Source organism: Streptomyces sp. NPDC043896 (assembly GCF_056435605.1).
The window spans coordinates 197,568-585,594 of the sequence record NZ_JBWKEE010000001.1 but is presented as its reverse complement, the minus strand read 5'-3'; the positions used below and the strand labels follow the sequence as shown (position 1 = coordinate 585,594).

Below are 388,027 nucleotides of genomic sequence, written 5' to 3'. Positions count from 1 at the left end.
GTCTGTCTCCTTCCTCCCCCCCCCTCTCCCCCCCCCCCCTCCCCCCCCCCCCCCCCCCCCCCCCCCCCCCCCCCCCCCCCCCCCCCCCCCCCCCCCCCCCCCACCCCCCGGTGCGTTCACACTGCTGGGCTGTGCGGGTACTGCTGGGTGGGGCCGTTACTTGTTGATGCGGTTCGCGATTTCCTTGTCCGCTTCCGCGCCCGCCTTGGCGGCGTCCTCACCCTTCAGGACCTTGGTCATGAACTCCTTGATGGGGTTCGGCTCGGTCTCGACGTTCGCCCAGCCCGCGGTCACCGGGGTGATCTTGCCGTTGGCGCCGGCCTTGGCCATGGCCTCGGCGAAGGAGCCGGCGGCCGGGGTGAAGTTCGCGCCGACCTGGTTGGGCAGCAGCGCGCCCTTGACCTCGGCGGCGTACTTGGTCATCTGGTCCTTGCCGGTGGCGAGGGCCAGCCACTCCTTGGCGAGCTCCTTGTTCTTGGAGCGCTCGGCCACGGCGAGGTTCGAGCCGCCGAGGAAGACGGTGCCGGACTTGTCGGCCGTCTTGCCCGGGATCGGGAAGTAGCCGAAGTCGGCTTCCTTGCCCGCGTCCTTCAGGGCCTTCTCGGCACCGCCGGCCTCCCAGCCGAGACCGATCCAGGAGGCGACGCCGCCCTTGGGGATGATGTCGGTGGACTGCTGCGGGGTGGCCTCGTCCTTGTCCTTCGGGGCGGTGGAGAAGGACTGGAGCTTCTTGTAGAAGTCCATGGCGGAGGCGGCCTGCGGGGTGGCCAGCTGGCCCTTCCACTTGCCGCCGTCCTTGACGGCGAGGTCGCCGCCCTCGTCCCAGATGAGGCCGGCGAGGATGTACCAGCTCTGGCCGGGCAGGTAGATCGGCTGCGTCGACGGGTCGGACGCCTTCAGCTTCTCCAGGCCGGCCACCCACTCGTCGCGGGTCTTCGGCGGGGTCACACCGGCCTTCTCGAAGGCCTTCTTGTCGTAGATGACGACGCGGTTGGCGGCGTACCACGGGGCGGAGTAGAGCTTGCCGTCGACCTCGGCCGAGGCGAGCATGCTCTTCTGCCAGGCGTCGGCGCCGAGCTTGGACTTGTCCTTGGTCAGGTCGGCGAGGCCGCCGGTGACCGCGTAGCCCGCGGTCTGGGTGTTGCCGAGCTCAATGACGTCCGGCGGGGTGTTCTCGGAGAGGGCCGTGGTGACCTTCTCCTGGATGCCCGTCCACTTCTGCTCCTCGACCTTGACCGTGACACCGGGGTGCTTGGCCGAGAACTCCTTGTTGACCTCGGCGATCCACGCCTTCGGTGCGGAACCGTCCATGACCCAGACGGTGATCTCCTTGGCGCCACCCGACGCGTCGGACTTGGGGTTGTCGTCGCCGCCGTTGCCGCACGCCGCGACTCCGGCCATCATGCCCACGACACCGACCGCCGCAATGAGCTTGCGCTTCACGCCACCCTCCTCAGGGATGCTGCTGCTTTGCACCTTCCCTCGCCCGCCGCGGTGACGTACGTACCGAGTACTGCCCGTGGGGCCGGGATCTGATCCACATTGGTTTAGACCAGTACCGGGAGCTTGGCCTAGACCTTTAGGGGTGTCAAGGGTCTAATGAGCGGGTGCTCGGTCCGTTATCGGACCGACACCTGGGGGAGGGGAGGAGGCCTGCCCTCCCGCCCGTGTCACCATGTGACCGCACATATCGGAGGAGCCGGTGACGGCAGCGAAACTGGAGTCGGGAAGGCGGGCGGCGATGGCCACCGAAGGGGCGACCACGGAGCCGGAAGGCGGGGCAGCCACTCGCACGGCGCGTGTGCCCAAGTACTACCGACTCAAGCGGCACTTGCTCGACATGACCGAAACGCTCCCTCCGGGCACCCCGGTGCCCCCGGAGCGCACGCTCGCGGCCGAATTCGACACCTCCCGGACCACCGTCCGGCAGGCCCTCCAGGAGCTGGTCGTCGAGGGCCGGCTGGAACGCATCCAGGGCAAGGGCACCTTCGTCGCCAAGCCCAAGGTCTCCCAGCCCCTGCAACTCTCCTCCTACACCGAGGACATGCGGGCCCAGGGCCTGGAACCCACCTCCCAGCTCCTCGACATCGGCTACGTCACCGCCGACGACACCCTCGCGGGCCTGCTGAAGATCGCCACCGGCGGGCGCGTCCTGCGCATCGAGCGGCTGCGCCTGGCCAGCGGCGAACCGATGGCCATCGAGACCACCCACCTGTCGGCCAAGCGCTTCCCCGCGCTGCGCCGTTCCCTCGTCAAGTACACCTCGCTCTACACCGCCCTCGCCGAGGTGTACGACGTCCGGCTCGCGGAGGCCGAGGAGACCATCGAGACCTCCCTCGCCACCCCGCGCGAGGCCGGACTGCTCGGCACCGACGTGGGCCTGCCGATGCTGATGCTCTCCCGGCACTCCCTGGACGCCGACGGGGAACCGGTCGAATGGGTGCGATCGGTATATCGCGGCGACCGTTACAAATTCGTGGCCCGTCTCCAGCGACCTGCCACGTGATCACCTGTTGACTGCCCTCGACCCTCGGTGGACGCTCGTACCGCTATGCGGACGGGGGCTTACTTTCACCGGTCAAGCCCCCGTAGATTCCGTGCGCTTACGCAGATGATCAACGAGGGGACGAGGATCATGCCGGAACCGGGAGCAACAGGGACAGAAGCGGCGGGTCAGGGCCTCGGGCCGGGCTCGCCCCCTTCACCGGGGAAGCCCTCCCCACAGTCGATCGCCATCTGGGTGGGCGTGGCCCTCGTCGGGGCCCTCGGATGGGGCGTGCTGGCACTGTCCCGGGGCGAGGAGATCTCGGCCGCCTGGCTGCTCGCCGCCGCGCTGGGCTCGTACGCCATCGGCTACCGCTTCTACTCGAAGTTCATCGCCCACCGCGTGCTGAGGCTCGACAAGACGCGGGCGACCCCCGCCGAACGCCTCGACAACGGTGTCGACTTCCATCCCACCGACCGGCGCGTGCTCTTCGGCCACCACTTCGCCGCCGTCGCCGGCGCCGGCCCGCTGGTCGGCCCGGTGCTCGCCGCGCAGATGGGCTACCTGCCGGGCACCATCTGGATCGTCGCCGGCGTCATCTTCGCCGGCGCCGTCCAGGACATGGTGACGCTGTTCTTCTCCACCCGGCGCGACGGCCGTTCGCTCGGCCAGATGGCCCGGGACGAGATCGGCCCCGTCGGCGGGGCCGCCGCCCTCGTCGCCGTGTTCGTCATCATGGTCATCCTGCTGGCGGTGCTGGCCCTGGTCATCGTCAACGCGCTGGCGCACTCCCCCTGGGGTGTCTTCTCCATCGGCATGACCATCCCGATCGCCCTCTTCATGGGCGTCTACCTGCGCGTCCTGCGCCCGGGCCGGGTCACCGAGGTCTCCGTCATCGGCGTCGCGCTGCTGCTGCTCGCGATCGTCGCCGGCGGCTGGGTCGCCGACTCCTCCTGGGCGAGCACCTTCACCCTGGAGAAGGAGACGCTGGTCATCTGGATGGTCGTGTACGGGTTCGTCGCCTCGGTGCTGCCGGTGTGGCTGCTGCTCGCGCCCCGCGACTACCTGTCCACCTTCATGAAGGTCGGCACCATCGCACTGATGGCGATCGGCGTGGTCGTCGCGATGCCCACGCTGAAGATGCCCTCGATCACCGACTTCGCCGCGCGCGGCGACGGCCCGGTCTTCGCCGGGTCGATGTTCCCCTTCGTCTTCATCACCATCGCCTGCGGGGCCCTGTCCGGCTTCCACTCGCTGGTCGCCTCGGGCACCACCCCGAAGATGATCCAGAAGGAGACCCAGGTCCGGGTCATCGGCTACGGCGCCATGCTCACCGAGTCCTTCGTCGCCGTCATGGCGGTGATAGCGGCCTGCATCATCGAGCCCGGCCTGTTCTTCGCGGTGAACTCCCCCGGCGGCGTCATCGGCACCACCGTGCAGAGCGCCTCGGAGGCCGTGACGAACTTCGGCTTCGCCATCGGCCCGGACGCCCTCGCGCAGGCCGCGAAGGACGTGGAGGAGGCCAGCCTGCTGTCCCGTACGGGCGGCGCGCCGACCTTCGCACTCGGGATGGCGGAGATCTTCTCGGCGGTGATCGGCGGCGCCGGGATGAAGGCCTTCTGGTACCACTTCGCCATCATGTTCGAGGCCCTTTTCATCCTCACCACCGTCGACGCGGGCACCCGCGTGGGCCGGTTCATGCTCCAGGACACCCTCGGCAACGTGCACAAGTCCTTCAAGGACGTCAGCTGGAAGCCCGGCGTGTGGCTGGCCAGCGCCGTCGTCGTCGGCGGCTGGGGCTACTTCCTGTGGGTCGGTGTCAAGGACCCGCTGGGCGGCATCAACCAGCTCTTCCCGCTGTTCGGCATCGCGAACCAGCTGCTCGCGGCGGTCGCGCTGGCCGTCTGCACCACGCTGCTGGTCAAGTCCGGGCGGCTCAAGTGGGCCTGGGTCACGGCCCTCCCGCTGGCCTGGGACGTGGCCGTCACCCTCACCGCGAGCTACCAGAAGGTCTTCTCCGACGACGTGAAGGTCGGCTTCTTCGCGCAGCGCGAGAAGTACCAGACCGGCATCGACGCCGGGAAGGTGCTGCCGCCCGCCAAGAACATGGACGAGATGCACACCGTGGTCACCAACGCCACGGTCGACGGGGTCCTGTCCGTGCTCTTCGCGGTCCTGATCATCGTGGTGCTGCTGGACGCGGCCCGGGTCTGCTTCAAGGCCGTCGCCCACCCCGAGTCGATCCGCCTGGCCGAGGTGCCGTGGACCGAGTCGAAGATCATCGCCCCGGCCGGGCTCATCGCCACGGCCGAGGAGAAGGCCGAGCTCGCGGCCGCCGGCCTCGACGGGGGCGGCGGCCGGGCCAAGGAGCCGGTCGCGTGAGCCGGGTGCGCGGGGCGCTGGCGAAGGCCCGGTACTACATACGGGAGTTCTCCGGCGAGGCCGCGTACGACCGCTACGTCGCGCACGCCCGCGCGCACGACCCGGACGCGGAGGTCATGACCCGCCGCGCCTTCGAGCGGGCCCGCACCGACGCCCGCGAAGCGGACCCCCGGGAGGGCTTCCGCTGCTGCTGAGCGGTACGTGAAGGGGCCCCGCCGGTCCTCCGGCGGGGCCCCTTCGGCGTGGCCGGGGTCAGCGCACCCAGTCCTTGAGGACCTCGGTCTGGAGGGTGATGCCGACCGGGTCGGGGAGCTCGATGTCCTTCCCGTACGGCACCGTGTGGACCATCTCGTACCACTGGCCGTTGGGCTGGCTGTGGACGGAGACTTCGCACTTGGCGCGGTCGATCAGCAGGTACACGGGGATACCCGTCTCCGCATAGGCGCGCGGCTTCTCGACATGGTCCCGGCGCACCGTCTCGGAGTCCCAGGAAGTCACCTCGACGGCCATGAGAATCGGCTCCGGCTCAACCCAGTCCCCCTGCCCGACGAACGCCTTGGACGGGGCGAGCACGCCGTCCGGAATGGCCCGGCCCGTCCGGTACTCCTGAGCCTTGATTCCCTGTCCCCCATGCAGCCAGAGCTCCGGCCGATGCTGCATGCAGATCCGGGTGAGCCACTGGATGATCATCTGATGGTCGCCGTCCGGCATGGCCTTGCTCCTGATGACTCCGTCGACGAACTCCAGCCGCGTCCCCACCCGCTCGCGGGCCGCTATGCGCGCCACGGCTTCGAAGTCCTCAGTCGGCATGTGGGGCCTGTCGGTCATCACGGTCATGCCTCGCTCGCCTTCCTCGACGGTGCTGTCTCCGACGATAGCGGAGAGGTACGTCAGAGGGACGGGGAGTCGCGGGCGACACAACATCTAGGGGGTCACCCAGACCCCGCCCCCCACATGTATGCTCATCCTCGCTGTCGCCGCAGGGGAATCCGGTGTGAATCCGGAACTGTCCCGCAACGGTATGAAAAGTCCGAGGACCTGCCGACAGTGCGCCCGGGTCGACCGAACCGGGTGCCGACACGTCCGGGCCTCGCGGTTGGGCCGGTGGACGCCATGCGGTGCGTACGTGATCCCGTCGTGCCCGCATGCGCCTCCCCGCGCCCCGATCCGCCGACGACCGGGCCGAGCGAGGGAGAGCTCCCGCCGTGACCACCGCGCCTTCCGCACCGCGCGCCGAGTCCGTTTCTGGCGACACCACCGAAGGCCCGGGGGCCGCGCTGCTGCGTACTCTCACCGAGCTGACCGCCGACCTCCCCGACACGGACCCCGGCCGGGTCGCCGCCGCCGCCCTGCGCGGCCGCAGCGCCTCCGCCGACGAGGCCGAGCTGCGCGGGCTGGCCACCGAGGCCGCCGCCGGTCTGATCTCCGAGGACCCGGCGTACTCCCGCCTCGCCGCCCGCCTGCTGACGCTGGCCGTGGCCGACGAGGCCGCCGGCCAGGGCGCCACCTCCTTCGCCGCGTCCGTCGCCGTGGGCCACCGCGAGGGCCTGATCGCCGACCGCACCGCCGACTTCGTCGCCGCCCACGCCGCCCGCCTGGACGCGCTGGTCGAGCACGCGCTCGCCGACGGCGCCGACGACCGCTTCGGCTTCTTCGGCCTGCGCACCCTGCACAGCCGCTACCTGCTGCGCCACCCCCTCACCCGCCAGGTGATCGAGACCCCGCAGTACTTCATGCTGCGCGTGGCCTGCGGCCTCGCCGAGGACGACTCCGTGCAGTCCGTCGAGGAAGTGGCCTCGCTGTACCGGCTGATGAGCCGCCTCGACTACCTGCCGTCCTCCCCCACGCTCTTCAACTCCGGCACCCGCCACCCGCAGATGTCCTCCTGCTACCTGCTGGACTCCCCGCTGGACGAGCTGGACTCGATCTACGACCGCTACCACCAGGTGGCCCGGCTCTCCAAGCACGCCGGCGGCATCGGCCTCTCGTACTCCCGCATCCGCGCCCGCGGTTCGCTGATCCGCGGCACCAACGGCCACTCGAACGGCATCGTGCCGTTCCTGAAGACCCTCGACGCCTCCGTCGCCGCCGTGAACCAGGGCGGCCGCCGCAAGGGCGCCGCCGCCGTCTACCTGGAGACCTGGCACGCGGACATCGAGGAGTTCCTGGAGCTCCGCGACAACACCGGCGAGGACCAGCGCCGTACGCACAACCTCAACCTCGCGCACTGGATCCCGGACGAGTTCATGCGCCGCGTGAACGCCGACGCCGACTGGTCGCTGTTCTCCCCGGCCGACGTCCCCGAGCTGGTGGACCTGTACGGCGAGGAGTTCGACGCCGCCTACGTCAAGGCGGAGGCGTCGGGCCTGGCCAAGAAGACCATGCCGGCCCGCGACCTGTACGGCCGCATGATGCGCACCCTCGCGCAGACCGGCCAGGGCTGGATGACCTTCAAGGACGCCTCCAACCAGACCGCGAACCAGACCGCGCTGCCCGGCACCGTCGTCCACTCCTCCAACCTGTGCACCGAGATCATCGAGGTCACCAACGACGGCGAGACCGCCGTCTGCAACCTCGGCTCGGTCAACCTGGGCGCCTTCGTCGCCGACGGCGGGATGGACTGGGAGCGCCTGGACGAGACCGTCCGCACGGCCGTGACCTTCCTCGACCGCGTCGTGGACATCAACTTCTACCCGACCGAGCAGGCCGGCCGCTCCAACGCCAAGTGGCGTCCGGTGGGCCTGGGCGCGATGGGCCTCCAGGACGTCTTCTTCAAGCTGCGGCTGCCCTTCGACTCGGCCGAGGCGAAGGCCCTGTCCACGAAGATCTCCGAGCGGATCATGCTGGCCGCGTACGAGGCCTCCTGCGACCTCGCCGAGCGCGGCGGCCCGCTCCCGGCCTGGGCCGAGACCCGCACCGCGCAGGGCGTCCTGCATCCCGACCACTACGACGTCGAGCCGACCTGGCCCGAGCGCTGGGACGCGCTGCGCGCCCGGATCGCGAAGACCGGCATGCGCAACTCCCTGCTCCTCGCGATCGCCCCGACGGCGACGATCGCCTCGATCGCCGGCGTGTACGAGTGCATCGAGCCGCAGGTCTCCAACCTCTTCAAGCGCGAGACCCTCAGCGGTGAGTTCCTCCAGGTCAACGGCTACCTGGTGGAGGACCTCAAGGAGCTCGGCGTGTGGGACGCGCAGACCCGCGAGGCGCTGCGCGACTCCTCCGGCTCCGTCCAGGGCTTCGGCTGGATCCCGGCGGAGGTCCGCGAGCTGTACCGCACGGCGTGGGAGATCCCGCAGCGCGGCCTGATCGACATGGCGGCGGCCCGTACCCCGTTCCTGGACCAGAGCCAGTCGCTCAACCTGTTCATGGAGACGCCCACCATCGGCAAGCTCAGCTCGATGTACGCGTACGCCTGGAAGCAGGGCCTGAAGACCACGTACTACCTGCGCTCGCGCCCGGCGACGAAGATCGCCCGCGCCGCGTCCGGCACGGCCGCCGCTCCGGCCGCCGCCGTCCCCGCCCAGCTGCCGCAGGCCCTCGACGCCGAGGCGCTGGCCTGCTCCCTTGAGAACCCCGAGTCCTGCGAGGCCTGCCAGTAATGAGCTCCACCGACAAGAACCTGCTCGACCCGGGCTTCGAGCTGACCCTGCGTCCGATGCGCTACCCGGACTTCTACGAGCGCTACCGGGACGCGATCAAGAACACCTGGACGGTGGAGGAGGTCGACCTCCACTCCGACGTCGCCGACCTCGCGAAGCTGACGCCGGGCGAGCAGCACATGATCGGCCGGCTGGTCGCGTTCTTCGCGACGGGCGACTCGATCGTGGCGAACAACCTGGTCCTGACGCTGTACAAGCACATCAACTCCCCGGAGGCGCGCCTGTACCTGTCGCGCCAGCTGTTCGAGGAGGCCGTGCACGTCCAGTTCTACCTGACGCTGCTCGACACCTACCTGCCCGACCCGGACGACCGCGCGGCGGCCTTCGACGCGGTGGAGAACATCCCGTCGATCCGCGAGAAGGCGCAGTTCTGCTTCAAGTGGATGGACTCGGTCGAGAAGATCGAGCGGCTGGAGACGGCCGCCGACCGGCGCCGCTTCCTGCTGAACCTGATCTGCTTCGCCGCGTGCATCGAGGGCCTGTTCTTCTACGGCGCCTTCGCGTACGTGTACTGGTTCCGCTCGCGCGGTCTGCTGCACGGCCTGGCGACGGGCACCAACTGGGTGTTCCGTGACGAGAGCTGCCACATGGACTTCGCCTTCGCGGTCATCGACACGGTCCGCAAGGAGGAGCCGGAGCTCTTCGACGACGCCCTCCAGCAGCAGGTCACCGACATGCTGAAGGAGGCCGTGGAGGCGGAGCTGCAGTTCGGCCGCGACCTGTGCGGTGACGGCCTGCCGGGCATGAACACCGACTCGATGCGCGAGTACCTGGAGTGCGTGGCCGACCAGCGCCTGGTCCGGCTCGGCTTCCCGCCGGTGTACGGCTCGCAGAACCCGTTCTCCTTCATGGAGCTCCAGGGCGTCCAGGAGCTGACGAACTTCTTCGAGCGCCGCCCGTCGGCCTACCAGGTGGCCGTCGAGGGCACCGTCGACCTGGACGAGGACTTCTAGTCCCCGCTCCGTGACGGCCCGTTCCCGACGGCCCGTTCCCGACGGGCCCGTCACGGCGGGCCCTCCCCTGCGCGAGGATGCCGGGATGCGACACACCACCGCGTCCCGGCTCCTCGCGTTCGGCGCGTCCGGCGGCGACACCCGCCCCTGGCTCGCGCATCCGGTCCCGGCGGTACGGGGCGCCGCCGCGCTGGCTCCCGCGCTGGCGGACGATCCGGCGGCCGTGCGGTCCCTGGGGCTGCTGGTGCGCTCCCCGCACGCCTTCGGCGACCGGCGGCTGTACGAGGCCCTGGTGGCGGCCGCCTGCGCCCGCGCGGCCGAGCCGGACCGGCTGTACGAGGGTGCCCTGGCGGCCCTGCCGCACGCGCTGCGCGGCACCGCCGCCGGGCCCTGCCCGCTGCTGGGGCCTTACCTGCGCCGCTTCTTCCCCGGCGGCACGGCCGGGGACGCGTACGCCCGGGGCTTCGCGGGGGCGCTGGCCGGGGAGGACCGGCTGTGGTCCGCGTCCCGCCGCGCCGTCCGGGAGGCCGCCTTCGCCGCCGCCGGGCTGCCGGCCGGGCGGGCGCACTGGCGGGCGGTGTCCGAGGTGACCGTCCCGCCGGCCGCCTCCGGCCTCGTCGTCCTGGAGGGGCACCAGGCCACCCGGCTCCGGCCGGACCGCTGGTTCGGCGCGGACCGCGCCGACCCGCGACTGCCGGACGCCGTGGTGGAGTTCCTCGCCGCACGGCTCGGCCGGGCCGCCCGGATCACCGTGCACGGGCCGCTCTCCTTCACCGTGGAGGCCCCGGGCCCTCCGCTGCCGGACGGGGACACCTTCGAGACCCCGTACCGGCCCGCCTTCCCGTGGTTCCGGCTCTCGCTGGTCTCGGCGCTGTGCGCGCACGTCACGGCCCGCTGCTGGGACGGCCGCCGGGTCTGGGAGGAGCGGTACGCGGACGGGCTCGCGCTCAGTGCGCGACGCTGCCTCGGCGCCACGCGGCGGAGCGGGTACCGGGTCGGGTTCCGGCTCGACGGGGACTGGCTGCCGCCCGGGTCCGTGCTGACCCGGCGCGGGCCGCTGCGCTGAGCTGCCGGTCGGTGCGGCGCTCGCGCAGGGCGCCGAACAGGGCGGGGCCGCCGAGGAGGGCGGCGACGGCGAGGACGGTCAGGCAGTCGAGGAAAGTGCTCATGGCTCCACGATCTTCCGGTCCACGGGAACCGGAAAGTGGCAGGACTGTCACACAAGAGCGAATTACTGCCACACTGGGCCCATGCTGAAGAACGTGGCGGTGGCCCTCGTCGACGGAGTGGCGCCCTTCGAGTTCGGGATCTTCTGCGAGGTCTTCGGGATCGACCGGAGCGACCAGGGCCTGCCCGTGTACGACTTCGCGGTGTGCGCGGCCGAGGAAGGGCCGCTGACCATGGCGGACGTCGGCTTCACCATCGCGCCCGCGCACGGTCTGGAGCGGCTGGAGGAGGCCGATCTGATCTGCCTGCCCGCCGACCGGAGGGCCCCGGTGCGGGAGTACCCCGAGCCCTTCCTCGACGCCCTGCGCCGGGCCGTGGACCGGGGGGCGCGGGTGCTCAGCGTGTGCAGCGGCGCCTTCGTGCTGGGCGCGGCCGGGCTGCTGGACGGGCGGCGCTGCACCACCCACTGGATGCACGCCCCGGCGCTGATCCGCCGATACCCGGCGGCCCGCGTCGACCCGGACGTCCTCTACGTCGACGAGGGGTCGGTGGTCACCGCCGCCGGGACGGCCTCGGGGATCGACGCCTGCCTGCACGTGGTCCGCCGGGAACACGGCGCGGAGGTGGCCAACACCATCGCCCGGCGGATGGTCGTACCGCCCCACCGCGACGGCGGCCAGGCCCAGTTCATCCAGCGGCCGCTCCCCCGCACCGCCTGCGACACCGTGGGCGAGGTGATCGGCTGGATGGCCCGGCACCTGGACGAGGAGATCACCGTCGAGCAGCTGGCCGAGCGGGCCCACATGTCGCCGCGGACCTTCGCCCGCCGCTTCCTCCAGGAGACGGGGACCACCCCGTACCAGTGGGTGCTGCGCCAGCGGGTGCTGCTGGCCCAGGAGTTGCTGGAGTCCACGGACGACACGGTGGACGCCATCGCGGGCCGCAGCGGGTTCGGGACCTCGGCGGCCCTGCGCCACCACTTCCTGCGCACCCTGGGCACCACCCCGAACGCCTTCCGCCGCGCCTTCCGCGGCCCCCGCGCGGTGGCCTGAGCCCGGGCCGGCGCCCCGGCGCGGGAAGCCCGCACCACGCACGAAGGCCCCGCTCCGGCCGGGGAGCGGGGCCTTCGTACGCGTGCGGCGCGCGGCCGGGGATCAGTCGTTCGGGACGATCTCGTAGCGCGGGCTGTTCTCCGCCATCTGGCGGAGCGCGTCCTTGCGGTCGCGCTTCGAGAGGCGGTCGATGTAGAGGTAGCCGTACAGGTGGTCCGTCTCGTGCTGGAGGCAGCGCGCGAAGTAGCCCGTACCGCGGACCTTGATCGGGTTGCCCTGGGCGTCCTGGCCGGTGACCTCGGCGTAGTCCGGGCGGGCCAGGGAGGCGTACGCGGTCGGGACGGACAGGCAGCCCTCGTTCGAGTCGTCCAGCACGCGGTTCGCGGCGGGCAGCTCGACGAGACGGGGGTTGACGACCACGCCGGTGTGGCGCACGCCGTCGTCGTCCGGGCAGTCGTAGACGAAGACCTTGGCGTCGACGCCGATCTGGTTGGCGGCCAGGCCCACGCCCTCGGCGGTCTTCTGGCTGGCGAACATGTCGTCGATCAGCTGCGCCAGCTCGTCGCCGAACTCGGTGACGTCCTTGCACTCGCGGTGCAGCACCGGGTTGCCGACCACCGTGATCGGGCGGGACGTGCCGCGCTCGCGGTAGGCCAGCTCGCGCGCCTCACAGTCCTCGGTGTCCACGACGTAGCCCTCGTCGTCGATCGGGGTCACCTGGTTCTCCTGCTGCGCCATGTCCGCCGTACGCCTTCCCTCAAGTCCGTGGTGTGCCCGTACAGCCTACGGCCCAGGGTCAGCAGACTTCTTCGAGATCCCGCCACTCACGGCTGTCGGGGCTGTCGGCGACCCAGCCGTCGAGCAGGCCGCGCACCAGCCCGGCCGGCGCCGCGATGCCGCACTCCCGCTCGGGGACCCACAGGGAGCCCGATCCGGCCGTGCGGTGGCCCAGCGGGCCGGGGTGGCCCGGTTCGCTGTGGTCGTGCGGGTCCAGGTGGTCGCCGTTGCCCTCGCCGCTCGGCATCGCGCTCTCGGAACAGGTCCGGCACAGCAGCCGCACCGAGGAGGACCAGTCCTCGGCGGCGAAGCCCGCGTCCGAGGCCAGCTGCTCCAGGGCGTCCCGGTCGGCCTCGGTGGCCGCCTCCAGCAGCACCACCCAGGTCGGCACCGGCGAGGGGGCCCACAGCTCGATCTCGTCGAAGACCGGGTACGAGGGTCCGGCCGCGGTGATCCGCTCGCCGTGCGGCACCCCGTCGTGCAGGACGACCTCGCCCCAGCGCCGCCCAGAGGAGGGCAACGGGATGGACAGGACCTCCATGCGGGCTGGATCGAGCCTGCGGCCCCACACGACCTCGGCCTCGCCCTCGGGGGACAGCCGTACGGCCGCGCTGCCCAGCTCCATGCCCACCGGCTCGCCCGTCCCCGCCGTGCTGTGCGGGTCCCCGGGCACCTTCAGCCCGTACGCCTGCCAGGCCCGGCGGGCCAGCGGCCAGTCCTGGAGCGCGGTCGCGGCGATCCCGACGTTCCACCAGTCGGGGGCCCCGGTCTCCCGGTCGAGCAGGGCTACGGCGCGCAGCCCCGCGGCCCTGGCCTGCTCCCAGTCGTGCCGGAACTTGTGCAGAAGTGCCAGGTTGAACCAGGACTCGGACAGCCAGGGCTCCAGATCCGCCGCCCTGGTGAGCAGCGCGCCCGCGTCCTCGTACCGACCGTCGCCGATCAGCGTGAACGCGCGGTCGGTGGCCTGCCGCCACGAGGCGGAGGGCCGATGCCGTACCTTCCCGAAGATCCTCACGATTCCCGCCTGCCGGTCCCACGGTGCAGCCTTGCGGACACCCTCACGGACACTCCTACTGCATCCAACCATGCCCGCTCGGACAGCCGCTCATTACCCATGGGTTACCCCGGCGGAACGGGTACGACTCGGCCGCGTCCGCCCCTGGCCAGAACCCTCGCCAAGCACTCCACGACCTCCGGCTGGTAGTCGCGCCCCGTACCCAGGCGCAGCTGTTCCAGCGCGGCCAGTGGGCCGCCCGGGTGACGGCCGCCCGCCGCCAGGTCGTCGTACGCGTTGACGGCGCGCACGATCCGGGCGGCGACGGGCTGCTCGCGGTACGGGTCCGCCTGACGTTCCACGATCACCGCGACCTCCGCCGGCACCCCGGTCTGGCGGGCCACCTCGCCGCCCAGCTCGGCGATCCGGCGGGCCTCGGCGGCGGGCAGCCCGGCGGTGGCCCCGGCCGGGACGGGGTCGACGAGCGAGAGCTGCCCGATGTCGTGCATCAGCGCGGCGTACTCCAGCACCGTGAGCTCCCGCTCCGACAGGCCCAGCTCGCGGCCGACCGCGCAGCTCAGGGCGGCGACGCGGCGGGCGTGCCCGGGCGCGGTGTACCCGGCGATCTCGGTGGCCCGGGCGAGGGAGGTGATGGTCTGGCGGTAGGTGGTGCGCACGGCGGTGATCCGGTGGACGGACAGCTGGGTCAGCAGCAGCGGCACGCAGAAGACCGGCAGGGCCCACAGGCCCGCCACGGCCACGCCGAGGGCCATGACGACCCCGGTGGCGCAGACGGCCGAGCCGGTGCCGGGCAGGGCCCGCAGCTCGTCGCGGAGCAGGGGCCCGTACGGCCAGCCGGTGCGGGCCCAGGCGGAGGCGGCGGCGAGCACGGCGTCGCACAGGGCGGTGAGGCCGAGCAGGAGCAGCAGGAACAGGACCAGGTAAGGGCCCTGCCCGAGCCGGTCGCCGAGCCGCCCGGAGTGGTGGAGCGGCTGGAAGCAGGCTGCGGCGAAGGCCACGGTGAGGACGCGGCGGGCCACGTGGTCCAGGGCCGGGCCGTGGCCCCGGGCGACGTGCGGGACGATCCCGGCGAGGGCGGCTGCGACGACGACGGCGACGGTCTGGAGCACCCCGTGGTGGGTGGGGTGTCCGGCGTGCTGCCCGAGGAGGGCGTACGCGAGGGCTCCGGCGGAGCCGAGCGGTGCGGGCTGGCGGTGCCCGGCGGGGTGCTGTCCGGGCGCGTCGCGGGCGTCGCAGCGGTCGCGGCGGTTCCGGGGCCCACCGGGGTCGCGGCGGGCGAGCTCGCCGAGGGTGATCAGGGTGCCGAAGGCGAGGGCGGTGCCGGGTTCGACGACGCCGGTCCACAGGGTGTGGCCCAGTCCGGCGGCGGTGAGGGCGCCGGCGGCGGCGCGTACGGTCCACACGGCGAGGGCCCTCACCGGCCGCTCCCGGACCGGGCCGCCGGGCCGGCGGCCCGGTCCGTCCCGGACCCGCCCGGGCCCGGCGGGCCGGGCGCGGCGCCGCTCTGGGAGGGCATCGCGGCGGGGGCCGGCGGGGCGGCGATGACCTGGAGGTCCTCGTCCGAGGTGACCACGGGGTGCCAGCCGTGCCGGCCGATGGCGGTGACCAGGGCGCGGACCATCGCCGGGTCGAACTGGGCCCCGGCACAGCGCTCCAGCTCCGCCAGGGCGGTCGCCACCGGCCGGGCGCGGCTGTAGGAGCGGGTGGAGGTCATCGCGTCGAAGGAGTCGGCCACCGCGACCACGCGGGCCAGGACCGGGATCTGCTCGCCGCTGAGCCCGTACGGGTACCCGGAGCCGTCGACGCGCTCGTGGTGGTGCAGGATCGCGGACCGGGCCTCCCCGAGGAAGCCGATGCCGCGCACCATCTCGTGTCCGTACTCGGGGTGCAGCTCGATGATCCGGCGCTCCTCGGGGGTGAGCGGCCCGTCCTTGCGCAGCAGCCGGGTCGGCACGCCGAGCTTGCCTACGTCGTGCAGGATCCCGGCGATCCGAACCGTTTCGAGGCGGTCGTCCCCCATGCCCAGCTCGCGGGCGATCATCGCGGAGGCCTGGCCGACGCGTTCGCTGTGCCCGCGCGTGTAGCGGTCCTTGATGTCGACGGCCTGGACGAGGGCGCGGATGGTGGCCCGGTGCGCGGCGCGCTCGCGGTGGTACTGGGCGAAGACCCAGCAGGAGACGTACATCGGCAGCAGGACGAGCAGCGCGGCCGGGACCCCGTACGGGCTGCGCCACATGACGGCCATCATCAGCCCGGCGAGCCCGTGCACGAGGTGCGGCACGAGGGGGAGGCCGCCCGGGCCCCGCCAGGCGGTGGCGGCGGAGCGGCCTTCGGCGGCTGCCAGGACGGCGCCGTCGAGGGCGGTGAGCACGAGGCAGAAGACGACGGCCGCGGCGGCCGCGGGGAGCATCACGTACGGGAAGTCGGCGGCCCAGGCGGCGGGGCCCGCTTCCGTCCCGCTCCCGGTTCGCGGTCCCGCGCCGGGCGGCCCGGTGAGGGCCTGCCGGCCGCCGAGGAGCCCGTACGCCTGCCCGGCCGCCCACGCGGCGGTCGCCTGCTGGGCGGCGTGCCAGACGCGGCGCACGCGGGCGGGGGGCCGTACGACGCCCTGGGCGAGGCCGCCGGGCAGGGCCACGAGCGCGGCGGCGGAGGGCGGCAGCAGGAAGACGGCGGCGAGCACCACCGGGAAGAAGGAGCCGATGCCCTCGGGAACCCGGCCGCCGGGGAGCGGGAGGGTGCGGACCAGCTCGCACCCGAGGTAGAGGAGGGCCAGCAGGGCCACGTCGGGCCAGGGCGTGCCGGCTCCCGCGCGGAGTGCGGGCGCGGCACAGACCGCGGCGGCGAGTACGGCGGCCAGGACGCAGGCGCGCGCCGTCGGCGGAAGCACCCGCATGGCGCCCTCCTCCCCCGTGGGCCGGGAAATCCGGGTACCGGATCGGAGCGGTACCGCGAGGGGAGAATAGGGCGGCCCCCGAACGGAGCGGGGCACATCTTCGCATTGCGCCGTACGGGCGCCCCCGGATTAGCACCTTCGAGTGAACGAAGTGGGCTTCCGGGGGCGTCGGTTCGGTGATTCGGCCCGGCCCGGCGTTCAGCCGGTGGCGGGCCCCGCGGTGATGTCGGTGATGTCGCCCTCGGGCACGGCCTGGCCCGAACGGATCAGTTCGATCCGGCCCATCACCTTGGAGCGGAGGTCGGTCGGCACGTCGTCCGATCCGCAGCAGCGCTTGACCAGCTTCTTGACGGCCTGTTCCAGGCCGTACTTCTCCAGACAGGGATTGCACTCGCCGAAGTGCGTCTCGAACTTCGTGCAGTCACTGTCGGGCATCTCGTGGTCCAGGAACTCGTAAAGATGGTCCAGGACCTCGGCGCACTCCGTCTCGTGCGGCTCTCCGCAGCTCATGAGCCCGAGCCTTTCAGGTCGTTCGACTCTCCCGCGCCGGCGGGGACCAGCCCGCGCTCACGGGCGTAGTCCTCCAGCATTCCGCGGAGTTGACGGCGGCCACGGTGCAGTCGCGACATGACCGTACCGATGGGTGTACCCATGATGTCCGCGATCTCCTTGTACGCAAAGCCCTCTACGTCGGCAAGATAGACCGCGATGCGGAACTCCTCGGGAATGGCCTGGAGGGCTTCCTTCACGTCCGAATCCGGCAGGTGGTCGAGCGCCTGCGATTCGGCGGAACGCAGACCGGTCGACATGTGCGACTCGGCACGCGCGAGCTGCCAGTCCTCGATCTCCTCCGCGGCGCTGCGCTGCGGCTCACGCTGCTTCTTGCGGTAGGAGTTGATGAACGTGTTGGTCAGAATGCGGTAGAGCCACGCCTTGAGGTTGGTGCCCTCGCGGAACTGGTGGAAGGACGCGTACGCCTTCGCGTACGTCTCCTGGACCAGGTCCTCGGCGTCGGCCGGATTGCGCGTCATGCGCAGCGCGGCGGAGTACATCTGGTCGAGGTAGCCGAGGGCGTCCCGCTCGAAACGCGCGTTGCGCTCAGCGGTCGTCTCCTGCGCCTGGCCTTCGTCGGTCCCAGCGACAGGACCCACCTCCTCCGACAGCGTGGCGGCTCCGAAAGCGGATCCGCTCGAATCGGAGAATAGTCGACCATCCCGGCCCTCCGCCGCCCGAAGCGAGCCGCGCTTGGGGGCGGGCAGCACCGTCCAGTCCAGGTCAGCGGCCTGCGGACGGTTCTGGCTGATGACCTGGGTCATGCGCTCCCTCTCCTCCGACGTCTTTTCCCTGCGTTCCGACACTCGGGACAACAGGCGGCCCGGGCAGCGCATTCCCGGGCGCGCCAAGGGTTTCCGGCATTTCCCGGGGCCGGGCGGGGGCGGGTGAGCGGGGTCACTCCGGAATCTGTCAGGTCCGGACCACGGCCGGAGCGCGGCGGAGGCGGTTCCGGGCTCAGCCGGTGAGCCGGGCGAGCCACGGCGCCACCGCGCCGGTGATCACCGCCAGGGCCTCGTCCTGGGTCAGGGCGGCCTTCTTCGGGACGGCGAAGCCGTGGTCCCCGGAGTCCACCTCCACCAGCTCGTACGGGTCCTCCGCGCCCGGATCCGGGAACTCCCCGGGCCGCCCGAAGGGGTCCCGGCCGCCCTGGACCACCAGGACCGGCCGCCCGGCACCGAGCAGCTCATCGGCCCGCGACTTCTCGGGCCTGCCCGGCGGGTGCAGCGGGAAGGCCAGCGCCAGCACCCCGGCCGCGCCCAGACCGGCGGCGGTCCGGCAGGCCACCCGGGCCCCGGCGCTGCGCCCGCCGGCCACCACCGGCAGCCCGGGGCGCTCCAGCGCGGGCCACAGCGCCCGCCAGCCCTCGTCCAGCACCTTGGGGGCGGCCGCGACCTTCTTCCCGGCGACCCGCCAGGGCTGCTCGACGAGGGCCACGGTGACGCCCCGGGCGGGCAGGTCCGCGGCCAGGGCCTGGAGGTCGCGGGCCTCGATGCCGCCGCCGGCGCCGTGGCCGAGGGCCAGCACCAGCTTCGCGGCGCGGGCGGTGTGCCAGGTGATCCGGGCCTCGCCGGCCGGGGTGGCGACGCTCTCGGTACGGGTGCTCATGGGCCCATCCTGCCGGGCGGCGGGCCCCGGAGCGGAACACCGGGCCCGCGTCGTGACCCGCGCGCTGGAAGCTGGAAGCGCGCTGGAAGCTAGAAGAGGGTGGCCTCCTCGGGCGCCTCCAGCTCCGCGAGGAGCTCGGGCCCGTTGTTCCGTACGCTGCTCACGGCCGTGGACACCGGGTAGGCCCGCATCAGCCCGCCGGGCGGGGGCGCCAGCAGGTCCCGCAGGCCGTCCTCGTCGGTGCGGGCGGGGTCCAGCCAGGCGTCCCAGCGGTCCGGGGTCAGCATCAGCGGCATGCGGGGGTGGATCTCGGAGAGCGAGCGCGGCCCCTCGGCGGGCGCCACCCCCAGCGGGGTCGTCTCGGCCTCGGCGGTGATCACCGAGCAGGTGGCCCACCAGGCCCGCGGGTGGTCGGCGGGCAGGGTGCCGTCGCGCCAGAACTCGTAGATCCCGGCCATCGCGAAGACCGAGCCGTCGGCGGGGAGCACGAAGTAGGGCTGCTTGCGGGCCCGCTTCTTCTTCCCCTCGACCTCCAGCTGCCGCTCCTCGTGGGCGGTGACCCATTCGTAGTACCCGTCGGCGGGGACGATGCAGCGGCGCTGCGCGAAGGGGCGGCGGAAGGACGGCTTCTCGTGCAGGGTCTCGGACCGGGCGTTGATCATCCGGGCGGCGCCGTCGGGGTTCTGCGCCCAGGAGGGGACCAGTCCCCACTTCAGCACCCGCAGCTGGCGAACCGGACGCGGGTCCCGCGCGTCTTTCAGGGGACGGTCGAGGACGACGTGGACCTCCTTCGTCGGCGCCACGTTCCAGTCGGGGGCCAGGGTCTCGCTCGGCTCCCACCGCTCGATCCCGAATATCCCCGCCAGCTCCCCGGGCGTACGACTCGCCGCAAACCTTCCGCACATGGCTGACACACTGCCATGGACCCGACCCCCGACCGCAAGGAGTCCGCCACTCCATGGACAGCAGCACGACGGCCGGCCTCTGGGACCGGCTCTCCGGAATACAGACCTCGCCCCCCTGGTGGCTGGTGGTGGTGACGGGGCTGGCCGCGCTCGCGGTGGTGGCTCCGCGGCCGGTGTGGCTCGTCGCCCGGAACGCGATCACCATCGCGCACGAGGGCGGCCACGGGCTGGTGGCGCTGCTGACCGGGCGCCGGCTCACCGGGATCCGCCTGCACTCCGACACCAGCGGGCTCACCCTCAGCTGGGGCAAGCCGACCGGGATCGGGATGGTCCTGATGCTCGCCGCCGGCTACACGGCGCCCGCGCTGCTGGGCCTGGGCGGGGCGGCGCTGCTGGCGGCGCACCGGATCACGCTGCTGCTGTGGGCGGCGACCGCGCTGCTGCTGGTGATGCTGGTGATGATCCGGAACGCGTACGGGCTGCTGACGGTGGTACTGACCGGCGGAACCTTCCTGCTGGTGTCCTGGAAGGCTCCGGAGGCGGTCCAGGCGGCGTTCGCGTACGCGGTGGTGTGGTTCCTGCTGCTGGGCGCGGTGCGGCCGGTGTTCGAGCTCCAGGCCCAGCGCCGGGGCGGCGCGGCGCCGGAGTCGGACGCCGACCAGCTGGGCCGGCTCACCCACGTCCATCCCGTCGCCTGGCTGCTCCTGTTCCACACGGTCACCCTGTGCTGCCTCATCGGCGGCGGGCGGTGGCTGCTCGCCCTCTGAGACGGGGCCGCGATCCAGATCCGGGGCCGTGGCGAGCCACTAAAGTAAGGGCCATGACCGAGACCCCCGCGCTCCAAGACCTCTGGCCCGCTCCGCTCGCGGACGGGGCCGTCCACGCCACCGTCACCGTGCCGGGGTCCAAATCGGTCACCAACCGCGCCCTCGTGCTCGCCGCCCTCGCGGCCGAGCCGGGCTGGGTGCGCCGCCCGCTGCGCTCGCGCGACTCCCAGCTGATGTCGGACGCGCTGCGCGCGCTGGGCGTCGGCATCGAGGAGACCGTCTCCTCCAGCTCCGCCGACGGCGACAGCGGCGAGGCCTGGCGGATCATCCCGGCCGCCCTGCACGGCCCGGCCACCGTCGACGTGGGCAACGCGGGCACGGTCATGCGCTTCCTGCCGCCCGTGGCCACCCTCGCCGACGGCGACATCCGTTTCGACGGCGACCCGCGCTCCTACGAGCGTCCGCTCGGCCAGGTCATCACCGCCCTGCGCGCCCTCGGCGCCCGGATCGACGACGACGGCCGCGGCGCGCTGCCGATGACCGTCCAGGGCGGCGGGGCCCTGGAGGGCGGCACGGTCGAGATCGACGCCTCCAACTCCTCGCAGTTCGTCTCGGCGCTGCTGCTGTCCGCGCCGCGCTTCAACCAGGGCGTCGAGGTGCGGCACGTGGGCGGCAAGCTGCCGTCCATGCCGCACATCCGGATGACCGTGGAGATGCTCCGGGCGGCCGGCGCCCAGGTGGACACCCCCGAGGCGGGCGGCGAGAAGGACGTGTGGCGGGTGTCGCCGGGTGCGCTCCTCGGCCGCGACATGGTCGTCGAGCCCGACCTGTCCAACGCCCAGCCGTTCCTGGCGGCGGCGCTGATCACCGGCGGCACGGTGACGATCCCGGACTGGCCGCGCCGCACCACGCAGCCCGGTGACGCGCTGCGCGAGATCTTCACCGCGATGGGCGGCTCCTGCGAGCTGACCGACGCGGGCCTGGTCTTCAGCGGCACGGGCAGGATCCACGGCATCGACGTGGACCTGAGCGAGGTCGGCGAGCTGACCCCGGGCATCGCGGCGGTCGCGGCGCTGGCCGACGGCCCGTCCACCCTGCGCGGGGTGGCGCACCTGCGGCTGCACGAGACGGACCGCCTGGCGGCGCTCACCAAGGAGATCAACGAGCTCGGCGGCGACGTCACCGAGACCGAGGACGGCCTGCACATCCGCCCGCGCAGGCTGCACGGCGGTGTCTTCCACACCTACGACGACCACCGCATGGCCACCGCCGGCGCGGTGATCGGCCTGGCCGTGGCGGGCGTGGAGATCGAGAACGTGGCGACGACCGCGAAGACCCTGCCGGACTTCCCGACGATGTGGACGGACATGCTCGCGGGAGCGGAAGCAGGAGCGGGAGCGTAGGGGCCCCGTCATGCGCAGGTACGGCAAGCACACCGACGAGGACGACATCCGCCAGCGCCCGAACCCCAAGGGCAACCGGGCCAGGACGAACATCCGGCCCAAGCACGAGGACGCCGCCGACGGCTTCGTCCTCACCGTGGACCGCGGCCGGCTGACCTGCCTGGTCGAGGACCGCAAGGTCACCGCCATGAAGGCCCGCGAGCTGGGCCGCAAGGCGGCGGTGGTCGGCGACCGGGTGTCGCTCGTCGGTGACCTGTCCGGCAAGAAGGACACCCTGGCGCGGATCGTGCGGATCCAGGAGCGCGCGTCCGTGCTGCGGCGCACCGCGGACGACGACGACCCGTACGAGCGGGTGGTCGTCGCCAACGCCGACCAGCTGGCCATCGTCACGGCGCTGGCCGACCCGGAGCCCCGGCCCCGGATGATCGACCGCTGCCTGGTGGCCGCGTACGACGCCGGGCTGGAGCCGCTGCTGGTGCTCACCAAGTCCGACCTGACCTCCGCGGACAAGATCCTGGAGGTCTACTCGACCTTCGGCCTGAACTACGTGGTCACCAACCGCGAGGAGCTGGAGACGGGCGACGCCGCCGCGCGGGTGCGCGAGCGGCTGGAGGGCCGGATCACCGCCTTCGTCGGCCACTCCGGCGTCGGCAAGACCACCCTGGTCAACTCGCTGGTCGGCGAGGGCCGCCAGCGGGCCACCGGGCACGTCAACGCGGTCACCGGCCGCGGCCGGCACACCACCACCTCGGCGCTCGCCCTGCCGCTGCCCTCCGGGGACGGCTGGGTCATCGACACCCCGGGGGTCCGCTCCTTCGGCCTGCACCACGTGGACCCGTCGCGGGTGGTCCTGGCCTTCCCGGACCTGGTGCCGGGCACGGAGGAGTGCCCGCGCGCGTGCAGCCACGACGAGCCGGACTGCGCGCTGGACCAGTGGGTGGAGGACGGTCACGCGGACCCGGCGCGGCTGTACTCGCTGCGGCGGCTGCTCCAGACCCGTGAGCGCCGCGAGGGCGACTGACCGCCGGCCCGCGGCAGCCTGATCGTCCGGTGGGGTTTGCCACCACCTCCGTCTGGTAAATGCATAATCGCACCAAGTGACGCCGAGTCACCTGACGCGGGGAGGCATACGCCATGGCGTGGCTGCTGGTCGTGGTCGCCGGAATCCTGGAGACGGGCTTCGCGGTCTGCCTCAAGCTGTCGCACGGGTTCACCCGGCTGTGGCCGACGATCGCCTTCGCCTGCTTCGCGCTCGGCAGCTTCGGGCTGCTGACCCTGGCGCTGAAGAAGCTGGACGTGGGCCCGGCGTACGCGGTGTGGACGGGCATCGGGGCGGCCGGGACGGCGATCTACGGCATGGTGTTCCTGGGCGACCTGGTCTCCACCCTGAAGCTCGTCTCGATCACCCTGGTGATCATCGGGGTCATCGGCCTCCAGCTCTCCGGTTCGGCGCACTGAGCAGCCGCAGCAGCTCCGCCGCCGCGGCCGGTTCCTGGCCCGGCTCCCCCGGCGCGACCACGTAGGACAGCGCGAGCCGTACGGCGAGCTCGCAGCGGCGCGCCGGCTCCTGCGGCAGCGCGGCGGCGGCCCGGTCGCGCGCGGCCCGGGTCAGCTCCCCCGGCCCGAGCGCCTGCCGGCCCCCGGCCGGGGGCGGCGACGGCAGCCCCGGCCCCCAGGAGCCGGTGAGCAGGGCCCGTACGAGCACCCGCGCGCGGGCCGCCCGTACCGTCCAGTCGGCGACGGCCGCGAGCCGCTCGGCGGAGCCGCGCGAGGCGGGGGCGGCCAGGGCCCGTTCCACCCCGTCGAGGTACCAGTCGGCGGCCCGGCGCACCAGGGCGCGGCCCAGGCCCGCCTTGCCGCCGAACTCGTTGTAGAGGGTCTGCCGCGACACTCCGGCGGCGGCCGCGACCTCGACCATCTTCACCGCCGGCCAGGGCCGGGCGGCCAGCGCGGCCTCGGCCGCTTGCAGCAGGGACTCACGGGCCGTCGGCATCGCCACCTCCCCGCTGGTTCGCCGGACCGGGCTCCTCCCACCAGAGTTGACGGGCCGCCAGATCCCGTCAAGGGCGCGTCCCGGCCGCACTGTGGACCTCGTTCGCGGGGCCCGCGCGGTCTCGGTACTGTTCGGCCATGTCCACGTATGCCGATGACCTGCGCCTCGCCCTCGAACTCGCCGACGCGGCGGACGCCGCGACGATGCAGCGCTTCCGCGCCCTCGACCTCCAGGTCGAGACGAAGCCGGACATGACCCCGGTGAGCGAGGCCGACAAGGCCGCCGAGGAGGTCGTCCGGGCGGGGATCCTGGCCGCGCGGCCCGACGACGCGATCCTGGGCGAGGAGTACGGGCTCAAGGGCAGCGGGCCGCGCCGGTGGGTCGTGGACCCGATCGACGGGACGAAGAACTACGTGCGCGGCGTCCCCGTGTGGGCGACGCTGATCTCCCTGATGGCCGAGGCGGGGGACGGGGTGTTCCGCCCGGTCGTCGGCGTGGTCTCCGCGCCGGCGCTGGGCCGCCGCTGGTGGGCCTCGCAGGGCGGGGGCGCCTTCGCGGGCGGCGCGCTCGGCGAGCCGGCCGGTCCGATCTCGGTGTCGAAGGTGACCTCCCTGGACGACGCCTCGTTCGCCTACTCCTCGCTGAGCGGCTGGGAGGAGCAGGGCCGGCTCCCGGGCTTCCTCGACCTGACGCGCGCGTGCTGGCGCACGCGGGCGTACGGCGACTTCTGGCCGTACATGATGGTCGCGGAGGGCTCGCTGGACCTGTGCGCCGAACCGGAGCTGAACCTGTGGGACATGGCCGCGATCGCGGTCGTGGTGCAGGAGGCGGGCGGCCGGTTCACCAGCCTGGCCGGGGTGGAGGGCGTGGACGGCGGCAACGCGGCGGCGTCGAACGGCCTGCTGCACGACGAGATGCTGGGGTACCTGGACCGGACGGCCTGACGGCCCGTGCGCCCGGCGCCCTCGCGCGCCGAGCGTACCCCCTTGATGACTTTGCGTACCCGTGGGAGTCTGAAAATCCCCCCGCTTGTGCGCTTGTGAACGACTTCTCTAAGTGGAAGTCCTCGCGCTCCGCACCCACCCAGGCGGGGGCTCACCCCAGGAGGTGGCTGTCTCCATGCTCGTCCGCGACGCCATGAGCACCGTGATCCTGACCCTCGGACCCGCCCACACACTCCGTCAGGCGGCCTGCCTGATGTCCGGCCGGCGCGTCGGCGCGGCCGTCGTCCTCGACCCCGAGCACAGCGGGGTCGGCATCCTGACCGAGCGCGACATCCTGAACTCGATCGGCGCCGGCCACGACCCCGACCGGGAGTCGGTGGGCGCCCACACCACGAACAACGTCGTCTTCTGCACCCCCGAGGCGACCGTGCAGGAGGCCGCCGAGGCCATGGTCCACGGCGGGTTCCGGCACCTGATCGTGCTGGAGGACGGCGGCCCGGTCGGCATCGTCTCCGTCCGCGACGTCATCCGCTGCTGGGTGCCGGCCCGCCGGGCCGTGCCCGCGTAGAAGGCCGTCGGGCCGGACCCCTGACGGGATCCGGCCCTTCGGCTCTCGGCGAGCAACCACCGATCGTGGTTCCCCTGCGGCGGGCGGCCGCCTCCGCGAGAGCGGCGGCGCAGCCGCAGAGGGGCCCGTGTCAGCCGCGGAGGGCCTGGACCGCGGCTTCGAGCCGCTTGCCGAAGTCGGCGTCCGCCTGGCGGAAGTTGCCGATCGCACGCTCGACGATGTCGTCGCGGGAGACCTTGGCGATGAAGCCCGACAGGTTCTCGATCAGACGGGACTTCTCGTCCTCGGAGAAGAGGCGGTAGAGGTTGCCCGCCTGCACGAAGTCGTCGTCCTCGGCGTGCGAGGGGGTGGCGTGGTTGCCCGTGCCGCCGGTGACGGGGGTCGGCTCCCACAGCGGGCGGCCCGTCTGGAAGGGCCCGCCGAAGCTGTTGGGCTCGTAGTTCTTCGACCCCTTGTGGCGGCCGTCGTACAGGTGGCCGTCGCGGGAGTTGGTGCGCGCCTCGGTGGCGTGCGGACGGTTCACCGGCAGGTGGTCGGCGTTGATGCCGACGCGGTAGCGGTGGGCGTCGCCGTAGGCGAAGAGGCGGCCCTGGAGCATCTTGTCCGGGGAGGGGCCGATGCCGGGGACGAAGTGCGCCGGGGAGAAGATGCTCTGCTCGACCTCGGCGAAGACGTTCTCCGGGTTGCGGTTGAGCTCCAGCTTGCCGATCTCGACCGGCGGGTAGTCCTCGTGCGGCCACACCTTGGTGAGGTCGAACGGGTTGAAGCGGTAGGCCGCCGCGTCGGCGGCGGGCATGATCTGGACCTGCACCGTCCAGGTCGGGAAGTCGCCGCGCTCGATGGACTCGCGCAGGTCGCGCTGGTGGGAGTCCGGGTCCTCGCCGGCGATCCGGTTGGCCTCGGCCTGGGTGAGGTTCTTGATGCCCTGGTCGGTCTTGAAGTGGTACTTGACCCAGAAGACCTCGCCGGCCTCGTTGTTCCACTGGAACGTGTGCGAGCCGTAGCCGTTCATGTGGCGGTAGGACGCCGGTATGCCGCGGTCGCCGAACAGCCAGGTCACCTGGTGGGTGGACTCGGGCGACAGGCCCCAGAAGTCCCAGACGTTGTCCGCCTCCTGGGAGCCCGTGTACGGGTCGCGCTTCTGGGTGTGGATGAAGTCGGGGAACTTGATGGCGTCCCGGATGAAGAAGACCGGGGTGTTGTTGCCGACGAGGTCGTAGTTGCCCTCTTCGGTGTAGAACTTCAGCGCCCAGCCGCGGGGGTCGCGGCGGGCGTCGGCGCCACCGAGGCTGTCCGCGACGGTGGAGAAGCGCAGAAACGTTTCCGTCTGCTTGCCGACCTCGGAGAGGAACTTCGCGCGGGTGTACCGGGTGACGTCCGCCGTCACCGTGAAGGTGCCGTAGGCGCCGGCGCCGCGGGCGTGGACCACGCGCTCCGGGATGCGCTCGCGGTTGAAGTGCGCGAGCTTCTCCAGCAGCAGCTGGTCCTGGACCAGGACCGGTCCGCCGACGCCGGCCGTCTCGCTGTTCTGGTTGTCGGCGACCGGAGCCCCGGCCTCCGTGGTGAGCGGTCCCTGCGTCACGTGCGCCTCCTGCGGCATTGCGGTGCGTCCTGTCCTGGCTACTTCCAGAACTGATCCTACGCTGGACTTTGTCTAAGTCAACCAAGGGTCCAAGTCCATATCTGTTCGGGAACTGCACCGATTCCCCGCTGTTAGGCTGGCGGGTATGAGTGACCTGCTGGAACGACTTCGCGGACGCGGCTGGCGCATGACGGCCCAGCGCCGCGTCGTGGCCGAGGTGCTCGACGGTGACCACGTTCACCTGACGGCAGACGAGGTGCACGCACGGGCCGTGGCCAAACTGCCCGAAATCTCTCGGGCCACGGTCTACAACACCCTCGGCGAGCTCGTATCGCTCGGCGAGGTCCTGGAAGTCTCGACGGACCGGCGGGCCAAGCGGTACGACCCGAACGCCCACCGCCCCCACCACCACCTGGTCTGCGCCCAGTGCGGTGCGATCCGTGACGTCCACCCGGCGGGCGACCCGCTGGCCGACCTGCCCGACGGCGAGCGCTTCGGCTTCGTGGTCTCGGCGGTCGAGGTGACGTACCGCGGGGTCTGCCCGAACTGCGCGGGCGCCTGACGCGTTCACACGCTCATACGGAGGAAGGCCGGGAGCCCTGGGCTCCCGGCCTCCTTCCGCTGCCGTCGTACGCCACCGGCCCCGCGTCCGGATTCGCGTTCAGAAACGACTCGAGGCCCGGATCCATGGGATCCGGGCCTCGGGCCTTCAGTAGCGGGGACAGGATTTGAACCTGCGACCTCTGGGTTATGAGCCCAGCGAGCTACCGAGCTGCTCCACCCCGCGTCGGTAAACACGACTCTACGGGAGGCCGCCCGGCAGATGCAAATCAATTGGCCGGCACCCGGCCCGGGCTCAGGCGGACAGTTCCTCCGCGAGCGCGTCGCGCAGCCGGGCGGCGCGCTCGGCCACCTCGGCCGGACCCAGCTCCATGGCCCGTGCGCACCACTTCTGCCCCTCGGCCAGGTCGCCGTGCCGGGCCGCGAGCAGCCCGAGGCGCAGCGCGGCCCGGCCGTGCCCGGCCACCGCCGCGCGGGTCCACCACAGGGCCGCCTCGGGCTCGCTGCCCTCGCGGGCCAGCAGCAGCCCGAGGTTGAAGGCGCCGTTGCGCGAGCCGGCCTCCGCCGCCTCCCGGTACCACCGGGCGGCCGTCGCGAGGTCGCCCCGGGCGGCGGCGAGCATGCCGACCCGCACCTGGGCCCGGCGGTGGCCCTGCTCGGCGGCGCGGGCGTACCACTCCTCGCTCTCGGTGCGGGCGGCGCCGCCGACGGGCTCGCCGAGGGCGACCGGCTCCGGTGGCGGGGCCAGCGACTCCAGCAGGGCGGCCAGCCGGAAGGCCGCCTCGGCGCTGCCGCCGCCCGCGGCGCAGCGCAGGTGCCGCTCGGCGGCCCGCTCCTCGCCGTCGCGCACCAGGGCGATGCCGACCTGGAGCGCCGCGTCGGTGTGCCCGGCGGCGGCGGCCCGCTCGTACCACTTCAGGGCGGAGCGGTCCTCGTCCCGGCTGGCGAAGAGGATCCCGAGGTTGAAGGCGGCGTCGACGCTGCCCGCCTCCGCCGCCTTGGAGAACCACGGCTCGGCGCCGGCCGCGTCCCCGGCCTGGAGCAGCATGATCGCCAGGGCGTTGGCGGCCTCGCGGTGGCCGGCGTAGGCCGCCCGGCGGTACCACTGCTCGGCCTGCGCGGTCCGCTCCTGGGCGGCGCAGAGCAGGGCCAGGTTGTAGGCGCCGTTGTGGTCGCCGGCGTCCATCGCGACCCGGTACCACTTCTCGGCCGTCTGGGTCTCGCCCCGGGCCGCGTGGAGGGCGCCCAGGGCGTTCGCCGCGTTGCCGTCGCCGTCCTGGGCCGCGCGGTGCCACCAGGCGGCCGCGCTGTCCTCGTCCCCGGCGTCGCGCAGCAGGAAGCCGAGGGCGCAGGCCGCACGGGCCTCGCCCTGCTTGGCGGAGCTCAGGTACCAGCGGCCGGCCTCCTTCAGCTCGCCGCGCGCCTCCAGCAGGGCGCCGAGGTGCAGCCCGGCGCGGCGGTGGCCGCGTGCCGCGGCCTGGCGGTACCACTGCTCGGCCTCGGCGGGGTCGCCCTTGCGCAGGTGGCGGGCGAGGCGGTAGGCGGCCTCGCGGTGGCCCTGCTCGGCGGCGGCGCGGAACCAGCGCTCGATGCCCTTGTCCCCGCGGTGCTCCAGCAGGTCGGCCAGGCCGTACGCGCCCAGGGCGTGTCCGGACTCCGCGGCCTGGCGCAGCCAGTACTCGGCGGCCGGCTCGTCCCCGCGCTCGCGGTAGTGGCGGCCGAGGGCGTGCGCGGCGGGGGCGGATCCGGCGACGGCGGCGACCCGCCACCAGCCGGCGGCCTCGTCGGGGTAGCCGCGCTGGAGGAGCAGGACCCCGAGATTGTTGGCGGCGGCGCGGTCGCCGGCGCCGGTGGCGCCGCGCAGGTAGGGCTCGGCCCCGGCCAGGTCACCGCGGCGCAGCAGCAGGGCGCCGAGCACGCTCATGGCGCCCGGGTCGCCCTTGTCGGCGGCCACCCGGTGGCGGGCCTCCAGCTCGGCGTCGGTGGCGCCCTCGGCGTCCCCGAAGGCTTCTGCCGCGAAATCCGCATCGGTCAGTGCGGTCTGCGCGTTAACAGTCGGAGCGGCCACGCCCGTTCCCGTGCCCGACTCTGCCTCCGCCCTCACAAACCGCCCTGTCTCCAGCAGAGTTGACCTGTCCCCCATAAATCCCATCGTCGCATCACCTGCTACATGCGTACACCTGGTATGTCGCAGCCAGTGAGGTCACTACAGCGTTTTGTCGACATGCCCACAGAGAGACAAGTCAAACACGCTCACGCTCCAACTCACCCGCCCCAGTGACCCCGTGTCTCCCAGCGGCACCTTTTCGGTGCTCCGGGCACGACGAAGGCCCGGATCCCATTGGATCCGGGCCTTCGTCTTCAGTAGCGGGGACAGGATTTGAACCTGCGACCTCTGGGTTATGAGCCCAGCGAGCTACCGAGCTGCTCCACCCCGCGTCGGTGAAACAACAGTATCACGACGCGGGACCGAGCCATTACCGGGTTGTGCGCACCGCCTAGCCGGCCGGCTTGGGCGCCGTCAGCTTCGCCTCCGCGTCGATCGCCCGCTTCAGCGCCGCCTGGAGGTCGCTCTGCGCCTTGCCGTACGCGGCCCAGTCGCCCGCCTTCATGGCCTTGTCGGCTTCCTCGACCGCCTTCTGGGCGTCGGCGAGGGCCGCCTTGACCGTGGGGTCCTGCGCGGTCGGCGGGGTGTTCGGGTTCGTCGGCGTGGTCGGCGGCGTCGGCGTGGTCGGGGTCGTCGGGGCCTCGGCTCCGAAGACCACGTTCAGCGCCTTCTCCAGGGTGTCCTCGAAGGCCGTCTGGCCGCCGTAGGTCACCAGCACCTTGCGCAGCAGCGGGTACTTCAGCCCGGAGCTGCGCACGTACACCGGCTCCACGTAGAGCATCCCGCCGTCCATCGGGACCGCGAGCAGGTTGCCGTACTCGATCTCCGAGTCACCGCCGCGCAGCAGCCGGATCGACTCGGCGATCTTCGGCTCCGACTGGAACTTGCTCTGGACCTGGCCGGGGCCGTCCGGCGGCTTGCTGGTCGGCATCTTCAGGATTCGGATCTTGCCGTACTCCGGGGTACCGGGATCGGCGTTCACCGCCATGAAGGCGCTCAGGTTGGGCCGCTCGTTCGGCGTGAAGGTCGTCGTGAGCGAGAAGACCTGGTCCTTCTCCGGCTGGCCCGGCATCTTCATCGACAGGTAGTAGGGCGGGACCGCCGTGCCGGCCTTGGTCGTCGGGTCGTCCGGGACGGCCCAGGCCTCACTGCCGCTGAGGAAGGTCTGCGGGTCGGTGACGTGGTACCGGGTCAGCAGCTCGCGCTGGACCTTGAAGAGGTCCTGCGGGTACCGCAGGTGGTCCATGAGCGGCTTGGCGATCTCGCTCTTCGGCTTGACCGTGCCGGGGAAGGCCTTCATCCAGGTCTTCAGGACCGGGTCCTTGGTGTCCCACTGGTACAGCTCGACCGTGCCGTCGTACGCGTCGACGGTGGCCTTCACCGAGTTGCGGATGTAGTTGACCTGGTTCTCCTGGGCGACCACCGCGCGCTGGCTATTGGTCAGCGAGTCCGCGGTGCTCCGGCCCAGCGTGGTGCGCGAGGCGTACGGGTAGCCGTTCGTCGTCGTGTACGCGTCGACGATCCACTTGATCCGGCCGTCGACGACCGCCGGGTAGGGGGCGCCGTCGATGGTCAGCCAGGGGGCGACGGCCTCGACACGGTCCTTGGGCGTGCGGTTGTACAGGATCCGCGAGCCCTCGCCGATGGCGCCGGAGTAGAGGATCTGCGGCTCGCTGAAGGCGAGCGCGTACGCGGCCCGGTTGACCGGGTTGTCCAGGTTGACCCCGGAGTTGCCCTTGTAGCTGGTCTCCTTCTCGCCCTTGTCGTCCGAGTAGTCGAGCTCCTTCTGCGGACCGCCGACGATCGAGTACTGCTTCGTCTGCTCGCCGTAGTAGATGCGCTGCTCGAAGTCCGTCCCGAACATGCCCTTGGAGGGCAGGTCGGACTGGGTGAAGTCGGGGGCGCCGTCCTTGACGGTGGTGCCCTTGGCCGCGACCACGCCGTAACCGTGCGTGTACTTGAAGTGGTCGTTGATCCAGTTGTTCTTCGGGATGCCGCCGATGTTCAGCTCGCGCAGCCCGATGACCGTGTCCTGGCCGTCGTACCGGTCGACCGCCAGCGTGGACGGGAAGCCGTAGTAGCCCTTGACCTGCTGGAGCTGCTGGAAGGCCGGCGAGACGATGTTCGGGTCGAGGAGGCGCAGGCTGGCGGTGGTGTCGGCCACCGAGCGCAGCTTGGTGCGGTCCTCGGTCTGCGGCACGCCCGGGTAGTCCTTGACGTCGGCCCCGGCGATCCCGTAGGCGTCGCGCGTGGCCTTGATGTTCTTCTCGACGTACGGGGATTCCTTGGCCTGCTCGTTCGGCTGGACCTGGAACTTCTGGACGATCGCCGGGTACAGCCCGCCGATCAGGATCGCCGAGAGGACCATCAGGCCGAAGCCGATGACCGGCAGCTGCCAGGTGCGCCGCCACAGGGTGGCGAAGAACAGCACCGCGCAGATCGCCGCGATGGCGACGAGGATCGTCTTCGCCGGCAGGTAGGCGTTGGCGTCGACGTAGCGCAGGCCGGTCCAGTTGTCGGCGGCCTTGAAGTCACTGGACTTCACGGCGAGGCCGTACCGGTCGAGCCAGTACGCGACGGCCTTGAAGGTGACGAAGAGGCCGAGCAGCACTGACAGGTGCCCGGTCGCCGCGGCGGTGGCGCGGGCGCCCGGGCTGGTCACGCGCAGGCCGCCGTACAGGTAGTGCACGACGACGGCGGCGATCACCGAGAGCACGACCGCGGCGAAGCCGAACCCGAGCAGGAACCGGTACCACGGCAGGTCGAAGGTGTAGAACGACACGTCCAGGCGGAACTGGGGGTCCTTCTGCCCGAAGGGCACCCCGTTCACGTACATGAGCCAGGTCTTCCACTGGCCGGCCGCCGAGGCGCCCGCGATCAGGCCGACGACCGCCGAGATGGCCAGGAGCAGCCACTTCTTGTACGGGGCGACGCTCATCCGGTAGCGGTCGAGGCTCTGCTGCTCCATCGACATCGCGCTGAGCGGCGGCCGCAGCCGGTACGCCAGCCAGATGTTCAGCCCGACGGCACCGGCCATCAGCAGCCCGAAGACGGCGAAGAGGCCGACCTTGGTCCACAGGGTGGTGGTGAAGACCGAGGAATACTTGACGGATCGGAACCAGAGCCAGTCCGTCCAGAACCCGGCGAACATGATGAACGCCATGGCCAGGACGGCAAGGACGCCCAAAGTCGTCAGTAGAGTCCGGGCGCGCCGGGACGGGCGGCCGACTCTCATCCGTGGCCCGGAGGGGCCTCCGCCGCGGTCCGGCATCTGGAAAGCCAAGGTGCGCACCTCGAAAGTCGCTGTGTCTGGTGGTGGGCCCCGATCGTAGGCCCCACCCATGCAACTTACTGAGGCTTTAGTCAGTTCCCGGTATCGGGGGTGAAGGAGGCAGGATGTTGTCCATGTCCAACCTTTCGCCCTCCCCCGGCACCCCCATGGCGGCCAGTCCGCTGACCCGCGCCGTCCTCGAGATCGACGAGTACGCGTCCACCCTCGGCTGGGACAAGCCGGCCCGGCTCTTCGCCCTGGTCGACACGGCCCGGCTGCGGAGGCAGGAGCCCCGCATCGCCGGGCAGCTCGGCCTGGACCAGGACGACGCCGGCAAGAGCCAGCTGACCCCGATCGAGCAGGAGGAGGTGCCGGCCGGGACCCCGCTGGACAAGTTCCTCGGCACCATCGCCTGGCCCGACGCGGTCGCCGGGTGCGCCCTGACGGTGGAGCGGCTGATGCTGCCGCCGTCCGCGGAGGCCTCCGTACCGGAGGGGCTCAGCGACAAGCAGCTGGCCAAGTGGGTCGCCGGCCACCCCGAGCGGCAGGAGGTCCGCCTGACGGTGGGCGTGCTGCGCGACGGCTCGCGCGAGTCGGCCGTACGGCTGCGCGACAAGGACTCCTCCAGCGAGGTGCTGACCGGCGCGGGCCTGGTGCCCGGGCTGGCCGAAGCGCTGGCCGCGACCTTCGCCTAGGGCGCGCCCCCGCCTGTGGCGGGGGTGGGAGGGGGCACGGTCAGGACGCGGTGCACTTCGGCAGTCCGGCCGTGTCCCCCTTGCCGATCTTCTCCAGCGCCTTGGTGGCGTCCGCGATGGTGGCGACCTTCACCAGGGTCAGGCCGTCGGGGGTGTGCGAGGCGGCGGAGGCGCAGTTCTCGGCCGGGGTCAGGAAGTATTCGGCCCCGGCCTTGCGGGCTCCGATGGTCTTCATCTGGATGCCGCCGATGGGGCCGACCCTGCCCTCGTCGTCGATGGTGCCGGTGCCCGCGATGAACTTGCCGCCCGTGAGGTCCTCGGGGGTGAGCTTGTCGACGATGCCGAGGGCGAACATCAGGCCGGCGCTCGGGCCGCCGACGTCGGCGAGCTTGATGTCGATCGGGAACGGGAAGGTGTGGTCGGTCCCGGCCCGGATGCCGACGATGGCGTGGCCGTCGTCCTCCGCCTTGCCCGCGGTGATGGTGATCTTCGAGGTGCCGGTGGGCTCGCGGTTGCCCTTCTCGGCCTCGGCGGCCTCGGCCGCGGGCACGACGGTGAACACGACGGGTTCGCCGGGCTTGTGCTTGGTCACGAGCTTCGCGACGTCCCCGGGGACGGTGACGGCGGTGCCGTCGACCTCCTTGATCACGTCACCGGCGTGCAGCCTGCCCTCGGAAGGGCTGGCCTTGACGACGGTGGAGACGACGACGCGGGCGGTCACCGGGATGCCGAGCTGCTTGAGGGCGGCCACCTTGGCGCTCTCCTGCGACTGGCTGAACTCCTCGGCGTTCTCCTGCGTGGACTGCTTGTCCGTCTTGCCGTTCGGGTAGAGGTTCTCGTGCGGTACGACGATGTTGTCGCCGGCCAGCCAGCCGTACACCGCTTCCACCAGGTTCATGTCGTAGTCGGCGCCGGTGACGCGGACCGTGGTCATGTTGAGGTGGCCGCTGGTGGGGTACGTCTTGCGCCCCGAGATGTTCAGCACCGGCTCACCGCGCGAGTCACCCAGCGTGTTCACGGTGGGGCCCGGGCTCATCTCGGAGTACGGGACCTTGATGAAGACCCCGGCGCAGAGCAGCGCGAACAGCACGAGGAAGGAAGCGAGCATCGTCGCGGTGCGGCGTGGCATGGATCGACAGTACGGGACGGCCCGGCCGGGCGGCCCGTGGGGCCGGTCCGTACGGGGCCCGCGGACGGAACTCTCACCGGATTCTCAGCGGGGACGGGGAAGGGGCTCACGGGACGCGTCAGACGGCGTCGGAACCGGAGTGCGCCTTCTCGTTCGACCCGGCCCGGTCGGCCCTGTCCATGGCCTCGCGGAACCTGGCGTAGCCGGCCAGTTCGGATATGTCTCCCTGGGTGCGGTCGCGGGCCGCCCAGCTGCCCCATATCGCCGCTCCGATGGCGGCGAACAGCGGAATCAGCAACCACGCCAGTGATGCCATGAACGTGCCTCCCTGCCCCGAAAGTACGTGTCGTTGGTGGCTTCAACGCTCGTGCCCGGAGGGGGGTTACGCAAATCGAGGGCGTGTTGCGCGGCCGAACGGGGGTGACGCTACCCCCCGCCCGTCCGGACCCCGCGCCCGGCCCCCGGCTCAGCAGGCGCCGACCCACTCCTCGGTGCCGTCGGAGAACGTCTGGTGCTTCCAGATCGGGACCTCGTGCTTGAGGTCGTCGATCAGCATGCGGCAGGCCTCGAAGGCCTCGCCGCGGTGCGGGCAGGAGACGGCGACGATCACGGCCAGGTCGCCCACGGCCAGGTCGCCGACGCGGTGCACGGCCGCCAGCGCGCGGACCGGGTACTTCGCGATGACGCGGTCCGCGACGCGGCGCATCTCGGCCTCCGCCGTCGGGTGGCAGGAGTAGCCGAGCGAGTCGACGTCGGCGCCGCCGTCGTGGTTGCGCACGGTCCCGACGAAGAGGGTGGTGCCTCCCGTGGCGTCGTCGCCGACGGCCTGGAAGACCTCGTCGATGGAGAGCGGGGTCTCACGGATTTCGAGCAGGCGGACGGGGTCCTGGGCGGCCTGCTCGCCGGGGTGGTCGAAGTGCGGTGCCATGTTCCCCATCGTGCCCTAGCCGCCGATCCGGTGGAATAGCCGTTTCGCCCGGTGCCCGGCGCCGCGGTTGGGAGCCTCCTACAGGAGGCCGCGCCCCTCCGGCCCGGGCCGGGCCCGGGCCGGGCCCGCAGGTCAGAGGCCGCGGCGGCGCCGGGCGCGGCGTACGGCGGCCGCGGCGCCGAGCAGGGCCACCGTCGCACCGGCGGCGCCGGCGGCCGTGGCGGCGTCCTTGCGGCCCAGGCGGCGGCCCGCGACGGTGTGCCGGCCCGCGACCTCCTGGAGGAGCTCGGCGAGCACCTCCTCGTTGGTCCAGCGGGGCCGCCAGCCGGCCGCGTGCAGCCCGCTGACGCTGACCACCCACGGGTGCATCGTGTACGCGAGGTCCCCGGCCGGGGACGGGGTCAGGCCGATGCGGTGCAGCCGGGCCGCGGCGCCCAGGGCGACCGCCGAGGGCAGTTCCATGCGCCGGATCCCGCTGAGCTCCTCGACCTCCTCCTGTTCCAGCCAGCCCTCGCAGCCGACGGCGAGCTCTCCCTCGGCCTTCTCCAGGGCGGCGTACTCCAGGGCGCTGACCAGGTCCTCCACGTGGCAGAACTGCCAGGTGGGCCGGGAGCCGGCGCAGACGAGCAGGCGCGGGGACTCGAAGTACCGGGTCAGGGCGGTGTCCGTGCCGCCGACCAGGACCGCCGGGCGTACGACCGTCACGTTCAGCCCGGGGTGCGCGCGGGGGGCGCGGCGGCCCAGGCGCTCGATCTCCAGCAGGTCGCCGACGCCGGTGGCCTCGGCGGTGGCCCGCAGCTCGGAGTCCTCCGAGAGCGGGATGTCGTTGTCGGGCAGGGCTCCGTAGACCATCGCCGAGGTGCACAGCACGACCCGGTGCACGCCGGCCGCGGCGGCGGCGGTCAGCACGGTCTGGGTCCCGCGTACGTTGTACGCCGTACGGGCCGCGGGGTCCGACTCCAGGTCCAGGTCGAGCGCGAGGTGGACGACCACGTCCGCGCCGCGCAGCTTCTCCGCGATCGCGGGGTCCCGTACGTCCAGGACGTGCCACTGCGCGGCGGCGCAGTCCCCGCGCCGCTCGTCGATCGCGACGACCTGCTTGACCTCGTCGGATTCGACGAGCCGGCTCACCAGGGCCGCGCCGACCCCGGAGGCGGCGCCGGTCACCGCGATCACGGGGCTGGGACGGCGCGGGCCGGCCTGGTTTCGCGGCTGGCGAACGCCGGGGGCGCTGTCGTCGTGGTCAGGGCGGTTTTCGGCGTCGTGCGGCGCGCGAGCCTGCGGATCTGGGGAACTCACCGGGCGTCTCCAGCGGTTGTCTTCAGTGGGGACGCGCTGTGACGCGTACCCACCAGGTGATGTCCATCCTGCCGCAGCCCAGGACCCGGCGGAGCACCGAGACCGGAAGCGGGAGTGGTGTCTACGCTGGGTGGTGTTGTCCTACCATCGCCCGTCGGCGTCCGCCGGCGGCCCTACGAGCCGAGGAAACCCGTGAGCGACACCCCATTCGGATTCGGCCTTCCGCCGGAGGAGCCGGAGGACGGCGACAAGGGCAAGAAGGGCGGCCAGGGCGGCCCGGCCAATCCGTTCGGGTTCGGCCCGGGCGGTCCCGGCGGCTTCCCCGGCGGCGCGGAGAATCCGTTCGCCGCGATGTTCGGCTCCATGAACCCGAACGACCTGGGTGCCGCCTTCCAGCAGCTCGGCCAGATGCTGAGCTACGAGGGCGGTCCCGTCAACTGGGACATGGCCAAGGACATCGCCCGCCAGACCGTCGCGCAGGGCACCGCGGACGGGGTCAAGGACGCGAGCGTCGGCATCGCGGAGAAGTCCGCGGTCGAGGAGGCCGTGCGCCTGGCCGACCTGTGGCTGGACGGCGTGACCTCGCTGCCGTCGGGCGCCAACGCGGCCGTCGCGTGGAGCCGCGCCGAGTGGGTCGAGGCGACCCTCCCGGTGTGGAAGGAGCTGGTGGACCCGGTCGCCGAGCGCGTCGGCGCGGCCATGGGCGGCGTGCTGCCCGAGGAGATGCAGGCCATGGCGGGCCCGCTGCTCGGGATGATGCGGTCCATGGGCGGGGCCATGTTCGGCCAGCAGATCGGCCAGGCCGTGGGCACGCTCGCGGGCGAGGTCGTCGGCTCCACGGACATCGGGCTGCCGCTGGGCCCGGCCGGGCGGGCGGCGCTGCTGCCGCTGAACATCGAGGCCTTCGGCAAGGACCTGGGCGTCCCCTCGGACGAGGTACGGCTGTACCTGGCGCTGCGCGAGGCGGCCCACGCCCGCCTGTTCGCGCACGTGCCGTGGCTGCGCTCGCACCTGTTCGGCGCGGTCGAGGGCTACGCGCGGGGCATCAAGGTCGACACCTCGAAGCTGGAGGACGTGGTCGGCCAGCTCGACCCGACGAACCCGGAGCAGCTCCAGGAGGCCCTGCAGGGCGGCATGTTCCAGCCGCAGGACACCCCGGAGCAGAAGGCCGCCCTGGCCCGCCTGGAGACGGCGCTCGCGCTGGTCGAGGGCTGGGTGGACGCGGTCGTGCACGAGGCGGCGAAGCCCCGTCTGACCTCGGCCGACGCGATGCGCGAGACCATGCGCCGGCGGCGTGCCTCGGGCGGTCCGGCGGAGCAGACCTTCGCGACGCTGATCGGGCTGGAGCTGCGGCCGCGGCGCCTGCGGGACGCCGCGCGGCTGTGGGCCTCTCTCACCGACGCGCGCGGGGTGGACGGCCGCGACGGGCTGTGGGAGCACCCGGACATGCTGCCGACGGCTTCCGACCTGGACGACCCGGACGGGTTCGTGCACCGCGAGCAGCTGGACTTCTCGGAGATCGACAAGATGCTCGGCGAGGCCGCCCAGCAGCGTGACGAAGAAGGCGACGACAAGAAGTGAGCCTGTACGAGGACGCCGTCCTGGTCCTGAAGGAGTACGAGGGCCCGGACGCCGAGCAGCAGGACCTGCGCGGGGTCTACCTGGAGCACCTGGCCGCCCATCCGGACGGGGTCTACAAGCCCTGTACGGCCGGTCACGTCACGGGCAGCGCGCTGGTGATCGACCCGGCCGGCGGCCGCGTGCTGCTGACCCTGCACAAGAAGCTCGGCCTGTGGCTCCAGATGGGCGGGCACTGCGAGCCCGGGGACACCAGCCTCGCCGGGGCCGCGATGCGCGAGGCCGTCGAGGAGTCGGGCATCGGCTCGGGGCTGACGCTGGTGGCGGGCGGGCCGGTGCGCCTGGACCGGCACCCGATCCCCGCGCCGTGCAACTGGCACCTGGACGTGCAGTACGCGGTGCTGGCCCCGGCCGGCGCGGAGCCGGAGATCAGCGACGAGTCGCTGGACCTGCGCTGGTTCGCGTACGACGAGGTCGCGGAGGTCGCCGACACCTCGGTGGTGCGGCTGCTGGAGGCGACGCGGGCGCGGCTGGGCGCGTGAGCTGATGCGGGGCGCGTGAGCCGGCGTCCTGCGGCGAGGGGCGGACCCGTGCGGGTCCGCCCCTCCCGTGTGCGCCGGTCCGGTCCGGTCAGTTCCAGGCGTTGTTCTGGTTCTGGGCGTGCGCGCCGTGCTGGCCCACGCCGTACTGGGCGGCGAGGCCCTGGCCGAGCTGGGCGTTCTGCGGGGGCAGCACCTCGCTGGGCTGGACCAGGGCGAAGCCCGTGCCGAGGAAGCTGAGCTCCCAGCCCTCGCCGGTGTTGCCGCGGCGCCGCCACACGCCGGCGGAGTGGGTCTGGGCCTGCATCTGCACGCGCAGCGAGGTGGACCAGGCGACGATCGCGTCGGCGTCGGCGTTGACGTACTTGTCCGGGGTGACCTGGAGCATCAGCGGCTGTCCGGAGGTCATGAGGGCGACCTTGCCGCGGCCGGAGATGTTGAGCTGGTACTTGCCGGAGCCGGAGATCCCGTACTGGCTGTCGACGGCGATGACCTCGGAGTGCAGCGTGGAGTCCATGGCGAGGACGTAGCTGCTGTCGACGGTGAGGCCGTCGTGGTCGACGTCGACGACGTGGACGTACTGGGCGAGGTTGGCGAAGTAGACGGTGCCCTGGCCGGAGCAGCGCATCAGGTCCAGCCCCTCGCCGGTGCGGCGGCGGGCGTTGCGCTGGTTGCCGCTCTGGTACTCCCCGTCGAAGTCGACGATGCCCTGGTACGCGACCATCGAGCCCTTGCGGGCGAGCACGTCGTCGGAGCCGGTCAGGGTCACCCTCAGGAGCTGGGGGTTCTGGACGGTGTAGCGGTCCTGGGACTGCTGCTCGGCGTGGCCGAAAAGTGAGCTCTGCATGGTGTGTCCGCTCCCCCTCAGCCCCGGGTCCGGAGCCGGTCGGTGCTGTCCTCGCTGGGCTGTACGACGACGATGCCCTGGCCGGAGAAGGCCATCTGGTAGGCCTCCCCGCTGCCCCGGCCGATCATCGACGAGGCCTTGAAGCTGCGCTTCCCCTTGACCTTGAGGTTCGGGGACCAGGCGACGAGCGCGTCCGGGTCGACGTACGTCTCGTCGTCGCCGCGGCCGCAGTCGACCACGATCGGGGTGCCCCGGGAGGTGATGGCGACCCAGCCGGTGCCGGAGACCTGGACGTTGAAGAGGCCCTGGCCGGCGAATTTGGCCATGCCCTTGACCCGCTCGACGCCCCACTGGAGGTGGGCGTCGAAGGCGAGGAGGTTGGTGCCGTTGACGGAGAGGGCGTCGTTGGCGAGGTTGATGCAGACGACGTCCGCGCCGTAGTCGGCGAGGTAGAGCAGGCCGTCGCCGGTGCACTTCATCAGGGGTGCGCCCTCGCCGGTCAGCCACTGCGAGGCCATCTGGCGGACGGCGGGCGGGTTGGGCTCGTACTGGACGAAGCCCTCGTAGGCGACCATCGAGCCGGTGCGGGCGAAGAGGTCCTGGCCGCTCTGCATCGCGACCTTGAGCATGGCCCGGCCGTGGTTCTCCATGCGGGCCGTGACGGGGGTCGGGGCGTAGCCCGCGAGCTGCTGGTTCATTGCGTTCATGGCGTTCATGTCGGGCTCCCTCAGACCTCGTACGGCTGGACGACGATGAAGTTGCCGGGGGCGCCGCGGAACTGGAGGTTCACGGTCTCCCCGCTGTGGCCCGGGTAGGCGTTGCGGCGCAGCCGGACCTGGCTGGAAATGATCACCTGGGAGGCGGCCGACCAGGCGACGATGGCGTTGCTGTCCGCGAAGGTGGTGGGGGTCACGGGCAGGACGACGGGCACGCCGTGCGTCTTCACGATGACCGTGCCGGTGCCCTGGAAGAGCATCGTGAACAGGGCTCCGCCGGGAATGCCGTGGCCTTCGATGCGGCGGACCTCGTGCTGGAGGGTCTCGTCGAAGGCGAGGACGCTTTCGGCGGAGACGCAGATGCCGTCGCCCTGGAGCTCGATGGCGTGCAGGTGGGCGCCGTTCTCCGCGAGGAAGACCTGACCGCGGCCGGTGCAGCGCATCAGCTGCATCTCCTGGCCGGTGGCGTTGCCGACGATGCGGCCGGCGAAGCCCGCGCCCTTGTAGCTGAAGTCGACCTTGCCCTGGTACAGGACCATGCTGCCCTGGCGGGCGAGGACGGCCTGGCCGCCCATCGCGAGGTCGACCCGCATGAGCTGCTGGTTCTGCGGGGTCCAGCGGGCGCCGGTCGGGGCTTCCTTGTACGGCTGGAGGGCGGCGGCGAGGCCGGCGCCGGGCGCGGCGGCCTGCGGGGCCTGGCCGTACGGGGGCTGCTGCCCGTACGGGGGCTGCTGCTGGCCGTAGGGGGGCTGCGGGGCGCCGCCCGGCTGCTGGCCCGGGATCTGGCCGTACGAGGGCTGCGGCTGCTGGCCGTAGGGCGCGGGGGCCGGGGGCGGGACCTGGCCGCCGTACGAGGGCTGCTGGCCATACGGGGGCGGGCCGGGCTGCTGCGGCGGCTGGGGCGGCTGACCGTACGGGGCGGCGGGCGCGGGCGCGCCGAGCGGGGCGACCATGGTCGGCGCCGAGTGCACGGGCGCGGCGGCCGGGGGCTGCTGCGCCGGGGGCTGCTGCTGCGGCGGGGCGTACGGCGCGGGGGCGGGCGCCGGGGCGGCCGGCTGCTGGACCGGGGCGCCGAAGGAGGGCGCCGGGGCGGCGGCCTGCGGGGCGGCGGCCTGGGCCGGCGGGGCGAACCCGGGCGCGGCGGCCTGCGGCTGGGCGGGGGCCTGCTGCTGGGGCTCCTCTTCCTCGGCGACCTCGCCGCCGAAGTTCTGGAGCAGCGCGGCGAGTCCGCCGTCGAAGCCCTGGCCGACGGCGGCGAAGCGCCAGACGTCCTTGCGGTAGAAGTCGCCGATCATCAGGGCGCGCTCGGTGCTGAACTCCGAGCCGGTGAAGGAGTACCGGACGACTTCCTCGCCGCCGGCGACGATCCGGATGTAGCCGGGGCCGATCTGCGACATCTGTCCGGCGCCGTCGAGGGTGGCGCTGAAGGACAGCTTGTGGATGGAAGCGGGCACGCGGTCGAGGGTCACCCGGAAGGACTCGGTGTCCCCGGCCTGCGGGCCGAGCTGCTGGATCGACTCCTCGGGCGACTTCGGCTGGTTGTAGAAGACGAAGTAGCGGTCGTCCGAGAGCCGCTCGTCCGCGTCGAGACCGAAGCAGCTGATGTCGAAGGCGAGTCCGGGCCCGGCGATCTGGACGCCCACGTACAGATCGGTACCCGCCGTGAGATCACTGATCTTGGCCTTGTGGCCGCGTTGGAATTCCCTGGCCATGTGTCCGACCGTCCCCCATCCCGACTTCGACTGCTCGATGTTTGCCGCTCAGGCTAACGGCTCCCGGCGACATCCGGCCAAGCCGGTGGCGACCCTGTGCACACCGCCTTCCGCGCCGGAAGATCATTCCTCCCGGGCGGCCGGAATACGGGGCATGCGCTCCGCCGCGGCCACTCCTTCGAGGAATCCGCGGGCCCTTTCGGTCTTCGGGTAGGCCTCCAGAAGCTCCCAGAAGCGGGGGCCGTGACCGGGCACCAGGAGGTGCGCCAGCTCGTGCAGCAGCACGTAGTCGACGACGTACTCCGGCATCCCCTGGATCCGGTGGGACAGCCGGATGCTGCCCTCGGCGGGGGTGCAGGAGCCCCAGCGGGTGTTCTGGTTGGTGACCCAGCGGACCGAACGGGGCCGCGCGCGACCGCTGTAGTACTGCTCGGACAGACGCTCGGCGCGCGCGATCAGTTCCGCGTCGCCGAGGGTGCGCTTGCTCTCCTGGGCGGCGAGCTTGTCGAGCATGACGCCCACCCAGCGCCGCTCCTCCGCCTCCGACATCCGGGCAGGGATCAGGACGACCGTCCGCTCGCCCTCGCGGTAGGCGGACACGGTCCTGCGGCGGCGCGCGCTCCGGCGGACTTCGACGGCGCGCTGTGGCGGGTCGGCTGGCACGCCTCGACGGTACCCGGTCACCGTCGGGGAAATCCCGTACGTCCGAGGTTCGGGCACGATCCGTTCGCGGGCGGCGCCCCGGGCGCCCCCTTTCCTCATCTCATATGCCTTACACCCCTTGCCTGTGGATGAATTCCCGCACGCGGTCCCGCGGCGGGGCATCGTGGCGGAGAAGCAGGGACGACAGGGGAAATCGGCGAACGGGGAGGCCGTGATGTATCCGAAGGTGAAGCCGGCGCTGGCGCGGGCGTGGCGGGATCTGCAGACGGTCCAGTTCGGGGTGACGCCCGCCCACGCGGTGGTACTCGGACCTCTGGACACGGCGACCGGCTCGCTCGTCGACCGGATCGACGGGACGCGGAGCATGGTGCGGCTGCGGGCCGAGGGGGCCGGGATGGGGCTGCCGGAGGGGCAGGTGGACGGGCTGGTCCGGCACCTCGCGGGGGCCGGGCTGCTCGACGACCACACCGCCGGGGGTCCGCGGGCGCAGGCCGTGCGGCGCAGTCCCGAGGCGCTGGAGCGGCTGGGGCCCGATCTGGGCTCGCTGTCGCTGGTGCACCGGGAGCCGGGCGGGGACCTGAGGGGGGTCGCGGCGCGCAGGGGGTTACGGGTCCGGGTGCGCGGGAGCGGCCGGGTGGGGGCGGTGATCGCCGCCGTACTGGCGGGGGCCGGGGTGGGCCGGGTCGAGGTGCTCGACGGGGGCCGGGTGGAGCCGGGCGACGTGGCGCCGGGCGGGCTGGATCCGGGGAGCGTGGGCCGGCCGCGGGCGGAGGCGGCGGGGGCTCTGGTGCGGGGTGCGGCCCCGGCGCGGGCTCCGGGCGCGGGCGACCCCGGGGGGCCGGGGCCGGAGCTCGCGCTGGTGGTGGTCGCGCCCCGGGACGGCCTCCAGGCGTGGGCGCCCGATCCGGCGACGGCCGCGGACTGGGTGGCGACGGGCACCCCGCACCTGTACGCGGGGGTGCTGGAGGGGACGGGGCTGGTCGGGCCGCTGGTGCTGCCGGGGTCCACGGCCTGCGCGGGGTGCATGGAGCGCGACCGCGTCGACCGGGACCCGGCCTGGCCCCGGATGCTGGTCCAGTGGCGCTCGGCGCACCGCCGTCGCGGGACGGCGGCCTGTGACCTGGGGCTGTCGACGGCGGTGGCCGGCCTGGCGGCGGCGCACGCCCTGGCCTTCCTCGACGGGCAGTTGCCCGCGTCCACGGGGACCCGGTGGGAGGTGGCCCTGCCCGGGCTGCACTGGGAGCACTCCGCGGTACGGCCGCACCCGGACTGCCCCTGCGCGGCGGCGGTCCCGCCGGCCGCACCGGTCCCGGGGGCCGTGGCGGCGGGGTCGGGGGTGGCGGCGGCGTCCGGGGCGGCGGCGTCCGGGGCGGTGCGGTCGTGAGCCGCCGGACTCCGGGCGGATCCCGGGCGGGTGCCCCGGTCCGGGGGCCTGGGGGGTCATGGCAGGATGCGACGGGGGCCGAGTCGCGCCTCGAACCGCCGCTTGCGGCACAGCAGTCCGGAAACTGGAGGGGCTCATGTCTGATCTTCCCCGGAAGGCGGTCACGCGCACCGTCAAGCTGGCCGCGCTCCCACTGGGCATCGCGGGCCGGGCCACATGGGGGCTGGGCAAGCGGATCGGCGGCAAGTCGGCCGAGATCGTGGCCCGCGAGCTCCAGCAGCGCACCGCCGAGCAGCTGTTCCGCACCCTCGGGGAGCTGAAGGGGGGCGCGATGAAGTTCGGGCAGGCCCTGTCGGTCTTCGAGTCGGCGCTCCCCGAGGAGGTCGCCGGACCCTACCGGGCCGCGCTGACCAAGCTCCAGGAGGCGGCCCCGCCGCTGCCCGCGGCGCGGGTGCACGAGGTGCTGGCGGAGCGGCTCGGCGAGGACTGGCGGGAGCTGTTCGAGGAGTTCGAGGACAAGCCGGCCGCGGCGGCCTCGATCGGGCAGGTGCACCGGGCGGTGTGGCACGACGGGCGGCAGGTGGCGGTCAAGGTCCAGTACCCGGGGGCCGGGGAGGCGCTGCTGTCGGACCTCAAGCAGCTGGGCCGGTTCGCCGGGCTGCTGGGTCCGCTGGTGCCGGGCATGGACCTCAAGCCGCTCATCACCGAGTTGCGGGACCGCGTCGCCGAGGAGCTGGACTACGAGCTGGAGGCCGAGGCGCAGCGCACCCACGCCGACGCCTTCGACACCGACGGGGACGTACTGGTCCCGGACGTGGTGCACCAGGGCGACCAGGTGCTGGTGACCGAGTGGCTGGAGGGAACCCCGCTCTCGGAGGTGATCACCGACGGCACGCAGGAGGAGCGCGACCGCGCCGGGCAGTTGCTGGCCCGGTTCCTCTTCTCCGGGCCCGCGCGCACCGGGCTGCTGCACGCCGATCCGCACCCAGGGAACTTCCGGCTCGTGACGGGGGCGGACGGCCGGATGCGGCTGGGCGTGCTCGACTTCGGCACGGTGGACCGGCTGCCGGGCGGCTGGCCCAAGCCCATAGGCCGGTCGCTGCGGATGACCCTCGACGGGGACGCCGAAGGGGTCTATGGGCACCTGTGCGAGGAGGGGTTCGTGAGGGAGAGCGTCGAACTCGACCCGGACGCGGTGCTCGACTACCTCAAGCCGATCATCGAGCCCGCCGAGGCCGACGAGTTCACCTTCACCCGGCCGTGGCTGCGCGGACAGGCGGCGCGGATCGCCGATCCCCGCTCCCCCGCGCACCAGTTGGGGCGGCAGATCAACCTGCCGCCGTCCTACCTGCTGATCCACCGGGTGACGCTGAGCACCATCGGCGTCCTGTGCCAGCTGGGCGCGACGGTGCGGCTGCGCGACGAACTGGAGTCCTGGCTGCCGGGGTTCCTCCCCGAGGACTGACCGGACCGGGGCTCGGCGGCGGCCCTGGGCGGGTCACCACCAGGCGGAGTCGAGCCTGCCCTCGATCGCCCGGAGGTTGGCGCGCGCGCAGTCGACGCAGAAGTACTGTCTGGTCCCGTTCTCCACCGAGCAGGTCCAGGTGGGCGGCGGCGGGGCGCCTTCCGGGGAGCGGGCACCGCAGCGCGCGCAGACGACGGGCTGGTCCTCGGGCCCCGGCGGGGTGGGGTGGGGGGTCGGCTGGTCCACCACCAGACGATATCCCCGCCGGGCCGTGCCGGGCCGTGCAACGCACCGGGGGGACCGGTCCGTTCGGACCGGTCCCCCCGGTGCTGCCGTCGCCGGCCGGGTTCGGCCGGATCCGGCGGCGTTCAAGCCGTTCTCACGTCGCCTTCGAGGCGTCTTCGAGCCGTGTCCGGGCCCTGTCGGGCCCGTCTCGTGGCCCTCAGTGCATGACGGCCATGGCGAGCGCGCGCCGGGCGCGCATGGAGACGCGCTCGGCCCTTCGCTGCATGCGCCGCGCGGCGACCAGGCGCAGGGCGTGACGCTCGGCGTCCACCTCGCGCATGCGGTCGTCCATATGGGCACGGGCCAGGGCTTCTGGAATGAGTTGCATTTCGCGGGTCCTGTTCTGACGCGAGGTGATCGCGCCTGCGGTGATGAAGTCTGCGGTGGCGGAGCCGTGCGGCTGCTCGCTCGTGGTGGCGTGGGGGGACATGGGGGCCTGCTTCAAGGGGTCGTGCGTCAGGGGGCGGTCGATGGTTCCGATGGCGGTCATGCCGCTGCAACCGGGTTCTTGCGCGGACGGCCACGGGGCCGCTTGCGGGCCACGACCACGCCCTGGACGAAGAGCTCTCCGCCCCAGACGCCCCAGGGCTCGCGGCGCTCCTTGGCGCCGGCGAGGCAGGCCTCGACCAGCGGGCAGGTGCCGCAGAGGGACTTCGCGTACTCGACGTCCGCCGGGGACTCGGCGAAGAAGACCTCGGGGTCGAAGGTGCGGCACGGTACGGGGACGCCGAGGTTCTCGATGGCGTCGTCGAGCGCGGTGAGCGCGGTGAGGGGGGTCAAGGCGGGGTCCTCCGGGACTGCGGGCGGGGAGATCGTTTGGGTCTGCGGTACGGACGGGGCGTGCGCTTCGAGTTGCACGGTGTTTTCTTCCTCGTCTTGTTCGGCTAGTCGTTCCGGCCGGTCGGCCGGGTGGCGGCTGTGGTACCTGGTCTTGCCAGTCCCGAGGCCCCTTCGCTCCGTCATCCCCGTTCGGGGACAAACAGAAGGGCCGCGGATCCCGGGTGGGGTTCCGCGGCCCTGAAGGCGCCGGCCTGATCATGCGATCAGGCTGGATCACTCCAGGGTTCGAGCCCGCGGAAGGCCCACATCAGGTGGTGCTGCGTCGTCTGCTGCGTCTTGGATCCGGCACCGGCGGCGGCCGCGAAGCCATAGGCGCCATGCGCCTGCCGGGCTTCCGCTACTGCCACCAGTGCCTTGGTCGGTCGCTCATTGCGCTCGCTGACCGGAAGGGTCGCCAGCAGGGCGGGCTTGTCGGCGGAAATCGCGGACAGACCGGTGCCCAGGAGGGAGACGGAACCGAGCAGGCAGGAAGCGTCGACCGAGCGATCGGTCATTTTGGTGAAGGTCATGAAGCTGGTCACTGGTCTCGCCTCCTCTCGGCGTCTCGGGGACTCGGCCCGGGGGCCTGTCCCATGTATTCGGATAAGTACAGCACGGATCCGGAGCTTCGGAGAAGCCACCGTTTCCGTTGCTAAGAACCTATGGGGCTTCGCCGGGCATGTGCAAACTATTTTTCCGACGAGTTTCTACGCGTCGTCAGGATCCTCACCGTCAGTCTCCTGACCAGTACAGATGGCCAGGACGTCGGCTCCGTACCGGTCGAGCTTGCGGCCGCCCACTCCGGAGATCATCGAGAGCTCCCCGGGCTCGGAGGGCGCGGCCTCCGCGATCGCCATGAGCGTTTTGTCCGTGAAAACACAGTATGCGGGGAGTCCCTGGAGCTTCGCCTGACCGGCCCGCCAGTCACGCAGCCGCTCGTAGAGCCCCTCGTCCATGTCCGACGGGCAGTCCCCGCAGCGCATCAGCTTGATGTCGCCGGCCTCGGTCAGGGTCCGGCCGCAGACCCGGCACAGCACCGGCCCGCGGCGGCCGCGCTTGCGGGGCCCGCCCTCGGCCGGGGCGCCCGGCCTGGCGCCGGGGGTCGCCGAGCCCGGCCGCAGGCCGTTCAGGAAGCGGCTGGGGCGACGGGAGGCCCGGCCGCCCGGAGCCCGGGAGAGGGCCCAGGAGAGGGTCAGGTGCAGCCGTGCGCGGGTGACGCCGACGTACAGCAGCCGGCGCTCCTCCTCGACCTGGTCGTCGGTCTTGGCGTAGGTGATCGGCATCATGCCGTCGGTGAGGCCCACGAGGAACACCGCGTCCCACTCCAGGCCCTTCGCGGCGTGCAGGGAGGCGAGGGTGACGCCCTGGACGGTCGGCGCGTGCTGGGCGGCCTTGCGCTCGTCCAGTTCGACGGTGAGCTCGGCCAGCCCCGCGCCCGGCCGGGCGCGGGCGAAGTCCTCGGCGAGGCGGACCAGGGCGGCCAGGGATTCCCACTGGTCGCGCACGGCGCCGGAGCCGGCGGGCGGCTCGGCCGTCCAGCCGGTGGAGCTGAGCACGGCCCGGACCTGGGCGCCCAGCTCGACGACGTCGTCGAGCAGCGGGTCGTTGCCCGCGGAGCGGGCGGCTCCGCGCAGCGCGAGGACCGCCTTCTGCACCTCCGCGCGCTCGAAGAAGCGCTCCGCCCCGCGCAGCTGGTAGGGCACCCCGGCGTCGGCGAGGGCCTGCTCGTAGACCTCCGACTGGGCGTTGATGCGGTAGAGGACGGCGATCTCGCCGGCCGGGACTCCGGCCGCGATCAGGTCGCGGACGCGGCGGGCCACGCCCTCGGCCTCGGCGGGTTCGTCGGGGTACTCGGCGTAGACCGGGTCGGGGCCGGGCTCGCGCTGGGAGACCAGCTCCAGGCGGTGTTCGGCGGCCCGGCCGCGGGCCTGGTTCAGCAGGCCGTTGGCGAGGTGGACCACCTGGGGGGTGGAGCGGTAGTCGCGGACCAGCTTGACCACGGTGGCCTGCGGGTAGCGGGTGCGGAAGTTCAGCAGGTGGTCGGGGGTGGCACCGGTGAAGGAGTAGATCGTCTGGCTGGCGTCGCCGACGACGCAGAGGCTGTCGCGGTCGCCGAGCCACAGCTCCAGCAGGCGCTGCTGGAGCGGGCTGACGTCCTGGTACTCGTCCACCACGAAGTGCTGGTACTGGGCGCGGATCTGCTCGGCGATGTCGTGCCGGTCCTGGAGGATGCCGACGGTGAGGAGCAGCACGTCCTCGAAGTCGATCATGCCCCGGTCGCGCTTGAGCTGCTCGTACGTGCCGTAGATCTGGGCGATCTCCGCCATGTCGCGGGGGGCTTCGCGGCCCGCCTTGACGGCGGCCGCCGGGTAGTCGGCGGGCACGGTCTGGGTGACCTTGGCCCATTCGATCTCGCCCGTGACGTCGCGCAGCTCGTTGCGGTCGAGGCGGACGCGGCACCGCGACCCGGCCTCGGCCACGAACTGGACCTTTCGCTCCAGGAGCCGGGGCACCTCGCCGCCGACCGCCCGGGGCCAGAAGTACTGGAGCTGGCGCAGGGCGGCGGAGTGGAAGGTACGGGCCTGGACCCCGCCCGCGCCCAGGGCGCGCAGCCGGCCGCGCATCTCCCCGGCGGCGCGGTTGGTGAAGGTGACGGCCAGCACACTGGCCGGCATCAGCTGGCCGGAGCGGACGCCGTAGGCGATGCGGTGGGTGATCGCGCGGGTCTTGCCGGTACCGGCGCCCGCCAGCACGCACACCGGGCCGCGCAGGGTCGTGGCGACCTCGCGCTGCTCAGGGTCGAGGCCCTGGAGCACGGCGTCGGCGTCGACGTCGGGCGCGCCGCCGCCGGCCGGTACGGATGAGGAGTGCGTTGCTGCTGTCACCCCGCCATGCTGCCAGGTCCGGTGGGCCGGACGGGAAACCCGTCCACAGGCCCGCGGTGTCCGTCGTACCGGGCGGACGGGCGGATCAGCCGGTGCCGCAAGGGCCGGCCGGGCGTGCCCGGGGAGCGGGCCGGCCGGCAGTCGGATCGGTCACACCGGACGCCCCGGCGGGAATGGTGCGGCGGGACGGGACGTTCGACTCCTCGGATCAACCGGTACCGCGATCCACCGAGACCTCACAGAGGAGCGAGCATGCAGGACACCGGCACCGTCACGATGTACAGCACCACCTGGTGCGGCTACTGCCGGCGGCTGAAGACCCAGCTGGACCGGGAAGGCATCGCGTACAACGAGATCAACATCGAGCTCGACCCGGAGTCCGCGGCGTTCGTGGAGAAGGCCAACAACGGCAACCAGACGGTTCCGACCGTGCTCGTGAAGTCCGCCGCCGGCAGCGAGTCGGTGATGACGAACCCGAGCCTGGCCCAGGTCAAGCAGGCCCTCGCCGTCTGACCTTCCGGACGCGCGCTTCCGGAACGGCCCCCGCCGCGGCGGGGGCCGTTCCGCGTCCGGGGGCGGTCCGCGGGGAGGCGGCCCGCGGGGACACCGGGGCTCAGACGGCCGACGGCCCCTTCGGCAGCGGCTGCCCGTACCAGAGCTCGACCAGACGGGCCGCGATGGAGATGCCCGACGGGGGCAGGACCTCACCGGCCTCGATCGCGGCGCGGTAGTCCTCGCGGGAGAACCAGCGGGCCTCCTGGATCTCCTCCCCGTCGACCGTGATCTCCGAGCTGACCGCGCGCGCGTTGAAGCCGAGCATCAGGCTGTACGGGAACGGCCAGGGCTGGCTGGCGACGTACTCGACCTCGCCGATGCGCACCCCCGCCTCCTCCCACACCTCGCGGACCACGGACTGCTCTATCGACTCGCCCGGCTCCACGAACCCCGCCAGCGTGGAGAAGCGGCCCTCGGGCCAGTGCACCTGGCGGCCCAGCAGCGCCCGGTCGTACTCGTCGGTGACCAGCATGATCACCGCCGGGTCGGTGCGCGGGTAGTGCTCGGCGCCGCAGCCCGGGCAGCGGCGGATGTGGCCGGCCGCGGCGACGACGGTGCGCTCGCCGCAGCGGGAGCAGAAGCGGTGCATGCGCTGCCAGTTCTCCAGCGCCACCGCGTGCACCATCAGCCCGGCGTCGCGCGGGTTCAGCAGCAGCCCGGCCTCGCGGAGCCCGGCCGGACGGGCCGACTGGTCCATGCGGCCCGGCAGGGAGTCCTTCTGCAGCGCGAAGTACCGTACGCCGTCCTCGTCCGTGCCCAGGAAGTACCGGTGGGTCTCGGTGACCGGGGCCTCGAAGGCCGGGGTCATCACGATGCCCGTCCCGCCGTCGGGGGTGTCGTCGATCAGCACCTGGCCGCCGGAGACGACGAAGACACGGGTCGTCGGGTGGCTCCAGGCGGCGGCGAGCCACGCCTCGTCGAGGCGGTGGTGCGCGGCGCGGTCGATCCCGCTGGGCGCGGTGAGCGACAGAGGACGCTCGGTGTGGGTGCTCACTGGTACTTCCAACTCCCCCGGTGGTGGGACAAGGCAGGCGTACGGGACGTGCTTCAGGCGGTGGCGGCGGGCGACCAGTTCTCGGCGAGGTCGCCCCACAGGTAGGCGGCGGTCTCCACGCCCTTGAGGAGGAGGTCGAGCTCGACCTTCTCGTTCGGCGAGTGCCAGCCGTCGGAGGGGACGGAGATCCCCAGGAACAGGACCGGTGCGCCCAGCACGTCCTGGAGGTCGGCCGCCGGGCCCGAGCCGCCCTCGCGGGTGAAGCGGACCCGCTGCCCGAAGGCGCGGCCCATGGCGCGGACCACGGACTGCAGCGCCGGGTGGTCCAGCGGGGTCAGGCAGGGCCGGGTGGGGGCACCGAAGACGATGCGGTGCCGGATCCCGGCGGGGACGCGGGCCGCGACCCACTCCCGGACGGCGGCCTCGACCTCGTACGGGTCCTGCCCCGAGACCAGGCGGAACGACAGCTTCAGGTGGGCGGAGGCGGGCACGATGGTCTTGCCGCCGGGGCCCTGGTAGCCGCCGCCGATGCCGTTGACCTCGGCGGTGGGGCGGGCCCAGACGCGCTCCAGGGTGGAGTAGCCCGCCTCGCCGGCGGCCGCGTGGGACTTGGCCGTACGGAGCCACTCGGCCTCGTCGAAGGGCAGCTCGGCGATCAGCCGGCGCTCGGCCTCGGTCAGCTCGGCGAGGCCGTCGTAGAAGCCGGGGATGGTGACGCGGCCGTCCTCGTCGTGCAGGGCCGCGACGACGCGGGCGGCGACGGTCGCCGGGTTGGGCACGGCCCCGCCGAAGGCGCCCGAGTGGATGTCCTGGTCGGGGCCCTGGAAGTCGATCTCGCAGTCGGCGACGCCGCGCATGCCGGTGCAGACGGTGGGGGTGGTCTCGGACCACATGCCGGTGTCGGAGACGATCACGACGTCGGCGGCGAGCTCGGCGGCGCGCTCCTCGACGAGGCAGCGGAAGTTCGGGGAGCCGGACTCCTCCTCGCCCTCGACGAGCAGCTTGAGGTGCACGGCGGGGGCCTCGGCGCCGGTCGCGGCGAGGTGGGCGCGGACGCCGAGGGTGTGGAAGAAGACCTGGCCCTTGTCGTCGGCGGCGCCGCGCGCGTACATGCGGCCGTCCTTGACGACCGGCTCGAAGGGCTCGGTGTGCCAGCCGTCGGCGAGGGCGGCGGGCTGGACGTCGTGGTGCCCGTACACGAGGACGGTGGGGGCGGCCGGGTCCGCGGCCGGCCAGTGCGCGAACACGGCGGGCGCGCCGCTGCCGTCGGCGGTCTCCCAGACCTCGGTCACCGGGAAGCCGGTCTCCTTGAGCTTCGCGGCGAGCCAGTCGGCGCTGCGGCGTACGTCGTCCGCGTGCTCGGGCTGGGCCGAGACGGAGGGGATGCGCAGCCACTCGGCGAGGTCGTCGAGGAAGGCCTCGCGGTGGGTGCCGATGTACGTGCGGACGACGTTGTCCGGGGTTTCGCTCATGGCCACGAGCCTAGCCGTCCGCCCGGGGGGTGCCGTCCGTGCCCGTTTTGCCTTGGAGGATCTGCTCAAGACGCTCGCGTCCGGGCAGGTCACGGGGCCGGATCACGCGGCCGCTGCGCACGTGCAGGAAGGCGGCGGAGACCCGGTCGAGGGGGGTGCCGGTGGCTTCGGCCCAGGCCAGTCGGTACACGGCGAGCTGGAGGGGATCGGCCTGGGTGGTACGGCCGGTCTTCCAGTCGACGACCTCGTACGAGCCGTCCGGGCCGCGGTACACGGCGTCGATCCGGCCGCGGATCACCCGGCCGGCGAGGGTGAGCTGGACCGGGGCCTCCATCCGGTACGGGACGCGCTCGGCGTACTCGCTGCGCTCGAAGGCGGCCTTGAGGGCGGCGAGGTCCGCCTCGTCGGCGACCTCCTGGTCGGAGCCGGGGAGGTCGGCGGCGGGGTCGAGGAGGTCGTCGAGCAGCGGCAGGGGCAGCTCGTCGAAGCGGGACTCGACCCAGGCGTGGAAACGGGTGCCCTGGCGCGCGGCGGGCTGCGGGGGCTTGGGCATGGGGCGGGCGAGCTCGCGTACGAAGCCCTGCTCGTCGGCGGCGAGGCGCAGGAGCTGGCTCGCGGACAGGGCGGAGGGCAACTCGACGTCCCGCACGGCTGCGCGCGAGCGGCGGAGCTCGCCCTCGAGGGCGTCGAGGTCCCGGTCCCACGAGGCCACCGCGCGGGCCTCCTCGGGGGTGAGGTCGCCGGCGCCGCTCCGCGCCGGGCCCTCCGGGACGGCGTGCGGGCCCCGGGCCCCGGGTACGGCGGCTTCGCCGGCCCAGAGGCCGTCCGGCTCCGGCCCGCCGGCCCGCATGCCTCCGGCCGTGGCGCCCCCGGCTGCGGACAGCCCGGCTTCCCCCGCCCAGAGGTCATCCACATCGGCGGCCGTGGCGCCGCCGGGGGCGGGACGTGCGGCCTCTCCCGCCCAGAGGTCGTCCTCGGCGGAGCGGGCGGACCCGGGCCGGAGGGTGCTCTCCCCCGCGGTGCCGGACAGCGGCTCCGCGGGGGACGGGGCTCCGCCCCACGGGTCGGCGGGCACGGCTTCGCCCGCCCACGGGCCGTCCCCGTCGGGGGACACCGCGGGCACGGCGGCCGGGGCCCCCGCCCGGGGACCCGCGCCGGGCCGCGCGGGCAGGGCTTCGCCCGCCCACGCGTCGTCCGCGGGAGGCAGGGGTTCGTCCTCGTACGACGGGTCCTCGCAGTCGGGGGGCCAGAGGTAGGGGTCCTCGGACGGGGACGGCGGCGGCGCGGGCGTGGCCAGGTGGGCTTCCACCAGGGCCGCCGCCCGGCGGCGCAGGGTCAGGGAGGCCGGGTCCAGGGGCAGGGGCCAGGAGTGGTCCGGGGCGGCATCGCCGGCCAGGGCCGGGTTCTCGGCGTCGGGTTCCGGTTCGTCCGCCCAGGCCTCGATCTCGCCGAACCCGGCCTCGCAGTGGGCGTAGAGGGCCTGGAGGAACGCCGAGGGTCCGCGGCGGCGCTTCTGGGTGGGGCCCCACCAGTGGCCGGAGGCCAGCAGGAGGGAGCGGGGCCGGGTGAACGTCACGTAGCCGAGTCGGAGCTCTTCGGTCTGCTTGTGGGTCTTCAGGGACGCCTTGAAGGACTTCAGGCCCGCCGAGGTCCACTCCGGGTCCCCCGGCAGCGTCGGGGCGTCGCCGCGCAGGGCGTACGGGAGCACCTTCGGGTACGCGGTCCAGGCCTCGGGGGCCTTCTCCTTCGGGAAGGAGCCCGCGCAGAGGTCGGGGACGACCACCACGTCCCACTCCAGGCCCTTGGACTTGTGGGCCGTGAGGACCTTCACCGTGTTCTCCCCGCCGGGGAGGGCGTGGTCGAGGCCCTTCTCGTACTGGGCGGCGGTGCGCAGGAAGCCCAGGAACGCCGGCAGGGTCGCTTCCCCGTCCAGGGCGGCGAAGCCCGCGGCGACGTCCATGAAGCTGGACAGGGTCTCGCGCCGGCGGGCCGCCAGGGCGTGCGGGGAGGCGGAGAGCTCCACGTCCAGGCCGGTGGTGGCGAGGACCCGGTGCAGGACGTCCATGAGGGGGTCCGCCAGCGAGCGGCGCAGGTCGCGGAGCTCCTGGGCGAGGTGCGCGAAGCGGACCCGGGCGGCCGCCGAGAACGGCAGGCCGTCGTCGGCCGCGCCGTCCAGGAAGGTCTCCAGGGCGTCGGCCAGGGACACGACCTCGGCCGGGTCGACGCCCTCGACCGCCGCCGCGAGCCGGCCGTCGGGCCCGGGGGCGGCGCCGGGGCGGGCCACCAGCTGCCGGGCCCGGCGCCCGAGGAGCGCCAGGTCGCGGGCGCCGATCCGCCAGCGGGGGCCGATGAGGAGGCGGACCAGGGCGGCGTTGGCGCCGGGGTCCTGGAGCACCTCGCAGACGGAGACGAGGTCGGCGACCTCGGGGAGGTGGAGGAGGCCGGACAGGCCCACGACCTCGACGGGGACGTCCCGGGCGACGAGGACGGCCTGGATGCGGGCGAAGTCGGCGGCCGAGCGGCACAGGACCGCGATCTCCCCGGGCTCCGTGCCGGTGCGCACCAGGTGGGCGACGGAGTCGCCGAGCCACTCCAGCTCCTCGGCGTGGGTGTTCAGCAGGGCGCAGCGGACCACGCCGTCGCGCTCGGCGCCGGGCGCGGGGCGCAGCGCCTCGACGCCCTCGTGCATGGCGCGCAGCGGGGCGGCGAGGCCGTTGGCGAGGTCGAGGAGGCGGCCGCCGCTGCGGCGGTTCTCGCTGAGCGAGAGGCGGGTGGCGGGGCGGCCGTCGGCGTGCGGGAAGTGCTCGGGGAAGTCGTCGAGGTTGGCGACGGAAGCGCCGCGCCAGCCGTAGATGGCCTGGCAGGGGTCGCCGACGGCGGTCACGGCGTGCCCGGTGCCGCCGCCGAAGAGCCCGGACAGCAGCAGCCGCTGGGCGACGGAGGTGTCCTGGTACTCGTCGAGGAGGACCACCCGGAACTCCTCGCGGAGCAGGGCACCGACTTCCGGGCGGGTGGTGGCGAGCCGGGCGGAGAGGGCGATCTGGTCGCCGAAGTCGAAGAGGTCGCGGGAGCGCTTGGCGACGCGGTAGCGGGAGACCAGTTCCAGCAGCTCCAGGCGGCCGCGTACCGCCTCGGGGACCTTGCGCAGGTCGTCGTTGGTGAGTCTGGCGCCGGCGAGCTCGTCGAGCAGGGCGGTGTCGTGGGCGCGCAGCGCGTCGGGCTCGACGAGGTGCTCGGAGAGTTCCCCGTCGAGCGCGAGGAGGTCGCTGACCAGGTCGGGGACGGACTTGGTGAGGGAGGGGTACGGGCCGGGGGCCTCGCGGAGCACCTTCGCGGCGAGCTGGAAGCGGGTGGCGTCGGCGAGGAGGCGGGCGCTGGGCTCCAGGCCGATGCGCAGGCCGTGGTCCTTGAGGAGCTGCCCGGCGAAGGCGTGGTAGGTGGAGATGCGGGGTTCGCCGCCCGCGGTGCCGGCCTCGACGTCGGCGGGGGAAGGGTCCGGGTCGGTGATCCCGGCGCGGGCGAGGGCCTTGCGGACGCGCTCGGCGAGCTCCCCGGCGGCCTTGTTGGTGAAGGTCAGGCCGAGGACCTGTTCGGGGGCGACCGTGCCCGTGCCGACCAGCCAGACGACGCGGGCGGCCATGACGGTGGTCTTGCCGGAGCCGGCGCCCGCGACGATGACCTGGGGGGCGGCGGGGGCGGTGACGCAGGCGAGCTGTTCGGGCGTGAACGGGATCCCGAGGAGCTCCTTGAGCTGCTCGGGATCGTCGAGGACGGGGGCGCGCCCGGACGCGTACGCGGTCACCTCAAAAGGCTAGCCGCCGCCACGGACACTCCCGGCCCGCGTCTCATTCCACGGTCTGGCGGCCCTCGGGCAGGGCGCTGCACGCGCTGCGGAAGGTGCAGCGGGTGCAGTGTTCGCCGGTGGCGGGGGCGAAGCGTTCGTCCAGCACCCGGCCCGCGGCGGTGGCCAGCAGGTCGCCGACCCATGCGCCGGAGCCGCCGCCGGAGAGGGGTTCCTGCGCCTGGATCTTCGGGACCTCGTCGCCGCCGTCGCGCTTCGCGGCGCCCTGGCGGAGCTGGACGAGTTCGGCGCCGCCCGGCTCGGGGCGGCGGCCGTCGAAGACCTCGTCGACGGCGCCCTCGCGGACGGCGAGCTGGTAGACGGCGAGCTGGGGGTGACGGGCGACCTCGTCCTTGGTGGGCGCGCCCTTGCCGGTCTTGAAGTCGACGACGTACGCGCGGCCCTGCGGGTCGGCCTCGACCCGGTCCATGGAGCCGCGGATGCGTACGGCGTACTCGCCCGCGTCGAGGGTGACGTCGAAGTCGTGCTCGGTGGCGACGGCGGACCGGCCGCCGCGGTCGGTGGTGTGCCAGCGCAGGAAGCGTTCGAGGGCGGCGCGGGCATTGTCCTTCTCCTGGCGGGACTTCCAGGGGGCGTCGAAGGCGAGGGCGTCCCAGACGGAGTCGAGGCGTTCCATGAGGACGGCGAGGTCGGCGGGGGTGCGGCCGGAGGCGACCTCGTCGGCGAGGACGTGGACGACGTTGCCGAAGCCCTGGGCGGCGCTGGAGGGGGTGTCGGCCTTGACCTCGCGGCCCAGGAACCACTGGAGGGAGCAGGTGTTGGCGAGCTGGTCCAGTGCGCTGCCGGAGAGGGTGACGGGGCGGTCCCGGTCGCGCAGGGGCACGGTGGAGGCGGTGGGCTCGTACAGGCCCCACCAGCGCTGCGGGTGGGCGGCGGGGACCAGCGGCCGGTCCTCGTCGTCGGTGAGCGCGGCGAGCCGGGCGAGGCGGCGGGCGGCGGCGTCGCGCAGGGCGGGCGAGGCGTCGGGGTCGACGGTGGTGGCGCGGAGTTCGGCGACGAGGGCGGGGACGGCGAGGGGGCGGCGGGGGCGGCCGGTGACGTCCTTGGGGGTGACGCCGAGTTCGGTGAGGAAGCGCGAGGGCTGGTCGCCGTCCTCGGCGGGGGCCTTGACGGCGGTGACGACGAGGCGGTGGCGGGCGCGGGTCGCGGCGACGTAGAACAGCCGCCGCTCCTCGGCGAGGAGGGCGCCGGGGGTGAGGGGTTCGGCGAGGCCGTCCCGGCCGATGCGGTCGGCTTCGAGGAGGGAGCCGCGGCGGCGCAGGTCGGGCCAGAGCCCTTCCTGGACCCCGGCGACGACGACGAGGCCCCACTCCAGGCCCTTGGAGCGGTGCGCGGTCATGAGCCGTACGGCGTCGGGGCGTACGGCGCGGCCGGTGAGGGTGTCGGCCGCGATGTCCTCGGCCTCCAGCTGTTCGAGGAAGTTGAGCGCGCCGCGGCCGCCGGTGCGTTCCTCCGCGCGGGCGGCGTTGTCGAAGAGGGCGCAGACGGCGTCGAGGTCCCGGTCGGCGTTGCGGCCGGAGGTGCCGCCGCGGCGGGCCTGCCGTTCGAGGCGCTGCGGCCAGGGGGTGCCGTCCCAGAGGGTCCAGAGGGCCTCTTCGGCGGTGCCGCCGCCCTGGAGGAGCTCGCGGGTCTTGCGCAGGAGCAGGCCGAGGCGCTGGGCGCCGCGGGCGTGCGCGGGGTCGTGCGCGGTGAGCCGTTCGGGCTCGGCGAGGGCGCGGGCCAGCAGGACGTCGGAGGGGGCGGGTACGGCGACCCCGGCGGCCCGCTCCTCGTCGCGCAGCGCCCGCCCGAGCCGGCGCAGGTCGGCGGCGTCCATTCCGCCGAGCGGCGAGGTGAGCAGCACGACGGCGTCCTCGACCCCGACCCACCCGTCGGCGTCGGCGGCCGCGGCGTCCTCGGGGGCGGTGCCGCCCCGCGCGCCGGCGTCGGCGTCCGCGTCCGCGTCCGGACGAGGCTCCGGCCCGTCCGGCCCGTCCGGCCCGTCCGGCCCGTCCGCCCCGAGGTCGCGAGCGGGCTCGCGCTCCTCGGCGGCGGCGCCGGGACCGGGCAGGCCCGCGCCGGCGGAACCGGCCGCGTCCGCGTCCGGGTCCGTGCCCGGCCGGGCGGCGGCGGACGCCGTGAGGCGGAGGGCCGTCAGGAGGGGGGCGACCGCCGGCTCGTGGCGGAGGGGGGCGGACCCCGCGTCCGTTTCCGCCGGGACGCCCGCCGCGATCAGGGCGCGGCGCATCGCCGGGAGGGTGCGCCCGCCCGCGCGGACCAGGACGGCCATGTCCCGCCACGGCACGCCGTCCTCCAGGTGGGCCCGGCGCAGGATGTCGGCGATGTTGTCGAGCTCGGCGCCGGCGGTGGGGTACGTGTACACCTCCACGCTGCCGCCCTCCCGCGCCGGTTCCAGCGACCGGTGCGCGCGGACGGCGGCGGCGGGAAGGCGCGGGACCGGCATGCGGGTGGTGAGGAGGCGGGTGGCGGCCAGCAGGGCCGAGCCCGAGCGGCGGCCGACCGTCAGTGCCCGGACCCGCGCGCCGGGGAAGGCCGACTCGAAGTCGAGGACGTTGTTGATGTCGGCGCCGCGGAACGCGTAGATCGACTGGTCGGGGTCGCCGAAGGCGACCAGCGTCCCGGCCGGCCCGTTCAGCGCGCGCAGCAGCCGCAGCTGGGAGGCGTCGGTGTCCTGGTACTCGTCCACGTAGATCACGTCGTACGCGGAGGCGAGGGACGGCGTGGTCTCCGCCAGCAGGACGGCCCGGTGCAGGAGTTCGGCGTAGTCCAGGGAGCCCTGGAGGTCGAGGACGTCGAGGTACTCGGAGAGGAAGGCGGCGGCCGCCTTCCAGTCGGGGCGGCCGATGCGGTCGGCGAAGTCCGCGAGGGCCCGCGGTCCCAGGCCCAGCTCGCGGGCGCGGGCCAGGACGGCGCGGACCTCGTCCGCGAAGCCGCGCGTGGTCAGCGCGGCCCGCAGGTCGTCCGGCCAGCGGATCGACCGCAGCCGCCGCTGGCCCTCCAGCAGGGTGCGGACCATCACGTCCTGCTCGGGGCCGGACAGCAGCCGCAGCGGGTCGGCGAAGAGCTCGTGGTCCTGGTGGGCGCGGACCAGGCCGTAGCAGAAGGAGTGGAAGGTGGTGGCCTGCGGGGCGCGGGCGCCGCCGAGCCGCAGCGCGGCGCGGTCGCGCAGTTCCACGGCCGCCTTCCGGCCGAAGGTCAGGATCAGGATCCGCGCGGGGTCGGTGCCGGCCTCGACCCGGGCGGCGGCCGCCTCGACGAGGGTCGTGGTCTTGCCGGTGCCCGGTCCGGCGAGGACCAGCAGCGGTCCCCGGGTGTGATCAACCACCGCGCGCTGCGCTGCGTCCAGCACAGGGACGGCCACCTGCCGAGACCCGGTCCGCACCAGGCGGTACGCGTCAGGGGTCCGCGTACGCCGCTCCGAGCGGCCGGGAGAAGAGGTGATCACGTGGGGTGCCGGTCCTGGTGGGTCTGCGGGCGGTGCTGCGGTCTGGCCGACGGCCGCGGCGGTCGGGGGGACCTCGGCCGCGTACGCCGAAGAGGCAACGCTACGCCAACCGCGCCGGCCCCCGCAGTCCGTCCCGCCGGGGCGGGGCGTCGTCCGGGAGGCCGTCGGCGTCGTCCTCCGTACGGGCCTTCGACCCGCCACCGGCGTCTCGTATGCCGGAAGCTGTCAGGTGTGAGCCTCGTCGCCCCCGTCCCCGCCGTCGCGCCCGTCCCAGCGCGCCCGCCGCATGGCCAGGCGGGGCTCGCCGGAGGGGGTCTCGCGCAGCGGGGTGCCCTCGGTGCGGTAGTGCTCCAGGGCGCGCCGCTCGCTGCCGGGCAGGGGTACGCCGTCCGCCCGCACCACGCGCCACCAGGGGACGGCTCCGCCGTACAGGGCCATGACACGCCCGACTTGGCGCGGGCCGCCCTCGCCGAGCCACTCGGCGACGTCGCCGTAGGTCATCACCCGGCCGGGCGGAATCCGCTCGGCCACCTCCAGTACCCGCTCCGCGTAGGCGGGCAGCTCTTCGCTCATTCGGCACATGGTGCCGGACGCCCCGGCCGCTCCGGTGGAAGCTTTCCTTCCGTACCGGCTCGCACCCTGCTGCCCCGCGCGGCCGCCCGTCCGTGCCACCATCTTCCGGGCGGTGACTGGTGATACGTGATCAAGAAGAGACGGATGTGACGGCGAAGGAGCGGGTCGTGAGCCCTCCGGACGGCGCGGCGAGGGGCGATGACGCGCGCCCGGACGAGGCGCATCCCGACGACCCGCCCGGCCACACGCCGACGGCGGCCGACCGCGTCGAGGTGGACGAGCCGCTGCTCGCCGCCCGCGTGCACCGGCCCTCCGATCTGGTGCGTCTCCTCGCGGGCATCCTCGGCATCGCCGTCGTGCTCGGCATCGCCGCCTTCGCCCACGGCACCACCGCCGGCCTGGAGCAGGACATCACCCAGGGCACCGGCCAGGCGCCCGACGTCCTCATCAAGGTCGCGGGGCTGGTGTCGAGCATCGCCGTGCTCCTCGTGCCGGTGGCCTTCGCCATCGAGCGGCTGATCAAACGCGACGGGCTGCGCATCGCCGACGGCGTCCTCGCCGCCGTCCTCGCGCACGGTGTGACGCTCGCCACCGACCTGTGGGTGTCCCAGGGCGCCCCCGAGACCATCCAGGACGCCCTGACCCGCGCCACGGGCACGGCCGGCGCGTCCACGGACCCGGTGCACGGGTACCTCGCGCCGGTGATCGCGTACATGACGGCCGTCGGGATGACCCGGCGGCCGCGCTGGCGGGTCGCGCTGTGGGTGGTGCTGCTGCTGGACGCCTTCGCGATGCTGGTCAGCGGCTACACCACGCCGTTCTCGATCATCCTGACGGTGCTGATCGGCTGGAGCGTGGCGTACGGGACCCTGTACGCGGTCGGCTCGCCGAACGTCCGGCCCACCGGGCAGAACCTCCTCGCCGGGCTGCGCCGCGTCGGCTTCCAGCCGGTCAGCGCCATGCGCGCGGAGGCCCAGGACGGGGACGGCACCGAGGCAGGCGACCGGGGCCGGCGGTACCACGTCACGCTGGAGGACGGGCCCCCGCTGGACGTCACCGTCGTGGACCGCGAGCAGCAGGCGCAGGGCTTCTTCTACCGGGTCTGGCGGCGGATGACCCTGCGCGGGATCACCACCCGGCGCAGTATCCAGTCCCTGCGCCAGGCGCTGGAGCAGGAGGCCCTGCTCGCCTACGCCGCGATCGCGGCGGGGGCGAACGCGCCGAAGCTGATCGCCACCTCCGAGCTGGGTCCGGACGCCGTGATGCTCGTCTACGAGCACCTGGGCGGCCGCAACCTGGACGCGCTCGCCGACGAGGAGATCACCGACGAGCTGAGCCGCAACGCGTGGGAGCAGGTACGGGCCCTCCAGTCGCGCCGGATCGCGCACCGCCGGCTCACGGGGGACGCGCTGGTGGTGGATCGTTCCGGCAGGGTGATCCTCACGGACCTGCGGGGCGGTGAGATCGCGGCCGGCGACCTGGTGCTGCGGATGGACATCGCGCAGCTGCTGACCACGCTCGGCCTGCGGGTAGGCGCGGAGCGGTCGGTCGCCTCGGCGGTGTCGGTGCTCGGGCCGGACGCGGTGGCGGACTGCCTGCCGCTGCTCCAGCCGATCGCCCTGAGCCGCTCCACCCGGGCGACGCTGCGGCGGCTCGCCCGGGAGCGCGCCGACCGGCAGCGGGAAGCGGTACTGGAGTCCTCGCGGGCGGCGAAGGCGGCCCGCGAGGCCGCCGGAGCGGGCGGCGGGGAGACGGCGAGCGCCGCCGCCGACCGCAAGGCGGAGAAGCGGGCGCTGGACGACGCGCTGGAGGGGGCGCGGGAGGAGGACCTGCTGAGTCAGATCCGCCGGCAGGTGCTGCTGATCCGCCCGCAGGCGCCGGTGGAACCGGCCCGGCTGGAACGGATCAGGCCACGCACCCTGGTGTCGTTCATCGCGGGTGCATTCGGCGCGTACTTCCTGCTGACGCAGCTGACGCACGTGGACTTCGCGACGATCGTCGGGGAGGCGCAGTGGGGCTGGGTCGGGGCGGCGCTCGCGTTCTCGGCGGTGACGTACGTGGCGGCGGCGATGAGCCTGCTGGGCTTCGTCCCGGAGCGGGTTCCCTTCCTGCGGACGGTCGTCGCGCAGGTCGCGGGGTCGTTCGTGAAGCTGGTGGCCCCGGCGGCGGTGGGCGGCGTCGCGCTGAACACCCGGTTCCTCCAGCGGGCGGGGGTCCGGCCGGGGCTGGCCGTGGCGAGCGTCGGCGCGTCGCAGCTGTTCGGGCTGGCCAGCCACATCCTGCTGCTGCTGGCCTTCGGCTACCTGACGGGCACCGAGAAGACCCCGGAGATGACGCCGTCCAGGACGGTCATCGCGGGTCTGCTGACGGTGGCGGTGCTGGTGCTGGTCGTCACGGCGGTGCCGTTCCTGCGGAAGTTCGTGGTGACGCGGGTGCGGGCGCTGTTCGCGGGCGTGGTGCCGCGCATGCTGGACGTGCTCCAGCGGCCGCAGAAGCTGGTGACGGGCATCGGCGGGATGCTGCTGCTGACCGGCTGCTTCGTGATGTGCCTGGACGCCTCGATCCGCGCCTTCGGGGGCGGCGAGGCCATCAGCTACGCGAGCATCGCGGTGGTGTTCCTCGCGGGCAACGCGCTCGGCTCGGCGGCGCCGACGCCGGGCGGTATGGGCGCGGTGGAGACGACCTTGACGCTGGGTCTGATCGCGGCGGGGCTGGAGAAGGAGGTCGCGATCTCGGCGGTGCTGCTGTTCCGTCTGATGACGTTCTGGCTCCCGGTGCTGCCGGGGTGGCTGTCGTTCAACTACTTGACCCGCAAGGAGGCCATCTAGGCCCGGCGGGCGGAGACCGCGTCACGGAGGGGCGGCCAGGGTCAGGGTCGTCAGGAGGGCCGTCGCGCAGGCGAGTTCCGTCGCGCCGATCGCCGCCGGGCGCAGGGCGCGGGACGGGAGCGCGGCCGCTCGGGCCAGGTAGGCGGCGAAGGGCAGGGCCAGCCACGGGGAGAGGAGCGCGGCGGCCGGGAGCGCCGCCGCGTGGTAGGCCACCGAGCCCCGCCGGTACGCCCGGGAGCCCCGTTCCCTGATCATCGTCTTCACGTACGGCACCGTCCCCGCGAAGTACAGCAGGCACGCCACCGCCGCGGGCCACGCCCCGCCCGGGGCGAGTCCGCCGAGCCGGGCCGCGACCAGGGTCATGCCGCAGGCCGGGACCACCGCCGCCAGGCCGTTGGCCAGCGCCCGTTCCCGGCCCCGCCACGCGTACCGGGTGTTCACCGCCATGAACGGCAGGGCCGCCGCGCCCGCGAGCAGCAGCCAGGGGTGCGCGAGCACCAGCGGGGCCGCCACGACCGCGCAGGCACCGCCGAGGACGAGCGCCGGAAGGGTGTGCCGCCGCGCCGACCGCAGTCCTCGCGCGTGCAGCCGCAGCCACTGCTGGGCGTGGAAGACCGCCGCGTACCCGAGGAGCCAGGCGGCGAGCAGCAGCGCGTGCTCCCGGCCGGGGTGGGGGGCGAGGAGGGTGCCGGCGAGGAAGGGCACGACCAGCATCGCCCACGCCCCGTGCTGGTCGGGAATCCAGTTCCGCGCCCGTTTCCGCGTCTGTTTCCGCGTGCGTGTCCGTGGCATGCAATCCATCCTTCCATCAAAGCAAATCGGAGTTTTTCCGCGTGATTTGATTTCGCCTTTCCCCGGCCACTCGGCCCGGCGAAGAGCGGAAGTTGGTCACCCTCCGCCGGGACCTTTGCCGCCCGTCGCCCCGTTCCGACGGGCGTAGCGTCGACGCGTGGTCCCCCTTTCCCCGGACCGCCCAACCATCCCGTTTTCCGGTCGCCTGGAGGGTCACCTTGGACGCGCGTGATTCCGTCGATTCAGCCGTCGATTCGCTCGTCAGGGCGGGCGGCTTCTTCACCCGGGCCGAGGTCTCCGACGACCTGCGCACGGTGCACCGGACCGGCGGCCGGGCCGCCGAGGCCTTCTACCGCGACCGGTGGAGCCACGACAAGGTGGTGCACTCCACGCACGGCGTGAACTGCACCGGTTCCTGCCGCTGGAAGGTGTTCGTCAAGGACGGGATCATCACCTGGGAGACCCAGGCCACCGACTACCCCTCCGTCGGCCCCGACCGGCCCGAGTACGAGCCCCGCGGCTGTCCGCGCGGCGCCTCGTTCTCCTGGTACTCGTACTCCCCCACCCGGGTGCGCTACCCGTACGTGCGCGGGGCGCTGCTGGAGATGTACCGCGAGGCCAAGGCGCGGCTCGGCGACCCGGTCCTCGCCTGGGCCGACGTCCAGGCCGACCCCGGGCGCCGCCGCCGCTACCAGCGGGCGCGCGGCAAGGGCGGGCTGGTCAGGGCCGGCTGGGACGAGGCCGTCGAGATCATCGCCGCCGCCCATGTGCACACCGTCAAGGAGCACGGCCCGGACCGGGTCGCCGGCTTCTCCCCGATCCCCGCGATGTCGATGGCCTCGCACGCCGCCGGCGCCCGCTTCCACTCCCTCATCGGCGCGCCGATGCTGAGCTTCTACGACTGGTACGCGGACCTGCCGGTCGCCTCCCCGCAGGTGTTCGGCGACCAGACCGACGTCCCGGAGTCGGGCGACTGGTGGGACGCCGCGTACCTGATGATGTGGGGCTCGAACGTCCCCGTCACCCGCACTCCCGACGCGCACTGGATGGCCGAGGCCCGTTACCGCGGGCAGAAGGTGGTGACGGTTTCCCCGGATTTCGCGGACAACACGAAATTCGCCGACGAGTGGATGCACCCGCATCCCGGCACGGACGGTGCGCTGGCCCTGGCGATGGGCCACGTCATCCTGAAGGAATTCTTCGTGGAGAAGGAGACCCCTTTCTTCACGGATTACGTCCGCCAGTACACGGACCTGCCTTTCCTGGTCTCCCTCCGGGAAACGGAGCACGGTCTCGTGCCGGGCAAGTTCGTCACCGCCGCCGATCTCGGGCAGGACACCGAGAACGCCGCGTGGAAGACCGTCCTGGTCGACGACGCCACCGGCGAGCCGGTCGTCCCGAACGGCACCCTCGGCCACCGCTGGGGCGGGAACGAGACCCCGGAGTGGAACCTGGACCTCGGCGGCACCGTCCCCCGGCTGACCCTGCTGGGGGAGGGCGAGAGCGCCGAGATCGTGCTCCCCCGCTTCGAGGACGACCAGCGGGGCGGCACCGTACGCCGCGGGGTGCCCGTCCGCCGCCTCGGCGGCGGGCTCGTGACCACCGTCTTCGACCTGATGCTCGCCCAGTACGGGGTGGCCCGCGCGGGCCTGCCCGGCGAGTGGCCCGCCGGCTACGAGGACGCCTCCCAGCCCGGCACCCCCGGCTGGCAGGAGTCGCTGACCTCGGTGCCCGCCGCGCAGGCGGCCCGGGTGGCGCGGGAGTTCGCGGAGACCGCCGAGCGCTCCGGGGGCCGCTGCATGATCCTGATGGGGGCCGGCACGAACCACTGGTTCCACTCGGAGACCATCTACCGTTCCTTCCTCGCCCTGCTCACCCTCACCGGCTGCCAGGGCCGCAACGGCGGCGGCTGGGGCCACTACGTCGGCCAGGAGAAGTGCCGCCCGGTCACCGGCTGGGCCACCCTCGCCGCCGCCTCCGACTGGTCGCGCCCGCCGCGCCAGATGATCGGCGCGGCCTGGTTCTACCTGCACACCGGGCAGTGGCGCTACGACACCCTCCCCGCGGAGGCGCTGGCCTCCCCGCTCGCCGAGGGCGCCTTCGACGGCATGAGCGGCGCGGACTGCCTGGCCGCGAGCGCCCGCATGGGCTGGATGCCCTCGTACCCGACCTTCGACCGCAACCCCCTGGAGCTGGGCGAGGGCGCCGACCCGGTGGGCGACGCGGTGCGCGCGCTGGAGGAGGGCACGCTCGGCTTCGCCGGCGAGGACCCCGACGACCCGCGCAACTGGCCGCGCGTGCTGAACGTGTGGCGGGCCAACCTCCTGGGTTCCAGCTCCAAGGGCAACGAGTACTTCCTGAAGCACCTGCTCGGCACGCACTCCAACCTCCCTGACGACGGGCCGCGCTGCACGCCCAGGGACGTCGTCTACCGGGAGGAGGACGTGGAGGGGAAGCTCGACCTGCTGATGTCGATGGACTTCCGGATGACGTCCACGACCCTGCTGTCGGACGTGGTCCTGCCCGCCGCCACCTGGTACGAGAAGCACGACCTGTCCTCCACGGACATGCACCCCTTCCTGCACGCCTTCACCCCGGCCGTGGATCCGCCCTGGCAGGCCCGCTCCGACTACGACGCCTTCCGACTCATCGCCGAGCGCTTCGGGGAGCTGGCCGCCATCCACCTCGGCGTACGCCGGGACCTGGTGGCGACCGCCCTCCAGCACGACACCCCGGGCGGCGAGATGGCCCAGCCGGGCGGGGTGGCGCTGGACTGGTCGAAGGGCGAGTGCGAGCCCGTGCCCGGCCGGACGATGTACAGCCTGGCGGTGGTCGAGCGGGACTACGGGGCGGTCGGCGAGAAGTTCGCCGCGCTGGGCCCGCTCGTCGACCGGCTCGGCGTGACGACGAAGGCGATCACCTTCGACGTGGCCGAGGAGATCGCGTACCTCGGCGAGAAGAACGGCCTGGTCAGAGCCGGCGCCGGTGAAGGCCGCCCCCGCCTGGACACCGCGGAGCGGGCCTGTGAGGCCATCCTCGCCCTGTCCGGGACGAGCAACGGCCGCCTCGCCACCCAGGGGTTCGAGACCCTGGAGAAGAAGGTCGGCACGCGCATGGCGCACCTGGCCGCCGAGGCGGAGGGCAAGCGGATCGGCTTCGCCGACACCCAGGCCCGCCCGGTACCGGTGATCACCTCGCCGGAGTGGTCGGGGTCGGAGTCCGGCGGGCGCCGCTACACCGCCTTCACCGTCAACACCGAGCACCTCAAGCCGTGGCACACCCTCACCGGCCGCCAGCACTTCTTCATCGACCACGACTGGCTGCACGAGGTCGGGGAGTCGCTGCCCGTCTACAAGCCGCCGCTGAACATGCACACCCTGTACGGGGAGCCCGAACTCGGCGTCGTCGACCAGAAGTCGGTCGCCGTCCGGTACCTGACCCCGCACAACAAGTGGGCCATCCACAGCCAGTACCAGGACAACCTGTACATGATGACCCTGGGCCGCGGCGGCCAGACGGTGTGGATGTCCCCGCAGGACGCCGAGGCGATCGGGGTCGCCGACAACGACTGGATCGAGGCGGTCAACCGCAACGGCGTGGTCACCGCCCGCGCGATCGTCTCCCACAAGATGCCGCCCGGCACGGTCTACATGAACCACGCGCAGGAGCGCACGGTCGGCGTGCCGAAGACCGAGAAGACGGGCCGCCGCGGCGGCATCCACAACTCGCTGACCCGGGTGATGCTCAAGCCCACCCACCTCATCGGCGGCTACGCCCAGCTGACCTGGGCCTTCAACTACCTGGGCCCGACCGGCAACCAGCGCGACGAGGTGACGGTCATCCGCCGCCGCGACCAGAAGGTGGAGTTCTGACATGCGGGTGATGGCACAGGTCGCGATGGTCATGAACCTCGACAAGTGCATCGGCTGCCACACCTGTTCGGTCACCTGCAAGCAGGCGTGGACCAACCGGCAGGGCACCGAGTACGTCTGGTTCAACAACGTCGAGACCCTCCCCGGCCAGGGCTACCCCCGCCGCTGGGAGGACCAGGAGAAGTGGAAGGGCGGCTGGGAGCGGACCCGCTCCGGCCGGCTGCGCCTCAAAGCCGGCGGCCGCCTCGCGAAGCTCGGCAAGATCTTCGCGAACCCGGAGATGCCGGAGATCGACGACTACTACCAGCCCTGGAGCTACGAGTACAAGAACCTCACCGACGCCCCGGCGGGCGACGACCTCCCCACCGCCCGGCCCGTCTCCCAGCTCACCGGCGAGCCCCTGGACACCATCCGGTGGGGCCCCAACTGGGACGACAACCTCGGCGGCGCCCCCGCGCACGCGCCGAAGGACCCGGTCGTGGAGAAGATCCGCGAGGAGGTCGGGGAGAGGATCCGCTTCGAGTTCGAGCAGAGCTTCATGTTCTACCTCCCCCGGATCTGCGAGCACTGCCTGAACCCGGCGTGCGTCTCCTCCTGCCCCTCGGGCGCGATGTACAAGCGGGAGGAGGACGGCATCGTCCTCGTGGACCAGGACCGCTGCCGCGGCTGGCGCATGTGCGTGACCGGGTGCCCCTACAAGAAGGTGTACTTCAACCACCGCACCGGCAAGGCCGAGAAGTGCACCTTCTGCTTCCCCCGCGTCGAGGTCGGCATGCCCACCGTCTGCTCGGAGACCTGCGTGGGACGGATGCGCTACCTCGGGGTCATGCTCTACGACGCCGACAAGGTCGCCGAGGCCGCCGCCGTCGAGGACGAGCACGACCTCTACCCCGCCCAGCTGGAGTGCTTCCTCGACCCGCACGACCCGGACGTGGTCGCCGCCGCCCGCGCGGCCGGCCTGACCCGGGAGTGGATCGAGGCCGCGCGGCGCTCCCCCGTCTACGACCTGATCGCCACCTACCAGGTCGCCCTCCCCCTCCACCCGGAGTACCGGACGGTGCCGATGGTCTGGTACGTGCCCCCGCTCTCCCCCGTCGTCGAGGCGGTCGCCGCCACCGGCAGCGACGGCGAGGACGCCGGGAACCTCTTCGGCGCCATCGACGCCCTGCGCATCCCCGTGGAGTACCTCGCGGAGGTCCTCACGGCCGGGGACACCCACGTCGTGGAGGCCGTACTGCACCGGATGGCGGCCATGCGCGCCTACATGCGGAAGATCAACCTCGGTGAGGAGCGGGACGAGTCGATCGCCGGCGCCGTCGGCCTGACCGGCGCCGAGATGGAATACATGTTCCGCCTCCTCGCCATCGCCAAGCTCGAAGACCGCTTCGTGATCCCGACGGCGGCCCGCGCCGACGCCGACGCCCTCGCCGCCTCCCACCCCCTGGACGGCGGGTGCCCCGTCGGGGAGCGGCCCGGGAAGCCCCGCGTGATGCTCAACCTCGGCCCCACCAGGAGGAGCTCGTGACCCCCGAAGCCCTCGTCCGCCTCGTCGCGGGCTGCGTCCTGCAGTACCCCGGCGACCGCTTCCACGACGAACTGCCCCGGCTGCGCGCCGCCCTCGGCGGGGCGCCCGCCGGACCGGCCGCGCTGCTCGGCTCGTTCCTCGACGAGGCCGAGGGGCTGTCCCCGATCGCGCTGTGCGAGCGGTACACCTCCACCTTCGACACCCGCAACCGGCGCTGCCTGTACCTGACCTGGTGGACGGACGGCGACACGCGCCGGCGCGGACTGTCCCTCGTACGGCTGAAGCGGATCTACCGGGACTTCGGGCTGGAGTACGCGGACGAGGAGCTGCCCGACTTCCTGCCCGCGGCCCTGGAGTTCGCCGCGCTGCGCGAGGAGGCCGGCACCGAGCTGCTCCAGGAGCACCGGGCCGGGCTGGAGCTGCTGCGGCTCGCGCTCGCCGAGTCCGCCAGCCCGTACACCCGGGTGCTGGAGGCCGTCTGCGCGACGCTGCCCGGCCCGTCCCCCGAGACGAAGGCCGAGGCGAAGGCCCTCGCCCGGAGCGGGCCGCCGCAGGAGCTGGTGGGCGCGGGCTCCCCGCTCGAACCCTTCGGGCCCGGTACCGACCGGCCGGCCGACCTCCCGTGGCCCACCCTCCCGGAAAGGAAGACGGCCTGATGGACCTCCTCCTGTGGGGCGTGCTGCCGTACGTCTCGATCGCCCTGCTCGTCGCCGGCACGGTCTGGCGGGCCCGCTACGACGCCTTCGGCTGGACCACCCGCTCCTCCCAGCTGTACGAGTCGCGGCTGCTGCGGATCGGCTCCCCCCTCTTCCACTTCGGCATGCTCTTCGTGGTCCTCGGCCACGTGGTGGGCCTGCTGGTCCCGAAGGAGTGGACCGACGCAGCCGGGCTGAGCGACCACGCCTACCACCTGCTCGCCGTCTCCACCGGAGCGGTGGCGGGCGTCGCGGCCGCCGCCGGCATCGGGATCCTGGTGTACCGCCGGTTCACGGTGCCCGCCGTACGCCGCGCCACCCTGCGCGGCGACCACCTCATGTACGCGGTCCTGCTCGGCGCGATGCTGCTGGGCCTGACCGCGACCGTCCTGAACTCCACCGGGCGGACCGGCGGCTACGACTACCGCGAGGGCGTCTCGGTCTGGTTCCGCAGCCTGTTCGCCCTCTCCCCCGACTACCACCTGATGGCGGGCGCCCCGCTCGCCTTCAGGCTGCACGTCCTCTTCGGCTTCACCCTCTTCGCGCTGATCCCGTACTCGCGGCTGGTGCACATGTTCTCCGCACCGCTGAAGTACCTCTTCCGCCCGTTCGTCGTCTACCGCAAGCGGGACCCGCGGCTGACGTCCAACCGCCCCGACCGGCGCGGATGGGAGCGGGTGTCATGAGCACCCGCACCCCGCGCGGCGTCGTGCGCACGCCCCGCCACGACGCCGCCGAGCGGCCCTTCCTGGTGATCTGGGAGGCCACCCGCGCCTGCCGGCTGGCCTGTCTGCACTGCCGGGCCGAGGCGCGGACCGCCCGCGACCCCGGCGAGCTCGACGGGGCGGACGCCCGCCGGGTCATGGACCAGACCGCCGCCTTCGGCCGGCCCGCCCCGCTGTTCGTGATCACCGGCGGCGACCCCTTCGAGCGCCCCGACCTCACCGACCTCATCGCGTACGGAACCTCGCTGGGCCTGCGCGTCGCCGTCTCCCCCTCCGGTACGCCCACCCTGACCCGGGAGAACCTCCGGGCGGTGCGCGACGCCGGCGCGGTGGCGCTCTCGCTCTCCGTGGACGGTTCCACCCCCGAGCGGCACGACGCCTTCCGCGGCGTGCCCGGGGTCTGGGACCGGACCCTGGAGGGCTGGCGGGCCGCCCGCGAACTCGGACTCAAGGTGCAGGTCAACACCACGGTCAGCCGGCGCGGCCTGGAGGACCTCGCGGACATCGCCGCCCTGGTGCGGCGCGAGGGCGCGATGCTCTGGTCGGGCTTCGTCCTGGTACCGGCCGGGCGCGCCCGGCGGCTGGACGCGCTCACCCCGGCGGAGACCGAGGACGTCCTGCACTTCCTCTACGACTGCGGGGCGGTCCTCGCCACCAAGACCACCGAGGGCCACCACTTCCGCCGGGTCGTGCTCCAGCGCACGGTCCTCGAAGAGCACGGCGAACGGCCCGTGCTGGGGCCCCTGTACGAGCGGCTGCGCGTCCGCGCCGGCCGGCTGGGCCTCTTCGACGGGGAACGCCGGGCGGTGCGCAGGCCGCCGCTGGACGTGTCCTCGGGGCGCGGCTTCGTCTTCGTGTCGCACACCGGCGAGGTGCACCCCAGCGGTTTCCTGCCGCTGTCGGCGGGCAACGTGAAGGACCGCCCGCTGCCGGAGCTCTACCGGGACTCCCCGCTGTTCACCTCGCTCCGCGATCCGGCGCTGCTGCGCGGAAGGTGCGGGGCGTGCGAGTTCAAGTCCGTGTGCGGGGGTTCACGTTCCCGCGCGTACGGCTCCGCCCGGGACGTGCTCGCCGAGGACCCGTACTGCGCGTACGAGCCCGGCAGCTTCCCGTACCAGGAGGAACTGCGGCGCCTGACCGGCGGCGCCGCCGGAAGGAGCACACCGTGCGTTCGGTGATCGTCGTGGGCGGCGGCATCAGCGGTCTGGCCGCCGCCTGGGAACTGCGGGGCACGGCGGACGTCACCGTGCTGGAGGCCCACGCCCGGGTCGGCGGGAAGCTGCGTACCGGCACCATCGCCGGGGTCGCCGTCGACGAGGGCGCCGAGTCCCTGATGGCGCTGCGGCCGGAGGCCGTGGAACTGGCCGCGGCCGTCGGCCTCGGCGACGCGCTGTGCGACCCCGCCCGCTCGGCCACCACCGTCTGGACGGGCGCGGCGCTGCGCCCGCTGCCGCCCGGGCACGTGATGGGCGTACCGGCCGATCCGGCGGCGCTGGCCGGCACCGGGCTGCTCTCGGCGGAGGGCCTCGACCGGATGGAGCGGGAGGAGACCCTCCCCGCGGTCCCCCTCACCGGGGACTGCTCGGTGACGGAGTACCTGGCCGCCCGCTTCGGCCGGGAGCCGGTGGACCGGCTGGTCGAGCCGCTGCTCGGCGGGGTGTACGCGGGCCGCGCCGACCGGCTGTCGCTGCGGGCGGCGATGCCCCGGATCGCGGCCGTCGCGGAGCGGGGCGAGCCGCTGCTGCCGGCGCTGCGCCGGATGCGGGCGGCAGCGGCGGCCCGCGCGGCGGGCCCGGCCCCCTCGGCCGTCCGGGGCGTGGCCGGCGGCACGGGCCTCTTCCCGCACGCGGTGGCCCGGGCCTCGGGGGCGCGGATCCTCACCGGGACAGCGGCCCGCTCGCTGGAGCGGCTGCCGGACGGCCGGTGGCGGGTCGGGGCGATGACGGCCGACGGCCCGCTGACGCTGGAGGCGGACGGCGTGGTCCTGGCCGTGCCGGCCTTCGCGGCGGCACCGCTGCTGCGGCCGCACGCACCGCTCGCCGAGGCGGAACTCGCGGCGGTCCCGCACGCCTCGACGGCGGTCGTCACCCTGCTGTTCTCACGGAGCCGGGCCCACTCCCTCCCGGACGGCAACGGCTTCCTGGTGCCGCCGGCCGACGGGCACACCCTGAAGGCGGCTTCCTTCCTGTCCAACAAGTGGGCCTGGCTGCGGGACGCGGCCCCCGCGGAGTTCGTGGTGCGCGCGTCCGTCGGCCGGATCGGCGAGGAACGCCTGCTGGAGCGCCCCGACCGCCACCTCGTCCGCACGGTGATGGCCGAACTCCACCGCGCGGTCGGCCCGATGGGCGAGCCCCACGCCGCCCGGGTGACCCGCTGGGACCGGGGCCTGCCCCAGTACGGCGTCGGCCACCTGGACCGGGTGGCCCGCATCCGCGAGGCCGCCGGGAAGCTCCCGGGGCTGGCCCTGTGCGGTGCCGCGTACGAGGGCGTCGGCGTCGCGGCCTGCGTCGCCACCGGCCGCGCGGCGGCCCGGCAGGTCGCCGCCGGCGGCTGAACCGGCCCCCGCCCCCGTACCCCCCGAACGGGTCAGCGCGGGGGCGGCGGCGGGGGCGGGCGCCCAGGATGGGGGCATGCCGAGAAACGTCCTGCGGGCCACCACCACCGCCGCGCTCGCCGCCGCTCTGCTCACCACCGGTGCCTGTTCCGACGGCGACGGCGGCGCGAGCAGAACCGGGACCGGCACCGCCAAGCCGGTCAAGCCGCTCGCCTGGGGGGAGTGCGACGCCCCCACGGCCGCCGAGGGCGGCGGGGCGGCACCCGGGCAGGACTGGCAGTGCACCACGCTCGACGTGCCGCTCGACTACGCGGAACCCGAGGGCGAGACCATCCCCCTCGCCCTGATCCGCGCCAAGGCCCGCGACAAGTCGAAGCGGCTGGGTTCGCTGGTGTTCAACTTCGGCGGGCCCGGCGGGTCCGGGATCGCCACCCTGCCCGGCGCGGCCAAGGAGTACGAGGCCCTGCGCACCCGGTACGACCTGGTGAGCTTCGACCCTCGCGGGGTCGGCCGCAGCGCCCCCGTCCGCTGCGAGAGCGACAGGGAGCTGGACGCCTACTACGCCCAGGACTCCTCCCCCGACACCCCGGAGGAGGAGAAGGCCTTCGTCGACGGGATCCGGACGTACCAGAAGGCCTGCCAGGCCAACTCCGGCAAGGTGCTCCCGTACGTGGGCACCGAGAACGCCGCCCGTGACCTGGACCGGATCCGCCAGGCCCTCGGCGACGAGAAGCTGAACTACTTCGGGATCTCCTACGGCACCGAACTCGGCGGGGTCTACGCCCACCTCTTCCCGAAGAACGTGGGCCGGGCCGTCTTCGACGCCGTCGTGGACCCCACCAAGGACGCCGAGCAGGGCGCGCTCGGCCAGGCGAAGGGCTTCCAGCTGGCCCTCGGCAACTTCGCCCAGGACTGCGTGGACCGCGGCGACCAGTGCCGGATCCAGGGCAGTACGGCGAAGGAGATCGAGGACAACGTCATCAAGCTGCAGAAGGAGCTGGCCGCCAAGCCGATCCCCGGCATCGGCGACCGGCAGCTGACCGAGTCCCAGGCGACGAACGGCATCGCCCAGGCCCTCTACTCCAAGGAGCTGTGGCCGCTGCTGGAGCAGGGGCTGGACGAGGCCGAGGGCGGGCAGGGGCAGCTGCTGATGGCGTTGTCCGACGCCCTCAACGGCCGTGACCAGAACGGCCGCTACAGCAACATCGGCGCGGCCAACACCGCCATCAACTGCGCCGACTCGAAGGAGCGCTACACCCTGGAGGAGACCAGGGCCCGGCTGCCCGAGTTCCGCAAGGCCTCGCCCGTCTTCGGGGACTTCCTCGGCTGGGCGATGCTCGGCTGCACCGACTGGCCGGTGCCGGGCGCCTGGCAGACCCCGGACGTCTCGGCTCCCGGTGCCGCGCCGATCCTGGTGATCGGCAACACCGGCGACCCGGCGACCCCGTACGAGGGGGCCCGCAAGATGGCCGAGCGGCTCGGCAAGGGCGTGGGCGTGGAGCTCACGTACAAGGGCGAGGGGCACGGCGCGTACAACAGCGGCGACCCGTGCGTGCAGGGCGCGGTGAACGCGTACCTGCTGGACGGGAAGGTGCCGCGCGCGGGCACCGTCTGCACGGCGGCCTGAGCCCGGCGGCCCGGGCACGGCATGCCGAAGGGGCCGTACCGGCGGGCGGGTACGGCCCCTTCGGGGCACTGCTCAGGGCACTTCTAGTAGACCGGCTTCTCGGGCTCGATCTGGTGGACCCAGCCGATGACGCCGCCGCCGACGTGCACCGCGTCGGCGAAGCCCGCGGACTTCAGCACCGCGAGGACTTCCGCACTGCGGACACCCGTCTTGCAGTGCAGGACGATCTTCTTGTCCTGCGGCATGTCCTGGAGGGCGGTGCCCATCAGGAACTCGCCCTTGGGGATCAGCTTCGCGCCGGGGATCGAGACGATCTCGTACTCGTTCTTCTCGCGGACGTCGATGATCTCGATGTTCTCGCCGTCGTCGATCCACTCCTTGAGCTGCTTGGGAGTGATCGTGGAGCCGGCGGCGGCCTCCTGCGCCTCCTCCGACACGACGCCGCAGAAGGCCTCGTAGTCGATGAGCTCGGTGACGGTCGCGTTCGGACCGCAGACCGCGCAGTCGGGGTCCTTGCGGACCTTGACCTGGCGGTACTGCATCTCCAGGGCGTCGTAGATCATCAGGCGGCCGACGAGCGGCTCGCCGACGCCGGTGAGGACCTTGATGGCCTCGGTGACCTGGATCGAGCCGATGGACGCGCAGAGCACGCCCAGCACGCCGCCCTCGGCGCAGCTCGGGACCATGCCCGGCGGCGGGGGCTCCGGGTACAGGCAGCGGTAGCAGGGACCGTGCTCGGACCAGAAGACGGACGCCTGGCCGTCGAAGCGGTAGATCGAGCCCCACACGTACGGCTTGTTCAGCAGTACGCAGGCGTCGTTGACCAGGTAGCGCGTGGCGAAGTTGTCCGTGCCGTCGACGATGAGGTCGTACTGGCTGAAGATCTCCATCACGTTGTCGGCTTCGAGCCGCTCTTCGTGCAGCACCACGTTGACGTACGGGTTGATGCCCAGCACGCTGTCGCGGGCGGACTCGGCCTTGGAGCGGCCGATGTCCGACTGGCTGTGGATGATCTGGCGCTGCAGGTTCGACTCGTCGACCTCGTCGAACTCCACGATGCCCAGGGTGCCGACGCCGGCCGCGGCCAGGTACATGAGGGCGGGCGAGCCGAGGCCGCCCGCGCCCACGGCCAGCACCTTGGCGTTCTTCAGGCGCTTCTGGCCGTCCATCCCGACATCCGGGATGATCAGGTGGCGGGAGTACCGACGGACCTCGTCAACGGTGAGCTCAGCAGCTGGCTCGACCAGGGGTGGCAGCGACACGGGGACTCCGTAGATGGGTAAGTCTGAACGGTGGTTCTTCCCGTAACACTGCCACGCCCTTCTTCATTCCGAGACACCCGGTCCGATACGTGAGACGATTTCGTCCCAGTACGCGGGCATTGACGCCCAGGGGTCCCGGTCCGGGGCGCCCCTGCGGTCGGTGAACCAGATGGTCCCGGCGCCCTGCCAGCGGGCGATGCGCACCGCCTCCTCCAGGTGGGTGCGGGGCACGCCGTGGACGAGGTGGCAGAACCGCTCGGGCGGGTGCTCGGCCGTCCACTCCGCCACCTGCGACCAGCGGTAGTCCGCCCAGGCCCCGGAGAAGGTGACCAGCTGGTCGGCGGCCTCCACGTAGCCCTCGTAGGGGTGCGTGCCGTGTCCCAGCACGATCCGCAGCCCCTCCCCGAGCCCCCGCAGGGCGTCGGTGACCCGGCGCACGGCGGGCAGGTCCGCCCGGCCGGCGGGGGCGCCGGCCAGGTAGAAGCCGCCGACGCCGTACCAGTCGCGGAAGCGGTGGGCGTCGGAGACCAGCTCCCCGAAGGACCGGGAGCCGTCCCGCATCGCGAGATGCCCGAGGACCGTCCCGCCGGCCTCCCGCAGCTTCGCGGCCGCCTCGGTGCAGTGCGGATCGGGACGGCCGCCGGGGCCGTCCGTCACGTTGAGCACGGCCCAGTGCAGCGGGGTGCCGGGGCGGGTCAGCTCGGCCCACTCCACCGGGGCGACCAGCGGGTGCGCGTAGCCGGGAATGCCCAGGCCGAGCCGGCCGGCCTCGGTCGCGGCGGCCGCCGTGGCCCCGGGCGGGGTGGTCAGATACGGCACGCCGCCTCCATCCAGATGTCCGCGAGGGACTCCTCCAGGTTGATCCGGGGCCGCCAGCCGAGCCGGTCCCGGGCGGTGCGCACGTCGGCCTGCTGCCAGGCACCGCAGCCGTCGGGGTACGGGTACGACTGGGGGGCGGCCGCCGCGAGCTGCTCGGGCGTGGCCTCGGAGCGGGGGGAGCCGATGGCGGCGAGGCCCTGCGGCCGGCCGCCGTGCCCGTGTCCGAGCCGGTCGGCGCCGTGCGGGACGTCCAGCTCGTACAGGGCGCCGCCGTAGCCGGCGACCCGGGCGAGGACGGCCGCCGCGTCGCGCAGCCGGACCGCGCGGCCGGTGCCGATGTTCACGACCCCCTGGGCGGCGGACAGGGACGCGGCGTGCACGGCCCGCGCGACGTCCCGTACGTCGACGAAGTCGCGCTGCACCCCGAGGCCGCTCAGCTTGAGCTCGCCGTCCCCGGACTGCATGGCCCGCCGCATCGCCTCGGCGAGCCGGCCCAGCGGGGAGCCCGCCGGGGTGCCCGGTCCGACGGGTGAGAAGACCCGCAGGACGACGGCGTCCAGGCCCGAGCCGAGGACCAGCTCGGTGGCGGCGAGTTTGCTGACGCCGTACGGTCCGCCGGGTCTCGGCACGGCGTCCTCGGCCGTGGAGGATCCTGGCTGGCTTGGCCCGTACTCGGCGGCGCAGCCGAGCTGTACGAGCCGCGCCCCGCAGCCGCTGCGGCGCAGGGACTCGCAGATGGTGGCGACGGCGACGGTGTTGTGCCGGGTCAGCTCCCGGGCACCGCCGCGGGTGGCGCCCGCGCAGTTGATGACGACGCCCGGGTGGACCGCGTCCAGGAACCGGGTGAGCGCGCCGGGACTCCCCGTGGCGAGGTCGAAGCGGACGTCGGCGTCGTCGCCCCGGCCGAGCGCGGTGAGCTGCACGGCGGGGTCGGCGAGCAGCCGGTCCGCGACGTAGCGCCCGAGGTATCCGTTGGCTCCGATCAGCAGCACCCTCATCGCGCAACCCCTTGGTCGATTGGCTGGCCGGTCATGCTGTTTCTCCTTGGTGTCGGTGGGGTCGGTGGCGCGCGTGTGCGGACGCACGGGACAGCGCGAGGAAGCCGTGTACGAGGAGTCCCGCCGCGGCGGCGACGACCGCCGCCGGGGCCGGGACCAGGGCGAGCGCCAGGGCCGCGGCCACCGGCGGGCGGTGGGCGCCGTGGCGCAGCAGCAGCCGGGCCAGGAACAGCAGCACCGCGAGCGGCACGGCCGTCCCCGGGGCGGCTCCGGTGACCGCGGCCGCCCCCGTGGCGGCCGCGGTGAACAGCAGCAGGATCCCGGCGAGCAGGGGCCGCGCCCCGGCGGTGAAGTCCTCCAGGGCCCGGCTCGCGGCGAGCCTGCGGCGGGCCCGGGCGGCGTAGAGGACTCCGGCCAGGTGCGCGGGGGCGACGGCCAGCGCGAGGGCGGCTCCGAGGGCGGGGCCGTGCCGGTGGACGGCCCAGCCGACGGCGGCCGCCGCCAGCAGGTGGGCGGCGTAGGGGAAGCGCCCCCCGGCGCTCCGCCCGGGCCACACCAGCGCGGCGGCGGTGACGAGCGCCGCGAGGGGTCCCGCCCCCGGTGTCCCGGTGGCGGCCGCCCCCAGGGCGAGGGCGCCGGGCAGCAGGGCGTACCCGAAGCCGCGTACGGCCCGGGCCCCGGCGGGGGGCCGCGGGGGCGCGGCGTCGGGGGCGTCGCCGCGCGGGGTCCGGGCGTACAGCTCCTCGGCGAGGCCGAAGACGTCCCGGTGCCGGAAGCGCGCGGCGGTGCGGTCGGTGATGCCGTGCGCCTCCAGCCCGGCGGCGATCTCCAGCGGGTCGACGGCCCGCTCGCAGAGCTCCCGGTGCCGGTGCAGCAACGCCTTGACGGGGTCCCCGCCGCCCTTCCGCCGGCCGGATCCGGTGGCGGCGCCGCCGGTTCCGGCCTCGCCCGGGGGCACCTCCCGGCGGTGGCCGGGGGCACCCCCGGCGGTGGCCGGGGGCGGCGCCTTCGGCAGCGGCACCGCACCCGTGATGTCCGGGGCCGTCATACCGCCGCCTCCGAACCCGACGCCGCGCGGGCGACCCACGGTCCGGGGACCCTGGCTTCGGCGGGCCGCTCGAACGGGACCTCCCCCGCTCCCCGTGAGGAACCGACGGCGAGCAGCCGCAGGTAGCTCTCGCGGAAGGCCTCCACGTTCTGCTCGACGGTGAACAGTTCGAGCGCCCGGGCCCGCGCCGCGGCGCCGAGCCGCTGGGCCCGCTCGGGGTCCTCCAGCAGGGCCAGGCACGACTCGGCGAGCGCGCGCGGGTTGCGCGGGGGGACGACGAGCCCGGTGCCGCCGATGACCTCGCGGACGGCCCCGACGTCGGTGGAGACGGTGGCCCGGCCGCAGAACATGGCCTCGGCGAGGGTGATGGGGAAGCCCTCGATCACCGAGGACAGCAGCACGATCCGCCCGGCCCCGTACGCGTCGGCTTGCGTGGGCGCCTCCGGGCCGCCGATCTCCTCGAAGCTCACGGGGCTCTCCCCCGCGGTCCGCGCGTCGGCGGCCTCGTCGGGGAAGAGCTGCGCCGCCAGCGAGCGGCAGTCGGCCAGGTATCCGGGGGCGGCCGCCGAGGCGAAGATCCGCAGCCGGGTGTGCGGCGCGGCCCGGCGGACCTCGGCGAAGGCGTGCAGCAGGCCGATCAGGTCCTTCGCCGGTTCGATCCGCCCGACCCACACCAGCGTGCCCGGGTCCCCCCGGTCGGGGTCCTCGCCGACGGCGGCGAATCGGTCCGCCTCCATACCGGGGTAGACGGTGCGCAGCCGGTCCCGGGTCGCCCCGCACCGCTCCTGCCAGCGCCGGGCGTGCGCGTTGCCGGGGGTGAGCAGGTCGGCGCGGGCGTAGATCTCGCCGGCGAGGCGGATGTGGAAGGCGGCCAGCAGGGCGCGTACGGCGGGCCGGGTGTCCTCGCGCCGTTCCAGGTAGTGGGTGCGGAGCTGGACGCCGTACTCGGTGACCAGCAGCGGAACCCCGCAGAAGCGTTTGGCCAGGAGTCCGGGAACGGCCGCGATCCCGCCGGCGGCGGCATGGCAGACGTCGGCCCGGCCGAGGCCCTCGTCCTCGTACCAGTCGAGGGACAACGGCCGCAGCGCGCGCTCCAGTTCGTCCACGAACTCCAGCAGGTCGGGGACGCGCGCCGGCTGGACGGAGCGGTTCGCGCCGGGGGCGCGGCAGCCGGCCTCGACCGCCCGCACGGCCGTCTCGGAGCGCAGGGCCGCGTACATCCCGCCCTGTTCGCGGGCGAGTTCGGCGAGTCCGTACAGTCCGGCGGTGAAGGCGTCGGGCTCGCCCGCGCAGATCCCGCGGACCAGCTCGGCGAAGCACTCGGCGAAGCGCTTGCGCTCCCGGCGGGAGTACGTCCTCCCGTCGTCGGCGGGGGCCCACAGCGGCGCGGTGCGCACGCGGGTGACCTGTGGAGGGAGCGTGACCCGGCCGCGCTCCTCCTGTCCGGCGGTGCGGCTCAGCGCGTAGAGCTCGAACTCGTGCCGCGGCAGTCCGCGCACGAGCCGGTCGCACCAGAGCCTCGCCTCTCCCGCCGCATACGGATAACCACCTTCCGTGACCAGTCCGATCCGCACGAGTGGCACCCCCGATCTCCGGTTCCAGGCGGCCGCCGTCGGTCCGGCGACCCGCCGCGGGAGAACTCAAGCGGATGCGCCCGTGGCGCGACGGACGGTTGTCCGTCGCGCCACCGGAAGGGGTGAAGAGTCGTAACTTTCCCGTACGGTTCGCGTTCGAGCACGCTAAGAAGGGCGTTACGCGAAGGCCTCCTGGCGTTCGGCCCGGCGCGCGGAGCGGCCGCGCCGCCGGACCCGCGGCGCCGCGCCGCCGAGGCCGCGCCGCTGCGCCCGGGCCGGCTTCAACTCCCGGGATGCACCCAGGGGTTGGCCTTGCAGGGGATGTTGTCGATGTCGAGGGACTTCGTCTGCTGCTGCATGATCGGAGCGAGGGCGCCCGGGGTCTGGCAGTTGACGTGCCCGTGACCGAGCCGGTGTCCGACCTCGTGGTTGATGAGCATCTGCCGGTAGGCGAGCATCTGGTCGGCGCCGTAGGTCTGCGAACCCTGGCCCCACCGGAAGGCGTTGATCATCACGCGTTCGGTCGCGGCCGAGTCGCAGGAGACGTTGTCGACGGTGGTGTCCAGCCCGGACTTGGCGCACCAGACGCCGGTGGTCCCGGGACTCGCCAGGGTGATCACGAACTCGGCCTCGCCGCCCGGCACCCGCTCGAAGGCCATCGCGTCGTTGTGGGCCCAGCTGCGCGGGTCGTTGAGGGTGCGCTGCACTGCGTCGGCGAACAGCTGCGGGTCCATGCCGAGGCCCTGCTCCACGTCCACCCGGTAGCGCACCCGCTTCCCCTTGCCGGGGGCCTTGGCCACGCCGGGCACGGTGTCGAAGGTGCCCGGGCCGGTGAGCTTCGCGTCGATCGGCAGCTGCTGCGCCATCTGCTGCTCGTACGTCGGCGGCGCCGCGGCCGGCACCGGGGCGGTGTCCGGGGTCGCACGGCCGTCGGAGCGTGAGGCCGGGGAGCTGTCGGTCTGGGTGCGCTTCGGGGCGTCGTCCCCGGCGGCGGCGCGGGCGGCGGCGGTGTCGGAGTCCCCGTCGGCGGCCACCTGCCCGGCCACCACGACGGCGAGCACGGTGGTGACGGCCGCCGCGGCCATGCCGGTGTACGTACGGATCTTCGTGCCGCGGCTGCTCGCGGGCGCGGCGGGGGACGCCTCGGGCTTGCGGGGCCCGGGCACCCTGCGGTGCGAGCCGGTCGAGGTGAGGGGGTCGCGCGGGGCGGGCTCCGGCTGCTCGGCCCGGGGGAAGCCGGCGGTGTCACGGACCGGAGCCGGGGCGGGTGCCGGAGCGGGTGCGGCGGCGGCCCGGGGTGCGCCGCGCCAGTCGCCGTAGACGGAGGCGGGCGGGGGCGGGGTGGCGGGCCCGTCGCCCCAGGCGCCGCCCGCTTCGCGCTGCTCGGGGTGACCGCCGGGGCGGGCCGGGGGCGCGTACCCCTGGTGGACGACGGTGGGATCGGCGGCCCGCCGGCCGTACGGCGCGGGCTCGTGCGGCGCGGGCTCGTGCGGCGCGGCTTCGTACGGGTCGTGCGGGTACGCGTCGTGCGTCGCGTACGGGTCGGCCGCGTACGGGTCGGCCGCGTACGGGTCGGCCGCGTACGGGTCGGGGGCGTGGTGCCCGGCGGCGTACGGGCCGGGCGCGTACTGCTCGGAGGGGTGGGGCGCGGGCTCGTACGGTTCGGGCGTGTACAGCCCGTCCCCGTAGGGGCCGGCCGCGTACGCCTGCGGTGCGTACGGCGCCTGTTGCCCGGGCTCCGGCTCCGGCTGCGGACGGGCCGGGGCGGAGGCCTTGCGACTATGTCGTCCCACGTCCTCAGCCCTTGCCGTCTTCGGTACTTCGGTCGGTCTCCCGCTCCGCGGCATCGCGCAGCAGCTCCAGGAACGCCGCCGCCACCACCTCGGGGTACTCCATCATCGCCACGTGCCCGGCCTCGGGCAGGGTCAGCAGCCGCGAGCCGCGGAAATGCGCGGCCGCCTTGCGCGCCATACGGTACGAGACCAGTTGGTCGCGCCCACCGTAGACCAGCAGGGTCGGTGCGAGCACGCGCTGCGCCTGGCGCCACAGTCCGTGTTGCCCGCCGAGGGTGTACGCGTCGACGATCCCCCGCGAGGAACGGGTCATCGCGTCCCAGAAATAGGGCAGCGCCATGCGCCGCTCCATCTCCTCCACGGCCGCCCGGAAGCCCTCCGGCGTCACCCGTGAGGGGTCGCCGTAGCAGAGGTCCGTCACTCCCCGGGTGCGCTGTTCGGCCGTCAGCCGGACCGTGAGCCGCCCGAACAGCGCGGCGACGCCCGGGAGCGCCAGCAGGGCCGTGGGCACGGCCGACCGCTGCACGCGCAGCTCCGGCAGCGCGGGCGAGACCAGCGTCAGGCTGCGCACCAGGTCGGGCCGGACGGCCGCGACACGGGTGGAGACGGCGCCGCCGAGGGAGTTGCCGAAGAGGTGCACCGGGCCGCGCCCGGCGGCGTCGAGGTGGCGGATGACGGCGCGGGCGAGCGCGGTCACCGAGTAGTCCCGGTCGGCGGGCGGCGGGGACCAGCCGAATCCGGGCAGGTCCACGGCCTCGCCGTCGACGGTGCCCGCGAGCCGCTCCATGAGCGCGGACCAGTTCTGGGAGGAACCGCCGAGTCCGTGCACGAAGAGCGCCGGCGCCAGCCCCTCGCGCAGCGGTGGCCGGAAACGTACGTTCATTTCCAGGCCCGGCAGTGCGACGGTGCGCAGCTGCTCTCCCTCGGCCACCCGGACGGCACCCACCTGGGAGGCCGCTTCGGCGGTGGACCGTACGCCCGGCGGCTCGGTCGAAGACATGGGCCAATGTTACGAGACGATCACGCCGGTCCCCTTGCGTTCCCTTGTGTTCGCGGTCACAGGACCGTCTGGCGGCGCACTCCCGATCCTCCTAGGCTCGTAGTAGTACGAGCGAAGGCGAGGGGAGCGGAATGACTGTCGACCCTGCGGAACCGGACACCTTCCGGGAACAGCTCCGGGAAACCCTCGACGCCGAGGCCCCGGAGGCGGACGCTGCCGAGCAGCACACCGAGATCCAGCCGCAGGAGGATGAACCGCTCTTCGGCCTGGACCGGGGTGAGGCCCCGGAGGCGGACGCCGCCGAGCAGGCCCGGGTGGTCCCCCTGGACGAGGAGGACTACCGCTGACCCGCCCCGACGGGCGCTGACCAGCGTGTCAGGCGTGTGTCCGAGCGGTCCGTACCGCGAGAAAACTCGGCTTGAACCCACCAGATTCGGTTACCGAAAAGTACGATGGCGGCGCGGCGCAGAGCGCACTGTGTTCTTAGAGAAAGTGGGAGGCGGCGTGACAGCCATCGAGCAGACCGAGGCAGCGCGTCCGCGGGGCACGCGACTGCCGCGCCGTGCCCGGCGCAACCAGCTGCTTGGCGCGGCCCAGGAGGTCTTCGTCGCGCAGGGCTACCACGCCGCTGCGATGGACGACATCGCCGAGCGGGCCGGCGTCAGCAAGCCGGTGCTGTACCAGCACTTCCCCGGCAAGCTCGACCTGTACCTGGCCCTGCTGGACCAGCACTGCGAGAACCTGCTGCAGGCGGTGCGCGGGGCGCTGGAGTCGACGAGCGACAACAAGCAGCGCGTGGCGGCGACCATGGACGCCTACTTCGCGTACGTCGAGGACGAGGGCGGGGCGTTCCGGCTGGTCTTCGAGTCCGACCTGACGAACGAGCCGGCGGTGCGCGAGCGCGTCGACCGGGTCTCACTCCAGTGCGCCGAGGCCATCTCGGACGTGATCGCCGAGGACACGGGCCTGTCGAAGGACGAGTCGATGCTGCTGGCCGTGGGCCTGGGCGGGGTCTCGCAGGTCGTGGCGCGGTACTGGCTCTCCAGCGAGAGCCCGGTCCCCCGTGACACGGCGGTGGGCCTCCTCACCTCCCTGGCCTGGCGGGGCATCGCCGGCTTCCCGCTGCACGGCACGGAGGCCTGACCGGCCCTGGCGTCGGTCCCTGTTCGCTGCGAGCGTGTCCGCCGCGAGCCGATCGTGTCCCCTCTCCGGGCTAATGTGGACCGGGTACGGCGCGGCTGATCGCGCGAACCGGACCGTCGGAGGGACAAAGCCGTGGAGGTCAAGATCGGCGTGCAGCACGCACCCCGGGAGATCGTGCTGGAGAGCGACCTGAGCGCCGAGGAGCTGGAGGCCATCGTGGCCGCCGCGCTGTCCGGCACGTCGACGCTGCTGAGCCTGACCGACGTCAAGGGCCGCAAGGTGCTCGTGCCGTCCGACCGCCTGTCGTACGTCGACCTGGGCGAGCCGAGCGTGCGCAAGGTCGGTTTCGGGGCGCTCTGACGCTTCTCGAAGCACCGAGGAACGAGGCGAACGGCCCGGCGGATGGTTCCGCCGGGCCGTTTCCCTTTCTTCCGCTTCGGGTAGGACGGCAGTGACCCGGTTTGCCCTCACACATGGGAGTGACCAGATGCTGCTGTTGGAGGCGCTCGGCTCCGGTCTGCTGGGCCTCGCACTGGCCGGAGTTGCCGTGCGGCTGCTCGCGGCGCGCCTGCCCTCCACCAGAACGGTGCTGGTCAGCGGGGTGGTCGGGGCCCTGTTCGGGGCGTACCTGACGCACATGTCGCTGGGCCCGGGGCACAACACCCTGTTCGCGACGCTGCTGGGCGGCGTCGGTGTCTCGGCCGTCGTGCTGTCCCTGCTGCTGCGCCCGGCCGCCGGTTCCGGGAGGTCCCCCCGGCGCGCTCCGTTTTCGCTGTCGTCGGGGGGCTGAGCAGACCTCGGGTCCCGCTGGAGCCGCGCGCGTCGGCCGTGGCCGGGAGCGGCCGGGGCCGGGCCCGATGACCCGGCCGCCGCAGCCCGGCTGAACCGCCCGGGGGCTAGGCCGCGAGGCCCAGGGCCGCCATGCGCTTGGTGTGCGCCTTGGTGATCCGGGTGAACATCTCGCCGACGGCCGCCAGGTCGAAGCCGGCCGCCATCCCGTCGACGCCGCCGACCAGCATGGTGGACAGCGCGTCGCGCTCGGCGACCACGCGCTGCGCCTGCGAGAGGGCCTCGCCCATCAGCCGTCGGGCCCACAGCGCGAGCCGGCCGCCGCAGCGCGGGTCGGCCTCGATGGCGGCGCGGACCTTCTCGACGGCGAAGCCGCCGTGGCCGGTGTCGTCGAGGACGCCGACGACCAGGGCGCGGGTGTCCGTGTCGAGGTGGGAGGCGACCTCGCGGTAGAAGTCGCTGGCGATCGAGTCGCCGACGTAGGCCTTGACCAGGCCCTCCAGCCAGTCGGAGGGTGCGGTCTGGCGGTGGAAGTCGTCGACGCCCTTGGCGAAGGGCTCCATCGCGGCGGTCGGCTCGGCGTCGATGGCCGCGAGGCGGTCCCGCAGGCGCTCGAAGTGGTGGAACTCGGCGGAGGCCATCTTCGCCAGCTCGGCCTTGTCGCCCAGGGTGGGCGCGAGCTTCGCGTCCTCCGCGAGGCGCTCGAAGGCCGCGAGCTCCCCGTACGCCAGCGCGCCGAGCAGGTCCACCACGGCCGCCCGGTACTGCGGGGAGGCGGAGGCCGTCGCCCAGTCCTGGGCGGCGATGCCCTGCGCCGGGGCGTCGTCGTCGGCGGGAGATGCGTTTTCTACGGTCGACATGCTCCGCACAATAGCCCGCCGAAAGGCCGCACAAGTCACCACACCTGCGCACCGTGGGCCCCGGTAAACACGCCTACCCGGTGAATTCACCCGACACACCTGCGCGATTCCGGGGTACAGTGGTAATGCGCCTGCCGAATACTCGGCGGGCCATCCGAATGAGGATGCCCGGTCGGTGGCCCGATCGGCTCCACCCGACCGCCCTCTGTGGTGGTGCGTCCATGCGCACCGACCCGCACGAGGGGCCCCCTCAGCGGCAGAAGCGCTTGAGCGAAGGCCAGTGGTCCCGCGCAGCTTTGTATGTACACAGCAGTACTGCAAGCCCGGCACGGTAGGACCCCCCTCGCCGCCTCGCGCCGCGTCTCACAGAAGAGGCAGCACCCTGACTACGTTCCGAGAACTCGGGATCTTTCCCGAGACGGCCGAGGCCCTGGAAGCCGTCGGCATCGTGTCCCCCTTCCCGATCCAGGAGATGACCCTCCCCGTCGCCCTCTCCGGCACGGACGTCATCGGCCAGGCGAAGACCGGAACCGGCAAGACGCTCGGTTTCGGCCTTCCGCTGCTGGAGCGGGTCGTCGTCCCCGCGGACGTCGAGGCCGGCCGGGCCCGCCCCGACCAGCTGACCGACTCCCCGCAGGCCCTCGTGGTGGTTCCGACCCGCGAGCTGTGCACCCAGGTCACCAACGACCTGCTGACGGCCGGCAAGGTCCGCAACGTCCGCGTCCTCGCCATATACGGCGGCCGCGCGTACGAGCCCCAGGTCGAGGCGCTCAAGAAGGGCGTCGACGTGATCGTCGGCACCCCGGGCCGCCTGCTCGACCTGGCCGGGCAGAAGAAGCTCGACCTGTCCCGCGTCAAGGCCCTCGTCCTGGACGAGGCCGACGAGATGCTCGACCTGGGCTTCCTGCCCGACGTCGAGAAGATCATGAACCTGCTTCCCGCGAAGCGCCAGACCATGCTGTTCTCGGCGACCATGCCGGGCGCGGTCATCGGCCTGGCCCGCCGCTACATGTCGCAGCCGACGCACATCCGCGCCGTCTCCGAGGACGGCGAGGGCGCCACCGTCGCCAATATCGCGCAGCACGTCTTCCGCGCGCACAACATGGACAAGCCGGAGCTGGTCTCCCGCATCCTGCAGGCCGAGGGCCGCGGGCTCGCCATGATCTTCTGCCGTACCAAGCGCACGGCCGCCGACATCGCCGAGCAGCTGGAGCGGCGCGGCTTCGCCTCCGGCGCCGTCCACGGCGACCTCGGCCAGGGCGCCCGCGAGCAGGCGCTGCGCGCGTTCCGCAACGGCAAGGTCGACGTGCTGGTGTGCACCGACGTCGCCGCGCGCGGCATCGACGTCGAGGGCGTGACCCACGTCATCAACTACCAGACGCCGGAGGACGAGAAGACCTTCCTGCACCGCGTGGGCCGCACCGGCCGCGCCGGCGCGAAGGGCACCGCCGTCACCCTGGTCGACTGGGACGACATCCCGCGCTGGCAGCTGATCAACAAGGCGCTGGAGCTCGACTTCCACGAGCCCGAGGAGACGTACTCCACGTCCCCGCACCTGTACGAGCAGCTGAACATCCCGGCCGGCACCAAGGGCATCCTGCCGCGCGCCGAGCGCACGCGGGCCGGCCTGAAGGCCGAGGAGCTGGAGGACCTGGGCGAGACCGGCGGACGCGGTGGCCGTGGCGGCCGCGGCGGTGCCGCCGTGGCGACGGAGGAGCGCCCCGCGCGCACCCGTACGCCGCGCCAGCGCCGCCGCACCCGCGGCGGAGCCGAGACGGCCGCCGAGGCGGGCGCCGTGACCCCGGTCGCCGAAGCTCCCGTCGAGGCCGTCCCCGTCGAGGCCGCTCCCGTCGAGGCCGCTCCCGCCGCCGCCGACGAGCCGCGCCGCCCGCGCCGCCGCCGGACCCGGGTGACCGCTTCGGCCGTCGCCGCGGTGACGGAAGCCGCCGAGGCTCCGGTTGTCGCCGCCGCGCCGGTCGCGGAGGTCGTCGTCGAGGTCCCGGCCGCGGTCGAGGAGGCCCCGGCCAAGCCGAAGCGCACCCGGACCCGCAAGACGGCCGCCGCCGTCGTCGAGGCCCCCGTCGAGGCGCCGCCCGCCGACGCCCCGGTGGCCGACGAGGCCCCGGCCAAGCCGAAGCGCACCCGGACCCGCAAGACGGCCGAGGCCGTCGAGGCCCCGGTGGCGGAGGCCCCGGCCGCCGCGGCCGCCCCGGTCAAGCCGCGCCGCGTCCCGACCCGCAAGGCCGTGGCGACCCCGATCCCCGACGTGGTCGACGGTGTCGTCGCCGAGGCGCCCGCGCCCCGCCGGACCCGGGCCCGGAAGGTCGTCGCCCCCGCGGCGCCCGAGCCGGACTTCCAGATGGCCCCGCCGGTCGAGCCGGTCCGGACGACCCGCCGGTTCCGCTGACCCTGCCGGGCACACGCCCCCCGACGGCCCCGGTCCCCTCACGAGGGGGCCGGGGCCGTTCCCGTACCCGGGCCGGTTCCCGTACCCGGGCCGGGGCTACGGGCCGGTAACCTCGGGCCATGAGCAAGCCGCCGCGCCTCACCCTGCCGCCCGTCGCCCGCGCCCGCCGCCTGACCACCGCCCGCGGCGAGTTCGCCGTGCACGAGGCGGGTGAGCCCGTACGCGGAACGGCCCTGCTGGTCCCCGGGTTCACGGGCAGCAAGGAGGACTTCATCGGCCTGCTGGAGCCGCTCGCGACGGCCGGCTACCGGGTCGTCGCCGTCGACGGACGCGGCCAGTACGAGACCCCCGGCCCGCGCCAGGAGTCCGCGTACGAGCTCTCGGAACTGGCACTCGACGTGCTGGCCCAGGCCCGGGCGCTGGAGGCCGGGGGGCCGCTGCACCTGGTCGGCCACTCCCTCGGCGGGCTGATCTCGCGCGCCGCCGTGCTGCGCGACCCCGCGCCCTTCGCCTCCCTCACCCTGATGAGCAGCGGGCCCGCCGCCATCACGGAGGAGCAGCAGGCCCGTACGAAGCTGCTGGTCATGGCCCTGGAGGAGCTGCGGGACGACATGCCGGCGGTGTGGGCGGCGATGCGGGCCCAGGACCCGCAGGACGCCGAGCCCGACGCGCCGGAACTGGCGGCGTTCCTGCGCGAGCGCTGGCTGGGCACCGTACCCGAGCAGCTGATCGCCACCGGGCGGGTGCTGATCTCGGAGCCCGACCGGGTGGCGGAGCTGGCGGCGGTGCCGCTGCCGAAGCTGGTCCTGTCCGGGGTCGTCGACTACGCCTGGCCGGTGCCGCTGATGGACGAGATGGCCGTACGTCTGGGGGCTTCCCGGGTGGTCGTCGAAGGGGCCGAGCACTCTCCAAACGCGGAGAACCCGCAGGTCACAGCGGGTGCTCTAGGGGACTTCTGGCGATCTTCGAGCGGCCGGTAGTTAGGTAGGGAAAAAATTTCCTTAGCGTAGGGAATGTTTCTCACGCGGTCCCTGTTGACCCCTGTGCAAGGAGAACACCGACGAAGGGAGAAGCCGTGCGCTTCGAGATTCTGCGCCTGGACGACGTCGACGGAACCGCCGTGGACAGCACCGTCGTGGACGCGGCCTCCGTCAACCGGATCGTGCAGCAGGCGGCCGCCATCGGCCAGCGCATCCTTATCCGACCGGCCGAGAGTGCGTCCTCCTGATGCTTCCCGAAACGCCCCCGCACCGATCCGGTGCGGGGGCGTTCGTACGCGCGGGCGAGCGGGCGAGTGCGGGGCTCAGGCGCCGCGGACGACCTGGAGCACGCCGTTGATGATCTGCTGGACGGCGATGGCGGAGAGCATCATGCCGGCGAGCCGCGTGACCAGGACGACGCCGCCGTCCTTGATGACGCGGATGATCACCAGCGAGTAGCGCATCGTCAGCCACAGCACGACGTGCATGGCGACGATCGCCGCCCAGACGGAGAGCTGGCCGGAGAACCCGTCGGCCTTCTGCACGGCCAGGATGACGGAGACGATCGCACCGGGGCCGGCCAGCAGCGGCATGCCCAGCGGGACGAGCGCGACGTTGACGTCCTTCGTCTGCTTCGGCTCGTCGGTCTTGCCGGTGAGCAGGTCGAGCGCGATCAGCAGGAGCAGCAGACCACCGGCGATCATCAGCGCGGGGACGGAGACGTGCAGGTAGTCCAGGATCTGCTGGCCGCAGAGACCAAAGACGGCGATGACGCCGAAGGCGACGCAGACGGCCTGCCAGGCCATGCGGCGCTGCACCTTCGCGGGACGGCCGGAGGTCAGGGCCAGGAAGATCGGCGTGATCCCCGGGGGGTCCATAATCACAAAAAGCGTGAGAAAAAGGGATCCGAAGACGGCGAAATCAAACACAGTGATGCCTTGCAGTGAGGGGTGTAACCAAAAAGCGGGAGGGGGACGTGTGGGCGCGGCGCTTACGCGCGGGCGTCTCCACCGGCGCCGGGCACGGGGAAGGCCCCCGCCGCGCGGCGCGTGATCTCGCCGTAGATCTCGGGGTCGGTCGTGTACTCCCCGAGACGACAGGTCTTGCGGCTGCCGTGGTAGTCGCTGGAGCCGGTCGTCAGCAGACCGAGGTCCCCGGCCAGCCCGCGCAGCCGGGCGCGGGTGGCGGTGTCGTGGTCCATGTGGTCCACCTCGATGCCGTCGAGGCCGGCGGCCGCGAGCGCGGCTATCGCGGACTCGGGCACGCACTCGCCGCGCTTGACGGCCGCCGGGTGCGCGAACACGGTGACCCCGCCGGCCGCCTTGACCAGGCGGATGGCGTCGAAGGGGTCGAGCTCGTGCTTCTCGGCGTACGCGCGGCCGCCGTCGGCGAGCCAGTCCGCGGTGAAGGCGTCGGAGACCGTGGGGACGACCCCCAGCTCGACCATGGCGGTGGCGATGTGCGGGCGGCCGACGGAGCCGTTCCCCGCGATCCGGGCCACCTGCTCCCAGGTGACGTCCACCCCGAGCGCCTGGAGCTTGGCCACCATGGACTGGGCGCGGGGGGTCCGGTCGTCCCGTACGAGCTCCCGCTCACGGGCGAGCTCGGGCTCCTCGGGGTCGAAGAGGTACGCCAGCATGTGCATGCCGACCCCGTCGAGGCGGCAGGACAGCTCGGCACCGGTGACCAGCGTCAGCCCGGCGGGCAGGGCCGCGATGGCCTCGGCGTATCCCCCGACGGTGTCGTGGTCGGTCAGCGCGACCACGTCCAGCCCGGCCGCGGCGGCATTGCGCACCAGCTCGGCGGGGGTGTCGGTGCCGTCGGAAGCCGTGGAGTGGGCGTGCAGGTCGATGCGCACAGCCGGACTCCAGGGTTCACGCGGACGGGGGACACTCCAGGGTACCGCCCACAGGAAGCGGAACGCCCCCGCCGGGCGGGGGCACGCGACTCGCGGCGCGGGCGGGGCATCCACCCTGCGGGGGGGTGGGGGCGGTGGGGCGGGAGCGGGGGGGGCGGTAGCCCCTTGGCCCGTGTCAGGGATGGGCTGGGGGTTTCCCGTCAGTCCCATCGTCGTTCCGTGTCGTGCCGGCCTGTCAAGGGCGCTCCCTGCGGTCGCGTCACTTCGTGATCGCCTTCGGCGACCCTTGACAGGCCGCCCCGCCCCGGAAAGCCGAAAGACTGCCGGGAAACCCCCAAAAGAACGGTCACGGGGCAAAAGCAGGAGGAGCGGGTCCGTCAGCGATGGGCGAGGGGCCGGGCCTTGGCCGGCCAGGCATCCGGGCCCCCATGACGGCGATTCCGGACCGGGGGCGCGGCTACCTGCACGAGAGGTTGACCAGAGTGACCTGCGGACCACCCAGACGCACCAGATCGCTACGCGCTCCTCATGTCTCAGCGTCCGGCGACCGCCTGGGGCTGATACCCGCGCCAAAGGTCGATCAGAGCGCTGGGGGAAGCGGACAGGCGCATCGGATCGCTACGCGCTTCTCACATCTCGGCGACTGACGGCCGTCCGGGGCTGATAAGACCGTCAGGGCTGTTCGCCCATGGCTGCGCGAAGCCAGCCCAGGGTGCCATGGGCGAGGAGTTCGTCGGCGAGGCGCTGGGCGGTTTCCGTGGTCAGTCGGCCGCGGCTGTTGTCGATCCAGCGTTGTGCGTTCGCGTAGCCCTGGGCCTTGTATTCGATGCCCTGGAGCCGCTGCCTGGTCGTAGCCCGCGAGGTACAGGGCTTGTCGGCGCAGTAGGAACTGATCAGCCGCACAGGCCTCTTCGGCCGCCGTGCGCAAGTACTGGAAGAAGTGGGCGCGTTCTGCCCTGCCCAACTCGGGCCCGCTTGGTACCGGGCCGCGCCGGGAGCGGCTCGGCAGCGGCAGCGCACGCATGGACTCCGGGGCTTCACCGTTGAGCGGCCAAGCCAGCACTTCCACCAGATCGCGCTGCATGACCCATGCCCCAAGAGGGCTGACATTGGTCGACTCGTCCCCTCCGAGGGCACTCAGCAACAGGACATCCGCCTCCATCGCTCCTTCCAGGGCGGCGAGTAAGGATGCCGGAGTCCCCATGCGCATGAGCCGATGACGGTGTCCGAGCATTTGCCCGACGGAGAGTGCCGTGAGCGGCCGTCTGCCGGATTCCCATCCCGCGATGGCGTCCGTCGAGAGGTGAAAGGCCTCCGCGAGGCTGTCCTGCGTGTGGCCGAGCTGCTCCCGGATGGTCCGGAAGACGTACCCGGAAACTGTTCCAAGACGGCTGGGCCGTCGGCTTCCCGGACTCGAGCGCTGGATGGAGCTGGCCTACATCCGGGGCGCCTCCGGCCGCGCACCACCGCCGTCACCAACATCGAGCTCGCCGTCCGCACCCCTTGAGGAGAGACAAGCACCCCGGACCCGATCACCCAGGCCATCAGGTCCGTCGAGAGAGCCGGATTCCCCGTGGACCCACAGCTCTGGCACGAACCCGCCTGACCGGCGCCCGATGATCTCCCGGCCAAGCCACCCGCACCCCCGGCCGCCCATCGAGCGCTATGACGCGCCCGGGGCGGGGGTATCAGCCCCAGACGGCCGCCAGCCGCCGGGATCAGAGAAGCGCGTAGCGATCTCACGCGCCCGCCCGCTTCCCGGCTGTCCTGGTCGTCCTCAACTGCGGGTATCAGCCCCGGACGGGCGCCGGACGCCAAGCAATGAGGAGCGTGTAGCGATCTGTCGCGTCTGGGTGGTCCGCAGGTCGCTCTGATCAACCTTTTCTGCAGGTAGCCGGGCCCCCGGCCCTGACCCAGGGATCAAGGGGGCCCGGATGCCCGGCCGACCGGCCCTCGGCCCCTCGCCCATCTCTGAGGGACCCGCTCCTCCTGCTTTTGCCCCGTGACCGTTCTTTTGGGGGTTTCCCGGCAGTCTTTCGGCTTTCCGGGGCGGGACGGGCTGTCAAGGGTCGCCGAAGGCGATCACGAAGTGACGCGACCGCAGGGAGCGCCCTTGACAGGCCGGCACGACACGGAACGACGATGGGACTGACGGGAAACCCCCAGCCCCTCCCCGACCCGGCCCCAGGGGGTACGGCCCCCATCCCGCCCACCCGCACCCGGGGGCGGGTGGGCAACCACCGCCCGGCCGTCGTCCCTCGAGGGGGAGATAGCCGGCCCGCGCCGCAATCGCCGTACCCCCCGCCGCCCCTACCGCCCCTACCGCCCCTACCCCAGGATCCTCGGGCTCAGGGCTCCGCACGGGAGCAGCTCGACCTCCGCGCCCGCGTCGCGGAGGTCCGTCAGGACCAGTTCGTCGTACATGAGCAGGCCCGACTGCTCGGGCCAGACGATGGCCCACAGCCACAGGCCGCGTGCCTCGCCCGCGAAGACGGCGCGGTCCTCCGGGGTGCCCTTGACGTGCCACAGCGGTGTGGGGCGGCCCGCCGCGACGACCTTGGCGTGCGGCGGGGCCGAGACGTTGATGTGAGGGCCCGGGTCGGGGGCGTCGATGCCGGCGAAGCGGGAGCCGAGTCCGACGCCGAGCTCCTCCGCGATCAGCAGCAGCTCCCCCAGGCCGCCGAGCGGGCCGGGGCCCGTGCAGGCCACGGCGGTGGCCCGGCCGCCGCTGCGGTCGTCACCGGCGCTCGCGACCCCGGTGAACAGCCAGCCGACCGGCAGCGGCCACGGCATCCAGACGGGCACGTTCGCCCGGTTGACGACGACCTCCAGCCCTTCGACGCTGGGCGGGATCACAGGCTGTAGCGGGTGGACGGCGCCGTGCACCGCGCACTGCCAGGAGTCGGAGAAGAGGCCGGGCGCGCGGACCCGGCCACCGCACTTCGGGCAACTCGGTTCGCCCCTCATAAGAAGCACGCTCCTCCCCGCCCGGGGCGTCGTCAAGACGCGATCACCCGTCCGGGCTCAGTCCAGTGCGACGGCCGTACGCAGAGGGTCCCGCAGATCCGTGCCGCGCGCGAGCCAGCGCTCCTGGAGCGCGGCGGCTCCGTGCACCCGCTTCCAGGCGGCCTCGTTCGCCGTCATGGGGAGCAGCGGGAGGAAGCGGACGGGGTCCATGGGCTCGTCGAGCTCCAGGTCCTCGACGAGTCCGCCGGGCTCGGCGACGAGGACGGAGGTGAACGGGGCTCCGTCCCAGAGCGGTTCGCCCACGTCCAACGAGGCTCCGGGGGCGACGATCAGGCCCTCGACCATCGGGGAGGCCGCGAGGACGGCGAGCGGCCGGAGCAGCTTGTCGGTGGGTGCGAGGCCCGTGCGTACGGTCAGCACCAGTTCGGCGCGCGGGCCGCGCACCGGGTCGGCGACGACGGCGGTGGGGTCAGTCATCGGGTGGGCGGACATGCCGAGGGTCGCGTACCGGACGAGGTCGCCCTCGGAGAAGCGGAGGACCTCGATGCGGTCGGTGCCGAGGAAGGTGACGGAGGCGCGGGCGTCGGGTTCGCCGAGCGTGCTGCGCAGCCGGGCTTCGACGAGGGCCAGAATTTCTGCCATGGACCGAGCATAGAACTCGTATCCACCGGGTAAAGGGCGGGTCTTGACCATCCGTCGGCTGATAGTGTTGACAGCTGGTCGGGGCCGCGCGCAGAAGCGTTGCTTCCAGTGCTCCGGCGACAGGACGTCCCCCACGGGGGACCGGCCGGAGGAGGTGGGGCTGCGATGGATCGAAGTCGATCGTGCAGTACCAATCGCTCTTCGGCGTCCTTCCAGGGCGGCTCCAGCCCCCTTTGATCTTCTGATCAGCAGAAGAGCGACGGCAGAACTTCGTCCTCCCGTCCTGTTCCCCTCTACCGGCCCCGGGTTCCGTGCCCCGGTCGCGGAGGGCCTCCCACCCGTACGGTCCGCAGCCGTGCGCGAGAAGGAGCCTGCCATGTCGATGCTGCCCTACCTCCGTGCCGCCGTCCGTCCGGCACTGCGCAAGTCCACCCCCGTCCAGCCCGGCTACGACACCACCCGCGACCCCTCGGCCAGCAGTGCGGTGGTCGACTGCGCCGTGTACCGCGACGGCCGGCGCGCCCAGGGGGACTGTCTGACGCCCGGTGAGGCGCTGCGCCGGGTCCGCGCGGACGGCGGTTTCGCCTGGATCGGCCTGCACGAGCCCACCCAGGCGGAGTTCGCGGGGATCGCCGCCACCTTCGGTCTGCACCCGCTCGCCGTGGAGGACGCGGTGCACGCGCACCAGCGGCCGAAGCTGGAGCGCTACGACGAGACCCTCTTCACCGTCTTCAAGACGATCCACTACGTCGAGCACGCCGAACTCACCGCCACCAGCGAGGTCGTGGAGACCGGCGAGGTGATGTGCTTCACGGGCCCGGACTTCGTCATCACCGTCCGGCACGGCGGGCAGGGCTCCCTGCGGAGCCTGCGCCACCGCCTCCAGGACGACCCGGAGCTGCTCTCGCGCGGCCCGTCGGCCGTTCTGCACTCCATCGCCGACCACGTCGTCGACGGGTACATCGCGGTCGCGGCGGCCGTGCAGGACGACATCGACGAGGTGGAGAGCGCGGTCTTCGCGACGCCCGCCAAGGGTGTCGCGAGGGGCGGCGACGCGGGCCGCATCTACCAGCTCAAGCGCGAGGTGCTGGAGTTCAAGCGGGCGGTGTCGCCGCTGCTGCGGCCGATGGAGCTGCTCAGCGAGCGGCCGATGCGGCTGGTGGATCCCGACATCCAGAAGTACTTCCGGGACGTGGCGGACCACCTCGCCCGGGTGCACGAGCAGGTCATCGGCTTCGACGAGCTGCTGAACTCGATCCTCCAGGCGAACCTCGCCCAGGCCTCGGTCGCGCAGAACGAGGACATGCGCAAGATCACCTCCTGGGCGGCGATCATCGCCGTCCCTACGATGATCTGCGGCGTGTACGGGATGAACTTCGACCACATGCCGGAGCTGCACTGGAAGTACGGCTATCCCCTGGTGATGGCCGCGATCGTCGGCAGCTGCTTCGCCATCCACCGGACGCTGCGGCGCAACGGCTGGCTGTAGGCCCCGGGGGCCGCCGGTCGTGGCACGCGGGAGCGCACCGCCTACGCTGTGCGCATGACTCTCAGCGCGCTCGACCTGGCCCTCGTCGAGGAGGCCTCCAAGAAGTCCGGCCTGATCTGGGTCCGGGGCACCGGTGCCGACCGGGCCCTGTGGCACGCCTGGGTGGACGGCGCCGCGCACGTGCTCGGCGACGGGCCCGGCGAGCAGCCCTTCCCCGGGCTCACCGACGGCACCTCGGCCGAGGTGACCGTGCGCAGCAAGGACAAGGGCGGCCGGCTCGTGGCCTGGACCGCGGCCGTACGGGAGCTCGTGCCCGGCAGCGACTCCTGGGAGGCCGCCGTCGCCGAGCTCAAGGGCAAGCGGCTGAACGCGCCCGACTCGGAGGCGATGACGGAGCGCTGGGCGCGCGAGTGCCGGCTGCTGCGGCTGGAGCCGGTGGCGGTGGGGCAGCTGCCGACGGGTTCGCTGGCCGCCCGGCCGGTGGGGTCCCCCGCGGTCACCCGCAGGCCGATCCCGGCGGGGCTGCCGAAGCTGCTGCTGAAGCGGAAGAAGGCCAAGCGCTAGAGGGTGTCCGCCGGTCAGCCCGTGGGGTCGGAGCCCTGGCCGGAGGGCTTCGAGGGCGTCGGCGTGGCCCCGGCGCCTGCGCCCGTGCCAGTGCCCGTGCCTGCGCCCGTGCCCTTGCCGTCCTTGGTGGTCGGCAGCTGGCTGCCGTAGTCCACGGTCTGGTCCTGCGCGGGCGCCTCCAGCGGGAAGGGCTTGCCCCACTCGGACAGCTCCACGCGGCCGGCGCCGCCCGCGCGCTCCATGAGCAGCGGGTACGGGGTGCCCTCCAGGGAGACCGACAGCTTGCCGCCCTTGCCCGCGTCCGCCGAGACGGGGACCGCCTTGGTGTGCCCGACCGTGGTGTAGGGGCCCTTGGTGAGCTTGCCCTGGAGGCCCAGCAGCCCGTCCAGCAGGACGTGCATGTCGGTGAACCCGCGGAACTGCTTGTACGAGGGGTCGGCCTCGGGCACCTTCACGTACTTGTCGCCGAGCTTGCCCGCCGAGTCCGACTGGCCCCAGAAGGCAGCGCTGGCCTTCAGGTAGAGCTGTTCGCCGACCCGCAGCAGCTGGAAGGTGTCCTCGGCCGACTTCACCTCGCCGGAGCCGCCGTCCGCTTTCAGCCGCATGTCGAGGGTGAAGGTCTTGCCGCCGGTGACGAGCGTGCCCGACAGGTGGACGGAGTTCGCCGCGCCGGCGGCGGCCTTCGCCTGTCCCTCGATCTTGTCGGGGCCGAGCTTGCCGACGCCGTTCGTGCCCTTGTCCGGGTCCGCCTTCTCCGCGCAGCCCGTCCCGGCGACGGCGAGGCCCGCGCACAGGGCACCGATGAAGGCGGCCCGGCGCAGCCGTACGGCGGGGGTGTAGGCGGTCACGGGCGCGTGCCTCTCGTCGGGGGTCGGGGCAGCAGGCAGCGTACCCCTCCGCGGCCCGGGCCCCGTCGGGCCCCCGTACACACCCCGGCCGGACGGCCCCACCAGGACGCCTTCCCCCGGCACGGGCTAGCCTGAGGCACGGCACGACTGTTGATGGACGCTCTAGGAGGCGCACGGATGGCTGCAGGCGCCCCGCGGATCTTCGTCTCGCATCTGTCGGGTGTGCCCGTCTTCGACCCCAACGGCGATCAGGTCGGCCGGGTCCGCGACCTCGTCGCGATGCTGCGGGTCGGCGGCCGCCCGCCCCGGCTGCTGGGCCTGGTGGTCGAGGTCGTCAGCCGGCGCCGGATCTTCCTGCCCATGACCCGGGTGACGGGCGTGGAGTCCGGCCAGGTCATCACCACCGGCGTCGTCAACATGCGGCGCTTCGAACAGCGCCCCACCGAGCGGCTGGTCCTCGGCGAGCTGCTTGACCGGCGGGTGCGCCTGGTGGACGGCGGCGAGGAGGTCACCGTGCTGGACGTGGCGATCCAGCAGCTGCCGGCCCGCCGCGACTGGGAGATCGACCGGATCTTCGTCCGCAAGGGCAAGGGCGGCGCGCTGCGCCGGCGCGGGGAGACCCTGACGGTGGAGTGGTCGGCGGTGTCCGGCTTCTCCCTGGAGGAGGAGGGCCAGGGCGCCGAGAGCCTGGTCGCGACCTTCGAGCAGATGCGCCCGGCGGACCTGGCCAACGTCCTGCACCACCTGACGCCGAAGCGCCGCGCCGAGGTGGCCAACGCCCTCGACGACGACCGGCTCGCGGACGTGCTGGAGGAGCTTCCGGAGGACGACCAGGTGGAGATCCTCGGGAAGCTGAAGGAGGAGCGCGCGGCCGACGTCCTGGAGGCGATGGACCCCGATGACGCGGCCGACCTGCTCTCCGAGCTGCCGGAGGAGGAGAAGGAGCGGTTGCTGACCCTGATGCAGCCGGACGACGCGGCCGACGTGCGGCGCCTGCTGTCGTACGAGGAGAACACCGCGGGCGGTCTGATGACCACGGAGCCGATCGTGCTGCGCCCGGACGCGACCGTCGCGGACGCGCTGGCCCGCGTACGCAAGTCGGACCTGTCGCCGGCGCTGGCGGCGCAGGTGTACGTCTGCCGGCCGCCGGACGAGACGCCGACGGGCAAGTACCTCGGGACGGTGCATTTCCAGCGGCTGCTGCGGGACCCTCCGTTCACGCTGGTCAGCTCCCTGGTGGACGCGGACCTGCCGCCGCTGCGCCCGGACGCCTCGCTGCCGGTGGTGACCAGCTACCTGGCCGCGTACAACATGGTGGCGGCACCCGTCGTCGACGAGAGCGGCTCGCTGCTGGGCGCGGTGACCGTCGACGACGTCCTGGATCACCTGCTGCCCGACGACTGGCGGGAGACGGACTTCCACTCCGAGGAGGCCGTGCGTGGGCACTGAGCGCGGACGGGGCGACGGGGCGCGCGAGCGGCGCCGGGAGCGGCGCGAGCAGGCCCGTGAGGGGCTCTCGGAGCGGCTGGAGGAGGCGGCCGAGCGGCTGCGCAACGAGCGGACGGAACGTTCCGCCGAACGGGCGAGGAGTGCCGCCCCCGCGGGGGCGAGCGCGCTGACGCGTTCGCGCGTACGGCTGGACCAGCCGCGCCCGGACCGCCGCAAGCTGCTGCCCGAGTACGACCCGGAGGCCTTCGGGCGGCTGTCGGAGCGGGTGGCGCGGTTCCTCGGCACGGGCCGGTTCATCGTCTGGATGACCCTGGTCATCGTGGTGTGGGTGCTGTGGAACGTCTTCGCGCCCGATCACCTGCGTTTCGACCAGTACCCGTTCATCTTCCTGACGCTGATGCTGTCCCTCCAGGCCTCGTACGCGGCCCCGCTGATCCTGCTCGCGCAGAACCGGCAGGACGACCGGGACCGGGTCACCCACGAGCAGGACCGCAAGCAGAACGAGCGGTCGATCGCGGACACCGAGTACCTGACCCGGGAGATCGCGGCGCTGCGGATGGGCCTGGGCGAGGTCGCCACCCGCGACTGGATCCGCTCGGAGTTCCAGGACCTGATCAAGGAGATGGACGAGCGGCGGCTGTTCCCGGGGGAAAGTGACGAAGGCGACCGCTGATCGGCTTACCTGAGCGCTGCTACCGAGCCGTACCATCGGGTGCATGGCTACCGAGACACCCTCCGCCGCCGTGCCGGAGCAGGACGCGATCCTGGACGCGCTGGCGACGGTCAACGACCCCGAGATCCACCGGCCGATCACCGAACTCGGCATGGTCAAATCGGTGGAGATCGGCGAGGGCGGCGCCGTCGCCGTCACGGTCTACCTCACGGTGTCGGGCTGCCCCATGCGCGAGACCATCACCAAGAACGTCACCGAGGCCGTCGAGAAGGTCGCGGGCGTCACCTCCGTCGCCGTGTCCCTGGACGTGATGAGCGACGAGCAGCGCAAGGAGCTGGCGGCCACGCTGCGCGGCGGTACCGCCGAGCGCGAGGTGCCCTTCGCCAAGCCGGGCTCGCTGACCCGTGTGTACGCGGTCGCGTCCGGCAAGGGCGGCGTCGGCAAGTCCTCCGTCACGGTCAACCTGGCGGCGGCGATGGCGGCCGACGGCCTGAAGGTCGGCGTGGTCGACGCGGACATCTACGGGCACAGCGTGCCGCGGATGCTCGGTGTGGACGGCAAGCCCACCCAGGTCGAAAACATGATCATGCCGCCGTCGGCGAACGGCGTGAAGGTGATCTCCATCGGCATGTTCACGCCGGGCAACGCCCCGGTGGTGTGGCGCGGCCCGATGCTGCACCGGGCGCTCCAGCAGTTCCTGGCGGACGTGTTCTGGGGCGACCTGGACGTGCTGCTGCTGGACCTGCCGCCGGGCACGGGCGACATCGCGATCTCGGTGGCGCAGCTGGTGCCGAACGCCGAGATCCTCGTCGTGACCACCCCGCAGCAGGCGGCCGCCGAGGTCGCGGAGCGGGCCGGGTCGATCGCGGTGCAGACGCACCAGAAGATCGTGGGCGTCGTCGAGAACATGTCGGGCCTGCCGTGCCCGCACTGCGACGAGATGGTGGACGTGTTCGGCTCGGGCGGTGGCCAGAAGGTCGCCGACGGCCTGACGAAGACGGTCGGCGCGACGGTGCCGGTGCTCGGCACGATCCCGATCGACGTCCGGCTGCGCGAGGGCGGCGACGACGGCAAGCCGGTCGTCCTGTCCGACCCGGACTCCCCGGCGGGTGCGGCGCTGCGCGCCATCGCCGGCAAGCTCGGCGGCCGCGCCCGCGGCCTCTCGGGCATGAGCCTGGGCATCACGCCGCGCAACAAGTTCTGACGGCCGGGGCGCGGGCGCTCGTGCCGCGGGGCGGCACGGGCGGGCACACCGGCACGACGGCCCGCAGGGACCGCAGGGACCGCGCAGCGTAGAGGGCACCGCCGCCAGGCGGTGCCCTTCCCCGTACCCCTACTCGTACGCGGCGAGGTCGGCGATCGCGGAGAAGCCCAGCCCGTACGCGCTCATCCCCCGCCCGTACGCCCCCAGGTGCACCCCGCTCCCGGTCGAGCCGGCCAGCACCCATCCGAACTCCGACTCGCGGTAGTGGAACGGCGTCGGCTCGCCGTCCACCGGCAGCGACAGCGTCGACCAGTCCGGCCCGGCGAGGTCGTCGGCGAGCTCCCAGGCGGCCTCCGTCTGCTGGTCCAGCCAGTCGTCGCGCCGGGCGTGGTCCATCTGCGGCGGCCAGCTGTAAGCCAGCAGCCCGGAACCGGCCAGCCAGGCCGCCGAGGAGACCGAGGTGGCCTCCAGGACGCCGGTGCCGTCGCCGCTGCGGCGCAGGGGGTTGCTGGCGACGGTGATCACGACCGCGAAGCGGTCCTTCTCGCCGGTGGCGATCTCGCCGCGGGCGGACGGCTCGTCGCCGTGGCCGGTGGAACCGTGCTCCACGGTGCCGTCGGCCCCGGTGCCGACCTGCATGAGCCAGCGGGGGCCGGTGAAGGCTCCGTCCAGCCCGTACCAGGGGAACTCGGCGTTCAGGTAGCCCGCCGCCGCCCGGCGGGCCGCCGGGACGGGGGCGGCCTCCTGGGCCTGGCCAGGGGCGGCCTGGCCGGTATGTTCCGGCGGCTCGGTCTGCGCGGGTGGTGCGTCTTCGGGGGCTTCGGCAGGCTGCGCGCCTACACGGCTGCTGCTCGTCGTCTCCATGGGCGGCCTCTCGTTCCGTGGGGTCCGGAACGGCCCTCCCCCTCGCTGCGCTGGGGGGACCCCCCTCCGCGGGCGGCCTGGGTCCGGACAGATGGAGGATAGCCATCCGGCCCCGGATCGACGGGCAGGCTGCGGCTCAGGTGGCGTCGGCGTCGAAGGGGGTGCGCGTCTCCCGGGCCGGTGCGGCGGGCTTCTTCAGCAGGTCGGGACCGGCGCCCGCGGCGGGCGCGGCGGACGGCGCGTCGGCGGCCTCGGACGGGGCGGTCTCCCGGCCGTTGACCGCGTCGGTGACCTCGTTCAGCTCCTTGCGCAGGTCGAAGCTGGTGCGCAGCTCCTGGAGGTCCTCGTTCTCGCTCAGCTGCTTGCGGATGAAGGTCTTCGGGTTCAGGTCCTCGAACTCGAAGTCCTTGAAGTCGGGGCCCAGTTCGGAGCGGATGTCCTGCTTGGCGCTGTCCGAGAACGCACGGATCTTCCGGATGAAGCCCGAGACGTCCTGGATCACCTTCGGCAGCTTGTCCGGGCCGAAGACGAGGATGGCGAGCACCACGATGGTGACCAGCTCGAGTGCGCCTATGTCGTTGAACACCTTGCCGCTCCTCGGCTCTCTCCACATCCGGCCCGGTCAACGGTACCCGCCGTTCCTTGCGCTCCCCTACGCCGGTGCGTGACCGTTCGCGGATTCACCCTGGCGTCATCCGGTGTTCGTGTCGCGGACCGCCCGCTTCCGGGGGTGGATCAGCTGCCGCCGGCCGAGCCGAGGACGACTTCCAGGGTGCGTTCCCTGCCGTCCCGCAGCAGGGTCAGGCCGAGGCGGTCGCCGGGCCGGTGGGCCCTGATCTTGACGATCAGCTCGTCGCCGCCGTGCACGCGTACGCCGTCCACCTTGGTGATCACGTCGCCGGCCTTGATGCCGGCGCGGGCGGCGGGCCCGTCGGCGACCACGGAGGGTGTGCCGTCCTCGCCCTTGGTGTCGACCCGGGCTCCGTCTCCCGTGTACTCCATGTCCAGGGTGACGCCGATGACGGGGTGGGTGGCGTGGCCGGACCGGATGAGCTCCTCGGCGACCCGCTTGCCCTGGTTGACGGGGATGGCGAAGCCGAGGCCGATGCTGCCGCTCTGGCGGGTAGGGTCGTCGCCGTCCTCTCCCTTGTCGGCGCCGCGGATGGCGCTGTTGATGCCGATCACGTGGGCGCGGGAGTCGAGGAGCGGGCCGCCGGAGTTGCCGGGGTTGATGGGGGCGTCGGTCTGGAGGGCGTCGACGTAGCTGACGTCGCTGCCGTCGCGCTTGCCGCCGCCGGCGGTGATGGGGCGGCCGGTGGCGCTGATGATGCCCGAGGTGACCGTGTTGGAGAGGTCGAAGGGGGCCCCGATGGCCACGACCGGGTCGCCGACGCGGACGTTCTCGGAGTTCCCGAGCGCCAGCGGGCGCAGGCCCCGGACGCCGCTGACCTTCACCACGGCCAGGTCGTAGCCGCCGTCGCGGCCGACCAGCTCGGCGGTGACGCTCTCGCCGGTGCTGAAGGTGACCGTCACGTCGCGGGCGTCGGCGACGACGTGGCTGTTGGTCAGGATGTGGCCCTGCTCGTCGAGCACGAAGCCGGTCCCGGTGCCGCTGCCGCCGCCCCCGCTGACGTGCAGCGTGACCACGCCGGGCAGGGCGGTGGCCGCGATGCCGGCCACGCTGTCGGGGGCCCGGCCCTTGTTGTCGGCGGCGGCCTGCGGGAGCTCCAGGCGGGTGCCGGCGCGCCGCTCGGCGAGGATGCCGAGGTAGCCGCCGACGCAGCCCGCGAGGACGGCGACGAGGGCGCCCACGAGGGCCAGCTGCCACAGGGCCGGAGCGCGGCGCGCCCTGCCGTGGTCGACGACCTGGAGCGGACCGGCGGCCCAGGGGTCGTAGCGGGGTCCCGTCCGGGGGGCGGCGGCTTCCGGGGCGGGAGCGGGCTCCTCCGGGGTGCCGGCGGTCTCCGGCTCCGGGCCCGGCTCCGGGCCCGGCTCCGGGAGGCCGGCGGGCCGGCTCCACCACGTCGGAGCCGGACCGTCGTGCTGGCTGTCGGACATGGGCGCTCCCCCCGCGGGCCTGGCGCACCGCGGGCGGCGCGTGTGCCGCAGATTCAACCAGGTGCCCGGGCCCCTCGGGGGCCCGGGTCAGCGGGAGAGCGAAACCGGCTGCGCCGTCGCCGGGGCCGAGGAGGCCGCCGTGGGGAGCTGCCCCACGGGGACGGCCGCCGTCGGAGGGACGGGGGTGGGCACCCGGTCGCGGACGAAGGCGTCGGTCAGCGGCACCGAGGGTCCGGGCCTGGTCGCGGGCGCCTCCCCCCGGGCGTTCGGCTCGACCCCGTCCAGCGGCAGCGCGCCGCCGAGCGCGATCGCGGCCAGCGACACGGCTCCCGCCGCCACGAAGGCGAAGCGGCGTCTGGGACGGCCCACCTCGTGGATACGGAAACCCTCGCGCGGGGCGGCCGGAGCGGAGTACCCGAACGAGGAGAACGGGTCGACACCCGGAGCCGGGGGCGCGAGCGGAGCCCCCGGTCCTCCGGCCGGCCCGGCCGGCCCCGCGGGCCCGTCGGGGCCCGCTCCCGGCAGCCCCTGGAGCCGGGCCAGCAGCCCGGCGGACAGCGGCGGCGGGGCGCTCTCCACGAACAGGGTCTTCAGCCTGCGCTGCGCGTCGGCCTCGGCCTTGCACTTGGCGCAGGTCGCCAGGTGTGCCAGCACCCGCTCGCGCGCGTCGTGCTTCAACTCCCCGTCCACCAGGGCGGCGAGCCGGTCGCCCAGGTGCTGTTCGGCGGGGGAGGGACTGGCTCCGCTCACTCGGCTCCGCCCTCTCCCCCGGCGCCCGGGGCGCCCACGGCCACGCCCGCCAGCGCGCGCTGCTCCGCGCGGGCCTCGGGAGAGCGGTGCTTGAGCGCCTTGCGCAGGTGCGAGCGGCCACGGTGGATACGGCTGCGGACGGTGCCGAGCTTCACGCCGAGGGTGGCGGCAATCTCCTCGTAGGAGAGGCCCTCGATGTCACAGAGCACCACGGCGGCGCGGAACTCGGGCGCGAGGGTGTCCAGCGCCTGCTGCACGTCGGCGTCGAAGTGGGTGTCGTGGAGGACCTGCTGGGGGGACGGCTCACGGCTCGGCAGCCGCTCCGCGGCGTCGTCGCCGAGCGCGTCGAAGCGGATCCGCTGCTTGCGGCGCACCATGTCCAGGAAGAGGTTGGTGGTGATGCGGTGCAGCCAGCCCTCGAAGGTGCCGGGCGTGTAGGTGGACAGCGAGCGGAAGACGCGGACGAAGACTTCCTGCGTCAGGTCCTCGGCGTCGTGCTGGTTGCCCGTCAGGCGGTAGGCGAGGCGGTAGACCCGCGCGCTGTGCGTGCTGACGATCTCCTCCCATGTGGGAGGGGTCCACGCCTGGGAGCCCGCATCGGCGGCAAAGGTCGCGGTGGTCGCGGTGTGGGCGGTGTGGAAGCGGTCAGCAGTGTAGGTCACGGATTTCGGCTCACCCGCCGACCAGAAGAGACGTCTCAGGACGCCTCCACGATCCACAGGCGCAGCCGCACCTCCCCTGTCGGCTCTGGTGGTGTCCAGTGGAGCCCCTACCATAGCCACCCCTCCCGTCAGCTCTGGATAAGCATTTTTGCAGTAACTTTGCACGAGCCTCGGGGTCCGGACCGCCGATCTGCCCGCAGCCGTCCCCTCTATCCCGCCTCTCACCCTCCCAACGCCCGGTCCCATCTGCGGGTTCCCGACGTCAGCGGATACAGTCACCGTTGCGCCAACTATGGGGACAGGAGAGGGTCATTAGCGGCAACCGGCAGACGAGCTGGGCGTTCGCCGACGCGTTTGTCGCCGAGGACGACGCCCTGCGATGGGCCCGAGACCGGTCCAGGGAAGCGGGCCTGCGGTCCGTGTCCCCCGGCACCGGGGCCGCGCTGCGCCTGCTCGCCGCCACCGCGGACGCCAAGGCGGTCGCCGAGATCGGCACCGGCACCGGCGTCTCGGGGATCCACCTGCTGCACGGGATGCGTCCGGACGGGGTCCTGACCACGGTGGACCCCGAAGCGGACCGCCAGGCCTTCGCCCGCCAGGCGTTCCGCGCGGCCGGCTTCGCGGGGAACCGCGCGCGGTTCATCCCCGGGCGGGCGCTGGACGTGCTGCCGCGGCTCGCCGACGGCGGGTACGACCTGGTCTTCTGCGACGGCGATCCCGCCGAGTCCCTCGACTACCTCGCGGAATCGTTGCGGCTCCTGCGCCCCGGGGGGCTGGTGTGCTTCGAGGGGGTCTTCGCCGACGGGCGGACGGTGGACTCCGCGGCGCAGCCGGTGGAGGTGATCCGGGTGCGGGAGTTGCTGCGCAGCGTGCGGGAGAGTCCGGCGCTGGAGGCCGCGCTGCTCCCGGTGGGTGACGGGCTCCTCTGCGCCGTACGGCGCTGACCCGGCCGGTCGAGGTCCGGGCGGCGGCCCCTGGCCGGCCCGGGCGGCGGTACCGCCGCCCGGGGGCGGTACCCCTGCCCCCCTTCGCCCGTTCCCCGGTGGCGCGCGTAGCCCCGCCGGCGATCGAGGCGCGGTGACGCCGTGTCCGCAGCCGCGCCCGGCGCTTGAGCCCGGGAGGCCCGCCAGGGCCGAGGGGCGCGAGGGGCGCGAGCGGCGCGAGGGGCGCGACAAAAGAGAACCCCGCCCCCGCCGCGCGGGCGGCAGGGGCGGGGCAAGATCAAGTGGCCGAGGCTCAGCCGACGACCTTCTTCAGGGCGTCACCCAGGGCGTCCGCCTCGTCCGGCGTCAGCTCGACGACAAGCCGACCGCCGCCTTCGAGCGGTACGCGCATGACGATGCCTCGCCCCTCCTTGGTGACCTCGAGCGGGCCGTCGCCCGTCCGCGGCTTCATGGCCGCCATGCTCGTTCCCCTTCCTGAAACCAGCTCATCGTCAGCCGACGGCCCCGTTCAGGCGCCTAGTACCCGGCATCGAACACATTGCTTCCCAGCCATTATCCCGCATGTCAGGACCCGATGACCAACATCGGAAGGGAACGCTTGGGCAACGCGCTCGGCCAAAACCACTCATTTCGGGGATCCGCCTGCGATACTGCGCCGCTGCCCCCAGGGGTAGGGCTCCGCTTTGTTTGACGCACATCACATGCCCGCCCCCGGTCGCGTCCGCCATGCTGGCCCTTGCACCGGCCGGTACCGGCCTGTAGCCAAGCCCGCGACGAAGGGGGACCCCCGCCATGGCCGACAGCGTGCTCTACGAAGTGACCGACGGACTCGCGACCGTCACGATCAACCGGCCCGACGCGATGAACGCCATGAACACGGAGGCGAAGGTCGCCCTGCGCGACGCCGTCCAGGCGGCGGCCGCCGACACCGCCGTCCGGGCGGTCCTGCTCACCGCCGCCGGCAACCGCGCCTTCTGCGTGGGCCAGGACCTCAAGGAGCACATCGGGAACCTGGCGGCGGACCGCGAGAGCGGCTCGAAGCTCACGATGAGCACCGTCTCCGAGCACTACAACCCGATCGTGCGGGCCCTGACGGAGATGCCCAAGCCCGTCGTGGCCGGGGTGAACGGCGTCGCGGCCGGGGCCGGCTTCGGCTTCGCGCTCGCGGCGGACTTCCGCGTGGTCGCGGACACGGCGTCCTTCAACACCTCCTTCGCCGGCGTCGCGCTGACCGCCGACTCCGGGGTGTCGTGGACCCTGCCCCGCCTGATCGGTGCCTCCCGGGCCTCCGACCTGCTGCTGTTCCCGCGCTCGATCAAGGCGCAGGAGGCGTACGACCTGGGCATCGTCAACCGTCTGGTCCCGTCGGACTCCCTGCACGCGGAGGCCGAGGCCGTGGCCCGCGCCCTCGCCTCCGGCCCGACCGTGGCCTACGCGGCCCTGAAGGAGTCCTTGGCGTACGGGGCCTCGCACTCGCTGTCCGAGGCCCTGGAGCGGGAGGACGTCCTCCAGACCCGCGCGGGCGCCTCCGAGGACCACTCCATCGCGGTGCAGGCCTTCCTCGCGAAGCAGCCGCCGGAGTACCTGGGGCGCTGACGGCTCACGCCTCGCGGGACACGCAGCCCGCGAGGTGGTCGTTGACCAGGCCGCACGCCTGCATCAGGGCGTAGGCCGTGGTCGGCCCGACGAAGCGGATGCCCGCCTTCTTCAGGGCCTTGGCCAGGGCCGTGGACTCCGGGGTCACCGCCGGCACGTCGGCGGTGCTCCTCGGGGCGCGGCCCGGCCTCTCGGGGGCGTGGGACCAGATCAGCTCGTCCAGCTGCCCCGCTTCCCAGCCGGCCAGCACCTTCGCGTTGGCGAGGGTGGCCTCGATCTTGGCCCGGTTGCGGATGATCCCCTCGTCGGCCATCAGCCGTTCGGCGTCGGCCGGGCCGAATTCCGCGACCGCCGCGATCCGGAAGTCCGAGAAGGCCTTACGGAAGCCCTCGCGCCGGCGCAGGATCGTCAGCCAGGACAGCCCGGACTGGAAGGCCTCCAGGCACAGCCGCTCGTACAGCGCGTCGTCCCCGTGGACGGGCTTGCCCCATTCGGTGTCGTGGTAGACGACGTAGTCCTCCGTGGAGAGCCCCCACGGGCAGCGCAGGCCGCCGTCCGGGCCGGCGGTCAGGCCCGCGCCGCTCACCGCTCGTCCTTGCCGAGGTCGACGCGGCCCTCGGGGGCGGCCGGGGTGCGCGCGGCGGTCAGCTCCGCGATCCGCGCGTCCCGCTCGGCCAGCTCGGCCGCGAGCCGGTCCAGTACGTCGTCCACCTCGGCCATCCGGTAGCCGCGCGGCGCGACCGGCAGGCGCAGGGCGTCGATGTCCGCCCGTACCACCGGCCGGCTCTCCGGGAGCGCGTCGGCCACCCGGTCCGGCTCGGCCTCGGGCAGCACGGCCTCCGTCCCGCCGCCGACCACCGCGAGGGTGACCGCGGCCACGACCACGACCAGCGCGATCAGCAAGAACCAGAACACGATCAACTCCCCTGAGAGACTCCGGCCACCAGGTTAAGGTCGCAGACGAGGCGCGAGGGTCGCCGAAGGAGGAAAGAGCAGGATGCTGCGACTGGGCAGGCGCGAGTTCGACACCCACGAGCCGGTGATCATGGCCATCGTGAACCGCACCCCGGACTCCTTCTACGACCAGGGCGCGACCTTCCGCGACGAGCCCGCCCTCGACCGGGTGGAGCAGGCGGTGGCCGAGGGCGCCGCGATCATCGACATCGGCGGGGTCAAGGCCGGTCCGGGCGAGCACGTGGACGCGGCGGAGGAGGCCCGGCGCACGGTCGGCTTCGTGGCGGAGGTCCGCCGCCGCCACCCGGACGTGGTGATCAGCGTGGACACCTGGCGGCACGAGGTCGGCGAGGCGGTCTGCGAGGCCGGGGCGGACGTACTGAACGACGCGTGGGGCGGGGTGGACCCGCGGCTGGCGGAGGTCGCCGCGCGCCACGGCGCGGGGATCGTGTGCACCCACGCGGGCGGGGTGGAGCCGCGTACGCGTCCGCACCGGACCTCGTACGAGGACGTGATGGAGGACATCCTGCGCGTCACGGTCGGGCTCGCGGAGCGGGCCGCGGCCCTCGGGGTGCCCCGGGAGTCGATCATGATCGATCCGGGCCACGACTTCGGGAAGAACACCAGGCACTCGCTCGAAGCCACCCGCCGCCTCGCGGAGATGACCGAAACCGGTTGGCCGGTACTGGTGTCGCTGTCCAACAAGGACTTCGTCGGCGAGACCCTCGACAAGCCGGTCAAGGAACGCCTGCTGGGCACCCTGGCGACCACGGCCGTCTCGGCCTGGCTCGGCGCCCAGGTCTACCGCGTGCACGAGGTCGCGGAGACGAAGCAGATCCTCGACATGGTCCGCTCCATCCAGGGCCACCGCCCGCCGGCCGTGGCCCGCCGCGGGCTGGCCTGAGGGCCGCAGGACACGGAACGGCCCGGGGGCCGAACCGCCGCGGACCGGCCCGAGGGCCGCCGGCCGCGCCGCCCGGGCGGCGCGGCCGCCGCCGCTACTTGCCGACTTCCTTCGTCACCAGCGCGATGGCCTCGTCCACGTCGTCGGTGACGTGGAAGAGGTAGAGGTCCTTCTCCGAGGCCTTGCCCTGCGCGATGACCGTGTTGCGCAGCCAGTCGATCAGACCGCCCCAGTACTCCGTGCCGAACAGCACGATGGGGAACCTGGTGATCTTCTGGGTCTGCACGAGGGTCAGCGCCTCGAACATCTCGTCCAGGGTGCCGAGTCCGCCCGGCAGCACCACGAACCCCTGGCTGTACTTCACGAACATCGTCTTGCGGACGAAGAAGTACCGGAAGTTCAGCCCGAGGTCGACGTGCTGGTTGAGCCCCTGCTCGAAGGGCAGCTCGATGCCCAGGCCGACGGAGATGCCGTTCGCCTCGCGGGCGCCCTTGTTGGCCGCCTCCATCGCGCCCGGACCGCCGCCCGTGATCACCGCGAAGCCGGCGTCGACGAGCGCGCTGCCGATCCGTACGCCCGCCTCGTACTCCGGCGAGTCCACCGGGGTGCGGGCGGAGCCGAACACGCTGATCGCGGGCGGCAGCTCCGCCAGGGTTCCGAAGCCCTCGATGAACTCCGACTGGATGCGCAGGACCCGCCAGGGATCGGTGTGCACCCACTCGGAGGGCCCTGCGGAGTCCAGCAGCCGCTGGTCCGTCGTGCTGCCCGCCTGCACCTGGCCCCGCCTGCGCAGCACCGGCCCGAGCTGCTGCTCCTCGGGCCGACGGCGGGCCGAACCTTCGGGGTTGCCCATGATGTGCTCCCTCCTGCTGATCGTTGGATCAGGTTAGGCGCACAAAAGTGACGGGAGGGGGAATTTACGAGGTCAGCCAGGCGCGGAGTCGTTCCTCGCAGTGCAGGATGGCCTTCGTCTCGACGCGCTCGTCGACCTTGTGGGCCAGCAGCGCGTCGCCCGGGCCGTAGTTGACCGCCGGGACGCCGAGCGCGCTGAAGCGGGAGACGTCCGTCCAGCCGAACTTCGGCATGGGCCGGCCGCCGACCGCGTCCATGAAGGCCGCGGCCGCCGGGTGGGACAGGCCGGGCAGGGCGCCGCCGGAGGAGTCGTCGATCACGAACTCGGCGACGGCGCAGTCCGCGAAGACCTCCTGTACGTGGGCCAGCGCGTCGGCCTCGCTGCGGTCGGGGGCGTAGCGGAAGTTCACGGTGACCGTGCAGGCGTCGGGGATGACGTTGTTGGCGACGCCGCCCTCGATGCGGACGGCGTTGAGGCCCTCGTGGTACTCCAGGCCGTCGATGACGGGCTTGCGCGGCTCGTACGCGGCCAGCTTCGCCAGGATGGGGCCGGCGGCGTGGATGGCGTTGGAGCCCATCCAGCTGCGCGCGGAGTGGGCGCGCTCGCCCTCGGTGCGCAGGAGCACGCGCAGGGTGCCCTGGCAGCCGCCCTCGACCTCGGCGTTGGAGGGCTCCAGCAGCACGGCGAAGTCGCCCGCCAGCCAGTCGGGGTGGGCGTCGGCGACCTTGCCGAGGCCGTTGAGGTCGGCGGCGACCTCTTCCTGGTCGTAGAAGACGAAGGTGAGGTCCCGGTTCGGCTCCGGGACGGTCGCGGCGATCCTCAGCTGCACGGCGACCCCGGACTTCATGTCCGTCGTGCCGCAGCCCCACAGGACGCCGTTGTCGTCCAGGCGGGACGGGACGTTGTCGGCGATCGGCACGGTGTCGAGGTGGCCGGCGAGTACGACGCGCTCGGCGCGGCCGAGGTGCGTACGGGCGACGACGTTGTTGCCGAGGCGGTCGACGGTGAGGTGCGGGAGGGCGCGCAGCGCGTCTTCCACGAGGTCGGCGAGCACCTTCTCGTCGCCGCTCACGGAGGGGATGTCGACGAGCCGGGCGGTCAGCTCGGCAGCGTCCAGGGTGAGGTCCAGCTCGGATTCGGACATGGAACTGACCCTAACGCCCCGGGATGGGCGGGAACCTGGAGCGTCCGGCCGGTGGACGGTTTATCGGCCTCAAGTACGGTGGGCCGCGTGTCCGAGACCGATCGCTTCCGTCCCCGCCGCCGCCGGCCGTTCCGCAGGGCCGTGGGCCTGCTCGTGCTGCTCGCCGTGGTCGGTTACTTCGCCGTCCAGCGCGCCTCGAACAACGGCGCCTCCTACTGCACGGCCTCCGCGACGGGGGCGGGTTCCGCGGGGGCGGGGACCGTCCAGACGTACGAGATGACCCATGAGCAGGCGGCGAACGCGGCGACGATAGCCGCCGTCGGGATCTCCAAGGGGCTGCCGGACCGGGCGGTGACCATCGCCCTGGCGACGGCGATGCAGGAGTCGGCGCTGCGCAACCTCGACCACGGGGACCGGGATTCGCTGGGCCTGTTCCAGCAGCGGCCCTCGCAGGGCTGGGGCACCCCGGAGCAGATCATGGACCCGGTGTACTCGGCGGGGATCTTCTACGACCGGCTCGCGGAGATCAAGGGCTACACCCGGCTGCCGCTGACGGTGGCCGCGCAGCGGGTGCAGCTCAGCGGTTTCCCGCAGGCGTACGCGAAGCACGAGCCGGACGCGACGGTCCTGACGGCCGCCTTCGGCGAGAACGGCGTCCCGGCGTCGCTGGCCTGCTCCGGTCCCGCGCCCGCGCCCGGCGACCCGGAGAAGGTGCGGACGGAGCTGACGCGGGCCTTCGGCGCCCCGGCGCGGGAGGCGCTGGGCGCGGGCCGGGCGGGCGCGTCCGCGGGGCGGTCGAAGCCGGGCGGGCCGGTCCCGGAGGCGGAGGTCGCGCTGCGCCTGAAGGAGGACGGCGGCCAGGCCGAGGCGCGGCGGGGGCGGGCGATGGCGCACTGGGCGGTGGCCCGGTCGAAGGAGCTGGGCATCGCCCGGGTGTCGTACGACGGCTCGTCCTGGGTTGCGGGCCGGGACGGCGGTGCCTGGGAGGGCCGGGCCGGGGGGAGCGGCACCGCGAGGGCGCACGACGCGGCGCCGGGCGAGGTGCGGATCTTCATGGCGGGGGCGGCCGGCCGCTGACCCGTCCCGCCTCCCGCCGGCCGCCCGGGGTCCCGGCGCACGCCCCCGGCGTGCGGGCGGCCCGGCGGTGACACCCCGGCGGCCCGGTCACACGTACGGCCCGTCCCCCGGGAGGGGTGTCCACGCGTTCGGGCCGTACACCCGGAGGACGGACAGAAGCGCAGGTGGGCGCGGGTCCGATGCGCTTGTCACGGAAGCCGATTAAACGATGCGTTACTGATCCTTTACCCGGCTGGTCCGCAACTCCTCCCACCCCGCGAGCGGTTGTACACGGCGTACTCAGCCGCTACCGCTTAGGAGCATCATGACCCTCCCCCTGACCCGTCGGATCGCCCGCGCCGCGCTTCTCCTCGCAGCCGGTACCGCTCCCGTGGTCGGTGCGGCAGGCGCCGCCAGCGCGGCCGACGCCGTGGGCCTGGAGTCCCTGCCGAAGCTGAACACGCTCACCGCCCCGGACGCCGGAGCGGCCACCGACGCCGCGCACACCGCCACCGAGGCCGTCCCCGCCGCCGCCCCCGTGGCCGGTCCCGCCACCGAGGTCGTCGGCGGCGCCGGCGCCGCCGGGCAGTCCCTGGGCGGCCTGCCCGTCGCCGGCCAGCTTCCCGTGAGCCAGCTGCCCCTGGCCGGCGGCGGCCTGCCGCTGGGCGGCTGACCCCACCCGTCCGCCGTGCCGGAACGCCCGAGGGGGCCGGGAGCCACTGCTCCCGGCCCCCTCGGCCCGTTCTGCCCGTTCCGCCCCGGCGGGCGGCTCAGCCGAGGCGCTTGACCGCGGCCGCGACCCGCTCGTCGGTGGCGGTGAAGGCGACGCGGACGAAGTTCGCGCCGGCCGCACCGTAGAAGTCGCCCGGCGCGACCAGGATGCCGAGCTCGGCCAGGTGGGCGACGGTGTCCCAGCAGGGCTCGTCACGGGTCGCCCACAGGTAGAGGCTGGCCTCGCTGTGCTCGATGCGGAAGCCGTGCGCCTCCAGGGCCGTGCGCAGCGCCTCGCGGCGGGCGGCGTAGCGGCCGCGCTGCTCCTCGACGTGCGCGTCGTCGCCGAGGGCCGCCACGGTGGCCGCCTGGACGGGCGCGGCGGTCATCATGCCGCCGTGCTTGCGGATCTGCAGCAGCTCGCCGAGGACGGCCTCGTCGCCGGCGATGAACGCGGCCCGGTAGCCGGCCAGGTTGGAGCGCTTGGAGAGCGAGTGCACGGCCACGATGCCCTCGTACGAGCCGCCGCAGACGTCGTCGTGCAGGACGGAGACGGGCTCGGCCTCCCAGCCCAGCTCCAGGTAGCACTCGTCGCTGAAGAGCAGGATGCCGTGCTCGCGCGCCCAGGCGACGATCCGGACCAGCTCCTCCTTCGGAATGACCTTCCCGGTGGGGTTGGACGGGGAGTTGAGCCACAGCAGCTTCAGGCCCGCCGGGTCGAGCTCCATCGGGTCGTCGTAGACGACGGCCTCCGCGCCGCACAGCCGCGCGCCGACCTCGTACGTCGGGTACGCGAGGCGCGGGTAGGCCACCTTGTCGCCGGCGCCGAGGCCCAGCTGGGTCGGCAGCCAGGCCACGAGTTCCTTGGAGCCGACGACCGGCAGCACGTTGCGGTGTCCGGCGGCGCTCGCGCCGAGCCGGCCGCGCAGCCAGCCGGTGATCGCGTCGCGCAGTTCGGGCGTCCCCCACACCGTCGGGTAGCCCGGGGAGTCGGCGGCGGCGACGAGGGCGCGCCGGATCAGGTCGGGCACCGGGTCCACGGGGGTGCCGACGGACAGGTCGACGATGCCGTCGGCGTGGGCCGCCGCCGTGGCCTTGTACGGCTCCAGTTTGTCCCAGGGAAAGACGGGAAGGCGGTCGGAAACTGCGGCCACGGTGCTCTCTGCTCTCTGTGAGGTGCGGGGCTGTGTCGTACGACGAAACGGCTCGGTCCCGCGCGGCAGCAGTGCCGTACGGGACCGAGAGGCGCGTCTGCCGTGAACGGTCAGTGCTCGCCGGCGTTGATGTCGGCGGGCAGGCCGGCGACGAAGGGGTGGTCACGCTCGATCAGGCCGAGCTTGGAGGCGCCACCGGGCGAACCGAGCTCGTCGAAGAACTCGACGTTCGCCTTGTAGTAGTCCTTCCACTCCTCCGGGGTGTCGTCCTCGTAGAAGATGGCCTCGACCGGGCAGACCGGCTCACACGCGCCGCAGTCGACGCACTCGTCCGGGTGGATGTACAAGGACCGCTGGCCCTCGTAGATGCAGTCGACGGGGCACTCTTCGATGCATGCCTTGTCCTTGACGTCGACACAAGGCTCCGCGATGACGTAGGTCACGCTCTCGTTCCTCCTCGGTAGGGCTGTCCATTCGCGCGGGAGCGCGGCGTCGTCGATGCCCGCACCTAGTATCTCCGTTCCCGGGCACGATCCGAACAGGAGGGGCGGACAGAGCTGTGGAAATCACTGCCGGTGGGCTGCTGGAGATCCGTATTACCCCGGCTGACGTGGGTAAACGAGTCTCTGTACGACGGGTGGAGGACGGCGGGAGCGGCACCCCGGCCTTCGCGGACGCGGTCGGGGTTCTCACATCCTGGACCGGGGGTGTGCTGACGATCACACGCAAGGACGGCGTGTCCGTCCACATCCCGGAATCGTCGCTGGTCGCGGGCAAGATCGTGCCCCCCGCGCCGGCCCGTCGCAGGGGTCCCGCGGCCTCCTTCGAGGAGCTCGCGAGGGTCACCGCGCGGGCCTGGCGGCCGCTGGAGAGCGAGCCGCTCGGCGAGTGGACGCTGCGGGCGGCCGGCGGGTTCACCCGGCGGGCGAATTCGGTGCTGCCGCTCGGCGACCCCGGGATACCCCTGGACGAAGCACTCGCGCGGGTGACGGCCTGGTACGCGGAACGCGGACTCCCCGCCTACGTGCAGGCCGCGACCGGCGCCGCCGGCACCCAGGAGCTGCTCTGCGCCGAGCTGGAGCGGCGCGGCTGGGTCAACGAGGTCTCGGCGGAGGTCCGCGTCGGGGCGCTGGCCCCGGTGGCCGACCGGGACGCGGACGTCGCGGACGTGACGCTGACCCGCGAGCCGGACGCACGGTGGCTCGACCGCTACGGCAAGGTCCGGGACCCGGAGCTGGCCCGGCGGATGCTGGTGGAGGGCCCCTCGGTGTGGTTCGCCTCCCTGGGCGGCGGCCGGGCGATCGGGCGGCTCGTGACGGACGGCCGCTGGGCGGGCTTCGCGGCGGTCACCGTCGCCCCGCAGGAGCGGCGGCGGGGGCTCGCGACGGCGGTGATGACGGCACTGGCCCGGCGGGCGCTGGAGGAGGGCGCCTCGGCGGCCTGGCTCCAGGTGGAGACGGACAATCCGGCGGCACGGGCCCTGTACGACGGGATGGGCTTCGCCACGCACCACGCCTACCACCACTTCCGGGCGGCGGCGTGAACACCCGGGAGCTGTTCGCGGCGGAGGCCCGCTCGGAGCGGCCCGACCTGGCCCGGCTGTGCCTGCTGCTGGCCGCGGAGGCCGACCCGGAGCTGGACGAACGGACCATGGACTGGGCCGAGATCGAACTGGACCGGCTCGCGGGGATGCTGCCCTACGGGCTGCGGGACGCGCGGGCGTGGGCCTCGGCGGTGACGGAGCTGCTCGGCGGCCGGCTCGGCTTCCACGGCACCCCCGCCGACTACGACCGGCTGCCCTCCTCGCTCCTGCACGAGGTGCTGCGGCGCCGGCGGGGCCTGCCGATCCTCCTCTCGGTGGTGTGGCTGGAGGTCGCCCGGCGGGCGGGCGCGCCCGTGTACGGGCTGGGGCTGCCGGGGCACTTCGTGGTGGGCTTCGGGGACCCGGAGGACTCGGTGGTGGTGGACCCCTTCGCCGGCGGGGCCTCGCTGGGCGCGGGTCCGGCGGAGCTGGCGGCGTCCCCCAAGACCCCGGCCCGGACGCTGGACATCGTCCTGCGGATCCTGAACAACATCCGCGCCTGGGCCTCGTCGCGCCCGGAGCACTCCGGGGTCGCCCTGTGGGCCCTGGACCTCTCGCTGCTGCTGCCGTCGCACCCGGCGGCGCTGCGCTACGAGCGGGCGCGGCTGCTGGTGGAACGCGGGGCGTTCCGCGAGGGGGCGTCGGAGCTGGAGGCCTACGCGGAGGTCATGGACGCCGTGGACACGGACTCGGCGGCCCGCATCCGCGGCGAAGCCGTGGCGGCCCGCGCGCTGCTGAACTGAGGCTCCGGCGGGGGCCGGTCGGGGTGCCGGGAAGGCCGCGAAGCCCCTTCCCGGGGCCGGGAAGGGGCTTCGGACGCGTGGCGCGGGCCGGTCAGTTCGCGTTGGTGTCGATCGTGGCGGTCCGCTCGGCGGGGGTCTTGCCGACGAGCGCCTTGCCGAGGGCGCCCGCGACGTCCTGCGGGGTGACGGGCGTCTTGGCGCCGGTGCCCCGGGTGACGAGGACGCCGTCGAAGGCCGTGCCGTAGGTGGCCTTCAGGGCCTCCAGGTCGTACTTCTCGACGAGGCGTCCGTCCACGGCGGTCATGCTGAGGATCTTCGGCAGGGACTTGGGGCCGAAGGGGATGGACTTGGCGCCCGCCTTGACCGTCGCGACGCCGGACATGGCGGGCTCCGCGAACTCCTTCATCGCCCGGTCCAGTTCGGCCTGGGTGATCGTGGGCTCCCGCTTGGCGACGGGGAGTTCGACGGTGGCGGCCTTGCCGTTGGCGACGAGCTCGCGGAAGGCCTTGGTGACCTTGTCGACGGAGCCGTCGACGTCCAGGCCCTCGCCGGCCTTGCCGGGGACCGCGACGGCCTTGCCGGTGTCGAACTTGATGGTGCCCTCGGACGCCGAGCCGGCGGCGCCGGCCAGCTCCTGGAGGGAGACCCGCAGCTTCTCCTCGTCGACCGGCATGACGGCGGTGGCCGTGCGCTCGACCCCGAAGAGGGAGCCGATGACGGTGACGGGGTTGTAGTCGCTGCCCGTGGCGTTGCGGACGGTGGTCTGGCTGTCGAGGGTCAGGCCCGCCTTCTCGGGCTTCAGCTCGACCTGCTTGCCGCCGACGCTGAGCTGGAGCGGGGCGGCGGCGCGCTTGCCGAAGGCCGTCTGGAGCTTGGTGACGGCGTCGTCGCGGCTGCCGCTGATGTCGACGCCGAGGACGGTGGTGCCCTTGGGGACGTCGGAGTGGTTCATCAGCAGCCCGGCGCCGTAGGCCACGCCGGCGAGGACGACGACGCCCCCGCCGAGCAGGACCAGCTTGGAGCGGCCCTTCTTCTTGGCGGGCTTGCCGGCCGGGGCGGCCTTGCCGGACTTGCCGGCCGGGGCGGGCGCCGGCCGGGTCTGGCGCGGCGGCTGCGGGCCGGGCGGCGGGGCGGCCGGGCCGGGGGTGGGGACGGGGGTGCGGGCCGGGGCGCCGGCCGGGCCGGGGGCGGGCGCGGCGGCCGGGGCGTCGAAGGCCTCGGGGCCGGGCCAGCTGGGGGCCTCGTCGGCGCCCACCGGTACGGTGCCCAGCGCGGGTCCGCCGGTCGGCCCGGCGGGCTCCGCGAAGGCGGGGAAGGGCTCCGTGACGGGGCCGTTGTCGTACCCGGCGTATCCCTGGGGCGCGCCGACCCCGGGTCCGCCGACGGCGGGGGCCGGTGCGAAGCCGGCCCCGCTGCCGTGCGCGGCCGGGGGCTGCGGGCGCCCGGGTTCGGCGGGGGGCGCGAAGCCGGCACCGGTGCCGGGGACGCCGGAGCCGTAGCCGGCGCCGGGCATGCCGGAGCCGCCGGGGCCGGGAACGCCGGGGCCGGGGCCGGGGCCGCCGGGCATACCGGGTCCGGGGCCGCCGGGCGCGGCGGGGGCCACGGGCACGCCGGCCGGGGGCGTCGCCGTGGGCGCGGGCGCGGCCGGCTTGCGCGGGGCGAACCAGTTGCTGGCCGGCTCCTCGGCGGGCGCGGGCGTGGGGGCGGGCGCAGGTGCGGCCGGCGCGGGGGCCGGCGCCGGGGCCGCGGGGAGCGCGGGGGCCGACGCGGCGGGCCGGGCCGGCGCGGGGCGCCGCTCGGGCGTGCGCGGCGTCCCGTCCGTGGCGGGCCCGGCGGCGGCCGGGGACGCGTCCTGGCCGCTGTCCTTCACGGGCTTGCGTACGACCACGGGCGGGATCGGCCGGGATCCGGGGATGTTGATCCGGATCCGGGTCGTCAGGTGGGTCTCGGTCTTCGGCCCGTCGGTGTCGGGCGTGGACGGGTTCGAGGTCACAGGGTTCTCCTCCGGGGCGGTCGCGGCGCCGGGACCGGGTGGCACGGACGGGTACTGGCCGGTTCCATACGGCGGCGTACCCGAGGGGTAGGCGGCTCCACCGTGCCCTGGGGGCCCGGGGGGCGAACTGTCGGTTTCACGACTCAAGGCAGGTTCTCCCGGTTGGCTCCGCCGCCCGTCGTACCGTGCGCGGGCAGCTCGGCGGCCCGTCCACCATACTGGCCGCCGCCGGGGCGTAACTGTCGCCCAGGAATCCGAGGTTCCTCTTACGCTTCCGCGCGCCCCCGTACGAGGGCCCGTCAAACCCCCGCAACCCGTCCCCGATCGGAGGGCGCGGGAGTTCAGGGGCCCGTCAGCCGCGGGACTTGGAGGCCGGAACCGGCCCCTGCGCGGGGCCGCGCATCGTGGCGCAGATCACAGCGGCCGCACTTCCCCCCAAAAGGTATGCGTACATGCCGATTCCGGAGGAACCGAGCAGGAAGTCCCCTTCGGGGCGGGGGACGCTGAGGAGGACGTAGGAGAGGAACCATCCGGCCGCGGCGGAGCCCACTCCGAGGCCCGTGCCGATGGCGATCCGGCCCCCGAGGAACAGTCCGAGGAGGGCAAGCAGCGCGAGCAGCAGCCCGCCCGGGAACCACAGGTCGACCACGGTCCAGCCGGCCGCGCCGGTCAGCACGCCGGCGACGAGCAGGCCCAGCAGGGCGGCGATCCGGCCCGGGGTCAGCGCCGCGGTCACTCCCCCACCCCCGCGAAGAGGTCCCGCTCGCGCTCGCCGGCCGGGGCTCCGGAGCGGCCCGCCGCCAACTCGTAGTACTCCCGGGCGAACAGGGGCTGGCCCAGGTCGTTGGAGAGGGCGAAGAAGGGGCCGTCGACGGCGATCTGGGTGACGTGCGCCCGCATTGCGGCGGCCTTCGCCGCCACCAGGACGGTCGCGTCGCCCTCGTCGCCGATCTCGGCGGTGATCCGCTCGTCGGGGACCACGCCCGGCACGTCCTCCGGGGTCGCGATGCCGGGGAAGGCGGCGCCCGCGGCGCGCAGCCGTTCGAAGCCCTCCTCGACCACCGAGACCGGTACGCGGTTCCAGTAGACCTTCGCGACGGCGTGCGGGGCGCCGAGCTCGGGGCGGTACCCGGCCTCGGCGGCCAGTTCCGCGCCGCGCATGGCGACGCGGTGGGCCTGGATGTGGTCGGGGTGGCCGTAGCCGCCGTCGGGGTCGTAGGTGACGAGGACCTGCGGGCGCAGCTCCCGGATCACCTCGACGAGGTACCCGGCGGCCTCGTCCAGGTCGGCGGACCAGAAGGAGCCGGGGCGGGCGTTCTGCGGGGCGCCCATCATCCCGGAGTCCCGGAAGCGGCCGGCGCCGCCGAGGAAGCGGTGGTCGGCGACCCCGAGTTCCTTCATCGCGGCGGCGAGCTCGCCGACCCGGAACGGGCCGAGGGTGTCGTCGCGGTCCGGCGCCAGGTGGGCCAGCTCCGGGGGGATGACCTCGCCCTCCTCGCCGAGGGTGCAGGTCACCAGGGCGACGTGGGCGCCCTCGGCGGCGTACTTGGCCATGGTGACGCCGTTGTTGATCGACTCGTCGTCCGGGTGCGCGTGCACGAGGAGCAGACGACGGGCGGGAAGACCGTTCATGGGCCCCAGCCTACGAGCAGACCCTAGAGCTTGAGGCCACTGATCATGCTCGCCACGTTGGACGTGAGCTGGCTGAGGGTGGGCGCGACCGTGGAACTCGCCAGGTAGAACCCGAGCAGTACGCAGACGAACGCGTGCCCCGCCTTCAGACCCGACCTCCGGACCAGAAGGAAGACGACGATCGCCAGCAGCACCACGGCCGAGATCGAGAGTGCCACGGCGTTTCACCTCCACGTCGAGCGGACATCGGTATGCGTACTCGTGCTCGGCGAATTCATACCCACCGTGCGCTACGGATCATAACTATCCGTACCAGCGCATCGATCGAATTCCGGCAGCACGAGGGGCGCATGCCGCGCACACCCGGGGGCACACGGACACCGACCGGGAGGGCTTCACGCCCTCCCGGCCGGCCGTCGGCACCCGCACGGCCGCACGTGGCCCAGACTGCACGCTCCAGATCTCGGGGCAGAAACGGTCAAGTTGCCCCAGTGTTACGCGTGTTGGGTCGCTACGGGCCCGACCGGGCACCCTCGCGCGGGGTGGCTGGAAATGATCGCTCATCCGGGCGTCCGAAACCGTTCGAACACTCAGGAGCACCTGCCCTGCCGCCCTCCATGAATGTTCCAGGAATGGAGGAGTGCGCGCTCGTCCGCACCGGCGGCTACCGCTTCGTCAGCGGGGCCGGCGGGGGCGGGAGTTCGCCCGGCGGCGGAACCACCCGCTTCTCGGCGGCGAAGTGGCAGGCCGAGGGGTGGGCCGCCGGGCCGGAGGGGAAGACCGCCGGGACGGCCAGCGGCGGAACCTCCGTCGCACAGCGGGATTCGGCCTTCCAGCAGCGGGTCCGGAAGGGGCATCCGGAGGGCGGGTTGGCCGGGGAGGGCACGTCGCCGGTGAGGATGATCCGCTCCCGGTGGGCGCGGGCCCCGGGGTCGGGCACGGGCACGGCGGAGAGCAGGGCCTGGGTGTACGGGTGGGTGGGGTGGTCGTAGATCTGGGTGTCGCTGCCGATCTCGACGACGCGCCCGAGGTACATGACCCCGACCCGGTCGGAGATGTGCCGCACGATCGAGAGGTCGTGCGCGATGAACACGTACGAGAGCCCGAACTCGTCCTGGAGGCGCTCCAGCAGGTTGACGACCTGCGCCTGGACGGAGACGTCGAGCGCGGAGACGGGCTCGTCCGCGACGATGACCTCGGGCCGGAGGGCGAGGCCGCGGGCGATGCCGATGCGCTGGCGCTGGCCGCCGGAGAACTGGTGCGGGTAGCGGTTGATGTACTCCGGGTTCAGGCCCACGACGTCCAGGAGTTCCTGGACCTTGCGCCGGCGGTCGCCCTTCGGGGCCACCTCGGGGTGGATCTCGTACGGCTCGCCGATGATGTCGCCGACCGTCATGCGCGGGTTGAGCGAGGTGTACGGGTCCTGGAACACCATCTGGATGTTGCGGCGCACCGCCTTCAGGGCGCGGCCGGAGAGCTTGGTGATGTCCTCGCCCTTGTACGAGATGGCACCGGCGGTGGGTCGTTCCAGGTTGACCAGCATCCGGGCGACGGTGGACTTCCCGCAGCCGGACTCGCCGACGATGCCGAGGGTCTCCCCCGGGGCCAGGGTGAAGGAGACCCCGTCGACGGCCTTGACGGCGCCGATCTGCTTCTTGAAGAGGATGCCCTGGGTGAGGGGGTAGTGCTTGACGAGGCCGCGGACCTCCAGGATGGGCTCAGGCACCGAGGCACTCCTTCCAGAAGAAGCAGGCGCTGGCCCGTTCCGGGGCGACGTCCGCGAGTGGCGGGACGTCCGTGCGGCAGACGGCCTGTGCCATGGGGCAGCGCGGGTTGAAGGCGCAGCCGGGCGGGATGGCCAGCAGGTTCGGCGGCAGGCCCTTGATGGCGTAGAGCTCCTGGCCCTTCTGGTCCAGGCGGGGGATGGAGTCGAGCAGGCCGCGGGTGTAGGGGTGGGCGGGCGCCTGGTAGATCTGGTGGACGGGGGCCGCCTCGACGATCCGCCCCGCGTACATGACGGCGATCTTGTCGGCGACGTCGGCGACGACGCCGAGGTCGTGCGTGATGAGGATGAGGCCCATGTTGAGTTCGCGCTGGAGCTCGGCGAGCAGGTCCATGACCTGCGCCTGGACGGTGACGTCGAGGGCGGTGGTCGGTTCGTCGGCGATGATGAGGGAGGGTTCCAGGGCCAGCGCCATCGCGATCATGATGCGCTGGCGCATGCCGCCGGAGAACTGGTGCGGGTAGTCCCCCACGCGCTGACGGGCCGCCGGGATCTTCACCCTGTCCATCAGGTCCACGGCCTTCGCCCGGGCGTCCTTGCGGGACATCCCGCGGTGGACCTCGAACATCTCGCCGAGCTGGGCGCCGACGCTGAGGACGGGATTGAGGGCGGACAGGGCGTCCTGGAAGATCATCGCCATCTCGGCGCCGCGGATCTTCCGCCGCTCCTCCTCCTTGGTCTTCAGGAGGTCCTTGCCCTTGAAGAGGATCTCGCCGCCCGCGATCCGGCCGGGCGGGGTGTCGAGGATCCCCATCACGGCCTGGGCCGTCACCGACTTGCCGGATCCGGACTCGCCCAGCACGGCGAGGGTCTCGCCCTCGTCCACCGAGTAGTTCACCCCGTTGACGGCCTTGGCGACACCGTCGCGGGTGGTGAACTCCACGTGCAGGTCGCGGACTTCGAGCAGCATCTGGCGGCTCACTCCTCAGCGCAGCTTGGGGTCGAGGGCGTCGCGCACCGCGTCGCCGAGCATGATGAAGGCGAGGACGGTCAGGCTCAGGGCGCCCGCCGGCCAGAGCAGCATGTGCGGGGCGTTGCGGATCTGGGAGGCGGCGTTGGAGATGTCGATGCCCCAGGAGACGGTGGGCGGGCGCAGGCCGACGCCGAGGAAGGACAGGGTGGCCTCCAGGGCGATGTAGGTGCCCAGCGCGATGGTGGCGACGACGATGACGGGGGCGACGGCGTTGGGGGCCACGTGCCGCAGCAGCATGCGGCCGTTGCCGGCGCCGAGGGCCCGGGCGGCCTGGACGTAGTCGTTCTGTTTGGCGGTGATCACCGAGCCGCGGGCGATGCGGGCGAGCTGGGGCCAGCCGAGCAGCACGATGAAGCCGACGACGGGCCACACGGTGGTGCTGGTGACCACGGACAGGAAGACCAGGCCGCCGAGGACGACGGGGATGCCGAAGAAGATGTCGGCGACCCGGGAGAGCAGGGCGTCGCCCCAGCCGCCGAAGAAGCCGGCGAGCCCGCCGAGTACGGAGCCCAGCAGGGCGGCGCCGACGGTCGCGCAGACGCCGACGGTGATGGAGGCGCGGGCGCCGTAGACGGTCCGGGTGTAGACGTCGCAGCCCTGGGTGTCGTACCCGAAGGGGTGTCCCGGGGAGGAGCCCTGCTGCGATTTGGACAGGTCGCACTTGAGGGGGTCGCCGCTCGCGATGAGCTGCGGCCAGATGGCGATGACGACGAGGAACAGGATCAGCAGGGCGGAGACGATGAAGACGGGGTTGCGGCGCAGCTGGTGCCAGGCGTCGGACCACAGGGACCGGGCCTTCTCCCGGGGTCCGGTGTCCGGTCCGGGGGCCTTCTCCAGGCTCTCGGCCTCTTCCAGGGCCAGGTCCATGGCTCCTCCCTGGCCGGTGGGTGCGACGGCTTCGTGCGGGCGGGGTCCCACCGGGTCGTACCCTCCGGGTCCCTGGGCTCGCTCGGGTCGTTCGGGGTGCTCGGGCTCAGGCATAACGGATCCTCGGGTCCAGGACCGCGTAGAGCAGGTCGACGAGGAGGTTCGCCACCAGGAAGACGATGACGAGGATGGTGACGAAGCCGACCACGGTGGGCGAGTTGTTGCGCAGGATGCCCTGGTAGAGCTGGTAGCCGACGCCGTGGATGTTGAAGATCCGCTCGGTGACGATGGCGCCGCCCATGAGGGCGCCGATGTCGGTGCCGATGAAGGTGACCACCGGGATCAGGGAGTTGCGCAGCAGGTGGCGGGTGATGACCCGGCGGCGCGGCAGACCCTTGGCGGTGGCGGTGCGGACGTAGTCGGCCTTGACGTTCTCGGCGATGGAGGTGCGCGAGAGCCGGGTGACGTAGGCGAGGGAGACCAGGGCGAGGACGATGCCGGGCAGGATCAGCTCGCCGAAGGGGGCGTCCGGGGAGACGGTGGGGCGTACCCAGCCCCATGTGACGCCGAAGACGAACTGGAGCAGGTAGCCGGTGACGAAGGTGGGCACGGAGATGACGACGAGGGTGAGGACGAGGAGGGTGGTGTCGATCGCCTTGCCCCGGCGCAGTCCGCTGACCACGCCGAGGGTGATGCCGACGAGGATCTCGATGGCGATGGCGACGCAGGTCAGGCGCAGGGTGACGGGGAAGGCGGTGGCCATCAGCTCGGTGACCGGCTGGCCGTTGAAGGCCGTGCCGAAGTCACCCTTGAAGATCTGCCCCATGTAGTGGACGTACTGCTCCCACAGGGGGCGGTCGAGGTAGAGGTCCTTGCGGATCCGCGCGGCCGTGGCGGGGTCGGGGGCCTTGTCGCCGAAGAGGGCGGCGACGGGGTCGCCGAGCGCGTAGACCATGATGAAGATCAGGAAGGTGCTGCCGATGAACACGGGGATCATCTGGAGCAGCCGCCGGATCACGTAACGTCCCATGAACTGCTCCAGGATCGGTCCGGCGAGGGGTCAGCTGACCTTGATCTCGTCGTAGACGGGGACGCTGAACTGGTTCAGGGTGACGTCGGAGATCCGCTCGGAGTGGCCGGCGCTGCCGTTCTGGTACCAGAGGGGGATGGCCGGCATCTGCTCGGCGAGGATCTTCTCGGCGTCCTGGAAGGAGGCGGTGGCCTTGGCGGCGTCGGTCTCCTGGTTGGCCTGGTCGACGAGCTTGTCGAAGTCCGGGCTGCTGAACTTGCCGTAGTTGGAGGAGGCTCCGGTGTAGTACAGCGGCTGGAGGAAGTTCTGGATGAGCGGGTAGTCGGCCTGCCAGCCGGAGCGGAAGGGGCCGGTGAGCTTGTAGGCGCTCTGCTGGTTGCGGAAGTCCGCGAAGGTGCCGATGGGGTTGACGGTGCAGACCGGGCCCTCGCCGAGGGCGTTGTTGACGCTGTTGCAGACGGCGTCCATCCAGTCGCGGTGCGAGCCGGTGTCCACGTTGGAGGTGAGGGTCATCTTGCCGCCGGGCAGGCCGCCGCCCTCCTGGATGAGCTTCTTGGCCTCGGCCGGGTCGTACGTGCAGGCGTCGCCGCAGAGGGTGGAGTTGAAGCCGCCCTTGTCGCCGAGGGCCGGGGAGGTCCAGTCCTTGGCGGGGGTGCGGGTCTCGCGGAAGATCTGCTGGGTGATCTCGTCGCGGTTGATGGCCATCGAGATGCCCCGGCGGACCTTCTCCATGCCCTCCTTGCCCCACTGGGGGTCGTAGAGGGGGAAGGTGAGGGTCTGGATGATGAGGGCGGGCTGGTTGATGTACCGGTCGCCGAGGTCGTTCTTGACGTTCTTCAGCTGCTGCGCCGGGACGTCGTCGACGAGGTCGAGGTTGCCGGAGATCAGGTCCGTGTAGGCGGTGTTGTTGTCGGTGTAGACCTTGAGGTCCACTCCGCCGTTCTGCGCCTTGTCCTCGCCGGAGTAGCCCTCCCACTTGCGCAGCTTCATGCCGGTGCCCTTGGTGTACGAGTCCACCGTGTAGGGGCCGTTGCCGACGGGCTTGTCCAGCCAGGCGGAGTGGTCGGTGAAGAAGGCCTTGGGCAGGGGGGCGAAGGCCTGGTAGCCGAGGGTCTCGGGCCAGGTGGAGAACTTGTTCTTGAGGGCGACGGTGAAGGTCTTGGGGTCCTTGACGACCAGCCCGGACATGGTCTTGGCCTTGGGTTCGCCGGAGGCGGGGTGCAGGTCGGCGTAGCCGACGATGTCGGCGAAGAAGGGGGCGTTGTTCTGCTTGTTGCGCACGTCGGCCGCGTAGTTCCAGGCGTCCACGAAGGACTGGGCGGTGACCGGTTCGTCGTTGCTGAACTTCCAGCCGTCCTTCAGGGTGATCGTGAAGTTCTGGCCGTCGCTGGTCTCGATCTTCTCGGCGACCATGTTCTTGGCCTCGCCGGTCTTCGCGTCGTAGCGCTTGAGGCCCCGGAAGAGCATGTCGAGGACCTTGCCGCCCTGCACCTCGTTGGTGTTGGCGGGCTCCAGCGGGTTCTGCGGGTCACCCCAGGAAGAGCTGACGATCCCGGCCGCGCCGCCGCCCCCGCCGCTGTCGCTCCCGCCGCCGCAGGCCGTCGCCGCGAGGGCGACGGCCACCGCACATGCGGCCCACTTGGCGTGGGTGGCTCCGCGCATGGACTGCCTCCTAGGGGTCCCAAGACTCACTTAGGGGCAATGTCACCCCATGTGCGCCCTTGTGCACTCCCTGTTGGCCCGATTGCACCCTCGCGTCCCCCGCCTGTCACCCCTGGGAGTGCAAGGGGAGCTCCCAGGTGTCGACGGCGTAGTGCAGGCCCATGCCGTGCGCCTCGTACAGGGCGAGGGCACCGGTCTCGTTGAGGGTGTCCACGCCCAGGCCCAGGGTGTCGCGGCCGCGGGCGGCGTAGGCGGCGAAGGAGTGGCGCAGCAGGTGGGAGCCGATGCCGTGGCCGCGCAGGTCCTCGCGTACGCCGAGGTGGCTGACCCAGCCCATGCTGGTGCGGTCGTCGCGGGTGACGAGGACGGCCGCGTCGCCCTTGCCGGGCAGGCTGGCGATCCAGACGAGGGACCAGTCGAGGGCGCGGCCGTCGATGTGGTCGAGCCAGGCCTCGTACGGGCGGTGCGCGTGCCCGAAGTGCGCGGCGAAGGTCTCCTCGACCAGGGCGTGGGCGCGGCGGCGGTCGGCGCCGTCGGCGGCGCAGTCGCGCAGGACCAGGCCCTCGGGCGGGGCGGGGGGCAGGTCGGCGGCGGGCGAGAGGTGGCGGGTCATCACCTGGTAGCGGCGCACGCTGCGGTAGCCGCGGCCGGTGAGCAGGCTGAGCTCCAGGGTGGGCCGGACGTTGAGCTGGATCCGCAGCCGGGCGTCGGGCCCGGTGCCCGAGGCCATCCGGCGGGCGCGCTCCTCCATCCGGTGCAGCAGGGCCATGGCGGCCCGGCCGTGGCCGGGCAGGACGTAGTGGTCGCCGTCGATGCGGCCGGGTCCGGAGTCGGCCCACACGAGGGCGTAGGCGACGAGCCGGCCGCCGCTGAAGGCGAGCCATGAGTCGGTGGCGAGGTCCACGTCGGGGTGGTTGAGGTCGGCCTCGACGGTGCCCAGGTCGGTCTCGGGTCTGCCGATCTCGACGACGTCGACGGCGTTGAGCAGTGCGCAGATGTCCCGGGCGTCTCCGGGACCGGCCGGGCGGACGGTCAGCGTCTCCGTGGTCATCCGTCCACTGTCGGCGGCGGCGGGGCCCGGCCGCAACGGACTTTGGACCCCGGCGGCGGCTGGGCGGGAAACGCCGAGGGCGCCCGGGACGGAGCTGGTGCTCCGGCCCGGGCGCCCTGGGACGCGTACGCCGTGCGGGGAGGTCAGCCGGCCAGGACGGCCTTCTCCTCCGCGAAGTGGCAGGCCGACTCGTGTGCGGCCGGGGTGTTCACGCCCTCGAAGCGCGTCGGGATCGCCAGCAGCGGCTCCTCCGTGGCGCACTTCTCCTCGGCCTTCCAGCAGCGGGTGCGGAAGCGGCAGCCCGACGGCGGGTTGGCCGGGGAGGGGACGTCACCGGTGAGGATGATCCGCTCGCGGCCCTCGCGGGCCTCCGGGTCCGGCACCGGCACGGCCGAGAGCAGGGCCTGGGTGTACGGGTGGGTGGGGTGGTCGTAGATCTCGGCGTCCGTGCCGATCTCGGCCATCTTGCCCAGGTACATGACGCCCACGCGGTCCGAGATGTGCCGGACGATGGACAGGTCGTGCGCGATGAACACGTAGGACAGGTTGAACTCGTCCTGGAGCTTGCCCATCAGGTTGACGACCTGCGCCTGCACCGACACGTCGAGCGCGGAGACCGGCTCGTCGCAGATGATGATCTCCGGCTGGAGCGCGAGGCCGCGGGCGATGCCGATGCGCTGGCGCTGTCCGCCGGAGAACTGGTGCGGGTAGCGGTTGATGTACTCCGGGTTCAGGCCCACGACGTCCAGGAGTTCCTGGACCTTGCGCCGGCGGTCGCCCTTCGGGGCCACCTCGGGGTGGATCTCGAAGGGCTCGCCGATGATGTCGCCGACCGTCATGCGCGGGTTGAGCGAGGTGTACGGGTCCTGGAACACCATCTGGATGTTGCGGCGGACGGCCTTGAGGGCCGCGCCGGACAGCTTGGTGATGTCCTGGCCCTTGTAGAAGACCTCGCCGGCGGTGGCCTTCTCCAGGCTCATCAGGAGCTTGGCGACGGTGGACTTGCCACAGCCGGACTCGCCGACGATGCCGAGGGTCTCGCCCTGGTAGAGGTCGAAGGAGACCCCGTCCACGGCCTTGACCGCGCCGATCTGCTTCTTGAACAGGATGCCCTGGGTCAGCGGGAAGTGCTTGACCAGGTTGCGCACCTGAAGGATCGGCTCACCCTGGGGCTTGGTGAGGTCAGCCATGGATCTGCTCCTTCCAGAAGTGGCACGCGCTGCCGCGGCCGGGCAGCTCGGTGCCGTCCTGCTCGGTCACCTGGTGCAGGACCGGCACGTCGGTGCGGCAGATGTCCTGAGCCTTGGGGCAGCGCGGGTTGAAGGCGCAGCCCGAGGGGAGGTTGAGCAGGTTGGGCGGCAGGCCCTTGATCGCGTAGAGGTCCTGGCCCTTCTGGTCCAGGCGCGGGATCGAGTCGAGCAGGCCGCGGGTGTACGGGTGCGCGGGGCGGCTGTAGATCTCGTGGACCGGGGCGGTCTCGACGATCCGGCCGCCGTACATGACGGCGATCTTGTCCGCGACGTCGGCGACGACGCCGAGGTCGTGGGTGATCAGGATCAGGCCCATGTTCATCTCGCGCTGGAGTTCCGCGAGCAGGTCCATGACCTGGGCCTGGACCGTCACGTCGAGGGCCGTGGTCGGCTCGTCGGCGATGATCAGGTCGGGCTCCAGGGCCATCGCCATGGCGATCATGATGCGCTGGCGCATGCCGCCGGAGAACTGGTGCGGGTAGTCGCCCACGCGCGCCTTGGCGGCGGGGATCTTCACCCGGTCCATGAGCTCGACGGCCTTGGCCAGGGAGTCCTTCTTGGACATGCCGCGGTGGACGCGGAACATCTCGCCGAGCTGGGCGCCGACGGTGTGCACCGGGTTCAGCGAGGACAGGGCGTCCTGGAAGATCATGGCGATCTTCGAGCCGCGGATCTTGCGGTACTCCTCGGCCGGGAGCTTCAGCAGGTCCTGGCCCTGGAAGAGGATCTCACCGGAGGGGATCTTGCCGGGCGGCATGTCGAGGATGCCCATGATGGCCTGCGCCGTCACGGACTTGCCCGAGCCGGACTCGCCGAGCACGGCCAGGGTCTCGCCGGAGTTCACCGAGTACGAGACGCCGTTCACGGCCTTGGCGACACCGTCGCGGGTGTGGAACTCGACGTGCAGGTCGCGCACTTCGAGCAGCGGGGCGTCCTCCGGCGCCGACCGGGGCGCGGGGACGTTCGAGGTCTTGTCGATGGTGGTCAACGTACGCCCTTCCTCAGCGCAGCTTCGGGTCGAGGGCGTCGCGTACCGCGTCGCCGACCATGATGAACGCGAGCACGGTGATGCTCAGCGCGATCGACGGGAACAGCAGCACGTGCGGTGCCTGGAGCCAGCGGACGGAAGCGTCGCTGACCATCAGGCCCCAGGAGATCTCCGGGGGCTGGACACCGATGCCGAGGTAGGACAGCGCCGCCTCGGCGGAGATGTACACACCCAGGCTGATCGCGCCGACCACGATGACGGGGGCGACGGCGTTCGGCAGGATGTGACGGATCGTGATGCGCATGGTGCCGGCGCCGAGGGCGCGGGCGGCCACCACGTAGTCGTTGTTCTTGTTCTGCAGGACCGAGGACCGCATGATGCGGAAGATCTGCGGCCAGCCGAGGATGGCGAGCACCAGGGAGACGGTCCAGGCGTTGCCCGGCAGCGCGGACATGATCAGCATGCCGCCGAGCAGCAGCGGGATGGCGAAGAAGATCTCGGTGAAGCGGGACAGGAAGCTGTCCACGATGCCGCCGACCCAGCCGGCGATCAGGCCGAGGGTGCCGCCGACGAGCAGCACGAGCGTGGTGGTGACGACGCCGACGATCACGGAGTTGCGGGCGGCCCACACGGTACGCGTGTAGACGTCGCAGCCCTGGATGTCGTAGCCGAACCAGTGGGCGGCGCTCGGGGTCTTGAGCGAGTCCTCCAGCTTGCAGGCGCCGGCGTCGAACGGGGTGCCGTCGGTAAAGAGCTGCGGCACGGCGGCCACGATCAGCAGGAACAGCACGAGCACGGCGCCGATGATGAAGATCGGGTTGCGGCGCAGGTCGTCGATCGCGTCGGACCAGAGGCTGGCCTCGCGGTCCTTCTTCTTGTCCTGGACCTTGCCGGCCTGCTTGCCCCCGGAGGGGGCCGTGGCCGTCTGGGTGTCGGTCATCGAGTCCTCCACCGTATTCGTGTCACGCATAGCGGATCCTCGGGTCGAGCACGGCGTAGAGCAGGTCCACAAGGAGGTTGGCGACGAGGTAGATGAGGACCAGGAGGGTCACACCACCGACGACGACGGCACCCTGCTTGAGGTAGACGGACTGGGCGAGCAGGCCGCCGAGGCCGTGGATGTTGAAGATGCGCTCGGTGATGACCGCACCGCCCATGAGGGCACCGAGGTCGGCGCCGAGGAAGGTGACGATCGGGATCAGCGCGTTGCGCAGCGCGTGGTTGACCACGACGCGGCGGCGGGGCAGACCCTTGGCCGTGGCGGTGCGCACGTAGTCCGCGCGCATGGTCTCCATCAGGCTGGTGCGGGTCAGTCGGGCCACGTACGCGAGCGAGGTCGAGGCGAGCACCCAGGCCGGGAGGAGGTAGGCCTGGAGTCCGTCGTTCTCGTTGAAGGAGACGGAGAAGAGCTCGATGCCCCAGCTGTTCTTCAGCTGGACGCCGAGGGTCAGCTGGAGGACGAAACCGGTCACGAAGACGGGGATCGAGATGACCATCAGGGTGGAGATGAGGACCAGCTGGTCGAGGAACTTGCCCCGGCGCAGGGCGGCCATGATGCCGGCCGCGACGCCGACGATCGCCTCGATGACGAACGCGAACAGCGCGAGGTTCACCGTGTACGGGAACGCCTCGCCGATCAGGTCGGCGACCTTGCGCCCGGTGAGGGTCTCGCCGAGGTCACCCTGGAACACGCCGGTGATGTAGTTCCAGTACTGCAGCAGGAACGGGTCGTCCAGGTGGTACTTCTCGCGCAGCATGGCGGCGACGAGCGGGTCTGCCTTCTTCTCGCCGGCGAGGAGCTGAATCGGGTCAGCGCCGGGCATCGCGAAGGTGAGCAGGTAGATCAGGAACGTGGCGCCGAGCAGCACAGGGATCGCCTGTATGAGTCGGCGGATGAGGTAGCGGCCCATCAGACCTCCAGCAAAGAACAGGGGGAAAGGGCGGGCAGACGGAAACCTGATTCCGTCTGCCCGCCCCCCGGAACTCCCCTAAGTGACGAGGGGTGTTAGTTGCGCTCGACGTTGGCCAGGTCCATCTGACCCTGGGCGTCGACCTCGACGTTCTTCACGGACTTGGAGTAGGCCGCGGAGGACATGTACGTGAAGACCGGGATGTACGGAAGGTCGCGGATGATGATGTCATCGGCCTTCTGGTACAGCTTCAGACCCTCGGCGGCGTCGGTGGCCTTGTCGGCCTCCGCCATGATCTTCTCGAACTCGTCGTTGCGGTAGTGACCGTAGTTGGAGCCCTGCTCGATCGCGACCTTCGAGAAGACCGGACGCAGGTAGTTCTCCGCCGCCGGGTAGTCCATCGACCACGCCATGCGGAAGGCACCCTTGTACTTCGCCGCACCGAGGTCGTCCAGCATGTCGCCGAACTTGGCGTACGGCTTGGCGGTGACCTCGATGCCGAGGTTGGCCTTCAGCTGGTTGGCGACGGCCTCGATCCACTCCTTGTGGCCGCCGTCGGCGTTGTAGCCGAGCTCGATCTTGTTGCCGGGGACACCGCCGGCCTTCTCGAAGAGCTCCTTGGCCTTGGTCGGGTTGTACTGGCCGACCTCGCCCAGCGCGCCCTTGCGGTAGCCCGGGATGATGGGGCTGATGAAGTCGTCGGCCGGCTTGCGGGTGCCGTTGAAGATGGTCTTCGTCAGCGTGTCCCGGTCGATGGCCATGGAGATGGCCTGTCGGATCTCCAGCTTGCCGAACGCCTCGGGGTTCGTCTCCAGCGGGAGGCCGATGTAGCCGACGGCCGACTCGGGCTTGTAGATGTAGCGGTCGCCGAACTCCTGGGAGACGGTGGCCATCGCCGAGATCGGGAGCTTGTCGACGATCTGGATGTTGTCGGCGCGCAGGTCGTTGTACGCCGTGTCCATGTTGTCGTAGATCTTGAAGGTGACGCCCGCGAGCTTCGCACGGCCCTCGGCCGGGTACTTGTCGTAGCGCTTGACCTTGATCTGCTTGTTGTGCTCCCAGGCGCCGTCCATCTGGAAGGGGCCGTTGCCGATCGGCTGCTCGCCGAACTTCTTCGAGTCCATGGTCTCGAAGGCCTTCGGCAGCGGGAAGAAGGCGTTGTAGCCCAGCATGGTCTTGAACTGGGAGAAGGGCTCCTTCAGCGTGACGGTGAAGGTCTTCTCGTCAACGACCTTGAGGCCCTTGAGCTCCTTGGCGGTGGGCTTCTTGTCCTTGCCCGGCGCGAGCTCGTCGGAGCCCTCGATCTTGGCGAAGAACGGCATGGCCTCGGCCACGTTCTCCTGGTTGGCGCCCCAGTTCCAGGCGCGGACGAACGACTGCGCGTCGACCTTCTCACCGTTGTGGAAGGTGAAGCCGTCCTTGACCTTGATGGTCCAGGTCTTCGAGTCCGTGCTCTCGATGGACTCGGCGACGTCGAGCTTCGGCTCGTTGGTCTTCGAGTCGTACTTGACCAGACCGCTGAAGACCGCGTTCATGACCTCGGAGCCCTCGGACTCCGCGGTGTCCTGACCGATCAGGCGGTGCTGCGGCTCGCCGAGCACAACTGTGATGTTGCCGCCCTTGCCACCGGCGTCGTTGCTACCGGTGCTGCAGGCCGTCGCGGCCATGGCCACGATCACGGCACCCGCGACCCACTTGGCGCTCGTTGCTCCGCGCATGGGTATTTGCCTCCTCAGGAGTCACTGTCGATTCGTGAAGGACCCGGTTCCCGCTGACACCCCTGACAGCGAAATCCGGTCCCATCGTGTGTGCTCGTGAGTCGACGCTCCCCACAGCGTGTGACCCATTGACCCGAGCTCAATGGAGCCAATCCTCAGGGACCGACAGGCCGTAAACCACACTTAAGTGGTCTCGTTTTCACAACATCACCGCATGGCGAAAACCCGAAATCCGGACAAACGGATAGGAGACAGACACGTGCGAAACGGACGGTTAGCTCATCATCCGGAGTGTCACGGTCGCTATGCGGACACCAGAACGCAACAATCCGTTTGACAAACGCGAACGGCCCCTCCTCACACCGGTCCGGTGCGGGGAGGGGCCGTTGTCAGCCGTACGGGTTTCGGCCAGAAGCCGACTCGCGTACTACTTGGCGGACTTGGCGCGCGACGCGGTGCGCGAGCGCTCCTTCTGGTCCAGGACGACCTTGCGGATGCGGACGGCCTCCGGGGTCACCTCGACGCACTCGTCGTCGCGGCAGAACTCCAGGGACTGCTCCAGGGAGAGCTTGCGGGGCGGAATCACGTTCTCCGTGTTGTCCGCGGAAGCCGCACGCATGTTGGTGAGCTTCTTCTCCTTGGTGATGTTCACGTCCATGTCGTCGGAGCGCGAGTTCTCGCCGACGATCATGCCCTCGTACACCTCGGTGCCGGGCTCGGTGAACAGGACGCCGCGCTCCTGCAGGTTGATCATCGCGAACGGCGTGACCGCGCCGGCGCGGTCGGCGACCAGGGAACCGTTGTTGCGGGTGACCAGCTGGCCGAACCACGGCTCGTGGCCCTCGTGGATCGAGTGGGCGATGCCCGTACCGCGGGTGTTGGTCAGGAACTCCGTGCGGAAGCCGATCAGGCCACGGGACGGAACGACGAACTCCATGCGGACCCAGCCGGAGCCGTGGTTCGACATGTTGTCCATGCGGCCCTTGCGGACGCCCATGAGCTGCGTGACCGCGCCCATGTGCTCCTCGGGCACGTCGATGGTCATGCGCTCGACCGGCTCGTGCGTCTTGCCGTCGATCTCCTGCGTGACGACCTGCGGCTTGCCGATGGTCAGCTCGAAGCCCTCGCGGCGCATCTGCTCGACCAGGATGGCGAGCGCGAGCTCACCGCGGCCCTGCACCTCCCAGGCGTCCGGGCGGTCAGTGTCCAGGACGCGCAGCGAGACGTTACCGATCAGCTCGCGGTCCAGGCGGTCCTTGACCTGGCGGGCGGTGACCTTGCGGTCCTTGACCGCGGCCTTGGCGTCCGCGCCCTTGCCCGTGCCGCCGCGGCCGACCATCGGGGAGGTGTTCGTACCGATGGTCATGGAGATCGCCGGCTCGTCGACCGAGATCAGCGGCAGCGCGATCGGGTTCTCCGGGTCGGCCAGGGTCTCGCCGATCATGATGTCGGGGATACCGGCGACGGCGCAGATGTCACCGGGGCCGGCGACCTCGGCGGGCTTGCGGGTGAGCGCCTCGGTCATCATCAGCTCGGTGATGCGGACGTTGGAGATCGTGCCGTCACGCTTGATCCACGCGACGGTCTGGCCCTTGCGCAGCTCGCCCTGCTCGACGCGCAGCAGCGCGATGCGGCCGAGGAAGTTGTCGGCGTCCAGGTTGGTGACGTGGGCCTGGAGGGGGGCCTCCTCGTCGTACACCGGGGCCGGGACGTGCTCCAGGATGGCCGAGAAGAACGGCTCCAGGTTGTCGCTGTCCGCGGGGACGGTGCCGTCCTCCGGCTTGGTCAGCGAGGCGACGCCGTCACGGCCGCAGGCGTAGACGATCGGGAACTCGATCTGGTCCTCGTCGGCGTCCAGGTCGAGGAAGAGGTCGTACGTCTCGTTGACGACCTCGTCGATCCGGGAGTCCGGCCGGTCCGTCTTGTTGATGCAGAGGATGACGGGCTTGCGCTGCTGGAGGGCCTTGCGCAGCACGAAGCGGGTCTGGGGCAGCGGACCCTCGGAGGCGTCCACCAGGAGGACGACGGCGTCCACCATCGACAGACCGCGCTCGACCTCGCCACCGAAGTCGGCGTGGCCGGGGGTGTCGATGATGTTGATCGTGATCGGGGCCCCGCCGTCCTTGGGGTGGTACTTCACCGCCGTGTTCTTGGCGAGGATCGTGATGCCCTTCTCACGCTCCAGGTCGTTCGAGTCCATCATGCGGTCGTCGAGCTGCTGGTGGGCGGCGAAGGCACCGGCCTGCTTGAGCATGGCATCGACGATGGTCGTCTTGCCATGGTCGACGTGGGCGACGATGGCGACGTTACGGATGTCGTGGCGCGTGGGCACTTCGGCGCTTCTCCCGGGATCGTGGATGGCGTCGCGTACGGCCTGGCACGCGAGCCTCTGCCGGGCGGAAAACCTGCCACGGCCTTACCCCATCGTACGTCGAGTGGCGGGAACCGCCTGCCGGGGGGTCTGTCAAGAGGCCGGACGGCTGAGGAGCGCCGGGATGCGGGTGGGGGGTCCCGGCGGTGGGTGCGGCCTGTGTTCATGCGGGTCAATGGGTACCCACGACCTTGCCCGCCGGGGGTCCGGCGGGCAAGGAAATTGAGTCACTTCTGAGCTTGCTACCCGGGGGTCAACCTGACAGGCCCCGTTTTTTCACCTGATGTCCGCGGCTACTTCTTCTCCTTCTTCGCGTCCTTGGCCGCCGGGGGCTTCTGCCAGCCGATGTCCTGGTAGCGGGGCGTCCCGAGGCCGAAGGCGCCGGCATTGGCCAGGCCCGGCTTGACGGCGACCAGCTCGGGGCGCTGGTAGAGCGGGATGGATCCGGCCGCGGCCCAGATCCTGGCGTCGGCCTTGCGCATCAGCTCGCGGGCCTGCGCCTCGTCCAGCTCGCCGGCCGCCTGGTCGAAGAGCTGGTCGATGTGGTCGGTGCCGACGCGGGTGTAGTTCTGCTCCACGAGGAGCGAGCCGTCGGCGGCCGGCTCCGGCTTGGCGAAGATCGGGCGGGCGTCGGTGGCCGGGAAGGCCGTCGCGGGCCAGGAGTAGAGGGCGAGGTCGTACTGGCCCGAGGCGATGTGGTCCTTGAAGAAGCTCTCGTCGGCGACCTTCTTGATCTCGGTGCTGATGCCGATCTTGTGGAGCATCTGGGAGATCCGCTCGCCGACCGAGCGGAGGGCCTCCGAGCCGGGGCCGGCCGGGAGGACGAAGCGCAGGCTGAGCGGCTTGCCGTCCTTGGCGAGCATCGCGCCGGAGGTACGGGCCTGCTTGGCGGGGACGGGGGCCGGGCTGGCGGCCGCGGGCTCCTTGCCGTCCTCGCCCTCCTTGGCGTCGTCCTCCCCTTCCGCGGGGGCCTTCGCGTCGTCGCCGGGCGCCGGCGCGGGGGCGGCCTTCGCGAGGGCCTCCGCCTGGGAGAGCAGTACGTGCTCCTGCTGCGCGGCGAGGGAGGCCGGGGCCAGCGCCGGCGCGGGCCGGTCGGTGCGGCCGAAGGTGGCGAGCCCGTCGGCCGGGTCCGCCCCGAAGCCGCGCGCGGGCCCCTCCTGCAGGACGCGCAGCCCGGCGGCCGGGGCTGCGGGCAGGCCCGGGCGGGTCTTGCGCAGGCCCAGGTCGGCGGTGGCGGAGCGCAGGTCGCCGTTGCGGCCGTCGTCGTCGCCGACGATGTAGAGGCCGTCGTCGCCGGTGCCGTCGCCCGGGCCGGGCTTGGCGCCCGCCGGGGTCTTGGAGTCGTCCTGGGAGCTCTCCGCGCTCTCGGCGCCCGCCTTCGCCCCGGCCGGCTCGTTGAGCTTGCCGCCCTTGCGCCAGCCGGCGTCCGCGAGCAGGGCCTGGGCGGCCTGGGTGTCCTGGCCGCCCAGGGCGTCGCTGTTGTCGGCGTACGCCTGCTGCCCGGCCAGCGCCAGGTGGCTGCCGACCGGCTTCGCGGGCAGGCCGAGCGGCTTGAGGACGATCTCGGCCAGTGTCTTGCGGTCCAGGGCGCGGGCCACCGCCCGGCGCACCCGTTCGTCCGCCAGCGGGCCGGAGGCCCCGTTCATGGCCAGCTGGGTGTAGGCGGGCTCCAGCGACTTGCGGACCGTGAAGCCGCGCAGGGCCGCCTGCTCCTGGGCGTACTTCTTGACGGCGTCGGCGTTCTTCTGGCGGGTCTCCTGCTCCTCCCGGGCCTTGTCCTCGTCGGCGCCGTGGGCCAGCGCCCAGGAGAGGGTGGCCTGCGCGACGGTGAGGTCGGCGCCCGGGCCGTGCCTGCCGTCCACGCGGCCGGCGTCCCGGTGGGCGAGGGCGATGCGGTCGACGCCCGAGCGGTCGATCTCCGCCAGGTCGACCTTCCCGGCGGCCAGCGCGGCCGGGCGGCCCGCCCGGGGCACCGCGGTCAGCACGAGCGTGTCCAGCTTGGCGGGCCGGCCCCACCAGCGCGCGTTGCGGGTCAGGGCCGCGGTGCCGGTCTTCTTGTCGACGGCCCCGAGGCCGAAGGGCCCGGCGGTGACCTTGAGGGCGCCGCGCGCGCCCTCGTTGAAGGCCTCGGGGGTGCCCATGACCTGCTTGGGGTAGAGCGGGCTGAACAGGGAGCGCCAGTCGGCGTACGGGCGGACGAAGGTGACCTTGACCTCCAGGTCGGTCTTGCCGCGCTCGATCTTCTCGATCCGGTCGTAGCCGGCGTTGCGGGCGGTCCAGTACGCGGAGTCCTTGCCGTTCAGGGCCCGCCACTGGGCGACGAAGTCGGCGGCTCCGATCTCGCGCCCGTCGCTCCACACCGCCTGCTGGTTCAGCTTGTACAGGACGACCTGCTTGGGCTCGCGCTCGACGACCTCGGCCTTCTCCAGGTAGTCGGGATTGGCCACCGGCCGGCCCTTGGCGTCCAGGGTGAACAGCTGGGGCAGGACCGCGCCGGCGATCCGGTTCGTGGTGGCGTCCGCGTCGGCCTGGAAGGTGTTCAGGGTCTCCGGCAGCGAGTCCACGGCCCACCGCAGCACCCCGCCGTCGGCGACCTGTTCCCGGACGGTCGTCGCGATGTCCGGTCCGGCGGCGGCCGGGCCGCCCTCGTCCTCACCCGCCCCGCAGCCCGCGAGGAGCGGCAGTGCAAGGACTCCCGAGGTGAGGAGCGCCAAGGACCTGCGCCTTCTCTGGGTCATGGGTGGTACCTCCGGGGCGGGGCGTGAGGGCCGTGAAACAGGGGGTCTTGATCACGTTCGGCGGTATATGGAGCTGATCACACCGGTGTGGAAACCCACTGAAATCGACCACCGCCCGCGCGCTCCGGAGCGGCCCCGCGCCACGCCGCGAACCCCACCCGTGCGGACCAATCCCGCTTGCGGCGGCGCCCCGCGCCCCCGCCCCCGGCCGCCCCCGGGATCCGCTCCCAGGCGCGCGTTCCCTCGTTCGAGGGATGAAAATGGGGGCAGGGAGGGGCGCACGGTTTGCGCCTGCGCGCCCGGAATCGCTGCACGTCCCTTCACAACCGGGGACGGGAGGCGCGACACTCGCAGGCGCCCGTGAGCGTTGCCACCGCACCCTGCGGAAGTGAGGGCAAGTCATGTCCCTGCAAGACGATCTGACCGCCGTACGGCGCAGTCTCGACGAGCTGGTCCGCTCGGTGGAACAGCTGGAGAAGGACGTCGCCCGGCAGGCACCGGCCGCCGGCTCCCGGCCGCCGGAGAAATCCGGGATGGTCACCATCCCGGACACCCCGTACGACAACGCGCTGTGGACGGACACCGACGACGAGGGCCTCGGCGCCCGCGACCGCCGCGCCCCCTAGACGCCCGAAGGCCGTCCGCACGCAGCAACCCCCATCTGGCCCGGCCGCCCCGGCGGCCGGGCCTCCTGGGCCACCCCTCGACCACTCCACCCGGAGTTCCCTTTGGCCACAGGCACGGAACCACCCCAGCAGCGGCCCGGCGGGGTCCACGGCCCCGCGCGGGCCGCGATCGCTGCCCGGCACCTGCGGACCGACCGGTGGTGGCTGTCGCCCGCCGGCACCGCGGCCGGGCTGCTCGCCTTCATCGCGTACTCGACCTGGCGGGCCTTCGCCAACGACGACTACTACGCGGCCCCGTACGTCTCCCCGTTCTACTCCCCCTGCCTGGCGGAGAACTGCCAGGAGATGCGCGGCGGGCCCAACCTCGACCTCTTCGGGAGCTGGTGGGGCCTGTCCCCCGCCCTGCTGATCCTGGTCTTCCCGCTCGGCTTCCGGCTGACCTGCTACTACTACCGCAAGGCCTACTACCGGGGCTTCTGGGCCTCGCCGCCCGCCTGCGCCGTCGCCGAGCCGCACGCCTCGTACACGGGTGAGACCCGCTTCCCGCTGGTCCTGCAGAACCTGCACCGGTACTTCTTCTACGCGGCGGTGCCGGTCGCCGGGATCCTCACGTACGACACCGTGCTGACCTTCCGCGACGAGCACTACGCGTGGGGCCACATGGGCCTGGGCACCCTGGTCTTCCTGGCCAACATCGTGCTGATCTGGGCGTACACGCTGTCCTGCCACTCCTGCCGGCACATCATGGGCGGCCGCCTCAAGCACTTCTCCCGGCACCCGGTGCGCTACCGCCTGTGGGGCTGGGTCAGCCGGCTCAACGCCCGCCACATGCAGCTCGCGTGGGCCTCCCTGATCAGCGTGGCCCTGTGCGACTTCTACGTGTACCTGCTGGCCAGCGGCACCATCACCGACCCGAGGATCTTCTGAGATGGCCCAAGTGGAACGGCAGCAGTGGGACGTGGTCGTCGTCGGCGCGGGCGGTGCCGGGCTGCGGGCCGCGATCGAGGCCCGCGAACGGGGCGCCCGTACGGCCGTGATCTGCAAGTCCCTCTTCGGCAAGGCCCACACGGTGATGGCGGAGGGCGGAATCGCCGCCTCCATGGGCAACGTCAACGAGGGCGACAACTGGCAGGTCCACTTCCGCGACACCATGCGCGGCGGCAAGTTCCTCAACCAGTGGCGGATGGCCGAACTGCACGCCAAGGAGGCCCCGGACCGGGTCTGGGAGCTGGAGACCTGGGGCGCCCTCTTCGACCGGACGCCCGACGGGCGGATCTCCCAGCGCAACTTCGGCGGGCACGAGTACCCGCGCCTCGCGCACGTCGGCGACCGGACCGGGCTGGAGCTGATCCGCACCCTCCAGCAGAAGATCGTCCAGCTCCAGCAGGAGGACCTCAAGGAGTACGGGGACCACGAGGCCCGCCTCAAGGTCTTCCAGGAGTGCACGGTCACGCGGGTCCTCAAGGACGGCGGGGCCGTCTCCGGGACCTTCTGCTACGAGCGCGAGACCGGCCGCTTCTTCGTCCTGGAGGCCCCGGCGGTGGTGCTGGCCACCGGCGGGATCGGCAAGTCCTTCAAGACCACCTCCAACTCCTGGGAGTACACGGGCGACGGGCACGCGCTGGCCCTGCTCGCCGGCGCCCCGCTGCTGAACATGGAGTTCGTGCAGTTCCACCCCACCGGCATGGTCTGGCCGCCGTCCGTGAAGGGGATCCTGGTCACGGAGTCCGTGCGCGGCGACGGCGGGGTGCTGCGCAACTCCGAGGGCAAGCGGTTCATGTTCGACTACGTCCCCGACGTCTTCAAGGAGAAGTACGCCGAGTCGGAGGAGGAGGGCGACCGCTGGTACGAGGACCCGGACCACAACCGGCGTCCGCCCGAGCTGCTGCCCCGCGACGAGGTGGCCCGGGCCATCAACTCCGAGGTCAAGGCCGGCCGCGGCTCCCCGCACGGCGGGGTCTTCCTCGACGTGTCCACCCGGATGCCGGCCGAGAGGATCAGGCGTCGGCTGCCTTCCATGTACCACCAGTTCAAGGAGCTGGCGGACGTGGACATCACCGCCGAGCCCATGGAGGTCGGCCCGACCTGCCACTACGTGATGGGCGGCATCGCCGTCGACTCCGACACCGCCGCCACCGTCGGCGTACCCGGGCTGTTCGCCGCCGGCGAGGTCGCGGGCGGCATGCACGGCTCGAACAGGCTCGGCGGCAACTCCCTCTCCGACCTGCTGGTCTTCGGCCGGCGGGCCGGGCTGCACGCGGCGGAGCACGCGGCGGTCCCGGGGCAGCGCCCCGCCGTCTCGCAGGCGCAGATCGACGCGGCGGCGGCCGAGGCGCTGGCCCCGTTCCACGCCGACGAGGGCGCGGAGAACCCGTACACCCTCCACCAGGAGCTCCAGACGGCGATGAACGACCTGGTCGGGATCATCCGCCGGGAGGGCGAGATGGCCGAGGCCCTGGAGCGGCTGGCGGCGCTGCGCGTACGGGCGGCCCGCGCCGGGGTCGAGGGGCACCGGCAGTTCAACCCGGGCTGGCACCTGGCGCTGGACCTGCGCAACATGCTGCTGGTCAGCGAGTGCGTGGCCCGGGCCGCGCTGGAGCGCACCGAGAGCCGGGGCGGGCACACCCGTGAGGACTGCCCGGCGATGGAACGGGAGTGGCGGCCGGTCAACCTGTTGTGCCGGCCGGTCGATCCGGCCCCCGCCGATCCCGCCGCGGCCCGGATCGCGCTGGAGCGGGTCCGCACCGAGCCGATCCGCCCGGACCTGCTCGCGCTCTTCGAGAAGGAAGAGCTGGCCAAGTACCTCGCCGAAGAGGAGCTGTACGGGTGACCACATACGACGCACGCTTCCGGGTGTGGCGGGGCGACGCGGAGGGCGGGGAACTGCGGGACTTCACCGTCGAGGTGCACGACGGCGAGGTGGTCCTGGACATCGTGCACCGGCTCCAGGCGACCCAGGCCTCCGACCTCGCGGTCCGCTGGAACTGCAAGGCGGGCAAGTGCGGTTCGTGCAGTGCGGAGATCAACGGCCGGCCGCGGCTGCTGTGCATGACGCGGATGTCGGTCTTCTCGCGCGAGGAGACGGTCACCATCACCCCGCTGCGGGCCTTCCCCGTCATCCGGGACCTGGTCACGGACGTGTCCTTCAACTACGCCAAGGCGCGCGAGGTCCCGGCCTTCGTGCCCCCGCCGGGGGTGGCGGCCGGCGAGTACCGGATGCAGCAGGTGGACGTGGAACGCTCGCAGGAGTTCCGCAAGTGCATCGAGTGCTTCCTGTGCCAGGACACCTGCCACGTGGTGCGCGACCACGAGGAGAACAAGCCGGCCTTCGCCGGCCCCCGCTTCCTGATGCGGGTCGCGGAGCTGGACATGCACCCGCTGGACGCGGCCGCGGACGCCGGCCTCGACCGCAAGCGCACCGCCCAGGAGGAACACGGGCTGGGCTACTGCAACATCACCAAGTGCTGCACGGAGGTCTGCCCGGAGGGCATCAAGATCACCGACAACGCCCTGATCCCGCTGAAGGAGCGGGCCGTGGACCGCAAGTACGACCCCCTGGTGTGGCTGGGGAACAAGATCCGGCGGCGTTCTCCCTCCGACCCCCGTTAGTTCACTTCGCGGTGGACAATGCCCCCTGGATGACCGTCGGACGACGTGATCTCAGGGGGCTTCGCGGTGCGGGTGGGGGAAGTACTGGCGGACCGGTACCGGCTGGACCGGCGGCTCGGCGCCGGCGGCATGGGCGAGGTGTGGCGCGGCCACGACCAGGCCCTGGACCGGGCGGTGGCCGTCAAGGTGCTGCTGGACGCGGCGACCAACGAGGAACTGATCGCCCGGTTCCGGCGGGAGGCCACCATCGGGGCGCGCCTCCAGCACCCGGGCATCACCGTCGTGCACGACGTGGGGCAGCACGAGGGGCGCCTGTTCATCGTGATGGAGCTGCTCTCCGGGGAGGACCTGGGGGCGCGGCTGGCCCGGTCCCCGGGCGGGCTGCCGGTGGCCGAGGCGGTGGAACTGGCCGCCCAGACGGCGGAGGCGCTGGCCGCCGCGCACGAACAGGCGGTGGTCCACCGGGACCTGAAGCCGCAGAACCTCTTCCTGCTGCCCGGCGGACGCCTGAAGATCTGCGACTTCGGCATCGCGCACTCCGCCGACGCGACGGCCGGCTGGACGGTGACCGGGCGGATGTTCGGCACGCCGCCGTACATGGCGCCCGAGCAGTGGCGGGGCGAGCACGTGGACGCCCGCTGCGACCTGTACGCGCTGGGGTGCGTGCTGTACGCGCTGCTGAGCGGGGAGCCGCCGTTCGGCTCGGCGGAGCCGATGTACGTCCTGATGCGCCGCCACGTCGAGGACGCCCCGGAGCCGCTGGAGGTGCCGGGGACGTCCGGGGAGCTGCGCCGGCTGGTGCTGGCGCTGCTGGAGAAGGACCCGCGGGACCGGCCGGAGTCGGCGGCGGGGGTGGCGAAGGCCCTGCGGGGGCTGGGCGCGGCGGGGGCGGACGGGGGACCGGAGCCGGGCGGGGAGCCGGGCGGGGAGCCGGGCGGGGCGGAGGAGCCGGCCGGAGTGGAGGAGCCCGGCGAGGTGGAGGAGCCCGGCGAGGCTCCTGCTTCCGCACCGGCACCGGCACCGGCACCGGCACCGGCACCGGCACCGGCACCCGACGATGCCGTGATTCCGGCGCCGGTACGGGAGTTCGTACGCGAACTGCTGCTGGAGGCCGAGCAGACCCTGACCTCCCTGCCGCCCGGGGCCGGCGAGGCCCGCACCGAGGGCCTCGCCCTCGCGGCCGAGGCCGCGGCGCGCTTCGACGCGGGCCTCGCGGCCCGGCTGCTGGCGGACGCCGAGCTCTGGGCGTGGACCGACGGCGACGGCGACGGCGCCCGGGTCGCCGCGCTGCTCACCGGGCTGGCCCGGCGGCTCTCGCGGGACGCCCCGGCCCGCACCGAACGGGTGCTGACCGACGCGCAGCAGGCCCTCTTCACGGTGCTCACCGGCCCGAAGCGGACGGCCCGGCTGCGCAAGGTCGCGGAGGAACTCGCGGCGGTCGACCCCGAACGCGGGGTCCGGCTGGCCCGGCGGTACTTCGCCGGCGGCCCGGCGGAGGAGGGCGTACTGGCGCGGGCGGCCCTGGCGAGCGCCCCGGCGGACCTCCCCCGGGCCGAGGGGTACCTGGCCCGGATCCAGAACCCGGCGGTCCGGGCGGCCACGGAGTCCAAGGCCGTCACCGCCGTCGCCCGGCAGGACCTGGCCACCGCGCTCCGGCTGGCCGCGCGGCTCCCCGGCGGCGGGGCCCGGGTGCGGGCGCTGTGCCGAGTGGCGGGCGAACGCTCCGCCGTCGGGGACCGGACGGGCGCGGCCGAGGCGCTGGCGCTGGCGGAACGGGCACTGGCCGAGACCGGGGGCGAGGAGCTGGAGGCCGCCCGCGCCGCCCTGGAGGCCGCCCGGGACCTGAGCGCCCAGGGGCACCGCTCGGTCCTGGACCCGGCCGTCGCGCGGGAACGGGCCGCCACCGCCCGGAGCCTGGGCGACCCCGCCGAGCGGGGCCGGGAGCTGGCCTGGATCGCCCGGGACTGCACGACGGGCGCGCCCTGGCTGGCGGCCGCCGCGGCGGACCCGGGCACGGCGCCCCCGTGGCGGCCGACCCCGCCCCCCGACGCGGCCGGGCGGCCGGCGCGCTGGCAGGCCGCGGACCGGCCGGACGCGCTGTACGCCGCCGGGGAGCGGGTGGTGTGGACGGCCGGGGCCGAGGTGGGCTCCGCGGGGGCCGCGGCGGGGACCGGGCGGTGGACGGCGTACGCCGACGAGGGCGTACGGGCCCGGCCGCTGCCGGAGCCCGAACGGGTGTGGTGCGCGGCCGACGCGGACACCGTGTGCGTGGTCGTGGAGTCGGGCGGCGGGGCGCGCGGGCGGCTGGTGGTCCGGGACCCGGTGCACGGGCGGGTGCGGTGGTGGCGGGACCTGCCGGAGCCCGCGGAGCTGACGCCGGTGCCCGGTCTGGTGCTGCTCGCGGCGGAGGGGGAGCTGACCGCCCTGGACAAGGCCTCCGGCGAGCGGGTGTGGCGCCAGCCGGTACCGGCCGGCGCGGCGGTGACCGTCTCGGGCGGGTGCCTGGTGCTGCGGGACGGCCGCCAGCTGCGGGCGCTGCACCTGCCGAGCGGGGCGCCGCTGTGGTCGTGGCCCCGCGGCTACGACGCGGGGACGCGGCCGGCCCCCGACCTGCCGGGCGGCCCGGTGCACGTACTGGACGGCGGTGTCCTGCGGGCCCTGGACCGGCGCAAGGGGTACGAGCTGTGGCGCTTCGAGCCGGGGACGCCGGCGGCGGGGCTGGTCGTCGAGGACGGGGTGGTGTACGCGGCGGCGTACCGCCGGGAGCAGGGCTGGGACGTGGTGTTCGCGCTGGACGCGGAGAGCGGGGCGGTGCGGTGGCAGCGGCCGGTGACGCGGCGCGAGGGCACCGCGTGCGTGCTGGAGCCGCTGGGGGTGCGGCGGGGGGTGCTGTACGTGAGGTCGTCCCACGGCGGGCGGCGGGGGCTGCTGGGGCGGGCCGCGCTGCCGTTCCTCACGGGCCTGGACGTCACGACGGGCAAACCCCGGGGCCACTGGGACCACCCGGCGGAATCCCCCGCCCCCGTGGTCACGTCCGGCACCCTGCTCCTGGCCCACCCCACCCTGACGGGTGTGCCGCTCTGAGCTCCTTCTTGACGCGCCGCTCGCGCGGCTCGGCACCAGGGCGCCTCACCGGCTCCGCGCCGCTGCGCCGGACTCCGTCCGGCGGGTGCGGGGTGGGGCCGTTCGATCGCCTGGCCGGTGGCCTGGCCGCCCCGTCGTGCCACTGCTGCCCCCGCCCTCCGGTGTTGCTGGAGGTGGGGGCAGCTGTGTGAGGTCAGACGACGGCCGCGTGGGCGTGGAGGGCGGTGAGGCGGGCGGTCTCATCGTCGCGGAAAGCCTGGACTTCGCGGGCGCGCTGGCTCATCACGAATTCACCGACGGGGATGCAGATGTCCATACGGCGGATACAGACGCCGATCATGTAGGGGCCGCCCTTGGCCCGGTACATGCGGACCCCGTAGAAGCCCTCCTGGCAGTCACGGGGGTTGTTGAAGCGGCAGCCTGTGCAAGTGTCGGGGAGCCGAACGGGGCGGATGTTCTTGGCGTAGACCGTGCGTCCGTCGGGGAGCCGGTAGCGGGTGCGCTCGTCGGAGGTCCCCGCGGTGATGATGTGGCGGACGGGTACGGCGTCGAGGGTGGCCAGCGTTTCCCGGATCGCGTCGCGCGACCGCTGCTCGGTCTCCAGGTTGAGCAGGAAGCGTACGGTGACGTCGCGGCCGTACTGCTCGACGATGCGCAGGGCGCGGGGGACCTGGGTACTGTCGCTGACGACCAGGTTCGCGAAGACCTTGATGCCGCTACGCAGGCCGGTCTCGATGGTCTGGGCGAGCGCGGCGATCTTCTTCTCGGCGAGGGCGACCGAGCTGAACCGCGGGGCCTGGACGGAGGCGAGTTCGGCGGCGTTGGTGCCGAAGACGGAGAGGTTGACGCGGCCCAGGCCGGCGGCGGCGCATTCTTCCAAAACGGCTGCGCCGTTCTCACCGTTGGATGTGAGGCCCACCGTGAACCCCATGTCGCGGACTTGGCGGACGAGGGCCGGGAGGCGGGGGTGAAGGGTGGGCTCACCGCCGGTGAAGTGGATCTCGCGGGCTCTGATGCTTCCGCGTAGTCCGGCCAGGGCGAGGGCGAACTCCGGGCCAGGCTCGACGCGGGCGGACAGGAACCGGGCCCCGTTGGTGGCGAGGTAGATGGAAACGCGTCCGGTCTTGCCGGGGGTTCCGCTGTACTGGCCCGGCTCGGCGTCGCGGTTGTCGGCAGTGACGGGCGTGCCTTCGTTGTGGCAGAAGATGCACGCCAGGCCGCATTCGTCGTCGATCTTGAGGCGGACGGTGTCGTCGGGGTGTACATCTACGGGAACCTTGTGCACGGGCATGTCGCGGCTCCTTTCGTGCGGCCGGTGCCCCCGTTCGTCCGGCCGCACTCTTCAAGGGGCGGTGCTGGGGTCAGGCGGTGAACCTGAGGTCGGCGACCGTGGTGAGGTCGATGCCGTAGCGGGCGTAGACGGTGGTGGTGTTCTCGCCGGTCAGCTCGGCGCGGTCCAAGCCGAGCCGGTCGGCCGTGGCCCAGACCGCGTCTTCGGTGTCGGCCTCGATTTCCAGGTACGGCGGGATGAGCGGCCACTGGTCGAGTTCGAGGCGTACACCGTCGAGTTCCCAGGAGGAGCGGCGGTTCTCCTGGTAGGCGCGGGCGGTCAGCCCGCTGGCGGTGAGCAGGGCGTGGGCGGTGTCGAAGTCGGTGACGCCGATCTCGGTCTCGCAGGTGCCATCGACCTGGTCGGAGGTGATCTCCTTGACGCAGAGGGTGACGTCGCTGCCGGTGTCGCGCAGGCGCACCCACTTGCCCGGCACGGCGGGGATGGTGTCGTAGACGTAGCGGCGCATGCGGCGGTCGGTGATGTGCACGCCGCCGGCCTTCGCGATGCGGTCGGCGATGTCAGCGGGGTCGATTGCCAGGGCCTTGACTTCGAACTCGGTCACGGCGGTGGTCACAGGGCGGTCCTTCCGGATGACGTGGGCAGGTGGGTGCGGTCAACGGGGGTCGGCCCGGCGCAGGGCGTGGTGGTCGGCCACGATCCACTCGACCCCGCCGCCCTCGGGCCGCAAGAAGACGGCCTCGGGGATGACGCGGCGCGTCTCCGGGTCCTCCCACTCGCCCACGAACTGGATCACGGCCTCGCGGTCCTGGGCGGGGTCGAAGACGCGGCTTCCCTCGTAGAGCCAGTCCGGGCGGCGGCTCACTGGGTGCCGTCCTGTCGGAGGTGGGCATGGAGGGAGCCGAGCTTCTGCCAGCCGCGCCTGGCCCGCTCGATCAGGGCCGGCGAGGGCTGGCCGTACGTCGCGGAGACGTCGGAGCCGACGGCGAACGCCTCCCAGGGAATGCGCGAGGAGGAATCGGAGCCGGGCGGGCGGTCGCTGGAGCCGGGCGTCCGGCGGGGACGTTCTGAGGTGTTCACGGTGGTGTTCCTCTCCAATGGGGAACGCAGCGGACCGCGGGGCGACATGGGGATGAGGACCGCGGCCCGCTGCGAGAGGACGCCCGGGATGTCGGAGAGCCAGTGCAGGACTCACCCCGGCCAAGTGACGAGGTGCTCACGGTGCGTGCACCCCGCCGTGCGCACCAGACTGGACCGGTCCACCGGTCCAGTCAACCCTCTTGGCCCATCGTGTAGTTGTCGGTGCGCTCCCACAACCCGGATGGCGTAACGCCTTCCTCGCAGACCAGCGGCTTCCCTTCCTGGTCATAGGCGGTGTGCAGCGTGACGGCCACGGCGCAGGGCCGTTTCACCTGGAGGTACTCCGCCTCGCTGGTGGTGGCCAGCCGGACCGTGGTGACGTCCACTCCCTCCACGGGGCTGCGTCCGGTGGTGCGACGGACGTAGTGGGTGGTCCCCTCCGCGATCGGTCCGCCCTGATGCAGACGCGGGCACGCCTCTGCGATGTCCGGCGGGAACCAGGCGACCGTGTAGGAGTGGGGGTGGTTGTCGTCGATCAGTGTCATCCGGGCGCGGTGCAGGGCTCTTGTGCCGGACTCCAGACCGAGGGCGTCGGCGATGCGCGAGGGCGGGACCAGAAGCTCCGGAGTGCCGATCCTCTTGAATGGCATGCCTCCCTGGACCCGAGTGGTTCCCGCACCCCGGTTCCCCGCCGGCCGCGCCACAGGGGTCTCCACCACCGAGAATCCACGCCCCTGATGCGGCACCACGAGACCGTCGGCCCGCAGGACGTCCATGGCCTTCATCGCAGTGGCTCGCGACACGGCCCACTGCTCGCACAGGTCCCGGCTGGATGGCAGTAGGGCGCCGGGCCCGAACTCGCCGTCGGCGATGCGGCGGCGCAGACTGTCCGCGATCTGCTCGTACTTCAGAGTCGGCATATACGTTCCTTGACAACAGAGTTGACCGGTTAACCGGTCAGGCTAGGGGGGTGTCGCCCGCTGCCGCCAGGGTTCAAAATCATCGGCATGACTGCACCCTCCGTAGGTCCCGAGATCATCGCCTTCTACAGCGAGACCATCAGCGAGTCGGAACGGCTGAGCAGCAGCGCCGACGGCGTCCTGGAGATGGTCCGCACCCAGGAACTCCTGAGGCGTCATCTCCCGGCAGCGCCCGCCCGGATCATCGACATCGGCGCGGGCCCTGGTGCTCACGCCAGGTGGCTCCAGGAGGACGGCTACGACGTCGACCTGCTCGACCCCGTCCCGCGCCACGTCGAAGAAGCGACGGCCGCGGGGTTCACCGCCATGCTCGGCGACGCCCGCGCGCTGCACGCCGAGGACGACTCCTACGACGTCGCGTTGGTGTTGGGGCCGCTGTACCACCTTCTCGACCACGGCGACCGTATCCAGGCCCTGCGCGAGGCGGCCCGGGTCGTACGGCCCGGCGGTCTCATCGCGGCGGCGGCGATCGGCCGGTACGCGTCACTGTTCGAGCACGTCGCCACGACCATGCTCACCATTGACCGCGTACGTGATGCGGTCGCCGACATCATGGTCACCGGTGTCCACGCGCCCGGCCGGAAGGGCTTCACGAGCTCCTACTTCCACACGGGCGAGAGCCTGGCGGGGGAGTTGCGGGAGGCAGGTCTGGCGGATCCGGTCGTGTACGGGATCGAAGGCCCTGTGTGGGCTGCTCTGAAGGCGACGGAGCAGCACAGCAAGGACAGCCTCATCGACACCCCCATGTTCGAGGCGGCGCTGACAGCGGCCCGGCTCGCCGAGCCTCACCCGGACCTTCTCTCGGCGAGTTCGCACATGCTTGCCGTCGCCAGGGTCCAGGCCGTCTGACACGGAAGCCCCACCGGCTGGCTGCCTGATGCCGGGGTGGGGCTTTCGTCGTGCTGAAGGGCGGGGAGGGTCGGCATCGCGCAGAGGCACACCGTCCGCAGCCGACCCGCCGGCCACTGCCGGCAGCCTCCGGGTGCGGAGGGGGCGGGCGGGCCATAGCCTCCCAACTGTGTATCCGCTGAGAGGGATCGCCGCCCGCAGCGCCCTGCTGCTCGCCGCCGCGCTGCTCGTGCTCGGCGCCCCGGCGGCGGCGCCCGCCCGCGCCGAGGATCCCGTCGCGCTGGAGCGGCAGGGGCAGGTCACCGACCGCGTCGGCGCGCTCGGCGACCGCCGGGCGGCCGTGGCCGCCGCCCTCGACCGGCTCTACTCCGCCCGGCGGATCCAGCTCTTCGTGGCGTACGTCCGCGACTTCTCCGACCGCTCCCCGCAGAGCTGGGCCGATGCCACCGCCCAGAAGAACGGCCTCGGCCGGGACGACGTGCTCCTCGCGGTGGCGACCGGCGCCCGCCAGTACGCCTATTCGGCCGATGTGGACTCCGGTTTCACCGAGGCGCAGCTCGCGGACGTGGCCCGTACCGCCATCGAGCCCGCCCTGCGCCAGAACGACTGGGCCGGCGCCGCCATCGGCGCGGCGAACGGCTACGAGGCCGTGCTGGGCGGCCGGCCCGTGCCGGTGCCCGCCGTCACCCCGGGCCCGGCCGATCCGGGCGGTGGCGGGCGGGCCGACGGCCAGACCGGGGCCGGGGACTTCGTGCTGCCGGTGGTGGCCGTCGGCGCGGCCGGGGCGCTCGGGGTGTACGCGTACCGCCGCAGGAAGCGCGGCGGGGCCGACCGGGGCACGACCACGGCCCACGCCGGCTGGGACGGCGGGCGCGCGGAGCCGACGCCGCTGCCCGAGCTCGACGCCCGGGCGAAGGCCCTGCTGGTGGAGACCGACGACGCGGTGCGGACCAGCACGGAGGAACTGGGTTTCGCGACGGCCCAGTTCGGCGAGGGGGCGGTCGGCACCTTCACGGAGGCCGTGGCGTACGCCCGGGACGAGCTGACGCACGCCTTCCGGCTGCGCCAGCAGCTGGACGACGCCTATCCGGAGGACGACGCCACCCGGCGCCGGATGCTGGACGAGATCGTGGCCCGCTGCACGGAGGGCAACCGCAGGCTCGACGCGGAGTCGGCGGCCTTCGACCGGCTGCGGGACCTGGAGAAGAACGCCCCGCAGGCCCTGGCCACCGTGGAGGCGCACTTCCGGGCGCTGGCCGGCCGTACGACGACCGCCGAGGCGACCCTGACGGCGCTGCGCGCCCGGTACGCGGACTCGGCGTCGTCGCCGGTGGCCTCCCATGCCGAGCAGGCCGAGGACCGGCTGCTGTTCGCGACGACGAACCTCGGCGAGGCGCGGGCCGCGGTCGACGCCGGGGACAACGGCCGGGCCGCCGTGCACGTACGGGCCGCCGAGGGGGCGGTGGACCAGGCGGCGACCCTGGTGGACGCGGTCGAGCGGCGGGCGCAGGAGCTGGCGGAGGCGGCGGGCAAGCTGCCGGGCGCCCTCACCGAGACGGAGACGGACCTCGCCGACGCGCGCGGCCTGCTCACCGGTACCGCCGCGGGCTCCGCCACCGGGGACCTGCGGGGGCGGATCGGCCGGGCGGAGGCCGTCCTGGCCGACGTGCGGCGGGAGCAGGAGGCCGGCCGGTACGACCCGATCGACGCCCTGCGCCGGGTCGAGGAGGCGGACGCGGTCCTCGAAGAGGCGCTGGCGGGGGCGCGGGAACAGGAGTCGGGCCGCAGGCGGGCGGCGGCGCTGCTGGACCAGGCGCAGTTGTCGGCCCGCAGCGCGATCGGCGCGGCGACGGACTACGTGACCACCAGCCGGGGCGCGGTCGGCAGCCAGGCCCGGACCCGCCTGGCGGAGGCGCAGCGGCACCTGGGGCGGTCGGTGTCGCTGGCCGGCCAGGATCCGGCGGGCGCCCTGGCGGAGGCGCAGCAGGCGGACTCCCTCGCCCGGCAGGCGCAGCAGCTGGCGGAGCAGGACGTGCGGGAGTACCGGAACCCGTACGCGGGGCAGCGCGCCGGCGGGGGCCGGGGCGGGGCGGTACTGGGCGGGATCATCCTCGGCGAGATCCTGCGCGGCGGCGGCCGGGGCGGCTTCGGCGGGGGCGGCGGCGGCTTCGGGGGCGGCTTCGGCGGGGGCGGCAGCGGCCCCGGCTCGTACGGGGGCGGCGGAACCCGTGGCCGCATGGGCGGCGGCGGCCGCTTCTGAACCGGTACCAGGCGGACCCGAACCCACCAGGAGAACCCCTCATGAGCAAGCAGACCGTCCTCGGCCGCGTCACCCAGCTGGCGAAGGCGAACATCAACGCCCTGCTGGACCAGGCGGAGGACCCGCAGAAGATGCTCGACCAGCTGATCCGCGACTACTCGAACAACATCTCGGAAGCCGAGCAGGCGGTGGCCACGACGATCGGGAACCTGCGGATGCTGGAGGCCGACCACAAGGAGGACGTGGACGCGGCGGCCGAGTGGGGCGGCAAGGCCCTGGCGGCCAGCCGGAAGGCGGACGAGCTGCGCGGGGCGGGCGCGGCGGGGGACGCGGACCGCTTCGACAACCTCGCGAAGGTGGCGCTGGGCCGGCAGCTGCAGTCGGAGAAGGAGGCGGCGACGGCGGAGCCGGTGATCGCCGCCCAGTCGGAGGTGGTGGACCGGCTGAAGGCGGGTCTGGCCTCGATGAAGGACAAGCTGACCGAGCTTGAGGCCAAGCGGGACGAGCTGGTGTCCCGGACGAAGACGGCGCGGGCGCAGAACACGATGCTGGACGCGGTGAAGAGCATCGACGTGCTGGACCCGACGAGCGAGCTGCACCGCTTCGAGGAGAAGGTCCGGCGGGAGGAGGCGATGGCCATGGGCAGGTCGGAGCTGGCGGCCTCCTCCCTGGACGCGCAGTTCGAGTCGCTGGAGGACCTGGGCAGGGCCTCGGAGATCGAGGCCCGCCTGGCCGCCCTCAAGGACCGGGCGGCCTGACGCGCCCGGCGGCCCCGCTCAGCCGTACATGCTCAGCAGCTGTTCCGCCGACAGTTCGGTGACCGCCTCCCCGGGCTGGCCGCCCGGCATCGGGAGCGGCAGTTCGAACCAGACGGTCTTGCCCCGGTGGGTGCGGCGGGTGCCCCAGCCGGCCGAGAGGAGGCCGACGAGCTGGAGGCCGCGGCCGCCCTCGTCGGTGTCCCGGGCGCGGCGGCGCCTGGGCTGGGCGAGGTTGCCGTCCCAGACCTCGCACACCAGGGTCCGGTCCAGCAGCAGCCGCAGCCGGATCTCGCCCTCCCCGTACCGCAGGGCATTGGTGACGAGTTCGCTGACCAGCAGTTCCGTGGTGTCGAGGAGCCCCTCCAGGCCCCATGCGGGCAGCTTGGCCCGGGCCAGTTCCCGGGCCCGGCCGACGGAGCGGGCCTCGCGGGGCAGCTGCCAGTCGCCGACGGCGTCGACGGGCAGGCCCTGGACGCGCGCCATCAGCAGGGCGATGTCGTCCTCGCCGTGCCGGGTGTGGAGGGTGTTCAGGACGTGGTCGCAGACCTCCTCCAGGGGGCGGGACGGATCGGCGACCGCCCCGCGCAGCCCGCGCAGGCCCTCCTCCAGGGGGTGGTCCCGGGATTCGACCAGGCCGTCGGTGTAGAGGGCGAGCAGCGCGCCCTCGGGGAGGTCGACCTCGACCTCCTCGAAGGGTTCGCCGCCCACCCCGAGCGGCATCCCGGTCGGGATCTCCAGCAGCAGCCCGGGGCGCGGGTCGGTGCCGTCCTCGGCGGGTTCGACGAGGACGGGCGGCATGTGGCCGGCGTTGGCGATGGTGCAGCGCCGGGTCACGGGGTCGTAGACGGCGTAGACGCAGGTGGCGAGGTAGACCTCGGAGCGGTCGGCGTCGCGGGAGTGCAGGGCGGCGCGCGAGGCCTGCTGGGCGCCGCCGGGGGCACCGAGGCCGCGGGCGACCTCGTCGAGGGCGGTGAGCACCTCGGCCGGTTCCAGGTCGAGCAGGGCGAGGGTGCGTACGGCGGTCCGCAGCTCGCCCATGGCGACGGCGGCGCGCAGGCCGCGGCCCATGACGTCGCCGACGACGAGGGCGGTGCGGTGCCCGGGCAGTTCGATGACGTCGAACCAGTCGCCGCCGACCTCGGTGGCGGCGTTGCCGGGGAGGTAGCGGCAGGCGATGTCGAGGCCGGCTGCCTCGGGGTCGCCGGGTGGCAGCAGGCTGCGCTGGAGGATCAGGGCCCGTTCGTGTTCGCGCCGGTAGAGGCGGGCGTTGTCGATGCAGACGGCGGCGCGGGCGGCGAGTTCCACGGCGACGGCCCGGTCGCGTTCGCCGAAGGGCTCGCTGCCCTTCGTCCGGGAGAACTGGGCGAGGCCGACCACGGTGTCGTGGGCGACCATCGGGACGATCAGCGTCGACTGGACGAGGTCGTCGGGCCCGCCGCCCTCGACCAGCCGGGGCCGTGCCGTGCGCAGGGCGATGGCTCCGGGTGAGGCGGCCGGGTAGCGGTGGGTCTCCCCGACGGCCACCAGTGCGCCGGGCCCCGAGAGCGGGGCGTCGGACACGGCGGAGGCGAAGGCCACCCGGCGCAGCTTCGCGGAGGGTGCGCGGCGGGCGCCCTGGCCGGGGAGGGAGGGCACGCCGGGGCCCTGAGGCCGGGCGGGGCGGTCGTCGTCGCCGATGAGGAGCCCCTGGTAGAGGTCGACGGCGGCGAGGTCGCAGAAGCCGGGGACGGTGACGTCGAGGAGTTCGCGGGCGGTGGTCTCCAGGTCGAGGGAGTTGCCGATGCGGTGCCCGGCCTCGTTGAGGAGGGCGAGGTTGCGGCGGACCCCGGCGGCCTCGCGGGCGGCGAGGTGGCGGCGGGTGACGTCGGTGCCGAGGCCGGCGACGCCGATGGGGCGGCCGGTGCCGTCGTGCACCCGGTAGAGGTTGATGGACCAGTGGCGGTCGTCGCGGCTGCGCGGGGTGGCGCCGGTGATCCGCAGGTCGGTGACGGATTCGCCGGTCTCCAGGACCCGGCGCAGGGCTTCGGCCATCCGGTCGGCCTCGTGGGGCGGCAGGTAGTCGTGGACGGTCCGGCCGCGGTGTTCCGCGACCGTGCCGCCGAAGACGGTCGCGAAGCGGCGGTTGGCGCGCTGCACGGTGAGGTCGGTGCCGAAGAGCAGGAACCCGAAGGGAGATTGGCCGAATATGGCTTGGGATGCGGCGAGGTCGGATTCGATGCGCCGGAGCGCGCGCACGTCCACGACGACGCACAGCGCGGCCCGCTCGGCGCTCTCGGTCTGGGTCGGCATCACATAGATCTCGGCCACGCCGTGGGCGCCGTCGCCCCCGGGGATCCGGAAGGGGATCAGGCCGGTCCACTCCTTGCCGTCGAGGATCTCGGCGACCTTGCGGTGGCCGCCCTCGCGCAGCTCGGGCGGCATGAAGGCCTCGACGGGGTCACGGCCGACCGCCTGCGCGGCGCGGAGCCCGAAGAGCTCCTCGGCGCGCAGGCTCCACTGGTCGATGAGCCCGTCAGGGCCGATCGAGAAGGACGCCACCTTGATGTGGTCGTATATCGAGCCAGGCGGACTGCTGTGCCACAGGGAGTCGTGCAAAGACTCCCCGGGCACGCGGGCCTGATGTGTCTGCGCAGGTATCTCGCTCACGCGACCGTCCCCTCCAGCTCACCGCAACCGGACCGGCCATGACCGAAGTATTCAGCACCACGGCCCCGTACGGCACGGCGTTCACGATCACAAAAGGGTCCCGTTGTTTTCCGGCCACGTCGGGTGGTCATCCCCGACGCCGCCCGGGGGACCCGCTGCCGCCCTTGCTTGTGCCCTTCTTCTTGTTACTCACCAGGAAGAGCCAACTCGAACCACACGGTCTTCCCCGATTTCCCGTGCCGGGTTCCCCAGCGGCGCGCGGAGACGGCGACGAGGTGCAGCCCGCGCCCGCCCTCGTCGTCGGGCGTCGCGATGCGCTCGCGGGGTGGATCCGGAAGCGGATCGGAGACCTCCACGAGCAGGGCCGGGCCGCCTGCGAGATCCGGCGCGGCCGGATTGCGCCGCACCAGACGGACCCCGATGGGGCCGGAGGCGTAGCGCAGGGAGTTGGTGACCAGCTCGCTGACCAGCAGAACGGTCACGTCGCCGACGGAGTCGAGGCCCCAGGAGCGGAGGGTGCCGCGCACGGCGTGGCGTGCGGTGCGGACGGCACCGGGCTCGGCGGGGAAGGCCCACTCGGCGCATTCACCGTCTGTGTCGATCACGCCGATCACTTCCCGGGCCACCAGCGACCCCAGTCCGGTTCGTCGGGGACGAAAAGGGCGAGGAGATAGGGACTAATAGCGACATACCCGATATTCGGGGCGCCGTACCACCCGATCCCCCGCGCACCGGCGCACTGTGGCGCAGACGGCCTAGAGCGGGAGCCTCACGCGCCCCGGTGCGCCCCGCCGTGCGACTCGGTGCCGACCCCGGTGCCCACCCCGGCGCGCAGCCGGCGGCCCGCCTCCTCCACGAAGGGCCGGTCCTGGTCGAGCCAGTCCACCGAGTCCAGCTCGTGCGGGGCGAGCCAGCGCAGCTCGTCGTGGTCCTCCAGCGGGGCGGGTTCCCCGGACAGCAGCCGGGCGGTCCACACGTGCAGGACCAGGCCGGGCTTCAGCGGCCACTCCCCCGGGATGCGCTCCAGCGCCTCGGTCTCGACGCCGAGCTCCTCGCGCAGCTCGCGCACCAGCGCCTCGGGCACGGTCTCGCCCGGTTCGGCCTTTCCGCCCGGGAGCTCCCACCGGCCGGCCAGCTCGGGCGGCGCACTGCGCCGGGCGGCCAGCAGGCGCCCGTCATGACAAAGGGCTCCGCCCACGACCACTCGTACAGTCATGGGCGGAGCCTATGCCAGCGCCCTCATCCGGTTCAGTTGGTGGTGGCGGTCTGGCTTTCCTGTCCGATCCGCTCGACCCAGTAGAGCTGCTTGTGTCCGCGGTCGTCGAGACTGTCGACGACCTTCTGGGCCTCGGCCCGGGTGGCGTAGCGGCCCACCCGGTAGCGGTTGCCGTTGTCGTCCTGACGTATGACCAGCCATGGGAGCAGGGCACCGCTGTCGGTCATCGCGCTTCACCCTCCGCCGCTGTACCTGCCCAGGAAACCGCATTGCGCATATGCCCGAGCTTACGCCCGACCTTTACGGAACGGATACGGTTTTTCACGAAGAGGTACCTGGGGGGCGTACGCATCCGGCCAGGCGTACGAGCGGGCGGTGCGCGCCGGTCCGGGCCCGGCGCACGCGGCGCACCTGCGGGCGGGCGACGTGGGGGCCGGGGTCCGCCGCAGGACCCCCACTCGAACAGGGGTCCGGGACACGCCCCGGACCCCTGGGATACGACCGAAAATCCGGCCCGCGACCGGTTACCGGACGGGCAGGTGGTACGAGAGGCGGTAGCGGTCCGCCGGGACCACCACGTCCGCGGTCTCCACCGCGCGGCCGGACGCGAAGTACGTACGGCTCACCACCAGCACCACGTGCCCCGGGACCCCGCCCAGCGACATGATCTCCTCGGCCAGGCCCGGCCGGGCCCCGACCTCCTCGACCACGTTGTCCACGACCACGTCGATGGCGGCCATCCGGTCCACCACCCCCGAGCCCCCCAGCGGGCCCTCCTCGGGCAGCATCACCGGGGTGCGGCCGGTCACGGCGAGGGGCTCCCAGGAGGTGGAGAGCATCATCGCCTCCCCCGCGTCGCGGAAGACGTACCGGGTGCGCATCACCCGGTCCCCGGGCTCGATGCCGAGCCGCTCGGCGATCCCGGCCGGCGCGCCCGTCTGCTCGCTGCTGGACTCCCAGGTGCCGCGCGCCCCCGCCTCGGCCTGCTCCTGGCGGAACGGCGTCGAGGCCCCGGCCGCCCGGTACCCGGAGCGGGCGACCCGGCGCGGCACGGGCTGTTCCCGCACGTACGTACCGGACCCGGAGCGGCCCTCGACGAGCCCCTCCGCCATGAGGACCTTGCGCGCCTCCAGGGCCACGGTGTCGGAGACCCCGTACTCCTCGCGGATCCGGGCCTGGGAAGGGAGCCGGGCGTGCGGGGGCAGGGACCCATCGACGATCTTCCGACGCAGATCCCCGGCGACGCGCAGATAGGCCGGCTGCTCACCGAAAGTCACGAGCCACTCCCATCAGGTTGACAGACAGCTACACCCTGGCAACCGATGGTTGAGCAGCGCAAGCACGGGCCAGAGTTTCACCCGATGTGATGAACCCAGGTCACTCAAACCCCTTACCGCGCGTTACCCACTGGGCCTCAGACGGACTCGTGCGAAGGTCCGCGCCCGGAGCCCGCCCCCGCCCCGTCCGGGTCCGGCCTCACCCACTCCGGAACCCGCGTCGAGAGCCCGTACGCCCCGCGCAGCGCCTTCTCCGCGTCCACCGACAGCGCCTCCAGCGCCGCGTCCCACGACCGCTGGAAGTCGGCCGGCCGCGACGCCCTGGCCGCCCGCTGCCACTCCTTGCGCGCGGCCCCGACCGCCTTGAGCTGGGCGCCCGCAGCCGGCCCCGTGCCCTCGCGCGCGGTCACGCCCTGGAGCATCCGCTCCTGCGCCGCGAGCGCCTCGTCGACCTGCCGCGCCCACGCCCGGTACTCGGACAGCGCCTCGTCCAGGTCCCGCTCCGGCGCGCGGCCCAGCGCCTGGTCCGTCGCGTTCAGCGCGGCCAGCAGGGTCACCTGGTCGCCCGTCAGCATGCCCGGATCCTTGCGCAGACTGCCCCGGTGTTCCTCCGTCGACGTGCCGATCAGGCACAGCAGCCTGCGGTCACCGCCCTGCCAGCTCTCCGCCGAGGGGGTGAAGTAGAACATCTCCGCGTACTCGGGCAGCGCCCACGTGTCCATCGCGTACTGGTCCTGCGCCTTCCAGCAGGTGTCCGCGGCGCTCTCCTTCAGCTTCCCCCGCCCCGGGAAGCCGCCGGGGCCGAGCGTCACCGCGGAGGTCACCTCGGCGTCGTGCACCTGCTCGCAGTCGACCACGTAGGTGAAGCGGGAGTCGTCCAGCAGGTCCCCGCCGGGGACGTTGAAGCAGTCGCCCGCCCGCAGCTCGTCCATCCCCGTCAGCCGGCCTTCGACCTGCTCCGGCTCCCGCGCCTCGCCCAGCCGGGCCGTGAAGTGCTCCGCGTAGCGGGAGACGCCGGTCACCAGGAGCGCGGTCGTCAGCACCGAGACCACCAGGCCCGTGACCGCGAGGGCCCGGCCCCGCTCCCCCTTGCGCGCGATCTGCACCAGCGCCACCACGCCGAAGACGATGCCGAGCGGCGGGAAGCAGAGCAGTCCGACGAGCAGCGAGGCCAGCGCGAGGCCGTTGAGCGCGGGCGGGTGCCCGTACGCGGGCGGCTGCCCCCACACGGGCGGCGGCGACGGCGGCGGCCAGGAGTGGCCCGGTCCGGCGGGGGGATGCGGCGGGGGCGGGGTGCTCACCGGGTGAGGTACTCCATCACTGGGGGCGCGAACGAATGCGCGAAATAGTACGCAGCGGGGGCGACCGACCAGTCGGTCACCCCCGCGTTCATCGCGCGATCCAGCCTGTTATCGCGCCCCTCGCCACCCGGTCACCCGGGCGGAGGACCTGGGCTCCGGGCCCGCCGTCAGAACTGCAGCGACCAGGAGTCGATCTTGCCGGTGTCGATGTTGGCGTTGTCGTTCACCCGCAGCTTCCACACCCCGTTGGCCACCTCGGACGAGGCGTTCACCGTGTAGCTCCGGATGATGTTGTCGGCGCTGCCGCCGCTGCGGTTGTGCAGGTTGTAGAGCGTGCCGTCGGGGGCGACGAGGTCGACCTTCAGGTCACCGATGTAGGTGTGCTTGATGTCGACCGAGACGTTCAGCGCCGCCGGGGCGTTGCCGGAGATCCCGCTGACGGTGACGGGCGAGTCCACCGTGGCGTTGTCGTTGATCGCGTAGTCGGCGGTGTTCTCGAACTTGGTGCCCGGGTTCGGCGGCGTGGTGCTCCCGCCCACGTTCAGCAGGCGGTTCGGGGAACCGGTGCCGGGGCTCGTGACCACGTTCGGGGTGGCCGCCGCGACCAGGGCGTCACGGACCTGCGCCGGCGTGCTCGCCGGGTTCTGCGAGAGGTGGAGGGCCGCGGCGCCGACGACGTGCGGGGTGGCCATCGAGGTGCCCGAGATGGTGTTCGTCGCGGTGTCCCCGGTGGCCCACGCGGAGGTGATGGAGGAGCCCGGCGCGAAGATGTCCAGGATGGAGCCGTAGTTGGAGAAGCTGGACTTCGCGTCGGTGTTGGTGGTCGAGCCCACGGTGATGGCCTCGGCGACGCGCGCCGGGGACTTGGTGGAGGCGTCCGTGGACTCGTTGCCGGCCGCGACGCCGTAGGTGATGCCCGCGGCGATCGAGTTGCGCACGGCGGTGTCGAGCGCGGAGTCGGCGCCGCCGCCGAGCGACATGTTGGCCACGGCCGGCTTGACGGCGTTGCGGGTCACCCAGTCGATGCCGGCGACCACCTGGGCCGTCGTACCGGAGCCCTGGTTGTTGAGGACGCGGACGCCGACGATCTTCGCCTTCTTGGCCACGCCGTACGCGCCGCCGGCGACGGTTCCGGCGACGTGCGTGCCGTGGCCGTGGCCGTCCTGGGCGGTGTTGTCGTTGTCGACGGCGTCGAAGCCGTCGGAGGCGCGGCCGCCGAAGTCCTGGTGCGTGACGCGGACGCCGGTGTCGATGATGTAGGCGGTGACGCCCTCGCCGGCCTTGTCCGGGTAGGTGTAGCTCTGGTCGAGCGGGAGGGCGCGCTGGTCGATGCGGTCCAGGCCCCAGGACGGCGGGTTGGGCTGGGTGGCGTCGACGGTGAAGGTCCGGTTCTGCACGACGGACTGCACGGCCGGGTCGGCGGCGAGCTTTCTGGCCTGTGCCTCGGAGACCTCGACGGAGTAGCCGTTGAGGGCGGCGCTGTAGGTCCGGTCGATCTTCGCTCCGTACCGCTTCGCGACGGCCTTGCCGCTCTCGGCGGTGGAGCGGGCGACGGAGTCCTTCAGGGTCACGATGTAGCTGCCGGGGACGGCTCCGGCGACGCCGGCGTTCTCGATGACGCCCTGGGGGCCGTCGGCCGCGGCGGCCGGGAGGGCCGCGGCCGCGCCGAGCGCGAGGGCCGCGACCGCGGTCGCGCTGATGCCGGCGATCCTCCGGCGGGTGTGACGCTTCACGGACATGTGGGGGGTCCTCCTCGTGCGGGGATGGTCGGGGGTGCCGTGCGGCGGTGCGCGGTGCGGCGTACGAGGTGCGGGTGCGGCGGTGCGGCGCTGTCGGGACACGCGGAAGAACCACGCACAGGCATGTGCATGACAACGAATTCCGTCCCAACGGGCCGTCGCCTCCGAAAGGTTGACCCACTGTGCGTCCTCCCACAAGAGCACAACGGATGCACAACGGACACGTAACATCTGCGCCATACAACGGCCATGAACGAGCAAAGGTGCTCCGCACATGACGCACGCACTTCCCGGTTACGTCTGCCCCGAGGACGGCACGCACGCGGACGTGGGCACCGCCCCGTGGTGCTGCCCCCTCTGCGGCGGACCCTGGGACCTCGACTTCACGCCCGATCCGGCCATCGCCCTCGAACCGGCGGCGGGACCCCCCTCGTTGTGGCGGTACGCGCCCGCGCTGCCGCTGCCGGGGGCGTTCTCGGTCTCGCTCGCGGAAGGGCACACCCCGCTGGTGCCGCTCGGGGAGCGGATTCACGCCAAGCTCGACTTCCTGATGCCGACGCTGTCCTTCAAGGACCGGGGTGCCGTCATGCTCGCCGAACTGGCGCGGCGGCTGGCTCCGGAGCGGGTGATCGCGGACAGCAGCGGCAACGCGGGGACGTCCGTCGCGGCGTACTGCGCGCGGGCCGGGCTGAGTTGTGAAGTTTTCGTGCCGGAGGGCACCTCGGAGAAGAAGACGGAACAGATGCGGGCGCACGGAGCGTCCGTACGCGTCGTCGCGGGCGGCCGCGAGGCCACCGCGCGGGCCGCCCGGGCGGAGGCGGACGAGCCCGGCGTCTTCTACGCGAGCCACGTCTTCAACCCGTACTTCCTGCACGGCACGAAGACGTACGCGTACGAGATCTGGGAGGCCCTCGGCGGGCGGCTCCCGGAGGCGCTGGTCGTCCCCGTCGGCAACGGCACCCTGCTGCTGGGCGCCGCGCTGGCGGTGGAGGAGCTGGCCCGCCGCGGAGTACGGCCGCCCGCGCTGATCGGGGTGCAGGCCGAGGCGGTGTCCCCGCTGGCGGCGGCCTTCACCGCGGGCGCGGAGGACGCCGGGGCGGTGCCGCAGCTGCCGACCCTGGCGGAGGGCATCGCGATCCCGGCCCCGCCGCGCGCCCGGCAGATCCTGGCGGCGGTCCGCAAGTCCGGCGGCACGTTCCTGACGGTCCCGGACGACCGGCTGCGCGCGGCCCAGCGCGACCTGGCGCGGCGCGGGCTGTTCGTGGAGCCGACGGCGGCGGCCTGCTGGGCGGCGGTGGGCCCCGCCGCGCCGGGCGATCCCCTCCAGGGCCGCACGGCGGTCCTCCCGCTCTGCGGGGCGGGCGCGAAGACGGGGCCGGCCCCGTGAAAGAAGGGCTTCGAGGTCGGAAATCCGCCAGCCCGCGGGGCGGGGGTTCTGATCAACTGGGTACATGACCACCAACCTTGACCGCGCCGCCCAGGCCGCCGCCTTCACCGCGCTGCACACCCCCGCCGCCCCGCTCGCCCTCGCCAACGCCTGGGACGTCGCCAGTGCGCGGATCGTCGAGGCCGCCGGGGCGGCGGCCGTCGCGACCACCAGTGCCGGGGTCGCCTGGTCGCTCGGGGCGCCCGACGGGGACGCGCTCGCGCGGGAGCGGGCCCTCGACCTGATCGCCCGGGTCGCCGCGGCCGTGTCCGTGCCCGTCACCGCCGACATCGAGGGCGGCTTCGCCGCGGACGCCGCCGGGGTCGGCGAGACCGTCGCCGGGGTGCTGGCCGCCGGCGCGGTCGGCATCAACATCGAGGACGGCCACCGCGCCCCCGCGGAGCAGGCGGAGCGGATCGCCGCGGCCCGGGCCGCCGCCGACGCGGCGGGGGTCCCGCTGTACGTCAACGCCCGCGTGGACACGTACCTCTTCGGCCTCGGCGAGAGCGCCACCCGCCTCGACGAGACCCTGGACCGTGCCGCCGCCTACCTCGCCGCCGGCGCCACCGGCGTCTTCGTGCCCGGTGTCACCGACCCCGCCGTCATCGCGGAGCTCGCCAAGGGCGTCGACGCCCCGCTCAACATCCTCGTCGGGCCCGCCGCCCCGTCCGTCGCCGAACTCGGCGCCCTCGGCGTGGCCCGCGTCAGCCTCGGCTCCTGGGTGGCCGAGGCCGCGTACGCCGTGGCCCGCCGCGCCACCGAGGAACTGCTGGCCGGAGGCACGTACGGGGCGCTGGCCGGGGCCCTGCCGTACGGCGAGCTGAACGCCCTGCTCAGGGGCTGAGGGCGCCGCCCTGGAGCCGACGGACGGAGTCCGGCGCAGCGGGCCCGAAGCCCGCGAAGCGCCCCGGCGCCGAGCGGCGCGAGGACCGCGTCGGAAGAAGTGGGCTGAACGCCCTGCTCAAGGGCCGGGAAAACGAGAAGCGTGCATGAGGCAACGACCGTAGGATCCGGCCATGGGCACCTCGACTCCGACAGACGGCAAGGGCACCGGCACGGGTGCGGCCCCCGGCGCGCCGCGGCGCGGGACGACCGGGGCCGTGTGGACGGCCCTCACGCTCGTGTACGTCGTGTGGGGCTCGACCTACCTCGGCATCCGGATCGTCGTGCAGACCATGCCGCCCTTCCTGTCCGCCGGGGCCCGCTTCATCACCGCCGGCCTGGTGCTGGCCGGCATCGTCGCCTGGCGCTACGGGCCGGCCGCGCTCCGGGTCACCGGCGCGCAGGTCCGCTCGGTGGTCGTGGTCGGCCTGCTGCTGATCCTGGGCGGCAACGGCCTGGTGGTACTGGCCGAGACGTCGATCCCGTCCGGGCTGGCCGCGCTGCTGGTGGCGTCGGTGCCGATGTGGGTGGTGGTGCTGCGGGCGGTCACCGGGGACCGGCCGCCGCTGCGCACCCTGGCCGGGGTGCTGCTGGGACTCGCCGGGCTGGCGGTGCTGACCAGCCCGGGGCTCAGCGGGGAGATCCACCTGGGCGGGGTGCTGCTGGTGCTGGCCGCGGCGCTGCTGTGGTCGCTGGGCTCGTTCTCCGCCGGGCGGCTGCCGCTGCCGGAGAACCCGTTCACGGGCTCCGCGTACCAGATGCTCGCGGGCGGGGTCGCCGGGGTGGCCGTGGGGCTGATGCGCGGCGAGCACCACGGCCTGGACCTCGGGTCCTTCTCGACCGCCTCGTGGGTGGCCCTGGCCTACCTGGTGCTGATCGGGTCGGTGGTCGGTTTCACCGCGTACGCGTGGCTGCTCCAGGCGGCGCCGCTGTCGCTGGTGGCCACGTACGCGTACGTCAATCCGGTGGTGGCCGTGGCGCTCGGCGCGCTGGTCCTGTCGGAGCCGCTGACCCCGCCGATCCTGCTGGGCGGTGCGGTCGTGGTGGCGGCGGTGGGCGTGATCGTGAGTACGGAACGCCGGAAGTAGGTGCCGGTCAGCCCTGGGCCGCCCGGTCGTACAGGGCCTTCGCCTTCTCGTCGTACAGCGCGGCCGTGGAGTCCACGTCCGTTTCCCCGCCGCTGAGCACCCCGATCAGCCGTCCCGGCTGCCCCGTGCCGCCGCGGTCGGCGATCCAGGGGCTGCCGCTGGTGCCCGTCCAGAAGCCCGCGCAGCTGATGTAGAGCATGTCGGGGTCGTCGAGGTCGTGGCGGGTCTGGGTGGTGCAGGAGACGGGCTTGTTCTGCGGGTTGTGCTCGGACTCCGGGTAGCCGACGACGGTGACCTCGCGCTCGTACCCGGAGGTCCAGTCGGGGGCGGGGGCCTCCCCCTTCCCGCCGACCGCCTCCTGGACGCTGCGTCCGTCCTCGTCGGGCTCGATGGTGAGGAAGGCGAAGTCGGCGGTGTCCTCGCCCCACTTCGTCCAGCGGTCGTCGACGTGGATCGAGCGGACCTTCCACACGCCGAGGGGCTGGGTGCCCGGGCCCTCCCCGGAGAAGGCCGGCGCGAAGGCGAGCTCGCCGATGGCGAGGCCGTCGTGGGCGACCTCGCCGGGCACTCCGTCCTCGCCCGCCGGGGCGACGCAGTGCGCGGCGGTCGCGACGACGTTGCCCCGGGGGCTGTCGACCACGCTCGCCGTGCACCAGTGCTCCCCGTTGGCCATGAGCACGCCGACGGTGGGGAAGGGGTGCACCGGGCGGTCGCCGGGCGCCTTGAGGAACGCGACGGCGCACACCATCGCGATCCCCGCCGCGGCGGCCGCCGTGGCCCCCTTCACCACCGGGGTCATCGCACGGCGGGGTCGGGTGTCGGTCCCTGCATCACCTTGCTGATCCACTCCAGGGAGCCCTCCCTCATACCGCGTACGTACGACTTCCCGTTGTGCTCACCATCCTGGATCACCTGGAGCCGGGTGTGCACGGGGCCCCTGCCGTACTCGCGCATGAACCGCTCGGCGAGCTCGCGGCCGCTCTCCTTCGTCCCGATCTGGAAGTTGATGTACACGTCCGGCCCGCCCTTCTTGATCAGCTTCTCGGCGAGCTTCTCGGGGTTGTTCTCGTCCATGGCCTGCCGGTTCCCCTTCCACAGCGGGGAGTCGGGGACGATGTCGACGCCGCTGGCGATGACCGCCTTGAAGCGCTCGGGGTACTTCAGGACGTGTTTGAAGGCGCCGAAACCGCCCGAGGAGGAGCCCATGTAGGCCCAGCCGTCGCGGGAGGTGAAGGTGCGGAAGTTGGCCTTCGTGAAATCCGGGACGTCATCGGCCATCCAGGTGCCCATCTTCGGCTGGCCGGGGATGTCCGATCCGTCGAAGTGGTTCTTGGTGTCCGCGTTGATCACGGGCATGACGAGGATGAACGGCAGGCTGGTGCCGGCCTTGGCGCCGTCGATCACGGCCTGCTGGAGGCCGAGGCCGGGGCCGGTGCCCCAGTAGTTCTTGGGGTAGCCGCGGCCGCCGGGCAGGGAGATCAGCACCGGGAAGGCGCTCTTGGCGTACCGGGGCTCGTCGTACTCCTTGGGCACCCACACCCACACGTCGCCGGTGAAGCCGGACTTCGGGCCGGTCAGGGTGGTCATCCCGATCTGCGTGCCGTCGGGCAGCCGGCTGGTGCGCGTGAACTCCGCCTTCGGGCCGGTGGGCATCTGCACCCCCGGGCGGATGTCCTCGGCCGCGGCGGACTCCTGGATCTTCCCGAAGGAGACGGGATCCCCTATGTCCGAGAAGAGGCCCGCCTTGTACGCCGCGCCGCCCCCGGCGGCGAGGGCGAGCGCGAGTCCGCCGGCGATCAGGATCTGGCGCCGTCGCGGGCGCCGGGGGCGACGGCGGCCCTCGGTCGTGGAGCCGCCGTCGCCTTGGTGGTCATACTGCACGGATTCGTTCCCGTTCCTTCTCCGGCGCCCTGGTCGGGCGCGGGTCGGACCGACTGGTCCCCCTTGACACCTGTACAGAGGTGTGAACGACCGTATGGGTTGCCTGGGACCGGGGCGACGTGGCGAGGGCCACGTGGCGGATCCCGGCGCCGGTCAGCCGGTCTCGGGCCTGGGACCCTTCAGCACCTTGCTGACCCACTCCAGCGAGCCTTCCTTCATGCCGCGCACGTAGTGCCAGCCGTTGTGCTCGCCGTCCTGGATGTCGCGGATGGTCGTCTTGACCGGGCCCTTGCCGTACTGCTGCACGAATTTCGTCATCCGGTCCTTGCCGGACTCCTTCGTGCCGATCTGGAAGTTGATGTGGACGTCCGGGCCGCCCGCCGCGATCAGCTTCTCGGCGAGCCTCTCGGGGTTGTTGGCGTCCATCTCCGCCTGGTGGCCCTTCCAGAGCGGGGAGTCGGGGGTGATCTCGCCGCCGCTGGCGATCACGGCCTTGAACTTGTCGGGGTGCTGGAGGAGCGTCTTCATGCCGACGAAGGCGCCGGAGGAGGAGCCCATGAAGGCCCAGCCGTCGCGCGACTTGTACGTGCGGAAGTTGGCGCGGGCGAAGGCCGGGACGTCCTCGGCGAGCCAGGTGCCCATCTTCGGCTGCCCGGGTATGTCGGCGCCGTCGTAGTAGTACTTGTTGTCCGGGTTGAGCACCGGCATGATCACGATGAAGGGCAGGCTGGTACCGGCCTGGACGCCCTCGGCGATGGCCTTCTGGAGGCCGAGGCTGCGGTCGGCCCAGTAGTTGGCCGGGAAGCCGTTGCCGCCGGGGAGTGCGATGAGGACCGGGAAGGCGCTCTTGGCGTACTTCGGGTCGTCGTACTCCTTGGGGGCCCAGACCCAGACGTCGCCCTCGAAGCCCGACTTGGCGCCGGCCAGGCGGGTCTTGGCGATGACCGTTCCGTCGTCGAGCCTGGCGGTCTGCTTGAACTCCGACTTCGGGCCGGACGGCAGCTGCACGTCCGGGTCGCCGGCGGGCGAGGGCGCGGCGGAGGGCTCGGCCCCCTTGCCGCCGCCGGTGGCGTTGCCGGCGTCCGCGGCGGCGGGCTTGCCGGGGTTTCCGGGCCTGCCGAAGCTGACGGCGTCGCCGTTGCCGGAGAACCACTCGTTCGCGTAGGCGGCGTACCCGCCCCCGCCGAGGAGCAGGAGGCAGGCGGCGCCGGCGCCGGCCCACATCACGCGCCGGGACTTCCGCCGGGCCGTGCCCCGCTCGGGCTCGTGGCCGGACGTCTGCTGGTACTGGTGCACGGACTTCGCTCCGAACGGTCGGCACGGCCCCGGACGGGACGGTGCGGCGGACTTCCCCCTGGTTGGGATGTGCGGATCCCGCGGGGAGTTCCACATCCTTGCCGGAACCCGGCCGGAACTTCAGGTTGCGGGGGCCTCACCGCAAGGTGTCGAGCACCTCCGCGCACCGCCCGAGCAGCGCGATGAGCTGCTCGCGCTCCTCCGCCGTGAGGGCGGCGGCGAGGGCGCTCTCGACCCGGACGGCACCGGTGTCGGCCAGCTCCATCGCGGCGCGGCCCTCCGGGGTGAGCCGGGTCTCCAGGACGTTGCGGTGCCACTCGTGCGGGGTGCGTTCGATGAGCCCGCGCTCGTGGAGGTTCTTCAGGACGGTGTTCATGGTGGGCGGTGTGACCCCGCAGAGCCGGGCGAGGGCGGCCGCCGAGATGCCGGGCTTCTCGGCGAGCCAGAGCAGGGCGGCGTACTGCGGAACCGTTACTGCGGCCGGCTTGCAGGCGGCGTTCTTGGCCGCGAGCAGCGCCTGCTCGGCGCGCTTGATGTGTGCGCCGATGCGCTCCTCGGGAGGCATGGAGGTCATTGCCGCATCTTATGACCCTTGCCAAGCATTAGAGCTCTAACTACTCTGCGAACACACTGATCAAGAAGGGTTCACCCATGCAGAAGCTCTCTCATGCCCTCGTCACCGCCGCGGCCGTCGCCCTGACCGCGGCCCTCACCACGGCGGCGGCCCCGGCGCCCGCCCCGGCCCCGGCCGCCTCCACCGCGTCCCCCGTGGGCACGGCGTTCACCCTCCCCGGCTCGAAGGTCTACCCGGAGGGCATAGCCGCCGACCCCCGCACCGGCACCGTCTACGTCGGCTCGTACGCCGACGGCACGGTGTACCGCGCCCGCCCGGGGGCCCGTACGGCCGAGGTCTTCCTCCCCGCCGGCACCGACGGCCGGCACACGGCGAACGGCCTGCGCGTCGACGCCCGGGGCCGGCTGTGGGTCACGGACTCCACGGCGGGGGTGGCGGTGTACGACACGGCGACGGGCGCCCGGCTGGCCCGCTTCGAGGTCCCGGCCGGCGCCCCGCACTTCGTCAACGACCTCACCATCACCCCGGACGGCACCGCCTACCTGACGGACAGCCTCCGCGCGGTGATCTACCGCGTCACCCCCGGGCAGCTGCGGACCGGCTCCGGCACCCTGACCGTGGCCCACGACCTGAGCGGGCACGTCACCCCGCCGCCGCCCGGAGGGATCACCCTCAACGGCATCACCTCGGACCGCGCGGGCCGCTACCTGCTGACGGTCGACATGACCGCGGGCGAACTCCACCGCGTCGACCTGCGCACGGGCGCCCTGAGCCGGGTCGCCCTCAGCGGCGGCGACCTGAAGGCCGCCGACGGCCTCCAGCTCTCCGCCACCGGCACCCTCCGCGCCGTCCACAACGTCACCAACACCCTGACCCGCTGGGAGCTCACCCCGGACGGCACCCGGGCCCGCCTGACCCGCACCCTCACGGACCCGTCCCTCCAGATCCCCACCACCCTGGCCCACACCCCGGGCCGCACCCTGGTGGTCCGCTCCCAGTTCGACAAGGGCGGCCCGATGACGCCCTCCACGGGCACCCCCACCACCTTCTCGGTGGCGGCGGTCCGGGGGTGGTGACCCCTCAGAGCCCCGTCAGGTGCTCCGGGCGGATCGGCGTCCTGTCCAGCTCCAGGCCCGTCGCGGCACGGATCGCCGCGAGGACGGCCGGGGTGGACGACAGGGTCGGGGCCTCTCCGATGCCGCGCACCCCGTACGGAGCCTCGGGGTCGGCCAGTTCGAGGTAGTCGACGGGGATGGCCGGGGTGTCGAGGATCGTCGGGAGCAGGTAGTCCGTGAACGAGGGGTTGCGCACCTTCGCGGTCTTCGGGTCCACGATGATCTCCTCCATCACGGCGACCCCCAGCCCCTGGACGGTGCCGCCCTGGATCTGGCCGACGACGGACAGCGGGTTGAGGGCCTTGCCCACGTCCTGGGCGACGGCCAGCTCGACGACCTTGACCAGGCCGAGTTCCGTGTCCACCTCCACCACCGCCCGGTGCGCGGCGAAGGCGTACTGGACGTGGCCCTTGCCCTGGCCGGTCACCCGGTCGAAGGGCTCGGTGGGGAAGTGCCGGAACTCCGCCTCGACCTCCACGGTCTCGTCGCCCAGGACGTCGACGAGGGTGGCGAGGACCTCCCCGCCGCCGGTGACCACCTTGCCGCCCTCCAGCAGCAGTCCGGCGCCGGCCCACGCCGGGTGCCGCGCGCCGAACCGGCGCCGGCCGATCTCCAGGACCTCCTCGCGGACGAGCTCGCAGCTGTTCTTCACCGAACCGCCGGTCATGTACGTCTGCCGGCCCGCGGAGGTCGAACCGGCCGAGCCCACCCGGGTGTCGGCGGGATGGATGGTGACCTGCTGGACGCCCAGTTCGGTACGGGCGATCTGCGCGTGGATGGTGACACCGCCCTGGCCGACCTCCGCCATGGCGGTGTGCACCATCGCGACGGCCTCGCCGTTGACGACCTCCAGCCGCACCTTGGCGGTCGAGTAGTCGTCGAAGCCCTCGGAGAAGGCGACGTTCTTGATGCCGACCGCGTAGCCGACGCCGCGGACGACGCCCTCGCCGTGCGTGGTGTTCGACAGGCCGCCCGGCAGCGCGCGCAGGTCGGCCGGGCCGCCCGCGGTCTCCCACTGGCGCCGCGGCGGCAGCGGGCGCTCCTTCACCATGCCCAGCAGTTCGGCGACCGGCGCCGGGTGGTGCACGACCTGCCCGGTGGGCATGACCGTGCCCTGCTCCATCGCGTTCAGCTGCCGGAACTCCACCGGGTCCATGCCCAGCTCCGCCGCGAGCTTGTCCATCTGGGCCTCGTACGCGAAACAGGCCTGGACGGCGCCGAAGCCGCGCATCGCGCCGCAGGGCGGGTTGTTGGTGTAGAGGCCGACCGCCTCGATGTCCACGTGGTCGATGACGTACGGCCCGGCCGAGAGGGACGCGGCGTTGCCGACGACCGAGGCCGTGGAGGAGGCGTACGCCCCGCCGTCGAGGACGATCCTGCACTTCATGTGGGTGAGCTTGCCGTCGCGGGTGGCGCCGTGCTCGTACCAGAGCTTCGCCGGGTGCCGGTGCACGTGCCCGAAGAAGGACTCGAAGCGGTTGTAGACCATCTTCACCGGCTTCCCCGTGCGCAGCGCCAGCACGGAGGCGAGGATCTGCATCGAGATGTCCTCGCGGCCGCCGAAGGCGCCGCCGACGCCGGCCATCGTCATGCGGACCTTCTCCTCGGGCAGGCCGAGGACGGGCGCGATCTGCCGCAGGTCCGAGTGCAGCCACTGGGTGGCGACGTAGAGGTCGACGCCGCCGTCCTCCGCGGGCACGGCGAGCCCGGACTCGGGGCCGAGGAAGGCCTGGTCCTGCATGCCGAAGGTGTACTCGCCGGTGACGACGACGTCGGCCCGGCGCGCGGCGGCGGCCGCGTCGCCGCGGACGATCGGCTGGTGGTGGACGATGTTGGGGTGCGGGACGTGGGCGGCGTGATGGTCGTCCCGGTTCTCGTGGACGAGCACGGCGTCCGGGGCGAGCGCCGAGGCCTCGTCGGTGACGAGGGGCAGCTCCCGGTACTCCACCTTGATCTTCGCCGCGGCGCGGCGGGCGGTCTCGGGGTGGTCGGCGGCCACCAGGGCGACCGGCTCGCCGTGGTGGCGGACCTTCCCGTGGGCGAGGACCGGGGTGTCCTGGAACTCCATGCCGTAGTACTTCACCGGCGCCGGCAGGTCGTCGTACGTCATGACCGCGTGGACGCCGTCGACGGTCAGGGCCTCGGAGACGTCGATGGACACGATCTCGGCGTGCGCGACGGTGCTGCGCAGGGTCTGGCCCCACAGCATGTCCTCGTGCCACATGTCCGAGGAGTACGCGAACTCGCCCGTGACCTTCAGGGTGCCGTCCGGGCGGAGCGTCGACTCACCGATGCCGCCCCTGGTGCGCGAGCCCTGGGTGACGTCGGTGGGGATACCGCTGGTGGTGCCGGCCATGATCGGACCGCCTCTCTCTGCGTGACGTGCCGGTGCCGCGACCCCCGTGCGCGGCATCCGGCTCCCGCGTGGCCGAAACCGCTGTCGGCCGCACGCAGAGCAGTAGACACAGGGCCCGGGGGCGCGAGGCAGTCACCGATCCCTCAGAACCGACTCCTCCGCCGCCTGTGGACGACCGTGCGTTCCGCCCGGGGCACCGCTGTGAACTGCGGTGATCCGGCCCCGGGAAGGGACGCGGCGTGAGAGGGTGACGATCATGCGGCTGTGCGAACTCCTCGACACCACCGAGCTGGGGCTGCGTCTGCTCGTCGGCCGGGACATCGGTGAGGGGGTGCTGGATCGGGCCATCCGCTCCGTCCCGACCATCGACCTGGCCGACCCCGGCCGCTTCCTCGGCGGCGGGGAGCTCGTCCTCACCGGGCTGGCCTGGTGGCGGGCCGCCGGGGACGCCGAGGCGTTCGTACGCGTCCTCGCGCGGGCGGGCGTCACGGCCCTGGCGGCCGGGGAGGTCGAGCACCGGCTCGTCCCCCACGACCTCGTACGGGCCTGCCGGCGGCACGGGCTGCCGCTCGTGGCGGTACCGCCGGAGACCTCGTTCGCCGCGATCACCGAGCACGTCCTGCGCCGTCTCCGGCGCCGGGACGTCGGCAGCCTCGCCGCCATGGTCGAACGCCACCGGCGGCTGCTCGCCGACCGGGCGGCCCCGGATTCCGTACTGGAGCTGCTGCGGCACAGCCTCGGGCTCGACGTGCGCGTGCTGTCGGCGACCGGGCGCCAGATCGCCGGCGCCCGTCCCGCACCGCATCCCCGGACGGCGGCGGCGCTGGCCGCCCGCTACCTCGCGGCCCGCCGCGCCGGCGAGGCGGCGCCGTACCGGGCGCCGGTCGGGGAGCGGTTCCACTCCCTCGTGCCGGTCCCGGGCGGCGCCGGGGACGCCGCCGAGCTGGGCGACTGGATGGTCGTGGTGGAGGCCGACGTGTCGGGCTGGACCGCGGCGGGCGGTGAGCTCCTCGGCCGGGTCGCCGAACTGCTCACCGACGCGCGGTCCGCGCACGAGGAGGCGAAGGCGGCCCGCCGCGACCTGGCCCGCCGCTCCGTCGACCTGGTGCGCAGCGGCGTCCCCGCGGAGGAGATCCCGGTGCGGCTGCGCAGCACCGCGCAGGCCGTCATCAGCGGGGTCGGCCACTGGCCGCGCTGCCAGTTCGTGGTCGCCCGGGGCGTGCCCGCGCCGGCGCTGCGCGTCCTGCTGGAGGAGGCGCTGATCCAGGAGGGCGGCCCGGTGGCGGTGTCCGCGGAGGACATCGCCGCCACCGTCGACGGCGACGAGGCCGTGCTCCTCGTACTCGTCCCGGAGGCGGCCCTGGACTGCGGGGCCCTCCAGCGGCGGCTGTCGGCGGCGCTCGGGCGCTGGCTCGGCCCGGCCGAGGGGATCGGCGTCGGCGTCAGCGCCCCGGTGGACGACCCCGGCAACGCCCGCCGGGCCCTGGACGGGGCCCACCAGGCGATGCGGGTCGCCCTGGAGGGACCGGACCGGGTGACCGTACGCGGGCCCGGCGACCTGACCGCGCACATCCTGTCGCTGCTGCCGCTGATCCCGGCCGGGGCCCGCCGGGCGTTCGCGGACCGCCACCTGGGGCCACTGCGGGAGCACGACCGGCGCCACCGGACCGAGCTGGTGGCCACGCTGGAGGCGTTCCTGGACTGCGACGGGTCCTGGACCCGGACCGCGGAGCGGCTCCGGCTGCACGTGAACTCGCTGCGGCACCGGATCACCCGCGTCGAGCAGCTGACGGGCACCGACCTGGCCCGGCTGGAGACCAGGCTGGACTTCCTCGCGGCGCTGCGGGCCGGCTGAGCGGCGGCCCCCGGCGGCCACGGCGCCGCGACGCCGCGGTGCCCCCGGCGGCCGTCAGACGGCGGCCACGCGCAGGACCACCGACAGGGAGCTGACGACCAGCAGGCCGAGCACGACGCGGCGGAACCGCTCGGCGTTCAGGCGGTGGAAGACCTTCTCGCCGGCGAATATCCCGATGAGCAGCGCGGGCACGCCGACGAGGAGCATCTGTCCGACGGTCGCGGTGAGCTGGCCGCTGATGCCGAACCCGGCCAGCGCGGCCAGGCTGGTGCCGGAGAACACGACGCCCAGCGTGGCCCGCTGGACCCTGGGTTCCAGCTTCATGCTCTGGAACGCGGCGACCATGGGCGGCCCGTCGACGCCGGTGGCGGCGAAGGAGGCCCCGGAGAACATCCCCACCGCCATCACCATGGCGAGGCCGCCGCGCAGCGCGATCTTCCGCCACACGATGAACGTGCCCAGCAGGACCACCGCCGTGATGGTGAACAGCAGCACCCGCTCGGAGAGCGTCGCCAGCAGCCACACCCCGAAGGGCACGCCGACCAGCCCGGACAGCAGGGTGGCCGTCATCACCCGGCGGTCGACGTACCGCCAGTCGCGCACGGCGATCCACAGGCTCAGCGGAGCGGCCATGATCCCGGCCACCACCACCGCGCTCGCCGGGTCGATGAGCAGCGCCAGGGGCGGGACGGCCACCAGGGAGAAGCCGAATCCCGCCGTGGTGCGTATGACGGAGGCGGCGGCCAGCACCAGGAAGGCGCCGAGGAGGATCATCATGGGGAACGGGTCTCCAGGTAGTGCGGCGCGGTTCAGACGACGGGGTTGGTGAGCTCGCCGATCCCCTCGACGGAGACGGTGACCCGGTCGCCGGGCCGCAGCGGTCCGACGCCCGCCGGGGTGCCGGTGAGGATCACGTCACCGGGGTGCAGCGTCATGGCGGAACTGATGTGGCTGATCAGCCGGTCGACGGGGTGCACCATACGGGAGCTGTTGCCGTCCTGGCGGATTTCTCCGTTGACGGTGGCCCGTACCGCGAGCGCTCCTGGGTCGAGGTCGGTCTCCACCCAGGGGCCGAGGGGGCAGAACGTGTCCGATCCCTTGGCGCGCCACCACTGCCGGTCGGGTCCCTGGAGGTCGCGGGCGGTGACGTCGTTGGCACAGGTGTAGCCGAGGACGTGGCCGGCGACCTCTTCCGGCTTCAGGTCGCGGCAGGTCTTGCCGATGACGGCGGCGAGCTCGGCCTCGTGGTGGAGCTCGTCGGTGTAGGCGGGCTTGACGATGGCCTCGCCGGGGCCGATGACGGCGCTGCCCGGCATGAGGAAGACGAGCGGCTCCTCGGGGACCTCGTTGCCGAGTTCGGCGGCGTGCTCGGCGTAGTTCCGGCCGATGGCGAGGATCTTCCCGGGGGTGACGGGGGCGAGCAGCCGGACCTCCCGCAGGGGGAAGCGGGGCGCGTCGGCGGGGATGTCCAGGGGGCCGAAGGGGCCGTTGACGAGCGGGACCACCTTGTCGTCGGCGAGGATCCCGTGGCGGATCGTGCCCGCCTTCTCGAACCTTACGATGCGCATGTGCCGCTTCCGTTCTCGTTCTCGTTCGCGTGCTGGGCGGGGGTGTTTCCCGGCAGGGCGCGCAGCAGCAGCTCCGCCAGGTGTTCGGGACGGCGGGAGCCCTCCTGGGAGATCTGCGTCCGGCAGGAGAAGCCGTCGGCGACGACGGCGGTGTCGGGTCCCGCGGCCCGCAGCTTCGGGTAGAGCTCCCGTTCGGCGGCGCCCTGGGAGACGTCCCAGTGGCCGGGCTCGTAGCCGAAGTTGCCGGCCATGCCGCAGCAGCCGGCGGAGACCACGTCGGTGGTGACGCCGAGCCGGTTCAGCACCTCGGTCTCGGGGCCGTGGCCGTGGCCGGCCTCCTGGTGGCAGTGCGGCTGCATCAGGGCGTCCTGGTCGAGCTTCCCGAACGGCCAGGGGCCCTTGTGGTCGGCGACCACCTCGGCGAGGGTGCGGACCTGCTGCGACAGCCTGCGGACCACCGGCGAGTCCGGCAGCAGTTCGGCGGCCTCCTCGCGCAGGGTCTGGGTGCAGGAGGGCTCCAGGCCGATGATGGTCCGGCCGGCTTCCAGGTGCGCGCGCAGGGCCCCCACGGAGCGGCCGAGGACGGCCTTGGCGGCGCCCAGCTGGCCGGTGGAGTGCCAGGTCAGGCCGCAGCAGACCGGGCCGTCGGGCAGGACCACCTCGTACCCGAGGGCTTCGAGGACCCGGGTGGCGGCCTGGGCTCCCCGGGGGTCGAGGAGGTTGCTGAAGGTGTCCGGCCACAGGACGACGGTGCCGGAGCCGCCCGCGGGGACGCGTTCCCCGGCGACGGGGGCGGGGGCGGGGGCGGGCTTGCGGTAGTGGAACCACTGCCTGAAGGTCTGCGAGGGCAGTTCCACCAGCGGCCTGCGCGTCTCCAGTCCGGCCAGGGCGCTCAGCTTGCCGGCGATCGGCGCGCGCCGCGTCAGCCGGTTGAGGGTGCGGGGGGCCACCGACGCCAGCCGGGCCAGCACGGGCAGCCAGCCGAGGGTGTAGTGGGCGCGCGGTCTCAGCCGTCCCGCGTAGTGCTTGTGCAGGAACTCCGACTTGTAGGCGGCCATGTCGACGTTGACCGAGCAGTCGCTCTTGCAGGCCTTGCAGGAGAAGCACAGGTCGAGGGCGTCCCGTACCTCCGTGGAGCGGTAGCCGTCGGTGATGGTCTCGCCGCGCAGCATCTCGCTGAGCACGCGGGCGCGGCCGCGGGTGGAGTGCACCTCGTCGCGGGTGACCTGGTACGAGGGGCACATGTGGCCGGTCTCGTTGCGGCAGGTGCCGACGCCGGTGCAGCGGTGGACGGCGTTGGTGAGCGACCCGCCGTCGGCGCCGAAGCGCTGGACCAGCGGCAGTTCGTTGCGGTTGCGGCCGGGGGCGGGGCGGATGTCGGCGTCGAAGGGGGCGGGGTCGACGATGATGCCGGGGTTGAGCAGGTTGCCCGGGTCCCAGATGTCCTTGAACGCGGCGAAGGCGCCGATGAGTTCGGGCGAGTACGTACGGGCCAGGAGCTCGGAGCGGGCGCGGCCGTCGCCGTGCTCGCCGGAGGCGCAGCCGCCGTGCCGGACGACGAGGTCGCCGGCGGCGGTGATGAACTCCCGGTAGCCGGCGATGCCCTGCTCGGTGCCCAGTTCCCAGTCGATGCGGACGTGGAGGCAGCCCTCGCCGAAGTGGCCGGTGATGGTGCCGGTCCGGCGGTGCTCGGCCATGAGGGCGTGCAGGTCCCGCAGGTAGCCGGAGAGCCGCTCGGGCGGTACGGCGGAGTCCTCCCATCCGGGCCAGGCCTGGCGGCCGTCGGCCATGCGGGTGGCGATGCCGGCGCCGTTGCGGCGGATGGACCAGATGGCGGCCGTCTGTTCGGCGTCGGCCGTGATGAAGCTGGTGGCTTCGGTCTCGCGGGCCAGGCGCCGGGCGTTGGCGATGGCGTCGGCCTCGCTGGTGCCCTCGATCTCGCAGTACAGCCAGGCCTCGCCGCGGGGCAGCAGGCCGATGCCCGGGGCGCGGCCGCCGCGCGAGCGCAGCGCCTCGACCAGGGGGGCGTCCAGGCCCTCGACGGTCAGTGCGCCGGCCTTGGCCAGCAGGGCTCCGCAGTCGGCGGCGGCGTAGACGTCGGGGAAGCCGAGGACGAGCAGGACGCGGGCGGCGGGGAGCGGGGTGAGCCTGATCTTCGCGCCGAGCAGGACGCCGCAGGTGCCCTCGGTGCCCACCAGGGAGCGGGCGACGTGGAAGCCCTTCTCGGGCAGCAGGGCGCCCAGCCCGTACCCGGAGACCTGCCGGCCGAAGCGGCCGAGCTCGGTGCGCAGGGGTGCGAGGTGGTGGTCGCGCAGCTGCTTCAGGCGGCGGTCGATGTCCGCGTCGCCGCTGGTGCCGCGGCCGGCGCGGATCCGGCGGCCGTCGGCGAGCAGCAGGTCGACCTGTTCGGTGATGTCGGCGGTGGTGCCCCAGGCGACGGAGTGGGCGCCGCAGGCGTGGTTGCCGATCATTCCGCCGATGGTGCAGCGGGAGTACGTCGAGGGGTCGGGGCCGACGGTGAGGCCGTGTGCGGCGGCCCGGTCCCGCAGGGTGCCGAGGACGACGCCGGGCTGGACGGTGGCGGTGCCGGCCTCGGGGTCGAGTTCCTCGACGCGGTTCATGTGGCGGGAGAAGTCGAGGATGAGGCCGGTGCCTATGGAGTTGCCGGCGATGGAGGTGCCGCCGCCCCGGCAGGTGATGCCGACGCCGTGTTCGGTGGCGATCCCCACGGCGACGGCAGCCTCTTCCGCGTCCCGGGGCTCCAGTACCGCGGTCGGCATGACCCGGTAGATCGAGGCGTCGGACGTGTAGGCGGTACGGGTCCGCACGTCCGTGCGGGCTGCGGGCAGTCGGGACTGCAGGTGCCTGGTGAAGTCGTTCATGGCGTCTTTCCCGGGTGGGCGGGGCGGGGCGGCGGCGGTCGGGGCGCGGTCGGTCAGCCGCGCGCGGGGGCGTGGAGCGGGAAGTAGTCGATCAGCAGCATGTCGCGGACACCTTGACGGACCCCGGGCGCGGGCTCGATCGCGGAGACTCCGTGGAAGACCCGGCGGTCGTCGATCACGATCGACTCGAACGGGCGGAGCAGGGTGGTGCTGTACGTCGGCCGGCGGTCGCGGTCGTAGAGCTGCGACTCGCCCCCCTCGACATCGACACGGCGCATCAGGACCTGCGCCACGTAGTGGTGGCCGTCCTCGTGCACGCCTTCGGGGGCGGGGAGGCCCTGCGCGTCGCGGGTCGCGGTGATGCGGATCTGGTGCACGCCGATGCCGCTGGTGGCCGGGTCGAACTCGCCGGGCACGCGCTCGGCGAAGAAGCGGATGAGGGTGTGGAGCACGCCGCCCGCGGCCACCTCGGCGGCCAGCGGCGGGAAGTGCCGGTCGACGCCGCCGTGGAGGGAGTTCACCTCGGCTGACTGGTGGAAGGCGCGCGGGGGGTCCTGCACGAGGTCCGGGCCGGAGAAGTGGAACAGGCCGTGACGGCGGCGGCGGTAGTCCGCGCCGTCCTTCATGTAGGCGTCGACCGGAAGGTCCTCCCAGGACTCCAGGAACAGCTTGATCTCGCTCGGTGAATGAATGTCCAGCGCCTGCTTCAGATCCTGATCCGAGAAATACCGGTACGGACTCCCGTCACCGGCGGCCGCGCTCTGTGACCGTATCGCCTCGGTCGTCACCACACACTCCCTTAATTGGATTCTTCGGTGTTGCCCCAGCGAATGGGACGTCACCGATCCTGGCCGGGAGGAACGGGCCGGACAAGGAAGAGACAGGTGCGGGAACCTGCGCCGCAGGAACACGCGGAACAACCGGAATCACACCCTCCGGCCGAATTCACAGAACCGCCATGAAGACGTGACCAAGATCTCCAGTCGTGCTCATGTTGGCCGAGATGTCATCAACTAGCCTGATTGGGAGCCCAAGTTGCCAGCATAGGGGGACGCGCGTGACGCCTACGTTTGGGACACCTCTCGCATCACTTCAATCCCAGGACATTCAGCTCTACAGAGAACTACTCGCGCGGGATTCGTCGCCACCCCAGCCGGCCCAGCCGGAATCCACCGAAGCCGGGGAGCCCTTCGAGGCACGGGAGGATTCCCTGGAAAGGCTGCTCTCGTCAGGCCTCGCCGTCCCGGACGAGGAGAGCACGACCGGCTTCACGCCCGTTAATCCCGAAACGATCGGGAGTTACGTCGTGGCCGAGATCCTGGAAAGCTCCGCCCGGTCGGCGATCAATTTGCTCCGGGTCCGGGAGGAATTAGGCCCGGTGGTCGCCGAATACCGGAACAAACATCTTCGGAACACCTACGGCTACGTGACGCACACCGACTTCCCGAACATCAACGCCGCCATCCGCCTGGCGGCCCGGGAATGCAGTTTCGAGGTGCTCACCTCCCAGCCGGGCGGCGCCAGGTCCGAAGCCGTCCTCTGCGACGCGCTGCCGTCCACGCTGGAGATGCTGGACCGCGGGGTGCGGATGAAGACCATCTACCAGCACAACGCGCGGTCCAGCGCGGCCACGCGCACTTTCGTCCACACCGTCCAGCAGCGCGGCGCCGAAGTGGCCACGCTCAACGAGAACTTCGACCGGCTGATCATCTTCGACCGGACGGTGGCGTTCATCCCCGCCGACGGCGACCGCCGGGTGGCGGCGGAGATCCGCGCCCCGGCCGTGGTCTCGTTCCTCGTGGCCCTCTTCGAACGCTCGTGGATCAGGGCGGTCCCCTTCACCCCGCCCGGCCGCAACCGGGCCACGGCCCGCATCACCGACGACCTGGAACTGGCCATCATGCGGCACATCGTCGCCGGCGACACCGACGCCGTGACGGCCTCACGGCTCGGCATCAGCGTGCGCCGCTGCCAGGAGTACGTGGCGCGGATGTCCGCCAGACTGGGCAGCCGCAGCCGCGCCCAACTCGGCTACCTGATCGCCAAGTCGGCCCTCCTCGACGACACCCCGGACGAACCGGAGACCTCCTGCCCCTAATCCCACCCGATGTCGCCGACGGCTCCGGGCAGGGCGGCCGGGACCGCGGCGGCAAGGGGTACCAGGGGCGAGCGGCGCATGGTGCCTCTCCTCAGGGACGTCGACGGGGCGGACCACCACACCGGACAACCGGCGCTCCTTCCATGCTCCCGCTCCGGCGGTCCCCGTTTCAACGACCCCAGGGGGTGGTGAACCCGCACTGCGGAAAGCCGCACCCGTCATCCACGTCTACGAGCTCGACGAACCCACCGCCTCCTACGCGCCCGCCGGCATCTTCCGTGGCACCCTCCAGCGCCCGGTGCCCTTCCCGGTCAGCCTGCCCCCCGAAGCGGCTGAGCGGTCGGCACCAGGTCAGCACGGGATTCACTGCAAAGCACAAGAAGATCCGGAAGCGCCAAGACTACGCATCGACGCCCGCCTCGGATGCAGACCGCGCAGAACTCCGACGCTGTAATAGTTTCTGTACTAGACTTGCGACCATGAAGTCACCTCGCCCCGGCGGCACGGAGAACATCTCCGTCTCGATGCCCTCGGAACTCCTCGGCGCTCTGCGCACGCGTACCGGCAAGCGTGGCGTGTCCGCATATGTGACGGCAGCGGTCCGGCACCAGCTCGCGATGGACGGCCTCGCCGAGATCGTGGCCGCCTACGAAGCCGAGCACGAGCCGCTGAGCGAGGCCGAAGTCCAGGCCGCGCAGAGCGAGCTGTTCGGTGACGCGCCGGCGCCGTACGCGTCGAACGACAGCGCCGCATGAGGGAGCCCGCGGCCAGGTCCCTGGTGCTCGACTCCCAGGCGCTGTCCCTGCTGCTGCGCAACGATCGCCAGATGATCACCCGGATCGAGGCCGCTCGGCGCGTGGGCGTACCCGTCCTCGTGTCAGCCCTGACGGTGGTGGAAGTCGTCTACGGGAAGACGGATACCGCCCGGCTGCGCTGGCTGCTCTCCCGCCTTCAGGTCCAGGACGTCACCCAGGCCGACAGCCTCGCGGCGGTGCAGCTGCTGAGCGACGCCGGCGGCCTGCACGGCCACAAGTACGCCATTGACGCCCTCGTCGCCGCGATGGCGCTCCGCTCCCCGGCACCCGTCCTCGTGCTGACCTCGGATCACGACGACTGGTCGAAACTGTGCGGCGATCGCGTACAGATCAAGGACGTCTGACCTCGGCGTCCACTCAGATGGAATCCACCTGCTGACCGACTGCTGCTTCGTAGAAGGCATCCGCAAGGGCAACGATGATCGCGTTGATGGCCGGCCCGTCGGTGAAGAAGTAGTCAGCCATCGTGTTGTGGGCGTCCTGGTTGTCTGCGACTGCCTCCGTAACGGCGGCTTGGAAGTCCTGTGACTCCAGGAACTGCTTCTTGGAGTTCACCCTGGTTTGCCGGACCAGGTTCGGGTCGGCCAGCAGCCGCTGCACGAGGCCCTGTACGAACTCCCCGATCTGGGAGGCTGCGAACGTTTCGGCGCCGAAGAGGTCGTTCATCTGGTCTATGACGACCTGAAGCGCAACGTACTTCGGATCCTTCTTCGCCCCCGTGCCGGCTGCGCTGATGCCCTTCAGCTGCCCGTCGCCCATGAGCGAGATGTCGACCGGGATCGCCTTGTTGTGCTTGACCCCGACCAGCACCACGTCGGAAAGGTCCACGTCGGCTGCCCATGCAGACTCGGCGATGACCTTCTCCAACAGGCGCAGGAAGATCGAGAGCATCTCCATGTAGGGGTCGCCGTAGTCGACGATCTGGGACATGAAGTCGTAGAGCCGTACGTAGGTGGAGACGTCCTTGCGGAACAGGTCGAGCTCCTGGAGCCTGACCTTGTCTTCCTCCTCGATCGCTCGCGCGTAGCGGCGCCGGAAGTCGTGCTGCGCCGGGCTGATCGCCGCCGAGAGAGCGTTGTTGCCCTTCCGTGTCACCCACAGTTCGGCGACCTTGCGGACGTCGTCCTCGGTGTAGATCCCGGCCTGGGCGAGCTTGTTGGCAAGGTGGACGACAACATACGGGTCAGTCTCGGTCTCCAGAGTCGCGTTCTTGAAGTACGGCTCGAAGGCCGCCTTGATGTCCTCGGGCTTGTTGGCGAAGTCGATGACGAACGTTTTGCGCTTCTGCTCCCCACCGGCGGTGCGGTGGGTGCGGTTGAGGCGCGAGAGCGTCTGCACCGCGGTGACCCCCGACAGTTTCTTGTCGATGTACATCGCCGACAGCAGGGGCTGGTCGAAGCCTGTCTGGAACTTGTTGGCCACCAGCATGATCTTGTATGTGTCGCCCTTGAACGCGGCCGCCAGGTCAGCCCCGGCGCCGGGATTCATGTTGGCCTCGGTAAATTCGTCGTCCTTCGACGGCTGCGGGCCCCAGTCGCTGTGCCAGGTCTCGTCCTCGGGCATCGTCACCCCGCCCGAGAAGGCGACCAGGGTGCGGTAGTTGTACGAGGCGTCCTCGGCGCGGCGCTTGGCGATGTAGGTGTCTATCGCCAGCTTGTACTTCACCGCGGACTTGCGTGAATCAGTCACCACCATGGCCTTCGCCTTGCCTTCGAGGAGGTAGGCGACGTTGGCGTGGAAGTGCTCGACGATGATCTGCACTTTCTGGCTGACGTTCGTCGGGTGGAGCTGAACCCACCTCATCAGCCCCTTGCGGGCGGCGGCCTCCTCGACCTCTCTTCCATCACTGGTCCCGGCCTTGCCGGCGATCTTCAGCGCAGTGTCGTAGGACTGATAGCCCTTGAGGACGTCGAGGATGTAGCCCTCCTCGATCGCCTGCTTCATCGAGTACAGGTGGAACTCGCGCGGCTTACCGTCGGGGCCCTTGCGGCCGAACAGCTCGAGGGTCTTGTTCTTCGGCGTCGCGGTGAACGCGAAGTACGAGATGTTCTCCGATTCGGCCCGCTCGGTCATCTCCGAGGCCAGCACCGACTCCACATCGACATCCCCGCCCTCCTCGATCTCCTTGAGCTCCTCGGCTGTCAGTACCTGCTTCAGCTTCGAGGAGATCTGCCCCGACTGAGATGAGTGCGCCTCATCAGCGATCACGGCGAATCGCTTGCCCTTCAGGCTGGCCTCGGTCCGGATCTCTTCCAGCGCGTGCGGGAAGGTCTGCACTGTCACCGCGATGATGAGCTCGCCACTCTTCAACGCCTGCGCCAGCAGACCCGACTTCGACTTCGCGCCGGCCTTGCGGACGTCCTCGGGGCTGATCGTCGCGACGATCTTCTTGTTCCCGTCGATCTGCCGGATCGCGTCCTGCAGCTGGGAGTCGAGCACGGTACGGTCCACGACCACGATGACGGAGTCGAAGACCTTCTTGTCTTCGGCATCATGCAGTCGAGCCAGCCCGTGGGCGGTCCAGGCGATGGTGTTCGTCTTTCCTGACCCGGCCGAGTGCTCGATCAAGTACCGGTGCCCGACACCCTCCTCCCTCACTGCAGCGACGATGCTCGTGACGGCTTCCCACTGATGGAAGCGCGGGAAGAGCATGCTCGTACGCCGCACCGAGGTGCCGGTGGTGACGTCCCACTCCTCCTTGGTCTGCACGATCATCAGCCGCCCGATGACGTTCAGCCAAGCGTGCTTCTCCCAGACGCGCTCCCACAGGTACGCCGTCGCCGACCTGTCGCCCGCGCCAGGCGGGTTGCCGGCACCACTGTCGAAACCGACGTTGAACGGAAGGAAGTGGGTCTTGTCCCCCTCCAGCTTCGTGGTCATGGCCGCCAGACCGTTGGAGACCGCGAAGTGCACCAGCGCCCGGTGACCGAACGACAGCAGCGGCTCCGGGCGCCCGTTCGTCAACGGATTGCGGTGCTGCTTGTACTGGTTGATCGCCTCGTCCAGCGACTGGGTGAAGTCGGTCTTCAGCTCCACCGTGGCCACCGGGAGCCCGTTGACGAAGAACACCAGGTCGATGGTGCGCTGATCAGCGGTCGAGAAGTGCACCTGCCGCACCACCCGCACCCGCATCGCCTCGTAATGCGACACGGTGGTCGCGTTGAGCGAGGTATCGGGGCGGAACTGCGCCATTTTCAAGCGGCCGCCACCGATGTACTGAACCCCGTTGCGCAGGATGTTCAGCGTCCCGCCGCCGTGCTCAAGCGGCTTGTCCAACGCTGCGGCCAGCACGTCAAGGAACTTCGCCTGCGCCCCCGCCGCCTTCAGCGCCTTCTCGTACGCCGTCTTCTGCGTCGCCTCCAGCCAGGCGAACAGATCCGCCGGGAACAGCGCCCGCTCGCGGTCGTACTCACCACCATCGCGGTCGTTCACCGAGTACAGCCAGCCGCGCGCCTCGAGGTACGCGCAAATCTCCTTCTCGAAGACCGCCTCGTTGTGGTCGGCCATTACGCCGCCTCTCGTACGTCGATCTGTCCTGTCACGGCCGCCGTGATCAGTGCCGATCGGCGTTCCTTTGAGAGTTCGATGAACCGTGCGGCCTCCTCGATGAGCATGTCGATTTTCGAGGTCTCCTCGTCCAGGCATTCGACGATGCGGCGCTGCTCGTCGAGCGGTGGAAGTGGGATGCGGAAGGCTTTCAGATCTCCCATGCCGATGGTTCGGATGGTTGATCCGTTCTGGAACGAGTCGAAGAAGGGTTGCATCGCATCTTCAAACAAGACCCAGAGGTACTCGGGGTCCAGATCTGGTCCGCACACCCATGCCGCGAAGTGTTGCGACGTCGCCATCGGAACGCCCATGATCGCCGCACGACCCACAGTCGCGTCTCGCGAGAGGACGACAGTCCGTGACGGGAGAAGGCGGGCGGAGCTGTTGGCAATCCCGGCATCACTGATGCGCTGAGCCGTTTCGTGCAGGTACTTGACGCCCCGCATCATCCCAACATCGTGGAGGCTTACCCACGGGATATAACAGTCCTGCCACCAGTCGTCGCGCGAGCGGCTCGGTGTATGTCCGCTTTCAAGTTCAGCGACTGAGGTGAGCGGGACAACGCGCCAGTGTGCTGGCAGTTTCTTTGCCCAGGGAAGAGGGCTCTCGACTTCTTCGGTCTGAGCCGTGCCATGCAAGGCGACGCTGACACGGAGCGCAAACCGCCGCTCGCGGAGCATCTCGATTAGTCGCTGCTGCTCCTCGATGAGCGTGTCGATGCAGGCCGTCTCGCGGTCAAGGTAGTCGGCGATGGCGCGCTGCTCCTCGGCCGGTGGCAGGATGACCGGCAAACGAGCAATATCCGAGAACTTCAACGACTGGCGGACACCCCCGCCCAGACCGTAGAAGACCTTGGTGAGGTCGTACGACCTCATTAGGTGCTCGGCGTAACGCGCGTCGATTCCGGATGGCCTCGCCGAGACGTATGCGGACGTGATGATCCCGCGCTCAGTAACGCGGGCCGATCGCAAGCTGCGCTGGTCGTTCTGAAGGTCAGTGAAGCGAAAGACCAGATGGTTCGGCTCGACGATCTGGTAAGTCTCGAAGGACTCAGGCAGTAGGCCACCGACGGCGTCGATGTTTTTTCGGATGATGCGTCCGAAACTGAGGGAAAGAAGATTACTTTCGGTCAGACCGACGTTCTTGACCTTCGACTCGTGGAGTACAGACATCAGCGGCACTGTGTCCCATCCCTCTGGGACGAGGCCAACCCAGGGGACACCACTGTCCCGATACTCGGCGTACGACATGATCACCCCTCGACCTCGCGCAGCAACTCGAGAATCTTGGCGACCTGCTTCTCCAGGTCGGCGTCGATCTCGGCGAGCGGGCGGGGAGGAACATACTTGTAGAAGTGGCGAGTAAAGGGGATCTCGTAGCCGGTCTTGGTCTTGGCCCAGTCGAGCCAGGCGTCAGGAACGTACGGCTTCACCTCCGCTTCGAAGTACGTCTGGATGACTTCCCGCTCTCCTGCCGCACCAGCGGTTGAGCCACCATAGGTAAACGGAACGTTCTCGGTATCACGCTTTTTCGAGTCGGGCTTCGGGTTGCCCTTGCGGTCAACGACAGAGTTCCCGTCCTCGTCCAGCAGGGGGCGCTCGACGGTGACCGTCCAGTAGCCGAACTCGTCGTTGCGCAGCACCTTGGAGAGCTCAGGATCGGCGTCCTCGAAGTCGGCGTACAGCCGCACGACCTTGGCGCGGTCGGCGTCCCTGATCTCGCGTCCCTTGGCACCGAGGTTCTTGCGCATCTTGGTCCAGAACGACGTGCCGTCGATCAGCTGCACCTTGCCCCGGCGGTCCGGGTGCTTGGTGTTGTCCAGGATCCAGATGTACGTGGCAATGCCGGTGTTGAAGAACATGTTGGTCGGCAGGGCGACGATCGCCTCGACGAGGTCGTTCTCCAGTAGCCACCGGCGGATGTTGGAAGGGCCGGATTCGGCTCCGCCATTGAAGAGCGGCGAGCCGTTCATGACGATGCCGACGCGACCGCCGCCATCCTCGGGAGCGCGCATCTTGTGGGCCAAGTGGAGGAGGAAGAGCATCTGCCCGTCAGAGGTCGCGGGGAGGCCCGGTGCGAAGCGGCCGTAGGGGCCGGCGGAGTCGCGCTCCTCCTTGACCGCCTTGGCGTACTGCTTCCAGTCCACGCCGTAGGGCGGGTTGGACATGCAGTAGTCGAACTGGCGGCCCTTGAAGGCGTCGTCGGTCAGCGTATTGCCGAAGGCGATGTTGGTCGCGTCGTGGCCCTTGGCGAGCAGGTCGGACTTGCAGATGGCATATGACTGCGGATTGTACTCCTGGCCGTACAGGCCCAACTTCGCGCCCGGGTTCTCGGCGAGCAGGTGCTCCTCTGCCAGGGAGAGCATGCCGCCGGTGCCGGCGGTGGGGTCGTACAGCGATCGGATGATGCCGCCCTCGGTGAGGTCGACGTCCTTCTCCGCAAAGAGCAGGTCGACCAGCAGCCGGATCGCGTCTCGCGGCGTGTAGTGGTCGCCGGAGGTCTCGTTCGCCGCCTCGTTGAACTTGCGGATGATGTATTCGAAGGCGTCGCCCATGTCGGAGTTCGACACCAGATCTGGGTGGAGGTCGACCTTGCCGAATGACTTGACGATCTCGCGCAGGAGCCCGGCCTTCTCCAGGGCCAGGATCTCCTTCTTGAAGTCGAAGTACTCGAACACGTCCACGTCGGCGGAGAACCGGTCGATGTAGTCGGCCAGGTTGTCCGCCAGCCCGTCCGCGTCGGGCAGCAAGGTCGCGAACGAGTAATTGGAGGTGTTGTAGAAGGTCCGTCCTGTGGCCTTCTTGACCTCGACCTTGAGCCGGTTCGGGTTCTCGTGCTTCGCAGCCAGCTCCCGTACCACCGCGCGGTCCGGCGCAAGTACGCAGTCGAGCCGTCGCAGGATCGTGAACGGGAGGACCACTGTCCCGTACTGGTTGGGGCGATAAGGGCCGCGAAGTTGGTCAGCGATAGACCAGATGAAGCTACCGAGCGCGCTCACAAGTTCCTCACGAGAATCGTCTAGCAGTGCCGATCACTTTGCCAGAGCCAGCAGTCGCCGTCCCACGGTTCAGCCACTCACCAGAGCAGAACCCAGCACCAGCACCACATCCCCGTCCCAGCACAATCCCAGCACGGTACGGATGACCAGGGATGACGACAGGTGACGAGGGGTCAGCCATCCCAGCACCATCCCGGCACGGGAAAGACCAAGGGCCCGACCCCGAAGGGTCGGGCCCCCTCTGACCTGCGTGTTTGCCAGATCAGCGACGTGGTGATGTGTCAGCCGCTACACGTTGAAGCGGAACTCCACCACGTCGCCGTCCTGCATGACGTAGTCCTTGCCCTCCATGCGGGCCTTGCCCTTCGCGCGGGCCTCGGTGACCGAGCCGCACTCGACCAGGTCCGCGAAGGAGATGACCTCGGCCTTGATGAAGCCGCGCTGGAAGTCGGTGTGGATGACGCCCGCCGCCTCGGGGGCGGTGGCGCCCTGCTTGATCGTCCAGGCGCGGGTTTCCTTCGGGCCTGCCGTCAGGTAGGTCTGGAGGCCCAGCGTGGCGAAGCCGACGCGGCCCAGGGTGGCGAGGCCGGGCTCCTCCTGGCCGACCGACTGGAGGAGTTCGAGGGCCTCGTCGTCGTCCAGCTCCGCGAGGTCCGCCTCCAGCTTCGCGTTCAGGAAGATCGCCTCGGCCGGGGCGACCAGGGCGGACTGCTCCGCCTTGAAGGCCTCGTCCGCCAGCTCGTCCTCGTCGACGTTGAAGACGTACAGGAACGGCTTCGTGGTCAGCAGGTGCAGCTCGTGGAGGAGGTCGCCCTGCTCCGTGCCCTTGGTGATGCCCTTGGAGAAGAGGGTGTCGCCGGCCTCGAGGATCTTCTTGGCCTCGACGACCGCCGCGAGGACCGCGACCTTGTCCTTCTGGAGGCGGGATTCCTTCGTCAGGCGCGGCTCCGCCTTCTCGATGGACTGGAGGTCGGCGAGGATCAGCTCGGTGTTGATCGTCTCGATGTCGTCCTTGGGCGAGACCTTGCCGTCGACGTGGACGACGTTCTCGTCCTTGAAGGCGCGGATGACCTGGCAGATCGCGTCCGACTCGCGGATGTTCGCGAGGAACTTGTTGCCCAGGCCCTCGCCCTCGGAGGCGCCGCGCACGATGCCCGCGATGTCGACGAAGTCCACCGTCGCCGGGAGGATCTTCTGCGAGCCGAAGATGCCCGCCAGGACGTCCAGACGCGGGTCGGGCACGCCGACGACGCCGACGTTCGGCTCGATGGTGGCGAACGGGTAGTTGGCCGCCAGTACGTCGTTCTTGGTCAGGGCGTTGAACAGGGTCGACTTGCCGACATTCGGCAGGCCGACGATTCCGATCGTGAGCGACACGTTGGCGACTTCCCGTAGCTGGAGGGGGCGGCGGCCCGGAGGTGGGCCACCGGACAGTTTACTTTCCGATGAGCGGCACTGGTTGTACGCGTGTCCGGGGCGGGATCCGGGGGCCCTCCCGCCTAAGTTTGGTGGGGTGGAGCAATACAGGATGCGTTCGGTACGTCACCCGCAGGCGCCCGCCCCGCGGCGGCGGCCCGCCGTGCCCCGGCGGATGCCCCGGCCCCTGCTGACGGGGCTCGGCGGCGGGCTGTTCGCCTGCCTGGCGATGCTGCTGGTGGCGGGGATCTGCCGGCTGCTGTTCGGATCCTCGCTCTTCGCGTACGGGCTGCTCTTCCTCCCCGTCGCCGCCGCGATCGGCGTGTGGGTGCGCCCCGCGGACCTGATCACCGCCCCGATCTCGGCCCCGATCGCCTTCGCCGCCGGAGTGTGGCCCGTGTCGGGCGGCTCCGGCGGCTTCGGCGGGGAGCTGATGGGGGTGGTGTCCGCGCTGTCCCTGCACGCCGGGTGGCTGTACGCGGGCACGCTGGCCGCCGGCCTGATCGCGCTGGTACGCCGGGCCGCGCTGAGCGGGCGCAAGCGCGCCGCCCGCCGCCAGCGCCGGGCCGCCTACTGAGCGGCCCCGTCCCCGTCTACTGAGCGGCCCCGTCGCGGGCGGCCATCGCCGCGCCGACGATCCCCGCGTTGTTCTGGAGCTTCGCCGGGACGATCTCCGCCCGGATCCCCTTGATCAGCGGCAGGAACTTCTCGGGCTTGCGGCTGACGCCGCCGCCGAGGATGAACAGGTCCGGGGAGAAGAGCATCTCCACGTGGGCCAGGTACTTCTGCACCCGGTGCGCCCAGCGCTCCCAGGTGAGGTCGCCGTCCTCCTTGGCCTTGACCGAGGCCCGGGTCTCCGCGTCGTGGCCCTTGAGCTCCAGGTGGCCCAGCTCGGTGTTCGGGACGAGCCTGCCGTCCAGGAACAGCGCGCTGCCGATGCCCGTACCCAGGGTGAGGAGGAGCACCGTGCCCCGCACCCCGCGCCCCGCCCCGTAGGTCATCTCGGCGATGCCCGCCGCGTCCGCGTCGTTGAGGACGGTGACCTGCCTGCCGCCCAGCCGGGCCGAGAGCAGGGACGCCGCGTCGGCCCCGACCCAGCCCTTGTCCATGTTGGCGGCCGTCCGGGTGACGCCCCCCGTGACCACGCCCGGGAAGGTGACCCCGACCGGGCCGTCCCAGGAGAAGGCCCCGACCACCTCCGCGACACAGCCGGCCACCCCGTCGGGGGTGGCCGGCTGTGGGGTGAGTACCTTGTGGCGCTCCTGCGCCAGCTCACCGCGTGCCAGGTCCACGGGAGCGCCCTTGATGCCGGAACCGCCGATGTCCACACCGAAGATCTGCATGGACATACGGTACGAAAGGACTTACTTCTCGGCGACCAGTTCCGCGGCCTCGGCGCGCAGGTCGCGGCGCAGCTCCTTGGGCAGGGAGAAGGTGATGTGCTCCTCCGCTGTCTTGACGATCTCCACGTCCGCGTAGCCGCGCTGGGCGAGCCACTCCAGGACCTCTTCGACCAGCACCTCCGGCACCGAGGCGCCCGAGGTCAGGCCGACGGTGGTGACCCCGTCCAGCCACGCCTCGTCGATCTCGTCGGCGAAGTCGACCAGGTGGGCGGCCTTGGCGCCGGCGTCCAGGGCGACCTCGACGAGGCGGATCGAGTTCGAGGAGTTCTTGGAGCCGACGACGATGACCAGGTCGGAGTCGGCGCCCATCACCTTGACGGCGGCCTGCCGGTTCGAGGTGGCGTAGCAGATGTCGTCGCTGGGCGGGGAGACGAGCAGCGGGAACTTCGTCTTCAGCGCGTCGACGGTCTCCATGGTCTCGTCGACCGAGAGGGTCGTCTGGGAGAGCCAGACGACCTTGGACTCGTCGCGGACCTCGACCTTGGCCACGTCGTCCGGGCCGTCGACGATGGTGATGTGGTCCGGGGCCTCGCCGGAGGTGCCGATGACCTCCTCGTGGCCTTCGTGGCCGATGAGGAGGATGTCGAAGTCCTCGTTGGCGTAGCGGATGGCCTCCTTGTGGACCTTGGTGACCAGCGGGCAGGTCGCGTCGATCGTCGCGAGCTTCCCGCGCGCCGCCTCGTCGTGGACCACCGGCGCCACGCCGTGGGCGGAGAACATGACGATGTTGCCCGGCGGGACCTCCTCCGTCTTCTCGACGAAGACGGCGCCCTTCTTCTGCAGCGTCTGGACGACGTACTTGTTGTGCACGATCTCGTGACGGACGTAGACCGGAGCACCGTACTGCTCGAGGGCCTTCTCGACAGCGATCACGGCACGGTCCACGCCCGCGCAGTAACCGCGCGGGGCGGCGAGCAGGACGCGGCGGGAGGCGGGAGCAGGGGCGGGAGCAGTCATACGCTCCATCGTACGGGGGTCTCCAGCAGGCCGGACGTCGCCCGTTCGGCACAGACTTGGCCGAACGTCCGTACCCACCGTCACCCGGAGGACCGATGGCATCCGCTACGGATTCCAGCACGGCCGCGCCGGCGGCGCTGAGGCGGAGTCTGGGCTTCCGGGACCTGGTGGTCTACGGCCTGCTCTTCATCGCGCCCATGGCCCCGGTGGGGGTCTTCGGCACCCTGGACGCGAAGTCGCACGGGGCGGTCGCCCTCGTGTACGTGGCCGCGACCGTGGCGATGGCCTTCACGGCCTTCTCGTACGCCCAGATGGTGCGGGTGGCCCCGCAGGCCGGCTCGGTGTTCACGTACGCCCGCAAGGGGCTCGGCGAGGGGGCGGGGCTGATCGCCGGGTGGATGGCGATGCTCGACTACCTGCTGATCCCGGCGGTGGCGTACCTGTTCTCGGGGATCGCGATGAACGCGCTGGTCCCGGAGGTGTCCCGGTGGGTGTGGACGGCCCTGGCGGTGGTGGTCACCACCGCGCTGAACCTGTGGGGCGTACGGGCGGCCGCGCGGGTGGGCTTCGCGGTGCTGGCGATGGAGCTCGTGGTGCTGCTGGTGTTCCTGGTGGCGGCGGTGACGGTGCTGGTCCAGGACGGGCCCCGGCGCGGCTGGCTGTCCCCGCTGACCGGGGACGGGCCGGGGGGCCTCCCGGCGGCGGCCGTGCTGGGGGCGGTGTCCGTGGCCGTCCTGTCGTACCTGGGCTTCGACGCCATCGCCTCCTTCGCCGAGGAGGTCACCGGGGGCAGTGCCCGGGTGGCCCGGGCGGTGCTGTTCTGCCTGGCGCTGACCGGGGTGCTGTTCGTGGCGCAGACGTACCTGGCGGCGCTGCTCACCCCGGTGTCCTCGGCGGAGCTGGCGGCGGATCCCGCACGACAGGGGCCGGCCTTCTACGACGCGGTCGAGGCCTCGGTCGGGGCCTGGCTGCACGACCTGGTGGCGCTGAGCAAGGCGGTCGGGGCGGCCTTCGCCGCGCTGGCCGGGCAGGCGGCGGCGGGGCGGCTGCTGTTCGCGATGGCCCGGGAGCGGCGGCTGCCGGGCGCGCTGGCGCGCACCTCGGACGGCACCCCGAGGGCGGCGCTGCTGGTGGCGGCCTCGGTGACGCTGGTGGCGGCGGTGTGGGCGGCCCGGCGCGACGACGGCCTGGACCACCTGGTCTCCGTGGTGGACGTCGGGGCCCTGGTGGCGTTCACCCTGCTGCACGCCTCGGTGGTGGGGTGGTTCGTGGTCCGGCGGCGGGAGGGGGCCCCGGTGTGGTGGAAGCACCTGGTGGTGCCGGTGCTGGGGGCGGCGGTCACGGTGGCGGTGATCGTGGAGGCCTCCTGGACGGCGCAGCTGGTGGGGGCGGTGTGGCTGCTGGCGGGCCTGGCGGTGCTCCTCGTACAGCGCGGGCGGGGGCGTCGCCCCCTTCGGGACGGGGCCGCCGGCGAGTGAGCCGGAGGGGCGCGCGGCTGCCGGAGGGGAGGGCGCGGAGGCCCGTGTGGGCGAGCGGGCCGGGCACGGCCGGCCGCCGGCGGTGGCTCCGGCGCCCCGGATACGGACCGAGCCGACGAAAGAAGGTGTCAGCGGCGCCGGTTAGCCTGCCTCCATGGGTCTGAATACGTCGGCCGAAGCGCCGCTCCCGGTCGCGCAGGTGTCCCGGCTCATCGGGGGCTGGATCGACCGGCTGGGCCAGGTGTGGGTGGAGGGGCAGATCACGCAGCTGTCCCGGCGTCCGGGGGCCGGGGTGGTGTTCCTGACCCTGCGCGACCCGTCGCACGACGTCTCCGTCAGCGTGACCTGCTTCCGCCAGGTGTGGGAGGAGGTCGCGGACGTGGTCTCCGAAGGCGCGCGGGTCGTCGTACTGGCCAAGCCGGAGTGGTACGCCCCGCGCGGGCAGCTGTCCCTGCGGGTGACCGAGATCCGCCCGGTCGGCATCGGGGAGCTGCTGGCGCGCCTGGAGCGGCTGAAGCGGTCGCTGGCCGCCGAGGGGCTCTTCGCGCTGGACCGCAAGAAGCCGCTGCCGTTCCTGCCGCAGCTGATCGGCCTGGTGGTGGGGCGGGCCTCGGCGGCCGAGCGGGACGTGCTGGAGAACGCCCGGCGCCGCTGGCCGGCGGTGCGCTTCGAGGTGCGCAACGTGGCCGTGCAGGGGGTGCACGCGGTGCCGCAGGTGGTGCGGGCGGTCCAGGAGCTGGACGCGCGGCCGGACGTGGACGTGATCATCGTGGCGCGGGGCGGCGGCAGCGTGGAGGACCTGCTGCCGTTCTCGGACGAGGAGGTCGTACGGGCGGTCGCGGCGGCCCGTACCCCGGTGGTCTCGGCGATCGGGCACGAGCCGGACTCCCCGCTGCTGGACCTGGTCGCGGACCTGCGGGCCTCCACGCCCACGGACGCGGCCAAGAAGGTGGTCCCGGACGTCGGGGAGGAGCTGGACCGGGTGCGCCAGCTCCAGGGCCGGGGGCTGCGCGCGCTGCGCGGGCTGCTCGACCGGGAGGAGCGGGGCCTGGCGCACGCGCTGGCGCGGCCGGTGTTCGTGCACCCGCAGCGGATGGTGGAGACCCGGGAGGCGGAGCTGGAGGCGCTGCTGGCACGCAGCCGGCGCACGCTCGGGCACCTGCTGGACCGGGCCGACTCGGAGCTGGAGCACACCCTGGCCCGGGTGGTCGCGCTGTCTCCGGCGGCCACCCTGGAGCGCGGGTACGCGGTGCTCCAGCGGGCGGACGGGCACGTGGTGCGGGCGGCCGGGGAGGTCGTGCCGGGCGAGGTGCTGCGCGCCCGGGTGGCGGTGGGCGGGTTCACGGTGTCGGTCGCGGAGGTCCCGGCGGAGGTCCCGGCGGAAACCGGGGCGGAAACCACGGCGGAGGTCCCGGCGGAAACCCCGGCGGGCACCACGCCGGAGGCCCCGGCAGGGACGGCCGCGGAGACCGGCTCGACCACCGCTCGTGCCCCCCTCGAGAACTGACACGAACCACCCGAAACTACATGCATCACACACCTACGATGGGACACAGGGAATGACCGACACCGATACGGCGCTGGGGTACGAGCAGGCACGCGACGAGCTCGTCGAGGTCGTCCGCAAGCTGGAGGCCGGCGGCACCTCCCTGGAGGAGTCCCTGGCGCTCTGGGAGCGCGGCGAGGAGCTGGCGAAGGTCTGCCGGCACTGGCTGGAGGGCGCCCGCGCCCGGCTGGACTCGGCACTGGCGGCCCGGGAGGCGGCCGACGGGGAGGGCGGGGGCGGCCGCGAGGAGTGACGCGCGCCACCCCTGAACCGATTTAGTTGAAGTTTCATCTACTTCCGTCGTAGAGTCGGTGACACCGCTTCACCTCCGAAGAAGAAGGCTTACCGATGTCTCTCGTGCTCGACGCCGCCGCTCAGGACCTGCTGTTCCGCGAGGCCCGCACCGCCAACTCGTTCTCCGACGAGCCCGTGACCGAGGAGCAGGTCCAGGCCATCTACGACCTGGTGAAGTTCGGCCCCACCGCCTTCAACCAGAGCCCGCTGCGCATCACGCTGGTCCGCTCCCCCGAGGCCCGCGAGCGCCTGGTGAAGCACATGGCCGAGGGCAACCAGGCCAAGACCGCCGCCGCCCCGCTGGTCGCGATCCTCTCCGCGGACAACGAGTTCCACGCGGAGCTCCCCGAGCTGCTGCCGCACTTCCCGCAGGCCGCGGACGCCTTCTTCTCCGAGCGCCCGGTCCGCGAGCAGTCCGCCCTGCTGAACGCCGCCCTCCAGGCCGCGTACTTCATCATCGGCGTCCGCTCCGCCGGCCTGGCCGCCGGCCCGATGACCGGCCTGGACTTCGCCGGCGTGCAGAAGGAGTTCCTGGACGCCGACCACACCCCGCTGATGGTCGTCAACATCGGCAAGCCGGGCGAGAACGCCTGGTTCCCGCGCTCCCCGCGCCTGACCTTCGACCAGGTCGTCACCACCGTCTGAGCCGCCCGAGCGCCGGTACGGACACGAGAGAGGCGCCCGCCCCCGGATTCCCGGGGCGGGCGCCTCTCGTCGTCGCGGCACCAGAAGGCGCTACGGGGCCTGCGGCCGCTACGGGGCCCTCAGCGCTACGGGGCCTGCGGCCGCTACGGGGCCCTCAGCCGCTACGGGGTCTGCGGCCCCTGCTTGAACTCCAGCGCGGCCGCCATCACGCCCAGCTGCTCGAAGGAGGCCGTGCCGGTCACCACCGTCACGTGGCCCTGCTCCTGCCGGACGAGGGCGTCGTACTTCTCGCCGTCCCAGCGCTCCCACGCCCGGTCGCCGATCTGCTGGGTCTGCCCGGTGGCCTTCGCCTGCTGGGTGACCTTGGCCACGTTCTTGGCGGAGGTGTCGGTGGACTGCTCCACCGCCACGTACTGCTTGTCCGGGTCCTGGAAGCCCAGGTGCCAGGCGCTCGCGTTCTTGCGCTCGAAGGTCACCGAGGTCGCCCGCCACTGCTCCGGGAGGCCCACCGGGGCCGCCACCGGGTACGGCGCCGCGCGCCGCGCCGTGAGGGTCTCCACCCGGTAGTCCACCGTGCGCGTCGGGTCGGCGTCCTCGTCATGGGGGATGAAGATGTAGATGCCCGCCACGACCACGCCGATCACCGCCAGCGACCGGACCATGTCCCAGACCGTCTGCTTGCCTTTCATACCTGCCACCGCACCATCGTCCCGCATCGCCCGCCGCGATCGTCGCCGGGGGTGGGGGTGGCGGGCGGGGCAGGTGTCCCGAGAGAGGCACACGGCGTCCGCTCAGCCGTACGCCATGACCGATATTCCGCTCATACGTGACCCGGTCTGCTCAATATGTCGATGAACCGATAGAGTTCCAGCACCCTCACATCCCGGCCGTCGTCGTACAGAAAGGTGCGCTCCGATGACCGAGCACAACCTGCCGCCCCAGCTCGAAGTCGCTCCCGATTCGCCTGACCGCAACCTCGCCCTGGAACTCGTACGGGTCACCGAGGCCGCGGCGCTCGCCGCGGGCCGGTGGGTCGGCCGTGGCGACAAGATCGGCGCCGACGGCGCCGCGGTCAACGCGATGCGCACCCTGATCTCCACCGTCTCGATGAACGGCGTCGTCGTCATCGGCGAGGGCGAGAAGGACGAAGCCCCGATGCTCTTCAACGGCGAGCACGTCGGCGACGGCACCGGTGCCGAGGTCGACATCGCCGTGGACCCGATCGACGGGACCACCCTCAACGCCAAGGGCATGCCCAACGCGATCGCCGTCCTGGCCGCCGCCGACCGCGGCACCATGTTCGATCCGTCCGCGGTCTTCTACATGGACAAGCTGGTCACCGGCCCCGAGGCCGCCGACTTCGTCGACATCAACGCCCCCGTCTCGGTGAACATCCGCCGCGTCGCCAAGGCCAAGAGCATCGCCCCCGAGGACGTCACCGTCGTCATCCTGGACCGCCCCCGCCACGAGGGCATCGTCCGGGAGATCCGCGAGACGGGCGCCCGGATCAAGTTCATCTCCGACGGCGACGTCGCCGGCTCCGTCATGGCGGTCCGCGAGGGCACCGGCGTCGACCTGCTGATGGGCATCGGCGGCACCCCCGAGGGCATCATCTCCGCCTGCGCCATAAAGTGCCTCGGCGGCGTCATCCAGGGCAAGCTGTGGCCCAAGGACGAGGCCGAGCGCCAGAAGGCCATCGACGCGGGCCACGACCTGGACCGTGTCCTGACCACCAACGACCTGGTGTCCGGCGAGAACGTCTTCTTCGTCGCCACCGGCATCACGGACGGCGAGCTGCTGCGCGGCGTCCACTACCGCTCGGAGACCGCGACCACGTCCTCGCTGGTCATGCGCTCGAAGTCCGGCACCATCCGGCAGATCGACTCCACGCACCGCCTGTCGAAGCTGCGCGCCTACAGCGGCATCGCCTTCGACCGCGCCCAGTAGGAGCGGTCCGCCGGCGAACGGCACGGCGAAGGGGCGGTCCCGGTGCGGGGGACCGCCCCTTCGGCGTTGCCGGTGCGGGAACCACCCCGCCGGCGTTCCGGTGCCGCCCTCGCGGCCGCGCGTTCCGGCGTTCCGTCCTCGCCGGTGCCGCGTCGTGCCGTACGTACGGCCCTGCCCCGGCCCGCCCGGTCAGCCCGCCGCGGCGACCGGCCCGGGCGTGCCCGCGCCGGGGAGCAGCTCGGCGGCCCGGCGGCGCCTGCGCCCCAGGACGACGCGGCGCTCGGCGGCGGTGAGGCCGCCCCAGACCCCGTACGGCTCGGGCTGGAGGAGTGCGTGCTCACGGCAGGCGACCATCACGGGACAGCGGGCGCAGACCCGTTTGGCGGCCTCTTCGCGGGCGAGCCGGGCCGCGGTCGGCTCCTTGGACGGCGCGAAGAAGAGCCCCGCCTCGTCCCTGCGGCAGACGGCCTCGGCGTGCCATGGGCCGTCCTCTTCCCTGGCCGGAACCCGCGGCTTCGGCACGGCGGCCGGGCGCGTCTGAAGACTCTGGACGGCGACTGCCTGCAGGGACTGATGCGGCGGATGCGGCACGGTCTACTCCTGACGACGTATACGCGAGCGAGACGCGAGCGAGAGACGATGCAGCAGTCCCTACCCGCTGCGCGTGCCGCTATGCACCGTGTGCCACCGGGGCGACCGGGTTCGTCCGAAAACCGGCCGCCCGGCCGACGCGCTTCAGTCGAGGTGCTTGCGGAGCTTCGCGGCCAGGTCCACGAGGCGGGAGCCGCGCTTGGGGCGGGCCTCGATGTTGCCGAGCAGGGAGAAGCCCCGGACGATCACGACGGGGGCCTGCGCGTCGGCCGCGACGCCCTCGCCGCGCACGTCGAAGTTGCCGAGGACGCCGCTGCCGTAGCCGCGCAGGGTGACGTTCTCCGGGACGAGGACCTCGACGTTGCCCAGGACGCTGGTCACGGTGATCTCGGTGACCTGCTGTTCGAAGACGGCCTCGGTGAGGTCGATGGTGATGTCGCCCATGACCGACACCGCGCGGGTGCGCGCGCCGGGGCGCCAGCGGCCCTTGCGGGCGGAGCTGCTGCACACCGCGACGACGGTCTCGACGGGCCCGGCGGCCGTCGTGGCGGTCACGGCGGCGGGCGCGGCCGCCGGGTGGCCGGCGCCGCCCGCCGGGAGGTCGCGTACGAGCAGGTCCAGCTCGCCGACCGTCTTGACGGCGTAGAGGGTGTCCAGCCGCTCGGAGTGCTCCTCGGAAGTCAGCCGGCCCTCCGCGAGGGCGTCGGAGAGGATCTGCGCGATCCGGTCCCGGTCGGCGTCGGAGGCGCGCAGCCCGGAGGGGCCGGCGGCCGGAGCGGGCGCGGGGGCGGGGGCGGCGGAGTGCTTTTCCAGGTCCACGTCAACCAGCATAGCGAAACACGATAGATCGCGATACTGCTGGGTGAGCCTTACCTCACAGACACGGCCGCCGCGAGAGGTCCTACGCTGGATAGCCGCGCTGCCAAATCGGTCGCCAGCGCCGTCTGCCGAGTGAGGAATGACTGCCGTCATGCCAGAGTTTGCGTACACCGACCTTCTCCCCCTGGGCGAGGACACCACCCCCTACCGGCTGGTGACCTCGGAGGGCGTCTCGACCTTCGAGGCCGACGGCCGTACGTTCCTCAAGGTCGAGCCCGAGGCGCTGCGCAAGCTCGCCGCCGAGGCCATCCACGACATCCAGCACTTCCTGCGCCCCGCGCACCTCGCGCAGCTCCGCCGGATCATCGACGACCCGGAGGCCAGCTCGAACGACAAGTTCGTCGCGCTCGACCTCCTGAAGAACGCGAACATCGCGGCGGCCGGCGTCCTGCCGATGTGCCAGGACACGGGCACGGCGATCGTGATGGGCAAGCGCGGCCAGAACGTCCTCACCGAGGGCGGCGACGAGGCGGCGCTCTCGCGCGGCATCTACGACGCGTACACGAAGCTGAACCTGCGCTACTCGCAGATGGCCCCCCTCACCATGTGGGAGGAGAAGAACACCGGCTCGAACCTGCCCGCGCAGATCGAGCTGTACGCGACCGACGGCGGCGCGTACAAGTTCCTCTTCATGGCCAAGGGCGGCGGCTCCGCCAACAAGTCCTTCCTCTACCAGGAGACGAAGGCGGTCCTCAACGAGGCCTCCATGATGAAATTCCTGGAGGAGAAGATCCGCTCGCTCGGCACGGCGGCCTGCCCGCCGTACCACCTGGCGATCGTGGTCGGCGGCACCTCCGCCGAGCACGCCCTCAAGACGGCCAAGTACGCCTCCGCGCACTACCTGGACGAGCTGCCGACCGAGGGCTCGGCCCTGGGCCACGGCTTCCGCGACCTCGACCTGGAGCAGCAGGTCTTCGAGCTGACGCAGAAGATCGGCATCGGCGCGCAGTTCGGCGGCAAGTACTTCTGCCACGACGTCCGCGTCGTCCGCCTCCCCCGCCACGGCGCCTCCCTCCCGGTCGCGATCGCCGTCTCCTGCTCGGCGGACCGCCAGGCGGTCGCGAAGATCACCGCCGAGGGCGTCTTCCTGGAGCAGCTGGAGACCGACCCGGCGCGCTTCCTGCCGGACACCACGGACTCCCACCTGGACGAGTCCTCGGACGTGGTGCAGATCGACCTCAACCAGCCGATGGACGAGATCCTGGCGACGCTGACCAAGCACCCGGTCAAGACCCGCCTGTCCCTCACCGGACCCCTGGTCGTGGCCCGCGACATCGCGCACGCCAAGATCAAGGAGCGGCTGGACGCGGGCGAGGGCATGCCGCAGTACCTCAAGGACCACCCGGTGTACTACGCCGGCCCGGCGAAGACCCCGGAGGGCTACGCCTCCGGCTCCTTCGGCCCGACCACGGCCGGCCGCATGGACAGCTACGTCGAGCAGTTCCAGGCGGCGGGCGGCTCCAAGGTCATGCTGGCCAAGGGCAACCGCTCGCAGCAGGTGACGGACGCGTGCGGCGCGCACGGCGGCTTCTACCTCGGCTCGATCGGGGGACCCGCGGCGCGCCTGGCGCAGGACTGCATCAAGAAGGTCGAGGTCCTGGAGTACGAGGAGCTCGGCATGGAGGCGGTCTGGAAGATCGAGGTCGAGGACTTCCCCGCCTTCATCGTCGTGGACGACAAGGGGAACGACTTCTTCCAGAACCCGGCCCCGGAGCCGACGTTCACCCACATCCCGGTGCGCGGCCCGGGTCTGGCCTAGAGCGCCGCCGGGGCGGGGCGGCCACGCCCTGCCCCGGTTCAGGCGCCGAGGGGCCGTCGACCGGCAGAGGAGCCGCCGGACCGCGGCAGCCAGGAGCGGAGCGCCTCCGGTGACGAACTCCTCGCTGGGGTCAGTACTCCCACCTCCAGGTCACCGGATGCGCGGCCCCCCTGCCGCCGCTGCCGCGCTGAGCCCGGTTAACGTCGGGTACGCAGCCCCGCAGCAGTGGGTTCACTCCGGTTCGCAAGGATCCCCGTATGACAGCCCCGACGTCCTCCCTCCGCCGCACCGCCCGCGCCACGCGCGTCGTCGCGCACCGCGGGGCCTCGTACGAGCACCCCGAGCACACCATCGAGGCGTACCGGCGGGCCATCGCCGACGGGGCCGACGCCCTGGAGTGCGACGTGCGGCTGAGTGCCGACGGGCGGCTGGTGTGCGTGCACGACCGGACGGTGGAGCGGACCTCGGACGGGCGCGGGGTCGTCTCCGAGCTGACGTACGGGCAGCTGTCGGCGTTCGACTTCGGCGGCTGGAAGGGCGAGGAGCACCGGGGCGCCCGGGTGCTGCTCTTCGAGGACCTGCTCAAGGAGGCGCTGGCGGCGGACCGGCCGGTGGGGCTGGCCGTGGAGACCAAGCACCCCACCCGTGCGGGCGGCCGGCTGGAGGCCGAGCTGGTGCGGGTCCTGAAGGAGCACGGGCTCGCCGACGGCTCCGACGGCCGGGTCGAGGTGATGAGCTTCTCCCGCAACGCGCTGACCCGGCTGCACCGGCTGGCGCCGGGGCTGCCCGCGGTGTACCTGATCGAGCGGAGCCTGCGGCCGCCGCGCCCGCCGTTCGCGGGGCACGCCGGTCCGGGTATCGACCTGGTGCGCAGGGACCCGGGGCTGGTGGGGCGGCTGAGGGCCAAGGGGCTGCGGGTGCGGGTGTGGACCGTGGACGAGCCCGAGGACGTGGAGCTGTGCGTACGGCTCGGGGTGGAGACGATCATCACCAACCGGCCGCGGCAGGTGCGGGAGCAGCTGGAGGCGCTGTGACGCCGTTACGTGCGTCCCCCGACGTGGGAACACCCGGCCGGATGCGCTCCGGCCGGGTGTGGGGGGTTCGGTGGCGGTGAGGTGGGGGTCCCGGGGGTCGCGGCGGGGGTTACGCGAAGCGCTGGTTCGGCGAGCCGTTGCAGGGCTGGAGGCGCAGCTGCTCGTGGGCGGCGGCGACGGTGAGGCACATGCCGGTGGCCGCGGCGGGGCGCAGGGTGGCGCCGTCGCGGACGAACCGCTGGTTGGCTCCGCCGTGGCAGTTGTAGATGATCAGGCCGGTGCCGGCGCCGTAGTCGGCTCCGGGGGCGTCCAGGCAGCGGTCGTGGGTGAGCTCGATGTGGAGGGACTTCCTGGCGGAGTCGTACCACCAGCCCTGGTTGCGGCCGCCGTGGCAGTCCCAGCCGACCACCTTGGTGTCGTTGGCGCTGGAGCCGCCGAAGGAGTCGAGGCAGTTGCCGGTGGCCTCGTTCTTCAGGGGCTTGTAGAGGGAGTCCCAGGCTCCGGCCTGGAGTACGGGCGTGCCGGTGCCGGCGGGGTCCGCGCAGGAGGCCTCGCGCAGGCCCGAGGCGTAGAGCTGCGTGAGGCAGGACGCGAAGGCGCCGTGACCGCGGTAGTTGGGGTGGAAGGACTGCCGGGCGGTGTTCTCGTCCCACGGGAAGTGGTCGCCGAGGTCCAGGTAGAGCCCGCGGGCCCAGGTGTCCTCCATGCAGACCTCGTGGCCGTGGAAGAGCCGGGAGTTGTCGAGGTAGACCGCGCCGGAGTTGCGGGCGGCCTCCCGCATCCCCTTCTCGAAGGTGGGCACTGCGTAGTTGCGGCCCCAGGTGGCGTCGGAGTCGTAGCCGGCGCAGCCCCCGGGGAGCTTGCCGGGGAAGTTCGGGTTGTCGTGGAAGTCGGGGCCGATGGGGCTGGGGTAGCCCATGACGACCAGCTTGTAGTCGGAGTCGGCGTAGCCGGCGTCGCGCATGACCGTCTTGAGGTCGGCGACGGTGGCTTCGACCTTGGGCCTGAGGCCGTCGACGCGTGCCTGCCAGCCCGGGGCGTACTTGGGTTCGCAGGTGCCCTGGCTGAGGACCCAGCGGGTGACGCAGTCGGTCATGACCGGGCCGAACTGGAGGTCGTCGTTGGCGCCGGCGACCAGCAGCACCATCTTGATCCTCGTGTTGCGGGCCTTGATGGCGAGGCTGTCGCTCTGCACGAGTTCGTCGGCGTACTGCTTGCTGCCGCCGATGCGGATGTTGCCCGTGTAGCCGCCGGAGCAGGCGACGTTGAAGGTCAGGTCGGCGGGGATGCCGGTGCGGTGGATGGCCGCGTCGGGCGAGCGGTGGCACTGGTTGGTGGGGGTGTTGGTGGCGGGGTCGTAATTGCCGACGCCCTCGCCGGAGATCTCGCTGTCGCCGAGCGAGATGAGGCCGGTCTTGCGGTCCGCGAGGGGACGGACGGCCGGGTCCCCGTAGATCTGGACCGCCTCGGCGGCGCGGAGGGCTTCCAGCTCCGGCGGGAGGGGCGTGATCGCGCCGGACGCGGCGGGGGCGGCCTGGGCCATGGGGGTGACGGCGGTGACGCCCCCGAGGGCGGCCGCGAACGCCGCGATGGCGGCGAAGGTACATCTGAGCCTGGGTTTCGTGCGGGCACGTGCCATGAACGCCTCCCCGATATCGGTGTTACCCCCGGTATTTACTGGCCGGTAGGGGAGATGGGAACAGTTCGAACAAGACAATTGCTCAAGTTTCTGAGGAGGCTACAAAGATGACTGACGATCAGCAGCCGCAGGCGTTCCGGACCGAGCACGACTCCATGGGCGAGGTACGGGTGCCCGCGCACGCCAAGTGGCGCGCGCAGACCCAGCGCGCGGTCGAGAACTTCCCGCTCTCCGGGCAGCGCATCGAGCGCGCCCACATCGAGGCCCTCGCCCGGATCAAGGCCGCCGCCGCCCTGGTCAACGCGAAGCTGGGCGTGGTGGACGAGGACGTCGCGCGGGCGATCCGGTCCGCCGCCGCCGAGGTCGCCGAGGGGCGCTGGGACGAGCACTTCCCCGTCGACGTCTTCCAGACCGGGTCCGGGACCTCGTCCAACATGAACACGAACGAGGTGATCGCCACCCTGGCCACCGAGCGGCTCGGGCGCGAGGTCCACCCCAACGACCACGTCAACGCCTCGCAGAGCTCCAACGACGTGTTCCCCTCGTCCATCCACATCGCCGCCACCGCCGCCGTCTCCCGCGAGCTGATCCCGGCCCTGGAGCACCTCGCCGCCGCCCTGGAGCGCAAGGCCGCGGAGTTCGCCGAGGTGGTCAAGGCCGGGCGCACCCACCTGATGGACGCCACGCCGGTGACCCTGGGCCAGGAGTTCGGCGGGTACGCCGCCCAGGTCCGTTACGGCGTCGAGCGGCTGCGCGCGGCCCTGCCGAGGCTGGCCGAACTCCCGCTGGGCGGAACGGCGGTGGGCACCGGCATCAACACCCCGCCCGGGTTCTCCGCCGCCGTGATCGCCGAGGTGGCCGGGGCGACGGGGCTGCCGCTGACGGAGGCGCGCGACCACTTCGAGGCCCAGGGGGCGCGGGACTCGCTGGTGGAGACGTCGGGGGTGCTCCGTACGATCGCCGTCTCGCTCACCAAGATCTGCAACGATCTGCGCTGGATGTCCTCCGGTCCGCGCACCGGATTGGCCGAAATCAATCTGCCGGATCTCCAGCCGGGGTCCTCGATCATGCCCGGGAAGGTCAATCCGGTCGTGCCCGAGGCGGTGCTGATGATCGCCGCGCAGGTGATGGGGAACGACGCGACAGTCGCCGTGGCCGGCGCCGCCGGCAACTTCGAGCTCAATGTGATGCTCCCGGTGATGGCCCGGAACCTGCTCGAATCGATCCGCCTGCTCGGCAACGGCAGCCGGCTGCTGGCCGACCGCACGGTGGACGGGATCACCGCCAACTCCGAGCGTGCCAGGGAGTACGCCGAGTCCTCGCCCTCGGTGGTGACCCCGCTCAACCGGTACATCGGGTACGAGGAGGCCGCCAAGGTGGCCAAGCGCGCCCTCGCCGAGCGGAAGACGATCAGGGAGGTCGTCCTGGAGTCCGGCTACGTCGACCGGGGCGCGCTGACGCTCGCGCAGCTGGACGAGGCGCTCGACGTCCTGCGGATGACGCGCCCCTGAAACCGGTTCCGGCCAGGGGCCGAATCCGGTCGTTTGCGGCCCCCGGGCACCTCCGTGACCTGCACCGCAGCATCCCAACGGGGCTCCGCCCTAAGATCTGCGCATGACAGGTACCTACAGGCCCGGGGGCGGCGCGGCACGGCCCGCCGCGGGGGGTGGAACGCGGGGGGCGCGCTGGGCGCCCGGGGAGCAGATCCTCTGGCGCTACCGCGACCACGCCCCGGGAGCGGAGGGCCCGTTCCACATCGCCCGCCCGGTGACGGTGGTCCGGGACACCGACGAACTGCTCGCGGTGTGGATGGCGCCCGGCACCGAGTGCGTCAAGCCCGTGCTGGCGGACGGCAGTCCGGTGCACCGCGAGCCGCTCGCCACCCGCTACACCGCGCCGCGCACCACCGCGCGCTCGCACTGGTTCGGCGGGGGCGTGCTCAAGCTGGCCCGGCCCGGGGAGCCCTGGTCGGTCTGGCTGTTCTGGGACGGCGACTGGCACCTGAAGAACTGGTACGTCAACCTGGAGGAGCCCCGCACCCGGTGGGCCGGCGGGGTCGACTCCGTGGACCACTTCCTGGACATCGCCGTCTACCCGGACCGCAGCTGGAAGTGGCTGGACGAGGACGAGTTCGCGCAGGCGCAGCGCACCGGCCTGATGGACCAGCGCCGGGCCCGCGAGGTGGTGGACGCGGGGCGCGCGGCGGTGGAGGTCATCAAGGCCTGGGGGGCTCCGTTCTGCGACGGATGGCAGGACTGGAGGCCCGATCCGGCCTGGGGAGTTCCGCTTCTGCCCGAGGACTGGGACCGCACCCCGGCGCATATGACCTCATGAGACCCTTGATGCGCCCCCGGGGTTCAAACGTAGGATCGTCCTCCGCCGGTCGTACGCGGGGGGCCCTACCGGTCCCGCATCCGTAAGTGACCTGCGGCGACCGGGACTTGACCGGAGGTCGACGCGAGCGAAAGGTAACGAGCGGGACGCGGTACCCGGGGGTGATGGTGCCCCCGCCGCTGAGCGGGTATACCGCGACTGACCGAGTTGAGTGCAGCGCACATCGAGCGCAAACGGACGGAATTCCACGCGTGACGGAGTACCCCACCTCCCAGGAGGGCCCGCAGCCCACCGTCGCCTCCGGCGGAGGTACGGATGAGCTCGGCCACGGCAAGGCCCCCATCGCGGCCGCCGAGGCCGTACGCACGCATGCCGACTTCCCGCGCCCGCGCGGCACCACCGGCGAGGGCTCCGGGCACGGCCCGGCGGACACCGCCGCGGACACCGCGCGCGGCCGCGACGGCGAGGCCGCGCGCAACGCGGGCCGGCGCACCCCGGCCGGCGGCCCCGGGCAGGCCGACGGCGCCCCGGACGGACTCGGCGGGGCCGAGGCGGCCGCGGCGGCCGTACGGACGGCCCCGGACCTCGGCCCGGGCTCCGGCGGCGCGGGCTCCGGTTCCGGCGCGGGCTCCGGCCCGGGCTCCGGCAGCGCGGGCTCCGGTTCCGGCGCGGGCTCCGGCCCGGTCGAGGTCGGCGTGGCCCGCCGCGAGGGCGACCGGCTGCGCTTCGTCGGCGCCGCCACGCGCCGGATCGCGCGCGGCATCGACCTCGACGAGATCGTGCTCGGCCTGTGCCGGGCGACCGTGCCGACCTTCTCCGACGCCATCCTCGTCTACCTGCGCGACCCGCTGCCCGTCGGCGACGAGCGGCCCGTCGGCCCGGTCGTTTTAAGGCTGCGCCGCACCGACCGGCTCCGGCCGATCGACGACCTGACCGACGCCGCCGAGGGCGCCGGTGCCGCGGGGGGCGCCGGCGAGCTCGACTTCAGCCAGCTGCCGCTGGTCGGCCCGCAGGGTGACCTGCCCGCGGCCGAGCTGTGCGAGATCCGCCCCGGCGGGGCCCTCGCCGAGGTGCTGCGCGGCGTACGGCCGGTCTTCGGTTCGGCCGCCGGGGCCAAGGACGCGCTGCCGGAGCTGCTGGGCGCCGACCATCCCGTACCGCGCGGCCAGCGGGCCATCCTGGCCCCGCTGCGGGGCCGCCGGCGCGTGATCGGCGCGGCGGTGTTCCTGCGCACCCCGGACCGGGACGCCTTCGAGCAGAACGACCTGCTGGTGGCCGCGCAACTGGCCACGCACACCGCGCTCGGCATCGACAAGGCGGTGCTCTACGGCCGCGAGGCGTACATCGCCGACGAGCTCCAACGCACCATGCTGCCCGACGGCCTCCCCCAGCCCACCGGAGTGCGGCTGGCCTCCCGCTACCTGCCCGCCGCCGAGACGGCCCGGGTGGGCGGTGACTGGTACGACGCCATACCGCTGCCCGGCAGCCGGGTCGCGCTGGTCGTCGGCGACGTCATGGGCCACTCCATGACCTCGGCGGCCATCATGGGCCAGCTGCGCACCACCGCGCAGACCCTGGCCCAGCTGGACCTGCCGCCGGCCGAGGTGCTGCACCACCTGGACGAGCAGGCCCAGCGGCTGGGCTCCGACCGCATGGCCACCTGCCTGTACGCGGTCTACGACCCGGTCTCGCACCGCATCACCATCGCCAACGCGGGCCACCCGCCGCCGGTGCTGCTGCACCTGGGCGGCCGCGCCGAGGTGCTGCGCGTCCCGCCGGGCGCCCCCATCGGGGTCGGCGGCGTGGACTTCGAGGCCGTGGAGCTGGACGCCCCGGCGGGGGCGACCCTGCTGCTGTACACGGACGGGCTGGTGGAGTCCCGGCTGCGGGACGTGTGGACGGGCATCGAGCAGCTGCGCGAGCGTCTCGCCACCACGGCGCAGCTGACCGGGCTGGACCACTCGCCGCCGCTGGAGGCCCTCTGCGACGACGTGCTGGACATGCTGGGCCCGGGCGACCGGGACGACGACATCGCGCTGCTCGCGGCCCGCTTCGAGGGGATCGCGCCCAGCGACGTGGCGTACTGGTTCCTGGACCCGGAAGAGACCGCTCCGGGCCGGGCCCGCCGGTTCGCTCGGCGCGCCCTGGCCCGCTGGGGTCTGGAGGAGCTGAGCGACTCGCTGGAGCTGCTGGTCAGCGAGGTGGTCACCAATGCGGTCCGGTACGCGGAGCGGCCGGTGACGCTGCGTCTGCTGCGTACGGACGTGCTGCGCTGCGAGGTCGGTGACGACTCCCCACAGCTGCCGCGCCAGCGGCGGGCCCGGGAGACCGACGAGGGCGGGCGGGGCCTGTTCCTGGTCAACCGGCTGGCCCGCCGGTGGGGTGCGACGCGGCTGAGCAGCGGCAAGGTGGTCTGGTTCGAGCTGCCGCTGCCGGGGCCGCACGAGCGGCGCTGACCGGCGGAGCACGCGGAAACGGAACGGCCCCGCAGCGGGATCGCTGCGGGGCCGTCGTCGTCGTGCGCGGCTACCTGTCGAGCAGGTTCGGCTGCGGCGGGCCGGGAGGCGTCGGGTCCTTCGTCGGCGGGGTCGGCTTCCCGGTCGGCGGGGTCGGCTTGCCGGTGGGCGGCGTCGGGCCGCCGGTCGGCGGGGTCGGCCGGCCGGAGCTGCCCGAGGGGTCGGGGGTGCCGGACGGGCGGGTGGTGCCGGAGCCGGACGGCGACGGGGAGACGGAGCCGCTGGGGCTGGCCGACGGGGTGGCGGCGCGGGAGGGCGCCGGGGTGCCCATCCGGGCGTCGTCCAGGTCGAACTGGCCCGTGGTCTGGCCCTTGAGCGCGGCCGTCGTGTACGCCTGCCAGATCTGCGCGGGGAAGCTGGAGCCACCCGCGCGGCCCTTGCCGGCGGTACCGGTCAGGGTGACCTGGCCGTGGGTGTTGGGGTCCTCGCCGAACATCGCGACGACGGTGACCAGCTCCGGGGTGTAGCCGGTGAACCACGCGGCCACGTTGGACTCGGTGGTACCGGTCTTGCCGGCGGCCTCGTAGGCGGAGCTGCGGACGGCCTTGCCGGAGCCGTCCTGGACGACGCCGGTGAGGACCTTGGTCACGGTGTCGGCGGTGGTGCTGGTGAGCACCTGGGAGCCGATCGGGCTGACCTGCTTGAACTCGCCGTCCTTGTGCTCGGCCTTCTTGATGATGGTCGGGGTGACCTTCTTGCCGTGGTTGTCGAGGGTGGCGTAGACGGCGGCCATCTCGACGGTGTTGGCGCTCATCGTGCCGAGCGACATGGCGGGGCTGTCCTGCGGCCAGCCCCGGCGGTCGGTCATGCCCATGGAGAGGGCGGTCTTCTTCACGTTCGTGGGCTTGGCGTCCACGATCATCTGGGCGTAGACCGAGTTCACGGAGGAGTTGGTGGCCTCCTGGACGGAGACCATCGGGTCGCCGTAGTTCTCGTTGTCCTGGTTCTGCGGGGCGAACGGGGTGTCGCTGCCGACCACGGGGCGCTTGCTGGTGCCGTCGTAGAGGGTGCTCGGGTTGATCGGGCGGCCGTCCTGGGTCTTCGACCCGTTCTCCAGGGCGGAGGCCAGCACGATCGGCTTGAAGGTCGATCCCGGCTGGAAGTCGGTGCGCAGGGCGTTGCTCGCCGCCTTCTCCGTCAGGCCCAGGCCGCCGTACATCGCGACGATGTAGCCGGTCTTGGCGTCCACGGAGGTGGCCCCGGCCTGGACGCTCTGGTCCTGGGGCCGGTCCTTGGTGTTCTTGCGCTCCAGCTTGGACTCCAGCTCGTCCTGGACGGCCTTCTCCAGGGCGGCCTGCTTCTTCTTGTCGATGGCGAGGGTGATCGTCCAGCCGCCGGCGGCTATCTCGGAGTCCTTGATCTCCTGGCGGTTCATCTCGGCCTCGGCGGCCTGGATGAGGTAGCCCTTCTGCCCGTCCATGCCCGGACGCGGCTTGGGCTTGATCGGCTCCTGGAACTTCAGGGTCTTGCGCTTCTCCGCGTCCAGCTTGCCCATCTCGACCATGTTGTCGAGGACGGCGTTGAAGCGGATCATGACGAGCCGCTTGCCGTTGGGGCCGGCGGTCGCCCAGTCGTACTGGCTGGGGGCCTGGATGACGGCGGCGAGGTACGCGCCCTGCTCCAGGGTCAGCTTGTCGGAGTCGACCCCGTAGTAGGCCTGGGCGGCGGCCTGGATGCCGTACGCGTTGCGTCCGTAGAAGTTGGTGTTCAGGTAACCGGCGAGGATGTCGGGCTTCTCCATCCGCTGGTCGACCTTGAGGGAGATGATCAGCTCGCGCAGCTTGCGCGTCGGCGACTGGTCCTGGGTCAGGTAGTAGTTCTTGACGTACTGCTGGGTGATCGTCGAACCACCGGCCGTGCCCTTGCCGCGGACCGTGTTGGCGAGGCCGCGGAGCACGCCCATGACGTCGACGCCGCGGTCCGTGTAGAAGGTCTTGTTCTCGATCGCGATGAACGCGGTGCGGACGTCCTCGGGGACCTTGTCGATCGGGACGATCTCGCGGTTCATGTCGCCGGTGCGGGCCATGATCGAGCCGTCGGCGTACTTGTACGTGTTGCTCTGCAGCGTCGCGGTCTTGTTCGGGTCGGTCGGCTCGTCCACGGAGAAGTACAGGGCTATGCCCGCGACCACCAGGAGGACGAGGCCGCCGAGGAAAGTCCCCAGCAGCGTCTTCCAGTTGAGGAAGCGGCGTATGCCACTGCGCTTCTTCGTCGCCTTGCCCGCGCGCCCGCCGGCGCGCCCGCTCGGCGCATTCCGCGCACCGCGTTGCTGCTGCGCCCGTCGCGCATCTGCTCGGCCCATCGCTCCCGCTCCGCTCGATTACCCCCCCGACGTCAGCTCAGAAAACTAACACCGCAGGCTGTGACAAAGGTTGATCAACCCAGATCAATACCGGTCAATTCGGACGTGAGAATCAGCACCCACTCCGATGGAACCGACGCTCACGATGCCGGAAGGGTTGCGGTGTCCGCAAAAAGTGATATCACTTTGATAGAGCGACACGGCCGACAGTGACCGGACGCAACAGATCAAACGGGGGCATTCCATGACAAGTGCAGCGGACGCGCGACCGGGCGAGGTACGGGAGTTCACGGCGCGCAGCATCGGCGGCGGACCGGCCCTGCTGCTCGGCCTGCTGGGCACCGCCGCCGGCGCCGGCCTGCTCGCCGTGGCCGCGGTGGCGGACGCGACGGCCGTCAAGGCGGTCCTGATCCCGCTGGGCGCGCTGCTGTTCCTGGGCTCGATCATCGCCATGACCGGCCTGAACACCGTGGCCCCGGGCGAGGCGCGGGTGGTCCAGCTGTTCGGCCGCTACCGGGGCACGATCCGCACGGACGGGCTGCGCTGGGTCAACCCGTTCACCTCCCGCGAGAAGATCTCCACCCGGGTCCGCAACCACGAGACGGCCGTCCTGAAGGTCAACGACGCCTACGGCAATCCGATCGAGCTGGCGGCGGTCGTGGTGTGGAAGGTCTCCGACACCGCGCGGGCCGTCTTCGAGGTCGACGACTTCACCGAGTTCGTCGAGACGCAGACCGAGGCGGCGGTCCGGCACATCGCCATCGAGTACCCCTACGACTCCCACGACGAGGGCGGCCTCTCCCTGCGCGGCAACGCCGAGGAGATCACCGAGAAGCTCGCGGTCGAGCTGGCGACCCGCGTCGAGGCGGCGGGCGTGCAGATCATCGAGTCCCGCTTCACGCACCTCGCGTACGCTCCCGAGATCGCCTCCGCGATGCTCCAGCGCCAGCAGGCGGGCGCGGTCGTGGCGGCCCGCAAGCAGATCGTCGAGGGTGCGGTGGGCATGGTGGAGCTCGCCCTGACCCGGCTGGCCGAGGAGGACATCGTGGACCTGGACCCGGAGCGCAAGGCCGCCATGGTGTCGAACCTGATGGTGGTGCTCTGCGGCGACCGCGCGGCCTCGCCGGTCATCAACACGGGCACCCTCTACCAGTGACCCCCGCCGCCGCTCCCCGCCCCGGCGGCGCCCAGGGCCAGGGCCCCGGCCCGGCCCCGGGCGCGGGCCGGCCCGCCGAGGGGGCCAAGCCCGCCCGGGCCGGGCGGCAGGCCCGCAAGCAGGTGCTGCTGCGGCTCGACCCGCAGGTGTACGACGCCCTCTCGCGCTGGGCCGGCGAGGAACTGCGCAGCGCGAACGCGCAGATCGAGTTCCTGCTCCGCAGGGCCCTGTCCGAGTCGGGCCGCCTGCCTGGCGGCGCCGCGCCGATCCCCCCGCGCGGACGACCGCGCAACTCCCCCGATTCCTGAAGCCGTTGCCGGCCGGGGCCCGGCGCGCACCCCGCGCGCCCGGCCCCGTACGCCATCGGCCGCATCCCAGGGCCCGCCGGACGCCTCCGGCGGGCCCTTCGCGTTCCGCTTCCGCGAAGCCGCACGTCACCGACCTATACATCGAGCGTATACACCGCGTGTATAGTCGCCGTCATGTCCATCGGTCACACCCTGCTCGGCCTCCTGGAGGCCGGCCCGCGCCACGGCTACGACCTCAAGCGCGCCTTCGACGAGACCTTCGGCCACGACCGCCCGCTCGCCTACGGCCAGGTCTACTCGACCATGTCCCGGCTCCTGAAGAACGGCCTCGTCGAGGTCGAGGGGATCGAGAGCGGCGGCGGCCCCGACCGCAAGCGGTACGCCATCACCGACGCCGGCATCACCGACGTCGCGCACTGGCTCTCCCAGCCCGAGAAGCCCGAGCCGTACCTCCAGTCCACCCTGTACACCAAGGTGGTCCTCGCACTGCTCACCCACCGCAGCGCCGACGAGCTCCTCGACACCCAGCGCGCCGAGCACCTGCGGCTCATGCGCATCCTGACCCAGCGCAAGCGCAAGGGCGACATCGCCGACCAGCTGGTCTGCGACCACGCCCTGTTCCACCTGGAAGCCGACCTGCGCTGGCTCGAACTGACCGCCGCCCGCCTCGACCAGCTCGCCCGGGAGGTACGCCGATGACCCCGGCCGGATCCCTGCTCACCGCCACGGACCTGCGCAAGGCGTACGGACCCACCAAGGCCCTCGACGGGGCCGAGTTCTCCATCCACCCCGGCGAGGTCGTCGCCGTCATGGGCCCCTCCGGCTCCGGCAAGTCGACGCTGCTGCACTGCCTCGCCGGGATCGTCACGCCCGACTCCGGCACCGTCACCTACGCAGGACGCGAGCTGTCCTCGATGAACGACGCCGAGCGCAGCGCCCTGCGCCGCGGCGACTTCGGCTTCGTCTTCCAGTTCGGCCAGCTCGTCCCCGAGCTGACCTGCGTGGAGAACGTCGCCCTGCCGCTGCGCCTGGCCGGGACGAAGCGCAAGGAGGCCGAGCGGACCGCCCTGCACTGGATGGAGCGGCTCCAGGTCGAGGACCTCGGCGCCAAGCGCCCCGGCGAGATCAGCGGCGGCCAGGGCCAGCGGGTGGCCGTGGCGCGGGCCCTGGTCACCGGGCCCCGGGTGATCTTCGCGGACGAGCCCACCGGCGCGCTGGACTCCCTCAACGGCGAGCTGGTGATGCAGCTGCTGACCGAGGCGGCCCGCTCCGCGAACGCCGCCGTCGTCCTCGTCACGCACGAGACCCGCGTCGCCGCGTACTCCGACCGGGAGATCGTCGTCCGCGACGGCCGGTCCCGGGACATGGAGCACGCCATATGAGCGCGCTCCGGGTATGGGCGCGGGACCTGGCCATGGGCGCCCGGTTCGCCCTCGCCGGCGGCCGCGAGGGCTGGACGCGCACCCTGCTCACCGGCGTGGGCGTCGGCCTCGGCGTCGCGCTGCTGCTGATCAGCACGGCCGTCCCGGGCGCGCTGGCCGCCCGCGAGGAACGCGCCGACGCCCGCTCCACCCGGGCCTCCCCGGAGGCCACGGCACCGGGCCGCGACACCCTGCTCGTCGGCAGGGCCGACATGACCTACCGCGGCCAGGACATCGAGGGCCGCCTCCTCAAACCGGAGGGCCCCGACGCACCCCTCCCGCCCGGCCTCAAGGCCTTCCCCGCCCCCGGCGAGCTGGCCGTCTCCCCCGCCCTGGCGAAGCTGCTGCGCTCCGCCGACGGCGCGCTCCTGCGCGAGCGGCTCGACGGCAGGGTCGCCTCCGTCATCGGCGACGCCGGCCTCACGGGGCCTGCCGAACTCGCCTTCTACCAGGGCGCCGAGAGCCTCCCGCCGACCGGACCGGGCGAGCTCCGGATCCAGCGCGTCACCGGCTTCGCCGACGACGTGGAACGCCCCCGGCTCAGCCCGGTGCTGATGCTCACGGTCCTGCTGGCCTTCGTCGCGCTGCTGATGCCCGTCGCCGTCTTCATCGCCGCGGCCGTCCGCTCCGGCGGGGAGCGCCGCGACCAGCGGCTCGCCGCCCTTCGCCTGGTCGGCGCCGACGGCCGTACGGTCCGCCGGATCGCGGCCGGCGAGGCACTGGCCGGGGCCGTGGCCGGGCTGTTGCTGGGCTCCTTCTTCTTCCTGGCCGGCCGCCGGCTGGTCGGCTCCTTCTCGCTTGAGCAGCGCAGCGTCTTCCCGGCCGACCTCACCCCTTCGCCCGGGCTGGTCGCCCTGATGGCGCTCGCCGTGCCGCTCGCGGCCGTGGCGGTGACCCTGTTCACCCTGCGCGGGGTCGTCATCGAGCCGCTCGGCGTGCTGCGGACCACCGCGCCGGCCCGGCGCCGCGTCTGGTGGCGGCTGCTCCTGCCGCTCGGCGGGGCCGGTCTGCTCCTGCCGATGGCCGGGCGCGGCGACGGCCACGGCCGGTTCAACGAGTGGCAGGTCGGCGGCGGCGTGGTGCTGCTGCTGGTCGGGGTCACCGCCCTGCTCCCCTGGCTGGTGGAACGTTTCGTCGGGCGGCTGCGCGGCGGGGCCGTCTCCTGGCAGCTGGCCGTCCGCCGGCTCCAGGTCTCCAGCGGACCCTCCGCCCGGCTGGTCAACGGGATCGCGGTGGCGGTCGCCGGGGCCATCGCCCTCCAGATGCTCTTCTCGGGGGTCGAGCACCAGGTGACGGAGGAGACCGGGCAGGACCCGTCCCGCGCCTCGGTCGCGATCATGCTGCACAGCGGCACCGAGTCCGGTCTGGACGCCCTCGCCGAGCGGATCGCCGCGACGCCGGGCGTCGAGCGGACCGTCCCGCTGAACCGGGTCAGCGCGGCGCGGCAGGTGCCGAGCCCCGATGCGGTCCCGGTGACCATCGGCGGCTGCCGGGCCCTCGCCGAGGTCGCGGAGCTCGGCTCCTGCCGCGACGGCGACGTGTTCGTCCTGGCCGGCGGCCCGCTCGACGCGACCGTGGCGCCCGGCGACCGGGTCTTCGTCGGTGACGTCCAGGTCTCCTCCGAAGCCTCGTCAGCGCTCGGCGGGAAGACCGTCGAGTGGACCGTCCCGGCCGGGGCCCGTACCGTTCCCGCCCGCGAGGACCCGACGGGGGACCTCCGCTCCGGCCTGCTGGCCACCCCGTCCGCCGCCCCGAAGGGCATGGGCCGGGCCCAGTTCGCGCAGGTCTTCGTCCAGCTCGACCCGTCCGTCCCGGACGCCCTGGAGCGGGTGCGCACGGCCTCCTTCAAGGCGGACCCGTTCGCGATCGCGGCGACCCTGCGGGCCACGCAGGTCGACCGGAACTACTCCGGCATCCGCGCCGGGCTGTTCTTCGGCGCGACCGCCGTCCTGATCCTGATCGGGACCAGCCTGCTGGTCACCCAGCTGGAGCAGCTGCGCGAGCGCAGGAGGCTGCTCGCGGCCCTGGTCGCCTTCGGGACCAGGCGCTCGACGCTGACCCTGTCGGTGCTCTGGCAGGCGGCCCTGCCGGTGGCCCTCGGGCTGCTCCTGGCGGCGGGGGCCGGCATCGGGCTGGGCGCGATGCTGATGGCGATGGCCCTCGTCCCGGTCCGGATCGACTGGGCCGCGGTGCTCTCCCTGACCGGCGCCGGCGCGGGGCTGGTCGGGCTGGTCACCCTGCTGAGCCTGCCCCCGCTGCTGCGCATGATGCGCCCGGAGGGGCTGCGCACGGAGTAGCCCGCACGGCGTACCGAGTGTCCGCCGCGGCGTACGGAGCGCCCCGCGCGCCCCGCTGCCGGTGCGGCCCGCCGCGCTCAGTCGGTGGGCCACACCGGCAGCGGGCGGACCGCCTCGCGCAGCGCCGCCGCCATGGCCCGGAACTCCTCCTGCCGGGCCGTGCCGGTCCGCATGGCCAGCGCGATCCGCCGCGAGGGGGCCGGCTCGGCGAAGTACCCGGTCGCCAGGTGCTCGTTGCGGGCGGTCTCCAGCCGCAGCGCGGTGCGCGGCAGCAGGGTCACCCCGAGCCCGCCCGCGACGAGCTGGACGAGCGTGGACAGGCCCGCCGCGGTGGTGGTGACGTCCGCCCCCGCTCCGCGCCCCGCCTCCCGGCAGATGTCCAGGGCCTGGTCGCGCAGGCAGTGCCCCTCGTCGAGCAGCAGCAGCTGGAGCCCGCGCAGCTCCTCGCGCGGGATGTCGCGCCGCCCGGCCAGGGGGTGCTCGCGCGGGGCCAGCAGGACGAAGTCCTCGTCGAAAACGGGCAGTTCGGTGACCCCGGGCATGCCCAGCGGGACCGCGAGCAGCAGCAGGTCGAGCCGCCCGCCCGCCAGCCCCTCCAGCAGCGAGGCCGTCTGCTCCTCGTGCACCTGGAGGTCCATGCCGGGGTAGCTGCGGTGGAAGAGGCCGAGCACGGTGGGCAGCAGGTACGGGGCGACGGTCGGGATCACCCCGAGCCGCAGCACCCCCGTGAAGGGGGCCCGTACCGACTCGGCCTCCTCCAGCAGCCCGCCCAGCGCGTCCAGCACGCCCCGCGCCCGCACCGCGATGCGCTCCCCCGCCGGGGAGAGCAGCACCTTGCGGGTGGTGCGCTCCAGCAGCCGCACCCCGAGGGCCTCCTCCAGCGCGGAGACGGAGCCGGAGAGCGCGGGCTGGCTCATCCCGATGGCCGCGGCGGCGTCGCGGAAGTGCAGGTGCTCGGCGACCGCCGCGAAGGCGCGCAGCTGCGCCAGCGTCGGCTGCTTCGGTCCTCTACTACTGACAGCCACTGATAGGTACCTCCGATCACCCGCCACAAGAATAGCTATTTCCGCAATCAATGCTGCTGTGCCAGCATGTGAGATCCGTCCAACCCCTTTGGAAAGCCCCCAAAAGGGTCGCTTTCCATTCCGCAAGGAGAGTTCGTGCTCACTGTCGGTGACAAGTTCCCCACCTACGATCTGACCGCCTGCGTCTCCCTCGACGCCGACAAGCAGTTCGCGCAGATCGACCACAAGTCCTACGAGGGCAAGTGGCGCGTGGTGTTTTTCTGGCCCGCCGACTTCACCTTCGTCTGCCCGACCGAGATCGCCGCGTTCGGCAAGCTGAACGACGAGTTCGCGGACCGCGACGCGCAGATCCTCGGCGTCTCCGGCGACTCCGAGTACGTCCACCACGCCTGGCGCAAGGACCACGCCGACCTGCGTGACCTGCCCTTCCCGATGCTGGCCGACGTCAAGCACGACCTGATGCAGGCCTGCGGCGTCGAGGGCGAGGACGGCTTCGCCAAGCGCGCCGTCTTCATCGTCGACCCGAACAACGAGATCCAGTTCGCCATGGTGACCGCCGGTTCCGTGGGCCGTAACCCCAAGGAGGTCCTGCGGGTCCTCGACGCCCTGCAGACCGACGAGCTGTGCCCCTGCAACTGGAACAAGGGCGACAGCACCCTCGACGCCGGCGCCCTGCTGGCCGGTGAGTGACGGATGTCCCTCGACACCCTGAAGTCGGCCATACCGGACTTCGCCAAGGACCTGAAGCTGAACCTCGGTTCGGTCATCGGGAACCAGGACACCCTGACCCAGCAGCAGCTGTGGGGCACCGTCCTGTCCTGCGCGATCGCCGCCCGCTCCCCGCGCGTCCTGCGTGAGCTGGAGCCGGAGGCCAAGGCCGCGCTGTCCCCGGAGGCGTACACCGCCGCCAAGTCCGCCGCCGCGGTCATGGCGATGAACAACGTCTTCTACCGGACGCGCCACCTGCTCTCCGACCCGGAGTACGGCACGCTGCGCGCGGGCCTGCGGATGAACGTCATCGGCAACCCGGGCGTGGAGAAGGTCGACTTCGAACTGTGGTCGCTCGCGGTCTCCGCGATCAACGGCTGCGGCCAGTGCCTGGACTCGCACGAGCAGGTCCTGCGCAAGGCGGGCGTCGGCCGCGAGACGGTCCAGGAGGCCTTCAAGATCGCCTCGGTGATCCAGGCCGTCGCCGTCACCCTCGACGCCGAAGCGGCCCTGGCCGCCGAGTAGTCACCCGTAGGGGTGCTCTTACGCGCCTCCGTGCCCCCGCAGCCCTTCCGGGCGGCGGGGGCACCGCGCGTTCGGGGGTCACTTCTCGCGCAGCTTGTCCATGAGCCCGCGCATGTCCTCGACCATCGCGGCCTTGACCGCGTTCTCGTCGAGGTCGCCGCCCTCGCCGTCCTCACCCGCCCACCACTGGACCCGCATGGTGAAGACCGCCCCGCCGTCGAGCACCTGGAGCCGGGGCGCGGACTCCTCGCCGGAGAACACCGCCCGCTCGCCCAGACCGGGCACCTGCTCCGGCGTGACGGACGCGGCGCGCAGGTTCAGGTTGAGGACGGGTCCGGCGCCGAACTCCGCCTCGGGGTCGGTCTTGCGGTGCAGCTCGACCAGCACCAGGGCGTCGTGCGTGGGGAGACGGTCACCCCGTCCCCCGAGGGAGAAGCAGTGCGACCAGTCCAGCGCGGCACCTTCGGCATGGCTCGGCATGCCCACGCCCAAGTCCCCGACCACGGCCCCGACGGCCTTCAGCGGGGTCTCCGCGCAGAGCTGTTCGCTGTGCCGGTACGCGATCGGCGGCCCGGCGGCGGCGTGACGTTCCTGCACGACCAGCACCCCCGCCCACACGGCGGAGGCCAGCACCGCCCCGCCCAGCCCCCAGAGCCAGGGAGCGCGCCCGCGCCCCTCCCGGCCCGCCCGGAGCTCCTGGCCGGCGAGTTCGGGCGGAGCGGCGTCCGGCCACTCCCCGCCGAGCTCAGGCTCGCTGATCATCCCCGGCCTCCAGCGCGGCGGCCCGTACCGCGGTGGCCCCGTGCGGGCCCGGACCCGTGGCGGAGATCGCCCCGAGGTGCCGCTCGCGCGAGTAGGCCCTCAGGTAGACCACCACCGTGTTGGTGACGGCCACCAGCGGCACGGCGACGACGGCGCCGCCGATGCCCGCGGTCATCCCGCCGGCCGCCACCGCCAGCACCACCGCGAGCGGGTGGACGCGTACCGCCCGGCCGAGGATGAAGGGCTGGAGCACGTGCCCCTCGATCTGCTGGACCGCCAGCACCACGCCCAGCACCGCGAGGGCGATGACCGGCCCCTGGGTCACCAGCGCCACCACCACCGCGAGGGCGCCGGAGATCACGGCGCCGACGAGCGGGATGAACGCGAACAGGAAGATGAAGACGGCCAGCGGCACGGCCATCGTCACGTCGAGGAAGTACAGCCCGAGGCCGATGAAGACGGCGTCGATCAGCGCGACGAGCACCGTGCCGCGCACGTACGCGGTCAGCGTGCGCCAGGCGCGCGGACCGGCGCCCGCGACGCCGGGGCGGGCGGCGGCCGGGACCAGGCCCAGCACCCAGCTCCAGATCTTCTTGCCGTCGTAGAGCAGGAAGAGCGTCGAGAACATCGCGAGCAGCATGCCCGTCATGACCTCGACGAGCACCGTCACGCCCTGGAGGCCCGCCGAGGTGATCTCCTCGGTGTTGGTGCCGATGGTCTCGCTGAGGTTCTTCGCGATGTCGTTGATCTGCTTCTCGGTCACGTGGAACGGACTGTCCAGTGCCCAGGTCTTGAGCTCGTTGATGCCCTCGCGGAGCCGGTTGGAGAGGTCGTCGAGGTTCTCCATGACCTGCCAGACGACGAACCAGCCGACCAGCCCGATGACGACGAACCCGAGGATCGCGGTGACGGCCGTGGCGAGCCCGCGCGGCAGGCCGAGCCGGCGCAGCCGCACCACGAACGGCTGGAGCAGCGCGGTGACGAGCAGGGCCGCGGCGAAGGCGAGGACGACCAGCCGCACTTCGCTGATCACCAGCATCAGCACCCAGACCATCCCGGCGAGCAGCAGCAGCCGCCAGCTGGCCTCCGCGGCGACCCTCACCCCCCACGGGATGACGGTCACCGGGTCGGGCCGCGCGGGGGCGCGCGGGGGCGCGGCAGCGCTCGTACCCGCGTCGTCCGGTGCCGCGGCGGCCACGACGGGGGTGGGCAGCGGCGGTTCCCCGGCGGCCTCGGCCTCGACCTCGGCCCGCCGTTCGTCCAGCGCGGCCTCCATCCGGCTCAGTCTGCTGCCGAGCCGGCCGAGCCAGCCTGCCCTCTTCGCCATGTCGTTCCTTTCCCCCCGCCCAGCGGTGACACCTCGCACGACCGTACACGCGAGGAACCCCACACCGGTGGACGGTGTGGGGTTCCCCGAGGTTGTACGCGGGCCCTATGTCAGGGCTTTAGTACCAGTTGTTGGCCTGGTGGAAGCTCCAGGCGCCGCAGGGGCTGCCGTAGCGCTCGTTCATGTAGCCCAGGCCCCACTTGATCTGGGTGGCCGGGTTGGTGCGCCAGTCGGCGCCGGCCGAGGCCATCTTCGAACCGGGGAGCGCCTGGACCAGACCGTAGGCTCCCGAGGAGGAGTTGACGGCCTTGTAGTTCCAGGTGGATTCCTGGTTGATGATGTTCGAGAAGCACTGGAACTGGCCCGCCGGGACCAGCTGCCGGGCGATCTCCTTGACCTGGGCGACCGTGTAGGAGCCCTGGACCGGGAAGTCGCCGGCGTCGCGGGCGGCGGACCGGCTGGCGACCTCGCCCTCTTCCTCGCGCTGCTCCTTGAGCTTGGCGTCGGCTTCCGCCTTCTTCGCCTGCTCGGCCTTCTCGGCCTCCGCCTTCTTGGACTTGGCGTCCTCGGCGGCCTGGAGGCGGGCGGCCTCCTCCACCGAGCGCTTGGCGTCGGCGTCGGCGGCGTGGGCGATGCTGTCGGCCTGCTGCGCCAGGGTGGCGCTCTGGACCTGGGCCTGCTCGCCGAGCGGGATTTCAGTGAGGAGAGTCGCGCCGGAAGCGGTCGTCTCGAGGTCGTTCGAGGCGGCATCGCCAGTGGCGACGCCCACGACTGCGCCGACGGTGGTGACCGCGGTGGCCGAAGCCACTGCGAACCCCCGAACCGAGATCCGGCTCACACGGTGTCCTTCCAGCAGCGTCCGCAGTGACCGCGCGGCCGCAAGAGTGCCCCTTCGACACTGGTCTCCGTGGTGATGAGGTCACAGGAGACGCTGGCCCGTGGGCAACTCCCTTGCGGGGGCTGCCGGCTGTACCGGGCGGCATACGGACATCGGCTGTGAAGTTGTTCGTACTGCGCGTATCTCAACCGGAGATACAACTGTGCCGTATGCGGGGCCTGACGGAAACCAGACTCTGCCGGACCTCGACGCCGCAAGGCAATTCCGCGTTGCGTGTGAAAGGTCACACCTGCCGTGATGCCCGTGATTCGGGAAAACACCTGTGCAGCAGGACGCCGCCCGGCTAGGCTCCTGGGCCTTTGCCGGACGGCGCCAACCAACCATCCCGCTATGGGGGTTTTACCCCGTTCCCTCCTAGAGGGTTTCGAGCATCTCCGTCACCAGTGCGGCGATCGGGGAGCGCTCGGAGCGGGTCAGCGTCACGTGGGCGAAGAGCGGATGCCCCTTCAGCTTCTCAACGACGGCGACCACTCCGTCGTACCGGCCTACCCGCAGATTGTCCCGCTGGGCCACGTCGTGGGTCAGGACGACCCGGGAATTGGCCCCGATCCTGGACAGAACGGTCAGCAGGACGTTGCGCTCCAGGGACTGGGCCTCGTCCACGATGACGAACGCGTCGTGCAGCGACCGGCCGCGGATGTGCGTGAGCGGCAGGACCTCCAGCATCCCGCGCCCCAGCACCTCCTCGATGACCTCGCGCCCGGCGACCGCCGAGAGGGTGTCGAAGACCGCCTGCGCCCAGGGGCTCATCTTCTCGGTCTGGTCGCCCGGCAGGTAGCCGAGCTCCTGACCGCCCACCGCGTACAGCGGGCGGAAGACCATGACCTTCTGATGCTGCCTCCGCTCCAGCACCGCCTCCAGGCCCGCGCACAGCGCGAGCGCGGACTTCCCGGTCCCGGCCCGGCCGCCCATCGAGATGATCCCGATCTCGGGGTCGAGCAGCAGGTCCAGGGCGATGCGCTGCTCGGCGCTGCGGCCGTGCAGCCCGAAGGCCTCGCGGTCGCCGCGTACGAGCTTGACGTTGCCGTCGGCCGTGACCCGGCCCAGGGCCTTGCCCCGCTCGGACTGGAGGACCAGCCCGGTGTGCACGGGCAGTTCCGTGGCCTCCGGTACATGGAGCCGCTCCTCGGAGTAGAGGAGGTCCACCTGCTCCCCGGAGAGGGCGAGCTCGCTCATGCCGGTCCAGCCGGCGTCGGTGATGGCGAGCTCCGCGCGGTACTCCTCGGCGAGCAGCCCCACGGAGGAGGCCTTGATGCGCAGCGGGAGATCCTTCGAGACGACCGTGACGTCGTAGCCCTCGGCCTGGAGGTTGCGGGCGACCGCGAGGATCCGCGAGTCGTTGTCCCCGAGCCGGAAGCCCGCCGGCAGGACGCCGGGGTCGGAGTGGTTGAGCTCGACGCGCAGGCTGCCGCCCAGATCGCCCAGCGGGATGGGGGCGTCGAGGCGACCGTAGCGGACCCGGAAGTCGTCGAGCAGGCGCAGGGCCTGACGGGCGAAGTAGCCGAGTTCGGGATGGTGCCTCTTGGCCTCCAACTCGGTGATCACCACGATCGGGAGCACGACCTCGTGCTCGTCGAAGCGGGAGAACGCGTTGGGGTCGGCCAGCAGGACGCTGGTGTCGAGGACGTAGGTCCGCCTGTCGGGCAGGCGGCGCTTTGTGCTGGTCACCACGGAAGGACGTACCCCCTCGGAAGAGGTCGGGCCATGAAGACCGGACCGGTCATCGGCGCCATTGCCAGGGCCGAAGTCCGGCCCGCCAATCCGTCCGTGCGAACCGCACGCGCGTCCTGGTGCAAAGGGCCTCCCGGGCGGACGGCCCGGTGCCGTCCGCTGAGACTCGACACCCGTGGATCGGGCGTCGACCTGCCTGGGTTATGCCCTCGAACGTGCGCGGCCATGCCATGGCATATGACGGACGCTCGGTGAATCCCTGGTGAAGGGTTCGCGCGGGGGACGGAGGAGACCGAGGGGGTTTCCGCGACTGCGGGTCAGGTGCCGTACCGCCGGTGGCGGGCGGCGTAGTCGCGCAGGGCGCGCAGGAAGTCGACCTTGCGGAAGGCCGGCCAGAAGACCTCGCAGAAGTAGTACTCGGAGTGCGCGCTCTGCCACAGCATGAATCCGGACAGCCGCTGCTCGCCGCTGGTGCGGATCACCAGGTCGGGGTCGGGCTGGCCGCGGGTGTAGAGGTGCTCCGCGATGTGGTCGATGTCCAGGACCTCGGCGAGCTCCTCGAAGGAGGTGCCCTTCTCGGCGTGCTCCAGCAGGAGCGAGCGGACCGCGTCGGCGATCTCCTGGCGGCCGCCGTAGCCCACGGCGACGTTGACCAGTATCCCGTCGATGTCGTGGGTGGCCTGCTCGGCCTCCTTCAGCACCGTCTGGGTCCGGGCGGGCAGGATGTCCAGGTTGCCGACGTGGTGGACGCGCCAGCGACCGTCCTCGGCGAGGCCCCGGACGGTGTTCTCGATGATGTTGAGCAGTGGCCGGAGCTCGGCCTCCGGCCGGTCCAGGTTGTCCGTGGAGAGCATCCACAGGGTGACGACCTCGACGTCCGTCTCGGTGCACCAGCCGAGCATCTCGGAGATCTTGTCGGCGCCGGCCTGGTGGCCCTGTTCCGTCGTGCCTCCGGACGCCTTGGCCCAGCGCCTGTTCCCGTCCAGGATGACGCCGATGTGCTTGGGCGACGCGTCATGGTCGAGGCGGCCTTCCACCCGGCGTGCATAGAGCCTGTACACCAGGTCGCGCAGCTTCACGATCTTCCAGCCCCTCCGTGCAATGCCCCCGTGCGAATTGCGGTCTCCCCCGAGTCCGCCACATTACTGCGCGCCGGGATCGGGTACCCAACTCGGTCTGTCACAAGTCCGTGATAGCAAGGACAACGTGACTGATAACAATCCCTATCGGGCAGAGCCCTCGCGCTATGACTCCATGCACTACCGGCGCACGGGCCGCAGCGGCCTCAAGCTCCCCGCGATCTCCCTCGGCCTCTGGCACAACTTCGGCGACGACCGGTCGCTGGAGTCCCAGCGGGCGATCCTGCGCCGCGCCTTCGACCTCGGCGTGACCCACTTCGACCTGGCCAACAACTACGGCCCGCCGCCCGGTTCCGCCGAGCTGAACTTCGGGAAGATCTTCGCCCAGGACTTCGCCCGGTACCGCGAGGAGCTGGTGCTCTCCACCAAGGCGGGCTACTTCATGCACCCCGGCCCGTACGGCGAATGGGGCAGCCGCAAGTACCTCCTCGGCTCGCTGGACGCCTCGCTGAAGCGGATGGGCGTGGACTACGTCGACGTCTTCTACTCGCACCGCTTCGACCCGGAGACCCCGCTGGAGGAGACCATGGGCGCGCTCGCGTCGGCGGTCCGGCAGGGCAAGGCGCTGTACGTCGGCGTGTCCTCGTACACGGCCGAGCAGACGGCGGAGGCCGCGCGGATCCTGACGGACATGGGCGTGCGCCCCCTGATCCACCAGCCCTCGTACTCCATGATCAACCGCTGGACGGAGGAGGACGGGCTGCTGGACACCCTGGAGGAGGCCGGCATGGGCTGCATCTCCTTCGCGCCGCTCGCGCAGGGCCTGCTGACCGGCAAGTACCTCCAGGGCATCCCGGAGGGCTCCCGGGCCAGCCAGGGCAAGTCCCTGAACCCCTCGCTGCTGTCGGAGGACGTGGTCCGCCGGCTCACCGGGCTGAACGAGATCGCGGCCCGGCGCGGCCAGTCCCTGGCCCAGCTCGCGCTGACCTGGGTGCTGCGCGACGACCGGATGACCTCCGCGCTCATCGGCGCGTCCAGCGTGAAGCAGCTGGAGGAGAACATCGCCGCGCTGGCCGGAGCACCCCTCACGGAGCAGGAACTGAAGGAGATCGACTCCTTCGCGGTGTCCACCCCCGGCACCAACATCTGGGCCCAGCGCGGCTGACCTGGGCTTTTGCCCTGAAGGCGCGTGGAACAGAAAACGGGCCGGTCCGTGGGGGGGATACGGACCGGCCCGAGGGGGGGGTTCCACCATAACCCTTCGTAAAGCGTCCTGCGTGCATTGCCGCAAAACGATTACGCTCCGAATCCGCCCAGCAGCACTCCGGTGAGGGCTCCGGCGGCCATGAACGGGCCGAACGCGAACCCCTGGTCACGGCCCGCCCGGCCCCGCAGCACAAGGCCGAGGCCGTACACGGCGCCGTAGAACAGCCCCAGGAACGCCCCGGCGGTCCATACCCCCCACCCGTACCACCCAAGAGCGACCCCCAGCGGGAGCGCCAGCTTGACGTCGCCGAAACCCATCCCGGCGGGGTTGATCAGGAACAGCAGGAGGTACGCGGCCCCGAGCGCGAGTCCGCCCAGCAGCGCGAGCCGCCACGACCCGGCGGCGCCGGGCAGCAGCGCGGCCGCGCCGAGCAGCGCGGCGCAGGCCGCGGCCAGGGGCAGGGTGAGCACGTCGGGCAGCCGGTGCACGGCGCGGTCGACGAGGGCCAGCAGCACCAGGACGGGCGCCAGCCCGGCGAACACCGCCGCCTCGGGGCGCGGCCCCACGGCGGCGGCGAGGGCCGCGCACACGCCGGCGGTGGCGACGGCGGGGCCCGTCCGGCCCCCGCGCCCCGGGGCGGCACCCAGCCATCCCCGCACCCCGCGGTGGCGGTGGCCGCGCCAGGGCTCGCCCGGGGGCACCGAGAGGCGGTGGGCGGCGCGGGGCAGGAGGAGGCCGGCGGTCGCGCCGTACGCGGCGGCGAGGATGATCACGAGGGCGCCCATCCGGCGACGGTAGGCCGGTGCGCCGCCGCGGGCATGGGCCCCGGGGCCCAACACCGCCGCCCGAGGCCGTGCACAGCCGCGCCGGCGTGTGAGGGGCGGGGGACCGGGGGCGGAGCCCTGGGGGGAGCCCCCGGGGGAGCCCCTAGGGTGGCCCGCATGGCGCACTGGCAGGACGGCCCCGGCACCCTCCGCATCGGCGGCACCGGCACCGCGATCCCCCTGGAGGTCGCCGCCTCCTACCGGGCCCGCACGCGCGGGCTGCTCGGGCGCGACGGTGTCGAGGGGGCGCTGCTGCTGACCCCGGCGGGGAGCGTGCACACCTTCCGGATGCGGTTCCCGATCGACGTGGCCTACCTTGACCGGCACCTGCGCGTCATCGCCCTGACCACCATGCCCCCCGGCCGCCTGGGCCTGCCCCGCCTCCGCTCCCGGCACGTCCTGGAGGCCGAGGCGGGGGCGATGGCCGGCTGGGGCCTGGCTGTGGGGAGCCTGGTGAGCGTCTCGACCGGGACTGGGTGACGCGCCGTCCGGGCGGTAGGTTGGGGCGGTTGAGCTGGGGTCTCAGGGGAGCGGCATGACGGAGAACGCGCGGATCAAGGCGCTGGAGCAGATCATGCCGGCGACGCACGGCGCCGACGAGGACATCGACTGGCAGGCGGCCGAAGCCGTCTGGGGGACCCGTTTCCCGGCCGACTTCGTCGCGTTCATGGGGCGTTACGGCGCCGGCTCCATCAACGGCGAGGCCGGCATCCTGCTGCCGCTGCCCAAGCCCGGACTCCAGTGGGACCCGGCCGAGATGGCCGAGGAGACCGCGAACGCCCGGCAGGTCTGGGAGGCCGAGGGCGGCCGGGCCGCCTTCGACGTGGACCCGGAGTCGATCATCGCCTGGGGGGTCACCGGCGGGTCCGACATCCTCTGCTGGCTCACCACCGACCCCGACCCGGACCGCTGGCCGGTCCTCGTCGCCGGCCGGCACACCGCCGACGCCTTCGCCGTCTACCCGTACGGCATGGCCGAATTCCTGCTGCGGCTGTGCTCCGACGAGTTCGACGTCAGCCCCGTGAGCATCACCTTCTGGGACGCGGGCCACCTGAGCTTCGTGCACTGGCGCAAGGCCCAGCGGCGCTGGCAGGAGGGCCGCAACCCCGAGACGGGCGAGCCCGACCCGTACGCCGGCGAGTTCGCCGACTAGAGACCGCCCCCGCCGAAAACCGACCCGAGCCCGTTTCCCCACCGGAAACGGGCTTTTCGGCATGTCTACGCGCGTCAAATTCCTCCGGCTCACATCGGAAAACACAATTCCGAAATCCCTCGCTTGGAGCATTCACCACAAGTACCGCCCCCGTGGAATCAACCGCACCGCCGTCAGGAGAGAATTCCGGCCAGACGGGCCACGGCGGGACACCCCAGCCCGGAGCAACTCATAAGTAACAACGGGAATCAAAAGAAAATCAGGGGTATCCACTCGTGCGAAGAAGAATGTTCGGCGCGGCCGCCACAGCGGCCGCGTTCGGCCTGCTGATACCGCTGTCCGGCTGCGGAAGTTCCTCCGGGGACGAGGGCGACGGCGACACGCTGCGCCTGATCGCGGCCGAATACGGCAACACGTCCGCCAACAGTTCCAAGGCTTTCTGGGACAAGGTGACGGCCGATTTCACCAAGGCCAATCCCGGAATCAAGGTCAGCGTCAAGCTCATCCCGTGGGCCGACATCGACCGTGAGGTCTCCCGTATGGTCCAGGCCGGCAACGCGCCCGACATGGCGCTCATGGGCTCCTACTCCGACTTCGCGGCCCAGGGCAAGCTGTATTCGGCGGAGGAACTGCTCTCGATCAGCGCCGAGGCCAACTTCCTCCAGCCCCTCGCCGAGGCCGGGTCCGTCGGCAACACCCTCTACGGCATGCCCTTCGTGGCGAGCAGCCGCCTGCTCTTCTACAACACCAAGCTGTTCGCGGACGCGGGCCTCGTGCCCAAGGACGGCTCGGCCACCTGGCAGCCCAAGACGTGGTCGGACCTGCAGGCCGCCGCCAAGGCGCTCAAGGCCAAGGGGGTGCGCTTCCCGTACGCCCTGCCGCTGGGCCCCGAGGAGGCCCACGCGGAGGCGATGATCTGGGAGCTGACCAACGGCGGCGGCTATGCCGACAGCAGCGGCAACTACAGCCTCGCCTCGGACAAGAACATCGAGACCTTCAACTGGCTCAAGGAGAACATGGTGGGCCCCGGGCTGACCGGCCCCACCCAGCCCTCGCAGCTCAACCGCGCCGACGCCTTCGCCGCGTTCCTGCGCGGGGAGGTCGGCATGCTCAACGGCTACCCGTCCCTCTCGCACGAGGCGCGCGCCAAGGGCATCACCGTCGGCGCCGTGGCCATGCCGGTCTCGGACTTCCTCGGCACCGGCGAGACCCCGCCCGCCGTGGGCGTGGCCGACTGGATGATGGCCTTCAAGCAGAACGGCAAGCGCAAGGAGATCGGCAAGTTCCTGGACTTCGTCTACCAGGACAAGAACCTGTCGGACTTCGCCGGCCGCTACCACCTGCTGCCCTCGACGGTCACGGCTTCCCGCACCCCCTCGGGCGGCGGCCTCGACAAGAACGACGAGCAGTTCCTGACCGCCCTGCGCGGCGCGCAGCTCTACCCGGTCAACGACCCGGCCTGGGTGACGGTCAGCGACACCATCAAGCGCAACATCGGACGGGCCGTGGACCCGGGCGGCAGCCCGAAGGCCGTCCTGGAGGACATCGCCGCGAAGGCGAGCGCCGCTTCCCGGAAGAAGAACTGAACGTCCCCCGGAAGAAGGGACCTTCGCCTCCCCTGCCGCACCCATCCCGTACGGCAGAATGGCCGACGGCACTTGATCCAAGGCCGCGGCCCCGTCGCCCGTCGGGCACCCACAAGGTGCGCGGGGCGGCAGGCCTCCCCTCCGCGGGCGCCCTCCCGGCCCCGCTCCCCTCCCCCGCTACGCCCCGCCGTTCTCCGCGGAGAACGCCGTCCGGTACCGCTCGCAGCCGGAGTCCCAGTTCAGGGTGCCCGTGAGCGTCCCGTAGTGGGTGCGCGTGACCGACCACTCCACCGTGTAGGCGCCCGTGTCGCACGCGATCTTCGTGCCGCCGGGGACCTTGTGGCGCCCCGTCGCCGGCCGGTCGGCCAGCTTCTGTTCCACTTCCGCCCGCGCGACCCCCTTCGCGTCGCGCAGCACTGCGCGCACCACGATCGGGTGCTTGCCGTTCTTGGTGGTCAGGCCCTTGTTCACCAGCACGTCGGAGACCGCCCAGGCGAACTCGTACGAGGGCGTCCAGGCGAGCGTGCTCGGGTCGCCGACCTGGCGCTCGTCCCTCGGGTCGCCGGGGCCGACGGGGCGGGAGACCGTCTTGTACTGGATGCCGGGGTGGAAGCGGACCTGGCCCTCCAGCTTGTGCTTCTGGTCCTTGGTCCACAGGGACTTCATCTCGTGCTCGCCCCCGGCCGGGTCCTGGAGGTACCCGGTGCCCGGTGCCGCGGCGGCGGAGGCCTGGGTGAGGGCGGGGGCGACGGCCGCGGCGGCCGCGGCGAGGGCGAGGGCGGCGGTGCGAGTGCGCTTCATGCCCGGACCAACGGGACCCCGCGGCGGGCCGGAACGACGCCGCGCGCGCGTTCACCCGTACGGGAGCGGGCGGCGGACGCACAGGTGACAGATTCCGTCCGCCGCCGGAATCGGCCGCGCCGCACCTCTGGTTGTGTGTGCCCGGACGGCGGAGCGATCCGCGTACGGCTACGGGGGATGACATGGACGTGAAGACGGGCGGCACGGTCGCGCCGGGCTGGGAGACGGTCCGGGCGGAGTTCGAGGAGTTCGCGGCGCTGGAGCCGCACTCGCCCGAGGCTCAGCTGGCGGTGCGCCACCACGGCCGGACCGTGGTGGACCTGTGGGCCGGGGAGGACACCGACGGGGACACCCTCAGCGGCGTCTTCTCGGTCACGAAGGGCGCGGCCCACCTGGTGGTGGCGCTGCTGGCGCAGGAGGGCGTACTGGACCTGGAGCGTCCGGTGTCGGCGTACTGGCCGGAGTTCACCGGGCACGGCAAGGAGCGGCTGACGGTGCGGCAGCTGGTCGCGCACGGCTCCGGGCTGATCTCCTCCGACGAGGGCTTCTCGTACGAGGAGGTCGCGGACGACGCGTTCCTCGCGGACCGGCTCGCCCGGCAGGAGCCGTTCTGGGAGCCCGGTACGGCCTACGGCTACCACGCCTTCGTGATCGGGGCGCTGACGGGCGAGGTGGTGCGGCGGGCCACGGGCCGCTCCCTCCAGGAGGTCTACGAGGAGCGGCTGCGGGCGCCGTACGGGCTGGACCTGTACATGGGGCTGCCGGCGGAACTGGAGGGCCGCTGGAAGCCGGTCCTGGAGATGCTGCCGACGCCCGCCCAGCGGGAGCTGCTCGCGGCGGGCGGGCCGCTGCCGGAGATGCTGCGGACGGCCTTCAACCAGCACCACGAGCCGCCGATGGACGTGGTCGCGTACGCCAACCACCCGAAGGTGAAGGCCCTCGGCCCGGCCTCGGCCGGCGGCATCGGCACGGCGCGTGGCGTGGCCGCCCTGTACGCGGCGGCGATCAGCGGGCTGGACGGCCGGGGCGCGCTGCTGGAGCCGGCGACGCTGGCCGGCGTCGCGCGGCTTCACACGCCGGGCGAGGACCGGGTCACCTCGGAGGCGGACCACTTCTGCCTGGGCTTCGAGACCCAGGCCGCGGTGGGCCCGGAGGCCTTCGGGCACTGCGGCGCGGCGGGCGGGCAGGGCTTCGCCGACCCGGTCACGGGGGTCGCGTACGGGTACACGCGCCGCCGCTTCGGCTTCCCGGGCGGGCTGGCCCCGGAGAACGGGCGCCTGACGGCGGCGGTGCTGAAGGTGGCCCGGGGGCTCTGAGGAGCCGCCTCAGGCCTGGAGCCCGGGGGCTCCGGCCTAGGGGGTGTGTTCTCAGGCCTGGCCGGTCTCGAAGCGGCTGATGTGGCCGTCGGAGACGGTGAACCGCCAGGCGGTCCGCATCTCGCCCCAGGTGTCGTTGCGGTAGGTGACGAGGAGGGAGCGGCCGCCGTCGGTCTGCTTCTCGACCGACATGTGGCCCCGGGACGAGAAGATCTCGCGGTCCGCCCAGTCGGCCAGGTCGCGGTCGGAGCCGTCGTCGGACATGGTCGCGCCCGGGGTCAGCACGGTTTCGAAGGCGGCCCGGTCACCCGCGTTGACGGCGGTGACGAAGGCGCGGACGGCGGGATCGGTGAGCTGGTCCGGCTTGATCATGGGGTCTCCCGGTCGTGTCGTGGTCCTGTGTACGGCGCTGCGCGCGACCAGGGAACACCCCCGGCGGGGCCGGCGGGCCGACCCTCACCCGTTCGCCGCCCGGCGGCGTGTCAGGACGCGTCGGGGGCGGTGCGGACCGGGAAGCCGGTGGGGCGGCCCTGTTCCTTCAGCCAGGCCAGGACCTGGTCGAGGGCGGCGACGGTCTGCTTGCGGTCGCCGCCGCCGTCGTGGAAGAGGATCGTGGGGCCGTTGCCGATCTCGCGCTTGACGGCGTCGACGATGGCGGCGGTCCCGGGCTTGCCGAAGTCCTTGGTGTCGACGTTCCAGCCGAGGGGGCGCATGCCGGCGGCCGCGGCGATCCTGCGGCTGTCGGGGGTGAAGGCGCCGCCGGGGGCGCGGTAGTACTCGACCTTGGCGCCGCCGCCCGCGGCTTCCTCGATCAGCTTCTTCGCGTCGAGGATCTGGGCCTGCTGGTAGGCGACGGGCTTCTTGTCCATGGAGGTGTCGTGGTCCATGGAGTGGTCGCAGAGCCGGTGGCCGGCCGCGACGACCTTCCTGACCAGGTCGGGGTGGGCCCTGGCCTGCGGGCCGATCATGCAGAAGACGGCCTTGACGTCGTACGTGGCCAGGACGTCGAGCACCTGCGGGGTCCAGCGGGGGTCGGGGCCGTCGTCGATGGTGATGTTGACGGCGTTGCCGCCGGCCTCGGAGGCGTGGGCGATGCTGTCGGGCGTCCCCGCCGGCTTCGCGCCCGGTGCGGCGCCCGGGTCGGTCCCGCCCTTGGGGTCGTCCGTGCCGGCCGGGCGGGCGGCGTTCCCGGGGCGGTCGGGGCCGTCGTCGGGGGCAACGAGGGCCGTCACGCCCCAGATGGTGGCGGCGACGGCGGCGGCCGAGGCGCCGACGGCCAGCCGGTTGCGGAGGCTGTGCTTCTGCGTGCTCGTCATGTGTCCACTCCCCATCCCGCCGTGCAAGGGTCCTGTGGGTCATGACGCCTGGGATCCTGGCAGGGTTCCACCCAATTGCCCAATAAATTCCAGGTAATAAGGACTTTGGTCCTCAATAACCTCAGTTGTCACCCCTGTTGCCGGGTTTGGGGAGGGCATGCGAAAGGCGGGTGCGGTCCGGGGGGAACCCGGGCCGCACCCGCCTCTCGGGGCGTGGGGCCTCAGTGTGCGAGGGAGTCCTGCGGGGCCTGCGCCGCCTTGGCCGGCTCAGCGCCGGCCGGGGCGGGACCCGCGCCCCGCAGCGGGACCTCCTTGACGAACCAGGCGAGCACGAAGCCCAGTACGGCGATCGCCGCGCCGAGCAGGAACGCCGCGTGCGTACCGGAGGCGACCGCGTGCTGGTAGGCGTCCCGCACGGCCTCCGGCAGCTTCGCGAGGCTCGCCGCGTCGAGCTGGGCGGAGCCGGCGGCCCGGGCGGCATCGGGGCCGAGCCGCTCGGACATGGTGTCCGTGACCCGCGAGGTGAACAGGGAGCCCATCAGGGCCACGCCGAAGGAGCCGCCGAGGGTGCGGAAGAGCGTGGCGGAGGAGGAGGCGACGCCCATGTCCTTCATGTCCACGCTGTTCTGCGCGACCAGCATGGTGATCTGCATCAGGAAGCCGAGACCGGCGCCGAGGACGGCCATGTAGAGGCCGGAGACCAGGCGGGTGGTGCCGGTGTCCATGGTGGCGAGCAGGAACAGGCCGACGACCATGAGCGCGCCGCCGACGATCGGGAAGACCTTGTACTTGCCGCTGCTGGTGGTGATCCGGCCCGCGACGAGCGAGACGGCCATCATCGACAGCAGCATCGGCAGGAGCAGCAGGCCGGAGTTGGTGGCGGAGGCGCCCTGGACCGACTGCTGGAAGAGCGGGAGGTAGAGCACGCCGCCGAACATGGCGAAGCCGACGAGGAAGCCGATCACCGACATGAGGGTGAAGTTGCGGCTGCGGAAGATGTGCAGCGGGATGACCGGCTCGGCGGCCTTGGTCTCGGCGTAGAGGAACGCGGCGGTGGACAGGACTCCGACGGCGACGAGGCCGATGATCTCGGCGGAGCCCCAGGCGTACTCGGTGCCGCCCCAGGTGGTGACGAGGACGGTCGAGGTGATGGCGACGGTCAGCAGGGCGGCGCCGATGTAGTCGATCTTTCCTTGCGTCTTCTTCTTGGGGAGGTGCAGCACCGCCGTCACCATCGCCAGGGCGACGGCGCCGAGCGGGAGGTTGATGTAGAAGGACCAGCGCCAGCCCATGTGGTCGGTGATGGTGCCGCCGACCAGCGGGCCGCCGATCATGGCCAGGGCCATCACGCCGGCCATCATGCCCTGGTACTTGCCGCGCTCGCGGGGCGGGATCAGGTCGCCGATGATCGCCATGACGCCGACCATCAGACCGCCGGCGCCCAGGCCCTGGACGGCGCGGAAGCCGATGAGCTGTCCCATGTCCTGGGCCATGCCGCTGAGCGCGGAACCGATGAGGAAGATGACGATCGAGGTGAGGAAGGAGCCCTTCCGCCCGTACATGTCGCCGATCTTGCCCCAGATCGGCGTGGAGGCGGCGGTGGCGAGGGTGTAGGCGGTGACCACCCAGGAGAGGTGTTCGAGGCCGCCGAGCTCGCCGACGATGGTCGGCATGGCGGTGCCGATGATCATGTTGTCGAGCATGGCCAGCAACATTGCGATCATGAGGGCCATGAGAACGACACGGAGACTGCGGGGCTCCACCTCCTCGGAGCTCTCGGTCGCCGTGGTGTTCTTCGCCATGTCCACTCCCCGTTGATGCGCAACCGCCCCGGGCACTTACTTGCCGCCCGGCTAGTTCACTACACTGGGGACGGTAGACCCGTCACTTGCCGGGCGTCAAGTAAGTACCTGGGAGAGCCATGTCCAGCACCGGTCCGCAGCAGCCGCGGCGGGGGAACACGCGTCAGCGCATCCAGGACGTCGCACTGGAGCTCTTCGCCGAGCAGGGGTACGAGAAGACCTCCCTGCGGGAGATCGCGGAACGTCTGGAGGTCACGAAGGCGGCGCTGTACTACCACTTCAAGACCAAGGAAGACATCATCATCAGCGTCTTCGAGGACCTGACCCGCCCCATCGACGAGCTGATCGAGTGGGCGCAGGAGCAGCCGAGGACGCTGGAGACCAAGCGGGAGGTCCTGCGCCGCTACAGCGAGGCGATGGCGGCGGGCGCGCCGCTGTACCGCTTCATGCAGGAGAACCAGGCCACGATGCGGGAGCTGAGCATCGGGGAGACGGTCAAGCGGAGGCTGTTCACCCTGGTGGAGCTGCTGCGCAACGAGGAGGGCCCGCTCACGGACCAGGTGCGCTGCGTGAGCGCCCTGTTCACGCTGCACGCGGGGATGATGTTCCTCCAGCACGTGGAGGGGGATCCGGAGGAGACCCGGCTGGCGGCCCTGGACGTCGCGACGGACCTGATCACCCGGGCCCACCACGGAGACGCGTAGGCCCCGCCCTCCGGACCGGACCAGACCGGACCGCCCGACCGCCGACGGCGGCGGGCCGGGCGCGGGAAGTCAGGCGCCGCTGTCGCCGCCCGGCGGCGTCGCGGAGTTCTTCGCGGCGAGGGAGCGGCGCAGTACGGGGACGGCGATGCCGAGGGAGCTGCCGATGGCCAGGCCGAGGCCTATGTTGTCGAACACGAGGAGCCCGAGCAGGATGCCGACCGACATGCCGGCCGACAGGCCGATGGCGGTGTCCCTGCCGTAAGCGGCTTCGTTCGCAGCGGTCTTGTCTTCTTCATGCGCCATGCACGCATTGTGTCAGGCGCTCACTTGTCCACGGCCATGGCCAGCTCGAACACCCCGCTGTTCATGTCCTCGCACAGGGCGCGGCAGGCGCTGAGGAGTTCGGTGAATTCGGGCATCGCCTGCCAGGCCCTCATCGCCTCGGTGCCGGTCCAGCGGGACACGGAGACGAAGTGGCCCGGTTCGTTGAGGTCGCGGATCAGCCGGGCGTGCAGGAAGCCGTCGACGGAGCCCTTGGTCCAGGTCAGGAACTCGGTCCAGCGCAGGATGAACTCGTCCTCCTCGCCCGTGCGCACCTGCCAGTTGCCGGAGGCCCAGTACCTGCTCGTCGTCTCGGACATCGCGCACCACCTCGGGAGTCGGGCCCCTCCACCAGGTTAGGCCGGAACGCCCCTGTCGTCCGCTCGGCGGGACGGGCTCCCCCGTGCGGGGGAAGGCCCGCGGCGCGGCGTACCGGCGACGGGGCGGGGAGGCGGTAGGGCATGGGGTGCACGCTCTGCGGCGAGGCTCCCTGGAGGCCCGATGACAGCGGTGGACCACGCGGCCCAAACCGAACGGCGGGTGCGGCAGGGTTCCGCGGTACTGCGCTGGCTGTCGACCACCGACCACAAGGTCATCGGCAACCTCTACCTGGTGACGGCCTTCGGCTTCTTCCTCTTCGCCGGCCTGCTCGCCCTCGTCATGCGTGCCGAGCTCGCCCGCCCGGGGCTCCAGATCCTGTCGAACCAGCAGTACAACGAGGCGTTCACCATCCACGCCACGATCATGATGCTGCTCTTCGCGACGCCGACCTTCACCGGTTTCGCCAATGCCGTGATGCCGCTGCAGATCGGCGCTCCCGACGTGGCCTTCCCCCGGCTGAACGCCTTCACCTACTGGGTCTACCTGTTCGGCGGGCTCATGGTGGTCTCCGGGTTCCTGACCGCCGACGGGGCGGCCGCCTTCGGGTGGTTCGCGTACGCCCCGCTGAACGGGGCGCTGTTCTCCCCGGGCACCGGACCCGATCTGTGGATCATGGGCCTGGCCGTGGCGGGGCTCAGCACCATCCTGGGCGCGGTCAACTTCATCACCACGATCATCTGCCTGCGCGCCCCGGGGATGACGCTCTTCCGGATGCCGGTCTTCACCTGGAACGTGCTGTTCACCTCGATCCTGGCGCTCCTGGCCTTCCCCGTGTTCACCGCGGCCCTGCTGGCCCTGGAGGCGGACCGGAAGTTCGGCGCGCACGTCTTCGACCCGGCGAACGGCGGCGCGCTGCTGTGGCAGCACCTGTTCTGGTTCTTCGGGCATCCGGAGGTCTACATCGTGGCGCTGCCGTTCTTCGGTGTGGTCAGCGAGATCCTGCCGGTCTTCAGTCGCAAGCCGATGTTCGGGTACGTGTCGCTGATCGGCGCCACGATCGCCATCACCGGCCTGTCCGCGACGGTGTGGGCGCACCACATGTTCGCGACGGGGGCGGTGCTGCTGCCGTTCTTCTCCCTCCTGTCGTTCCTGATCGCCGTGCCGACGGGCGTGAAGTTCTTCAACTGGATCGGCACGATGTGGAAGGGATCGCTCTCCTTCGAGACGCCGATGCTGTGGTCCATCGGGTTCCTCGTCACCTTCCTGCTGGGCGGCCTGACCGGGGTGATGGTCGCCTCGCCGCCGCTGGACTTCCACCTGACCGACAGCTACTTCGTCGTCGCCCACCTGCACTACGTCCTCTTCGGCACGATCGTCTTCGCCACCTTCGGCGGGCTCTACTTCTGGTGGCCCAAGCTGACCGGGCGGATGCTGGACGAGCGGCTCGGCCGGATCCACTTCTGGACCCTGTTCGCCGGGTTCCAGATCACCTTCCTGGTGCAGCACTGGCTGGGCGAGGCGGGAATGCCGCGCCGGTACGCCGACTACCTCGCGGCCGACGGGTTCACCCTCCTCAACACCGTCTCCACGGTGGGCGCCTTCCTGCTGGGGCTGTCCACGCTGCCGTTCCTCTACAACGTGTGGCGCACCCACCGGTACGGCGAGCGGGTCACCGTCGACGACCCGTGGGGCTGGGGCCGCTCGCTGGAGTGGGCTACGGGCTGCCCGCCGCCCCGGCACAACTTCCACGCCCTGCCGAGGATCCGTTCGGAGTCCCCGGCCTTCGACCTTCACCACCCGGAGGTGCCCGTTGAAGGGTGAGGCCTGGCTCTTCACCGGTACGGCCCTGTTCTTCGGGGTCACCACCGTCGTCTACCTGTGGCTGTCCGAGGAGCCGGCGGGCAGTGCCGCGCTGTGCGTGTCCTTCCTGATGTCCTCCCTGGTCGCCGCGTTCCTGTGGCGGCAGTACCGGCGGGGCGGGGAGCGCCCGGAGGACCGTACGGACGCCGAGGTGCGGGAGGCCGGCGGGCGGCGGGTCTTCTTCCCCGGTCCCGGCTTCCACCCGGTGCTGGCGGCGGCCGGGAGCGCGCTGATCGGGCTGGGGGTGGTGCAGGGGCTGTGGCTGTGCCTGATCGGGTTCGGGGTGCTGCTGCCGGGGGTGCTCGGGTTCGCCTTCCGGGACCTGGACCGCCCCGAGTAGTTCAGGCCCGGTCCTCGGGGGGCTCCGGGCGGTCCGGGCCGGCGAGGGTCGCGGCGATCTTCCGGCGCTGCTCCGGGGTGACCGGGTGGGGGACGCCGTCGCGGTAGTACCAGGCGCTGATCGCCGCCCGGGTGCGGGCGAGGGCCCGGCGCGGGAGGGAGCGGGTGGGGTCGCCGTCGTACTCCAGCGGCCGGGGCAGGTCGCGGGCGAGCAGGGTGTAGCGCTCGGCGGCCGGGAGCGCCCGGTTGTCCGGGTGGAAGGCGCCCTCGGCGTCCTGGACGGTCAGGCCGGTCTCCTTGCCGTCCGTCAGGAGTTCGCGCTCGTGCGACTGGAGGGCCAGGCAGAGCCGCCTGGTGAGCCAGAAGACCGCGGCCGGCACCACGAAGAAGGCGGCGCGGAACGTCCAGGTCAGCTGGGGCAGGGGCAGGGCGAAGACGAAGGCGAGGATGTCCTGGGCCCCGGCGAGGAGCAGGACCGCGTACCAGGACAGGGCGGCCGCGCCGAAGGCCGTGCGGACGGGCCGGTCTCGGGGGCGGTCGCAGAGGTGGCGCTCGCCGTGGTCGCCGGTGATCCAGCGTTCGAAGAAGGGGTAGGCGTAGAGCACGGTGAAGAGCAGGCCGGGCATGAGGACGGCCGTCACCAGGGCGTTCCAGGCGATGGTGTGCCCCCACAGCCGGGTCTCGGTGCCGGGCATCAGGCGCAGGGCGCCTTCCAGGAAGCCGATGTACCAGTCGGGCTGGGAGCCGTCGGAGACCAGGTCGGTGCGGTAGGGGCCGTACACCCAGACGGGGTTGACCTGTGCGACGGCGGCGAGGGCGGTCAGCACGCCGGACACGGCGAGGAAGAGACCGCCGGACTTGGCCAGGTACTGGGGGAAGAAGGGCAGGCCGACGGCGTTGCGGGCGGTGCGGCCGGGGCCCGCCCAGTGGGTGTGCTTGAGGTGGAAGACGAGCAGCAGGTGGACGGTGACCAGGCCCAGGAGGAGGCCGGGGACCAGCAGGACGTGCACGGGGTAGAGGCGGGGGACGATGTCGTGGCCGGGGAACTCGCCGCCGAAGGCGAAGAAGCTCAGGTAGGTGCCGACGACGGGGACGGACAGCATGACGCCCTGCGCGATGCGCAGTCCGGTGCCGGAGAGCAGGTCGTCGGGGAGCGAGTAGCCGGCGAAGCCCTCCAGCGTGGCCAGCATGAACAGGGTCACGCCGATCACCCAGTTCACCTCGCGCGGGCGGCGGAAGGCGCCGGTGAAGAAGACGCGCAGCATGTGCGCGCCGATGGCGGCGAGGAAGACGATCGCCGCCCAGTGGTGGAGCTGCCGGATCAGCAGGCCGCCGCGCACGTCGAAGCTGATGCGCAGGGTGGACTGGTAGGCCTGGGACATGAGGACGCCCTGCAGCGGCTCGTAGGAGCCCCGGTAGGGGGTTTCCCGCATGGACGGGTCGAAGAAGAAGGTCAGGTACACGCCGGTGAGGAGCAGGACGACGAAGCTGTAGAGGGCCAGTTCGCCGAGCAGGAAGGACCAGTGGTCGGGGAACACCTTGCGCAGCGTCCCGCGGACGAGTTCCGCCAGCGGCAGCCGTTCGTCGAGGGCTCCGGCCCGCCGCACCACCCGTGCCCTGCGCTTGGACTCCGGCACCGGCCCGCACCTCCTGCCCGCGCGCGCCGCCCGGCGCGTACGCCACGCCACGCTACCGAAACAGGACAGGAGGGGACGGGACGGACACGGCCGGTCAGGGGTGGAGCCGCCGTTCGGACTCGCCGATGGGCACGTCGTTGATGCTGGCCTCGCGGCGGCGCATCAGGCCGTCGTCGTCGAACTCCCACTGCTCGTTGCCGTGGCTGCGCCACCACCGGCCGTCCACGTCGTGCCACTCGTACTCGAAGCGGACGGAGATGCGGTTGCCGGTGTACGCCCAGAGTTCCTTGCGCAGGCGGTAGTCGAGCTCGCGCTCCCACTTCTCGGCGAGGAAGGCGCGGATCTCGGCGCGGCCGGTCAGGAAGCGGTCGCGGTTGCGCCAGACGGAGTCCTCGGAGTAGGCGAGGGCGACCCGGGCGGGGTCGCGGGTGTTCCAGGCGTCCTCGGCGGCCTGGACCTTGGCGCGGGCGGTCTCTTCGGTGAACGGGGGCTTGAGCACGGCGGGTTCCTCTCGGATCACGGATCGGAGAACGTTCGTTCTCAAAGTAGAGAACGAACGTTCTCGCCGCAAGCGGTTCTGCACTACCCTTCACCCCATGGACGACGAAGAGGCCCGCACCCGGCTGCTCGACGCGGCGGAGAAGCTGTTCTACGCCGAGGGCGTCCAGGCCGTCGGCATGGACCGCATCCGCACCGAGTCGGGCGTACCGCTGAAGCGGCTCTACCGGGTCTTCCCGGCGAAGGAGGCCCTGGTCGCCGCCTACCTGGAGCGGCGCGACGCCCGCTGGATCGGCGGCCTGCGGGAGGCCGTGGCGGCGGCCCCGGAACCGGTCCCGGCCGTCTTCGACTGGCTGGCGCGGTGGTTCTCGGAGCCGGACTTCCGCGGCTGCGCCTTCCTCAACGCCTACGGGGAGCTGGGCACCGGCCCCGCCGCGGTGCTGGACGTCGTACGCCGCCACAAGGCGGAGCTCCGCGCCCTGCTGGGCACCCTGACCGACTCCCCCGCCCTCGCGGACCAGCTCCTGATCCTGGCCGAGGGCGCCACCGTGGTGGCCGCCCTGACCCCGGGCCCCGAACCGGCGCTCCGCGCCCGCGAGGCGGCCCTGCGCCTGCTGGAACCCCCCGCCCGCCCGAACGGCTGAGCGGCCCGGCGGCCGGGGCGGCGTCAGTGGCAGTCGACGCCGTGGATGGTCGGCATCACCGGGTCGCCCTCGCGGCTGTGCAGGGTCAGCGCCCCGTCGCGGGCGCCCCAGTCCAGCTCGTACGACCCGGCGGCGACGGGCCGGACGCCGTCGTCGGTGATCCAGGTGCCGCTGGGGGCGGTGAAGCCAGCGCCCTGGACCCCGTACACCGTCCCGTCGCCGATCATCAGGAACGAGTTCTCGCGCACCACGGCCCGGCAGCCGCCCGGCCCCGCCGGTTCCAGCACCCGGTACTCGGCGCCGAGGTCGCCGAGCGCCCCGAGCCCGACGCCGACCACGGCGACCCCGGTGGGCAGGGCGAACGCCGACCACCGCAGAGCGGAGAGCCGGGCCCGCCGCAGGATCCGCAGCGTCACGGCGGCCAGCAGCACGATCCCGCCGACCAGCCAGTTCGGCACCACCCACCCGGGCACGAAGAGGATCACGTCGGTCCAGCTCACGACGGCGGCCAGCAGCGCGCAGAGCACGGCGAGGAAGAACGGCCAGTCCGCCGTCGGTTGCCGCTGCTCTCTGCCCGTGTCCATCCGGCCAGCCTACGGGCCGGTCCGGACGGCCGGTCAGGCGGCCGCGCCCGGACGGCCCGGAGGGCCGGTCAGGAGGCCCGGAGGGCCGCCGAGAGGGCGGGCACGGAGTCCGCCGAGGCGTACACCGTCGTCGCCTCCACCACCCCGGCCGCGCCCAGGTCGAGGCGTACGGGCGGGTCCAGGCGCACGGCAACGTTCACCTCGTCGCTCACCGAAAGGGCCACCGCGTCCGGCTCGCCGGGCACGGGCCGCGGCCCCTTCCCGTCGACGGTACGGACCACCGGCGCGACGGAGCGGACCGCCGGGCGCGGCAGCGTCACGTCCCCGAGGAACCCGGTGCGCAGGACCAGCCGTTCCGCGTCCACCTCGTGCGGATGCCGCAGCACGGTGGCCACCAGGGAGAGCCCGGTCAGGATCAGCAGCACCTCCACCGCCGCGTGCAGCGGCCGGAACGGGGGCGGCACCATCGAGGACAGCAGGGACCCCGTCACGACCTCGGTGGCGACCAGGGGCAGCACCAGCTGCCGCAGCCCCGCCGAGTGCCGCACCCCCGGCACCTTCGGCCGGCACAGCGCCACGGCCAGGAGCGACCTCGCCCACACGCGTACGATCCCCGCCTTGGTCGGTCTGGCGGTCACGGTCCCCGTCATCCGGCCCGTCCCCGTCACGCGGCTCCCCCTCGTTCGGTGTTCCACCCGTTGGATCGACTCCCTCCACATTCGGGCTGGTTCGTGGCGGAGGAAAGTGACAAAAGTCAGCGGAATACCGTGAGGGTTGACCCTCGACCTGGTGGAGGGCCCAGAGTCCCGGGTGTGGAGGACGAGATGCGCAGTATCGGCGAGATGGCCCGGGACAGCGGGCTGAGCGTGAGCGCGCTGCGGTTCTACGACGGGGCCGGGGTGCTGGTCCCCGACTGGGTGGATCCGGTGAGCGCCTACCGCTGGTACGGCCCCGGGCAGTTGGACGAGGCCCGCCTGCTCGCGCACCTGCGCCGGGCCGGCATGCCGCTGGCGGACATCCGGCTGCTGACCGCCGGCTGGGCCGGCGCGGACACCGCGCTGGTGCTGAAGCTGCTCGACGAGCACCTGCTCCGGCTGGAGCGGGGGCTGTCCGGTGCGCGCCGCGAGTTCTCCATGGTCCGTGCCCTTCTCGATTCCAGGGAGACCCCGATGAGTCCGACCTTCGCCCACACCCACACCGCCGCCGTCCGGCTGACCGTGTCCGGGCCCGGGCTGGCCGCCGCGCTGGACGCGGTCCGGTTCGCCGCGAGCACCGATCCGGAGCTGCCGATGCTCGGCGGCGTCCTCTTCGACATCGAGGGCGGGGTGCTGCGCGTGGTGGCCACCGACCGGTACCGGCTGGCCGTCTCCGGGACCGCCCTCGCCGGTTCGGCGGAGTACGACGGTTCCCGGGTGCAGGCCGTCGTCCCGTCGCCGCTGGTCGACGCGATGCGGGCGCTGCTCGGTGACGGCGGGCCCGCGGAGCTGGCGGTCGAGGGGGACAGGGTGGTCCTGGAGGCCGGGGACCGGCAGGCGGGCGGGCGGTGCGCCGGGACCGGCTTCCCCGACTACCGCCGGCTCGTACGGCTGCTGGCGGGGCGCCGGGCCGTGGTGGAGGTGGCCGCGTTCCGCGAGGCGCTGCGCGGCGGGCCGGTCCGGCGGCAGGTGCGGGAGCAGGACGGCGCGGAGTACGAGGTCGTCGCGCTGGAAGTGACGGACGGGGGCGCGGCGCGGGTCTGCGAGCCCGGCACACCGGGGGACGGGGACGCGGCCGGGGGCCGGATCGCGGTCAACCGCGCCTTCCTGCTGGACGCCCTGGCCGCCGGGGCCCGCGACCGCCTGGTCCTGGAGGCCGGCACCCCGGCCACGCCGCTGACCGTCCGCCGGATCGACGACGAGGAGACCTGCTCGCTGCTGATGCCGGTGCGCGTGGAGGACTGACCCGCGTGCCCGGGAGACGCAGGCGGCCTCCCGGCCCTTCCGGACGCGCGCCTCGCGGAGGGCGGCGCCCGGCACCGTCAGGGCTTCACGGCGCGGGCGGCGGGTCCGCGGGACCGGCCCGGAATTCCGCCGCCCGCGCGCGGCGCCGGCCCCGCCACGCCGACGGACTGCGCGCTCGGCATCAGGGTCGGCCGAGCCGCGCCTCCAGCACCGGGGGCAACGGGTAGGGCCGCTCCGGCGGCAGGAGCCGCCGGGCCTGCGCGTCGCGCCCGGCCCGGACCAGGCCGGCCGCCTTGCGGACCTGCGGGGTGAGATCGGTGATGCCGGTGATCCACTCGTCCGCGAACGTGCGGATCAGGCCCCGCCCGATGCCGACCTGGATGCTGTAGTGGTTCAGCGCCGCCCCGCGCGGCGAACGCTCGGGGTCCCACTGGACGTGTACGTCCGCCCGGGCGACGGCGTCCGGGTCCGCGGCGGTGAGCACGGCCCGGGACAGGGCCTCCGATCCCGCCGACTGCCACGGCAGCCGGGAGTTCTTCGGCGACCAAGCGGGCAGCGACTTCGTCTATCTGTCGGTCGAAGACCATGGCCTCGGCATGGTCGGCGCCATCCAGCTCTACCCGAGCGGACAGGGCGCGGTGGAGTTCCGTCCCGATCCGGACGGACCGCCGTTGCCGAAGCTCACCACTCCCGCTCGGCATTGGAGGCGCCGCCTAGGAGACCAACCAGGGGAGGGTGGCCCAGGTCCGGGTCCCGCCGCCGGGCTCGCGGGAGGGCCCGACGCCCCAGTCCCCGCCCTGGTCGCGCACCAGCGCGGCGAAGACCCGCAGGGTGGCCCGGCGGCGGGCCTCGCAGAGGGCGGCCAGGCGGGGGTGGGCGTGCGCGGAGTGGCCGTCGTAGACGATGAGCCGGAGGGCGTCGTCGCGGTGGCGGAGGGAGAGGTACAGCTCCCCGTACGGGTCCATCCGCCAGGCCGAGCCGATGAGTTCGGAGGCCGCTTGGACGGCGGTGGGTTCGAGGGGGTCGAGCGCGTAGGCGTGCAGCGCGGCCCGCACGACCTGCCGGGCGATCCCGGCGGACCGCGCGGAGGCGGGCAGGGTCATGCTGCACGACAGCCCGGGCGGTCTCACGGGGTCGCCCTCGGGGGCGATCGGGCAGGAAGTGGGGGCGGTGTAGAGGTTCTCGGTGAACGGGCTGAGCATCTTCGGCTCCCAAGTCGTCTGCGGTGACGGCGGATTGGCATCGGAAGCTCGACGCGCACGGTGGGCTCTCGGGGCGGGGAGGGTGGCTCGTCGCCGAGGCCGAGGCATGCTGCGGCGATGCACTTCAACTCCCCTGTGTGAGCGGTGCGCTACTCACTGTAGGGCAGTCGGTGATGCCTGCGCCACACGCCTGGTGATGCCTGCACCCCCAGTGGACCGGGCGGGCGCTTCCATGCAGACTGCGGTCATGCCACCCAGGACGTCGCCGACGTACCGACAAGCAAGGCTCGGAGCCGAGCTGCGCAAGATGCGCCTGCGCGCGGGCGCCAGCGCCGAGTTCGCGGCCGGGCTGATCGGCGTCGACCGGGGCAAGATCCCGAACTTCGAGTCGGGCGTCCGGGCCGTGAGCATCGAACGCCTGCGCACCCTCGCCACCCACTACGGCTGTACGGACACGGCCTACCTCGACGGCCTGGCCGCGATGGCGCAGACGAGGACGCGCGGCTGGTGGGCCCAGTACCGGGGCAGGCTGTCGGCCGGCATGCTCGACATCGCCGAACTCGAATGGCACGCCACGCGGTTGCACACGGTCCAGACCGTGCACGTCCCGGGACTCCTCCAGACCGAGGACTACGCCCGCGCCGTCTTCGGCGCGGTCCTTCCGGCACTGCCGCGCCTGGACGTCGAACTCCGGGTCGCCCACCGCCAGGAGCGGCGGTGCGTACTCGACCGCCCCGAACCGGTGCACTACACCGGCTTCGTACACGAGACCGCCCTGCGCATGCAGTTCGGCGGGCGGCGGGCGGCCCGCGCGCAACTGGAGTACCTCGCCGAACGGAGCACGGCCGACCGCATCACCATCCGGGTACTGCCCATCTCCCAGGGCGTCTTCCCCGGCGCCGGACACGCCCTGCTGTACGCCGAAGGCGTGGTCCCGCAGCTCGACACCGCCCAACTCGACTCCGCGCACGGGCCCGACTTCATGCACGCCGAGGACCAACTGTCCCAGTACCGCAGCCACCTGGAGTGGATGGACGCCCACGCATTGGACGATTCCGCATCCCGGGACTTCATCCACCACGTCCACAAGGAACTGTGAGAGCCATGGCCGACATCAGCTGGGAAGAGCCGTACTGCGGCACGGGGAACAACTGCTACCGCATCGGCGTGGACAGGGCCGGCAACAGCTACATCGCCGTCGCGGGACAGGAGGACCGCCCCCTGACGGACAGCCGCGAGGCCCTGTCCGCGCTGATCCGCGACATCAAGGCCGGCAAGGCGGACCACCTGCTGGACGGCTGACGGAGGCGCGCGGTAATCGCCGTTCCCCGGGGATGCATGACGAAGGCATCTGGAGCAGCATGAATTCCAGGGGAATCGGTTCGACCCTGATCCGCCAACTCAACGGTAATCACTCGTCGAACGTTCCACCAACTCATACGCCAGGTAAGTGTTGACCCTTCAACGGTCAATCACACACGGCCCGGGCGCAACCCGGGAATGCCGGAACCAGCACAGGCGATGGGATGTTTCGTCATGTCCAACAATCAACCGACGGGTTTCCCGGCACCGCTCCAGAGTTTCGAGCCGGCCGTCGAACTGCTCCAGGACGCACCGGAGGAGGACGCCAGGAGCGGGCTCGACTCGACGGTCCACGAACGCGCGGACGGGGCGGCGGCCGGAGACACGGATCACTCGGCTCCGCAGCCGCCTCCCGTCGTACCGGCGGAAGAAGTGCCGCAGAACACTCTCGCGGAACGGTGGCGCGAACACGTGGACGCGTCCAGGCAGCGAGGAGGCTGATCATGCCTTACGTCCGCAACAGTCACTCCTCGACGATCCAGGTGGTCGGAATGTACTGGGACCCGCAGATGTGCGGGCGGTACGGGAACTACCGGACCATGGGCTGGTGGCGCATCAAGCCGTACGAGCGCGTCCTCGTGGCGCCCAACAACTACCAGTTCTTCTACTGGTACGCCGAATCCGATGACGGATACAAGTGGGAGGGCCGCTACGGGCCCGTGTACACGTACCTCTACCCGTTCGACTCGTGTCTGGGCATCGGCTCGACCGCGGCGTGGAAGACGGTGACGATGCGCCAGCACGATCAGTTCGCCTTCCCCGGTGGCGTGAACGTGGACACGTGAGCAGCACGCCACGATCACGCAGTCAGGAGCACCACCATGGCCACTCAGCAGGAGGAGGCTGACCGGCGGTACTGTGCCCAGCCTCCGCAGAGAATCCCCGCACTGCCCCCGGACCTCAGCCTTCCGCGGACCAGGGCGATACTCGCCAACCGCGCGAAGTGGGTCAACGGCACGCACGTGCGGTACAGCTTCCTCGACGGCGCCAACGACGGTGTGCCGAAGGCATGGCTGACCGAGGTCCACGACGGTTTCGAGGAGTGGGAGGGGCTTGGGATCGGGCTGCGGTTCCGCCCCGAGGACAACCCTCCGGAATCGGAGATCCGGATCACCTTCGCCGATGACGGGTCGTGGTCGTACGTCGGCACGGACTGTCTCGGCATCGGGTCCGGAGAAGCCACGATGAACTTCGGATGGGACCCGACCACGCCCTACGGCAAGGCCACGGTCCGGCACGAGATCGGGCACGCGCTCGGCTTCTGCCACGAACACCAGAACCCGTTCGCCGGCATCCAATGGAACGAGGACGAGGTCTATCGCCACATGGCGGGTTCACCGAACTTCTGGCCGCCGGAGACGACCTTCCACAACATCATCCGCAAACTCTCCACGCACCAGGTGAGCGGCTCGAAGTGGGACGTGGAGTCGATCATGGAGTACGGCTTCGCACCCGGGCTGATCAAGCAGCCGGAGGCATACCGGAACGGGATCCCGTCCCCGCTCAAGCTGTCCGACCAGGACAAGGAGTACGTGCGCTCGTGGTATCCGCCACTGTCGCGCCACATGGACGTCCTGAGGCCCTTCCAGTCGGCGGTCCTCGGACTCGGATCGGGAGAACAGGCCGATTACGAGGTCGTCCCGGACGCCAGTCAGAACTACCGGTTCGGGGTCTTCGGCAACGCCGACGTGAAGATGGTCCTCTTCGAGGCGTCCGGCGGGGACGACCTCCGCTTCGTCACCGGAGAGGACGACAGCGGCGAGGACCGCAACGGCCGCTTCGAGGTCAAGCTCTTCGCGGGCCGCCGGTACGTCCTGCGCGTCCGGATGTACTCCACGTGGGGTGCCGGGGACGCGTCGGTCATGTACTGGTGACCGTCGACGCCGGCCGACGCCGTCGCCGTGGGCCGGCCGGCCGGACTGCTGGTCGACCGGTCGGCTAGCCGGCGGCGCCGCGGGGGAAGGTGATCTCGACGCGGCGGTTCTTCTTGCGGCCCTCTTCGGTGCTGTTGTCGGCGATCGGGTAGTCCTCGCTGTAGCCGCGGACGTCGTAGGTGACGCCGGGGCTGGTGACGGTCTTGGCCAGCTCGGCCTGGACGGCGTCGGCGCGTTGCTTGGAGAGCTCCTTGCCGTGCTCGTAGCTGCCCTGGTCGTCGGTGAAGCCGAAGACGCGGATGCGGGTGGCCTTCTGGGTGTTGATCTCCTGCGCGATGGCCTGGATGCGGGAGGCGGCCTGGGCGTTGAAGACGGCGCTGTTCTCCGGGAAGAGGACCTCGGACTGCAGGGCCATCATGACGTTCTGGTTGGTCTCCTGACGCCGCTGCTCACCACCGAGGTCTTCGACGACCTCGGCGATGTCGAGCACCTTGATGGGTGCGAGGGTGCCGCCCTGGGGGATCTTGAGACCGGGGGCGTTGGGGTCGACCTGCACGGGGGCCGCCGCCGATGGCTCCGTGCCGGGGGGGACGGAGGGCTTGACGTCGTCTGCGTGGGCGCTTGTCGCGCCGATGAGGTGGGTGCCGGCAATGACGAGGCCGGACACGGCGGTGGCTGCGGCTACGCGGTGGCGTTTGGTCATGGGGTCACCCGGAGAGTTTGACGGTGGCCGTGGCGAAGGTGGGGAGGCTCATCTCCACCTCGGTGGTGGCAGCGGGAGGCGCCGGGAACTGGGCGAAGAACGGAACCGACTGCCCTGGCTCAATGATGGCGAGCCCTGTGGTGCACAGGCACCTGCCGTCGGTGTCACGGAGTACGTAGTAACGCTTCTTCCCGACCTTGTCGACCAAGGTCACGCCAGCTACGGAGACACCGCTGGAGTTGAGTTCGTTACCGCGCCACGGTGCCGTGTTGACGTAGGGAGCGGTGCCCGTGTTCTTCAGCTGACCTTCAATCGTGAGGAATCCACCAGCGTCGCGAGCTGCTCTGCTGATGATCAGTGTCATACCGGCCTCACCGTCAACAGTGGCGAGCACCACCGTTGGCGTGGGCTTGGAGCCGCTGCTCGGAGCCTGCGATTTCGGGACATCACCCTGGTTCGCCGCCGACGAAGGACTCTCGGCAGACTTGGGCTTGTCATCGCCTCCCTCGCCACAGCCCGCCAGCGTGAGCGCCAGAACGACGGCAGTCGCAGCAGCCGCTCCCCCGCGAATCTTCGCCGAGCGCCGAGTGCTCATCTATGCAGCTTCCTTTTCTCGTGTTCTTGTCAGTCGACCAGTCGTACCGTGAAGAGAGCCCTCGCCAGCTTGGTCAGTGGGCCTGGATTCCGCAGATCCAAGGTGAGTGACTTCCCGTCGCAGACGAAGGCGACGTCTCCGGTTCCAGACGACGAACTCGGGCTAGGACTCGGAGAGGCACTGGGAGCCGGGCTGGGCGGGCTGGGCGTTGGGGCCGACTGGAGAGAGCACCGGGCCTTGATACGGGCTTTGGCGGTGGCCTGGCCGTGCATCCCCTCGGTTCCAGGGAGAACGGATTCACCGACCGTCCGCTGCGTTGTCACGCTGACCGTGACTGTGGGAATGGCTGCTTGGCATTCCGCAGTCGACCCGTTCAATGCGGCAAACTCGTCAGCCTTTGCACACGCTCCTCGGCCGGTCAGGAGATCGCCGGCAGCGAGCTTTTCCCAGTCGGCAGGCCGGAGAGCGAGCAGGTCGAGCCCCAAGAAGGCGTTGTCCCTGACTTCACCGGCAGCCGCAAGGGCAGCCGCATCAGCGGCGCCCTGTGCGTTGCTGCGTGTAACGCTTGCCTGACCGATGACGAAGAATGCCAATGCCGCAAAGAGCAGACCGGCCACCACAACGATGTAGATGGGGAACGCCTGTCCGCGATCTCCTCGTAGCCCCCTCTGAATCACTTGCCAGCGGTGATACTCGCAACCGCTCCCGTGATCTTGGTGGTGATGGCCTGCCCGATACCCGTACCGATGATCGCCCCGATGATCACCACGACCACCAGGATGATCCCCAGGTACTCGAACGCCGTCTGTCCTCGATCCCTCGCACCCTTGCCCGCGTACCGCTTCCGCATCCTCGCCAGCACGTTGTTCGACATAGGGGGTCCCTCCCGGTCCGGTTCCGCTGTCGATTCGCGGACGGTACGGGGAGTGACGAGGGATAACCAAGGGCCCCGGGGCCCAAATACGGTCCCATTGCGCACGGCGTCTACCCATGACCGGCCACCCCCGGGCGGGCGGTTCCCAGCCAGCGGGCTATCGCTTCGCTTCGGCTCGTGCTCTGGAGCTTCGCGAAGATGCGGTTGATGTGGTTCTTGACCGTCTTCTCGCTGATGAAGCAGGCGCCGGCGATCTGCTGGTTGTTCATGCCGGACGCGATCAGGTCCATGATCTCCACCTCCCGCGAACTCAGGCCGAACACAACGGAGTTGTGGATGCGCTCCGTCGACTGTGCCACAGAAGGTTGCGTTTGCGAAGAGGACCGGAGTTCCGCGAGGACGGCGGTGGCCGCCGTCGGGGTGAAGTGGGCTCGGCCGTTTCGGACGTCTCGGACCGCGCGGAAGAGTTCGTCCGCCGTGAACTCGCCGTGGATCAGGTAGCCGCCCGCGCCCAGCAGGAGGGCCTCGCGGACGACCTCCGTCTCCTGGCTGTACGTCAGCATCAGGACCGGGGCCAGGCACACCAGGTGCGGCAGCGCCGAGATGCCGTCCACGCCCGGCATCCGGACGTCCAGCAGGATCACGTCCGGGGCGTGCAGCCGGGTCAGGTGCAGGGCCTCGCGGCCGTCGCGGGCCTGGGCCACCACCCGGAGGTCCCCGGCCGTGGCCAGCAGCGCGCTCAGGCCCGCCCGCACGACCGGGTTGTCGTCGGCGATCAGGATGTCGATCGGGTTCGGGTTGGGGGTCGGGGTCGGGGTCGGGGTCGGGGTCATCGGATCCCCTCCAGCGGGAGCGAGAGACGGACACGGGTGCCCGGGTGGCCGGCCGGGCGGGGGCCCAGGGACAGGGCGGCTCCGATCGCCGCCGCGCGTTCCCGCATGCCGAGGACGCCGAAGTGGCCGCCCGACGGGGGCTGCGGGGGCAGGCCCCGGCCGTCGTCCTCCACCGAGACGGTGAGGTGCGTGCCGGTCACCGAGACGGTGAGCAGGGTCTCGCTCGCCTCCGCGTGGCGGCGTGCGTTCTCCACGGCCTCCGAGGCGATGCACAGGACGTGCCGGGCCACCGGCTGCGGCAGGACCGGGATCGGGGCCGTGCCCGACACCCGCACCCGCGCGTCCAGCGCGCGCAGCGCCGGCAGGAGGGGGACCGGTTCGCCCCGCAGGTCGGTGAGCAGCGCCCGGGACTCCGTCACCGCGCGGCGGGCCGCCGAGGCCACCAGGTCGGCCTGGGCGCGGACGAGCTCCGGGTCCGTCGCGCGGGACAGGGCGTCGGCCGTCAGCGCGAGGCCGTGCAGGGTCTTGGACACCGAGTCGTGCATCTCCCGCGCCAGCCGCTCCCGCTCCTCCCGGACCGCCTCGGCGGCCGCCAGCCGTGCCCGGGTCTCGGACAGGCGGAAGAGGAAGTCGCGGACCGAGGAGCCCGCCGCGCCGGCCAGGACGCAGAGGAGGGAGAGGACGAGGCCGCCGCCCAGGGCCGCCACCACCACGGTCTGCGCCGCCGCGAACACCGCCGAGCCCCGCCAGCCGTAGACCAGGCCGGCGAGGAGCGGGGTGCCGAGGGCCACCAGGCCCAGCGGGGACGAGGGGGTGGCGGTGACCAGCAGCAGCGCGCCGACGGCCATGTCCACCGCCAGCAGCCACCGGTGGCGCAGCAGCAGCGGTCCGAAGCGCTCCCAGTCGCGGAAGAGGGCGTAGGAGAGGGTGAAGGTCCCCACCACCGCGCCCGCCACCAGGTACGTCGGGACCCCGGACGCCGTGCCCCCCAGGGCCAGGGGGGCGCCGAGCGGGATCATGACCAGCCGTACCGCGAAGACCTGGCGGCACAGGGACTGGAGGGCGTTGGCTTCCAGGCGCACGGACGGGGTCATGGCTCAGCCGCCTCCCAGCAGCGCGCCGAAGTCCACGTTCGCGCCGTAGACGAAGCCGCAGACCAGCAGGATCAGCGTGCCCGGCAGCATGAACATGGTCACCGCGAAGGTGGCCTTCGGGACGGCCCGCGCGGCGCGCCGGCGGGCGTTCTGGGCGTCCGTGCGGCGCATGTCCTCGGCGATCGCGATCAGGGTGTCGACGATCGGAGAGCCCAGTTCCTCGCCCTGCTGGAGGGCGGTGACGAACTGGGCGACCTGCTCGGAGTCGTTGCGGCGGCGCAGCTCGTCGAAGGCCTGGCGGCGGCTGACGCCCATGTCCATCTGCTGGAGCGTGATGCGGACCTCGTCCGCCCAGGGGCCCTCGTACTTGCCCGCGACGCGTTCGAGGGCCTGGCGGAAGCCGAGCCCGGCGCTGACGACGACGGCGAGGACGTCCAGGAAGTCCGGCAGGGTGCGCTCGATGTTGTCGCGGCGTATCCGGATCGCCGACCACAGGCCGGCCTCGATCCAGAACAGCCCGAAGGCCACCATCAGCAGGGCGGGGACGAGTTTGCCGTTCATCAGCATCGCGAGCGCGCCGAGGCCGCCCAGGAAGCCGTACACCGCGCGCCGGGCGGCGTACCGGTCGATGGTGAGACCGGCCGGGTTGCCCGCCATGTCGATCTGGCGGCGCTTGCGGGCGACCTGCTTGGGCCCCATCAGGCGCAGCACCAGCGGCGCCCAGCGGATGCCGAGGCGGTCGACGAGGGAGCCGACGGCGGTCGTGCGGGTCGCGCCGACCTCCAGGGCGAGGGCGAGGTCGGTCGGGAGTTTGACGTCGGCGCGGTAGAGCCGGACGCCGTAGAGGATCCCGAAGACGGACAGGCCCACGGCGAGGGCGAGGAGGACGGGAAGGTGGCTGTTCATGTCGGCGGCCCGCCCCTCAGACGTCGATCTTCGACAGGCGGCGGATGAGGACGAAGCCGAGCGTGAAGAGGCCGAGCGCCACGAGCACCGCCGTCTGGCCGATCAGGGCCCCGGTCATCCGGTCCAGCGCGCCCGGCATCATCAGGTCGACCAGCAGCAGCGAGCCCAGCCCGATCGCCGGGACCAGGTACGCGGTCACCGTGACCTGCGAGAGCTGCGTACGGATCTCCCGGCGCGTCTCCTTGCGCTGCTCCAGGGTCACGGTCAGGTTCCGCAGGCTGCCGACGATGGCGCCGCCCGCCCGCGCCGACAGGACCAGGGTGGAGACGAGGACGACCAGCTCGCGGGACGGGAGCCGTTCCACGATCTCCCCGAGCGCCTCCTCGATGGAGTGGCCGACCGCGAGCCGGTCCGCGACCCGGGACAGCTCCTCGCCCGCCGGGGCCTCCAGTTCCTCCGCCGCGATCCCGATGGCGGTGCGCAGGGCGAGTCCGGCCTGGGTGGCGTTGGCGAGGATCCGGGCCAGTTCGGGCAGCTGGTTGATGAACCGCTCCGTACGCCGGGCGCGCTGCCAGTTGAGGAAGGCGTTGCCCGCCCAGAGGCCGATCAGGCCGGCCACCGGGCCGAAGAAGGGCGCCAGCAGGGAGGCGGAGAGCAGCCAGATCCCGGCGACGGCCATCAGCATGTAGACGAAGAACTCGCCCGGGGTGAGGTCCAGGCCGGTGGTCGCCAGCTTCAGCTCGATGCGGCGGCCCGGCTTCGTCCCGCGCAGGCGCCGGTCGACGCCCTGGAAGCGGCGTCTGCGGCCGGCCGTCTCGGGCGCGGCCTCCGCGGAGAGCCGGTCGATGAGGGCGGCGCGCTGGGCGAGCCCGGCCGAGTACGCGTGTACCCCGAGGGACACGAACAGGCCCGCCAGCAGCGTGGCGCCTAGGGTGAGGAGGACGAGGTTGGTCACAGGACGGTCCGGGAGGTCAGCGGGTCGAGGTAGTCCTCCGGCGGGGCGACCCCGAAGGCCTGGGGGATGGGCTGGTTGCTCATGTAGAGGCGCTCCGCGATCCGGCGGGGCAGCGGGGCGTAGGCGAAGTAGCCGTGGACGCGTCCGTCGGCCCCCATGGGCTGGGCGATGTAGCGGCACACGGTGGTGATCCGGAACGGCTCGCGGCCGTGGGAGTCGAGGATGGAGATCTCCGTGATGCGGCGCGAGCCGTCGCCGAAGCGGGTGAGCTGGACGATGACGTTGACGGCGCTGTTGATCTGGTCCTGGAGCGCCTCGAAGGGGATCTCGACCTCCGACATGGAGGCGAGGGTCTGGAGCCGCATCAGGGCGTCCTGCGAGCTGTTGGCGTGGACGGTGGCCAGGGAGCCGTCGTGGCCGGTGGACATCGCCTGGAGCATGTCGAGGGTCTCGCCGCCGCGGACCTCGCCGACGATGATGCGGTCGGGGCGCATGCGCAGGGAGTTGCGCACGAGGTCGCGGATGGTGATCTGCCCCTTGCCCTCGACGTTCGCCGGGCGGGATTCGAGGCGGATGACGTGGGCCTGCTGGAGCTGGAGTTCGGCGGAGTCCTCGATGGTGATGACGCGTTCGCCCTCCGGGATCAGTCCGGAGAGGGCGTTGAGGAGGGTGGTCTTCCCGGTGCCGGTGGCGCCGGAGACGATCAGGTTCATCTTCGCCTGGACGAGCCCGGAGAGCAGGATCAGCATCTGCTCGTCGAGGGAGCCGAGGGCGATCATCTCGTGCAGGGTGAAGGCGCGCGGGAAGCGGCGGATGGTGAGGGTCGCGCCGGTGAGGGAGAGCGGCGGGATGATGACGTTGACGCGCTCCCCGCTGGGCAGGCGCGCGTCGACCATCGGGTTGGCCTCGTCCACGCGCCGGTTGACGGTGGAGACGATGCGTTCGATGGTCTGCATCAGCTGTTCGTGCGAGGCGAAGCGGAGGGGGAGCTGCTCGACCCGGCCGGAGCGCTCGACGAAGATCTGGTCGGGGCCGTTGACCATGATCTCGGAGATGGAGGCGTCTTCGAGGAGCGGTTCGAGCACGCCGAGGCCGAGGGCCTCGTCGACGACGCGGCGGATCAGCTGGGCGCGCTCGGCGGTGGAGAGGACGGGGCCCTCGCGGCTGATGATGTGCCCGAGTACGCGTTCCAGGCGCGCCCGGCGCTCGGCGGGCGCGAGCGCGGACATCTCGGCGAGGTCGATCTCCTCCAGCAGCTTGGCGCGGTAGGAGGAGACGAGCCGGCCGTCCTCGCGGGGGCTGTGGCGGTCGTCGGGGGTGTTGACCCGGGAACGCAGGCTCATGGTCACGGTCCCTTCGGGTCGTCGTTGGGCATGACGGCCGTTGCGGTGGCGTCCGGTACGTCGAGACCGGGCACGATGCTGTTGATCTTGATCGTCACGTTGGCGGTGACGGCGTCGTCGCCCGCGTCCACCGTCACCTTCGCCGGGAGCCCTTCCCGGACGGCGGCGCGCCCGGCGGCCTCGCCCCGGCCCCGGTGCTGGGCCTCCACGCGGGCCGCCGTACGGGCGGCGGTGTCGGCCTGTTCGTGGACGTACGCGATCCAGCCCAGCTGGATCCCGCACAGGGCGACGAACAGCAGGATCGGCACGAAGCCGATGTACTCCAGGGCCACCTGCCCCCGGTCGGAGCGGATGCCGCCTCGTCTCACGTTCACTCCTCCCGCTCCATCGCCGCGCCGCCCTTGCCGTCGATCTCGCCGAAGTCGAGTCCGGGGAAGAGCACCGGGATGCCGAGCTTCACCCGGGCCTGGTAGACGTCCCCGGCCCGCACGCACTCGACCTCCGGCTCCCACACGCCGCCGATGTGCTCCAGGCCGGCCGCCTCGCACTCCGCGTCGCCCTTGACCGCCCCCGCGCGGGCCGCCTCGTCGGCGGCGTTGCCGGCCAGGGAGAACGCGTAGCCGATCAGTACGCACTCCCACACCGCCGCCACGAGCAGCAGGATCAGCGGCACCATGCCCACGAACTCCAGGGCCACCTGCCCCCGGTCCCCGCCCCGCCCCCGCACCCGCCCCCGCACCCGCCCCCGGCGCACGCGTCAGCCCTCCCGGCCGCGCCGCAGCCGGGCCACCGGGCCGGCCGCCCGGACGGCGAGGGCCGAACCCGTGCGCGACTGCGCCGGGACCGGTGCCTTGTCCGGGGCGGCGAGGAGACCGAGCTCGCCGGCCACCGCCCACAGGGCCTGCTTGACCGTGGAGCGGTTGTCGAGGTCCTGGACGCGGCCCGCGTCGACGACGGCCTGGAGTTCCTTGAAGGCGGCGGGGACGGTGGTGCGCACGGGCCGGGTCTTGGTGATCTTCTCGATCAGGGAGGGCTGGATCTCGGTGTGCTTGCTCCAGCGGTTGACCACCATCGCGGTGTCCTCGGCCTTGCGCACCTGGAGCCGCTCCCACATCCGGACCATCCGCTTGGCCGCCCGTACGGAGACCACGTCCGGGGTGGTGACCAGCACGGCCACGTCGGCCTGTTCCACGGCGGCGGCGTTGGCGCCGGTGACCTGGGTGCCGCAGTCGACGACGACCAGTTCGTAGCGGGCGCGCAGGGCGCCGATGACCTGGCGGGTGGCGCGTTCGTCGAGCTCCTCGCCCCGCTCGCCCTCGGCCGGGGCAAGCAGCAGCGCGAGGCCGGTGCGGTCCTCGTACACGGCGTCCTGGAGGACCCGGGGCGAGATGTCCTGGATGCCCGCGAGGTCGGCGATGGAGCGGCGGAACTGCACGTCGAGGTAGGAGCCGACGTCCCCGGCCTGGAGGTCGAGGTCCACGAGGGCGGTACGCCGCCCGGAGGCGGCGGCCGCGAGCGCGAACTGGACGGCGGCGAAGGTGGTGCCGACGCCGCCCTTGGCGCCGGTGACGGTGACGACCCGGCCGCCCGGGCCCGTGAACGCCTCGGCGCCCCCGCCCAGGTGGCGGCGCACGCCGACGGCCCACAGGGCGGCGGCCTGGACGCGGGCGCTCAGTTCCTCGTATGACAGGGGCAGGGCGATCAGGCCCCGCGCGCCGGAGTCCATGGCGGCGGAGAAGACCCCGGGCCCGGCGTCGGAGGAGAGCAGGACCACGCCGACCGCCGGGAAGCGCAGGGCGACTTCGCGGATGAGTTCCAGGGCGGGGACGGGGCCGATCCGCTCGTGGACGAGGACGACCTCGGGGAGTTCGTCGACGGAGTCGGCGGCCAGCCGGCCCAGGGTGTCGAGAAGGGTGGTGGAGTCGGGGACGGGAGGGGCGGGCTCGGCGTCCGGCAGCTGGCTGAGCAGGGCGGTGATGGAGCGGGCGGCGTCGGGGTCGCCGGCCGCGGGGAGGATTCGAGTGGTCATCCGCGCCTCACTTGTCCCCGTCGAGGGTGTACGTGCGGTCGGCCGGGCTGGGGGCCGAGTCGGTACCGGGGGCCACCAGGGCCAGCCGGACGTGCTCCGCGAAGGACTCGGCGTAGGCGACGCGCTGGGTGTCCTTCGTGTTCAGGGCGAAGGTGATCGGGACCGCCTCGGCGGGGCCCTTGCGGTCGCTGTCCTTGTCGAGGGCGGTGAGCTTGCCGACGCCCAGGACGCGGGCGTTGGCGACGATGATCACCGAGCGGGAGGGGTCGGTCTCCTTGGCGCCCTTGAAGGTGGCGATGATGTTGACCTTCGCCCCGGAGGTGATCTTGCCGGCCACGCCGGTGGCCGCGTCGATCATGATGGCGATCTCCTGCTCCCCGGGCTGGAGCTGCGGCTTGTCGACGAACATGTCGCTCTGGAGCAGGGAGCCCTTCTTCAGGGTGGTGAGCGCGATCTTGCCCTGGAGCGCGCCGAGGTCGTCGACGGCGGTGTCGGACAGCCACCGCTTGGGGACCTTCACCTCTTCGAACTGGCCGGCCGTGAGGGCGCTGTACGGTGCGATGTCGCCCTTGACGCGGTACGCGGTGACCTCGGCCCCGACCTTGGAGTTGACGTCGCCGATCACGACGAGGACCCCGGCGAAGGCGGCGAGGGCGCACAGGACCGACAGCAGGAGCAGGATGACGCCGCGGCGCTGGCGTGAGTTCATGAGCCGTACTACCTCGCCGTTCTTCGTTCGTTCGGGCGGTCAGGATCCGGATCCGGAGCGTGCGGCGGGCACCTCGGGCGGGGGTGCGGCCAGGGGGGCGGCGCAGAAGCCGCAGCGGTCGCCGATGAGCTCGAAGCCGCACCAGCCGCACTCCTCGCGCCGGACCGAGGAGACCAGCTGGTAGAGGACGGAGACGTCGGGGATGGCGGCGGCGAACTCGACGAGCTTCGGGGTGGCCCACCAGCGTGCGGAGTCGGCGGGCAGCGGGTTCTCCATGACGCCCTGCACCTGCCAGGCGGGGGCGAGTTCGGCCGTCACCCAGTCGGAGGACAGCTGGCCGCGCGCGAAGGTGAGGTGGGTGGCGAAGGCCGGTCCGGGCGGGATCACCCCGGTGGCGGCGGTGCCGAGCCGGGCCAGGTGCGGCGACGGGTGGGCGAGTACGGCGAACTGGGCGCTCGGCGACCAGGAGCGGGCGTGTGCCTTGAGGCCGACGGGGATGCGGTCGAGCTTGGCGACGGAGCCCAGCAGGGCGCCCGCGTGGATGTAGTGGGACAGCAGCCGGGCGGCGGAGGCGATGACGCCCGGGCTGAAGTCGCAGACGGTGAGCTGGCGGAGCTGACGCACCAGCACGGCGGTGCCCAGCGGCGGGAGATCGACGTCGAGGAGCGCGATCCGGTCGGTCTCCAGGATGGCCCGTACGGTGCGCAGCCGGCGGACGGTGGCGGCCGGCAGCCAGGGCGGCACGACGGCTACGAGGTGCCCGTGGCGCTCCAGCAGGGCGGTGGTCTCGGTGAGCGAGGCCTCCAGGCCGGCCTCGGCGGGCGGGCGCATCACGGCGGCGCCCGGGGTGTGCCGGTCGGGGGCCGGCAGCACCAGATCGGCACTGGTGACAGCGATGGCGGTCGGCACGCGGATCCCCCCGTTCACCCTCTGCGCAGCGCCCGTTCGCCCGGTCTTCGGCCGGCCCTGGGTGCGCGCGCATGCTGCGCGACCGCAAACGATCGACGCTCTTCCCCCTTGCCCCAGCACCATATCCGCGACGCCCCTGGCAGGGCAGGGGCTTGAGGATTCCCGTGCCGGAAGCACATGTCACAGGAGGCGGGAAACCCGGACAACAGGGATCACGGCTCCGAGCATTTCAAGCCACATTGCAAACACCCTTGACACGGGGATTGGTCTGGACCAACTTGGCTGGCGCCAGTTCCCCTCGCGGGGGACCCCACTCCCCCCTCACCGCTCCCCCCTTCCGCTTCTCCCCTTCCTCCCCCCACGGAGCCCACGTGAACCGCATACGCTCCCTCGCCCTGCCCCTCGCCGCCACCCTCGCCGCCGGCGGGCTCTCCGCCCTCGCGGCGGGCCCCGCACAGGCCGCCGACGTCAACGTCGTCCGCAACGGCGGCTTCGAGTCGGGCCTCGCCAACTGGTCGTGCTCGAACGGCAGCGGCGCCTCCGTCTCTTCCCCCGTCTTCTCCGGGGCGGGTGCCCTGAAGGCCACTCCGGCGGGCTCGGACAACGCCCGCTGCAGCCAGACCGTCACGGTCAAGCCGAATTCCACGTACACGCTCGCCGCCCAGGTCCAGGGCTCGTACGTCTACCTCGGCGCGACCGGCACCGGCACCCAGGACGTCTCCACCTGGACCCCCGGCTCGGGCGGCGGCTGGCAGAAGCTGTCGACCACCTTCACCACCGGCCCCAACACCACCCAGGTCACCGTCCACACCCACGGGTGGTACGGCCAGCCGGCCTACACCGTCGACGAGTTCAGCGTGTTCGGCCCCGACGGCGGCGGCCCCACCGACCCCGGGCCCGGCCTGCCGGGGGCGCCGGCGGGGGCCGCCGTTTCCGGCCAGAGCCAGAACGGCCTCACCCTTTCGTGGAACGCGGTCAGCGGAGCGAGCGGCTACCACGTGTACCAGGACGGCGCCCGCGTCCAGACGACGGCGAACACCTCCGCCCCCCTCACGGGGCTCGCGCCGGGCACCTCGTACTCCTTCCAGGTCAGCGCGTACAACGCGGCCGGCGAGGGCCCGAAGTCGGCGCCGGTCACCGGCACCACCACCGGGGGCGGCGGCCCGAACCCGAACCCGTCGGTGCCCCGGCACGCGCTGACCGGCTACTGGCAGAACTTCAACAACGGGGCGACCGTCCAGAAGCTCTCCGACGTCTCCGCGCAGTACGACATCATCGCCGTCTCCTTCGCCGACGCCACGGCCACGCCCGGCGCCATCGCCTTCAACCTCGACTCGGCGGGCCTCGGCGGCTACACCGTGGCGCAGTTCAAGGCGGACGTCGCCGCGAAGAAGGCGGCCGGCAAGTCGGTCATCCTCTCCATCGGCGGCGAGAAGGGCACGATCTCGGTCAATGACTCCGCCTCGGCCGCCAACCTGGCGAACTCCGCCTGGGCGCTGATGCAGGAGTACGGGTTCAACGGGATCGACATCGACCTGGAGAACGGCATCAACCCGACGTACATGACGCAGGCCCTGCGCGCCCTGTCGGCGAAGGCGGGCCCCTCGATGGTCCTGACCATGGCCCCGCAGACCATCGACATGCAGTCCACGCAGGGCGGCTACTTCAAGACCGCGCTGGCCGTGAAGGACATCCTGACGGTCGTGAACATGCAGTACTACAACAGCGGCGCCATGAACGGCTGCGACGGCAAGGTCTACTCCCAGGGCTCGGTGGACTTCCTGACGGCGCTGGCCTGCATCCAGCTGGAGGGCGGCCTCGACCCCTCGCAGGTGGGCATCGGCGTCCCGGCCTCGCCGAGCGGCGCGGGCAGCGGCTACGTCTCCCCGACGATCGTGAACAACGCCCTGGACTGCCTCGCCAGGGGCACGAGCTGCGGTTCCTTCAAGCCGTCGAAGACCTACCCCTCGCTGCGCGGGGCGATGACCTGGTCGACCAACTGGGACGCCAAGGCGGGTAGCACCTGGTCCAACGCGGTGGGTCCCAAGGTCCACGGCCTGCCGTAGGCGGTAGAGGTGTGGGGGTGGCTGATTCGGTCCGCTGGGCACCTTGGGGTTCTTGACCGGAACATGCCATGAGAGCACGCTGTGCGCGTCCGCACGGCTACCCCCACACTCCCACCCAGGAGAACGCATGCGGCTCCACACCCGCCGGAGGGCCGCCGTCACGGCGGCCCTGCTGGCACTCGCGCTCGGCGCACCCGCCTACGGCATGAGCGCGACGGCAGCGCCCCCGCCCACCCCGTCCACCGCCACCCAGGACGAGGCGATCGCCCAGTACGAGATCCACGGCCCCGCCACGGCCGCCGAACGCACGGCCCTGCTCCGCACCGGGGTCTCCATCGACGAGGTGGACGCCCACTCGGTCGTGGTCAGCGCCGACCCCATGCAGGCCAAGAGCCTGCGCGCGCTGGGCTACGAGCTGAGCCCGCTGCCCGGGCCCCCGGACCGCAGCGAGCGGGGCGTCGCCGCGTCCCCGATGGACTTCCCCCCGGCCGACTCCCGGTACCACAACTACGCCGAGGCGGCCGCGGAGATCGACCAGCGGATCGCCCAGTACCCCGGGATCATGAGCAAGCGGGTCATCGGGAAGTCGTACCAGGGCCGCGACCTCGTCGCCATCAAGATCAGCGACAACGTCGGCACGGACGAGGCCGAGCCCGAGGTGCTCTTCACGGCCCATCAGCACGCCCGTGAGCACCTGACCGTGGAAATGGCCCTGTACCTGCTGAAGGAGTTCGGCTCCAAGTACGGCAGCGAGAGCCGGCTCACGAACATGGTCAACCAGCGCGAGATCTGGATCATCCCGGACCTCAACCCGGACGGCGGCGAGTACGACATCGCCACCGGCTCCTACCGCTCCTGGCGCAAGAACCGCCAGCCCAACAGCGGATCCTCGTACGTCGGCACGGACGAGAACCGCAACTGGAACTACAAGTGGGGCTGCTGCGGCGGCTCCAGCGGCAGCAAGAGCTCCGAGACCTACCGGGGGCCGGCCGCCGAGTCCGCGCCCGAGGTCAAGGCGGTCTCCGACTTCGTCCGCAGCCGCGTGGTCGGCGGCAAGCAGCAGATCAAGGCCGCGATCGACTTCCACACGTACAGCGAACTGGTGCTGTGGCCCTTCGGCTACACCTACAACGACACCGCACCGGGCCTCACCGCCGACGACCTCGCCGCGTTCAAGAAGGTCGGCACGGGCATGGCGGCCAGCAACGGCTACACACCCGAGCAGTCGAGCGACCTCTACATCACCGACGGCACGATCGACGACTGGCTGTGGGGCGACCAGAAGATCTTCGGCTACACCTTCGAGATGTACCCGGCGAGCGGCGGCGGCGGCTTCTACCCGCCCGACGAGGTGATCGACCGCGAGACGGCACGCAACAAGGAGGCCGTGCTCCAGCTGCTGGAGAACGCGGACTGCATGTACCGCTCCATCGGCAAGGAAGCCCAGTACTGCTCATAGCGGCCGGGTGAACCGGGGCGCCCCACCGCCAGGGGGGCGCCCCTTCCGCGGCTCCGCGTCAGCCCAGGACGGCGAGGGCGTCGATCTCGACCAGCAGCCCGGCCGGCAGGCCCACGTACACCGTGGTGCGGGCGGCGGGGGCCTCCTTGAGGCCCTGCTCCTCGAAGTAGGCGTTGTAGATCTCGTTCATCTCGGCGAAGTGGCCGGTGTCGGTCAGGTAGACGCGGATCATCATCACGTCGTCCCAGTTCGCACCGCCGGCGTCCAGCACGGAGCGGACGTTCTCCAGCGTCTGGAGGGTCTGCTCGCGCAGCGTCGGCCCGGCGGTGGTGGGCGCCTGCCCCTCGACGTGCGGGAGGTAGCCGACCTGACCGGCGACCTGGAGGATGTTGCCCTTGCGGACGCCGTGCGAGAACTTCGCGGGCGGGGCGGGGTGGGAGGCGGGGGTGACGGCGGTCTTCTCGCTCACGGAGGGGTCCTCTGCGTTCGTGTCGGTGCGGGGGTTGTTTCCCCCCGCTGATGGTGTCAGCGGGGGGCGGGCCCCGTGGCCCGTGTTCGACCGGTTCGCGAGGACGGGCTACCGCCGCCGTTGCTCCCGCCGCCCGCCGTCGCTCCCGCCGCCCGTCGCTCCCGCCGCGCGGGGCTCGCCCCTCCCCGCCCTTCGCCCGTTCCCCGGGGCCCTGCCCCGGACCCCGCTCCCCGGGGGCTCCGCCCCCGGCGCCTCAAACGCCGGGGGCGGAGCTGACAGCGCGCGCAGCGGCCGACCCCGCCCCCGGACGGAACCGCGGAACCGGGGGGACGTTGACCCCCGTCCCCGCGGGTGTTAGACCACAGGAACACCGCACAGCGCATCCGCACCACCCCAGGAGGACCCCCATGGGCAGCGACGCAGTCCGCCGGCTCGCCAACGAACCGGTCGACCACCGGTTCAAGGGCCTCCCGCCGGACGCCCACGCGGCGGGCCTCACCGTCGGGGAGCTCGCCGCGCAGCAACGGGACCTCCACACCGGCGGGTTCACCACCCCCGTCCTCACCCTCGACGCCGACGCGCTCGAACACAACCTCACCGCCCTCGGCGAGTACGCCGCCCGCCACGGCCTCGCCTTCGCGCCCCACGGCAAGACCTGCATGGCCCCCCAGCTCTTCGAGCGCCAGCTCGAACACGGCGCCTGGGGCATCACCGCCGCCGTCCCCCACCAGGCCCGCGTCTACCGCGCCTTCGGGATCCCGCGGATCTTCCTCGCCAACGAGCTCGTCGACCCCGCCGCCCTGCACTGGGTCGCCGACGAGCTCGCCGCCGACCCCGGCTTCCGGTTCGTCTGCTACGTCGACTCCGTGCGCGGGGTCCGGCTCATGGACCGCGCCCTCCAGGGCCGGCCCGTACGGCTCGACGTCGTCGTCGAGCTCGGCGCCGGCGAGGGCGCGCGCACGGGGGCCCGTACCGACGAGGACTGCCGGGCCGTCGCCGACGCCGTCGCCGCCACCGGCACCCTGCGCCTCGTCGGCATCGCCGGCTACGAGGCCGAGGTGCCCGACGCCGACCCGGAGAAGGTGCACGCCTGGCTGCGCCGGCTCACCGGGCTCGCCGCCGAGTTCGACAAGGCCGGGCGGTTCGGCCCCGACGTCGAGGAGATCGTCGTCAGCGCCGGCGGCTCCGCCTGGTTCGACGCCGTCGCCGACGTGTTCGCGGAGCTGCCCGAGCTGTCCCGGCCCGTGCTGAAGCTGCTCCGCTCCGGGGCGTACGTCTCCCACGACCACGGCTGGTACACCCGCCTGACCCCCTTCAACCGGGTGCCGGAGGAGGGCGGACTGCGCCCCGCCTTCCGGCTCTGGACGCAGGTCGTCTCCCGCCCCTCCCCCACGCAGGCCTTCGTCAACGCCGGCAAGCGCGACATCGCCTACGACCTCGGCCTGCCCGAGGCCGAGCTGGTCCGCGACGCCCTGGACGGCACCGAGCGTCCCGCCACCGGCATCCGCGTGGTCAAGCTCTCCGACCAGCACGCCTGGCTGGAGACGGACTCCGCCGAGGACGTGCAGGTCGGCGACTGGGTGGCGCTCGGCATGTCGCACCCCTGCACCATCTTCGAGAAGTGGCCGCTGATCCCGGTCGTCCGGACCGACGGAACGGTCACCGACTACGTCCGGACCTTCTTCTAACCGTGGACCTCGTCATCCGGGGCGCCCGCGTCGCCGACGGCACGGGCGGGCCCTCGTACACCGCGGACGTCGCCGTGCACGAGGGCCGCGTCGCCGCCATCGGCCGGATCCCGGGCGGTGGACGGCACACCCTCGACGCGCACGGACTGGTCCTGGCGCCCGGGTTCACCGACATGCACGCGCACAGCGACCTCGCGCTGCTGCGCGACCCGGACCACTCCGCCAAGGCGGCCCAGGGCGTCACCCTCGAAGTCCTCGGCCAGGACGGCCTGTCGTACGCGCCCGCCGACGAGCGGACGCTGGCCGGCGTGCGGACCGCCATCGCCGGCTGGAACGGCCCCGGCGACGACGTGGACTTCGACTGGCGGACCGTCGGGGAGTACCTCGACCGGCTGGACGGCGCCCACGGCGGGCACGGCATCGCCGTCAACGCCGCCTACCTCGTGCCCCAGGGCACGGTCCGCGCGTACGCCCTCGGCTGGGACGACCGCCCCGCCACCGCGGCCGAGCTCGACCGGATGCGCCGGCTCGTCGCCGAGGGACTGGAACAGGGCGCCGTCGGCCTGTCCTCCGGGCTCACCTACACCCCCGGCATGTACGCCTCCGGATCCGAACTCACCGAACTGTGCGCGGTGGTGGCCCGGTACGGCGGCTACTACTGCCCGCACCACCGCTCGTACGGGCGCGGCGCGCTCGCCGCCTACGCCGAGATGCTCGCCCTGACCCGCGAGGCCGGCTGCGCCCTGCACCTGGCGCACGCCACCATGAACTTCGCGGAGAACGAGGGCCGGGCCCCCGAGCTGCTGGCCCTGCTGGACTCGGCCCTCGCCGACGGCGCCGACGTCACCCTCGACAGCTACCCGTACACCCCCGGCTGCACCACCCTCGCCGCCCTGCTCCCCGGCTGGGCGCACGAGGGCGGCCCGGAGGCCCTGCTGGCCCGGCTGCGCGACGAGGACACCGCCGAGCGGATCCGGTACGCGCTGGAGGCGGAGGGCTCCGACGGCTGTCACGGGGTGCCGGTGGACTGGTCGAGCGTGGAGGTGTCCGGCACGAACGACCCCGCGTTCGGGGGCCACGTCGGGACCCGGCTCGACGGCTGGGCGACCGCGCGGCGGCTGCTGCTCGGGGACCGGCTCGGGCCGACCGTCCTCCAGCACGTCGGCCACGAGGAGAACGTCCGGGCGATCATGCGCCACCCCGTCCACACGGGCGGCTCGGACGGCATCCTGCACGGCGCGAAGCCGCACCCCAGGGCGTACGGCACCTTCCCGCACTACCTCGGGCACTACGTGCGCGAGCTCGGCGTGCTCTCGCTGGAGGAGTGCGTGGCCCACCTCTCCGGCCGTCCGGCGGCGCGGCTGCGGCTCCCCGACAGGGGGCTGGTCCGCGAGGGCTTCCGCGCCGACCTGGTCCTGTTCGACCCGGACACGGTCGCGGCCGGGTCCACGTACGAGCGGCCGCGCGCGCTGCCCACGGGGATCCCGTACGTCCTCGTCGACGGCCGGTTCGTCATCCGGGACGGACGGCGGACGGACGTCCTGGCGGGGCGCGCGGTCCGCAGAACCCCGGCCGCCGGATAGGACTTTGGTCCCCCCGGGCGTTCACGGCCTGCACATACGATGAACTGCATGGCCGTCTTCCTGCTCCCCGCCCTGCTCTTCCTCGCCTTCTGCGCGAGCGTGTTCAAGGACCGCCGCCGCTTCAGCAACGCGGTACTGCTCGGCCTGACCTGCGTCACGACGCTGGCGGCGCTGCTGTTCAAGGTGGCGGCCCTGCCCTCGTGGGCGGCCCTGACGATCATCGCGGTGGCCTTCACCGGGCCCGTGCTCGGCACGATGGCCATCGGCGGCTTCCTGATCGCCAACGGCGTCACGATGATCCGCAAGGAGGGCCGCCGTCCGGCCAACCTGCTGTCGATGCTCGCGGGGCTCGGCATCTTCGGGATGATCGCGCTGCTGATCGCCGTCCCGATGTTCCACTCCAGGGTCCTGACCGGCCTGGCCGTGACCCTGACCCTGGTCGTCGCCTACGTCGCCTTCATCTTCCTGTGCTTCCTCGCGTACGCCTTCCTCTACGGCCGGATCAAGGTGCGCGGGGACGTCGACCACGTGGTCATGCTGGGCTCCGGCCTGATCGGCGGGGACCGGGTGCCGCCGCTGCTGGCCTCCCGGCTCCGCAAGGGGCAGCAGATCCACGAGGCCCAGCTGGCCCGCGGCTCGCGCCCGCCGGTGCTCCTGACCTCGGGCGGCAAGGGATCCGACGAGCGGGTGTCGGAGGCGCGGGCGATGGCCGACTGGCTGATCGCGGAGGGCGTCCCGGCGGAGCACGTGAAGCTGGAGGAGAACTCCGCCACGACCGAGGAGAACATGCTCTTCTCGAAGGAGATCATGCTGGCGGAGAAGCCGGACTACCGGTGCGTGGTCGTCACCAACAACTTCCACGCCTTCCGGGCCGCGATGCTGGCCCGCAAGACGGGGGTCAACGGCCAGGTGGTCGGCTCGCCGACGGCCCGCTACTTCCTGCCGAGCGCCACGCTGCGCGAGTTCGTCGCGGTGTTCTGGGAGCACCGGGTGGTCAACCTGTGGATCTGCGGGGTGCTGGTCGCGCTGGGAGCGGCCGCGACCCTGGCGGCCGCCGTCTGACGGACGCCGTCTGACGGACGCCGTACGGGGGTGCCGTGACGCCCCCCTTGGCCGTCACGGCACCCCCTGCTCGCCGGTCGTCGCCGGTTACAGCTTCTGCCAGAGCGCCGGGACCACCGGCGGCTCCCAGCCCGTCTGGGCCTGGTGGCCCTGGAGGCAGCGGTAGCGCACGCCGCCGTGGGTGACGGTGTCGCCGGCGGCGTAGACGGTGCCGGCCTTCCAGGTGCCGCCGGGCTGCGGCTCCTCGGGGTCCGGGCCGGGGCCCGGGTCGGAGCCGGTCACCTTGAGGGTCAGTCCGTACGCGGACAGGATCGGGTTCAGCGGCTGGAAGAAGGTGGTGCCGCCGCTGGAGCAGTTGCCGGAGCCGCCCGAGGTCACGCCCTGGGCCTGGCTGCCGGAGATGTAGGAGCCGCCCGAGTCGCCGGGCTCGGCGCAGACCGTGGTCCGGGTGACGCCGGAGATGGTGCCCTCGGGGTAGGTGACGCTCGTGTTGTGCTGCTGGACGGTTCCGCAGTGCCAGCCGGTGGTCGATCCGGAACGGCAGACGGAGGAGCCGACCGGCTGCAGGACGGAGCCGGTGACCTGGACGTTCGCGCCCCCGCTGCCCTTGACGTAGGGGGTGGCGGTCCAGTTGGTGTTGGCGGCGACCCAGGCCATGTCGCTGCCGGGGAAGACCGACGCCTGGAACGAGCCCTGGGCGACCTGGTTGAAGCCGCTGGTGGCGGTCCCGGCGCGGCCGCAGTGGCCGGCGGTGGCGAAGCCCTGCGTGGTGCCCTTGGTGATCGGGAAGCCGACGGAGCAGCGGCCCTGGCCGTTCATGTAGTACGCGTCCCCGCCGCGCAGGTCGTACAGCGGGCGCGGCGCCTGGTCGGCGGCGGTACGGACGACCGCGGCGAGGGCGGGATCGGTGCCGGTGGCGGCGAGCAGCGCGGCGGCCGCGCCGGGCCGGGTCTCCTCGACGACGAGGGTGTTGGTGCGCGGGTCGACGTACCGGACGGGCGTCTCGGCGGTGGCGGCCCGGTCCAGGCCGGCCTTGACGGCGTCCAGGTCGGCCAGGGAACGGGTGACGAGCCTGGCCCGCGCCCCGGCGGCGCGTATCGCGGCGGTGTCGGCGGCGCGGGTGGTGGCCACGGTCAGGGTGGCGGCGTCCTTCCCGTCGACCCAGGCCCCGGCGAAGGCGGCGCCGAGCCGGTCGCGCAGCCGGGCGGCGGTGGCTCCGGCCTCGGCCTCGTGGGCGAGGCGGTCCTTGGCCTGCGTGGGGGTCAGGCCGAGGTCGCGCTGGAGGGCGGTGAGCAGTCCGGCCGGGGCGTCGCCGGGCCGCAGGGTGGCGGTGGCCGACTTCTGCGGGGCGGCCGGGTCCGGGGCGGGGGTGGCGGCTCCGGCGGCGGTGCCGGCGGTGCCGGCCAGCAGCAGCCCGGCGGCGGCCAGGGCGGTACACGCCGCGCGGGCGTGTCGCTTGAGCATGGTGGATCTCCTCGGTTCAGTGGGGGTCACCGAAACCGTAGGAATCCGAACCGGCGTACGGGAGCTGCCGGTTGGCCCCTTCCCCGGTGTTATGGCCGGGTGCCCCGGCGGCCCGACGTGCGTTCTTGGGGCGGGGGCCGGAGGATGGGGGCCTGGGGGGCACCGTAGGAGGTATCCGATGGACAGTGAAACCAACGAGCAGCCCACCCGGTCGGACCGGCTCTTCACCGGTGGGGAGCGCGCGTACGACCCCGAGGACCTGGTGATGGCGACCGGCCACGACCCGACTCCGGAGCGGGTCGAGAAGGCCCGGAAGCTGATCGAGAAGGAGGGCCCGCAGGTCATCGAGCGCTACCTCCCGTAACGCCCGTCCGACCGAGGCTGCCGCCCACGGCCCGGGCCCCCGCCCGGGCCGTGGCGCACACCCGGCCGCGGCACTCCCTGATGCCGGCGCACTCGGCCGCGCCCGGCCCCGCCGCCCCTCCTCCAGCCCCGCCGGCGTGTGAGGCGCTGGGGTCTGGGGGCGGAGCCCCCAGGAGGGGGCCGGGGCACCGCCCCGGGGAACGGGCGAAGGGCGGGGCGGGGAGCAGCCCGCGCAGCGGCCCAACCAGCGGCACCCGGCACCCGGCACCCGGCACGGCACCGCACCCGGCCACGCCGCCCCCCACGCCCCCACCCGCCCCCCACCCGCCCCGCACGGGCCCCGCACGGGCCCCGCCCCGTGTCCCCCCGGTGACCCTCTGCGAAGCTGAGACGCACGATTCAGCCCCCGAAGGGACCGGACCCCCTCATGCCTCAGGTGAAGCTGACCACCAGCCTCGGCACCATCGTCATCGACCTCCACGAGGAGGCGGCCCCGGCCACGGTCGCCAACTTCCTCGCCTACGTGGAGAGCGGCCATTACGAGGGCACGGTCTTCCACCGGGTGATCCCCGGCTTCATGAGCCAGGGCGGCGGCTTCACCGCCGACATGCGGCAGAAGCCGGTGCGGGAGCCGGTCCGCAACGAGGCGGACAACGGGCTGAGGAACGTCCGGTACGCGGTGGCGATGGCCCGTACGAGCGTCCCGCACTCGGCGACCTCCCAGTTCTTCATCAACACCGCCGACAACCCGGCCCTGGACCACACCGCCCCGACCCCGGGCGGCTGGGGCTACGCGGTGTTCGGCACGGTCAGCGGGGGCCGGGACGTGGTGGACTCGATCGCCGCCGTCCGCACCGGCCGCGCGGGCGGGCACGGCGACGTCCCGCTGGTGCCCGTGGTGATCGAGAAGGCCTCCGCCGGAGCCTGACCGTTCCCGTTACCCCGCCCGGCCACGGCACCCGCGGCGGCACCGGACGAGCGCGCCAGCGCCTCGGCGTGCGCGGACCGGGCGTGCTCCAGCACGCCCGGCGCCCGGGTCGCGGCGGGCGCCGCCGGGTGCCAGCCCAGCAGGTGCCGCCAGACGAGCGGGCTCCCGGCGAGGGGCCGGGCCACCACGCCGGGGGTGACGGGGAACGTGGCCCGGCACAGCCCGACGGCCCGGCCCACCTGGACCAGGTGCACGCAGGAGGCGGTGTCGGTCTCGTAGACGCAGGCGGGTGCGAACCCGGCGCGGACGCAGGCCGCCGCGAAGCAGTCGCCGAAGCAGCCGTCGCCGGGTACGTCGGTCCAGGCCTCGGCGGCCAGCTCCGCCAGTTCGATCTCCGCCCGGTGGACCAGGGGGTGGTCCTCGGCCAGCATCACGTGCACCGGGTCCCTGGCCACCTCCATCCAGGCGAGCCGCCCCGGCTCGGGCGGGGCGCTCTCGCCGCAGGCCCCGACCAGCGCGAAGTCGAGGCGTCCGGCGGCCACGCCCTGGGCGATCTCCCGTTCCGACCAGGACGTGGACGTGGTCACGGGCACCCCGGGCTCCTGCCGGGCGATCCGGTCGACCAGCCCGCCGAGGAGCGGGCCGTGGGTGCCGCCGAGCCGGTAGCCGGCGGCACCCTGCCGGGCGAAGCGGACCGCTTCCTCCTGGAGCTCGGACACCGCGGGCAGCAGCACGCGGGCCCGCTCCAGTACCAGCTCGCCGAGCGCGGTGGTCCGTACGCCGTCCCGCCCCCGCTCGAAGAGTTCGCCGCCCAGGGCCCGCTCGATCCGTTTGAGCTGGCCGCTCAGGGCGGGTTGGGCGAGCCCGAGGGCGGTGGCGGCGCGGGTCAGGCTGCCGGCGTCGGCGACGGCCCTGACGATCTTGAGGTGCCTCAGCTCCAGATCCATGCTCCGAGCTTGGTCCAGACCTGCGGGCGTGCGCTACGGGTCCGGCGCATCCAGAATCGGTAAAGGCTCGTTAGCGCTCCGGGGGACGCCCTACGGAGGTCAGATGAACAGCGTTGCCTTCCCGGTCACCCCGGTCCTCCCGGTCGACTGGGACCACCCGACGGACCCGCACCCGGGACCGCGGCTCGATCACGTCCGCACCTACGTGGAGAGCGGGGGCACCGACGGACACCTGTGGCACGGCGTCCCGACCCTGCTCCTGACCACCCTCGACCGCGCCACGGGCCGGCCGGTGCGCACGCCGCTGATCTACGCCGAGGACGCGGGCCGCTACCTGCTCGTGGCCGCGGACGCGGGCGGGCCCCGCCACCCCGCCTGGTACGGGAACCTCACCGCGCGCCCGGAGGTCCGCCTCCAGGTGGGCACCCGGACCTTCGCGGCCTGGGCCCGTACGGCGGACGCGGCGGAGCGGGAGACGTACTGGGAGGCGCTGACGGCGCTGTGGCCGCCCTACGAGGACCAGCAGGCCGCCGCGTGGCCCCGGGAACTGCCGCTGGTGATCGTCGAGGGGTGACGGGCGGCCCCGGGGCCCCCTGCGAGGCGAATCGATCCGCCGCCGGTGCGCCGGGGCGGCGCCCCGCCACGCCTTCACTCCTTCGGGTGGGTACCCGGCGTAACCGTGGACCCTCCGCCTCCCCATCGGCTACCAACGGGGCCATGAGGGGGGACAGTTGAGTACAAACACGCAGGAGCAGGGCGGCGGCCGCGACGGCGGCCCCTTCCTCCTCGCCAAGGTCCTGGCGGACACCCTGGTCACCACGATCGCCCGGCCCCGGCCGCCGGAACCCGAGCCCGCCCCGGAGACCCGGCCGGCGGCCGCCTGCCGGCGGTGCGGCGAAGCGGCGTACTGGCACCAGACGGTGCGCGGGAAGTGGATCCTGATCGAGCCGGGGGCCTTCCCCACGCACGTGGTCCCGGCGGGGCAGCGCTGGCGGATCGCCCCGGACGGCACGGCCGTCAACCTGGGGGCGGCCTCACCGACGGACACCTGCCGGATCAGCCACTGGTACGTGTGCCTCGGCTCCCCCGCGTCCGGAACCCCTTGACGCCGGTCCGCCCGGCGAGCGCCGCTCAGGGATGGATCAGACGCGTGTTGATGTGCCGCTTCAGCTGCTTCGCGTCCTCCCCCGTACGGGCCACCTCGCGGTTCCAGCCCGTGGTCAGGACGGCCTCCGCCGGACCCAGGTCGACGCAGGTGACGTACGGGTCGGGGCGGAACAGGGCGAAGGGCTCACCGGTGAGGTCGGCGACCGCGTTGTGGCCGGCGGTGGCGCCCGACGGGATCGCGTACTGGCAGCTCTGCGTGGCCGTACGGCCGTCCTCGACGGCGGCCGCCGCCGTGTCGCCCGCCGCGAAGACGCCCTCCACGCCCGGCACGCGCAACTGCTCGTCCACCACCAGCCGGCCCAGGCCGTCACGGGCGCCGGGGAGCCGGCCGGTGAGCGGGCTCGCCACCAGACCACCGGTCCACACCACGGTGGCGGCCTCCAGGGAGGTTCCGTCGCTCAGGCTCAGCGTGGTGCCGTCGTAGGCGTCCACGGAACAGCCCGTGCGGTGCTCGACGCCGGCCCGCTCCAGCGCGTCGACGATCAGCGGCCGGGCCTGCTCGCCGAGCCCCGGCGCGGGCAGTTCCTCCCGCTCGACCACCACCACGCGGGCCCCCGGGTACGCGGAGAGCCGCTCCGGCAGGGTCCCGGCGAGCTCGATGCCCGCCAGGCCCGAGCCGACGACGGCCACCGTGAACCGCCCGGGGCCCTCGGGGAGCCCGGACAGCGAACGCAGCCGCAGGTCCAGGGCCTGCGCCTCGGCGAGGGTGTCGATGTAGTGCAGCGCGCCTCCCCCCGGCAGGGCGGGCTTGCGCACCCGGCTGCCGGTGGCGAGGACGAGCCGGTCGTACGGGAGGGACCCGCCGGGGCCCGCCAGGGTCACCCGCCGCGCCCCGGTGTCGATGTCGGCGACCTCCGCGCGCAGCCGGCGTACGCCGAGCGGGGCGAGTACCACGTCCAGGGCGACCCGCATCCGCTCGGGGCTCGGCTCGTACAGGCGTGGCCGGAGGACGAGGTCGTCGCCGGGGGCGATCAGGGTGATCTCGACGTCCTCGCCCGCCGGGCCGGCCTGGCGCCGGATGCGGGCCGCCGCCTTGGCGGCCCACACTCCGGCGAAGCCGCCGCCCGCGATGACGATCCGGGACATGGTGCTGCTCCTTCTGGTTCTCACGGGACGGCTGGTTCTCACGGGACGGCGGTCGGTGCGGCGGATCAGGCCGCGGCCAGGCCCTTCTTCAGTGCGGTCGCGATCTCGTGGGCCCGGCGGGTCTGGAACTCGATCGCGGCGAGGTTGTCCTCCGTGGGCGGGGTCGTGCCGGTGCCGCCCGAGACGCTGCTGGTGCCGTACGGGTTGCCGTTGGACTCGGCGAACTGGATGGGGTCGGCGTAACCGGGCGGGACGATGATCGAACCCCAGTGGGTGAACACGTTGTTGAGGGAGAGCAGGGTCGACTCCTGGCCGCCGTGCGTGGTGTTGGAGGAGGTGAAGGAGGTGACGACCTTGTTGACGAGCTTGCCCTGGTACCAGAGGCCTCCGGCGGTGTCGAGGAATCCCTTCAGCTGCGCGGCCGGCAGGCCGAAGCGGACGGGCGTGCCGAAGATGATGACGTCGGCCCACTCCAGGTCGTCCAGGCTCGCGGTGACGACGTCGGCGGTGGCGTCCAGGTGCTCGCCCCAGGCCGGGTTGTAGGCGATGGCCTCGGCCGGGGCGGTCTCGGCGACGCGGCGCAGGCGGACCTCGGCGCCCGCCTTCTCGGCGGCCGCGGCGGCGGTGGTGGCGAGCTTGTGGACGTTGCCGGTGGAGGAGTAGTAGACGACGGCGACGTTGGTCATGGCGTTGCTCCTTGTGTCATCGGTGAACGCGGATTCGTGGACAGGGCTGTTCTTACGGCGCCACCAGGTCATTTGATCTCCATTTGCGCCATCATTCCCATGGCGGCGTGGTCGAAGAGATGGCAGTGGTAGAGGTATTTGCCGCGGTGCGAATCGAAGGTCGCCTGGACCTTGACGGTCTCTCCGGGCATGACCCGGACGGTGTCCTTCAGGCCGGCCTCCGCGGGGCCGACCGGTCCGCCGTTGCGCTCCAGCACCCGGAACTGCACCAGGTGCATGTGGAAGTTGTGCGGGACGAACCGGTTGACGTTCGTGACGGTCCAGATCTCGGTGCTGCCCCAGGCGATCGTCTGGTCGATGCGCGCGGCGTCGTACAGCTGCTCGTTCATGTACGCGCCGGGGTTGGCCCGTCCGTCCTCGTCCATCCGCATGCTGATCTGGCGCTGGACGGTGGCCGGCGGGAGCGGGGGGAGGGTGCGCAGCCGGTCCGGTACGGAGCTGCTGTCGGCGGCGGTGCGCGTGACGTCGAAGCGCAGTACCTTGCCGACCTGCTCGGCCGGGCCGGGGCCCTCGGTGTTCTCCAGTACCAGCTGCGTGCCGAGCGGGTAGCGGGAGAAGTCGATGACGACGTCGACGCGCTCGCCCGGGGAGAGGCTGAGCGTGCCGGTGCGGTGCGGGGTTTCCAGGAGTCCGCCGTCGGAGCCGATCTGGATGATCTCCCCGCCGTCGGAGAGCCGCAGCGTGAAGAAGCGTATGTTCGTGGAATTGAGTATGCGGAAACGGTATTTGCGGGCGGCGACCTGGAAATAGGGCCAGGGCTTTCCGTTCGCGAGGATCGTGTTGCGGTTCAGGAAGTCGTCCATGACGTAGTGGAGCCGGCCCGCGTCGTCGAAGCGGGCGTCGCGCAGCGCGATCGGCACGTCGTACTGGCCGGAGGGCAGCGGGAGGGCGCGTTCCTCGTCGTCGCTGAGCAGGTAGAAGGCGGACAGGCCCCGGTAGACGTGCTCGGACTCCATGTGGTGGGCGTGGTCGTGGAACCACAGGGGGGCGTGCGGCTGGTCGTTCTCGTAGCGGTAGAAGCGCGCCGAGCCGGGGGCGATGGTGTCCATCGGGTCGCCGTCGTTCTCGGGCGTGACGTGCCCGCCGTGGAGGTGGATGGCGACCGGCATGTCGAGGCGGTTCTTCTGCCGGATGACGACGGGGCGGCCGCGGCGGGCGCGGATGGTGGGGCCGGGGAAGGAGCCGTTGAAGGTGATGACCTCGGTGGCGGTCCCGGGGAGGATCTGCGCGTTGGCGCGGCCGACGTACATCTCGTAGGTGTCGACGCCGTTGTACGTGGACACCGGCGTCAGGGTCGGCGGGATGGGCATGGCGGCCTGGAAGGCCTGCGGCACCGGGGCGGCGCTGGCGGAGGTGGCCGTGAGCAGCGGGGTGAGCGCGGTGCCCGTGAGGGCGGTGCCGCCCGTGGCGAGGGCGGCACCGAGCAGGCGTCTTCTGGTGAGCATGGGGGTCCCCCTGGGTGTGGCGGTGGCGGCCTGGCGGTGGCCGTGTGGCGGGCGGTGTGCGGTGTGCGGTGTGCGGTGGCGGACTGACGGTGTGACGGTTCTCGTGGTGGCCCGGTGGCGCGGTTCAGCGGTAGTGGGCCAGGGCCCGGTCGACGAGGGCGCCGGCCGCGCCGGTGTAGCCGGCCGGGTCGAGGAGTTCGCCGATGCCGTCGGCGTCGAGTACGGCGGTGACCTGTTCGGTGCCGGCCAGCAGGTCGGCGAGGTCCTCGCCCTCGGTGGCGGCGCGGCGGGAGCAGGCGGTGACGAGGCGGCGGGCCTCGGCCTTGCCGAGGGCCGGTGCCAGGGCCGCGGCGATGCGCTCGGAGGCGGTGAGGGCGCCGGTGAGCGCGAGGTTCTCCCGCATGCGCCGCGGGTGGACGCCGAGGCCTTCGAGGAGTTCGGCGGCGGTGGCGGCGGCGCCGCCGGTCAGCCGCAGGCACTCGCGCAGGGGCTGCCATTCGGCGTGCCAGGCACCGGCCGGCCGCTCGTCCTCGGCGAGCATGCAGTGGGCCAGTACGGAGGCCTGCGCGGGCACCTGGAGGGCGGCCGAGCGGATCATCGTGGCGAGGACGGGGTTGCGCTTGTGCGGCATCGCCGAGGAGGCGCCGCGTCCTGCGGGTCCGGGTTCGGCGAGTTCGGCGACCTCGGTGCGGGCCAGCGACAGCACGTCGACGGCGATCTTCCCGAGCGCCCCGCAGGCCAGGGCGAGTTCCGCGCCGAGTTCCGCGACGGGGGTGCGGACGGTGTGCCAGGGCAGCACCGGTGCGCGCAGTCCCGTCTCGGCGGCGAAGGCCTCGGTCAGGCGTACGGCGTAGTCCGGGCCGACGGCGTGCGGGGCGTCGATCCGGGCGTACTCCAGGTACCCGGCCAGGGTCCCGGCGGCTCCGCCGAGCTGGACGGGCAGGTCCGTCCGTACGCGGCGCAGCCGGGCGGCGGCGACGGCGACGGCCTCCAGCCAGCCCGCCGCCTTGAGCCCGAAGGTGACGGGCACGGCGTGCAGGGCGAGGGTACGGCCGGGCATCGGGGTGTCGCGGTGCTCGGCGGCGAGCCGGGCGAGCGCGGTGCGGCACCGGTCCAGGTCGGCGAGGACGGCGTCCAGGGCGCGGGCGGCTACCAGAGCGGCGGCGGTGTCCATGATGTCCTGGCTGGTGGACCCCCGGTGCACGTAGTCGGCGGCGGCCGGATCCACGGCGGCGACGGCCTCCGTCAGGGCTTCCACCAGGGCGACCACCGGGTTGGCGGACTCCCGTGAACGGACGGCGAGTTCGGCGGCCGGCAGCGGCGCGGTGCGGGCCACCCGGGTGATGGTGGCGGCGGCTCCGTCCGGGACGACGCCCAGCCGGGCCTGGGCCCGGACCAGCGCCGCCTCGGCGTCGAGGAGCGCGCGCAGCCAGGCCTCGTCGTCGGTGAGGGCTTCGGCGGGGGTGCCGGCGCGGACCTGGCCGAGCAGGCCGGTGTCCCCGGCGGTGGTGCGTACGGCCCCGGCGGCGGGGCGCGGGGCCTTGGCCGGCTCGGCCGGCTCGCCCAGCCCGAGCAGCTGGCGGGCCAGTGCGTCCGCGTCGCCGACGGTGACGGAGTCCACGCCCGGCCGGACGCCGGCGGCGGTCACCCAGTGCGCGCCCTCCGTCGGGACGCCGAAGGCGTACAGGTGGGGGTGCGGGCGGCCGGCGGCGTCGACGACCCGGTACGGGCGCGGGGTGACCGCGAGGCCGCCCGTCTCGTACTCCATGCCGTCCGTACCGCCCCCGACGCGGAACGGGCGGGCCTGGCCGCTGTCGAGCAGCTGCCGCAGCAGCGGGTCGGCGGTGCGCCGTACGTCGCCGTCGGGCAGCCGGGCCTCGATCAGCACCCGGGCGAGGACCCGGGAGCCGGGTACCGAGGAGCGGGCCGCGAAGGCGCCCGTCACCGGGTCCGTCTCGATGCGCGTGCCGGGGCCGAGCACGGTCAGTACGCCCGCCTCGATGAGCGCGATCATCTCCGCGATCCGCCGCGCGGGCGGGCCGATGGACAGGAACGCGTTGAGCGGGGTGTACCAGCGCTCCAGGTCGTCTCGGTGCGAGCGGGCGGTGAGCCCGCCGTGGTCGACGACGAGGCGGACCTCGTTGCGCAGGTCCCGCAGGACGTCGAGGGCCGCCTTGAACGGCCCGTCGACGTTGCCCTCGCGGGCCTGCGCGAGGTCGCGGCGCAGCCGGGCGAGCAGCCAGGCGCGGTGCTGGGCGGTGCCGGTGAAGCCCTCGGCGGGGCCGGTGGCGGCGAGCCGCTCCCAGTCCCAGCGGGCTTCGGCGGGGATGGCGTACGCGTCGAGGGCCTCGTCCTCCTCCGGGCCGTGCCAGGGCAGTTCGAGCCAGCCGCGCCGGAAGGCCTCGCCGGCCTCGCGGCCCTCGCGGGCGGTGACCAGCCCGGTGTAGTAGACGGTTTCGGTCTCCTTGGCTATGAGCGGCCACAGGTCCTGGCGGAAGTCCAGCCCGCCCTCCGCCGCCGACCGCTTGACGAGCTCCTCCACGACCTCGGGCCGCAGCACCCGGGGGGTGTGCCGGCCGTGCGGCCCCTTCTGGTTCTCGCCGCGGGCCTGGTACGGGATCCCGCGCCGGGAGCCCGCGTACAGCTGCGGCTCGCGGCCGGACGCCCGGTACACCAGCCGGCCGGACCGCTCCTCGAAGGTGCCGCCGCGGCCCTGGGTGAGGAGGGTCATGTGGTCGAAGAAGTTCAGGCCGAGGCCGCGCAGCAGCACGGGCTCTCCGGGGGCCACCGCGCCGAGGTCGAGTTCGGCGGGGTTGGCGGGCGGGAAGTACAGCAGTCCGCGGGCGGCCGCGTGGTCGGCGAGCCGCTGCCCGGCGTCGTCGGGCCGGGTGTCGACGTGGCCCTGGGCGAGGACCAGGCCGTCCAGGCCGGGCAGCCGGGTGCCGTCGGCGAGGCGGGCCCAGGGCCGGCCGCTGTCGGTGTCGGTGCCGCAGGCGACGGCCGCCGAGCGGTGGGTGACCAGCTCGATCTGGTGGGGGGCGCCGGCCCGGATCCGGGCGGCCGCCCAGCCCAGGTAGGCGCCGTAGAAGGCGCGGCTGGGGTAGGAGTCGGGGGTCAGGGCCCGGGCCTCGGCGAGGACTTCGGGCCCGGGGGCGGGCTCGGCGCCGGAGGCGAGGTCGCGTGCCCAGGCGTACAGGCTGGGTCCCGGCTCGACGGGTCCGGCCATGGTGACGCTGGCGTCGGAGAAGACCGTGACCTGGGAGGCGACGGTGTTCATGAGCAGTCTGCGGTCCTGTCCGGTGGCCCAGACCCGGCCGGGGCCGTGCTCGGCCGGGTCGACGAGGTGGACGGTGACCCGGGCGTCCTGCGGCAGCAGCCGGGCGTTGGCGCACAGCCGTTCCAGCAGGCTCAGGCCGCGGGGCCCGACGCCGACGACCGCCGTGGCGCGCGGCCCGGCCGCGGGGCTCAGTCGAGATACGTCCATCCGTCCTCCCTCGCATCGGCCGCCTCGTACAGGAAGCGGGGCTTGACGAACTGGTCCTCGCGCAGCAGGGCGCCGGGCGAGATCAGGGTTCCGGGGCCGCCGACGGATATCCCGACGGGCAGGCCGAGGGTTTCGGCGCAGCCGGCGCGCAGCTTTTCCGCGATCTCCTCGTGGCCCTCGCGGGCCTCGACGACCAGCCGCAGCCGGTCGGGTTCGGCGACGCCGCGCCACATGTGGGCGCCGTACTCGACGGGCAGCCGGTAGACGATCTCGTCGATGTCGTGCTGGCGCAGGGGGCGTCCGGCGACGGTGATGCCGGAGCCGTCGCGGCCGCGCACCTGGATGACGGGCAGGGTCCAGCCGCAGGGGCAGTCGCGTTCGGTGAGTTCGACGAGGTCGCCGGTGTCGTAGCGGAGCAGGGGCATGGCCTCGCGGTAGAGGGTGGTGACGAGGAGGCGGCCGCGTCCGGTGGGGGCGATGGCGCCGGTGGCCGGGTCCTGTACCTCGAAGAGGAAGCGGTCGGCCCAGGCGTGGAGCTGCCCGTGGGCGCATTCGCCGGCCAGGGAGGTGGTCTCGGTGGAGCCGTAGTCCTCGATGACGCGGGCGCCGCCCCACAGTTCGCCGATCCGCTGCCGCTTGGCGGCGCTGAGCGGTTCGCCCGCGACGACCAGGGCGCGCGGGCCGTGTCCGGCGGCCGCCGCGGCGCGGGTGCCGGCGGCGAGGGCGTCGTCGGCGGCGGCCCACAGCAGGGGTTCGCTGGGCAGGGACCAGGTGACGGTGGGGCGGACGTCGCGGATCAGCCGCAGCAGCCGCCGGTAGGGCATCATCGACGTCCGGTTGTCGGCCGGGACGACCATGGCTCCCGCGGCACGGGCCGCGTGGTGCATCTGGTGGGCGGTGGTGGCCATGGAGTACGGGGTCTTGACGAGGACCCGGTCCTCGGCGGTGAGGGCCACCGCGGAGCGGTTGAAGCGGTCGGCGGTCTCCGCCCAGTCGTTCTCGGTGAGGTAGGAGGCGGTGGGCTCCCCGGTGGTGCCGCTGGACTCGTGGTAGCTGGCGACGTCGCGGCCGGGGACGGCGAGCATCCCGAAGGGGTAGGCGTCCCGCAGGTCGGACTTCAGGGTGGGGCGGAGCCCGTCGAGGGTGGTGCGGCCGATCCCTGTGCGGGTGGCGTAGAAGGGGCTGCGCTGGGCGCGGGAGAGGGTGGCCGGGAGGGCGGAGAGCTGGAGCCGGCGCAGTTCGGAGAAGGTGGACCAGTCTCCGGGGCGGGGCCAGGCGCCGCCGCCCGCCGGGGCCGCCGCGGCGCTCACCGGTCGCCCGCCGGCTGGAGGCCGGCCTTGTCGGTGCCGGCGGGGCGGGCGGCGGGGACGCCGAGGGAGGGGCGGGCGACGGCCAGCAGGACCAGGAGGAGGCCCAGGACCTCGCCGACGGCGGCGACCCAGCCGAGGCCGCCCGGGGAGGCCCAGGAGACGATGCCGCCGCCGACGGTGGCGCCGAGCGCGGAGCCGATGTAGATCGCGGAGTTGTTGAGGGCGAAGGTCAGGTGCATGTTCGCGGGGTCGATCTGCGCGAGCCGGGAGAACTGGGCGGGGGTGAAGGCCCAGCCGCTGACGCCCCAGAGGGCGACCACCACGGCCAGGGCCACGTAGGCGGTCATCCCGTCGAGGGTCTGCGCGACGAGGGAGACGGCGGCGAGGGCGACGGCGAGTACGGCGATGGTGCGGCGGATGGTGGTGGTGCCGCCGACCCGGTCCGCGCTGCGGCCGCCGAGGATGTTGCCGAGGACCGCGGCGACGCCGAAGACCAGCATGATCAGGGTGGTGGCGAACTCCCCGTCGCCGCCGACGCCGGTGCCGTGGACCAGGGTCGCCAGGTAGGTGAAGACGATGAACGTCGAGCCGATGACGGTGACGGACTGGAGCAGGGTCAGGCCCACCGCCGGGCGCAGCATCGGCCGGAACCGTTCGGCGATGCCCGGTCCCGGGGTGCCGGGAAGCCTGGGCAGGGAGGCCGCGGTGGACACGGCGGCGATCAGGGCGAGGGCGGCGACGAACCAGAAGGCGCCGCGCCAGTCGGACAGGGCGGAGATGAGCACGCCGATCGGGACGCCGAGGACGATGGAGACGGTGAGGCCGCCGGTGACGATGGAGATGGCCCGGCCGCGGAACTCGGGCGCCGACTGCTCGGCCGCGGCGGCCGTGGCGACCGGTCCGAACACCCCGGCGGCGATGGCGGCGACGATGCGGGTGGCGAGCAGGATCCCGAAGGAGGGCGCCACGGCGGTCAGGACGTTGGCCACCGCGAAGAGGGCCATGCTGCCGACGAGTACGGCGCGCCGTTCGGCCTGCTGGGTCAGCGCGGACAGCAGGGGCGAGCCCAGCGCGTACACGAGGGAGAAGACGGTCACCTGGAGGCCGGCCGCGGCGAGGGAGACGCCGAGGTCGTCGGCCATCGCGCCGAGGATCCCGGCGACGATGAAGTTGTCGGTGCCGATGGCGAAGGTACCGATCGCCAGCGGCGCGATCCTGCGCATGTTCATGAGGTTTCCCGGGGGGTGGGGGCGGTCAGGGCGTCGGCGAGCTGGAGGCGCAGGTGGCGCTTGAGGACCTTGCCGGAGGGCCCGAGCGGCACCTCGTCGCCGCTGCGGGCGACGACGGCCGTGCCGAGGGCGGGCAGTCCGGCGGCGGCCAGGGCCCGGTCGGCGGCGGCGCGGAGCGCGTCGGCGCCGGCGTCCGGGTCGCGGGGGCGCAGGACGGCGACGGGCCGTTCGGCGCCGGAGCCGTCGGGCACGCCGACCACGGCGCAGTCGTCGAGTCCGGGGAGGGCGCCGAGCAGGGCCTCCTCCATGAGGAGGGAGTACGCGGGCCCGTGCGCGGTGTGGATGACGTCGACGGCGCGGTCCAGGTGGAAGAACGTGCCGTCCTCGCCCTCGCGCACGACGTCCCCGGAGACGAACCAGCCCGCGAGCCGGGAGCGGTAGTAGCGGTCCTGGTCGTTCCAGTAGCCGGGGGTCAGCGTGGGGCTCTTGACGCCCAGCAGGCCCGCTTCGCCGCGTGCCACCGGGGTGCCGTCCTCGTGGAGCACCGCCACCCGCGCCCAGGGGTGGGGGCGGCCGATGCAGCGGTCGTGGCGGACGGTGTCGGCGGTGGTGACCTGGCCGAACTGGGCGAAGCCCAGCTCGGAGGAGCCGAGGCCGTCGATGAAGACGGCGCCGGCCCGGACCAGCGGGGCGATGTGCCGGCCGTGGGCGGAGTCCCCGGTGTTGAACCAGCGTTCCACGGAGGCGAGTACGTCGTCGTCGGGTTCCAGGGCGGCGAGTTCGGCATAGGTCTGGGCGAAGGCGACGACCGTGTGCGGCCGGTGCTCGGTGATCGCGGCGGCGACGTGCGCGCCGGAGCGGTCGGAGAGGGCGATCAGGCGGGCGCCGAAGAGCAGGGCCCCGGCGGCGAAGCTGGCTCCGGCCTGGTGCGACTGGGGCACCGCCGAGAGCATCACCTCCCGTTCGGCGGGCTGGGGCAGCGGCAGGAGTTCGCGCAGTGCGGCGACGCTGCCCTCGTGGGTCCAGATGACGGCCTTGGGGATGCCGGTGGTGCCGGAGGAGTGGCTGATCAGCACCGGGTCCCCGGGGGCGTGCCGGAAGCGGTCTGCGGCGGCGAGGCGGCCGGCGCCGATGGAGGTGAGCTCGTCGGACACCCCGAGGACGGTGAGCCCGTCCAGGACCCCGGCGGCGCGCAGTGCCTCCAGGTGGGCGGAGTCGGTGAACAGGCCCGACGCGCCCGTGCGTTCGTACAGTCCGGCGGCGATCTCGGCGGCGAGCCTGCCGTTGACGAGGACCGGGATGGCGCCTATCTGGCTCAGGGCCAGGAAGTGCAGGACGTCCTCGAAGCTGTCGCGGAGGTAGACGGCGACCCGGTCGTGGGGGCCGATGCCCAGGCCGAGGTACCAGGCGGACCAGGCCTGGGCCAGGTCGTCCAGGCCGGTCAGGGTGAAGTCGTGGCGGCGCACCCCGTCCGGGCCGAGCAGGGCCTGCTCGCTGTGCAGGAAGGGCGCGTCGGGGTCGGCGCTGACGGCGAGCGCGTGCCGCAGGAGGCTGCCGCCGCCGAGCGTGGTGTCGCGGGCGAGTTCTGCGCGGGTGGGGCGCGGGGCGTGGGCCGCGCCGGGCGCCGCCGGGGGCGCCGTCACCGTGGAGGCGTTCATCGAATGGGCTCCGCTCTGGCGGCCTGCGCCGCGTCGTATCCGAACAGCCAGTCCTGCGCGGCCAGTTGGTGGCTGTCCGCGAGGGCGGCATCCCTGTGCCGCTGGCCTGCCCCGTCCGGCAGGTGGAGGGTCTTGGCGTTGTTGCGGGAGATCTGCTGGATCCGCCCGGTACGGGTCATCCGGATCCGTTCGTAGCGGCGCAGCCGCCCCGCCAGGTCCGTGCCGCCGTGCTCGGTGAGGCACACCACCAGCGCGGCGGCGTCCTCCACGGCCTGGTTGGCGCCCTGCGCCCGGAAGGGGAGCATCGGGTGGGCGGCGTCCCCGAGGAGGGTGACCGTGCCCCGTGACCAGCTGCCGACGGGGTCCCGGTCGTGCAGCGCCCAGCAGCCGACCTCCTCGGCCGCCGAGATGATCTCGGTGACGTCCCGGTGCCAGCCGTCGCAGTAGGCGCGGCGCAGGTCCTCGATGCGGCCCGGGGTGTTCCAGGACTCCTCGGGCACGTCGTCGCGGGGGGCGGTGGCCGCGAAGCTGATCTTCCTCCCGCCGGCCACCGGGTAGCTGACGAAGTGCCGGCCGGGGCCGAGCCACAGCCGCACCCGGGGGTGGGCGGTGTGGCCGGGCAGCCGGTCCGCCGGGATCAGCCCCCGGTACATGACCTGCCCGGAGTAGCGGGGGCGGTCCACGACCAGCAGGTCGCGGGTGACCGAGTGGATCCCGTCGGCGCCGACGACCAGGTCGGCGCGCTGGGTGGAGCCGTCGTCGAACCTCAGGACCGCCTCGCCGTCCCGCTGCTCGACGCCCGTGCACCGCAGGCCGAGGCGCAGGGTGCCGGCGGGGAGTTTGGAGAGCAGGATCCGGTGCAGGTCCGCCCGGTGGACCGCGTAGTGCGGGGCCCCGTACATCTCCTCGCAGGCGTCGCCGAGCGGGGTCCGGGCGATGAGGCCGTTGTCGTCCCAGCGGCGCAGCTCGATCGCGGTGGGGCGTACCGCGACCGCGCGCAGCGCCTGCTCGATGCCGAGGCGGTGCAGGAGCCGGGCGGCGTTGGGGGCCACCTGGAGCCCGGCGCCGATCTCCCGGAGGTGGCGGGTCTGTTCGTAGACATCGCAGGCCAGGCCCGCCTGGGCGAGTCCGACGGCCAGGGCGAGACCTCCGATGCCGGCGCCCACGACCGCGATCCGTGGCTGTTCCATAGTCAACTCACAAGGGGTCCTTCAGCCCCAGCAGGTCCGCCGCGTTGTGCCAGAGGATCTGCTGGAGCTGCCAGTTCGCCAGGCCCAGTGCCGCGTACTTGGCGAGCTCGACGGTGGGATGTTGGAGCGGGTACTCGGATCCGAAGAGCAGCCGGCGGGCGCCGAGCCGCTCGATGGCGAGCCGGATGACGATCGAGTAGCCGCCGGAGGTCTCCAGCAGGATGTTGGGGCTGTCCTTGATCAGCCCGATCCCGTGGAGGTCGATCTCGCCGACGCCCGAGTGGCCGAGTACGAAGGTCACCCGGGGGAACGCGGCGGCGAGCGCGACCAGGTCGGCGACGGTGGCGCCGGGGCGGTGCAGGCACACGGTGTAGACGGGGTGGCGGTGCTCCTCGGCGATCCTGACGAGGGCGTGGGTGCGTTCGTCCGCGAAGGGCACCCCGTGCACCGCCGGTGAGATCTCCACTCCGCGGAACTCCTCGGCCCGCGCGGCGTAGGCGCAGGGTCCCCGGTGGGGGTTGGCGAAGTGGAAGGGGACCAGCCGGCCGCCGGAGGCCCGGCAGCCGGCGAGTACCGCGTCGTTGTCGGCGTCGGTCTCGATGTGGCCCCCCTCGACCAGCTGCCGGGACAGCCGGTCGAGGGGGATCGTGCCCCCGGCGGAGACGGCCGCCCGGGCGATTCCGTGCGCGTCCATCGTGTCGAGGAGCCGGCGGGCCGCGCCGTCCTGCGGGGTGAGGCGCGCGTGGAAGTCGAAGACGGGCGGGAGGGTTTCCGCGGGGGTCACGGGGATCACTTCTCCAGGCAGAACTCGTTGATCGGGTAGCCGACGTGGCGGTCCTCGGTCGGCAGGTAGCCGAGCACCTTGTCGCCGGGCTTGAGCTCGGTGGAGTTGAGGACGACACCGCCCGGGCCGAGGACCCGCACGTGCCAGTCGTCCTGGAGGATCAGGTTGGCGGTGCGTCCGTCGGGGCCGACCGCGTCGATGGAGATCAGCGGGCGGGTCTCGATCTTGACGCGGCCGACGGTGACCAGGCGGGTGTTGCCGTGGATGTCGACGGCGGTGACCCGGGAGCCGGACTTCAGCTCGCTGAGGTAGTTCGTCCGCTCGTTGTTGCCGATGGTGTACGAGTGGATGCCGCCGGCGTTGACGCGGAAGGGGCGGGTCGGCATGTACGGCAGCGGGTGGGTCTCGCTGACGCACAGGATCATGCCCTTGGAGTGCGAGCCGATGAGCAGGCCCTCGTCCTCGCCGAAGTGGGTGGCGGTGTCGACGCAGGCGCGCTCGCCCATGCCCACGTGGGCGGTGGCGGTGACGGTCAGCTCGGTGAGCTCCAGGTTCGGCACGCCGGCCTCGGCGGCGGCCTTCAGGGCGGTGGCGTCGCCGACCTTGGCCGGGGCCATGAGCACGCCGTCGGAGCCGAGCTCCAGGACACCGAAGATGATCTCGGCTTCCTCGACGTCCTGGGCGACGGTGATCAGGGAGCCCTCGGCGCGCGCGGCCGCGGCGATCACGATCTCCAGCGGGATCTTGGTCGGGTCGCGGAAGAGGAGCAGGCTCCACTTCTCGGTGCGGCCGGACTGGCAGGCGTCCTCCAGCGTGTCCGCGTCGATGATCTCGACGAAGCGGCCGAACTCGACCTCGGGGTGGCGCAGCGCCAGCTCGGCCGGCTCGCCGTGCTTGGCGGGGTCCACGATGACGACGTCGGCGGAGCCGAAGCCCTCCGGCAGCGCCTTGCCCTGCGGGAAGAGGACCTTCTTGACGGTCGGCGGCAGCCCTTCGAAGTCGGCGGCGTCGTCGGAGAGTATGCCGTCGACGCGGGCGTGGAGGGCCTCCTGGACCACCGCGTCCTTGGCGGAACCGACGGTGCGGATGTCAACCCAGCTGAGCTTCATTCAGTGACTCCTCGTGGATGTACGTGTATGGGGACATGCATGAGTACGGGACGGCGTACGCGACGTGCCGCGCGGGCAGGCGGGTGAGCGGGTGCGCGGGTGGTACGCGGACGGGTGCGGGCGCGCTCGGCGCGCGCTCGGGACCCGCCGGGGCGACGGACGGACCCCCCTCGGAGACCGCTCGAAGCCCGGCAGGGGTCAGACGCGGGCGGGCCTGCGGACGACCGGGGGTGCCGCCGGCAGGCCCAGGGCGGCCTCGGGGCCGGCGTCGGCGTGGATGAGATCGGCGAGCCGGCGGGCGAGGGCGGCCGGGTCGGCGGCCTGGAAGACGTTGCGGCCCATGGCCACACCGGCGGCGCCGCCCTTGAGCGCCTCGTTGACGTAGCCGGCCACCAGTTCCGGGGTGTCGAGGCGGGGTCCGCCCGCCACGATCACCGGTACCTGGGCGCCGTTGACCACGTCGGCCATCTCCGACGGGTTGCCGACGTAGACGGTCTTCACGATGTCCGCGCCCAGGTCGGCGGCGAGGGTGATGGCGTGCGCCACCAGCTCGGGGTCGAAGGGGTTGGTGACCCGCGGACCGCGCGGATACATCATCGCCATCAGCGGGACGTTCCAGCGGTCGCAGGACTCGGCCACCGTGGCCAGGTCCTTGATCTGTCCCCGCTCGTCGTCCGCGCCCACGTTGACGTGCACGCTGACCGCGTCGGCCCCGAACCGCAGGGCCTCCTCCACGCTCGCCACCAGGTACTTGGCGTCCGGGTCGGGAGCGTGCCGGGTGCTGGCGCTGAGGTGGACGATCAGCGAGGTGCCGGCGAAGTGGCGGGGGTCCACCGAGCGGACACTGCCCTTGTGGAGGACGATGGCGTCCACGCCGGAGCCGGAGAGCTGGCCGGCGAGCCGGTTCAGACCGCCGGGCACCTGGAGCGGGCCGTCGCTGACCGAGTGGTCCAGCGGGACGACGAACAGCCGGCGGCTGCCCTCGTGATAGAGCCTGTTGAGCCGGGCCTCTCGACCGTATGCGTGGTGCAGCGTCATCGTGACTCCTCCCGTTAGGCGGCTGCGTGGCTGCCGGCTGATCCACACCTTGCCAAGGGAAGGGGTGACGGCTCATCACGCGAACACGGGATCCGGAACGTGATGGCGTACGTGAGGCCCCCTCCCGCGTACGGGAGGGGGACACGCCCGCGTACGGGAGGGCGAGTTCCGGGGGGCGCGGCGCGAGGGCGTCTCCGAGGCGTGCGGGAAGGTGCCCTTCGGGGCGGTGCGCGGGCGCCTCCGGGACGTGCGGGAGGGGGCTTCCACACGGGTGGAGCACAGTTCCCCCACGTACGGAAGCGGACGCTCCGAGCCTGCGGGAGCCCGTCCTCCTCACACCCCGTCACGGCCTCTGGAGCGGGACCTGAAGGAGACCTGGTGCCCGGCTTTACCAGGGCCGCCGTGTCCGTCTTGTCTCCGTCCGGGCACCGGGACCTACTCGCCGGTTCGGGTTAGCGTCTGGCTGCCCGCGGTCCATCGGCCGCGGGGACAGCCCAGATCTGTGGAGGCCCACAGCGCGACGGGCCGTTGAGTCGGGCACGTGCCCGACGGGGGAGGGAATAACACACAGTGTCCGAGCACGAGAGTCCACTCGTAGGCCGGAGCAACGAACTCAGCACGCTGCACCGGGCCCTGCTCAAGGTCCGGAACGGCACGGGCGGGTGCGTCGTCATCGAGGGGTACGCCGGCCTCGGCAAGAGCCGGCTCCTCGCCGAGAGCGAGCGCCAGGCCGCCCGCCACGGCATCGCGGTCGCCCACGGCCAGGCCACCGAACTCGACCACGTCGTGCCGATGGCCAGCCTGCTCGGCGCCCTCAGCGCCGGCCCCGAACCGGTCCTGGACCGCGAGACCCTCAGCTCCCTCGCGGGCGGCGGGTTCACCGAGTCCGGGCGGTTCTGGCTGGTCCACCGCATCGCCGAAGCCATCGAGGAGGCGGCCCGCCGCCGCCCCCTGGCCGTCGTCCTCGACGACATGCACTGGGCCGACGAACTCACCGCGCAGGCCCTGCGCATCCTGCTGCCGACCCTGCACGCCGACGAGGTCCTGTGGCTGCTGGCCCTGCGCCCGGCGCGCGGCGCCAGCCCCGTGCACGACCTCGCCGAACGCCTCGTCGCCGACGGGGCCCAACGCCTCACCCTGGCACCGCTGTCCGGGGACGAGGTGGCCGAGCTGTGCACCCGCACCCTGGGCAGCGCGCCCTCCGCACAGCTGCTGGCGCACGCCGAACGCAGCGACGGCAACCCGTTCCTGCTGGTCGACCTGCTCTCGCGGCCCGACACCGGACAGCCCTGCGCCGCCGTACCGCGCGGCTGGCTCACCGGGCTCTCCGAACCGGCCCGGCGGGTGCTGGAGGTCGGCTCCGTACTGGCCCGCCCCTTCAGCGTCGCCGAGGCCGGCGGGCTGCTGCACCTGGCCGGCGCCGAGCTGAACAGCGCCGTCAGCGAGGCCGTCGCCGTGGGCATGCTCATCGGCACCGGCTCCGAACTGCGCTTCCGCCACGACCTGATCCGCGAGACGGTCTACGGCACGCTGCCCGGACCCGTCCGGCACGCCCTGCACCAGGAGGCCGCCGGGGTGCTGCGCGCCACCGGCCGGCCCGCCGCCGAGATCTCCCAGCACCTGGCGCGCGGCGGGCAGCGCGGCAACCGCGAGGCCATCGACACGCTGCACCTCGCCGTGCGCGAGGCCGCCGCGCAGTCCTCCGGGATCGCCGCCGACCTCATGCTCCAGCTCCTCGACCTCGTCGAGGAGGACGCCCCCGACCGGCCGGGACTGCTCACCGAGGCGGTGCAGCTGCTGGCCAACGCCGGACGGCTCGACCAGGCGCGGGAGCTGGGCGAGCGGGCGCTGGAGAGCGGGCTCGCCCCCGGGGAGGAGACGGCGATGCTGCTGGCCCTCGCCGAGGCCCTCAAGCACGCCGGGCACGACCGGCTCGTACTGGACTACGTGGGCCGGGCCCTCGCCGCGCCGACGGCGCTCGGGGCGGTCCGGGCCGAGCTGTACGCCGTACAGGCCCACGCCCTGCTGTCCTTCCCCGGCATCGCGGCCGCCGAACGGTCCGCGCTCGCCGCGCAGCAGGCCGGACGGGCTTCGGGCGCGGCCTCCGCGGTGGTCTTCGCGACGGTGGCGCGCAGCGTGACCGCGCGCGGCCGGGGGGACATCAGCCATGCGCTGACCCTGGCGGGCGAGGCCGTACAGCTCGCCGAGACGGGCAGCGCCGAGGCCCGCCGGCGCCACCCCCGCCTGTGGCTGGCCCGGGCGCTGGTGTCGGCCGACCGGTTCGGTGAGGCCGACGCCGTCAACGAGCTGGGGCGGCGCGAGGCCGAGCGGATCGGCAGCGCCTGGTCGCACCCGCTGTGGTCGCTCAACCGGGCCGCGCTCAAGCTCATGGGCGGCTTCCTGGAGGACGCCCAGGCCGAGGCCGAGGCGGGCGCCCGGGTGGCCGACCAGCTGTCCGCGCGGGCCGTCGCCCCGCACCTGCTGGCCATGCTCGCGCGGATCGCGCTGCTGCGGGACGAGCGCCGGGAGGCGGCCGAGCTGATCCGCGAGTCCCGCGGGCAGGCGATGGCCTCGCTCGGGGCGATCCCCCACTTCGTCGACTGGATCTCCGCGCTCCAGCTGGAGGCCGACGGCCGTCCGCGGGAGGCCCTGCGGACCGCCGCCGGGGTGGTGTCCTCCCTCGACGACTCCCTCCTGTTCCTGTCGGAGGAGCCCTGCGCGGCGGTGCAGCTGGTACGGATCGCACTGGCCGCCGGAGCGCCCGAGGACGCCCGTACGGCGGTGCGCGCGGCCCGGCGGCTCGCCGCCGCCAACCCGGGCACCGGCTCCCTCGCGGCCTTCGCCGACCAGGCCGCGGGACTGCTGGAGGGGGACGCCGACCTGCTGCTGAAGGCCGCCGACGCCATGCGCGACAGCCCGCGGCGGCTGTCCGCGGCCTCTGCGCTGGAGGACGCCGCCGTGGCGGCGGGGGCGCGGGGGGTGCCTCTGCTGGAGGAGACGCTGGCCGCGTACACGGAGATGGGGGCCCGGCGGGAGATCGCCCGGGTCCGCGACCGGCTCGGGGGCCTGGTACCGGCTCCGGCGGCGGCGCGTGCGGCGGGGGCTGCGGGGGCCTTCGGCGCGGGCGGGGAGCAGGGCGTGGAGCTGACGCCGTCCGAGCTGAGGGTCGTACGGCTGGTGGTGGAGGGGCTGACGAACCGGGCGGTGGCCGACCGGCTGTTCCTGTCCCCGCACACCGTGGACACGCACCTGCGGCACGCCTTCGCGAAGTACGGGGTGAACAGCCGCGTGGAACTGGCCCGGGCCTTCCTGGCCGTCGGACGGTGACCCGCCCGTCACCCCGGGGGGAGGGGGGCCGAGGGGCACGGGCCGGGGGGCCTGAGCCGAGGGGCACGGGCCGAGCGGCCTGAGCCGAGGGGCACGGGCCGAGGCGCCTGAGCCGAGGGGCACGGCCCGCCCCCGGGGTGACGAGCGCAACACCCGGGTCCGCGGGGGGTGGGCGGCTTCACCCATTCCGCAGGCCGGAAGGGGGCGGGGCCGCCGTTTCAAAGGGTGGACAGGGCCGGAGTCCTTTCATCGCGCGAAGTGGGACATATCGCTCGGCTGAATTCCACCGGAACGGCCGAGCGGGCGCGCGGCGGGGCCCGTAAGCTCCCGTCATGCAGGTGATCCAGTCAACGAAACTCGCCAATGTCTGCTACGAGATCCGCGGACCCGTCCTCGAAGAGGCGATGCGGCTCGAAGCGGCAGGTCATCGCATCCTCAAGCTGAACACCGGCAACCCCGCGGCCTTCGGCTTCGAGTGCCCGCCGGAGATCCTCGAGGACATGCTCCGCAACCTGGGCAACGCCCACGGCTACGGGGACGCGAAGGGCCTGCTGTCGGCGCGGCGCGCGGTCATGCAGCACTACCAGACCAAGGGCATCCACCTGGACGTCGAGGACATCTACCTCGGCAACGGCGTCTCCGAGCTGATCCAGATGTCGATGCAGGCGCTGCTGGACGACGGCGACGAGGTTCTGGTCCCCGCCCCGGACTACCCGCTGTGGACCGCGTCCGTCTCGCTGGCCGGCGGCACCGCCGTGCACTACCGCTGCGACGAGCAGTCCGACTGGATGCCCGACCTCGCGGACATCGAGCGCAAGGTCACCGACCGCACGCGCGCGATCGTGATCATCAACCCGAACAACCCGACCGGCGCCGTCTACGACGACGAGATGCTGCGCGGGCTGACGGACATCGCCCGCCGGCACAACCTGGTGGTCTGCTCCGACGAGATCTACGACCGGATCCTCTACGACGGCGCCACGCACACGAACACCGCCGCGATCGCGCCGGACCTGCTGACGCTCACGTTCAACGGCCTGTCCAAGAACTACCGCGTCGCCGGGTACCGGGCGGGCTGGCTGGCGGTCTGCGGGCCGAAGAAGCACGCCTCCTCGTACATCGAGGGCCTGACGATCCTGGCCAACATGCGCCTGTGCGCGAACATGCCCTCGCAGCACGCGGTGGCCACCGCGCTGGGCGGGCGGCAGTCGATCGTGGACCTGGTGCTGCCGGGCGGGCGGCTGCTGGAGCAGCGCGACACGGCGTACGACCTGCTGACGCAGATCCCGGGCATCACGTGCGTGAAGCCCAAGGGCGCGCTGTACCTGTTCCCGAAGCTGGACCCGGCGGTCTACAAGGTCAAGGACGACCGGCAGATGGTCCTCGACCTGCTGCGGGCCGAGAAGATCATGGTCGTGCACGGTACGGGCTTCAACTGGCCCGAGCCCGACCACTTCCGCATCGTGACCCTGCCCAACGCCAAGGACCTCGCGGACGCCGTGACCCGGATCGGGCGCTTCCTGGACGGGTACGGGCAGCCGTAGGGGGCGCACGGCCTGCGCGGTGCCTGCGCACCCTGCACGCCCTGCACGCCCTGCACGCCCGGTGCCGCTCCAGGACTCCAGCGGGAAGCACTCCAGTGCTCCAGTCGGGCTCTGCCAAGATTCAACTCAACCTTAGACCGGTTCCAATGTAGGATGGCCTCCTGACCACGCAGGAGGCCTCCTCATGTACGAACCGAGCCGTCCCAAGTCGGTCGTCCACCGAGTGGACGGCAACCGGACCGACCCCACCGCGTACCCGCACAGCAGCCGGGGCGAAGCCCTCGACATCCAGCTCGCCGGACACCTCGCCGCGCTGCTCGCCGTCACCGACGAGCTCGGCCTCGACGACGACGGCGCCGTACGCATCGCCGCCCAGGTCACCCGACTGCGCGGCTCCCACCCCGTCCGCGTCGCCTACCCGGCCCTGGCCGACGGCGCCGACACCCGCACCCTGCACCGCCGCGCCCGCGACCTCGCGGCCCGCGCCCTGCTCGTCGCCGCGTCCCGCGCCGACACCGCCGCCGCGATCCTCGCCGCCCAGCGCATGGACGCCCACACCGCCGCCCTCGAAGCCCCCGACCGGGCCGGCGCCCACTGACGGCCCCGGTCCGGGACCGCGCAGGCTCCGGACCGGGCGCCACGGCTCACGACGGCGCGGCGGGCTCAGGCCCACCGCGCCGTCGCGTTTCGGCGCGCCTCGGGCTGCCCTCTCTGCCCCCACGGGTGGGTGGCCGGGGGCGGTAGCCCCCGCGACCACCCCCGCCGCCACCCCCGCCACCCCGCACCACACCCGGGCCCCCGCCGCCCACACCGGGCCGACCGCCTCCGCGCGGGCCGGCGGGGTGTCGGCGGCCAGGGCCGGGAGGGGGACCAGGGCGCGGGCCTCCCGGGCGTCCGGCAGCGCGGGCGGTCCGTCGCGGAACTCGACCGTGGCGACGTACGAGCCCTCGCCGCGGGCCTCCACCACCGCCACCGCGCGCCGGCTCGGCGGGTCGATCCGGCACTCGGTGATCCGTACGTCCGGCGGTGTCGCCGCCGGGGCCGGAGAGCCGCCGGCCCACACGTACAGCCCCAGCGGGGCGAACACCAGGAGGGCCGACAGGCCGACCATGCCCACCACCCACCCCTGCCACCTCAACGCGCTCACGCCCATTCCCCGATCCTCCCGCCGCCCGTCCCCGCCCACCAGCACCGGCCGACCCGGACAGCATTTCGAAGCGGGACCGTCTGGACACCCGGCGTTCACCCAACGCCGCGCGGAATGTGGGTTTCCGTGAGCAGGCTGCACCCGTGAGACGCATCCTTGGAATCGCTCTGGCGGTCCTCCTGGTAGGCGGCGTGATCGCCGTCATCGTCCTCGGGGGGACCGGAACACCGGAGGGCACGGCAACGAAGACCGTGCGTGGCGTCATCGGGTCGGAGAAGTCCGAGTTCTTCCGCGACCCCGACGTCGTCAAGGCCCTTGCAGCCAAGGGCTACACCGTGAAGACGGAGACCTCGGGCTCCTGGGCCATGGACCAGCTGGCCCTCAAGGAGTACGACTTCGCCTTCCCCAGCAGCAGCGAGCCCGCCGACGAGATCGCCGCCAAGGCGGGGGTGAAGGGCGCGCAGAGCGCGAAGCCCTTCTTCTCCCCCCTCGTCGTCATCGCCCGCGCCAACGCGGCGAAGGTCCTCGCCGACAACGGCCTCGTCAAGATGAACGGCAAGAACACCGGCACCCTGCTGATGGAGCCCTTCCTCAAGGCGTCCGCCGAGGACCGCACCTGGCAGCAGCTCCCCGGCTCGGCCTCGCACACCGAGCTGACCGGGACGGTCTTCATCAAGACCTCCGACCCCACCACCTCCAACTCCGGCGCCCTCTTCATCGGGGCCGCCTCCAACGTCGCCAACAACAAGACGGTCGTCTCCGACGACGCCGGCGTCGAACGCACCGCGCCCCTCCTCCGCAAGCTGATCTCCGTCCAGGGCTCCCTGGAGCCGAGCACCGACGGCCCGTTCCGCTCCTTCGTCAGCGGCAGCGGCGAACCGCTGGTCCTGGCCTACGAGGCCCAGGTCGCCGCGCTGCTCCTGCAGAAGGAAGCCACCGGAGAGGCCGCGAGCATGGTCGTGCTGTACCCGGACACCACCGTCAACTCCCCGCACACCTTCGTGCCGCTCGGCGAGAAGGCCAACGACCTCGGGACGCTCCTCGCCACCGACAAGAAGCTGCGCGAGCTGGCCCTGCGGCACGGCTTCCGCCCGCAGGAGGGCACCGCCGAGTTCTCGGCGTCCACCGCCCGGTACGCCGGGTACCTCAACCCGGAGCTGACCGGGATCCGCCAGGTCAGCGCACCGACCGTGAAGGTCCTGGCGGCGCTGGCGAACCGCGCCAAGGGACAGGGGGGCACGCCGTGACACCGACACCGCCCGAGGACGGCCCGCTCGTGCTGACCGCGCCCGAGCCCGTACCCGCCGTGCAGCGCGAGCAGGCCTCCGGCCTCGTACCGCTCCAGGACGGGGTCCAGGAGGAGATGGCCCGCCGGGCCCGGGAGTACGTCGGCCAGCTCGCCGGCATCGACGTCCGCTCCCCGGAGTTCGCGACCCGCCTGGGCGACATCACCGCGCTCGGCTCCGCCGACATGCGCACCGCCGCCCACCAGTCCAACCGGATGCTGGAGCGCGCCGTGCGCTCCCTCGGCACGGACGGCGGCGGCGACGCCCAGGCCCGCGTCGCGGGCTCGCTCGTCGAGCTCCGCCGCACCGTCGAGGACCTCGACCCGCGGGACGCCCCCGCCAAGGGGGCCCGCAAGCTGCTGGCGAAGCTCCCGGGCGGCAACCGGTTCCGCGACCACGTCGCCAAGTACGCCTCCTCCCAGGCCACCTTGAACCGGATCGTCGGCGCGCTGCGCGGCGGACAGGACGAGCTGCGCCGCGACAACGCGGCCCTGCACACCGAGCGGGCCCGGCTCTGGGAGACGATGGGCAAGCTCCAGGAGTACGCGGTGCTCACCGAGGCCCTGGACGCGGCCGTCGGGCAGCGGATCGCCGAAGCCGACCGCACCGACCCCGCCCAGGCGGACGCCCTCCGCTCCGACGTGCTGTTCCCCGTACGCCAGAAGCACCAGGACCTGCTCACGCAGCTGGCCGTGTGCGCGCAGGGCTACCTGGCGATGGACGTGGTCCGGCGCAACAACGAGGAGCTCATCAAGGGCGTCGACCGGGCCGCGACGACCACCGTCTCGGCGCTGCGCATCGCGGTGATGCTGGCCTCGGCCCTGGACAGCCAGCGCAAGGTCGTCGAGCAGGTCAACGCCCTGAAGGGCACCACCGAGGAGCTGATCCGGGGCAACGCGGAGATGCTCGCCACGCAGACCGGGGACATCCAGCGGATCGCCGCGGACCCGGCGGTCGGGGCGGAGACGCTCCGGACGGCCTTCGCGCAGATCTACAAGACCCTCGACGCGATCGACACCTTCAAGATCCAGGCCACCGAGAACATGGCGGCGACGGTGGAGTCCCTGACGGGCGAGCTCCAGGCGGCCTCGGCCCACCTGGCCCGCACCCGCACCGCGAGCGCCCTGGAAGGCGGCGACCGATGAAGGCGCGCACCACGAGGACGAGGACGAGGACGAGCACGAGGCCGGGGCCGTACACGGCGCGCGTACACAGGCGCCTCGCGGCGGCGGTGGTGCTGGCCGCGACCCTGCTGGGCGCCACGGCCTGCACCTCGGACGACCCCGCCCCCACCACCGCTTCCGGCGGCAACGGCGGCAACGGCGGCAAGCCGCAGGAGTACAAGGAGGGCCGGCTCCGCGTGCTGGCCTCCAGCGAGCTCACCGACATGGCGCAGATCCTCAAGGACGCCAAGGCCGCCACCGGGGTCTCCGTCGACTTCACCTGGTCGGGGACGCTGGACGCGGCCGAACAGGTCGCCTCCGGCAAGGCGGACGGCACGTACGACGCGATCTGGCTGTCCTCCAACGACTACCTGCGGCTGCGCCCCGAGGCCGCCGCCAAGCTGGCCAACGAGACCCCGGTGATGTCCTCACCGGTCGCCATCGGCGTGAAGCCGGAGGCGCTGGCCCGCCTCGGCTGGAAGCCGGAGGAGGTGACCTGGTCGGCGGTCGAGGAGGCCGTGGCGGCCGGGAAGCTGACGTACGGGATGACGGACCCGGTGCGCTCCAACTCCGGCTTCTCCACGCTCGTCTCGGTGGCCTCCGGCCTCTCCGGCGCGCAGTCGGCGCTGACCGACGCGGACGTGCAGAAGGCCCGGCCCCGGCTGAAGGAGTTCTTCAAGGGGCAGAAGCTGACCTCCGGCTCCTCGGGCTGGCTGGTGACGGCGTACGCCAAGCGGGACGACGTGGACGCGCTCGTCAACTACGAGTCGGTGCTGCTGTCGATGAACGACCGGGCCAAATCCCCGCTGAAGGTGATCCGCCCGAAGGACGGGGTGGTCACCGCGCACTACCCGCTGACGCTGCTCACCTCGTCCCCGGCCGGGGCGCGGGAGTCGGGCCGGCTGCTGACGGAGTACCTGCGGGGCGACGCCGCGCAGAAGGCGATCACGGAGAAGACGTTCCGGCGGCCGGTGGCGGCCGGGGTGGCCCCGGCGGGCGGGCTGGACACCTCGGTGCGGCGCGAACTGCCCTTCCCGGGCGCCCGGTCGGTGGCGGACGGGCTGCTGGCCTCGTACGAGAACGAGCTGCGCCGGCCCTCGCGGACGGTGTACGTGCTGGACACCTCGGGCTCGATGGAGGAGGGGGACCGGATCGGCCGGCTGCGTGCGGCGCTCACCGACCTGACGGGCACGGGCACTTCGGGTACGGGGCAGCGGTTCCGGGACCGCGAGGAGGTGACGCTGCTGCCGTTCGGCGACAAGGTGAAGGAGGTGCTCACGCACGTCGTCGAGCCGGGCAATCCGGGGCCCGCCCTGGACGCGATCCGCGGTGACGTGAAGTCGCTGCGCCCGCAGGGGGGTACGGCCGTCTACGCCAGCCTGAAGGCCGCGTACCAGCACCTGGGGCAGGGCAACGCCGACGCGTTCACCTCGATCGTGCTGATGACGGACGGGCAGAGCGGGGACAAGGTGAAGGACTTCGACTCCTTCTACGCCGGGCTGCCGCAGGCGCAGAAGCGCACGCCGGTCTTCGCGGTGCTGTTCGGGGATTCGGACCGCAAGGAGCTGACGCACATCACGGAGCTGACCGGTGGCCGGCTCTTCGACGCGACCGAGGGGAACGGCTCCCTGGACGGGGCCTTCGAGGAGATCCGTGGCTACCAGTAGAGCGCTCGCGTACCTGGAGTCGAAGAAGAACCTGTCGGGCAGTGCCTGCGGGCTCCTGGGGCTGGGCCTGACCCTGGCCGGGGTGGCGGGCACGTACTGGCCGGTGGTGATCGCGGGGCTGTACGGGGCGGGCGCGCTGATCGCCCCGCCGGACCGGACGCCGCCGCCGCTCTTCCCGGGCCCGGCCGAGCAGCTGGACCTCGTACGGGAGGACCTGGGCCGGCTGCGCGAGTACGTGGCGGAGGTGGAGCTGCCGCCGGCGGCGGAGGGGAAGCTGAGCGAGCTGCTGGACCTGTACGCGGCCCTGCTGGATCCGGGCTGGGTGGCGCAGGTGCTGGCGGCGGAGCCGGAGGCGGTGCACGCGCTGGCGCGGGCGGTCCGGCTGGACGTGCCGGAGTGCGTGGACACGTACAACCGGACGCGTTGGTGGACCCGGCTGACGCCGGGCGGGGAGTCCCCTGAGCGGCACCTGGAGCGGCAGCTGTCGGTGCTGTCGGAGGAGGCGGAACGCCTGACGGCGGACCTCCAGGACAGGGAGGCCCGCCGTCAGCAGACGCACACGGCCTATCTGGAGGAGCGCGGACGCTCCTGAGGCGGGCGGCGACCGGGACAGTGGCGCCGGCCCGTCGGCCAGTCAGGCGTGTGCTGCGATGGGAAAGCCTTGGTCGGGGATTCCCACAGCGGTGGGAGCACCTTGGTCGGGGACTCCCACGTTCGTGTGCCCTGTCGTGTCAGGGCGGGGCGGCCGGCCGGAGAACGGCCGGCCGGAGTGATCAGCCGAGGCGCTTGACCAGCTCGTGGTACTGGTCCCACAGCTCCTTCGGGGTGTGGTCGCCGTAGGTGTTCAGGTGCTCGGGGACCAGGGCGGCCTCCTCGCGCCAGACCTCCTTGTCGACGGTGAGGAGGAAGTCGAGGTCCTCGTCGGAGATGTCGAGGCCGTCGAGGTCGAGCGCGGCCTTGGTCGGCAGGATGCCGATGGGGGTCTCGACGCCCTCGGCGGTGCCGTCGAGGCGGCCGACGATCCACTTCAGGACGCGGCTGTTCTCGCCGAAGCCGGGCCAGACGAACTTGCCCGCGTCGTTCTTGCGGAACCAGTTCACGTAGTAGATCTTCGGGAGCTTGGTCTGGTCCTTGTCGGCTGCGACCTTGACCCAGTGGGCCATGTAGTCGCCCATGTTGTAGCCGCAGAAGGGCAGCATCGCGAAGGGGTCGCGGCGCAGTTCGCCGACCTTGCCCTCGGCGGCGGCGGTCTTCTCGGAGGCGATGTTCGAGCCGATGAAGACGCCGTGGTTCCAGTCGAAGGACTCGGTGACCAGCGGCACGGCGGAGGCGCGTCGGCCGCCGAAGAGGATCGCGGAGACCGGGACGCCCTTGGGGTCCTCCCACTCGGGGGCGATCGTCGGGCACTGGGCGGCCGGGACGGCGAAGCGGGCGTTGGGGTGGGCGGCCGGGGTCTCGGACTCCGGCGTCCAGGCGTTGCCCTTCCAGTCGATGAGGTGCGCGGGCGCCTCTTCGGTCATGCCCTCCCACCAGACGTCGCCGCCGTCGGGGGTGAGCGCGACGTTGGTGAAGACGGTGTTGGCGTACATGGTCTTCATGGCGTTGGCGTTGGTGTGCTCGCCGGTGCCGGGGGCGACGCCGAAGAAGCCGGCCTCGGGGTTGATCGCGTAGAGGCGGCCGTCCTCGCCGAAGCGCATCCAGGCGATGTCGTCGCCGATGGTCTCGACCGTCCAGCCGGGGATGGTCGGCTCCAGCATGGCGAGGTTGGTCTTGCCGCAGGCGGATGGGAAGGCGGCGGCAATGTACTTCGGGGTGGCCTCGGCCTCGCCCTCGCCGGCCGGCGGGGTGAGCTTGAGGATCAGCATGTGCTCGGCGAGCCAGCCCTCGTCACGCGCCATGACGGAGGCGATGCGCAGCGCGTAGCACTTCTTGCCGAGCAGGGCGTTGCCGCCGTAGCCGGAGCCGAAGGACCAGATCTCGCGGGACTCGGGGAAGTGCGAGATGTACTTGGTGGTGTTGCAGGGCCACGGCACGTCGTCCTGGCCCTCGGCGAGCGGAGCGCCGAGGGTGTGGACGGCCTTGACGAAGAAGCCGTCGCTGCCGAGCTCGTCGAGGACGGCCTTGCCCATGCGGGTCATGGTGCGCATGGCGACCGCGACGTAGGCGGAGTCGGTGATCTCGACGCCGATCGCGGAGAGGTCGGAGCCGAGGGGGCCCATGCAGAAGGGGACGACGTACATCGTCCGGCCCTTCATGGAGCCGCGGAAGACGCCCTGCTCGCCCGCGAAGATCTCCCTCATCTCCGCCGGGGCCTTCCAGTGGTTGGTCGGGCCGGCGTCCTCCTCCTTCTCGGAGCAGATGAAGGTGCGGTCCTCGACGCGCGCGACGTCGGAGGGGTCGGAGGCGGCGTAGTAGGAGTTCGGGCGCTTGGTCTCGTCGAGCTTCTTGAACGTGCCCTTGGCGACGAGCTCCTCGCACAGGCGCTCGTACTCGGCCTCGGAGCCGTCGCACCAGACGATGCGGTCCGGCTGGGTCAGGGCTGCGATCTCCTCCACCCAGGAGACGAGCTCCCGGTGGGTCGTCGGGACGGAAGTGGGAGCCGCGTTGTCGCGCGCCACGATTGCTCCTTGTTGAGGGGTTTGTTTGGTGTATGCCCCGTGGGGGCTGCGACCCGGACGCTTCGCGCTCCGCTCATCCGGTGCCGACCGCACTCATCTGATCATCCGGTGGATGTGCGCATATGTCCAGGGGGCCTCTCACGTGAGCATCGCCACGTCCGTCAATCTTCCGTAAAGAGCACTAACGGAAACCTACGGACCCGTAGGTAGCATGTGGACCATGACTTCAGACGCCGCCGCCGTGCCGAGCGCCGTACCGGTCGCACCGGTCGTCACGGCAGGTCCGGAGGCCAAGCCGCTGATGCGCGGCTGGCTGCACACCGGAATGTTCCCCGCCGTGGTGGTCGCCGGCCTGGTGCTGATGGCCTTCACCGACTCGACGAAGGCCCGCGTCGCCTGCGGGGTGTACGTCCTCACCGCGTGCCTGCTCTTCGGCGTCAGCGCCGTCTACCACCGCGGCACGTGGGGGCCGCGCGGCGAGGCCGTCCTGCGGCGGCTCGACCACGCCAACATCTTCCTGATCATCGCGGGCACCTACACCCCGCTGACCGTCCTGCTGCTGCCCGACTCCACCGGCCGGGCGCTGCTGTGGGCCGTGTGGATCGCGGCCGCGGCCGGCATCGCCTTCCGGGTCTTCTGGGTCGGCGCCCCGCGCTGGCTCTACACCCCCTGCTACATCGCGATGGGCTGGGCGGCGGTCTTCTTCCTGCCCGACTTCCTGCGGACCGGCGGCATCGCCGTCCTGGTCCTGGTGATCGTCGGCGGTCTGCTCTACAGCGTCGGCGGGGTCATCTACGGGATGAAGCGTCCCAACCCCTCCCCCCGGTTCTTCGGCTTCCACGAGGTCTTCCACTCCCTGACGCTCGCGGCGTTCGTGGCCCACTACGTCGGCATCTCACTGGCGGCGTACCAGCACGCGTAGCCGTACGCGCAGCCGTACGCCGCCCCGCGCGCGCCGCCCGTACGCCGCCCGTACGCCCCCGGCGCGCCCCGCGTCAGCGGCGGCCGACGGCCGTCCGTACGGTCACCGCGTTGTTCCCGGTCGCCGGGTCGAAGGTGGCGGAGGAGACCTTCGCCGCCGCCTCGACCGCGCCCTTGTCCTTCGGCCGCACCGTGACGCGGAAGGTCTTCTTCTGCCCGGCGCCGAGCTGCCCCACGTCCCAGGTCAGCTCGTTCGCACTGGGGCGCTTGGCGTGCGGAGTGGCGGACACCGTGTACGCGCCGCGCGGCTTGGCCAGCCGCACGACCGTGCGGGCGGCGGCGGAGCGGCCGTGGTTGGTCACCGTCACGGTGTAGGTGTACGCGTCGCCCGCGCGGGCCTTGGCCGGCGCGGCCAGCCGGACGGACACGTCGGCGGCCCGGCCCCCGACCGACACCCGCCCGATCCGGTTGCCGAGCAGCTCCGTGAACCACATGTTCCCGTCGGGGCCGGCGGTGATGTGGAACGGCGTGTTGTCCACGTCGGGGGTGGGCACCGGGAACTCGGTGACCTGGCCGCCCGGGGTGATCCGACCGATCCGGTTGACGTTGGACTCGCCGAACCAGAGGTTCCCGTCCGGGCCCGCCGCGATGCCGACCGGACCGCTGTTGCCGGTGCGCAGCGGGAACATCCTGACCTGGCCGTGCCGGGTGATCCGGCCGATGGCGTTGGAGTTCGGATCGGTGAACCAGAGGTTCCCGTCCGGTCCGGCGGCGATGTTGAAGGGGGCGCCCTCCGCGTTCGGCAGCGGGTACCCGGTGACCTTGCCGGACGGGGTGATCTTCCCGATCCGGTTGGTGGCGGGCTCGGTGAACCACAGGTTCCCGTCCGGTCCGTTCGTGATCCGGTACGGGGCGCTCTCGGTGGCGGGCAGCGGGAACGCGGTGACCTTCCCGGCCGGGGTGATCCGCCCGACGCGGGCGGCCCCCGCGTCGGCGAACCACACGTTGCCGTCCGGCCCCCCGGTGATGCCCACCGGGTAGGCGTCGGCCTGCGTCAGCGGGAACTCGGTGATCCGGCCGGAGGTCGTGATCCGCCCGATCCGCTTGCCGGAGGGCGCCGTGAACCACAGGTTGCCGTCGGCGGCGGAGGTGATGTCGTCGGGGAAGCCGCCGGCCGTGCGCAGCCGGAACTCCTCGATCTTCCCGTGCGGGGTGATCCGTCCGATCCGGTCGGTAGCGTTCTCCGTGAACCACACGTTGCCGTCGGGCCCCGCGGTGATGCCGACCGGACCGCTGCCCGCCGTGGGGGGCGTGAACTCCCTGATGTCCCCCACCGCGGCCTGCGCGTGCCCGGAGAGGGCGGGCAGGCTGAGCAGACCGCAGGCCGCCAGTACGGCCAGGCGCCCCCTCCCCGTCCGGCGGCGGGGGCGGTGCGCGCGGGACGGTACCGGGGCGGGCTGCACGGTCTCGGGCATGGGTCGCGGAACCTTTCGACCAGAACGGGACGGGCCGGAAGAACCCAGCGCTCAGCGTAGGAGGACGGCCCGCCTCCCCCACGGGACGACGGGCCGTCAAACGGGTGCTCTTGGAGCACTTCCTCAGATGCTCAGCAGGTGTATCCGTCCCCGTCCGCGTCCAGCCGCAGCGGGTCGCTGCCGTTGACCTTCATCCGCTTCGGGAACTGGTGGGCGGCCAGCCACTCGCAGCGGGCCTTGGTCGTCTTCTTCACCTCCGCCGGGAAGGCGGCCGGTACGCACACGCTCGCCGTCCCGTAGTGCCGGTCGCAGCCGGCCACCGTCGGCGCGACCGGAGCCGAGTCCCGCTTCTGCGGGTTGGCCTTGGGCGCGGCGAGCTTGTCGGCGAAGGAGTGCTCGTGCGGGGAGGGAAGCTGCTGCCCGTCCGCCTTCGCCGCCGCCAGCGCGGGGGCCCCGCCCAGGTGGACCCAGGTAGCGACCGACGGGACGCCGTTCGCGTCGACCCCGAACAGCATGTACCAGCCGGGCGGCGCCAGGTTGGGGTTGCTGGTGACGTTGAGGTCGATGGTGGTGTTGTTGACCACCGTCATCGGCAGGTCCACGAACCGCTGGTTGGGGTCCGAGGAGTGGGTCACCGCCGCCGGGCGGATCAGTTCCGCCTTGGCGATCGGCCGGTCCACGGTGATCCGCTGCGTGTCCCCGTACACCCACTCCGTGTCGATCACCGAGGTGAGCTTCGGGCGCGGCCCCTTGAACAGGTAGGGCGGCGTGTAGACCGACACCGCGTGGTTGTAGGTTCCGTTGCCCGGGTTGTCCCCGACCGACATGACCCGCCCGTCGGGCAGCAGGAACGAGCCGGAGTGGTAGGTGCGCGGGATCGGGTCGGTGGCCAGGCCCGCCTGGTAGGTGTTGGTCGCCGGGTCGAAGAACGAGGCCTCGAAGACCGGGTCGGCGCGGTCGTGCAGACCGCCGCCGGTCTCCAGCACCTTGCCGTCCGGCAGCAGCACCGCGGACACGAACATCTTGCCCTCGGCGCCGGTCTGCGGACGCTTGCCCTGGCCCTGGTCGACCAGGCCCTGCGGGAGGTCGGGGCCCGCGGTGTAGGCGGGGCTCGGCTTCTTCAGGTCGATGATGTCGGTGAGCCGGTTCGCGGCCGGGTTGCGCTCGTTGTTGCCGCCGCCGATGGTCAGGACCCGCTGGTCCTGGGCGGGCGGCAGCAGCACGCTCGCCGACTCGTCGCGCTCGTCCTTGTTGCGCAGGCCGGGCACGTCGGTGATGGTGTTGGCGTCGTAGTCGTAGATGGACGCGCCGGTGCCCGGGGTGCCGTTGCCGAAGGTGTGGCTGCCGGAGTAGAAGAGCCGGCCGTCCTGCATGAGGATCATCGACGGGTACAGGCCCCAGTACGACCAGGTCTGGTTGACCTCGTTCATCGGCAGCCACTTGTTCTGCGCCGCCGAGAACTTCTCCGCGGTCACGTTGCCCGTCGAGTCCTCCTTCAGCCCGCCGAAGGAGATCACGTCACCGTTGCCGAGGATGGTCGCGGACGGGTACCAGTGCCCGCCGTTCATGTCGTTCGTCTTCGTGTACGTCTCGGTCACCGGGTCGAAGATGTACGAGTCCTTCAGCCCCTGGTAGCCGATCTTGCCGTCGGCGGACGGGTAGCCCTTGTTGCCGCTCATCACCAGCACCCGGCCGTCGGCCAGCTGCACGTGCCCCGAGCAGAACATGTCCACCGGCGTCGGGATCGTCTTGGCGGTGCCCGCCACCGGGTCGTACACGGCGGAGGTGAAGGTCCCCGCGTTGAACTGGGAGATGTCGTTGCCCGATCCGGCGATCAGCAGCACCTTGCCGTTCTTGAGGACGACGGCGTGCATCGACCGCACCGGGTTCTGGGTCGCCATCACCTCCCACTTGCCCTTCGCGCACTGCTCGGCGGTGCCCGTGCAGGTGGGCTGCGGCGGGACCGCGCCGACCTCCTCCAGCGCGTAGTCGTCACTGGTGAGGGTGCCCACGCCGTAGACGGACAGCCCCCACGCGATCTTGTCGGTGTTGGGCGGGACGGCGGGCGTACGGACCTCCGTGCGCGCCCACGCGGCACTGACCGGCGGGTTCTGCAGGTCGGTCCAGTACTGCCAGCCGGCGGTGGTGTCGTGGCGGAACACGGTCACCGACACGTCCGGGGTGTCCGACTTGTACCAGGCCGACAGGTCGTACTGCCTGCCGGGCACGACGGTCGGGGCGCAGGCGGCGTTCTCGGTGACCAGGGCCTTGCGGTCGCCGCTGACGCGGCGGGTGAGCGAGACCTTCATGGCCTTGGTGCCGCTGTGCGCGTCGGCGACGGTGGCGAAGGTGAAGTCGTTGTCGCCCCAGCCCGATTTGGACCAGCAGGCGGGCATGTCGGAGCCGGCCGCTCCGGCGGTCTCGAAGCCGGGGTTGCTGAGCAGGTTCGGCGGTCCGGCCGTGGCCTGCTGGGGTGCGGTCAGGAGGAGGCTGGCGGTCATCGCGCCGACGGCGAGCAGAGCGGCCCGGCGCCCCGCCCCCCGTCGGATCTTCCTACGCATACTCGGTCCTTTCGGTGCGGCTCAACTCCTGGTGGGGCGCGCCGCGCGTGGCCCGCGCGGCAGGTAGACGAGTGCCTCGGTGGCGGCGAAGCGGAGCACGAAGGTGGTCACCAGCGCGAGCGCGGTCGCGGGCAGCACCTCCAGGCCGAAGCGGCCCACGAACAGCGCGATCAGCGGGATCCGCAGCAGCAGGTCGGCGTTGGCGAGGAGGGCGAAGCGGCCGAGGCGGTCCGCCCAGTGGCGGTGCCGGCGCCGGTCGCGGAAGAGCAGCGTCTCGATGAACAGGAAGTTCCACAGGACGCCGGCCTGGTTGGCGAGGACCTCGGCGGCCAGGTACTGCATCCCGGCGTGGGTGAGCAGCCACAGGGCCAGCAGGTTGGGGACGAAGCCGGAGAGCCCGACCAGCCCGAAGCCGATCATCCTGGCCAGGGAGCCCGCGGTGCGCAGGGCGGCGAGGTGGGTCAGGAAGCGCAGCCCTTCGCGGGCGGTGGACTTCGACTCCCCGGCGAAGCGGTCCTGGAAGACGAAGGGGACCTCGGCGCGCCGCTCCGGGCGGCAGCGGACGGTGAGCTCCAGCAGGATCTTGTAGCCGAGCGGCTGGAGGGCCGCGCCGGTGACGGCGGAGCGGCGCATCGCGAAGAAGCCGCTCATCGGGTCGCTGATGCCGCGCAGGGCGCGCGGGAAGAGTCCCTTGGCCAGCCAGGTCGCCCCCCGCGAGACGGCGACGCGGTAGCCGCCGGCGAGTCCTGCCCGGCTGCCGCCGGGCAGGTAGCGGGAGGCGACGACGAGGTCGGCTCCGGTGCGTTCGCCCTCGCCGACGAGTTCGGGGACCAGGTGGGGCGGGTGCTGGAGGTCGGCGTCCATGACGACGATCCAGTCGGAGCCGGCCCGTTCGATGCCGGCGACGACGGCCCCGCCGAGGCCCCCTTCGGGGCTCTCGCGGTGCAGGACAGACACGGGGAAGGGGCAGTCCGCGGCCGCCTTCTCGATCACGGCGGGGGTGTCGTCGGTGGAGTCGTCGACGAAGAGGACCTCGTAGGGCGGCCCGTGCGGGACGGCGGAGCGGAGCCGGTGGAGCAGCTCCCCCACGTTCGCGGACTCGTTGAAGGTCGGGATGATCAGGGTGACGCTCCCGGCGGCGGCCACCGCCGGAGCGTCCACTTCCGGATCATCCAGGGCATGCGGGGGCCACAGGTCCTCGCTCATCGTGGTTCAGCTCCCACTCTCGCGGTCGGTGCGGCGGATCTCGATACGGTCCTCGCCCGTACCGAAGACGGCGACCGCGGTCGAATGCTCCAGAGCAGCCTTCACGTTGGGCAGGTCCGCGGCGTCGCGACGCACGGTGGGCGAGGACACCACGTAGTCGATGTCCCGCCATCCCCGCGGCAGGGTCTTGGTGACGGCCGGGTCGAGGTCCGCCTTGTAGAACCAGATGGCGCCGTCCCCGGGTGCAAAGCCGTGGTGAACAGCGTCGAGCCAGAGCGCGTCGTCGACGAGGACGCGGGTGTTCGCCGGATCGGCCACCTCCCGGCCCAGCCAGGCCGCGGCCTGCCGGTAGGGGGCGTTGGCGTCGACGGTCAGGGCGGTGTGGTTGCCCTCGTACCAGCGCGGCAGCACGTACGCCGCCGCCGACACGGCCAGGACGCCGACCAGCGCCCGGCGTGCGTACACCAGGCCCCAGCCCTCGCCCGCCTTGCGGCGGCGGCGCAGCACGGCGTGCGTGACGCTGGCCGCGCCCCCGGCGAGGACCAGGGCGAGGAAGGGCATCGCCTGGATCACGTACATCGCGGGGAGGTAGCCGGAGGGGCGCATCGCGACCACGGCCAGGATCACGACGGCCAGGGCCGGCCCGGCGAGCGCGCGGGCGGTCACGGACCACCGGTGGGTGACCAGGAGCAGTACGGCCCCGGCCAGGCCGCCGAGCGGCAGCACGGCGTCGTAGTACAGCCACGACCGGAAGACCCCGTTCGAACCGGAGCCCGGGTCGAGGATGAAGCCGGAGCCGGGACGGCTCATCTGGTACGTGATGCCGTCGATCAGGGAGACGTGTCCGGCGCCGGGCAGCAGCTCGTTGTTGAGCAGCGCGAACAGCGGGTACGAGAGCCCTATCAGCGCACAGGCGGTGATCGCCCCGGTCACGGCGAACTTGCGGGTGTCGCGGTGGCTGTGCCGCCACATCGTCACCAGCAGCGCCGGGAGCACCACCAGCATCGTCTCCTTGGTCAGGACGGCGGTGGCGGCCGCCAGTCCCGAACCGAAGTGGTGCCACAGGTGGCGGCTGGGGGACGCGGCCAGGCAGAACGCCAGCAGGATCCACATGACGGCGAGGTTGTCGAGGAAGATCTCCCGCTGGAGGACCACCGACAGCGGCGACAGCCCGAAGAGCCCCATCGCCAGCCCCGCCGCCCAGCGCGGCAGCCACAGCCGGCGCGCCAGCACGTACATCAGCACCGAGCTGGCGGCGGAGACGGCCAGCATCGAGAAGCGCATCGGCGCGACCGTCATCCACTCCGGCACGAACAGCGCGGGCAGGTACGTCAGGCCCGCGATCTGGATCCAGCCCAGCGGCGGGTGGTCGTACCAGTACGTGTAGTGCGCCAGCCCCTCGCCCTGCTGCACGGCCCACGCCTGGGCCAGGTAGGTGCCCTCGTCGTCGCTCAGGGTGGGGAAGTTGGTGATGTTCCAGCCCTGTACGAGGACGATCGCCAGCAGGATCGCACCGCAGAGCAGCAGGTCCGGACGGGAGGAGCGGAAGCGCACCATCGGGCGCGCGGCCGCCGGGCGCACCCCGAGGCCGCCGCGGACCTCGGGACCGGAGGAAGCGGAACCCGTACCGGTGCCGGTGCCGGGCGGGCGGCGGACGGGCAGCAGCTGGGCGGTGCCGGTGGCGTCCGCCGGCTGGGGATCAGTGGCCGTGGGCAGGGTGGCGGTCACTGGTGGCTGTCCTCTCGGATCGGCGTGGCGGAGGTGGCGGAGGTCAGGTGGGCACCGGTGTGACTGGTCAGCTCCCACTCGTTGCGGCCGCGCTGCTCGCGCCAGACCGCCCGGATGGCGGCGCCCGCCAGCATCACCTGGTAGAAGGGGCCGCCCACGATGAGCTTCAGGTAGTGCACGAACCGCACGCGCAGGCCGTACTGGCGGCCGAAGTCGTGCAGGCCGACGATCTCGAAGACGAAGGTCACCATCGCGGTGATCATGGGGAGGAAGGTGATGATCGCGATGCCGACGGGTACGTCGAGGAAGACCGCGACCGCGAAGTTCACCGGGATGATCACCCCGGAGGCCGCCTGCATGAAGGGGGTCATCAGCGTGTAGCGGGCCAGCCAGCGCTGGCCGCGGCCGGGGAGCTGCTGCCAGTCCTTCTTCCGGTAGACCTGGAGGAAGCCCTGGTTCCAGCGGGTGCGCTGCTTGAGCAGGCTCACCAGCGAGCCCGGCGTCTCCTCGCGGGTGACCATGTCGGAGTCGTACGCGACGACCACCTTCTTGCCCACCGACGAGAGCCGCACGCCCAGGTCGCAGTCCTCGGCCAGGCAGTTCTGGTCCCAGCCGCCGGCCTCGCGCAGCACGTCCGTGCGCACGAAGACGGTGTTGCCGCCCAGGGGGATGAACCCCTTCTCGGCGTGCAGGTGCAGACGGGAGCGGAACCAGAAGAAGTACTCCAGGCAGTTGCGCAGGCTGTACCAGCTGGAGTGGAAGTTGATCAGCTGGACCCCGCCCTGCACCACGTCCGCGCCGGTCGCGCGGAAGGCGTGGTCGACGTGGGTGAGCAGCTCCGGGTGGACCTGGTCCTCGGCGTCGAAGACCCCGACGATGTCGCCCCGGCAGTGCGGCAGGGCGGTGTTGAGGGCCTTCGGCTTGTTCTTGGTCTCGTTGTGGTCGACGATCACGCGCACCCGCTCGGGCGCGCGGGCGGCGGCGCGCTCGGCGACGGCGGTCGTCTCCGGGTCGTCGTGACCGACGATGACGATGATCTCGTAGTCGGTGTGGCTGGACTCCAGCAGCCGGTCGATGGTGTGCTCCAGCACCGCCTGCTCGTGGCGGGCGGGCAGCAGCAGCGAGAACGACAGCCGGCCCTCGCCGTCGGGGCTGTCGAAGCGGGTCGAGGCCAGCGTCTCGGGCGTACGCCACGCGTGCATCTGCCACCACAGCGTGAAGGCGGCCATCCAGAAGAGCGCCAGAGATATGGCGGCGACAAAGACAGACGTGAGCAAACTGTCCCCCCAGACAAGCCGCAACCCCAGGCGGCGATCGAAAACCCCCCGGAGACGGCCCGGCCCCCCGGCCTGCCGCCTCCGCTTCCCCCACGCGCGCACCCCCCAGTGCGCTGTTCGCTGACTCCCGAAGACACGAGACTAGACAGCGAAAATGAAACTCAGGCGCCACTCGAATAAAAACCGCGTTTCCAAGTGAGCCTCAAGCAACCGGAATTGACGCTACTCCCCCACAATCAGGGACGAACCGCCCCCAACTGCTCGGCCAGCTCGACCGGTTCGGTCGTAGGCCGCGCGCAGACGAAATGTCGACACACATACGCCGTCGGAAGGTCGCGCACGAGTGTGCGCTCGGCCAAAAGGGGGAACTCCCCGCCGCTCCCGTCCGCCTTGCGCGGGAGACCGACCGCCACCACCGCCCCCGGAGCCGTCCCCAGCAACGCCGTCCGGTGCAGCGCCGCCGTCGCCGGATCCTCCGGATGGCCCACCACCGCCACCTCGCGCGGCCCGTCCACCAGCGCCTCCGCGACCGCCAGCCCGTGCCCGATGAAGCGCGGGGCGCGCGGCCCGAGCGCGTGCACCACCCCGAGCGCCCGCTCCGCCGCCTCCCGGTGCGGCCGCGAGCCGGTGTGCGCCGCGTACGACAGCAGCGCGCCGGCGGCGGCGGTCCAGCCGGAGGGCGCGGCGGTGTCGGTGGGGTCCTGCGGCCGGCGGATCAGCTGCTCGGCGTCGTGCGCGGTGTCGTACAGCGAGCCGTCCTCGGCGGTGAAGCGCGCCATCACCAGGTCGACGAGGAAACCGGCGAACTCCAGCCACACCCCCTCCCCCGTGACCGAGGCCAGGGTCAGGAACCCCTCGGCGACGTCCCCGTAGTCCTCCAGCACCCCGGCGTTGGCCCCGACGCGGCCGTCCTTGCTGGTCCGCGCCAGCCGGGGCGTCCCGGCCGTGGCGTCGAAGTGGACCCGCACCAGCAGGTCGGCGGCCTCGATCGCCCGCTCGACCAGGTCCGGCCGCTCGAAGAAGGCCCCGCACTCGGCGAGCGCCGCCACGGCCAGCCCGTTCCAGGCGGCGACCACCTTGTCGTCCCGGCCCGGGGCGGGACGCCGCCCGCGCGCCGCCAGCAGCCGCTCCCTGACGGAGGCGATCCTCTCCGCCTCCACCACGGGCCCGTCCGGCGGCAGTTGCAGCACCGACTTCCCGTGCTCGAAGGTCCCCTCCTCGGTGACGCCGAAGTACGCGGCGGCCAGCTCCCCGTCGGCCTCCCCCAGCACCTCCGCCAACTGCACGGGCGTCCAGGCGTAGTACGCCCCCTCGACGTGCCGGCCGCTGACCGGGTCCGCGCTGTCGGCGTCGAGCGCGGAGGCGAACCCGCCTTGCTCCGTCCGCAGTTCCCGCACCATGAAGTCGGCCGTCTCCAGCGCCACGCGCCGCGCCAGGTCGGAGCCGGTGGCCCGCCACAGGTGCGCGTACACCCGGCACAGCAGGGCGTTGTCGTAGAGCATCTTCTCGAAGTGCGGCACGACCCACTCCCGGTCCACGGAGTACCGCGCGAACCCGCCGCCGAGCTGGTCGTAGATCCCGCCCCGGGCCATCGCCTCACAGGTGTCGGCGGCCATCTGCAGGGCCCCCTCGGACCCGGTCCGGGCGTGGTGGCGCAGCAGGAACTCCAGCGCCATGGACGGCGGGAACTTCGGCGCCCCGCCGAACCCGCCCCGCGCGGCGTCGTACTCCCGCGTCAGCCCGAGCAGCGCCCGCCCCAGCTCCTCGGGCCCGGGCAGCCCGGCCTTCCCGTAGTCCAGCTGCCGTCCGGCGAGATCCCGCACGATCCGCCGCGCGACCTCGTCGACCTCCTCGCGCCGCCCGGTCCAGGCGGTCCGCACGCCTTCGAGCACCTGCATGAAGGAGGGCATCCCGTGCCGGGGCTCGGGCGGGAAGTAGGTGCCGAAGTAGAAGGGCTCGGCGTCGGGCGTGAGGAACACGGTCATGGGCCACCCGCCCTGCCCGGTGGCCGCCTGCACGGCCTCCATGTACACGGCGTCGATGTCGGGGCGTTCCTCGCGGTCGACCTTGACGTTGACGAAGTGCTCGTTCATGTAGGCGGCCGCCAGCTCGTCCTCGAAGGACTCGCCGGCCATGACGTGGCACCAGTGGCAACTCGAATAGCCGACGCTGAGCAGCACCGGCACACCGCGCTCGCGTGCCTCCGCGAACGCCTCCGGCGACCAGGGCCACCAGTCGACCGGATTGTCGGCGTGCTGGAGCAGGTACGGCGAGGTCTCGTTCGCGAGGCGGTTCGGCATACGCCCAATCTAGCCCCCGGGGCCCTCACGTCAGAGCCCGCCATGAGACAACGAAATCCGAAGCAGTCCATGATGCGGACGCCGATTTCCGCACTCGACGCGCCATCCGACAAAAGAAACCGAAGAGTAGGGGTTGTGTCACCGCCTCGCGGTCGGCAAGATCGGGCCCCTGTGACACGGCCGGAAGGGGCAGCGCGTTGGGCAAGAGGGCCGGGAGCGGCGGCGGCGGGGAGTTGCGGGCCGGGGCGTACGGGACGTTCGACTCCGTCGTCATGGCCGTCGGGGGGTGCGGGCCCGCCTACACCGTCGCCGCGACGATTCCCGTGCTCGTCGCCACCGTCGGCATCGCCGGTCCCGCCGTGCTGCTGTACTGCGCGCTGCCGACGGTCGGGATCGCGCTGGCCTTCCGTCAGCTCGGGCGCCTCGACGTCAACGCGGGGGCCGGCTACTCGTGGGTGGCGCGGGCCCTGCACCCCTTCCTCGGCTTCCTGAGCGGCTGGGCCCTGGTGGTCTCGGCGACCGTGTTCCTCGTCTCCGCCACCCTGCCCGCCGGCAGTGCCGCGCTCGCCCTGGCCGATCCCGCACTGGCCGGCCGCACCGGCCTGGCGACGGCGGTGGGCGCGGGCCTGTTCGTCCTCATGGCGGGCGTGGTGGCGCTGGGGGCCCGGATCGGCCCGTACGCCCGCCGGGCCATCACGGGCACGCAGCTCGCGCTGCTCCTGGCCTTCTCGGTCGCGGCGCTCACCGCCGACGGCCCCACGACCGGCTTCTCGCTGTCGTGGTTCGGTTTCGGGCACTTCGACACCGCGCACGGTTTCGTCGCCGGGGCGCTGGTCGCCGGGGTGATGTACGCGGGCTGGGACGTGGCGAGCAACCTCAACGAGGAGACGCGCGGCAGCCGTCGGGGCTTCGGGCTGGGCGGGATCATCGGGGTGGTGGTGTCGTTCGTGGTGTTCTCGCTGTTCACCGTCGCCACCGTCCGGCTGCTGGGGGTGGACGCGGTGCGGAAGAACCCGGACGGTTTCCTCTCCGATCTGGGTGAGGCCGTCTGGCCCGGCTGGGGCGGACGGCTGCTGGTCCTGGCGGTCGTGCTGTCGACCGTGGCCACGCTGGAGACCGCCCTGCTCCAGGCGACGCGGACGCTGTTCGCCATGGGCCGCGACGGCACTGTGCCGGCCGTGTTCGGGCGGATCCACCGGGAGTGGCGCACGCCCGCCGTGGCCACCGGGGTGATGGCCGGCGTGGCGCTGCTGGTGGTGGCGGTGGCCGCCACGGCCGGGTCCGGCACGCGGTTCGTGCGTGACGCGGTGAGCGGGATCGGGCTGCACATCGCCTTCTACTACGCCCTGGCGGGCCTGTCCGCGGTGGTCGTCCACCGCAGGGTGCTGTTCCGGTCGGTGTGGAACCTCGTCTTCGTCGGGCTGTGGCCGCTGGCCGGGGCGGTGTTCATGGGCTGGGTGTTCGTGGTGTCGCTGCCGGAACTGTCGGGCAGCGCGCTGGCCATCGGGCTGGGGGCGCTGGGGCTGGGGCTGGTCCCGATGTTCGCGGCGTGGCTGCGGGACCTGCCGTACTTCAGTCCCCGGCCGCTGGATCCCGGCCACGAGGCCTTCGCGGCCGGGCTGCGGGAGCACGCCGGGGCCGGCGGCGGGGCGGGGACCCGGCGGGACGGTGTGCTGACCGACTTCTGAGGCACCGCCCCCGTTCCCCCATCGAGGAGTACGCATGTCAGCGTGGCTGCGCCGCCGGCGTGCCGGAGCCCCGGACTACGATCCGGCGTTCGGCGACCGGGCCCTGGAAGAGGGCGTCCAGGACATGGTGATGGGCCGTTGGGAAGGTGCCCGGGACCTCCTCGCGCAGCATCCGCGCGACGACTGGGACCGGCGTGCGCACCGGATCCGGCTGCTGGCGGACGCGGCGGCGGACCGGCACACGGTGGACGTGTGGCACGCGTCCGACCCCTGGGATCCCGACGCGGCGGTGCTGCGTGCGGAGACCGAGGTGATGCGGATGTTCGCGCTGGCGCGGGGCGGTTCGACGCCCTCGCGGGACGCGCTGGAGCAGGCGGCCCGGTTCTGCCTGCGGGCGGCGGAGCTGGCCCCGGACGATCCGCACCCGTACGTCTCGCTGGTGGCGCTGGCGCGGCTGTACGAGGGGGGCGACCCGAACCTCGGCCACTGGTGGCGGGAACTGCGGGCCCGGGACGCCTTCCACCGGGAGGGGCACCACCAGGCGCTGCGCTACTTGTCGGCGCGGTGGCACGGTTCGGCCGGGGAGGCGTACAACTTCGCGTGGGACACGGCGGTCTACGCGCCCGTGGGGTCGCCGCTCGCGGTGTTGCCGCAGGTGGCGCGGGCGGAGCAGTACCGGCACGCGCAGGCGGAGCAGGGGCGTTCGGCGATCGGGCTGGCCACCCACTGGAGCGGGGAGCGGGCCCGGTGGGACCTGCGGGAGGCGCTGGACAAGTGGATCGGGGGGCGGACGGCCGGGTACGCGCAGGACGTGGCGGATCTGAACCATCTGGCGCACGGGCTGGTGCACGCGGGGATGGAGGCCGAGGCGGGGCCGGTGTTCGCCTTGCTGGAGAACCGGGCGACGCGGGTGCCGTGGGCGTACAGCGGTGATCCGGAGGGGCTGTTCGTCCGCTGGCGTGACCGGGTGCTGGGGGCGGTCTGAGCGCGGCGGCGGCGCGTCCACACCTGCGCGCGGATGACCGTCGTGTTGTCAACTGCCTCTGAAATAGCTCAGATTCCTCGCGCTCCGAGGTGTCCCGCAGGACACTTGGCGCACGTTTCCGGAGCTCTCCGAGGAGGATGCCGATGCGGGACAGCCATCGTGTCGAGGCCGAACGGGTGCTGGCCCGGGCCGTCGAGGAGGAGGTCCGGCGGGCGGGGCCCGGGGCGGCGGACCGGGAGGCGCTGCTCGCCCGCGGGCGTGACGCGCTGGACGGGCTCGCGGCGGCCGCCGCGGAGGAGTACGCGGCGTACGTCGCGGCCCTGGACGAGGCGGCGGCCGGGGCGCAGTCGCTCGGGGAGGCCTTCCGGCGGGGGAACACGGGGACGGCGCTGCTGGTGACGGGTGTCGCCGCGGCCGCGGCGGTCGGGGCGGACCTGGCCTTCGGGGTGGACGCGGGGACGGCGTTGAGCGCGGGGTTCGTCGTCGGCGTCGCGGGGGCGGCGGCGACGGTGGCGAAGGTGACGGCCCTGCACGTGCCCGCGGCGAACCGCCGGGCCGGGGCCGCGGGCCGCCCGGGCGGGCCGGAGCAGCTGCGGCTCCAGTGGCTGACGGCGCTGGAGGTGCGCGGGATCCGGCCGTTCCTGGAGCAGGAGCGTGCGGTGGCGGCGGCTGCCGCGCGGATGCCGGCGGCGGCCCCGTCGCGGGGCCGGGCCGGGGCGGGTGCGGTGGTCAACGGCATGGTCAACGGCAACGTCAACGGCAACGGCGCCGGCGGCGGTCCGGCGGGCGTGCTGCGCGGGGGTGACCGCAGCGCGGAGGCCCGGCGGCGCAGCATGCTGGAGCAGTCGTTCGGTCAGCTCCCGGACGCGGACGCGCTGTTCACGGGCCGGCGTGCGGAGCTGACCCGGATCGCGCAGTGGGTGGCGGCGGCGCGGGCGAGTACGGAGACCCGGCCGGTGGTGGTGGTGCTGCACGGGGAGCCGGGGGTGGGGCGCACGGCGCTCGCCCTGCGGGCGGCGCACGCGCTGCGGGACCAGTTCCGCGGGGCGTGCGCGGTGGACCTGCGGGGCGGGGCTACGGGCGCGGGTGAGGCCCCGCTGTCCACGCGGGAGGCGCTGTTGCACCTGCTGAACCGGCTGGGGGCGCCGCGCGAGCAGCTGCTGTTCCGGGAGGGCGCGTCGGCGGAGTCGCAGGTGCGCCGGCTGACGGAGCTGTACCACCAGCACCTCCAGGGGTTCCCGGTGACCGTGGTGCTGGACGACGCGGTGGATCCGCGTCAGGTGCGGGCGCTGGTGCCGGAGCGTTCGGAGAGCCTGGTGCTGGTCACGGCCCGGGAGCCGCTGGAGCTGCCGGAGGGGCTGGGGGCGTGGGTGCACCAGCTGCCGGTGGTGCGCCTGTCCGGGGAGGAGGCGGCCGAGGTGCTGCGGGCCGGGGCGCGGGCGGCGGGCGAGGCAGCGCCGGAGGGGGCGGCGCTGGACGGGCTGCTGGAACTGGGGGCCGGGCTGCCGCTGGCGTTGCGGGTGCTGGCGCCTCTGGGGTCGGCGCGGGCCTCGGACGGCGGTGGGGGCGGAGGGCTGGAGCACGCGCTGGAGCTGGCGTACGCGCGGCTGCCGGAGGAGCGCCGCCGGCTGCTGCGGCGGCTGACCCTGGCGGGGCGGGCTTCGCTGGGGGCGGCCGCGGCGGCGGCGCTGGCGGGTGCGGAGCGGGTGGAGGCGGGGCGGCTGCTGGGTGAGCTGGCGCGGGCGGGCCTGCTGGACCTCGTACGCGGGGAGCGGTACCGGGTGCACGACGCGGTGCGCGCGTACGCGGCGGCGCGGCTGGCGGCGGACGAGGACCGGGCGCAGGCGGCGGCCGCGCACGAACGGCTGATCCGGGACTACGCGCAGCTGGCGGACTCGGTGATCCGGATGGTCGACGGGAAGATGTCGACGCGGGCCAACCACTTCGGCGGGCACGGTTTCGCCTCGCTGGACGCGGCGCTGCGCTGGCTGGACGACGAGTCGAGCTTCATCACGGCGGCGCTGCGGCATTCGGAGGGGGTGGACCAGCAGGCGGTGCTGGATCTGCTGGGGGCGCTGTGCGACTTCTGCCTGCTGCGCGGGGACCTGTACCGGCTGGGCGAGATCAACGAGCTGACCCGTGCGGTGGACCGGGGGCGGATGAACCGTTCGGTGCAGTGGCGTACGGGCATCGCGGCGCGGCAGCTGGGCGAGCTGGACAAGTCGCGTACGACGCTGACCTCACTGGTGGACGAGTACAAGGCGGCCCGGCAGGAGGCGGGTGCGGGGATGGCGCTGGTGTCGCTGGGGATCACGCTGCACCACCAGGGGAACCTGCCGGAGGCGGCCGCGCGGATCCGGGAGGCGCTGGTGCTCCAGGAACCGGAGGAGCTGGCGGGTGACCGGGCGTGGGCGTTGCACGCGCTGGGTGCGGTGGAGCGGGACCGGGGGCGGCTGGGGGAGGCGGTGGCGCTGCTGGGACGGTCGCTGGAGCTGCACCGGGAGAGCGAGAGCGTGCACGGGGAGGCGTGGGCGCACTTCCAGCTGGGGCAGGTGTTCCTGCGGACGGGCGACGTGGCGCGCGCGGAGGAGGAGCTGCACCTGGCGCTGGGGCTGTACGGGCGGACGCGGGACGACCGGGGTGAGGCGTGGGCGCTGACGCAGCTGGGGCGGGCCCGGGTGGTGGACGGGGATCCGGAGGGGGCGCTGGAGCGGCTGCGGGACGCGCTGGCCCGGCACCGGCTGGCGGAGGACGCGCGCGGTGAGGCGTGGACTCTGTACTACCTGGGGCAGGCCCTGGAGGAGGACGGTGAGCTGGACCGGGCGGTACGGGAGCTGGAGCGGGCCCGGACGATGTTCTCGCGGATGCGGGACGTGTACGGGCTGGCGCACGCCCGCTACCACTCGGGGCGGGTGACGCGGGACCAGCGGGCGGCGCAGACGGGGAACCTGCGCAATTCCGGGTTCGCGCGGCAGCTGCTGGTGGACGCGCGGGCGGACTTCCGGCGGATCGGGCTGGCGCACGGCGAGGGGTGGACGTGTGCGGAGCTGGCGGTGATCGACGCGGGGAACGCGCGGGTGGGCCAGGCGGTGGGGCTGTGCGAGGACGCGGTGCGGCTGTTCGTGTCGTACGGGGACCGGCGCGGGGAGGACTGGGCGCGGTTCCTGCGCTGCACGATGCTGCCGTACGCGGATGCGGGCGGTTCGGCGGTGGAGGAGGCCCGGGCGGAGCTGGCGCGGCTGGTGGCGGCTCCGCACGCCCTGCGGGACGGCCGGCTGGAGGACTGCCTGGAGACGTACGGGGTGGTGCTGGCGCGGGGGGTGGACCCCGCGGAGGGCTGGCAGGCGTGGCGGCTGGGCCTGGTTCCCGGCCTGCGGGCGCGGGAGGTGATGGGGGTGGCGGTGCCGGGGCTGTAGCGGGGCGCGCGCCGGTTCCGCCCCGCCGGGGCGCGCGCGAGTTCCGCCCCGCCCGGGCGTGCGGGGCGGGACGGAACGCGCGTGCCGTCGTGCGGATGCTACGCCTTGGAGGCGTCGGCGGCCGGGGCGGCGGGGGCCGCGGCGGTGGCTTCCTGGGTCTCCTGGAAGTTCACGCGGCCCATGTGCTTGCTCATCGACTTCATCAGGCCCCACACGCCGAGGGCGAGGGCGGCGAACACGACGAAGCCGAGGAGGCCCGGCGTCACCTTGTTCTTGTCGAAGGTGTCGGCGGCCAGCGGAAGGAACTGGGTGATTGCTGCCTGGGTAGCGCTCATGGTTACGCATTCTCCCGGATGCCCGCGAAGAGGTCGGACTCGGGGAGGGAGGTGTCGACGAGCGACTTGGCGAGCTCGTACTCCTCGGTGGGCCAGACCTCCTTCTGGATCTCCATCGGGACGCGGAACCAGCCGCCGTCGGGGTCGATCTGCGTGGCGTGCGCGATGAGGGCCTTGTCGCGGATCTCGAAGAAGTCGGAGCAGGGGACGTGCGTGGTCAGGGTCCGCTCCTTGCGCTCGAACTCCTTCCAGCGCTCCAGCCACTCGCCGTAGGGGGATTCCAGGCCGCGGGCGAGGAGGGCCTCGTGGAGGGCGACGGTGCGCGGCTTGTTGAAGCCCTGGTTGTAGTAGAGCTTCTGCGGCTGGTACGGGGCGCCGTACTCGGCCTCGGGGAACTTGTCGGTGTCGGCCGCACCGTCGAAGGCCACCATCGTGATCTTGTGGGTCATGATGTGGTCGGGGTGCGGGTAGCCGCCGTTCTCGTCGTAGGTGGTGATGACCTGCGGCTTGAAGGCGCGGATCTTCTTCACCAGCTCGCCGGCCGCCTCGTCGACGTCGGCGAGGGCGAAGCAGCCCTCGGGCAGCGGGGGCAGCGGGTCGCCCTCGGGAAGGCCGGAGTCGACGTAGCCGAGCCATTCCTGGTCGATGCCGAGGATCTCGCGCGCCTCGTCCATCTCCTTGGCGCGCACCTCGTGGATGTTCTCCTCGATGTACTTGTCGCCCTGGAGCTTGGGGTTCAGCACGGAACCGCGCTCGCCGCCGGTGCAGGTGACCACGAGTACCGGCACCCCCTCGGACACGTACTTGGCCATCGTGGCCGCGCCCTTGCTCGACTCGTCGTCGGGGTGGGCATGGACGGCCATCAGTCGAAGCTGCTCGGTCAAGACAGGATCCTCTGTGATTCGGCGCGACGGTCAACCTCTATATTGACCGAATCGGGGGTGGGAAAATTCCTGGGCTTGTCTGCCCTTCCCGGCGAGAGGAATCGATCATGGGCGCGGTGCGCGAAGGGCTCCCCGAGGGCCGGTACGGCCGGTCGGCGGACGAGCGCGCGGACCGGAAGCTCAAGATCGTCGGTTCGGTGCTGGGGGTCGGACTGCTGGCCCTGGTCGGCTGGATCGGCTGGGACTACGTCGGCGGGCAGAGCGTCAGCGCCGAGGTGATCAAGTTCCAGATCGTCTCCGACAACGAGGTCAAGGTGCACCTGGAGGTCCGCAAGGAGGCCTCGGTCACCGGTGTCTGCACCCTCAGCTCGCAGGACGAGCAGCACGGCGAGGTGGGCCGGGCGGACTTCACGTTCGCGCAGGCCGAGAAGCGGGTGGACGAGATGGTCACCCTGAAGACGACGGGCCGCGCCACGATGGTCGAGCTGGTCGGCTGCCAGCCGGCGGGCACCGCGAACTGACCCCGGAGCCGGGCCCGCGCCCGCCGCCCCTGCGCGCACCCGGGCCGCCCGCCGGCCCCCCGGACCCGCGCGCCGCCTCCCCGCCCCGGACGACGGGCACGCCCCCGCCCGCGCGGCGGAATCCGGCCCCGGCCGCCCCGGCGGGGCATCTTTGATCATGGCCATGCCCCCGGCCTAGCATGTGCACGCCATCCCCCGTGCCGTGTCCAGCCGACGGAAGACACCCATGCGCCTCCAGCGGATACTCGCCGCCACCGCAGCCCTGACCGCGCTCAGCACCCTCGCCACCGCCTGCGAGGACTCCCCCAAGCCGGCGCCCGCGGGAGCTCCCGCCGCGTCCGCCGGGGCCTCCGCCCAGGCCTCCCCCACGGCCGCCGCCCCCGCACCCGCCACGCTGGCCGGGGCACAGGCGCACGTGAAGCAGTACACGTCCTGCGAGAACCTGAGCACCGACCCGAACGACGCCCGGGTGCCGCTGAGCGGGTTCATCGGCCCCGGGGACTGGGGCATCACCGAGCGCGGCGTCTGCACGGACAAGAAGGCGCGGGGCGAGATCGTCCTCTTCCTGACCCCGGACATGAAGGCCCACCAGCAGGCCGCCAGGGACAACGCCGCGAAACTGATCGCCGAGGGCCGAGTCGACACCGACCTCGCCAGCCGCACGGTCGTCGGCAAGAACTTCGCGCTGACCGCGCTCAAAACCGCGACCGCCGTGTCCCTGGTCGACCCGCCCGACTCCGACCTGCGCATCCTGACCTGCAACCCCGACGTCTACGTGCCGGAGGGGTTCAAGAAGGAGAAGGCCCTGGTCGAGGGGTGCTTCCTCACCGACTACGTCAACAGCCCCGACGGCGAGGGCAGCCCCCACCGCGGGGCCGTCCGCGACCCCTCCACCGAGGGCGGCGCACAGCCCGGCAGGCCGGGTGCCGGGAGCCAGGGACTGCCCGCCGCGAACAGCCTCGACGAGCTGAAGAAGCTGGTCAGCCCGCACACCGTCGACTGCACGAAGATGACCGTCACCGACGAGCACATCCAGTCGATCGACTACGAGCCGGTCGTCAGCGGCGGCAGCCCGAGCTCCTGGGGCGTCAAGCAGCGGGCCGTCTGCGGGGAGCTCGGCGGGGAGCGGCGCGCGCACAACCTGAACTGGCTGGACACCGTCTCCGACATGAAGACCCTCCAGGCCAAGGCGAAGGCGGCGCAGCTGGCCGACCTGAAGGACGACGGGCGGACGCGGGCCACCGCGAGCAAGCTGCTGGTGGGCACGAACATCGCCGTGGAGACGAACAACGAGGCCGTCCGCAGGGGGCTGTACCAGCTCCGGTTCCTGTACCTGAACTGCGAGACCGGCTTCACCGCCCCGGCCGGCTACCGCCTGGAGAAGGCGCAGGTCGACGGCTGTGTGCTGACGAACTACGAGCGGAAGCGGTAGCCCCGGGCGAGGTGACAGACGACCGTCCGGGGGGTGCGCGGCACACCCCGGACGGTGTCGACTGGGGTGTCCGCCCACCCGAGCACCTGGAGTCGACATGTCACTCTTCATCCCGGATTTCGACGACTCCGTCGTCGTCCGCGCCGCCGACGCCGAGGAGATCCGTTTCGGGCCGGACTCCGCCCTGCGGCTGATGGCCGACAGCTCCTCCGCCGGGGGGTTCCTGTCCGCCATGCGCGTGAGCCTGGGCGACGGCTCCGACGGCGCCCGCCCCCACCACCACGGGCGGTCCGCCGAGATGTTCTACGTGATCGACGGGACGGCGCAGCTGCTGGCGGGCGACAAGGTGGTCGAGGCAGAGGCCGGTGACGTGGTCATCGTGCCGCCGGGGCAGCAGCACGCCTTCGCCGCCGCGCCCGGGCAGAGCGCCGAGATGCTGGTCGTCATCACCCCGGGGGTGGAGCGGTTCGAGTACTTCCGCCACCTGGAGCGCATCAGGCACGGGAAGGTGCCCCCGGAGAGCCTGCTGGCGGTGCAGGAGCTGTACGACACGTACTTCGGGACCAGCGCCGTCTGGGAGGACCTCCGCGCCCCCCGGCCCCGATGAGCCCCGATGACACACTTCATACACATCGGCTCCTCCCCCTTTTCTTCCCGAATTGTTAGGCTCGTGGTTTCGCCCGCCGCTGGCGGCTATGTAGTCCCCTGTACCGACGAGGAGCACCCGTGACCCAGACGAGCGAGAGCGTCACCTGGCTGACCCAGGCGGCGTACGACCAGCTGAAGGCCGAGCTGGACTACCTCTCTGGTCCCGCCCGCACGGAGATCGCCATGAAGATCGCGGCTGCCCGCGAGGAGGGCGACCTGCGTGAGAACGGCGGTTACCACGCGGCCAAGGAGGAGCAGGGCAAGCAGGAGCTCCGGGTGCGCCAGCTGACACAGCTCCTGGAGAACGCCAAGGTCGGCACGGCGCCCGCCTCCGACGGCGAGGTCGCGCCGGGCACCCTCGTCACGATCGCCTTCGACGGCGACGAGGACGACACGCTGGAGTTCCTGCTGGCCTCCCGCGAGTACGCGTCCGACGACTTCGAGACGTACTCCCCGCAGTCCCCGCTGGGCGCCGGCGTGAACGGCAAGAAGGTCGGCGAGGACGCCCAGTACGAGCTGCCGAACGGCAAGAAGGCCACGGTCAGGATCCTGGCCGTCAAGCCCTTCAACGGCTGATCACCCTTTACGCACACCCGTGCGCGAGCCCCCGCCGGATCCGTTCCGGCGGGGGCTCGCGCACGGGGTCGGCCGGCCGCTCGGCGGTACAGGTCTTGACCAGGCCTTCGGCGTAGATGGCGCCTGGCACGGGGATTCTCCCTGAGCGATGGGGCCGGTGGATTCCGGGCGTTCCCAGGCAAGCCTGGGGGCGGCGGGCGTCACTCGCCCGGCACATTGGCACCGCATCGCGTCATATCGCGTTCCGCCACGGCTTCGGCGCGGAGCGCACGGCGGTCCCCGCCGTCAGGCCATGACCCGGTAGCCCGCGGCGTGCAGGGAGCGGGCGACCTCCGTGCAGTGCTCGGGGCCCTTCGTCTCCAGCTGCAGCTCCACCTCGACCTCGGTCAGCCCCAGCCGCGGGTCCGTGCGCACGTGGCTGACGTCCAGCACGTTCGCGTCCACCGTCGTCAGCACCGCCAGCAGCCCCGCCAGCGCACCCGGCCGGTCCGCCACCCGCAGCCGCAGCGACAGGTAGCGGCCCGCCGCCGCCATGCCGTGCCGCAGGATCCGCTGGAGCAGCAGCGGGTCGATGTTGCCGCCGGACAGCACGGCGACCACCGGGCCGCTCCCGTACAGCTCCGGCTCGCTCAGCAGGGCGGCGACCGTGCTGCACCCGGCGGGCTCCACCACCAGCTTGGCCCGCTCCAGGCACAGCAGCAGCGCGCTCGACAGGGCGTCCTCGGACACGGTCCGCACGTCGTCCAGCAGCTCCCCGATGATCGCGAAGGGGACGTCGCCGGGGCGGCCGACCTTGATGCCGTCCGCCATCGTGACCGGGCTGTCGATCGAGACGGGGTGGCCGACCCGCAGCGAGGGCGGGTACGCGGCCGCGCCCGCCGCCTGCACGCCGATCACCTTCACGTCCGGGCGCAGCGCCTTGACGGCGACCGCGATGCCGGCGGCGAGCCCGCCGCCGCCGATGCCGACGAGGATGGTGCGCACCTCGGGGCACTGTTCGAGGATCTCCAGGCCCACGGTGCCCTGGCCGGCGATGACGTCGCGGTGGTCGAAGGGGTGGATGAACACCGCGCCCGTGCGGTCGGCGTACTCCTGGGCGGCCGCGAGGGTCTCGTCGACGACCTGGCCGTGCATGCGGACCTCGGCGCCGTACTCCTGGGTGGCGGCCACCTTGGGCAGCGGGGCCCCGACCGGCATGAACACGGTGGAGCGGACCCCGAGCAGGGAGGAGGCCAGCGCCACGCCCTGGGCGTGGTTGCCGGCGCTGGCGGCGACGACTCCGGCGGCGCGCTGCTCGGGGCGCAGGCCCGCGATGCGCACGTACGCCCCGCGCAGCTTGAAGGAGCCGGTGCGCTGGAGGTTCTCGCACTTGAGGTGGACGGGGGAACCGGTGAGGGCCGACAGGTGCCGGCTGCCTTCCATGGGCGTCACCCGGGACACGCCCGACAGCATCTTCTGGGCCCCCCGGACGTCGTCGAGGATGACCTGCGGGACGGGCACGGGCACGCGGTAGTTCATGCGGCCAGTCTCGCAGCCGCCGGGGGCCCCGGCTCAGGGGCGGACGGAGGCCCGGCGGGAGCGCGGACGAGGGGGCGCGCGGGGGGTGCGGGAGGGGGTCCCACAAGGGGCGAAATCTCGCCATGCGGGACACTCCTCCGGCGGGTGCGGCCACGGGCCGTATCAGTTGTCAAACGCGGCGTACGAGCGGCCGCAGGGCCGCGTACTCTGTCCCCCATCCCTGTCGGCCCCATGCGAAGAGAGCCCACGGCCATGCCCTCGATCCCGGCCAGTTCCGACCTGCCCACGGCGGCCGAAGCGCCCGCCGGAGCCGGACTCCTCGACGCGCTCCAGCACCAGGTGGCGGTGTTCGCCCGCCGGGCCGAGCAGACCCGCCTGGGCGGCGTCGGCCAGGCCCGCAACTCGATGGACCGCGCCGCCTACCTGCTGCTGAACCGGCTCGACCTGGAAGGCCCGATGGGGGTGAAGGCACTCGCGGGCGGGATGGGCATCGACTCGTCCACCGTGACCCGCCAGGTCGCCCCGCTCGTCGACAGCGGCCTGGTCAAGCGCACCTCGCACCCGGAGGACGGACGGGCCGTGGTGCTCGCGCTGTCCCCGCGCGGGCTGGCCCGCCTGGAGGAGGTGCGTTCCTCGCGGCGCGAGCTGATGGCCCGGGTGACCGAGGGCTGGGCGGAGGAGGAGCGCGAGGTGTTCACCACCCTGCTGACCCGTTTCAACGGCTCGCTGTCGGAGCTGATGTCCTCCGCGTCCGAGGGCGGCCCGGCTTCCTGAACCGGAGCACCGATCCCGCCGTGTCCGACCCCTTGACCGGGGTGGTGGCACCGGCCGCACCATGGGTGCTGTGGACCGGCGCTCGGGGCGTGATGCGGAGTTCGAGGCCTTCGTCGCGGGCGCGGCGGGGCGGCTGCTGCACGTCGCCGCGCTGCTGACGGCCGAGCCCCCGGACCGCGCGCCCACCGCCCGGCGGATCCTCGCCGGCGCGCTGGCCCGTACGTACGCGCACTGGGAGCGGCTGCGCGACGACGACCCGTACGACCACACCCGCGCCGGACTGTGCGCCGCGTACGCCCGTACCGCCCGCCGGCTTCCCCGTGGCGGCGGGGTCCTCGCGGTGCTGAGCCCGATGGAGCGGCTCGTGCTGGTGATGCGGGTCTACGAGGGTGTCGCCGAGGAGGTCACGGCCGCGCAGCTGGGGCTGCCGCCCGAGCGGGTGGAGGCCGTCTGCAACCGGGCGGTGGCGACCCTGCGTTCCGCGGGCGCGGCGGCGGAGGCGGCATGAGCCCCCTCGACCGCAAGGAGGCGCAGGTCAGGGCGCTGCTGGACGGCCCGCACCCGGCGGTCCCGGCGGGCTTGGCGACGTCGGCCCGGGCGCACGGCAGGCGGCTGCTGCGCCGCCGCCGGGCCCTGCGCCGGTTCGGCTGGGCGCTGCTGTGGGCGGCGGCGGTGGCCTTCACCGTGTGGGCGGCGGTGACCCGGCCGTGGGTGGTTCCGCCGAGCGAGGTGTCGCCGCCCCTGGAGGGCTGGTAGCCGTTCAGGGGCGGCGTACGTCCTGGCCCCCGGCCGGGAGGACGTCCCGGCCGGGGCCGGTGCACGCCCCCCGGCCGGTGCGCGTCCTAGCCGAGGGCCTGGGTGAGGTCCGCGACGAGGTCGTCGGCGTTCTCGATGCCGACGGAGACGCGGATCAGGTCCGCGGGGACCTCCAGGGCGGAGCCGGCCACCGAGGCGTGGGTCATGCGGCCCGGGTGCTCGATGAGGGACTCCACGCCGCCGAGGGACTCGGCCAGGGTGAAGATCTTGGTGCGGCCGCAGACCGCGACGGCCTCCTCCTCGCCGCCGGCGACCTGGAAGGAGACCATTCCGCCGAAGTTGCGCATCTGCTTGGCGGCGATCTCGTGGCCCGGGTGCTCGGGCAGGCCCGGGTAGAGGACCTTGGTGACCTTCGGGTGGCGCTTGAGCGCCTCGACGATCTTCGCGGCGTTCTCGGCGTGCCGGTCCATGCGCACGGCCAGGGTCTTGATGCCGCGCAGCACGACCCAGGAGTCGAAGGGCCCGGCGACCGCGCCCATCGCGTTCTGGTGGTAGGCCAGCTCCTCGCCCAGGGCCTCGTCGGCCGTGACCAGGGCGCCGCCGACGACGTCGGAGTGGCCGCCCATGTACTTGGTCAGCGAGTGCACCACCACGTCCGCGCCCAGCGCCAGCGGCTGCTGGAGGTAGGGGGAGGCGAAGGTGTTGTCGACGACCAGCCTGGCGCCCGCGTCACGGGCGATCTGGGCGGTCACGGCGATGTCGGTGATGCCCAGCAGCGGGTTCGACGGGGTCTCGACCCAGATGACCTTGGTCTTCGGGGTGATGGCGGCGCGCACCGACTCCGCGTCGGAGGTGTCGGCCACCGACCACTCCACGCCCCAGCGGGAGACGACCTTCGCGAAGAGGCGGAACGTGCCGCCGTAGGCGTCGTTCGGGATGACCACGTGGTCGCCCGGGGACAGCAGCGTACGCAGCAGGCAGTCCTCGGCGGCGAGCCCGGACGCGAAGGCGAGGCCGCGCCGGCCGCCCTCCAGCGCCGCGAGGTTCTCCTCCAGCGCCGTACGGGTCGGGTTGGCGCTGCGGCTGTACTCGTAGCCGCCGCGCAGTCCGCCCACGCCGTCCTGCTTGTAGGTGGATACCTGGTAGATGGGCGGTACGACCGCGCCGGTCTGCGGGTCCGCCGTGTTGCCCGCGTGGATCGCGCGGGTCTCGAAGCTCTGGTGCTCGTGGCTGTCGTCGCTCATGAGGCAGATGCTATGCCCCGTCAGCGCCGTGGTCCTCTCCTGGACTGACCGTGCGCTGACCTGCGTGCGGGCCCGGTGCGCGGAGCGGGCCGTTCGCCATTCGGCCGCCGGGTCTGGTTCGCTTGGTCGTATGCAGATTATCTGGGTCCTGATGGGGCTGGCCGTGGTGGCGGCCGTGTTCTTCTCGTTCAGACGGGGCAGGGGCGGCGGCCTGACCCTGGTCGCGCCGGGCAGCCCCGACGCCGCCGACCCCGCGGACTACGGGTTCGCGCGGCAGGAGGATCTGGACATCCGCGTACCCGGGCCCGACCAGGACCTGATGGACGCTCTGGAGAACGTCCAGCGCACCGGCCACTGGCAGGCCGCGTCCGCGCTGCTCGCAGGCACCCCGAAGGACGGCGAGCGGCGCTGGCAGCGCGTGCAGGCCTTCGGCGGCGCGGCGGCCCTGGACCTGGCGCAGCGGCCCGGGGTGGGGGCGCAGTGGCTGAAGGCCTGGCGGCTGGAGGCGGAGAAGGACGCGGGCGGGGCGCAGGTCCACGCGGAGCTGCTGGTGCAGCAGGCGTGGCGGTCCTCGGGCGGAGTGGGCTCGCAGGACCACCGGATCATCCTGGAGGAGGCGCGGGAAGCCTGCCGCAAGGCGTCGCTGCTGGCGCCTGGGGACCCGGTGCCGGTGATCACGGAGCTCGCCGTCGCGCGCGGGCTGGGGTACTCGGAGGCGGAGTTCGACGCGCTGTGGGCGCGGGTGCTCGACGTGGCGCCGGCGCACATGGGCGCGCACCTGGCGGCCCTGCACTACTGGTGCGAGAAGTGGCACGGCTCGCGGCAGAAGGCCGACGCCTTCGCGCACGCGGCCGCGGCCCGCGCCCCGCAGGGCTCGCTGCTGGCGGCGCTGCCGCTGTTCTCGGTGTACGAGAACATGCCCGACACGGTCCTGGTCAGCGACTTCGGGCGGACGCAGGTCGTCTCGCGGGCGCTGGAGGGCGCCCTGTACGCGGTGCACCAGGCGCGGGCGGACGACCCGGTGCTGGCGCACGTACGCCACCTGCTGCTGTGGTTCCTGGTGGGCACGGGCCGCTGGGCGGAGGCCATGGAGCAGATCCGGCACGTGGACGGTTACGTGGGCGCGCTTCCCTGGTCGGCCTCGGAGGACCCGGCCGCGGAGTACGCGGTGTACCGGGCGCTGGCGGTCGCGGGCTACGAGGCGAACGGCGGCTCCCCGGCGACGCTGCCGCACTGACCGCGGCGGCGTGGCCGGGGCGGCGTGGGGGCGCCGCCGGGGCGCTGTCGCGGTGAGCGCGGGGGCGGGCCGGCCGTCCGCCCCCGGGACCCCCCGTCCCGGATATCGGTACCCCCGCTCCCCGGCTGTCGGCGCCGGGCCATAAGGTGCGCGTAAACATTGCACCATGTGCGCGTCAAAAACCGCACCATCCCGTGGGGGGACCCCATCCATATGGGCGCTTCGCTGCGCGCTCTGCGCGCCCTCGTCCTGCTGGCAGGCTTCTACCTGCTCAGCGTCGTCCTGCTCGCCCTCCTCGGGCTCGCCGACTGGGCCGCCTTCACCTGGCTGCACGGCGCCGTCGCAGGAAAGCTCGCCATCGGTTCGGTGGTCCTCGCCATCCCAATCGTGCGCGGCATGTTCATGCTCCGCACCCCCAAGGCCGAGCCGATGCCCGGCGTCCGCGTCACCGACGCGCAGGAACCCGCCCTGTGGCAGGCCGTCCGCGAGGTCGCCGACCAGGTCGGCACCCGCGCCCCCGACGAGATCCTGCTGATCGACGAGGTCAACGCGGCCGTCTCCGAGGACTCCCGGATGCTCGGCCTGCTGCCCGGCACCCGCCGCCTCTACCTCGGCCTGCCCCTGATGACGGGCCTGGACGAGATGCAGCTGCGCGCGGTCCTCGCCCACGAGATGGGCCACTACGCCAACCTCGACACCCGCCTCACCCCGCTGATCGCCCGCGGCCGCGCCCAGCTGGTCCGCACCATCGGCCACTTCCACGAGCGCGCCGACAACACCGAGGCCAAGGAGCGCGCCAAGCAGGAGAAGCGGGCCGAGAAGCGGATCGCCAAGGGCAAGAAGGCCAAGGAGATCGACACCGACGGCGCGGGCTTCTCGTACCGCGCCATGGCGAAGCTCTACACCGGGTACGCCCATTTCTACATGCGCGCCACCCTGTCCTCCTCGCGCCGCCAGGAACTGGCCGCCGACCTCGCCTCCGTCCGCGTCGCCGGCCGCGACTCGGCCGCCTCCGCGCTGCGCGAGCTGAACGCCCTCGACTCGGCGCACGACTTCTACATGGGCTCGTACGCCACCCTCGGCGTCGGCGCCGGCCTGCTGCCGCGCCCCGGCCAGGTCTTCGGCGGGCTGCGCCACCTCCTCGACGCCCGCTCCGCCGAGCTGGAGGACCTGCGCCGCGAGCTGTCCACCGAGCCCGCCTCCCCGTACGACTCCCACCCCGCCCTCGCCGAGCGCGTGGCCCGCATCGAGGCCCTGCCCGACGACGGCCGCGGCGGCCGGGCGGCCCGCCCGGCCCTGGAGCTGCTGGCCTCCCCGCAGGAGGCGCTGGCGGCGCTGGAGCAGGTCGTCCTCACCCCCGAGGCCCTCGCGCTGACCCGCGTGGACTGGAACGACCTCGTCCACCGGTCGATGACCACCTACGTCGGCCGGGGCGCGGAGGAGATCCGCGAGGCCCTCACCGCCGAAGGCGCCGGCCCCGGCCTCGGCGAGCTGCTCGACGCGGTCGACGCCGACCCGGCGGTGCGCTGGCGGATCGCCGACCGCTTCCCGAAGTCCGAGGAGGCGCGGGCCGCGACCGGCCGCACCGCCCGCGAGTACGCCCGCCCCGTCGTGCGGCGCGCCGTCGGCCAGCTGGTCACCGTCGAACTCCTCGCGCGCGGCGCCGCCCGCTGGGAGCTGTCCTGGTCGGACTCGGCCACCCTGTCCTACCCCGTTCCCGGTTTCGAGGACGAGCTCGGCCCCGCCCTGGACGCGGTCGTCGCCGACCTGCCCGACACCGAACTCCTGCGGAAGCTGGTGCTCGCCCCGTGACCTTCGTACTCATCGCCCTCGGCGTCCTGCTGCTGGCCGTCGTCTGCTGGGTGCTGCGCGGCATGTACCTCATCCGCAAGGCCAAGCGCCTGGAAGCCGAGATCGGCACCCTGAACGCGCAGACCGAGGCCGTCGAGGCCGACGAGGAGGCCCGCAAGGCGGCCGCCGTCGTCGCGCTGGGCTTCGTCGCGGAAGCCGACCTCGACACCGAGAACCCGGCGCCGGTCCCCGCCGAGCGGCTCGCCGTCCTGGACGCCGTCCGCTCCGGTGACTGGGAGGCGGCCGCCGCGTACGTCGAGGCCGCCGGGCAGGACTGGCAGGAGCGGCTGGAGCGGGTGCGCCCCCTCGCCGAGGCGGCAGCCGAGGACGACGCGTGGCTGCTGGCCTGGCGCGCGGCCCGGCCCTCGGACCCGACGGCGGCCCTGGTCAACGCCGACACCAGCGTGATGGTGGCGTGGAACGTGCGCGGCAGCCAGTCCGGCAGCCGCACCACCCAGGAGCAGTTCCGGATCTTCCACGAGCTGCTCACCAAGGCCCGGGCCGACGCGCACGAGGCGCAGAAGCTCGCCGACCCCGCCGACCCCAGCCCGTACGTGGTCGAGCAGGCCATCGGCATGGGCCTGGGCTACTCCCACGAGCGCTACCGGGAGCTGTGGGGGCAGATCACCGAGCGTGCCCCGCGGCTGCTGTGGTCGCACGTCGCCGGCCTGCAGTACTGGTGCGCGAAGTGGCAGGGCTCGCACGAGCTGGCGATGGACTTCGCCCGCGCGTCGGCGGCCGCCGGCGAGCCGGGCGACCTGCTGGCCCTGCTCCCCCTGATGGCGTACTTCGAGCAGGAGACGTACGAGGACGACCTCCTGCCGGAGACGTACTACAAGGAGCCGGAGATCGTCGCCGCGGTAGACGCGGCGCTCGCGGACCTGGCCGCCGCCGGCAACGAGCACCCCGGCACCCCGAGGATGCGGCACATGCTGGCCTACCTGCTGTTCTGGCAGGACCGGGACGCTGCGGCGGTGGAGCAGTTCCGCCACGTGGACGGGTACATCGGCGCCGCGCCGTGGACGTACGCGGGCTCGCCGAAGCGGCGCTACCTGTACGCCCGCGACTGGGCGGTCAACGTGACCACGCCGGACGCGTGATCCGGGTCGGGGGCGGGCGGGGAGGGAATCTCCGCCCGCCCCCGTCCGTTGTCCCTCCCACAAGGAGGGAATCCATGTTCTCGTACCGCCGCACGCCCGAGCTCCCCACCCGCGAGGAGGCCCTCAAGGGCCGCGCCGAAGCTCCGTTCGCGCTGCCCGAGCGCCACACCGTCCTCGGCAACCCGCTGTCCGGCCCCTACCCGGAGGGCCTGGAGGTCGCCGACTTCGGCCTGGGCTGCTTCTGGGGCGCGGAGCGCAAGTTCTGGCAGACCCCGGGGGTGTGGACCACGCTGGCCGGCTACCAGGGCGGCTACACGGAGAACCCGCTGTACGAGGAGGTGTGCTCCGGCCAGACCGGCCACACCGAGGTCGTCCGCGTGGTCTTCGACCCGTCCCGCGTCTCCTACGAGACCCTCCTGAAGGTCTTCTGGGAGTCCCACGACCCCACCCAGGGCTTCCGCCAGGGCAACGACGTCGGCACCCAGTACCGCTCGGCCGTCTACACCCACTCCCCCGCGCACCAGGCGGCCGCCGAAGCCTCCCGCGCGGCCTACCAGCGCGTCCTGACGTCCTCGGGCTACGGCGAGATCACCACCGCCGTCCTCCCGGCCGCGGACCGCCCCTTCTGGCCTGCGGAGCCGTACCACCAGCAATACCTGGACAAGAACCCGGCCGGATACTGCGGCATCGGCGGCACGGGCGTCTCCTGCCCGATCGGCGTGGCCGCGGCGGAATGACGGCCCGGCCGGGGCCCACCGGTTCGGGAGGGCCCCGGCCGACCCGCTGGGTACGCCGGCGCCGGCCGGAGGCATCCCCTCCCGCGTCGTGGCGGAGGTCGAACGGGCGGCGGGACAGCTCGTCGATCCCGCCGACATGGGCGCCCCTGCGGCGCCCGCTGACCGCAGGGACTTGACCTTGCCGCTGGCGGCAGGGTTGTTCCCTCGGGGCATGGAGAACACAGCGGGCAAGCAGCGGGTCGTCCTCGTCACCGGGGGCGGGACCGGGATCGGGCGGGCCACCGCCAGGGCCTTCGCGGCGGCCGGGGAGCGGGTGGTCGTCGTCGGGCGCCGGGGCGGGGTGCTCGCGGCCACCGCCGACGGGTTCCCCGGGATCCGGCCGCTCGTCGGGGACGTGGGCGCGCCCGGCGGGCCGGAGCGGATCGTGGAGCGGGTCCTGGAGGAGCACGGCCGGCTCGACGTGCTCGTCAACAACGCCGGGATCGTGCGCGCCGGCTCCCTCGGCGCGGTCAGCGGAGGCGACATCGCCGCGCAGCTGGCGACCAACCTCGTGGGGCCGGTGCTGCTCACGCAGGCCGCCCTGCCGGCACTGGAGGCGGCCGGGGCCGGCGTCGTCGTGAACGTCAGCACCGCCGTCGGTCAGCGGGGCTTCCCCGGCGCCTCCCTCTACGCCGCCACCAAGGCCGCCCTCGACAGCCTCACCCGCAGCTGGGCCGTGGAGCTCGCGCCGCGCGGAGTCCGGGTCGTCGGGGTCGCGCCCGGCGCCGTGGACACGCCGATCGGCGAGCACCAGGGGCTCGGCCCCGAGCGGGCCGCCCAGGTGCGGGCGTGGCAGGTGGCGCATACCCCGATGGGGCGGATCGGGCGCCCGGAGGAGATCGCCTGGGCGGTGTGCCGGCTCGCGGACCCGGCCGCGTCGTTCCTGACCGGGGCCGTGGTCCCGGTGGACGGGGGCGCGGTGGTGGCCTGAGAGCATGGCCGGATGCTGATCGGGGAACTCGCCGGGGCCACCGGAACGACCGCCCGCGCCCTGCGCCACTACGAGCAGGCGGGGCTGATCTCCTCCGAGCGGGCGCCGAACGGCTACCGGGTGTACGGGGAGCGGAGCGTCGTACGGGTCCGCAACATCCGGGTGCTGCTGGAGGCGGGGCTCACCCTGGACGACGTACGGGTGTTCCTGCCGTGCCTGGACGGGGACGTGGCCGCCGGGCCGCCGTCGGCCAAGGGGCTGGCGGTGGCCCGGGAGCGGCTCGCCGTCCTGGAGGCCCGGATCGCCGTGCAGACGGCGGCCCGGGACCGGCTCCGGGAGGCCCTGGAGCGGGCCGGGCAGCCGGAGGCCCGGGGCCGGGGTCAGATGGTCGAGGCGTCGATGACGAAGCGGTAGCGGACGTCGCCGGCCAGGACGCGTTCGTAGGCCTCGTTGATCTCGTCGGCGCGGATCACCTCGACGTCCGAGCCCAGGCCGTGCTCCGCGCAGAAGTCCAGCATCTCCTGCGTCTCGGCGATGCCGCCGATCATCGAGCCGGCGAGGGTCCTGTTGCCGCCGATGACGGAGAACAGGTTCAGCTCCACGGGCTCCTCGGGGGCGCCCACGTTCACGAGCGCACCGCCCACCCGCAGCAGGGACAGGTACCGGTCGAGGCCGAGCGGCGCGGAGACCGTGGACACCATGAGGTCGAAGCGGCCCTTCAGTTCCTCGAAGGTGGCCCCGTCGTTCGTCGCGTGGTAGTGGGTGGCGCCCAGCCGCAGCCCGTCCTCCTTCTTGCGCAGCGACTGGGACAGCACGGTCACCTCGGCGCCGAGCGCCGCGGCGATCTTCACGCCCATGTGGCCGAGCCCGCCGAGACCGACGACCGCGACCTTCTTGCCCGGGCCCGCCCCCCAGTGCTTGAGCGGCGAGTACAGGGTGATGCCGGCGCACAGCAGCGGCGCGGCCACGTCGAGGGAGAGGCCGTCGGGGATGCGGACGGCGTAGTTCTCGTCGACGACAAGGTGGGTGGAGTAACCGCCGTACGTGGGCTCGCCGTTCCCGTCGAGGGCGTTGTACGTGCCGGTCGCGCCCCGCACGCAGTGCTGCTCCTGCCCGGCGAGGCAGTACTCGCACTCCCGGCAGGAGTCGACCAGGCAGCCGACGCCGATCTGGTCGCCGACCGCGAACCTGGTGACGCCCGCCCCGGTTTCGGTGACGACACCGGCGATCTCGTGGCCCGGGACCATCGGGAAGATGCCCTCGCCCCAGCCGTCGCGGGCCTGGTGGATGTCGGAGTGGCAGATGCCGGCGTACTTGATCTCGATGAGGACGTCGTGCTCGCCGACCGGGCGGCGGGGGACGGTGGTGCGTTCCAGCGGGGCCTTGGCGGCGGGGGCGGCGTAAGCGGCGACCTGGGTGACGGACATGGGTGCTCTCCTCGGACGAGGACGCCGGCGCCCCGCGCCCGCCCTGCCGGCCCGGCCCGCCCGGCAGGGCGGCGGAGACGGCGGCGGCGGCGCGGACCGTGGCGTCCGTTCTGCGACGTCACCAACGATGCCCCGGTCCGGGGGCCGGACCCAGACCCCTGCTGAGCCTATGACCGGCGTACCTACCCCTGGCGGGGTCAGGCTGAGCGCCTCGCCGGGTGCGCGCGCCGGGGATACTTGCGCCATGGACCAGCTTGATCAGCGAGCCGAACTCGGGGACTTCCTGCGCAGCTGCCGCGCCCGGCTGCGTCCCGCCGACGTGGGTCTGCCCGACCACGGGCGGCGGCGCCGGGTGCCCGGCCTGCGCCGCGAGGAGCTGGCCCAGCTGGCCGGGGTGTCGGTGGCGTACTACACGCGGCTAGAGCAGGGACACGGCCAGAACGTGTCGGCGGAGGTGCTGGACGCCATCGCGCGGGCACTGCGCCTGAGCGGCACGGAGTCGGCACACCTGAACCACCTGGCGAGCCCCCGCACCCGCCGGCCGGGCCGCCCGGCCCGTCCCCAGCAGGTGCGGCCGGAGCTGCGCACGCTGCTGGCGGCGATGGAGGGCGTACCGGCGTACCTGGTGGGGCGGCGGCAGGACGTGATCGGCTGGAACTCCCTGGCCGCGGCCGTCTTCGGGGACTTCGGGGCGCATCCGGCGGCCGAGCGGAACCTGGTGCGGCTGGTGTTCCTGGACCCGGCGACGGCCGAGCTGTACGCGGACTGGGAGTGCCGGGCGTGCGAGGTGGTCAGCAACCTGCGCCTGTACGCGGGCCAGCACCCCGACGACGAGCGGCTGTCGGCGCTGGTCGGGGAGCTGTCGGTGAAGAACGAGGAGTTCCGCCGGCTGTGGGCGGCCCACACGGTGGCGGACAAGACCCACGGGGTGAAGCGGCTGCGGCACCCGATCGTGGGCGATCTGGAGCTGGCGTTCGAGACGTTGACGCTGCCGGACGACCCGGCGCAGTTCCTGGTCACCTTCCACGCCGAGCCCGGCTCGCCCTCGGCGGACGCGCTGCGGCTGCTGTCGTCCTGGACGGCGCCGCCGGTGTCCCGGCCCGCCGGGGAACGGGCCTGACGGCTCCGCGGGCCGGGGCCCGGGGCCGGTTCGCGGCGGCGGCCCGGGAGGGCGCGGAACGCCGGACGGCGGGGAACCCTTCCGGGTTCCCCGCCGTCCGTACCGCTGTCGCCGGCGCCGCGTCAGGCCGCCGAACCGGCCTTCCACTCGGCCCACGGCATGTTCCAGCCGTTGAGGCCGTTGTCCGGCTTGATGGTCTTGTCCGGGGAGTTGACCACGGTGACCACGTCGCCGATGAGCGAGTTGTCGTAGAACCACGCGCCGGGCTGGTTCGGGTCGTTGGCGCCCTTGGCGTCGTTCAGGCCGACGCAGCCGTGGCTGGTGTTGACCTTGCCGAAGATCGAGTCGGCGCCCCAGTAGTTGCCGTGGATGAAGGTGCCGGACGTGGACAGCCGCATCGCGTGCGGGACGTCCTTGATGTCGTACTCGCCCTTGCCCTCCTTGTCCGTGAAGCCGACGGTCGCACCGTTCATCCGGGTCTCCTTGAACTTCTCGGAGATCACCATCTGACCGTTGTAGGTCGGGTTCGCGGGGGAACCGGCGGAGATCGGGATGGTCTTGAGGACCTGGCCGTCACGGGTGACCGTCATCGTCTTGGCCTTCACGTCGACGGTGGAGACCTGGCTCCGGCCGACCTTGAAGGTGACGGTCTTGTTCTGCGCGCCCGCGATGCCGGGGGCGCCCTGCACGCCCTGGAGGGCGAGCTTCAGGGTGACGGTGGAGTTCGCCTGCCAGTACTGCTCCGGGCGGAAGTCCAGGCGCTGGTTGCCGAACCAGTGGCCGACGACCTCCTGGCCGCTGCTGGAGGTGACGCTGATGGCCGCCTGGACGGCCTTCTGGTCCTTGATCGGCTTGTTGAAGGTGATCGAGACCGGCATGCCCACGCCGACGGTCTCGTTCTCCTCCGGGACGAAGGAGGCGACGAAGCTGTTCTCCGGGGAGAGGGTGGTGAAGGAGGCGTTCTCGTGCGCCTCGCGCCCGGCCTCGTCCTTCGCGGTCGCCGCGAGGGCGTACTTGGTCGAGCGCTTGAGCGCGGCGTCCGGCTTCCAGCTCTTGCCGTCGGCGGCGATCTTGCCCGCGACGGCCGTGCCGTCCTGGCTCTTCAGCTCGACCTTGGTGAGCGTGCCGTCGGTGACGGCGACGTTCGCCCCGTCGTTCAGGGCGACGTTGCTGGAGCCGTCCTTGGGCGTGACGACTATTCGGGCCTTGGAGGCGTCCTTGGCGGCGGCCGCGTCGACCTCCGCCTGCGACTTGCCCGCGTCCGAACCGCCCTGGGACTTTTCGGCACCCCCGTCACTGCAGGCCGAAAGCATCAGTACGCCACCGAGTACGGCGGACACGGCCATCAGGGACCTTCTCCGCCGCATGCTGTACGTCCTCACTCGTCACTCCATCGTTGCCGGAAACCCCGGGCTGCGATCCCGGGATCGGGCCGGGCAGGGGACGTCGCCCCCTGCTCGTCCTGACAACGCGTTAACGATGTGATTCGGTTCCACATTCCGTTCGAATGTGTGCAACCCCACGGTCAGGCGTTGTCGGCCCCTTCTTCGAAGTCACCATCTTCCCCGTCCAGGTCCCACTCCAGGGACTCGGGGTCGTATTCGACGGGTTCGCTGCTCCAAGAGGCCTGCGCCAGCTCGACTCCGGTCAGCTCCGCGACCAGGTCGGTGGGGTCCACGAGGTAGGCCAGGGCCTCCGATTCGTCCTCCATGACCGCCGATTCCGCGTGCGCGCGCTCCTCGTCCGGCATGAACTCGTCGGCCTTGATGTGCGCGAGGGCTGCGCCGATGAGCGCGTCGGAGTCCGACACCTCAAGCACCAAATCCACCCGAAGCCGTACGTATCGTGATGCATCAGAAGGGTTCATACGACGGAGAGTAAGCCCGCGACAGCCTCGACTTTCCCGCGACCCGCCCCTTTCACTAGCATCTGCGCACACGGCCAATTCGCTGCTTCCGCAAGGGGGATCGCACCGTGTCCGCACGTCGGCCTCTGCTCACCGCCATCGGGGCTACCACCCTCCTCGCCGCCCTCTGGTTCGTCCCCTCGGCGAACGCCACCGCCCCCGGAACCCCGGAGGGCACCTCGGGCGCGCCCGCCGCCGCCAACACCGGCACCGTCTCGGACTCCGGCACCGACACCGACACCGGTGCGCGCACCGGGACGGACACGGACACCGGGACCATCGCCGGCGTCTCCGACGACCGGCCCACCAGCGTCACCGTCCTCTCGCTCGCCGACACCGGCAGCGTCGACACCACCCCCTACGTCCTGGGCGGCACCCTCTGCCTGGGTCTCGGGGCGGGCTTCGTCACCTTCTCCGTACGCCGCTCCCGCGCCCTGTAGACACACGGAAGGGCCGCACCCCCGGCGGGGGTGCGGCCCTTCGCCCGTGCTCCGGCGCCCGTCAGGCGAGCGGGCCGGTCACCGGCTCCACGGCGGCGACGAGCCCGCCCGCGCGGACGAACGCGTCGGCGGCGGCCAGGTCGGGCGCGAGGAAACGGTCCGGACCGGGGCCCTCCACGCCCGCCGCCCGCGCCGCCGCGATGGCGGCCTGGCTGGCCGGCGCCGGGGTGAGGCCGTGGCGCAGCTCGATCGCGCGGGTGGCCGCGTACAGCTCGATGGCGATGATCCGGGTCAGGTTGTCGACCGCGGTACGGAGCTTGCGCGCCGCCGACCAGCCCATGGAGACGTGGTCCTCCTGCATGGCGGAGGACGGGATGGAGTCGGCCGAGGCCGGCACGGCGAGCCGCTTCATCTCGCTGACCAGGGCGGCCTGCGTGTACTGGGCGATCATCAGGCCGGAGTCGACGCCGGCGTCGTCCGCGAGGAACGGCGGCAGCCCGTGCGAGCGGTTCTTGTCGAGCAGCCGGTCGGTGCGCCGCTCGGCGATGGAGCCGAGGTCCGCGGCGGCGATGGCCAGGAAGTCCAGTACGTAGGCCACGGGCGCCCCGTGGAAGTTGCCGTTGGACTCCACGCGGCCGTCGGGCAGCACGACCGGGTTGTCGACGGCGGCGGCCAGCTCGCGGGAGGCGACGAGCGCGGCGTGCGCCATGGTGTCGCGGCCCGCGCCGGCGACCTGCGGGGCGCAGCGCACGGAGTAGGCGTCCTGCACGCGCGGCGCGGACTCCTCCTGGAAGTGCCCGGTCAGGCCGGAACCCTTCAGCACGGCGGCCATGTTGGCGGCGGCGGCGCCCTGGCCCGGGTGCGGGCGGATCGCGTGCAGCTCGGGCTGGAGCACCTTCTCGGTGCCGAGCAGCGCCTCCAGGGTCAGGGCGGCGGTGATGTCGGCGGAGGTGTAGAGGTTCCGCAGGTCCGCGAGGGCCATCACCAGCATGCCGAGCATGCCGTCGGTGCCGTTGAGGAGGGCGAGGCCCTCCTTCTCGCGGAGCTCGACGGGCTCGATGCCGTGCTCGGCGAGCAGCTCGCCGGCGGGGCGGACGGTGCCGTCGGGGCCCTCGGCGTCACCCTCGCCCATGAGCGCGAGGGCGCAGTGCGAGAGCGGCGCGAGGTCGCCGGAGCAGCCGAGGGAGCCGTACTCGTGGACGACGGGGGTGATCCCGGCGTTGAGCACGTCGGCCATGGTCTGGGCGACCGAGGGCCGCACGCCGGTGTGCCCGGAGGCCACCGTCTTCAGGCGCAGGAACATCAGGGCGCGGACGACCTCCCGCTCGACGCGCGGACCCATGCCGGCGGCGTGCGAACGGACGATGTTGCGCTGGAGCTGCGCGCGCAGCTCGGGGCTGATGTGCCGGGAGGCGAGCGCCCCGAACCCGGTGGAGACCCCGTAGACGGGCTCGGGCTTGGCGGCGAGCGCGTCGACGATCTCGCGAGCGCGGCCGAGGGCTTCCAGCGCCTCGGCGGACAGCTCGACCCGCGCGTTGCCGCGGGCGACGGCGATGACGTCCTCGGCGGTGGTCCCGGAAGTCCCCACCACGACAGTGTGCATATCCATATTCAGCACCCTACGGACTGAATCCCTTCATGTCACCCCTTTCATTTCCGCCCCGTGACACCTACGGGCCGGACCCCGCGATCGGGGGCGTGGGTACGGGGCCTGCGGCGCGGGCGGGCTATCTCCCCCGCGAGGGGGTGGGGGCGGGTCGGCAGCTGCCCACCCACCCCCCGGGTGCGGGTGGGTGGCCGGGGGCGGTAGCCCCTTAGCCCGGGTTGGGGAGGTGCTGGGGGTTTCCCGTCAGTCCCATCGTCGTTCCGTGTCGTGCCGGCCTGTCAAGGGCGCTCCTTCGTCGCGTCACTGCGTGATCGCCTTCGGCGACCCTTGACAGGCCGACCCGCCCCGGAAAGCCGAAAGACTGCCGGGAAACCCCCAAAAGAACGGTCACGGGGCAAAAGCAGGAGGAGCGGGTCCCTCAGAGAGCAGACGAGGGGCCGGGAGCCGGCCCGCCGGGCATCCGGGCGGCCTTGAGCCCCGGTTCAGGGCCGGGGGCCCGGCTACCTGCAGAAAAGGTTGATCAGAGCGACCTGCGGACCACCCAAGCGCGACGGATCGCTACGCGCTCCTCCCGGCCAAGCGTCCGACGACCGCCTGGGGCTGATACCTGCACCAGAGGACGAACAGATCGACCCGGAGAGTCGGCAGACGCGGCAGATCGCTACGCGCTCCTCCCGGATTGGCGTCCGGCGGCCGTCTGGGGCTGGTGCACGGCCTCCAGGGAGGCTCTCAGGCCCCGGAACGGCGGCCAGGCGCCGAGACAAGAGGAGCGCGTAGCGATCTGCCGCGCCCACCTGCAACCTGGACTGCTCTGATCAACCTCTGGTGCAGGTACCAGCCCCAGGCGGGTGGTGGACGCCATCAATGAGGAGCGCGTAGCGATCTGCTGCGCCTGGATGGTCCGCAGGATGCTCCTGTCGCCCTTCCGTGCAGGTAGAGGCGCTGTGGTCCCGGATCTGGGCTGTTGAGGGCCCGGATGCCCGGCCGGCCGAGGCCCGGCCCCTCGTCTCGTCCATGACAGGCCCGCCCCTTCCTCTTCTGCCCCGTGACCGTTCTTTTGGGGGTTTCCCGGCAGTCTTTCGGCTTTCCGGGGCGGGCTGGTCTGTCAAGGGTGGCCGAAGGCCATCGCGTAGCGACGCGACGAAGGAGCGCCCTTGACAGGCCGGCACGACACGGAACGACGATGGGACTGACGGGAAACCCCCAGCCCCTCCCTGAGACGGCCCAAGGGGCTACCGCCCCCTGGCCACCCACCCGCACCCGGGGGCGGGTGGGCAAACACCGACCCGCCCCCACCCCCTCGCGGGGGTGATAGCCGGCGCCCACTGCCCGGCCCCCACCCCCCCCTACTGCCGCCCCCGGAAGCGGCGGCGCTCCCCGCGGCCCTCCCGGGCCGCCGCGGCGTCCGCCAGGCGGACCACCGCGGTGTCGCGGCCCGCCACCACCGGTTCCACCGAACGGGCCGCCTTCGCCTTGTACTGCGCCGCGTCCGCCAGCCGGAACAGCCGCCGCGAGGACTTCACCGGCCCGATCGGGTCTCCCGTGGAGGCGACCCCGCACGCCACCCCCTCGCCCAGCTCCAGTTCGGCGGCCCTTACGCACACCTCCCGCGTCACCCGGACCACCTCGTCCGCCGACGGCCCCACGCTCACCAGGCAGAACTCGTCCCCGCCCAGCCGGGCGACCAGCGCCCCCGGGAGCATCGCCCCGCACAGGCTCAGCACCGAGCCGAACCGTTCCAGCAGCCGGTCGCCCGTGGCGTGCCCCAGGGTGTCGTTGACCCGCTTGAGGCCGTTCAGGTCGCAGACCACCAGGCTCACCACCGCCCCGGCGCGCCGGTGTTCCTCCAGGGCCTCGTCGAGCCGCATGTCCACGGCCCGCCGGTTCGCCAGGCCGGTCAGCGGGTCGGTGAAGGCGAGGCGCCGGGCCTCCTCCAGGCGCTCGTTCTGCGCGAGCCCGGCCGCCACCACCGCCGCCAGCACCGCCGCGAACTCGGCGTCGTCCTCGTCGAAGTCCGGCAGCCCTTCGTCCCGGGCCACGTACAGCTCGCCCCAGGCGCGCCCGCTGAGCACGATCGGCGCGACCACGCACGTGCCGCGACCCCGCCGGCGCAGGGCGTCCCCGCGCCGCCCCGGGCGGTCGCCGACCGCGCTCTCGACCCAGGCGTGCGGGCCCCCGCCGCCGACCCAGCGCTCGTGCAGGAACTCGGTGATCTCGGGGAAGTCGTGCACGGGGTAGGACTCGTCCTCGGGGAACTCCTCCTCCCCGGCCCGCCGCTCGCCCTCGTTGACGAGGACCCGCAGCCGCCCGCGCTCGCGCTCCCAGGCGGAGATCGCGGCGAAGGAGCCGTCCATCGCCAGCCGGGCACCGCGGGCGGCGGCCCGGACGCTGTCCCGAGGTGCGCAGGCCGCCGCCATGGCCTGCGCGAGTCCCACGACGGCCCGCAGCCGCCCGTCAACTCCCATCACCCCAGATTAGGGAGTTTTATCCGATTTAGTGATAGTTGGTGCCACATGGGGTGACGCGAGGTCACCCCACGCGACCGCCGCCTACTCCCCCGGCCAGTTCGGCTTGCGCTTCTCGTTGAACGCCGCCACGCCCTCGGCCCGGTCGCCGGAGAAGGCCACCGTCCGCCAGGCCGCGTCCTCGATCTCCAGCCCCGCCGCCAGGTCCATCCCGTGCCCCAGCCGCAACGCCCGCTTGGCCGCGCGCAGCCCGACCGGGGAGTTCGCCGCCATGGCCGCCGCCAGTTCCAGGGCCCGCGCACGGTCCCCGCCCGCCGGGGCCACCTCGTCGACCAGCCCGAGGGACAGCGCCTCGGCCGCCTCCACCCGGCGGGCCGTGAAGATCAGCTCGGCGGCCCGCGCCGCACCGACCCGGCGCGGCAGGAGCTGCGTACCGCCGCCGCCCGGGATCACTCCGACCGACACCTCGGGCAGCCCGACCACGGCGGTGTCGTCGGCCACGATCACGTCGCAGGCCAGCGCCAGCTCGAAGCCGCCGCCCAGCGCGAAGCCGTGCACCGCCGCCACCGTCGGCATCGGCAGCTCCAGCACGCCCCCGTACGCCCCCCGGGTGGTCGGCCGCTGCCGTACCAGCTCGGCGTCGGAGAAGGAGTTCCGCTCCTTGAGGTCGGCGCCCACGCAGAACGCCCGCTCGTGGGTGGAGCTCAGTACGACGACCCGCACGCCGGGGTCCGCCGCGAGCGCGTCGCACGCGGCGGAGATCGAGCGGGCCATCTCCGTGGACACGGCGTTCATCGCCTTCGGCCGGTCCAGCACCAGCTCGGCGACCACACCGCCGTCACCGTGCCGCCGCACCGCCACGAACTCGCCGAAGCGCTGCTCAGACATCCCTGCCACCCTCCCGGTTAACGATCGTTACCCCGGGATCTTAGGTGTCCTCCGCGTCAGCGACCAGGGCTCCACGACGCCCAGTCCGCGCACCGGCCGCTGCCACATCGGCTGGAGCGCGAAGCGGTACGCGCCGCCGCCCTCCTCGTTCTCGGCGTCCTTCTCGGACTTCGGCGCGGCCCCCGTACGGCTCAGCTCCTCGGCCATCGCCCCGTCCACGAGCACGGCGTCCTTCGGGGCTATGGAGGTCAGCCGGCTCGCCAGGTTCACCGTCGTCCCGAAGACGTCGCCCATCCGGGTCGTCACCGTCCCGAAGGCGATGCCCACCCGCAGCTCCGGCATCTGCGGGTCGGCCTCCATGGTCTCGATCAGGCGCAGCGCGATCTCCGCCGCCGTCGCCGCGTCGTCGGCGCAGTACAGCACCTCGTCGCCCAGCGTCTTGATCAGCCGGCCGCCGTGCGCGGCGACCAGGTCCGCCGCCGTCGTCTCGAAGGCCTCGACCAGTTCGCCGAGCTCCTCCTCCTCCAGCCGCCGGGTCAGCCGGGTGAAGCCCACCAGGTCGGCGAAGCCCACCGCGAGGCGCCGGTCGACCATCTCCTCGTCGTCCGCGACCTGCACCACCCGGCCGGTGGCCGCCGCGAGCTGGCGCCGCCACACGTAGACGAGGAACTCCTCCAGCTCCGGCAGCAGCAGCTCGACCAGCGGGTACGTGACCTCCGTGCGGGTCATGCCCGGCTCGGGGGGCTCCGTCAGCCCCTCCAGGAAGGAGTCGATCTGCCATTCGGCCAGCCGGGCGGTGGTCTGCCCGGTGGAACGCGCCACCTGCACCGCCATCGGCTCGCTCAGCAGCCCCGCCTCGACCAGGCCCGCCAGGCGCCGCAGCGCCAGTACGTCCGCCTCCGTCAGCGCCTTGGCCTGCCCGATGTCGGCGAAGCCCATGGCCCGCCAGAAACGCGAGGCCAGTTCCATCGACACGCCGGCGCTGCGGGCCGCCTGGAACGGCGTGTACCGCCGTTCGGCGCCCAGGATCAGCTGCTCCAGCCGGATGGCGAGCGGGTCGGCGGTGGGCTGCGCCGCGTGGTCGACCTCGTGGAACGGCGTGTGCTGGTCCCGGCCGATCGGGGTGCCCGGATTGCCCGGGTGACCGGACGCGGACGCGCTGGACGTAGGGTCGTCGACGGTCAAGGGCCGCCTCCTGTCCATTCCGTGCGCACTGCCGAACCGGGTGATCGCCGGGAGGACCGGGATCGCCTAAACCATACGGCAGGTGTGCCGTAGCTCACTCCCCCTCTCGGGGGAGGCTCCTCGGCCTCCGGGGCGCGGGAGCCCGGCTCGCAGGTCCGTACGTGCTCGAAAACCTTCGTACCTCAGGTTTCCTCCGCGTGCTCGGACCTGTTCTCCAGGCGCGCCCCGTCGGCTCAGGAGCCCCGGGCGGGCTTCGGCCGGGCAGGGGGCGAATGCCCCCGGCCCGGTATCAGCGGACGGACCTCAGGTGCACGACGTCCCCCGCGCCCACGGCCTCCCGCTCGTCGTCCGCCGTACGGATCACCAGGCGTCCGTCCGCGTCCAGCGCTTCGGCCGTTCCGGTGAGCTCCCGCCCGCCGGGCAGGTCCGCGCGGACGTGCCGGCCCAGCGTCGCGCAGCCGGCCGCGTACGCCTCCTGGAGCCCGCTGTCGGCCGCGTCGCCGCCCGCGTCGCACCAGCGGCCGTACCACTCCTGAAGCGAGCGCAGCACGGCCTTCAGCAGCGGCTCCCGGTCGGTGACCGCCGCCTTGGCCAGGGCCAGCGACCCGGCCGCCGGCACGGGGAGCTCGTCCTCCGTGAGGGTGACGTTGAGGCCGATCCCGAGGACCACCCCGTCCTCGACCCGCTCCGCGAGGATCCCGCCGGCCTTGCGCTCCTCCCCCTCCACGTTCACCAGGAGGTCGTTCGGCCACTTCAGCGCGGTGTCCACCCCGGCGCCCCGCGACAGTCCGGCCGACGTGGCCACTCCGGCCAGCAGCGGCAGCCACCCCCACCGCTCCTGCGGTACGTCCGCCCCGGGCTTGAGCAGCACGGAGAAGAACAGTCCCGACCGCGGCGGGGCCACCCAGGTCCGGTCGAGCCGTCCCCGCCCGGCGGTCTGCTCCTCGGCGACCAGCACGGCCCCCTCGGGCAGCTCGCCGGCCCGCGCCGCGAGATCGGTGTTGGTGGAGCCGGTGGCGGGGACGACCTCCAGGGAGGTCCACAGGCCGTCCGGCGTGACGAGCGCCTTGGTGAGCGCGGAGGCGTTCAGGGGCGGGCGGTCCAGGCTCGACCAGCGGCCCTGACCCGCTCCGGCTGAAGCATCTTGTGGAGTCATGCAAGTAAATGTAGGTGTGTCAAACGCCGCACTGCCGAGCGCCATGCCCGCCGATACGCTACGCACCAGTAGCCAGCAGCAGTCAATCAATTGACCAGGCAGTTGACACCACACAGGGAGCCGCGACCCCGATGTCCCAACCCTCAGAGCCGATCGACATCCACACGACCGCGGGCAAGCTCGCGGACCTGCGGCGCCGCGTCGAGGAGGCCACGCACGCCGGTTCCGAGCGGGCCGTCGAGAAGCAGCACGCGAAGGGCAAGCTGACGGCGCGTGAGCGCGTGGCCCTGCTGCTGGACGAGGGGTCCTTCGTAGAGCTGGACGAGTTCGCCCGCCACCGGTCGACCAACTTCGGCCTGGAGAAGACCCGCCCCTACGGCGACGGCGTCGTCACCGGCTACGGCACGGTGGACGGCCGCCCGGTGGCCGTGTTCTCGCAGGACTTCACGGTCTTCGGCGGGGCCCTCGGCGAGGTCTACGGCCAGAAGATCATCAAGGTGATGGACTTCGCCCTGAAGACCGGCTGCCCGGTCGTCGGGATCAACGACTCCGGCGGCGCGCGCATCCAGGAGGGTGTCAGCGCGCTGGGCATGTACGGCGAGATCTTCCGCCGCAACGTCCACGCCTCCGGTGTGATCCCGCAGATCAGCCTGGTCGTGGGGCCCTGTGCCGGCGGCGCCGTGTACTCCCCCGCCATCACCGACTTCACGGTCATGGTCGACCAGACCTCGCACATGTTCATCACCGGCCCGGACGTCATCAAGACGGTCACCGGCGAGGACGTCGGCTTCGAGGAGCTGGGGGGTGCGCGCACCCACAACGCCACCTCGGGCGTCGCGCACCACATGGCCGGTGACGAGAAGGACGCGATCGAGTACGTCAAGTCACTGCTGGCGTACCTGCCGTCGAACAACCTCTCCGAGCCGCCCGCCTTCCCGGAGGAGGCGGACACCGAGGTCTCCGACGCGGACCTGGAGCTGGACGTCCTGATCCCGGACAGTGCGAACCAGCCGTACGACATGCACACTGTTATCGAGCACGTCCTCGACGACGGGGAGTTCCTGGAGACCCAGTCCCTGTTCGCCCCGAACATCCTCACCGGCTTCGGCCGCGTCGAGGGGCACCCGGTGGGCGTCGTCGCCAACCAGCCGATGCAGTTCGCCGGCTGCCTGGACATCAACGCCTCGGAGAAGGCCGCGCGGTTCGTCCGGACGTGCGACGCCTTCAACATCCCGGTGCTGACGTTCGTCGACGTCCCGGGCTTCCTGCCGGGCACCGACCAGGAGTACAACGGAATCATCAGGCGCGGCGCGAAGCTGATCTACGCGTACGCCGAGGCCACCGTCCCCCTCATCACCGTCATCACCCGCAAGGCCTTCGGCGGCGCCTACGACGTCATGGGCTCGAAGCACCTCGGCGCGGACCTGAACCTGGCCTGGCCGACCGCCCAGATCGCCGTCATGGGCGCGCAGGGCGCGGTGAACATCCTGCACCGGCGCACCCTCGCGGAGGCCGCTCCGGAGGAGGTGGAGGAGACCCGGGCACGGCTCATCACCGAGTACGAGGACACCCTGCTCAACCCCTACACGGCCGCCGAGCGCGGATACATCGACGCGGTGACCATGCCGTCCGAGACCCGTGCGCACGTGGTGAAGGGGCTGCGCCAGCTGCGCACGAAGCGGGAGTCGCTGCCCCCGAAGAAGCACGGCAACATCCCCCTCTAGGCCCTCCAGGAGGACTCTGTGGTGATCAAGGTCGTCAAGGGCAACCCGACCCCCGAGGAGCTGGCCGCCGCACTGGCGGTGGTCCAAGCGCGCGCTGCGGCGCTGGCCTCGGCCCCGTCGGGCGCGCCCCGGATCCCGGACGAGTGGGCCTCGCCGAGCCGGGTGGCCCGCCGGCACCGGATGCTGCCCGGGCCGCGCGCGTGGGGCCGTACGTACTGGCCGGGGCGGGGCTGAGCCCCGGGTTCCGGAAGATGGCGCGAACGGACGGTGGCGCCTGAGTACCCGTACTCAGGCGCCACCGGCGTACCGGGGGCCAGGATCGGAGCATGCTCTGGTCAGACCCGAAGAACGAGCCCCCGAAGGACATGCGCGACGCCCAGGCGATGCTCCGGCGGATGCTGGTGGTCCTCGTCCTGGCGATGGTGATCGCGGTGTACGTCCTCGGCGTGCCGCCGTTCTGAGGGACGGCCGGGTGGCGGCCCGGGCGGCCGCCCTACGATGGCCCCCATGACCGTACGCACGCTCGTCCTCGCCTCCGCCTCGCCCGCCCGGCTGAACCTGCTGCGGCAGGCCGGGCTCGCCCCGCACGTGATCGTCAGCGGCTTCGACGAGGACACGCTGGACCACGACGAACCGGCCGGCCTGGCGCTGGCCCTGGCCGAGGCCAAGGCGGGCGTGGTGGCGGGCCTGGAGGAGGCCGCGGGCGCGCTGGTGATCGGCTGCGACTCGGTGCTGGAGCTGGACGGCGAGGCGCTGGGCAAGCCGGCGGACGCGGCCGAGGCGACGGCGCGCTGGAAGGCGATGCGCGGGCGCGCGGGGGTCCTCCGTACGGGCCACTGCGTGATCGACACGGCGACCGGCCGTCAGGTCTCGGCGACGGCCTCCACGACGGTCCGCTTCGGCGAGCCGTCGGACGCGGAGGTGGCCGCGTACGTGGCCAGCGGCGAGCCGCTGCACGTGGCCGGGGCGTTCACCCTGGACGGGCTGTCGGCGCCGTTCATCGACGGCATCGACGGGGACCCGGGCAACGTCATCGGGCTGTCGCTGCCGCTGCTGCGTTCCCTGCTGGGCGAACTGGACGTGTCCATCACGGACTTGTGGGCCTGAGCCGTCCCTCGGGGTCCCCGGCGGGCTCCCGTCCCGGCCGGGCGTGGAGCATCAGGGTCAGGACGAGCAGGCACAGGATCACCATGGTCGCCGCGAAGGCGCCCCAGCCGACGAGTCCGACGGCGAGGGCGCCGAGCACCCCGTGGGTGACGGCGGCGGCGACGAGCAGGAGGCGGGCGGGGCGGCCCGGCGGGCGGTCGCGCAGGGCGGCGACGGCGGCCAGGACCGCGCACAGCAGGAGGAAGGCGCCCGTCCCGGCACCCATGGCATAGGTTGCCGTGGACATGACATCGGGATCCATGCCCGCGATGGACATCGACTGCCCCTGGGCGACCCGCCCCAGCACGAGGTGGGCGAGCGCGAGCACGGCGGCTTCCGCGACGAGCGCGACCGCGGCGAGCCCCGCCACGATTCTGCGCAGCACGACGCCCCCATCCCTCCCACGCCACAAGCGTGTTCGACGCCTGGGAGGCTACTAACGAGTAAACCTTCGGACAAGAGTCCGGGCCCGCTTCGTTACGGGAAACCGCCACGCGGGCGGACCGTGACGCCTCTCACTCAAAGAATGCATAGGCCGTTCGTAGGGACTCGACAAAGAATCAGCGGGGGCGGCTGACCCGCCGAACAGAGACCTTCCCCTCCCAACGGGGTTACTGTGCAGTCGGGGATCTCCCTGACCTGGGGCGACACAAGGGCCATCGCACTCAAGGGGCACTCGCATCACGCTCCGTGTGGGCAAGCTCACCACCGGGGAAGGGTCGTAAGGCCGTGTCGGCAGTCCCTAAACTCAGCTTGTTTCAAGGAGGGAGCCATCGTGCGCAAGGTGCTCATCGCCAACCGTGGCGAAATCGCTGTCCGCGTTGCTCGGGCCTGCCGGGATGCCGGAATCGCGAGCGTAGCCGTCTACGCCGATCCGGACCGGGACGCCCTGCATGTCCGCGCGGCAGACGAAGCTTTCGCGTTGGGCGGTGACACCCCGGCGGCCAGCTACCTCGACATCGCGAAGGTCCTGCAGGCCGCCGCGGACTCCGGAGCGGACGCCATCCACCCCGGATACGGCTTCCTCTCCGAGAACGCCGACTTCGCCCAGGCCGTGATCGACGCCGGCCTGACCTGGATCGGCCCGCCGCCGCAGGCCATCCGCGACCTCGGCGACAAGGTGGCCGCCCGCCACATCGCCCAGCGCGCCGGGGCCCCCCTCGTCGCGGGCACCCCCGACCCCGTCTCCGGGGCCGACGAGGTCGTCGCCTTCGCCCGGGAGCACGGCCTCCCCATCGCCATCAAGGCCGCCTTCGGCGGTGGCGGCCGCGGCCTCAAGGTCGCCCGCACCCTCGAAGAAGTGCCGGAGCTGTACGAGTCCGCCGTGCGCGAGGCCGTGGCCGCCTTCGGCCGCGGCGAGTGCTTCGTCGAGCGCTACCTCGACCGGCCGCGCCACGTCGAGACCCAGTGCCTCGCGGACTCCCACGGCAACGTGGTCGTCGTCTCCACCCGCGACTGCTCCCTCCAGCGCCGCCACCAGAAGCTCGTCGAGGAGGCCCCGGCCCCCTTCCTGACGGAAGCCCAGAACGCCGAGCTGTACGCCGCGTCCAAGGCCATCCTCAAGGAGGCCGGCTACGTCGGCGCGGGCACCGTCGAGTTCCTCGTCGGCACCGACGGCACCATCTCCTTCCTGGAGGTGAACACCCGCCTCCAGGTCGAGCACCCGGTGACCGAGGAGGTCGCCGGCATCGACCTGGTCCGCGAGATGTTCCGCATCGCCGACGGCGAGGAGCTCGGCTACGGCGACCCCGAGCTGCGCGGCCACTCCTTCGAGTTCCGCATCAACGGCGAGGACCCGGGCCGGGGCTTCCTGCCCGCCCCGGGCACCGTCACCCTCTTCGCCCCGCCCACCGGCCCCGGCGTCCGCCTGGACGCGGGCGTCGAGACCGGCTCGGTCATCGGCCCCGCCTGGGACTCGCTGCTCGCCAAGCTGATCGTCACCGGCGCCACCCGCGAGCAGGCCCTCCAGCGTGCCGCGCGCGCCCTGGCGGAGTTCAACGTGGAGGGCATGGCCACCGCCATCCCCTTCCACCGCGCGGTCGTCGCCGACCCGGCCTTCGCCCCGGCCGACGGCACCCCGTTCAAGGTCCACACCCGCTGGATCGAGACGGAGTTCGTCAACGAGATCAAGCCCTTCGCCGCTCCGGCGGCCGAGGAGACCGAGGACGAGCCGGGCCGTGAGACCGTCGTCGTCGAGGTCGGCGGCAAGCGCCTGGAGGTCTCCCTCCCGTCCTCGCTGGGCATGACCCTGGCCCGCACGGCCGCCGCCGGCGGTGCCAAGCCGAAGCGCCGCGCCGCCAAGAAGTCCGGCCCGGCCGCCTCCGGCGACACGCTCGCGTCGCCGATGCAGGGCACGATCGTCAAGGTCGCGGTCGAGGAGGGCCAGCAGGTCAACGAGGGCGACCTGGTCGTCGTCCTGGAGGCGATGAAGATGGAGCAGCCGCTGAACGCGCACCGCTCCGGCACCATCGTGGGCCTGACCGCCGAGGTCGGCGCGTCCCTCACCTCCGGCGCCACGATCTGCGAGATCAAGGACTGACGCCACCCGCTCACGCGTTGGCCCCCGCCCGGGCATCCCGGGCGGGGGCCAACGCGCATCCAGCCCCGCCGGCGTCCGAGCCGCACCCTCCAGCCCCGCCGGCGTTTGAGCCGCACCCTCCAGCCCCGCCAGCGTTTGAGGCGCGGGGGCCTGGGGGCGGAGCCCCCGGAAGGGGGTCCGGGGCGCAGCCCCGGTGAGCGGGAGAGGGGCGGGTAGGGGACGGCCCCGCAGGGCACCGCCACCCCCGAGCGGCTAGCGACGCCGCATGTCCGCGACCCGCGCCCGCTCCCCGGCCTGCTGCTCCAGCAGCGACGCGGGCGCACTGCGCAGCTGCGCCGTCGGCCCGCCGCGCCGCTGCACCGGCAGCGGGGACTCCCGGCGCGGCCTGCGCCCCGGCATCCCGTCCCCGGCACCGCCGTGCCCGCCGTGCCCGCCGCCCCCGGCGACCGGCGCCGAGCCGGCCACCGTGATCTGCACGCCCTGGTCGGCCAGCGCCTGGAGCTCGGTGGCGGCCCGTTCGTCGTGCTGCGGGGGCTCGTCCGTCACCAGCCGCGTCATCACGTCCGTCGGCACCGTCTGGAACATCGTGTCCGTGCCGAGCTTCGTGTGGTCGGCCAGTACGACGACCTCCGCGGCCGCCTGCACCAGCGCCCGGTCCACGCTCGCGGAGAGCATGTTGGACGTGGACAGCCCGCGCTCGGCGGTCAGGCCGCTCCCGGACAGGAAGGCCCGGGAGACCCGCAGCCCCTGGAGGGACTGCTCGGCGCCGCTGCCGACGAGGGCGTAGTTGGAGCCGCGCAGCGTGCCGCCGGTCATCACCACCTCCACCCGGTTGGCGTGCGCCAGCGCCTGGGCGACGAGCAGCGAGTTGGTGACGACGGTCAGACCGGGCACCCGCGCGAGCCGGCGGGCCAGCTCCTGGGTCGTGGTGCCGGCGCCGACGACGACGGCCTCGCCTTCTTCGACGAGGCCGGCGGCGACATCGGCGATGGCGGTCTTCTCCGCCGTCGCGAGATGGGACTTTTGCGGAAAGCCGGACTCCCGCGTGAAACCGCCCGGCAAGACCGCACCGCCGTGGCGGCGGTCGAGGAGTCCTTCTGCCTCCAGTGCCCGCACGTCCCGCCGTACGGTCACTTCGGAGGTCTGGACGACGCGGGCGAGCTCACGGAGCGATACCGCACCGTTGGCCCGCACCATTTCGAGGATCAATTGGCGACGTTCAGCAGCGAACACGAAACTGACAGTAACCCCAACGACCGTCTGCTTTCAGCTCCTTGCGCCGGAATACCGAAGTTGTCCATACGGCGGCCCGACTAGTGGTATACACGCCGGGCCCTCTTCCGGCAGCCACGGCCGCCCACCCCCGCCCCACCTCGACTTCCGCCCCAACCCGCGTACGGGAAGGGGCGGTTGAGCCGGGAGCGGTGAGCCCTACGCCTCGCCGCCGGCCTTACGGGTGTGCAACTGCCGGGCCACTTCGGCGATCGATCCGGACAGCGAGGGGTACACGGTGAACGCGTTTGCGATCTGCTCGACCGTCAGGTTGTTGTCGACGGCGATCGAGATGGGGTGGATCAGCTCGCTCGCTCGCGGCGAGACGACGACGCCGCCCACCACGATCCCGGTGCCCGGGCGGCAGAACAGCTTCACGAAGCCGTCCCGGATGCCCTGCATCTTCGCGCGCGGGTTGCGCAGCAGCGGCAGCTTCACGACCCGGGCGTCGATCTTGCCGGCGTCCACATCGGCCTGCGTGTAGCCGACGGTGGCGATCTCCGGGTCGGTGAAGACGTTCGAGGAGACCGTCTTCAGGTTCAGCGGGGCCACCGCGTCGCCGAGGAAGTGGTACATCGCGATGCGCCCCTGCATGGCGGCGACGGAGGCGAGCGCGAAGATCCCGGTGACGTCACCGGCGGCGTACACGCCCGGCGAGGACGTGCGCGACACCTTGTCCGTCCAGATGTGCCCCGACTCCTTGAGCCGGACCCCGGACTCCTCCAGGTTCATGTCCTTGGTGTTCGGGATCGCGCCGACCGCCATCAGGCAGTGGGTGCCCGTGATCACGCGGCCGTCGGAGAGGGTGACCTCGACCCGGTCGCCCACCCGCTTGGCGGACTCGGCGCGCGAACGGCCGATGACGTTCATGCCGCGGCGGCGGAAGACGTCCTCCAGGACCGCGGCCGCGTCCGGGTCCTCGCCCGGCAGCACGCGGTCGCGCGAGGACACCAGGGTCACCCGGGAGCCCAGCGCCTGGTACGCGCCGGCGAACTCGGCACCGGTCACACCGGAGCCGACGACGATGAGCTCCTCGGGGAGCTCCTCCAGGTCGTAGACCTGGGTCCAGTTCAGGATCCGCTCCCCGTCGGGCATCGCGTCCGGGATCTCGCGCGGGGTGCCGCCGGTGGCGATCAGTACGGCGTCGGCCGTGAGGATCGTCTCCGTGCCGTCGGCGGCGGTGACGATGACGTCCCGCGTGCCGTCGATGCCCTGCGGGCCGCCGAGCTTGCCGCGGCCGCGCATGACGCGGGCGCCCGCGCGGGTCACGGAGGCGGTGATGTCGTGGGACTGCGCCAGCGCGAGGCGCTTCACGCGCCGGTTCACCTTGCCGAGGTCGACGCCGACGACGCGCGCGGCCTGCTCGATGTGCGGGGTGTCGTCCGCGACGACGATCCCCAGTTCCTCGTACGACGAGTCGAAGGTGGTCATGACCTCCGCGGTCGCGATGAGGGTCTTCGAGGGCACGCAGTCGGTCAGTACCGACGCCCCTCCCAGACCGTCGCAGTCGACGACGGTCACCTCCGCGCCGAGCTGGGCCCCCACCAGGGCCGCCTCATACCCGCCGGGTCCGCCGCCGATGATCACGATCCGGGTCACGAAAAGTCCGCCTCACGTCTACCCGGCCGGCTGCCGCCCCGGCCGGTGTTCCGGGGGGTCTCCCCGGGGGATGCATTCCGTGCCCCATTGTCCCGCACGCATCAAGGTGCTCGCACCATCCGGACACGCGGCCCGGGGCGAGCCTCCCGTACCCTCGACCTCATGTCGCTCTACGCCGCGTACGCCGGCAACCTCGACCCGCGGCTGATGACGCGCCGCGCTCCCCATTCACCGCTGCGCGGCACGGGCTGGATCAACGACTGGCGTCTGACCTTCGGCGGCGAGCAGATGGGCTGGGAGGGCGCCCTCGCCACCATCGTGGAGGCCCCCCGCCAGCAGGTCTTCGTCGCGCTGTACGACATCGCCCCGCTCGACGAGGACTCGATGGACCGCTGGGAGGGAGTCGGCCTGGACATCTACCGCCGCATGCGGATCCGCGTCCACACCCTGGACGGCGAGGAGGCGGCCTGGTGCTACGTCCTCAACGGATACGAGGGCGGGCTTCCGTCGGCGCGCTACCTGGGCGAGATCGCGGACGCCGCCGAGTCCGCGGGCGCGCCGCACGACTACGTCATGGAACTGCGCAAGCGCCCCTGCTGAGGCCTCCGAGGCCCGCCCGTGCGGGCGGAGCGGGACGATTCGGCGGAAACGACAAGGCAACGATCCGAAGACCGTGAGCTGCGCCATCTACGCGCGTAGGCGATAAGCGGCTACGCTCGTCTGCGTGAACGCATCTGTTACCGACCCCTTCGCCGCCGCCGACGCCGCCGCCGCCCGCCTCCGCGAGCTCACCGGCGTCGAATCCCACGATGTCGCCCTCGTCATGGGCTCCGGCTGGGCCCCCGCCGCAGAGGCGCTCGGCGCCCCCGAGTCCGAGTTCCTCGTCACCGAGCTGCCCGGCTTCCCGCCCGCCGCCGTCGAGGGCCACGGCGGCAAGATCCGCTCGTACAAGATCGGCGACAAGCGCGCCCTGGTCTTCCTCGGCCGGACTCACTACTACGAGGGCCGCGGCGTCGCCGCCGTCGCCCACGGCGTGCGCACCGCCGTCGCCGCCGGCTGCAAGACCGTCGTCCTCACCAACGGCTGCGGCGGTCTCCGCGAGGGCATGAAGCCCGGCCAGCCGGTCCTGATCAGCGACCACCTCAACCTGACGGCCACCTCGCCGATCGTCGGCGCGAACTTCGTGGACCTCACCAACCTGTACTCGCCGAAGCTGCGCGCGATGTGCAAGGAGATCGACCCGACCCTCGAAGAGGGCGTCTACGTCCAGTTCCCCGGCCCGCACTACGAGACCCCGGCCGAGATCAACATGATCCGTGTCATGGGCGCCGACCTGGTCGGCATGTCCACCGTGCTCGAAGCCATCGCCGCCCGCGAGGCCGGCGCGGACGTGCTCGGCATCTCCCTCGTCACCAACCTGGCCGCGGGCCTGTCGGGCGAGCCGCTGAACCACGAAGAGGTCCTCCAGGCCGGCCGCGACTCCGCCGCCCGCATGGGCACGCTGCTGACGCAGGTCCTCGCCCGCATCTGATCGGCGGCCGACGGCAGACGATCGACGACGACGTACGAGAGGTAAGGCGGAAGCAGTGCAGGAACAGGACGACCTCCTCACCCGGGCCCGCGCCTGGCTGGCCGAGGACCCCGACCCGGAGACGGCGGCGGAGCTCGCGGCCCTGATCGACGCGGGCGACACGGCCGAACTCGCGGACCGCTTCTCCGGCACGCTCCAGTTCGGCACCGCCGGACTGCGCGGCGAGATCGGCGCCGGCCCGATGCGGATGAACCGCTCCGTGGTCATCCGCGCCGCGGCGGGCCTCGCGGCCTACCTGAAGGCCCAGGGCCACGACGGCGGCCTCGTCGTCGTCGGCTACGACGCGCGCTACAAGTCGGCGGACTTCGCCCGCGACACCGCCGCCGTGATGACCGGCGCCGGACTGCGCGCGGCCGTCCTGCCCCGGCCCCTGCCGACGCCCGTCCTCGCGTACGCCATAAGGCACCTCGGCGCCGTCGCCGGCGTCGAGGTGACCGCCAGCCACAACCCTCCCCGGGACAACGGCTACAAGGTCTACCTCGGCGACGGCTCGCAGATCGTCTCCCCCGCGGACACCGAGATCGCGGCGCAGATCGCGGCCGTCGGCGCGCTGGCCGACGTACCGCAGCCCCCGGACGGCTGGCTGCAGCTCGACGAGGAGGTCCTGGAGGCCTACCTGGCGCGCACGGACGCCGTCCTGACCCCCGGGTCCCCCCGGGGCGTGCGGACCGTCTACACGGCCATGCACGGCGTCGGCAAGGACGTCGTCCTCGCCGCCTTCGCCCGCCACGGCTTCCCCGAGCCGGTGCTCGTCGCCGAGCAGGCCGAACCCGACCCGGCCTTCCCGACGGTCGCGTTCCCGAACCCGGAGGAGCCGGGCGCCATGGACCTGGCCTTCGCGAAGGCCGCCGAGGTCCAGCCGGACATCGTGATCGCCAACGACCCGGACGCCGACCGCTGCGCGGTCGCCGTCCCCGACAACGGCGGCTGGCGCATGCTGCGCGGCGACGAGGTCGGCGCGCTGCTGGCGGCCCACCTGGTCCACAAGGGCGCCACCGGGGTCTTCGCCGAGTCCATCGTCTCGTCCTCCCTGCTCGGGCGGATCGCGGAGGCGGCGGGCGTCGGCTACGAGGAGACCCTCACCGGCTTCAAGTGGATCGCCCGCGTCGACGGCCTGCGCTACGGCTACGAGGAAGCCCTCGGCTACTGCGTGGACCCCGAGGGCGTCCGCGACAAGGACGGCATCACCGCCGCCCTGCTGGTGGCCGAGCTCGCCTCGAAGCTCAAGGAGCAGGGGCGCACCCTGACCGACCTGCTGGACGACCTGGCGATGGCCCACGGCCTGCACCACACCGACCAGCTGTCGGTCCGCGTCTCGGACCTGTCCGTCATCGCCAACGCCATGGCGCAGCTGCGCGCCCAGCCGCCGGTCTCCCTCGCGGGCCTGCGGGTGGTCTCGGCGGAGGACCTGTCGGTCGGCTCGGCCGCCCTCCCGCCCACGGACGGCCTGCGCTACTACCTGGACGGCGACTACAAGGCCCGCGTCATCTGCCGCCCCTCCGGCACGGAGCCGAAGCTCAAGTGCTACCTGGAGGTCGTGGTCCCGGTGGCCGAAGCCTCCGACCTCGCGAGCGCCCGCACGCGCGGCCAGGAGATCCTGGACGGCATCAAGAAGGACCTCGCGGCGTCCATGGGCCTCTGACCCCACCGACCCCGCGCCCCGACGGCCCCCTCAGCCTTGGCTGAGGGGGCCGTCGGCGTACGCGGCCCACGGCGCGGGCCGACCATCGCCCCCTCGACCCCCTGGGGCGGGTCGGCGGCTGCCCACCCACCCCCCGGGTGCGGGTGGGTGGGAGGGGGGCCGTACCCCCTTGGGCCGTCTCAGGGAGGTGCTGGGGGTTTCCCGTCAGTCCCATCGTCGTTCCGTGTCGTGCCGGCCTGTCAAGGGCGCTCCCTGCGGTCGCGTCACTGCGTGATCGCCTTCGGCGACCCTTGACAGGCCGACCCGCCCCGGAAAGCCGAAAGACTGCCGGGAAACCCCCCAAAAGAACGGTCACCGGGCAGAAGAGACAGGGACGGGTCCCTCAGAGACCAGACGAGGGGCCGGGAGCCGGCCGCCGGGCATCCGGGCGGCCTTGAGCACTGATTCAGGGCCGGGGGCCCGGCTACCTGCAAGGGAGGTTGACCAGAGCGACCTGCGGACCACCCAAGCGCGACAGATCGCTACACGCTCCTCCCGGCCAAGCGTCCGACGACCGTCCGGGGCTGATACCTGCCGTAGAGGACGAACAGATCGACCTGGGAGCCGGCAGACGCGGCAGATCGCTACGCGCTCCTCCCGGATTGGCGTCCGGCGGCCGTCCGGGGCTGATTCCGGCACCTGCGGCGCGTCAGGGCGCTAGACCGGTGGGCGTCCGGGGGTCGGAGTGGGTGGGGGTGAGGGGAGTGGGGGGCCGGGGTTGGGGGGTTGTTCGGGGTAGCCGGGGTTGCGGTGCTTTCCCATGGTGATGGTCCTCCAGGTGAGCTTGTAGATGCCCAGGGGCGGGAAGAGGGCGACCCGGACGGGGCTGTTTTGTTGGGCGCAGGGGACGCAGAGCAGGTCGCGGCGGGGGTTGTGGGTGGTGCGGGCGGCCTGGACGGGGTTTCGCCAGCAGGCCTCGCAGGTCACGACGTCGGTTGAGGTGGTCGTGAACTCGGTGGAGATCACCGCTGGGCGGCCAGGATGGGTGCGGGTTCGTTCCAGAGCTGTCGGTCCACGAAGAATCCGGCCCCTTCGATCGACCTGATGGTCCGGCCGATCGTGTCCTGGGAGTCCTCCGGACCCTGGTAGGCGGGGTAGTGGTCGACGAATCCGCCCAGGTCGGTGCAGAGCTGGTTGTAGAGGGCGGTGTGGAGGATGAGGGCGTGCCAGCCCTTGTCCACGAGCCGGGAGGGCGTCATGTCGTCGCCGGTCTGGGCGGCCGTGGCGACGAACTTCAAGGCTTCGGTGACGATCCGGGCCGCCAGCGCGGGTTCCATGCCGGGGTTGTCGTCCAGGACGGTGGCGCGGACCGCGTCGAACTGCGCGTTGGTCAGGGCGGGCGTGGGCGGGCGGTGCGGCTTGGTGCCGCACGGGGGCGGGGGCGGAGTGGACATGTCGCTCCTCAAGATCGGTGGACCGCCGGCTCGACGTTGGTGACGGCGGTGGTGAACTCACGGCCGGAGGCGCCCCGGATGTAGGCCAGCTCCATCCAGCGCTCGATACCGGTGTCGGAGACGTTCTCGTTGATCACCGCCATCAGCACCCCCTCGGTACCGGAAGCGATGTCCCGGACCCGGCGGCGCAGAAGCCGATGGGGGACGTACTCGTACTGCTCACTCATCGGCCGACTCCTCACCGCAACCGAGGAACCGCTCCCTGCCGAACCGTCACTCGGGAATCGTCTGGTCAAGGCTGATGGGCGCAGCCGTGGGTGATGCGGCGGGCCATGGGGTCTCTCCCTGCCGACGTCATCGGTTGGTGTGCACGCCAGCCTGCCGCGAGGGCCGGCACGATCGCCAGCCGTGTGCAGATTTGTGCACACACGTCGCCAGGCAGTGGCTTTCACCGCACCAAGGGCTTGATGCTTGACCCGACAGCCGGAGAAATACACACGCTATCGGAGGCTGACGTGGAGTTAGTGTTCGTAGGCATTGACCCCGACACCGGGGACAAGCAGAGCCCGACCGTTTGGGCTGACGTGGAACACCACGAGCTGGTACTCCAGGGGTGGAAGCCGAGCCCGGACCTGGAGGCGGAGTGCGCAGCCACCGAAGTCCCCGGTCACGCGAAGGGAATTCCCGAGGGGGAGGCCGTGATCAGGATCCCTGCCCGCATGCTCCACATCGTCAGGGAGGCCTGTGATGTCCTCGACGCCCACGTTCGATGAGCTGATGGCCGGATGCGCGACGGCTGTACACCTGGAGATGCGCGACTCGTACGCCGTCGACTACGAAGAGGGCCCATTCTCGGACTGGCGACAGGGCTTCCGGCACGATCCGGCCGACAGGGATTCCTGGTGGCGTCCATGGCTGGACCTGATCGCGGAAACCGTCGGCCGTGGCGCTGTCATCCGGCGGGCCCGGATCGTGTCGGAGCCCGTCAGCGAGTACACACGATTCCTGTACGACGGCACCTTCACCAACGTCGCTGCCGGTGAGCAGGTGCGTTGGCTACCGCGCCGCCACGCGTCGGACATCGCGCTGCCGGGTAACGATTTCTGGCTGTTCGACGGTGAGTGGGTCCACTGGAACCACTTCTCCGGGGACGGATCGTCCCTGGGCGAGGAGATCACCAACGACCCGGTCTCCGCGAAACTGTGCACCCAGGCGTTCGACGCGGTCTGGGCACGTGCGATCCCCCACGACGATTACAAAGTCTGAAGACGCAGGAAACCGGTCCGACAACTGATGCCCATCTCTCCCTCGTCCTCTGCGCAGGCAGCCCGCGCAGCCGTCGCAGCACGGCTTCGCGACCTGCGCAGGGGCGCGGGACTCACCGTCGCGGAACTGGCGGAGGCCTGCGGCTGGCACCACTCCAAGACGTCCCGGATCGAAAACGCCCGCACAGCTCCCTCGGCCCGCGACATAAGGCACTGGTGCCGTGCCTGCGGACTGCCGAACGAGGCCACTGACCTCATCGCCCAGTCCATCAACGCCGAGACCCTGTACAACGAGTGGCGACACCAGGTCGGAGGCGGCCTCAAGAAGCTCCAGGAGTCATGGGCTCAGTTCTTCGAAGACACTCAGCTCTTCCGGATCTACTCCTCCACCCTTGTGCCGGGCCTCCTCCAGACCGAGGGCTACGCCGGCGCGCTGCTCAGCACCATCGCCGCGTTCAGGGGATATCCGGATGGTGGACTGGAGGCCGCCCGCGCCCGTGTCGAGCGCTCACGCGTCATCCACAGGCCGGGACGCCGGGCCGTCCTGGTCGTCGAGGAAGCCGCCCTGCACTACCGCATGGGTGACCCAGCGGCCTCAGCCGCCCAGCTCGGCTACCTCCTCACAGCCGGAGCGCTGCCGGCCGTATCCCTCGGCATCATTCCCACGTCGGTCAACCCCCGGTCGATGTGGCCCGTGGAGACCTTCCACGTCTACGACGACACCCTCGTATCGGTGGAACTCCTCTCCGCAGAGGTCAACATCACCCAGCCGTCGGAGATCGCCGTCTATCTCAATGCCTTCGAACAACTCCGGTCCATGGCCGTGTACGGCGCGCACGCCCGCTCCTTGATCGTCAAGGCAATCGAGGCACTCGGCAAGGACTGACAGTTCCCTTCGAGGAGACCATCGGCCAGTGACCCCGAACCGGCTGTCGGCCGCCGAGATCGGAGAAGCGTTTAGCGATCTGTCGCGCCCACCCTGCGACCTGGGCTGCTCTGGTCGTCCTCCAGTGCGGGTATCAGCCCCAGACGGGCCGCCGGACGCCAAGCCGAGAGGAGCGCGTAGCGATCTGTCGCGTCTGGGTGGCCCGCAGGATGCTCCTGTCGTCCTTCCGTGCAGGTAGAGCCCCTGTGGCCCCGGATCATGGCCTCTGAGGGCCCGGATGCCCGGCAGGCCGAGGCCCGGCCCCTCGTCTCGTCCATGACAGGCCCGTCCCTCCCTCTTCTGCCCCGTGACCGTTCCTTTGGGGGCTTCCCGGCAGTCTTTCGGCTTTCCGGGGCGGGACGGCCTGTCAAGGGTCGCCGAAGGCGATCACGCAGTGACGCGACCGAAGGGAGCGCCCTTGACAGGCCGGCACGACACGGAACGACGATGGGACTGACGGGAAACCCCCAGCACCCTCCCCGACCCGGGCCAACGGGCTACCGCCCCCTGCCACCCACCCGCACCCAGGGGGCGGGTGGGCAGCCGCCGACCCGCCCCCACCCCCTCGCGGGGGTGATAGCCCGCCCGCGCCGCAAGCCCCCTACGACCCCGACCGCGAAGGCGAAGGCGAAGGCGATGGCGACGCCAGGTCGCCCAGGGTCGGGACCGACTCGGGCCTCGACCTGACCGCGTCCGTGCACTCCCACGCGCGCGGCGGGTCGGCGTCCGGGCCGCCGAGGACCACCGGGCCCGGGCCGGCCGAGACGGCGTCGCTCGCCGACAGGGTGCACACGATCTGCGCCAGCGCCACCGGCGGGAGGTCCTCCGGCTTGCGGCTGAGCCGCAGCGTTCCCGCCGGGTCGCCGGGCCGCGCCGGGGACGCCGACAGCTGGTCGGGGACGCTGGTGGTGAAACCCCCGTCCCGTTCCTCCCCGGACGGGGTGCGTTCGAGTTCCTCCAGCAGCGCCTGCGCGACGAGCACCAGGGGGTCCCGCGAGGCCCTCTTCTCGGGTACGGGAACCACCCGTTCCACGCCCACCAGCTGCGATCCGCAGACCAGCTCCACCGTGGCGCGGAAGCCCTGGACCCCGCTCGCCCCCGCCGGCTGTCCGGTGGTCTCGCACGACACCCGGGACGGGGCCGGGCCCACGTCGACCGGTACGGTCGTGGCCCGGATGCCGCACCCGGACAGGGCGAGCACCCCCGCGGCCCCCACGGCCAGCGTCGCAGCCCTACGCGTCCACGCCGCCACCGGCGATCACCGCCCCCACGTCCATCGGGAGCCGCAGCGTGAACACGGCCCCGCCTTCCGGCCCGTTGGCGGCCGTGATGTCGCCGCCGTGAATGTGGGCGTTCTCCATCGCGATCGAAAGGCCCAGCCCGCTGCCGTCCGATTTCGGCCGGGACGCGCTCGCCTTGTAGAAGCGGTCGAAGACGTGCGGCAGCACGTCCTCCGGGATGCCCGGCCCGTTGTCCCTGACCGCGATGACCAGCCATTCCCCCTCGACGCACACCGACACCCGCACCGGCGAGCCGCCGTGCTTGAGGGCGTTGCCGATGAGGTTGGCGAGGATGACGTCGAGGCGGCGCGGGTCGAGCCGGGCCACGATCCCGCGTCCGGCGTCGAGTTCGACGGCGTCCAGCCAGGCGCGGGCGTCGATGCACGCCGTGACCTGGTCGGCGACGTTCACGTCGTCGAGCACCAGCCGGGCTGTTCCCGCGTCGAAGCGGGTGACCTCCATCAGGTTCTCCACGAGGTCGTTCAGCCGGCGCGTCTCGCTGACGACGAGGCCGACCGCCGGGGCGATCATCGGGTCGAGGTCCTCGACCTCCTCCTCCAGCACCTCGGCGACCGCCGTCAGTGCCGTCAGCGGTGTGCGCAGTTCGTGCGACATGTCCGCCACGAAGCGCCGACTGGCCTCCTCGCGGGCGCTCATGTCGGCGACCTTCTTCTCCAGGGCCTCCGCCGTCCGGTTGAAGGTCCGTGACAGGTCGGCCAGTTCATCCGTCCCGGACACATCGAGCCGGTGGTCCAGTTCGCCTTCGCCGAGGCGTCGCGCCGCGTCCCCGAGCCGCTGTACGGGCTTGAGGACGGTCCGTGCCGCGCCCTGCGCGAGCAGTGCCGATCCGAGCAGTGCCAGGCCAGTGGCGATGGTCAGCGACCAGCCCAGCGCGTTGAGGTCGTCGCGTTCGGTGGCGAGGGACTTGTACATGTAGCCGGTGGGTCCGCCGCCGACGATGCGGGTGCCGCCGACCAGGTACGGGTTGCCCTGCGGCTTCGTCCGCTGCCAGTACATGTGGTACTCGGCGTCGTTGGCCGCGGTGGTCTTCTGGCGGTCGTTGACGGCGTGCTGGAGGGACTTCGGTACGTCGTTCAGCCCGAAGGGGACGGCGCCCGCGGCGCCGATCACCTTGCGCCCGTCCTTGCGTTCGTGGACGAGCAGCACGCTGTAGCCGGGGCTGCTGCCCGCCATCAGTTCGGCGGTGCGCTGTATCTCGTCGGGTGTCGGGTCCACGGGCAGGGCCGCTGCCCGGTTCTGCATCTCCTGGCGGAAGTCGCCGAGGGCCGCGTCCTGGGTGCGGGTGAGCACGGCTTCGCGGTTGAGCCAGTACGCGATGCCGGACGCGGAGACCGCGGCGGTCAGCGCGACCAGCGCGAACACCACGAGCAGGCGCAGCCGCAGGCTGGTCCAGCGCCGGCCCGTGAAGAGGGCCTCGGTCACTGCGGGGAGTCCAGCCGGTAGCCGACACCCCGGACGGTACGGATGAGCGTGGGCGAGGAGGGCACTTCCTCGACCTTGGCGCGCAGCCGCTGTACGCAGGCGTCGACGAGGCGCGAGTCGCCGAGGTAATCGTGCTCCCAGACGAGCCGCAGCAGCTGCTGGCGGGAGAGCGCCTGGCCGGGCCGGCGGCTGAGTTCCAGCAGCAGGCGCAGTTCGGTCGGGGTGAGCTGGAGGTCTTCGCCGTTCTTCGTGACCGTCATGGCGGCCCGGTCGATGACCAGGGAGCCGAAGGTGGCGGAGTCGCTCGCCTCGCGTTCGCCGCGGCGCAGCACGGCCCGGATGCGGGCGTCGAGCACCCGTCCCTGGACGGGCTTGACCACGTAGTCGTCCGCGCCGGACTCCAGGCCCACGACGACATCGATGTCGTCGCTGCGCGCGGTGAGCAGGATGATCGGCAGCTGGTCGGTGCGGCGGATCCGCCGGCACACCTCGAAGCCGTCGATCCCGGGCAGCATGACGTCCAGAACGATCAGGTCCGGCCGCTGCTCGCGCAGCAGTTTCAGGCCGTCCTCGCCCGTCGCCGCGGTGGCCACTCGGTGGCCCTGGCGGGTCAGGGAGAGTTCGAGGGCCGTGCGGATGGCGTCGTCGTCCTCGATCAGCAACAGGAAAGGCACGGGCTCATTCTGTCCCATGGTCCGTGCGCACTTCGACCGTCCGGACGGAGATGGCCGTGAGGGGCGGGATCGCGCCATTGGCCGGGGCACGGGTGGCTGTGACAGGCCTGTGACAGTCGGCGGACACCCTGGTTATACCCGGCGGGCAGTCTTTTCTCATCGACACGACGGACCGAAGCAGACTCCACGACGGGGGGCGCGAGATGAACACGCTGCACAGCACCACGACCAGCGCGGTTGTCACGCGGCTGCACGATGTGAACCGCCGGGCGGGTGTCCGTACGGTGACGGTCGCCCGTCAGCGGCCGGCACACGTCACAGCCATTGACGCGAAGCAGTACCAGGCGGTTCCCGCGCAGCGCGGCACGCAGGCCCCGTCCTCCTCTTCGGAGGCGGAGTTCACGGCGTACGTGCAGGAGCGGCGGGCGGCGCTGTACGCGACGGCCTTCCACCTCACCGGTGACCGTCACGAGGCCGAGGACCTGTTGCAGAGCGCGCTGTTCTCCACGTACCGCGCCTGGGACCGGATCAGTGACAAGGCGGCGGTGGGCGGGTACCTGCGCCGCACGATGACCAACCTGCACATTTCGGCGTGGCGTCGGCGGAAGCTGAACGAGTACCCGACGGAGGAGCTGCCGGAGACGGCCTCCGACACGGACGCGATGCGGGGTACGGAGCTGCGTGCGGTGCTGTGGCAGGCGCTGGCCCGGATTCCGGAGCCGCAGCGCACGATGCTGGTGCTGCGCTACTACGAGGGCCGTACGGACCCGGAGATCGCGGAGATCCTGGGGATCAGCGTCGGCACCGTGAAGTCGAGCATCTGGCGGTCGCTGCGCCGGCTGCGGGAGGACGAGGTGCTGAGCTTCGGGCGTGACGAGTCGGAGTCCTTCGGGGAGCTCGTCGCGTAACCAGAGACCATGGGGCCAGGGGGTCCGTCCTACGGGGGTGGGGCGGGGGCCGCAGGGGGAGAAGAGGCGGGATCAAGCGGCCGGGGGTCCGCGTGATCCCGCCTTTTCACTTGGTACGGGTCGCCGCTGCGGGTCAGAGCGCGGTGGGGGTGCGGTGGCGGCCTGCGGCCGCGGCGGCCAGTCGGCCGAGGGCTTCGTCGCGGCCGCAGGCGTGGGCGCCGAGGCCGACGTGGCGGGCGACGATGCCGCGTTCGGCGCGCATCAGGCGGTAGCCGCGGCGCAGCAGGAAGGGCAGGGACTTGCGGCCTTCGCGCAGGTCGCGCAGGAGGCGGCGGCGGAAGGTGGTCGAGGGCCGGCCGCGCAGGCAGATGGCGTCGGCGAGCAGGCCGAGTTCCTGGCAGCGGGCGGCGATGTCGGCGGCGAAGATGCCTTCCGCGATGAACAGCGGGGTGCGGTCGATGTCCAGGGTTTCCGTGCCGGTCCGGGAGGACGTGGCGATGGAGTAGACGGGGACGTCGGTGCGGCCGGAGGCGCAGAGTTCCGCGATGGCGGCGACGGCGGTGTCGGCGTCCCAGGAGAGCGGTGAGTCCCAGTCGATGTCGGAGCTGCCTTCGACCAGGGGGAGCGTGGGGTCCGCGGCTTCCTTGTAGAAGTCGTCCAGGCGCAGTACGGGGAGGCCCGACCGGGCCGCGAGCGAGGACTTGCCGGAACCCGAGGGACCGGTCAGCAGCACGACGCGCGTGGGAAGGGGAGATGAACAGCTCACGGGAGACCAGTGTGAGGCATTACCCGGCGTATCAACACACTGCCGACAGCCCCTGCGACCGGTCTCACACGGCGGGTTGGAATCCGGGATCCCGCCTCCACTACTCTGTGTGCGCACGCGACTACGACCACAGGCGGGAACCATGGCACGTCACGCAGCATCCGAACCGTCTCCGCAGCGGCTCCGCGCCGCCGGCCTGAGCCTGTCGATGGCCGGGGCGGCCCTGGCGATGGCGGCCGGCGGGGCGCAGGCCTCGCAGACGCACCTCCAGGCGGCGGAGACCGATCTCCAGGCGGCGGTGGCCGGGGTCGCCGATCCGGTCGGGAACCTGAAGGTGAACCCGCTGGCGAACACCGGGGTGGATCCGCTGGACAACGGGGTGGCGACGAAGGTCGCGGACTTCCCGGCGGTGGGCACGACGATGGTGACGGGGATCCTGACGCAGGGTCCGTCGGTCAAGGAGCTGCCGACGGCGGCGGTGTCCTCGCTGCTCGGGCCGGTCCTGCCGAAGGCGTAGCGGACGCGTGAAGGCCCTGGCGGCACGGGGGTCGCCGCCAGGGCCGGTCTCACGCGGGGTGGTTGCCGCACGCGGGTGGTGCTAGTACGAGGAACCGCCCGAGCCCAGCGAGCCCGTCGGGTGCCAGACCGTCTTGGTTTCCAGGAAGGCGGTCATCCGGTGGGTGCCCGGGTCGGCGGTCCAGTCGTCCACAGGCTGTGGACGCAGGACGCGCTTGAGGTTGTCCGCCGCCGCGATCTCCAGTTCCTTGGCGAGGTCGGCGTCGGCGCCCGCCAGGTCGATCGCGTTGACGTCCTGGTGGGCCGCCAGGTGGGGGCCCATCTCGGCGGCCTTGCCGGACAGGATGTTGACGACGCCGCCGGGCAGGTCGGAGGTGGCGAGCACCTCGCCCAGGGAGAGGGCGGGGAGCGGTGCCTTCTCGCTGGCGATGACGACGGCGGTGTTGCCGGTCGCGATGACCGGGGCGATCACGGAGACGAGGCCGAGGAAGGACGACTGCTGCGGGGCGACGACGGTGACGACGCCGGTCGGCTCCGGGGTGGAGAGGTTGAAGAAGGGGCCCGCGACGGGGTTGGCCCCGCCCACGACCTGGCCGATCTTGTCGGTCCAGCCCGCGTACCAGACCCAGCGGTCGATGGCCGCGTCGACGACGGCGGCGGCCTTCGACTTGGACAGTCCTTCGGCGTCGCCGACCTCGCGGACGAACTGGTCGCGGCGGCCCTCCAGCATCTCGGCGATGCGGTAGAGGATCTGGCCGCGGTTGTAGGCGGTGGCGCCGGCCCAGCCGCCGAAGGCCTTGCGGGCCGCGACGACCGCGTCACGGGCGTCCTTGCGGGAGGACAGCGGGGCGTTGGCCAGCCACTTGCCCTTGCCGCCCGACGACGTTTGCGCGCTCACCTCGTACACCCGGCCGCTCTCGGAGCGGGGGAACTTGCCCCCGACGTACAGCTTGTAGGTCTTGAAGACGTTCAGACGCGTGGTCGACTCAGACATCGAGGTAAGCCTCCAGGCCGTGGCGGCCGCCTTCGCGGCCGAAGCCCGACTCCTTGTAGCCGCCGAAGGGCGAGGTCGGGTCGAACTTGTTGAACGTGTTGGCCCAGACGACGCCCGCGCGGAGCTTGCCCGCGACCGCGAGGATGCGGGAGCCCTTCTCCGTCCAGATGCCGGCGGAGAGGCCGTACTGGCTGTTGTTGGCCTTGGCGACGGCCTCGTCGGGGGTGCGGAAGGTCAGGACGGACAGGACCGGTCCGAAGATCTCGTCGCGGGCGACGGTGTGCGCCTGGGTGACGTTCGTGAAGAGCGTCGGGGCGAACCAGTAGCCGGCGGACGGCAGCTCGCACGCCGGGGACCAGCGCTCGGCGCCCTCGGCCTCGCCGGTCTCCGCGAGGGCGGTGATCCGGGCGAGCTGCTCGGCGGAGTTGATCGCGCCGATGTCGGTGTTCTTGTCGAGCGGGTCGCCCAGGCGCAGCGTGGAGAGGCGGCGCTTGAGGGAGTCGAGCAGTTCGTCGTGGATCGACTCCTGGACCAGCAGGCGGGAGCCCGCGCAGCAGACCTGGCCCTGGTTGAAGAAGATGCCGTTGACGATGCCCTCGACGGCCTGGTCGACCGGGGCGTCGTCGAAGACGATGTTGGCGCCCTTGCCGCCCAGCTCCAGGGTGACCTTCTTGTCTGTGCCGGCGATCTGGCGGGCGATGGCCTTGCCGACCGCGGTGGAGCCGGTGAAGGCGACCTTGTTGACGTCCGGGTGCGCGACGAGTTCGGCGCCCGCGTCCCCGTAGCCGGGGATGATGTTGACGACGCCCTTGGGGAGGCCGGCCTGGCGGCAGATGTCCGCGAAGAACAGCGCCGAGAGGGGGGTGGTCTCCGCCGGCTTCAGCACGACCGTGTTGCCGGTGGCGAGGGCCGGGGCGATCTTCCACGCGAGCATCAGCAGCGGGAAGTTCCACGGGATGACCTGGCCGGCCACGCCGAGGGGGCGCGGGTTCGCGCCGTAGCCGGCGTGGTCGAGCTTGTCGGCCCAGCCCGCGTAGTAGAAGAAGTGCGCGGCGACGAGCGGGAGGTCCGCGTCGCGGGTCTCCTTGATCGGCTTGCCGTTGTCCAGGGTCTCCAGGACGGCGAGCTCGCGGCTGCGCTCCTGGATGATCCGGGCGATGCGGAAGAGGTACTTGGCGCGCTCGGAGCCGGGCAGCGCGGACCACTTCTCGAAGGCCTTGCGGGCGGCCTTGACGGCGCGGTCGACGTCGGCGGCGCCGGCCTGGGCGACCTCGGCCAGCACCTCCTCGCTGGAGGGGCTGACGGTCTTGAAGACCTTGCCGTCGGCGGCGTCGGTGAACTCGCCGTCGATGAAGAGCCCGTAGGAGGGTGCGATGTCGACGACCGAGCGGGACTCGGGGGCCGGTGCGTACTCGAAGAGGGATGCCATGGTGATCAGTCCACCGTCACGTAGTCGGGACCGGAGTAACGCCCGGTGCTCAGCTTCTGGCGCTGCATGAGCAGGTCGTTCAGCAGGCTGGAGGCGCCGAACCGGAACCACTCGTTGGTCAGCCAGTCCTCGCCCGCGGTCTCGTTGACCAGGACCAGGAACTTGATGGCGTCCTTGGTGGTGCGGATGCCGCCGGCCGGCTTCACGCCGATCTGGATTCCAGTCTGCGCCTTGAAGTCGCGTACGGCTTCGAGCATGAGCAGGGTGTTCGCGGGGGTGGCGTTGACGCCGACCTTGCCGGTGGAGGTCTTGATGAAGTCGGCGCCCGCGAGCATGCCGATCCAGGAGGCGCGGCGGATGTTGTCGTACGTCGACAGCTCGCCGGTCTCGAAGATGACCTTGAGGCGGGCGGCGGTGCCGTCGGGGCGGGTGCAGGCCTCCTTGACGGACTTGATCAGCTCGTACGTCTCCAGGTAGCGGCCGGCGAGGAAGGCGCCACGGTCGATGACCATGTCGATCTCGTCGGCGCCGGCCGCGACGGCGTCACGGGTGTCGGCCAGCTTGACCGGAAGCGCGGCGCGGCCCGCCGGGAAGGCGGTGGCGACGGAGGCGACCTTGACGTCGGCACCGTTCAGCGCGGCCTTGGCGGTGGCCACCATGTCGGGGTAGACGCAGACCGCGGCCGTCATGGGCGTGCTGCGGTCGGTCGGGTCGGGGTTGACGGCCTTGGCGGAGAGCGCCCGGACCTTGCCCGGGGTGTCCGCACCCTCGAGCGTCGTCAGGTCGATCATCGAGATGGCCAGGTCGATGGCGTACGCCTTGGCCGTCGTCTTGATCGAGCGGGTGCCGAGCGAGGCCGCACGGGCCTCCAGGCCGACTGCGTCTACGCCGGGCAGCCCGTGCAGGAAGCGGCGCAGCGCGCTGTCGGACGTCGTCACGTCAGCGAATGCGGTGAGGGTGGTGGGCATGGTCACCAGGTGAGCATATCTACGCGCGTAGCGCCTGTCACCCCCCTCGATGCACATATGGGCGTGAGATCCGTCATCGGAGCTTCCGGCCCGGCGCGCCCGTACCTCCCGGCGGACCATGCGGCACAATCGGCGGCATGACTACGCCCTCCCCCCACGAGCCGGTCTACGCCGACCGCGTCTACCGCTCCCCCATGGCCGTCGTCACCGGGGTGCTGCTGCTCGCGCTCGTCGCGTGGCTGTGCGGGGACGCCGTCGTACGGGGAGAGGGGAACGCGCGCTGGACCGGCGTCGCGGTCGCGCTGGTCGCCGTCCCGCTCATCGTGGCGTTCACCATCCGCCCGGCCGTCTTCGCCAACGACGACCGGATGCGGATCCGCAACCCCTTCCGGATCATCGAGCTGCCCTGGGCCGCGGTCGACGCGGTGCGCGCCGGGTACTCGGCGGAGGTACTGGCGCAGGGGTCGAAGTACCAGCTGTGGTCGGTGCCGGTGTCGCTGCGCGAGCGCAAGAAGGCCGGCCGGCAGTACAGCCGCCGGGAGGCGCTGCGCGGCAAGGGCATGGCGGCCGAGGACAGCGGGGCCGAGCCGGCCGCTCCGCCGCGGGCCGCCGCCGACCGGGCCGTGGACGAGCTGCGCGAGCTCGCCGAGCGCGGGGCCGCGCGGCCCGGCGCGCAGGGCGGGGTCCGCGTGCGCTGGGCGTACGAGATCATCGCGCCGGCGGTCGTGGGCGCGGTCCTGCTGGCCGTGCTGCTGGCGACCGGCTGAGGCCGGGACCCCGCGGGGCGGGGCCCGCGTCGGATCCGCCGATCAGGACATCAGGACATCCGCTGAGCTGCCGTAACCGCCGTGTAACGGCCGCGCGCCCCGGAACCGTCGCCGCCGGGGGGTGCGTCCTCGCTGGTGTGCACCGTCATGAGGGCAGCGGCAGCGCCGCCACCGCCACACAGCTCCCGGTCCGCTCCCGGCTCCTGAGCGGGGCCCTGCTGGCCGCGCATCTGCTGCTCGTCGGATGGCTGACGCTGAGCCCGCTGGACGTCCCCTGGGCGGCGGCCGCGAACCTGACGCCGCTGGAGGGGATCCGGGCGGACCTCGCCCACGGCCCCCTGGAGGCCGCCCGGCGGATCGGCGAGGGGCTGGCGCTGCTGGCCCCGCTGGGGGTGCTGCTGCCGCTGGCCGGGGGCCGGCTGGCGCCGGGGCCGCTGGCGGCCTGGTCCTCGCTGGCCCGGACGGCGGCCGCCGCCGTACTGATCTCGCTGAGCATCGAGATGCTCCAGACCGCCGTCCCGGGCCGGGTGCCGGACGTGGACGCCCTGCTGCTGAACACCGCGGGAGTGGTGATCGTCCACCTGGCCGTCGTACCCGTGCTGCGCCGGCGGCTGCGCCGCGCCCACGCCTCTCAGGGGCCCACCCCGAGAATTACCAGGGTCGGCATCGGACCCTGGACCGAGGTCCTTTCGGCGGTACCGCGCGAGTATTGAGGCATCGCGGAAGGGAAAATCCCGGAGCGCGATCCCATGCGAAGGAGAAGAGAATGAGCGCGATTACCCGCCCCCGTGACGGACGGATGATCGGCGGCGTCTGCGCCGGGCTCGCACGGCGTTTCGGAATCAAGACGCGGACCATGCGGATCATCTTCGTGGCCTCGTGCCTGCTGCCCGGGCCGCAGGTCCTGATCTACCTGGCCCTGTGGCTGCTGCTGCCGAACGAGAAGGCCGGCGCGGGTTCGCCGCGGACCGCCTGGTAGTCCCCGGCCGTCGGTCCGGCGGGGCTCAGCCCGCCTTCCGGACCTTTTCGAGCTGCTTGTCGGCCACTTCCTGCGGGACCAGCGCCTTCTGGTCCGCGGCGGCCACGTTCAGGGCCATGAGCCGCACGACCCGGTCCCCCTCGCGCACGACGACCAGGTGGACCGGCGCCGAGACGCCCTCGGCGGTGGCCGTGGTGGTCCAGCTGACCGTCTCGTCGCCCGCCGTCTGGTACGGGACGGCCTTCACGTCGCGGTAGCGGCCGGTCTGCTTCTCGACGGTGGCCGCGAAGCCCGTACCGCAGGCCGCGACGGCCTCGCGCAGCCGGGCGACGACCCGCTTGGCCTCGTCCTCCTGGTAGGAGCTGACGGAGGCGGAGACCGCGAGCCCGACCTGCTTCTGGGAGCCGATGCCGCGGTTGACGGTCTCGCGGGCGGCCGGGTCGGGCTTGTCGCCCATGATGTCGGCGAGCGGCTGGCAGGCCTTCTTGTCGGCCTGCGGCTGGCCGTCGGGGGCGTTCGGGTTCTTGCCCTGCGCGGAGATCTGGTAGCCCGCCAGGTCCCCCTGGACGAGGGCGGCCCGCTCCAGGCTCGCGTCCTTGGCCTTGGGCGCGGCGGGGGCCGCCGGGGCGCCGGGCGCGCCGGAGGGGCGGACGGCCTCGGAGCCCTTGGGGTCGGGAGTCTTCCCGGGCGCGGGGGTGTCCGTACCGCTGCCGCAGGCGACCGCTCCGAGGAGCAGGGCGGGGAGCAGCGCGAACCTCGTCGCGGGTGCCGTGAATCGTTCCGTGATGCGCATGACCGAACCTCATACCCCGTGCGTCGGCGGGCAGTTGGTGGTGATCGTGGCACACCGCGCAACGCGGCGCACACCTCTTCGAAGGGGCGTGCGCCGCGGGTGCGTGCGTGCGATTTCCGGGGCCGGGATCAGCCGCCGAGGCCGCCCGGGAGCGGGGGCAGTCCGCCGAGCAGGCCGGTGACGGGGGCGGCGGCGTCGGTGGCCTCGCCCTCCTGCGCCGCCTGCTGCGTCTGGTCGGTGAGGGAGCTGGTCGCGCTGGTCAGGGAGCCGAGGGTGTCCGTCAGGCTGGCGGCGGGGAGCGCCGAGGCGGAGGCGGTGCCGGCGGCGCCCGCGGCGAGGGCGGCACCCATCACAGCGACACCGAGGGACTTGACAGCAGACTGCTTCATGAAAAATCGTCCTTGCGACGGGGAACTGAGCGGCTCCGCAAACTAGCCACTTCAAACGCCGTCCCGCAAACATCCTCAAATATGAGAAAGCGTCCGGGAGATGATTCTCCCGGACGCTTTCCGTGGGTCAGTCCTTGGCCTAGGCCGAGACAGTTCCGCTGGTGGAAGCGGTCTGCCGGAACAGCCATTCGGACTTCAGCTCCGCATATCCGGGCTTGATCACGTCGTTGATCATGGCCAGCCGTTCATCGAAAGGAATGAACGCGGACTTCATCGCATTGACGGTGAACCACTGCATGTCGTCGAGCGAGTAGCCGAAGGTGTCGACCAGGTGCTCGAACTCACGGCTCATGCTGGTGCCGCTCATCAGGCGGTTGTCGGTGTTGACCGTCAGCCGGAAGTGCAGCTTGCGCAGCAGGCCGATCGGGTGCTCGGCGTACGAGGCGGCCGCGGCGGTCTGCAGGTTCGAGGTCGGGCACATCTCCAGGGGGATGCGCTTGTCCCGGACGTACGAGGCCAGGCGGCCCAGCGTGACCGAGCCGTCCTCGGCGACCTCGATGTCGTCGATGATCTTCACGCCGTGGCCGAGGCGGTCGGCGCCGCACCACTGGAGGGCCTGCCAGATCGACGGCAGGCCGAAGGCCTCGCCCGCGTGGATGGTGAAGTGGTTGTTCTCGCGCTTGAGGTACTCAAAGGCGTCGAGGTGACGGGTGGGGGGGAACCCGGCCTCGGCGCCGGCGATGTCGAAGCCGACCACGCCGTTGTCGCGGTAGCGGTTGGCCAGCTCGGCGATCTCCAGCGCGCGGGCGGCGTGGCGCATGGCGGTCAGCAGGGCGCCGACGCGGATGCGGTGGCCGTTCTCCCTGGCGCGGCGCTCGCCCTCGCGGAAGCCGTCGTTCACGGCTTCGACGACCTCTTCGAGGGTCAGGCCGGCTTCGAGGTGCTGCTCGGGGGCGTAGCGGATCTCGGCGTACACGACGCCGTCCTCGGCCAGGTCCTCGGCGCACTCGGCGGCGACCCGGAAGAGGGCCGCCTTCGTCTGCATGACGGCGCAGGTGTGCGCGAACGTCTCCAGGTAGCGCGGGAGGGAGCCGGAGTCGGCGGCGTCGCGGAACCAGACGCCCAGCTTGTCGGCGTCGGTCTCGGGGAGCTTGTCGTAGCCGACTTCGGCCGCCAGCTCGATGATGGTCCCGGGGCGCAGTCCACCGTCGAGGTGGTCGTGCAGCAGCACCTTCGGGGAGCGGCGGATCTGGTCCGGGGTGGGCAGGTTGGGGGTCTCGCTCGTCATCCCGGCACTCTACTCCTACGCGCGTAGAGCAGCGCGTCGGCGGCGGGCGTCGATATGTAACAGAGACCGTACGGACGGGTGGCGTACACCTGTCAGTCTGAGACTGTTCCGCCATGGCACAGCATGCGCCGCCGGCGCGCGGGGCCCGCCTGGGGCGGGCGGCCGGCGCGAACGGCCCGGTTTCGACGGTCAGTGGTGTGGTCCTCCTGCTTCCGGGGGCGTCCAGAATCTCCCCCGGTCCGGTACGTCCGCTCGCGCGGGCGCTGGCCCGGGCGGGCGGCGCGCAGGGGCTGGTGGCGCACGCGGTGGCGCACGGAGCGGGCCCCCGGGAGGAGGCCGCCGGGTGGGCGGCGGACGAGGTGGTGCGGCTGTACGGGGACGTGCCGGTGTGCCTGGCCGGCTACGGGGCGGGGGGCGCGGCGGCGCTGCGGGCGGCCGGGCACGATGCCGTCAACTCGGTGGTGGCGCTGGCCCCTTGCTTACCGGAGGCGGGGCGCGACGGGTCCCCTGAACCGGTGAAGCAGCTCGCCGGGCGGCAGGTGCTGATCGTGCACGGGACGAACGACGCGCGCAGCGACCCGGAGTCCTCCTTCCAGCTGGCGGCGCGGGCGAAGAAGGCGAATCGTTCTACTTGCCGGTTCGAGGTGCATTCCGACGGCCACGGGCTGCGGGAGCACCGGTCGGAAGTGGTGGCCCTGGCGGTGGACTTCGTCCTCGGCGCGATGTTCTCGGGCCGGTACTCGCGGCCGGTCACCGACGCGCTGGCGGCGCCCCCGCCGCTGGGCCTGCGGATGCCGCTGGCCTCGGGCTTCGGGCGGTCGCTGCGGGGCTGAGCGGGCGTGGGGGCGGGCGTAGAGTGAGGAATGGACTCGGGGACGGCTCGGGGTGCTCTCCGGGAGGCGATTCGCCATGGCCGGAATGGTGCGCAGGAACTTCGACAGCGCGGACGAGACGCGGCCGTTCACCGACGGCAAGGGCAGGCTGGACCTGATCCAGGCGGACGGCGGGCCGGTGGGGCGCGCGGTCTTCGAGCCGGGCTGGAAGTGGTCGGAGAACATCAAGCCGCTCGCGGGCACGGACAGCTGCCAGTCGGCGCACACGGGGTACGTGGTCAGCGGCCGGATGCAGGTCGTCATGGACGACGGCGAGGGCACCGAGTACGGCCCGGGCGACTTCATGCAGCTCGCTCCTGGGCACGACGCGTGGGTGCTCGGGGACGAGCAGTGCGTGGTGGTGGACTGGACGGGCTTCGGCAACTACGCGAAGCCGGCCTGAGCCGCGGCGGGGCTGAGCCGGTCGGGGCGGGGGTGGTCCGGTCGGGGGTGGTGGGAGCAGGCCGCGCCGGGGGGCCTGCCGTACCGCCCCCTCACGGTCGGACGGCCCCGTCCGGCGCGGCCGCGCGCCGTGGGTCCACTGTGCCTGTTCGGAATATGCCGGAGGCCCCCGTACGGGCGTCGAGTTGTCGCCTGACGGGAACCTGAGGGGTTTACGAACGGGTACAGGCAGGGACGAATGTGCATATGCCAGCCGATGCCGAAGCCGCCGGAGACCTGAGCCCCACGGCGCAGCGCCTGTACGCGTACGCCGTCGAGCGGCACGCCTTCACCGCGGCCGAGGCCACCACCGCCCTCGGGGCCCGCGCGGGCGCGGCCGTCGCCGAGCTGGCCGCCGCGCACCTGCTCCAGCGGGTCCCCGACGGCGACGGCCCCGAGCGGTGGTGCGCGGTCGCGCCCCGCGCGGCGGCGGCCCGCGCGCTGGCCCCGCTGGCGCTGCTCGTACGGGAGACCCACGACGAGATGGACCGGCTGCGCGGGCGGCTGGAGGCGCTGGTGCCCGCGTACGAGGCGGGCGCCGCGCACCGGGACCTGAGCGGGTCGGGGCGGCTGGAGCTGGTGACCGACCTCGGCGCGGTGCGCGGGCTGATCACCGAGCTGGTGGCGGGGTGCGAGCGGGAACTGCTGACCTCGCAGCCGGGCGGGGGCCGGCCCCAGGAGACGCTGGAGGAAGCGGTCGGGCGGGACGAGTCGCTGCTGGCGCGCGGCGTCCGGATGCGGACCATCTACCAGCACACGGCGCGCTACTCCCGCCCGACGGCGGCGTACGTCGAACGGGTCACGGCACTGGGCGCGCAGGTGCGCACCCTCGGCGACGGACTGATGCGCATGCTGATCTTCGACGGCCACACCGGCCTCATGGCGGTACCGGACCGGCAGGGAGCGGCCCTGGTGGTCCGCGAACCGAGCGTCGTGCACTTCATGACGGCGGCCTTCGAACGGTCCTGGCTCGGCGCACAGCCCTTCCCCACCACGGTGAGCCCCGAGGCGGCCCGCGCGGTCTCGGACGAGCTGCGCCGGACGATCGTGCGGCTGCTGTCGGACGGCCTGGAGGACAAGGTGATCGCCCGCCGCCTCGGCATGTCGGAACGGACCTGCCAGCGCCACATCGCCGAGATCATGCGTGCGGTCGGCGCCAAGTCCCGCTTCCAGGCCGGGTACTTGCTCTCGGCGGCGGCGAAGCTCCCGTGCCCGGACGAGGAGAGCGGGGCCGACGGGGCGGTCCGGGCCGGGGGGTGACGCCTCCCCGGGCCGCCGAAACCGCGGCGCGCCGTGATCCGCCGGACACCCCCTAGACCGGCGGCTCCAGCTCCGGGATGAGGCGGCCGCGGCGGGAGAGCAGAAAGCGTTTGAACGCGGCCACCGGTGGGGTGTCCGGGTGGCCGTCCAGCCAGGCCACGCCGATCTCGCGGACCGCGCGCGGCGCCGTCACGGTCAGCTCGACCACCCCCGGGCGGGGGACGGGAGGCGGGGGGAGGAGGGCCACGCCGAGGCCCGCCGCCACCAGGCCGCGCAGGGTTTCGGCCTCCTCGCCCTCGAAGGCGACCTTCGGCGTGAACCCGGCCTCCGCGCACAGGTCGTCGGTGATCCGGCGCAGGCCGTAGCCGGCCTCCAGGGTGACGAAGGTTTCCTCGGCGGCCTCCGCGAGGCGGATGCGCTTGCGGGTGGCGAGGCGGTGGTCGTCCGGGACGACCAGGCGCAGCCGCTGCTCGTCGAGGCGGCGGGCCACCAGGTCGGGGGCGTCGGGCACGGGCGAGGTCAGGCACAGGTCGAGTTCCCCGGCCCGGAGCTTCTCCAGCATGGCCTCCCCGTAGTTCTGGACGAGGGCGAACCGGACCCGGGGGTGGTCGGCCCGGAAGGCGCGGATCAGGCCGGGTACGGTCTCGGGGCCGAGGGTGTGCAGGAAGCCGAACGCGACCTTGCCGGAGGCCGGGTCGGCGTCCTGCTGGACGGATCCGGCGGCGCGGGCGATCCCGGCGAGGGCCTCCTCCGCGGAGGCGAGGAAGGTGCGGCCGGCCGTGGTGAGGGCCACGGTGCGGCCCTTGCGGGCGAACAGCGTGACGCCCAGGTCCTGTTCGAGGCGGACCATCGCCCGCGACAGGGTGGACTGGGGAACGCCCAGCTCGTGGGCGGCACGGGTGACGTGCTCGTGCCGGGCGACCGCGACGAACTGGGCGAGGCGCGGGGCCAGCTCGTATGTCACGGCCATGTCTTCTTCGTAACGGTTCATTGATATCCGAGGCCCTGAGCTGAGGTGATGCGTGGGTGGATTGATTATCCGTGTTTTGTGCATTGGACGCATGAAAAGGAGGGGCCTACGGTCGACGTATGCCTCCCGTTCATACCGGGGCACCCGTCACCACGGGTGCCTCCACCCCGTCGTCCCCCGAGCCCCACTCCCCCGGCCGCCCCGGCTACCGCCGGATGAGCCTCGCGCTCTTCGCCGCCGGACTGGCGACCTTCGCCCTCCTCTACTCCACCCAGGCCCTGCTGCCCGCGGTCTCCGCCGGCTTCGGCGTGACGGCGGGTCAGGCCAGCTGGACGGTGTCCGCCGCCACCGGCGCGCTCGCACTGTTCGTCCTGCCGCTCAGCGCGCTGTCCGAGCGGTTCGGCCGGACCCGGATGATGACCTGCTCGATGGTGGTGGCCGTCGGCATCGGCCTGCTGGTGCCGTTCGCGCCGAACCTGGAGTGGCTGGTGGCGCTGCGCGCGGTGCAGGGCGCGGCGATCGCCGGCGTCCCCGCCTCCGCGATGGCGTACCTGGCCGAGGAGGTCAGGCCGAAGGCGCTGGTCGGCGCGATCGGGCTGTTCGTGGCGGGCAACTCCATCGGCGGCATGAGCGGCCGCATCGTGACCGGCTGGGGCGCGCAGCTGTGGGGCTGGCGCGGTGGGCTGCTGGCCGTCGGCGTGATGGCGCTGGCCTGCGCGGTGGCGTTCCTGGTGCTGCTGCCCCGGGCTCGGTTCTTCCGGCCGGCGTCGCTGAACCCGCGCGCGGTGGGACGTACGGTCGCCGGTCATCTGCGGGATCCGCTGCTGGTGCGGCTGTACGGGATCGGCGCGCTGTTCATGACCGTGTTCGGGGCCGTGTACACGGTCATCGGGTACCGGCTCGTGGAGGCGCCGTTCTCGCTGGGCCAGGGCGTGGTCGGGTCGGTCTTCCTCGTGTACCTGGTGGGTACGGTCTCCTCGGCGGCGGCCGGGCAGCTGGTGGCCCGGGCGGGGCGGCGCGGGGCCCTGTACCTGGCCGTGACCACGACCGCGCTGGGGCTGCTGCTGTCCCTCGGGGACTCGCTGTGGCTGGTCCTGCCGGGGCTGGTGCTGATCACCGCCGGCTTCTTCGCGGGGCACGCGGTGGCGTCGGCGGCGGTGAGCCGGACGGCGAAGACGGGCCGGGCGCAGGCCTCGGCGCTGTACCAGTCCGCGTACTACCTGGGCTCCAGCGCCGGCGGCACCCTGGGGGCGCTGGCCTACCACGCCTCGGGGTGGGCGGCCACGGTCGGCATCGCGCTGCTGGCGGTGCTGGGCGTCGTCTCGATCACCCTGTACGGGTCCCACGCGGCGCGCGCCGAGCGGCGCCGGCCGCTCTCGCCGGGCACCCGGGCGGCCACCGCCCGCTGAGGTCCGGCGGGGCGCGGCGGGGGCCGCCGGCAGCCCCGTACCGGTCCGTCGCGGTCAACTCCGTTCAAGGTCTGTGCGCCGTGCGCAACTCGCTCTAGCTTGGGAGGTATTGACGCCCCCACAGTGCGGGCGGAGCAGGGGAGGACCGGATGGCGGCGATACGCGTGCGCGCGCGGCGGCGGGCTGCGGTGGTGTTCGGCGGGGCTCTGGCGCTGGCGGCGCCCCTGGTGGTCGTGGGGGGCGGTACGGCCCAGGCCGCCGCCTGCAACGTGACCACCGGCCCCTACCAGCGGCAGGTCGAGCAGTTCCTCGGGCGGCCGGTGGACGGGGTCCAGTCGGCGGCCGACTGCACGGCCATCCAGTCCTTCCAGGCCACCCACGGCATCACCCCGACCATGGGGTACGCGGGGCCGCTGACCTGGCAGACGATGAGCACGATGCTGGCGCAGCGGGCGGCCGGCAAGAATCCGAACGCGGAGGGTAAGTGCCCCACCCACCTGGGGCGGATCGCCTGCGTCGACCTGACGCGCCAGCTCAGCTGGATCCAGGACGGCGCCACGCTGAAGTACGGCCCGGTGCCGGTGCGCACGGGCAAGGCGGAGACGCCGACGCGGACCGGCCTGAAGAAGATCTACTACCGGAGCATCAACCACTGGTCGACGATCTACAACGTCGCGATGCCGTACTCGCAGTTCTTCGACGGGGGCATCGCCTTCCACTCGGTCACCAAGAGCATGTGGAACCCGCCGGGTTCGGGCGGCTGCGTGAACATGACGACGACCGACGCGAAGGCGTACTGGAGCATGCTCACCAACGGTGAGGACGTGTACGTGTACGGGCGCAAGCCCGGCACCTGAACCTGACGTTCCGCGCGCGCTCCGGCTGCCGTTGTCGGACCCCTCGGGTAGTTTCCGAAGGGACGGAACACCACCTGGGGGACGGCAGCCATGAGCGATCTCGCGACCTCGTCACCGGAACTCGACGCGGCGATGGACCGCTACCGCGTCGAGCTGACCGGCTACTGCTACCGGATGCTCGGATCGGCCTTCGACGCCGAGGACGCGGTGCAGGACACGTACGTCCGCGCGTGGCGGGCGCACGAGAAGTTCGAGGGGCGGTCCTCGCTGCGGTCGTGGCTGTACCGGATCGCCACCAACGTCTGCCTGGACCTGCTGAAGGCGGGGAACCGGCGGGCCCGGCCGATGGACCTGTCCGCCCCGCAGCACCAGGCCTCCGCCGTGCTCAACGAGCGGCCCGAGGTGACCTGGCTGGAGCCGGTGCCGGACGGGCGGGTGCTGCCGCAGACCGCCGACCCGGCGGAGATGGCCCTGGCCAAGGAGTCCGTCCGGCTGGCCTTCGTCGCGGCCCTCCAGCACCTGCCGGCGAAGCAGCGGGCCGTGCTGATCCTGCGGGAGGTGCTGGCCTGGAAGGCGGACGAGGTCGCACAGCTCCTGGAGACGTCGGTGGCGTCGGTGAACAGCGCGCTCCAGCGGGCGCGGGCGACGCTGTCAGGGCAGGCGCTGCGGCCGAGCGAGCAGAAGGACCCGCTGGACGCGAAGCAGTCGAAGCTGCTGGAGCAGTACCTGTCGGCCTTCGAGGCGTACGACATCTCCCGGCTCACCGAGCTGCTCCACGAGGACGCGGTGCTGTCGATGCCGCCGTTCGACCTGTGGCTGCGGGGCCCGGCGGACATCGCCGCGTGGCACCTGAACCAGGGCATCGGCTGCAAGGGCTCGCGGCTCGTCCCGACCACGGCGAACGGGCTGCCGGCCTTCGGGCAGTACCGTCCGCGGGAGGACGGCCTGCCCGGGCACGTGCCGTGGGCGCTCCAGGTGCTGGAGGTGTCAGAGGGGCGGATCGTCGGGCTGAACGCGTTCTTGGACACCGCGCGGTGGTTCCCGCTGTTCGGGCTGCCCGAGGAGCTCTCCGAGGCCGACAAGGTGGAGCAGCGCGCGTAGCGCCGGGGCGGCACCGGTGACGGTGAAGGGGGTGCCGTGGGCACGGGCGGTGAGGGCCATGCGGGCCAGGGCGTCGACGGTGGCGAGGGTCGGGGCCGTGACGGCCCCGGCGTCGCAGACGACCCGGCGTCCGGGCGGGCCGGCCCGGCAGGCCTCGCTGACGCGGGCGCAGAGGGCGGGGACGTCGGGGCGGGGCCCTTCCAGGGCCAGGGTCGTGATCTCCACGGGGGGATGACCGTCCGCTGCCGCGGAACTCATCGGCCGGTGCCCTGCGGGGGCGGGGTGGGCCGGGCCTGGGCGGGGCGGGCGGGGCGGGCGGGTCCGCTGCGCGGGGCGGTCCCCTACCCGCCCTTCGCCCGTTCCCCGGGCTGCGCCCGGACCCCTTTCCGGGGGGCTCCGCCCCCAGACCCCCGCGCGCGGAGCGCACGGATCGGGGTCCGGGGGCGGAGTCCCGGGGAACGGTGGAAGGGCGGGGAGGGGCTGGCTCCGCGCAGCGGTACCGGCCCTCCCCCGGCCGGGGAGTTACGCGATGCGGTCCAGGACGATCGGCTTCGCCGAGAACTCCGTGCCCGCCGGGGCGACGTCGTAGCAGCCCTCCAGCGAGGACAGGGCGTACTCGAACTTCTCCGGGGTGTCCGTGTGCAGGGTCATCAGCGGCTGCCCGGCCGTGACGGTGTCGCCCGGCTTCGCGTGCAGCTCGATGCCCGCGCCCGCCTGGACCGGGTCCTCCTTGCGGGCGCGGCCCGCGCCCAGGCGCCAGGCGCCGACGCCGACCGCGTACGCGTCGAGGCGGGTCAGGACGCCCGAGGCGGAGGCGGTGACGACGTGCTGCTCGCGGGCGACCGGCAGGGCCGCGTCCGGGTCGCCGCCCTGGGCGGAGATCATCCGGCGCCACACGTCCATGGCGGAGCCGTCGGCGAGGGCCTTCGCCGGGTCGGCGTCCTTGATGCCCGCCGCGTCCAGCATCTCCTTGGCCAGCGCGATGGTCAGCTCGACCACGTCGGCCGGGCCGCCGCCGGCGAGGACCTCGACGGACTCGCGGACTTCGAGGGCGTTGCCCGCGGTGAGGCCGAGCGGGGTGGACATGTCGGTGAGCAGGGCGATCGTCTTGACGCCGCTGTCGGTGCCCAGCGCCACCATGGTGGAGGCCAGCTCGCGGGCGTCCTCGATGTTCTTCATGAAGGCGCCGGAGCCGACCTTCACGTCGAGGACGAGGGAGCCCGTGCCCTCGGCGATCTTCTTCGACATGATCGAGGAGGCGATCAGCGGGATGGCCTCGACGGTGCCGGTGACGTCGCGCAGGGCGTAGAGCTTCTTGTCGGCCGGGGCCAGGCCGTCGCCGGCCGCGCAGATGACGGCGCCGGTGGTGTCGAGGACGTTCAGCATCTCCTCGTTGGAGAGCAGGGCGCGCCAGCCCGGGATGGACTCCAGCTTGTCCAGGGTGCCGCCGGTGTGGCCGAGGCCCCGGCCGGACAGCTGCGGGACGGCCGCGCCGCAGGCGGCGACGAGCGGGGCCAGCGGGAGGGTGATCTTGTCGCCGACACCGCCGGTGGAGTGCTTGTCGGCGGTGGGGCGGGAGAGGGAGTCGAAGTTCATCCGCTCGCCGGAGGCGATCATCGCGGCGGTCCAGCGGGCGATCTCGGCCCGGTTCATGCCGTTGAGCAGGATGGCCATGGCGAGCGCCGACATCTGCTCGTCGGCGACGACGCCGCGGGTGTAGGCGTCGATGACCCAGTCGATCTGCTCGGGGCTCAGCTCACCGCGGTCCCGCTTGGTCCGGATGACGGAGATGACGTCCATGAGGTGACTTCCTTCTACGCGCATAGAGATGAGGGAGGGAGGTTCGAGGGGTTTTCGAGGAGGGGGTGAGAGCGGCGACGGCCCTCCGCCCGGCAGGGCGGAGGGCCGTCGTACGGCTATCTCAGGTGGTCGGGCCCGAAGGCCTGCGGCAGCATCGCGCTCAGCGGCAGGATCCCGTCCGGCGTCTCCACCAGCAGGTCCGGACCGCCGAACTCGTAGAGCAGCTGGCGGCAGCGCCCGCACGGTACGAGGATCTCGCCCTTGCCGTCCACGCACGTGAAGTGCGTCAGCCGGCCGCCGCCGGTGGCCTGGAGGGAGGAGACCAGGCCGCATTCCGCGCAGAGGCCGAGTCCGTAGCTCGCGTTCTCGACGTTGCAGCCGGTGACGACGCGGCCGTCGTCCACCAGGGCCGCGACCCCGACCGGGAAGCCCGAGTAGGGGGCGTACGCCCGGGTCATCGCGGCCCGGGCGGCCGTCCGCAGGGCTTCCCAGTCCACCGCCGGGTCCGGGGTCACTTGCCCTGGCCCTTGCGGTACGGCATGCCGTCCGCCTTGGGCATCCGCAGGCGCTGCGCCGACAGGGCGAGCACCAGCAGGGTGGTGACGTACGGGGCGGCGTCCACGAACTGGCTGGGCACCTGGTCGGTGGCCGCGTACCAGACGAAGAGCCCGGCGGCGCAGACCGCGGCGATGCCGGCCTGGAGGTACTTCTTCTTGTACAGCTGCCAGCCGAGGGCGATCACCAGCAGGATGGCGATCAGCAGCAGCATCGCGTGGACGTTCTCGGCGCCGCCGCGCAGCTTGAGGCTGTCGGTGAAGCCGAAGAGGCCCGCGCCGAGCGCCATGCCGCCGGGCATCCAGTTGCCGAAGATCATCGCGGCGAGACCGATGTAGCCGCGGCCGCCGGTCTGGCCCTCCTGGTAGATGCCGGTGGAGACGATCGCGAGGAAGGCGCCGCCGAGGCCCGCGAGGCCGCCGGAGACGATCACGGCGATGTACTTGTACTTGTACACGTTGACGCCGAGGGACTCGGCCGCGACCGGGTTCTCGCCGCAGGAGCGCAGGCGCAGGCCGAAGGCGGTGCGCCACAGCACCCACCAGGTGGCGGGGATCAGCAGCACGGCGACGATGGTCAGCAGCGACAGGTGCGTGACCAGGCCGCCGAGGACGCCGGCGATGTCGGAGACGAGGAACCAGTGCTTGGCCTGGAGGCTGTCCAGCCCGCTGGAGAGCCCCGGGACGGTGATCTCGGTGATGGGCTCGATGCGCGGGGACTGCTTGGAGGAGCCGCCCTCGGCCTTGTCGAAGGTGAAGTTCGACAGGTACTGGGTGAAGCCCGTCGCCAGGATGGTCACCGCCACACCGGAGACGATGTGGTTGACGTTGAAGGTGACGGTGATGATCGCGTGCAGCAGGCCGCCGAGGGCGCCGCCGACGATGCCCAGCAGGACGCCCGTCCAGGGGCCCCACTGGTAGCCGGCCCAGGCGCCGAACCAGGTGCCGAGGATCATCATGCCTTCGAGGCCGATGTTGACCACGCCGGCCCGCTCGGCCCAGAGGCCGCCGAGGCCCGCGAGGCCGATCGGCACGGCGAGCTGGAGGGCTCCGGAGACCTGGCCGACGGAGGTCAGGTCGTTCGCGCCGGAGATGACCCGGACCAGCGAGACCAGCGCGAGACCGCCCGCGATGATCAGCAGGATCCAGGGCAGGGTGAGCTTGCGGCGGCCGCCCGGCTTGGGCGCGGCTTTCGTCGTGGAAACGGTGCTGGCGCTCACGCCGCGACCTCCTTCTCGGTCTTGATGGCGTGGCCCGCGGCCAGCTCCTCGCCGACCTTCTGCTGCTGGCGGCGGATGCCGTAGCGGCGGACGAGCTCGTAGCTGACGACCACGGCGACCACGATCAGGCCCTTCATGATCGTGCCGATTTCCTTGGCGAAGCCGGCCGTGTCGAGGCCGGCGGACGCCTTGTCGATGAAGGCGATCAGCAGCGCGGCGAAGAAGATGCCGACCGGGTTGTTGCGGCCGAGCAGCGCGATGGTGATGCCGGTGAAGCCGATGCCCGCCGGGAAGGACAGGTTGTACGTGTGGGACTCGCCCAGCAGCAGCGGCATGCTGACCAGACCGGCGACGGCGCCCGAGATGAGCATCGAGGTCATGATCATCTTCTTGGCGTCCACACCGGAGGCCTGGGCCGCGGACTCGCTGGCGCCGGTGGCGCGCAGGTCGAAGCCGAAGCGGGTGCGGTTGAGCACGAACCAGTAGACGATGCCCAGCGCGAAGGCGATGAAGGTGAAGCCGTAGATCTCCATGCCGTCGCCGAGCTCGACGCCCGGGAACCAGCCGGACTCCGGGATGTCACCCGTGGTCAGGTCGTTGGAGCCGACCGGCTGCACGCCGAGGTTCTTGGGCAGGATCAGCCAGGCGATCAGCGAGGTCGCGATGGCGTTGAGCATGATCGTGGAGACGACCTCGCTCACGCCGCGCTTGGCCTTGAGGATGCCCGCGATGCCGGACCAGAAGGCGCCGACGAGCATCGCGACGAGCACGATCACCAGGATGTGCAGCGGGCCGGGCAGCGTGACCGCCGCGCCGACCAGGGCGCTGACCATCGCGGCGAGGCGGTACTGGCCGTCCACACCGATGTTGAAGAGGTTCATCCGGAAGCCGATGGCGACGGCCAGGGCTGCCAGGTAGTACGTGCCGGCCTGGTTCACGATGAGGACCTGGACGTCCTCGTAGCCGGACTGTTCGATCATGATGCGCAGCGGCTCGATCGGGTCCACGCCCGAGGCGGCCAGCACGATCATGCTGAGTACGAAGGCGCTGACCAGTGCCAGCGCGGGGCCGGCGAAGCCGAGGAGCAGCCGGTCCTTGTCGAATTTCTTCATCGGGCCTCGTCCTCCGTCGTGTCGCCGTCGACGCCGGCGGAGTGGTCGTCAGTGGCTTCCAGGTGCCCGGTGGCGGCGCCGGTCATGGCGGTGCCGAGCTCCTCGGGGGTGATCGTCGCCGGGTCGGCGTCCGCGACCAGGCGGCCGCGGTAGATGACGCGCAGCGTGTCGGACAGGCCGATCAGCTCGTCCAGGTCGGCGGAGATCAGCAGCACGGCGAGGCCCTCGCGGCGGGCCTCGCGGATCGCGTCCCAGATCTGCGCCTGCGCGCCGACGTCGACACCGCGCGTGGGGTGGGCGGCGATGAGGAACTTCGGGTTGTGGCTCATCTCGCGGCCGACGATCAGCTTCTGCTGGTTGCCGCCGGAGAGCGAGGCCGCGGTGACGTCGATGCCCGGCGTGCGGACGTCGTACTCGCGCACGATCCGCTCGGTGTCCTTGCGGGCGGCCTTCGGGTCGAGGATGCCGCGCTTGGAGTTGGGCGCCTCGGTGACGTGGCCGAGGATGCGGTTCTCCCACAGCGGGGATTCCAGCAGCAGGCCGTGGCGGTGGCGGTCCTCGGGGATGTAGCCGATGCCGCCCTCGCGGCGCTTGCGCACCGGGGTCTTGGTGATGTCGGTGCCGTCGAGGGTGATGACGCCCGCGTCGGGGCTGATCATGCCCATGAGGGCCTCGATCAGCTCGGTCTGGCCGTTGCCCTCGACGCCGGCGATGCCGAGGACCTCGCCCTTGTGGATCGTGAAGGTGATCCCGTCGAGCAGCAGGCGCCCGGCGACCGGGGCCTCGCGCAGGTCGGTGTCGGAGTCGCCTGGGTCGGCGGCGGAGGTCTCGGGGGTGACGATGGCGCCCGCGTCGGCGACGGTCAGGCCGGCGACCTCCAGCATGGGGGTCGTGGTCACCGTGGACTCGCGGGTCTCCGGCGAGGGCAGCTCGCTGCCGACCATCAGCTCGGCGAGCTGCTTGGTCGTGGCGGTCTTCGGGTCGGCGGTGCCGACCGTGGTGCCGCGGCGGATGACGGTGATGTCGTCGGCGACCTTCAGGATCTCGCCCAGCTTGTGCGAGATGAAGATGACCGTGAGGCCCTCGGCCTTGAGCTCGCGCAGGTTGTCGAAGAGCGCGTCCACTTCCTGCGGCACGAGCACGGCGGTCGGCTCGTCGAGGATGAGGGTCTTGGCGCCGCGGTAGAGGACCTTGAGGATCTCCACGCGCTGGCGGTCGGCGACACCGAGGTCCTCGATCAGGGCGTCGGGGCGCACGCCGAGGCCGTACGCGTCCGAGATCTCCTTGATCTTCTTGCGGGCCTTGGAGCCGATGCCGTACAGCTTCTCGCCGCCGAGGACGACGTTCTCCAGGACGGTGAGGTTGTCGGCGAGCATGAAGTGCTGGTGCACCATGCCGATGCCGCGGGCGATGGCCTCACCGGGGTTGCTGAAGGAGACCTGCTCCCCGTCGATGGCGATGGTGCCCTCGTCCGGCTTCTGCATGCCGTAGAGGATCTTCATCAGGGTCGACTTGCCGGCACCGTTCTCACCGATGAGGGCGTGGACCGTGCCCTTGCGGACGGAGATGGCGATGTCCTTGTTGGCGACGACGCCGGGGAAACGCTTGGTGATGCCGTTCAGTTCTACGGCGAGAGGGGGGCTGGACGCGTTGATGACGCACTCTCCTTGGCGCGGAAGGAGCTGGAAATAAGCCAAGTTGGCAGGAGGACAGGGCGGGGAGAGAAGGTATCGCGTCCACGATGCCTCTACGCGCGTAGCACTGTCGGAAGTGAAAACTTGCGGCCAAGTGGCCACAAGTTCGCACGGACTGGGGGCGATGACGCGGTGCGGGGTCCGGAGGCGGCAGAGACCGCTTCCGGACCCCGGAGACCGCGACTAATCGTCAGACAGGGCCTTACGGCGTGGTCTTGACGGTGATCTTGTTCGCGATGATGTCGGCCTTCGCCTTGTCCACCGCGGCGATCAGGTCGGCCATGTTCTTGTACTCGGGGTTGGAGTCGGCCAGGCCGACGCCGTCCTTGTCCAGGCCGTAGCGGACCTCGCCGGACTGCGGCTGGCCGTCCTTGACCGACTTGATCAGGTTGTAGACCGCGTCGGAGACGTCCTTGGTGACCGAGGTCAGGATCTTGTCCTTGTACTTGGACAGACCGGCCTGGTTGTACTGGTCGGAGTCGACACCGATGGCCCACTTGCCGTTGGTCGCGGCGGCCTCGATGGCGCCCGAGCCGGCGAGGCCGGCGGCGGCGTAGATCACGTCGGCGCCACCGTCGATCTGGCCCTTGGCGGCGGCCTTGCCCAGGTCGGGCTTGGCGAAGCCACCGAAGTCCGGCGGCTGGGAGAGGTACTTGGTCAGTACCTTGGCGTTGGGGTTGGTGTCCTTGACGCCCTGGGTGAAGCCCGCCTCGAACTTCTTGATCAGCGGAACCTCGACACCGCCGATGAAGCCGACCGTGCCGCTCTTCGACGCCTTGGCGGCGGCGACGCCGGCCAGGTAGGAGCCCTGCTCCTCGTTGAAGACCATGTTGGCGATGTTCTTGTCGGTCACCGAGGTGTCGTCGATGATGCCGAACGTGGTGTTCGGGAACTTCGCCGCGACCTTCTTGATGGCCGGCGCGTAGGCGAAGCCGACGCCGATGACCGGGTTGTTGCCCTTGCGGGCCAGCTCGGTGAGGCGCTGGACCTTGTCGGCCTCGCTCTCGCCCTCGGTGGGCTCCGCCTCGGCGCCCTTGATCTTCAGGTCCTTCTCGGCCTTCTCGAGGCCCGCGTAGGCGGCGTCGTTGAACGACTGGTCGCCGCGGCCGCCGATGTCGTAGGCGATGGCCGCACCCGCGGCGGACGCGGAGGCGCTGCCGTCGGAGGAGGGGCTGTCCGAGGACTTCTTTCCGCCACAGGCGGTGGCCGAGAGGGCCAGCGCCGCGGACGCGATGCCCACGGTGGCGATCCTGGTGATCCGGCGCAAGGGGAGGCTCCTTCAAAACCTGACCGAAGCGCCACGACCGGCGCTGGTTTCGCGGCGATCGTAACGCGCGTAGATGTCAGTTAAAGGCCCGTTCATGAGTCGTTATCGGATCGACGCGAACCGGACAGTGACCGATCGGTAACGGGACGAGCGTCCAGCCCTTGTGTACCAAGGGCTGGACGGCCCCGGTGGGAGACCCGCCGGTGTTGTATGGAGCTTTACCCGATCTTTGACGTGACGGGCCTGTTGCGGCGGCCGTCCAGGAGGGCGGCGGCCGTGAAGAACTCCACTCCGTAGCCGATCGAGGACTCGTCGACGTCGAAATCGCCCCGGTGGAGGTCCCGCTTGGCGGTGTCGCCCGGGCGGCGGACGCCGAGGCGGGCCATGGCGCCGGGGACGTGCTCCAGGTACCAGGAGAAGTCCTCGCCGCCGAGGCTCTGCTCGGTGTCCTCGACGGACTCGGGGCCGCGCCGGGCGCCCATGGCCTCCCGCAGCAGTTCGGTGACCACCGGGTCGTTCACCACCGGCGGCACCCCGCGCACGTGGTTGATCTCGAACTTGGCCCCGTGCATCGTGGCGACCTCGTCGATCGCCGCGTGGATCATGTCGGGGGCCTCGTACCAGGCGTTCAGCTCCAGGCAGCGGACGGTGCCGGAGAGCTCGGCGTGCATCGGGACCACGTTGCAGGCGTGCCCGGACTCGATCCGGCCCCAGGTGACGGACATGCCCGAGCGGGCGTCCATCCGGCGGGCGAGCAGCGCCGGCACGTCCACGGCGACCCGCGCGGCGGCCGTCACCATGTCGGTGGTCAGGTGCGGGCGGGCGGTGTGGCCGCCGGGGCCGGAGAGGGTGACCTCCAGGCGGTCGCAGGCCGAGGTGATGGGACCGGGGCGCAGGCCGATCATGCCCGCGTCCACCCGGGGGTCGCAGTGCACCGCGATGATCTTGCCGACTCCGTCCAGCACCCCGGACTCGATGGCCTCGGTCGCCCCGCCCGGCAGCACCTCCTCGGCCGGCTGGAACAGCAGGCGGACCGGCCGGGGCAGCAGGCCCTGGCGGTCGAGGTCGGCGAGGACCAGTCCGGCGCCGAGGACGACGGTGGTGT

The 388,027-nt window shown here is 72.4% G+C and carries 350 protein-coding genes, 2 tRNA genes, 5 pseudogenes and 1 riboswitch (1 of these 358 running past the window's edge); of the genes and pseudogenes, 154 read left to right on the top strand and 203 right to left on the bottom strand.

Annotated elements, in window-relative coordinates:
• Positions 1-156 precede the first annotated feature (156 nt).
• Positions 157-1,443 carry an extracellular solute-binding protein gene (locus AC069X_RS02750; RefSeq protein ID WP_478724312.1) on the bottom strand — a complete coding sequence of 429 codons (1,287 nt, stop codon included), beginning with the start codon at positions 1,441-1,443 and terminating at the stop codon, positions 157-159.
• A gap of 298 nt (positions 1,444-1,741) precedes the next feature.
• Between AC069X_RS02750 and AC069X_RS02745 the strand changes: the two genes are divergently transcribed.
• From AC069X_RS02745 to AC069X_RS02735, 3 genes are all read left to right on the top strand, one after another.
• Entirely contained in the window at positions 1,742-2,506 is a 765-nt protein-coding gene (locus AC069X_RS02745; protein ID WP_362465995.1) for a GntR family transcriptional regulator, read from the top strand.
• A 129-nt stretch (positions 2,507-2,635) separates the two neighbouring features.
• Positions 2,636-4,867 (top strand): carbon starvation CstA family protein, encoded by a 2,232-nt coding sequence (locus AC069X_RS02740; RefSeq protein ID WP_478724360.1) that lies wholly within the window; start codon positions 2,636-2,638, stop codon positions 4,865-4,867.
• Complete coding sequence (locus tag AC069X_RS02735) at positions 4,864-5,061, top strand: YbdD/YjiX family protein (protein ID WP_478724310.1); 198 nt, start codon at positions 4,864-4,866, stop codon at positions 5,059-5,061. The genes AC069X_RS02740 and AC069X_RS02735 overlap by 4 nt, the downstream gene beginning before the upstream one ends.
• Positions 5,062-5,119: 58 nt before the next feature.
• Here AC069X_RS02735 and AC069X_RS02730 read toward each other — a convergent pair whose 3' ends face one another.
• Positions 5,120-5,704 (bottom strand): Uma2 family endonuclease, encoded by a 585-nt coding sequence (locus AC069X_RS02730; protein ID WP_478724308.1) that lies wholly within the window; start codon positions 5,702-5,704, stop codon positions 5,120-5,122.
• A 134-nt stretch (positions 5,705-5,838) separates the two neighbouring features.
• Positions 5,839-5,915: riboswitch (adenosylcobalamin-variant (AdoCbl-variant) riboswitch) on the top strand.
• Between the two features lie 157 nt (positions 5,916-6,072).
• Here AC069X_RS02730 and AC069X_RS02725 point away from each other — a divergent pair.
• The 4 genes from AC069X_RS02725 to AC069X_RS02710 all read left to right on the top strand — a co-directional run bounded on the left by AC069X_RS02725 (position 6,073) and on the right by AC069X_RS02710 (position 11,701).
• Positions 6,073-8,469 carry a ribonucleoside-diphosphate reductase subunit alpha gene (locus AC069X_RS02725; protein WP_478724306.1) on the top strand — a complete coding sequence of 799 codons (2,397 nt, stop codon included), beginning with the start codon at positions 6,073-6,075 and terminating at the stop codon, positions 8,467-8,469.
• Positions 8,469-9,482 carry a ribonucleotide-diphosphate reductase subunit beta gene (locus AC069X_RS02720; protein WP_478724305.1) on the top strand — a complete coding sequence of 338 codons (1,014 nt, stop codon included), beginning with the start codon at positions 8,469-8,471 and terminating at the stop codon, positions 9,480-9,482. Before AC069X_RS02725 ends, AC069X_RS02720 begins: the two co-directional genes overlap by 1 nt.
• An 85-nt stretch (positions 9,483-9,567) precedes the next feature.
• Positions 9,568-10,548, top strand: a complete 981-nt coding sequence (locus AC069X_RS02715; protein ID WP_478724303.1) for a hypothetical protein — start codon at positions 9,568-9,570, stop codon at positions 10,546-10,548.
• A gap of 184 nt (positions 10,549-10,732) precedes the next feature.
• Complete coding sequence (locus AC069X_RS02710) at positions 10,733-11,701, top strand: helix-turn-helix domain-containing protein (protein WP_478724301.1); 969 nt, start codon at positions 10,733-10,735, stop codon at positions 11,699-11,701.
• A gap of 102 nt (positions 11,702-11,803) precedes the next feature.
• On the opposite strand, the gene def is transcribed toward AC069X_RS02710, so the two are convergent.
• The 8 genes from def to AC069X_RS02670 form a co-directional block, all read right to left on the bottom strand.
• Positions 11,804-12,439 (bottom strand): peptide deformylase, encoded by a 636-nt coding sequence (def, locus tag AC069X_RS02705; RefSeq protein WP_478724299.1) that lies wholly within the window; start codon positions 12,437-12,439, stop codon positions 11,804-11,806.
• Between the two features lie 58 nt (positions 12,440-12,497).
• Positions 12,498-13,493, bottom strand: coding sequence for a tetratricopeptide repeat protein (locus AC069X_RS02700; protein ID WP_267032753.1), 996 nt, complete (start codon positions 13,491-13,493; stop codon positions 12,498-12,500).
• A gap of 104 nt (positions 13,494-13,597) precedes the next feature.
• Positions 13,598-14,911 carry an HD-GYP domain-containing protein gene (locus AC069X_RS02695; RefSeq protein WP_478724298.1) on the bottom strand — a complete coding sequence of 438 codons (1,314 nt, stop codon included), beginning with the start codon at positions 14,909-14,911 and terminating at the stop codon, positions 13,598-13,600.
• A complete protein-coding gene (locus tag AC069X_RS02690) occupies positions 14,908-16,386 on the bottom strand; it encodes an HD-GYP domain-containing protein (protein ID WP_478724296.1) in 1,479 nt (492 codons plus the stop codon). Before AC069X_RS02690 ends, AC069X_RS02695 begins: the two co-directional genes overlap by 4 nt.
• 198 nt (positions 16,387-16,584) lie before the next feature.
• Positions 16,585-16,896 (bottom strand): mycothiol system anti-sigma-R factor, encoded by a 312-nt coding sequence (rsrA, locus tag AC069X_RS02685; protein WP_478724295.1) that lies wholly within the window; start codon positions 16,894-16,896, stop codon positions 16,585-16,587.
• A complete protein-coding gene (locus AC069X_RS02680) occupies positions 16,893-17,537 on the bottom strand; it encodes a sigma-70 family RNA polymerase sigma factor (protein WP_007266438.1) in 645 nt (214 codons plus the stop codon). Before AC069X_RS02680 ends, rsrA begins: the two co-directional genes overlap by 4 nt.
• A 358-nt stretch (positions 17,538-17,895) precedes the next feature.
• Positions 17,896-18,546, bottom strand: coding sequence for an alpha/beta hydrolase family protein (locus AC069X_RS02675; protein ID WP_478724293.1), 651 nt, complete (start codon positions 18,544-18,546; stop codon positions 17,896-17,898).
• A gap of 89 nt (positions 18,547-18,635) precedes the next feature.
• Entirely contained in the window at positions 18,636-19,451 is an 816-nt protein-coding gene (locus AC069X_RS02670) for an SOS response-associated peptidase (RefSeq protein ID WP_478724291.1), read from the bottom strand.
• 53 nt (positions 19,452-19,504) lie between these two features.
• Here AC069X_RS02670 and AC069X_RS02665 point away from each other — a divergent pair, with 53 nt between their 5' ends.
• From AC069X_RS02665 to AC069X_RS02650, 4 genes are all read left to right on the top strand, one after another.
• Positions 19,505-20,218, top strand: a complete 714-nt coding sequence (locus AC069X_RS02665) for a M50 family metallopeptidase (protein ID WP_478724289.1) — start codon at positions 19,505-19,507, stop codon at positions 20,216-20,218.
• A gap of 53 nt (positions 20,219-20,271) precedes the next feature.
• Positions 20,272-21,621: a 3-phosphoshikimate 1-carboxyvinyltransferase gene (gene aroA, locus AC069X_RS02660; protein ID WP_478724287.1), complete on the top strand. Its 1,350-nt coding sequence runs from the start codon at positions 20,272-20,274 to the stop codon at positions 21,619-21,621.
• Between the two features lie 10 nt (positions 21,622-21,631).
• On the top strand, positions 21,632-22,642 hold the full coding sequence (rsgA, locus tag AC069X_RS02655) for a ribosome small subunit-dependent GTPase A (RefSeq protein WP_478724285.1): 1,011 nt from the start codon (positions 21,632-21,634) through the stop codon (positions 22,640-22,642).
• 113 nt (positions 22,643-22,755) lie between these two features.
• The gene (locus AC069X_RS02650; RefSeq protein ID WP_388933858.1) at positions 22,756-23,079 is read left to right on the top strand and encodes a DMT family transporter; all 324 of its coding nucleotides are present in this window, start codon (positions 22,756-22,758) and stop codon (positions 23,077-23,079) included.
• On the opposite strand, the gene AC069X_RS02645 is transcribed toward AC069X_RS02650, so the two are convergent.
• Positions 23,045-23,614, bottom strand: a complete 570-nt coding sequence (locus AC069X_RS02645; protein ID WP_478724283.1) for a TetR/AcrR family transcriptional regulator — start codon at positions 23,612-23,614, stop codon at positions 23,045-23,047. The two genes, AC069X_RS02650 and AC069X_RS02645, sit on opposite strands and share 35 nt — an antisense overlap.
• Positions 23,615-23,751: 137 nt before the next feature.
• Between AC069X_RS02645 and hisN the strand changes: the two genes are divergently transcribed.
• A complete protein-coding gene (gene hisN / locus AC069X_RS02640; protein ID WP_478724281.1) occupies positions 23,752-24,558 on the top strand; it encodes a histidinol-phosphatase in 807 nt (268 codons plus the stop codon).
• A gap of 175 nt (positions 24,559-24,733) precedes the next feature.
• A complete protein-coding gene (locus AC069X_RS02635; protein WP_478724279.1) occupies positions 24,734-25,126 on the top strand; it encodes a CBS domain-containing protein in 393 nt (130 codons plus the stop codon).
• A gap of 130 nt (positions 25,127-25,256) precedes the next feature.
• On the opposite strand, the gene AC069X_RS02630 is transcribed toward AC069X_RS02635, so the two are convergent.
• The gene (locus tag AC069X_RS02630) at positions 25,257-26,726 is read right to left on the bottom strand and encodes a catalase (protein WP_478724278.1); all 1,470 of its coding nucleotides are present in this window, start codon (positions 26,724-26,726) and stop codon (positions 25,257-25,259) included.
• A 127-nt stretch (positions 26,727-26,853) separates the two neighbouring features.
• Here AC069X_RS02630 and AC069X_RS02625 point away from each other — a divergent pair, with 127 nt between their 5' ends.
• The gene (locus tag AC069X_RS02625) at positions 26,854-27,270 is read left to right on the top strand and encodes a Fur family transcriptional regulator (RefSeq protein WP_478724276.1); all 417 of its coding nucleotides are present in this window, start codon (positions 26,854-26,856) and stop codon (positions 27,268-27,270) included.
• A 151-nt stretch (positions 27,271-27,421) separates the two neighbouring features.
• On the opposite strand, the gene AC069X_RS02620 is transcribed toward AC069X_RS02625, so the two are convergent.
• The 4 genes from AC069X_RS02620 to AC069X_RS02605 all read right to left on the bottom strand — a co-directional run bounded on the left by AC069X_RS02620 (position 27,422) and on the right by AC069X_RS02605 (position 32,647).
• Positions 27,422-27,495, bottom strand: a tRNA-Met gene (locus tag AC069X_RS02620).
• A gap of 69 nt (positions 27,496-27,564) precedes the next feature.
• Positions 27,565-29,412: a tetratricopeptide repeat protein gene (locus AC069X_RS02615; RefSeq protein WP_478724275.1), complete on the bottom strand. Its 1,848-nt coding sequence runs from the start codon at positions 29,410-29,412 to the stop codon at positions 27,565-27,567.
• Positions 29,413-29,634: 222 nt separating this feature from the next.
• Positions 29,635-29,708 (bottom strand) — tRNA-Met (locus AC069X_RS02610).
• A gap of 59 nt (positions 29,709-29,767) precedes the next feature.
• On the bottom strand, positions 29,768-32,647 hold the full coding sequence (locus tag AC069X_RS02605) for a UPF0182 family membrane protein (protein WP_478724358.1): 2,880 nt from the start codon (positions 32,645-32,647) through the stop codon (positions 29,768-29,770).
• 125 nt (positions 32,648-32,772) lie between these two features.
• Here AC069X_RS02605 and AC069X_RS02600 point away from each other — a divergent pair, with 125 nt between their 5' ends.
• On the top strand, positions 32,773-33,342 hold the full coding sequence (locus AC069X_RS02600; RefSeq protein ID WP_478724273.1) for a PPA1309 family protein: 570 nt from the start codon (positions 32,773-32,775) through the stop codon (positions 33,340-33,342).
• Between the two features lie 40 nt (positions 33,343-33,382).
• Here the strand turns inward: AC069X_RS02600 and AC069X_RS02595 are convergent, their stop codons facing one another.
• From AC069X_RS02595 to AC069X_RS02580, 4 genes are all read right to left on the bottom strand, one after another.
• Positions 33,383-34,471 carry a YlbL family protein gene (locus AC069X_RS02595; protein WP_478724271.1) on the bottom strand — a complete coding sequence of 363 codons (1,089 nt, stop codon included), beginning with the start codon at positions 34,469-34,471 and terminating at the stop codon, positions 33,383-33,385.
• A 118-nt stretch (positions 34,472-34,589) separates the two neighbouring features.
• Positions 34,590-34,787, bottom strand: a complete 198-nt coding sequence (locus tag AC069X_RS02590; RefSeq protein ID WP_478724269.1) for a hypothetical protein — start codon at positions 34,785-34,787, stop codon at positions 34,590-34,592.
• A 150-nt stretch (positions 34,788-34,937) separates the two neighbouring features.
• Complete coding sequence (locus AC069X_RS02585; RefSeq protein ID WP_478724267.1) at positions 34,938-35,399, bottom strand: molybdenum cofactor biosynthesis protein MoaE; 462 nt, start codon at positions 35,397-35,399, stop codon at positions 34,938-34,940.
• A 132-nt stretch (positions 35,400-35,531) separates the two neighbouring features.
• Positions 35,532-36,698, bottom strand: coding sequence for an SDR family oxidoreductase (locus tag AC069X_RS02580; protein WP_478724265.1), 1,167 nt, complete (start codon positions 36,696-36,698; stop codon positions 35,532-35,534).
• Positions 36,699-36,890: 192 nt separating this feature from the next.
• Here AC069X_RS02580 and AC069X_RS02575 point away from each other — a divergent pair, with 192 nt between their 5' ends.
• Both AC069X_RS02575 and AC069X_RS02570 read left to right on the top strand, forming a co-directional pair.
• Positions 36,891-38,279 (top strand): zinc-dependent metalloprotease, encoded by a 1,389-nt coding sequence (locus AC069X_RS02575; protein ID WP_478724263.1) that lies wholly within the window; start codon positions 36,891-36,893, stop codon positions 38,277-38,279.
• On the top strand, positions 38,276-38,818 hold the full coding sequence (locus AC069X_RS02570; protein WP_478724261.1) for an NUDIX hydrolase: 543 nt from the start codon (positions 38,276-38,278) through the stop codon (positions 38,816-38,818). Before AC069X_RS02575 ends, AC069X_RS02570 begins: the two co-directional genes overlap by 4 nt.
• An 88-nt stretch (positions 38,819-38,906) precedes the next feature.
• On the opposite strand, the gene AC069X_RS02565 is transcribed toward AC069X_RS02570, so the two are convergent.
• The 4 genes from AC069X_RS02565 to AC069X_RS02550 all read right to left on the bottom strand — a co-directional run bounded on the left by AC069X_RS02565 (position 38,907) and on the right by AC069X_RS02550 (position 42,753).
• Positions 38,907-39,662 carry an AIM24 family protein gene (locus AC069X_RS02565; RefSeq protein WP_478724259.1) on the bottom strand — a complete coding sequence of 252 codons (756 nt, stop codon included), beginning with the start codon at positions 39,660-39,662 and terminating at the stop codon, positions 38,907-38,909.
• 17 nt (positions 39,663-39,679) lie between these two features.
• Positions 39,680-40,360: an AIM24 family protein gene (locus AC069X_RS02560; protein WP_478724356.1), complete on the bottom strand. Its 681-nt coding sequence runs from the start codon at positions 40,358-40,360 to the stop codon at positions 39,680-39,682.
• A 29-nt stretch (positions 40,361-40,389) separates the two neighbouring features.
• Complete coding sequence (locus AC069X_RS02555) at positions 40,390-42,090, bottom strand: TerD family protein (protein ID WP_478724257.1); 1,701 nt, start codon at positions 42,088-42,090, stop codon at positions 40,390-40,392.
• Between the two features lie 123 nt (positions 42,091-42,213).
• Positions 42,214-42,753: a M48 metallopeptidase family protein gene (locus AC069X_RS02550; protein WP_478724256.1), complete on the bottom strand. Its 540-nt coding sequence runs from the start codon at positions 42,751-42,753 to the stop codon at positions 42,214-42,216.
• Positions 42,754-42,967: 214 nt separating this feature from the next.
• Between AC069X_RS02550 and AC069X_RS02545 the strand changes: the two genes are divergently transcribed.
• Positions 42,968-44,137, top strand: coding sequence for a ThiF family adenylyltransferase (locus tag AC069X_RS02545; RefSeq protein ID WP_478724254.1), 1,170 nt, complete (start codon positions 42,968-42,970; stop codon positions 44,135-44,137).
• Positions 44,138-44,273: 136 nt separating this feature from the next.
• Positions 44,274-45,602 carry an ABC1 kinase family protein gene (locus AC069X_RS02540; RefSeq protein WP_478724252.1) on the top strand — a complete coding sequence of 443 codons (1,329 nt, stop codon included), beginning with the start codon at positions 44,274-44,276 and terminating at the stop codon, positions 45,600-45,602.
• A gap of 33 nt (positions 45,603-45,635) precedes the next feature.
• Here AC069X_RS02540 and AC069X_RS02535 read toward each other — a convergent pair whose 3' ends face one another.
• The 5 genes from AC069X_RS02535 to AC069X_RS02515 all read right to left on the bottom strand — a co-directional run bounded on the left by AC069X_RS02535 (position 45,636) and on the right by AC069X_RS02515 (position 49,591).
• The gene (locus AC069X_RS02535; protein WP_478724250.1) at positions 45,636-45,848 is read right to left on the bottom strand and encodes a hypothetical protein; all 213 of its coding nucleotides are present in this window, start codon (positions 45,846-45,848) and stop codon (positions 45,636-45,638) included.
• A gap of 196 nt (positions 45,849-46,044) precedes the next feature.
• A complete protein-coding gene (locus AC069X_RS02530; protein ID WP_007266408.1) occupies positions 46,045-46,377 on the bottom strand; it encodes a hypothetical protein in 333 nt (110 codons plus the stop codon).
• Positions 46,374-46,745, bottom strand: a complete 372-nt coding sequence (locus tag AC069X_RS02525) for a WhiB family transcriptional regulator (protein WP_351879426.1) — start codon at positions 46,743-46,745, stop codon at positions 46,374-46,376. The genes AC069X_RS02530 and AC069X_RS02525 overlap by 4 nt, the downstream gene beginning before the upstream one ends.
• A 185-nt stretch (positions 46,746-46,930) precedes the next feature.
• A complete protein-coding gene (locus AC069X_RS02520) occupies positions 46,931-47,236 on the bottom strand; it encodes a hypothetical protein (protein ID WP_478724354.1) in 306 nt (101 codons plus the stop codon).
• 177 nt (positions 47,237-47,413) lie between these two features.
• A complete protein-coding gene (locus tag AC069X_RS02515; RefSeq protein WP_478724248.1) occupies positions 47,414-49,591 on the bottom strand; it encodes an ATP-dependent DNA helicase UvrD2 in 2,178 nt (725 codons plus the stop codon).
• 252 nt (positions 49,592-49,843) lie between these two features.
• Between AC069X_RS02515 and AC069X_RS02510 the strand changes: the two genes are divergently transcribed.
• Positions 49,844-50,104: a mycoredoxin gene (locus AC069X_RS02510; RefSeq protein WP_007266404.1), complete on the top strand. Its 261-nt coding sequence runs from the start codon at positions 49,844-49,846 to the stop codon at positions 50,102-50,104.
• A gap of 100 nt (positions 50,105-50,204) precedes the next feature.
• Here the strand turns inward: AC069X_RS02510 and nudC are convergent, their stop codons facing one another.
• From nudC to AC069X_RS02485, 5 genes are all read right to left on the bottom strand, one after another.
• Complete coding sequence (gene nudC / locus AC069X_RS02505) at positions 50,205-51,152, bottom strand: NAD(+) diphosphatase (protein WP_478724246.1); 948 nt, start codon at positions 51,150-51,152, stop codon at positions 50,205-50,207.
• Positions 51,153-51,193: 41 nt separating this feature from the next.
• Positions 51,194-52,612, bottom strand: a complete 1,419-nt coding sequence (locus AC069X_RS02500; RefSeq protein WP_478724244.1) for a dipeptidase — start codon at positions 52,610-52,612, stop codon at positions 51,194-51,196.
• Positions 52,613-52,622: 10 nt separating this feature from the next.
• Positions 52,623-56,414 carry a UvrD-helicase domain-containing protein gene (locus tag AC069X_RS02495; protein ID WP_478724242.1) on the bottom strand — a complete coding sequence of 1,264 codons (3,792 nt, stop codon included), beginning with the start codon at positions 56,412-56,414 and terminating at the stop codon, positions 52,623-52,625.
• A 43-nt stretch (positions 56,415-56,457) separates the two neighbouring features.
• Positions 56,458-59,919, bottom strand: coding sequence for an ATP-dependent helicase (locus AC069X_RS02490; protein WP_478724240.1), 3,462 nt, complete (start codon positions 59,917-59,919; stop codon positions 56,458-56,460).
• Positions 59,920-60,144: 225 nt separating this feature from the next.
• Positions 60,145-60,492, bottom strand: coding sequence for an MGMT family protein (locus AC069X_RS02485; protein WP_478724238.1), 348 nt, complete (start codon positions 60,490-60,492; stop codon positions 60,145-60,147).
• A gap of 119 nt (positions 60,493-60,611) precedes the next feature.
• Between AC069X_RS02485 and AC069X_RS02480 the strand changes: the two genes are divergently transcribed.
• Positions 60,612-63,320, top strand: a complete 2,709-nt coding sequence (locus AC069X_RS02480) for a lysylphosphatidylglycerol synthase transmembrane domain-containing protein (RefSeq protein ID WP_478724236.1) — start codon at positions 60,612-60,614, stop codon at positions 63,318-63,320.
• Between the two features lie 21 nt (positions 63,321-63,341).
• On the opposite strand, the gene AC069X_RS02475 is transcribed toward AC069X_RS02480, so the two are convergent.
• Positions 63,342-64,112 (bottom strand): YwiC-like family protein, encoded by a 771-nt coding sequence (locus tag AC069X_RS02475; RefSeq protein WP_478724235.1) that lies wholly within the window; start codon positions 64,110-64,112, stop codon positions 63,342-63,344.
• Between the two features lie 218 nt (positions 64,113-64,330).
• Here AC069X_RS02475 and AC069X_RS02470 point away from each other — a divergent pair, with 218 nt between their 5' ends.
• The 7 genes from AC069X_RS02470 (at position 64,331) to AC069X_RS02440 (ending at position 75,110) form a co-directional block, all read left to right on the top strand.
• The gene (locus tag AC069X_RS02470) at positions 64,331-67,984 is read left to right on the top strand and encodes a nitrate reductase subunit alpha (RefSeq protein WP_478724233.1); all 3,654 of its coding nucleotides are present in this window, start codon (positions 64,331-64,333) and stop codon (positions 67,982-67,984) included.
• 1 nt (position 67,985) lies between these two features.
• Positions 67,986-69,509: a nitrate reductase subunit beta gene (gene narH / locus AC069X_RS02465; protein ID WP_478724231.1), complete on the top strand. Its 1,524-nt coding sequence runs from the start codon at positions 67,986-67,988 to the stop codon at positions 69,507-69,509.
• Positions 69,506-70,165 (top strand): nitrate reductase molybdenum cofactor assembly chaperone, encoded by a 660-nt coding sequence (gene narJ, locus AC069X_RS02460; protein ID WP_478724229.1) that lies wholly within the window; start codon positions 69,506-69,508, stop codon positions 70,163-70,165. Before narH ends, narJ begins: the two co-directional genes overlap by 4 nt.
• Complete coding sequence (gene narI / locus AC069X_RS02455; RefSeq protein ID WP_478724227.1) at positions 70,165-70,890, top strand: respiratory nitrate reductase subunit gamma; 726 nt, start codon at positions 70,165-70,167, stop codon at positions 70,888-70,890. The genes narJ and narI overlap by 1 nt, the downstream gene beginning before the upstream one ends.
• Complete coding sequence (locus AC069X_RS02450) at positions 70,887-72,107, top strand: TIGR04053 family radical SAM/SPASM domain-containing protein (protein WP_478724225.1); 1,221 nt, start codon at positions 70,887-70,889, stop codon at positions 72,105-72,107. Before narI ends, AC069X_RS02450 begins: the two co-directional genes overlap by 4 nt.
• Positions 72,095-73,483, top strand: coding sequence for a protoporphyrinogen oxidase (gene hemG, locus AC069X_RS02445; RefSeq protein WP_478724223.1), 1,389 nt, complete (start codon positions 72,095-72,097; stop codon positions 73,481-73,483). Before AC069X_RS02450 ends, hemG begins: the two co-directional genes overlap by 13 nt.
• Before the next feature lie 76 nt (positions 73,484-73,559).
• A complete protein-coding gene (locus tag AC069X_RS02440; RefSeq protein WP_478724221.1) occupies positions 73,560-75,110 on the top strand; it encodes an alpha/beta hydrolase in 1,551 nt (516 codons plus the stop codon).
• 83 nt (positions 75,111-75,193) lie between these two features.
• On the opposite strand, the gene moeZ is transcribed toward AC069X_RS02440, so the two are convergent.
• The 7 genes from moeZ to AC069X_RS02405 form a co-directional block, all read right to left on the bottom strand.
• Positions 75,194-76,372, bottom strand: coding sequence for an adenylyltransferase/sulfurtransferase MoeZ (moeZ, locus tag AC069X_RS02435; RefSeq protein ID WP_478724219.1), 1,179 nt, complete (start codon positions 76,370-76,372; stop codon positions 75,194-75,196).
• 63 nt (positions 76,373-76,435) lie between these two features.
• Complete coding sequence (locus tag AC069X_RS02430) at positions 76,436-77,191, bottom strand: spherulation-specific family 4 protein (RefSeq protein ID WP_478724218.1); 756 nt, start codon at positions 77,189-77,191, stop codon at positions 76,436-76,438.
• The gene (locus tag AC069X_RS02425) at positions 77,179-78,189 is read right to left on the bottom strand and encodes an NAD-dependent epimerase/dehydratase family protein (RefSeq protein ID WP_478724216.1); all 1,011 of its coding nucleotides are present in this window, start codon (positions 78,187-78,189) and stop codon (positions 77,179-77,181) included. The genes AC069X_RS02430 and AC069X_RS02425 overlap by 13 nt, the downstream gene beginning before the upstream one ends.
• Before the next feature lie 31 nt (positions 78,190-78,220).
• Entirely contained in the window at positions 78,221-79,237 is a 1,017-nt protein-coding gene (locus tag AC069X_RS02420) for a hypothetical protein (RefSeq protein ID WP_478724214.1), read from the bottom strand.
• Positions 79,234-80,811 (bottom strand): DUF3492 domain-containing protein, encoded by a 1,578-nt coding sequence (locus AC069X_RS02415; RefSeq protein WP_478724212.1) that lies wholly within the window; start codon positions 80,809-80,811, stop codon positions 79,234-79,236. Before AC069X_RS02415 ends, AC069X_RS02420 begins: the two co-directional genes overlap by 4 nt.
• A gap of 281 nt (positions 80,812-81,092) precedes the next feature.
• Complete coding sequence (locus tag AC069X_RS02410; RefSeq protein WP_478724210.1) at positions 81,093-82,604, bottom strand: DUF3152 domain-containing protein; 1,512 nt, start codon at positions 82,602-82,604, stop codon at positions 81,093-81,095.
• A 4-nt stretch (positions 82,605-82,608) separates the two neighbouring features.
• Positions 82,609-83,604: an alpha/beta fold hydrolase gene (locus AC069X_RS02405; protein WP_478724208.1), complete on the bottom strand. Its 996-nt coding sequence runs from the start codon at positions 83,602-83,604 to the stop codon at positions 82,609-82,611.
• Between the two features lie 131 nt (positions 83,605-83,735).
• On the opposite strand from AC069X_RS02405, the gene AC069X_RS02400 reads away from it, so the two are divergent.
• The 4 genes from AC069X_RS02400 (at position 83,736) to AC069X_RS02385 (ending at position 85,537) form a co-directional block, all read left to right on the top strand.
• Positions 83,736-83,951 carry a hypothetical protein gene (locus tag AC069X_RS02400; protein ID WP_478724206.1) on the top strand — a complete coding sequence of 72 codons (216 nt, stop codon included), beginning with the start codon at positions 83,736-83,738 and terminating at the stop codon, positions 83,949-83,951.
• A gap of 157 nt (positions 83,952-84,108) precedes the next feature.
• Entirely contained in the window at positions 84,109-84,747 is a 639-nt protein-coding gene (locus tag AC069X_RS02395; protein WP_478724204.1) for a TetR/AcrR family transcriptional regulator, read from the top strand.
• Positions 84,748-84,879: 132 nt separating this feature from the next.
• Positions 84,880-85,107 (top strand): DUF3107 domain-containing protein, encoded by a 228-nt coding sequence (locus AC069X_RS02390; RefSeq protein ID WP_478724202.1) that lies wholly within the window; start codon positions 84,880-84,882, stop codon positions 85,105-85,107.
• 127 nt (positions 85,108-85,234) lie between these two features.
• Positions 85,235-85,537, top strand: coding sequence for a hypothetical protein (locus tag AC069X_RS02385; RefSeq protein ID WP_478724200.1), 303 nt, complete (start codon positions 85,235-85,237; stop codon positions 85,535-85,537).
• Between the two features lie 106 nt (positions 85,538-85,643).
• Here the strand turns inward: AC069X_RS02385 and AC069X_RS02380 are convergent, their stop codons facing one another.
• Positions 85,644-86,396, bottom strand: a complete 753-nt coding sequence (locus tag AC069X_RS02380) for a ferritin-like fold-containing protein (RefSeq protein ID WP_478724198.1) — start codon at positions 86,394-86,396, stop codon at positions 85,644-85,646.
• A 448-nt stretch (positions 86,397-86,844) separates the two neighbouring features.
• Here AC069X_RS02380 and AC069X_RS02375 point away from each other — a divergent pair, with 448 nt between their 5' ends.
• The 3 genes from AC069X_RS02375 to AC069X_RS02365 all read left to right on the top strand — a co-directional run bounded on the left by AC069X_RS02375 (position 86,845) and on the right by AC069X_RS02365 (position 90,031).
• Positions 86,845-88,803, top strand: coding sequence for a DEAD/DEAH box helicase (locus AC069X_RS02375; RefSeq protein WP_478724196.1), 1,959 nt, complete (start codon positions 86,845-86,847; stop codon positions 88,801-88,803).
• A 119-nt stretch (positions 88,804-88,922) separates the two neighbouring features.
• Positions 88,923-89,783, top strand: a complete 861-nt coding sequence (locus AC069X_RS02370) for an alpha/beta fold hydrolase (RefSeq protein WP_478724194.1) — start codon at positions 88,923-88,925, stop codon at positions 89,781-89,783.
• Between the two features lie 95 nt (positions 89,784-89,878).
• A complete protein-coding gene (locus AC069X_RS02365; RefSeq protein WP_007266367.1) occupies positions 89,879-90,031 on the top strand; it encodes a hypothetical protein in 153 nt (50 codons plus the stop codon).
• A 75-nt stretch (positions 90,032-90,106) separates the two neighbouring features.
• On the opposite strand, the gene AC069X_RS02360 is transcribed toward AC069X_RS02365, so the two are convergent.
• The 6 genes and pseudogenes from AC069X_RS02360 to AC069X_RS02335 all read right to left on the bottom strand — a co-directional run bounded on the left by AC069X_RS02360 (position 90,107) and on the right by AC069X_RS02335 (position 95,250).
• Positions 90,107-90,712: a MarC family protein gene (locus AC069X_RS02360; protein WP_478724192.1), complete on the bottom strand. Its 606-nt coding sequence runs from the start codon at positions 90,710-90,712 to the stop codon at positions 90,107-90,109.
• A 62-nt stretch (positions 90,713-90,774) separates the two neighbouring features.
• Positions 90,775-91,641, bottom strand: coding sequence for a PHP domain-containing protein (locus AC069X_RS02355; RefSeq protein WP_478724190.1), 867 nt, complete (start codon positions 91,639-91,641; stop codon positions 90,775-90,777).
• A 672-nt stretch (positions 91,642-92,313) separates the two neighbouring features.
• Positions 92,314-92,478: pseudogene (locus tag AC069X_RS02350) on the bottom strand (HD domain-containing protein); the annotation flags it as partial.
• A 427-nt stretch (positions 92,479-92,905) separates the two neighbouring features.
• A pseudogene (locus tag AC069X_RS02345) lies at positions 92,906-92,995 on the bottom strand (helix-turn-helix domain-containing protein); the annotation flags it as partial.
• Between the two features lie 974 nt (positions 92,996-93,969).
• Positions 93,970-94,608 carry a DUF6758 family protein gene (locus tag AC069X_RS02340; RefSeq protein ID WP_478724188.1) on the bottom strand — a complete coding sequence of 213 codons (639 nt, stop codon included), beginning with the start codon at positions 94,606-94,608 and terminating at the stop codon, positions 93,970-93,972.
• Between the two features lie 57 nt (positions 94,609-94,665).
• Positions 94,666-95,250 (bottom strand): suppressor of fused domain protein, encoded by a 585-nt coding sequence (locus AC069X_RS02335; protein WP_478724186.1) that lies wholly within the window; start codon positions 95,248-95,250, stop codon positions 94,666-94,668.
• 376 nt (positions 95,251-95,626) lie between these two features.
• Between AC069X_RS02335 and AC069X_RS02330 the strand changes: the two genes are divergently transcribed.
• On the top strand, positions 95,627-96,739 hold the full coding sequence (locus tag AC069X_RS02330; protein WP_478724184.1) for a magnesium and cobalt transport protein CorA: 1,113 nt from the start codon (positions 95,627-95,629) through the stop codon (positions 96,737-96,739).
• Between the two features lie 54 nt (positions 96,740-96,793).
• Positions 96,794-97,303, top strand: a complete 510-nt coding sequence (locus AC069X_RS02325) for a hypothetical protein (RefSeq protein ID WP_478724182.1) — start codon at positions 96,794-96,796, stop codon at positions 97,301-97,303.
• Positions 97,304-97,317: 14 nt separating this feature from the next.
• Here the strand turns inward: AC069X_RS02325 and AC069X_RS02320 are convergent, their stop codons facing one another.
• Entirely contained in the window at positions 97,318-98,151 is an 834-nt protein-coding gene (locus AC069X_RS02320; protein ID WP_478724180.1) for a hypothetical protein, read from the bottom strand.
• Between the two features lie 177 nt (positions 98,152-98,328).
• On the opposite strand from AC069X_RS02320, the gene AC069X_RS02315 reads away from it, so the two are divergent.
• The 3 genes from AC069X_RS02315 (at position 98,329) to AC069X_RS02305 (ending at position 101,477) form a co-directional block, all read left to right on the top strand.
• On the top strand, positions 98,329-99,600 hold the full coding sequence (locus AC069X_RS02315) for a magnesium transporter MgtE N-terminal domain-containing protein (RefSeq protein WP_478724178.1): 1,272 nt from the start codon (positions 98,329-98,331) through the stop codon (positions 99,598-99,600).
• 166 nt (positions 99,601-99,766) lie between these two features.
• Entirely contained in the window at positions 99,767-100,273 is a 507-nt protein-coding gene (locus tag AC069X_RS02310) for a DUF1003 domain-containing protein (protein ID WP_399439494.1), read from the top strand.
• Between the two features lie 88 nt (positions 100,274-100,361).
• Positions 100,362-101,477, top strand: coding sequence for an Mrp/NBP35 family ATP-binding protein (locus AC069X_RS02305; protein WP_478724352.1), 1,116 nt, complete (start codon positions 100,362-100,364; stop codon positions 101,475-101,477).
• Between the two features lie 129 nt (positions 101,478-101,606).
• Here the strand turns inward: AC069X_RS02305 and AC069X_RS02300 are convergent, their stop codons facing one another.
• From AC069X_RS02300 to sigE, 5 genes are all read right to left on the bottom strand, one after another.
• Entirely contained in the window at positions 101,607-102,341 is a 735-nt protein-coding gene (locus AC069X_RS02300) for a hypothetical protein (protein ID WP_478724176.1), read from the bottom strand.
• A gap of 136 nt (positions 102,342-102,477) precedes the next feature.
• Positions 102,478-102,927, bottom strand: a complete 450-nt coding sequence (locus AC069X_RS02295; protein WP_478724174.1) for a sec-independent translocase — start codon at positions 102,925-102,927, stop codon at positions 102,478-102,480.
• A 149-nt stretch (positions 102,928-103,076) separates the two neighbouring features.
• Positions 103,077-104,399 (bottom strand): S1C family serine protease, encoded by a 1,323-nt coding sequence (locus AC069X_RS02290; protein ID WP_478724172.1) that lies wholly within the window; start codon positions 104,397-104,399, stop codon positions 103,077-103,079.
• 87 nt (positions 104,400-104,486) lie between these two features.
• The gene (locus AC069X_RS02285; RefSeq protein WP_478724170.1) at positions 104,487-105,149 is read right to left on the bottom strand and encodes a zf-HC2 domain-containing protein; all 663 of its coding nucleotides are present in this window, start codon (positions 105,147-105,149) and stop codon (positions 104,487-104,489) included.
• A complete protein-coding gene (gene sigE, locus AC069X_RS02280) occupies positions 105,146-105,925 on the bottom strand; it encodes an RNA polymerase sigma factor SigE (protein ID WP_478724168.1) in 780 nt (259 codons plus the stop codon). The genes AC069X_RS02285 and sigE overlap by 4 nt, the downstream gene beginning before the upstream one ends.
• 167 nt (positions 105,926-106,092) lie before the next feature.
• Between sigE and AC069X_RS02275 the strand changes: the two genes are divergently transcribed.
• The gene (locus AC069X_RS02275) at positions 106,093-106,755 is read left to right on the top strand and encodes an O-methyltransferase (RefSeq protein WP_388934014.1); all 663 of its coding nucleotides are present in this window, start codon (positions 106,093-106,095) and stop codon (positions 106,753-106,755) included.
• Between the two features lie 292 nt (positions 106,756-107,047).
• Here AC069X_RS02275 and AC069X_RS02270 read toward each other — a convergent pair whose 3' ends face one another.
• A complete protein-coding gene (locus tag AC069X_RS02270) occupies positions 107,048-107,215 on the bottom strand; it encodes a DUF3117 domain-containing protein (RefSeq protein ID WP_003966491.1) in 168 nt (55 codons plus the stop codon).
• Between the two features lie 332 nt (positions 107,216-107,547).
• On the opposite strand from AC069X_RS02270, the gene chcB reads away from it, so the two are divergent.
• Complete coding sequence (gene chcB, locus AC069X_RS02265) at positions 107,548-108,351, top strand: 2-cyclohexenylcarbonyl CoA isomerase (protein WP_478724165.1); 804 nt, start codon at positions 107,548-107,550, stop codon at positions 108,349-108,351.
• A 4-nt stretch (positions 108,352-108,355) separates the two neighbouring features.
• Here chcB and AC069X_RS02260 read toward each other — a convergent pair whose 3' ends face one another.
• Together AC069X_RS02260 and AC069X_RS02255 are read right to left on the bottom strand one after the other, a co-directional pair.
• Positions 108,356-108,937, bottom strand: a complete 582-nt coding sequence (locus tag AC069X_RS02260; protein ID WP_478724163.1) for a DNA-3-methyladenine glycosylase I — start codon at positions 108,935-108,937, stop codon at positions 108,356-108,358.
• Complete coding sequence (locus tag AC069X_RS02255) at positions 108,934-109,266, bottom strand: DivIVA domain-containing protein (RefSeq protein ID WP_478724161.1); 333 nt, start codon at positions 109,264-109,266, stop codon at positions 108,934-108,936. Before AC069X_RS02255 ends, AC069X_RS02260 begins: the two co-directional genes overlap by 4 nt.
• An 82-nt stretch (positions 109,267-109,348) precedes the next feature.
• On the opposite strand from AC069X_RS02255, the gene folP reads away from it, so the two are divergent.
• The gene (gene folP, locus AC069X_RS02250; RefSeq protein ID WP_478724159.1) at positions 109,349-110,209 is read left to right on the top strand and encodes a dihydropteroate synthase; all 861 of its coding nucleotides are present in this window, start codon (positions 109,349-109,351) and stop codon (positions 110,207-110,209) included.
• A gap of 94 nt (positions 110,210-110,303) precedes the next feature.
• Here folP and AC069X_RS02245 read toward each other — a convergent pair whose 3' ends face one another.
• Positions 110,304-111,062 carry an LOG family protein gene (locus AC069X_RS02245; RefSeq protein ID WP_478724157.1) on the bottom strand — a complete coding sequence of 253 codons (759 nt, stop codon included), beginning with the start codon at positions 111,060-111,062 and terminating at the stop codon, positions 110,304-110,306.
• A gap of 64 nt (positions 111,063-111,126) precedes the next feature.
• Positions 111,127-112,206, bottom strand: a complete 1,080-nt coding sequence (dapE, locus tag AC069X_RS02240; protein WP_478724155.1) for a succinyl-diaminopimelate desuccinylase — start codon at positions 112,204-112,206, stop codon at positions 111,127-111,129.
• Positions 112,207-112,293: 87 nt separating this feature from the next.
• Here dapE and AC069X_RS02235 point away from each other — a divergent pair, with 87 nt between their 5' ends.
• Complete coding sequence (locus tag AC069X_RS02235; RefSeq protein ID WP_478724153.1) at positions 112,294-113,283, top strand: hypothetical protein; 990 nt, start codon at positions 112,294-112,296, stop codon at positions 113,281-113,283.
• A gap of 304 nt (positions 113,284-113,587) precedes the next feature.
• Entirely contained in the window at positions 113,588-113,935 is a 348-nt protein-coding gene (locus AC069X_RS02230; protein WP_478724151.1) for an ATP-binding protein, read from the top strand.
• 97 nt (positions 113,936-114,032) lie between these two features.
• Here the strand turns inward: AC069X_RS02230 and AC069X_RS02225 are convergent, their stop codons facing one another.
• Both AC069X_RS02225 and fdxA read right to left on the bottom strand, forming a co-directional pair.
• Positions 114,033-115,127 (bottom strand): bifunctional succinyldiaminopimelate transaminase/glutamate-prephenate aminotransferase, encoded by a 1,095-nt coding sequence (locus AC069X_RS02225; RefSeq protein WP_478724149.1) that lies wholly within the window; start codon positions 115,125-115,127, stop codon positions 114,033-114,035.
• Positions 115,128-115,237: 110 nt separating this feature from the next.
• Entirely contained in the window at positions 115,238-115,570 is a 333-nt protein-coding gene (gene fdxA, locus AC069X_RS02220; RefSeq protein ID WP_478724148.1) for a ferredoxin, read from the bottom strand.
• A gap of 116 nt (positions 115,571-115,686) precedes the next feature.
• Here fdxA and AC069X_RS02215 point away from each other — a divergent pair, with 116 nt between their 5' ends.
• Both AC069X_RS02215 and AC069X_RS02210 read left to right on the top strand, forming a co-directional pair.
• On the top strand, positions 115,687-116,670 hold the full coding sequence (locus AC069X_RS02215; protein WP_478724146.1) for a GNAT family N-acetyltransferase: 984 nt from the start codon (positions 115,687-115,689) through the stop codon (positions 116,668-116,670).
• A complete protein-coding gene (locus AC069X_RS02210) occupies positions 116,667-117,452 on the top strand; it encodes a transglutaminase family protein (protein ID WP_478724144.1) in 786 nt (261 codons plus the stop codon). The genes AC069X_RS02215 and AC069X_RS02210 overlap by 4 nt, the downstream gene beginning before the upstream one ends.
• A gap of 91 nt (positions 117,453-117,543) precedes the next feature.
• Here AC069X_RS02210 and AC069X_RS02205 read toward each other — a convergent pair whose 3' ends face one another.
• The 17 genes from AC069X_RS02205 to AC069X_RS02125 form a co-directional block, all read right to left on the bottom strand.
• Positions 117,544-119,592 carry a hypothetical protein gene (locus tag AC069X_RS02205; protein WP_478724142.1) on the bottom strand — a complete coding sequence of 683 codons (2,049 nt, stop codon included), beginning with the start codon at positions 119,590-119,592 and terminating at the stop codon, positions 117,544-117,546.
• A gap of 205 nt (positions 119,593-119,797) precedes the next feature.
• The gene (locus tag AC069X_RS02200; protein ID WP_478724140.1) at positions 119,798-120,181 is read right to left on the bottom strand and encodes a DUF6113 family protein; all 384 of its coding nucleotides are present in this window, start codon (positions 120,179-120,181) and stop codon (positions 119,798-119,800) included.
• A complete protein-coding gene (gene mshB / locus AC069X_RS02195) occupies positions 120,178-121,077 on the bottom strand; it encodes an N-acetyl-1-D-myo-inositol-2-amino-2-deoxy-alpha-D-glucopyranoside deacetylase (RefSeq protein WP_478724138.1) in 900 nt (299 codons plus the stop codon). The genes AC069X_RS02200 and mshB overlap by 4 nt, the downstream gene beginning before the upstream one ends.
• Positions 121,078-121,100: 23 nt before the next feature.
• On the bottom strand, positions 121,101-121,295 hold the full coding sequence (locus AC069X_RS02190) for a hypothetical protein (protein WP_045952243.1): 195 nt from the start codon (positions 121,293-121,295) through the stop codon (positions 121,101-121,103).
• Between the two features lie 446 nt (positions 121,296-121,741).
• Positions 121,742-122,803 carry an ABC transporter ATP-binding protein gene (locus tag AC069X_RS02185; protein WP_478724136.1) on the bottom strand — a complete coding sequence of 354 codons (1,062 nt, stop codon included), beginning with the start codon at positions 122,801-122,803 and terminating at the stop codon, positions 121,742-121,744.
• Positions 122,796-123,770, bottom strand: a complete 975-nt coding sequence (locus AC069X_RS02180) for an ABC transporter ATP-binding protein (protein ID WP_478724134.1) — start codon at positions 123,768-123,770, stop codon at positions 122,796-122,798. The genes AC069X_RS02185 and AC069X_RS02180 overlap by 8 nt, the downstream gene beginning before the upstream one ends.
• Positions 123,771-123,785: 15 nt before the next feature.
• Positions 123,786-124,814 carry an ABC transporter permease gene (locus AC069X_RS02175; protein ID WP_478724132.1) on the bottom strand — a complete coding sequence of 343 codons (1,029 nt, stop codon included), beginning with the start codon at positions 124,812-124,814 and terminating at the stop codon, positions 123,786-123,788.
• Positions 124,807-125,730 carry an ABC transporter permease gene (locus AC069X_RS02170; protein WP_478724130.1) on the bottom strand — a complete coding sequence of 308 codons (924 nt, stop codon included), beginning with the start codon at positions 125,728-125,730 and terminating at the stop codon, positions 124,807-124,809. The genes AC069X_RS02175 and AC069X_RS02170 overlap by 8 nt, the downstream gene beginning before the upstream one ends.
• Positions 125,731-125,760: 30 nt before the next feature.
• Positions 125,761-127,392: a peptide ABC transporter substrate-binding protein gene (locus tag AC069X_RS02165; RefSeq protein WP_478724128.1), complete on the bottom strand. Its 1,632-nt coding sequence runs from the start codon at positions 127,390-127,392 to the stop codon at positions 125,761-125,763.
• A 106-nt stretch (positions 127,393-127,498) separates the two neighbouring features.
• A complete protein-coding gene (locus AC069X_RS02160) occupies positions 127,499-128,443 on the bottom strand; it encodes a GNAT family N-acetyltransferase (RefSeq protein WP_478724125.1) in 945 nt (314 codons plus the stop codon).
• Between the two features lie 143 nt (positions 128,444-128,586).
• Positions 128,587-129,633 carry an ABC transporter ATP-binding protein gene (locus AC069X_RS02155; protein ID WP_478724123.1) on the bottom strand — a complete coding sequence of 349 codons (1,047 nt, stop codon included), beginning with the start codon at positions 129,631-129,633 and terminating at the stop codon, positions 128,587-128,589.
• On the bottom strand, positions 129,626-130,681 hold the full coding sequence (locus tag AC069X_RS02150) for an ABC transporter ATP-binding protein (protein WP_478724121.1): 1,056 nt from the start codon (positions 130,679-130,681) through the stop codon (positions 129,626-129,628). The genes AC069X_RS02155 and AC069X_RS02150 overlap by 8 nt, the downstream gene beginning before the upstream one ends.
• 13 nt (positions 130,682-130,694) lie before the next feature.
• The gene (locus tag AC069X_RS02145) at positions 130,695-131,651 is read right to left on the bottom strand and encodes an ABC transporter permease (RefSeq protein ID WP_478724119.1); all 957 of its coding nucleotides are present in this window, start codon (positions 131,649-131,651) and stop codon (positions 130,695-130,697) included.
• A complete protein-coding gene (locus AC069X_RS02140; protein ID WP_478724117.1) occupies positions 131,644-132,591 on the bottom strand; it encodes an ABC transporter permease in 948 nt (315 codons plus the stop codon). Before AC069X_RS02140 ends, AC069X_RS02145 begins: the two co-directional genes overlap by 8 nt.
• A 95-nt stretch (positions 132,592-132,686) precedes the next feature.
• A complete protein-coding gene (locus AC069X_RS02135) occupies positions 132,687-134,309 on the bottom strand; it encodes a peptide ABC transporter substrate-binding protein (protein WP_478724115.1) in 1,623 nt (540 codons plus the stop codon).
• Positions 134,310-134,736: 427 nt separating this feature from the next.
• A complete protein-coding gene (gene typA / locus AC069X_RS02130) occupies positions 134,737-136,641 on the bottom strand; it encodes a translational GTPase TypA (RefSeq protein ID WP_478724113.1) in 1,905 nt (634 codons plus the stop codon).
• Between the two features lie 332 nt (positions 136,642-136,973).
• Complete coding sequence (locus AC069X_RS02125; RefSeq protein WP_478724111.1) at positions 136,974-139,418, bottom strand: ABC transporter family substrate-binding protein; 2,445 nt, start codon at positions 139,416-139,418, stop codon at positions 136,974-136,976.
• Positions 139,419-139,819: 401 nt separating this feature from the next.
• Here AC069X_RS02125 and AC069X_RS02120 point away from each other — a divergent pair, with 401 nt between their 5' ends.
• From AC069X_RS02120 to AC069X_RS02100, 5 genes are all read left to right on the top strand, one after another.
• Positions 139,820-140,044 (top strand): hypothetical protein, encoded by a 225-nt coding sequence (locus tag AC069X_RS02120; protein ID WP_007266314.1) that lies wholly within the window; start codon positions 139,820-139,822, stop codon positions 140,042-140,044.
• Between the two features lie 102 nt (positions 140,045-140,146).
• The gene (locus AC069X_RS02115; RefSeq protein ID WP_478724109.1) at positions 140,147-140,971 is read left to right on the top strand and encodes a hypothetical protein; all 825 of its coding nucleotides are present in this window, start codon (positions 140,147-140,149) and stop codon (positions 140,969-140,971) included.
• 1 nt (position 140,972) lies between these two features.
• Entirely contained in the window at positions 140,973-142,874 is a 1,902-nt protein-coding gene (locus tag AC069X_RS02110; RefSeq protein ID WP_478724107.1) for a fumarate reductase/succinate dehydrogenase flavoprotein subunit, read from the top strand.
• A complete protein-coding gene (locus tag AC069X_RS02105; protein ID WP_478724105.1) occupies positions 142,871-143,653 on the top strand; it encodes a succinate dehydrogenase/fumarate reductase iron-sulfur subunit in 783 nt (260 codons plus the stop codon). The genes AC069X_RS02110 and AC069X_RS02105 overlap by 4 nt, the downstream gene beginning before the upstream one ends.
• A gap of 45 nt (positions 143,654-143,698) precedes the next feature.
• Positions 143,699-146,737 (top strand): protein kinase domain-containing protein, encoded by a 3,039-nt coding sequence (locus AC069X_RS02100; RefSeq protein WP_478724103.1) that lies wholly within the window; start codon positions 143,699-143,701, stop codon positions 146,735-146,737.
• 193 nt (positions 146,738-146,930) lie between these two features.
• Here the strand turns inward: AC069X_RS02100 and AC069X_RS02095 are convergent, their stop codons facing one another.
• From AC069X_RS02095 to AC069X_RS02075, 5 genes are all read right to left on the bottom strand, one after another.
• The gene (locus AC069X_RS02095; protein ID WP_478724101.1) at positions 146,931-148,028 is read right to left on the bottom strand and encodes a radical SAM protein; all 1,098 of its coding nucleotides are present in this window, start codon (positions 148,026-148,028) and stop codon (positions 146,931-146,933) included.
• Between the two features lie 70 nt (positions 148,029-148,098).
• Positions 148,099-148,644: a class IV adenylate cyclase gene (locus AC069X_RS02090; protein WP_478724099.1), complete on the bottom strand. Its 546-nt coding sequence runs from the start codon at positions 148,642-148,644 to the stop codon at positions 148,099-148,101.
• Positions 148,645-148,683: 39 nt separating this feature from the next.
• On the bottom strand, positions 148,684-148,893 hold the full coding sequence (locus tag AC069X_RS02085; RefSeq protein WP_478724097.1) for a hypothetical protein: 210 nt from the start codon (positions 148,891-148,893) through the stop codon (positions 148,684-148,686).
• Complete coding sequence (locus AC069X_RS02080) at positions 148,890-149,108, bottom strand: hypothetical protein (protein WP_478724095.1); 219 nt, start codon at positions 149,106-149,108, stop codon at positions 148,890-148,892. The genes AC069X_RS02085 and AC069X_RS02080 overlap by 4 nt, the downstream gene beginning before the upstream one ends.
• A 191-nt stretch (positions 149,109-149,299) precedes the next feature.
• Positions 149,300-150,028, bottom strand: coding sequence for a GntR family transcriptional regulator (locus AC069X_RS02075; protein ID WP_478724093.1), 729 nt, complete (start codon positions 150,026-150,028; stop codon positions 149,300-149,302).
• Positions 150,029-150,115: 87 nt separating this feature from the next.
• On the opposite strand from AC069X_RS02075, the gene AC069X_RS02070 reads away from it, so the two are divergent.
• From AC069X_RS02070 to AC069X_RS02060, 3 genes are all read left to right on the top strand, one after another.
• The gene (locus AC069X_RS02070; protein WP_478724091.1) at positions 150,116-150,937 is read left to right on the top strand and encodes a class I SAM-dependent methyltransferase; all 822 of its coding nucleotides are present in this window, start codon (positions 150,116-150,118) and stop codon (positions 150,935-150,937) included.
• A 169-nt stretch (positions 150,938-151,106) separates the two neighbouring features.
• Complete coding sequence (locus tag AC069X_RS02065) at positions 151,107-153,197, top strand: TPM domain-containing protein (RefSeq protein WP_478724089.1); 2,091 nt, start codon at positions 151,107-151,109, stop codon at positions 153,195-153,197.
• 41 nt (positions 153,198-153,238) lie between these two features.
• Positions 153,239-153,955 carry a PspA/IM30 family protein gene (locus AC069X_RS02060; RefSeq protein ID WP_478724087.1) on the top strand — a complete coding sequence of 239 codons (717 nt, stop codon included), beginning with the start codon at positions 153,239-153,241 and terminating at the stop codon, positions 153,953-153,955.
• Between the two features lie 18 nt (positions 153,956-153,973).
• Here the strand turns inward: AC069X_RS02060 and AC069X_RS02055 are convergent, their stop codons facing one another.
• The 7 genes from AC069X_RS02055 to AC069X_RS02025 form a co-directional block, all read right to left on the bottom strand.
• Positions 153,974-156,592: a SpoIIE family protein phosphatase gene (locus tag AC069X_RS02055; RefSeq protein ID WP_478724350.1), complete on the bottom strand. Its 2,619-nt coding sequence runs from the start codon at positions 156,590-156,592 to the stop codon at positions 153,974-153,976.
• Positions 156,593-156,786: 194 nt separating this feature from the next.
• On the bottom strand, positions 156,787-157,215 hold the full coding sequence (locus tag AC069X_RS02050; RefSeq protein ID WP_478724348.1) for an ATP-binding protein: 429 nt from the start codon (positions 157,213-157,215) through the stop codon (positions 156,787-156,789).
• 155 nt (positions 157,216-157,370) lie between these two features.
• Positions 157,371-157,817: a (deoxy)nucleoside triphosphate pyrophosphohydrolase gene (locus AC069X_RS02045; protein ID WP_478724085.1), complete on the bottom strand. Its 447-nt coding sequence runs from the start codon at positions 157,815-157,817 to the stop codon at positions 157,371-157,373.
• Between the two features lie 32 nt (positions 157,818-157,849).
• On the bottom strand, positions 157,850-158,044 hold the full coding sequence (locus AC069X_RS02040) for an SPOR domain-containing protein (RefSeq protein WP_478724083.1): 195 nt from the start codon (positions 158,042-158,044) through the stop codon (positions 157,850-157,852).
• Between the two features lie 297 nt (positions 158,045-158,341).
• Positions 158,342-159,094: a GntR family transcriptional regulator gene (locus AC069X_RS02035; protein ID WP_478724081.1), complete on the bottom strand. Its 753-nt coding sequence runs from the start codon at positions 159,092-159,094 to the stop codon at positions 158,342-158,344.
• A 137-nt stretch (positions 159,095-159,231) separates the two neighbouring features.
• Positions 159,232-160,395: a DUF4190 domain-containing protein gene (locus tag AC069X_RS02030; RefSeq protein ID WP_478724079.1), complete on the bottom strand. Its 1,164-nt coding sequence runs from the start codon at positions 160,393-160,395 to the stop codon at positions 159,232-159,234.
• Positions 160,396-160,562: 167 nt separating this feature from the next.
• On the bottom strand, positions 160,563-162,134 hold the full coding sequence (locus tag AC069X_RS02025; RefSeq protein ID WP_478724077.1) for a S8 family peptidase: 1,572 nt from the start codon (positions 162,132-162,134) through the stop codon (positions 160,563-160,565).
• A 274-nt stretch (positions 162,135-162,408) separates the two neighbouring features.
• On the opposite strand from AC069X_RS02025, the gene AC069X_RS02020 reads away from it, so the two are divergent.
• The 3 genes from AC069X_RS02020 to AC069X_RS02010 all read left to right on the top strand — a co-directional run bounded on the left by AC069X_RS02020 (position 162,409) and on the right by AC069X_RS02010 (position 165,530).
• The gene (locus tag AC069X_RS02020) at positions 162,409-163,521 is read left to right on the top strand and encodes a threonine synthase (protein WP_478724075.1); all 1,113 of its coding nucleotides are present in this window, start codon (positions 162,409-162,411) and stop codon (positions 163,519-163,521) included.
• A 64-nt stretch (positions 163,522-163,585) separates the two neighbouring features.
• Entirely contained in the window at positions 163,586-164,404 is an 819-nt protein-coding gene (locus AC069X_RS02015) for an isocitrate lyase/PEP mutase family protein (protein WP_478724073.1), read from the top strand.
• Between the two features lie 172 nt (positions 164,405-164,576).
• The gene (locus AC069X_RS02010; RefSeq protein ID WP_478724071.1) at positions 164,577-165,530 is read left to right on the top strand and encodes an EamA family transporter; all 954 of its coding nucleotides are present in this window, start codon (positions 164,577-164,579) and stop codon (positions 165,528-165,530) included.
• A 7-nt stretch (positions 165,531-165,537) separates the two neighbouring features.
• Here AC069X_RS02010 and AC069X_RS02005 read toward each other — a convergent pair whose 3' ends face one another.
• The 4 genes from AC069X_RS02005 to AC069X_RS01990 all read right to left on the bottom strand — a co-directional run bounded on the left by AC069X_RS02005 (position 165,538) and on the right by AC069X_RS01990 (position 169,281).
• On the bottom strand, positions 165,538-166,329 hold the full coding sequence (locus AC069X_RS02005; protein WP_478724069.1) for a trypsin-like serine peptidase: 792 nt from the start codon (positions 166,327-166,329) through the stop codon (positions 165,538-165,540).
• On the bottom strand, positions 166,326-167,411 hold the full coding sequence (locus AC069X_RS02000) for an alpha/beta hydrolase (RefSeq protein WP_478724067.1): 1,086 nt from the start codon (positions 167,409-167,411) through the stop codon (positions 166,326-166,328). Before AC069X_RS02000 ends, AC069X_RS02005 begins: the two co-directional genes overlap by 4 nt.
• Positions 167,412-167,564: 153 nt before the next feature.
• Complete coding sequence (locus tag AC069X_RS01995; protein ID WP_478724065.1) at positions 167,565-168,707, bottom strand: alpha/beta hydrolase; 1,143 nt, start codon at positions 168,705-168,707, stop codon at positions 167,565-167,567.
• Between the two features lie 136 nt (positions 168,708-168,843).
• The gene (locus AC069X_RS01990; RefSeq protein ID WP_478724063.1) at positions 168,844-169,281 is read right to left on the bottom strand and encodes a MarR family winged helix-turn-helix transcriptional regulator; all 438 of its coding nucleotides are present in this window, start codon (positions 169,279-169,281) and stop codon (positions 168,844-168,846) included.
• Between the two features lie 77 nt (positions 169,282-169,358).
• Between AC069X_RS01990 and AC069X_RS01985 the strand changes: the two genes are divergently transcribed.
• On the top strand, positions 169,359-170,357 hold the full coding sequence (locus AC069X_RS01985; RefSeq protein WP_478724061.1) for an SMP-30/gluconolactonase/LRE family protein: 999 nt from the start codon (positions 169,359-169,361) through the stop codon (positions 170,355-170,357).
• Between the two features lie 4 nt (positions 170,358-170,361).
• Here the strand turns inward: AC069X_RS01985 and AC069X_RS01980 are convergent, their stop codons facing one another.
• Complete coding sequence (locus tag AC069X_RS01980) at positions 170,362-172,752, bottom strand: xanthine dehydrogenase family protein molybdopterin-binding subunit (RefSeq protein WP_478724059.1); 2,391 nt, start codon at positions 172,750-172,752, stop codon at positions 170,362-170,364.
• Positions 172,753-173,008: 256 nt separating this feature from the next.
• Between AC069X_RS01980 and AC069X_RS01975 the strand changes: the two genes are divergently transcribed.
• A complete protein-coding gene (locus AC069X_RS01975; protein WP_478724346.1) occupies positions 173,009-174,607 on the top strand; it encodes a PucR family transcriptional regulator in 1,599 nt (532 codons plus the stop codon).
• Between the two features lie 54 nt (positions 174,608-174,661).
• Here the strand turns inward: AC069X_RS01975 and AC069X_RS01970 are convergent, their stop codons facing one another.
• Genes AC069X_RS01970 through AC069X_RS01955 form a run of 4 tightly spaced genes read right to left on the bottom strand, consistent with a single transcriptional unit; the run spans position 174,662 to position 179,845 of the window.
• Positions 174,662-175,384 carry a sulfite exporter TauE/SafE family protein gene (locus tag AC069X_RS01970; RefSeq protein ID WP_478724057.1) on the bottom strand — a complete coding sequence of 241 codons (723 nt, stop codon included), beginning with the start codon at positions 175,382-175,384 and terminating at the stop codon, positions 174,662-174,664.
• Positions 175,385-175,416: 32 nt separating this feature from the next.
• Positions 175,417-176,175, bottom strand: coding sequence for a fumarylacetoacetate hydrolase family protein (locus AC069X_RS01965; RefSeq protein ID WP_478724055.1), 759 nt, complete (start codon positions 176,173-176,175; stop codon positions 175,417-175,419).
• On the bottom strand, positions 176,163-179,057 hold the full coding sequence (locus tag AC069X_RS01960) for an FAD-binding and (Fe-S)-binding domain-containing protein (protein WP_478724053.1): 2,895 nt from the start codon (positions 179,055-179,057) through the stop codon (positions 176,163-176,165). Before AC069X_RS01960 ends, AC069X_RS01965 begins: the two co-directional genes overlap by 13 nt.
• 53 nt (positions 179,058-179,110) lie before the next feature.
• Positions 179,111-179,845 carry a 2OG-Fe dioxygenase family protein gene (locus tag AC069X_RS01955; RefSeq protein ID WP_478724051.1) on the bottom strand — a complete coding sequence of 245 codons (735 nt, stop codon included), beginning with the start codon at positions 179,843-179,845 and terminating at the stop codon, positions 179,111-179,113.
• Between the two features lie 518 nt (positions 179,846-180,363).
• Between AC069X_RS01955 and AC069X_RS01950 the strand changes: the two genes are divergently transcribed.
• The 4 genes and pseudogenes from AC069X_RS01950 (at position 180,364) to AC069X_RS01935 (ending at position 182,314) form a co-directional block, all read left to right on the top strand.
• On the top strand, positions 180,364-181,155 hold the full coding sequence (locus AC069X_RS01950) for a helix-turn-helix transcriptional regulator (protein ID WP_478724049.1): 792 nt from the start codon (positions 180,364-180,366) through the stop codon (positions 181,153-181,155).
• A gap of 211 nt (positions 181,156-181,366) precedes the next feature.
• Positions 181,367-181,474, top strand: a pseudogene (locus tag AC069X_RS01945) (Uma2 family endonuclease); the annotation flags it as partial.
• Between the two features lie 160 nt (positions 181,475-181,634).
• Entirely contained in the window at positions 181,635-181,910 is a 276-nt protein-coding gene (locus AC069X_RS01940) for a hypothetical protein (RefSeq protein ID WP_014048106.1), read from the top strand.
• Positions 181,907-182,314 (top strand): PIN domain-containing protein, encoded by a 408-nt coding sequence (locus tag AC069X_RS01935; protein WP_478724046.1) that lies wholly within the window; start codon positions 181,907-181,909, stop codon positions 182,312-182,314. Before AC069X_RS01940 ends, AC069X_RS01935 begins: the two co-directional genes overlap by 4 nt.
• 13 nt (positions 182,315-182,327) lie before the next feature.
• Here the strand turns inward: AC069X_RS01935 and AC069X_RS01930 are convergent, their stop codons facing one another.
• The 4 genes from AC069X_RS01930 to ychF all read right to left on the bottom strand — a co-directional run bounded on the left by AC069X_RS01930 (position 182,328) and on the right by ychF (position 189,894).
• Positions 182,328-185,477, bottom strand: coding sequence for a type I restriction endonuclease subunit R (locus AC069X_RS01930; RefSeq protein WP_478724044.1), 3,150 nt, complete (start codon positions 185,475-185,477; stop codon positions 182,328-182,330).
• Positions 185,477-186,691: a restriction endonuclease subunit S gene (locus AC069X_RS01925; RefSeq protein WP_478724043.1), complete on the bottom strand. Its 1,215-nt coding sequence runs from the start codon at positions 186,689-186,691 to the stop codon at positions 185,477-185,479. Before AC069X_RS01925 ends, AC069X_RS01930 begins: the two co-directional genes overlap by 1 nt.
• A gap of 80 nt (positions 186,692-186,771) precedes the next feature.
• The gene (locus AC069X_RS01920; protein WP_478724041.1) at positions 186,772-188,517 is read right to left on the bottom strand and encodes an N-6 DNA methylase; all 1,746 of its coding nucleotides are present in this window, start codon (positions 188,515-188,517) and stop codon (positions 186,772-186,774) included.
• A 288-nt stretch (positions 188,518-188,805) separates the two neighbouring features.
• On the bottom strand, positions 188,806-189,894 hold the full coding sequence (gene ychF / locus AC069X_RS01915) for a redox-regulated ATPase YchF (RefSeq protein WP_478724039.1): 1,089 nt from the start codon (positions 189,892-189,894) through the stop codon (positions 188,806-188,808).
• A 151-nt stretch (positions 189,895-190,045) separates the two neighbouring features.
• Between ychF and AC069X_RS01910 the strand changes: the two genes are divergently transcribed.
• Positions 190,046-190,510 carry a DUF6542 domain-containing protein gene (locus AC069X_RS01910; protein ID WP_478724037.1) on the top strand — a complete coding sequence of 155 codons (465 nt, stop codon included), beginning with the start codon at positions 190,046-190,048 and terminating at the stop codon, positions 190,508-190,510.
• A gap of 16 nt (positions 190,511-190,526) precedes the next feature.
• On the opposite strand, the gene ppgK is transcribed toward AC069X_RS01910, so the two are convergent.
• Together ppgK and AC069X_RS01900 are read right to left on the bottom strand one after the other, a co-directional pair.
• The gene (ppgK, locus tag AC069X_RS01905) at positions 190,527-191,276 is read right to left on the bottom strand and encodes a polyphosphate--glucose phosphotransferase (protein ID WP_478724036.1); all 750 of its coding nucleotides are present in this window, start codon (positions 191,274-191,276) and stop codon (positions 190,527-190,529) included.
• A gap of 21 nt (positions 191,277-191,297) precedes the next feature.
• Positions 191,298-192,302, bottom strand: a complete 1,005-nt coding sequence (locus tag AC069X_RS01900) for a 4-hydroxy-3-methylbut-2-enyl diphosphate reductase (RefSeq protein WP_478724034.1) — start codon at positions 192,300-192,302, stop codon at positions 191,298-191,300.
• 86 nt (positions 192,303-192,388) lie between these two features.
• Here AC069X_RS01900 and AC069X_RS01895 point away from each other — a divergent pair, with 86 nt between their 5' ends.
• From AC069X_RS01895 to AC069X_RS01880, 4 genes are all read left to right on the top strand, one after another.
• Positions 192,389-193,771 (top strand): APC family permease, encoded by a 1,383-nt coding sequence (locus AC069X_RS01895; protein WP_478724032.1) that lies wholly within the window; start codon positions 192,389-192,391, stop codon positions 193,769-193,771.
• 154 nt (positions 193,772-193,925) lie between these two features.
• Entirely contained in the window at positions 193,926-195,278 is a 1,353-nt protein-coding gene (gene xseA / locus AC069X_RS01890) for an exodeoxyribonuclease VII large subunit (protein WP_478724030.1), read from the top strand.
• A 52-nt stretch (positions 195,279-195,330) separates the two neighbouring features.
• Complete coding sequence (locus AC069X_RS01885; RefSeq protein WP_478724028.1) at positions 195,331-195,570, top strand: exodeoxyribonuclease VII small subunit; 240 nt, start codon at positions 195,331-195,333, stop codon at positions 195,568-195,570.
• A 95-nt stretch (positions 195,571-195,665) separates the two neighbouring features.
• Positions 195,666-196,256 (top strand): malonic semialdehyde reductase, encoded by a 591-nt coding sequence (locus AC069X_RS01880; protein WP_478724027.1) that lies wholly within the window; start codon positions 195,666-195,668, stop codon positions 196,254-196,256.
• A gap of 161 nt (positions 196,257-196,417) precedes the next feature.
• Here AC069X_RS01880 and AC069X_RS01875 read toward each other — a convergent pair whose 3' ends face one another.
• Complete coding sequence (locus AC069X_RS01875) at positions 196,418-196,945, bottom strand: DUF4245 domain-containing protein (RefSeq protein ID WP_478724344.1); 528 nt, start codon at positions 196,943-196,945, stop codon at positions 196,418-196,420.
• Between the two features lie 226 nt (positions 196,946-197,171).
• Here AC069X_RS01875 and glpX point away from each other — a divergent pair, with 226 nt between their 5' ends.
• A complete protein-coding gene (gene glpX, locus AC069X_RS01870; protein WP_478724025.1) occupies positions 197,172-198,203 on the top strand; it encodes a class II fructose-bisphosphatase in 1,032 nt (343 codons plus the stop codon).
• 189 nt (positions 198,204-198,392) lie between these two features.
• Here the strand turns inward: glpX and AC069X_RS01865 are convergent, their stop codons facing one another.
• Together AC069X_RS01865 and AC069X_RS01860 are read right to left on the bottom strand one after the other, a co-directional pair.
• Positions 198,393-198,794, bottom strand: a complete 402-nt coding sequence (locus AC069X_RS01865) for a WhiB family transcriptional regulator (RefSeq protein WP_478724023.1) — start codon at positions 198,792-198,794, stop codon at positions 198,393-198,395.
• A 144-nt stretch (positions 198,795-198,938) separates the two neighbouring features.
• Positions 198,939-199,613 carry a DUF1707 SHOCT-like domain-containing protein gene (locus AC069X_RS01860; protein WP_478724021.1) on the bottom strand — a complete coding sequence of 225 codons (675 nt, stop codon included), beginning with the start codon at positions 199,611-199,613 and terminating at the stop codon, positions 198,939-198,941.
• 151 nt (positions 199,614-199,764) lie between these two features.
• On the opposite strand from AC069X_RS01860, the gene AC069X_RS01855 reads away from it, so the two are divergent.
• The gene (locus AC069X_RS01855) at positions 199,765-201,432 is read left to right on the top strand and encodes a fumarate hydratase (protein ID WP_478724019.1); all 1,668 of its coding nucleotides are present in this window, start codon (positions 199,765-199,767) and stop codon (positions 201,430-201,432) included.
• Between the two features lie 257 nt (positions 201,433-201,689).
• Positions 201,690-202,466, top strand: a complete 777-nt coding sequence (locus AC069X_RS01850; protein WP_478724017.1) for a glycerophosphodiester phosphodiesterase — start codon at positions 201,690-201,692, stop codon at positions 202,464-202,466.
• Between the two features lie 109 nt (positions 202,467-202,575).
• Here the strand turns inward: AC069X_RS01850 and AC069X_RS01845 are convergent, their stop codons facing one another.
• The gene (locus tag AC069X_RS01845) at positions 202,576-204,105 is read right to left on the bottom strand and encodes a ricin-type beta-trefoil lectin domain protein (RefSeq protein WP_478724015.1); all 1,530 of its coding nucleotides are present in this window, start codon (positions 204,103-204,105) and stop codon (positions 202,576-202,578) included.
• A gap of 107 nt (positions 204,106-204,212) precedes the next feature.
• Between AC069X_RS01845 and AC069X_RS01840 the strand changes: the two genes are divergently transcribed.
• The 3 genes from AC069X_RS01840 to AC069X_RS01830 all read left to right on the top strand — a co-directional run bounded on the left by AC069X_RS01840 (position 204,213) and on the right by AC069X_RS01830 (position 208,895).
• Positions 204,213-205,616 (top strand): class II fumarate hydratase, encoded by a 1,404-nt coding sequence (locus AC069X_RS01840; RefSeq protein WP_478724013.1) that lies wholly within the window; start codon positions 204,213-204,215, stop codon positions 205,614-205,616.
• A 103-nt stretch (positions 205,617-205,719) separates the two neighbouring features.
• Positions 205,720-206,439 carry a cytidylyl-2-hydroxypropylphosphonate hydrolase gene (gene fomD, locus AC069X_RS01835; protein WP_478724011.1) on the top strand — a complete coding sequence of 240 codons (720 nt, stop codon included), beginning with the start codon at positions 205,720-205,722 and terminating at the stop codon, positions 206,437-206,439.
• A 251-nt stretch (positions 206,440-206,690) separates the two neighbouring features.
• On the top strand, positions 206,691-208,895 hold the full coding sequence (locus AC069X_RS01830; protein ID WP_478724009.1) for a SpoIIE family protein phosphatase: 2,205 nt from the start codon (positions 206,691-206,693) through the stop codon (positions 208,893-208,895).
• Positions 208,896-208,965: 70 nt separating this feature from the next.
• Here AC069X_RS01830 and AC069X_RS01825 read toward each other — a convergent pair whose 3' ends face one another.
• Positions 208,966-211,257 carry a transglycosylase domain-containing protein gene (locus AC069X_RS01825; RefSeq protein WP_478724007.1) on the bottom strand — a complete coding sequence of 764 codons (2,292 nt, stop codon included), beginning with the start codon at positions 211,255-211,257 and terminating at the stop codon, positions 208,966-208,968.
• 244 nt (positions 211,258-211,501) lie between these two features.
• Here AC069X_RS01825 and AC069X_RS01820 point away from each other — a divergent pair, with 244 nt between their 5' ends.
• From AC069X_RS01820 to AC069X_RS01800, 5 genes are all read left to right on the top strand, one after another.
• The gene (locus tag AC069X_RS01820; protein ID WP_478724005.1) at positions 211,502-212,413 is read left to right on the top strand and encodes an SPFH domain-containing protein; all 912 of its coding nucleotides are present in this window, start codon (positions 211,502-211,504) and stop codon (positions 212,411-212,413) included.
• A complete protein-coding gene (locus AC069X_RS01815) occupies positions 212,410-212,721 on the top strand; it encodes a type II toxin-antitoxin system antitoxin (protein WP_478724003.1) in 312 nt (103 codons plus the stop codon). The genes AC069X_RS01820 and AC069X_RS01815 overlap by 4 nt, the downstream gene beginning before the upstream one ends.
• Positions 212,722-212,895: 174 nt before the next feature.
• Positions 212,896-213,420, top strand: a complete 525-nt coding sequence (locus tag AC069X_RS01810; protein ID WP_478724001.1) for a PadR family transcriptional regulator — start codon at positions 212,896-212,898, stop codon at positions 213,418-213,420.
• A complete protein-coding gene (locus tag AC069X_RS01805; protein WP_478724000.1) occupies positions 213,417-214,103 on the top strand; it encodes an ABC transporter ATP-binding protein in 687 nt (228 codons plus the stop codon). Before AC069X_RS01810 ends, AC069X_RS01805 begins: the two co-directional genes overlap by 4 nt.
• Positions 214,100-216,439 (top strand): FtsX-like permease family protein, encoded by a 2,340-nt coding sequence (locus AC069X_RS01800; RefSeq protein ID WP_478723998.1) that lies wholly within the window; start codon positions 214,100-214,102, stop codon positions 216,437-216,439. Before AC069X_RS01805 ends, AC069X_RS01800 begins: the two co-directional genes overlap by 4 nt.
• Positions 216,440-216,516: 77 nt before the next feature.
• Here the strand turns inward: AC069X_RS01800 and AC069X_RS01795 are convergent, their stop codons facing one another.
• Positions 216,517-217,464 (bottom strand): hydrogen peroxide-inducible genes activator, encoded by a 948-nt coding sequence (locus AC069X_RS01795; RefSeq protein ID WP_478723996.1) that lies wholly within the window; start codon positions 217,462-217,464, stop codon positions 216,517-216,519.
• Between the two features lie 135 nt (positions 217,465-217,599).
• Between AC069X_RS01795 and AC069X_RS01790 the strand changes: the two genes are divergently transcribed.
• Complete coding sequence (locus tag AC069X_RS01790) at positions 217,600-218,154, top strand: peroxiredoxin (RefSeq protein WP_478723994.1); 555 nt, start codon at positions 217,600-217,602, stop codon at positions 218,152-218,154.
• A gap of 3 nt (positions 218,155-218,157) precedes the next feature.
• Positions 218,158-218,697 carry an alkyl hydroperoxide reductase gene (locus tag AC069X_RS01785; protein ID WP_388934233.1) on the top strand — a complete coding sequence of 180 codons (540 nt, stop codon included), beginning with the start codon at positions 218,158-218,160 and terminating at the stop codon, positions 218,695-218,697.
• Positions 218,698-218,775: 78 nt separating this feature from the next.
• On the opposite strand, the gene AC069X_RS01780 is transcribed toward AC069X_RS01785, so the two are convergent.
• From AC069X_RS01780 to AC069X_RS01760, 5 genes are all read right to left on the bottom strand, one after another.
• The gene (locus AC069X_RS01780; RefSeq protein ID WP_478723992.1) at positions 218,776-219,459 is read right to left on the bottom strand and encodes a hypothetical protein; all 684 of its coding nucleotides are present in this window, start codon (positions 219,457-219,459) and stop codon (positions 218,776-218,778) included.
• Positions 219,443-220,786: an AI-2E family transporter gene (locus tag AC069X_RS01775; RefSeq protein WP_478723990.1), complete on the bottom strand. Its 1,344-nt coding sequence runs from the start codon at positions 220,784-220,786 to the stop codon at positions 219,443-219,445. Before AC069X_RS01775 ends, AC069X_RS01780 begins: the two co-directional genes overlap by 17 nt.
• Before the next feature lie 118 nt (positions 220,787-220,904).
• Positions 220,905-221,624, bottom strand: a complete 720-nt coding sequence (locus tag AC069X_RS01770) for an aggregation-promoting factor C-terminal-like domain-containing protein (RefSeq protein WP_478723988.1) — start codon at positions 221,622-221,624, stop codon at positions 220,905-220,907.
• A 414-nt stretch (positions 221,625-222,038) separates the two neighbouring features.
• Positions 222,039-223,355, bottom strand: a complete 1,317-nt coding sequence (locus tag AC069X_RS01765) for a PhoH family protein (RefSeq protein WP_478723986.1) — start codon at positions 223,353-223,355, stop codon at positions 222,039-222,041.
• A gap of 317 nt (positions 223,356-223,672) precedes the next feature.
• Entirely contained in the window at positions 223,673-224,434 is a 762-nt protein-coding gene (locus AC069X_RS01760; RefSeq protein ID WP_478723984.1) for an isoprenyl transferase, read from the bottom strand.
• 127 nt (positions 224,435-224,561) lie between these two features.
• Here AC069X_RS01760 and mgrA point away from each other — a divergent pair, with 127 nt between their 5' ends.
• On the top strand, positions 224,562-225,599 hold the full coding sequence (gene mgrA / locus AC069X_RS01755) for an L-glyceraldehyde 3-phosphate reductase (protein WP_478723982.1): 1,038 nt from the start codon (positions 224,562-224,564) through the stop codon (positions 225,597-225,599).
• Between the two features lie 131 nt (positions 225,600-225,730).
• On the opposite strand, the gene AC069X_RS01750 is transcribed toward mgrA, so the two are convergent.
• Entirely contained in the window at positions 225,731-226,426 is a 696-nt protein-coding gene (locus AC069X_RS01750; protein WP_478723980.1) for a prepilin peptidase, read from the bottom strand.
• Positions 226,427-226,582: 156 nt separating this feature from the next.
• Between AC069X_RS01750 and AC069X_RS01745 the strand changes: the two genes are divergently transcribed.
• From AC069X_RS01745 to AC069X_RS01735, 3 genes are all read left to right on the top strand, one after another.
• Positions 226,583-226,945, top strand: a complete 363-nt coding sequence (locus AC069X_RS01745) for a DUF192 domain-containing protein (protein ID WP_478723978.1) — start codon at positions 226,583-226,585, stop codon at positions 226,943-226,945.
• 55 nt (positions 226,946-227,000) lie between these two features.
• Entirely contained in the window at positions 227,001-227,618 is a 618-nt protein-coding gene (locus AC069X_RS01740; RefSeq protein WP_478723976.1) for an SMI1/KNR4 family protein, read from the top strand.
• Between the two features lie 275 nt (positions 227,619-227,893).
• Entirely contained in the window at positions 227,894-229,204 is a 1,311-nt protein-coding gene (locus AC069X_RS01735) for an extracellular solute-binding protein (RefSeq protein WP_478723974.1), read from the top strand.
• Between the two features lie 177 nt (positions 229,205-229,381).
• Here the strand turns inward: AC069X_RS01735 and AC069X_RS01730 are convergent, their stop codons facing one another.
• Positions 229,382-230,005: a hypothetical protein gene (locus AC069X_RS01730; protein WP_478723972.1), complete on the bottom strand. Its 624-nt coding sequence runs from the start codon at positions 230,003-230,005 to the stop codon at positions 229,382-229,384.
• Positions 230,006-230,187: 182 nt separating this feature from the next.
• Between AC069X_RS01730 and AC069X_RS01725 the strand changes: the two genes are divergently transcribed.
• Positions 230,188-231,321, top strand: a complete 1,134-nt coding sequence (locus AC069X_RS01725) for a serine hydrolase domain-containing protein (protein WP_478723970.1) — start codon at positions 230,188-230,190, stop codon at positions 231,319-231,321.
• Positions 231,322-231,372: 51 nt separating this feature from the next.
• On the opposite strand, the gene AC069X_RS01720 is transcribed toward AC069X_RS01725, so the two are convergent.
• The 3 genes from AC069X_RS01720 to AC069X_RS01710 all read right to left on the bottom strand — a co-directional run bounded on the left by AC069X_RS01720 (position 231,373) and on the right by AC069X_RS01710 (position 234,370).
• On the bottom strand, positions 231,373-231,693 hold the full coding sequence (locus AC069X_RS01720) for a nuclear transport factor 2 family protein (RefSeq protein WP_478723969.1): 321 nt from the start codon (positions 231,691-231,693) through the stop codon (positions 231,373-231,375).
• A 110-nt stretch (positions 231,694-231,803) separates the two neighbouring features.
• Positions 231,804-232,637 (bottom strand): polysaccharide deacetylase family protein, encoded by an 834-nt coding sequence (locus AC069X_RS01715; RefSeq protein ID WP_478723967.1) that lies wholly within the window; start codon positions 232,635-232,637, stop codon positions 231,804-231,806.
• Between the two features lie 221 nt (positions 232,638-232,858).
• Positions 232,859-234,370, bottom strand: coding sequence for an MDR family MFS transporter (locus tag AC069X_RS01710; RefSeq protein ID WP_478724342.1), 1,512 nt, complete (start codon positions 234,368-234,370; stop codon positions 232,859-232,861).
• A gap of 188 nt (positions 234,371-234,558) precedes the next feature.
• Here AC069X_RS01710 and AC069X_RS01705 point away from each other — a divergent pair, with 188 nt between their 5' ends.
• Positions 234,559-235,143, top strand: a complete 585-nt coding sequence (locus tag AC069X_RS01705) for a TetR/AcrR family transcriptional regulator (RefSeq protein WP_478723965.1) — start codon at positions 234,559-234,561, stop codon at positions 235,141-235,143.
• 69 nt (positions 235,144-235,212) lie between these two features.
• Here AC069X_RS01705 and AC069X_RS01700 read toward each other — a convergent pair whose 3' ends face one another.
• Positions 235,213-235,446 (bottom strand): hypothetical protein, encoded by a 234-nt coding sequence (locus tag AC069X_RS01700; RefSeq protein WP_478723963.1) that lies wholly within the window; start codon positions 235,444-235,446, stop codon positions 235,213-235,215.
• Between the two features lie 20 nt (positions 235,447-235,466).
• A complete protein-coding gene (locus AC069X_RS01695; protein WP_478723961.1) occupies positions 235,467-235,784 on the bottom strand; it encodes an antibiotic biosynthesis monooxygenase family protein in 318 nt (105 codons plus the stop codon).
• Between the two features lie 181 nt (positions 235,785-235,965).
• On the opposite strand from AC069X_RS01695, the gene ctaD reads away from it, so the two are divergent.
• Positions 235,966-237,606, top strand: a complete 1,641-nt coding sequence (gene ctaD / locus AC069X_RS01690) for an aa3-type cytochrome oxidase subunit I (protein ID WP_478723959.1) — start codon at positions 235,966-235,968, stop codon at positions 237,604-237,606.
• Entirely contained in the window at positions 237,596-237,985 is a 390-nt protein-coding gene (gene ctaF, locus AC069X_RS01685) for an aa3-type cytochrome oxidase subunit IV (protein ID WP_478723957.1), read from the top strand. The genes ctaD and ctaF overlap by 11 nt, the downstream gene beginning before the upstream one ends.
• Before the next feature lies 1 nt (position 237,986).
• On the opposite strand, the gene qcrB is transcribed toward ctaF, so the two are convergent.
• Positions 237,987-239,621 (bottom strand): cytochrome bc1 complex cytochrome b subunit, encoded by a 1,635-nt coding sequence (gene qcrB / locus AC069X_RS01680; RefSeq protein WP_478723955.1) that lies wholly within the window; start codon positions 239,619-239,621, stop codon positions 237,987-237,989.
• 94 nt (positions 239,622-239,715) lie between these two features.
• The gene (locus AC069X_RS01675; protein ID WP_478723954.1) at positions 239,716-240,120 is read right to left on the bottom strand and encodes a nuclear transport factor 2 family protein; all 405 of its coding nucleotides are present in this window, start codon (positions 240,118-240,120) and stop codon (positions 239,716-239,718) included.
• Positions 240,121-240,217: 97 nt separating this feature from the next.
• Here AC069X_RS01675 and AC069X_RS01670 point away from each other — a divergent pair, with 97 nt between their 5' ends.
• Positions 240,218-240,763, top strand: coding sequence for a TetR/AcrR family transcriptional regulator (locus tag AC069X_RS01670; protein WP_478723952.1), 546 nt, complete (start codon positions 240,218-240,220; stop codon positions 240,761-240,763).
• A 23-nt stretch (positions 240,764-240,786) separates the two neighbouring features.
• Here the strand turns inward: AC069X_RS01670 and AC069X_RS01665 are convergent, their stop codons facing one another.
• Both AC069X_RS01665 and AC069X_RS01660 read right to left on the bottom strand, forming a co-directional pair.
• On the bottom strand, positions 240,787-241,347 hold the full coding sequence (locus AC069X_RS01665) for a hypothetical protein (RefSeq protein WP_478723950.1): 561 nt from the start codon (positions 241,345-241,347) through the stop codon (positions 240,787-240,789).
• Positions 241,348-241,415: 68 nt separating this feature from the next.
• The gene (locus AC069X_RS01660; protein WP_478723948.1) at positions 241,416-241,985 is read right to left on the bottom strand and encodes a hypothetical protein; all 570 of its coding nucleotides are present in this window, start codon (positions 241,983-241,985) and stop codon (positions 241,416-241,418) included.
• A gap of 186 nt (positions 241,986-242,171) precedes the next feature.
• Between AC069X_RS01660 and AC069X_RS01655 the strand changes: the two genes are divergently transcribed.
• The gene (locus tag AC069X_RS01655; protein ID WP_478723947.1) at positions 242,172-243,287 is read left to right on the top strand and encodes a DNA polymerase III subunit beta family protein; all 1,116 of its coding nucleotides are present in this window, start codon (positions 242,172-242,174) and stop codon (positions 243,285-243,287) included.
• A gap of 181 nt (positions 243,288-243,468) precedes the next feature.
• On the opposite strand, the pseudogene AC069X_RS01650 reads toward AC069X_RS01655, so the two are convergent.
• Both AC069X_RS01650 and AC069X_RS01645 read right to left on the bottom strand, forming a co-directional pair.
• Positions 243,469-243,789: pseudogene (locus tag AC069X_RS01650) on the bottom strand (DUF4291 family protein); the annotation flags it as partial.
• 211 nt (positions 243,790-244,000) lie between these two features.
• Positions 244,001-244,489 (bottom strand): ATP-binding protein, encoded by a 489-nt coding sequence (locus AC069X_RS01645; RefSeq protein WP_478723945.1) that lies wholly within the window; start codon positions 244,487-244,489, stop codon positions 244,001-244,003.
• A 247-nt stretch (positions 244,490-244,736) separates the two neighbouring features.
• Here AC069X_RS01645 and AC069X_RS01640 point away from each other — a divergent pair, with 247 nt between their 5' ends.
• From AC069X_RS01640 to AC069X_RS01620, 5 genes are all read left to right on the top strand, one after another.
• Positions 244,737-245,588, top strand: a complete 852-nt coding sequence (locus tag AC069X_RS01640; RefSeq protein ID WP_478723943.1) for a helix-turn-helix domain-containing protein — start codon at positions 244,737-244,739, stop codon at positions 245,586-245,588.
• Between the two features lie 5 nt (positions 245,589-245,593).
• Positions 245,594-245,791: a hypothetical protein gene (locus tag AC069X_RS01635; RefSeq protein WP_478723941.1), complete on the top strand. Its 198-nt coding sequence runs from the start codon at positions 245,594-245,596 to the stop codon at positions 245,789-245,791.
• Positions 245,792-246,025: 234 nt separating this feature from the next.
• Positions 246,026-246,292, top strand: a complete 267-nt coding sequence (locus AC069X_RS01630) for a hypothetical protein (protein WP_478723939.1) — start codon at positions 246,026-246,028, stop codon at positions 246,290-246,292.
• Positions 246,293-246,294: 2 nt separating this feature from the next.
• Positions 246,295-246,636, top strand: coding sequence for a hypothetical protein (locus AC069X_RS01625; protein ID WP_478723938.1), 342 nt, complete (start codon positions 246,295-246,297; stop codon positions 246,634-246,636).
• Between the two features lie 36 nt (positions 246,637-246,672).
• The gene (locus tag AC069X_RS01620; RefSeq protein WP_478723936.1) at positions 246,673-247,725 is read left to right on the top strand and encodes a M12 family metallopeptidase; all 1,053 of its coding nucleotides are present in this window, start codon (positions 246,673-246,675) and stop codon (positions 247,723-247,725) included.
• A gap of 64 nt (positions 247,726-247,789) precedes the next feature.
• On the opposite strand, the gene AC069X_RS01615 is transcribed toward AC069X_RS01620, so the two are convergent.
• The 14 genes from AC069X_RS01615 to AC069X_RS01550 all read right to left on the bottom strand — a co-directional run bounded on the left by AC069X_RS01615 (position 247,790) and on the right by AC069X_RS01550 (position 258,675).
• Complete coding sequence (locus tag AC069X_RS01615; RefSeq protein WP_478723934.1) at positions 247,790-248,428, bottom strand: OmpA family protein; 639 nt, start codon at positions 248,426-248,428, stop codon at positions 247,790-247,792.
• 4 nt (positions 248,429-248,432) lie between these two features.
• Complete coding sequence (locus tag AC069X_RS01610) at positions 248,433-249,023, bottom strand: hypothetical protein (protein WP_478723932.1); 591 nt, start codon at positions 249,021-249,023, stop codon at positions 248,433-248,435.
• Between the two features lie 29 nt (positions 249,024-249,052).
• Positions 249,053-249,640: a pilus assembly protein TadG-related protein gene (locus AC069X_RS01605; RefSeq protein WP_478723931.1), complete on the bottom strand. Its 588-nt coding sequence runs from the start codon at positions 249,638-249,640 to the stop codon at positions 249,053-249,055.
• Positions 249,641-249,696: 56 nt separating this feature from the next.
• Positions 249,697-249,897, bottom strand: coding sequence for a hypothetical protein (locus AC069X_RS01600; RefSeq protein WP_478723929.1), 201 nt, complete (start codon positions 249,895-249,897; stop codon positions 249,697-249,699).
• Positions 249,898-250,007: 110 nt separating this feature from the next.
• Positions 250,008-250,730, bottom strand: a complete 723-nt coding sequence (locus AC069X_RS01595) for a response regulator (protein WP_478723927.1) — start codon at positions 250,728-250,730, stop codon at positions 250,008-250,010.
• Entirely contained in the window at positions 250,727-251,824 is a 1,098-nt protein-coding gene (locus tag AC069X_RS01590) for a sensor histidine kinase (protein ID WP_478723926.1), read from the bottom strand. Before AC069X_RS01590 ends, AC069X_RS01595 begins: the two co-directional genes overlap by 4 nt.
• Before the next feature lie 3 nt (positions 251,825-251,827).
• Positions 251,828-252,730, bottom strand: coding sequence for a DUF5936 domain-containing protein (locus tag AC069X_RS01585; RefSeq protein WP_478723924.1), 903 nt, complete (start codon positions 252,728-252,730; stop codon positions 251,828-251,830).
• Positions 252,731-252,746: 16 nt separating this feature from the next.
• A complete protein-coding gene (locus tag AC069X_RS01580; RefSeq protein WP_478723922.1) occupies positions 252,747-253,685 on the bottom strand; it encodes a type II secretion system F family protein in 939 nt (312 codons plus the stop codon).
• Positions 253,682-255,028, bottom strand: coding sequence for a CpaF family protein (locus tag AC069X_RS01575; RefSeq protein WP_478723920.1), 1,347 nt, complete (start codon positions 255,026-255,028; stop codon positions 253,682-253,684). The genes AC069X_RS01580 and AC069X_RS01575 overlap by 4 nt, the downstream gene beginning before the upstream one ends.
• A 2-nt stretch (positions 255,029-255,030) precedes the next feature.
• Positions 255,031-255,402, bottom strand: coding sequence for a TadE/TadG family type IV pilus assembly protein (locus AC069X_RS01570; protein ID WP_478723918.1), 372 nt, complete (start codon positions 255,400-255,402; stop codon positions 255,031-255,033).
• Positions 255,399-255,725 (bottom strand): TadE/TadG family type IV pilus assembly protein, encoded by a 327-nt coding sequence (locus AC069X_RS01565; protein ID WP_478723916.1) that lies wholly within the window; start codon positions 255,723-255,725, stop codon positions 255,399-255,401. Before AC069X_RS01565 ends, AC069X_RS01570 begins: the two co-directional genes overlap by 4 nt.
• A gap of 60 nt (positions 255,726-255,785) precedes the next feature.
• Positions 255,786-257,057: a CpaE/TadZ family protein gene (locus AC069X_RS01560; protein WP_478723914.1), complete on the bottom strand. Its 1,272-nt coding sequence runs from the start codon at positions 257,055-257,057 to the stop codon at positions 255,786-255,788.
• 7 nt (positions 257,058-257,064) lie between these two features.
• Entirely contained in the window at positions 257,065-257,766 is a 702-nt protein-coding gene (cpaB, locus tag AC069X_RS01555) for a Flp pilus assembly protein CpaB (RefSeq protein ID WP_478723912.1), read from the bottom strand.
• A 39-nt stretch (positions 257,767-257,805) separates the two neighbouring features.
• Complete coding sequence (locus AC069X_RS01550) at positions 257,806-258,675, bottom strand: hypothetical protein (RefSeq protein WP_478723910.1); 870 nt, start codon at positions 258,673-258,675, stop codon at positions 257,806-257,808.
• Positions 258,676-259,046: 371 nt separating this feature from the next.
• On the opposite strand from AC069X_RS01550, the gene AC069X_RS01545 reads away from it, so the two are divergent.
• Both AC069X_RS01545 and AC069X_RS01540 read left to right on the top strand, forming a co-directional pair.
• Entirely contained in the window at positions 259,047-260,741 is a 1,695-nt protein-coding gene (locus AC069X_RS01545) for a chitinase (RefSeq protein WP_478723908.1), read from the top strand.
• 127 nt (positions 260,742-260,868) lie between these two features.
• Complete coding sequence (locus AC069X_RS01540) at positions 260,869-262,200, top strand: M14 family metallopeptidase (protein ID WP_478723906.1); 1,332 nt, start codon at positions 260,869-260,871, stop codon at positions 262,198-262,200.
• Between the two features lie 58 nt (positions 262,201-262,258).
• On the opposite strand, the gene AC069X_RS01535 is transcribed toward AC069X_RS01540, so the two are convergent.
• Entirely contained in the window at positions 262,259-262,669 is a 411-nt protein-coding gene (locus tag AC069X_RS01535; protein ID WP_478723905.1) for a RidA family protein, read from the bottom strand.
• 407 nt (positions 262,670-263,076) lie between these two features.
• Here AC069X_RS01535 and AC069X_RS01530 point away from each other — a divergent pair, with 407 nt between their 5' ends.
• Genes AC069X_RS01530 through AC069X_RS01520 form a run of 3 tightly spaced genes read left to right on the top strand, consistent with a single transcriptional unit; the run spans position 263,077 to position 267,002 of the window.
• Positions 263,077-264,357 carry an amino acid deaminase gene (locus AC069X_RS01530; RefSeq protein ID WP_478723903.1) on the top strand — a complete coding sequence of 427 codons (1,281 nt, stop codon included), beginning with the start codon at positions 263,077-263,079 and terminating at the stop codon, positions 264,355-264,357.
• A 2-nt stretch (positions 264,358-264,359) separates the two neighbouring features.
• Positions 264,360-265,940 carry an N-acyl-D-amino-acid deacylase family protein gene (locus AC069X_RS01525; protein ID WP_478723901.1) on the top strand — a complete coding sequence of 527 codons (1,581 nt, stop codon included), beginning with the start codon at positions 264,360-264,362 and terminating at the stop codon, positions 265,938-265,940.
• Between the two features lie 48 nt (positions 265,941-265,988).
• Complete coding sequence (locus tag AC069X_RS01520) at positions 265,989-267,002, top strand: YdcF family protein (RefSeq protein WP_478723899.1); 1,014 nt, start codon at positions 265,989-265,991, stop codon at positions 267,000-267,002.
• 87 nt (positions 267,003-267,089) lie between these two features.
• On the opposite strand, the gene AC069X_RS01515 is transcribed toward AC069X_RS01520, so the two are convergent.
• Positions 267,090-268,466, bottom strand: a complete 1,377-nt coding sequence (locus tag AC069X_RS01515; RefSeq protein WP_478723897.1) for a carbohydrate-binding protein — start codon at positions 268,464-268,466, stop codon at positions 267,090-267,092.
• 178 nt (positions 268,467-268,644) lie between these two features.
• On the opposite strand from AC069X_RS01515, the gene AC069X_RS01510 reads away from it, so the two are divergent.
• The gene (locus AC069X_RS01510) at positions 268,645-268,830 is read left to right on the top strand and encodes a hypothetical protein (protein ID WP_470966976.1); all 186 of its coding nucleotides are present in this window, start codon (positions 268,645-268,647) and stop codon (positions 268,828-268,830) included.
• Between the two features lie 426 nt (positions 268,831-269,256).
• A pseudogene (locus AC069X_RS01505) lies at positions 269,257-269,682 on the top strand (peptidylprolyl isomerase); the annotation flags it as partial.
• On the opposite strand, the gene AC069X_RS01500 reads toward AC069X_RS01505, so the two are convergent.
• Positions 269,619-270,704, bottom strand: coding sequence for a LysR family transcriptional regulator (locus AC069X_RS01500; protein WP_478723895.1), 1,086 nt, complete (start codon positions 270,702-270,704; stop codon positions 269,619-269,621). The pseudogene AC069X_RS01505 and the gene AC069X_RS01500 sit on opposite strands and share 64 nt — an antisense overlap.
• Positions 270,705-270,807: 103 nt before the next feature.
• On the opposite strand from AC069X_RS01500, the gene AC069X_RS01495 reads away from it, so the two are divergent.
• On the top strand, positions 270,808-271,278 hold the full coding sequence (locus tag AC069X_RS01495) for a nitroreductase/quinone reductase family protein (RefSeq protein WP_478723894.1): 471 nt from the start codon (positions 270,808-270,810) through the stop codon (positions 271,276-271,278).
• Between the two features lie 157 nt (positions 271,279-271,435).
• Entirely contained in the window at positions 271,436-271,810 is a 375-nt protein-coding gene (locus tag AC069X_RS01490) for a DUF6083 domain-containing protein (protein ID WP_478723892.1), read from the top strand.
• Positions 271,811-271,835: 25 nt separating this feature from the next.
• On the opposite strand, the gene AC069X_RS01485 is transcribed toward AC069X_RS01490, so the two are convergent.
• The 11 genes from AC069X_RS01485 to AC069X_RS01435 all read right to left on the bottom strand — a co-directional run bounded on the left by AC069X_RS01485 (position 271,836) and on the right by AC069X_RS01435 (position 286,950).
• Positions 271,836-272,957 carry an NAD(P)/FAD-dependent oxidoreductase gene (locus AC069X_RS01485; protein WP_478723890.1) on the bottom strand — a complete coding sequence of 374 codons (1,122 nt, stop codon included), beginning with the start codon at positions 272,955-272,957 and terminating at the stop codon, positions 271,836-271,838.
• 65 nt (positions 272,958-273,022) lie between these two features.
• Positions 273,023-273,643 carry an NAD(P)H:quinone oxidoreductase gene (gene wrbA / locus AC069X_RS01480; protein ID WP_478723888.1) on the bottom strand — a complete coding sequence of 207 codons (621 nt, stop codon included), beginning with the start codon at positions 273,641-273,643 and terminating at the stop codon, positions 273,023-273,025.
• Positions 273,644-273,711: 68 nt separating this feature from the next.
• Positions 273,712-275,148 carry a multicopper oxidase family protein gene (locus AC069X_RS01475; protein WP_478723887.1) on the bottom strand — a complete coding sequence of 479 codons (1,437 nt, stop codon included), beginning with the start codon at positions 275,146-275,148 and terminating at the stop codon, positions 273,712-273,714.
• Between the two features lie 124 nt (positions 275,149-275,272).
• A complete protein-coding gene (locus AC069X_RS01470) occupies positions 275,273-278,632 on the bottom strand; it encodes a nitrosuccinate lyase (RefSeq protein ID WP_478723885.1) in 3,360 nt (1,119 codons plus the stop codon).
• Positions 278,614-279,942, bottom strand: a complete 1,329-nt coding sequence (locus tag AC069X_RS01465) for an AMP-binding protein (protein ID WP_478723883.1) — start codon at positions 279,940-279,942, stop codon at positions 278,614-278,616. Before AC069X_RS01465 ends, AC069X_RS01470 begins: the two co-directional genes overlap by 19 nt.
• Positions 279,939-281,165, bottom strand: coding sequence for an MFS transporter (locus AC069X_RS01460; RefSeq protein ID WP_478723882.1), 1,227 nt, complete (start codon positions 281,163-281,165; stop codon positions 279,939-279,941). Before AC069X_RS01460 ends, AC069X_RS01465 begins: the two co-directional genes overlap by 4 nt.
• 2 nt (positions 281,166-281,167) lie before the next feature.
• Entirely contained in the window at positions 281,168-282,829 is a 1,662-nt protein-coding gene (locus AC069X_RS01455) for a class I adenylate-forming enzyme family protein (protein WP_478723880.1), read from the bottom strand.
• Positions 282,826-284,019, bottom strand: a complete 1,194-nt coding sequence (locus AC069X_RS01450) for an FAD-dependent monooxygenase (protein ID WP_478723878.1) — start codon at positions 284,017-284,019, stop codon at positions 282,826-282,828. Before AC069X_RS01450 ends, AC069X_RS01455 begins: the two co-directional genes overlap by 4 nt.
• Positions 284,020-284,026: 7 nt before the next feature.
• Positions 284,027-284,803, bottom strand: a complete 777-nt coding sequence (locus tag AC069X_RS01445) for an amidohydrolase family protein (RefSeq protein ID WP_478723876.1) — start codon at positions 284,801-284,803, stop codon at positions 284,027-284,029.
• Positions 284,804-284,808: 5 nt separating this feature from the next.
• Positions 284,809-285,912 carry a 3-dehydroquinate synthase II family protein gene (locus AC069X_RS01440; RefSeq protein ID WP_478723874.1) on the bottom strand — a complete coding sequence of 368 codons (1,104 nt, stop codon included), beginning with the start codon at positions 285,910-285,912 and terminating at the stop codon, positions 284,809-284,811.
• Between the two features lie 198 nt (positions 285,913-286,110).
• A complete protein-coding gene (locus tag AC069X_RS01435; RefSeq protein ID WP_478723872.1) occupies positions 286,111-286,950 on the bottom strand; it encodes a 2-amino-3,7-dideoxy-D-threo-hept-6-ulosonate synthase in 840 nt (279 codons plus the stop codon).
• 570 nt (positions 286,951-287,520) lie between these two features.
• Here AC069X_RS01435 and AC069X_RS01430 point away from each other — a divergent pair.
• From AC069X_RS01430 to AC069X_RS01400, 7 genes are all read left to right on the top strand, one after another.
• Positions 287,521-290,277 (top strand): helix-turn-helix transcriptional regulator, encoded by a 2,757-nt coding sequence (locus tag AC069X_RS01430; RefSeq protein ID WP_478723870.1) that lies wholly within the window; start codon positions 287,521-287,523, stop codon positions 290,275-290,277.
• Between the two features lie 332 nt (positions 290,278-290,609).
• Positions 290,610-291,821 carry a pyridoxal phosphate-dependent aminotransferase gene (locus AC069X_RS01425; protein WP_478723868.1) on the top strand — a complete coding sequence of 404 codons (1,212 nt, stop codon included), beginning with the start codon at positions 290,610-290,612 and terminating at the stop codon, positions 291,819-291,821.
• Between the two features lie 184 nt (positions 291,822-292,005).
• Positions 292,006-292,419 (top strand): SCO4983 family protein, encoded by a 414-nt coding sequence (locus AC069X_RS01420; protein WP_478723866.1) that lies wholly within the window; start codon positions 292,006-292,008, stop codon positions 292,417-292,419.
• Positions 292,420-293,111: 692 nt separating this feature from the next.
• On the top strand, positions 293,112-294,215 hold the full coding sequence (locus AC069X_RS01415; RefSeq protein WP_478723864.1) for a hypothetical protein: 1,104 nt from the start codon (positions 293,112-293,114) through the stop codon (positions 294,213-294,215).
• Entirely contained in the window at positions 294,212-295,399 is a 1,188-nt protein-coding gene (locus AC069X_RS01410; protein ID WP_478723862.1) for a toxic anion resistance protein, read from the top strand. Before AC069X_RS01415 ends, AC069X_RS01410 begins: the two co-directional genes overlap by 4 nt.
• A gap of 86 nt (positions 295,400-295,485) precedes the next feature.
• Positions 295,486-297,084: a substrate-binding and vWA domain-containing protein gene (locus tag AC069X_RS01405; RefSeq protein WP_478724341.1), complete on the top strand. Its 1,599-nt coding sequence runs from the start codon at positions 295,486-295,488 to the stop codon at positions 297,082-297,084.
• Positions 297,071-297,676 carry a hypothetical protein gene (locus AC069X_RS01400; protein ID WP_478723860.1) on the top strand — a complete coding sequence of 202 codons (606 nt, stop codon included), beginning with the start codon at positions 297,071-297,073 and terminating at the stop codon, positions 297,674-297,676. The genes AC069X_RS01405 and AC069X_RS01400 overlap by 14 nt, the downstream gene beginning before the upstream one ends.
• A gap of 181 nt (positions 297,677-297,857) precedes the next feature.
• Here AC069X_RS01400 and AC069X_RS01395 read toward each other — a convergent pair whose 3' ends face one another.
• Positions 297,858-299,702, bottom strand: coding sequence for a phosphoenolpyruvate carboxykinase (GTP) (locus AC069X_RS01395; RefSeq protein WP_478723858.1), 1,845 nt, complete (start codon positions 299,700-299,702; stop codon positions 297,858-297,860).
• Between the two features lie 220 nt (positions 299,703-299,922).
• Here AC069X_RS01395 and trhA point away from each other — a divergent pair, with 220 nt between their 5' ends.
• Complete coding sequence (gene trhA / locus AC069X_RS01390; protein ID WP_478723856.1) at positions 299,923-300,624, top strand: PAQR family membrane homeostasis protein TrhA; 702 nt, start codon at positions 299,923-299,925, stop codon at positions 300,622-300,624.
• Positions 300,625-300,697: 73 nt separating this feature from the next.
• Here trhA and AC069X_RS01385 read toward each other — a convergent pair whose 3' ends face one another.
• From AC069X_RS01385 to AC069X_RS01360, 6 genes are all read right to left on the bottom strand, one after another.
• The gene (locus tag AC069X_RS01385) at positions 300,698-302,098 is read right to left on the bottom strand and encodes a virginiamycin B lyase family protein (RefSeq protein WP_478723854.1); all 1,401 of its coding nucleotides are present in this window, start codon (positions 302,096-302,098) and stop codon (positions 300,698-300,700) included.
• Between the two features lie 131 nt (positions 302,099-302,229).
• Entirely contained in the window at positions 302,230-304,659 is a 2,430-nt protein-coding gene (locus AC069X_RS01380) for a galactose oxidase-like domain-containing protein (protein WP_478723852.1), read from the bottom strand.
• 21 nt (positions 304,660-304,680) lie between these two features.
• Positions 304,681-305,865 (bottom strand): glycosyltransferase, encoded by a 1,185-nt coding sequence (locus tag AC069X_RS01375; protein WP_478723851.1) that lies wholly within the window; start codon positions 305,863-305,865, stop codon positions 304,681-304,683.
• A 6-nt stretch (positions 305,866-305,871) separates the two neighbouring features.
• Positions 305,872-307,593 (bottom strand): ArnT family glycosyltransferase, encoded by a 1,722-nt coding sequence (locus AC069X_RS01370; RefSeq protein ID WP_478723849.1) that lies wholly within the window; start codon positions 307,591-307,593, stop codon positions 305,872-305,874.
• The gene (locus AC069X_RS01365) at positions 307,590-308,870 is read right to left on the bottom strand and encodes a glycosyltransferase (RefSeq protein ID WP_478723847.1); all 1,281 of its coding nucleotides are present in this window, start codon (positions 308,868-308,870) and stop codon (positions 307,590-307,592) included. The genes AC069X_RS01370 and AC069X_RS01365 overlap by 4 nt, the downstream gene beginning before the upstream one ends.
• Before the next feature lie 236 nt (positions 308,871-309,106).
• Positions 309,107-311,170 carry a thioredoxin domain-containing protein gene (locus AC069X_RS01360; RefSeq protein ID WP_478723845.1) on the bottom strand — a complete coding sequence of 688 codons (2,064 nt, stop codon included), beginning with the start codon at positions 311,168-311,170 and terminating at the stop codon, positions 309,107-309,109.
• 197 nt (positions 311,171-311,367) lie between these two features.
• Here AC069X_RS01360 and AC069X_RS01355 point away from each other — a divergent pair, with 197 nt between their 5' ends.
• From AC069X_RS01355 to AC069X_RS01345, 3 genes are all read left to right on the top strand, one after another.
• Entirely contained in the window at positions 311,368-312,858 is a 1,491-nt protein-coding gene (locus AC069X_RS01355; protein WP_478723843.1) for an APC family permease, read from the top strand.
• 34 nt (positions 312,859-312,892) lie between these two features.
• On the top strand, positions 312,893-313,843 hold the full coding sequence (locus AC069X_RS01350; RefSeq protein ID WP_478723842.1) for a hypothetical protein: 951 nt from the start codon (positions 312,893-312,895) through the stop codon (positions 313,841-313,843).
• Positions 313,844-313,986: 143 nt separating this feature from the next.
• Positions 313,987-317,259 carry a tetratricopeptide repeat protein gene (locus AC069X_RS01345; RefSeq protein WP_478723840.1) on the top strand — a complete coding sequence of 1,091 codons (3,273 nt, stop codon included), beginning with the start codon at positions 313,987-313,989 and terminating at the stop codon, positions 317,257-317,259.
• 98 nt (positions 317,260-317,357) lie between these two features.
• On the opposite strand, the gene AC069X_RS01340 is transcribed toward AC069X_RS01345, so the two are convergent.
• Positions 317,358-317,594: a hypothetical protein gene (locus tag AC069X_RS01340; RefSeq protein WP_478723838.1), complete on the bottom strand. Its 237-nt coding sequence runs from the start codon at positions 317,592-317,594 to the stop codon at positions 317,358-317,360.
• Between the two features lie 2 nt (positions 317,595-317,596).
• Positions 317,597-318,478: a mycothiol conjugate amidase Mca gene (gene mca, locus AC069X_RS01335; protein ID WP_478723836.1), complete on the bottom strand. Its 882-nt coding sequence runs from the start codon at positions 318,476-318,478 to the stop codon at positions 317,597-317,599.
• 107 nt (positions 318,479-318,585) lie between these two features.
• Here mca and AC069X_RS01330 point away from each other — a divergent pair, with 107 nt between their 5' ends.
• From AC069X_RS01330 to greA, 4 genes are all read left to right on the top strand, one after another.
• Complete coding sequence (locus AC069X_RS01330; protein ID WP_478723835.1) at positions 318,586-318,999, top strand: DUF4307 domain-containing protein; 414 nt, start codon at positions 318,586-318,588, stop codon at positions 318,997-318,999.
• Positions 319,000-319,225: 226 nt separating this feature from the next.
• Entirely contained in the window at positions 319,226-320,431 is a 1,206-nt protein-coding gene (locus tag AC069X_RS01325) for a hypothetical protein (protein ID WP_478723833.1), read from the top strand.
• A gap of 97 nt (positions 320,432-320,528) precedes the next feature.
• Positions 320,529-321,038, top strand: coding sequence for a cupin domain-containing protein (locus tag AC069X_RS01320; protein ID WP_478723831.1), 510 nt, complete (start codon positions 320,529-320,531; stop codon positions 321,036-321,038).
• A 119-nt stretch (positions 321,039-321,157) separates the two neighbouring features.
• The gene (gene greA, locus AC069X_RS01315; RefSeq protein ID WP_478723829.1) at positions 321,158-321,655 is read left to right on the top strand and encodes a transcription elongation factor GreA; all 498 of its coding nucleotides are present in this window, start codon (positions 321,158-321,160) and stop codon (positions 321,653-321,655) included.
• A 7-nt stretch (positions 321,656-321,662) separates the two neighbouring features.
• Here the strand turns inward: greA and AC069X_RS01310 are convergent, their stop codons facing one another.
• Together AC069X_RS01310 and ilvA are read right to left on the bottom strand one after the other, a co-directional pair.
• A complete protein-coding gene (locus AC069X_RS01310) occupies positions 321,663-321,785 on the bottom strand; it encodes a hypothetical protein (RefSeq protein WP_478723827.1) in 123 nt (40 codons plus the stop codon).
• Between the two features lie 155 nt (positions 321,786-321,940).
• Positions 321,941-323,173 (bottom strand): threonine ammonia-lyase, encoded by a 1,233-nt coding sequence (ilvA, locus tag AC069X_RS01305; RefSeq protein ID WP_478723826.1) that lies wholly within the window; start codon positions 323,171-323,173, stop codon positions 321,941-321,943.
• 252 nt (positions 323,174-323,425) lie between these two features.
• Here ilvA and AC069X_RS01300 point away from each other — a divergent pair, with 252 nt between their 5' ends.
• The 3 genes from AC069X_RS01300 (at position 323,426) to AC069X_RS01290 (ending at position 324,703) form a co-directional block, all read left to right on the top strand.
• Positions 323,426-323,947, top strand: a complete 522-nt coding sequence (locus AC069X_RS01300; protein WP_478723824.1) for a MarR family winged helix-turn-helix transcriptional regulator — start codon at positions 323,426-323,428, stop codon at positions 323,945-323,947.
• A gap of 61 nt (positions 323,948-324,008) precedes the next feature.
• Complete coding sequence (locus tag AC069X_RS01295; protein WP_478723822.1) at positions 324,009-324,455, top strand: sigma factor-like helix-turn-helix DNA-binding protein; 447 nt, start codon at positions 324,009-324,011, stop codon at positions 324,453-324,455.
• Positions 324,452-324,703, top strand: a complete 252-nt coding sequence (locus tag AC069X_RS01290; protein WP_478723820.1) for a hypothetical protein — start codon at positions 324,452-324,454, stop codon at positions 324,701-324,703. The genes AC069X_RS01295 and AC069X_RS01290 overlap by 4 nt, the downstream gene beginning before the upstream one ends.
• 86 nt (positions 324,704-324,789) lie before the next feature.
• Here AC069X_RS01290 and AC069X_RS01285 read toward each other — a convergent pair whose 3' ends face one another.
• The gene (locus AC069X_RS01285; RefSeq protein ID WP_478723818.1) at positions 324,790-325,947 is read right to left on the bottom strand and encodes a cystathionine gamma-synthase; all 1,158 of its coding nucleotides are present in this window, start codon (positions 325,945-325,947) and stop codon (positions 324,790-324,792) included.
• A gap of 130 nt (positions 325,948-326,077) precedes the next feature.
• Between AC069X_RS01285 and AC069X_RS01280 the strand changes: the two genes are divergently transcribed.
• The 6 genes from AC069X_RS01280 (at position 326,078) to AC069X_RS01255 (ending at position 332,256) form a co-directional block, all read left to right on the top strand.
• Positions 326,078-327,184, top strand: a complete 1,107-nt coding sequence (locus tag AC069X_RS01280; RefSeq protein ID WP_478723816.1) for a hypothetical protein — start codon at positions 326,078-326,080, stop codon at positions 327,182-327,184.
• Positions 327,185-327,397: 213 nt separating this feature from the next.
• Positions 327,398-328,996, top strand: coding sequence for a M48 family metallopeptidase (locus AC069X_RS01275; RefSeq protein ID WP_478723814.1), 1,599 nt, complete (start codon positions 327,398-327,400; stop codon positions 328,994-328,996).
• Positions 328,993-330,135, top strand: a complete 1,143-nt coding sequence (locus AC069X_RS01270) for a hypothetical protein (protein ID WP_478723812.1) — start codon at positions 328,993-328,995, stop codon at positions 330,133-330,135. Before AC069X_RS01275 ends, AC069X_RS01270 begins: the two co-directional genes overlap by 4 nt.
• 74 nt (positions 330,136-330,209) lie before the next feature.
• Positions 330,210-330,872: a peptide-methionine (S)-S-oxide reductase MsrA gene (gene msrA / locus AC069X_RS01265; RefSeq protein ID WP_478723811.1), complete on the top strand. Its 663-nt coding sequence runs from the start codon at positions 330,210-330,212 to the stop codon at positions 330,870-330,872.
• Between the two features lie 211 nt (positions 330,873-331,083).
• Complete coding sequence (locus AC069X_RS01260; RefSeq protein ID WP_478723809.1) at positions 331,084-331,842, top strand: SDR family NAD(P)-dependent oxidoreductase; 759 nt, start codon at positions 331,084-331,086, stop codon at positions 331,840-331,842.
• 12 nt (positions 331,843-331,854) lie between these two features.
• Positions 331,855-332,256, top strand: coding sequence for a MerR family transcriptional regulator (locus tag AC069X_RS01255; protein ID WP_478723807.1), 402 nt, complete (start codon positions 331,855-331,857; stop codon positions 332,254-332,256).
• Here the strand turns inward: AC069X_RS01255 and AC069X_RS01250 are convergent.
• A complete protein-coding gene (locus AC069X_RS01250; RefSeq protein WP_478723805.1) occupies positions 332,223-333,269 on the bottom strand; it encodes an NAD(P)-dependent alcohol dehydrogenase in 1,047 nt (348 codons plus the stop codon). The two genes, AC069X_RS01255 and AC069X_RS01250, sit on opposite strands and share 34 nt — an antisense overlap.
• 244 nt (positions 333,270-333,513) lie before the next feature.
• On the opposite strand from AC069X_RS01250, the gene AC069X_RS01245 reads away from it, so the two are divergent.
• Complete coding sequence (locus AC069X_RS01245) at positions 333,514-334,389, top strand: MmyB family transcriptional regulator (RefSeq protein ID WP_478723803.1); 876 nt, start codon at positions 333,514-333,516, stop codon at positions 334,387-334,389.
• Positions 334,390-334,511: 122 nt separating this feature from the next.
• On the opposite strand, the gene AC069X_RS01240 is transcribed toward AC069X_RS01245, so the two are convergent.
• Complete coding sequence (locus AC069X_RS01240) at positions 334,512-335,735, bottom strand: L,D-transpeptidase (RefSeq protein ID WP_478723801.1); 1,224 nt, start codon at positions 335,733-335,735, stop codon at positions 334,512-334,514.
• A 179-nt stretch (positions 335,736-335,914) separates the two neighbouring features.
• Entirely contained in the window at positions 335,915-336,208 is a 294-nt protein-coding gene (locus tag AC069X_RS01235) for a hypothetical protein (RefSeq protein ID WP_478723799.1), read from the bottom strand.
• Between the two features lie 155 nt (positions 336,209-336,363).
• On the opposite strand from AC069X_RS01235, the gene AC069X_RS01230 reads away from it, so the two are divergent.
• The gene (locus tag AC069X_RS01230) at positions 336,364-336,735 is read left to right on the top strand and encodes a hypothetical protein (RefSeq protein WP_478723797.1); all 372 of its coding nucleotides are present in this window, start codon (positions 336,364-336,366) and stop codon (positions 336,733-336,735) included.
• Positions 336,736-336,796: 61 nt separating this feature from the next.
• On the opposite strand, the gene hutH is transcribed toward AC069X_RS01230, so the two are convergent.
• The 5 genes from hutH to AC069X_RS01205 all read right to left on the bottom strand — a co-directional run bounded on the left by hutH (position 336,797) and on the right by AC069X_RS01205 (position 344,035).
• Positions 336,797-338,338, bottom strand: a complete 1,542-nt coding sequence (gene hutH, locus AC069X_RS01225) for a histidine ammonia-lyase (RefSeq protein ID WP_478724339.1) — start codon at positions 338,336-338,338, stop codon at positions 336,797-336,799.
• A gap of 1,349 nt (positions 338,339-339,687) precedes the next feature.
• Positions 339,688-340,806 (bottom strand): GGDEF domain-containing protein, encoded by a 1,119-nt coding sequence (locus AC069X_RS01220; protein ID WP_478723795.1) that lies wholly within the window; start codon positions 340,804-340,806, stop codon positions 339,688-339,690.
• A gap of 84 nt (positions 340,807-340,890) precedes the next feature.
• A complete protein-coding gene (locus AC069X_RS01215; RefSeq protein ID WP_478723794.1) occupies positions 340,891-341,694 on the bottom strand; it encodes an enoyl-CoA hydratase/isomerase family protein in 804 nt (267 codons plus the stop codon).
• 27 nt (positions 341,695-341,721) lie between these two features.
• Complete coding sequence (locus AC069X_RS01210) at positions 341,722-342,879, bottom strand: adenylate/guanylate cyclase domain-containing protein (RefSeq protein WP_478723793.1); 1,158 nt, start codon at positions 342,877-342,879, stop codon at positions 341,722-341,724.
• Between the two features lie 289 nt (positions 342,880-343,168).
• Positions 343,169-344,035 carry a biotin--[acetyl-CoA-carboxylase] ligase gene (locus tag AC069X_RS01205; protein WP_478723791.1) on the bottom strand — a complete coding sequence of 289 codons (867 nt, stop codon included), beginning with the start codon at positions 344,033-344,035 and terminating at the stop codon, positions 343,169-343,171.
• 131 nt (positions 344,036-344,166) lie between these two features.
• Here AC069X_RS01205 and AC069X_RS01200 point away from each other — a divergent pair, with 131 nt between their 5' ends.
• The 4 genes from AC069X_RS01200 (at position 344,167) to AC069X_RS01185 (ending at position 346,866) form a co-directional block, all read left to right on the top strand.
• Entirely contained in the window at positions 344,167-345,759 is a 1,593-nt protein-coding gene (locus tag AC069X_RS01200; RefSeq protein ID WP_478723789.1) for an acyl-CoA carboxylase subunit beta, read from the top strand.
• Between the two features lie 21 nt (positions 345,760-345,780).
• Positions 345,781-345,993: an acyl-CoA carboxylase epsilon subunit gene (locus tag AC069X_RS01195; protein ID WP_478724337.1), complete on the top strand. Its 213-nt coding sequence runs from the start codon at positions 345,781-345,783 to the stop codon at positions 345,991-345,993.
• A gap of 92 nt (positions 345,994-346,085) precedes the next feature.
• On the top strand, positions 346,086-346,220 hold the full coding sequence (mmpB, locus tag AC069X_RS01190; protein WP_260613863.1) for a morphogenic membrane protein MmpB: 135 nt from the start codon (positions 346,086-346,088) through the stop codon (positions 346,218-346,220).
• 37 nt (positions 346,221-346,257) lie between these two features.
• Positions 346,258-346,866 (top strand): Maf family protein, encoded by a 609-nt coding sequence (locus AC069X_RS01185; RefSeq protein ID WP_478723787.1) that lies wholly within the window; start codon positions 346,258-346,260, stop codon positions 346,864-346,866.
• Here AC069X_RS01185 and AC069X_RS01180 read toward each other — a convergent pair.
• Positions 346,847-347,290: a hypothetical protein gene (locus AC069X_RS01180; protein ID WP_478723785.1), complete on the bottom strand. Its 444-nt coding sequence runs from the start codon at positions 347,288-347,290 to the stop codon at positions 346,847-346,849. The genes AC069X_RS01185 and AC069X_RS01180 overlap by 20 nt on opposite strands.
• A 390-nt stretch (positions 347,291-347,680) precedes the next feature.
• Between AC069X_RS01180 and AC069X_RS01175 the strand changes: the two genes are divergently transcribed.
• Entirely contained in the window at positions 347,681-349,444 is a 1,764-nt protein-coding gene (locus tag AC069X_RS01175; RefSeq protein ID WP_478723783.1) for an acetyl/propionyl/methylcrotonyl-CoA carboxylase subunit alpha, read from the top strand.
• A 252-nt stretch (positions 349,445-349,696) separates the two neighbouring features.
• Here the strand turns inward: AC069X_RS01175 and AC069X_RS01170 are convergent, their stop codons facing one another.
• Together AC069X_RS01170 and AC069X_RS01165 are read right to left on the bottom strand one after the other, a co-directional pair.
• Positions 349,697-350,641, bottom strand: a complete 945-nt coding sequence (locus AC069X_RS01170; protein WP_478724335.1) for a DeoR/GlpR family DNA-binding transcription regulator — start codon at positions 350,639-350,641, stop codon at positions 349,697-349,699.
• Between the two features lie 234 nt (positions 350,642-350,875).
• Entirely contained in the window at positions 350,876-352,315 is a 1,440-nt protein-coding gene (locus tag AC069X_RS01165; RefSeq protein ID WP_285545541.1) for an NAD(P)H-quinone dehydrogenase, read from the bottom strand.
• A gap of 162 nt (positions 352,316-352,477) precedes the next feature.
• Here AC069X_RS01165 and AC069X_RS01160 point away from each other — a divergent pair, with 162 nt between their 5' ends.
• The 3 genes from AC069X_RS01160 (at position 352,478) to AC069X_RS01150 (ending at position 355,548) form a co-directional block, all read left to right on the top strand.
• Entirely contained in the window at positions 352,478-352,915 is a 438-nt protein-coding gene (locus AC069X_RS01160; RefSeq protein ID WP_007266087.1) for a gamma-glutamylcyclotransferase family protein, read from the top strand.
• Between the two features lie 124 nt (positions 352,916-353,039).
• Positions 353,040-353,846 (top strand): purine-nucleoside phosphorylase, encoded by an 807-nt coding sequence (locus AC069X_RS01155; RefSeq protein WP_478723781.1) that lies wholly within the window; start codon positions 353,040-353,042, stop codon positions 353,844-353,846.
• A gap of 55 nt (positions 353,847-353,901) precedes the next feature.
• A complete protein-coding gene (locus tag AC069X_RS01150; RefSeq protein WP_478723780.1) occupies positions 353,902-355,548 on the top strand; it encodes a phospho-sugar mutase in 1,647 nt (548 codons plus the stop codon).
• A 696-nt stretch (positions 355,549-356,244) separates the two neighbouring features.
• Here AC069X_RS01150 and AC069X_RS01145 read toward each other — a convergent pair.
• Genes AC069X_RS01145 through AC069X_RS01135 form a run of 3 tightly spaced genes read right to left on the bottom strand, consistent with a single transcriptional unit; the run spans position 356,245 to position 357,208 of the window.
• Entirely contained in the window at positions 356,245-356,553 is a 309-nt protein-coding gene (locus AC069X_RS01145) for a hypothetical protein (RefSeq protein WP_478723778.1), read from the bottom strand.
• The gene (locus AC069X_RS01140; RefSeq protein ID WP_478723777.1) at positions 356,550-356,981 is read right to left on the bottom strand and encodes a glycine-rich domain-containing protein; all 432 of its coding nucleotides are present in this window, start codon (positions 356,979-356,981) and stop codon (positions 356,550-356,552) included. The genes AC069X_RS01145 and AC069X_RS01140 overlap by 4 nt, the downstream gene beginning before the upstream one ends.
• Positions 356,982-356,989: 8 nt before the next feature.
• Positions 356,990-357,208 carry a hypothetical protein gene (locus AC069X_RS01135; RefSeq protein WP_478723775.1) on the bottom strand — a complete coding sequence of 73 codons (219 nt, stop codon included), beginning with the start codon at positions 357,206-357,208 and terminating at the stop codon, positions 356,990-356,992.
• Between the two features lie 288 nt (positions 357,209-357,496).
• Between AC069X_RS01135 and AC069X_RS01130 the strand changes: the two genes are divergently transcribed.
• The 3 genes from AC069X_RS01130 to AC069X_RS01120 are packed head-to-tail and all read left to right on the top strand — an operon-like array spanning position 357,497 to position 359,132.
• Entirely contained in the window at positions 357,497-357,754 is a 258-nt protein-coding gene (locus AC069X_RS01130) for a hypothetical protein (RefSeq protein WP_478724333.1), read from the top strand.
• Positions 357,729-358,247, top strand: a complete 519-nt coding sequence (locus tag AC069X_RS01125; protein ID WP_478723773.1) for a DUF6879 family protein — start codon at positions 357,729-357,731, stop codon at positions 358,245-358,247. The genes AC069X_RS01130 and AC069X_RS01125 overlap by 26 nt, the downstream gene beginning before the upstream one ends.
• A 27-nt stretch (positions 358,248-358,274) precedes the next feature.
• A complete protein-coding gene (locus AC069X_RS01120; RefSeq protein ID WP_478723771.1) occupies positions 358,275-359,132 on the top strand; it encodes a helix-turn-helix domain-containing protein in 858 nt (285 codons plus the stop codon).
• A 640-nt stretch (positions 359,133-359,772) separates the two neighbouring features.
• Here AC069X_RS01120 and AC069X_RS01115 read toward each other — a convergent pair.
• From AC069X_RS01115 to afsQ1, 3 genes are read right to left on the bottom strand one after another with little or no spacing between them, the layout of a single operon-like run.
• The gene (locus AC069X_RS01115; RefSeq protein ID WP_478723769.1) at positions 359,773-360,423 is read right to left on the bottom strand and encodes a hypothetical protein; all 651 of its coding nucleotides are present in this window, start codon (positions 360,421-360,423) and stop codon (positions 359,773-359,775) included.
• Complete coding sequence (locus tag AC069X_RS01110) at positions 360,404-361,894, bottom strand: sensor histidine kinase (RefSeq protein ID WP_478723767.1); 1,491 nt, start codon at positions 361,892-361,894, stop codon at positions 360,404-360,406. The genes AC069X_RS01115 and AC069X_RS01110 overlap by 20 nt, the downstream gene beginning before the upstream one ends.
• Positions 361,891-362,568, bottom strand: a complete 678-nt coding sequence (afsQ1, locus tag AC069X_RS01105) for a two-component system response regulator AfsQ1 (protein ID WP_405979037.1) — start codon at positions 362,566-362,568, stop codon at positions 361,891-361,893. The genes AC069X_RS01110 and afsQ1 overlap by 4 nt, the downstream gene beginning before the upstream one ends.
• 203 nt (positions 362,569-362,771) lie before the next feature.
• Between afsQ1 and AC069X_RS01100 the strand changes: the two genes are divergently transcribed.
• The gene (locus AC069X_RS01100; RefSeq protein ID WP_478723765.1) at positions 362,772-363,476 is read left to right on the top strand and encodes a SigE family RNA polymerase sigma factor; all 705 of its coding nucleotides are present in this window, start codon (positions 362,772-362,774) and stop codon (positions 363,474-363,476) included.
• 133 nt (positions 363,477-363,609) lie between these two features.
• On the opposite strand, the gene AC069X_RS01095 is transcribed toward AC069X_RS01100, so the two are convergent.
• Positions 363,610-364,386: a uridine kinase family protein gene (locus tag AC069X_RS01095; RefSeq protein ID WP_478723763.1), complete on the bottom strand. Its 777-nt coding sequence runs from the start codon at positions 364,384-364,386 to the stop codon at positions 363,610-363,612.
• Here AC069X_RS01095 and AC069X_RS01090 point away from each other — a divergent pair.
• Positions 364,385-364,759: a hypothetical protein gene (locus AC069X_RS01090; protein ID WP_478723761.1), complete on the top strand. Its 375-nt coding sequence runs from the start codon at positions 364,385-364,387 to the stop codon at positions 364,757-364,759. The two genes, AC069X_RS01095 and AC069X_RS01090, sit on opposite strands and share 2 nt — an antisense overlap.
• Before the next feature lie 81 nt (positions 364,760-364,840).
• On the opposite strand, the gene AC069X_RS01085 is transcribed toward AC069X_RS01090, so the two are convergent.
• The 3 genes from AC069X_RS01085 to deoC are packed head-to-tail and all read right to left on the bottom strand — an operon-like array spanning position 364,841 to position 368,149.
• On the bottom strand, positions 364,841-365,752 hold the full coding sequence (locus AC069X_RS01085) for an aldehyde dehydrogenase family protein (RefSeq protein ID WP_478723759.1): 912 nt from the start codon (positions 365,750-365,752) through the stop codon (positions 364,841-364,843).
• Positions 365,745-367,181, bottom strand: coding sequence for an aldehyde dehydrogenase family protein (locus tag AC069X_RS01080; RefSeq protein ID WP_478723758.1), 1,437 nt, complete (start codon positions 367,179-367,181; stop codon positions 365,745-365,747). The genes AC069X_RS01085 and AC069X_RS01080 overlap by 8 nt, the downstream gene beginning before the upstream one ends.
• A 5-nt stretch (positions 367,182-367,186) precedes the next feature.
• Positions 367,187-368,149, bottom strand: coding sequence for a deoxyribose-phosphate aldolase (gene deoC, locus AC069X_RS01075; protein WP_478724331.1), 963 nt, complete (start codon positions 368,147-368,149; stop codon positions 367,187-367,189).
• A 137-nt stretch (positions 368,150-368,286) separates the two neighbouring features.
• Between deoC and AC069X_RS01070 the strand changes: the two genes are divergently transcribed.
• From AC069X_RS01070 to AC069X_RS01060, 3 genes are all read left to right on the top strand, one after another.
• Positions 368,287-368,916 (top strand): PH domain-containing protein, encoded by a 630-nt coding sequence (locus tag AC069X_RS01070; RefSeq protein ID WP_478723756.1) that lies wholly within the window; start codon positions 368,287-368,289, stop codon positions 368,914-368,916.
• A gap of 137 nt (positions 368,917-369,053) precedes the next feature.
• Complete coding sequence (locus AC069X_RS01065) at positions 369,054-369,629, top strand: VanZ family protein (RefSeq protein ID WP_478723755.1); 576 nt, start codon at positions 369,054-369,056, stop codon at positions 369,627-369,629.
• Positions 369,630-369,682: 53 nt separating this feature from the next.
• Positions 369,683-369,895: a PspC domain-containing protein gene (locus AC069X_RS01060; protein ID WP_478723753.1), complete on the top strand. Its 213-nt coding sequence runs from the start codon at positions 369,683-369,685 to the stop codon at positions 369,893-369,895.
• Positions 369,896-369,920: 25 nt separating this feature from the next.
• Here the strand turns inward: AC069X_RS01060 and AC069X_RS01055 are convergent, their stop codons facing one another.
• The 3 genes from AC069X_RS01055 to AC069X_RS01045 all read right to left on the bottom strand — a co-directional run bounded on the left by AC069X_RS01055 (position 369,921) and on the right by AC069X_RS01045 (position 372,365).
• Positions 369,921-370,688 carry a hypothetical protein gene (locus tag AC069X_RS01055; protein ID WP_478723751.1) on the bottom strand — a complete coding sequence of 256 codons (768 nt, stop codon included), beginning with the start codon at positions 370,686-370,688 and terminating at the stop codon, positions 369,921-369,923.
• 128 nt (positions 370,689-370,816) lie between these two features.
• Complete coding sequence (locus AC069X_RS01050) at positions 370,817-371,077, bottom strand: hypothetical protein (RefSeq protein WP_478723750.1); 261 nt, start codon at positions 371,075-371,077, stop codon at positions 370,817-370,819.
• Between the two features lie 139 nt (positions 371,078-371,216).
• The gene (locus tag AC069X_RS01045; RefSeq protein WP_478723748.1) at positions 371,217-372,365 is read right to left on the bottom strand and encodes an adenosine deaminase; all 1,149 of its coding nucleotides are present in this window, start codon (positions 372,363-372,365) and stop codon (positions 371,217-371,219) included.
• Between the two features lie 113 nt (positions 372,366-372,478).
• Between AC069X_RS01045 and AC069X_RS01040 the strand changes: the two genes are divergently transcribed.
• The 3 genes from AC069X_RS01040 (at position 372,479) to AC069X_RS01030 (ending at position 374,938) form a co-directional block, all read left to right on the top strand.
• Positions 372,479-373,198, top strand: a complete 720-nt coding sequence (locus AC069X_RS01040; RefSeq protein ID WP_478723746.1) for an alpha/beta hydrolase — start codon at positions 372,479-372,481, stop codon at positions 373,196-373,198.
• Positions 373,199-373,274: 76 nt separating this feature from the next.
• Positions 373,275-373,640, top strand: a complete 366-nt coding sequence (locus AC069X_RS01035; protein WP_478723745.1) for a cupin domain-containing protein — start codon at positions 373,275-373,277, stop codon at positions 373,638-373,640.
• 245 nt (positions 373,641-373,885) lie between these two features.
• Positions 373,886-374,938 (top strand): helix-turn-helix transcriptional regulator, encoded by a 1,053-nt coding sequence (locus AC069X_RS01030; protein ID WP_478723743.1) that lies wholly within the window; start codon positions 373,886-373,888, stop codon positions 374,936-374,938.
• Between the two features lie 52 nt (positions 374,939-374,990).
• Here the strand turns inward: AC069X_RS01030 and AC069X_RS01025 are convergent, their stop codons facing one another.
• Positions 374,991-375,929, bottom strand: a complete 939-nt coding sequence (locus AC069X_RS01025) for a LysR family transcriptional regulator (protein ID WP_478723742.1) — start codon at positions 375,927-375,929, stop codon at positions 374,991-374,993.
• 98 nt (positions 375,930-376,027) lie between these two features.
• On the opposite strand from AC069X_RS01025, the gene AC069X_RS01020 reads away from it, so the two are divergent.
• The 3 genes from AC069X_RS01020 to AC069X_RS01010 all read left to right on the top strand — a co-directional run bounded on the left by AC069X_RS01020 (position 376,028) and on the right by AC069X_RS01010 (position 379,275).
• On the top strand, positions 376,028-377,317 hold the full coding sequence (locus AC069X_RS01020; protein WP_478723740.1) for an MFS transporter: 1,290 nt from the start codon (positions 376,028-376,030) through the stop codon (positions 377,315-377,317).
• Between the two features lie 149 nt (positions 377,318-377,466).
• On the top strand, positions 377,467-378,174 hold the full coding sequence (locus AC069X_RS01015; protein ID WP_478723738.1) for a L,D-transpeptidase family protein: 708 nt from the start codon (positions 377,467-377,469) through the stop codon (positions 378,172-378,174).
• 90 nt (positions 378,175-378,264) lie between these two features.
• Positions 378,265-379,275, top strand: a complete 1,011-nt coding sequence (locus AC069X_RS01010) for a sigma-70 family RNA polymerase sigma factor (RefSeq protein WP_478723736.1) — start codon at positions 378,265-378,267, stop codon at positions 379,273-379,275.
• On the opposite strand, the gene AC069X_RS01005 is transcribed toward AC069X_RS01010, so the two are convergent.
• From AC069X_RS01005 to AC069X_RS00970, 8 genes are all read right to left on the bottom strand, one after another.
• On the bottom strand, positions 379,162-379,533 hold the full coding sequence (locus AC069X_RS01005; RefSeq protein ID WP_478723735.1) for an STAS domain-containing protein: 372 nt from the start codon (positions 379,531-379,533) through the stop codon (positions 379,162-379,164). The two genes, AC069X_RS01010 and AC069X_RS01005, sit on opposite strands and share 114 nt — an antisense overlap.
• A 264-nt stretch (positions 379,534-379,797) precedes the next feature.
• Positions 379,798-381,075, bottom strand: coding sequence for a thymidine phosphorylase (locus AC069X_RS01000; protein WP_478723733.1), 1,278 nt, complete (start codon positions 381,073-381,075; stop codon positions 379,798-379,800).
• Positions 381,076-381,191: 116 nt separating this feature from the next.
• Positions 381,192-381,590, bottom strand: coding sequence for a cytidine deaminase (locus AC069X_RS00995; RefSeq protein WP_478723731.1), 399 nt, complete (start codon positions 381,588-381,590; stop codon positions 381,192-381,194).
• Positions 381,587-382,849 (bottom strand): ABC transporter permease, encoded by a 1,263-nt coding sequence (locus AC069X_RS00990; protein ID WP_478723729.1) that lies wholly within the window; start codon positions 382,847-382,849, stop codon positions 381,587-381,589. The genes AC069X_RS00995 and AC069X_RS00990 overlap by 4 nt, the downstream gene beginning before the upstream one ends.
• A complete protein-coding gene (locus AC069X_RS00985) occupies positions 382,846-383,961 on the bottom strand; it encodes an ABC transporter permease (RefSeq protein WP_478723727.1) in 1,116 nt (371 codons plus the stop codon). The genes AC069X_RS00990 and AC069X_RS00985 overlap by 4 nt, the downstream gene beginning before the upstream one ends.
• Positions 383,958-385,658, bottom strand: coding sequence for an ABC transporter ATP-binding protein (locus AC069X_RS00980; RefSeq protein WP_478723725.1), 1,701 nt, complete (start codon positions 385,656-385,658; stop codon positions 383,958-383,960). The genes AC069X_RS00985 and AC069X_RS00980 overlap by 4 nt, the downstream gene beginning before the upstream one ends.
• Before the next feature lie 199 nt (positions 385,659-385,857).
• Positions 385,858-386,922, bottom strand: coding sequence for a BMP family lipoprotein (locus tag AC069X_RS00975; RefSeq protein ID WP_478723724.1), 1,065 nt, complete (start codon positions 386,920-386,922; stop codon positions 385,858-385,860).
• Between the two features lie 218 nt (positions 386,923-387,140).
• On the bottom strand, positions 387,141-388,027 hold the 3' portion of the coding sequence (locus AC069X_RS00970) for an amidohydrolase (RefSeq protein WP_478724329.1). Its footprint extends 370 nt past the window's final position; the window shows 887 of its 1,257 coding nt (coding positions 371-1,257); its start codon lies off the right edge, out of view — the gene reads right to left on this strand; its stop codon occupies positions 387,141-387,143.

Bases quoted from the DNA above. Each gene is read 5' to 3' on its own strand.
- AC069X_RS01730 (WP_478723972.1), bottom strand. From the start codon at position 230,005: ATGAAGCGCACTCGCACCGCCGCCCTCGCCCTCGCCGCGGCCGCCGCG.
- AC069X_RS01620 (WP_478723936.1), top strand. From the start codon at position 246,673: ATGGCCACTCAGCAGGAGGAGGCTGACCGGCGGTACTGTGCCCAGCCT.
- AC069X_RS02715 (WP_478724303.1), top strand. From the start codon at position 9,568: ATGCGACACACCACCGCGTCCCGGCTCCTCGCGTTCGGCGCGTCCGGC.
- AC069X_RS01340 (WP_478723838.1), bottom strand. From the start codon at position 317,594: ATGAGCGCTACCCAGGCAGCAATCACCCAGTTCCTTCCGCTGGCCGCC.
- narI (WP_478724227.1), top strand. From the start codon at position 70,165: ATGGACCTCCTCCTGTGGGGCGTGCTGCCGTACGTCTCGATCGCCCTG.
- AC069X_RS01935 (WP_478724046.1), top strand. From the start codon at position 181,907: ATGAGGGAGCCCGCGGCCAGGTCCCTGGTGCTCGACTCCCAGGCGCTG.
- AC069X_RS02405 (WP_478724208.1), bottom strand. From the start codon at position 83,604: ATGTCTTCGACCGAGCCGCCGGGCGTACGGTCCACCGCCGAAGCGGCC.
- AC069X_RS02740 (WP_478724360.1), top strand. From the start codon at position 2,636: ATGCCGGAACCGGGAGCAACAGGGACAGAAGCGGCGGGTCAGGGCCTC.
- ctaD (WP_478723959.1), top strand. From the start codon at position 235,966: ATGACAGCGGTGGACCACGCGGCCCAAACCGAACGGCGGGTGCGGCAG.
- AC069X_RS01060 (WP_478723753.1), top strand. From the start codon at position 369,683: ATGAGCGCGATTACCCGCCCCCGTGACGGACGGATGATCGGCGGCGTC.
- AC069X_RS01855 (WP_478724019.1), top strand. From the start codon at position 199,765: ATGCCAGAGTTTGCGTACACCGACCTTCTCCCCCTGGGCGAGGACACC.
- fomD (WP_478724011.1), top strand. From the start codon at position 205,720: ATGACAGGTACCTACAGGCCCGGGGGCGGCGCGGCACGGCCCGCCGCG.
- hisN (WP_478724281.1), top strand. From the start codon at position 23,752: ATGTCCACGTATGCCGATGACCTGCGCCTCGCCCTCGAACTCGCCGAC.
- aroA (WP_478724287.1), top strand. From the start codon at position 20,272: ATGACCGAGACCCCCGCGCTCCAAGACCTCTGGCCCGCTCCGCTCGCG.
- AC069X_RS01980 (WP_478724059.1), bottom strand. From the start codon at position 172,752: ATGGCCGGCACCACCAGCGGTATCCCCACCGACGTCACCCAGGGCTCG.
- AC069X_RS01495 (WP_478723894.1), top strand. From the start codon at position 270,808: ATGAACAGCGTTGCCTTCCCGGTCACCCCGGTCCTCCCGGTCGACTGG.
- AC069X_RS01785 (WP_388934233.1), top strand. From the start codon at position 218,158: ATGTCCCTCGACACCCTGAAGTCGGCCATACCGGACTTCGCCAAGGAC.
- AC069X_RS01050 (WP_478723750.1), bottom strand. From the start codon at position 371,077: ATGAAGCAGTCTGCTGTCAAGTCCCTCGGTGTCGCTGTGATGGGTGCC.
- AC069X_RS02370 (WP_478724194.1), top strand. From the start codon at position 88,923: ATGAGCAAGCCGCCGCGCCTCACCCTGCCGCCCGTCGCCCGCGCCCGC.
- AC069X_RS02590 (WP_478724269.1), bottom strand. From the start codon at position 34,787: ATGGCATCACTGGCGTGGTTGCTGATTCCGCTGTTCGCCGCCATCGGA.
- AC069X_RS02595 (WP_478724271.1), bottom strand. From the start codon at position 34,471: ATGCCACGCCGCACCGCGACGATGCTCGCTTCCTTCCTCGTGCTGTTC.
- mshB (WP_478724138.1), bottom strand. From the start codon at position 121,077: ATGAACGGTCTTCCCGCCCGTCGTCTGCTCCTCGTGCACGCGCACCCG.
- AC069X_RS01515 (WP_478723897.1), bottom strand. From the start codon at position 268,466: ATGCTCAAGCGACACGCCCGCGCGGCGTGTACCGCCCTGGCCGCCGCC.
- AC069X_RS01850 (WP_478724017.1), top strand. From the start codon at position 201,690: ATGACAGCCCCGACGTCCTCCCTCCGCCGCACCGCCCGCGCCACGCGC.
- AC069X_RS01805 (WP_478724000.1), top strand. From the start codon at position 213,417: ATGACCCCGGCCGGATCCCTGCTCACCGCCACGGACCTGCGCAAGGCG.
- dapE (WP_478724155.1), bottom strand. From the start codon at position 112,206: ATGTCCGAATCCGAGCTGGACCTCACCCTGGACGCTGCCGAGCTGACC.
- AC069X_RS01670 (WP_478723952.1), top strand. From the start codon at position 240,218: ATGGACGACGAAGAGGCCCGCACCCGGCTGCTCGACGCGGCGGAGAAG.
- mmpB (WP_260613863.1), top strand. From the start codon at position 346,086: ATGCTCTGGTCAGACCCGAAGAACGAGCCCCCGAAGGACATGCGCGAC.
- AC069X_RS01700 (WP_478723963.1), bottom strand. From the start codon at position 235,446: ATGGCGCATGAAGAAGACAAGACCGCTGCGAACGAAGCCGCTTACGGC.
- AC069X_RS02155 (WP_478724123.1), bottom strand. From the start codon at position 129,633: ATGGCTGACCTCACCAAGCCCCAGGGTGAGCCGATCCTTCAGGTGCGC.
- AC069X_RS02555 (WP_478724257.1), bottom strand. From the start codon at position 42,090: ATGGCCAGGGAATTCCAACGCGGCCACAAGGCCAAGATCAGTGATCTC.
- AC069X_RS02005 (WP_478724069.1), bottom strand. From the start codon at position 166,329: ATGACCCCGGTGGTGAAGGGGGCCACGGCGGCCGCCGCGGCGGGGATC.
- AC069X_RS01745 (WP_478723978.1), top strand. From the start codon at position 226,583: ATGGCGCACTGGCAGGACGGCCCCGGCACCCTCCGCATCGGCGGCACC.
- AC069X_RS02245 (WP_478724157.1), bottom strand. From the start codon at position 111,062: ATGGGCAACCCCGAAGGTTCGGCCCGCCGTCGGCCCGAGGAGCAGCAG.
- AC069X_RS02230 (WP_478724151.1), top strand. From the start codon at position 113,588: ATGACCCTCCCCCTGACCCGTCGGATCGCCCGCGCCGCGCTTCTCCTC.
- AC069X_RS01990 (WP_478724063.1), bottom strand. From the start codon at position 169,281: ATGACCTCCATGCCTCCCGAGGAGCGCATCGGCGCACACATCAAGCGC.
- AC069X_RS01530 (WP_478723903.1), top strand. From the start codon at position 263,077: ATGGGCAGCGACGCAGTCCGCCGGCTCGCCAACGAACCGGTCGACCAC.
- AC069X_RS01985 (WP_478724061.1), top strand. From the start codon at position 169,359: ATGCAGAAGCTCTCTCATGCCCTCGTCACCGCCGCGGCCGTCGCCCTG.
- AC069X_RS02635 (WP_478724279.1), top strand. From the start codon at position 24,734: ATGCTCGTCCGCGACGCCATGAGCACCGTGATCCTGACCCTCGGACCC.
- AC069X_RS02400 (WP_478724206.1), top strand. From the start codon at position 83,736: ATGACTGTCGACCCTGCGGAACCGGACACCTTCCGGGAACAGCTCCGG.
- def (WP_478724299.1), bottom strand. From the start codon at position 12,439: ATGGCGCAGCAGGAGAACCAGGTGACCCCGATCGACGACGAGGGCTAC.
- AC069X_RS01740 (WP_478723976.1), top strand. From the start codon at position 227,001: ATGACGGAGAACGCGCGGATCAAGGCGCTGGAGCAGATCATGCCGGCG.
- AC069X_RS02025 (WP_478724077.1), bottom strand. From the start codon at position 162,134: ATGTCCGTGAAGCGTCACACCCGCCGGAGGATCGCCGGCATCAGCGCG.
- AC069X_RS01095 (WP_478723763.1), bottom strand. From the start codon at position 364,386: ATGGTTCCCGCCTGTGGTCGTAGTCGCGTGCGCACACAGAGTAGTGGA.
- AC069X_RS00985 (WP_478723727.1), bottom strand. From the start codon at position 383,961: ATGAAGAAATTCGACAAGGACCGGCTGCTCCTCGGCTTCGCCGGCCCC.
- AC069X_RS01045 (WP_478723748.1), bottom strand. From the start codon at position 372,365: ATGACGAGCGAGACCCCCAACCTGCCCACCCCGGACCAGATCCGCCGC.
- AC069X_RS02020 (WP_478724075.1), top strand. From the start codon at position 162,409: ATGACGCACGCACTTCCCGGTTACGTCTGCCCCGAGGACGGCACGCAC.
- AC069X_RS01345 (WP_478723840.1), top strand. From the start codon at position 313,987: ATGCGGGACAGCCATCGTGTCGAGGCCGAACGGGTGCTGGCCCGGGCC.
- AC069X_RS01070 (WP_478723756.1), top strand. From the start codon at position 368,287: ATGACTACGCCCTCCCCCCACGAGCCGGTCTACGCCGACCGCGTCTAC.
- AC069X_RS02075 (WP_478724093.1), bottom strand. From the start codon at position 150,028: ATGCCGACTCTGAAGTACGAGCAGATCGCGGACAGTCTGCGCCGCCGC.
- AC069X_RS01320 (WP_478723831.1), top strand. From the start codon at position 320,529: ATGTCACTCTTCATCCCGGATTTCGACGACTCCGTCGTCGTCCGCGCC.
- AC069X_RS02425 (WP_478724216.1), bottom strand. From the start codon at position 78,189: ATGAGGGTGCTGCTGATCGGAGCCAACGGATACCTCGGGCGCTACGTC.
- AC069X_RS01625 (WP_478723938.1), top strand. From the start codon at position 246,295: ATGCCTTACGTCCGCAACAGTCACTCCTCGACGATCCAGGTGGTCGGA.
- AC069X_RS02530 (WP_007266408.1), bottom strand. From the start codon at position 46,377: ATGACCGCCATCGGAACCATCGACCGCCCCCTGACGCACGACCCCTTG.
- AC069X_RS02180 (WP_478724134.1), bottom strand. From the start codon at position 123,770: ATGCTGCTCGAAGTCCGCGACCTGCACGTGGAGTTCACCACCCGCGAC.
- AC069X_RS01280 (WP_478723816.1), top strand. From the start codon at position 326,078: ATGCAGATTATCTGGGTCCTGATGGGGCTGGCCGTGGTGGCGGCCGTG.
- AC069X_RS01005 (WP_478723735.1), bottom strand. From the start codon at position 379,533: ATGAGTTCCGCGGCAGCGGACGGTCATCCCCCCGTGGAGATCACGACC.
- rsgA (WP_478724285.1), top strand. From the start codon at position 21,632: ATGCGCAGGTACGGCAAGCACACCGACGAGGACGACATCCGCCAGCGC.
- msrA (WP_478723811.1), top strand. From the start codon at position 330,210: ATGTTCTCGTACCGCCGCACGCCCGAGCTCCCCACCCGCGAGGAGGCC.
- AC069X_RS02630 (WP_478724278.1), bottom strand. From the start codon at position 26,726: ATGCCGCAGGAGGCGCACGTGACGCAGGGACCGCTCACCACGGAGGCC.
- AC069X_RS01665 (WP_478723950.1), bottom strand. From the start codon at position 241,347: ATGGACACGGGCAGAGAGCAGCGGCAACCGACGGCGGACTGGCCGTTC.
- AC069X_RS02710 (WP_478724301.1), top strand. From the start codon at position 10,733: ATGCTGAAGAACGTGGCGGTGGCCCTCGTCGACGGAGTGGCGCCCTTC.
- AC069X_RS02500 (WP_478724244.1), bottom strand. From the start codon at position 52,612: ATGAGCGAAACCCCGGACAACGTCGTCCGCACGTACATCGGCACCCAC.
- AC069X_RS01510 (WP_470966976.1), top strand. From the start codon at position 268,645: ATGGACAGTGAAACCAACGAGCAGCCCACCCGGTCGGACCGGCTCTTC.
- AC069X_RS01630 (WP_478723939.1), top strand. From the start codon at position 246,026: ATGTCCAACAATCAACCGACGGGTTTCCCGGCACCGCTCCAGAGTTTC.
- AC069X_RS01020 (WP_478723740.1), top strand. From the start codon at position 376,028: ATGCCTCCCGTTCATACCGGGGCACCCGTCACCACGGGTGCCTCCACC.
- AC069X_RS01120 (WP_478723771.1), top strand. From the start codon at position 358,275: ATGCCCATCTCTCCCTCGTCCTCTGCGCAGGCAGCCCGCGCAGCCGTC.
- AC069X_RS01845 (WP_478724015.1), bottom strand. From the start codon at position 204,105: ATGGCACGTGCCCGCACGAAACCCAGGCTCAGATGTACCTTCGCCGCC.
- rsrA (WP_478724295.1), bottom strand. From the start codon at position 16,896: ATGAGCTGCGGAGAGCCGCACGAGACGGAGTGCGCCGAGGTCCTGGAC.
- AC069X_RS01475 (WP_478723887.1), bottom strand. From the start codon at position 275,148: ATGCTCACCAGAAGACGCCTGCTCGGTGCCGCCCTCGCCACGGGCGGC.
- AC069X_RS02745 (WP_362465995.1), top strand. From the start codon at position 1,742: ATGGCCACCGAAGGGGCGACCACGGAGCCGGAAGGCGGGGCAGCCACT.
- AC069X_RS01090 (WP_478723761.1), top strand. From the start codon at position 364,385: ATGGCACGTCACGCAGCATCCGAACCGTCTCCGCAGCGGCTCCGCGCC.
- AC069X_RS01360 (WP_478723845.1), bottom strand. From the start codon at position 311,170: ATGCCGAACCGCCTCGCGAACGAGACCTCGCCGTACCTGCTCCAGCAC.
- AC069X_RS01720 (WP_478723969.1), bottom strand. From the start codon at position 231,693: ATGATCAAGCCGGACCAGCTCACCGATCCCGCCGTCCGCGCCTTCGTC.
- AC069X_RS02335 (WP_478724186.1), bottom strand. From the start codon at position 95,250: ATGGCAGAAATTCTGGCCCTCGTCGAAGCCCGGCTGCGCAGCACGCTC.
- AC069X_RS01940 (WP_014048106.1), top strand. From the start codon at position 181,635: ATGAAGTCACCTCGCCCCGGCGGCACGGAGAACATCTCCGTCTCGATG.
- AC069X_RS01385 (WP_478723854.1), bottom strand. From the start codon at position 302,098: ATGCCCGAGACCGTGCAGCCCGCCCCGGTACCGTCCCGCGCGCACCGC.
- AC069X_RS02600 (WP_478724273.1), top strand. From the start codon at position 32,773: ATGTTGTCCATGTCCAACCTTTCGCCCTCCCCCGGCACCCCCATGGCG.
- AC069X_RS01295 (WP_478723822.1), top strand. From the start codon at position 324,009: ATGGGTGCTGTGGACCGGCGCTCGGGGCGTGATGCGGAGTTCGAGGCC.
- AC069X_RS01800 (WP_478723998.1), top strand. From the start codon at position 214,100: ATGAGCGCGCTCCGGGTATGGGCGCGGGACCTGGCCATGGGCGCCCGG.
- AC069X_RS01140 (WP_478723777.1), bottom strand. From the start codon at position 356,981: ATGTCCACTCCGCCCCCGCCCCCGTGCGGCACCAAGCCGCACCGCCCG.
- AC069X_RS01215 (WP_478723794.1), bottom strand. From the start codon at position 341,694: ATGTCTGAGCAGCGCTTCGGCGAGTTCGTGGCGGTGCGGCGGCACGGT.
- AC069X_RS01705 (WP_478723965.1), top strand. From the start codon at position 234,559: ATGTCCAGCACCGGTCCGCAGCAGCCGCGGCGGGGGAACACGCGTCAG.
- AC069X_RS01965 (WP_478724055.1), bottom strand. From the start codon at position 176,175: ATGCGCATCGTAAGGTTCGAGAAGGCGGGCACGATCCGCCACGGGATC.
- AC069X_RS02300 (WP_478724176.1), bottom strand. From the start codon at position 102,341: ATGGAGACGACGAGCAGCAGCCGTGTAGGCGCGCAGCCTGCCGAAGCC.
- AC069X_RS02720 (WP_478724305.1), top strand. From the start codon at position 8,469: ATGAGCTCCACCGACAAGAACCTGCTCGACCCGGGCTTCGAGCTGACC.
- chcB (WP_478724165.1), top strand. From the start codon at position 107,548: ATGGCCGACAGCGTGCTCTACGAAGTGACCGACGGACTCGCGACCGTC.
- AC069X_RS01125 (WP_478723773.1), top strand. From the start codon at position 357,729: ATGTCCTCGACGCCCACGTTCGATGAGCTGATGGCCGGATGCGCGACG.
- AC069X_RS02615 (WP_478724275.1), bottom strand. From the start codon at position 29,412: ATGGGGGACAGGTCAACTCTGCTGGAGACAGGGCGGTTTGTGAGGGCG.
- AC069X_RS02315 (WP_478724178.1), top strand. From the start codon at position 98,329: ATGGCTGCAGGCGCCCCGCGGATCTTCGTCTCGCATCTGTCGGGTGTG.
- AC069X_RS02605 (WP_478724358.1), bottom strand. From the start codon at position 32,647: ATGCCGGACCGCGGCGGAGGCCCCTCCGGGCCACGGATGAGAGTCGGC.
- folP (WP_478724159.1), top strand. From the start codon at position 109,349: ATGCTGCGACTGGGCAGGCGCGAGTTCGACACCCACGAGCCGGTGATC.
- AC069X_RS01810 (WP_478724001.1), top strand. From the start codon at position 212,896: ATGTCCATCGGTCACACCCTGCTCGGCCTCCTGGAGGCCGGCCCGCGC.
- AC069X_RS02380 (WP_478724198.1), bottom strand. From the start codon at position 86,396: ATGTCGACCGTAGAAAACGCATCTCCCGCCGACGACGACGCCCCGGCG.
- AC069X_RS02340 (WP_478724188.1), bottom strand. From the start codon at position 94,608: ATGAGGGGCGAACCGAGTTGCCCGAAGTGCGGTGGCCGGGTCCGCGCG.
- AC069X_RS01450 (WP_478723878.1), bottom strand. From the start codon at position 284,019: ATGGAACAGCCACGGATCGCGGTCGTGGGCGCCGGCATCGGAGGTCTC.
- AC069X_RS02145 (WP_478724119.1), bottom strand. From the start codon at position 131,651: ATGCGTGACACGAATACGGTGGAGGACTCGATGACCGACACCCAGACG.
- AC069X_RS02420 (WP_478724214.1), bottom strand. From the start codon at position 79,237: ATGACGGCCCCGGACATCACGGGTGCGGTGCCGCTGCCGAAGGCGCCG.
- AC069X_RS01960 (WP_478724053.1), bottom strand. From the start codon at position 179,057: ATGAACGACTTCACCAGGCACCTGCAGTCCCGACTGCCCGCAGCCCGC.
- xseA (WP_478724030.1), top strand. From the start codon at position 193,926: ATGGGTCTGAATACGTCGGCCGAAGCGCCGCTCCCGGTCGCGCAGGTG.
- AC069X_RS01775 (WP_478723990.1), bottom strand. From the start codon at position 220,786: ATGGCGAAGAGGGCAGGCTGGCTCGGCCGGCTCGGCAGCAGACTGAGC.
- AC069X_RS01590 (WP_478723926.1), bottom strand. From the start codon at position 251,824: ATGACCCCGTCCGTGCGCCTGGAAGCCAACGCCCTCCAGTCCCTGTGC.
- cpaB (WP_478723912.1), bottom strand. From the start codon at position 257,766: ATGAACTCACGCCAGCGCCGCGGCGTCATCCTGCTCCTGCTGTCGGTC.
- AC069X_RS01640 (WP_478723943.1), top strand. From the start codon at position 244,737: ATGCCACCCAGGACGTCGCCGACGTACCGACAAGCAAGGCTCGGAGCC.
- AC069X_RS01895 (WP_478724032.1), top strand. From the start codon at position 192,389: ATGGCATCCGCTACGGATTCCAGCACGGCCGCGCCGGCGGCGCTGAGG.
- AC069X_RS01695 (WP_478723961.1), bottom strand. From the start codon at position 235,784: ATGTCCGAGACGACGAGCAGGTACTGGGCCTCCGGCAACTGGCAGGTG.
- AC069X_RS01025 (WP_478723742.1), bottom strand. From the start codon at position 375,929: ATGAACCGTTACGAAGAAGACATGGCCGTGACATACGAGCTGGCCCCG.
- AC069X_RS02650 (WP_388933858.1), top strand. From the start codon at position 22,756: ATGGCGTGGCTGCTGGTCGTGGTCGCCGGAATCCTGGAGACGGGCTTC.
- AC069X_RS02095 (WP_478724101.1), bottom strand. From the start codon at position 148,028: ATGCCCGTGCACAAGGTTCCCGTAGATGTACACCCCGACGACACCGTC.
- AC069X_RS02670 (WP_478724291.1), bottom strand. From the start codon at position 19,451: ATGTGCGGAAGGTTTGCGGCGAGTCGTACGCCCGGGGAGCTGGCGGGG.
- AC069X_RS02060 (WP_478724087.1), top strand. From the start codon at position 153,239: ATGAGCAAGCAGACCGTCCTCGGCCGCGTCACCCAGCTGGCGAAGGCG.
- AC069X_RS02540 (WP_478724252.1), top strand. From the start codon at position 44,274: ATGTCTGATCTTCCCCGGAAGGCGGTCACGCGCACCGTCAAGCTGGCC.
- AC069X_RS02585 (WP_478724267.1), bottom strand. From the start codon at position 35,399: ATGGCACCGCACTTCGACCACCCCGGCGAGCAGGCCGCCCAGGACCCC.
- AC069X_RS01435 (WP_478723872.1), bottom strand. From the start codon at position 286,950: ATGACGCTGCACCACGCATACGGTCGAGAGGCCCGGCTCAACAGGCTC.
- AC069X_RS01710 (WP_478724342.1), bottom strand. From the start codon at position 234,370: ATGGCCCTCATGATCGCAATGTTGCTGGCCATGCTCGACAACATGATC.
- AC069X_RS01035 (WP_478723745.1), top strand. From the start codon at position 373,275: ATGGCCGGAATGGTGCGCAGGAACTTCGACAGCGCGGACGAGACGCGG.
- AC069X_RS02385 (WP_478724200.1), top strand. From the start codon at position 85,235: ATGCTGCTGTTGGAGGCGCTCGGCTCCGGTCTGCTGGGCCTCGCACTG.
- AC069X_RS01185 (WP_478723787.1), top strand. From the start codon at position 346,258: ATGGCCCCCATGACCGTACGCACGCTCGTCCTCGCCTCCGCCTCGCCC.
- sigE (WP_478724168.1), bottom strand. From the start codon at position 105,925: ATGGTAGGGGCTCCACTGGACACCACCAGAGCCGACAGGGGAGGTGCG.
- AC069X_RS01080 (WP_478723758.1), bottom strand. From the start codon at position 367,181: ATGGCATCCCTCTTCGAGTACGCACCGGCCCCCGAGTCCCGCTCGGTC.
- AC069X_RS01375 (WP_478723851.1), bottom strand. From the start codon at position 305,865: ATGAGCGAGGACCTGTGGCCCCCGCATGCCCTGGATGATCCGGAAGTG.
- AC069X_RS01085 (WP_478723759.1), bottom strand. From the start codon at position 365,752: ATGTCTGAGTCGACCACGCGTCTGAACGTCTTCAAGACCTACAAGCTG.
- AC069X_RS01885 (WP_478724028.1), top strand. From the start codon at position 195,331: ATGACCGACACCGATACGGCGCTGGGGTACGAGCAGGCACGCGACGAG.
- AC069X_RS01615 (WP_478723934.1), bottom strand. From the start codon at position 248,428: ATGACCAAACGCCACCGCGTAGCCGCAGCCACCGCCGTGTCCGGCCTC.
- AC069X_RS01970 (WP_478724057.1), bottom strand. From the start codon at position 175,384: ATGATGATCCTCCTCGGCGCCTTCCTGGTGCTGGCCGCCGCCTCCGTC.
- AC069X_RS02125 (WP_478724111.1), bottom strand. From the start codon at position 139,418: ATGACCCAGAGAAGGCGCAGGTCCTTGGCGCTCCTCACCTCGGGAGTC.
- AC069X_RS02330 (WP_478724184.1), top strand. From the start codon at position 95,627: ATGTCGATGCTGCCCTACCTCCGTGCCGCCGTCCGTCCGGCACTGCGC.
- AC069X_RS01015 (WP_478723738.1), top strand. From the start codon at position 377,467: ATGGCGGCGATACGCGTGCGCGCGCGGCGGCGGGCTGCGGTGGTGTTC.
- AC069X_RS01500 (WP_478723895.1), bottom strand. From the start codon at position 270,704: ATGGATCTGGAGCTGAGGCACCTCAAGATCGTCAGGGCCGTCGCCGAC.
- AC069X_RS01520 (WP_478723899.1), top strand. From the start codon at position 265,989: ATGGCCGTCTTCCTGCTCCCCGCCCTGCTCTTCCTCGCCTTCTGCGCG.
- hutH (WP_478724339.1), bottom strand. From the start codon at position 338,338: ATGCACACTGTCGTGGTGGGGACTTCCGGGACCACCGCCGAGGACGTC.
- AC069X_RS01930 (WP_478724044.1), bottom strand. From the start codon at position 185,477: ATGGCCGACCACAACGAGGCGGTCTTCGAGAAGGAGATTTGCGCGTAC.
- AC069X_RS01285 (WP_478723818.1), bottom strand. From the start codon at position 325,947: ATGAGCGACGACAGCCACGAGCACCAGAGCTTCGAGACCCGCGCGATC.
- AC069X_RS01290 (WP_478723820.1), top strand. From the start codon at position 324,452: ATGAGCCCCCTCGACCGCAAGGAGGCGCAGGTCAGGGCGCTGCTGGAC.
- AC069X_RS02070 (WP_478724091.1), top strand. From the start codon at position 150,116: ATGACTGCACCCTCCGTAGGTCCCGAGATCATCGCCTTCTACAGCGAG.
- AC069X_RS01610 (WP_478723932.1), bottom strand. From the start codon at position 249,023: ATGAGCACTCGGCGCTCGGCGAAGATTCGCGGGGGAGCGGCTGCTGCG.
- AC069X_RS02645 (WP_478724283.1), bottom strand. From the start codon at position 23,614: ATGCCGACGGCCCGTGAGTCCCTGCTGCAAGCGGCCGAGGCCGCGCTG.
- AC069X_RS02560 (WP_478724356.1), bottom strand. From the start codon at position 40,360: ATGAACCAGCAGCTCGCGGGCTACGCCCCGACCCCCGTCACGGCCCGC.
- AC069X_RS01245 (WP_478723803.1), top strand. From the start codon at position 333,514: ATGGACCAGCTTGATCAGCGAGCCGAACTCGGGGACTTCCTGCGCAGC.
- AC069X_RS02520 (WP_478724354.1), bottom strand. From the start codon at position 47,236: ATGACCTTCACCAAAATGACCGATCGCTCGGTCGACGCTTCCTGCCTG.
- narH (WP_478724231.1), top strand. From the start codon at position 67,986: ATGCGGGTGATGGCACAGGTCGCGATGGTCATGAACCTCGACAAGTGC.
- AC069X_RS02510 (WP_007266404.1), top strand. From the start codon at position 49,844: ATGCAGGACACCGGCACCGTCACGATGTACAGCACCACCTGGTGCGGC.
- AC069X_RS01455 (WP_478723880.1), bottom strand. From the start codon at position 282,829: ATGAACGCCTCCACGGTGACGGCGCCCCCGGCGGCGCCCGGCGCGGCC.
- AC069X_RS02270 (WP_003966491.1), bottom strand. From the start codon at position 107,215: ATGGCGGCCATGAAGCCGCGGACGGGCGACGGCCCGCTCGAGGTCACC.
- AC069X_RS02290 (WP_478724172.1), bottom strand. From the start codon at position 104,399: ATGTCCGACAGCCAGCACGACGGTCCGGCTCCGACGTGGTGGAGCCGG.
- AC069X_RS01925 (WP_478724043.1), bottom strand. From the start codon at position 186,691: ATGTCTGTACTCCACGAGTCGAAGGTCAAGAACGTCGGTCTGACCGAA.
- AC069X_RS01240 (WP_478723801.1), bottom strand. From the start codon at position 335,735: ATGGCCGTGTCCGCCGTACTCGGTGGCGTACTGATGCTTTCGGCCTGC.
- AC069X_RS01170 (WP_478724335.1), bottom strand. From the start codon at position 350,641: ATGGTGCGGGCCAACGGTGCGGTATCGCTCCGTGAGCTCGCCCGCGTC.
- AC069X_RS02120 (WP_007266314.1), top strand. From the start codon at position 139,820: ATGTCCCTGCAAGACGATCTGACCGCCGTACGGCGCAGTCTCGACGAG.
- AC069X_RS01260 (WP_478723809.1), top strand. From the start codon at position 331,084: ATGGAGAACACAGCGGGCAAGCAGCGGGTCGTCCTCGTCACCGGGGGC.
- AC069X_RS01275 (WP_478723814.1), top strand. From the start codon at position 327,398: ATGGGCGCTTCGCTGCGCGCTCTGCGCGCCCTCGTCCTGCTGGCAGGC.
- AC069X_RS01575 (WP_478723920.1), bottom strand. From the start codon at position 255,028: ATGAGCCTGCGTTCCCGGGTCAACACCCCCGACGACCGCCACAGCCCC.
- AC069X_RS02730 (WP_478724308.1), bottom strand. From the start codon at position 5,704: ATGACCGTGATGACCGACAGGCCCCACATGCCGACTGAGGACTTCGAA.
- AC069X_RS01350 (WP_478723842.1), top strand. From the start codon at position 312,893: ATGTCAGCGTGGCTGCGCCGCCGGCGTGCCGGAGCCCCGGACTACGAT.
- wrbA (WP_478723888.1), bottom strand. From the start codon at position 273,643: ATGACCAACGTCGCCGTCGTCTACTACTCCTCCACCGGCAACGTCCAC.
- AC069X_RS01160 (WP_007266087.1), top strand. From the start codon at position 352,478: ATGTCGCTCTACGCCGCGTACGCCGGCAACCTCGACCCGCGGCTGATG.
- AC069X_RS01635 (WP_478723941.1), top strand. From the start codon at position 245,594: ATGGCCGACATCAGCTGGGAAGAGCCGTACTGCGGCACGGGGAACAAC.
- AC069X_RS01040 (WP_478723746.1), top strand. From the start codon at position 372,479: ATGGCACAGCATGCGCCGCCGGCGCGCGGGGCCCGCCTGGGGCGGGCG.
- AC069X_RS01380 (WP_478723852.1), bottom strand. From the start codon at position 304,659: ATGCGTAGGAAGATCCGACGGGGGGCGGGGCGCCGGGCCGCTCTGCTC.
- AC069X_RS02325 (WP_478724182.1), top strand. From the start codon at position 96,794: ATGACTCTCAGCGCGCTCGACCTGGCCCTCGTCGAGGAGGCCTCCAAG.
- AC069X_RS02140 (WP_478724117.1), bottom strand. From the start codon at position 132,591: ATGGGCCGCTACCTCATCCGCCGACTCATACAGGCGATCCCTGTGCTG.
- AC069X_RS01780 (WP_478723992.1), bottom strand. From the start codon at position 219,459: ATGATCAGCGAGCCTGAGCTCGGCGGGGAGTGGCCGGACGCCGCTCCG.
- AC069X_RS01840 (WP_478724013.1), top strand. From the start codon at position 204,213: ATGACTGACGATCAGCAGCCGCAGGCGTTCCGGACCGAGCACGACTCC.
- AC069X_RS02135 (WP_478724115.1), bottom strand. From the start codon at position 134,309: ATGCGCGGAGCAACGAGCGCCAAGTGGGTCGCGGGTGCCGTGATCGTG.
- AC069X_RS02110 (WP_478724107.1), top strand. From the start codon at position 140,973: ATGGCCCAAGTGGAACGGCAGCAGTGGGACGTGGTCGTCGTCGGCGCG.
- AC069X_RS02010 (WP_478724071.1), top strand. From the start codon at position 164,577: ATGGGCACCTCGACTCCGACAGACGGCAAGGGCACCGGCACGGGTGCG.
- AC069X_RS01135 (WP_478723775.1), bottom strand. From the start codon at position 357,208: ATGAGTGAGCAGTACGAGTACGTCCCCCATCGGCTTCTGCGCCGCCGG.
- AC069X_RS02175 (WP_478724132.1), bottom strand. From the start codon at position 124,814: ATGCCTGAGCCCGAGCACCCCGAACGACCCGAGCGAGCCCAGGGACCC.
- AC069X_RS01030 (WP_478723743.1), top strand. From the start codon at position 373,886: ATGCCAGCCGATGCCGAAGCCGCCGGAGACCTGAGCCCCACGGCGCAG.
- AC069X_RS01655 (WP_478723947.1), top strand. From the start codon at position 242,172: ATGCGCAGTATCGGCGAGATGGCCCGGGACAGCGGGCTGAGCGTGAGC.
- AC069X_RS02015 (WP_478724073.1), top strand. From the start codon at position 163,586: ATGACCACCAACCTTGACCGCGCCGCCCAGGCCGCCGCCTTCACCGCG.
- ppgK (WP_478724036.1), bottom strand. From the start codon at position 191,276: ATGCAGATCTTCGGTGTGGACATCGGCGGTTCCGGCATCAAGGGCGCT.
- AC069X_RS01600 (WP_478723929.1), bottom strand. From the start codon at position 249,897: ATGTCGAACAACGTGCTGGCGAGGATGCGGAAGCGGTACGCGGGCAAG.
- AC069X_RS01725 (WP_478723970.1), top strand. From the start codon at position 230,188: ATGGACGTGAAGACGGGCGGCACGGTCGCGCCGGGCTGGGAGACGGTC.
- AC069X_RS02160 (WP_478724125.1), bottom strand. From the start codon at position 128,443: ATGACCACGGAGACGCTGACCGTCCGCCCGGCCGGTCCCGGAGACGCC.
- AC069X_RS01425 (WP_478723868.1), top strand. From the start codon at position 290,610: ATGCAGGTGATCCAGTCAACGAAACTCGCCAATGTCTGCTACGAGATC.
- AC069X_RS01470 (WP_478723885.1), bottom strand. From the start codon at position 278,632: ATGGACGTATCTCGACTGAGCCCCGCGGCCGGGCCGCGCGCCACGGCG.
- AC069X_RS01910 (WP_478724037.1), top strand. From the start codon at position 190,046: ATGCGTTCGGTACGTCACCCGCAGGCGCCCGCCCCGCGGCGGCGGCCC.
- AC069X_RS02165 (WP_478724128.1), bottom strand. From the start codon at position 127,392: ATGCGCGGAGCCACCCACGCCAAGTGGGCCGCATGTGCGGTGGCCGTC.
- AC069X_RS02665 (WP_478724289.1), top strand. From the start codon at position 19,505: ATGGACAGCAGCACGACGGCCGGCCTCTGGGACCGGCTCTCCGGAATA.
- AC069X_RS01540 (WP_478723906.1), top strand. From the start codon at position 260,869: ATGCGGCTCCACACCCGCCGGAGGGCCGCCGTCACGGCGGCCCTGCTG.
- AC069X_RS01200 (WP_478723789.1), top strand. From the start codon at position 344,167: ATGTCCCAACCCTCAGAGCCGATCGACATCCACACGACCGCGGGCAAG.
- AC069X_RS01000 (WP_478723733.1), bottom strand. From the start codon at position 381,075: ATGGACGTCATCTCCGTCATCCGGACCAAGCGGGACCGCGGTGAGCTG.
- AC069X_RS01585 (WP_478723924.1), bottom strand. From the start codon at position 252,730: ATGAACAGCCACCTTCCCGTCCTCCTCGCCCTCGCCGTGGGCCTGTCC.
- AC069X_RS01460 (WP_478723882.1), bottom strand. From the start codon at position 281,165: ATGCGCAGGATCGCGCCGCTGGCGATCGGTACCTTCGCCATCGGCACC.
- AC069X_RS01820 (WP_478724005.1), top strand. From the start codon at position 211,502: ATGACAAGTGCAGCGGACGCGCGACCGGGCGAGGTACGGGAGTTCACG.
- AC069X_RS02045 (WP_478724085.1), bottom strand. From the start codon at position 157,817: ATGACTGTACGAGTGGTCGTGGGCGGAGCCCTTTGTCATGACGGGCGC.
- trhA (WP_478723856.1), top strand. From the start codon at position 299,923: ATGACTTCAGACGCCGCCGCCGTGCCGAGCGCCGTACCGGTCGCACCG.
- AC069X_RS01330 (WP_478723835.1), top strand. From the start codon at position 318,586: ATGGGCGCGGTGCGCGAAGGGCTCCCCGAGGGCCGGTACGGCCGGTCG.
- AC069X_RS01900 (WP_478724034.1), bottom strand. From the start codon at position 192,302: ATGGAGCGTATGACTGCTCCCGCCCCTGCTCCCGCCTCCCGCCGCGTC.
- AC069X_RS01645 (WP_478723945.1), bottom strand. From the start codon at position 244,489: ATGCTCAGCCCGTTCACCGAGAACCTCTACACCGCCCCCACTTCCTGC.
- AC069X_RS02450 (WP_478724225.1), top strand. From the start codon at position 70,887: ATGAGCACCCGCACCCCGCGCGGCGTCGTGCGCACGCCCCGCCACGAC.
- AC069X_RS02475 (WP_478724235.1), bottom strand. From the start codon at position 64,112: ATGCCACGGACACGCACGCGGAAACAGACGCGGAAACGGGCGCGGAAC.
- AC069X_RS01255 (WP_478723807.1), top strand. From the start codon at position 331,855: ATGCTGATCGGGGAACTCGCCGGGGCCACCGGAACGACCGCCCGCGCC.
- AC069X_RS01325 (WP_478723833.1), top strand. From the start codon at position 319,226: ATGCGCCTCCAGCGGATACTCGCCGCCACCGCAGCCCTGACCGCGCTC.
- AC069X_RS01300 (WP_478723824.1), top strand. From the start codon at position 323,426: ATGCCCTCGATCCCGGCCAGTTCCGACCTGCCCACGGCGGCCGAAGCG.
- AC069X_RS02170 (WP_478724130.1), bottom strand. From the start codon at position 125,730: ATGGGACGTTACGTGATCCGGCGGCTGCTCCAGATGATCCCCGTGTTC.
- AC069X_RS02440 (WP_478724221.1), top strand. From the start codon at position 73,560: ATGCCGAGAAACGTCCTGCGGGCCACCACCACCGCCGCGCTCGCCGCC.
- AC069X_RS01875 (WP_478724344.1), bottom strand. From the start codon at position 196,945: ATGAAAGGCAAGCAGACGGTCTGGGACATGGTCCGGTCGCTGGCGGTG.
- deoC (WP_478724331.1), bottom strand. From the start codon at position 368,149: ATGCCCACCACCCTCACCGCATTCGCTGACGTGACGACGTCCGACAGC.
- AC069X_RS01715 (WP_478723967.1), bottom strand. From the start codon at position 232,637: ATGACGAGCACGCAGAAGCACAGCCTCCGCAACCGGCTGGCCGTCGGC.
- AC069X_RS01440 (WP_478723874.1), bottom strand. From the start codon at position 285,912: ATGAAGCTCAGCTGGGTTGACATCCGCACCGTCGGTTCCGCCAAGGAC.
- AC069X_RS02675 (WP_478724293.1), bottom strand. From the start codon at position 18,546: ATGAGCACCCGTACCGAGAGCGTCGCCACCCCGGCCGGCGAGGCCCGG.
- AC069X_RS01220 (WP_478723795.1), bottom strand. From the start codon at position 340,806: ATGGGAGTTGACGGGCGGCTGCGGGCCGTCGTGGGACTCGCGCAGGCC.
- AC069X_RS02565 (WP_478724259.1), bottom strand. From the start codon at position 39,662: ATGCAGAGCTCACTTTTCGGCCACGCCGAGCAGCAGTCCCAGGACCGC.
- AC069X_RS01250 (WP_478723805.1), bottom strand. From the start codon at position 333,269: ATGTCCGTCACCCAGGTCGCCGCTTACGCCGCCCCCGCCGCCAAGGCC.
- ilvA (WP_478723826.1), bottom strand. From the start codon at position 323,173: ATGAACTACCGCGTGCCCGTGCCCGTCCCGCAGGTCATCCTCGACGAC.
- AC069X_RS01560 (WP_478723914.1), bottom strand. From the start codon at position 257,057: ATGACCACTCGAATCCTCCCCGCGGCCGGCGACCCCGACGCCGCCCGC.
- AC069X_RS02040 (WP_478724083.1), bottom strand. From the start codon at position 158,044: ATGACCGACAGCGGTGCCCTGCTCCCATGGCTGGTCATACGTCAGGAC.
- AC069X_RS02545 (WP_478724254.1), top strand. From the start codon at position 42,968: ATGTATCCGAAGGTGAAGCCGGCGCTGGCGCGGGCGTGGCGGGATCTG.
- AC069X_RS01880 (WP_478724027.1), top strand. From the start codon at position 195,666: ATGTCTCTCGTGCTCGACGCCGCCGCTCAGGACCTGCTGTTCCGCGAG.
- AC069X_RS01750 (WP_478723980.1), bottom strand. From the start codon at position 226,426: ATGGGCGCCCTCGTGATCATCCTCGCCGCCGCGTACGGCGCGACCGCC.
- AC069X_RS01485 (WP_478723890.1), bottom strand. From the start codon at position 272,957: ATGTCCCGGATCGTCATCGCGGGCGGCGGCTTCGCCGGAGTGTGGGCC.
- AC069X_RS02485 (WP_478724238.1), bottom strand. From the start codon at position 60,492: ATGAGCGAAGAGCTGCCCGCCTACGCGGAGCGGGTACTGGAGGTGGCC.
- AC069X_RS01825 (WP_478724007.1), bottom strand. From the start codon at position 211,257: ATGGGCCGAGCAGATGCGCGACGGGCGCAGCAGCAACGCGGTGCGCGG.
- AC069X_RS01420 (WP_478723866.1), top strand. From the start codon at position 292,006: ATGTACGAACCGAGCCGTCCCAAGTCGGTCGTCCACCGAGTGGACGGC.
- AC069X_RS02625 (WP_478724276.1), top strand. From the start codon at position 26,854: ATGAGTGACCTGCTGGAACGACTTCGCGGACGCGGCTGGCGCATGACG.
- AC069X_RS01205 (WP_478723791.1), bottom strand. From the start codon at position 344,035: ATGACTCCACAAGATGCTTCAGCCGGAGCGGGTCAGGGCCGCTGGTCG.
- AC069X_RS01055 (WP_478723751.1), bottom strand. From the start codon at position 370,688: ATGCGCATCACGGAACGATTCACGGCACCCGCGACGAGGTTCGCGCTG.
- AC069X_RS01100 (WP_478723765.1), top strand. From the start codon at position 362,772: ATGAACACGCTGCACAGCACCACGACCAGCGCGGTTGTCACGCGGCTG.
- glpX (WP_478724025.1), top strand. From the start codon at position 197,172: ATGACCGAGCACAACCTGCCGCCCCAGCTCGAAGTCGCTCCCGATTCG.
- AC069X_RS01010 (WP_478723736.1), top strand. From the start codon at position 378,265: ATGAGCGATCTCGCGACCTCGTCACCGGAACTCGACGCGGCGATGGAC.
- AC069X_RS02690 (WP_478724296.1), bottom strand. From the start codon at position 16,386: ATGCGGGTGCTTCCGCCGACGGCGCGCGCCTGCGTCCTGGCCGCCGTA.
- AC069X_RS01595 (WP_478723927.1), bottom strand. From the start codon at position 250,730: ATGACCCCGACCCCGACCCCGACCCCGACCCCCAACCCGAACCCGATC.
- AC069X_RS01975 (WP_478724346.1), top strand. From the start codon at position 173,009: ATGCGGCTGTGCGAACTCCTCGACACCACCGAGCTGGGGCTGCGTCTG.